The organism is Lactococcus allomyrinae, assembly GCF_003627095.1.
Classification (GTDB): Bacteria; Bacillota; Bacilli; order Lactobacillales; family Streptococcaceae; genus Lactococcus; species Lactococcus allomyrinae.
This window is the reverse complement of record NZ_CP032627.1, coordinates 57,672-519,044: the sequence shown is the minus strand read 5'-3', so window position 1 is coordinate 519,044 and position 461,373 is coordinate 57,672. Positions and strand designations below refer to the sequence as shown.

The 461,373-nt window shown below is 37.4% G+C and carries 432 protein-coding genes, 8 tRNA genes, 1 other RNA gene, 7 pseudogenes and 2 riboswitches (2 of these 450 running past the window's edge); of the genes and pseudogenes, 43 read left to right on the top strand and 405 right to left on the bottom strand.

The annotated features are described in order from the left end of the window. The 16 genes from D7I46_RS02525 to D7I46_RS02455 all read right to left on the bottom strand — a co-directional run. Positions 1-763 carry the 5' portion of an Eco57I restriction-modification methylase domain-containing protein gene (locus D7I46_RS02525; protein WP_240424520.1) on the bottom strand. Its footprint begins 278 nt before the window's first position, so 763 of the gene's 1,041 nt are visible here — the first part of the coding sequence; the start codon lies at positions 761-763; the stop codon falls past the left edge of the window. A 41-nt stretch (positions 764-804) separates the two neighbouring features. Further along, entirely contained in the window at positions 805-1,206 is a 402-nt protein-coding gene (locus D7I46_RS13430) for an N-6 DNA methylase (RefSeq protein ID WP_205570822.1), read from the bottom strand. Positions 1,207-1,620: 414 nt separating this feature from the next. Further along, positions 1,621-3,162, bottom strand: a complete 1,542-nt coding sequence (guaA, locus tag D7I46_RS02520; RefSeq protein WP_120771448.1) for a glutamine-hydrolyzing GMP synthase — start codon at positions 3,160-3,162, stop codon at positions 1,621-1,623. A 222-nt stretch (positions 3,163-3,384) separates the two neighbouring features. Further along, positions 3,385-3,963 (bottom strand): hypothetical protein, encoded by a 579-nt coding sequence (locus D7I46_RS02515; protein WP_162930819.1) that lies wholly within the window; start codon positions 3,961-3,963, stop codon positions 3,385-3,387. Between the two features lie 324 nt (positions 3,964-4,287). Then, a complete protein-coding gene (gene scrK, locus D7I46_RS02510; protein WP_120771446.1) occupies positions 4,288-5,151 on the bottom strand; it encodes a fructokinase ScrK in 864 nt (287 codons plus the stop codon). 74 nt (positions 5,152-5,225) lie between these two features. Next, on the bottom strand, positions 5,226-6,095 hold the full coding sequence (locus D7I46_RS02505) for an ROK family protein (RefSeq protein ID WP_120771445.1): 870 nt from the start codon (positions 6,093-6,095) through the stop codon (positions 5,226-5,228). 105 nt (positions 6,096-6,200) lie between these two features. After that, positions 6,201-7,634, bottom strand: coding sequence for a glycoside hydrolase family 1 protein (locus D7I46_RS02500; protein ID WP_120771444.1), 1,434 nt, complete (start codon positions 7,632-7,634; stop codon positions 6,201-6,203). A gap of 244 nt (positions 7,635-7,878) precedes the next feature. Continuing rightward, positions 7,879-8,487: a YesL family protein gene (locus D7I46_RS02495; protein ID WP_120771443.1), complete on the bottom strand. Its 609-nt coding sequence runs from the start codon at positions 8,485-8,487 to the stop codon at positions 7,879-7,881. 279 nt (positions 8,488-8,766) lie between these two features. Continuing rightward, a complete protein-coding gene (locus tag D7I46_RS02490; RefSeq protein WP_120771442.1) occupies positions 8,767-10,350 on the bottom strand; it encodes a glycoside hydrolase family 13 protein in 1,584 nt (527 codons plus the stop codon). Next, complete coding sequence (locus D7I46_RS02485; RefSeq protein ID WP_120771441.1) at positions 10,350-11,342, bottom strand: family 20 glycosylhydrolase; 993 nt, start codon at positions 11,340-11,342, stop codon at positions 10,350-10,352. The genes D7I46_RS02490 and D7I46_RS02485 overlap by 1 nt, the downstream gene beginning before the upstream one ends. Before the next feature lie 539 nt (positions 11,343-11,881). Then, a complete protein-coding gene (locus D7I46_RS02480; RefSeq protein WP_120771440.1) occupies positions 11,882-14,662 on the bottom strand; it encodes an endo-beta-N-acetylglucosaminidase in 2,781 nt (926 codons plus the stop codon). Positions 14,663-15,239: 577 nt separating this feature from the next. Continuing rightward, a complete protein-coding gene (locus D7I46_RS02475; RefSeq protein ID WP_120771439.1) occupies positions 15,240-16,709 on the bottom strand; it encodes an ABC transporter substrate-binding protein in 1,470 nt (489 codons plus the stop codon). Positions 16,710-17,199: 490 nt separating this feature from the next. Beyond that, a complete protein-coding gene (locus tag D7I46_RS02470) occupies positions 17,200-18,120 on the bottom strand; it encodes a carbohydrate ABC transporter permease (RefSeq protein WP_120771438.1) in 921 nt (306 codons plus the stop codon). Positions 18,121-18,149: 29 nt separating this feature from the next. Next, a complete protein-coding gene (locus D7I46_RS02465) occupies positions 18,150-19,031 on the bottom strand; it encodes an ABC transporter permease (RefSeq protein ID WP_162930922.1) in 882 nt (293 codons plus the stop codon). Positions 19,032-19,075: 44 nt separating this feature from the next. After that, complete coding sequence (locus tag D7I46_RS02460; RefSeq protein WP_120771436.1) at positions 19,076-21,820, bottom strand: alpha-mannosidase; 2,745 nt, start codon at positions 21,818-21,820, stop codon at positions 19,076-19,078. A 104-nt stretch (positions 21,821-21,924) separates the two neighbouring features. Then, positions 21,925-23,184: a glycoside hydrolase family 125 protein gene (locus tag D7I46_RS02455; protein WP_162930921.1), complete on the bottom strand. Its 1,260-nt coding sequence runs from the start codon at positions 23,182-23,184 to the stop codon at positions 21,925-21,927. A gap of 327 nt (positions 23,185-23,511) precedes the next feature. Between D7I46_RS02455 and D7I46_RS02450 the strand changes: the two genes are divergently transcribed. Both D7I46_RS02450 and D7I46_RS02445 read left to right on the top strand, forming a co-directional pair. Further along, positions 23,512-24,540: a GntR family transcriptional regulator gene (locus tag D7I46_RS02450; RefSeq protein ID WP_120771434.1), complete on the top strand. Its 1,029-nt coding sequence runs from the start codon at positions 23,512-23,514 to the stop codon at positions 24,538-24,540. A 79-nt stretch (positions 24,541-24,619) separates the two neighbouring features. Continuing rightward, complete coding sequence (locus D7I46_RS02445; protein WP_120771433.1) at positions 24,620-26,791, top strand: GH92 family glycosyl hydrolase; 2,172 nt, start codon at positions 24,620-24,622, stop codon at positions 26,789-26,791. A 143-nt stretch (positions 26,792-26,934) separates the two neighbouring features. Here D7I46_RS02445 and purK read toward each other — a convergent pair whose 3' ends face one another. The 8 genes from purK to D7I46_RS02405 form a co-directional block, all read right to left on the bottom strand. Continuing rightward, the gene (purK, locus tag D7I46_RS02440; protein ID WP_120771432.1) at positions 26,935-28,035 is read right to left on the bottom strand and encodes a 5-(carboxyamino)imidazole ribonucleotide synthase; all 1,101 of its coding nucleotides are present in this window, start codon (positions 28,033-28,035) and stop codon (positions 26,935-26,937) included. Positions 28,036-28,274: 239 nt separating this feature from the next. Further along, complete coding sequence (gene purE / locus D7I46_RS02435; RefSeq protein ID WP_120771431.1) at positions 28,275-28,760, bottom strand: 5-(carboxyamino)imidazole ribonucleotide mutase; 486 nt, start codon at positions 28,758-28,760, stop codon at positions 28,275-28,277. A gap of 19 nt (positions 28,761-28,779) precedes the next feature. Continuing rightward, the gene (locus D7I46_RS02430) at positions 28,780-29,535 is read right to left on the bottom strand and encodes an HAD-IIB family hydrolase (protein WP_120771430.1); all 756 of its coding nucleotides are present in this window, start codon (positions 29,533-29,535) and stop codon (positions 28,780-28,782) included. After that, positions 29,532-29,942 (bottom strand): 2-thiouracil desulfurase family protein, encoded by a 411-nt coding sequence (locus D7I46_RS02425; protein WP_120771429.1) that lies wholly within the window; start codon positions 29,940-29,942, stop codon positions 29,532-29,534. The genes D7I46_RS02430 and D7I46_RS02425 overlap by 4 nt, the downstream gene beginning before the upstream one ends. Then, complete coding sequence (gene purD, locus D7I46_RS02420) at positions 29,939-31,174, bottom strand: phosphoribosylamine--glycine ligase (RefSeq protein ID WP_120773267.1); 1,236 nt, start codon at positions 31,172-31,174, stop codon at positions 29,939-29,941. Before purD ends, D7I46_RS02425 begins: the two co-directional genes overlap by 4 nt. Before the next feature lie 99 nt (positions 31,175-31,273). Continuing rightward, entirely contained in the window at positions 31,274-31,987 is a 714-nt protein-coding gene (locus tag D7I46_RS02415) for an ABC transporter permease (protein ID WP_120771428.1), read from the bottom strand. Beyond that, positions 31,980-32,687, bottom strand: coding sequence for an ABC transporter ATP-binding protein (locus D7I46_RS02410; protein ID WP_120771427.1), 708 nt, complete (start codon positions 32,685-32,687; stop codon positions 31,980-31,982). Before D7I46_RS02410 ends, D7I46_RS02415 begins: the two co-directional genes overlap by 8 nt. Beyond that, entirely contained in the window at positions 32,684-33,049 is a 366-nt protein-coding gene (locus D7I46_RS02405; protein WP_120771426.1) for an MmcQ/YjbR family DNA-binding protein, read from the bottom strand. The genes D7I46_RS02410 and D7I46_RS02405 overlap by 4 nt, the downstream gene beginning before the upstream one ends. Positions 33,050-33,241: 192 nt before the next feature. Between D7I46_RS02405 and D7I46_RS02400 the strand changes: the two genes are divergently transcribed. Further along, positions 33,242-33,754, top strand: coding sequence for a hypothetical protein (locus tag D7I46_RS02400; protein ID WP_120771425.1), 513 nt, complete (start codon positions 33,242-33,244; stop codon positions 33,752-33,754). A gap of 320 nt (positions 33,755-34,074) precedes the next feature. On the opposite strand, the gene D7I46_RS02395 is transcribed toward D7I46_RS02400, so the two are convergent. Continuing rightward, a complete protein-coding gene (locus D7I46_RS02395; protein WP_240424475.1) occupies positions 34,075-34,488 on the bottom strand; it encodes a TetR/AcrR family transcriptional regulator in 414 nt (137 codons plus the stop codon). A 146-nt stretch (positions 34,489-34,634) separates the two neighbouring features. Here D7I46_RS02395 and D7I46_RS02390 point away from each other — a divergent pair, with 146 nt between their 5' ends. Then, on the top strand, positions 34,635-35,588 hold the full coding sequence (locus tag D7I46_RS02390) for an SDR family NAD(P)-dependent oxidoreductase (RefSeq protein ID WP_120773266.1): 954 nt from the start codon (positions 34,635-34,637) through the stop codon (positions 35,586-35,588). 41 nt (positions 35,589-35,629) lie between these two features. On the opposite strand, the gene D7I46_RS02385 is transcribed toward D7I46_RS02390, so the two are convergent. From D7I46_RS02385 to hpt, 3 genes are all read right to left on the bottom strand, one after another. Continuing rightward, the gene (locus tag D7I46_RS02385) at positions 35,630-36,322 is read right to left on the bottom strand and encodes a YjjG family noncanonical pyrimidine nucleotidase (protein ID WP_120771424.1); all 693 of its coding nucleotides are present in this window, start codon (positions 36,320-36,322) and stop codon (positions 35,630-35,632) included. Positions 36,323-36,701: 379 nt separating this feature from the next. Beyond that, on the bottom strand, positions 36,702-38,258 hold the full coding sequence (gene purH / locus D7I46_RS02380) for a bifunctional phosphoribosylaminoimidazolecarboxamide formyltransferase/IMP cyclohydrolase (RefSeq protein WP_120771423.1): 1,557 nt from the start codon (positions 38,256-38,258) through the stop codon (positions 36,702-36,704). Between the two features lie 252 nt (positions 38,259-38,510). Next, complete coding sequence (hpt, locus tag D7I46_RS02375; protein ID WP_120771422.1) at positions 38,511-39,053, bottom strand: hypoxanthine phosphoribosyltransferase; 543 nt, start codon at positions 39,051-39,053, stop codon at positions 38,511-38,513. Positions 39,054-39,293: 240 nt separating this feature from the next. Between hpt and D7I46_RS02370 the strand changes: the two genes are divergently transcribed. Next, entirely contained in the window at positions 39,294-39,995 is a 702-nt protein-coding gene (locus D7I46_RS02370; protein WP_162930818.1) for an MBL fold metallo-hydrolase, read from the top strand. A 606-nt stretch (positions 39,996-40,601) separates the two neighbouring features. Here D7I46_RS02370 and purN read toward each other — a convergent pair. From purN to D7I46_RS02290, 17 genes and pseudogenes are all read right to left on the bottom strand, one after another. Next, entirely contained in the window at positions 40,602-41,144 is a 543-nt protein-coding gene (gene purN / locus D7I46_RS02365; protein ID WP_120771420.1) for a phosphoribosylglycinamide formyltransferase, read from the bottom strand. Between the two features lie 119 nt (positions 41,145-41,263). Continuing rightward, positions 41,264-42,285: pseudogene (purM, locus tag D7I46_RS02360) on the bottom strand (phosphoribosylformylglycinamidine cyclo-ligase). 106 nt (positions 42,286-42,391) lie between these two features. Beyond that, positions 42,392-42,775, bottom strand: a complete 384-nt coding sequence (locus tag D7I46_RS02355) for a ParB/RepB/Spo0J family partition protein (RefSeq protein ID WP_120771419.1) — start codon at positions 42,773-42,775, stop codon at positions 42,392-42,394. Positions 42,776-42,851: 76 nt separating this feature from the next. Further along, positions 42,852-45,950, bottom strand: a complete 3,099-nt coding sequence (locus tag D7I46_RS02350) for a type I restriction endonuclease subunit R (RefSeq protein WP_120771418.1) — start codon at positions 45,948-45,950, stop codon at positions 42,852-42,854. A gap of 61 nt (positions 45,951-46,011) precedes the next feature. Continuing rightward, on the bottom strand, positions 46,012-47,265 hold the full coding sequence (locus D7I46_RS02345) for a Fic family protein (RefSeq protein ID WP_120771417.1): 1,254 nt from the start codon (positions 47,263-47,265) through the stop codon (positions 46,012-46,014). A gap of 182 nt (positions 47,266-47,447) precedes the next feature. After that, positions 47,448-48,689: an ATP-binding protein gene (locus D7I46_RS02340; RefSeq protein WP_120771416.1), complete on the bottom strand. Its 1,242-nt coding sequence runs from the start codon at positions 48,687-48,689 to the stop codon at positions 47,448-47,450. After that, on the bottom strand, positions 48,686-49,918 hold the full coding sequence (locus D7I46_RS02335) for a restriction endonuclease subunit S (protein WP_120771415.1): 1,233 nt from the start codon (positions 49,916-49,918) through the stop codon (positions 48,686-48,688). Before D7I46_RS02335 ends, D7I46_RS02340 begins: the two co-directional genes overlap by 4 nt. Before the next feature lie 10 nt (positions 49,919-49,928). Further along, complete coding sequence (locus D7I46_RS02330) at positions 49,929-52,355, bottom strand: DEAD/DEAH box helicase (protein ID WP_120771414.1); 2,427 nt, start codon at positions 52,353-52,355, stop codon at positions 49,929-49,931. Beyond that, positions 52,348-53,118, bottom strand: a complete 771-nt coding sequence (locus tag D7I46_RS02325; RefSeq protein ID WP_120771413.1) for a hypothetical protein — start codon at positions 53,116-53,118, stop codon at positions 52,348-52,350. The genes D7I46_RS02330 and D7I46_RS02325 overlap by 8 nt, the downstream gene beginning before the upstream one ends. 99 nt (positions 53,119-53,217) lie before the next feature. Beyond that, positions 53,218-53,958, bottom strand: coding sequence for a Fic family protein (locus tag D7I46_RS02320; protein ID WP_120771412.1), 741 nt, complete (start codon positions 53,956-53,958; stop codon positions 53,218-53,220). Then, a complete protein-coding gene (locus D7I46_RS02315; protein WP_120771411.1) occupies positions 53,955-55,505 on the bottom strand; it encodes a type I restriction-modification system subunit M in 1,551 nt (516 codons plus the stop codon). The genes D7I46_RS02320 and D7I46_RS02315 overlap by 4 nt, the downstream gene beginning before the upstream one ends. A 109-nt stretch (positions 55,506-55,614) precedes the next feature. Continuing rightward, positions 55,615-58,218 carry an ATP-dependent chaperone ClpB gene (clpB, locus tag D7I46_RS02310; protein ID WP_120771410.1) on the bottom strand — a complete coding sequence of 868 codons (2,604 nt, stop codon included), beginning with the start codon at positions 58,216-58,218 and terminating at the stop codon, positions 55,615-55,617. Between the two features lie 487 nt (positions 58,219-58,705). Next, complete coding sequence (gene purF / locus D7I46_RS02305) at positions 58,706-60,184, bottom strand: amidophosphoribosyltransferase (protein WP_240424473.1); 1,479 nt, start codon at positions 60,182-60,184, stop codon at positions 58,706-58,708. A 189-nt stretch (positions 60,185-60,373) separates the two neighbouring features. Further along, entirely contained in the window at positions 60,374-60,580 is a 207-nt protein-coding gene (locus tag D7I46_RS02300) for a hypothetical protein (protein WP_120771409.1), read from the bottom strand. A 1-nt stretch (position 60,581) separates the two neighbouring features. Beyond that, the gene (locus tag D7I46_RS13230) at positions 60,582-60,725 is read right to left on the bottom strand and encodes a hypothetical protein (protein ID WP_162930775.1); all 144 of its coding nucleotides are present in this window, start codon (positions 60,723-60,725) and stop codon (positions 60,582-60,584) included. 101 nt (positions 60,726-60,826) lie between these two features. Beyond that, positions 60,827-60,958 carry a hypothetical protein gene (locus D7I46_RS13630; protein ID WP_276117011.1) on the bottom strand — a complete coding sequence of 44 codons (132 nt, stop codon included), beginning with the start codon at positions 60,956-60,958 and terminating at the stop codon, positions 60,827-60,829. 91 nt (positions 60,959-61,049) lie between these two features. After that, a complete protein-coding gene (locus tag D7I46_RS02290) occupies positions 61,050-62,474 on the bottom strand; it encodes an MDR family MFS transporter (protein WP_240424471.1) in 1,425 nt (474 codons plus the stop codon). Between the two features lie 106 nt (positions 62,475-62,580). Here D7I46_RS02290 and D7I46_RS02285 point away from each other — a divergent pair, with 106 nt between their 5' ends. After that, entirely contained in the window at positions 62,581-63,114 is a 534-nt protein-coding gene (locus tag D7I46_RS02285; protein WP_120771408.1) for a TetR/AcrR family transcriptional regulator, read from the top strand. A 353-nt stretch (positions 63,115-63,467) separates the two neighbouring features. On the opposite strand, the gene D7I46_RS02280 is transcribed toward D7I46_RS02285, so the two are convergent. From D7I46_RS02280 to D7I46_RS02200, 16 genes are all read right to left on the bottom strand, one after another. Then, a complete protein-coding gene (locus D7I46_RS02280) occupies positions 63,468-64,319 on the bottom strand; it encodes an oxidoreductase (RefSeq protein ID WP_120771407.1) in 852 nt (283 codons plus the stop codon). 75 nt (positions 64,320-64,394) lie between these two features. Next, positions 64,395-64,766: a MerR family transcriptional regulator gene (locus D7I46_RS02275; RefSeq protein ID WP_120771406.1), complete on the bottom strand. Its 372-nt coding sequence runs from the start codon at positions 64,764-64,766 to the stop codon at positions 64,395-64,397. Then, positions 64,763-66,244 carry a DHA2 family efflux MFS transporter permease subunit gene (locus D7I46_RS02270; protein WP_120771405.1) on the bottom strand — a complete coding sequence of 494 codons (1,482 nt, stop codon included), beginning with the start codon at positions 66,242-66,244 and terminating at the stop codon, positions 64,763-64,765. Before D7I46_RS02270 ends, D7I46_RS02275 begins: the two co-directional genes overlap by 4 nt. 1 nt (position 66,245) lies before the next feature. Continuing rightward, positions 66,246-66,641: a MarR family winged helix-turn-helix transcriptional regulator gene (locus tag D7I46_RS02265; protein ID WP_162930817.1), complete on the bottom strand. Its 396-nt coding sequence runs from the start codon at positions 66,639-66,641 to the stop codon at positions 66,246-66,248. A gap of 328 nt (positions 66,642-66,969) precedes the next feature. Then, positions 66,970-69,183, bottom strand: a complete 2,214-nt coding sequence (purL, locus tag D7I46_RS02260) for a phosphoribosylformylglycinamidine synthase subunit PurL (RefSeq protein ID WP_120771403.1) — start codon at positions 69,181-69,183, stop codon at positions 66,970-66,972. Next, a complete protein-coding gene (purQ, locus tag D7I46_RS02255; protein WP_120771402.1) occupies positions 69,183-69,869 on the bottom strand; it encodes a phosphoribosylformylglycinamidine synthase subunit PurQ in 687 nt (228 codons plus the stop codon). Before purQ ends, purL begins: the two co-directional genes overlap by 1 nt. Next, positions 69,866-70,111 (bottom strand): phosphoribosylformylglycinamidine synthase subunit PurS, encoded by a 246-nt coding sequence (gene purS, locus D7I46_RS02250; RefSeq protein WP_120771401.1) that lies wholly within the window; start codon positions 70,109-70,111, stop codon positions 69,866-69,868. Before purS ends, purQ begins: the two co-directional genes overlap by 4 nt. 17 nt (positions 70,112-70,128) lie before the next feature. Continuing rightward, the gene (gene purC, locus D7I46_RS02245) at positions 70,129-70,839 is read right to left on the bottom strand and encodes a phosphoribosylaminoimidazolesuccinocarboxamide synthase (protein WP_120771400.1); all 711 of its coding nucleotides are present in this window, start codon (positions 70,837-70,839) and stop codon (positions 70,129-70,131) included. A gap of 142 nt (positions 70,840-70,981) precedes the next feature. After that, entirely contained in the window at positions 70,982-72,976 is a 1,995-nt protein-coding gene (locus D7I46_RS02240; RefSeq protein WP_120771399.1) for an alpha-glucuronidase, read from the bottom strand. Between the two features lie 39 nt (positions 72,977-73,015). Continuing rightward, positions 73,016-73,714 carry a hypothetical protein gene (locus tag D7I46_RS02235; protein ID WP_120771398.1) on the bottom strand — a complete coding sequence of 233 codons (699 nt, stop codon included), beginning with the start codon at positions 73,712-73,714 and terminating at the stop codon, positions 73,016-73,018. Between the two features lie 5 nt (positions 73,715-73,719). Further along, positions 73,720-74,604, bottom strand: a complete 885-nt coding sequence (locus D7I46_RS02230; RefSeq protein ID WP_120771397.1) for a carbohydrate ABC transporter permease — start codon at positions 74,602-74,604, stop codon at positions 73,720-73,722. Then, a complete protein-coding gene (locus D7I46_RS02225; RefSeq protein WP_120771396.1) occupies positions 74,604-75,494 on the bottom strand; it encodes a carbohydrate ABC transporter permease in 891 nt (296 codons plus the stop codon). Before D7I46_RS02225 ends, D7I46_RS02230 begins: the two co-directional genes overlap by 1 nt. A gap of 156 nt (positions 75,495-75,650) precedes the next feature. Then, positions 75,651-76,985 carry an ABC transporter substrate-binding protein gene (locus D7I46_RS02220; RefSeq protein ID WP_120771395.1) on the bottom strand — a complete coding sequence of 445 codons (1,335 nt, stop codon included), beginning with the start codon at positions 76,983-76,985 and terminating at the stop codon, positions 75,651-75,653. Between the two features lie 23 nt (positions 76,986-77,008). After that, positions 77,009-78,859 (bottom strand): sialate O-acetylesterase, encoded by a 1,851-nt coding sequence (locus D7I46_RS02215; protein WP_120771394.1) that lies wholly within the window; start codon positions 78,857-78,859, stop codon positions 77,009-77,011. A gap of 287 nt (positions 78,860-79,146) precedes the next feature. Then, a complete protein-coding gene (locus D7I46_RS02210; protein ID WP_120771393.1) occupies positions 79,147-79,986 on the bottom strand; it encodes a thymidylate synthase in 840 nt (279 codons plus the stop codon). 607 nt (positions 79,987-80,593) lie between these two features. Beyond that, positions 80,594-80,863, bottom strand: a complete 270-nt coding sequence (locus D7I46_RS02200) for a bacteriocin immunity family protein (protein ID WP_120771391.1) — start codon at positions 80,861-80,863, stop codon at positions 80,594-80,596. Between the two features lie 82 nt (positions 80,864-80,945). On the opposite strand from D7I46_RS02200, the gene msrA reads away from it, so the two are divergent. Then, a complete protein-coding gene (gene msrA / locus D7I46_RS02195; protein WP_120771390.1) occupies positions 80,946-81,494 on the top strand; it encodes a peptide-methionine (S)-S-oxide reductase MsrA in 549 nt (182 codons plus the stop codon). A gap of 44 nt (positions 81,495-81,538) precedes the next feature. On the opposite strand, the gene D7I46_RS02190 is transcribed toward msrA, so the two are convergent. From D7I46_RS02190 to rimM, 17 genes are all read right to left on the bottom strand, one after another. Further along, positions 81,539-81,721, bottom strand: coding sequence for a hypothetical protein (locus D7I46_RS02190; RefSeq protein WP_120771389.1), 183 nt, complete (start codon positions 81,719-81,721; stop codon positions 81,539-81,541). Beyond that, positions 81,718-83,679, bottom strand: a complete 1,962-nt coding sequence (locus tag D7I46_RS02185) for an ABC-F family ATP-binding cassette domain-containing protein (RefSeq protein ID WP_120771388.1) — start codon at positions 83,677-83,679, stop codon at positions 81,718-81,720. The genes D7I46_RS02190 and D7I46_RS02185 overlap by 4 nt, the downstream gene beginning before the upstream one ends. 296 nt (positions 83,680-83,975) lie before the next feature. Beyond that, positions 83,976-85,445, bottom strand: coding sequence for a DHA2 family efflux MFS transporter permease subunit (locus D7I46_RS02180; protein ID WP_120771387.1), 1,470 nt, complete (start codon positions 85,443-85,445; stop codon positions 83,976-83,978). Positions 85,446-85,671: 226 nt separating this feature from the next. Further along, entirely contained in the window at positions 85,672-86,274 is a 603-nt protein-coding gene (locus D7I46_RS02175) for a hypothetical protein (RefSeq protein WP_120771386.1), read from the bottom strand. A gap of 512 nt (positions 86,275-86,786) precedes the next feature. Next, positions 86,787-87,869, bottom strand: coding sequence for an iron-containing alcohol dehydrogenase family protein (locus D7I46_RS02170; protein ID WP_120771385.1), 1,083 nt, complete (start codon positions 87,867-87,869; stop codon positions 86,787-86,789). A gap of 105 nt (positions 87,870-87,974) precedes the next feature. Beyond that, a complete protein-coding gene (locus D7I46_RS02165; protein ID WP_120771384.1) occupies positions 87,975-88,493 on the bottom strand; it encodes a hypothetical protein in 519 nt (172 codons plus the stop codon). A 287-nt stretch (positions 88,494-88,780) separates the two neighbouring features. Next, complete coding sequence (locus tag D7I46_RS02160; protein ID WP_120771383.1) at positions 88,781-91,534, bottom strand: BspA family leucine-rich repeat surface protein; 2,754 nt, start codon at positions 91,532-91,534, stop codon at positions 88,781-88,783. 9 nt (positions 91,535-91,543) lie between these two features. Beyond that, the gene (locus D7I46_RS02155; RefSeq protein ID WP_120771382.1) at positions 91,544-92,881 is read right to left on the bottom strand and encodes a hypothetical protein; all 1,338 of its coding nucleotides are present in this window, start codon (positions 92,879-92,881) and stop codon (positions 91,544-91,546) included. A 118-nt stretch (positions 92,882-92,999) separates the two neighbouring features. Continuing rightward, entirely contained in the window at positions 93,000-94,424 is a 1,425-nt protein-coding gene (locus D7I46_RS02150) for a C69 family dipeptidase (RefSeq protein WP_120771381.1), read from the bottom strand. 97 nt (positions 94,425-94,521) lie between these two features. Then, positions 94,522-94,758 carry a hypothetical protein gene (locus D7I46_RS02145; RefSeq protein ID WP_120771380.1) on the bottom strand — a complete coding sequence of 79 codons (237 nt, stop codon included), beginning with the start codon at positions 94,756-94,758 and terminating at the stop codon, positions 94,522-94,524. Positions 94,759-94,811: 53 nt separating this feature from the next. Next, complete coding sequence (locus D7I46_RS02140; RefSeq protein ID WP_120771379.1) at positions 94,812-96,023, bottom strand: CCA tRNA nucleotidyltransferase; 1,212 nt, start codon at positions 96,021-96,023, stop codon at positions 94,812-94,814. A gap of 120 nt (positions 96,024-96,143) precedes the next feature. Then, positions 96,144-96,674: a GNAT family N-acetyltransferase gene (locus tag D7I46_RS02135; protein WP_120773263.1), complete on the bottom strand. Its 531-nt coding sequence runs from the start codon at positions 96,672-96,674 to the stop codon at positions 96,144-96,146. A 34-nt stretch (positions 96,675-96,708) separates the two neighbouring features. After that, a complete protein-coding gene (gene dapB, locus D7I46_RS02130; protein WP_120771378.1) occupies positions 96,709-97,485 on the bottom strand; it encodes a 4-hydroxy-tetrahydrodipicolinate reductase in 777 nt (258 codons plus the stop codon). A 159-nt stretch (positions 97,486-97,644) separates the two neighbouring features. Continuing rightward, positions 97,645-98,490, bottom strand: a complete 846-nt coding sequence (locus D7I46_RS02125) for a DegV family protein (protein ID WP_120771377.1) — start codon at positions 98,488-98,490, stop codon at positions 97,645-97,647. 21 nt (positions 98,491-98,511) lie between these two features. Then, positions 98,512-98,904, bottom strand: a complete 393-nt coding sequence (locus tag D7I46_RS02120) for a DUF1149 family protein (protein WP_120773262.1) — start codon at positions 98,902-98,904, stop codon at positions 98,512-98,514. Positions 98,905-99,171: 267 nt separating this feature from the next. Then, on the bottom strand, positions 99,172-99,915 hold the full coding sequence (gene trmD / locus D7I46_RS02115) for a tRNA (guanosine(37)-N1)-methyltransferase TrmD (RefSeq protein ID WP_120771376.1): 744 nt from the start codon (positions 99,913-99,915) through the stop codon (positions 99,172-99,174). Positions 99,916-99,926: 11 nt separating this feature from the next. Then, positions 99,927-100,442 carry a ribosome maturation factor RimM gene (rimM, locus tag D7I46_RS02110; protein ID WP_120771375.1) on the bottom strand — a complete coding sequence of 172 codons (516 nt, stop codon included), beginning with the start codon at positions 100,440-100,442 and terminating at the stop codon, positions 99,927-99,929. A gap of 233 nt (positions 100,443-100,675) precedes the next feature. Here rimM and D7I46_RS02105 point away from each other — a divergent pair, with 233 nt between their 5' ends. After that, complete coding sequence (locus D7I46_RS02105) at positions 100,676-101,590, top strand: LCP family glycopolymer transferase (RefSeq protein WP_120771374.1); 915 nt, start codon at positions 100,676-100,678, stop codon at positions 101,588-101,590. Between the two features lie 247 nt (positions 101,591-101,837). On the opposite strand, the gene D7I46_RS02100 is transcribed toward D7I46_RS02105, so the two are convergent. The 14 genes from D7I46_RS02100 to D7I46_RS02035 all read right to left on the bottom strand — a co-directional run bounded on the left by D7I46_RS02100 (position 101,838) and on the right by D7I46_RS02035 (position 116,725). Further along, positions 101,838-102,758: a phosphodiester glycosidase family protein gene (locus tag D7I46_RS02100; RefSeq protein ID WP_120771373.1), complete on the bottom strand. Its 921-nt coding sequence runs from the start codon at positions 102,756-102,758 to the stop codon at positions 101,838-101,840. Between the two features lie 12 nt (positions 102,759-102,770). Beyond that, positions 102,771-104,153, bottom strand: a complete 1,383-nt coding sequence (locus tag D7I46_RS02095; RefSeq protein ID WP_120771372.1) for a lipopolysaccharide biosynthesis protein — start codon at positions 104,151-104,153, stop codon at positions 102,771-102,773. Between the two features lie 36 nt (positions 104,154-104,189). Beyond that, positions 104,190-105,134, bottom strand: a complete 945-nt coding sequence (locus D7I46_RS02090) for an NAD-dependent epimerase/dehydratase family protein (protein WP_120771371.1) — start codon at positions 105,132-105,134, stop codon at positions 104,190-104,192. Next, complete coding sequence (locus tag D7I46_RS02085; RefSeq protein ID WP_120771370.1) at positions 105,118-106,212, bottom strand: polysaccharide pyruvyl transferase family protein; 1,095 nt, start codon at positions 106,210-106,212, stop codon at positions 105,118-105,120. Before D7I46_RS02085 ends, D7I46_RS02090 begins: the two co-directional genes overlap by 17 nt. Before the next feature lie 16 nt (positions 106,213-106,228). Further along, positions 106,229-107,305, bottom strand: coding sequence for an EpsG family protein (locus D7I46_RS02080; RefSeq protein ID WP_120771369.1), 1,077 nt, complete (start codon positions 107,303-107,305; stop codon positions 106,229-106,231). Positions 107,306-107,308: 3 nt separating this feature from the next. Beyond that, positions 107,309-108,298, bottom strand: coding sequence for a glycosyltransferase family 2 protein (locus D7I46_RS02075; RefSeq protein ID WP_120771368.1), 990 nt, complete (start codon positions 108,296-108,298; stop codon positions 107,309-107,311). A 12-nt stretch (positions 108,299-108,310) separates the two neighbouring features. Beyond that, a complete protein-coding gene (locus D7I46_RS02070) occupies positions 108,311-109,441 on the bottom strand; it encodes a glycosyltransferase (RefSeq protein ID WP_162930816.1) in 1,131 nt (376 codons plus the stop codon). 28 nt (positions 109,442-109,469) lie between these two features. After that, positions 109,470-110,171: a sugar transferase gene (locus D7I46_RS02065; protein WP_240424469.1), complete on the bottom strand. Its 702-nt coding sequence runs from the start codon at positions 110,169-110,171 to the stop codon at positions 109,470-109,472. Positions 110,172-110,203: 32 nt separating this feature from the next. After that, positions 110,204-110,968, bottom strand: coding sequence for a tyrosine-protein phosphatase (locus tag D7I46_RS02060; protein ID WP_120771366.1), 765 nt, complete (start codon positions 110,966-110,968; stop codon positions 110,204-110,206). Positions 110,969-110,985: 17 nt separating this feature from the next. Further along, complete coding sequence (locus tag D7I46_RS02055) at positions 110,986-111,675, bottom strand: CpsD/CapB family tyrosine-protein kinase (protein ID WP_120771365.1); 690 nt, start codon at positions 111,673-111,675, stop codon at positions 110,986-110,988. A gap of 36 nt (positions 111,676-111,711) precedes the next feature. Beyond that, positions 111,712-112,461: a Wzz/FepE/Etk N-terminal domain-containing protein gene (locus tag D7I46_RS02050; protein ID WP_120771364.1), complete on the bottom strand. Its 750-nt coding sequence runs from the start codon at positions 112,459-112,461 to the stop codon at positions 111,712-111,714. A gap of 175 nt (positions 112,462-112,636) precedes the next feature. Continuing rightward, positions 112,637-113,338: a pilin N-terminal domain-containing protein gene (locus D7I46_RS02045; protein WP_120771363.1), complete on the bottom strand. Its 702-nt coding sequence runs from the start codon at positions 113,336-113,338 to the stop codon at positions 112,637-112,639. Positions 113,339-113,379: 41 nt separating this feature from the next. Beyond that, complete coding sequence (locus D7I46_RS02040; RefSeq protein WP_120771362.1) at positions 113,380-114,615, bottom strand: class C sortase; 1,236 nt, start codon at positions 114,613-114,615, stop codon at positions 113,380-113,382. Positions 114,616-114,679: 64 nt separating this feature from the next. Further along, positions 114,680-116,725, bottom strand: a complete 2,046-nt coding sequence (locus D7I46_RS02035; protein WP_120771361.1) for a beta strand repeat-containing protein — start codon at positions 116,723-116,725, stop codon at positions 114,680-114,682. 359 nt (positions 116,726-117,084) lie between these two features. Between D7I46_RS02035 and D7I46_RS02030 the strand changes: the two genes are divergently transcribed. After that, positions 117,085-117,657 carry a helix-turn-helix domain-containing protein gene (locus D7I46_RS02030; RefSeq protein ID WP_120773260.1) on the top strand — a complete coding sequence of 191 codons (573 nt, stop codon included), beginning with the start codon at positions 117,085-117,087 and terminating at the stop codon, positions 117,655-117,657. 56 nt (positions 117,658-117,713) lie between these two features. Here the strand turns inward: D7I46_RS02030 and D7I46_RS02025 are convergent, their stop codons facing one another. The 13 genes and pseudogenes from D7I46_RS02025 to D7I46_RS01965 all read right to left on the bottom strand — a co-directional run. Continuing rightward, positions 117,714-118,580: an MIP/aquaporin family protein gene (locus D7I46_RS02025; RefSeq protein ID WP_120771360.1), complete on the bottom strand. Its 867-nt coding sequence runs from the start codon at positions 118,578-118,580 to the stop codon at positions 117,714-117,716. A gap of 120 nt (positions 118,581-118,700) precedes the next feature. Then, positions 118,701-119,465, bottom strand: a complete 765-nt coding sequence (locus tag D7I46_RS02020; protein WP_120771359.1) for a YibE/F family protein — start codon at positions 119,463-119,465, stop codon at positions 118,701-118,703. Continuing rightward, positions 119,462-120,571, bottom strand: a complete 1,110-nt coding sequence (locus D7I46_RS02015; RefSeq protein ID WP_120771358.1) for a YibE/F family protein — start codon at positions 120,569-120,571, stop codon at positions 119,462-119,464. The genes D7I46_RS02020 and D7I46_RS02015 overlap by 4 nt, the downstream gene beginning before the upstream one ends. Before the next feature lie 92 nt (positions 120,572-120,663). Further along, positions 120,664-121,071, bottom strand: a complete 408-nt coding sequence (locus D7I46_RS02010; RefSeq protein WP_120771357.1) for an EbsA family protein — start codon at positions 121,069-121,071, stop codon at positions 120,664-120,666. Positions 121,072-121,322: 251 nt separating this feature from the next. After that, positions 121,323-123,400 (bottom strand): annotated as a pseudogene (locus D7I46_RS13710) (LTA synthase family protein). Positions 123,401-123,981: 581 nt separating this feature from the next. Further along, positions 123,982-127,482 carry a chromosome segregation protein SMC gene (gene smc, locus D7I46_RS02000; protein ID WP_420844013.1) on the bottom strand — a complete coding sequence of 1,167 codons (3,501 nt, stop codon included), beginning with the start codon at positions 127,480-127,482 and terminating at the stop codon, positions 123,982-123,984. Positions 127,483-127,982: 500 nt separating this feature from the next. Next, complete coding sequence (rnc, locus tag D7I46_RS01995) at positions 127,983-128,675, bottom strand: ribonuclease III (RefSeq protein ID WP_120771355.1); 693 nt, start codon at positions 128,673-128,675, stop codon at positions 127,983-127,985. 498 nt (positions 128,676-129,173) lie between these two features. Beyond that, positions 129,174-129,806, bottom strand: coding sequence for an NAD(P)-dependent oxidoreductase (locus D7I46_RS01990; protein ID WP_120771354.1), 633 nt, complete (start codon positions 129,804-129,806; stop codon positions 129,174-129,176). 331 nt (positions 129,807-130,137) lie between these two features. Next, entirely contained in the window at positions 130,138-130,647 is a 510-nt protein-coding gene (locus D7I46_RS01985) for a QueT transporter family protein (protein WP_120771353.1), read from the bottom strand. After that, a riboswitch (PreQ1 riboswitch) is annotated at positions 130,645-130,782 on the bottom strand. Its footprint overlaps the gene before it by 3 nt. A gap of 222 nt (positions 130,783-131,004) precedes the next feature. Next, positions 131,005-131,739 carry a 3-oxoacyl-ACP reductase gene (locus D7I46_RS01980; RefSeq protein ID WP_120771352.1) on the bottom strand — a complete coding sequence of 245 codons (735 nt, stop codon included), beginning with the start codon at positions 131,737-131,739 and terminating at the stop codon, positions 131,005-131,007. Then, entirely contained in the window at positions 131,736-131,975 is a 240-nt protein-coding gene (locus D7I46_RS01975) for a DUF2829 domain-containing protein (protein ID WP_120771351.1), read from the bottom strand. Before D7I46_RS01975 ends, D7I46_RS01980 begins: the two co-directional genes overlap by 4 nt. 94 nt (positions 131,976-132,069) lie before the next feature. Continuing rightward, on the bottom strand, positions 132,070-132,606 hold the full coding sequence (locus D7I46_RS01970) for a GNAT family N-acetyltransferase (protein WP_240424467.1): 537 nt from the start codon (positions 132,604-132,606) through the stop codon (positions 132,070-132,072). 2 nt (positions 132,607-132,608) lie between these two features. Next, a pseudogene (locus D7I46_RS01965) lies at positions 132,609-134,557 on the bottom strand (class I tRNA ligase family protein); the annotation flags it as partial. 185 nt (positions 134,558-134,742) lie between these two features. Here D7I46_RS01965 and D7I46_RS01960 point away from each other — a divergent pair. Then, positions 134,743-135,600: an exodeoxyribonuclease III gene (locus tag D7I46_RS01960; protein ID WP_120771350.1), complete on the top strand. Its 858-nt coding sequence runs from the start codon at positions 134,743-134,745 to the stop codon at positions 135,598-135,600. A 107-nt stretch (positions 135,601-135,707) separates the two neighbouring features. After that, complete coding sequence (locus D7I46_RS01955; protein WP_120771349.1) at positions 135,708-136,451, top strand: DeoR/GlpR family DNA-binding transcription regulator; 744 nt, start codon at positions 135,708-135,710, stop codon at positions 136,449-136,451. A 421-nt stretch (positions 136,452-136,872) separates the two neighbouring features. Here the strand turns inward: D7I46_RS01955 and D7I46_RS01950 are convergent, their stop codons facing one another. From D7I46_RS01950 to D7I46_RS01850, 22 genes are all read right to left on the bottom strand, one after another. After that, on the bottom strand, positions 136,873-137,223 hold the full coding sequence (locus tag D7I46_RS01950; protein ID WP_120771348.1) for an arsenate reductase family protein: 351 nt from the start codon (positions 137,221-137,223) through the stop codon (positions 136,873-136,875). Between the two features lie 109 nt (positions 137,224-137,332). Beyond that, entirely contained in the window at positions 137,333-139,093 is a 1,761-nt protein-coding gene (locus tag D7I46_RS01945) for a bacterial Ig-like domain-containing protein (RefSeq protein ID WP_120771347.1), read from the bottom strand. A 332-nt stretch (positions 139,094-139,425) separates the two neighbouring features. Continuing rightward, positions 139,426-140,181, bottom strand: a complete 756-nt coding sequence (locus tag D7I46_RS01940) for an acetyl-CoA carboxylase carboxyl transferase subunit alpha (protein ID WP_120771346.1) — start codon at positions 140,179-140,181, stop codon at positions 139,426-139,428. Beyond that, a complete protein-coding gene (gene accD, locus D7I46_RS01935; protein ID WP_120771345.1) occupies positions 140,174-141,046 on the bottom strand; it encodes an acetyl-CoA carboxylase, carboxyltransferase subunit beta in 873 nt (290 codons plus the stop codon). The genes D7I46_RS01940 and accD overlap by 8 nt, the downstream gene beginning before the upstream one ends. Before the next feature lie 332 nt (positions 141,047-141,378). Continuing rightward, positions 141,379-142,746, bottom strand: coding sequence for an acetyl-CoA carboxylase biotin carboxylase subunit (gene accC, locus D7I46_RS01930; protein WP_120773258.1), 1,368 nt, complete (start codon positions 142,744-142,746; stop codon positions 141,379-141,381). A gap of 822 nt (positions 142,747-143,568) precedes the next feature. Continuing rightward, positions 143,569-144,003, bottom strand: coding sequence for a 3-hydroxyacyl-ACP dehydratase FabZ (gene fabZ / locus D7I46_RS01925; protein ID WP_120771344.1), 435 nt, complete (start codon positions 144,001-144,003; stop codon positions 143,569-143,571). Positions 144,004-144,097: 94 nt separating this feature from the next. After that, a complete protein-coding gene (gene accB, locus D7I46_RS01920) occupies positions 144,098-144,568 on the bottom strand; it encodes an acetyl-CoA carboxylase biotin carboxyl carrier protein (RefSeq protein ID WP_120771343.1) in 471 nt (156 codons plus the stop codon). Between the two features lie 139 nt (positions 144,569-144,707). Then, on the bottom strand, positions 144,708-145,931 hold the full coding sequence (gene fabF, locus D7I46_RS01915; protein ID WP_120771342.1) for a beta-ketoacyl-ACP synthase II: 1,224 nt from the start codon (positions 145,929-145,931) through the stop codon (positions 144,708-144,710). A 288-nt stretch (positions 145,932-146,219) separates the two neighbouring features. After that, positions 146,220-146,951: a 3-oxoacyl-[acyl-carrier-protein] reductase gene (gene fabG / locus D7I46_RS01910; RefSeq protein ID WP_120771341.1), complete on the bottom strand. Its 732-nt coding sequence runs from the start codon at positions 146,949-146,951 to the stop codon at positions 146,220-146,222. A 187-nt stretch (positions 146,952-147,138) separates the two neighbouring features. Continuing rightward, the gene (locus D7I46_RS13225) at positions 147,139-147,297 is read right to left on the bottom strand and encodes a hypothetical protein (RefSeq protein ID WP_162930815.1); all 159 of its coding nucleotides are present in this window, start codon (positions 147,295-147,297) and stop codon (positions 147,139-147,141) included. Beyond that, positions 147,290-148,210 carry an ACP S-malonyltransferase gene (gene fabD / locus D7I46_RS01905; protein ID WP_120771340.1) on the bottom strand — a complete coding sequence of 307 codons (921 nt, stop codon included), beginning with the start codon at positions 148,208-148,210 and terminating at the stop codon, positions 147,290-147,292. Before fabD ends, D7I46_RS13225 begins: the two co-directional genes overlap by 8 nt. Positions 148,211-148,508: 298 nt before the next feature. After that, complete coding sequence (locus D7I46_RS01900; RefSeq protein ID WP_120771339.1) at positions 148,509-148,730, bottom strand: acyl carrier protein; 222 nt, start codon at positions 148,728-148,730, stop codon at positions 148,509-148,511. A gap of 139 nt (positions 148,731-148,869) precedes the next feature. After that, positions 148,870-149,847: a beta-ketoacyl-ACP synthase III gene (locus D7I46_RS01895; RefSeq protein ID WP_120771338.1), complete on the bottom strand. Its 978-nt coding sequence runs from the start codon at positions 149,845-149,847 to the stop codon at positions 148,870-148,872. Continuing rightward, positions 149,847-150,287 carry a MarR family winged helix-turn-helix transcriptional regulator gene (locus D7I46_RS01890; RefSeq protein WP_120771337.1) on the bottom strand — a complete coding sequence of 147 codons (441 nt, stop codon included), beginning with the start codon at positions 150,285-150,287 and terminating at the stop codon, positions 149,847-149,849. Before D7I46_RS01890 ends, D7I46_RS01895 begins: the two co-directional genes overlap by 1 nt. A gap of 531 nt (positions 150,288-150,818) precedes the next feature. Continuing rightward, complete coding sequence (manA, locus tag D7I46_RS01885; RefSeq protein WP_120771336.1) at positions 150,819-151,766, bottom strand: mannose-6-phosphate isomerase, class I; 948 nt, start codon at positions 151,764-151,766, stop codon at positions 150,819-150,821. A gap of 197 nt (positions 151,767-151,963) precedes the next feature. Continuing rightward, positions 151,964-152,767 (bottom strand): HAD-IIB family hydrolase, encoded by an 804-nt coding sequence (locus D7I46_RS01880; protein WP_120771335.1) that lies wholly within the window; start codon positions 152,765-152,767, stop codon positions 151,964-151,966. Positions 152,768-152,871: 104 nt separating this feature from the next. Then, positions 152,872-153,927, bottom strand: coding sequence for a BtaManbiosPhlase (locus D7I46_RS01875; protein WP_120771334.1), 1,056 nt, complete (start codon positions 153,925-153,927; stop codon positions 152,872-152,874). Between the two features lie 9 nt (positions 153,928-153,936). Next, a complete protein-coding gene (locus D7I46_RS01870) occupies positions 153,937-154,836 on the bottom strand; it encodes a DUF1861 family protein (protein ID WP_120771333.1) in 900 nt (299 codons plus the stop codon). Continuing rightward, entirely contained in the window at positions 154,829-156,298 is a 1,470-nt protein-coding gene (locus D7I46_RS01865) for an alpha-amylase family glycosyl hydrolase (protein ID WP_120771332.1), read from the bottom strand. The genes D7I46_RS01870 and D7I46_RS01865 overlap by 8 nt, the downstream gene beginning before the upstream one ends. A 6-nt stretch (positions 156,299-156,304) precedes the next feature. Beyond that, complete coding sequence (locus D7I46_RS01860; protein ID WP_120771331.1) at positions 156,305-157,138, bottom strand: carbohydrate ABC transporter permease; 834 nt, start codon at positions 157,136-157,138, stop codon at positions 156,305-156,307. Next, complete coding sequence (locus tag D7I46_RS01855; RefSeq protein WP_120771330.1) at positions 157,125-158,000, bottom strand: carbohydrate ABC transporter permease; 876 nt, start codon at positions 157,998-158,000, stop codon at positions 157,125-157,127. Before D7I46_RS01855 ends, D7I46_RS01860 begins: the two co-directional genes overlap by 14 nt. Next, a complete protein-coding gene (locus D7I46_RS01850; protein WP_120771329.1) occupies positions 158,000-159,310 on the bottom strand; it encodes an ABC transporter substrate-binding protein in 1,311 nt (436 codons plus the stop codon). The genes D7I46_RS01855 and D7I46_RS01850 overlap by 1 nt, the downstream gene beginning before the upstream one ends. A gap of 413 nt (positions 159,311-159,723) precedes the next feature. Between D7I46_RS01850 and D7I46_RS01845 the strand changes: the two genes are divergently transcribed. Beyond that, positions 159,724-160,716 (top strand): LacI family DNA-binding transcriptional regulator, encoded by a 993-nt coding sequence (locus D7I46_RS01845; protein WP_120771328.1) that lies wholly within the window; start codon positions 159,724-159,726, stop codon positions 160,714-160,716. A gap of 180 nt (positions 160,717-160,896) precedes the next feature. On the opposite strand, the gene rbfA is transcribed toward D7I46_RS01845, so the two are convergent. From rbfA to rimP, 7 genes and pseudogenes are all read right to left on the bottom strand, one after another. After that, positions 160,897-161,256, bottom strand: a complete 360-nt coding sequence (gene rbfA / locus D7I46_RS01840) for a 30S ribosome-binding factor RbfA (protein WP_120771327.1) — start codon at positions 161,254-161,256, stop codon at positions 160,897-160,899. Positions 161,257-161,669: 413 nt separating this feature from the next. Then, on the bottom strand, positions 161,670-164,384 hold the full coding sequence (infB, locus tag D7I46_RS01835) for a translation initiation factor IF-2 (RefSeq protein WP_420844012.1): 2,715 nt from the start codon (positions 164,382-164,384) through the stop codon (positions 161,670-161,672). 66 nt (positions 164,385-164,450) lie between these two features. After that, a pseudogene (locus tag D7I46_RS13765) lies at positions 164,451-164,546 on the bottom strand (translation initiation factor IF-2 N-terminal domain-containing protein); the annotation flags it as partial. Positions 164,547-164,685: 139 nt separating this feature from the next. Then, complete coding sequence (locus D7I46_RS01830; protein ID WP_120771325.1) at positions 164,686-164,991, bottom strand: YlxQ-related RNA-binding protein; 306 nt, start codon at positions 164,989-164,991, stop codon at positions 164,686-164,688. A gap of 5 nt (positions 164,992-164,996) precedes the next feature. Next, the gene (gene rnpM / locus D7I46_RS01825) at positions 164,997-165,323 is read right to left on the bottom strand and encodes an RNase P modulator RnpM (protein WP_120771324.1); all 327 of its coding nucleotides are present in this window, start codon (positions 165,321-165,323) and stop codon (positions 164,997-164,999) included. Between the two features lie 79 nt (positions 165,324-165,402). Continuing rightward, entirely contained in the window at positions 165,403-166,551 is a 1,149-nt protein-coding gene (gene nusA, locus D7I46_RS01820) for a transcription termination factor NusA (protein ID WP_120771323.1), read from the bottom strand. Between the two features lie 266 nt (positions 166,552-166,817). After that, positions 166,818-167,291, bottom strand: coding sequence for a ribosome maturation factor RimP (rimP, locus tag D7I46_RS01815; protein WP_120771322.1), 474 nt, complete (start codon positions 167,289-167,291; stop codon positions 166,818-166,820). 423 nt (positions 167,292-167,714) lie between these two features. On the opposite strand from rimP, the gene D7I46_RS01810 reads away from it, so the two are divergent. Both D7I46_RS01810 and D7I46_RS01805 read left to right on the top strand, forming a co-directional pair. Beyond that, positions 167,715-168,158, top strand: a complete 444-nt coding sequence (locus D7I46_RS01810; RefSeq protein WP_120771321.1) for a CidA/LrgA family protein — start codon at positions 167,715-167,717, stop codon at positions 168,156-168,158. After that, the gene (locus D7I46_RS01805; protein ID WP_120771320.1) at positions 168,158-168,856 is read left to right on the top strand and encodes an LrgB family protein; all 699 of its coding nucleotides are present in this window, start codon (positions 168,158-168,160) and stop codon (positions 168,854-168,856) included. The genes D7I46_RS01810 and D7I46_RS01805 overlap by 1 nt, the downstream gene beginning before the upstream one ends. Before the next feature lie 46 nt (positions 168,857-168,902). Here the strand turns inward: D7I46_RS01805 and D7I46_RS01800 are convergent, their stop codons facing one another. From D7I46_RS01800 to D7I46_RS01720, 17 genes are all read right to left on the bottom strand, one after another. Next, positions 168,903-171,461 carry a lectin-like domain-containing protein gene (locus D7I46_RS01800; RefSeq protein WP_120771319.1) on the bottom strand — a complete coding sequence of 853 codons (2,559 nt, stop codon included), beginning with the start codon at positions 171,459-171,461 and terminating at the stop codon, positions 168,903-168,905. Then, a complete protein-coding gene (locus D7I46_RS01795) occupies positions 171,451-172,167 on the bottom strand; it encodes a pilin N-terminal domain-containing protein (protein ID WP_120771318.1) in 717 nt (238 codons plus the stop codon). Before D7I46_RS01795 ends, D7I46_RS01800 begins: the two co-directional genes overlap by 11 nt. A gap of 1 nt (position 172,168) precedes the next feature. Next, positions 172,169-173,047, bottom strand: coding sequence for a class C sortase (locus D7I46_RS01790; protein ID WP_120771317.1), 879 nt, complete (start codon positions 173,045-173,047; stop codon positions 172,169-172,171). Positions 173,048-173,084: 37 nt separating this feature from the next. Further along, positions 173,085-174,683: a SpaH/EbpB family LPXTG-anchored major pilin gene (locus tag D7I46_RS01785; protein WP_120771316.1), complete on the bottom strand. Its 1,599-nt coding sequence runs from the start codon at positions 174,681-174,683 to the stop codon at positions 173,085-173,087. 353 nt (positions 174,684-175,036) lie between these two features. Then, positions 175,037-176,347 (bottom strand): ribosome biogenesis GTPase Der, encoded by a 1,311-nt coding sequence (der, locus tag D7I46_RS01780; protein WP_120771315.1) that lies wholly within the window; start codon positions 176,345-176,347, stop codon positions 175,037-175,039. A gap of 434 nt (positions 176,348-176,781) precedes the next feature. Further along, a complete protein-coding gene (locus D7I46_RS01775) occupies positions 176,782-177,408 on the bottom strand; it encodes a pentapeptide repeat-containing protein (protein WP_120771314.1) in 627 nt (208 codons plus the stop codon). Continuing rightward, entirely contained in the window at positions 177,405-178,127 is a 723-nt protein-coding gene (locus D7I46_RS01770; protein WP_120771313.1) for an NADPH-dependent oxidoreductase, read from the bottom strand. Before D7I46_RS01770 ends, D7I46_RS01775 begins: the two co-directional genes overlap by 4 nt. Next, the gene (gene dnaI, locus D7I46_RS01765; protein WP_120771312.1) at positions 178,120-179,001 is read right to left on the bottom strand and encodes a primosomal protein DnaI; all 882 of its coding nucleotides are present in this window, start codon (positions 178,999-179,001) and stop codon (positions 178,120-178,122) included. Before dnaI ends, D7I46_RS01770 begins: the two co-directional genes overlap by 8 nt. Next, complete coding sequence (locus D7I46_RS01760) at positions 179,001-180,176, bottom strand: DnaD domain protein (protein WP_120771311.1); 1,176 nt, start codon at positions 180,174-180,176, stop codon at positions 179,001-179,003. The genes dnaI and D7I46_RS01760 overlap by 1 nt, the downstream gene beginning before the upstream one ends. Positions 180,177-180,478: 302 nt before the next feature. Beyond that, positions 180,479-180,928 carry a transcriptional regulator NrdR gene (gene nrdR / locus D7I46_RS01755; protein ID WP_120771310.1) on the bottom strand — a complete coding sequence of 150 codons (450 nt, stop codon included), beginning with the start codon at positions 180,926-180,928 and terminating at the stop codon, positions 180,479-180,481. Positions 180,929-181,115: 187 nt separating this feature from the next. Beyond that, positions 181,116-181,766 carry a tRNA (guanosine(46)-N7)-methyltransferase TrmB gene (gene trmB / locus D7I46_RS01750; protein WP_120771309.1) on the bottom strand — a complete coding sequence of 217 codons (651 nt, stop codon included), beginning with the start codon at positions 181,764-181,766 and terminating at the stop codon, positions 181,116-181,118. A 379-nt stretch (positions 181,767-182,145) separates the two neighbouring features. After that, positions 182,146-182,919, bottom strand: a complete 774-nt coding sequence (locus D7I46_RS01745; RefSeq protein WP_120771308.1) for a phosphotransferase family protein — start codon at positions 182,917-182,919, stop codon at positions 182,146-182,148. 175 nt (positions 182,920-183,094) lie between these two features. Further along, positions 183,095-183,352: a Veg family protein gene (locus D7I46_RS01740; RefSeq protein WP_120771307.1), complete on the bottom strand. Its 258-nt coding sequence runs from the start codon at positions 183,350-183,352 to the stop codon at positions 183,095-183,097. Between the two features lie 190 nt (positions 183,353-183,542). Beyond that, positions 183,543-184,910, bottom strand: coding sequence for a replicative DNA helicase (gene dnaB / locus D7I46_RS01735; RefSeq protein ID WP_120771306.1), 1,368 nt, complete (start codon positions 184,908-184,910; stop codon positions 183,543-183,545). A 1-nt stretch (position 184,911) separates the two neighbouring features. Next, positions 184,912-185,364 (bottom strand): 50S ribosomal protein L9, encoded by a 453-nt coding sequence (gene rplI, locus D7I46_RS01730; protein ID WP_120771305.1) that lies wholly within the window; start codon positions 185,362-185,364, stop codon positions 184,912-184,914. Then, positions 185,361-187,325 (bottom strand): DHH family phosphoesterase, encoded by a 1,965-nt coding sequence (locus tag D7I46_RS01725; RefSeq protein WP_120771304.1) that lies wholly within the window; start codon positions 187,323-187,325, stop codon positions 185,361-185,363. Before D7I46_RS01725 ends, rplI begins: the two co-directional genes overlap by 4 nt. A gap of 240 nt (positions 187,326-187,565) precedes the next feature. After that, positions 187,566-188,213: an HAD family hydrolase gene (locus tag D7I46_RS01720; protein ID WP_120771303.1), complete on the bottom strand. Its 648-nt coding sequence runs from the start codon at positions 188,211-188,213 to the stop codon at positions 187,566-187,568. Positions 188,214-188,625: 412 nt separating this feature from the next. Here D7I46_RS01720 and D7I46_RS01715 point away from each other — a divergent pair, with 412 nt between their 5' ends. Continuing rightward, a complete protein-coding gene (locus tag D7I46_RS01715; RefSeq protein WP_120771302.1) occupies positions 188,626-189,978 on the top strand; it encodes an aspartate kinase in 1,353 nt (450 codons plus the stop codon). 65 nt (positions 189,979-190,043) lie between these two features. Here D7I46_RS01715 and D7I46_RS01710 read toward each other — a convergent pair whose 3' ends face one another. Then, complete coding sequence (locus tag D7I46_RS01710) at positions 190,044-191,432, bottom strand: Cof-type HAD-IIB family hydrolase (RefSeq protein ID WP_120771301.1); 1,389 nt, start codon at positions 191,430-191,432, stop codon at positions 190,044-190,046. Between the two features lie 790 nt (positions 191,433-192,222). On the opposite strand from D7I46_RS01710, the gene D7I46_RS01705 reads away from it, so the two are divergent. Continuing rightward, positions 192,223-193,188: an asparaginase gene (locus D7I46_RS01705; RefSeq protein WP_120771300.1), complete on the top strand. Its 966-nt coding sequence runs from the start codon at positions 192,223-192,225 to the stop codon at positions 193,186-193,188. Between the two features lie 158 nt (positions 193,189-193,346). Here the strand turns inward: D7I46_RS01705 and D7I46_RS01700 are convergent, their stop codons facing one another. The 8 genes from D7I46_RS01700 to D7I46_RS01665 all read right to left on the bottom strand — a co-directional run bounded on the left by D7I46_RS01700 (position 193,347) and on the right by D7I46_RS01665 (position 202,102). Continuing rightward, a complete protein-coding gene (locus tag D7I46_RS01700) occupies positions 193,347-194,273 on the bottom strand; it encodes a DHH family phosphoesterase (RefSeq protein ID WP_120771299.1) in 927 nt (308 codons plus the stop codon). A 248-nt stretch (positions 194,274-194,521) separates the two neighbouring features. Further along, complete coding sequence (locus D7I46_RS01695; RefSeq protein WP_120771298.1) at positions 194,522-195,802, bottom strand: DRTGG domain-containing protein; 1,281 nt, start codon at positions 195,800-195,802, stop codon at positions 194,522-194,524. A gap of 22 nt (positions 195,803-195,824) precedes the next feature. Beyond that, positions 195,825-196,391, bottom strand: coding sequence for a GNAT family N-acetyltransferase (locus D7I46_RS01690; RefSeq protein WP_120771297.1), 567 nt, complete (start codon positions 196,389-196,391; stop codon positions 195,825-195,827). A 177-nt stretch (positions 196,392-196,568) separates the two neighbouring features. Continuing rightward, positions 196,569-196,994: a helix-turn-helix domain-containing protein gene (locus tag D7I46_RS01685; protein WP_120771296.1), complete on the bottom strand. Its 426-nt coding sequence runs from the start codon at positions 196,992-196,994 to the stop codon at positions 196,569-196,571. A 17-nt stretch (positions 196,995-197,011) separates the two neighbouring features. After that, positions 197,012-199,789: a beta strand repeat-containing protein gene (locus D7I46_RS01680; protein WP_120771295.1), complete on the bottom strand. Its 2,778-nt coding sequence runs from the start codon at positions 199,787-199,789 to the stop codon at positions 197,012-197,014. Between the two features lie 87 nt (positions 199,790-199,876). Next, positions 199,877-200,581: a WxL domain-containing protein gene (locus tag D7I46_RS01675; RefSeq protein ID WP_120771294.1), complete on the bottom strand. Its 705-nt coding sequence runs from the start codon at positions 200,579-200,581 to the stop codon at positions 199,877-199,879. A gap of 69 nt (positions 200,582-200,650) precedes the next feature. Continuing rightward, entirely contained in the window at positions 200,651-200,950 is a 300-nt protein-coding gene (locus tag D7I46_RS01670; protein WP_120771293.1) for an LPXTG cell wall anchor domain-containing protein, read from the bottom strand. A 27-nt stretch (positions 200,951-200,977) separates the two neighbouring features. Beyond that, positions 200,978-202,102 carry a WxLIP family cell surface protein gene (locus D7I46_RS01665; protein WP_120773257.1) on the bottom strand — a complete coding sequence of 375 codons (1,125 nt, stop codon included), beginning with the start codon at positions 202,100-202,102 and terminating at the stop codon, positions 200,978-200,980. 240 nt (positions 202,103-202,342) lie between these two features. Between D7I46_RS01665 and D7I46_RS01660 the strand changes: the two genes are divergently transcribed. The 8 genes from D7I46_RS01660 (at position 202,343) to D7I46_RS01625 (ending at position 211,330) form a co-directional block, all read left to right on the top strand. After that, positions 202,343-203,224: a helix-turn-helix domain-containing protein gene (locus D7I46_RS01660; protein WP_120771292.1), complete on the top strand. Its 882-nt coding sequence runs from the start codon at positions 202,343-202,345 to the stop codon at positions 203,222-203,224. 220 nt (positions 203,225-203,444) lie between these two features. After that, positions 203,445-204,572, top strand: a complete 1,128-nt coding sequence (locus D7I46_RS01655; RefSeq protein ID WP_120771291.1) for an isochorismate synthase — start codon at positions 203,445-203,447, stop codon at positions 204,570-204,572. A gap of 13 nt (positions 204,573-204,585) precedes the next feature. Continuing rightward, the gene (gene menD / locus D7I46_RS01650; protein WP_120771290.1) at positions 204,586-206,241 is read left to right on the top strand and encodes a 2-succinyl-5-enolpyruvyl-6-hydroxy-3-cyclohexene-1-carboxylic-acid synthase; all 1,656 of its coding nucleotides are present in this window, start codon (positions 204,586-204,588) and stop codon (positions 206,239-206,241) included. Next, on the top strand, positions 206,238-207,068 hold the full coding sequence (menH, locus tag D7I46_RS01645; protein ID WP_120771289.1) for a 2-succinyl-6-hydroxy-2,4-cyclohexadiene-1-carboxylate synthase: 831 nt from the start codon (positions 206,238-206,240) through the stop codon (positions 207,066-207,068). Before menD ends, menH begins: the two co-directional genes overlap by 4 nt. Positions 207,069-207,293: 225 nt before the next feature. Continuing rightward, positions 207,294-208,136 carry a 1,4-dihydroxy-2-naphthoyl-CoA synthase gene (menB, locus tag D7I46_RS01640; RefSeq protein WP_120771288.1) on the top strand — a complete coding sequence of 281 codons (843 nt, stop codon included), beginning with the start codon at positions 207,294-207,296 and terminating at the stop codon, positions 208,134-208,136. Between the two features lie 340 nt (positions 208,137-208,476). Continuing rightward, entirely contained in the window at positions 208,477-209,832 is a 1,356-nt protein-coding gene (menE, locus tag D7I46_RS01635; protein ID WP_120771287.1) for an o-succinylbenzoate--CoA ligase, read from the top strand. Further along, complete coding sequence (gene menC / locus D7I46_RS01630; RefSeq protein WP_120771286.1) at positions 209,829-210,932, top strand: o-succinylbenzoate synthase; 1,104 nt, start codon at positions 209,829-209,831, stop codon at positions 210,930-210,932. The genes menE and menC overlap by 4 nt, the downstream gene beginning before the upstream one ends. Beyond that, positions 210,929-211,330: a PaaI family thioesterase gene (locus D7I46_RS01625; protein WP_120771285.1), complete on the top strand. Its 402-nt coding sequence runs from the start codon at positions 210,929-210,931 to the stop codon at positions 211,328-211,330. The genes menC and D7I46_RS01625 overlap by 4 nt, the downstream gene beginning before the upstream one ends. Positions 211,331-211,344: 14 nt before the next feature. On the opposite strand, the gene D7I46_RS01620 is transcribed toward D7I46_RS01625, so the two are convergent. From D7I46_RS01620 to D7I46_RS01470, 34 genes are all read right to left on the bottom strand, one after another. Beyond that, the gene (locus tag D7I46_RS01620; RefSeq protein ID WP_120771284.1) at positions 211,345-212,346 is read right to left on the bottom strand and encodes a LacI family DNA-binding transcriptional regulator; all 1,002 of its coding nucleotides are present in this window, start codon (positions 212,344-212,346) and stop codon (positions 211,345-211,347) included. Positions 212,347-212,412: 66 nt separating this feature from the next. Further along, the gene (locus D7I46_RS01615; RefSeq protein ID WP_120771283.1) at positions 212,413-214,623 is read right to left on the bottom strand and encodes a glycoside hydrolase family 31 protein; all 2,211 of its coding nucleotides are present in this window, start codon (positions 214,621-214,623) and stop codon (positions 212,413-212,415) included. A 46-nt stretch (positions 214,624-214,669) separates the two neighbouring features. Further along, the gene (locus D7I46_RS01610; protein ID WP_120771282.1) at positions 214,670-215,308 is read right to left on the bottom strand and encodes a YesL family protein; all 639 of its coding nucleotides are present in this window, start codon (positions 215,306-215,308) and stop codon (positions 214,670-214,672) included. 131 nt (positions 215,309-215,439) lie between these two features. Then, positions 215,440-216,993 carry a type 2 periplasmic-binding domain-containing protein gene (locus D7I46_RS01605; RefSeq protein WP_120771281.1) on the bottom strand — a complete coding sequence of 518 codons (1,554 nt, stop codon included), beginning with the start codon at positions 216,991-216,993 and terminating at the stop codon, positions 215,440-215,442. 68 nt (positions 216,994-217,061) lie between these two features. Next, complete coding sequence (locus D7I46_RS01600) at positions 217,062-217,967, bottom strand: carbohydrate ABC transporter permease (RefSeq protein ID WP_120771280.1); 906 nt, start codon at positions 217,965-217,967, stop codon at positions 217,062-217,064. A gap of 9 nt (positions 217,968-217,976) precedes the next feature. Continuing rightward, positions 217,977-218,921, bottom strand: a complete 945-nt coding sequence (locus tag D7I46_RS01595) for an ABC transporter permease (RefSeq protein ID WP_240424463.1) — start codon at positions 218,919-218,921, stop codon at positions 217,977-217,979. A 776-nt stretch (positions 218,922-219,697) separates the two neighbouring features. Next, on the bottom strand, positions 219,698-219,985 hold the full coding sequence (locus D7I46_RS01590; protein ID WP_120771279.1) for a hypothetical protein: 288 nt from the start codon (positions 219,983-219,985) through the stop codon (positions 219,698-219,700). A 9-nt stretch (positions 219,986-219,994) separates the two neighbouring features. Next, positions 219,995-220,645: an N-6 DNA methylase gene (locus D7I46_RS01585; protein WP_120771278.1), complete on the bottom strand. Its 651-nt coding sequence runs from the start codon at positions 220,643-220,645 to the stop codon at positions 219,995-219,997. 116 nt (positions 220,646-220,761) lie between these two features. Next, positions 220,762-221,340 carry a hypothetical protein gene (locus tag D7I46_RS01580; RefSeq protein WP_120771277.1) on the bottom strand — a complete coding sequence of 193 codons (579 nt, stop codon included), beginning with the start codon at positions 221,338-221,340 and terminating at the stop codon, positions 220,762-220,764. Between the two features lie 14 nt (positions 221,341-221,354). After that, positions 221,355-221,510, bottom strand: coding sequence for a hypothetical protein (locus tag D7I46_RS13220; RefSeq protein ID WP_162930774.1), 156 nt, complete (start codon positions 221,508-221,510; stop codon positions 221,355-221,357). Positions 221,511-221,513: 3 nt separating this feature from the next. Next, positions 221,514-221,687, bottom strand: a complete 174-nt coding sequence (locus tag D7I46_RS13215; RefSeq protein ID WP_162930814.1) for a hypothetical protein — start codon at positions 221,685-221,687, stop codon at positions 221,514-221,516. Between the two features lie 46 nt (positions 221,688-221,733). Continuing rightward, complete coding sequence (locus tag D7I46_RS01575) at positions 221,734-222,186, bottom strand: DUF3850 domain-containing protein (RefSeq protein ID WP_120771276.1); 453 nt, start codon at positions 222,184-222,186, stop codon at positions 221,734-221,736. Further along, a complete protein-coding gene (locus D7I46_RS01570) occupies positions 222,183-222,806 on the bottom strand; it encodes a DUF1642 domain-containing protein (RefSeq protein WP_120771275.1) in 624 nt (207 codons plus the stop codon). The genes D7I46_RS01575 and D7I46_RS01570 overlap by 4 nt, the downstream gene beginning before the upstream one ends. 365 nt (positions 222,807-223,171) lie before the next feature. Continuing rightward, positions 223,172-224,281 (bottom strand): T4 RnlA family RNA ligase, encoded by a 1,110-nt coding sequence (locus tag D7I46_RS01565; RefSeq protein ID WP_120771274.1) that lies wholly within the window; start codon positions 224,279-224,281, stop codon positions 223,172-223,174. Between the two features lie 32 nt (positions 224,282-224,313). After that, a complete protein-coding gene (locus tag D7I46_RS01560) occupies positions 224,314-224,508 on the bottom strand; it encodes a hypothetical protein (RefSeq protein ID WP_120771273.1) in 195 nt (64 codons plus the stop codon). Positions 224,509-224,518: 10 nt separating this feature from the next. Continuing rightward, positions 224,519-225,553 carry an ATP-binding protein gene (locus tag D7I46_RS01555; RefSeq protein ID WP_162930813.1) on the bottom strand — a complete coding sequence of 345 codons (1,035 nt, stop codon included), beginning with the start codon at positions 225,551-225,553 and terminating at the stop codon, positions 224,519-224,521. A 1-nt stretch (position 225,554) separates the two neighbouring features. Then, on the bottom strand, positions 225,555-225,950 hold the full coding sequence (locus D7I46_RS01550; protein ID WP_120771271.1) for a hypothetical protein: 396 nt from the start codon (positions 225,948-225,950) through the stop codon (positions 225,555-225,557). Positions 225,951-226,166: 216 nt separating this feature from the next. Further along, positions 226,167-226,616 (bottom strand): hypothetical protein, encoded by a 450-nt coding sequence (locus D7I46_RS01545; protein WP_120771270.1) that lies wholly within the window; start codon positions 226,614-226,616, stop codon positions 226,167-226,169. A 4-nt stretch (positions 226,617-226,620) separates the two neighbouring features. Next, positions 226,621-227,220: a hypothetical protein gene (locus tag D7I46_RS13425; protein WP_205570821.1), complete on the bottom strand. Its 600-nt coding sequence runs from the start codon at positions 227,218-227,220 to the stop codon at positions 226,621-226,623. Between the two features lie 72 nt (positions 227,221-227,292). Beyond that, positions 227,293-227,928 carry a hypothetical protein gene (locus D7I46_RS01535; RefSeq protein WP_120771269.1) on the bottom strand — a complete coding sequence of 212 codons (636 nt, stop codon included), beginning with the start codon at positions 227,926-227,928 and terminating at the stop codon, positions 227,293-227,295. 190 nt (positions 227,929-228,118) lie between these two features. After that, entirely contained in the window at positions 228,119-228,577 is a 459-nt protein-coding gene (ssb, locus tag D7I46_RS01530; protein ID WP_120771268.1) for a single-stranded DNA-binding protein, read from the bottom strand. Next, positions 228,570-229,370 carry a hypothetical protein gene (locus D7I46_RS01525; protein ID WP_120771267.1) on the bottom strand — a complete coding sequence of 267 codons (801 nt, stop codon included), beginning with the start codon at positions 229,368-229,370 and terminating at the stop codon, positions 228,570-228,572. Before D7I46_RS01525 ends, ssb begins: the two co-directional genes overlap by 8 nt. Positions 229,371-229,406: 36 nt before the next feature. After that, on the bottom strand, positions 229,407-229,739 hold the full coding sequence (locus tag D7I46_RS01520) for a S24 family peptidase (protein WP_120771266.1): 333 nt from the start codon (positions 229,737-229,739) through the stop codon (positions 229,407-229,409). Positions 229,740-229,748: 9 nt separating this feature from the next. Then, positions 229,749-230,519, bottom strand: a complete 771-nt coding sequence (locus tag D7I46_RS01515; protein ID WP_120771265.1) for a helix-turn-helix domain-containing protein — start codon at positions 230,517-230,519, stop codon at positions 229,749-229,751. A gap of 259 nt (positions 230,520-230,778) precedes the next feature. Continuing rightward, entirely contained in the window at positions 230,779-231,093 is a 315-nt protein-coding gene (locus D7I46_RS01510; protein WP_120771264.1) for an N-acetyltransferase, read from the bottom strand. Next, entirely contained in the window at positions 231,090-231,431 is a 342-nt protein-coding gene (locus tag D7I46_RS01505; protein WP_120771263.1) for a hypothetical protein, read from the bottom strand. The genes D7I46_RS01510 and D7I46_RS01505 overlap by 4 nt, the downstream gene beginning before the upstream one ends. Positions 231,432-231,580: 149 nt before the next feature. Then, entirely contained in the window at positions 231,581-231,757 is a 177-nt protein-coding gene (locus D7I46_RS13210) for a hypothetical protein (RefSeq protein ID WP_162930812.1), read from the bottom strand. Between the two features lie 324 nt (positions 231,758-232,081). Next, a complete protein-coding gene (locus D7I46_RS01500; protein ID WP_120771262.1) occupies positions 232,082-232,567 on the bottom strand; it encodes a hypothetical protein in 486 nt (161 codons plus the stop codon). A 469-nt stretch (positions 232,568-233,036) separates the two neighbouring features. Further along, on the bottom strand, positions 233,037-233,321 hold the full coding sequence (locus D7I46_RS01495) for a hypothetical protein (protein WP_120771261.1): 285 nt from the start codon (positions 233,319-233,321) through the stop codon (positions 233,037-233,039). Positions 233,322-233,332: 11 nt separating this feature from the next. Next, positions 233,333-234,574: a Tle-like phospholipase domain-containing protein gene (locus tag D7I46_RS01490; protein ID WP_120771260.1), complete on the bottom strand. Its 1,242-nt coding sequence runs from the start codon at positions 234,572-234,574 to the stop codon at positions 233,333-233,335. Further along, positions 234,574-234,966: a hypothetical protein gene (locus D7I46_RS01485; protein ID WP_120771259.1), complete on the bottom strand. Its 393-nt coding sequence runs from the start codon at positions 234,964-234,966 to the stop codon at positions 234,574-234,576. The genes D7I46_RS01490 and D7I46_RS01485 overlap by 1 nt, the downstream gene beginning before the upstream one ends. Positions 234,967-235,040: 74 nt before the next feature. Continuing rightward, on the bottom strand, positions 235,041-235,406 hold the full coding sequence (locus tag D7I46_RS01480) for a hypothetical protein (RefSeq protein ID WP_162930811.1): 366 nt from the start codon (positions 235,404-235,406) through the stop codon (positions 235,041-235,043). An 88-nt stretch (positions 235,407-235,494) separates the two neighbouring features. Next, on the bottom strand, positions 235,495-235,902 hold the full coding sequence (locus tag D7I46_RS01475) for a hypothetical protein (protein WP_120771257.1): 408 nt from the start codon (positions 235,900-235,902) through the stop codon (positions 235,495-235,497). 38 nt (positions 235,903-235,940) lie between these two features. Continuing rightward, positions 235,941-236,327: a hypothetical protein gene (locus tag D7I46_RS01470; RefSeq protein WP_120771256.1), complete on the bottom strand. Its 387-nt coding sequence runs from the start codon at positions 236,325-236,327 to the stop codon at positions 235,941-235,943. 317 nt (positions 236,328-236,644) lie between these two features. Here D7I46_RS01470 and D7I46_RS01460 point away from each other — a divergent pair, with 317 nt between their 5' ends. Then, on the top strand, positions 236,645-237,874 hold the full coding sequence (locus tag D7I46_RS01460) for an IS110 family RNA-guided transposase (protein WP_120771255.1): 1,230 nt from the start codon (positions 236,645-236,647) through the stop codon (positions 237,872-237,874). A 484-nt stretch (positions 237,875-238,358) separates the two neighbouring features. Here the strand turns inward: D7I46_RS01460 and D7I46_RS01455 are convergent, their stop codons facing one another. From D7I46_RS01455 to D7I46_RS13620, 11 genes are all read right to left on the bottom strand, one after another. Next, on the bottom strand, positions 238,359-239,306 hold the full coding sequence (locus tag D7I46_RS01455; protein ID WP_120771254.1) for a replication-relaxation family protein: 948 nt from the start codon (positions 239,304-239,306) through the stop codon (positions 238,359-238,361). A 1,033-nt stretch (positions 239,307-240,339) separates the two neighbouring features. Next, the gene (locus tag D7I46_RS01450; RefSeq protein WP_120771253.1) at positions 240,340-240,690 is read right to left on the bottom strand and encodes a hypothetical protein; all 351 of its coding nucleotides are present in this window, start codon (positions 240,688-240,690) and stop codon (positions 240,340-240,342) included. A 220-nt stretch (positions 240,691-240,910) separates the two neighbouring features. Beyond that, entirely contained in the window at positions 240,911-241,192 is a 282-nt protein-coding gene (locus D7I46_RS01445) for a hypothetical protein (RefSeq protein WP_162930810.1), read from the bottom strand. 300 nt (positions 241,193-241,492) lie between these two features. Beyond that, positions 241,493-242,161, bottom strand: coding sequence for a class A sortase (locus D7I46_RS01440; RefSeq protein ID WP_162930809.1), 669 nt, complete (start codon positions 242,159-242,161; stop codon positions 241,493-241,495). 300 nt (positions 242,162-242,461) lie between these two features. Beyond that, positions 242,462-246,955: an LPXTG cell wall anchor domain-containing protein gene (locus tag D7I46_RS01435; protein ID WP_120771250.1), complete on the bottom strand. Its 4,494-nt coding sequence runs from the start codon at positions 246,953-246,955 to the stop codon at positions 242,462-242,464. 363 nt (positions 246,956-247,318) lie between these two features. Then, positions 247,319-248,194: a hypothetical protein gene (locus tag D7I46_RS01430; protein WP_120771249.1), complete on the bottom strand. Its 876-nt coding sequence runs from the start codon at positions 248,192-248,194 to the stop codon at positions 247,319-247,321. A 537-nt stretch (positions 248,195-248,731) separates the two neighbouring features. Further along, entirely contained in the window at positions 248,732-249,646 is a 915-nt protein-coding gene (locus tag D7I46_RS01425; protein WP_162930808.1) for a hypothetical protein, read from the bottom strand. Next, positions 249,606-250,274 (bottom strand): ATP-binding cassette domain-containing protein, encoded by a 669-nt coding sequence (locus D7I46_RS01420; protein WP_240424461.1) that lies wholly within the window; start codon positions 250,272-250,274, stop codon positions 249,606-249,608. The genes D7I46_RS01425 and D7I46_RS01420 overlap by 41 nt, the downstream gene beginning before the upstream one ends. An 82-nt stretch (positions 250,275-250,356) precedes the next feature. Beyond that, the gene (locus D7I46_RS01415) at positions 250,357-250,779 is read right to left on the bottom strand and encodes a hypothetical protein (RefSeq protein ID WP_120771246.1); all 423 of its coding nucleotides are present in this window, start codon (positions 250,777-250,779) and stop codon (positions 250,357-250,359) included. Positions 250,780-250,807: 28 nt separating this feature from the next. Further along, a complete protein-coding gene (locus D7I46_RS13760; RefSeq protein ID WP_420844011.1) occupies positions 250,808-251,050 on the bottom strand; it encodes a hypothetical protein in 243 nt (80 codons plus the stop codon). A 49-nt stretch (positions 251,051-251,099) separates the two neighbouring features. Continuing rightward, a complete protein-coding gene (locus D7I46_RS13620) occupies positions 251,100-251,225 on the bottom strand; it encodes a hypothetical protein (RefSeq protein WP_276116996.1) in 126 nt (41 codons plus the stop codon). Between the two features lie 82 nt (positions 251,226-251,307). Here D7I46_RS13620 and D7I46_RS01405 point away from each other — a divergent pair, with 82 nt between their 5' ends. After that, positions 251,308-251,547 carry a hypothetical protein gene (locus D7I46_RS01405; RefSeq protein WP_120771244.1) on the top strand — a complete coding sequence of 80 codons (240 nt, stop codon included), beginning with the start codon at positions 251,308-251,310 and terminating at the stop codon, positions 251,545-251,547. Positions 251,548-251,919: 372 nt separating this feature from the next. Here the strand turns inward: D7I46_RS01405 and D7I46_RS01400 are convergent, their stop codons facing one another. The 102 genes from D7I46_RS01400 to D7I46_RS00925 form a co-directional block, all read right to left on the bottom strand. Continuing rightward, positions 251,920-252,390 (bottom strand): hypothetical protein, encoded by a 471-nt coding sequence (locus tag D7I46_RS01400; RefSeq protein WP_120771243.1) that lies wholly within the window; start codon positions 252,388-252,390, stop codon positions 251,920-251,922. Between the two features lie 159 nt (positions 252,391-252,549). Continuing rightward, positions 252,550-253,017: a hypothetical protein gene (locus tag D7I46_RS01395; RefSeq protein ID WP_120771242.1), complete on the bottom strand. Its 468-nt coding sequence runs from the start codon at positions 253,015-253,017 to the stop codon at positions 252,550-252,552. 1 nt (position 253,018) lies between these two features. After that, a complete protein-coding gene (locus D7I46_RS01390; RefSeq protein ID WP_120771241.1) occupies positions 253,019-254,914 on the bottom strand; it encodes a T7SS effector LXG polymorphic toxin in 1,896 nt (631 codons plus the stop codon). After that, positions 254,914-255,243 (bottom strand): DUF3958 family protein, encoded by a 330-nt coding sequence (locus D7I46_RS01385; RefSeq protein ID WP_120771240.1) that lies wholly within the window; start codon positions 255,241-255,243, stop codon positions 254,914-254,916. The genes D7I46_RS01390 and D7I46_RS01385 overlap by 1 nt, the downstream gene beginning before the upstream one ends. Before the next feature lie 9 nt (positions 255,244-255,252). Then, a complete protein-coding gene (locus D7I46_RS01380) occupies positions 255,253-255,516 on the bottom strand; it encodes a hypothetical protein (RefSeq protein ID WP_120771239.1) in 264 nt (87 codons plus the stop codon). 264 nt (positions 255,517-255,780) lie between these two features. Then, positions 255,781-255,849: transfer RNA gene (locus D7I46_RS01375), tRNA-Ile, on the bottom strand. A gap of 105 nt (positions 255,850-255,954) precedes the next feature. Continuing rightward, entirely contained in the window at positions 255,955-256,377 is a 423-nt protein-coding gene (locus D7I46_RS01370) for a hypothetical protein (protein WP_120771238.1), read from the bottom strand. Beyond that, complete coding sequence (locus D7I46_RS01365; protein ID WP_120771237.1) at positions 256,367-257,005, bottom strand: hypothetical protein; 639 nt, start codon at positions 257,003-257,005, stop codon at positions 256,367-256,369. The genes D7I46_RS01370 and D7I46_RS01365 overlap by 11 nt, the downstream gene beginning before the upstream one ends. A gap of 309 nt (positions 257,006-257,314) precedes the next feature. Beyond that, complete coding sequence (locus tag D7I46_RS01360) at positions 257,315-257,515, bottom strand: cold-shock protein (RefSeq protein WP_120771236.1); 201 nt, start codon at positions 257,513-257,515, stop codon at positions 257,315-257,317. 599 nt (positions 257,516-258,114) lie between these two features. Continuing rightward, positions 258,115-258,312, bottom strand: a complete 198-nt coding sequence (locus tag D7I46_RS01355) for a cold-shock protein (RefSeq protein ID WP_120771235.1) — start codon at positions 258,310-258,312, stop codon at positions 258,115-258,117. 567 nt (positions 258,313-258,879) lie between these two features. Beyond that, the gene (locus D7I46_RS13205) at positions 258,880-259,017 is read right to left on the bottom strand and encodes a hypothetical protein (RefSeq protein WP_162930807.1); all 138 of its coding nucleotides are present in this window, start codon (positions 259,015-259,017) and stop codon (positions 258,880-258,882) included. Beyond that, the gene (locus D7I46_RS01350; protein ID WP_120771234.1) at positions 259,018-259,272 is read right to left on the bottom strand and encodes a hypothetical protein; all 255 of its coding nucleotides are present in this window, start codon (positions 259,270-259,272) and stop codon (positions 259,018-259,020) included. Then, the gene (locus D7I46_RS01345) at positions 259,269-259,640 is read right to left on the bottom strand and encodes a hypothetical protein (RefSeq protein WP_120771233.1); all 372 of its coding nucleotides are present in this window, start codon (positions 259,638-259,640) and stop codon (positions 259,269-259,271) included. The genes D7I46_RS01350 and D7I46_RS01345 overlap by 4 nt, the downstream gene beginning before the upstream one ends. Before the next feature lie 80 nt (positions 259,641-259,720). Next, complete coding sequence (locus D7I46_RS01340; protein ID WP_120771232.1) at positions 259,721-260,857, bottom strand: hypothetical protein; 1,137 nt, start codon at positions 260,855-260,857, stop codon at positions 259,721-259,723. A 12-nt stretch (positions 260,858-260,869) separates the two neighbouring features. Further along, on the bottom strand, positions 260,870-261,799 hold the full coding sequence (locus D7I46_RS13200; protein ID WP_162930806.1) for a hypothetical protein: 930 nt from the start codon (positions 261,797-261,799) through the stop codon (positions 260,870-260,872). Positions 261,800-261,910: 111 nt separating this feature from the next. Then, positions 261,911-264,574, bottom strand: a complete 2,664-nt coding sequence (locus tag D7I46_RS01335) for a TraM recognition domain-containing protein (protein ID WP_120771231.1) — start codon at positions 264,572-264,574, stop codon at positions 261,911-261,913. A 308-nt stretch (positions 264,575-264,882) separates the two neighbouring features. Continuing rightward, positions 264,883-265,209 carry a hypothetical protein gene (locus tag D7I46_RS01330; protein ID WP_120771230.1) on the bottom strand — a complete coding sequence of 109 codons (327 nt, stop codon included), beginning with the start codon at positions 265,207-265,209 and terminating at the stop codon, positions 264,883-264,885. A 1-nt stretch (position 265,210) separates the two neighbouring features. After that, on the bottom strand, positions 265,211-265,534 hold the full coding sequence (locus tag D7I46_RS01325; RefSeq protein ID WP_120771229.1) for a hypothetical protein: 324 nt from the start codon (positions 265,532-265,534) through the stop codon (positions 265,211-265,213). A 9-nt stretch (positions 265,535-265,543) separates the two neighbouring features. Further along, entirely contained in the window at positions 265,544-266,182 is a 639-nt protein-coding gene (locus tag D7I46_RS01320) for a hypothetical protein (protein ID WP_120771228.1), read from the bottom strand. 84 nt (positions 266,183-266,266) lie between these two features. Continuing rightward, positions 266,267-266,626 (bottom strand): hypothetical protein, encoded by a 360-nt coding sequence (locus D7I46_RS01315; RefSeq protein ID WP_120771227.1) that lies wholly within the window; start codon positions 266,624-266,626, stop codon positions 266,267-266,269. A gap of 122 nt (positions 266,627-266,748) precedes the next feature. Further along, positions 266,749-266,886 (bottom strand): hypothetical protein, encoded by a 138-nt coding sequence (locus D7I46_RS13195; protein ID WP_162930805.1) that lies wholly within the window; start codon positions 266,884-266,886, stop codon positions 266,749-266,751. Positions 266,887-266,960: 74 nt separating this feature from the next. Next, positions 266,961-268,061: a DNA/RNA non-specific endonuclease gene (locus tag D7I46_RS01310; RefSeq protein WP_120771226.1), complete on the bottom strand. Its 1,101-nt coding sequence runs from the start codon at positions 268,059-268,061 to the stop codon at positions 266,961-266,963. Continuing rightward, the gene (locus D7I46_RS01305) at positions 268,054-268,875 is read right to left on the bottom strand and encodes a phage antirepressor KilAC domain-containing protein (protein ID WP_240424460.1); all 822 of its coding nucleotides are present in this window, start codon (positions 268,873-268,875) and stop codon (positions 268,054-268,056) included. Before D7I46_RS01305 ends, D7I46_RS01310 begins: the two co-directional genes overlap by 8 nt. 85 nt (positions 268,876-268,960) lie before the next feature. Beyond that, positions 268,961-272,374, bottom strand: a complete 3,414-nt coding sequence (locus D7I46_RS01300; protein WP_162930804.1) for a DEAD/DEAH box helicase family protein — start codon at positions 272,372-272,374, stop codon at positions 268,961-268,963. 264 nt (positions 272,375-272,638) lie between these two features. Next, positions 272,639-272,944 carry a hypothetical protein gene (locus D7I46_RS01290; protein ID WP_120771225.1) on the bottom strand — a complete coding sequence of 102 codons (306 nt, stop codon included), beginning with the start codon at positions 272,942-272,944 and terminating at the stop codon, positions 272,639-272,641. Between the two features lie 211 nt (positions 272,945-273,155). Beyond that, positions 273,156-273,608, bottom strand: a complete 453-nt coding sequence (locus D7I46_RS01285; protein WP_120771224.1) for a hypothetical protein — start codon at positions 273,606-273,608, stop codon at positions 273,156-273,158. A gap of 9 nt (positions 273,609-273,617) precedes the next feature. After that, positions 273,618-274,514 (bottom strand): hypothetical protein, encoded by an 897-nt coding sequence (locus D7I46_RS01280; protein WP_120771223.1) that lies wholly within the window; start codon positions 274,512-274,514, stop codon positions 273,618-273,620. A 3-nt stretch (positions 274,515-274,517) separates the two neighbouring features. Next, positions 274,518-276,587 (bottom strand): hypothetical protein, encoded by a 2,070-nt coding sequence (locus D7I46_RS01275; protein WP_120771222.1) that lies wholly within the window; start codon positions 276,585-276,587, stop codon positions 274,518-274,520. Positions 276,588-276,602: 15 nt separating this feature from the next. After that, entirely contained in the window at positions 276,603-277,241 is a 639-nt protein-coding gene (locus D7I46_RS01270; protein WP_120771221.1) for a hypothetical protein, read from the bottom strand. Positions 277,242-277,368: 127 nt separating this feature from the next. Further along, on the bottom strand, positions 277,369-279,672 hold the full coding sequence (locus D7I46_RS01265; protein ID WP_120771220.1) for a DUF8208 domain-containing protein: 2,304 nt from the start codon (positions 279,670-279,672) through the stop codon (positions 277,369-277,371). Continuing rightward, on the bottom strand, positions 279,662-280,006 hold the full coding sequence (locus D7I46_RS01260) for a hypothetical protein (protein WP_120771219.1): 345 nt from the start codon (positions 280,004-280,006) through the stop codon (positions 279,662-279,664). The genes D7I46_RS01265 and D7I46_RS01260 overlap by 11 nt, the downstream gene beginning before the upstream one ends. Before the next feature lie 158 nt (positions 280,007-280,164). Continuing rightward, positions 280,165-280,716: a hypothetical protein gene (locus D7I46_RS01255; protein WP_120771218.1), complete on the bottom strand. Its 552-nt coding sequence runs from the start codon at positions 280,714-280,716 to the stop codon at positions 280,165-280,167. A gap of 96 nt (positions 280,717-280,812) precedes the next feature. Then, positions 280,813-280,938, bottom strand: coding sequence for a hypothetical protein (locus D7I46_RS13615; RefSeq protein ID WP_276116992.1), 126 nt, complete (start codon positions 280,936-280,938; stop codon positions 280,813-280,815). A 12-nt stretch (positions 280,939-280,950) separates the two neighbouring features. Next, positions 280,951-281,922, bottom strand: coding sequence for a C40 family peptidase (locus D7I46_RS01250; protein ID WP_240424459.1), 972 nt, complete (start codon positions 281,920-281,922; stop codon positions 280,951-280,953). A gap of 75 nt (positions 281,923-281,997) precedes the next feature. After that, positions 281,998-282,975, bottom strand: a complete 978-nt coding sequence (locus D7I46_RS01245) for a hypothetical protein (protein ID WP_120771217.1) — start codon at positions 282,973-282,975, stop codon at positions 281,998-282,000. Between the two features lie 3 nt (positions 282,976-282,978). Further along, on the bottom strand, positions 282,979-284,301 hold the full coding sequence (locus D7I46_RS01240) for a hypothetical protein (RefSeq protein ID WP_120771216.1): 1,323 nt from the start codon (positions 284,299-284,301) through the stop codon (positions 282,979-282,981). Between the two features lie 14 nt (positions 284,302-284,315). Then, complete coding sequence (locus D7I46_RS01235) at positions 284,316-284,477, bottom strand: transposase (RefSeq protein ID WP_205570820.1); 162 nt, start codon at positions 284,475-284,477, stop codon at positions 284,316-284,318. Between the two features lie 119 nt (positions 284,478-284,596). Continuing rightward, complete coding sequence (locus D7I46_RS13190; protein WP_162930803.1) at positions 284,597-284,965, bottom strand: hypothetical protein; 369 nt, start codon at positions 284,963-284,965, stop codon at positions 284,597-284,599. Between the two features lie 265 nt (positions 284,966-285,230). Then, entirely contained in the window at positions 285,231-285,476 is a 246-nt protein-coding gene (locus tag D7I46_RS01225; RefSeq protein WP_120771214.1) for a hypothetical protein, read from the bottom strand. 132 nt (positions 285,477-285,608) lie between these two features. Next, the gene (locus D7I46_RS01220) at positions 285,609-286,196 is read right to left on the bottom strand and encodes a hypothetical protein (protein WP_120771213.1); all 588 of its coding nucleotides are present in this window, start codon (positions 286,194-286,196) and stop codon (positions 285,609-285,611) included. 16 nt (positions 286,197-286,212) lie between these two features. Further along, on the bottom strand, positions 286,213-286,869 hold the full coding sequence (locus D7I46_RS01215) for a hypothetical protein (protein WP_162930802.1): 657 nt from the start codon (positions 286,867-286,869) through the stop codon (positions 286,213-286,215). A gap of 47 nt (positions 286,870-286,916) precedes the next feature. Further along, positions 286,917-287,114 (bottom strand): hypothetical protein, encoded by a 198-nt coding sequence (locus D7I46_RS13185; RefSeq protein WP_162930801.1) that lies wholly within the window; start codon positions 287,112-287,114, stop codon positions 286,917-286,919. 97 nt (positions 287,115-287,211) lie between these two features. Then, the gene (locus D7I46_RS01205; RefSeq protein ID WP_162930800.1) at positions 287,212-288,636 is read right to left on the bottom strand and encodes a C40 family peptidase; all 1,425 of its coding nucleotides are present in this window, start codon (positions 288,634-288,636) and stop codon (positions 287,212-287,214) included. 457 nt (positions 288,637-289,093) lie between these two features. Continuing rightward, positions 289,094-289,651, bottom strand: a complete 558-nt coding sequence (locus D7I46_RS01200) for a hypothetical protein (RefSeq protein ID WP_120771209.1) — start codon at positions 289,649-289,651, stop codon at positions 289,094-289,096. A gap of 11 nt (positions 289,652-289,662) precedes the next feature. Then, the gene (locus tag D7I46_RS01195) at positions 289,663-291,195 is read right to left on the bottom strand and encodes a hypothetical protein (RefSeq protein ID WP_120771208.1); all 1,533 of its coding nucleotides are present in this window, start codon (positions 291,193-291,195) and stop codon (positions 289,663-289,665) included. Then, a complete protein-coding gene (locus tag D7I46_RS01190) occupies positions 291,186-291,542 on the bottom strand; it encodes a hypothetical protein (RefSeq protein ID WP_120771207.1) in 357 nt (118 codons plus the stop codon). The genes D7I46_RS01195 and D7I46_RS01190 overlap by 10 nt, the downstream gene beginning before the upstream one ends. Before the next feature lies 1 nt (position 291,543). Further along, positions 291,544-291,819 (bottom strand): hypothetical protein, encoded by a 276-nt coding sequence (locus tag D7I46_RS01185; protein WP_120771206.1) that lies wholly within the window; start codon positions 291,817-291,819, stop codon positions 291,544-291,546. Between the two features lie 140 nt (positions 291,820-291,959). Continuing rightward, positions 291,960-292,325, bottom strand: a complete 366-nt coding sequence (locus D7I46_RS01180) for a hypothetical protein (protein ID WP_162930799.1) — start codon at positions 292,323-292,325, stop codon at positions 291,960-291,962. 128 nt (positions 292,326-292,453) lie between these two features. Beyond that, positions 292,454-293,653, bottom strand: coding sequence for an IS21-like element helper ATPase IstB (gene istB / locus D7I46_RS13455; RefSeq protein WP_338033590.1), 1,200 nt, complete (start codon positions 293,651-293,653; stop codon positions 292,454-292,456). 173 nt (positions 293,654-293,826) lie between these two features. Further along, positions 293,827-294,309 (bottom strand): hypothetical protein, encoded by a 483-nt coding sequence (locus D7I46_RS01170; RefSeq protein ID WP_120771204.1) that lies wholly within the window; start codon positions 294,307-294,309, stop codon positions 293,827-293,829. A gap of 35 nt (positions 294,310-294,344) precedes the next feature. Further along, positions 294,345-294,605: a lysozyme family protein gene (locus D7I46_RS01165; protein ID WP_162930798.1), complete on the bottom strand. Its 261-nt coding sequence runs from the start codon at positions 294,603-294,605 to the stop codon at positions 294,345-294,347. Between the two features lie 185 nt (positions 294,606-294,790). Continuing rightward, a complete protein-coding gene (locus D7I46_RS01160) occupies positions 294,791-295,135 on the bottom strand; it encodes a hypothetical protein (protein ID WP_162930797.1) in 345 nt (114 codons plus the stop codon). A 53-nt stretch (positions 295,136-295,188) separates the two neighbouring features. Then, positions 295,189-296,382: an RNA-guided endonuclease IscB gene (iscB, locus tag D7I46_RS01155; RefSeq protein ID WP_120771201.1), complete on the bottom strand. Its 1,194-nt coding sequence runs from the start codon at positions 296,380-296,382 to the stop codon at positions 295,189-295,191. A 471-nt stretch (positions 296,383-296,853) separates the two neighbouring features. Continuing rightward, positions 296,854-297,126: a hypothetical protein gene (locus D7I46_RS01150; RefSeq protein WP_120771200.1), complete on the bottom strand. Its 273-nt coding sequence runs from the start codon at positions 297,124-297,126 to the stop codon at positions 296,854-296,856. Between the two features lie 41 nt (positions 297,127-297,167). Continuing rightward, entirely contained in the window at positions 297,168-297,374 is a 207-nt protein-coding gene (locus D7I46_RS01145) for a hypothetical protein (protein WP_120771199.1), read from the bottom strand. Positions 297,375-297,436: 62 nt separating this feature from the next. After that, a complete protein-coding gene (locus tag D7I46_RS01140; protein WP_120771198.1) occupies positions 297,437-299,545 on the bottom strand; it encodes a DNA topoisomerase in 2,109 nt (702 codons plus the stop codon). A gap of 76 nt (positions 299,546-299,621) precedes the next feature. After that, the gene (locus D7I46_RS01135) at positions 299,622-299,855 is read right to left on the bottom strand and encodes a hypothetical protein (protein WP_120771197.1); all 234 of its coding nucleotides are present in this window, start codon (positions 299,853-299,855) and stop codon (positions 299,622-299,624) included. A gap of 21 nt (positions 299,856-299,876) precedes the next feature. After that, the gene (locus D7I46_RS01130; protein WP_120771196.1) at positions 299,877-300,320 is read right to left on the bottom strand and encodes a thioredoxin domain-containing protein; all 444 of its coding nucleotides are present in this window, start codon (positions 300,318-300,320) and stop codon (positions 299,877-299,879) included. Continuing rightward, complete coding sequence (locus D7I46_RS01125; RefSeq protein ID WP_120771195.1) at positions 300,317-301,141, bottom strand: hypothetical protein; 825 nt, start codon at positions 301,139-301,141, stop codon at positions 300,317-300,319. The genes D7I46_RS01130 and D7I46_RS01125 overlap by 4 nt, the downstream gene beginning before the upstream one ends. A 129-nt stretch (positions 301,142-301,270) precedes the next feature. Continuing rightward, positions 301,271-301,900 (bottom strand): hypothetical protein, encoded by a 630-nt coding sequence (locus D7I46_RS01120; RefSeq protein WP_120771194.1) that lies wholly within the window; start codon positions 301,898-301,900, stop codon positions 301,271-301,273. A gap of 337 nt (positions 301,901-302,237) precedes the next feature. Further along, positions 302,238-302,537 (bottom strand): hypothetical protein, encoded by a 300-nt coding sequence (locus D7I46_RS01115; RefSeq protein ID WP_120771193.1) that lies wholly within the window; start codon positions 302,535-302,537, stop codon positions 302,238-302,240. 85 nt (positions 302,538-302,622) lie between these two features. Next, positions 302,623-302,781, bottom strand: coding sequence for a hypothetical protein (locus D7I46_RS13180; RefSeq protein ID WP_162930796.1), 159 nt, complete (start codon positions 302,779-302,781; stop codon positions 302,623-302,625). Then, positions 302,778-303,056 (bottom strand): hypothetical protein, encoded by a 279-nt coding sequence (locus D7I46_RS01110; protein WP_120771192.1) that lies wholly within the window; start codon positions 303,054-303,056, stop codon positions 302,778-302,780. The genes D7I46_RS13180 and D7I46_RS01110 overlap by 4 nt, the downstream gene beginning before the upstream one ends. Before the next feature lie 20 nt (positions 303,057-303,076). Beyond that, positions 303,077-303,253, bottom strand: a complete 177-nt coding sequence (locus D7I46_RS13175; RefSeq protein WP_162930795.1) for a hypothetical protein — start codon at positions 303,251-303,253, stop codon at positions 303,077-303,079. 114 nt (positions 303,254-303,367) lie between these two features. Then, positions 303,368-303,847: a hypothetical protein gene (locus tag D7I46_RS01105; RefSeq protein ID WP_120771191.1), complete on the bottom strand. Its 480-nt coding sequence runs from the start codon at positions 303,845-303,847 to the stop codon at positions 303,368-303,370. A gap of 347 nt (positions 303,848-304,194) precedes the next feature. Then, on the bottom strand, positions 304,195-304,515 hold the full coding sequence (locus D7I46_RS01100; protein WP_120771190.1) for a hypothetical protein: 321 nt from the start codon (positions 304,513-304,515) through the stop codon (positions 304,195-304,197). Between the two features lie 85 nt (positions 304,516-304,600). Further along, positions 304,601-305,599 (bottom strand): DUF1351 domain-containing protein, encoded by a 999-nt coding sequence (locus D7I46_RS01095; RefSeq protein ID WP_120771189.1) that lies wholly within the window; start codon positions 305,597-305,599, stop codon positions 304,601-304,603. Between the two features lie 122 nt (positions 305,600-305,721). Further along, positions 305,722-305,949, bottom strand: coding sequence for a glutaredoxin-like protein NrdH (nrdH, locus tag D7I46_RS01090; protein ID WP_120771188.1), 228 nt, complete (start codon positions 305,947-305,949; stop codon positions 305,722-305,724). Positions 305,950-306,030: 81 nt separating this feature from the next. Further along, positions 306,031-306,174: a hypothetical protein gene (locus tag D7I46_RS13170; RefSeq protein ID WP_162930794.1), complete on the bottom strand. Its 144-nt coding sequence runs from the start codon at positions 306,172-306,174 to the stop codon at positions 306,031-306,033. A gap of 15 nt (positions 306,175-306,189) precedes the next feature. Beyond that, positions 306,190-306,603: a hypothetical protein gene (locus D7I46_RS01085; protein ID WP_120771187.1), complete on the bottom strand. Its 414-nt coding sequence runs from the start codon at positions 306,601-306,603 to the stop codon at positions 306,190-306,192. Between the two features lie 91 nt (positions 306,604-306,694). Then, entirely contained in the window at positions 306,695-308,089 is a 1,395-nt protein-coding gene (locus D7I46_RS01080) for a helicase-related protein (protein WP_120771186.1), read from the bottom strand. A gap of 104 nt (positions 308,090-308,193) precedes the next feature. Further along, the gene (locus D7I46_RS01075) at positions 308,194-309,306 is read right to left on the bottom strand and encodes a hypothetical protein (RefSeq protein WP_162930793.1); all 1,113 of its coding nucleotides are present in this window, start codon (positions 309,304-309,306) and stop codon (positions 308,194-308,196) included. Beyond that, positions 309,290-309,940, bottom strand: coding sequence for a PARP domain-containing protein (locus D7I46_RS01070; RefSeq protein ID WP_120771184.1), 651 nt, complete (start codon positions 309,938-309,940; stop codon positions 309,290-309,292). The genes D7I46_RS01075 and D7I46_RS01070 overlap by 17 nt, the downstream gene beginning before the upstream one ends. 44 nt (positions 309,941-309,984) lie before the next feature. After that, positions 309,985-310,221: a hypothetical protein gene (locus D7I46_RS01065; protein WP_120771183.1), complete on the bottom strand. Its 237-nt coding sequence runs from the start codon at positions 310,219-310,221 to the stop codon at positions 309,985-309,987. An 89-nt stretch (positions 310,222-310,310) separates the two neighbouring features. Continuing rightward, positions 310,311-310,805, bottom strand: coding sequence for a hypothetical protein (locus tag D7I46_RS01060; protein WP_120771182.1), 495 nt, complete (start codon positions 310,803-310,805; stop codon positions 310,311-310,313). A 147-nt stretch (positions 310,806-310,952) separates the two neighbouring features. Further along, positions 310,953-311,501 (bottom strand): hypothetical protein, encoded by a 549-nt coding sequence (locus D7I46_RS01055; RefSeq protein ID WP_120771181.1) that lies wholly within the window; start codon positions 311,499-311,501, stop codon positions 310,953-310,955. A 72-nt stretch (positions 311,502-311,573) separates the two neighbouring features. Next, positions 311,574-312,569, bottom strand: a complete 996-nt coding sequence (gene bet, locus D7I46_RS01050) for a phage recombination protein Bet (RefSeq protein ID WP_120771180.1) — start codon at positions 312,567-312,569, stop codon at positions 311,574-311,576. 786 nt (positions 312,570-313,355) lie between these two features. Continuing rightward, entirely contained in the window at positions 313,356-313,829 is a 474-nt protein-coding gene (locus D7I46_RS01040) for a single-stranded DNA-binding protein (RefSeq protein ID WP_240424458.1), read from the bottom strand. A gap of 207 nt (positions 313,830-314,036) precedes the next feature. Next, complete coding sequence (locus D7I46_RS13165; protein ID WP_162930792.1) at positions 314,037-314,204, bottom strand: hypothetical protein; 168 nt, start codon at positions 314,202-314,204, stop codon at positions 314,037-314,039. A 989-nt stretch (positions 314,205-315,193) separates the two neighbouring features. Next, positions 315,194-315,418, bottom strand: a complete 225-nt coding sequence (locus D7I46_RS01035) for a hypothetical protein (RefSeq protein ID WP_162930791.1) — start codon at positions 315,416-315,418, stop codon at positions 315,194-315,196. Positions 315,419-315,588: 170 nt separating this feature from the next. Further along, positions 315,589-316,707: an RNA-guided endonuclease TnpB family protein gene (locus D7I46_RS01030; protein WP_120771177.1), complete on the bottom strand. Its 1,119-nt coding sequence runs from the start codon at positions 316,705-316,707 to the stop codon at positions 315,589-315,591. A gap of 193 nt (positions 316,708-316,900) precedes the next feature. After that, on the bottom strand, positions 316,901-317,488 hold the full coding sequence (locus D7I46_RS01025; RefSeq protein ID WP_120771176.1) for a hypothetical protein: 588 nt from the start codon (positions 317,486-317,488) through the stop codon (positions 316,901-316,903). 166 nt (positions 317,489-317,654) lie between these two features. Further along, positions 317,655-317,987 carry a DUF2628 domain-containing protein gene (locus D7I46_RS01020; RefSeq protein ID WP_120771175.1) on the bottom strand — a complete coding sequence of 111 codons (333 nt, stop codon included), beginning with the start codon at positions 317,985-317,987 and terminating at the stop codon, positions 317,655-317,657. A 109-nt stretch (positions 317,988-318,096) separates the two neighbouring features. Further along, positions 318,097-318,170, bottom strand: a tRNA-Pro gene (locus D7I46_RS01015). Positions 318,171-318,205: 35 nt separating this feature from the next. Continuing rightward, positions 318,206-318,277, bottom strand: a tRNA-Cys gene (locus tag D7I46_RS01010). Between the two features lie 94 nt (positions 318,278-318,371). After that, a tRNA-Val gene (locus D7I46_RS01005) sits at positions 318,372-318,444 on the bottom strand. Between the two features lie 77 nt (positions 318,445-318,521). Next, positions 318,522-318,610 (bottom strand) — tRNA-Ser (locus D7I46_RS01000). Positions 318,611-319,192: 582 nt separating this feature from the next. Then, a tRNA-Met gene (locus D7I46_RS00990) sits at positions 319,193-319,265 on the bottom strand. An 86-nt stretch (positions 319,266-319,351) separates the two neighbouring features. Next, positions 319,352-320,074, bottom strand: coding sequence for a hypothetical protein (locus tag D7I46_RS00985; protein ID WP_120771173.1), 723 nt, complete (start codon positions 320,072-320,074; stop codon positions 319,352-319,354). Beyond that, positions 320,061-320,222, bottom strand: a complete 162-nt coding sequence (locus tag D7I46_RS13160) for a hypothetical protein (protein WP_162930790.1) — start codon at positions 320,220-320,222, stop codon at positions 320,061-320,063. Before D7I46_RS13160 ends, D7I46_RS00985 begins: the two co-directional genes overlap by 14 nt. A 22-nt stretch (positions 320,223-320,244) precedes the next feature. Next, positions 320,245-321,075, bottom strand: coding sequence for a coiled-coil domain-containing protein (locus tag D7I46_RS00980; protein WP_120771172.1), 831 nt, complete (start codon positions 321,073-321,075; stop codon positions 320,245-320,247). 254 nt (positions 321,076-321,329) lie between these two features. Further along, a complete protein-coding gene (locus D7I46_RS00970) occupies positions 321,330-322,847 on the bottom strand; it encodes a DNA cytosine methyltransferase (RefSeq protein ID WP_120771170.1) in 1,518 nt (505 codons plus the stop codon). Between the two features lie 169 nt (positions 322,848-323,016). Next, positions 323,017-323,169 carry a hypothetical protein gene (locus tag D7I46_RS13155; RefSeq protein WP_162930789.1) on the bottom strand — a complete coding sequence of 51 codons (153 nt, stop codon included), beginning with the start codon at positions 323,167-323,169 and terminating at the stop codon, positions 323,017-323,019. A gap of 159 nt (positions 323,170-323,328) precedes the next feature. Continuing rightward, positions 323,329-323,952, bottom strand: coding sequence for a hypothetical protein (locus tag D7I46_RS00965; protein WP_120771169.1), 624 nt, complete (start codon positions 323,950-323,952; stop codon positions 323,329-323,331). A gap of 166 nt (positions 323,953-324,118) precedes the next feature. Further along, positions 324,119-325,552 (bottom strand): hypothetical protein, encoded by a 1,434-nt coding sequence (locus D7I46_RS00960; protein ID WP_120771168.1) that lies wholly within the window; start codon positions 325,550-325,552, stop codon positions 324,119-324,121. Positions 325,553-325,666: 114 nt separating this feature from the next. After that, positions 325,667-326,722 carry a hypothetical protein gene (locus D7I46_RS00955; RefSeq protein ID WP_120771167.1) on the bottom strand — a complete coding sequence of 352 codons (1,056 nt, stop codon included), beginning with the start codon at positions 326,720-326,722 and terminating at the stop codon, positions 325,667-325,669. A gap of 105 nt (positions 326,723-326,827) precedes the next feature. Beyond that, the gene (locus D7I46_RS00950) at positions 326,828-327,094 is read right to left on the bottom strand and encodes a helix-turn-helix domain-containing protein (protein ID WP_162930788.1); all 267 of its coding nucleotides are present in this window, start codon (positions 327,092-327,094) and stop codon (positions 326,828-326,830) included. 116 nt (positions 327,095-327,210) lie between these two features. Beyond that, entirely contained in the window at positions 327,211-327,453 is a 243-nt protein-coding gene (locus D7I46_RS00945) for a hypothetical protein (protein ID WP_120771165.1), read from the bottom strand. Then, entirely contained in the window at positions 327,450-327,713 is a 264-nt protein-coding gene (locus D7I46_RS00940) for a hypothetical protein (RefSeq protein ID WP_120771164.1), read from the bottom strand. The genes D7I46_RS00945 and D7I46_RS00940 overlap by 4 nt, the downstream gene beginning before the upstream one ends. A gap of 15 nt (positions 327,714-327,728) precedes the next feature. Then, the gene (locus D7I46_RS00935; protein WP_162930787.1) at positions 327,729-328,580 is read right to left on the bottom strand and encodes a hypothetical protein; all 852 of its coding nucleotides are present in this window, start codon (positions 328,578-328,580) and stop codon (positions 327,729-327,731) included. Between the two features lie 18 nt (positions 328,581-328,598). Continuing rightward, complete coding sequence (locus D7I46_RS00930) at positions 328,599-329,753, bottom strand: ParM/StbA family protein (RefSeq protein ID WP_162930786.1); 1,155 nt, start codon at positions 329,751-329,753, stop codon at positions 328,599-328,601. A 90-nt stretch (positions 329,754-329,843) separates the two neighbouring features. Then, complete coding sequence (locus D7I46_RS00925; RefSeq protein ID WP_120771161.1) at positions 329,844-330,182, bottom strand: MerR family transcriptional regulator; 339 nt, start codon at positions 330,180-330,182, stop codon at positions 329,844-329,846. 276 nt (positions 330,183-330,458) lie between these two features. Here D7I46_RS00925 and D7I46_RS00920 point away from each other — a divergent pair, with 276 nt between their 5' ends. The 5 genes from D7I46_RS00920 (at position 330,459) to D7I46_RS00900 (ending at position 334,294) form a co-directional block, all read left to right on the top strand. Next, complete coding sequence (locus D7I46_RS00920) at positions 330,459-330,788, top strand: helix-turn-helix domain-containing protein (protein ID WP_120771160.1); 330 nt, start codon at positions 330,459-330,461, stop codon at positions 330,786-330,788. A gap of 12 nt (positions 330,789-330,800) precedes the next feature. Then, positions 330,801-331,961: an ImmA/IrrE family metallo-endopeptidase gene (locus tag D7I46_RS00915; RefSeq protein ID WP_120771159.1), complete on the top strand. Its 1,161-nt coding sequence runs from the start codon at positions 330,801-330,803 to the stop codon at positions 331,959-331,961. A 64-nt stretch (positions 331,962-332,025) separates the two neighbouring features. Then, a complete protein-coding gene (locus D7I46_RS00910; RefSeq protein ID WP_120771158.1) occupies positions 332,026-332,709 on the top strand; it encodes a hypothetical protein in 684 nt (227 codons plus the stop codon). A 102-nt stretch (positions 332,710-332,811) separates the two neighbouring features. Beyond that, a complete protein-coding gene (locus tag D7I46_RS00905) occupies positions 332,812-333,039 on the top strand; it encodes a DNA-binding protein (protein ID WP_120771157.1) in 228 nt (75 codons plus the stop codon). Positions 333,040-333,106: 67 nt separating this feature from the next. Then, positions 333,107-334,294, top strand: a complete 1,188-nt coding sequence (locus D7I46_RS00900; protein ID WP_162930785.1) for a tyrosine-type recombinase/integrase — start codon at positions 333,107-333,109, stop codon at positions 334,292-334,294. Between the two features lie 83 nt (positions 334,295-334,377). Here D7I46_RS00900 and ffs read toward each other — a convergent pair. From ffs to D7I46_RS00860, 8 genes are all read right to left on the bottom strand, one after another. Further along, an RNA gene (gene ffs / locus D7I46_RS00895) (signal recognition particle sRNA small type) lies at positions 334,378-334,474 on the bottom strand. A 9-nt stretch (positions 334,475-334,483) separates the two neighbouring features. Then, positions 334,484-334,951, bottom strand: coding sequence for a tRNA adenosine(34) deaminase TadA (gene tadA / locus D7I46_RS00890; protein WP_120771155.1), 468 nt, complete (start codon positions 334,949-334,951; stop codon positions 334,484-334,486). Further along, complete coding sequence (locus D7I46_RS00885) at positions 334,952-335,878, bottom strand: metallophosphoesterase (protein WP_240424457.1); 927 nt, start codon at positions 335,876-335,878, stop codon at positions 334,952-334,954. Then, the gene (locus tag D7I46_RS00880; protein WP_120771153.1) at positions 335,875-336,630 is read right to left on the bottom strand and encodes an MBL fold metallo-hydrolase; all 756 of its coding nucleotides are present in this window, start codon (positions 336,628-336,630) and stop codon (positions 335,875-335,877) included. The genes D7I46_RS00885 and D7I46_RS00880 overlap by 4 nt, the downstream gene beginning before the upstream one ends. A gap of 279 nt (positions 336,631-336,909) precedes the next feature. After that, complete coding sequence (locus tag D7I46_RS00875) at positions 336,910-338,019, bottom strand: vitamin B12 independent methionine synthase (RefSeq protein WP_120771152.1); 1,110 nt, start codon at positions 338,017-338,019, stop codon at positions 336,910-336,912. Positions 338,020-338,466: 447 nt separating this feature from the next. Next, positions 338,467-339,159, bottom strand: a complete 693-nt coding sequence (locus D7I46_RS00870; RefSeq protein ID WP_120771151.1) for a Crp/Fnr family transcriptional regulator — start codon at positions 339,157-339,159, stop codon at positions 338,467-338,469. After that, positions 339,149-339,697 carry a DNA-binding protein gene (locus D7I46_RS00865; RefSeq protein ID WP_120771150.1) on the bottom strand — a complete coding sequence of 183 codons (549 nt, stop codon included), beginning with the start codon at positions 339,695-339,697 and terminating at the stop codon, positions 339,149-339,151. The genes D7I46_RS00870 and D7I46_RS00865 overlap by 11 nt, the downstream gene beginning before the upstream one ends. Before the next feature lie 337 nt (positions 339,698-340,034). Continuing rightward, positions 340,035-340,262 (bottom strand): heavy-metal-associated domain-containing protein, encoded by a 228-nt coding sequence (locus D7I46_RS00860; RefSeq protein ID WP_120771149.1) that lies wholly within the window; start codon positions 340,260-340,262, stop codon positions 340,035-340,037. Between the two features lie 228 nt (positions 340,263-340,490). On the opposite strand from D7I46_RS00860, the gene D7I46_RS00855 reads away from it, so the two are divergent. Next, positions 340,491-341,483 carry a zinc-binding alcohol dehydrogenase family protein gene (locus D7I46_RS00855; protein ID WP_120771148.1) on the top strand — a complete coding sequence of 331 codons (993 nt, stop codon included), beginning with the start codon at positions 340,491-340,493 and terminating at the stop codon, positions 341,481-341,483. A 240-nt stretch (positions 341,484-341,723) separates the two neighbouring features. Here the strand turns inward: D7I46_RS00855 and D7I46_RS00850 are convergent, their stop codons facing one another. The 6 genes from D7I46_RS00850 to D7I46_RS00825 form a co-directional block, all read right to left on the bottom strand. Then, positions 341,724-343,553, bottom strand: a complete 1,830-nt coding sequence (locus D7I46_RS00850) for a heavy metal translocating P-type ATPase (protein ID WP_120773249.1) — start codon at positions 343,551-343,553, stop codon at positions 341,724-341,726. A gap of 141 nt (positions 343,554-343,694) precedes the next feature. Further along, positions 343,695-344,795: a lactate oxidase gene (locus D7I46_RS00845; protein WP_120771147.1), complete on the bottom strand. Its 1,101-nt coding sequence runs from the start codon at positions 344,793-344,795 to the stop codon at positions 343,695-343,697. Positions 344,796-344,990: 195 nt separating this feature from the next. Then, positions 344,991-346,379: a class II fumarate hydratase gene (locus D7I46_RS00840; protein ID WP_120771146.1), complete on the bottom strand. Its 1,389-nt coding sequence runs from the start codon at positions 346,377-346,379 to the stop codon at positions 344,991-344,993. Next, on the bottom strand, positions 346,372-348,006 hold the full coding sequence (locus D7I46_RS00835; protein ID WP_120771145.1) for an NAD-dependent malic enzyme: 1,635 nt from the start codon (positions 348,004-348,006) through the stop codon (positions 346,372-346,374). Before D7I46_RS00835 ends, D7I46_RS00840 begins: the two co-directional genes overlap by 8 nt. An 81-nt stretch (positions 348,007-348,087) precedes the next feature. Beyond that, positions 348,088-348,750, bottom strand: coding sequence for a YoaK family protein (locus D7I46_RS00830; RefSeq protein WP_120771144.1), 663 nt, complete (start codon positions 348,748-348,750; stop codon positions 348,088-348,090). A 288-nt stretch (positions 348,751-349,038) separates the two neighbouring features. Beyond that, positions 349,039-349,521 carry a phage tail protein gene (locus tag D7I46_RS00825; RefSeq protein WP_120771143.1) on the bottom strand — a complete coding sequence of 161 codons (483 nt, stop codon included), beginning with the start codon at positions 349,519-349,521 and terminating at the stop codon, positions 349,039-349,041. Positions 349,522-350,425: 904 nt separating this feature from the next. Here D7I46_RS00825 and D7I46_RS00820 point away from each other — a divergent pair. Further along, positions 350,426-350,644, top strand: a complete 219-nt coding sequence (locus D7I46_RS00820) for a zinc ribbon domain-containing protein (protein ID WP_120771142.1) — start codon at positions 350,426-350,428, stop codon at positions 350,642-350,644. A 138-nt stretch (positions 350,645-350,782) separates the two neighbouring features. Then, on the top strand, positions 350,783-352,777 hold the full coding sequence (locus D7I46_RS00815; RefSeq protein WP_120771141.1) for an ABC transporter ATP-binding protein/permease: 1,995 nt from the start codon (positions 350,783-350,785) through the stop codon (positions 352,775-352,777). A 60-nt stretch (positions 352,778-352,837) separates the two neighbouring features. Here D7I46_RS00815 and D7I46_RS00810 read toward each other — a convergent pair whose 3' ends face one another. Further along, complete coding sequence (locus D7I46_RS00810; RefSeq protein WP_120771140.1) at positions 352,838-353,674, bottom strand: DUF368 domain-containing protein; 837 nt, start codon at positions 353,672-353,674, stop codon at positions 352,838-352,840. Positions 353,675-353,878: 204 nt separating this feature from the next. Between D7I46_RS00810 and D7I46_RS00805 the strand changes: the two genes are divergently transcribed. Further along, positions 353,879-356,281 (top strand): BspA family leucine-rich repeat surface protein, encoded by a 2,403-nt coding sequence (locus tag D7I46_RS00805; RefSeq protein ID WP_120773248.1) that lies wholly within the window; start codon positions 353,879-353,881, stop codon positions 356,279-356,281. Between the two features lie 148 nt (positions 356,282-356,429). On the opposite strand, the gene D7I46_RS00800 is transcribed toward D7I46_RS00805, so the two are convergent. From D7I46_RS00800 to rsmA, 20 genes are all read right to left on the bottom strand, one after another. Next, the gene (locus D7I46_RS00800) at positions 356,430-358,184 is read right to left on the bottom strand and encodes an ABC transporter ATP-binding protein (protein WP_120773247.1); all 1,755 of its coding nucleotides are present in this window, start codon (positions 358,182-358,184) and stop codon (positions 356,430-356,432) included. Between the two features lie 181 nt (positions 358,185-358,365). Beyond that, on the bottom strand, positions 358,366-359,043 hold the full coding sequence (locus D7I46_RS00795) for an SGNH/GDSL hydrolase family protein (RefSeq protein ID WP_120771139.1): 678 nt from the start codon (positions 359,041-359,043) through the stop codon (positions 358,366-358,368). Next, positions 359,040-359,531: a flavodoxin domain-containing protein gene (locus D7I46_RS00790; protein ID WP_162930784.1), complete on the bottom strand. Its 492-nt coding sequence runs from the start codon at positions 359,529-359,531 to the stop codon at positions 359,040-359,042. The genes D7I46_RS00795 and D7I46_RS00790 overlap by 4 nt, the downstream gene beginning before the upstream one ends. Positions 359,532-359,606: 75 nt before the next feature. After that, positions 359,607-360,530, bottom strand: coding sequence for a MarR family winged helix-turn-helix transcriptional regulator (locus D7I46_RS00785; RefSeq protein WP_120771137.1), 924 nt, complete (start codon positions 360,528-360,530; stop codon positions 359,607-359,609). A gap of 695 nt (positions 360,531-361,225) precedes the next feature. Beyond that, positions 361,226-362,947 carry a thiol reductant ABC exporter subunit CydC gene (gene cydC, locus D7I46_RS00780; protein WP_120771136.1) on the bottom strand — a complete coding sequence of 574 codons (1,722 nt, stop codon included), beginning with the start codon at positions 362,945-362,947 and terminating at the stop codon, positions 361,226-361,228. Further along, entirely contained in the window at positions 362,937-364,757 is a 1,821-nt protein-coding gene (gene cydD / locus D7I46_RS00775; RefSeq protein WP_120771135.1) for a thiol reductant ABC exporter subunit CydD, read from the bottom strand. The genes cydC and cydD overlap by 11 nt, the downstream gene beginning before the upstream one ends. Positions 364,758-365,167: 410 nt before the next feature. Then, positions 365,168-366,163 (bottom strand): cytochrome d ubiquinol oxidase subunit II, encoded by a 996-nt coding sequence (gene cydB / locus D7I46_RS00770; RefSeq protein WP_120771134.1) that lies wholly within the window; start codon positions 366,161-366,163, stop codon positions 365,168-365,170. Next, positions 366,163-367,650, bottom strand: coding sequence for a cytochrome ubiquinol oxidase subunit I (locus tag D7I46_RS00765; RefSeq protein ID WP_120771133.1), 1,488 nt, complete (start codon positions 367,648-367,650; stop codon positions 366,163-366,165). The genes cydB and D7I46_RS00765 overlap by 1 nt, the downstream gene beginning before the upstream one ends. 334 nt (positions 367,651-367,984) lie before the next feature. Further along, entirely contained in the window at positions 367,985-369,478 is a 1,494-nt protein-coding gene (locus tag D7I46_RS00760; RefSeq protein WP_120773246.1) for a peptide MFS transporter, read from the bottom strand. Positions 369,479-369,855: 377 nt separating this feature from the next. After that, complete coding sequence (locus D7I46_RS00755; RefSeq protein ID WP_120771132.1) at positions 369,856-371,658, bottom strand: glycoside hydrolase family 13 protein; 1,803 nt, start codon at positions 371,656-371,658, stop codon at positions 369,856-369,858. 612 nt (positions 371,659-372,270) lie between these two features. Beyond that, entirely contained in the window at positions 372,271-374,670 is a 2,400-nt protein-coding gene (locus D7I46_RS00750) for a glycogen/starch/alpha-glucan phosphorylase (RefSeq protein ID WP_120771131.1), read from the bottom strand. A 106-nt stretch (positions 374,671-374,776) separates the two neighbouring features. Then, positions 374,777-376,216, bottom strand: a complete 1,440-nt coding sequence (glgA, locus tag D7I46_RS00745; protein WP_162930783.1) for a glycogen synthase GlgA — start codon at positions 376,214-376,216, stop codon at positions 374,777-374,779. 339 nt (positions 376,217-376,555) lie between these two features. After that, entirely contained in the window at positions 376,556-377,701 is a 1,146-nt protein-coding gene (glgD, locus tag D7I46_RS00740) for a glucose-1-phosphate adenylyltransferase subunit GlgD (RefSeq protein ID WP_120771129.1), read from the bottom strand. Next, positions 377,691-378,836 carry a glucose-1-phosphate adenylyltransferase gene (locus D7I46_RS00735; protein ID WP_120771128.1) on the bottom strand — a complete coding sequence of 382 codons (1,146 nt, stop codon included), beginning with the start codon at positions 378,834-378,836 and terminating at the stop codon, positions 377,691-377,693. The genes glgD and D7I46_RS00735 overlap by 11 nt, the downstream gene beginning before the upstream one ends. Positions 378,837-379,020: 184 nt before the next feature. After that, positions 379,021-381,033, bottom strand: coding sequence for a 4-alpha-glucanotransferase (locus D7I46_RS00730; RefSeq protein WP_120771127.1), 2,013 nt, complete (start codon positions 381,031-381,033; stop codon positions 379,021-379,023). 399 nt (positions 381,034-381,432) lie between these two features. Further along, entirely contained in the window at positions 381,433-382,407 is a 975-nt protein-coding gene (nusB, locus tag D7I46_RS00725) for a transcription antitermination factor NusB (RefSeq protein WP_120771126.1), read from the bottom strand. Beyond that, positions 382,400-382,801 carry an Asp23/Gls24 family envelope stress response protein gene (locus tag D7I46_RS00720; RefSeq protein WP_120771125.1) on the bottom strand — a complete coding sequence of 134 codons (402 nt, stop codon included), beginning with the start codon at positions 382,799-382,801 and terminating at the stop codon, positions 382,400-382,402. Before D7I46_RS00720 ends, nusB begins: the two co-directional genes overlap by 8 nt. Before the next feature lie 477 nt (positions 382,802-383,278). Beyond that, on the bottom strand, positions 383,279-383,836 hold the full coding sequence (gene efp / locus D7I46_RS00715; protein ID WP_120771124.1) for an elongation factor P: 558 nt from the start codon (positions 383,834-383,836) through the stop codon (positions 383,279-383,281). Between the two features lie 170 nt (positions 383,837-384,006). Continuing rightward, positions 384,007-385,065, bottom strand: a complete 1,059-nt coding sequence (locus tag D7I46_RS00710) for an aminopeptidase P family protein (RefSeq protein ID WP_120771123.1) — start codon at positions 385,063-385,065, stop codon at positions 384,007-384,009. A gap of 364 nt (positions 385,066-385,429) precedes the next feature. Then, positions 385,430-386,314, bottom strand: a complete 885-nt coding sequence (gene rsmA, locus D7I46_RS00705) for a 16S rRNA (adenine(1518)-N(6)/adenine(1519)-N(6))-dimethyltransferase RsmA (protein ID WP_120773245.1) — start codon at positions 386,312-386,314, stop codon at positions 385,430-385,432. A 142-nt stretch (positions 386,315-386,456) separates the two neighbouring features. Here rsmA and D7I46_RS00700 point away from each other — a divergent pair, with 142 nt between their 5' ends. Next, positions 386,457-386,891 carry a divergent PAP2 family protein gene (locus D7I46_RS00700; RefSeq protein ID WP_120771122.1) on the top strand — a complete coding sequence of 145 codons (435 nt, stop codon included), beginning with the start codon at positions 386,457-386,459 and terminating at the stop codon, positions 386,889-386,891. A 95-nt stretch (positions 386,892-386,986) separates the two neighbouring features. Here D7I46_RS00700 and rnmV read toward each other — a convergent pair whose 3' ends face one another. From rnmV to D7I46_RS00655, 9 genes are all read right to left on the bottom strand, one after another. Further along, positions 386,987-387,562: a ribonuclease M5 gene (rnmV, locus tag D7I46_RS00695; RefSeq protein ID WP_120771121.1), complete on the bottom strand. Its 576-nt coding sequence runs from the start codon at positions 387,560-387,562 to the stop codon at positions 386,987-386,989. Positions 387,563-387,571: 9 nt separating this feature from the next. Continuing rightward, positions 387,572-388,105 (bottom strand): P-loop NTPase family protein, encoded by a 534-nt coding sequence (locus D7I46_RS00690; RefSeq protein ID WP_120771120.1) that lies wholly within the window; start codon positions 388,103-388,105, stop codon positions 387,572-387,574. A gap of 11 nt (positions 388,106-388,116) precedes the next feature. After that, positions 388,117-388,503, bottom strand: a complete 387-nt coding sequence (locus D7I46_RS00685; RefSeq protein ID WP_120771119.1) for a VOC family protein — start codon at positions 388,501-388,503, stop codon at positions 388,117-388,119. Further along, positions 388,500-388,793, bottom strand: coding sequence for a hypothetical protein (locus tag D7I46_RS00680; RefSeq protein WP_120771118.1), 294 nt, complete (start codon positions 388,791-388,793; stop codon positions 388,500-388,502). Before D7I46_RS00680 ends, D7I46_RS00685 begins: the two co-directional genes overlap by 4 nt. 24 nt (positions 388,794-388,817) lie before the next feature. Further along, positions 388,818-389,315, bottom strand: coding sequence for a helix-turn-helix domain-containing protein (locus D7I46_RS00675; RefSeq protein ID WP_120771117.1), 498 nt, complete (start codon positions 389,313-389,315; stop codon positions 388,818-388,820). Positions 389,316-389,623: 308 nt separating this feature from the next. After that, on the bottom strand, positions 389,624-390,262 hold the full coding sequence (locus D7I46_RS00670) for an FMN-dependent NADH-azoreductase (RefSeq protein WP_120771116.1): 639 nt from the start codon (positions 390,260-390,262) through the stop codon (positions 389,624-389,626). Between the two features lie 308 nt (positions 390,263-390,570). Continuing rightward, positions 390,571-391,350 carry a TatD family hydrolase gene (locus D7I46_RS00665; RefSeq protein WP_120773244.1) on the bottom strand — a complete coding sequence of 260 codons (780 nt, stop codon included), beginning with the start codon at positions 391,348-391,350 and terminating at the stop codon, positions 390,571-390,573. A 228-nt stretch (positions 391,351-391,578) separates the two neighbouring features. Next, positions 391,579-391,977, bottom strand: coding sequence for a transcriptional regulator Spx (gene spx / locus D7I46_RS00660; RefSeq protein WP_120771115.1), 399 nt, complete (start codon positions 391,975-391,977; stop codon positions 391,579-391,581). Positions 391,978-392,316: 339 nt separating this feature from the next. Next, a complete protein-coding gene (locus D7I46_RS00655; protein WP_162930919.1) occupies positions 392,317-392,847 on the bottom strand; it encodes a hypothetical protein in 531 nt (176 codons plus the stop codon). A 274-nt stretch (positions 392,848-393,121) separates the two neighbouring features. Here D7I46_RS00655 and D7I46_RS00650 point away from each other — a divergent pair, with 274 nt between their 5' ends. Next, the gene (locus D7I46_RS00650; protein ID WP_120771114.1) at positions 393,122-393,721 is read left to right on the top strand and encodes an ATP-dependent Clp protease proteolytic subunit; all 600 of its coding nucleotides are present in this window, start codon (positions 393,122-393,124) and stop codon (positions 393,719-393,721) included. A gap of 37 nt (positions 393,722-393,758) precedes the next feature. Here D7I46_RS00650 and icd read toward each other — a convergent pair. The 27 genes and pseudogenes from icd to D7I46_RS00510 form a co-directional block, all read right to left on the bottom strand. Beyond that, positions 393,759-394,996: pseudogene (gene icd, locus D7I46_RS00645) on the bottom strand (NADP-dependent isocitrate dehydrogenase). Between the two features lie 22 nt (positions 394,997-395,018). Beyond that, entirely contained in the window at positions 395,019-397,565 is a 2,547-nt protein-coding gene (gene acnA, locus D7I46_RS00640; RefSeq protein ID WP_120771113.1) for an aconitate hydratase AcnA, read from the bottom strand. Further along, positions 397,562-398,890, bottom strand: coding sequence for a citrate/2-methylcitrate synthase (locus D7I46_RS00635; RefSeq protein WP_120771112.1), 1,329 nt, complete (start codon positions 398,888-398,890; stop codon positions 397,562-397,564). Before D7I46_RS00635 ends, acnA begins: the two co-directional genes overlap by 4 nt. A gap of 134 nt (positions 398,891-399,024) precedes the next feature. Next, positions 399,025-402,434: pseudogene (locus D7I46_RS00630) on the bottom strand (pyruvate carboxylase). Between the two features lie 473 nt (positions 402,435-402,907). Next, positions 402,908-404,146: an FtsW/RodA/SpoVE family cell cycle protein gene (locus D7I46_RS00625; RefSeq protein WP_120771111.1), complete on the bottom strand. Its 1,239-nt coding sequence runs from the start codon at positions 404,144-404,146 to the stop codon at positions 402,908-402,910. A 691-nt stretch (positions 404,147-404,837) separates the two neighbouring features. Continuing rightward, positions 404,838-404,984, bottom strand: a complete 147-nt coding sequence (gene rpmG, locus D7I46_RS00620) for a 50S ribosomal protein L33 (protein WP_120771110.1) — start codon at positions 404,982-404,984, stop codon at positions 404,838-404,840. Beyond that, entirely contained in the window at positions 404,981-406,207 is a 1,227-nt protein-coding gene (locus D7I46_RS00615) for a multidrug efflux MFS transporter (RefSeq protein WP_120771109.1), read from the bottom strand. The genes rpmG and D7I46_RS00615 overlap by 4 nt, the downstream gene beginning before the upstream one ends. A gap of 186 nt (positions 406,208-406,393) precedes the next feature. Beyond that, the gene (gene coaE, locus D7I46_RS00610; RefSeq protein WP_120773242.1) at positions 406,394-407,005 is read right to left on the bottom strand and encodes a dephospho-CoA kinase; all 612 of its coding nucleotides are present in this window, start codon (positions 407,003-407,005) and stop codon (positions 406,394-406,396) included. Positions 407,006-407,198: 193 nt separating this feature from the next. Next, positions 407,199-409,562, bottom strand: a complete 2,364-nt coding sequence (pflB, locus tag D7I46_RS00605; protein WP_120771108.1) for a formate C-acetyltransferase — start codon at positions 409,560-409,562, stop codon at positions 407,199-407,201. Positions 409,563-409,836: 274 nt separating this feature from the next. Next, positions 409,837-410,754, bottom strand: a complete 918-nt coding sequence (locus D7I46_RS00600) for a magnesium transporter CorA family protein (protein WP_162930782.1) — start codon at positions 410,752-410,754, stop codon at positions 409,837-409,839. Positions 410,755-411,322: 568 nt separating this feature from the next. Continuing rightward, positions 411,323-412,624: a surface-displayed alpha-enolase gene (gene eno, locus D7I46_RS00595; protein WP_057720322.1), complete on the bottom strand. Its 1,302-nt coding sequence runs from the start codon at positions 412,622-412,624 to the stop codon at positions 411,323-411,325. 245 nt (positions 412,625-412,869) lie between these two features. Next, positions 412,870-413,427, bottom strand: a complete 558-nt coding sequence (gene hpf / locus D7I46_RS00590) for a ribosome hibernation-promoting factor, HPF/YfiA family (RefSeq protein WP_120771107.1) — start codon at positions 413,425-413,427, stop codon at positions 412,870-412,872. A 147-nt stretch (positions 413,428-413,574) separates the two neighbouring features. Further along, complete coding sequence (locus D7I46_RS00585; RefSeq protein WP_120771106.1) at positions 413,575-416,025, bottom strand: ATP-dependent Clp protease ATP-binding subunit; 2,451 nt, start codon at positions 416,023-416,025, stop codon at positions 413,575-413,577. Next, a complete protein-coding gene (locus tag D7I46_RS00580) occupies positions 416,015-416,467 on the bottom strand; it encodes a CtsR family transcriptional regulator (protein WP_120773240.1) in 453 nt (150 codons plus the stop codon). Before D7I46_RS00580 ends, D7I46_RS00585 begins: the two co-directional genes overlap by 11 nt. A gap of 494 nt (positions 416,468-416,961) precedes the next feature. Continuing rightward, positions 416,962-417,432, bottom strand: a complete 471-nt coding sequence (gene greA / locus D7I46_RS00575; RefSeq protein WP_120771105.1) for a transcription elongation factor GreA — start codon at positions 417,430-417,432, stop codon at positions 416,962-416,964. Positions 417,433-417,543: 111 nt separating this feature from the next. Next, complete coding sequence (gene mltG, locus D7I46_RS00570; RefSeq protein ID WP_120771104.1) at positions 417,544-419,157, bottom strand: endolytic transglycosylase MltG; 1,614 nt, start codon at positions 419,155-419,157, stop codon at positions 417,544-417,546. Between the two features lie 525 nt (positions 419,158-419,682). After that, a complete protein-coding gene (gene rpoE, locus D7I46_RS00565) occupies positions 419,683-420,243 on the bottom strand; it encodes a DNA-directed RNA polymerase subunit delta (protein ID WP_120771103.1) in 561 nt (186 codons plus the stop codon). A 460-nt stretch (positions 420,244-420,703) separates the two neighbouring features. Further along, positions 420,704-421,216, bottom strand: a complete 513-nt coding sequence (locus tag D7I46_RS00555; RefSeq protein WP_120771101.1) for an adenine phosphoribosyltransferase — start codon at positions 421,214-421,216, stop codon at positions 420,704-420,706. 68 nt (positions 421,217-421,284) lie between these two features. Next, positions 421,285-423,501, bottom strand: coding sequence for a single-stranded-DNA-specific exonuclease RecJ (gene recJ, locus D7I46_RS00550; protein ID WP_120771100.1), 2,217 nt, complete (start codon positions 423,499-423,501; stop codon positions 421,285-421,287). Positions 423,502-424,090: 589 nt separating this feature from the next. After that, on the bottom strand, positions 424,091-424,786 hold the full coding sequence (locus D7I46_RS00545; protein ID WP_120771099.1) for an SDR family NAD(P)-dependent oxidoreductase: 696 nt from the start codon (positions 424,784-424,786) through the stop codon (positions 424,091-424,093). Further along, complete coding sequence (gene rnz / locus D7I46_RS00540; RefSeq protein ID WP_120771098.1) at positions 424,779-425,702, bottom strand: ribonuclease Z; 924 nt, start codon at positions 425,700-425,702, stop codon at positions 424,779-424,781. Before rnz ends, D7I46_RS00545 begins: the two co-directional genes overlap by 8 nt. Before the next feature lie 293 nt (positions 425,703-425,995). Beyond that, positions 425,996-426,068: transfer RNA gene (locus tag D7I46_RS00535), tRNA-Lys, on the bottom strand. Between the two features lie 297 nt (positions 426,069-426,365). Continuing rightward, positions 426,366-426,437 (bottom strand) — tRNA-Arg (locus D7I46_RS00530). Between the two features lie 191 nt (positions 426,438-426,628). Continuing rightward, positions 426,629-427,522, bottom strand: coding sequence for an SPFH domain-containing protein (locus D7I46_RS00525; protein WP_120771097.1), 894 nt, complete (start codon positions 427,520-427,522; stop codon positions 426,629-426,631). Between the two features lie 249 nt (positions 427,523-427,771). Next, positions 427,772-428,440: a hypothetical protein gene (locus D7I46_RS00520; protein ID WP_120771096.1), complete on the bottom strand. Its 669-nt coding sequence runs from the start codon at positions 428,438-428,440 to the stop codon at positions 427,772-427,774. A 106-nt stretch (positions 428,441-428,546) separates the two neighbouring features. Next, positions 428,547-429,434, bottom strand: a complete 888-nt coding sequence (miaA, locus tag D7I46_RS00515; protein WP_120771095.1) for a tRNA (adenosine(37)-N6)-dimethylallyltransferase MiaA — start codon at positions 429,432-429,434, stop codon at positions 428,547-428,549. 287 nt (positions 429,435-429,721) lie between these two features. Further along, on the bottom strand, positions 429,722-430,387 hold the full coding sequence (locus tag D7I46_RS00510; RefSeq protein WP_120771094.1) for a YitT family protein: 666 nt from the start codon (positions 430,385-430,387) through the stop codon (positions 429,722-429,724). 218 nt (positions 430,388-430,605) lie between these two features. Between D7I46_RS00510 and D7I46_RS00505 the strand changes: the two genes are divergently transcribed. Next, entirely contained in the window at positions 430,606-430,782 is a 177-nt protein-coding gene (locus D7I46_RS00505) for a DUF3042 family protein (protein WP_120771093.1), read from the top strand. Positions 430,783-430,803: 21 nt separating this feature from the next. Next, positions 430,804-430,977 (top strand): DUF3042 family protein, encoded by a 174-nt coding sequence (locus tag D7I46_RS00500; protein ID WP_120771092.1) that lies wholly within the window; start codon positions 430,804-430,806, stop codon positions 430,975-430,977. A gap of 506 nt (positions 430,978-431,483) precedes the next feature. Here the strand turns inward: D7I46_RS00500 and D7I46_RS00495 are convergent. From D7I46_RS00495 to D7I46_RS00440, 12 genes and pseudogenes are all read right to left on the bottom strand, one after another. After that, positions 431,484-433,493 carry a KUP/HAK/KT family potassium transporter gene (locus D7I46_RS00495; RefSeq protein ID WP_120771091.1) on the bottom strand — a complete coding sequence of 670 codons (2,010 nt, stop codon included), beginning with the start codon at positions 433,491-433,493 and terminating at the stop codon, positions 431,484-431,486. Between the two features lie 202 nt (positions 433,494-433,695). Beyond that, on the bottom strand, positions 433,696-435,705 hold the full coding sequence (locus tag D7I46_RS00490) for a KUP/HAK/KT family potassium transporter (protein WP_120771090.1): 2,010 nt from the start codon (positions 435,703-435,705) through the stop codon (positions 433,696-433,698). A 135-nt stretch (positions 435,706-435,840) separates the two neighbouring features. Beyond that, positions 435,841-436,488: a thiamine phosphate synthase gene (gene thiE / locus D7I46_RS00485; protein WP_120771089.1), complete on the bottom strand. Its 648-nt coding sequence runs from the start codon at positions 436,486-436,488 to the stop codon at positions 435,841-435,843. Beyond that, positions 436,481-437,281: a bifunctional hydroxymethylpyrimidine kinase/phosphomethylpyrimidine kinase gene (thiD, locus tag D7I46_RS00480; RefSeq protein WP_120771088.1), complete on the bottom strand. Its 801-nt coding sequence runs from the start codon at positions 437,279-437,281 to the stop codon at positions 436,481-436,483. The genes thiE and thiD overlap by 8 nt, the downstream gene beginning before the upstream one ends. Before the next feature lie 7 nt (positions 437,282-437,288). Further along, positions 437,289-438,626, bottom strand: a complete 1,338-nt coding sequence (locus D7I46_RS00475) for a cytosine permease (RefSeq protein ID WP_120771087.1) — start codon at positions 438,624-438,626, stop codon at positions 437,289-437,291. 3 nt (positions 438,627-438,629) lie between these two features. Further along, positions 438,630-439,382 carry a hydroxyethylthiazole kinase gene (thiM, locus tag D7I46_RS00470; RefSeq protein WP_120771086.1) on the bottom strand — a complete coding sequence of 251 codons (753 nt, stop codon included), beginning with the start codon at positions 439,380-439,382 and terminating at the stop codon, positions 438,630-438,632. An 84-nt stretch (positions 439,383-439,466) separates the two neighbouring features. Further along, positions 439,467-439,572: riboswitch (TPP riboswitch) on the bottom strand. Between the two features lie 121 nt (positions 439,573-439,693). Next, positions 439,694-441,114: pseudogene (gene gndA / locus D7I46_RS00465) on the bottom strand (NADP-dependent phosphogluconate dehydrogenase). A gap of 551 nt (positions 441,115-441,665) precedes the next feature. Further along, a complete protein-coding gene (locus D7I46_RS00460) occupies positions 441,666-442,253 on the bottom strand; it encodes a YtxH domain-containing protein (protein ID WP_120771085.1) in 588 nt (195 codons plus the stop codon). A 315-nt stretch (positions 442,254-442,568) separates the two neighbouring features. Then, complete coding sequence (locus D7I46_RS00455) at positions 442,569-442,988, bottom strand: DUF948 domain-containing protein (RefSeq protein ID WP_120771084.1); 420 nt, start codon at positions 442,986-442,988, stop codon at positions 442,569-442,571. Positions 442,989-443,564: 576 nt separating this feature from the next. Continuing rightward, positions 443,565-444,374, bottom strand: a complete 810-nt coding sequence (lgt, locus tag D7I46_RS00450) for a prolipoprotein diacylglyceryl transferase (protein WP_120771083.1) — start codon at positions 444,372-444,374, stop codon at positions 443,565-443,567. An 81-nt stretch (positions 444,375-444,455) separates the two neighbouring features. Further along, positions 444,456-445,385, bottom strand: a complete 930-nt coding sequence (hprK, locus tag D7I46_RS00445; RefSeq protein WP_120771082.1) for an HPr(Ser) kinase/phosphatase — start codon at positions 445,383-445,385, stop codon at positions 444,456-444,458. A gap of 214 nt (positions 445,386-445,599) precedes the next feature. Next, entirely contained in the window at positions 445,600-445,776 is a 177-nt protein-coding gene (locus tag D7I46_RS00440) for a DUF3272 family protein (protein WP_120771081.1), read from the bottom strand. Between the two features lie 190 nt (positions 445,777-445,966). On the opposite strand from D7I46_RS00440, the gene D7I46_RS00435 reads away from it, so the two are divergent. Then, positions 445,967-446,566, top strand: coding sequence for a GtrA family protein (locus D7I46_RS00435; protein ID WP_240424456.1), 600 nt, complete (start codon positions 445,967-445,969; stop codon positions 446,564-446,566). A 25-nt stretch (positions 446,567-446,591) separates the two neighbouring features. Here the strand turns inward: D7I46_RS00435 and D7I46_RS00430 are convergent, their stop codons facing one another. The 4 genes from D7I46_RS00430 to D7I46_RS00415 all read right to left on the bottom strand — a co-directional run bounded on the left by D7I46_RS00430 (position 446,592) and on the right by D7I46_RS00415 (position 450,554). Beyond that, positions 446,592-447,116 carry a ClbS/DfsB family four-helix bundle protein gene (locus D7I46_RS00430; RefSeq protein ID WP_162930779.1) on the bottom strand — a complete coding sequence of 175 codons (525 nt, stop codon included), beginning with the start codon at positions 447,114-447,116 and terminating at the stop codon, positions 446,592-446,594. 184 nt (positions 447,117-447,300) lie between these two features. Further along, entirely contained in the window at positions 447,301-448,194 is an 894-nt protein-coding gene (locus D7I46_RS00425; protein WP_120771079.1) for a YihY/virulence factor BrkB family protein, read from the bottom strand. A 419-nt stretch (positions 448,195-448,613) separates the two neighbouring features. After that, on the bottom strand, positions 448,614-449,468 hold the full coding sequence (locus D7I46_RS00420) for a methionyl aminopeptidase (RefSeq protein WP_120771078.1): 855 nt from the start codon (positions 449,466-449,468) through the stop codon (positions 448,614-448,616). A gap of 492 nt (positions 449,469-449,960) precedes the next feature. Then, complete coding sequence (locus tag D7I46_RS00415; RefSeq protein WP_240424455.1) at positions 449,961-450,554, bottom strand: TetR/AcrR family transcriptional regulator; 594 nt, start codon at positions 450,552-450,554, stop codon at positions 449,961-449,963. Positions 450,555-450,741: 187 nt separating this feature from the next. On the opposite strand from D7I46_RS00415, the gene D7I46_RS00410 reads away from it, so the two are divergent. After that, positions 450,742-452,241, top strand: coding sequence for an MDR family MFS transporter (locus D7I46_RS00410; protein ID WP_120771076.1), 1,500 nt, complete (start codon positions 450,742-450,744; stop codon positions 452,239-452,241). Positions 452,242-452,682: 441 nt separating this feature from the next. After that, the gene (locus tag D7I46_RS00405) at positions 452,683-453,129 is read left to right on the top strand and encodes a flavodoxin (protein ID WP_120771075.1); all 447 of its coding nucleotides are present in this window, start codon (positions 452,683-452,685) and stop codon (positions 453,127-453,129) included. A 45-nt stretch (positions 453,130-453,174) separates the two neighbouring features. Here the strand turns inward: D7I46_RS00405 and D7I46_RS00400 are convergent, their stop codons facing one another. Beyond that, on the bottom strand, positions 453,175-453,498 hold the full coding sequence (locus D7I46_RS00400; protein ID WP_120771074.1) for an inorganic pyrophosphatase: 324 nt from the start codon (positions 453,496-453,498) through the stop codon (positions 453,175-453,177). A 16-nt stretch (positions 453,499-453,514) separates the two neighbouring features. Then, positions 453,515-454,258 (bottom strand): TrmH family RNA methyltransferase, encoded by a 744-nt coding sequence (locus D7I46_RS00395; protein WP_120771073.1) that lies wholly within the window; start codon positions 454,256-454,258, stop codon positions 453,515-453,517. 291 nt (positions 454,259-454,549) lie between these two features. Here D7I46_RS00395 and D7I46_RS00390 point away from each other — a divergent pair, with 291 nt between their 5' ends. Beyond that, a complete protein-coding gene (locus D7I46_RS00390) occupies positions 454,550-454,843 on the top strand; it encodes an acylphosphatase (protein WP_120771072.1) in 294 nt (97 codons plus the stop codon). Between the two features lie 89 nt (positions 454,844-454,932). On the opposite strand, the gene D7I46_RS00385 is transcribed toward D7I46_RS00390, so the two are convergent. The 9 genes from D7I46_RS00385 to prfA form a co-directional block, all read right to left on the bottom strand. After that, positions 454,933-455,535, bottom strand: a complete 603-nt coding sequence (locus D7I46_RS00385; RefSeq protein ID WP_120771071.1) for a lysozyme family protein — start codon at positions 455,533-455,535, stop codon at positions 454,933-454,935. 329 nt (positions 455,536-455,864) lie between these two features. Then, positions 455,865-457,115: a serine hydroxymethyltransferase gene (gene glyA, locus D7I46_RS00380; RefSeq protein ID WP_120771070.1), complete on the bottom strand. Its 1,251-nt coding sequence runs from the start codon at positions 457,113-457,115 to the stop codon at positions 455,865-455,867. Positions 457,116-457,403: 288 nt separating this feature from the next. Then, on the bottom strand, positions 457,404-458,006 hold the full coding sequence (locus tag D7I46_RS00375; protein ID WP_120771069.1) for an L-threonylcarbamoyladenylate synthase: 603 nt from the start codon (positions 458,004-458,006) through the stop codon (positions 457,404-457,406). Beyond that, complete coding sequence (locus D7I46_RS00370; protein ID WP_120771068.1) at positions 457,996-458,358, bottom strand: hypothetical protein; 363 nt, start codon at positions 458,356-458,358, stop codon at positions 457,996-457,998. Before D7I46_RS00370 ends, D7I46_RS00375 begins: the two co-directional genes overlap by 11 nt. Beyond that, positions 458,355-458,780, bottom strand: a complete 426-nt coding sequence (locus D7I46_RS00365) for a GNAT family N-acetyltransferase (protein ID WP_120771067.1) — start codon at positions 458,778-458,780, stop codon at positions 458,355-458,357. Before D7I46_RS00365 ends, D7I46_RS00370 begins: the two co-directional genes overlap by 4 nt. A gap of 101 nt (positions 458,781-458,881) precedes the next feature. Further along, positions 458,882-459,703, bottom strand: coding sequence for a peptide chain release factor N(5)-glutamine methyltransferase (gene prmC, locus D7I46_RS00360; RefSeq protein WP_120771066.1), 822 nt, complete (start codon positions 459,701-459,703; stop codon positions 458,882-458,884). A 28-nt stretch (positions 459,704-459,731) separates the two neighbouring features. Further along, on the bottom strand, positions 459,732-459,983 hold the full coding sequence (locus D7I46_RS00355) for a hypothetical protein (RefSeq protein WP_120771065.1): 252 nt from the start codon (positions 459,981-459,983) through the stop codon (positions 459,732-459,734). Next, positions 459,983-460,462 (bottom strand): YdbT family protein, encoded by a 480-nt coding sequence (locus D7I46_RS00350; protein ID WP_120771064.1) that lies wholly within the window; start codon positions 460,460-460,462, stop codon positions 459,983-459,985. Before D7I46_RS00350 ends, D7I46_RS00355 begins: the two co-directional genes overlap by 1 nt. Then, a protein-coding gene (gene prfA / locus D7I46_RS00345) for a peptide chain release factor 1 (protein ID WP_120771063.1) crosses the window boundary here: on the bottom strand, positions 460,462-461,373 show its 3' portion. Its footprint extends 162 nt past the window's final position; only the last 912 of its 1,074 coding nucleotides appear in the window; the start codon falls outside the window, past its right edge; its stop codon occupies positions 460,462-460,464. Before prfA ends, D7I46_RS00350 begins: the two co-directional genes overlap by 1 nt.

The following is a 461,373-nucleotide window of genomic DNA, read 5'->3' as shown; positions in this document are numbered from 1 at the left end:
GGCTATACTCTGGAAAATTTTTAGATAAATATATCCCACATTGGAGCCTTCTTTTTTCATCTTTAGAGGTAAATCTTTTAACAAACAAATAGTTCTTATTTTCCTGAATTAACCCTGTCTTGCTATCCACTACATATTCATAATCTTTACCTATAGGAAATTGAACTAGACCTTCTTTAATATGCTGGGAATAGAATAATGGAATAATGCCATCTCCAGATTCATCTCTCAAAAACTCTCTATTCCTAAAGTCAACTGTGATACCTGTTTTCATCTTTAAGTTCAAATCAAGAAGAGTGCAGTCAAATTTGTCTATTTTACTTAACACCTCTAGTTCTTCGTTATTAGTAACCAAGTAAACATACTTTTCATCTCCAGATACAGCTATTTTATAAGGAACTTCGATATTTTGGATAGTATCAAATTCAGTGCTGTCTTTTGAGGTAGTTATTGATATGAACGGATAATCTGCGTCTGTTTTTTCAACTCTAATAATTATAGTTTCTTGAAGGACAGTTTCATTATCAAATACTTTATCTCTACTAGCAAAAAGATGGATGTTCCGCAATTTTCCATTTGATAAGAAATAATCTCTAAATTTCTTAAAATAGGAGCCAGAAGTCCACGATCTAGGCATAATATAAACCATCTGACCATTTGTTTTTAGATTAAATAAGCTCATACTTGCGAAAAGAAAGTATAGATTTGGAGCACCGTAACATACACTAGGCATTGACATCGCTTCTGGTGAATTTTTAGAAATTTTTAAATAGGGGGGGTTTCCAATAACTAGATCGTACTTTTCTAGGGGGTGCCAGCTTCAAAGGCGAGTCCCTGGCTAACCAAATAATTATCTCTAAAAATCGTATAATCTATTTCAATTGTGGATTTATTTTTTATGAATTCTAAATTTTCTACCAATATATTAATAATGTCAAGATTGTTTTCATAACAAGTTATATAAACTTTATTAAGTGTACATTCGCTTTCTAACCTTTCAATCAATGCAGCAGTTAGAATACCAGAACCAGCGCCTGGATCTAAAATACTTATGGAAGTTTTGTTACCGAAATTAGTAATATCAAACAAACTAGCCATATATTCTGCTGTTTTTTTTGAAGTAAAAAATTGTCCAATCTTTTTTCTTTCCGTTTTACTTTGTTTCTCAATATATGTGAGCGTATCATTAATAATATATTCTAACATTTTTCACGAACCTCTCAATAAAAATAATATCAATTATGCTACCTTATCAAATATTCAGTAACACTATTTGGTGAAAATTTAGATAAACAAAAAATAAAGGCGATTTTAAAAACTAATATGTGGGAAGAGGCGTAGTAACATTTCAGAACTTTTCTTCAATTCTCATTTAGTTTTTTCTTATTTTTTGTATTATAAAAGGAATAATGGTAAACATGAATTCTAGATCGCATATTTACGACGACCATTTTGAAGAATTAAATTAAAAAAGTACCAAGAATCATAAAAATATGACCTTAGTACTTTTTTTAGTACTCAATTTCTCGGTTCAACTTAGAAAAAGTGAGGCCTGTAACAGATAATTCAGTGTAACTTAGCGCCTTTCGGTTCAATAGTTTTTGTTAATCATAGTAGATTTTATTGCCACTCAACAGTTGCTGGCGGCTTACTCGTAATATCGTAAACGATACGATTGACGTGATCAACTTCGTTGACAATACGAACTGAAATTTTTTGCAAAATATCCCATGGGAGACGGGCAAAGTCAGCGGTCATACCATCAATTGATGTAATTGCGCGAATCGCAATTGTGTAATCATAAGTTCGTCCATCACCCATCACACCGACAGAACGAACATCTGTATTGACTGTGAAATATTGCCAAACCTCACGTTCAAGACCTGCTTTTGCGATTTCCTCGCGTAGAATGGCATCTGACTCGCGAACAGTTTCAAGCTTTTCTTCTGTCAAATCGCCAAGAACGCGGATCGCTAAGCCTGGACCTGGGAATGGTTGACGCCAAACGATTTCATCGGGCATTCCTAGCTGAGTTCCTAAAGCACGTACTTCATCTTTAAAGAGTGTATTCAAAGGTTCAATAAGTTGGAACTGCATATCTTCTGGCAAACCACCAACATTATGATGTGATTTGATGGTTTGAGCTGTATCTGTTCCAGATTCAATCACATCAGTATAAAGTGTACCCTGAGCAAGGAAATCTACACCTTTTAATTTACTTGCTTCATCATCAAAAACATAGACAAATTCGTTACCAATAATTTTACGTTTTTGCTCTGGATCTGAAAGTCCTACAAGCTTGTCCATGAAGCGTTTTTGAGCATCTACTTTGATGATATTGAGCCCAAATTTTCCACCTAAAGTTTCCATGACTTGGTCAGCTTCGCCTTTACGAAGAAAGCCGTGGTCAACAAAGATTGATGTCAATTGGTCACCAATTGCACGTTGCAAAAGGACGCCAACAACTGATGAATCTACTCCTCCTGAAAGACCTAGCAGAACCTTTTTATCTCCAACTTTTGCACGAATATCTTTGATTTGCATATCAATGAAGTTTTCCATTGACCAGTTGCCTTTAGCTTCACAGATATTTAGTGCAAAGTTACGAAGAAGGTCTGTCCCGTGAACCGAATGACGGACTTCTGGATGAAATTGGATGCCGTACAAGTTTCGTTCCGTATTTTCAACAGCTGCAAATGGACTATTTGGTGAAGTTCCTACAACGTGGAATCCTTCTGGAATTGCTGTGACACGGTCACCATGACTCATCAAAACATCTTGAACTTCAGGTGTACCAGCAAAAAGTGCTGATTCTGCTTGGAGAGAGAGGGGAGCAACACCATACTCACGTTCTGAAGCACCTTCAACCCTACCACCAAGTTTATAACTCATCAGTTGCATTCCGTAGCAAATTCCTAAAATAGGCAAGCCAAGTTCAAAAATTTCTGGATCAATATCGAATGAACCTTCATCATATACGGAATTTGGACCACCTGAGAGAATAATACCAATAGGATTAATCTCGCGGATTTGAGCGGCTGTGACTTTGTGACTCATGAGTTCTGAGAAAACACCAATTTCGCGGATACGGCGTGCGATAAGTTGATTATACTGTGAACCGTAGTCAAGCACGATGATTTTTTCAAGTGTGTTGTCGGACAAGGGACCCTCCTCTGTAAGATACAAAAGCAACCATTTAAGGACCGTTAAACTCACATATCTTGTGACTATTTTTTGTCCTGGATGCTTTTGTTCAATTAAAATTTATTAGGTTTATTCTATCATAAATTATTAACTTTTGCAGAGATGATTTTTAGATGATATGTAAAAAGCGCTATCATTGTTTTCCGTTATTGACGACAATAAGCGAAATAGTAAATCTTTTTAAATAAATGCAGCATTGACCAATTTTCTAAAATGATCATCATCAAAATCTATGCCTCTGCCATCTTTTTCTAATTGTAGTTTTACTGTGGTCAGTGTTGATGATAATCTGGGATTAAAATCTTTTAGTCCTTGTAGAAGTTCGGTATTGCTAGAAGTTTCTTTTATCCCAACCAGTGGTGTAAATCTTAATGTAACCTCTTTTGTTTCTCCTTTTGTCACGACTGATGTGATTTCAAAGTCTTGGATTTTTGTCAGAGCATTGACCGCTTTGTCAGCATAATTTTTAATGATTTCTGTTGCTGGGATATGATTAAGACTAAGGGTTTGGATGACATCTTTACCTCCTAATATTTTTTCTTGCTCTTCTATAATGTCTTCTTTCAGCTCTGAGATAATCTCAGAAGGGGCATCATTTGTGACTGCTCCTATATTTCTTGTGTCATTATTAATGAGAAAATTCATTGCATGAGTTGTTGCTTGTCTTGCTGCAGTGTTATTTGAAGCTGACTCATTAGTGCAAGCTCCTAACATCAGTAAACTTCCCGCTGTCAAAATAATAATTAATTTTTTATTCACATTTTTATCCAATCTTTTTCTAATTTTTATTTCATTTTATCAAAAAAACGTTAGGAGACCTAACGTTTTAATAAATATCCAAGAGGTGAGAAAGGCTCAACCAGAAACTGTGAAAAATAGGGAAATTTTTGGTTCTGCTTAAGCAGCAGGTTCAAAATTTCATCTTTTTTTCGCAAGTTTCTAGCCTTCCGAACTCCGTTGATTAAAGAGTCCGACTGCGCTAGGGTCTTAGCGCTTACGACGGGGTTGTACCCTGACATTGGTGGGGGAGAAAGAATCCCCCGCAATGAAGTAATCACTTCAAAAGTTGACTGCCATTCAAGCTTACAATAATTTTGCAGCTAAAGCAAAGTTACCAATGGTCGCTGAACCGTTGTCAGCAACTGATGGAGTGACAAGATATTCTGTCAGTGCTGACGGAATTTTAACGTAGTTTGCAAGTTGTTTTTCAAATTGTTCGCGTACTCGCGAAATCATATGCTCTTGCGCCATCACTCCGCCACCGAATACGATTTTTTCTGGTGCTAAAGCCAATGTTGTATTAACGGCGATTTGTGCGATATAAAAAGCTTGAATCTCCCAAACTTCACTGTCAAGTGGAATATTTTCACCTCGAATACCCGTTCTCGCTTCAAGAGAAGGACCGGCTGCAACTCCCTCAAGGCAATCCCCATGAAAAGGGCAAACTCCTGCAAAATCAAGGTCTTTTGGATGTCTTTTAACATACTGATGACCCATCTCTGCGTGTGAAACACCACCAATGAACTTTCCGTCCTGAACGGCTCCGCCACCAATCCCTGTACCAATCGTGTAATAAACCAGAGAATTTCCCCCTGTCACGACCATTTCACCATATGCAGAGCTGTTTACATCTGTCGTAAATTCCATCGGAATCTGAAGCGCCAATTTAAGCTTGCCGAGAAGGTCAACATTTGCCCAGCCTGCTTTGGGTGTAGTTGTAATGTAGCCATAAGTTGGACTTTCAGGGTTGATGTCAATGGGACCAAAAGACCCAATTGATAAGGCAGACACAGGATTGTCTTTGAAAAACTCAATGACGGATGTAATTGTTTCTTCTGGAGTAGTTGTTGGGATTTGTATTGATTTAATAATGTTAAATTGTTCATTACCGATAGCAAGGACGAATTTTGTTCCTCCTGCTTCTACTGAACCATAAAGTTTTGTCATAATTTTTCCTTGAAAATAGTATATTTTTGTGACTTTTTGATCTTTTTTTCGTATATAAAAATGTATAAATAGAGTTATTTATTGAATGTCTGAACAAAATCTACTGTTGCTCCGATGAGATTTGCATCATTCTTAAATTGGCAAGCAGTAATCTCAGGCATAAATGGTGCAATCTTGATCGTGTCCATAATCTTTTGGAGTTGTTTTTGTATCTCTGGAATAAGCCATTCTGCTTGAGAAACTCCGCCACCAATAATGACACACTCAGGGTCAAAAGAATAACTCAGATTAAAGATACCTTTAGCAACATTAAATGTAAAAATATCCATTTCTTCTTTAGCTATTTCGTTACCTGCAAAAGCCAATTTAAAGATATCAATGGCATCAAGGTTTTCACTTGTGCGTGTGTTATAACGTTCTGCCATGCGAACAGTCGTACCAAGCGTTGAAAATGAATTTTCTTCGTCCATGAGCATAAATCCAAATTCACCACCAAAAAGGTGTTTCCCGTGGTGAATCTTTCCATCAATGACAAAAGATCCGCCTACCCCTGTACCTAAAACAAGAAATAGCACATCTGAATGACCTTTAGCTGCCCCAAACTTGACTTCTGCGAGCGCAGCACAATTAGCATCGTTTTCAATAGAAACAGGCAATCCAAAACGTTTCTCAAATTCGCTATGAATGTCAAAGTTATGAATATAAGGCAAAGCACTAGCACCTTCAATTACACCAGATATTTTATTTACTGCACCTGGTGAACTAATCGCAACACCACAAACATCGCTATTTTCCTTAAATTGCTCTACTACCGCACTCAGATGTTGATAAAAAGTATCAAGATTATCGGGCGTTGCAAATGCTCCTTGATTGCTCAATTGACCTTTATCAAAACGTGCATATTTAATACTTGTACCACCAATATCAATCGTTAGTAATGACATATTTTGCTCCTTTTATGATTTATATTTAATTATGTAATCTCATAACACGAAATTTGAAACGAAAATCTTCTTCCAGAAATGATGAACTTACTGACAGAAATCCTGTCAGTAATCGTCAGCATATTTATTGATAATTTGCTGGCTAACCTCAAGTACACCAGCAGTTGATAGGCTCTTGAACCAATGAGCTGATTTCTTCAGTGTCTTGACTTGTGTGTGAATGTCTAAGGCAATCAATCCATAACGGTTTTTATAAGAGTTCCTCCAACTCCAACAATCAATGGGTGTCCAAACATGATATCCAAAACAATTTGCACCTTCGCTGATTGCTTTATGAAGCCAATAAAGATGCTCCGTTGTAAATTGAATACGATAATCGTCTTGAATGACACCGTCATTGTCAGCAAAGCGTTGTTCATTAGCAACACCCATCCCATTTTCCGAAATAAACCACGGGAGATTCTCATAATCTTTTTGTATTCTTTTGGCAATTTCATAAACCGTTTGTGGATGAATTTCCCAACCACGATCAGCATTCATTCGCACACCTCGTTTATTGTATGGGGCATAAAATTTATCTGGACGAAAATCTTGGGCTAAACTATCACTTGAAAATTCTGGCTCTTGAATACGACTGGGATGATAATAATTTACACCTAAAACGTCAATTTTATACTGACGAATTGCTGACAAATCCTCATCAGTCGCTTTCCAGAGCGCATTTTCTGCTGACAGCATTTCTGTCAGTACTGACGGAAATTCTCCTTTCACCGAGGCGTCCAAAAATAGACGATTTTGCCACAAATCCGCCATTTCTGCTGCAAAAACATCTGCATGATGAGAGCTTGCAGGATAGGCAGGAGTTAGATTCAAGATAATGCCAATTTGCCCAGCGGGATTTTGATTGATTGTTCTAAATTTCTTAATTGCCAAACTTGACGCCAATTGCAAATGATAAGCGACTTGAACTGCTCTCTTGCCATCCACCACATCAGGATAATGGAAACCAAGCAGATAACCACACTCTACAACAACCATTGGCTCATTGAAGGTAAACCAGTCACTCACACGGTCTGAAAAAAGCTCAAAACATTTCCCAGCAAAGTCCGCATATAAATCCACCACATGACGACTTTCCCAGCCTCCGTACTTATGCAATAACTCCACTGGCAAATCAAAATGATGCAAATTAATCACTGGACGAATCCCATGCGTTAAAAACTCATCAATTACTGCATTATAAAATTCAACCGCTTTTTCATTGAGCGTACCAAGCTCCAAATCATCAATCAAACGCGACCATTGAATACTTGTTCGCACAGAATTCAAACCAGCAGCTTTCATCAACTCAATATCATCACGAAAATCATTGAAAAAATTGCTTGCTGTATCGGGACCAATTGCTCCCCAAAATCGTTCTTGAAAATGATCAAAATCATAATCAAAAACATTATCGTGCTGTTTTTTAAACCGACCTTCTGTTTGTGGACCACTCGTTGCCGCTCCCCACCAGAATTCTTTCGGAAATTGTAAATTCATAATCCTCCTTCAAGCGATAGTTCCCCAAAGTAAAATGGGAAAATTTAACTTAGCAACACTACCTCCGCTTTACTCCGCTGTCGATTCACCACGGGTATCCATTCGCCTTGCTGCTTTAGCAGCTTAGAGCGATAGATAACGTAGCGAAGCGGAGGTGTGACCTCATATCTCTGATATGAGATTGTACCCTAAACATTGGTAGGGGAGAAAGAATCCCCCACCAATGAAGTAATCACTTTAATATTTACTCTGCCAATTGTTCATCAATTTTCACTCGCCACTCTTTTGTTACTGTTACACAGTAGATTTGTAAAACTCCAATTACAGCAAACAAAATCAAACCTTTAAATTGCCAAGTTAATATCAGCAAAATTATCGTTCCCAGCAATAGTTTCAAATAAGTTCTAAAACTTACAAAATTTGAAATAAAACTGATTTTTAACAGATTTCCAAAGCTCATCTCAAACTGACTATCTAAAATCATCGAATACTCAAAGGCTGTTAATACGTATGTCAACCCAAAAAGTAAAATAAAATCAATAATGAAAAACAGCAAACCTCGAATTTGAACAGATAAATATAGATTGTAAATCAAAAGCAAGCTTATTGCGGCATAGAACCAAAAGATTAAATTAGCACGCCAAAAATTGCGTTTGAAAATACGGTAAGCCTGTTTTACTTTAATCGCTGTATGCTCAAACCCCTCTGCTAAGTAAAGCTCTGTTACGACTTTAAAAGCTGGACCAAATCCCAAAATAAAGCCACCAGATAAACTTAATAACCAGAAAATCAAGGTCAATTTTACTACAACCCAAATTCGGATAAATAATACTTCTAAGGCTCTTCCAATCATTCTTTTATATCTTTCTAATACTGCTTAATTTCTATAATAAGGTTGTTCAAAAACTCGTTCTGCTTTTGGAACATAAGGTATAACCTCATATCTTTGATATTAAGCAGACTGTCGCAACTTTAGCTACATAGTTACACCTAGAGGTTTACCCTAAAGATGAAAGAATCCCCTACTAATAAGTAATCACTTCAAAATGAGACCAGCGTAATTTTACTTTCATTTTATTCTTCTTTATACATTATATCATTTACTTAGAAAAATGTTAGGGGTTACATTGTTTCACTCAACCTCCAGAGCAAACGCATCCCAAGCCTTCATTTTTATTTCTGTCAGTGCTGACGGAAAGCTCTCAGTACTGATAATTTCAGCTTTTTTCCTAAAGTTACTGACAAAAGTATTTTCATGATTTGACAGATTTGCGACAATAAGAAAAGTTTGATTTTCCGTCTTTCTTAGATAGGCAAATATTTCATCAGAGCTATCAAGTAGTTCATAAGTTGCAGTATACAGCCAAGCTTGCTCATGACGAAGGGCAATCAATTTTTGGTAGGTGTAGAAAATAGACTGCTGATTCTCTAAGGCAAGCATGACATTAATTTTCCTGTGGTTCGGATTAACCTCAAGCCAAGCTTGTCCTGTGGTAAAATCTGCTTGTTCACTACCATCCCATTGCATTGGTGTTCGAGCATTATCACGACTCATTTTGCGCAATACGTCCATAATTTTTTCATCAGACCAGCCCATGTTTCGTTTATCTTCCACAAAATTAAGAGATTCAATATCATTTATTTCTGAAAATTTTTCAAACGGAAAGTTTGTCATTCCAAGCTCTTCTCCTTGATAGATAAAGGGTGTACCGCGCATCAGATGTAGTAAAATCGCGAATGCTTTAGCTGATTTTTCTCGATATTTATCAGATAATTCTCCCCAAAATGATACCAAACGTGGCAAATCATGATTTCCCCAAAATAATGAATTCCATCCTTCATCAGGGGCAATCTCCTGCCAAGCCGACAAAGCTTGTTTGAGCTTTGGAACATTGAGTGGAAGATAATTCCATTTGTTCCCTTCTCCTGCTGAAGTCAAAATATGCCAAAATCCAAAAACCATAGATAACTCATGCCTATTTGGCGCTGAATACAACTTTGCAAGTTCTGGCGAACTTGACCAGGCCTCACCGACTGTGAGCAAGTCGTTCCCAACGAAAACTTCACGATTCATCTCTTGCAAATATTCATGCAATTTAGGACCATTTACTGTAATATTTTCATCTGGAATTTTTCCAATTAAGTCAATAACATCAAGCCTAAAACCACTAATTCCCTTTTTTAGCCAAAATTCCATCATTTTGTGAATTTCACTGCGAACATCAGGATTTTCCCAATTTAAATCCGGCTGATTTTTGCTAAATAGATGAAAATAATATTGTTGAGTTAGCGGATCAAAAGTCCAGTTTTTATCATTGAAAACTGGCTGATCTCGCCAGATATAAAACGAGCGCTTGGGATTTTCCAATGTTTGTCGTGCTTCTTTAAACCATTTATGCTGGTCAGAAGTATGGTTGACAACCAAATCCATAAGTACTCGAATTTTACGCACTTTCGCCTCTGACACCAAACACTCAAAATCATCCATTGTACCAAATGATGGGTCAATGGTTAAATAATCACTGATGTCATAGCCATTATCGATCATTGGTGACTGATAGACAGGTGACAGCCAAATCGCATCAATCCCTAATTTTTGTAAGTAATCTAACTTCTCAATAACCCCCTGTAAGTCACCGATACCATCTGCATTTGTATCTTTAAAACTTCGTGGATAAATCTGATAAATTACCGCTTTTTTCCACCAATTTTCCATTAAACCTCCCCATATTTTTTGACAAAAATAGGAAGCAGCTCCGCCAAATCAATTAAAATTTCACTGACAGACTTCGCTTCCGCCTTGTCAGCCCACACTGAAAAATAAGTGCCACTGACAGACTTCATTTCCTCATTTGTCAGTATTTGTTCACCTGAAAACTTATTTCTGTCAGCAAATTTGATTAATTTTTCAACCGATGGATAGTTGTAACCCGCATTTTCCCCTAGCACATAGTACAAATCATTATCACAGAAATTAACCAAGCGATAACCCGCACGGAGCCAGTCCCCAACTAATGCCATATTCACATCCCAATTCGTCCAATAACAAACTTCAACATCCTTTGTCAGTACTGACAGACTCTCAAGGTCTTTCCGTAAAAAACCATCATTCCAAACACGTACTTTTTTGCCCTTTAACGACAAATATTGTGCGATATGATTGACAAAGTCAACATAAAATTCCAAACCTGAAGCCTTCTCACCATAGTATTCATGGCTTTTTGAAAGTAAATATGGATAAGCCTCCATCCGCCTAAAATCAATAAACTCATCTCCCCCAACATGAAAAATATTACACTCAGAAAACCACTCACAGCACTCACGAATGATGGATAAGAACCATTCGCAAGCCAAAGGATTTGTCACATCTAGCGCACATCCTTCTGTTGCTGGAAGTGCAAACTCTGGTCGATTTCTCAACAAAGCTCGTAAATGCCCTGGTGCATCAATGTCCGGAATCACTTGAATTTTATAGCGATGTGCAAATTTTAATATTTCCTGAATATCATCATAAGAATAAGTCCTGTCATTAACTGATGACATTCTGTCAGTACTGACAGCTTCCAAATTCAGCCTAAATGCTTCATTTTCACTCAGATGTAATTGTAAATGAGTCAAACCCGTTTTAGACAGAAGCTCAATTAACTGCTTTATTTCATCAATTGACCAAAACTTACGACCTACATCCAATAAGAGTCCTCGCTCCATTTCCTCAGTTCCTCACTTATAATAAAGTTATTCACAAACTTACATTACTTTTGGCAGCAAACCAAAGGCACAACCTCACATCCTCAATATGAGGTCATGCCTCTACTTCGCTACGTTATCCATTCGCTCTATCTCACCTTCACTACACTGCCGATTTCACTATCTCCGCAACTTCATTGCCACGCTGTCCGTTTGCTTAGCTGCTAAAGCAGCAAGAGAAGAGCAAAAGGCAAAGCACCTAGTCGCAGTGGCAACCGACTAAAGCCGGAAGTTCAAATCATAAACGACTAAAAGTCTCAAGGCGAAGTGGTATTGTCCAAGAAGTTTAGTCGCTCTATGACAGTTTTGCATTCATTTACTCTGCATAAATGTCGAGCGCTTGACAGTATGGGAAATGTCAAGATTTCGGATGAAGCAACCGTAGTTTGGCAAAAAGCAAAGTTTCTAAACACACCTAATATTAAAATAAGACATCCAAACCACACTTTTTGGAATCTGGAAGGGAGTCTTATTTTGTTTATGTCTTCTTAAAGAAACACCTAGTTTTTCAGTCCGAGCACTTGAATTTCATACCAACGAACAGCATTGTCAGAGCCTTGTGTTGGCTTAACCGCAGTCAATTTTACGTACCTTGCATCTGTTTGTGCAAATGAATCTTTAGTTTCAGCAGCAGTATTATTTGTTACATTAACCACCTCTGTCCAGTTCTTATTATCCGTGCTGACCTGTACCGTGTATGCTTTTGTATTCATATCAGGAGATTCACCACCAGCTTCCGCGTGATCAATTACCACTTCATTAATCTTTCTCGTATTTCCGAGATCAATTACGATATTATGTTGTGTTGTACCAACAGCACACCATTTCGTCTTGACATTTCCATCAACTGCATTTGGCCCCCACTCATTATCATTCGTAAAGCTATCCACTGACGTTTTCGCTTTAAGCGCATAATTTTCAAGACCAGCTTTTGCGGCATCAGTCACTGTGATGAATCCTGTTTTCGTCTTAGTATCAGTCTTACCTTTACTATTAATCGCTTCAAGCGTCACCTTATAAGTTCCTGTCTTAGCATAAGTGACTTTAGGATTTTTAGCCGTAGAAGTCGTCTTATCTGCCCCTTCAAAGGTCCATTTAAATTTCGTTGAAGGTAAGTTCGACTGATTGATAAAGGTAATCGTAGCACCAGACGCTACAACCGTTTGGTCAGCAGTAAAGTTTGCCTTTGGCAATGAATTATCTGGCCAAGTGATTGAAGTCGTCGCACCAGCTCCAACTTCTCCTTGCTTGTTGATAGGGACAACTTCGAACTTCGTCGATTTAACATTTTTACCACGAACAAGCGCATCAACAAAATAATGATTAATATTACTTGCTCCGATAAAGCTACGTGTTCCATCACTATTCACTTGATAAACTTCATAGTTTTGTAAATCCTTATTATTCGTTCCATTCCAAGATAAACGAACACCAGCGACCGTTCCTTCTTGCTCAAAAACTTTACTCTCAACTTTCACATCAGAAATACTGAGTTTTTTAGATATACGGTTGTCTGTGAAATTAAGCACACCAAGATTTATTGCATTCCCCGCAAGCAGCTTATCTGACTCAAACTTCAGCCCAATCTTAGTGATTGTTTTGCCAATCAAGTCTTTCGTATCAAATTTAATCAGTCCCCATTTATCCGTTGCAACCGTATCTCCATTGATTGTTTTGCTGCTCCCATCAGAAAGTTCAACAACCGCCGCTACATTCAACTTGCCATCAGAGCGCATTGCTACGGAAAATTCAGTATTTTTGTTTGCCTTTAGTTGTGAAGCAAACAAAGTGACCGTGGAAGCCTTTCCAGTATCCATATTCGCCATAAATTTCAACGAATTTCCACCATTATAAGCATTTGCCAAATCAATACTTGGTGTCAATTTATTATTACCCTCATTATCAATCATCCAACGATAAGTTGGCAGCACCTCAGCTAAACTTCGATTAGACCATTGTTGAGCTGAAACTTTTTGTCCATCTTTGAACCAATTGTAGCCCACACCAATATTGAAATTTGTCGAAAAATCTTCCCCTTGAACAACGGATTTCTCAACCACATACTTAGATAAACCAATCCAAGAATAATTTGTTGATGCGCCAACTTCACGAGGGTCGCCCTGACTATTGACCCAAAAAGCAGACTCTTGTGTTTGAAACTCATCAAAATCACTCGCATTAGAATAAGTTGCACTTGGAGAATACAGACCAATAGAAGTATAAGTAGAATTTTTACCAGATTCAATCAATGGCCAATTGACCTGTGTGCTGACTCCACCACCATCTCCAACATCAATCCCTGCGTAAATATCATAAGGATTAACACCAATTTTCTTTGCATAATCTGCTGAATTTTTTACCAGATTTGGTGTTGATTTTGCTTGATTCCAATCAAAGTTTAAAAATATTGAATTCGCAACTTTTTGACCATTATCATCAATGAACTCAGCATTTTCACTGTTCAACTGATTTTGCCAACCCACTTTTCCATCTTTGGTCATGGCATCATACCACATAATATCCAATTTGGGATCAAGTGCTTTGACTGCAGCAACAAGCTCTTTCATTTTCGTAGCTTGACTGCTATTTAAACCTTCTGTTTCCTGATTGATGAACCAACCGTCAAAACCATAAGCTTTAGCTACAGCAACCATTTGTTTAGCAAAAGGAAAATCACCATTCTTATCTTGCTTAATCATGGTTTCAACCCATGAAGTTTTTCCACCATAAACCGTAGGAGGACAGAAAATCGTTCCTAAAACTGGCACACCATTTGTATGTGCATCATCAATCACATCTGCACTTGGAGGAACAATCGTTCCCTCACCAGCTGAACCTCCCCAATAAACCAAAGTATCAACATATTGCCAATAATCAAAAGGATAAGCATTGATGCTATTTGTACCTCGTGATGGATTTCCAGATGTTGACGAATTCATATTTGATAACGCAACAATTTTTGTCTTTTTGTTTTGTGTTGCATTTGCCGGTGTGAGCTTAGAGCTTGCAATACGTTTAGCAAGTGGCACAGTCGATTTGTTATAAGCCAAATCCTTGTCTTTACTGGCTGACCATTTTAAAAATTGATTTGGAAACCAATATGACGCAATCGGTGCATTTTTACTCGTTAGAACATCAGGTGTCAGCATGGTAGTACTACTTGTTGTTTTGTATTTGATATTTGCAGAGCTGTTGCTAGAACAAGCCGAAAGCACTCCAACACTTGCAGCAATCAGTGCCGTTGCTCCAAATGCAATGGACACTTTTTTTGAAGCTTTCATTTGAATCTCCTTAAAATTTGAAACTAATAAATTAATACTCTTTAACTCCTAATCATTCTGCTTAAAAGTCACTCCGCTTTGCTACACTGTCGATTTCACTAAGCCACTAGGTAAAACAACTGGCATATCCGTAAGCACTAAGCGCAAACGGTTATCCTATAATATGGCAAGTTCAAATCGTAATCTGCTAAAACAGCAAGGCGAAGTGGTTCACACCACTGTCCGCTTGATTGCCATTTGGCATTACTTCTATTCTTGTCATTTTAATGACTTAGAGATAGAGGACAAATGCATATCGGTACTTTAGTGACTTACAGCCAATGGCTTTTGCTCTTGCTGCTCTGGTAGCTAAGGAAACAGACAAATGTTTTATAGTCATGCGTAACTAGCAAACAAAACTTGCATCTACGCTATCCCTCCTCGCTATGATACTGAAACACCCAGTCGGAATGGTAAGAGCAAAAGGCAGTATAACTACGGTTCACCTCTAAAATTTATATTCAAAAAACATAAGAAAACAAGACTTCTCAACTACTTAAAAAATCTATAGAAAGAAGTCTTGCGCGTCAAGATATACTTAGTTATTTGCTGCTTTGAACGCATCATATTGTTTTTGCATTTCTTTCAAAACATCATCATAACCAGCTGTTTTAAGCTCTGCATCCATTTTCTTGATGGTTGTTGTTGGGTCAACTGTACCAGTATTGATGTCATTGATATATTTGGCCATAACATTTTGGATTGCTGTGATTTGTGATTGTACGCTGGCTGTATCAAAGTTAAAGCCAAGCAATGGAGAAGTTTTAGCTGCCGCAATTGAGGCATCACGTTCTTTTACTTGTTCAGCCGTAACAGTAGTTGGTAAATACAAGATAGCGTTGTTTCCTGTGTTCCAAGCAGCCATGTGAGTGTTACCTTTTGCATACTCGGATGTCAATTCAATTTGTTTAACACCTGCTACTTCTTTACCAGTGAACTTCCAGTTTGTACCTTCTGGACCATAAACCAAACCGTTCAAAACTTCAGGGTCAGAATTAATAATATTAAATGCTTTAACAGCTAATTCTTTGTGTTTAGACGTATTTGATACAACAAAGTTCGCCATTTGGGCTTGTGAAGTTGTAATCAATGGAACGGTAATAGGCTCAGATTGTACATCTTGATTGGCTGCCAATTTTAATGCATTATCTCCATAGTCGAAAGGCCCTTGTGTCTGTACTTGAGCAAACCATGTATCCCCATTCAATGGATATCCTTGGTTAAATGTTGCAGCACCGGCAGGAATGATTCCTTCTTTATACCATTGGCGATGAACTTTCAAAATATCTTGGAAGTCTTTTTGATCATAAGGATTGACAATCTTTGACCCATCTCCTGTGGTAGATACCGCAAATGGTAGAGTATTTCCTAAGACATAGTCGTAATCACCCGAAGCCACATAACCTTGACCAATGGCAAGTGTTGCGACTGAAGGATTAGCTTTGTGGAATTCTTCCATCACTTTTGTTGCGTCAGCATAAGTTTTGATTCCTGAAACATCAATATTATATTTCTTTAAATAAGCAGAATTGAACGTCAACATTTGTTGAGCATAGATATTTGCATTTGTAGGGACGGCATAAAGTTTACCATTTACTTCATTCCCTTTGATATAATCTTTACTCAATTGTTTATAATAATCAGGCGCATATTTAGGCAAAAGCTTTGTCAAATCTGCATACGCACCTTTCCCAGCATTAACAACATAACCATTTGAGAGTGACATATCATAGTTTTGACCTGATGAAACGATAACGTTCATCTTTGTCGCCCAATCTCCCCAACCGATATATTGAATATCCAATTTCGCGTTGATTTTCTTTTCTAAAACCTTATTCGTATTCGCCAACAACGTTTTAAGATTGACAGGTGCGTCTCCAACTTGATACATCTTTAGCGTAACAGGTCCGCTTGGCTTTTTTGCTGATGCAGAATTTCCACAAGCAACAAGAGTCAAAGCAGAGAGCACTGAAACTGCGCCGAGTACGACTTTTTGTGATGTTTTCATTATGTTTTACTCCTTTGGGGTTTGCCCAATTATTATTAACAAATTAATTTTTGTAAACGCTTTAAAAATAAATTATTTTTTCACTGCTTCAACGCTTTGTCAAAGCAGTTCATAACGATGAAGTCAAGAACTTATTCAGTGGGAATTTCAACTTACCACTGAATTTGGGGACAACCTCACATCTCCGCTTCGCTACGTTGTCGATTTCACTAACCGACTAAAGTCGCAAGGCGAAATGGTCTTGTCCCAGAAGCCTAAGTGCTATCTCCGCTTCGCTTCGCTGTCCACTCTCGCTAAGTGGCTAAAGCCACAAGTCGAGTCGCAAATCACTAACACCCTAGGGCAGTGGACAAAATTCGAGACTTAGTGTTGCTTTATCTCCACTTAGAGGTATTAGCACGCACTTGTTTCGATAAAAAGATCAATGAAGATGTAACAGATTGCCACTGTTATCAACTTGTGGCATCTAATGGTAAAGTTTGGTGTTTTATTATTCTTTCACACCTCCAATCGTCAATCCTCGAACAAAATAACGTTGGAAGAATGGATAAGAGATAACGATAGGCAAGATAGATACAACAACAATTGCCATCCGAGCAGACTCACCAGGTAAAGAAGCTAATCCTCCTTGAAGTTGTGCTCCTGCAACAGCATTTTGCATCAGATATTGCAAATTGTTTTGAATTTTCATCAATAAATATTGCAATGGGATAAGATTGTCATTTTGAATATAGAGCAGAGCATTGAACCAATCATTCCAATAACCTAGCGCTGCAAATAATGAAATCGTTGCTACACCAGGCACTGCAAGTGGTAAGACAATTTGTGTAAAGATACGCATCTCACTTGCACCGTCAATCCTTGCAGACTCAATAATCGCATCAGGTACAGAACGTTTAAAGAATGTTCGCATAACAATAATGTTGAAAACATTGACCATACTTGGGACAATCAGTGCAAAGATCGTATCACCAAGATGTAGTAAGTTTGTAGTGACCAAATAAGTTGCTACCATCCCTGGTGAAAAGAGCATTGTAATCAGTGCAAAGATAGTGAAAAACTTGCGGAATGGAAAATTATTTCGAGAGATAGCATAGGCATATAGAGAGACAATTGACGAATTAAGAATTGTCCCCGATACCGTAACAGTCACAGTGACCAACAATGATTGCAGGATTTGGCTTTTCATTTGACCGAAGAGGAAAGTGTAGCCATCAAAACTAAATTGACTTGGCCAGAAACTATAGCCATGCGACATGATTGCAGATTCTTTTGTTACCGAAATTGCCACAACAAACAGGAAAGGTAAGATACATGAGAGTGCAAAAATAGCAATGATAATGTTGAAAATCAAATTGACAGGCTTATTAAATTGGCGCACACTCACTTGGGTAATTTTTTTCTTTTTCATAATTTTAACCAGATGATGATTTTCCTTTCCTAGAATAATGCTGATTCGTTGTCAACACGACGTGCAAGCCAGTTGGTAAACATCAGAAAGACAAAACCAACAACGGATTGATAAAGGGCAGCAGCTGTTGACGTACCAAGGTCTCCCGTACTCTTTAAACCATTATAAATATAGGTATCAAGGACTTGTGTCACAGAGTAAAGCGCACCAGAGTTTTGCGGAATATTGAAGAATAATCCGAAGTCAGCTGAGAAAATCCGTCCCGCTGCCAAAATCGTCATGATGGTAATCAAAGGCGCAAGTTGTGGAATGGTAATATTTTTGATTTGTTGCCATTTCGTTGCACCATCGACCATTGATGCTTCATAGTAAGTAGGGTCAATCCCCATTACTGTGGCAAAATAGATAATCGAATTGTAGCCAATATTTTTCCATGTCCCAATGAATAACAAGATAAATGGCCAGAATCTCGGATCGGAATACCACTGGATTGCAGTTCCACCATGTCCTGTAAGCCACTGATTAACCAAACCTTTGTCTACGCTCAAGAAAGCATAGACAAAGTATCCAATGACGACCCAAGAAAGAAAGTATGGTAAGAGCGTCATCGTCTGATAAACTTTGACTAAACGCTTGTTACGTAACTCAGACATGATAATCGCAAAAGTCACAGAGATAATCAGATTTAAGATGATAAATCCCAAGTTATACAAAACTGTATTTCTTGTAATTTCAAAAGCTGCGCCTGATTTAAACAGGAATTCAAAGTTTTTGAATCCCACCCAAGGACTCTTCATCAGACTATCAAGGAAACCATTTGGACTAAATTGAAAGTTTTTGAATGCTACAACGTTGGCAAGTACTGGTATATAGAAGAAGAAAATCATCCAAATCGCACCCGGCAATACCATTAAGACGAGTGCTTTATAGCGCCAGAGGTTTTTAAAAAATTTTCTCAATTTGATTCCTCCTTCGGAGATTTCATCTGCCGAGTAGAATCTTCTCCATCATTAGTTAGACCTTCTTTTATCAACAAGGTTCTAATCTCATAAGGAGCGAGATTTTCTGGTTTTTCTCCGATTTCTTCTTCAAGTAAATTTAGTGAAGTCGTTTCTGCTTTGACTTCCATTTTTTCATTTTGATTTGATAAATTATAACCTCTCAAAATCAATCCATTATCGCTCTCGCGGCGCTTCAAAGCTGTAATTGCAAATTTATCAGCATCAACTTCGATAACTTTTCCTTCATGAGATAAATTAGTATGCCTATCGTTTTCTGTCAGTGCTGACGAATCAAGGAGAACTGACGAGAATGGAATCTGTGCAGCATAAGCATTTTTATATGTTTCATAACGCTGCTCAGGTCTGCCGTGAAGCTCTAAACTGTAATTAAAAGTGTGTGACCCAAGTGTTTGTGCTTCTGGCGTTGGGAAATATCCCCAATCTCCTAACTCACCCACTGCTCTCAGAAGTGTCAGTGCAATAGTTGAACGATTAACAATTTCATATTCATTGAGTCCAAAGTTACCAATTGTTATACCATAATCATCATTATGTAGATTGACAAAAGCGCCCTGATGTTGCGGATTAGTTGGATTTTTCCATGTTTTTGGCATGCTATTTGGACGTTTGACCACTTCATAAATGCTGTCAGCTTCATGCGTATCTTCTGTCAGTTCTGACGGAAATAGCACGCGCACACGGTGGTCTTTCATCTCATTGTCAAAAGTTGTTTCAAAATCAATTTTACGTGAATTTTTTCTCACTGTAATGACTGTGTTCAACTCAAAAGGCACCAATTCTATAGAGCGTTTTGCTTGTCTATGATGAAATTCTTTGACTTTCTTTTGTTCTTCATCAAGCAATTCGTCAGCAGATTTTGGAATCATCATCGTTTGTATCAGCTGAATTTGTGCGATTTCAGGTCTGTCAGTTCTGACAGAAACTTTGGCTAAGCCGTCAGTAGATAAAATCGCCTGTGTTCCCGTAGGTTGGAAAAAGATATATTCATTTCCAATATCGCCCGTATCTTCAAAAATAAGTAAATCATTAAATGTGCGATTAAGCTGTTTATCCGTTACTGACAAACTTCCATCAGTGCTGACAGAAACTTTTATAAGTTCATTTTCAATCGTGCAACCAGAAATCATACTCTCATCAGTAGTTACTTCTTCTGGTATTTCTACTAAATCAAAGGTCTTCCAAGACAAAGCATCCATCTCATTTAAAAATAGTTTCACTTTAACAAAGCGTTTCATATAAGGAATACGGAAACGGTCTTTAGGAAGGTCATAATCAAAAAGAACTTCCTCAGCACTAATTTCTGCTGGAACTGCAATTCCCTCACTATCAACTACTTTGTAAATATGCTTAGGTTGTGCTTTCAGTTCATCATATAATTGCTCTGGTAAACCTTCTCTGAAAAGTTTTCTTGTAAGGACTACCTCAACGTCAACTTCCCCTGTTTTTTTGTGACCCGATGTGTTGAAAACAACAAAAGGATGTTCACCTTCAAATGATATACCTTTTGATAAAGTGATTAAAGCATCTTCAATTAAATAGTCAGCCACAGACTCAGATTTTTCAAAACGTGTCATCATCTCACGATGAACCTCATCCAATGAGCATCCACAAATACTGTCATGAGGATGATTTTGGAGCAAAGTTTTCCAAGCATAAGTCAACTTATCATGCGGATATTCACCTGTCAAACGATATGCCAAACTCGATAGAGGTTCAGCAATATTTTCTAACTTTCGCTCAACTTTTGTATTGAACTGCTTCAAATAAACTCGACTAGATGCAGTATTAGCAAGCGTGTACCAGCCATCTGTTTCTTGTGAAGTCAACTCTCCGTTCACCGTTGATAAATTTTCTGGCAGATCAGATTTCACTGCTTCCAGATATTTTGGCCAGTTTGAATGAACAAATTCATAATCGGGGAAAAGTTCGTTTGCCAATCTAATTGCGGCACTTAAATCCTTTTGCACAGGCTGGTGGTCAACACCATTCATCATCAAAAGATGTGAGGTTGAAGCAAATTTCTCAACATCAGTCAATTTTTGCTTCCAAAACTCAATGGCTGCCTTTTTTTCTGCAGGAATTTCATTGCCATTAGAGTACCAGTTTGCAAATAAAATCCCCAAGATTTTCGTACCATCAGGCCCTTCCCACCACATCTCAGAAAATTGTGAAGTATAGGCTTCCTCTGATTGCGCAAGCACCTGATTATCAAAACCAATCGGCTTCACACCTCGTCCAAACGCCGCCACATCAAGCCTTGCTTGTTTCATCAATTGAGGCGTTTGTCCCATATTACCAAAGGTATCAGGGAAATAACCAAGTTCAACAGGTGCTCCGAAACGCTCAGACTCCTTGCGCCCAATCAACATATTACGTACATTTGATTCAGGAGAAATCAGAAAATCATCCTGCAAAATATAGAAAGGACCGATTCGAAGTTTGCCGGCTGCAATCGCCGCACGCACCTCAGCTTCCCGCTCTGGTCGAACCTGTAAATAATCATCCAAGATAATCGTCTGTCCATCCAAGTGAAAGCTATCAAAGTCAGAATCCGTCTTAAACAACTCAAGCAAGTCATCTACCAAATTAATCAATCGCATATGGTGCTCTTCATAAGCCATATACCATTCTCTATCCCAGTGACTATGGGAAATGATGTGTACTGTTTTCTTTTTCATATCTTCCTTTTTTAAGAATTAATTCTTTCAATATAAAAATATTTTCATAGTTTTCATGTTGGCTAATCAATTGAAAAGACAAATGATACTATTTTTATAGAATGTCATATCTCAACACGAATATCAAAGTAATCCATGACAAGTTCGCAAAACATCATATTCGCCCAACTAAACCACTCACGTGTATAATGATCTGGATTATCCACATCAAATCCCTCGTGCATGAGATGTGTTCCAGCATCTGTCGCAACCAAGTGATTTAAAATCCGCTCTTTTTCAAGCTTATCTTTTGTAGTCATCCCTTCCATCGCGAGAGCGATAGGCCAAACATAATTTTCTGGCGTGTGACTTGAACCAATACCACGCGCAAACTTTCCTTCATAGTAATAAGGATTTTCCTTACTCAACATCGTTCTTCTTGTGTTCAAATAAAGCTCGTCGTCGGAATCACAATAACCTAAATAAGGAGCTGCGATTAAGTTTGGTACATTGCTGTCATCCATAATTGCTTGATGCCCCAAACCATCAACATCGTAAGCCCAAATTTCTTGCCCCGCTTCATTTTTAACCCTAGCAAATTCATCTAGTCCTTGTTGAATCGTTCGTTGCAATTCATCCGCCTCACTCGCAAGCTCTGTATTTTCTATAATTTCACTAAATATTGATTTGATATATCCTAATATCACTACCGCAAACATATTTGATGGAACAAGATATCCATATTCACAAGCATCATCACTCGGTCTAAAACCTGACCAAGTCATCCCTGTATAAGCAACCTCAGCACCTCGCCCCTCCCGTGTCAAAGTGTCCTCTTTACGTTCAGTATCACGGGTAAAACGATAAGGAGATTGTTCATGATTTATTTCTGTCTTGAACACTTCCAATATTTTCTGGACACCATTTACAAAATTTTCGTCAAAATGAGCTGTCGACCCTGTATTCTTATAAAGTAAATAAGCAAGCTGTACTGGATAACAAAGCGAGTCAATCTCGTATTTTCTCTCCCAGATCCAATTCCTATTTTCATTAAAATTAGTATGGTCAGTCTGGTGTCCAGCGCCATTAGCCGCTTCATTAAAAGCATTTGCATAAGGGTCAAGGTTAATAAAGAAGAATTGTTTTTGAACCAAACCAGCAATCATCTTTAAAATATCCTTATCATCTTTAGCAAGGACAAGATAAGGACGTAATTGAGCTGTCGAGTCTCGCAGCCACATTGCTGGAATATCACCCGTCAAGAGAAAGGTACTGCCATCATCATATCGTTTTACGGTTGTTTCCAACGTATTAGAAAATGATTGATTAAAATTAACTGCCCAATTTTTGTGTTCTATACCACATAAATTTGTGATTTCATTCATAAAGTCTGTCACTGATTTCGGAATGATGGGATTCACTTCCTCTCCTTTTCATCATTTCTGCCTGAAATAATGCTCATTTTTTATATTTGATATATCATTTATATTCATTGTATTATTTTTCTTTTTGATTTGCAAGGGCTTACTTGATGTTTTTCATTAAATTTATGTTAATTTTGCAACCTAAATGTATTATTTCTGAATTTCAACTTAAAAAGGATATGTCTTTTTTGAAAGAGTAATCGTTTTCTTACTCAAAAGACTTGTATTTTTGTCAAAAAAGAGTAAAATATGGTATATCAATTAATTTATAGAAAAAGGGACAATCGCATGAATGTACCATTATACCAACAAATTTCTGATGAATTAAAGAAAAATATCATTACTAAAAAGATTCAATCTGGTGAGCAACTTCCTACAGAAAAAGAGCTTTCTGATACTTATAAAGTCAGTCGCATTACTGCTAAACGCGCGCTGACAGAATTGGAACAACTCGGCATGGTTACTCGGACAAGAGGAAAGGGAACTTTTGTAAAAAGTCCCAGTACAAGCAATACCGCTCTTCTTAAACGAGTTTTGTTTGTCATTCCTTTTGAGGGAATGTCTTTTGGAGATTTTACTCAGGGGCTTGCTCCTGCTTTAAAGGAAAATGATACGACTATTTTCATCACTTATTCAAACTATTTAAAAGAAAACACTGCGGCCCAAATCAAGGAAAACTTCGATGGTTTGGTTTATTATCCAATGCATACCGAAGATTATTTAGATGTTTTACTAGAACTTTCTCTTCAAAACTTCCCTGTTGTCTTGCTTGATAAGCAAATCTATGATTTGGGATTTCCTTGTGTGGCCTCTGATAACTTTAATGGTGGAGAGCAGGCTGCCCAAGCGCTTGTCAGTCTTGGACACGAGCGTATTGCCTTTGTCATGAGTAATGAAGAACATCATCCGCATACAACGCGCAATCGTTATCTCGGATATGTCAAGGTTCTAAAGGAAAGCCACTTAACTTTCCATACTACTTTAGATGATAAAAATGTAAACGAGGACTCCATTATTCACTTAATTAATGAAGAACAAGTTACAGCTTTAATCTGTGAAAACGACCTTGTCGCATTGCAAACGATGGCAAACTTACAAGCGCAAGGAATTGATATACCAAATGATGTTTCGATTATCGGATTTGATAATATCTTAGCAGCAAGTTTATCAAATCCACCACTTACAACAATTGCTCAAGATTTCGCTGGAATTGGAAAAAAAGCAGGAGAATTACTTGTAGAGTGGATTAATACTGGGCTTGTACCAAATGATGTAAAAATTCCTATTCAACTTATTGAACGAAACACAACAAAATAAGGCTGCTCTAATTTTATCCTGTCAACGATTGAACTCAATCGCTTAACCACTTATAAAATCTTATCTCAAAGGAGTTGAAATGAACCTCAGCACAATTGACACACGTCATGCAACAGCAAATTCAGGGAGTTTTTCTCACGGAAATTGTTTGCCCTACACTGGACTGCCTTGGGGAATGAATTATTTTGCCCCTTCAACGGCCGATAACAAGGGAGCATGGTGGTTTCATCCAGAAGACCAAACGTTTGAGGGCTATCGTCTGACGCATCAGCCAAGTCCGTGGATGGGAGATTTTTCGCATTTTACGATGACGCCTGTGGCAGGCTATTTGCCTGAAACATCACTCTGGCACACGATTTCATCGTATCGTCCGAGAGAAGCTGTGATGACCCCTGCACAGATAAAATTGACACAGTTGCGCTATCAAATCACTTCACGCTTGATTCCATCAATGTATGGTGGTGTTTTGGAAATGGAATTCAACAATTCAGCAGTTCAGGACAATGCGCTAATGTTGCATTTACCTGGAAAATATGAGCTGTCAGTACTGACAGAAAACGAAATCGCCTTTTCAGTCGTGAATTTTGCAGGATGTGAGGACAAAGATTTCAAATTCTACGTTGTCATGGCATTTGATAATCCTGTCAGTACTGACAAAAATTCGGTAAGTGCTGACAGAAAATGCTCAGGCACTGACGGCGCTGTCAGAATTGATTTTGGAGCGGTCAGTAAGCAAATTGTCCGTTTTGGCACTTCATTTATCTCATATGACCAAGCAAAATTAAATCTTTCAAGAGAACAAGAATGGTCAGTTGAAAACTATTTGGAAAACGCCGAAAAAGCATGGAATGAACAGCTTTCTAAGATTGAGATTGAACATCATGACGCAAGTCAAGTCTCAACTTTTTACCACAATTTGTATCGGGCTTTCTTATTCCCACAGACTTTTTATGAATTTGACCAGAAGGGAAAGAAAATTCATTATGACACCTTTGACAAGTCGGTCAAATCTGGTCCACTCTACACCAATAATGGTTTTTGGGACACTTTCCGCACCGTCTATCCGCTTTACTCGCTCATCGCTGTGGAGCAATACGGCGATATGCTCGAAGGCTTCTTAAATTCTTACCGTGAAACAGGATTTTTGCCGAAATGGTTGTCACCTGACGAGCGCGGTTTAATGCCAGGTACCTTGATTGACGCAGTCATCGCAGATGCCGCAGCAAAGGGGATTCGTCCAGATTTGATGCCTGAGTTTTTGAGCGCAATGAAAAAATCAGCGACCGTGCAATCTGACAATCCGAACTACGGGCGGCAAGGGACAGCGGATTATTTGAAATACGGATATGTGCCGCTTGCCCACCACGAATCGGTCAATCACACATTGGATTATTCTTTTTCGGATTATTGTATTTCACGTGTTGCAAAAGTTGTTGGAGATAATGAAACGGCAGATTTTTACGCCAAACAAGCACTCAACTATCGTAATATTTTTGATAAAACGACTGGATTTATGCGAGCAAAAGACGAAAATGGCGAATTTCGACCTGATTTTCTTGATGTTCGCTGGGGGCGTGATTATGCAGAAGGTTCTGCTTGGCAAACCTCTTGGTCTGTCTTTCAAGACTTCGCTGGCTTGATAAATTTGCACGGTGGAGCAGATAATTTTGAACAGAAATTGATTGAGCTTTGCAATCAGCGACCAAACTTCAATGTTGAAGGATATGGCTTTGAAATCCACGAGATGAGTGAGATGGCAGCGCTGGAGTTCGGGCAAGTCGCAATTTCCAATCAGCCAAGTTTCCACTATCCTTACCTGTTCAGCTACATCGGCAAGCCTTGGATGGCGCAACCTTTGATTAAAAATCTGCTCACGCAAGCGTTTGACGATACGCCAAACGGCTATCCAGGAGACGAGGATAATGGCACAATGGCGGCATGGTATATCTTTTCGAGCCTTGGTTTTTATCCTGTGACTGCTGCTTCGCTTGAGTATGTGATTGGGCTGCCTTTATGGGATAAAGCTGTGATGCATTTGAGTTCAGGCAAAGATTTGACGATTCTGTCAGAGCCAAATCAGCCACAGCAAATGTTTGTTCAATCTGTCAGCACTGACAAAAAAACGGTCAGTACAACATTTTTCCGTCATGATGATTTAATGGCTGGTGGAGAAATAAAATTTGAACTAGGCATTGTACCAAATCCGCAGCAATACAAAGATTCTGAACTTCCTTATTCTTTGAGTAAATAATTTTTTATTTTAGTCTCATTTTAGCCTTACTTTAGTAAGTGTTAAGTAAGATTGTCTATAATAAAATCATTCCAATAAAACTTTTTCATTAAGTTTACTCCTAAAACACAAAAAACACGGTTGGTTACCGTGTTTTTTGTGTTTTACCAAATCTTTGTTTGCTCAATTTCTTTCAAGGTTTCGGCAAAATCATCTGTCAAAATCGTGAGATGTCCCATCTTACGATTGTGCTTTGCCTCTGGCTTGCCATAATCATGCTGATGCCAGTCAGGATGGGAATCCGTAAGTTGTTTGACTGGTTCAATATGTTGTCCCAAGACATTCAGCATCACCGCAGCTTTTAAAAGCTGAGGCTCTGGCAATTTTTCCCCTAACACACCTTTGATATGCAAATCAAACTGTGAAAAGTCACACGCTTCAATCGTGTAATGTCCGCTATTATGAGGTCTAGGAGCCAATTCATTCACAAAAATCTCACCCTCAGCTGTCAAAAACATCTCTACACATAAAGTTCCTGCAAGACTCAATTCACGTGCAATATCAAACGCCATTTGACGCGCTTTCTCAGCAATTTCGTCACTGATTATCGCAGGCGCAATCGTGCGATGTAGGATATTTTCACGATGAGTATTTTCTGCTAACGGAAAAGCAACGAATTGTTCGCCATTTCCGGACATTATCACAGAGATCTCACGTTCAAATGGTACAAAATCTTCCAGCACACATTCTGTTGCAGTTACCAATTGATGTGCTGCAATCAAATCTTCATCCGTCTTCAAAACAACTTGTCCATGACCATCATATCCACCTGTTGTAGTTTTCAAAACCTGTTTTTTCACAACATGATGTGGCAAATCAGAAACACTTGAAATCAATTGCCAAGGGGCCACATGAACTTTTGCCTCCTCAGTCAAAAATGTCTTTTCAAACTTACGATTTTGTGTAATCTCAAGTAACCGAATACCCTGAGGAATCGCCACACAACTCTCGATTTGGTGCAAAGCCGCCGCATCCACATTTTCAAACTCATAAGTGATGACATCACAAGCATAAGCAAGTTTCAGCAAACTCTCGACATCATCATAATCTGCCACAATCATCTCATCAGACACTTTACTACTTGAACAGGTCGGATTCGGGTCTAGCGTAATGACTCTGTGTCCCATGTATTGTGCCGAAATAGCCATCATTTGACCAAGTTGTCCACCGCCAATAATTCCAATTGTTTTCTTTTTATTTGACATTTTGTCAACCCTTTTCTAATACTGTTTAACTTCTAAAATGCTTTTAGAATCTACATTTATTCCGAAGAATGAACTCCCAATTCTTATATAACTAAATTTTACGACTTTTGTTCGGAAATTTCTCATAAAAAAGGTATTAAATTAAAAAAACCGAAACAATGTTCGGATTTTGTGTTTGTTAATATAATTGTTTTTACATATTCCACAACGATTGTATTTAAAATTAGACGCCCATTAAATCAAACTAAATCGTGATTTGATTTTTCAACCATTTTTTTTGCCTGCTCCCGATAATCCACCAATTTCTCATGCAAGGCTTCATCATAGACAGCGAGCATCTGAACAGCATAAAGTGCTGCATTTTTGGCACCGCTATCACCTATTGCCATTGTCGCCACAGGGACACCTGCGGGCATTTGGACAATGGAGTATAGGCTGTCTAAGCCAGATAAGGCACGCGATTTGACGGGAACACCGATCACGGGGAGTGTCGTCATTGCCGCCGTCATTCCAGGCAAATGCGCAGCCCCTCCTGCTCCAGCGATAATCACTTTGTAGCCTCGCGCGCGCGCAGTATGTGCGAATTCTGCCATCAACTCAGGGGTACGATGCGCCGATACAACTAATTTTTCATACTCAACCCCAAATTCATCTAATAAATCTGCTGTATTTTTCATGGTTACCCAGTCCGAGCTTGAACCCATGATAATTGCTACTTCTGCCATTTTTTCTCCTTTAAGTCCTTTAAGATTTTTCGCTAACTTTGAATGCTCTGAAATTCAGCAAAAATTGTGCAATATTTTTTTCTGTCATATGAAAATCTGCGAAATCAAGCTCAGAGTGGTTGCCCACTGCTACTGAAATCTTTGCATTTCTCAAAAGCTCAATGTCATTCTCATCATTTCCAATTGCAACATAGGGTTCTTGCGGAAAATAATTCCGAAAAGTCGTATATTTATTGACATTTTTTGCTGTCAAATCAAGACTTTGAGTCTCATCATCACGTTTGATTTCCACTGTCAAATCTGACAGTCCTCCCTCAATTTCTGTCAGCACTGACAGATTTAGCAAGCTACATTTGATGATATTTGTCAGTTCATTCATAGATACATTTTTCGCTAAATGGTTCGCATCAACTTTGCAATTAATGTTCGTTTTTTCATCATTTCTATTTTTTAATGAATAGTTCCACTGACCATCAACCAAATAGTCCAAATCATTTGATTTAATCAGTCGCTTTAGATATTCAAAATCCGAATCTGAAATCTCTTGAACAACTTCAATCTGACCAAAATTCCGAACAATCGAACCATTACCACCAATCAGAAATTGACTTGGAAACATCTCAAGTAAAGAAAGCATATCTCTGACAGGACGAGCGGAAGCAAAAACGAGTGGATGCCCCCGTTTTTCAAGCGTTGTTAGTGCTGACAGAATGTCATCAGAGATTTTTACACCATCAAAACAAATCGTTCCGTCAAGGTCAAAAACAAAAATCATCTACTCTCCACTTCAAAACCATTTTCCCATAGCAAACGCGCCGTAATTCCCATTCCCGCTGTCATTTTTCCAGAAAATGTGCCGTCATAAATTTGTCCAAAGCCGCAAGACGGGCTGCCTGATTTTAGAATGGCTTTTGTGCAGCCAAATTCTTGCGCCAAACGCAATGTTTCTTGCGCTCCTCGCACAAAATTTTCAGTAAAATCTTCTCCAGTAGCGCTCAAAATTCGTTGTCCTACAAGCTCCGCTGCAGGACGTGGCGTAGGCAAGCCGCCAATTTGTTCGGGACAAATCGGAATTGCGAGTCCTTGTTTGACCAATTTGACAACTTCAGGGTCAGTTTTTGCCTTTCCGTCATATCGGCAAGGAAAACCTGCTAGACAGGCACTCACAAGGAATTTACTCATAAGCCGCGCGACCCAATATCATGCCGATAAAACATTCCGCCATTATCCAATTTCGCCAACTTCTCATAAACCGATTTTTGCGCAGAGGACACATCTGCTCCCGTTTCCGAGACCAAATAAACACGCCCGCCATTCGACACAAGCTTGCCATTTTTTTCGGCAACGCCTGCATAATAAACGTTTAAATCAGCTGGAATATTTGGTATTTCCAGATCTTTCGTACTTGTTACAGGATAACCATCAGAAGCCACGACAACGCCAAGCGTGACACCATTTTCAAGCCAAGTCAGCTCTGGCTCGCGTCCATCCAAAATCGCATCAAGCGCTAGCGCCAAATCACTTGTCAAGCGCGGTAAAACGACCTGCGTCTCAGGGTCACCAAAACGAGCATTAAACTCTATCGTTTTCACGCCATTAGCAGTCAAAATCAAACCCGCATAAAGCACGCCAGTAAAGGATTTCCCCTCAGAAATTAGACCTGCAACTGTTGGTCTAACAACACGCTCAAGTGCTTCATCTACCACACTTTGTGAAAGATGTAAAACAGGCGAATAAGCCCCCATCCCCCCAGTATTCGGGCCTTTGTCGCCATCAAAAGCACGCTTGTGATCTTGCGCAATCGGCATTGGATAAATCTTGCCCTCATGCACAAAGCTAAACAAAGAAAACTCCTCGCCATCTAAAAATTCCTCAATGACAACTTTGCCTCGCTCATCCTCAAAAATATCAGTCAGAGCTACCTCAGCAGAGGGCAAGTCCATTGCCACCGTCACACCCTTGCCAGCTGCCAAACCGTCAGCTTTGATGACAATCGGTGCGCCCTTTTCTCGCACATAATCTAATGCCTCGTCCAACCCTTCAAAAGTCGCATAGTCCGCTGTTGGCACTCTATATTTTTTCATGAGTCGCTTGGCAAAATCTTTTGAGCCCTCAATCTCGGCCGCCGTTTTTGTTGGTCCAAAAACACGTAAATGAGCTGCCACAAAGCAATCCGCCACCCCATTCATCAAGGCTGTTTCGGGACCAACAAAAGTCAAATCAATGTTTTGATTTAGGGCAAATTTTACTAAATTTTCATTATCAAGTTCGGAAATATTGATAATATGAATTCCGTCTTTTTTCATGCCAGCGTTACCTGGTGCGCAAAAAACCTCACTTACCTGAGCGCTCTGCGTAAACTTCTTTGCAATCGCATGTTCACGTCCACCACTACCAATCACCAAAATTCTCATTTTTTTATTCATACTTTCATTTTAGCCCGAACGACAAAAATAAAAAAGCCTGAGTCTGAAGTCAACCTTTTTTATCTTATTATTGTTCGGAAATAGCTTTCATTCATATTTGAAAAATTTCACAGTAAGTAATCCAAAGACGATAATCCAAGCAAGCGTAATGTAAAGCGCTCCACCTACAAAAATATTACCACCTGTCCATGCCGTCATCATCATCTCTAACGCACTAAAATTGGGCAGATAGTCCAAAATTTGCCTTACATTTTCAGGAAAAATCTGTTGAAATTGTAAGAGACCAATCAGTCCAAAAAATCCAATATACATCAGTGACTCTGACATTTTAGCATTAGGAACAACATTCGCCATAAACATACTCATCAGATAACACATGACAAAACCGATTAATAGTGTAAGACCAAAGCTCAACCAATTTCTTCCACTCAAGTCTTTCCCCATTTGTAAGTTCATCACAGCAAGCAAAGCAATTGCCATTGTCGCTAAAATTGGCAGGCAAGCTGTAAATCCTGTGAGCAGAAAATCTTTTGCTGTCACTGGTGTCATACGTAAACGGCGAAGAAAGCGAGTTTTTCTGGTATGAATATGCCCCCATGCAACACCAAAAAAAGTCAAAACCATTCCTGAAATAAACAGCCAAACAACAAAGTGGCTTTCAAGAAAAGCCGAAAGTTCAGCTTCTGGGATTTGCTGACTCAACGCAAAAAGCATAACAAAAGGAAGCGCTAATCCAAAGAGTACATTCAGATAATCTCGCGACAGTACAGTAAAGTGGTATTTCATCAATCCTTTAAACATGGTTTATCTCCTTTCTCATATTTTTTCGGACAAACTCTTGTAAGTTTTTCACATCATGCTTAACCAGTAGCGCTTTTGGATTTCCTGATTCAAAAATCACACCCTCTTTGAGGAAATGAACATAGTCACAGAGCGCTTCAACCTCGTCCATATAATGGCTGACGATAAAGACTGTTTTACCTTTGTTATTATATTCACGAATAAACTCACGCACATCTTCACGTGTCGCCGCATCCAATCCTGTCGTCAACTCATCCAAAATTAACAACTCTGGCTGATGAAAAACAGAAAGTAAAATACTCAATTTCTGTTTTTGTCCACCAGATAACTTCGTTGAACGCTGATTCATGATTTCATCAATACCTAAAATCTTTATAAATCGTGCAATTTCAGCGTCTGGCTCTCCATAAATATCACGCCACAGTCGAATGATTTCCTTGACCTTTAAGCGCTGGTCAAAGTCAGCATTTTGAAGCTGCACACCAATATGCTCAAAAAGTTTTTGCTCATCAAAGTCATAGTTGATTTGTCCACTATTTGCCTTTTTAGACTTTGTGATAATATCAACAATTGTTGATTTTCCAGAGCCATTATTACCGACAAGTGCCGTACAAGAGCCTTTCTCAATCGTCAGATTGACACCTTTTAAAACTTGATTATTGCCATAGGACTTTTTCAAATCTTGAATTTCTATCATCATGTTTCTCCTTCTTCGATTTCACGCTGTATTTTCTTTTTAAATCCTCCAAGAATCAGCCGATAAGACTCGTCAATCATCTTTTTGATGAGTTCATCAGATAGATTTTCTGCGAGATAAATGCTGTTCCAATGCCTTTTATTCATATAATAACCTGCAATAATTTTATCCTTATGTAGCTCACGCAATTCTTCTGCGTGTTCGGGCAAGAGTTTGAGGGTCAAAATTTCTCTCCCATTTTTATCAGTCGCGTGCATGGCAAACATTTTCCCACGGACTAGATAACGATGTGCTTCCCAATCAGTCTGAAAATCTTTTTCTGCACCAATTTTTGCTTGCAAGTAAGCATCAATCGCTTGTTTCATCTTTTTTCTCCTTGTTATTTTCTGTCGCTATTTTTCAGAGGAATTCTCATTTTATTCTAATTAATATTTTAACAAAAAGTCATTCATATCAAAAAAAATATAGATGTGTTAAGCTCGGGCAAAGAATGAATTAAGAGAATTGAAAGATTTACCTAGTAAAATATATACATTATTAGACAAAAAGGAGAGAAATTGAGTAATAACTATCAGGCTAGGACAAGAAAAAAGAGTATGACTCCTCTATTGATTCTGACTATAATGCTCGCGATAATCTTTGGTGCAGGTGGGTTTGCTGGCGGTTACTTTGTCGGACAGAGTCATGCCAATAGCAAAACTTCGGCGAATTTTACTAAAGGACAATCAGGCGGATTCGCTGGCAATAGGCAAAATGGCGATATGGGAACGGTCAGTGCGATAAGCTCGTCGTCAATTACTATCAAAACAAGGTCTGGCTCGTCTGAAACTTTCACAATCAATAGTAGCACAAGTGTTCAGGAAGCTCAGATGGGACAAGGACCAAATCAAGATGGAACTAGTAGCTCATCATCTGATGATTCATCAAACGGCGCAAGTCTTAACGATGTCACCACAGACTCAAATGTCGTAATTGTCCCAACAAATAGCACATCAAAAACAGCAAAAACAATCATGTTAATGCCGAGTGGTATGGGAAATAATGGCAATTCTACTGCTGAGAACCAATGACGTCAAGACTTATTCTGAGAGTTTCAACCCTTAACTGAATTTAATATCTTCGATATGAGGTCACCTTCTCCAAGAAGCCTTGCCCTATGGCAAGCGAACAAAATTCAAAGTTAGTGACTTCAGAAGGTAGGGGTGTTAGCACTCTTTTACTTTGATAAAAAACAGCTCTATTTCTAATGCGAAATAGAGCTGTTTTTATTCAATCATTCATGAAATTCAATCACCATTTTTATCACTTCTTCACGCGTTTCGGGTCCGTTGTGTTTTGCCCAATTTCCCAAGACATAAAATAGACCTGCTGCCATGAAATCGTTCCACCATTAGCGTTTGGTGCTGACGTAGTCTTCCCAAGTCGTTGTTTTGTCATAAAATTCGGCGAGTTTTTCGGTGAAGACTTGAAAAATCAGGAGATAATAGCCTGATTGCGTGGCTTTTCTGATTTCAGCACCTTGACTGGCAAAGAAATCAACGAGTTGTTCGGCAAAGATTTGGCTGTTGATTTCTGTCAACTCCGATAAACTTATCAAAAAATCACCATATATTGGTGTGAAATACTCCAGCACCACCTGCTCTTTGCTCTTGAAATGGCGATAGAATGCCATGCGACTGACACCTGCCCGCTCGCAGATCTCGGTAACTGACAACTCTGAAATTGTGCGCGTATCCAAACATTGCATGGTCGCCGTGACAATAAATTCGTGAAAAGCTTGATACTGATTTTTGCGCTCGATCATGTTACACTCCTTTGAAACTGTCAATTTTAGTGCTTTGACAGTCGGTTTATCTTGAAAAACGATATTCAAACCGTTACACTTGTATCATATCATAAGGAGCGAAAAAATGAATCAACAAATTCCATTTGACGACTGCAAAACAAGTGATGAAAGACATTGACCTGACGGGGAAAATTGCGCTGGTAACGGGCGGTTATTCGGGCGTTGGACTTGAGACGGTCAAGCAATTTGTCGCTGCTGGCGCGCAAGTCATCGTCCCTGCCAGACGGCTTGATGTGGCGCAGGCAGCGCTTATAGATCTGTCAAATTTGACAATCTTGCCGATGGACTTACAGAATCCTGTCAGCATTCATGCGTTTGCTGACAAGGTCAAAAGTCAATTTGCCAAGATTGATATTTTGGTCAATTCAGCTGGGATCATGTATGTGCCGCTACGGCGTGATGAGCGCGGGATTGAGTCACACTTTGCGACCAATCATCTCGGACATTTTCAATTAACGTTGGAGCTTTTGCGCTTGCTAAAAGCAGCTGAAAATGCCCGTGTCATCACGGTTTCCAGTCGCGCGCAACAGTCCACACCGTTGCTGACAGACTGGAACTTTACTGACGAAAGTACTTACAGCCCTCAAATCGGCTATCAGCAATCTAAAACGGCAAATGTCCTGTTCACCGTCAAGCTTGACGAACGCGGACAAAAAGACGGGATTCGCGCTTTCGCCGTTCATCCTGGCATGATTCCGCTAACAAATATCGGCCGCGAGCAATTTCATATCGCCCCTTGGCTGCGCACAGTCGCTGACAAACTTGGCTTGATTCATCTTCCTGTCTTTTTTCAAGCTCTAAAAACTGGCTTTGACCGGAGCAAATATCGCTATTTCAAAACCATTCGGCAAGGTGCGGCAACACAGGTTTGGGCAGCGGTTAGTCCTAATCTTGCAGACAGAGGTGGCATTTACTGTGAGGATGTAAATATTGCAAGACTGATGATAGACAGCGAAGCTGACAACTTTGGCGGCGGTGTCCGTCAGCACTCGATTGACCCAAAAGCTGCTGACAGGCTCTGGGAAATTTCTGTAAGTGCGACTGGATGGGATTATTAAGGAAAATACTATACTAAAAGCGCTCAATTGAGCGCTTTTTCTTATTCTCCTACCAGCTCCAAAATCTCTAACAAATCAGAAATCTCACGCTCAGGCTTAATATCTTCTGAATATACGAGATGCTTTGGATTATACCAAACCGTATGAATCCCAGCGTTTCGTCCACCCAAAATGTCCGTCGCAAGGCTATCACCGACAATCGTAAATTCCTTACGTTCCGCGCTATCAATCTGCGCAAATACACGGTCGAAAAATTCGCGAGAAGGCTTATGCGCCCCTACTTCTTCGCTAATAAAAATTTCTTGGAAGTATTCGGCAATCCCCGCTTCCACAATACGAGGACGCGACACACGTGAAGTGCCATTGCTGACAACATACATCTCCTGACGGCGCTCTGTCAGCACTGACAGCAATTCTTTTGCATGGCTCATCAGCTCATGCCCTTCCGACAAATAGGTCTGATATTCCGCATCAATCGCGACACCATTAAGCTCATCAGACCAAACATTCAGCGCCTCAAAAGCCTTTACAAACCGCGTCGAAGTCAATGCCTCGCGCGACATTCCGCCCGACTCATGAATCCGCCAAAGCGCCTTATTTTCTCGTGAATAAATCGCCCGATTTTCAGCCGTATCAGCGATATGATAATGCGCAAAAATCTTGCCCAATGCATCATACTCAGCCTTGTCAAAATCAAGGAGAGTGTTGTCAATATCAAAAAGTAGTACCGTCATAATAAAATGTGAGCCCGCCCTAGGGTCTTAGCGCTTTAGCGCTTGCGATTTGAACTTCCGACTTTAGTCGGTTGCCACTGCGACTTGGTGCTTTGCCTTTTGCTCTTGCTGCTTTAGCAGTTAAGCAAACGGACAGAGAGACCGTTCGTAGAACGGCATGCGAAGCACGTAGCACCATAGCGAGAATGGGCAACGGAGCCAACAAAGGCGAAATAGGAAAATGAGGTTCTGCACGTAGTGTAGGGTTCCATTTTATCTAATTTCCTAGCTCCTAGGAAAGCGAACTCAGTTCCTTTCTCATTTCTTAGAAAATATTCTATCTCATATTTTATCAAAAAAAGACAGCTCTGTCAGTAAATTGACAGGCTGTAAGTTGATTTCAATGTCTAAAATGTCTCACCCCAGTAAACACCATGGCAATCCCGTACTTATCGCAAGCGTCGATGACCTCTTGGTCGCGCACCGAGCCGCCAGGCTGGACGATTGCTTTGACGCCCGATTTTGCGATTTCGTCAATGTTATCAGCGAAGGGGAAGAAAGCATCTGATGCAAGCACGGCGTTTTCTGTCAGTGCTGACGGTTTGTCAAAAGCAGCTTCAAGTGCAAGTTTAACTGAGCCGACGCGGTTGGTCTGACCAGGTCCAACGCCCAAAGTCTGATGTTCATTGGATACCAAAATTCCGTTTGATTTGACAAATTTGACCGCTTTCCATGCAAATTTCAAAGCTTCAAACTGCGTTGCCGTGGGCTGAGTTTTCGTTGCGACTGTCCATTCTGCCGGGGTTTCTACAATGACATCCTGATTTTGCACGAGCAAACCGCCAAGCACACCCGTATATTCCATTTCTTTTTTACTGACTTCGGCTTGCGAAAAATCAAGTTGCAACAAGCGCAAGTTTTTCTTCTTCATAGTCAAAATTTCTAAGGCTTCATCAGAATAGCTTGGTGCAATGATGATTTCAAGGAAAATTTTGTGCATTTTTTCAGCCGTTGCTGCGTCAACCTCGCGGTTCAACACGATAATGCCGCCAAAAATCGAGACAGGGTCAGCTTCAAACGCATAATCCCAAGCCTGCTCAATCGTCTCCGCCGTGCCAATGCCACACGGATTCATGTGCTTCAGCGCCACGACAGTCGGCGCATCTGTGAAATCGCGCGCAATTTTAATCGCCGCATCTGCATCACGAATATTATTGAAAGAAAGCGCTTTTCCGTTAAGTTGTTTACTCTGCGCAATCGAATAACTCGTTGGTAGCGCCGTCTGATAAAAGACCGCCGCCTGATGCTCATTTTCGCCGTAACGCAGGCGTTGATTGACATCATAAGTCAATGTTGTACGCTCAGGGTCTGTCACATGGATTTCCTTACCCAAATAATCCGCAATCAACGCATCATAGCTCGCTGTCAGCCGAAAAACTTTTGCCGCCAACTGCTGACGTGTTTCAAACAAAGTTTCGCCATTTTCTGTCAGCTCTGACAGCACTTGCGCGTAGTCCGTTGGGTCTGTCAGCACCGTGACAAAGGCATGATTTTTCGCCGCTGAGCGCAACATCGACGGCCCGCCGATGTCAATTTTCTCAATCATCTCCTCATAACTTCCGCCAGCCAGCAGCGTTTCCTTGAAAGGATAAAGGTTCACGATCACAAGATCAATCGGCTGAATGTCATGCTCACGCATGGCTTCCATATGTGTCGCCAAATCACGCCGACCGAGCAAAGCCCCATGTACCAAGGGGTGCAGCGTTTTCACGCGACCGTCCATCATCTCAGGAAATCCCGTCACATCGTCAACGGAAACGTTCGGAATTTCTGCAGTATCCAAAGTCGCTTTTGTTCCCCCAGTTGAAATAATCTCCCAACCTAACTTGACCAATTCTCCCGCAAACTCTACAATCCCCGTCTTATCTGAAACACTGATTAATGCACGTTTTGACAACTTTATATCCTCGCTTTTAACATTATTTTATCTCTATCAGCGCGCTGACAGCCTGTCAGTATACTGACAGAAGTTTATAAATCTATTTTAAGCTTATTGTTCGCGAATAAAAAGTCCTAGAGTAAATTTCTAAGACTTTTCAGGTTTATTGTTCGGAAATGCTATTTTTTATTTTTGTTTACAACATCTGACAAAAAACAAAGATATACACTCATCTTGTCAGTGCTGACAGACCATCATCAGACCAAAAACTCAGTCTTTAATCAAAAATTCCTGATTAAACACCCCAATGTAAGGCAGTTGACGATAGCGTTCCGCATAATCAATCCCATAACCAACGATAAATTCATCAGGAACCTCAAAACCGACATAATCTGCTTCAATCGCCACTTTTCGCCCAGCAGGCTTGTCCAAAAATGAAATAATTTTCACGGATTTCGCCTGCCGCTCTTCAAGCAGGCCTTTCAGATAGAGCAAAGTATTTCCTGTATCAATGATGTCCTCTACAATCAAAATATCACGTCCATGCGCCACGGTTGATAAATCCTTCAAAATTCTCACCTCGCCCGATGAAGAAATCCCGTAACCGTAGCTCGTCACGTCCATAAAATCAACCTCCGCATCAATCGAAAGCTCCTTGAGCAGATCAACAGTAAACATGATTGACCCTTTCAAAATACCGACAACTAGTGGATTTTTTCCTGCATAGTCCTGTGAAATCACCGCTGCTAACTCTTTCACGCGCACAGCAATTTCTTCTCTAGTAAATAAAACTTCTTTTAAATGTGGATGCATTTTTTTCTCCATTTTCATAAACTCTAGTAAATCTTTCCTAAAAAACCAAAGTTCTAGGGTAATTTTAGGATGCTCCTCTATTTTAGTGTATTTTTCAATAAACAAAAAGGAATAATCACCTCTAAGCCATTTTTTCTCCTTTTATTGTTCGGAAATATCGAATGGTTTATCAAAAAACGTTTTCTCTATTTTTTAGTTTATAATAAAGATACACGATTTGAACAAGAAAGGAATCAAAAAATGAAAATTGCTGAAAACGTTGAAATGCTCGAAGTCAAAATCCCTAGAGGTGAGCAAACCATGACCCTTTATCCAACCCTGATATGGAATGATAACCATCTCATCCTTATTGATGCTGGACTCCCAAGTTCAGGTGAAATCATTGCTCAAACTATCAAAAATGCAGGTTTTGATGTTAAAGATTTGACAGAAATTCTCTTAACTCATCAAGATATTGACCACATTGGTGGCACTCGTGAACTTCTCGACTTTGCCCCTCAAGCCAAAGTTTATGCTCATGAAATTGATGCCCCTTTCATTGATGGCAAGAAAACACCAACCAAACTTGATGCTTTAGAGCAACGCAAAAACACTCTTTCCCCAACTGAACTCCCCTTTTACAATATGCTAAAAACAGGCTTTGCTACGGCTCAACTTCCTGTTGACACTCTTCTTCGTGATGGAGACGTCCTTGACCTATGCGGTGGCATAGAAACTGTCTTCACACCAGGACACACCCCAGGTCATGCTAGTTTCTACCTTCGCAGCAGCAAAATCATGGTCGTCGGTGATGCCGCAAATATCGCAAACAACAACGAACTTCACGGCTCAAATCCAGCCATGACTTGGGACAACGAAAAAGCTGAAGCCTCACTTTCGAAAATTAAATCTTATGACCTCGATGGCGTAATCTCTTATCATACAGGCTATCTGAAATTCTAATATTGTTTAACTTCTAAAAACTCTTCTTAGGAGTTAAAAGTTTGAGTTTCACACAAGCCACACTCTTTACATAAGTGCAAGGTAGTAAAGCTGAACTAGTAGGAATTTCCTTGTATAAAAACTCTGAAAAAACTTTTCAGAGCTTTTATTTTCACAAAAAAGAAGCCAGCTACTACTAGCAACTTATACCATAGCTAATCCATTGGGAAGCCAACAACGGATTGATGTTGCAATATAACTTCACGGCAAAGAAACAGCGCTATGACATATATTCAGTGCACCATTCTGTAGACAGTCTACGTTCATTTCACACCACAGATATCCATCACTCTATCTCCGCTTTGCTCAGCTTCTAAACAAAAGACACACCCCCAGTTGCTACTAACCATTTTATCTTCGTTTAGAGCGAACGTATAAAATCCTATTGGATTTTAAAGTGTAACTAGTATAACTCATCTTTACTTTTAAACAGACTACTTTCGATCTGCGAAAAATAAATTCTCGTGTATTTTTTCTCTTGGAGTCTTAGCTCCTAAACAAATAATCAACAAAAATAACACGTACTGTGACTTTCAAGCATGATTTCTAAGAGTTGAACAGTGATGATTACCTACAAATCATCTTTTCTATCACATCAGGATAAAGTCGATATTCCACCTCATGCACGCTTTGCTCATATTCTGCTAGATTCTCAAGGTAAGGTAGCGTCACTTGCGCAATCACATCACCCGTATCCACACCCTCATCAACATAATGCACCGTCACACCCAGTCCACGATTGGCTTCCCAGCTTTCTTCGATCGCGTGCGGTGAACCTGCAAAATTAGGCAAAAATGATGGATGAATATTGATAATTCTTCCCCCATACTTCTTCAGCAGAGTTGGACCAATAATCTTCATATAACCAGCAAGTACAACCAAATCTATCTTTTCACGCTCTAAAATCTCAACCAGCTCTGATTCATAAGTCGCTTTATTAATAAACTCTTTCAACTCAAAGCTTACAGCTGGAACATTCAACTTTTCCGCACGTTTCAATACATAAGCCTCATGATGGTCAGAAAATGCCAACTTCACATTATTTGGAAATTTCTCCGCTAATACCTGAAAATTAGAACCATTTCCTGACGCAAAAACCGCTATATTCATTTGATCTCCTATCCAGAAAACTACGCTAGCAGCTAGGAAATTAGATAAAAAATCCTCATTGATTTCATCAATTCTACGGATTTTTTCCTAAATTTCTACGCTGCTACCAAGCGCAGTTTTCACTTAATTATAACCGCCTTATCCGTCCGTTCCACCATTTTACCAATCTCAAAAGCACCAAGCTCACTCTTCACTGCTGCCACATTTTCAGGCGAAACCGCCAACACCATACCAAGACCCATATTGAAAATCTCAAACATTTCTTCGTGCTTGATTTTTCCATATTTTTCAAGCGCTTTGAAAATCGGCAAGACTTCCCAGCTCCCCTCAACAATCTCCGCAGCAAGTCCATTTCCGAACATTCTCGGAATATTTTCAATAAAGCCACCGCCAGTAATATGAGAAATTCCCTTGATTTTCTTTTCTTTAATCAAAGGCAAAAGCTCGCGAACGTAGATATGCGTTGGCTCAAGCAGCTCATCAATCAGCTTTTTGCCGTTCAGCTCTGGCAAGGTCTCCTTCAAATCAAAATCCGCAAAAACCTTGCGCACCAGCGAATAACCATTCGAGTGAATTCCAGATGAAGCCAAGCCCAGCAACACATCGCCTGCAACGACATTTTTCTCGCCATCAATCAGCTTCGACTTCTCCGCAATCCCAACCGCAAATCCCGCAATATCATAGTCATCCTCAGGCATCACGCCAGGATGTTCCGCCGTTTCGCCGCCAATCAGCGCGCTTCCAGCCTGCACACAGCCCTCAGCCACTCCCGCAATCACGCGCTCCAGCTTCTCAGGCTTCGTCTTGCCAATCGCAATATAATCCAAAAAATACAACGGCTCCGCGCCCGCAGCGATAATATCATTCACGCACATCGCCACACAGTCAATCCCAATCGTATCGTGGCGGTCATTTTCAATCGCCAGCACCAGTTTCGTCCCAACGCCATCCGTCCCCGAAATCAGCACAGGCTCGTCATATTCCTTCAGCGCCGACAAGTCAAAAGCACCGCCAAATCCCCCAGCGCGCCCAGCACACCTACACGCTCCGTCCGCTTGACGTGCTTTTTAATCCGCGAAACCACCTCATAGCCAGCTTCCACATCCACACCAGATTTTGCATACGCATTTTCAGACACTATTCCATCCCCAATTTCACATTTAGTATAACTCTATACTAAATGATTTGTTCGGAAATAAAAAGCTCCAGCAGGCAATACTAGAACTTTTTAAATTTATTGTTCGGATTTAGCTTTTACTCAAATTTGGAATTTCGCTACGCGGAATGACACGCACATCTACCCTTTCCAGTCCGAGCAGCTTGGCTTTCAGCAAACGATGCAAACCATCCAAAATCACATATCGCCCCTTATTTTCCATAATGTCAATCGGATAAGCAAGATCCGCCTGCATCGTCCGCTCGTATTCTTTAGCATATTGCTCTGGAAAGTTGGCGACATCAATCGGTTTAAGCGCGTACCACTTTTCCCCATCATTCCAAAAAGGCAAATCAAAATGCCACGCCAACCGTTGCAATTCCATCACTTCCGTCGGATAATCAAGCGCCCACACCTCCTGTGGCTCCCAATCAAAATCAAACCCGACCTCTTCAATAACTTTTGGTATCGTCATTTGGACCTCTTTCTTCTACATTTTCCTAGTTCATCACTTTCAATATCCACTAAATTTCAGAATTCGGAAATAGATTTTATATGTTGCCACCAATTCCCTTAAATTTCTCAACAAAAGCACTTATCTTTTCAAAAACTGTTTGTTTTTTCGTATGATATACCGGATTGAGAGGGCTCATTTTAGGGAGGCTTTCATTAAGAGCATTGCCATTTTCACTCGCATATTCTTGTTTAAGAGATGCGCGAATATACCTTATAGCACTCTCAGGATTTAACCCTTCTTCTTGAATCAAATCATGTACTTCTTTTTGTTGCTCTTTTTGCGCAAAAGAATAAAACTTCTCAAGAATCTCTGGACGATTTTTAATCGCATCAATGTCTGTATGACGGATAAAATCTACAATTAGACTCTCCTTCGCACGATTTCCAACGCTTGCGCGGATTGTCCGTATAATTTCATCAATCAGCTTATCTTTATCCGAAACCTTTTTATTTGTTTCAAAAATAAGTTCCAAAATATAGTCCAAATTAATTTCTTGGGATTTCAAGAGCTCTACTTCAAAAGTGATCGAATCCCAATCTACAGTTGATTCTTCTTGCTTTTGGTTCCGTCGTTCATTCGTGTACCATTCGCGAATATCATTATAAGTCGAGCGATAGTCTTGTATTTCTCGAACATTTGGAATTTCTAGTTGTTCAAGTTCCTGAATCTTTTCATCATCCAAATAAAATTTTGTTTTGAGCTCCTCAACAGCCTGCTCATCCGATAAATCAATTTCTTGTAAAGCCTGCAATCCTGCAAACTCATCATAGTTTTGCAAGATATTATCCAGTTTCAAAAATTCACCGAAGAGTTTAACAAATTGCTTTTTATCTGCTTCCTTAACAATTTTATCCGGCTCTGGAAATTTCTCTTTTAGCTCATGAACAACCTCTAAATAACCTCGCCTAGCTTCATCAGTTTCATCATCTTTAAAGCCATTCATATATTCGTTATAGGGGCGTTCAAGGAGCACCTCTGCTGTTTGAGATTTTCCAAATAAAGTAATCGCCGCTTTTGTTTTACTTTCCAAATCACGGAAGGTCACAATATTTCCAAAAGATTTTGTTGCATCATAAATTCGGTTAGTCCGTGAAAAGGCTTGAATCAAGCCATGATACTGCAGATTTTTATCCACAAATAAGGTATTTAATGTTGGCGCATCAAAACCTGTCAAAAACATCCCGACCACAAGAAGCAAATCCACCTCTTTGTTTTTAACACGTTTGGCTAAATCCTTATAATAATTTTGAAAACTCTTCCCCTCGACAGAAAAAGAACCGTTAAATTTCTTATTATAGTCGTTAATTGCACGAGTTAAAAACTCCTTAGCGCTATAATCTAAGGCTGTGGGTTCAAAAGTTTCATCTTCAATATCACCAATCGCATTTTGGTTTTCATTTGCTGCAAAAGAAAAGATGGTCGCAATCGTCAGTTTCTTCTCAGATTTTTCTTGCAATTTTTGGAGTTCTTCATAGTAAAGTTTTGCCGCTTCAACACTTGACACAGCAAACATCGCATTAAACCCTTTTCCTGCTGTTCGGTGCGTTTTTTGTGCAAAATGATTTAAAATATAGTCTGAAATTTCATGAATTCGTGTGGGATGAAGTAAGGCTTGCCGATTTTCAGCCGCGGATAATTTTTTCTCATCTATTTCAGCTTCTAGCCTTGCAAACTGCGGACGAACATCGTTATAATCCACCATAAATTTTAGAACTTTTTGGTCGCGAATGGCATCCGTAATCACATATGAATGTAATTCTCGTCCAAAGACAGAAGCTGTGGTTTCACTCCCCAAAGCATTCTCAGGAAAAATTGGTGTCCCTGTGAAGCCAAATTGGTAATAATGCTTAAACTTCTTTTTCAGATTCTTTTGTGCTTCACCAAATTGACTACGGTGGCATTCATCAAAGATAAAGACGACTTGCTTATCATAAATCTCATGTGCCTCTGTCGTTTTCATGAGATTATTGAGCTTTTGAATGGTTGTGACAATAATTTTATTGTCTACTTTTTCAATATTTCGCTTCAAACCAGCTGTACTATCAGAACCATTCACACTATCTGGTGAAAAACGTTGATATTCTTTCATCGTCTGATAGTCGAGGTCTTTACGATCCACCACAAAGAAAACTTTGTCAATAAAGTCCAGCTCCGTCGCAAGACGGGCAGCTTTAAACGAGGTCAACGTTTTCCCCGAACCTGTGGTGTGCCAAATATAGCCACCTGTTTCAGTCCCTGCTTTTAGTTTTGAATCATGAGCGGACTTGATTTTCCAAAGAATACGCTCCGTTGCTGCAATCTGATAAGGACGCATGATTAAAAGCGTATTACTCGAATCAAACACAGAATAGTTCATCAAAACATTGAGCAGCGTCCGTTTACTTAAAAAAGTCGCCGTAAAATCTTTCAAATCTTTAATCGGTTCATTGTCTTTACGTGCCCAATTCATGGTAAAATCATAGGAATTTTTATCCCGTTTGGTGGTATTAGCAAAATAACGGGTGTCTGTCCCGTTTGAAATCACAAAAATTTGGAGGTACTTGAAAAGAGAATTTTCTCCGTTAAAACTTTCTTTACTGTAACGATGAATCTGATTAAAGGCTTCACGTATCGACACCCCACGCTTTTTCAGCTCAATCTGCACCAAAGGTAAACCATTCACTAAAATCGTCACGTCATAACGATTCGCATGACTCCCTCTTTGCTTCATCTGATTGATGACTTGGACTTTATTGCGCGCAATATTTTTCTTATCCAATAGATAAATATTTTGAATATGTCCATCATCAAAAATAAAGTCATAGACATGGTCATCATGAATTTTACGAGTGCATTCGATAATGCCATCACTTGGTTTATTGAGATACTCTGATAAAAGGCGCTCCCACTCTCTATCTGAAAAATGAACAGCATTCAAATCTTCCAGTTGCACACGCAAATTTTCAAGTAACGTTTCTGGTGTTACTAAATCATTCGCATAGTCATAGCCTTGATATTGTAAATCTGAAATCATTTCACGTTCAAGGTCTGATTCGGATTGGAAGTTTCCTTTTTGCTCAAGTTTTGTCCATTTGTCTAGGACGATGAAATTATTGGATTCGATGATTGGGAAAGTTTCGGTTAATTGTGACATTTAATTTTCCTATTCCTATTTTATAAAATAGAGATCATTTTTTCTTACTCTATTTGATGTTTTATAAAATAGAATTTTCTTTAAGTTGTGAAATGACTTTCTCTGACAGTTGATGCATCGACGGCTTTTTCTTAGTCTGTATCAGCAGGCTCTGATTGCGCAATTCCGTCGTCAACTTGTCCACCTTTTGTCTCGATACTTGCAAGACTTCTGTCAACTCAATGTCTGTCACTGTATTTGAAATATCAAAAATTTCTTGTTGAGAAAGTGCAAAAAGTAGCGCCAATTCATCCTTATTCTTCGACAGTTTTTTCAAAACATCAATAGAATTTTCCAACCGCTTATCAGCTCTCTCTAAATTTTTAAAAATTTTCTCCTGCGATTCGAGCAAAATTTCAAATAAATCCAAGATAAAAAAAGTCATCTCTCCAAAATTTCTACGATTCGAGACTTCTTGAAAAGCTTTCAAATACTTTTTTTTATGATCCAATATTGCCCCAGAAACTCCTATCGCAGAGAGATAATCAAGCTTGCGTGCTAAGTAGGAGCAGAGTATAAATCTCCCTGTTCGGCCATTTCCATCATAAAAGGGGTGCGTATTTTCAAATACAAAGTGGCTGATAAAGGCTTTCTCAAATGTAGGGATGTCTTGTCGGTTCATAAACTTCACGAGTTCATCAAGCGCCTTGATAATATTTTCTTGACTTTCCACGCCTTGGTGTACTTTTTTCGAGTTTTTAGAATCGACAATCCACACTGATTTTGTTCGAAAAAGTTCCCCTTCTGCTAACTTATCACTTTGCTCAATCTCATCATCCAGCAGAGCATCATAAATACTCCGAATATCCTCAACTTTCTTGATTTCACTATACTCGGATTTTTGAAAATTCATGTACTGATTGACTAAACTTTTAAACCGCTTCTTGTCCTTTGACTTTTCAAGAATCGAAGTAATGGCTTCTCGAATTTCTTGACGTGTACTCTGAACACCCTCAATATCATTCGTTGCTTGAATTTCATCAATCAACAAATGATAAAAAATATTGTCCTTTGCAATCTTAGGAAGTTGGCTCAGGAGTTTATCAATCTTACGAGAATTTTCGCTCATTTTGTCTTTGAGTAATGAGATTTTTTGTAAAATAAGATAAAAAAGCTCTTCTTTTTGATTCAGTAAAATTTCTTTTTTTTCATCAAAGGGACGGATAAATAAACTTGTATGCACTGCCCCAATCGCATTTTTTCGTCCTTCAACAATTTTTTCAAAATCCGTAGGATGCTCATAACTTAACACTCTTAACTTTTGATAGTCTTTCATCTCTCACCTCTCTATTTTATATTATATCAAATAGCCAGCAAAATTGCTGACCTATTTGATATAATATAAAATAGGATGACAGAACTCGAGCAACTGTTCTCGCCAATACTCATACTGCTTCTGACGAAGTTCGATTTCTTTTGGTAAGCCTGCTGAAAAATCTATACTAGCCTATCAATTTTTTATAATTCGTTTATATTGAAATGATAATAATCCCTCAATTCATTGTATAATTTTTTTAAAATTTCTATATCATCTTTTACAATATAATTTGAATCAATATCCGCACGCCCTCCATGTGTCAAGCTGTGAAGCGTCCTTATAGCCATTTTTGCACTCTCATTATCAGACTTTTTCAATAAGTCTGGAAAATCATTATAATTCAAAAACGTTGCCGTTTTTTCCAATGTGCTCCGCAACATGGCAAAATGTTTTTGTGATATATTTCCACATCTTAAATCTTCTCCGATTTCCTGTAAATTAAAAATATGGTTTGAAAACGGCTTTTCATCAATATTTTTCAGAGAATAATACTCACCTTGTTTCATCAGCAACCGTTTTTTTGGTTTTTTATTTTTTAACTCAAATGCTAAAATACTATAAAATAGTGTATGGTGTGTCATTACAATAAACTTAACATTCTTGCAGTACTTTTTAATAAGCTCTGCTAAACTTATAGCCATGATTATAGAATTATTGTCATCGAGCGATGAAATCGGATCGTCAATTAGTATGTACTCTAAATCTGAATACTTTTGGTAATTTTCATCTCGTTCTTCATCTGGCTGCTCCAAATTTTCAAGAGTTTTCTTCATGATAACAAAGAATAAAGTCCAAACGAATATTCGTTCTTCTCCCCTAGAAATTTTTATTTGCTTTCTCTCGCCTCTCTCTGTAGGAATTGTAAATATAACTTTACTAGTTCGAAAATCAAATTTTGGTTGAATTTTACTTTGAGTATATTCTTTATACAAATCAATTAACTCGTTTTCAAAATCTGGTTCAATGTCCTTTGTTGCGCTTGGGTTTTCTCCACTCGCAATTATATTTAGAAAGTTTGTTTCTTGCCTTATTATATATTCTTGATTTTCATTATTCCAATAAAAAAGATCTTCTGTATAAGCATTATAGTATAAAAGGTGGTGCTCTTTTTCAATAGTATCTATACTTTCTCTATTAGCTTGCTTCTTGACTTTATTAATTTTTCTCAGTTTTTTATTTTCGAGATATTCTTCAAAATCAACCGTGAATCGCGTCTTCCCCGTTCCATTAAATGCATACCAAATTTGAACAATATTATTAATTTTCGAATTTTTATTGTTCATTTTATTCCTCTTCTTTGTTTCACGAGCATATTCATTATTTTCTTTATTATATTCCTTAATAAAATCAGAAATTAAGCGAAATTTTATCTCAGCACTCATTTCCTACCTCCTTTGAAACTAAACAACTGTTCTCTCCAATACTCATATTGTTTTCTTCGCAATTCAATCTCTTTTGGAATTCCAATGAGTACATCTGATGTAAGTGCATCGAATTTATTCAAAATAGATATAATGTGTTCTTGCTCTTTAAGTGTAGGAATAGGTAATTCAAATTTACGAATATTCTCCATTGTCAAATTCTTCATTGACGAAGATTGCATAAATCTATCAATTTGCTTTCCTATCAAGTTTGATGAAAAATAATATCTCATAAATTCTGGAAAAACTTGAGTCTTATCAAATCTGATGCGGGCAACATTGGGAGCAAGGTAGTATTTATTATTTTCATCAATCAATGCAACTTGTCCAACGGTTCCTACATAAGTGAACATCATATCGCCAGCGAACAACTTGCTTCTTTTTAATTTTGAAAAATCACTATTATCAATATATTTGACATCTGTCAAGTCTAATTTCCCTTTGATATTCAAAGCTCGAAGTGCAATAATTTTTCCTGCATCCTGGTATTCAACATATTTGGTAAATTCAAACCCTGCAAGTTTTGTTACTTCTCCCACTTCCCCCAAAGTCGTCCAACGCACTTCAAACGGCTCATCTTCCGAAAAAGTCAGCAACTTATCACGATAAAAAGAATATTGCTTTTGGCGTAACGTCAGCTCCGCCGTCAGCTCCGTAACATAATCTGTCATTTTGTCAAGTATTTCGACGATTTTTTGTTGGGTGGAGAGGGGTGGGATGGGGAAATCTGCTTTTTTGAGTGCGTCCATTTGGACACTTGGCATACTTGATTGATTAAGATTGTTTTTGGCAATATCATCAAGAACATAGAAATAATAGAAAACAAACTTATCATCAAGTAATTCTCGATATTCTTCTTTGATTGTGAAGTTTGTGAACTGTTGATTACTCATGTAATCAACAGTAATCATGGCATGCTCGCCAATCGTTGCCGTCGTTGCCATAATAATTGAACCAGCAGGAAAAAGTTGTCCTTTTATCCCCCTATGATGACAGGTCTGAATTGCATCAGATAAAATATGACCGTTTATCCGAATATCTTCCATACGGAACCATGGGACATCTCCATTTTCCCAATATTCAGGTTTTGATTTACTTGGTGTGTATCCATTTTTTAACATGAAAACTTCTTGAACGGTTTTCCACTCCACATCAGCCCCTTGAATAAGATTTAATAATTGCATAGTCATTTACTGCTCCTTATAAAAAATATTGTTCCAGTTCAAATTTTTCTATTCCTTTCTGATTTCCAATGTATTCTTTTAGGTTTTCCGAAGCTTTCGCATTACCATAATCATCAAGGAAGATATTATCAAGTTGCCCATCCTCTTTTAACTTATTAAATAATGTTCTTGAAATTCCTAATTGCAATATCTCAAGTTCTTTGGAATCAGATGTTCCATAAAAAAACTTATCATAATCACTTTGAGATATAATTTCAAATTTTAATAGCGTATTAACCAATAAGCTAATTTCATGGCTTACATACTCCTCATCAATTTGTAGCTTCACAATTGCTAAATTATTAAGAAAATATCTATCATCTCTGTGCGCCGTCAAATTCACATAAACTTTATTGAAACTATTAGGATAATGAATAGAATCAAAAACTTCTTCACCATAACTTCCCCCAACATAGATTTTATATCCCGACTCTTTCTTCTCCCAATAATTAACTGTTTTATTAATCCTGTCATTAAGTGTTCTCGTTCTAAAATCATCAACAAACATTTTGTAATAAGTGATTGTTTCAGTATTACGTAAACGATAGGCATTATATTCAGGATTAAAGTCAACATGTTCAGAAAAATCATCAAAAAAAATGATTTTGATTAAATTAAAAATATCGTCATCTTCGGTTTGAGTAAATAAGTTAAATTTCTTCTCCAACTTCGTAAGACCTTCGGGAGTATAATTCAAAATTTGCTGAGCGCCCGCAAGTGTCAGTTTTTCTTTAAACTTCGGATTAGTATAGTTTTCTATAATTTGTTTTTCTGTATTTTTTATTTCATCTGCATTATTTTGATTATTTGGGTCAATTTTTGAATTCTCTAAAAGAGGATTTTTTATTTCATCATCAAAATTTGATCGTAATTTTTCTACTTTATTTCTCAATTTTCCATGAGGTTGAGGAAAGTCTGGCATATCCACAAAGTTAATTGGAATAAGAATTCGAGATAAATCTTTGTTTTGAGGCGAAAATATTTCATTTAACCGATTAACTCGACCAAATAAATTTTTTAAATCTGCCAACTTTGAGTACCCGGAAATATAAAACAAATTATCAATTGGCATATTCATGCCTGAAAGAACAACAGAGTTAGCTACAAAATGTTTTATATAGTTTGATTCACGGACAAATTTTAGAATATAATTTTTAATTAGGGATGGGATTTTGGCATGTAGATATACTATTCCTTTATTTAAAAAACTAACCATTTTAAAATCTTCATGTACTATCATCTTAAGCTCTTGGATTAACTCTTCAATATCATCTGGAATAGAAATATTAGTTTCCAATGAATCATATAATTTTTCAGTATATTGTTCAATTTGAATCGGACGATATAAAAAATGTAGATTTTTATCTTTGGAGTTTATTTTTATATATTCAAATTGATCTGTAACTGTTCCAAGTTTAATAAATTCACCAAGATATAAATCATACTGTTGTACATAGTCTTGAGTAATGTATTTGATATTCAACAATTTTAGATCGTTAAATATCTTATGTTGCTTTATCGTTTGATTTTCAAGAAAACTGATATTTTGCGCTTTGTTAATCACTGGTGATAAATACATATACTTACAATTTGAATTTTGGAGCAAAGTAATATTCATCAATCTTGATAACAATAAACTTCGATTACTTTGCTTTTTCCCAAAATCAAAAGAAAATATTTCATGCGCTTCATCAATGTAAAGTCTATCGAAAATAGCACCTTCCTCAACAAGTCGCAGTGCTCGTTCCTGAGTAACAACCGCCAAAATTCTTAAATCATCATTTGAATAATTTTGATCATGTGTAATAATCTTACGATCTGTAATTCGTTTCCGAGCTTCTCTACTTACTTGATCAATTAGCGCTTTTGTTGGCGTTATGATAGCAATAACATTTTCAGTATTATGCTTTTTTATATGTTCAAAAATTATCTCACTTTTCCCATAACTAGTTGGAGCCAAAAAACTTGTAAAATTTTCATTGTCATTAAGCACTTCTAAAAATATTTTGCTTTGTTCAAGAGTCAAAACTTTATTTTCATCAACAAAATCATCTATTCCAATTTCTGCCAACCATTGATTAATTGTTGGTGTCTCGATTAATTTCAATTCGCTAATTTTTCGAGATATTGGATAATACCCATAATTTGTAGCAAAATCATAAAGCGCCATGTAATTATTAGACTTTAAACTAGTACGAGCAATGATATAATAGGCATAATCTAAAAATAAATGTTTCGTTTTATTTTCTTCGTATTCATCAATGAGTAGCAATGCAAAAGAATATAGAAAAGTTAAATCATTTGCAGATAATACTTCCTTTAGATAAATCAGATTTATCAGCTTTGCACTAACATCTTTGTTATTTTTTATCCTTGTTAAAATACTTTTCCCATTATCAACCATTAGCTATCTCCTCTAACACTTCAAATAATAACTCGATATTTTTATAATTAACTACAACAATTAACTCTTCTTTAGCTTGATGATTGGTTATATACTTTTGAATTGCTTCAATATCTTTTTCAATTAAAGATATATCATCCGCCACAACAGTTGATCCAACAATAATTCTCCAATCATCAATTTTTTGGAATTTATTGTTCATATAGTCAATACTTAACTCTTCAAGTTTTTTAAGCAGAGATTTGTTAGCATTATCTGCAATTTGTACATGATTTGCAGCATTTTCCCAAGGATCGTTTGGAGTATTTCCTGAAATCATATCTGCTATACCTTTGTAACTCCTATCAATCGTTGTTTTATGCTTATTCTGATGTGAAGTTTGAGTAAATGCCGATTTACTTTCCAAAATCCAACTATCTCCATTAAATATATAGAAACCATCAAAAGCCTTTTTGGCTGAGTTTTCTTCCAAATTACTAAATAGGTATTTCTGGCTAAATCCTTGATTTCGTAATATGATTGCTTGTAAAAATTCTGCTGACAATCCATTTTTATTTTTATCAGTAGCCTTTTTAAATTGTTCTAGAAGTTTTTTAGCTACCGTGCTAGAAGGAAAAGATGAACTAGCGCCTTTACAAATTTCAACTAACTTTTTCGTTATATATTGTTTTTCTTCATCAGAAAAATCCTCAATATCAACGATAATAATATGAGCATTAGCTTTATTCGTACCTTGTTGTTGATTATGCAGTAAATTTGCCATTTTTTCTCCTAAAACAAAAAATATAGCTCTTATCGTAACATGAATTTATCTCTCAATTGAACACAATAATTCCCTAACTTATTTTCCAGACTCCAAATACTAAGGATTTCTCAATAACCCAATCTCTGGATAAAAATACCCCACCCACTCTTTATAAACATCTTGCGCCGCCAAACAAGTCTCAATCAAATAACCCGATTGAGTCGCAAACTCACGCAAACCACGATAGTAAAATAACTTTTTATCATTATCAATCACAAAAGGCACAATGTCGTGCTTCAAACATTCCCGAAAAAGAATCAAACGTCCAACACGACCATTCCCATCTTGGAAAGGGTGAATCCGCTCAAAATACTCATGAAAAGCGATTAAATCATTAAAAATAACTGCTGGTTTTACCAGATAATCCTCAAGAAGGTTTGAAATATCTTTATCAACATTTTCTGGCAGACTAGTTTTAATATCACCGACCTCATTAGGAATTTTCTTCCAGTCGCCCACATTAAAATAAGCTTTGTGACTATCACTTGTACCTTCTTTTAGGATTTGATGAAACGTTTTGATGATTTCCTTGCTCAAATCTTGGTCAATCGTGTCAAGTAGATAATCAAAAGCCCGAAAATGATTGCTGGTTTCGATAATGTCATCGACTGGCAGACCGTCCGCATCAAAACCAACCGTCTTTGTCTCAAAGACATAACGCGTCTGTTCTTCGGTCAGCTTACTGCCCTCAATACGGTTGGAATTGTAAGTCAAGCTGACTTGCGTTTTGTGATAGAGTCCACCTTTAAGCCCATTTTTTCGTTCCTCTAGTATTTTCTCTAAAATCTGATTTTTCATTTTGTCAGCTCCTTGACAATCTCATCAATCTCAGCTCGCAATTTATCAATTTTCTCAACAGTCGTCTTGATATCTTGATTAAGCACGTCAATATCAATCTTTTCCGTCAAATCCTCAGCTTCCACATAGCTTGAAACAGAGAGATTATAGTTATTTTCGACAATCGCATCAAATTTGACAGCTTTTGAGAAATAGTCCAACTCTTCTTTTTTATCAAAATGAGTAAGGATCTTATCAATATTATCAGTCGTTAGAATGTTATTATTCGTTTCTTTTTTGAACGCTTTGCTGGCATCAATAAAAAATGTATCAGTATTCGACTTATTCTTTGCCAAAATCAAGATACAAGTCGCAATACTTGTCCCAAAGAAAAGATTAGCCGGCAACTGAATAACAGCTTCTACAAAATTATTGTCAATCAAATATTTTCGAATTTTCTGCTCGGCACCGCCACGATAAAATATTCCTGGGAAAGTGACAATAGCCGCACGTCCTTTGGCTGACAAATAACTTAAAGCATGCATGATAAAGGCAAAATCAGCTTTTGATTTGGGTGCTAAAACACCTGCTGGACTAAAACGGTCATCATTAATTAAAGTTGGATTATCTGAACCAATCCATTTGATGGAGTACGGCGGATTAGAGACAATCGCATCAAAGGGCTTATCATCATTGTGTAGCGGATTGATAAGCGTATCCCCACGTTTAATATCAAATTTATCATAGTTGATGTTATGCAAAAACATATTCATGCGTGCAAGGTTATAGGTAGTCATATTGATTTCTTGACCAAAGAATCCTTCTTCGATGATATGCTCTGAAAATTGCTTTCTCGCTTGGAGCAAAAGAGAGCCTGAACCACAGGCTGGGTCATAGATTTTGTTAATTTTATTGTTCTCGTCTTTACCTAGCATGACGATTTTAGCTAGTAGTGCTGAGACAGATTGCGGTGTGAAAAATTCGCCGCCTGATTTACCTGCATTTGAGGCATAGTTTGAAATCAAAAATTCATAAGCATCCCCGAAAAGGTCGATTTGATTATCTTCAAAGCGACCAAAGTTCAGTTGATTGATTCCTTCAAGGACATCGGCTAAACGTTTATTCTTCTCTGCAACCGTATTTCCTAAGCGATTACTCGTCGTATCCAAATCATCAAACAAACCCTTAATATCATTTTCAGAAGCATAGCCAATCGCACTTGATTCAATGGCGGTGAAAATTGCTTTGAGGTCTGTATTCAAATCAGCATTTTCACGCGCAGTCTTCACAACATTTGAAAAAAGTTGACTGGGTGCAATGTAATAACCCTTCGTTTTTACTGCATCATCAATAATCTCAGGGGTGATTGCTTCATCTGGGTAATCCGCATAATGAACTTCTGGGTCGCCCGCTTCTATATAATTTTGAAAGTTTTCACTGATAAAACGGTAGAACAAAATCCCTAGAATATACTGCTTAAAGTCCCACCCGTCCACAGCGCCACGAACTTGGTCAGCAATAGACCAGATATTTCGTTGTAGTTCTTGTCTTTGATTTTGTGCTGTCATATTTTTCTCCAGATTTCTTATACTGCCTCTTATTTTACCATTTTCTCAACTAATAATCAGCTTGAAAATAAACGAAAAACCGCCAGCATCAGCTAACGGTTTAGTCTATTTATTCAGCAGTCGTTTGAATTGCAAAATCAATCTTGTTATCTTCGAGATTTACCACAACTTTTGCCTTCGGCAAAATCTTTCCCCCAACAATCAATTTCGCCAGCGGATTTTCAATGACTTTTGTCAGATAACGTTTCAGCGGACGCGCACCATAGGCAGGTTCGTAGGCATTTTCAGCAATCCAAGTTTTGACTTCGTCCGTCAATTCAAGGGTCACTTCCATTTCTTCCAAACGCTTCACAAGCAAACTTGTCATTTTGACAATGATATTCTTGATATTTTCAAGCGACAAAGGCTTAAAGAGAATGGTATCATCAATCCGATTGAGAAATTCGGGTTTGAAATGTAAACGGAGTTGTCCGAGGACATTTTCAATCGTTTCTTCTGAAATTTTACCATTTTCGTCCACATTATCCAGCAGATATTGCGAACCAACATTTGACGTCATGATGAGGACTGTATTTTTAAAATCGACCAAGACACCTTTGGAGTCCGTCAAACGTCCATCGTCCAAGACCTGCAATAGGATATTGAACACATCAGGATGCGCCTTTTCAATCTCATCAAGCAGGATAATCGTGTAAGGATTGCGCCGCACAGCTTCGGTCAGTTGACCCCCTTCATCGTAGCCGACATAGCCTGGAGGGGCGCCGACTAAGCGAGAAACGCTGTGCTTTTCCATGTATTCACTCATGTCAATCCGCACCATGTGTTCCTCAGAGTCAAATAGATTTTCAGCCAGAGCCTTCGCCAGCTCCGTTTTACCCACCCCAGTCGGACCAAGGAAGAGGAAGGAACCAAGCGGACGATTAGGGTCTTGAATCCCCGCACGCGCACGGATAATCGCATCAGATACTGCCTCAACGGCTTCATCCTGACCAACCACACGCTCATGCAAAGTTTCAGGCAGATGAAGCAGTTTTTCACGTTCCCCCTCAACCAGTTTGGTAATGGGAATACCTGTCATGCGCCCGACCACTTCGGCAATTTGCTCCTCTGTGACCGACTCTTGGACAAGCGTCAAATCATCAGATTTCGCCTGTTCTTCAAGTCCCTTGAGCGTTTTTTCAATTTCAGGAATTTTGCCATAGCGCAGAGCGGCTGCTTTTTCGAGATTGCCATCATTTTGCGCTTCGTCCAGATCATGACGTGCCTTTTCTAACTCATTTCGCTTTTCAGAAATCTTGCTAACTTCCTTTTTCTCTGCTTCCCATTGGCTTTTAAGCTGGTTATTTTCCTCACGAAGTTCAGCGATTTCGGCATGTAAGATTTCCAGCCGTTTTTTAGACGCATCATCGCGTTCTTTTTTGAGTGCTGCTTCTTCGATTTCAAGCTGCATCAGACGGCGATTGGCTTGGTCAAGCTCAGTTGGCAAGGAATTCATTTCCACCCGAATGGTCGCACAAGCTTCGTCAACGAGGTCAATGGCTTTGTCAGGTAAAAAGCGGTCAGTGATATAGCGATTGGATAGCGTTGCAGCTGCCACGAGCGCATTATCATGAATGGTCACACCATGATGAATTTCAAAGCGCTCTTTCAGCCCTCGCAAGATAGAAATCGTATCTTCAACTGTCGGCTCTGTCACCAAAACCTTTTGAAAACGCCGTTCCAATGCCTTATCCGTTTCCATGTATTTGCGGTATTCGTCCAAAGTCGTCGCGCCAATCAAATGTAGCTCACCACGCGCCAACATTGGTTTGAGCAGATTTCCCGCATCCATCGAACCTTCAGTCTTGCCTGCGCCCACAATCGTGTGCAACTCATCAATGAACAAAATAATTTGTCCGTCAGACTTTTTGACCTCGTTCAGCACCGCTTTCAAACGTTCCTCAAACTCACCCCGATATTTCGCACCCGCAATCAACGCGCCAATATCTAGCGAGAAAATCGTCTTGTCTTTCAGATTTTCAGGAACGTCTTTGCGCACAATTCGCTGTGCCAAGCCCTCGACAATCGCCGTTTTACCAACACCCGGCTCACCGATAAGCACCGGATTATTTTTTGTTTTCCGAGAAAGGACGCGAATCACATCACGAATCTCCTCATCACGCCCAATCACAGGGTCTTGCTTGCCTGATTTGACTTGCGCCACAAGGTCAACCCCGTATTTTTCCAGCGCCTTGTAAGTTTCTTCTGCATTTTGACTCGTCACTTTATCACCTCCACGTAAATTTTTCACGGCTTCATCAGCCTTTTGCTTGCTCGCTCCATGCGCCATCAGATATTGGGTCAATGGGTTTTGCTTCAACTCAAAAAGCGCCAGCAAAACAATCTCTGTTGAGAGATATTCATCGCCCATTTTCTTAGCAATCTGATCCGCTTCATTCAAAAGTTTGAACAAGTCTTGACTCAACCCTTGCCCATAGCTGACCGAGCCGCCCTCTACTGACGGAATCTTATCAATTTCTTGCTCAATCATTGAGGTAAATTCATCAAGATTAATCCCCAAATCCTTATAAAAATTTGCGCCAAAACTATTTGGTTGCACAAAAATCCGCCACAAATGCGGAATCTCAATCGCCTGCTGATGCCGTGTCTGCGCAATTTGCTGCGCCGCTGCAAGACTTTCTTGCATTGTTGTTGTCATTTTTTCGATGTCCATAATCAAGATGTGAGCCCGCCCTAGGGTCTTAGCGCTTTAGCGCTTAGACTTCAGGGACAGCAGAAATCTGATAACCTAGTTGTCAGATTTTCGTTGACTGCTCAGAGACGTAGAAAATTAGGGAAATGTGGTTCTGACACCTCGTGTCAGATTCCATTTCATCTATTTTCCTAGTCTCTAGGAGGGCGAACTCAATTCCTTTCCATGAAAATTCATATTCTTTTTAGGTAGTGATTTTAACTTTTTTCTCACTACATTCTTATTATAACTCATTGGTCAGTATTGGTCAAACTTTTTGATTATAAAAAATACTGACCGTTTTGTCAGCATTTTCTATACGCCAAACGCATGATTTAATTGATGATGGAGTTTACAATTTGCATATGGATGGGACGGTTCATGGGAAAAATGCTATACTTGAGAAAGTTATTTGACAAAATTTTGGAAGCATTATAAAAATCAGATTCGTTTGAACCTGATTTTTGTGTTATCTCGCTTCATTCTTCGCTAAACTCTCCAAATATTCCTCCTCATAATCATAAAGTGGCGTAGGATATTTCCCATCAAAATAAGCGAGGGTGAGTTTGTCGTGTCCGATGGCTTCGACGAGGCCGTCTTGGCTGAGGTAGGTCAGGCTGTCGGCGCCGATGAGGTCGCGGATTTCGTCGGTGGTGTGGGTGGCTGCGATGAGTTCGTCGCGGTCTTGGATGTCGATGCCGTAAAAGCAGGGATATTTGAGGGCGGGGCTGGCGATGGCGACGTGGACTTCGGCTGCGCCTGCGTCTTTGAGGAGGCGGACGATGCGCTTGCTGGTCGTGCCACGGACGATGCTGTCGTCAACCATGATGACGCGCTTACCCTCAACGACGCCACGGACGGCGCTGAGTTTCATGCGCACACCTTGCTCGCGGAGTTCTTGGGTAGGTTGAATAAAGGTTCTAGCGACGTATTGGTTTTTGATAAGTCCCATTTCGTAGGGCAGACCACTTTCCTCGGCGTATCCGCTGGCTGCGCTGAGGGAAGAATTGGGTACACCGATGACGATGTCTGCGTCAATATGCGCTTCGCGGGCAAGAATGCGTCCGCTGCGTTTTCTGGCGGTATGGACATTGACCCCATGGATGGTGCTGTCTGGGCGGGCAAAATAGATGTATTCCATGCTGCAGATCGTGAGGTTGGTGCTGTCAGTGAACTGATCAACGTGAATGCCGTTGTCGTCAATTTCGATGATTTCGCCTGGCTCCACGTCTTGAATCCATGTTGCGCCGACGACATCAAAGGCGCAGGTTTCTGAGGCAACGACGATTGCACCATTGCTCATTTTTCCAATGGAAAGCGGGCGGAAGCCGTTCGGGTCAAGCGCAGCGAGAATGCTGTGTTCGGTCATGATGAGGTAGGCAAAGCCGCCATGCACGGTGTTCAGCGCTTCTTTGACTTTACCCATGAACTCTGGGTGGTGGCTGCGGCGAATGAGGTGCATGAGGATTTCGGTGTCGGAGTTGGAGCTAAAAATCGCACCATCGCGCTCTAGCTCACAGCGCAACGACTGCGCATTAGTCAGATTGCCATTGTGCGCCAATCCAAGTCCACCATCGTGAAAATCAAAATGAAAAGGCTGGATATTGTTGATGTCAGCCGAGCCTGCGGTGGCGTAGCGGACGTGTCCAATCGCTGACGAACCTGTCAGTGCTGACAGGTCTTTTTCGTCTTTGAAAACCTCTGTGACCAGTCCTAAACCACGGTGGCGATTGAGTTTTCCGTTGTCATTGACTAAAATTCCTGCACCTTCTTGTCCACGATGTTGCAGGGCATGGAGGCCAAAATAAGTCAGTCGGGCAGCATCTGGATGTCCCCAAACGCCGAAGAGGCCGCATTCTTCGTTGAGGTGGGAGCGCTCGTCATCGGGGTGCGTTTGCCACCAATTTTTTCTTACGTGGGTGGGATTGGTTTTTATTTTGTCAGCCATTGGTTACTTTTCCTCGTCAATTTCTTTGTTTATAGCTTTATTTTAGCTGGATTGTCTGGAAATATAAAGCCCTGAGCGGAGTTTTTCAGTTTTATGGAAAAGATTGTTCGGAAAAAACAGTTTTTGTCATCTGTCAGTATGCTGACAGAAATAAAATGAACTGACAAATTACTCTGTCAGTCCATTTTTCTAATCTTCGTAATAAGAGCGTGTCTCCGTAACCTTGCCACTCTTATATTTTACTTTTGATGCTTTGATGGTCTGGTGCGTTGTGCCATCAGTATGCATCATTTTTTGAATGCGCTTATCGTTTTTGATTTCGTCAGAATAGGTCGCTTTGTCGCCATTTTCCGAAAGCGCATCGCCCACGGATGCGATGATGTCAAATAGTCCCATGTCAATCTCCGTTCATCGCATCAATCCCGCACTGGATGAGAAAATCCGTACAGTTTTCGCAGTAGCCGTCTTCTAACTCATCTTCCCAAAATTCGCCGCCGCATTCTTCGCAGATGGCTTTGCCCTCTTCAAGTATTTCGCTCACAATGTTGCCTCCAATGTTGGTTTGACAAATTTTGTCAAACCTGATGTACGTAGTATATCAGCGATTTTTGAGCAGCCATTGTACGGAAAATTGGCAATCTGCTATTCCCAATAAGCTTCATCGCCAAAATCAAGGTGCTGCGCGTCTTCTTTGTAAGTCTCAAACTCATCAAGTGCCGCTTCAAAAACTTGCTTGGTGAGCTGATAAGCGTCCTTGCCCATGAGATAGTGCATGGGTGGATTGTCCAGCTCAGCCACTTTGATGAAAGCCTTTGCGGCGAGCGCTGGACTGCCTGCTTGCGTACCGAAGTAGTATAAATTCTATTTAATATTCTGGTGCTTCTGCTTCGCCAGCAGCGATTTTGACCATTTCTTCTGAGAGTGGTTTTTCTTTCATGAAGATGGCGAGAATAAAAGAGATTGCCATGAGCGGCAGCACCCAGAGAAATGTGACAGAGAATCCGTGCGCCAAATGTGCTGGAAGCTGGCTGTTGTCCGTCGCATTTGCCAAAATAGCAGCAAAAATAACGGAGCTAAATGAGCCACCAAGACTCTTAAAGAAATTGAGCGCACCTGTGGCTGCCCCGATATGCTGAAAAGGTACGGCATTTTGCCCCGCAACAGTGACGGTTTGAATCATTGCCCCTTGTCCAAGACCGCTGATAAAGAGTGCGACTACGACATACCAGACATTGGTATGAGACCCCAGCATTCCCATCATCACCGCACTGATGGCAATCAGCGCACTCGCAAAAATAGGGAGAATTTTATAACGCCCTGTGCGTGTGATAAATTCCCCAAGTGATGCTGAGGCGACAATCACCCCAATCATCAGCGGAATCACGGTTGCGCCTGCGCGACTTGCAGAATAACCACGTAGCATTTGGAAATACATCGGCGTAAAAAGCATGAAAACAAACATCGTTGCTGAAACCAAGAAAAATTGAATCGTAGAAATCGTAAAAATATTGGATTTGAAAAAAGTCAGTGGTGTAATCGGTGATTTGACCTGTCTTTCGATCAAGATAAAGGCTGCGAGCATGACGGCAGCTGTCGCAAATAAACCGATACTTTGTCCTGAAGCCCATGTCCACCTGCTACCTCCAAGACTGAGATTGAGTAAGAGCGTCGCTGTCGCAATCGAAATCACGAGGGCGCCCCAGATGTCAATCTTGCCTGAAAGTTGACGTTTTTCAAGATGAAGCGCACTGGCGATAAAAGCGAGTGCCACGATGCCAATCGGCAAATTGATGAAGAAAATCCAATGCCAGCTGAGTTGGTCTGTAATAAAACCGCCCAAGAATGGTCCTGCAACCAGTGCAACAGAGGGAACCAACCCAATCAAACCTTGATAGCGTGAGCGTTCGAGCGGTGGGACAAGGTCGCCGACCACTGCCATACAAAGCGTAGCGAGACCGCCGCCACCAATACCTTGAAAAGCACGGCTGGCAATGAGCAACCACATATTGCCTGAAAGTCCACACAAAAGCGAGCCCATCAAAAAAATACTCAGCGAAACTTGAAGCATGAGCTTGCGCCCAATGCTATCACCAAGTTTGCCAAAAATCAGCGTTGTAACGGCGCTTGTAATCAAGTAAGCCGTCGTCACCCATGTGACTTGATTAGCATCGCCAAGTGCTTTGCCGATTGAGCTTAGACTTGCCGCCACGACCGTTTGGTCAAGCGTCGAGATAAAGAGCACCAGCATGAGGGGCACCATGAGCAGGCGCATATTGTTGTGTTTTTCCATTGTGAAATGACCTGATTTCCTTTTAGTAACTCAGTTACCTTTTACAAATAAGATTATACTCGGTTACTTTTTATTTGTCAACAATAAAGTTACTGAGTTACCAAAAATGTGTTATAATCAATTTATGAGCTTAAGAGAAGAAAAGAAAAAAGCCAAGCGGCTTGAAATTATAGAAAATGCGCTGCGCCTTTTTGAAGAAAAGGGCTTTGATGGCGTAACCACCGAGGAAATTGCGGCAGCCTCAGCGATTGCCAAAAAGACCCTGTTTCAATATTTTCCGAGCAAGGATGATATTATTTTTAATGATGAAACCGTTCTCCTGGATTTGATTGCATCTTGGCTGAGGGCAAATCCTGACAAGGTTTGGGAAGGCTATCCTGACTTTATCCGTCAATGTATCGCTGACGATGACGACCCGAAAAACTTTTTCACTCTCCCAAAAATCATTGACGAGACCCCACACTTGCGGCTGCGTCTCCTCAAGACATGGACGCTTTATGAGCAAAACATTACCGAGCTGCTTGTCGCGTCTGCTTATTCTGCGCTTGACGCGCGTATTTTGGCGAATAAAATGGTGCTGATTTTGCGACTGCTTTTTGAGGGTTCTTTTTCGGTGGAGGATGTTTTGAGTCGTGTTTGATTAGATGTAAACTACAAATATACTGCCTTGTGTACGAAAGAGAAAAGCTTCGCTTTTCTTATCCGCAACTTCAACGCAGTGCGTTGAACGCAGGAAGTGGTTTGCGTGCAACGCAAAGGTTGTCACTTCGCGTTGTCGCTTTGCCCTGCCAGCGTTTGCTTTAGCGGGCAGCTGGAATAGACACGTAGTAGCGACTTACAGCGAATGGACATGCGCAGCTAACTTCTAATGCTTTTTTAGAAATTAAACAGTATGAAAAGCGCTTGGTTGAGCGCTTTTTCTTATTCTCCTACCAACTCCAAAATCTCCAACAAATCGGAAATCTCATTTATTGCGTTTATTGTTCAGAAATTTTATTGCTTCCAATAAGCTTCATCGCCAAAATCAAGGTGCTGCGCGTCTTCTTTGTAAGTCTCAAACTCATCAAGCGCCGCTTCAAAAACTTGCTTGGTGAGCTGATAAGCGCCCTTGCCCATGAGATAGTGCATGGGTGGATTGTCCAGCTCAGCCACTTTGATGAAAGCCTTTGCGGCGAGTGCTGGACTTCCTGCTTGCGTACCGGAATAGCTGTTCAGGCGGTCAAGCGTCTTGTGCGCCGCCGCATAATCCGTAATCTCAGCGGGACTGCTTTCTTTCGAGCGTCCTGCCCAATCCGTGCGAAATGAGCCAGGCTCAATGTTCGTCACAAAAATTCCCAAGGGCTCAACTTCTTTACGCAATGTTTGGAAAAGCCCTTCCATCGCAAACTTTGTCGCATGATAGTAGGCAAGCGTTTCCGTCGTTGTCAGTCCGCCACGGCTGACGGTGTTGAGGATACGTCCTGATTTTTGCTTGCGCATATAAGGCAAAACAGCGAGTGTCATGTCATTTGCGCCCCAAAAATTCGTGTCCATCATGCGCCTGACGGCAGCTTGGTCTGATTCTTCCATGACACCGAAATAGCCAAAGCCTGCATTATTGACCAAAACGTCAATCCGACCAAATTTTTCAATCGTGGCAGCGACTGCGGCACTGATGGAAGCTTTATCAGTCACATCAAGCCTGGTTTTGAGGACGTTTTCACCATCTGACAAGTCTGTCAGTGCTGACAGCTGACGTGCGGTGGCGACTACTTTGTAATTGCGCACAATCAATTCTTCGACAAGCGCGCGTCCGAAGCCTGTTGAAGCGCCTGTTACGAGCCATACTTTATCATTGTTTTTCATTTTTGAAATCTCCATTTCTTAGTTGATGACTTCATTATAAACCTTGGAGTGCGCTCTAATGCAAGTAAAAAGTTTCTATTTTGACTGTTCTCCAAGCAGCTTGACATTTTTATAATACACGCCAATCTTCCAGTCCAGATAATCTAAGGCATCTGTCAAATTTGACAGCCGTTCTCTTGCCGCTTTTGCCTCTACAATCAACATTTCGCGCTGTTCGTCGTCATGATTTTCTGTGTCGTCAAGCAGCGCGCAATATTTTCTCAGAAAGTCAATGCCACAGCCCGCCGCACGCATCTTGCTAATGAAAGTCAAGCGTTCCACATTTTGCGGAATAAAGTCACGATAGCCACTGCTATTTCGTGGGATTTTGATGAGATTTTCTTTTTCGTAATAACGGATTGTGTCGGGGTTTAGACCTGTTTTTCCAGCGATTTGTTTGATGTTCATTCTTTAAATTTCTCCTGATTCTTCAAAAAAAGCGTAAAAACAACACCAATCGCGCCGAGCACCACCGCCAGCAAAAAACTTGCGGAATAACCTTTTATCGTGGCATTGATGAATTTGGTGAGGTAGAGGGCGAGATTTTCGACTTTCAAGTGCGCTGACGGAAGATGGTCTTTCGACACTTTGGTCGTCACGCTCGTAAAGACGGCAACAATCAGCGCTGACGCGACTTGCTTGAGCGTGTTACTCAGAGCGGAGGCGTGCGTCATTTCACTCGGCCTGACCGCATCCATCACGGCGCTCATCATCGGCATCATGACAGCGGCAATACTGACAGCACGAATGGCATAAAAGAAGATTATCCAGCTGTGAGGTGTGCTACTGCTGACAAAAACAAAGGGAACGGTCGCAAGTGTCAGGGCACTGAAACCGCAGATGGACAGGATTTTTCCACCGATTTTGTCATAAATACCACCAAAAACAGGCATAGCAACAGTCATAATCAAAGTCCCAGGAAGTAAAGTCAAACCTGAACCCAGCGCGCTCAGTCCACGAATTTCTTGCAAATAGACGGGCAAAATAATTTCCACACCCATCATCGCCATCGTCACAAAAGCCAATATCAGCGCGGCAAGTGAAAACTGCTTATTTGTCAGTAAACGTAAATCCAAGAATGGAGCTGTCATTTTTAACTGTCGTAGACTAAAAATGACAAGCAAAATCAGTCCTGACAGCGTTGGTAGCAAGACAGTGTCAAATTTGATCCAGCCGTCAGCACCAGCATTCGTCAATCCATACAAAAATAGCCCAAAACCTGCAACGGTCAAAATTAAAGACAGAATGTCCAATTTGACAGTCTTATTTTTCAGAACATCGCGCATGATAAATGGTGCTAAAAGTAGACAAATGCCGATGATGACCGTTGGCACAATGAAAATCGAACGCCAAGAATCACTCAAAGTCAACCCTAAAAAGCTGTGATTTTTATGCAACACCCAACCTGCAAATGTTGGTCCCAAAGCAGGCGAAACCGCAAGTGACAGCCCTGCAATCGCCATCGCCTGACCACGCTTTTCTTCGGGAAAAATCTCCGCAAAAATTACCATCTGTAAGGTAATAATCACACCAACGCCCAGCGACTGAATCACACGCCCCACGATGAAGAACAGATAATTGCTGCTCGGTGCAGTAATTGCCACGATGCCGCCCAAAAACAGTACCGCAAGCGAGAAAAGATACAAAATTTTCGTCGGAACACGTGTCCCTAAATAAGCCGTGACGGGAATCATGATGCCATTGCCTAGCAAAAACCAAGTTGAAGCCTGCTGCGCGGTCGAGAGCGAGATGTTGAAATCACGCATGAGGGTTGGTACCGCTGTTGCCAGCATGGTCGCGTTCAAGTCTCCCGCAAAGGTCGCCACCAAAACCAATAGCGCCAAAGTCCAAAGAGAATAGACTTTCCCGTGAATATCTTTTGCCATCTCAGTCCTCCCAGTCCAAGCTTTGCCGCTCGGTAATCGTCAGATAGCGACTCATTAGCACGATAAATTGCTCCGCATCGTCTTGCCCCATTTCTTCCAATACATTTGAGATGCGAGTGAGTGCTTTCTCTTTTTCTTGCAAAGCCGTCTGATTGCCCAGCGTAGTAACGCTGACCTGAACTTTGCGACGATCCTTGACATCCGTTTTGCGGACGATATATCCCTTTTTTTCCAGCGTATTCAAGATTTTCGCCACGCGTGTTGGACTAGTGTGCGTTGCCTCAGCGATTTCGCTAGGAAAAATCGTCTGTCCAAATGCCCTCGCCAAATGCACCAACACCAACATTTCACCATGTGCATACAAGTTGAAGCTCTCCACAGCTTCTGACTGGTTCACCGCCTTGACAATATCCGTAAAACGCTCCGCTTGTTCTCTTGTCATTTTTTATTTTCCTTTTGATATAATTGACAGTATCAATTATATCTCTTAACGATTATTTTTGTCAAGGGGAACGCGAGTTAGAGTGGAATTTTGATATTTGTCAGTGTACTGATAGTTTTATCACGCATGAACCTTTTTCAATCTTAAATCGCTATGTGACATTTCTCACACTTATTTGTGAAATAAATAGTATGTCTAGCTGTAAATGTTTTATTCATAAAAGTTTCATATCAGTCCTCTCAACAAAAAAGACGCAAAATTTTGATTCGCGTCTTTTCAGATCTCATTTCATCAACTCAGGTAAAGCATTTTCATAAATAGCAAGCGCGTCGTCGCTACTAACAGAAATATCGTTAATATTCAAAACAGCACTATCAGTAACCTCACCAATTCTGTCAAAGATGACCGAACTGTCAGCAGCCAATTTCTCAAAATCAGCAGTCTTGTCAGCACTGATAGATAGGATAAAGCGCCCTTGTGTTTCACTGAAGAGCTGTGCATCAGTACCGTCAAATTTGACAGCCATACCTAAATTACCTGCAAAAGCTGATTCAGCCAGTGCAATCGCAAGCCCACCCTCTGACAAATCGTGTGCAGACTGCACCAGACCAGACTTGATTGCGGTCAGTACCAAATCTTGATTACGTTTTTCAGCGTCGAGATCAAAATCAATCGTTCCGCTGATTTCACCTGTCAGCATTTTTTGTAACTCAGACCCTGCAAAATCATCATCAGTCGTCCCAATCAGATAAATCACATCGCCAGCCACCTTGAAATCCTGTGTCGTGATATGGTCAGTATCCTCAATCAATCCAACCATACCAATCATCGGTGTTGGCAAAATCGCAGAACCATTCGTTTCATTGTAGAGCGATACATTACCCGAAATGACAGGTGTATCAAGTGCCAAACAGGCGCGAGAAATACCGTCAGCCGCGGTCGTCAGCTCCCAGAATTGCTCAGGTTTTTCAGGATTACCAAAGTTGAGACAGTCCGTGATGGCAAGCGGTTTGCCGCCAGAAGCCACGATATTACGCGCTGCCTCAGCGACTGCAATCGCACCGCCCTTTTCAGGGTCAAGATAGAGATAACGTGCGTTACAGTCAGTCGTCATTGCGAGTGCCTTCTTTGTCCCACGCACTCGCAAAACAGCAGCATCAGAGCCAGGTGCGACAACAGTATTGGTCATGACACGGCTGTCATAAGTCTCATAAATACTGCGTTTGCTGGCAATCGTTGGTTGAGCAAGCAATTTTTTAAAGATTTTAGTAGCGTCAGAAATGACAGGCATATATTTCGCTTCGTCAGCAAATCTCGCAATCCGTGCAGGCACTTTTGCTTCTCGGTAATAGACAGGCGCATCCTCGGCAAGACTGTCAACAGGCACGTGTGCCACCAGTTGCCCCTTGTGGTACAAAGTATAGTAGCCATCGTTTGTCACTTTGCCAATATTGACAGCATCAAGGTCATATTTCTTGAATAAATCCACGATTTCCTGCTCATGCCCTTTTTTGACACAAAGCACCATACGCTCTTGGCTTTCAGACAACATCATCTCATAAGGAATCATGCCTATTTCACGCTGCGGCACGTCATCAAGATTCAGTCGTAAGCCAGAGCCAGCCTTTGAAGCCATTTCGGAAGTCGATGAAACCAATCCAGCCGCACCCATATCCTGAATGCCGACCAAAATATCACCGTGTTTTTGAATCACTTCAATACAAGCTTCTAGCAGCAATTTTTCCATAAATGGATCGCCGACCTGTACTGCAGAACGCTGTGTTTCAGAGCCAGAACCAAATTCTTTCGAGGCAAATGAAGCCCCATGAATGCCATCACGACCTGTTTTCGCACCGACATAAAAGACGCTGTTGCCGACTCCTTTCGCCTGTCCCTTTTGAATGTCTTTCTGGTCAATCAAACCCACGCAAAGCACATTGACTAGCGGATTTCCAGTATAAGACTCATCAAAAGCCACCTCGCCACCAACCGTTGGAATCCCGATACAGTTGCCGTAGCCCGCAATCCCTGCCACGACTTGATCCACGATATGTCTCGTATGTGCATTATCAATCTGCCCAAAACGGAGACTGTCTAAAATCGCAATCGGACGCGCCCCCATTGAGAAAATATCACGAATAATTCCACCAGAGCCAGTCGCAGCACCCTCGTAAGGCTCAACATAAGAGGGATGATTGTGACTCTCCGCTTTGAAAACAACGGCCTGACCATCGCCGATATCGACCACGCCAGCCCCCTCACCAGGTCCCATCAGCACCTGCGGACCAGTCGTTGGAAACTTCCTCAGTACTGGCTTCGAGTTCTTGTAGCAGCAATGCTCGCTCCACATCACGGCGTACATCCCCGTCTCCGTAAAGTTCGGCAGCCGCCCACCCAAAATCTCATCTTTGATTTTCAGATATTCCTCGTCCGTCAAACCCCATTCACGATAAATCTTTGTCTCACGGATTTGCTCAGGTGATAATTCAACAGTCATCAGGCGTTCACCTCTTCCACTTTCACAAAATTCTTCAACACACTAGCAAACAGCTTCGCACCATCACTCCCACCAAGCAAATCCTCCATCGCACGCTCTGGGTGAGGCATCATACCAAGCACATTACCCTCTTTGTTAATAATTCCTGCGATATTGTCAACCGAGCCATTCGGATTGCCGTTTTCATAAGTAAAGACAATCTGATTGTTCGCTTTCAGCTCAACAAGCGTGGCTTCGTCTGCCACATATTTCCCTTCGCCGTGGGCAATGGGCAAGTTGATGACTTCATTTTCACCGTATTCTGTTGTGAATTTTGTTTGCTTATTCAGAACATTTAAAGTTTGCCATTTGCTGACAAACTTTAAGCTGTCATTTCTAATCAGCACCCCTGGCAAAAGCCCCGCTTCAACCAAAATTTGAAAACCATTGCAAGTGCCAAAAACAGGTTTCCCCTCCGCGGCTAGACGCTTGATTTCAGGCATAATATTGGCAAAAGAAGCAATCGCTCCGCACCGCAAATAATCGCCGTAGCTAAATCCCCCAGGAATCAATACTCCATCAAAACCAGAGAGAGAGGTCTCATCATGCCAGACAAACTCTGCCTCAGCCCCCATCACATCCCGAATCGCCCAAAGCAAGTCAAAATCGCAGTTAGAGCCAGGAAATTGAATCACTGCAAATTTCATTCTTCTACCACCTCAACTCTGTATGTTTCCATATTTGGATTAGCCAAAAGCTCACTCGCCAAGGCTTCGACTTGTGTTTTCAGCTCTTCGGATGAGCCTGTTCCTTCAATTTCAAAATATTTACCGATACGGATTTGTGCGACCTTGTCATAGCCAAGTTTGCTTGCCGCCTTTTGCACTGCCTGTCCTTGAGGATCAAGAATGCTTTCTTTGTAGGTTACGTAAACTGTTGCTTTTGTCATTTTTGCTCATTCTCCTCTTATTTTGTCGCTTGTAGTTTCGCTAAAACTTCGCTATAAACCTCAATCAAATCGCCAATATTCCGACGGAAAACATCTTTATCCATATGATTTCCAGCCGCATCCCAAAGCCGTGAGGTATCAGGAGAAATCTCATCCGCAAGAATAATCGTACCGTCGGCCAAACGACCAAATTCCAACTTGAAATCTACTAAAGTCAGACCAATTTCCAACCAAATCTTTTTAAGGATTTCGTTGATTTTACGAGTTTCAGATTTCAAAAATGCAATTTCGTCATCAGTCGCAATGTTCAGAAATTTCACGTGCTCATCATTGATAAAAGGATCGTCTAAATCATCATTTTTGTAATAAAACTCAACGATTGGGGCAGGTAAAACAAATCCTTCAGAAAGTCCAAAACGTTTGGCAAACGAACCTGCTACCACATTTCTCAAGACAACTTCCAATGGAATAATCTCTACTTTTTCATTTAATTGTTCGGTTTTAGATAACTTTTTAATAAAATGAGTAGTTATACCTTCGGAATTTAATCGCTCGAAAATCAAAGAAGTAATCTGATTATTCAATGCTCCTTTACCTGCAATTTGTTCCTTACGCGCACCGTTTAATGCGGTTGCTTGGTCACAATATTCTACCCAAAGCACCTCTGAATCGTCAGTAACATAGAGTTTCTTAGCCTTACCCTCATAAAGCAAAGTTCCTTTTTCCAAAATAAGTCTCCATCCTTCCACGGAATTCTTTATGCTTCTTATTCTAGACTACCGGAACGAATAAAAAAAGTTCTAACCCATAATATTAGAACTTTTCTATTTCATTGTTCGGTTTTTTCGAACGTTCGGAAAAAATATATGTTTACTTATAAATCTGTCTTCCTTGATTATCACTTATGTCCGACATCCGATAAAAATAAGTATTCACTTGGTCACACCAATTTTGAGCATTATAAAGTTGCAAATTAAGTCGCTCCGCAACATTATTATACGTATCTTCATCAACTTCTCCACGAATACTTTGCCAAACTTCAATATAGTTTTTAACACATGATACCCCTTCAAAGTGCTGATCATAAATCGTTTGAATCAAAGTTTTTCCATTATGTAAAATATGCCTATAGTTTACGTGATGAAAAAAGAGTAAATCTTCATCGGCAATCTCCTCTAAAGACTCGAACTTTTTAGCTATACTTGATTCATAAAGACTAGTATACCCTGTTCCAGTTGCTACCGTACGGTCAACACCCACACCATTGCAATCAGCAAAATGATAAGCTCCCCAGCGATCGTATTCGTAACCATTAATCGCTGGACCATAATGATAATGCGGTACCATCATGCTCCCCACAGATAAAGGAGCATTATAAAGTTCATAGGTCCGATTTGAGCTGATAAGAATCGTGAATATTTTCTTCTGTGTGATAGCACTTATTTCTGTGAAAGTTAAGTTTAACCACTCATCCAATATTTGCTCTGCACTTAAATTATTATCCCAGCACATCCGACCAAAACCATAAAAATTAGCTTGAGCCAATTTATTTCCGCACCAGTTTTCATCCATCCCAACATTACTAATCGCGACAAAACCTGAGTTGTTCGGAACAGGTGAATTATCTCTTACAGTATCTTTTGCTTGTCCATAATTACTAAAATGAATCATAGATAACCACTGTGGAACAGAATAATTTAAATCAATTTGATGTCCTAAGTACTCTGCGGTAATCTGAAATTCCATTAATTGATTCGTCTTTTTCAACGCACCAAACAAAGGCATTAATGGTTCACGTACCCCAAAATCAATGGGTCCAAATTTAATCTGTAAGATTACATTCTCTGCAAATTTACCATCAAGTGGCATAAAATTCTCATAGGCAGCTTTTGCACGATCACTTTTACGATTTCTCCAGTCAGTTTGCGAATTATAAACAAAAGTTCGCCAAATCACTAATCCTTGATAGGGTTGAAAAGCCTCTGCTAACATATTGGCCCCCTCTGCATGATTTCTACCATATTGATAAGGACCAGGCTCACCTTCAGAGTCAGCTTTTACTACAAAACCGCCAAAATCAGGAATCACTTGATAAATATGTGAAATAACCTTCGTCCACCAAAGACGAACTTCACGCTCTAGAGGGTCAGAACTTGATAATTTGCCGATTAATTTGGGTGCAGCCCAGTTTACTGCTAGGAAAGTCTTAATTCCAAAACTGGAAAATATCTTTGCGATCTCACTTACCTTTTCAATATAAGGAGAAACAATCAGACTCGTTCCTAATCCTCTAACGTTAACATTATTTAAAGAAATAGCATTAATTCCGATAGAAGCAAGAAAGCGACCATACATTTCTAAACGGGTAAAGTCATTACGAAAAATATCTGTTCCAATATCTTTTACTTCAAAAGACCCCTTATCTGTATTATCATTACTTCCAAATCTTCCAAAGAAAATTGACTCCCCAGCATAACCTCGTTCAATCGTACCATCTACTTGATCCCAATGATTAATCATACGCAATGCTTGCTGTGGTGCAGATGTTTCTTCTAAAGGTAATTTTATTAATTTTCTTCTCAAATAAGCATAAAATCCATAAAGCACTCCTTTTGAGGAAGTTCCCCGAATTTGTTGTCCTTTTATCCGATAAGCCTCCAAGTTTTTATCAAGCTTATTGTCAATCTCTAACTTAATAGTAGCCAGCTCCTGTTTTGTGGTTAATTTTAATCCCAACCAATTCACTATCTCACTACGTAAGCGTAAAGTAATGCTATCTTCCTCATCAAAGTTACAATAAAATACTTCGTCCTTCAAAGTATCTTTTATCTTTGATGAATTTAACCACATTTCATCAACTCCCATAATCCCTACCTTCCATTTTATAAAAAATTTACTTCGATCTTATTTTTCTATTTGTTCAAAATAAAGTCGAACAGAAAATCGTCGTTTCAGGTTAAGACAAATCATATAATTAATCGCTCCTCCTAAAAATAAAAGGTAAGCTAACGAAAATCTTTGCAACGCAAAAACTACAATTATAATCCAAATCATATTGACCACTGTTACGAGTGGCAGCTTATAACTTACAAGCAACATAGAAAAAAATTTTTGTCCCATAGAAATCTGACTTGCTCTCTCATCACTTGAAAGAAGAAAAACAAAGAACATACCACTTGCCAGAAAACTAGCTGTGATTAATAAAGGAATGAGTAATAAGCCCCTTTGTGCCATCCAAAGCACTTTTACTTCAAAAATGATAAATGAGGTGAGAAAAGTATAAAACAGAAAAATTTTCCAATTATCCTTAATCATTTTGTGGTAATATTTCCGATAACGTCCAAATGATATTTCGTTTTCTTTCTTTCCTCCTTGCTCTATCATCTTAAACTGTGTAGCCAAACTCACATAAAATAAAAAAATGGGGATGATAAACAAGGGAAAATTATTCAAAGTGAGTTGAAAAACAAATAACATAGCAATAAATAATAAGTTAGATAAAACAAAATATAAATTTTGTACGATTAATTTATAAAACCAATTAACTCCAAGAACGGTCCAATCTGTGATGATGTCAAAATTCCAATTAAAATTCTTTTTCATTTGAATTAACCCTTTATTCCTGAAGAAGTAACCCCTTCAACGAAATACCTTTGTGCACTAAAGAATAAAATAATTGCAGGAAGTAACGAGATAACTGACATTGCAAAAATTTGATTCCAAGGTACAACTCCTGATGAAGTATCTGTGTTTAACTGTAACGCAATAGAAACGGGATATTTCTCAGGAGATGTAATATAAATCAAAGGTCCCAAGAAATCACTAAAACTCCATACAAACTGGAAGATTACACAAGACATAATCGCTGGTTTGAGAGATGGAAGTAAAATTCGCCATAGAATCCCAAATGAACCACATCCATCAATTGTCGCCGCTTCATCAAAATCCTTAGGGATTGAACGGATAAATTGAATCATTAAAAATACAAAGAAAGGCTGCTGCGCTAAAGCCGCTGGTATGATTAATGGTGCATAAGAGTCAAGCAGTCCCACATGTTTAAATAAGAGATAGAGTGGAATTTGCGTTACAACTGCTGGTAAAAACATTGTTGCCATTAAAAGAGCAAAAAATATTTTCTTAAATGGAAATTCAAAACGAGCAAAACCATATCCTACAATCGTTGCTGAAAGTGCTGTAAAAACTACTTTAGGAATAACATATAAAAATGTATTGATATAATAGGTCGTAAAAGTATTGGTACCAGCACCTGGTGATGTCCACCCTTTAATATAAGGAGTAAAATCAATCCTTCTTGGAATGAAGCTAACTTGTGTAAAAATTTCAGCATTAGTCTTGAAAGTTGCACCAATTAGCCATAATAAAGGATAAATCATAATAATAGCAAAGAAAGTCAAAATCACATATCTTGAAATATTACCCAAACGTTGCCGAGTTTTTATTTTTGTATGGTATCCACCTGTAATTTTTTCCATTAGTCATTACCTCCATCAGAATAGTAAACCCAAAATCTTTGAGTAGCAAACAAAATAATTGTAATGCTTACAATAATCGCAAATAAAACCCAACTTGCTGCACTCGCATAGCCCATATTGTATCGTTGAAAGGCTTGTTGATAAATGAATAGTGATGCTAAATTTGTAGTTTGTAGCGGACCACCTTGCGTTACCAGATAAGGACCATTAAACTCTTGGAAAGCATTACTGATTTGCATCACCAAATTGAAGAAAATAGAAGGTGTAATCAACGGAATTGTAATTTTAAAAAATTGTTGAAGTTTGCTTGCACCTTCAAGACTTGCTACCTCATATAAATCTGGTGGTAAATTTTTTAAAGCGGCTAAAAAAATCAGCATAGATGAACCAAATTGCCAAACTTTCAATAATACAATGCTAAACATTGCACCTGCCGTTGTTGATAACCAGTCCACAGAATGGATACCGAATGTACCAAGAAAAGTATTCACAAGTCCCGTTGGATTAAACATAAAACGCCAAAGAATTCCAACCGCGACATTTCCCCCAAGAATTGACGGGATGTAATAGGCTGTACGGAAAAATGAAATTCCTTTGATTTTAAAATTTAGTACAAAGGCGACAAATAACGCAAAAACTAGCTGCAGAGGTACTGAAAAAATAACATAGATGATTGTAGCTCTCAGTGAAACGGTAAAACTATTCGGATTTACAAGCGATGATTGAAAAAGACTCATATAATTTTTTAAACCGATAAAACTTGGTGTAGTAATCATATTATAATCTGTCAACGAATAATAGAAAGACATGATAATTGGCCAAATTGTCAAAACCAAAAATCCGATAATCCAGGGTGCAATATAAAGTAATCCAATCTTATGATTTTTCATGGAATTCCTTTCTTTAATTTTAATGATAGCAGAGTGATGAATTGCTCAGTATCATTGAATCTTTCTAGATTTAATAGCACTGAGCAATCCAACTCTCATTGGATTGCTTAAAAATCCTAGTGAAAAGCCTTAGGAGTGACTTTTCTCTGGTCTTTTTTACTTAGTAAGTTTGTACTGTACCGCTAATTTAGCTGCTTGAGCTTTTGTTTGAGTGTAAATATTTTTAGCGGCAGTTTTTACATCTTGTTTACCTAACTCTACAGCCTGAGCTTGTTGAGTCCAGATTTGAGTCAATGTACCATCTTCATAGAAAGGTGTTTCATTCATTGTCTTAACATTTAAGCCTGCTTCATATGCGGATTTTGCAAAACCGGTTAATTGTCCATTATCCGTGAGCGCTTTTACGGCTGATTTTGATGCAGGAACGCCACGAGTGGTTCCCAAAATTTGATTCGCTTTCTTTCCATTGAGAAAATCATTCAAATATTTTCCAGCTTGCTCTGGATTCTTTTCATCTTTCTTAATTGCAAGTAAAAGTGAGGGTTTAGAGAGGATATTCGCTCCTTTTGCATTATCAATGACTGGATATGGAACAATCTCCATATCATCTCCCTTAGCAGCAAGCGCATCATGGTCAGCTTGTAGCCCTGCATTCCAACCTACACCACCTGCATAATTACCATTGAGTTCCATTTTATTATTTGCTAAGCTGACTGGGTCTGAACCAACATTTGCAATATAGTTATCTGCTGGAACCATTACTCCAGCTTTTACCAAGCCGTAATACCAAGAAACAGCTTGTTCAATGTCATTTTCTGACCAATTAAGATTACCCTTAGCATCAAATTCTGTTTTTCCTGTAAGTTGTTGGAGATAGATTGTCGGCATAAAATTCCAAGTTGGAGAGCATAATGGGTAATAACCTTTAGGGAATTTTTTAGCAGCATCAATATAATCTTGCCAAGTATGCAATTTTGAAACATCTACACCAAATTTTTCATAAACTGTTTTGTTAACCCACATTACCATTACATTTTGACCATAGGGAACTGCAACTTGTTTACCATCAACTTGACCAAATTTCAAGAAACTAGCATCATAATTATCTTTTAGATTAAGACTTTTGATTTTACTTAAATCATAAAATCCTCCATTTTGACCGTACATTGGCACCCAATTGTAAAGCAAAGTCAAAACATCAGCTGATGTTCCCCCTGCATATTGAGTAGCAAAAACTTGATCTAAATTTCCGAATCCTGTTGGACGACCTTTTACAGTAATATTAGGATTGTTTTTTTGAAAATTATCAATTTGTTTTTGAGTCGCGGTGTTACGGTCTGCTGACCCCCACCACCAAAAGCTTAGATTTGCTTTTGCATTTGATTTGCTTGCTGAGGCACTGTTGCCACACGCTGCAAGTGTGGCTACTGCAAGTAATGCTGTCCCTCCGAGAGCGACTTTTTTCCAATTTTGTTTGAGGTTAAATTTCATTTGGTTTATTCTCCAATAATTTTTTAGCTAATTTTTAGTTCAAATGGTGAAGCTGCATTGCCTGCATCATCTGTAATGAATGGTTTTGGATGGTTAGTCCAGTTATATCTAACTAAACTTGTATGAGTCACCTTTAATATTGACGGAAGACGTATTCTGACTTCATTCTCACTTAGTTCAATATCTGTTAACTGATACACTTTCTCATTTTCTACAAGTTCGAGCTCAAGTTGGTGATTGATTTTTAGATGCTTACCGAAAGTTTGAAATTCAATTACGATTTGGTCTTTATACTGATAAGCTTGAGAAGCTAGAGGTCCGTTGCAATAACCCTGAGGATATTTTTTTATTTTTTGATAGGATTGAAAAAGATGTTTTGCAATTATCTCCTTATTGAGAGGGTGAAGGTCGTCATCCTCCCCATCTCCAACTGATACAACCATAGCCGTCTTATCTAATACTAGAGCTGCCTTTTGTTCTTCACGTAATCTTGCCCAATCATTTTCGGGTTCCAAAGCATAGTTAGGAAGTTGAACAAAGAGAAAAGGTAGTTCTGAATCTGAGAAAATCTGACGCCATTCTTGTATCAATTTGCAAAATCTTAAACCATAATTATTAGCTGAAACCGTATCACTCTCACCTTGATACCAAAGAATTGCTGAAAAGCGCGTATGCTTTAACGGAGCAATCATCCCATTGAAAAGACCTGTTGTCTCCCATTGAGGAAAATATTGTGGGGCACGTTCTGGAAGATGATTTCCACGCTTGATTTTCCAATGACCAAAATTATCCAAATCTAATGACTGTGTTTCTGTCAGTAAACAATGGTTTTTTGTCAGTGTTATCCCACCTAAAGATTGATAAATTTTTAATCGGATAACAATGGTCAGTACTGATGAAAGTTCTGTCAGTTCATAAATCCGTGGTGGATACTGATATTCAGTATTACCAACTAACTTTCCATTGATAAAAACTTCATCAGCATCTTTCATTGTTCCCAGATAAAGTTGAGCAGTCTTGCCTACAAATGCTTTAGGTAACACGATTTTTTTGCGTAACCAGATACAACCTGGCGTTCTATATTTTTGTAACCATTGTTTATTAAGCTCTGCTTCTTCCCAATCACTATCATCAAACGTGACAGCTTTCCAATTTTCTAATAAGCCCTTATCTGTTTGCTCGCACATCTTCTGGTAGGCAGTTTGATAACCTTCATCAAGAGTGGTGCGATATTTGAGAAATGTTTCGTCTTTTAATGAAGAATAATATATCGGCAGAGAATTTAATGTTTTAAGCGTTAATTCACTCATCCAACTATTAATCGGACTTCCTCCAACTGCAGCTAATATTAGTCCAATGGGAATCCCGTCCTTTTTATATTTTTCCTTAGCAAAGAAATAGGCAATTCCTGATAGTCTTTTTAAATCTTCCCCGATAGCTTTATGCCAGACTCCTGATTCAAGTTCTTCCCTTTTTTCTTTAAAAATAGGGGATTCGGGTACTTCAAAAAAATGAATATGTGAGTTGTTCGCTTTAGAAACTTCATCTGGATAAATCATCTTTAAGCGTTCCATCGGAAGTTGCATATTTGACTGACCACTTAATAGAAAAACATCTCCAAAAGAAATAGCTCTAATTACCCACTTTTCACAATCAATCTGTATCGTAAAATCAAGATTTGAACTTGCCTCATGCGGAGGAAGTTTAAAGATAAAATAACCATGTTTATCTGCTGAAACTTTTTCAAAGAAATTTTCATAAGTTAAGCTAATACGTTTGTTCGATGCAGTATATCCCCAAAAATGATTAATGACGTTTCTTTGTAAAATTGCACCATCTCGCAAGAGATAGGGAATAAATAGTGATGTTTTCATGAAATGAGTCTTTCTAGATTTCTCTTGTAGATACAAGAGAAAGGGGTACCCCTTTGAATAGAACTGATATATCTGTTTTTAAGTATACGTTTTCATTTATGATTTTTCCTACAATTTTTGTATAATTTTCAGTGTAAACGTTGTCATTTTCATTCTATTCATTTACATCTGACCTAAATTTGTAAAATAAAAAGCTGCTGATTAATTAATCAACAGCTTTTTATTTCTTTACAAGAAATGATATTAAAAACAAATCCCTAGTAATTTTTTTATTTTTTAAAGAAGATTCAAATCGCCAAATCAAATTTTAATTGAGGTTGAACAGGCTCATAATTAAGTAGTTCAAAATCTTCTGGCTTAATATCAAAAAAGTTTGTTCCGTCTGGAACATTCAACACGAGATAAGGTTCTTTATCAGATGATGTACGGCTGAGGAGTTCTCCCGCTTGTTCAAATTGATTATCATAAATATGAAGATTATTGACAAAATAGAAGAACTTTCCAACTTTCCATGAAAAATGCTTGGCAATCATCATCTGCAAAGCGACATATTGCATCGCATTGATATGGTGGGCGACAAGCATATCGTTGCTACGTTGTACGAGGGTTGCATCCAGATAAATTTCACCGTCCGCTTCTCTTCGCACATCAAACATAGTTTGAAAAGCACAAGGGAGCAAACCGTCTGTTTCTTCAAAATCTTCATATTGCCAAAGATTGATGATGTTTCTTCGATTCCAAGGATTTTTTTCTAAACCTGCGAGAAGTTTAGTGATAATATCATGCTTTTTGACTGTTGCACCATAGCGTTGTCCTATCGTACCATCACCAATCCCCCATTCTCCCCAATACTTGACACCATATTTGTCTTCAAGAATATCAAGACGGCTTGTTTGATCTTGGTAAATCCACATCAATTCTTTAATCGCCGTTTTTATAGGAATACGGCGGAGCGTAGTGATAGGAAACTGTCCTTTTTGTAAATCGTAAGTTACAAAAGAACCTGTAATATATTTACTATTAGCAATTTTTCCATCTTTATATTTTGGACGTGCATTTTCTGAAAAAACGCCGTTTTCTAAGATATTTTCGATATTTTGTTTGAAGATTTGGTCTGCATACGTCATAAATTTTTCCTTTTCCTACTTTTTCTTCTTTAATTATATCAAGATGTGAGCATGATTGCCAAGAAATGATGAAAAATAGAAAATTTCAGAAAGAAACGAAATTTCTTGGAGAGATTTATTTTTTTCACTCATTTCTAATCGTATGAACTCAGTTGTATCAAGATGTGAGACTGTTTGTCCAAAACTCATGAAAATTAAGAAAAGGCAGAGATGAGCTTTGCTCATTGGAAACTTTTATCTATTTTCCTGAGTTCAAAACAACCGAACTCAATTACAAAATGTGAGCAACACCATTAAGAAACACTGAGAACTGACATTTGACTCTTTACACTTTGTCTGTTACTCTCGGAGCTTTAGCTCCTAAACGCACATCATAGCGACAAAGTTGCGGTGGTCTGCTCATAGAGCAGTAGAGCAGGTTCCATTTCATCTTTTCTCCTGCCCTAGGATCTTAACTTTAGTGCTTGATAACTGAGCCATCAGGTTATACTTTAGCTTCTGGTGTTGCAAATTCGACGATAAGATGTGTGCACGGTTGATAAGTCCATGATAAAAACTTACAAAACATCAAAGGATAATTTTTTATCATCTTATCTGTTCAGGGACGCTAAAAAATACCACCAACACCACGCCCAAAAAGTTTGGAGCTTGTTATTTTTTCATAGAAATCTGTCATCTTTGGAGTTAAATTATGCCGTAAGGCTAGGGGACGAAGGGAAATTTCTAAGCGCGATAATTCATCCGTAAATCGTTCTTGATTTACTAAATTATTTTTCATATCAATGAGTTGTTTACGCTCCCAATCACGAATATGTTTATCTAAGATGAGATTATAAAGTTCATTGAGCAACTCTTGCTTTTCTGCGTTTTTTTCCATGAGCTCATTATAGCACGAGTGGACTTTTTCCGTGATATAATGAGCCTATAGAGCTTATAACTCTTTTGGGGGAGGTACAAATATGAGTACAGAGCGTGCAATTTTTGCTGGAGGTTGTTTTTGGTGCATGGTTGAACCTTTTGAACAACGTTCGGGTATTTTATCTGTGACAAGTGGCTACACAGGTGGACATGTGGATGATCCAACTTATGACCAAGTTTCTGGAAAATATACTGGGCATACAGAAGCCGTTGAAATTTTATTTGATAATGCAGTGATTACTTATAAAGAATTAGTTGAACTTTATTGGACGTTGATTGACCCAACAGATGAACAAGGGCAGATTTATGATCGTGGAGATAATTATCGTCCCGTGATTTTTGTTGAAAATGAGGTGCAACGTGAGGTTGCAGAAACAAGTAAACAGTTACTGGCAGAGTCTGGAATTTGGGATAAACCTATCGTTGTACCGATTGAAGATGCTAAGACTTTTTGGCCTGCCGAAGATTATCATCAACAGTTTTATAAGAAAGACCCTAAGCGTTATCAAGCCATGCATAAGGCGCGTGAACGCTATCTTGCTTTGAAACGCTTTAAAGGGAAATTTAATTTTTTACGAAAAAAACACTAATTATTAGTGTTTTTATTTTTAATGCTCCTGACATCGGAATCGGTTTAAATCCCAATGATTACTGTTTCGACTGTTTCGACTCCTGCTGTTGTCACGCGTACTCTGGCAAGATTTTCAACAGTATTGACGTCAAAAAAACGCTCACCACTCATATCTTCTTGGATGATTTTGACTGTGGCATCTTGAGGAAGTTTGGATAATTTTTCAATAAGTTCTGCTGTCGTCATGATTCTGCCCTTTCCGATAAGTATTCCCAGCGACCGTATTTCGTTTCTAACTCCTTCGACTTTATATCTCGTTCTTTTTGTAAATCAAGTAAAAGCGTTGTATTAGAGCCATTTTCATTCATTTCTATGTCAATGGCTGTGATTCGATCTTCCAACTGTTCAATTTCAGCTTCGATGCTTTCCCACTCTTTCTTTTCCATGTAGGTTAGCTTTGTTTTTTCGCTGTTTTGCTTTCTGTCAGTACTGACAGTTTTTTTGTCAGTTTTGACAGAGCTGTCAGCAATTTTTTCAGTAGAGTTGCGACTGGAACTTGGCGCTTTAGCGCCTTTAGTTCCATCGACATTCGAGCCTTTAGGCGAGATTACAGCTAAATAATCGCTGTAAGCACCAAAATAATGGTTGATTTCACCATTTTCAAAAGCCAACAATTCATTGGAGACTTTGTCTTGAAAATAGCGGTCGTGTGAGACGGTCAAAACGCTACCAGAAAAATGAGCTAAGAAGTTTTCAAGTACGGTCAAAGTTGCAATATCAAGGTCATTCGTTGGTTCGTCCAGCAAAAGTACATTTGGTTGCAAGAGTAAAATTTTGAGCAAATAGAGTCGTTTTTTCTCACCACCTGAAAGTTTTGAAATCAATGTTCCATGACTACTTCGTGGAAATAAAAATTGTTCAAGCAAATTCACAATTGAAATATTCTCACCACTTGTATTATGTGCAGCTGAGGCGACTTCTTCAAGGAAATTGATGATTCTTTTATTTTCATCCAAACCACGAATTTCTTGGCTGAAATAACCAATTTTCACTGTTTCGCCAATTTCTAAAAGTCCCGAAGTCAATGATAATTCTCCTGCAATCAGATTAAGCAGTGTTGATTTTCCAACACCATTATCCCCCACAATCCCAATCCGGGCTTGAGGTTGCACTAACAGATTGAAATGCTCAAAAATGGTACGATTAGGATAAGAAAAGCTCGCCTCCTTAAAGCTCAACACTTTTTTTCCAAGTCTGGTACTTGCAATATTTACTGACAGACTGTCGTCATCCGTTTTGTCGCTACTTACAGCCGTTTTGAGTTCTTCAAAACGGTCAATTCGTGCTTGCTGTTTTGTACTTCTTGCTTGTGGTGATTTGCGAATCCATACCAATTCACTCTTATAAAGTTGCTTTGCCTTATGGCTAGCAGCCGCTTCTCGTTCTTCATCTTCTGCTTTTTTGGTAAGATAATCTTGATAATTTCCCTGATATTCACGAAGACCACCATTTTCCAGCTCAAAGATGCGAGTTGCGACATTGTCCAAAAAATAGCGATCGTGTGTCACAAACAGCACTGTACGCTTCGCATTTTTTAAATAATTTTGCAACCAAGCAATTGTCTCAACGTCTAAATGATTCGTCGGCTCATCCAAAAGCAATAAATCAGACGCATTGACCAATGCCTGTGCCAACTGTACTCGACGTTTCTGACCTCCTGAGAGCGTCCCAATCCGACTTGCCGGCTCAGGCAAATTGAGTTTTGTCAGCACCATTTTCACATCAGCTTCAACCTGCCAACTATTTAACGCATCCATCTCTGCTTGAACTTTTGTCAGTTTTGACAGCGCTTCTTGACTTTCTGTCAGTACTGACAAATCATTCAGAGCCTGTTCATAAGCCTTAATCACGCGCATCTGTGGCAATTGCTCATCCAGAACCGCATCCAAAATCGTTGCATCATCGTCAAAATCTGGCTCCTGCGTCAAATAAGTAATCTTATAATTTTGTGGATGTTCAAAAGGCGATACATCACCATCAAATCCGCTACTCCCTGAAATCACATTGAGAAGTGTCGTTTTTCCTGTTCCATTTATTCCCAAAAGTCCAATTCTATCAAGATCATGAATGATAAAATTAATCTTATCAAAAACCGTCTTGTCACCAACCGACTTTGTCAAATTTTGCGCAATAAAATCTGCCATTATTTATCCTAATTTCTGTCAATAAGTTGTCGCTCCATCTCTCTTTTTCAATCCATTGGCTAAATCATAACCGAGCAATAAATATGAGATGAAACACTTGCAATACTAAGGTAAATTATACCATATCTTACACTTTTCCTGCTTATTACCCTAAAAACTCTCTGTCAGTACTGACAGAGAGCTTGTCATTGAACTGATGAATTCATCAGCATGAGCCACATTATGACTAATCCCTTGTAAAAGGATTGTGCGGTCAATTAAGGTATAAAATCCTTACAGCTTTTGAAGTGTAACTATCATATTTTGTCGCTACTAACGACCTTTTTATCAAAAAGATTGATGACAAAACTCAGTGCACATAAAACAATTGTAATCCAAAAAACATGGTGAATTGCTCCAAGGACAATTTTTTCAAGCGAGGCGTGCAGTCCATCAGGAACAGCGTTTGAAGTTGTCGTACTGACAAACTCGTTGACTAACTTATAAGTCACTTCTGGAAATTTCTTCAGACCCATATTAATTCCAAGTGAGAATGCCAATCCAAAAATTCCTGTCATCATTGCTTGACCAAGCGTTCGGCCAAGGACAACCATTGAACTCGCCTGCCCTACCATTTCCTTTGGAACAAGTTTTTGAGCAAGCAAAGTTGTCGCCGTCAAAATAATTCCCATCACTGCACCAGTCACACCTGAAATCACATAGAAAGCAAACATTGGAAATTTTGCTCTAGCAAAAACGAGCGGAACGTAACTGATGAGCAATATACCAATAAGCACCGCAAACAAAGGACGCACCATAAATCGTCGCATTAAAAACCCAACAAAAAATGAAGCAATCATCCAAAGGACTGAGCTTGGTGTCAAAGCAAGTCCAGCAACAAAAGCTGGCACACGATAAATAGCTTGAAGCCAAATTGGAAAATAAATATTAAACCCAATCAGACATCCAGACAAAAGTGTTGCAAGCAAAATTTGAATCGTAAAAGTCCTCGTTTTGAACATTTCAAAATTCAAAATAGGATCCGCTGCTTTCTTCTCTGCTCGAATAAAAATCACCAAAGCCATCACAAATATAACCGCAAAGATAACTTCAAAAGTCCAATTAATGACTGCCCCAGCTAAACCTTGAAAAACCATTAACAAAGAAATCAACAGCGCAGAAAGAGATAAAATCCCCATCCAATCCATTAACACCTTATCTTTTCTCTCATGCAGATCTTTATAACCAAAAGCAGCAAGTAAAATCGTAATCAGTCCAAGCGGAACATTAATAAAGAAGACCCAGTGCCAACCCAGCGTATCAACAATCCATCCCCCAAGCAGCGGACCAGCAAGCGCTGAAATCGCCCAAGCTGTATTGTTCAATGCCATGATACTTGCCCGTTCCTCAAAAGTAAATAAGTCGGCAATAATCGTGAAAGTCAATGGCATAACTGCCCCAGCACCTATCCCTTGAACCGCGCGAAACATAATCAACGTCAGCATATTTGGTGCAAATCCACAAAGCCCTGAACCAACTAAAAAGAAAAAGAGTCCAAACATAAAAATTCTTTTACGCCCAATCGTATCGGATAATTTCCCATAAATCGGTGTCGTAATAGCAGTCGTAAGCAAATAAATCGCAAACACCCAACTCTGTAACTCAAGCCCATGCAATTCTGAAATAATCGTTGGCATTGCAGTTGTCACAATTGTTACCTCAACAGAGGTCATAAATGTTGCAATAAAAATGGCCGTAAGAATTCCTAAGCGTCCATTAAATTTCATGTTTTCTCCTTTAAAATGCTACAAATCCGACTGTTCTACTTCCTTGCTAAAAAGGCTTTATGTACCTTGCTCCTTTCCCAAAATAAACCATCCTTCATCACAAGAAAGCTAGGAGGATTTGCTTTCTTCCTCATTTTTGAACAATAGCTCCATTCTAACATATTTCCTCGTCTGAGAAAACTCATCATCTCCCTCACACCTAAAAAAAGACCGCTAAAGCGACCTTTTAATGATGATGTACTGATTCAATCTCACCGTTCTTATTCAATTCTGAGTCAAGTGTGTCAAGCATACCGTGTAACCAATCATGCATATTATTTACTGTGGTCAGATAACCCAAAACCCGTGATTTCAGACTACGAACAAAAGCAATCACTTGATCTTTCTCTGTATTTTTAGTGAATTTCATCGCCGCCACACTACGTCTAGTAATACTAAAACCTTTTTTAAGGTCTTCCTCTTCAAAACTTGAATAGAAAAAATCAAGCTGGTCATGAAGTTTAATCATCTTCTCATGGACAAACATAAACATCGGAATAATCTCATCTTCCGCTGCCTCCTCACTCGCTATCCAACTCATGATTGAACCTACCGTCGCGCGAATATACTCTGTCATCATCTCCGTTTGAAGTTGGATGACATTATAAACTTTTTCCATGTTATCAATATTAGCGGTCACATCTGACTTCTCAGCCGAGTCCGCCTGATTAAACAATAAAAGCGCAATTTCTGAATCTTCATCCCCCGCCTGATTTTTACTACTAAAAACGTCATTAAAAATCATTTCAAAACCATTTGCCTGATTTAAAAACTTATCTTTGATATCCATCTCTTTATTCCTTCTAATCACTATCTAACTTCTAAAAGAATCTTTCAGAAGCCAAAGTTTGCTTATAGGCAAACCACTTCTTGCGCTTAATGCAGTGCAACAAGGCTGTGGATGAGAAAAACATCGCTTTTCTCAACCATCACAAAGCACGCACTTTGTGCGCCGTTCTACGAACGGTCTTCGTTCGTTTTGCTCACCACGCTATCCGTTTGCTTAGCAAGCAAAGCTTGCAAGAGCAAAAGGCAGTATATCTGCAGTTCAACTACTAAGCAACAAAATCGTTTAGAGATGAACGAGTACAATTACTGCTTGAATTCTAAAATATTATAGAATTTAGAATTAGAAACTCCGCTCATTTTCCATCGTGCAAAACAACACTCCAATGAGCCAGAATCACTTATATACGAATATTATATCAAATTTTTCAACAGACTGTTGTTTTGAATCCAAGTTTATACTTATTTTATCGTTTGACACGATAATTCCCCTTTTACAACAAATTAATACAAATGCTAGACCACTTTAGCAACAAACTGCTCCAACTTCTCAATCGCATCCAGCACTTTCTCATCCGTCACCTCTGAATCAATCAGCACATAGGACTCCTTGCTACTTGCAGCAAACTCTGCCACACTCAAAAGTTTCTGACGGTCAAAATCTGTAATATTTAACTCTGCCAGTCGTGTAGGCAAATCGCTTGCCGCATAGAAAGGTAATAATTTTTCAACCTCAGCTAAATCTCCTGTATATGCGAGTTGCACCAAAACACCATAAGCCACCTTTGAGCCGTGCAAAATCGTATGTGTTTCAGGTAAAAGTGATAAGCCATTATGCAAAGCGTGCGCCCCCGACATCCGACCATAAGAACCCGCAAAACCACCGACAGTTCCAGAAAGCTCGATAATCGTATCCGCAATCCTCCCAAAAGCAGATGTAACCTCTTGATTTTCCAGAGCTTGCAAAGCTTCCGCCGAATCCTCAAACAAAATCTTGAAAATAGTCTTAGCACTTGCAAAACCAAGCCGTACAGAAGCTGTCAAGTCTTCAGGCGCCACATGACGCACTATTCCTTCCATTTCATACCATTTAGCGACTGTATCGCCAATCCCTGCCACCAAGTATTCTCGTGGCGTTGCAAGTAAAAACTCCCAGTCAACCAAAGTCAAATATGCCCCTCGTGCAAAATAATCGACTTTATCAAACGTATGATTGCTGTGGTACAGTGCTGCAACAGGTGTATAAGGCGCACAATTTGAAATCAAAGTCGGCACCACCACTAGATCACACCCAAGCTCACGCGCCACAACTTTTGCTGTGTCAATCACACGACCACCACCAATTGCCAAAATCACATCTGCTTTACCAATTTTATCCGCAAGTGCACTTCCATTTACTGTGGAAGCCGTACCATCATAACGAAAAACAGGAAAAGTAAATTCTCCCTGATAAAAGTCTAAAAACACCTGATAAGACTGCTCCCCAGTGACTATCGCAACCTTCTCAAAATCCCCTAGATACTCAGGCAAATCTTTCAACACTCCAACTCCAGAAACATAACGATTCGCCCCAGGACGTACTTCTTCAATTAAATTCATAGCAAAACTCCCTTTTATAATATTCTGAAAATATTTTAATTTTATAAAACATTCTACTCTTTATCAGTGAATTTTGCAAGAAAAAATCAACAGATTATCTGTTGACTATTTATCATAAGTTAGAGTTTTCACTGTTTCTCCACTGGCATTTGTCAATTGGAGTTTGAGTTTGGGATGCTCAACACCTGACTGACTCATCGCATCTAATACTTTATCTGCAATCGTCTGCGCTTGGTCTCCATTCGTTGTGAGCAATGTGTTTACCGCAGCAGCATTAAGTTTTGAAGATTGAACAGTATAGGTCACCCCTGAGTTAGTACTCGTAGCCTTAGCAGAATCAATCAGACCTTGCGACTGACTCACGATAGCATCCGCATTTTCATTCAGTTTATTGGCAATGCCACTAGGGCTCGCAGAGGCAATCTTTCCTGCTGCCTCGTCTAAACTTGACGTATTCGGTACGATTTTTGAAATTATCGACTCCGTCTTGCTTGCAATCACATGACGCTCTAGCATGATAGCACCAAAAGCAATCAATGCCAACACCACGATGATAGACAAGAGCGTAACAACAATCTTTCGCCCTCGATGTTTTTTAACTTTTTTTAGCTTTCTTGAATTCATACCCACCTTCTTTCCCTGACTTCATTTTATCACTTTTAACTTTTTTAGCAAATGAGATGCAAAAAAGCTTGGAAACCCAAGCTTTTAACCAAGCAAGTGCCTGCTAAATCCCCCACCTTTTAAGCGAGAGATATGTAACACTAAGCTTTGCTTTCGTTCTACTGCCCTAGGGTCTTAGCGCTTAGACTTTAGACTTCAGGGACAGGGTGACCTCATATCTTTGATGTGAGGTTGTGCCCTAACATCAGTAGGGGATAAAGAATCCCCCTACTGATGAAGTAATCACCTCAATTTTTCCTTTGTCTGAGCCAAGTTAAAAGTCCTACAAGCACACCTGTACCCAAAAATCCAAAGAGTGGCTCTAGTACATCGCCTGTACTTGGTAAATTTTTAGGATCCGCCACATTTTCAGCACCTGTAGTAAAGTTCTGTTCATTACCACTCTCACCATTGCCGTCCTCTATCTCTTTAGGAACCGTCACATTCCCTAGAGCACTGGTGCGAAGGGATAAAACTTCATGCGCAGTTGCGAGAAAATTATTGGTTTCAGCGACACGGGCAAAGAAATGATAGGTTGTGTTCGGTTGCAGACCAGTGAATGTTGGGCTAGTCTGCCAGGTTACATCAGTTATTGAGTTTGTTGCACTATAAGCATACTCTACCCTTGGTGTATCATCAACTTCCGCACGAGTCAGACTCATAAAGTTTATTGGTGTCATGAACTGCTGTATCAATCCAAAATTATCTAGCGTGTGAGTCAAAGTAACATGATTGTGACTGAAACTTTCCACCTCCAAGTTGAGTTCGAATTGGTCATCACGTGTTGCTTGCGTAATCATCGTACGAAATACAGGTTCTTCTTGCAAGATATAGTTTTCTGCTCCCATATCTGTTTGCTCATCAATCAGCATATAAGATGCCCATTCTTGATTTTCATCAAAAATCAAATGGCTCCAATCAGAACTGGCATTGCTTCCAGCAGCATTTTTGCCTGATACAGTAGCATTTGCATATAATCTCAAATTATCGCCTTCGACCACATTTTCAAATGAATCTAAGTTTTCAGCTGTAAAAGTATAATTTGTCAAACCATCAACCACGCCAAAGAAATCCGTCCCATCAAATGGTCTTGTCAAACTCACAGTACCTGTAAACGTTACGGGACGCGGCGTAATCGTCAGTATCAAAGTCGCTTCAAGCTCATCATTGTGCTTGGCATAAGCCCCAATTTCAAACGTTCCAACCGTCTCAAATTTCAACGAAGAACCCTCAAGTTCTCCATCGTCAGAAAGCAAGCGCAATTCATAATCCGCAAGCGTCAAACCGTCCGCAAAGTCAAACATTTCTGCCACATCTTGCGTGCGTCCAGCATAGACAAGCTCCGTCTCCTCAGCCGTTACACCTTTTGCTGTATTAGCAATATTTTCCAAACTCTCCCCTGCAGAATGATTTTGATTTTCAGCCACACGGACATAGACATAATATTGAGTATTCGTTTTTAACTTAGTAAATTCAGGCTCATCTTGCCAGACTATCCCATCGCCAGAAGAATCCGTTGTAATGCCATATTCTAGTTTGAAGCCCTCGTCGAGTTCTTCACTCGTTTCAACCTCTGATACCATCAATGTGGTCGCCGTCGCGCTGACCTCAAAACTATTTACCCTGATAGTCTGTGGAAACTTCGGGCGAATCCAAGTTCCTGTTACATTGTCAGATTCTGCAGAAGCTTCCATGAGTTCAGAAGATGTCAACGAGCGCAATGTCTCAGATTCTTGAAGTTCCCAATAATCTAATCTAGTAGAAATGCTAGTTGGAAGAGATGTCCCAGAAATATTTGTGTTCGCTCCAAGTTTGATTGTGTTAAGGCTATATGTATCATGGAGCATATTCGTATTAGATATGACAGCACCCGTATCAAAACTACTTAAATCTAACTTCGTCAAACTGCTGGTTCCAGAAAACATATTAGACATATCTGTTACTTGACTAGTATCAAATTTACTCAAATCTAACTCAGTTAGACTTCTTGCACCAGAAAACATATTCTGCATATTTTGGACTTCAGACGTGTCAAAATTCTTCAAATCCAATGCAGTCAGACTGTGGGTATTGTAAAACATAAATCCCATATCTGTTACATTGCTCGTGTCCCAATCACTCAAATCCAATGCGGTCAGGTTTCTGGCATAGTAAAACATACTATGCATATCTGTTACACTGCCCGTGTCCCAACCACTCATATTCAATTTGGTCAGGCTGATGGCATAGTCAAACATACTATGCATATCTGTTACATTGCTCGTGTTCCAATCACTCAAATCCAGGGCGGTTAGTCTGGTGGCATATTGAAACATACTATGCATATCTGTTACATTGCTCGTGTTCCAATCACTCAAATCCAATGCGGTTAGGTTTCTGGCATAGTCAAACATACTTGTCATATTTGTTACATTGCTAGTATCAAAGTTGTCTTCCAAACCTTCAATGTTAGTCAAATTGGGCAAGTAATAAAACAAATAGGAAGAATTTGCATTTGCTGTAACTTTTCCGTCAAAAACTATCGACTTTATATCGGTTCGATGAAAATCTGGTGAAAGAGTACCGAAGTTGTTGTATATATTACTTGCAGGCAAACTACCTCCAGAAATAGTGAGTTCCCCATTATCAGTATTAAAACTATAACTTACATCGCCCCATGTTCCCTCAATTTCACTTTCAAGTGGCATGATTGTCTCGCTTGTCTCGGTATTATCTGTCGTAAAGGTTGTCTCGGTTATGCGAGTAAGGTTCGCGTCAGCTATTCTCTCTAAGGTTTCAGGTGTTTCTTGTGGTTCTGTGTTTTCCTCGATTTCCTCTGTTTCAACTTTTTCATCTGTTGGCGGTGCTTCAGCATGATTTTCATCTTCAGGTTTAGGAGTTTCTTCAACGAGTTCTGTCTTCGGTGCATTCAGCTCATCTTGCACCGTCGCCCAGACAGGCGCAGCCTGACTTAGGACGATAGTACTGAGCATGAGCGCTGAGATGATTTTTCTTTTTTGCATATTTTCTCCTTAGTAGATTTTCTTGATTGTTAATTTCATCAATTTTGCAAGTTTACAGATTAAAACTGCTGCGTCTTGACGAATTAATGGTTCTTCCCAATTATAGTTTATCTCCCCATTATCTTGTCTATCGCCTGAAAATAATCCTATATTTTCTGCCCAATCTGTAAAGGTCATCGGATATTTTTCTCCTCCCATAGGGATCGGAGGTATGTTGTATTGATGATAATATTTGTAAAATATGACTGCTGCATCTTTACGCATTAATTTGCACTTCCAATTAAATTTGCCTGATTCGTCTCCAGAAAATAATTCTACATTTTCTGCCCAGCTTGTAAATCTATCTGGATACTTGAGTGATTCGAATTCTTTTGGTTCTTGCCTATCCATATGATGGAGCTTATAAAATAAGACAGCCGCATCTTGGCGAATGAGTGGCTCTTTCCATCTGTAATTGACTCCCCCATCTCCTACGAAAAGTCCCGTTTCTAAGCTCGCCCAATCAATGTAATCGCCGGGATATTTCATCGGGTCTGGATATTTTCCATGTAATCTCTTACTGTAATGCTTATCCATCAATTCTTTAAAATCTTGTTCAAGTTGTTCTGAAATGATTTCTTTAAGGGTAGAGCACAGCTCTTGTTGTAGTAAATCTTTAACTCTATTGTCTAAGTTTTCATCATATTGATTGATTAGAGCATTTATTCTGTCGTCTAGTTTCTCATCATATTCATTGATTTTTGCATTTATTCTGTCATCTAGTTTCTCATCATATTCATTGATTTTATCATTTATTCTGTCGTCAATGAATGGGACTTTTGTCTCAAACCAGCCTTCATTGATATCATAAAATACTGAGATGTTCTCCTCAACCCATTTGTCAATCTTTCCATCCAGGTTGTGATTACTAACTGATTTACAAGTTTGTTTAGAACAATGGCAGCAATTTTTCTTGCAAATGTCCTCAGATAAAATCGTAATGATGTAATCATCAAAATCTTTATCTTGCCAGTCTTCAACTTTAATCTTATAAATCCTTTTGATTTTCCCATCAGAGCCCTTGACCTCAAAATACTTCGGTGGATTTATAGTAATATTCCCATGAGCAATTTCATGATAATCAATCTCTACTGTGATTTCAAGATTCCCTTCTCCCTCATATATCGCTGTACGCAAGCCAAGATCGGTCGTTTCTTTCTTTGATTTTCTGAAACGAGCATACTCTCGTTTACCATCGTGGATAATGATTTTCGCCGTCGTATCTGCGTTGGAAGTAACTCCAATAGTCAGGTGTTGGTCTTTGATAAGATTATCAAGTCTGATGTTCGTTGTCTTCTTGTTTGTCATTAATTTCTCCCTTTGCTCTAATTAGTTTCTAATATAATTATAATGAAAATCTAAAAAAAAAAAATGATATGCGTTTCACCGCATATCATCTATGTTTTCATTCTCATTATATTATCATTTAATCATTAAAATCAAATCGCAACTTCATATTAGCAGACCCAAGCACCACCATGCGCCCGAGGAGTTCGGTTTGAGCCTCGAGGGCAACTTTGGCGAGCTGTTCGTTCGCTTTTGTGAGATAGGCAGTGATGTCGGTGTCTGGGAGCTTGCGGTCAGTTTCGTTTTGGACTTCATGGAATTTCGCCATCGTGTTGAGCGCATAAGTGTCACGCAAATCGACAAAAAGGTCATAGTTACTATCGCCAAGCACCGCCGTTGTCGCGGAGAGCCAGTACATATTGGTTGGGTCGTATTCGGCCTTGGCATCACGGTAGCAAGCAGGTGTATCGTCAATATTCGTATAGAAAGGCACGACATGATTGAAGGTATTCGCACCAAAAGCCAGCCACTGAACGCCTGCAAGTTCAGCAGGGACATGATTTCTGACTTGAAGGATATGCACGCTATGATTTCGGTTAATGCCAATCGGACGGAAAAGTTTGCGCTCAGCTGCTGTGTTGGTTGTGCTATAAACATCGTAAGGCGTGTTTTCAAAATGACTACTCAGAACGAATTTCACATCTTCAACAGAGATTTTTCGAGTTGCTTCGCAAATGAAAGGGAGGTCATGATTTTGTGGGTCATCAGATTTTTCACCTAAAAAGTTTTGCCCATACCAAGTCCGCGGATTGTTATAAACGCTGTCTTTAATTGAGCTTGAACCAAAAATATGACGCAGATTGTAGTGTGTCGTGTAACCGCCAAAGTCATCAGGATTCAGATGATTTTCATCAATCAAGGCTTTCAAGTCTGGTGAGCAGAGATAGTCATCGTTGTCAAACTTGAACTCGTCAATATTCATGCGATTAGGTGCGACAACGTAGCTATCATCAGGAATACGCACTGCTGCCCAGTGATGTCCACCAATCGTTTCGAGCCACCACACCTCATCATTATCGGCAAAAGCAATACCGTTTGGCTCATAAGTGCCATAAATCGTGAGCAAGTCGCCAAGGCGTTCTACACCTGCACGCGCTGAAGTGATATAAGGCAAGACTAGTGTAACCAAGTCTTCCTCGCCCATCCCATTTTCAACATAAGGGTCAAGCCCAAGAATGCGTGGATTGGTCGTAATCGTTTCGGTCGCAGACATGGCGACATTGGCGCTATTAATGCCTGCAGCAGGCCAAATCCCGTCTTTGAGGACAGCGTTCGGTGTTGAAGTGTAGCGCAATGGATTTTCAGGTAAATCAAGTTCAAGTCCTGAAAGCACTGCTTTATAGTGGCGTGGTTGGTCGTCAGGATGAACAACAACAAAGCGTTGCGGGTCAAGTGCTTCATGTCCGTCATCGTTGCGGGCGATGAGTGTTGAGCCGTCAAGTGATGCCTTTTTCCCGACTAAGATTGTCGTACATGAACCTTTTTTTCTGTCTTGAATTTTCATTATAAACTCCTATCATTCTAATTTAACTTTTTTTACTCATGTCATTTACTCATTCGCACAATCAATGGCGCAATGAATCCAATGAGCAGACTCAAGATTAATTTTTACCTGAATGTCTGCGCATCAATCCTGCATAGCCACAGTCTGGGCAAGTTTCTTCTCTTTCGCCAAAATAATGTGGCTTGAACATATCATCTGTCATCGAGGTCTGAAAATGCGCCTGACACTGTGGGCACTCGTAATGCATGAAGCGTGAAGCGACAAAATTGACGACAAACACGATGATTAACATTGGAATGAGTAACAACGGACTGCCGTTTTGATGAATATTCATTTTATTCTCCTCAACTATCCTGAAGCAGGATTAGCGATAATAAACTCAATAAATTAATAAGCAAAGTTTTCTGTGACAAAGTTCATAATGCTGGCTTTGTCATTTTTTAACTCATTTTTGACAATCTTTTCTTCAATTGTTTTCAAGATTTTACCAAGTAGCGGCCCAGCTTCCAGATTACATTCCCTCATCAAAGTGCTGCCTGTCACTACAATTTCCGATTTATCATGAATCTGTAAAGCATTGTTAATTTTGATCGCTTCAGAAAAATCAACAGCTTTGCCTTCTCCTGCTTTCAAGTCATCAATCATTTGACACTTTTCTAAGCCAAAACGATAGAGGCTCGGTAAATCCCATGCTGACAGCTTATAAGCCTCTGTCAGACTGCTGACAGCCGTGATAAATTCATTAGAAACTTTCCATTGGCGCAAAAATTTCTTGACATCAACCTTATCAAATCTAACCAAAAGCGCTGCCCATGCTTGCTCTGAACATTTAAAGCTAAAATCTACTGACAGCTCCTGTGTCAGTTTTGTCAGTGCTGACAACTCAAATTCAGGTAAATATTTCCAAGCATCCGACTGTGCAAGTAGCAACATTCCATTGCGCCATCCCTCAGCATTCAACAACTTATCCAATTCGATAAAAATTCTTTCCACCGAAATTTTTGTCAGTAATGACGCATGATTTTTCATTGCAATAAAAGTTTCAGGTTCAATTTCAAACTCAAGTGTTGCCGCAAAACGCATCGCGCGCATGATTCGTAGAGCATCTTCATTGAAACGCTCAAACGCACTGCCTACCGCACGTAAACGGCGCTCATGCAAGTCACACAAACCATCAAACAAATCAATGATTTCACCGTCAGCATTACAAGCAAATGCATTAATCGTAAAATCACGCCGCTTTAAATCCTCACGCAAATCACGCACAAAGTCCACAGAATCAGGTCGCCTAAAATCTGTATATTTACTCTCCGTCCTGAAAGTCGTAATTTCATAATGCTCCGTGTCATCACGCAAGTCCTTACCTGCAAGCACCAATACCGTACCATGCTCAATTCCGATATCAATCGTATGCGGAAAAATCATCTTGACTTCTTCGGGATAAGCGCTCGTCGCAATATCAACATCATGAATATCACGTCCCAAAAGCACATCACGCACACTTCCACCTACAAAATAAGCCTCAAAACCATGCGCTTGTATTTTTTGCAAAACCGGCAGCGCTCTAACAAACTCTGACGGCATTTTTTCTAATTTCATTCCTTCATTTTATCAAAAAAACGTGGAATTCGCCACGTTCTTCCCACTTGCTCTAAAGATCGTCCGATAATCTCAACACAATGTTCTAAATATAAAAAAGGTTTACTGACAAACTCATATTTATCTCAAATCAATCCAATAACGACAAACTTTATTGCCATCTATATCAACAATATTTTCAAGCACACCACCACACTGTTCAATAGTCTTACGGCTTGCAACATTATCTTTATCAGCAGAAATCATTACAGAAAAAATGCCTCGCTCCCGATATTTTTCAAGTGCAAAAGTTACCATTTGAGCAGCTAAATGTGCGCCACGAAAGCTCGGTGCCACACCATAACCAATATGTCCGCCCCACTCCAGTAAAATACCCTTTTCAATCTGCCAACGACAAGAACAAACTCCTGCAATTTCACCACCTACAAAAGCAAAATACTTCGTACAAGTTGACCAATCAGGGTTGCGAACTTCTATCTCCTCACGACGAATTTGTTTCTGCCAATCAGCGAAATTTCCCTTAGAAATTTCATTATAAATACTTGTCTCATCAATCTTGAACAGACTTGTATCTGTTTTCCAGTCAGCAGTATAGCGCAGAAAAACCTCTAAATCCGTTGGCTCTAGTTGCCTGATTTCTAAATTTTTCATAAAACTCCTCAATTTTTCTATCCTATCAAGAACATCATAAATCCAAGAAATGCTCCAAACCATACTTCAACTCATTGACTTCCATCACTTCACGCACAGCAAGTGCAACCCCTGTCATAAAGCTCACACGATCATAGCTGTCATGTCGCAAAGTTAATCCTTCACCTACTGACCCAAAAATCACTTCTTGATGTGCGACAAGCCCTGGCAAACGCACCGAATGAATCCTCATTCCATCAACATCTGCACCACGCGCGCCCGCTAAAGTTTCTAGTTCATCTGGTGCTCCTTGCTTATGGCTCTTACGATTTTCAGCAATCAATTCCGCAGTTTTCACAGCTGTTCCTGACGGTGCATCCTTTTTCTTATCATGATGAAGCTCAATAATCTCAACATCTGGAAAATACTTTGCAGCAGATTTAGAAAATTGCATAAGCAACACAGCTCCCAATGCGAAGTTAGGCGCAATCAATCCACCCAACTTTTTCAGACATGAAATCTCAGTTAATTCTGCAATCTGCTCTTCTGTAAAGCCTGTTGTACCAATAACTGGTCGAAAGCCATGTTCAAGTGCAAATTTTGTATTTTCAAAAGCAACGGATGGCTGAGTGAAGTCAATCCAAACATCTGCCGCCAAGCCTTTTAAATCCTCTTTTACATTAAAAACTGGCGCCCCAAAAGCTTCTATTTTCGTCGTAAAAGGGTCAAGCAAGCCCACCAAATCAAAATCAGTTTGTTCCAATACCATATTTACAGCAGTAGAGCCCATACGTCCTTTAAATCCCGCAATAATTACTTTAATTTTACTCATTTCCTTCTCCTCATATCGTTAAAGTTTTCGTTCCAAGAAAACCCTTTCCTATCTAGCAGTCCGTCCAATAGTTCAGTTAATAAAAATCAAAGATGAACTAGCACAATTTTGACTTTTCTGAACATTCACATTTACAGAAAAGCACGCAAAGACGTGCTTTTATTTTTTCGGTGAAATAGCGTAAGCCACAGTATTAAGTCCCAAATGTGTCGCAATTACAGGACCAAAAGTTACAATCTCAACATCATCATAACCTTGCTCCAGCGCATAATCGTATAGTTCTTGTGCCCTCTCCTCTGCACGAGCATGAATAACATACACTTTGTAAGCGGAGCGACTTTCCGCCTCTTGAAGCAATAACTCTTTGATTCGATTCATTGATTTTTTTACTGTACGAACCTTTTCAAAAACCTCAACTTTACCCTCTTGACTAAAAGTCAACACAGGTTTGATGTTTAACAAAGTCCCTAAAACAGCGGCTCCATTGGACAAACGTCCACCTTTAGCCAACCAGTTCAAATCATCTACGAGCATATAAGCTCGGTCTCCATCACGCTGTTTGTCAAATTTTGATATGATTTCGTCAAATAAAGCCCCTGATTCATACAAATCAAGAACAGTTTCCACCATATATCCTAAAGGACTAGAGGTAATAAATGTTTCTGGAAACTTCACTTCCATCTGTTCAAATTCATTTTGTAAATAGAAAGCATTTTGATAAAAACCAGAGATAGCCGCGGGCAAAAAAAGACCTAAGATATGAGTATAGCCTTGCTTTTCCAAATTTTTCAAAAGAACTTCAAGTTCAGCAACACTAGGCTGCGCCGTTTTTGGCACATCCTGCGCTTTTTCCATCAAGTCAAACCATTCTTCATGAGAAATCTTCTTCAAGTCATAGTCCACCCCATCAATTGATATAGGGATATCTAAAACAAAAAGATTCTCATAAGTTTTATATTTCTCAGCATAGTCTGCTGAGGAGTCAGTAATAACAGCTAATTTCATAAAAATATAATAATTTCTTAATTAGAACTCCAAATTAATCCCTGGTTGATCCAAGGCGACTTCCGTTGTCTCATAGACCAAACGTTTAAGCAAATCAAACAATGGTGCTGCAAGTTGCCCCAGCTCTTCTTGTTCAAGTTCTTCCTGTTCAGCAATCACACGATTTCTCACATAGTTAAGCTGACTAACAAATCCAGAAAGTACAATATTGTCTAACGCAATAAGATAGGTCAACACAGCATGAATTGCGGTGTCGCCCTCATTTGCTTTTTCAAGCTGTTCAACAGGAACCAATTGAAATTGAACATTCAAATTTGTTTCAGGCGTTCCGTTTTCTTTTTCCCATTCATAATTACGCGCATCATAATGAAATTGATTAACGAACTCTTGTTCGCGCTCAATAGTTAAAGTCATTTTTAAAGTCACTCCATTTTTTCCATTTTAACCAAGCAAGTGCGTGCTAAATCCCCCACCTCTTCAGGTGGAGGGATAAGCAGCACTAAACTTTGCTTTCGTTCTACTAACATCAGTAGGAGAAAAAGAATCTCCTACTGATGAAGTAATCACTTTAAAATCAAATCATTTCTACCAAAACTCACGGTAAAATTTTCCGATTTCACAGTCAAATCTAAAGTAAATTTAACCTATGAAACCGCATCAATGAAATTTTTCAGTACTCTCTTATTTTACCACATCTTTACCATTTTCGCGTAAAGATTTCAAAATTTTCGTTTCTTCTTCATTCGCTTCATAGTGTTCAAGCAAATCTGGACGACGTTCTAATGTTTTTTTCAAACTTTCAGTTAAACGCCACTTTCGAATATTTTCATGATGACCGCTCATCAACACTGATGGTACTTTCATTCCTCTAAACTCTTCTGGTCTTGTATATTGTGGATACTCTAATAAACCACTTGAAAAAGAATCATCCTCATGACTTGCTTGTTTCCCAAGAACACCAGGAATTAAACGAACAATTGCATCAATCATCACCGTAGCAGCTACTTCTCCACCTGTTAGCACAAAATCTCCTAGTGAAACCTCATCCGTCACTAACGTCTTAATCCGTTCATCATAACCCTCATAATGTCCACAAATAAAAATAAGTTGCTCCTCTTGAGACAGCTCCTCAGCCATGTTTTGATTAAATCGTTTACCCGCAGGATCCATCAAAATCACACGCGGCACTTTTTCTTGAGAAACTGGAATTTGCTCAATTGTATCAAAAATCGGCTGTAGCATAAGCAACATGCCTTGACCACCGCCATAAGGCATATCATCAACATGTCTTTGCTTATTTGCCGCATTCTCACGAAAATCGTGCGTATGAAAGTCCACAATATTTTTTTCTTGCGCTTTTCCTACGATAGACTGATTCAGTGGTGCAAACATTTCTGGAAAAATGCTTAAAATATCAATTCTCATTTTATTCCCTACTAATCGTCCAAACCTTCCATTACTTCAACATCCACATGATGATGAGCTACATCAATATTCAAAACGACTGAAGGAATATATGGTAAGAGTAAATCTCGCTTTCCTTTACGTTTTACCACCCAAACATCATTTGCTCCCGGCTGCAAAATTTCTGAGATTTGCCCAATAAGCACCCCGTTTTCATAAACATCACTTCCAATAATCTCGTGATAATAAAACTCACCATCATCAAGAGAAGACTGATGTTCTTCTGAAACCTTAAGAACACTCCCTTTAAATTTTTCTACCTCATTAATATGATAAAAGCCTTCAAACTTAACAATATAAAAATTCTTTTGAGAACGACCTGATTTAACTTTTAAATCCTGTATATAATTGTCCTTATCATCAAAAAGTGCCAAGACCGCTCCCTTAGAAAAGCGTTCCTCAGCAAAGTCTGTTGATGGTATCACACGCACTTCCCCTTGAAGTCCCTGTGTATTTACGATTGTTCCTACTTTGTAAAATTTTTCCATGGATTAATTATATCATACCCCATCACACGACAAATAGTTTGAAGTCATTGTTACTACAAATTTCTTCCTAAATCTTTATTTATCTTGTTCTAAACATTCATAATCTATAAATATTAGTGTCGCAATTAAGTTATACTATCCTAATCCTAATCCTAATCCTAACCCGTAAAAGCTTTCCATATTCAATGCAATATAGTATAATGTTATCATATTATTAACGTAAGAGGCAGAGAATGGCACATAAATCAAAAAGTCATCACCGACACCATAGAAGAAAAAAACACTTAGCACTCAAGATAATTTTGAGTGTCATTATTACACTTATCTTAATTATAGGTGCAGCCGCTTTTGGTATTTACAAGAATATTGAGTCTACCTTTTCTAGCTCATACGCTAAAAGTTCAGCTACTACACCTATCAATTTTTCAAAATCTAAACCTTTTACGACATTGATTATAGAAACCAATACGGTAAATGGAGAAAATTCCTGTTTTGCAGCAGTTCTAGTCGCCACTAATGCCCAAACCAAACAAACTACATTTTTAAATTTCCCAGTTACAGCTACCCTACCCAATCAAATAACAATTGCTGATAGCTATGCCAAGGGAGGCAAAAATGCTGTCCTCAACGATATTCACAAAAGTTTATCACTTCCTATTAATAAAATCGTACAAATAGACATCGACAAAATAGGAGAAATAGTTGAAGCAACCGGAGGGATTACTCTTCAAAATCCTACTGCATTTGTATCAGAAGGTTACCAGTTTAACCGAGGTACTCTTCATCTTAATACCACTAAAGAAGTTCAGGCTTATCTTTCTCTCGTTGACAAAAACGACCAACAAGCCCTTATCACACGTATCCAAAACGTTTCAATGGCACTTTATGGCAATATTCAAAAGTTAACCAAAGCCAAAAATCTTTCTAACTTTAACTACTATCGTAATATTCTTTACTCTTTTAGTGACACTGTAAAAACCAATATTTCTTTCAACGAATTTAAAGAAATATTAATCCACTACAATAAGGCACTATTAACGACAAGTAAGCTTAACCTTCATACCACTAAGCAAGATGGTAATGAAATCATAACAAACAATGAATTAACAACTGTCAAAAACCTCTTTCTTACTTCTCTCCAACAGTAAATAAAAAATCATGAGTAGTACTCATGATTTTTTATTTACCTCCTTACTCATTTCAGATAAAATCCTCATCTCCTCTAAATCTTCAGCATTGCGATTAATATTATTATTCGCTCCTCGGTTTAATAATAAAACCAAAATGCTAAGAACAACGATGCTACTAATGCAAAATAGTACCAAATCAAGACTCCATTCGATTTTTATAATACTATTCTCTCATTTTTTTCTAATGAAACAAAACAATATACAATTATTTCATCACAATATAATCTGGAACAGCACGATTGTCTTGACTAGCTACAATTGTTTTACCTTTTACAGAAAGCTGACTAGAACCCCCACTATCAAGAAGAAGCATATTCTCTAAATGTAGAGAAGCAACACCTTTCATGATATTATCATAACCAGCATTTGTATCACTCAAAATCACATAAAGATTATTAGATTTGTCATTGGCAATAAAAGCATGAATTTCCCAATTTACACTACCATCACTAGGAACAGTCTTTCCATCACGAATAAGTGCCGTACCAAAATCATAACTTTGTGCTGCACCATTTTTAATGATTGTACTTGCAGGTGTCGTCGAATCATATATTTTACATGAACCATTTTTATTAATGACAAAAGCATATTGCAAATAGTTCCCAACCGCCCAGTCATTTAGTAGAAAACCATTATTAATTTGAAAACCAACTATCTGACCTGTCGTCATATTGAAAGCCGAGGCATTCATTATCAATGTATTAGGATATTCTTTTTCTATATCAGTCATCGAACGTCTTGGTGTTTTCAACGTCGTAACTGTCTTTAGAACTTCAGGGTTATTTATCCGATAAATTGTAAGACCATCTTTTGACATATCTGTAAATCTGTTTAACTGTTCATTTGAAGGAACTTTAACCCACTGAGGGACACCACTGTTTGCTACTATTTGCATACTTCCAGATACAGCTTTTGGCGAATCTGAACTTATATAGCCATTCACTTCATTTGTTTTTTTAGGAGAGTTGTTTGTTTGTGCAATATGTAGTGCTGATAGTTTTTTATTAGTGAAAGTTTTTTCACTCAGTGAATATATGCCAAATGCAATAGCTCCGAAAAGAATTACTATTCCTATTATCCGGATGTGTTTATATTTACTCTTTTTATGCTTTCTATAATTTCCCATAACAACCTCAAACTACTTATTAAAATTAAATTTTCTAACACTCTTCAAATAAACTATTAAAAATCCAGCCATTATAATCAAAACGAAAATTTTTAATATTATTGCATTAGCACTTATATATTCAATTACAGTCATCGCGCTGTATCCAACAATTAACACCAGTTGAAGTCCCCATTTTATCCTAATTCTAATCCATCTGGCAGTTTGTTTAAGCCGCATCACACTCACTACTAAAAAACCTAAAGCCCCAGATATTGCCGCACCATGTACCCCAAATAAAGGAATCAAGATAAAACTCAAACTTAAATTTATAATAGTCCCCCAAATAGTTGTAGTAAACAATCCTTTTGTCTTCATAGCTACAAGATATGTTGTGCCAAGAAAAGCTGATGCGTTAGAAAACGTTACTGTTAACAGTAGAATAGGAACAAATTCCCAAGCTATAAAGAAATCTGGCGCAACGTAATAGCGCATAAACAATTTTATCATACTGACAATAATTGTTGACCCAAAAACAAGGAAGCCCAAAACAACATTAAATGTAATAGAATAAATCCTTGATACATTTTTTTCTTTAGATGTTTCCACAGCAGAAATCTGCCATGCATTTTGGAAAAGATTAAATACAGTAGTAATCATAGACGGGATTTTATTCGCAATTGCAAAAAGTCCATTACCAGCAGGTCCAACAAACATCAAAATAATCAATCTACTAGCATCGTTTGTCATCCACCAAGTAAAAGCATTGGGAATCATAGGTAAACTAAATCTAAGCATTTTGCGAATAACATTTTTGGAGATTAACGCTCTGCTCCAATAGTGATAAAGTTTACCAAAAACTATTAAAAATAAAACCGCAATATAATTTGAGAGAATTAAAGAAATAAGGTAACCTGTTAAACCAAACTTAAAAACTATCATTAAAACGACATTGGATAAGACATTAACGACCGAACTAACTACTCCAGACAATGCATAGAGTTTTATTCTATCCGTTCCACGAGCAAAGTTCTGAAAATGATTAAGAAGAACGACCCCACCCAAGTTAATTCCAATTGCCCAAGTGTATTTTACATGAAATAATATTAAGACTAAACCTATGATAATTGATGTAAAAGCACCAATTCCCGTTATAAATAGACCGTTAGAGAATATTTCTAACTCATTGGTTTCTTCATCCAGCGTCCAACGAAATACTGCTGCAAAAATATTAAGGGATACAACTGGTAAAAGCATATTAACTGTTGTATTTATTAAATCAGATATACCAAATGATGAGGTTGATAAAATATGAGTATAAACAGGTACCATGAAAAAGGATACAATTAATGTTGCTCCATTACCAATAGCAAAAATTGCAGTATTACCCAATAATTTTGAAAATATTGTCTTCATTTTTTTATCCTATGATTATGCCCACTATATCTGATTTCATTTGAATTCATAGTCGAAGTACTTTTTCATTCCCTGATTTATATCAAATTTTGGTTGATAACCAATAGCTTTTAATTTAGAAATATCACTCACAGAATGTCTAATATCTCCCTCACGATTTTCTAAATAATTTACTTTTATGTTTTTTTGGGTTAATACTTGCGATAATTCAATTAATTCGTTTAAGGTACTTTGACTACCAGTCCCAACATTGTACACTTCTCCTAGAGACTCCTCAGATGTAGCAATTAATATTAATGCTTGGATAACGTCTTCAATATAGACAAAATCTCTTGCCTGTTCCCCATCTCCAAAAATATTCAATTCTGTCAAATTTTTCAATCTATCCACAAGTATAGAAATAAAACCAGAGTATGGAGAATTTGGGTTTTGCTTTGGACCGTATACATTAAAAAATCTCGTACAACTTGTTGGAATTCCATATAGAGTATTATAAATTGTAATCCATCGTTCAGATGAAAATTTATCAATTGCATATGGAGTTAATGGGAGAATAGGAGACCCTTCTCTTTTAGGTAGCCTTTTTTCATTACCATACACCGCTGCGGAAGAAGAAAATACCAACCTCTTTAAATTTTTAGGGTGTTTTACTAAATATTCTAATAGTATCAATGTACTGTCAAAATTAACCTCATGTGTTTCTAATGGTTTAGCAATAGATGCAGCAACAGAAGCAACAGCGGCTAAATGAAAAATATAATCAAATTTATATTCTTTTAAAATTTTAGTCATTAGCTCTTTATCAGTCACAGAACCTTTAATTGTTATAAGATTAGTAGATGGAATTAAATTTTCAAACCTTCCCATTGATAAATCATCAACAACAATTACCTTATTATTGTATTTTAAAAGAACGTTTGCCAAAGAAGAACCAATAAACCCTGCTCCTCCAGTAATAAATATTTTACTCGAATGAATCATTTTTATTTTGCATCTCCGCTTCTTTTATCGCATTTACAAGGGGAAGATATTTATTTTCAAATTTAATTGGGAGAATTTCTTGATCAATTACTTCCTCTACAGCCTTCATTATCTCGTTACTATCAAAGCTTTCATCAATAAATCTAATGTTTTTATAGTCTTTCAACCAGTCTTTATAAGTCATTCTTATTTTAGAGTTATAATTATCAAACACAACACATGGAGTGCCTGTTATAACTGAAAAGATCATTCCATGCAAACGATCTGTAATTACTATTCGAGCATTACGAAACTCATCCCATTTTTCATTTACTATTTCCACACGTGTCTTTCTTGTCACAATTTCAGAAATTGTAGTATCAGAAATATACACATTCTTGTATTTCTGAGACAAACTTTTAATCAAGGTACTTTCGTCAGCGTATGTTAACACCTTCTCTGAATCTTTTCTCATACAAAACAGGATATTTTTTCTTTTATTGTGTAGCTCACTATGAAGACTAAATACTATATCAGGTACCAAAATAACTGTATTTTTAGAAAAAATTTGTTCAAATTTTTCTTTACTTTTACTCTCTCTAGCTGTTATTATCAAATTTTTTCCAGCTCTATCGTAAACATCCTGTGAACTTTTCAACTCTTTGAAGGATTGATTAGTACTAGTAAATGTAGCGGATTGCGGGAAAAAAACTATCTTTTTATTTGGAAAATTACTTAAAACTGCCCTTGTACCAATCTCAGCATCCAAATATAAATCACCTACACTACCACCACCATGAAGCATTATTAAATCTTCCGAATCAACTATCCTTTTTATATATTTTATACTTCTTGAAATTATTGGAACAGGTACTTCAAACACTCTATACTTTGGAAAATGCTTCTTTAAAAATTCAAGTTCAGCTATAACTATCGCTTGGTCTCCCAAGTTACCCGAATGAGGTGTACCAAAGAGAAAAATTTTCTTTCCATCATAACGATATTTATCGTATCTAGCATTATATTTTAACGATTTGATATAAATCCGAACTCTTATTGGAATAAATTTTTTTAATATTTTTTTTAGTATTTTTAACAAATTTTACCTCATTCGTTTATAACCATGTTATATAAGGAACGATTTCATCAATTCCTTTTTTGAGTTGAATAACATAGGCAAAGAAAATAATAACAAAGAATAGAGAAAATATGACAACTCTCGCCTGCTTGTTTTTTTTAAAAAGAGCACTCACTTTATCTATAATTATCGGGAAACAGATAATCCCTAGTATTGAGAAATACCATAACATACGAATTATAAGTACATTTTTAAAAAAGATTATTGATAACAACAAACTTATTGAATATGATAAAATAATTTTTATCTCAACACTTGTTAATTGGAGATTGTAAGAATTGATTACATATAAAAAAACCAAAAATAAGCATAATAAAAATAGATAATAAATAACAATCATCCCCGTGCCTTGCGTAGGAATTGTACTTAGAAATTGCTGATTTGAATATATGCTATACTGAGGAAAGATTATATAAAATAAGCTTATTATTCTATTATATAAAAGAGAAATAACAATAATAATTACAAAGAACATAAAAATATTTTTTCTTGTCCATTTGACTACAACAATAGGAATAAAAATTAAACTTAAAATTGCTGTAGAATGGATACCTATAGCAAGGACTGTAAGCAAAATATACTGCATCCACTTTTTATTTAAAATAAACAGGAAAGCATTCGCAATTAATCCCACAGCAATATATTGCCGAGCACCATTCAAGCTATCTCCATAAAAATACATACCAACAAATAAAAAGGTGGAATATAAGCTGTGAACACCACTTCTATAGATAAAAATACCAATTAAAGAACAAATTACCAGAGAATTTGCTATAGTAATAGCATAGGGATTTTGTGAAACAAGCCCTACAATGTGTGAATAAGTAACATAGACAGGGTATCTAGTATCGGGGGTGTACCCATTGATTGTGCTTTCGAAGATATTTTGATAATTAGCTACATCTGATCCTACTGTGTTTGCCCTCAGGCTTGCAATAACCGCTAAAAAAGAAAAAGAACATATCAAAAATAACTTTCTATTTTTGATTATCGGATTATGAAAAGCCAAATAAATTAATCCTATAATAGGAAAAATTAGAAAATAAATAAACATTTATCAATTCCTTTTTACAATTCTTTGACTATAGATATTAAAAATATATCGAAAAACTGGCTGACCAAAATAAGAGGAAATGACTCCAAGCTTTACTTTACTATTCTCAATTTCAAAAATTTTTAATTTTTTTCGGACATTTTTCATTCCATTCCATAGTCTTTCTCTTTCTTCTTGATACTTATCTGTTTTATCAGGTATTTGTCTATAGATTGTTGAATAAGCAGCAAAAATCCTCCCATAAAAAATACTCTGAATTTCAAAATTTTTAGGTAGAAATTCCGAAATTAATCTCTCTCCAACGATTAATACATCCATCTTTCTTTGATTAAAGTCTTCATGTAATAAACTATTATCTCGCTGATAATAATAATAATCTCTGACATTACAAAATGAGATTTTATTAGCTTGTTCCAATAACAGAGGAACTGTTGCCAAATCTTCAAAAGAAAGTCCTTTAGGAAATTTAATTTTATTAAAATATATCCGTGGATAAAGCTTTGCACAGGCAGTTGTTTCAAAATTTCCTTGATTAAACACCTGTTTTAATCCCTCGCGTTTTGACAAGATGATAATATCATCCTTTGCGGAACTAATCTCTTTGAAATCGATTTTCTCATTTTCATATGTTAGGTACCAAGAGACACAAGAAATGTCTGCACCTTTTAAAATTCCTTGATATAAATGTTTAACATAATTTTCACTTACCGAATCATCCCCATCAATCAAAGTGATATAATCACCCGTTGAAAATTTTATTCCCTCATTACGTGCATCGCTCAATCCACCATTTTCTTTTTGAAGAATTCTAATACGATTATCCAATGCTTTAAGAACTTCTAAATTTTTTAATGTATCATCAGTACTTCCATCATCAACCAATATTATCTCAATATTTTTGTATGTTTGGTTTATAACCGAGAGAACACACTCCATCACATAATCAGCTATATTATAACAAGGAATAATAACACTTATTAGAGGATTACTCATTTTTTATTTCTTTCATTTTAATAGTTCTTGCGTTGTTTTTTCAATAAATTTATCCATTGAAAAATTGTCAAGAAATGTTTGTCTAATGTTTTCATCAGAATTTTTTTGTTGCCATGCTTTAAATTTCGAAAAGTCTTCCTCAATATTTGGGCTCTCCAACTCGAAAAGATGTCCATTTTTATTAGGTAAGACTACTTCATTGTTACCAATCACATTACTGACAAACAATGGTACACCAACTCTTATTGATTCCATTAATGAATAAGGTAATCCTTCATACAATGAAGTTGACATATAAGCATCAAAAGCTGCCGCAAGTATGGCAGAATCATCTCGATAACCTAAAAACGAAATATAAGAGTCAATTCCTAAGCGCTTAGCATAATTTTTAACTTCACCTTCTAGTGGTCCATCTCCAATCCAAACAAAATGTATATCTGGATATTTTTTTAATAACTTTACTGCTATGTCCATAAATAAAATGGGATTTTTTTGTTCTGATAATCTACTAATAGTCCCAATAATATAAGCATTTATCGGGAAGTTTTCTTTCTGTCGGATTTTTTCTTTATCTGGAAGTGACATATCTTTCATTGCATTTTTAATAATTAAAAACTTATCTTCCCTATCTAGTCCAACACTGATTGCCGCTTCTTTTTCTCCTTCTGATTCTACAATTGTTTTTGTCGTTGCATACCGACTCAGGAATTTTTCTATTGTAATGAATAGATACTTTTGTTTTTTGGAAAATTCACCCTTTGACATGAACGAATAAGCCAACGGGTTGTAATAAACTCTATTAATTTTATTTCTTTTAGCCGCTAAACGCCCAAGAACTCCTGCCTTTGAAGACAAACAATAAACGATATCAGGCTTATTTTCCCTCATCCACTGATTAATTTTACGAAAAGCTAATACATCTTTTTTTAAATTAATTTCTCTAGTCATTTCTTCTATCGGAATATATACAACATGTTTATTTAAAAAAATACTTTTAATAAATGCAGAATCAGCAAATTTAGGATTATATATAAGATTGATTTGAAAAATCGCCTCGTCTAAGTTCTCTACTAAATCACGTACATATTTACTCGCACCAGCTATTTCTGACTGTATGATAATTACTAAATTTTTTTTATTCATATTTTCTTCCGATGAGCCTTGATTGAACTCAATAGGCATCTGCTCCATGAATTGCCTGATAAATTGTCATTAAGATTATAGATAAATCTATTCGAAAACCATGAATCTTCAAATAGTGGAGTTCTAAGTCTGCTCGTTCTGGAAAAAGAATTTTACTCCGACCATGTGTTGTCCAATAGCCCGTAATTCCTGGTTTACAGGCAAGGAGATAGGGAAGTCTTTCTCCATACTCATCCGCCTCAAAAAGGAGAATCGGTCTTGGACCTACTAAACTCATATCTCCTTTTAAAACATTTATAAATTGCGGAAGCTCATCAATGGACTTGTTTCTAATAAATGCTCCAATTTTTGTGACTCTCGGATCACGCTCTAATTTGTTTCCATTTTCATGATAAAGTTTATTGATTTCTGGGTGAATATCCAGATACTCCTCAGCATTCATTATCATTGTTCGAAATTTTAAAATATAAAAGACTTCACCATGATATCCATATCTTTTTTGCCTATATATCATCGGGCCCTTATCTTTTTCATTAGATAAAAGATAAGGCATAAATAGAATGACTGCCACAATTAAAAAGAGAAAACTACCAACCATACCACCTACGATATCTATGATTCGCTTAAAAAACAGCTCACGATACGTAAAAGGCCTGAAGGCTATTAAATCTTTAACAAGCAAATCCTTTGAATATTCATCAGGAGGTCTGTGATGAATGTTTAACTCCAATTTTTTCTCCTTATTTGTTGTAATGACATAGTCTAAAACAATCCTAAAAACCTTTTATTTTTTATTTTAGAAGGAACAGCAGGATAAATAACTTTATCCTCAATCACTTGACCAGCATTTATCTTATATTCATCCGCGACAGATTGTCCATACTTACTTTTAATAATCTCAAAAGCTTCTTTCATCTTGAATGCTCTTGAAGTTATATTGTGTGCATCAGATGCTACAAAATGCGTAAGATTATTCTCAATCATTTGGAAAGTTAACTTCTGAATTTTTTTACCAAAATGACCCGTGATACTTGAAGCTGTGACTTGCGATAGCACACCTTGATTTACAAAATTATAAAGTAATTCTGGATTATTTATTATTCCCGAATTTCTTTCAGGATGCACTAGAATAGGTTGTAAACCTTGTAATGCCATATCATAAAAAAGATGCTCGGCATATTTAGGAACATGATTGCTTGGGAATTCAACGAGCATATATCGTGTGTTATCCGCTGATGTAACAAGTTTTCCCGCATTATAATCCGCGACTAAATCACCATAAATTCGAACTTCTTGACCAGCAAGAAGTTGAATAGGGAGATTATTTTTTGTAATAATTTTCTCAATCTCTTTTACTTTCTCTAAGATAGTTTGACGCTCATTATTATATTCAGGATTGTGATGTGGTGTTGCTGTAATAACTGTAATTCCTTCTGCAACTGCAGCCTGAAGCATTTTCAGGGTATCTTCTACTGTTTTCGCACCATCATCGACATTAGGTAAAACATGACAATGTAAATCAATCATAAAGATTCCTTAATTTTCTATACTCCATAGTAATAATAGGCAGCATCTTCTGACTCGTATTGAGTAAGCACACATCCAAGTACATTGGCTTGAACATGCTCAAGCAACCTCTTAGCCCTAGATAATTCTTCTTTTTTAGTTTGATTCGCACATGCTGCAACAACAACTCCATCAATAATACGACTGAGTATTTGTGCATCCGTAACACTGACCACTGGTGGTGCATCTACCAGAACAACATCAAAGTTACGACTAGCCGTGGCAATCAAATCTTTCATTATCTGAGAACTCAATAATTCTGAGGGATTAGGTGGTATAGGACCAGAGGTAAGAATGGCCAGATTCTTTGCAATTCGCGTTCCTTGCAGTGCTGTGTCCAATGATGCTTGTCTGGTTAGAACATTCGTCAGACCTATTTTGTTATCCACTCTAAATGTGAGATGGGTTGTCGGTTTACGTAGGTCTGCATCAATCAACAAGGCTTTTTTCCCTTGTTGAGCAAAAACTACCGCTAAATTTGCAATAAGAGTAGACTTCCCTGCGCTTGCTTCTGCTGATGTGACCAATAGTGTCCGAAGATTATTATCAACCATCATGAATTCGATATTTGTACGAATAGTACGATATTGCTCCGAAATTGGAGACTGTGGATTGACACTTGATATAACTAGACGGTTACTGTCTAGTTCCGGTTTTTTCTTTGACATATGATTACTCCCTGTTTTTGACGATTCTAACTTTCTCTAACGTCCTCTTCTCGTTCTCGATGGATTTTGTGCCCTTGTATTCTCCGCTTGAGCAATCTTTGAACTATTAAAATCTTTTGCTTTAGCAAACGCTGTCGTACCAAGTACAGCAAAACCTACTACCTCTACATCTTGTTCAGTAACTATTTTATTGTTGAAAGCTTCACGAATAAGTGCTAAACCAAATCCCAAAACTAGACCTATTATTACAGCAATACCAATATAAAGTAAAGGTCTAGGACTAACTGGTGTTGTATCAACTGTAGCTCCTGCTAAAACACTAACATTCGTAATATTCAAAATATTTTGAGCGTTACTACTGAATACTTTTGCTGTCTCATCGGCAATCTTCTGAGCTGTGTAGGGATTATTATATTTAACCGTTATATTAATGACCTGAGAATTTGTCGCATTTGTTGCTGTTACATGCTCTAAAAGACTAGTGTTGAGGTTTAAGTTGTTTTTGACCTTGTCAAGAATGGCTGGACTAACAATAACTTGATTGATTGTATTAACCATCTGAATATTTCCTGTTACTTGACCCGCATAAACACTTGAACTATCTGAAGTTGGTAACTTTGCTACTAGCTGAGTCGAGGCTGTATATACTGGACTTGCAATAAAAAATGTATAAACAGCTCCAAAACATCCGACAATTACCACACTCATGATAATCATTATCAATCGCTTTCGGAAAATTGATAAAATACCCCTTAAATCCACAACTCCCTCATTTGACTCCTTCATAAGTTCCCCTCTTTTTTTAAATTATTATTTATTATTTATTATAAATTCTAAATACTCTGTCCATTGTATTTTACTTTAATTTAATCTATTTTTCAAGAATGTATTTTGGATTTATTCTTTCGTTAATATCTCACTTATTTTATTATAACCTTAATTCTAAAAAATACTGGTTATTTTAACTATTTTCAATGATTCTTATCTTATCCTCATTTTCTTTTTTCAATATAAAAGCAAGTCCAAATAAACCTAACCCTATAATACAAGCTAATGTATCCTGCACTTCTCCTGTTTTTGGTAAGGTACCTTTTTCTTTTGTAGTATTTTTTATTTGTGCAGAAGGGCTTCTTAAAGGAAAGTCTACACTTGACTTTGGATAAATATAGACCTTGCTCAACTCAATTTTCTCCGAATCCCAGATAGGTAGATCAATAAGAAAAGGTTGAGCCGGAGTATTTAGATGCTGACTTGGATTAGGAAGTTCTTCTACAATATAAAAACCATCAGATAATTCTATATTAGCAATACCTGCTATATTAGTTTTTATTTCAAAAACTTTTCCTTTTCTTGTATAAGTGTCTGGATTTTTCAGAGAAATCTTTGTAAAATCGTTTGTTTTTGGAAAAATCTGCTGAATACGATAATGAATGTCAGCTATAGGAGATAACTCATTATTAAAGTTATCTGTTGGAATATTATTAATCTTCAATCCACTATTTTGAGTATCTTTTTCACAAAATCCTGTTGCTCCTTGGGAGAGGCCATACTTGATAATGATGAGTTGTTGAGTATGACTACTATTCGCTAGCACATATGGCGTTCCTCCTAAAACCAATAAAAGGAAAATAGAAGTTGCCACAATGAATTTTAATTTTTGCATTACCTTTCTTCCTTTTGATCTGTTATCTATTAGTTTTGATCTTAGTTTTTTTTCAGTATTTTGCCTGTGATGAGTACACAATATTCAGAGTCAAATGAGGTACTCAAAGTTATAATATTAGCTCTATGTAGAGGTACTGCTCTTACTTTATTACTTTGCTTTTGGATATTTACTATTTGGAAGTTTTTCTTCCGAAGAAGTCTACGAATATAAAATTGGTCTCCGACAGATAATGTTTCTAGCGCATCCATAGCACTCATCACGACTTTACCTGTATGTTTGGGTAGAACTATTGGTCCTTGGAGAGGAGGCGGTGAGATCTCGATATGATCAATTCTACTATTTGCTCTCCTTACTCTTTTACCATGATAAATCAGTGCAGCATTCAAATGTATTTTGGGTATCCAAAGTCTTCCTAAATGCCCTAATGAAAGTAGCACCATATCTAAAAGCCAGTAAATAAGATAACTCAATCCAATAAATGCTAAAAGCGCCGAAAATAAAATGACCCAAAAATCGTATCCATATTTATTGCGTTGAATACTTTCATTAGGGACTTTTTCACTGTAAGGAACACGTTGCCCTGTCACTAGGAGTCTTTCATTATTAATCCCTGTCGGATAACATGTTACTAGAGTTACTAAATCTTTCCCTTTTACAATACTAAGACTAGAAATCTGATTGGGTTTAACAATTTTTATATTATCAATCTGATATTTCAAATTTCGATTTAATACGTGAATATAGAACACATCGCCAAGTTTAAGTTTATCTAAATCAGTGAATAATGAATCGTTTACTCGCCCTGAGTGAGCTGGGAGTACTGCGTGAGTGTTTTTCCCACCAATTGGAAGTGAAGTTTGAGGTAAGTGTCCAATGCCTCCTGCAAGAATTTCCTCGGTAGCCCCATGATAGATAGGAAGATTTTTTAGTTTAATCTGTGGTATGGTAAGATAACCCATCATCCCTGTTTTATTCACTTCTAGCGCTTGATTATATTGTGGAATCCACCCACTCCAAGGGATTAGACTTGCCTTATCATAGATATATTCATTATATTTTTTAGCATAAGAAAGTTGCTGTGCTTGCTTTTCTTTTGATTCATTGTCATAAGCTTTTTTATAGTTTTGAATGGACTGAGTCATTTGCTTTCCAGCAAGATAATTTGACACAATCGGATAAAACAATACTATAACCGCTAAGAAAAACAAAATCGTGCTTAATACATTACGAAAAGAGGTTCTCTTTTTGGCGTTTTCTTCTTTCCTTTTCGCCATTAAGTGAACCTCCTTCATTATCCATTTATTTATCTTTAAGTTATTTCAAAACATCAATATCAGCTTAAAGTTCACTCACTTTATCTCCATGCCGTTTGCGAATCATCACACCTCCTACGGTAAGCGCTCCAGCAAGAATGATAACACCAATAATCCCTTTTCCTCCTGTAAATGGAAGTGCAAAAGGTTTACTATTTTGTATGAGATTTTGCGTAGGATTTGTGCTGACATTCATACTATTTGTAGGGCCGAAAACATTAGCTCCTGTACTCGGGTTTGGAAGTTGATAACCTGTTGGAGCTTTTACTTCAACTGCATAATAATTCCCACCAACTCCCATATTAGAGTTCCCCTGTGTTGTTTTTGATGAATTTCCTGCTCCAGATAAATCTAAGCCTGTGAAAGAAAGAGTTCCATCTGTTGTGCTAGATACTGAAAAAACTGGTGTTGTTGTCGCTCCACTTGCATCTACTGCTCCTGAACTGTTCCCGAGGACAAGACTCGCTGTACCATCTGTAATTTGTTTCGTTGGAATCGTATTATCAAATGATGCTGCATTATCTTTTACTAATTTTTGTGCGTCTGCCCAGCTCGCTGCATTAATCAAGACAAAAGTTGCGCCATTGGCTACATTTTTAATTGGTGAATTATCAGTATCCACCTTTTCAATATCCAATCCACCAACATTTAATGTTGAAGATGCTGTGGTATTTCCCGCACTACCCGTCGTAAGAGTGGTACCAAAGGCATTAGTAACATTTGTTGTTACTAAGTTCATTGCTGACCCGACTGCAGTTGTAGGAACCGTTGTAGCAACTTGAATATTGAGCGTTCCTGAAATTTGTCCCACTGGTGTTCCTGTTGCTATTGCAATCTGATTAGCAATATCAACTTGCCCTTGTGAAGTCAGGGTAATAGTTATTGTTTTACCATCTGTTGATGTTGCTTTATAATCCACATTAGGTGTTAGAGATAACAATAAATCTTTTCCGGCATCATCTCCAGTTGTGATAACAATAGATGGGATAGTTATATCACTTGTCACATCTCCAGTCAAATTATTATTAAGTGTCGCAAGTTGTTGCTTTGTAGATGAATCTGTAGGGAGAATATCTGTAATACCATAATTTCCCGTAATATAGTTATTACCTGATGAATCAGTATATGAAATAGATGTTGTTGAACCGGTGGCTGCATTTGTTACTTGTGATGAATCAAAACTTGTGTTTAAGTTAAAAGAGACTTGATTTCCACCCGCCGCTGTGGTCGTATTACCAGTATCAGATGTGTTTAAGTCTGTCAAATCTGATTGATTTAATGTTGGTGTATTTAATGCACCAGTTTTAGCACTTGTAGCTGGGCTTAAATCGTTTAGTGTAGCTGTATTGTTATTCAACGTATTTGTTACAGCATCTTTAGCATCCGTGACTGCTGTATTCTGCGTATTCATTGTTGTTGTAAGATCAAGTTTCGGATAGACATTTGTTACTGCTCCTGGACTTGTAGGGTTCGTAGTGCTTCCTGTGTTTCCATCTACATTCACAATAAAAGGTTGAATTTCATATACACCACCAACTTTTGTTTCTTGTTGAACAAGATAATAGCCATTAGGCAAGCTGCTCAATGTAGCAACTCCATTACTATTTGTAGTAGCATTATAAGGATTACCACTATTCACTGAATTATTGGTAACATAGCCCGCACCAGTAGTCGAGGTTGTCCCATCTGAAGCTAACGTTGGTGCAACCATATTTGCTGCTGTCTTACCACTTGCCGTATCTGGTGTGATGGGAGTGGCGGAGAAAGTAACATTTGCCATTGTGCTATTTGCGTCCAATGTACTTTGGTCAGATCCATCATTGGTTGTACCAGAAGTGTTCCCTTGTCCTCCTGCTCCAGAGGTTTGACCGATATTGGCATTCCCTGTTTGTGTCCCATCATTGGTCATTTGCGGTGCAGCAGATTGAGCATTAATAATTATCTCACCCGTTGAAGCAGCAAAAGCTGCTGTTGTAGTCAGTAACGCACCTCCTAAAGTTGTTATCGTCAATAATGTTACGCATGATAGCGCAACATTACGGTTAAGTGACTTAACTGTAGGTAATTTCATATTCTTCTCCTTTTTATACAAACAATTCTTTACGATTAGTTTACAAAAATATTCTATTTTTTGCAATTGTTAAAAGATAATCGAAATAGTCTTTTATTATATAATAAAAATCTATTTCACTTGTTTTTTATATAAAATATTAATTAGATTCAGTAAAAATCATATCAAATAATAGATTATTTTAATTAATAATAAATTAAAAAATAGCTGATTTACCCTATTAGAATAAAAATTTTGCTCTATTTTTATCCATAATAGTCAAAAATATAATCGTAAACAAAAGGAAATAATTCATATTTTTTGATATAATCTTATCAGCTATAGATTAGCTAATTCATTTTTGAAAGAATATGTTTATAATGACCAAAGATACTAAAAAAATTATTGTTCGTACTTTACTGGAAATAGCTGCACAACATGGTAGTCTTACTATCGAGGAAGTTTCACGTCGTTCAAATATCACAAGAAATACCATTCAACGAAATTTTAATAATGAAGGAATAAAAGGTATCGTTGACTATATCAATGGTAATATTGTCCAAGAAATTAATAATCAAATTTTTAGACATCAACCTGATGAACTACCATTGGAAATATTTGCAGATATTTTGTTGTCTGTAATGTGGGAGCATCGAGATGAAGCACATATTATTTATACTTCGGATTTGCCATTCAAGCCTGCTTCTCAGACTGTAGAACTTTCATTTTCTTGGCTAGGAGAGCGTTATGAGCGGTTGGTTAAAGAGCATAGGCTTGCCCCAATATTTACAGCAAAAGAGCTTGTTAGATTTTACAATACTTATATCTATGCTCTTTTATCTCTCTGGCTAAGCTCTGATGTTCCCGTTGAACCTAGTGTTTTTAAACCTAAATTTTTATATCTTATGAAAATTTCTATGTATGATTTGATTTATAAAGGAATTGGACATTAGGATAGCAAAAAAACCAATTCGTTTAGAACTGGTTTTTTGTTATCTTTGTTCGCTTTTTATTTAGCAAAGAATATTTTGAAAACTGTGGCTGCAATAATTGCACCAATAATTGTTGCAACAACTGGTACCCATGCGTACCACCATTTTGCATCTTTATCTTGACCAACGATTGATTTTGGCATAAAGCTATAAACCAAACGTGGACCAAAGTCACGCGCAGGGTTCAGTGCTGCACCTGTTGCACCACCAAAGGCTGTAACCAACCCAACAAACATCAGACCAATTGCAAGCGCCCCAACCATTTTTGATGATGAAGCTCCTGAAACTGATGCCCAAATTTGGCTTACTGTATCGCTAGAATTGATGTTTGCTCCTTGTTTTTGAGCATAATCAGTCATCCATTTTATACCTTCGGCACCAAAGAAATTAGTCGTGAAGCTGAGGATACCAAATACAAAGACAAACATCCCAATAACTTCATTCACAAAGCCATTTAAGATAGCTTTGCCACGACTTTTACCATCATCCAAAGCGTTTGTTGTCGCAAATGCTCCAAGAGAGATTGCAGCATCATTTGTTTTAGCAAAGTATTCCTTGTAAATTGCAACGACCAGCAATTGACCGATAATCGCACCGATGAGTTGTGCCAAAATATATTGCGCAACGTGTGCCCAAGGGAAGAGTCCTGCTGAAGCGAGACCAAGCGTAATCGCTGGGTTAATATGTGCTCCTGAAATATTTGCGAAAGCAAGAACAGGAACTAAGATAGCAATTCCGTATCCCCATGCAATGGCTAAGCCACCCATTCCCTCATTTTTAGAGCCTTTTAAAGTTACTCCTGCAATTGTACCATTACCAAGCAAAACAAGGAGCATTGTCCCCAAGCCTTCGGCAAGATACTTTGTCATCCATGAAACATCCATAATTAAATAAGTTCCTTTCTTGTTATAACATAAATAAAAGATGTCAACATCACCAGTTTATCATAGTTTTCTTAACTTATGCTAATGATATGACCCAAAATTTGAATATTTTTTATTTATCTAGTCTGATTCACCTTTTTCTTTTTCAAAATCTTTTTCTACAAAATATCCTGAAAGCCAGATAGAAAATAGAATTCCAAGCATTCCTAAAAGCATCGCAGCAACATCTGCCATTAATAATTTTGAGTTAAAAATCTCTGCCCAACTATATTGAAGTCGTACAAACCAGAGAATTAATCCAACAGTCGCACCCAAAACACCAAAAAATAGTGTATTGACTGCTGTTCCTAATATTTGTTGGGAAATTATTACTCGTTGATTTTTAAATTGTTCAATTGTCATGAATTCATCTTGCTCAATGACTTCATACAAACTTGCTGTCAGCGCCATTGCAGATTCGGCAACAGCTCCAAGCATTGAAATTACCATAACTACAATAGCAATGTTTGAGAAATTTAGTCCAACAGTTAGTGATAGATTTTCTAATTCATCGACATCTTCTGCTGCAAAACCTTGAAATTGTCCAATATGCTGAACAAATACCGCTAATACCATAAGACTTAAAACAACAATGACGCTTGTCTTAAAGGCGATAACTGTCATCTCATTTTCATCCGATGACATGAAAATTGCAAAAGCTAAAATGATTACGGATAAAATAACCAAGACCAAGAGTGCATTGAATCCCCAAGAAATCAAGGTAATGAGTACAAAAATCATACCGAAATTTATCAGTAAGCCCAATAGATTTCGCACACCATCTTTTCTGGCAACCAAGAGCATCAGTACAACCAAAACAATTAATAAAACAAGGAGAGAGTTCATGATTGAATCTCCTTTCGTTCACTATATTTTACTAATCCTATGCTTGTTACAAAAGCTGTAATTGGTACTGCTAGAACGATTCCAATCGCTGATATTACTGTTTGAAGCAAACCTAGATTAAGCCCAACAGTTGCAATATAGCTCCATGTATTCCCATTTCTGAGAAGGAGTAAAGTCATAGGCAGAGCTTCTGCCATAAAAATCATAAAGAGGACATTTGTTAGCGTTCCTATAATTTCTTGACCTATTGAAATGCCTGATTTGATATAGTTAATTCTTGTCATATTGATATTATTCAGTTCATTTTGTCTAGCTAGACCAAAAAGTCCTGCAACAATATCGCCTGTGCCGTCCATAATTGCACCAAGAACGGAAATCATAGTTCCTACAAAGAAAAATTCGGATGGGTTTTGTGTGACGTACTCCAAATATTCAAAGTGAACTCCTGTATTTCCTGTCAGTTTTAAAACGGTTAACGTGAGGACAAAAGTAAGTAAAGTCGTCAGAATAGTAGTTATAAAAGTATAAAACATCTGACGTGTCGCTCCCAAAACAAAAAGTAAAGAAGAAGCTGCAAATATTACTGATAATCCACCGAATAACGCAAGTACTGGAGGGTTGAACTCAACATCTAATCCAATAACAATGACAAAATACACTAGATTTAAAATCAGTGATAAAATCAGAAAAATAGAGGATTTAAAGCGTTGAAAACTAATTAATAAACCGATAAACAAAGTGATTAAGGCAGCAATCAAAGCATCTCTTTTTAAAGTGGAAAGTTGATAATTTCCACCTATTTTTTTCAGGATTACTTGTTGTCCCTTACGATAAATCTGACCTGTCGTTTGTGATTCAGTTACTGTATTTTTTAGGGTCAGTTTTTGGTGATTATTGTTTAACAGTTTAATGGTTAATTTTTGTGTGATTTCTCGGTCTTTGTTTTGAAAATCGTCTGATGTTTCTTGAATATTTGTGGTAGTTACTTTTACAATTCTCCCAACAGGCATTTGATAGATAAAGCTATCATTATCAACAATAACAAAAACAAATACACTGATTAGAATTGGTAGCAGTATTTTTTTTATAATGAATTTTATGTTCATATTTTTATATTAGTTTAAAGAGCTCAAGTCGGAGAAAAAGGCTAAAACAATTTTGTTTTTAGCCTTAATTCTCTTTGTATTTTTAAGTTGATTTAGGCTTTTATTTCTGCTACTTCTTGTTCAGATTCAATAGTTTGTAGTTCTGCAAGTGTTTGCTTGGAGTTACCAAAAGTTAAAAATTGATAACGTTTCCCAGCATAGCTACATTCAAAGCCAAATTTTGTCGTCCTGACTGCTGTGATGTACTTCAAGTCAATGCTTTTCATTTTTACACGAGGAAATGTTGTGAAGTGCAAATGTTTATCTGAGATGAAGAAACGATGTGGCCAAATCAAAACGATAAAAGCAATGTAGGAAATGATTGCTAAAGCAGCCAAAAACCAATTTCCTTTCTTGTCAAGTTCGTAGAAAATAACTCTCTCAAAGCTTAAAATGATGATTGTCCAGAGCCAAGCCAATCGATGATTGAGCGAAACTGGAAGAAAATATCCTGTTTTCATTGATTCCTCTCTTAATAAGTCTAAATTAGTAGGTGCACAAGTCTTTCTTTTAAATATTGACTAAGTAGCACATCTACCATTATTAGTCGGAGAAAGAAACTCCTACTAACAATGTAATTACTTCAAGACTTTATTCTGTTAATATTGACAGTTTCTTATGATTGATTCATTTTCTGTAATTAGAGATACAAATGGTAGATAACTGTGATATAAAATCTTTTTATATTTTAAAGTAAGGTTAATATATTTGACTAATCTTTCACTTTTGTTTTATCCTGCCCGTCTTTAACTTGTGGAATATCGGTCGTATAATCAGGTAATGTTGATTTACCTTGATTTTGACTAAGTAAGCTATTTGATTTTGCAGAAAGATCTTCGTTTTCTTTCTTCAGCCTACTTTCTGTTGGCTTAAGTGCGTAGTTGTATTCTTTAGGATTAACTGGAGTGAAGCCTTCAGGCGTGTAGAACCTAAGGAGATTTTGATTATTAACTTTGTCAGATGCTGATAGCAGCTCTGATACTTTTTCTTTTGTCGACTTGACGTAAGCCTCTTGTGCTGGAGTTAGCTTATCAATCTGCAAACCAGTTTGAGTATCATAATAATAACGACTATTCAAACTTGGTAAGGTAATTGTTGGAGTGACAAAGCCACCATTTCGCAGTGCGACGTAGTCTTGTCTTCCAGATGCAAACATATCTTGACCAAACTGAACGTACTTTTGAGTATTAATACCAAGTAAATGTTCTAAGGTTGGCATAACATCAATCTCACCAGTGTAAGTGTTTATGATATGTCCATCAGTGCGACCAGGAATATCTACCATAAATGGTGTACGTTGCAGCATTGTATTATCAAAGCTATTGAAATCGTCTGAAGTATATCCAATGTACGGAGCCAATGCTTTCAAATCTGAACCAGACACACCATAATGATCACCATAGAGTACAATAATTGATTTTTCATATAAACCTGATTTTTTCAGATAATCAAAGAATTGTTGTACAGCTTGGTCAAGGTAATGTGCTGTTTCAAAATATCCATCAACAAGTTTATCCCCTGAATCTACGGTGGCAAAATTTGGATCTTTGTCTTCGTCATCCATTGTATAAGTCAAATGGTTAGTTACTGTCAGATATTTAATATAAAACGGCTGCTGCATTTGTTCAAGCAATGGTACTGAATCTCGGAATAGGAGTTTATCTTTAATCCCCAAGGACTCATGTTTGAAGCTGAATTATCGAAGAAACTTTGATCAAAGAAATTTTGATAACCCATTTGTTTGTAGGTATTTAGACGGTTGTAGAAGGCTCCGACATTTCCGTGAACAACTGCTGAGCTATAACCATCAGTTTGATTTAGAATTGCTGGCATCGCTTGGAAAGTCTGTGTTGAGCCATATTTCGCAAATAATGAACCTGCAGGCAGACCAAAGGTTGAAGTCTCTAGCATATTTTCTGCATCTGATGTTTTCCCTTGTCCAACTTGGTTAAAGAAATTACTGAATGAATAGACTGAACCGTCTGTTCCTTGATTATTGTAAAGCGAGTTTAGAAATGGAGTTACGACATGTTCTTTGCCGTCTGTTCCTTTGATTTTCAGGTTAATCAAATCTTGTTGGAAAGATTCAAGGTGAATCTCAATTACGTTTCTGTTTTTAGCAATACCAAACATTTTGGCATTTGGTGCAAGATAACGATTAGAAGCAATATATTTTTGGATTTCGTCTAATGTTTCTTTGCTAGCATCTTTACGCTGTGAGTTTGCAAGATGAGTGTAATAACCATCAGTCAACATCCATGGACCTAAGCCAAGATAACGGACAACATATGTTTTATCCGATTGAGCACGACGTAAAATCAATTGATGTTTGTTAAAATCACCAAACCAGAAGTTTAATCCAAAAAGTGCAAGACCCATTGACATAAACGTAAAGGCACGTTTAGCGCCTACTGGTCTATTATCCAATTTGACCTTTTTAGCAATAACTAAAACAATAAGTACAACAAGATCAATCCAATAAACCCAGTCCATCAAATGCACCGGGATTGAGCCAAAATCAAAACCGTGTTGGAACATTCCTGCTCCACCTGTCATTGTATCAATTGTTATAAAATCGGTGAATTCTCGATAATAGAGAACATTGAGATAGAGTAGAAAACTTGCTGCAATACTTAAAATAAGTGTTGCCAAATAAAAGATTGATGTTCTCCTAATGAATAGTAAAACGGCAAAGCAAGTTGCAGTAAACCCGATTGGGTTAATAATCATTAGTAAAAATTCGGCTGGACCTACGCCTCGGAGATTGAAAACTCCAAAGTAGGCAATCATTGATTTAACCCAAACGAAAAATACAATAAAACTAAGCAAGCCAACACGAGTGTTGAACGCAGATAGTAATTTTTTCAATTTTGTAACCCCAAAACTAATTTCTTTTTTGTGTGAAAACGTGCTAGGCTGATTTTTAAATATTTCATTTTATATCAGCGGAATATTTTTTTAATAAATTCAGTCTAGCTAGAAAACCGTTAAAAGTGTTTCGTAGACAGTAGTTTCAACAAAAACATTGACTTTAAGCTATGCTAAAGTGTAGTTCGATGAAAAACATAACCTTTTGAAACAAATTTTTTGTTTTTAGATTGCCTAAATTATATGCTATTTAGCTGCTTTAGGCAAATCATATACAATATTCACACAAAAATTTAGACTTAAATATACCATATTAAGTTTAACGAAATCTTAAGTTATATTCTAACACTATTTAAGCTTCATTGGATTAGGACTTTAATCGTAATAATGAAATATTTTAGTGAAAGATCGTTACCACTATTAAAATCTTATCAAGTTTTTATGTGGAACTGATATAAAGCATTGTCGCCAAAAGTAAATGAATTGTTTAATGTTCTTTTTGTTCAATTTTCAAGCTTGACAGAGATAACTTTGGATACTCCTGCATCTGCCATAGTGATGCCATACATACTCCCTGCTGCCGCCATTGTCCCGCGTCTATGTGTCACTACAATAAATTGGTTGCTATTATCAAAATGATTCATATAGTCGCCAAAGCGCTTGACATTAGCTTCATCAAGTGCAGCCTCTACTTCATCAAGTACAACGAAAGGTACTGTGCGGACACGCAAAATAGCAAAGATGAGAGCGAGGGCCGTCAGTGCTTTTTCTCCACCCGACATTAAATTTAGACTTGATAATTTTTTACCTGGTGGTTGAACTTTGATTTCGACTCCCGCATCAAGTAAATTGTCGCTTGTCAATTCAAGGTCCGCTTGACCTCCTGCGAACATTTGTGAGAAAGTCATTTTAAAGCTCTCACGAATAGCGTCAAATGTTGATTTGAAGCGAATTTTAACTTCATCATTCATATCATCAATTGTTGAAAGAAGTAAATTTTTTGCCTCTAGCAAATCGTCTTTTTGGCTTGATAGGAAAATAAATCTTTCGTTGACTTCCTCAAATTGAACAATCGCATCTAGATTGATTGGACCAAGTGCGCGAATCTGACGCTCAAGCTGTTTGAGTTCTTGTTCTGCACTTGCTAAGTTTTCCAACTGAACAGCAGTATTTTGTGCTTCTTCAAAACTCATCTGATGTTCAGTGTTGAGCGTTTCTTGAAGTGTCATCAAACGTTGCTCTGACTGTTCAAGCTGCATTTCGTAACGCGTTTTTTGTGTACTCAGATTTTGACTTTGTTGGATAAAGTCCTGATTGTGCTGCTCTAAATCTTCCATTTGCGCTGATAGGTCTTCGCGTTCAAATTTGAGACTGACCATTTTGACATTGAGCTCACCGAGCTTTTGTTCTGTTGTTTGGAGTTGGTCAGCAAAAAGGTTTCGCTCTTTTTCATCAAATTTTACGGGGTTCAAACTTGCTTGTAACTGTGTTTTTTCTTCTGTCAGTGCTGACAAATCTGTCAGTAGTCGTTTTTCATCGTTTTTGCTAAAGCGCAATTCACTTGTAACTTCTGAAAGACGAAGCTGTGCTTCTGAACTTGCTTGTGTTTTTTCTGATTGTAAGGCTTTATGAGCTTGACTATTAGATTTGAGTTGGTCAATTTGCTGCTCAATTTCTGATTTACGTTCGGAAATTTTTGTAAGCATTGCCAAAGCAGCTTGATTTTGTTGGGTCAATGTTGACAGAGTTTCTGATGCATTTTTACTGACAGAAAGTTCTGTCAGTGCTGACAAGGTTGATTTTTGAGATTTTAGTTGCTCAATTGTCATGAATAGTGTTTTTTCCTCAAAACGTTTTTCTTCACCTTGTGTTTTTAAAGTAGCAAGTTGCTGTTCTAACTCTAGTCTTTCTTTTTGAGCTTTTTGAACTTTTTTTTCTGCTTGTTTTAGCTGAGTTTCTAATGTCAAGATTTGCCCATTTAACGCATCAATCTCTACATTACTGAAAGTTGTCGTGTTACGCTTGCCAGCACCACCTGCGTAAGAGCCACCAGGATTGATTTGCGTACCGTCAAGGGTCACAATCCGTACGGTATAACTCATACTTCTAGCAATCGCTGTCGCATTCTCTGCTGTGTCTACAATGACCGTTGTCCCCAAAAGTGAACTCAACGCTTTTTGTAAACGTGGTTCAAAGTGTACCAGATTTATCGCTAAATCAATAAATCCTTTTTGTCCAGAAATTCTCGAAAGACCGTTAAATTCACGAGATTTAATCGTTGTTAAAGGCAAAAATGTCGCACGACCTATACGTTTTTCGCGTAAGAAAGCAATAGCACGTTTTGCTGAATTTTCATCTTCGGTAATGATATTTTGACTGCCTCCACCAAGTGCAATGTCAATTGCTGTGGTGTACTTGCTATCGAAACTCAATACATCTGCTACAACACCAATGATACCGCCAATTTTATCTTGGTTTTGCATCACACTGCGCACACCAGCGAAAAGATTACTGTGACTATCACGAATATTTTGCAGTGAAGTCAAGCGCGCTTTTTGTTGATTCAACTCTTGTAATCGGTCATACATTTCATTTTGTGCATGACGCTCTTGTTCTTCATATTGTTTTTTTATGATTGACTGATTTTCATATTCTGATAAAAGTTGGCTGATTTCATTTTTCAACTGCTCGTAAGCTTTTTCAGACTGATCTAGCTCAGCGTTTACTTTTTCAAATTTAGCAAGATTTTCTTTTGTTGATTCATCTTGTTCTGACTGCTTTCTCGTCAAGTTTTCGATTTCAGCTTTATTTCGGACAATGATATTAGATTGTTCCGCTTCCTGCCCTACTAAAGTGACAAATTCATCACGAAGACGTTCAATAACAGTCTCAGGTGCGTCTGACAAAGACTCCAACTCTACTGACAGTTTTTTAAGTGCAAGCTCAAGTGTTGTCTTTTCTTCTAAAAGAAGTTTTTGCTTTTCTGTCAGTACTGACAGTTCTTCTTCCATTGCTGTCAGCCTATCTATCAGTTGTTTCAAACGGTTTTCCCGCTCTAATGCCGTTTTTTCAGAAGAATCCTTCTGCACATCAAAAAGTTCAATTTTTCTCGTCAACTCTGCTTTTAAGCCTGATAATGTCATCTGTTCATTTCGACATTGTTCTTGCTCTTGTTCGACTTCGATACGACGTTTTCTGAGTTCTGACAGTTCATCGTCATAGACTTTTTTACGTTCTGTCAATCCTGTCAGCACTGACAGAACTTCTGTCAGTTGATTTTGAGTTTCATCATACTTTTCTTTCTCAAAAAGGAGTTGTCCGACTAGCACAGAGAGCGAAAGTTCACTGCGCTTGGTTTCTAATTCACGAAAGCGCAGTGCAACATCTCGTTGAGCTTGTAAGGGAACAAGCTGACCGTTTAATTCAAAAATGATATCCTCTAAACGGTCTAAATTATCCTGAGTAGACGTTAACTTTGACTCTGTTTCTATTCTCCGATTTTTGTACTTCAAAACACCTGCAGCTTCTTCAAAAATCGCACGACGCTCTTCAGGTTTAGAATTAAAAACGGATTCAATTCGCCCTTGAGAAATAATGGATAAACTATCACGCCCCAATCCAGTATCTGTAAATAGGTCATGGATATCACGCAAACGGCATTTTTTACCATTAATCAAAAATTCTGAATCACCATTTCGATACAAACGACGTGTGATTACGACTTCATCATCTTCATCATGTCCCATTAAATAATCATCTGTATTATCAAAATGAGCAATCACTTCTGCATAGTTGAGTGCTCTTCTTTTCTCTGTTCCTGCAAAAATAACATCGGGCATCTTCCCGCCACGCAGCGATTTTGCAGATTGTTCACCAAGAACCCAACGTAAACTTTCTACAATATTGGACTTACCAGAACCGTTTGGCCCGACAACTGCTGTTATTCCTTTATCAAATTCAATTTTTGTTCGGTCGGCGAATGATTTGAAGCCGACAATTTCCATTTTTTTCAGATACATTTTTATAAAAAGCTCCACTTTTTAAATTACACTATTACGCATTCGTTGTAGTAAACACCAACAAACTGAAGTTATGGTCTAATACTCTTTAACTTTTAAACATTCTGCTTGGAAGTTAAAATTTGCGATTGCGTAAATCTCTTTTTGCGCAAGCACAAAGCAGCATAACTTCATAGCGAAAAAATGTCGCTATGACACCCCAGTTCAGTCACCACTAAAAAAATCCTATCGGATTTTAAAGTGGAAATATTCTGAACGAATTAACCCTTATTGCCATCGCAATTTGAACTTCCGACTTTATAGAATACCCATTTGCACTACAGTGCTTACGGATTTAGTAAAATCGACAGTGATTCAAGGCGGAGATACACATGGATATCGGCAGTAGGATATTTTAAAGTTAGCGTAGTACATTAATTGCGCTTCTCCACCATTTTACTGGATATTTTTAACTTTGCGAAGTGCTCTTCCCGCATAAAAATAAATTAGTGGTTGCTTTGACCTTTTATCGCATTTTCTGCCGCTTTTTGTTCAGCCACTTTTTTTGATTTTCCCATTCCTCGCCCAAGTTCTGAACCATTATTGTAAACGGCAGCAACAAATGAACGATCATGTGCTGGTCCTTCTTCTGAAAGGATTTTGTATGAAATCAATGCGTCTCCACCCGTTTGCAAAATTTCTTGTAACTCTGTCTTGTAGTCAATAATTTTAACATAATCATCAGCTTTCACATGAGGAATCACGACACGATTAATAAATTGACGTACTTCATCCATCCCTTTGTCCAAAAAAAGTGCGCCCAAAAAGGCTTCGAACAAATTTTCAAGGGTTGTTTCGCGACTTCTACCGCCCATTTTTTCTTCGCCATGTCCTAAACGTAAAAATTCACCAAATCCACAATTACGTGCAAAATTTGCTAAAGATTCCGTCCGAACGATGCTTGACCTCATTTTCGACAACTCTCCTTCAAGTTTTTCTGGATAAGTACGATAAAGATAGTCTGAGATAACAAGTGACAAAGCCACGTCTCCCAAAAATTCCAAACGTTCATTGTTTGCAATCTTTGGGAGCCGTTCTTCATTAGTAAACGAAGAATGGGTAAAAGCTGTTTTCAGCAATTCTTCATCAGAAAAGCTAATCCCAAAATCATTTTTTAATTTTTCCTGAAGCTTACGCATAAAGCCCCTCCATTTATACAGCAGTATTTTGCTTCAAAATACTCGTTTATACAATTTCAATTTTTTGTCTCTTTCGACAGGTCTATGATGACGACTACCGTTGTTTTACAGTTGAGATGCTACATCAATTCAAGTAGCACTTTTACCAAATATTGGTAAAGTCAATCGCTAACAACTAACCCTACAACAAATACAATGTGTCTATTTGCAAGTTCGTCTACTGATTATTCTTAGAAAAATTAAAGATAAACTTATATAAAAAATACATCATTGCTACATGGTCTATACTCACCGCAATGTTGGTGCTAAAAGCTTAAAGATGATTATTAGAAATTTATCTTTTTCGTCTATTGCCCATCATATGAACTCAATTATACCAAAAAATGGTTAAAATTTGTATGACCGCTAAGAACCTACTTATTAAATGAGAGTAATATCTCTCACAATGCGTTCAAAATCGTACATAATCAATAAAAAATTGCACTTTCGTGCAATTTTCTAGTTCTCATAAATTCCGATATGTTCGTTCTGATGTGTCCCTTTATCAATCATATTTACGACTGCATCGGCATAATCTGCATAACTTACTCTACTTTTTCCTGATTTATTTTTCTCAAAAATATCACTGGTAATTGTGTAGCTTCCAGTTTCTGCTCCTTCTGGGTCGAAAAAATCTGCAGGTGAGAAGAAGGTTACATTAACATTAGAATTTTTATAAATTAGACTTGCTTTTCCCATCTCCGCAATGGTTGGGTAGTAAGGCAAATCTTTGGAAAGTTCGTCAACCAAACGACGTGTCCGACTTTCATCCAAGTAAAGCGAACCCGCTCCTCCAACTACGATAAGACGCGTTGCACTTCCTGACAGAATCTCTGTGACATGATGTGCCACTTTAGAATATTCAGCTTCATTCCCTTCAGGGGCACGGTAAGCGAGGACGACAGCGTCAAATCCTGACAAATCTTCTGACGTTAAATCAAAAATATTTTTCTCAATAACCTCTGTCACAGCTACTTTCAGACGCGCTTTATTGCGGACAATAGCAACGACTTCAAATCCTTTTGTCATTGCTTTTTCAGCAATCAAACTTCCTGCTTTTCCGCTTGCTGCGATTACTGCAATTTTTTTCATTAAATGAAACCTCCTATTTCTTTGTTCATGGCTGAAGTTATAAGTCTCACTCTAAAAATTTTTCACCACGGATGTCTATACGCCAGGTGTCCATTTGTTCTAAGTTGCTAAAGCAACAAGACTAAACAACCAGTGGGCACTGCAATTCAGTCTATTTGCAGTTCGTTCAATCATTTTTCATTACAATATACTCATTACTTATAGTAATAGAGGATAAAATAAGGTAATTAGTATATAGAACAACATTATTAATGTGAGTCTAATATAATTATAACAAATCTTATCACTAATGTTTTCTTATTCGTTCAAAAAAGTAGCCTAAAGGCTACAATTATTTCGTTAAATCAATCCGTTTTCCAAGTTTGTCAATAATGAACGCTCCCACAATCAAACTAGCAAACTCGCCCAACGCAAGCGTCGCCCAGTCGATCCAGAAAGGTAAACCAGCGATATAATAAAGCTCAATTGCAATAGTTACCATGCTAATTGAGAAAAAAATGGCGAAATATAAAAACGCTTTATTGAGCTGCCCATTAAATAAATATTGCTTTTTAAAGCGTTCAAATAACAAAACACCCAAACTTAGAAAGACCAACGTTGACAGTCCACCAACGATGACATCTACCCAAGTAAAACTCAAAAAGTTGGAAATCATGCATCCAATCGTCACAGCAATAATATACTTTTTATTATAAAATGCTGTAAAGTTTAACATTTCAGAAATTCTGAACTGGACTGGTCCATAGCTGATAGCGTTCAATCCTGGTGCCACAGTCAAAATGACATACAGCGCCGCGACAATAGCAATTGTCACTACATCATAAGTTCTTGATTTTTTCAATTTTTCTCCTTTAGTGAAACCGTTGAATTTGATTTTGCAATCTCAGTTCACTTGAAATATGCTCAGGCAAAGGTCATAAGTCCTGAGGATTGCTTTTCTCTATTCCTGTCAAAGCAACGTCCCTATTTTATCAGATTTCTTGCAAAATGAAAAGTGCTGACAGACTTTTGTCAACACTTTTATTTACTGACAGATTTCTGTCAGTATTAAATCTACTCTAAAATCCAATTTTTTGCTTATTTATGCCTACAAACGGGGAAAACTGCTGCTTCTTTATCTCACTTCAAACATTGAGTAGGCGAACGCAAGACTGAGCTGGTTTTCAATTCAAAGCTGAAGCTTTTAGAAATCAGTCTATTACTTAATGGTCCAGCCCCCATCAATGGGAACAATTGCCCCTGACATATAATTTGCCTGTGGACTTGCCAAAAACAGCGTTAATTCTGCGACCTCAAAAGCCCTTGCCCAACGTTTAGCAGGAGTTTCAGATGCTACCCATTTTGCCATTTCTCCATCATTTTCTAAAAAATCTGCAGCATTCATCGGCGTGTCAATCGCTCCTGGAGCAATACCAAGCACTTGTATTCCGTGCTGAGCTTCATCTAGCGCTAACTGTTTCGTCAATCCAACAATTGCGTGTTTACTGGCTGTATAGGCAACTCCTCCACCTCCAGCAACAAGCCCCGCAACCGAGGCCATATTGATAATCACTCCTGATTTTTTCTGTTTCATTTTCGGCAAAAATGCTGAAATCATCAAATACATGGAATCAAGATTCATATGTAAAATCCGCTGCCATAGCATAAAATCCGTTTCTTCTATGGTCGCATAATCATCCAAAATTCCAGCTGTATTACACAAAATATCGATGGCGCCCACATCCTCAGCCAACGCTTGAACAGCATGAGCATCAGAAACATCACAAATTTTTACTGACAGATTTGAAAATTTACTGACAGTATTTTTGTCAGTAAATACTTTAACGTCAACAGCAATGACATCAGCTCCCTCTGCCAAAAAAGCCTGCGTTTGAGCCAAACCGATTCCAGAGCTTGCGCCTGTTACTAATACTTTTTTACCTGAAAATCTCATTCGACAAGAACCCAATCATTAGCCAAAACATCGCATGGTGTAGGAGACCACATCGAAAAGCCCTCACTTTCGCCTTCGACATTAATTAGGAAATAAGGAGTTACATCAAGTTTTTCCCCATTTTCCAATATGATTGAATCATAAATTTTCACATAATTTTCGGTACCACCCCAACCTTCTGTACGTACCGCCTTCTTACCAGTTTTAAGCAAAGGTAAAATTTCTTCAAATGTCATATCATCACACTCAATTCTCTTCTATACTAAATCAACTAAAAAGCAGTCCGATTTTTGGTTAATTGTGCTTGCTTTGCAACCACCTAGAGTCAGTCTAGTATGCCAACTCTAAAACAAGATTATACCAAATTTCACGAGCATGGCTCGACGTCGAAACGCCCTCGTTGCAATAGCCGTTAGCCTCATAAAAACCTACCTTTTCTGCCAAGCAAGTCAAGCTTATTGCTTTGCGCTGCTGTTTTTTAGCTACATTTTCTAAAGCAAAGAGAAGTTTTCCCGCAATCCCCTGATGCTGAAACTCAGGTAAAACTGCAAGACTTAACACCAAGAGATAATCGTCAGCTTCTTCATTTTTTCGTACATTCTCAAATAATTCATCTGTAATATAGCGTACTTTTGAAGCACAAGCGACAATAAATCCCACTACTTTTCCTGAGTCTGTCTTAGCAACAAGAAAAGTGTCTTGCACTTTCTCAATACGTTCACGCATTGCGGTTTCCGTCGCTGCTTCTTCAGCCGAAAAACCAGTGGTTTCAATCATCATAACTTCTGTCAGTACTGACAGATTTACATTTTCAATTATCAGTTTTTCTGTCAGTGCTGACAAATCTTGTTTTTCATGTTTCATCATTAACCAATCAATGAACCTGCCGGAATATCCTTATCCACTGTCAACACACGCAATTGGTCTCCAAATTCAGCTGACAAAATCATGCCTTGCGACACATATTTTTTCATCATTTTACGTGGTTTCAAATTTGCGACAATTTGTAGTTTTTTACCAAGCAACTCTTGTTCATTAGGATAAAATTGCGCAATACCAGATAAAATCTGACGAGGCTCACGATCACCAGCATCAAGTTTAAATCTCAACAATTTATCAGAACCTTCTACACGCTCAACTTCAAGCACCTCTGCCACTTTCAATTCAATTTTTTCAAAATCATCAAATTTAATTTCAGGTAAAGTCAAGTTCAATTCAACCTCTTCAGGAATCCATTCTTTCTCCACAGGTTTACCTCCGCTCATTTGTTCTTTAATGTAAGCCACCTCTTCCTCAACATCAAGTCGTGGGAAAATGGGTTCTCCTTTGGCTACTACTGGATTTACAAAGTCATAACCAAATGCTAATTCTTCGATTGAAAAGCTTGTTTCAGAAAGTCCTAACTGCGTAAAAATTTTCCCAGAAGTTGCACGCATAAATGGTTGCAATAAAGTCGCAACAATGCGCAGATTTTCAGCCAAATGATACAAAACGTTATTGAGTTTCGCTTTATCATCTGCCGATTTCGCAAGTACCCAAGGTGCCGTTTCATCAATGTATTTATTCGTTCGTGCAATCAAAGTCCAAACATCAGCAAGTGCCACATTAAACTCAAATTTGTCCATTGCTTCATGGAAACGCGCCACGGTATCTGTAACAACTTCTTCTAAAGATTCATCAAACTCAGTTGTCGCAGCAGTAGCTTCAATTCGACCATCATTATATTTATTAATCATTGAAACTGTACGGTTCAAAAGATTTCCCAAATCATTGGCAAGATCAAAATTAATCCGACCGACAAAATCCTCAGGCGTAAAAATTCCATCTTGACCAAAAGAAATGGCGCGCATCAAATAATAACGTACCGCATCAAGGCCATAACGTTCAATCAACATCTCAGGATAAACCACATTCCCTTTAGATTTAGACATCTTCCCGTCTTTCATCAAAAGCCAGCCGTGACCAAAAACTTTCTTCGGTGCAGGTAAACCAAGCGCATGGAGCATGATTGGCCAATAAATCGTATGGAAACGCACGATTTCCTTACCCACCATATTGATACCCGGCCAAAACTTTTTAAAGTTACTATCATCTTCTGAATTATAACCCAGTGCAGTGATATAGTTGAGCAACGCATCAAACCAGACATAAACGACGTGTTTAGGATTTGACGGTACAGGAATCCCCAAGTAAAGCTTGTTCGAGTTAATGCCAAATCTTCCAAACCAGGCTTGATAAAGTTGTTAATCATTTCATTTTTACGAATTTCAGGTTGAATAAAATCAGGATGTGTTTCATAATAATCCAAAAGCCAGTCCGCATATTTACCCATACGGAAGAAATAAGTTTCTTCTTCAACCCATTCCACTTCGTGACCACTTGGTGCAATACCACCAGTAATCACACCATTTTCATCCCTATAAACTTCTTCAAGCTGTGTTTCCGTGAAAAATTCTTCATCAGAAACTGAATACCAACCTGCATATTTACCCAAATAAATATCATCTTGCGCAAGCAACTGCTCAAATGCCTTAGCTACCGCTTCTTCATGATAAGTATCCGTTGTCCGAATAAATTTATCATAAGAAATATCCAACTTTTTCCAAAGTGCTTTAACATCTTCTGCCATAGGATCAAGATATTCTTTCGGTGTCAATCCCAACTCTTCGGCTTTTCGTTGAATTTTCATTCCATGTTCATCAAGACCTGTCAAATAAAAAGTGTCAAAGCCCATTAAACGTTTATAGCGTGCCAATACGTCACAAGCAATGGTCGTGTAACTTGAACCCAGATGAAGCTTACCAGATGGATAATAAATCGGAGTGGTAATGTAAAAAGTTTTGTTTTCAGTCATATTTTCCTCTTTCCGAGCAAATGAGGCTCGATATTTGAGAAGATTCTCATCTAAATATTATACCAAAAATTTGATATAATTAATCTTATCAGATGACGATTGCTTCCAGTAATCCCTCTCAATCTTATAGAAATCAAAAAGGAAATACAATGAAATACAAATTTATCTCATGGAACATTGATTCTCTCAATGCAGCACTAACAGGCACTTCTGAACGGGCAGCATTATCACTCGCTGTTGTCAAACAACTTGCTGATGCAAAACCCGATGTTCTTGCTATTCAAGAAACAAAACTTCCTTCATCAGGCCCTAAAAAAGCCCATCTTGAAGTGCTAGAAGACCTATTTGCAGACTATAATATTGTTTGGCGTTCATCTAATGAACCTGCTAGAAAAGGTTATTCAGGTACAATGTTCCTCTACAAAAAGAACTTACCTGAACCCATTGTCACTTATCCAGAAATTGGAGCACCCAGTCCAATGGATTTTGAAGGTCGCATCATTACCCTTGAATTTCCTGATTTCTTTGTCACAACGGTCTATACGCCAAATGCTCAAGAAGGGTTAACACGCTTAGATTTACGAGGAATTTGGGATGATAAATACCGTGAGTATCTGAAAAGTTTGGATGCTCAAAAACCTGTATTTGCTTGTGGTGACTTTAATGCTGCCTATACTGAGATTGACCTTGCCAATCCAAAAGGAAACCGTAATACTGCCGGTTTTACAGATCAAGAGCGTGAAAAATTTGGTTTACTTTTAGCCAGTGGGTTTACCGATAGTTTCCGTAAAATTCATGGTGATATTGAGCGCTTTTACACAGAGGGACGTAGCCTTTATACTTGGTTTGCCCAACGCGCAAAAACTTCAAAAATCAATAATTCTGGTTGGAGAATCGACTACTGGCTCGTTTCCAACCGGATTGCTGAACAGCTTCTAACTTCTGAACCAATGGATTCTGGAGAACGCTTGGATCACATTCCTATTTTATTAGAATTTGAAATTTAAAATCAATCATTTTCATTCAAAAATAATTAGCTTTCTTTTGGCTAATTATTTTATTTTTTATCTTTTTTGTGATAAGCTCAAAGTAAATCTATTTGTGAGGTCTCCTTATGTCGCGTTCAGAAGAAATAATCAAAATTGTTAGTGATGCTAAAAAGATAGAAGTCAACAAACTTGCAGAATTGCTTGATGTTTCAAATGTTACCATTAGGAAAGACCTCGATAAACTTGAAGAAAAGGGAATCATCAATCGCCAACATGGTTTTGCCGTGATAAACAACACTGATGACATCAACTTTCGTTTAGCCAAAAATTATGATTTAAAGCGTAAAATTGCTTTAAAAGCTGCTGAAAATATTCTTGATGGTGACGTTGTCATGATTGAATCAGGTTCCACTTGTGCCTTACTCGCCGAAGAACTAGCCTTTAATCGCAAAAATATTACCCTAATCACAAATTCTGTTTTTATCGCCAACTATGTACGTAAATCTGATGCAATTAAAGTGATTTTACTTGGAGGAGAATATCAAAGTAACTCACAAGTTAATGTAGGACCTTTAATAAAAAAAGTAGTTGACGAATTTTATGTTGATAAGTTATTCATTGGCATTGATGGTTTTGATGAGGTTCGTGGGTTTAGAAGTAACGATATTGATAGAAGCGATACGACTCATCTCATGTCAGCTGCCGCAAAAGAGGTTATCATCCTGACAGATGCTTCAAAATTTCAACAAAATGGGACAGTCACGGAGTTTTCATTTTCTGAAATCTCAAAAATCTATACCGATCGTTCGATTAGCAATAAAATAAAAAGTTTCCTCACTCAAAATCAAATTGATGTGATTATCGCTTAACTCAATAAATTATATTTATAAAAAAAATCTGGACTACTTCCAGATTTTTTATTGACAGATTATCTAACTTATGCTATATTTATTTCATAAGAAATAAATATACTTTCAAATGAAATAAATTTTCCTACTAGGAGCACTTAATATGATTACAATTTCGATTATTATCATCATGATAAAATGGCTCTCTACCAAACATCTCCGAAAATAGTGCTCCATAAAAATTATTACATAAAAAAATGAGTCTAACCAACTCATTTTTTTATCAAAGCAAGTGTGTCCTAAATTTCGCATTTCGTTTGACTGCTTTAACTTTTGCTAGGACAAGATTATTTCATCTAGTCGAATCTCCTACTGAATAAGTCTTGACTTCATTTGTCCTATTTCAACTTTGTCTCAATTCGCTTAGAAAAGAATAGCTTCATTATAAGCTATTATACTGTTCTTCTTTGTAACCAATGTGCTGAACTTTTCCATCTTTGACGATGAGCGGACGCTTAATCAACATACCATCTGATGCAAGTAATTGTGCCATTTCTGCTTCTGAAAGTGAATCCAACTTGTCTTTCAATCCCAACTCCCGGTAAACAAGACCGCTCGTGTTAAAGAACCTTTTTGTAGGAAAATCTCCCTGAGCAAACCAGGCTTCAAAGTTTTCTGCTGTTGGAGGGAGCAACTTCAAATCAATTTCTCTATATTCAATTCCAAGAGAGTCAAGCTGCACCTTGGCTTTACGACAAGTTGAACATTTTGGATACCAGTAAAAATCGTACATTTTTCACTTCCTTTTTGTTATAATTATAAATCTGTGTAGCTTATTTCATTATAACATATCTCTGTTTTAATAAAAAACGACCAATTCTAGTCGTTTTTTATTAAACTTATTAATCTTTTCTTATTTTAAGATAGATAAGACTTCCAAAGATAAAAGTAACTCCTGTAATAAATAACATATTTTCTGAATTCTCGCCTGTCCTAGGAAGAGTCTTTTTCTTTATATTTGGATTTGGCTTTTCTTTGTTTTTACTTGATGAAGTCCTATTTTCGTCATCTTTTTCTTTCGGTTTTTGATTATCTGTTGATTCTGAATTCTCTGGCGTTTTTTCTAAAACAGTCACATTTATTGTTGTAGTCGCTCCATGATATGAGTAGTTGACAGGATATATACCAGATTTACTAGTATCTACCTTATCATCTGTCATATTTTGTTCAAAAATAACAGCATTTCCGTCTTCATCAGTAGCTCCATCAAAGTTATCTGCAGGTTTCCAACTATCTCCTACATATAGCGTTGAGTCATGAGCTGCAATAGTTGCTTTTTTATCTTTAATGTATGTGTAAGTTACTGTCTGAGCTTGAGCAGTAAATGCTCCTACTGCGTTATCTGGGATTCTATTTTCATCAATATGATAACCTGGAATTTCTATTTTATATTCTGACGTCGTGGTATCATATGCCTCTCCTGCATATCCAGAAATAGTCTTATCAGCTACTCCACTAATTTTTTCTCCATTTTCATCTTGATAATGAACAGTCACAGGCTGCCCATCCTCAGCAACCTTAAATTGGTGAAGATAAGTTCCTGATGAAATGGCATAAAATGTGTAACCATCAGGTGTGGCATAAGTTCCCGCTGGATTATTTATACGAGCATTGTATTCAAAACTAGTGATATTTTTAAACTCATCCTCAGTCACACCTAGAACTGTTATCCCTTGCTCATCAATCTGTAGGCGATCTGCTGGTAACTGTACCCCGTTGAAATCCAGATATGTATTACTTGCTGTATTCGAAGTTGTAAACGGTGGAATATAACCATCAAAATTTATCATTCGATTAGGCATCATTAAGAAAGGCAAAAATAAAGTTTGATTATCAGAATTATAGTCTAAAGAGGAGCGACCAATCGTGGTAGGCAAATCATTTCGTCCTGTGTTCTGTCCAAAAGCAGCCAAGTTGTTAAGGACTGGAAATTGGTTAATGACAGTAAAGTCTGTAATTCCACAAAACTGAACATTCAATGATTTTAGATTAGGTAATGTCTTTAAAGGTGCAATCGTAGTGATATTCATATTTGAGTCTAAATTTAGAACTGTCAAACTAGTTAATTTTGCAAGTTTAGGGAGTACGTTATCATCTATACTAGTTCTAGCCAAACTCAGATTTGTTAGTCTCGTGCTCTTACTTAAGTCTGGGAAATTACTACTTGTGAGACTTGAGGTTTGGAGATAGACCATCGTTAATGACGATAGTTGTGATAAAGGGCTAAAATCTGTCACATTGTTATTCACATTCATGTAGATGTATGATAGGTTTACTCCATATTCTAGCCCTTCAAAACTACTAATCTGTGCAGAATTTAATGTTAGAGAGGTTAAGCGAGCCATATCAGACTGTGTTACATCACTTCCTGCGGCTAATCCTAGAGCAGATACAATTGCTTGTTTTAGAAAACTATCTGGAATAGATATAATGTTATCCGCAGGGGCTGCTAAGGTATTTGGGGATTGGTTTGATTGTTCTTCTGCTTGGACTTGTGAAGTCATGCTCAAAAATGGCAAACTTATACATAAAAGCATAAGACTCGCTTGTCCTATACGAAATAACTTTTTCTTGTTTTTTATTTTTTCATTATAATAGGTCATCTAATTTCTCCTGAATTTTTGGTTTTTCTTGTTACCAACAAAATTGTTATTACTTGAATTTCAACAATAACAATTCAGGAATGACGTCTTGTTTTCAACATTTTTAAATAGCTCCTTTATCTATCAACAATGTAATATATTTATTACTTTATTAAGTATATCTAAAAAAATGTAATTTTGATTACTTTATCATTTCGTATAAAAAGAAAAGCAGTTACAAATTGTAACTGAATAAATTTATTACGAATTTTATTTTACTTAAATCCAAAACTACTTAATATTATGAAATAATTATTTGTTTATAAATAAAAAAAACCAGTTAAAACTGATTTTTAGTATTTTCTGAAACGCTCGTAGCGTTGTTCTGCTAGTTCATGTGCTGTCAGCACTGACAGATTTTCGATTTGTTCTGTCAGTACACTCTTAATGTTTTCGACAAGATTTTCTTCTGATATGATGCCATCAACTACACCCATATCAAGCAGATGTGGAGCCGTAATCTTCATGAGCTCGGCTGCCTCATCCCGTCTTGTACCATCTTTCCAAAGGATTGTTGCAAATCCTTCTGGTGATAAAACCGAGTAAACAGCATTCTCAAGAATGAATACTTTATTGGCTACTGCCAGAGCCAAAGCACCACCTGAACCACCTTCTCCAGTGATGATGGCAATAATAGGCACTTTCAAATCTGACATCTCGAACAGATTTCTTGCGATAGCTTCTCCTTGACCGCGTTCTTCAGCTTCAATCCCTGGGTAAGCTCCTGCTGTATTGACAAAAGTAATGACAGGGCGACCAAATTTTTCTGCTTGCTTCATCAAGCGTAGCGCTTTACGATAGCCATTAGGTGAAGGTTGACCAAAGTTTGTTGCTAAATTTTCTTCAAGATTTCTTCCTTTTTGGATACCAATAACCGTTACAGATTTGCCATTAAATCGTGCGATTCCACCAACAATGGCTTCATCATCTGTGAATTGACGATCGCCGTGAAGTTCAAAAAAGTCAGTAAAAACATGAGTAATAATATCACGAGCAGAAATGCGGTCTGCTGCTCTTGCTTTATTGATAATTTTAGCAATATCAGACATTTTCATTCTCCTTTTCAGCATGAAGTGCAAGTAAAAGAGCAAGTTTTTCTCGAAGTTCCGTACGCTTTACAATACCATCTACAAAACCGTGCTTGAGCAAAAATTCTGCTTTTTGGAAATCATCTGGCAACGTTTGACGTACTGTTTGCTCAATAACTCGACGTCCCGCAAAACCAATGAGTGATTGGGGTTCTGCCAAAATAATATCCCCCAAGCTCGCAAATGATGCTGTAACACCTCCTGTTGTTGGATCTGTCAAAACAGTAATATACAAAAGACCAGCAGCTGAGTGACGTTTAACAGCAGCCGATGTCTTTGCCATTTGCATCAAACTCATAATTCCTTCTTGCATCCTAGCACCACCCGATGCTGTAAAAACAATAACAGGCAGCTTTTCTTCAGTCGCATATTCAAAAAGTCGAGTCAATTTTTCACCGACAACGGTTCCCATTGAAGCCATGATAAAAGTTGAATCCATAATGGCGAGTAGCGTTTTTTGACCTTTAATCGTTGCACTTCCCGTCATAATCGCTTCATCAAGGCCTGTTTTTGCTTTTGTCGCTTCTAACTTTTCAAGGTATCCAGGAAAATCAAGTGGATTTTTTGTATTAATTCCTGTGAACATTTCTTCGAATGATTTTTCATCCGCTACAAGAGCAAGACGCTCATGAGCCGTGATTCGAAAATTATAGTCACAGTTTGGACAAACTTTTGTTTCACCTAAATCTTTTTGATAAATCGTATGTTTACACGCTGGACATTTTGCAAAAAGTTCGTCAGGAACTTCAGGATTTTCAGCTTGTTTTTCAATGATTGAACGATTCGGGTTGATTTTAATGTATTTTTTCTTTTGGAAAAGAGCCATTTTTGCTTCCTTTTCTCGTTTTTGTTAAACTTGTGAAGTTAATTCGTTTTACGTTTTGACAAAAATTAGTCTTGATACTGTTTAACTTTTAAACCATAGGTTTAAAAGTTAAAGTTTACGTTTCACGCAAACCGCTTCTTGCGCTTGACGCACTGCGTCAAGGTTGCGAATAAGAAAAGCACAGCTTTTCTCAATCGTCGCAAGGCAGTATCTTTGCAGTTCATCTAATAATTTTACGTAGTAAAATTAAAGGTAAACTAGTATGACTTCACTCAGAGTTATTTTTTCTGTCAGTATACTGACAGCTTTAGTTATCGCTGACAGAAGTTCTATCAGTCTTCTTTCAGGTATTCTGGTAAGAAAACATTACCCAAGAAACTTGTGTCGTAATCACCAGCGACAACATAAGGGTCAGCGATGAGTTCTAATTGGAAGTCAATATTTGTCGTTACACCTTCAACATCGAATTCCATCAGGGCACGTTGCATTTTCATCAATGCCTCAAAGCGATTTTCCCCATGAACAATGACTTTAGCAATCATCGAATCATAATAGGGAGGAATCGTATAACCTGCGTACATCGCTGAATCTACACGTAAACCTACACCACCCGATGGTAAGAAAAGATTTGTAATTTTTCCTGGTGATGGCGCAAAGTTAAATTTAGGATTCTCTGCATTGATTCGGCATTCGATGGCATGACCTTTGAATACAATTTCTTCTTGCTTCACAGAAAGTTCTGAACCAGCGGCAATTCGGATTTGTTCTTTGACAATATCAACACCACTGACAAATTCTGTGACTGGATGTTCAACTTGCACTCGCGTATTCATTTCCATAAAGTAGAAATTTCCAGAAGCTTCATCCAACAGAAACTCAATTGTTCCCGCATTTTCATAACCTACGTGCGCTGCAGCTTTGACTGCCGCAGTACAGATTTTTTCACGCAAAGTATGGCCGATAGCAACCGAAGGCGATTCTTCCAATACTTTTTGGTTATTACGTTGCAAAGAACAGTCACGCTCACCAAGATGAATCGTATGACCATGCTGGTCACCCAAAATTTGCACCTCAATATGACGTGCTGGGAAAATCATGCGTTCGATAAACATCGCCCCGTTACCAAATGCCGCTTTTGCTTCGGCTGTTGCTGCTTCAAAAGCTGGGACAAGTTCTTCAACATTATTTACTTTACGAATTCCTTTACCGCCACCGCCTGCTGAAGCTTTAAGCATAATTGGATAGCCAATCTCTTCTGCAATTTTCACTGCTTCATCAGTGGTATGTACTTCACCTTTAGAGCCTGGTGTGACGGGCACGCCAGCTTTAATCATCTCAGCACGGGCATTGATTTTATCTCCCATCATATCCATTACAGAAGCGCTGGGACCGATAAATTTGATATTCATTTCTTCGCAAAGGCGAGCAAATTTTGAGTTTTCAGAAAGGAAACCAAACCCTGGATGAATGGCTTGCGCACCTGTTGCAACTGCCGCTGAAAGAATATTATTCATATTCAAGTATGAGCTTGCTGCACGCGCTGGTCCAATGCAAATCGCCTCATCAGCGAGTGCAACATGTAATGCATCACGGTCAGCTTCCGAATAAACTGCGACAGTTTCTACACCTAATTCACGAGCAGCACGGATAATCCGAACTGCGATTTCGCCACGATTGGCGATTAAAATTTTATTAAACATATCTAAGATGCGAGTATCAGCTATATAAAACGATAACACTCTGTCTGCTGTAATAAGCAAACAGTAGACTCATCATTTCTAAATAGCTGAACTCAATTCCTTTCTCCAAATAGAAAGTTTCTGTCAATACAGAAATTTTTTTGCTTTAATAAAAATTATAGCAAAACTTTTATAACTAAAATTGAAGTGATTACTTCATTGTTGGGGTACAACCTCACATCAAAGATATGAGGTCACACCTCCGCTTCGCTACGTTATCCATTCGCTCTAAGCGACTAAAAGTCGCAAGGCGAAATGGTCCTGTCCTTGAAGTCTACCTCGCTTTGCTACGCTGTCAATTTCACTATCTCCGCAACTTCTGCTTTGCACGCTGTTCTACGAACGGTCTGTGCAACTTCATTGCTACGCTGTCCGTTCGCTTAGCTGCTAAAGCAAGAGCAAAAGGCAAAGCACCTAGTCGCAGTGGCAACCGACAAATCGCAATCGCTAAAGCACTAAGACCCTAAGGCAGTAGAACTCAGAGTTTAGCGTTGCTTATTCCGCTACCTTTGAGAGGTGGGAAACTTAGCACACACTTGCTGAGTTAAAATAAATCCAAAAATGCACCATAACTGAAAAATAATCAGTCATCATTAAAATAAAGCCAAGACTTATTCAGTAGGGGTCTCAACTCACCACTGAATTCAAGGTACAACCTCATCTCTTCAATATGCGGTTAGTCCTTCGCTTCAGCCCCTATCTATGAGCTAGGGGTGTAGCACCGAGTGAGCTACTCCAAAGCACACAACATACGCTCAAACGAATCAATAAATGATCAGAAAACTAAGCACCTAGAGCAAAAGTCAAAGTACCTTTCGCTGCTAATTTTCCATCCACTGTTGCTTGCGCTTCAACCACTGCAATAGGTCCGCGACGTTTGATAAACTTTGCGTGCAAAACAAGTTGGTCTCCTGGCGTAACTTGCTTTTTGTATTTGACATTATCCATGCCGGCATAAAAGACCAGTTTCCCTTTATTTTCAGGTTTTGATAATTCCAAAACTCCTGCAGCTTGTGCCAAAGCTTCCATAATCAAAACCCCAGGCATTACTGGATATTGTGGGAAATGTCCTTGGAAAAATTCCTCATTTATCGTCACATTCTTGATTGCTGTAATCTCATCATCAGCAATATCAATCACACGATCCACCAATAAAAATGGATAACGATGTGGCAAAGCCTCCATAATTTTAGTTACATCAATTCGTGTTTCAGTCATATTCTAAAATTCCTCTAATAAATGCTTTCAAAAATTACTGACAGCTTTTTCGTCAGCATTAAGCTTTACTGACAAAATCATTGTCATGAATTTCTTACTTGATTCGTACCAATTCTTGACCAAACTCGACAACTTCTTCTGCAGAAACCATAATTTCAGTCACGATGCCATCACGTGGAGCAGGGATTTCGTTCATTACTTTCATTGCTTCAATAATAAGCAAGGTTTGCCCCTTCTTCACATTATCTCCAACACTTACAAACTCAGCTTTTTCAGGAGTTGGTTTCAGATAAGCCACACCTACGAGTGGAGATTTAACTGCTTCTCCCTCTGCTACACTTACTTCTGGAATAGCTTCGTCCAAAACCTTCTCAGCATTTTCTACAAGTGGAGCTGCGCTCGGAACAGTTGCGACTAAAGGAGCTGGTGCAGCTGATGCTGCAACGACTCCATGACCATCATTTTTAGAAAAACCAAGCTCGCCTTCTGCATTTTTCCAAGAAAACTCACGTAAAGATGAACCATCAAACTGTTTCATCAATTCTTTAACTTCATTGATATTCATAATATTTCTCCATATGGTTTTTATGAAAACTATTTCTAGCAGTGAGCGTCTTATAAACCATTTCTAAATTCATTAAAAATTAACTTTTAGAATACTCACTGCTAAAAAGCTCTTCAAAAACCGCACAACTCTAATCTCTTTATTCAGACCATTTCTTAAATGCAAGAACGGCATTGTGTCCACCAAAACCAAAATCTTGGCTCAGCGCAACATTAATTTCAGCTTCTTGACCTTGACCAAGCACGACGTTAATCGTCATTCCTTCATCAAGTTCTTTTGTCCCAGCATTCACTGGTGCAAAATTATTTTGCATGGACATAATCGTAGCAACAGCCTCAATAGAACCTGTTCCACCAAGAGCATGACCGTGAAATGATTTAGTAGATGAAACGAGTGCTTTATCCCCGATAACATTATGAATCGCAGCTGCCTCTGTTTCTTCATTTGCATGAGTAGAAGTTCCGTGAGCATTGATGTAATCAACTTCCTCAGGTTTGATTCCGCCTTCTTCAAGCGCCAATTTCATTGCTTTTTCTGCCCCAACACCTGATGGTGTTGTCATATGAAATGCATCGTTTGTATTCCCATAACCTACAATTTCAGCAAGAATATTCGCGCCTCGTGCTTGAGCGTGTTCAAGACTTTCAAGAATTACAGCTCCAGCACCCTCACCCATCACAAAACCATTGCGGTCTTTATCAAAAGGACGACACGCAATCGTTGGATCAGTTTCTTTTGAAAGTGCAGTCAAATTAGCAAAACCAGCAATACCAAGTTCACAAATTGCAGCTTCTGCACCGCCAGCAATCATAGCATCTGCGTAACCATGCTTGATTTCACGAAAAGCAGAACCAATCGAGTTGGCACCAGCCGCACAAGCTGTCACCTCGGCACGAGAAACACCGCGTGCACCCGTCCGCAAAGCAACATTTCCTGTTGCCATATTAGCAATTGCAAGTGGCACATAGAGTGGCGCTACTTTGCGTGGTCCTTTTTGGAGAATAACTTGGGCATTTTTTTGTGACTGTTCCAAACCACCAATACCTGAAGCCATGATACAGCCTAAACGATCGAAGTCTGTATTTTCTTCGTTAATCCCTGACATATTGAAAGCATCAAGTGCTGCATAGACAGCATATAAGCTAAAAGTATCCATGCGACGCGCATCTTTTTTCTCAAAATATTTGTCAAATGGAAAATCTTTAACTTCTGCAGCAACAGAGATTCCCGTTGCTTGCGCATCAAAGTGTGTGATTGGTCCAATACCAGTTTTACCTGATTTAAGACTTTTCCAAAAATCTTCTGGAGTATTTCCAATTGCAGAAACAACACCATAACCTGTGATAACTACACGATTTGTCATATTTTTATCCTTTATTGTTAGATATGTTCAGAAGGCTTTTAACCAAATTTTACTTAATTCAAATTTTTCTCTTATCCGCAAACTTGAAGTGATTACTTCATCAGTGGAGGATTTAGAATGCACTTGCTAAGTTAAAAAGCAACTTCAGGTGAAATCAAATTCTGAACGACTTTGTTCTTTTTGAATGAAAGTACCACACAATTAATTTGCAGTATCCCATACATTATAACTGAGCTAGAAAGAATTTTTTGAGAGTTTATAAATAAGTCTTTCTAGCATATTATTTTATTACATTGCCATTCCGCCGTCAATTGCTAAGACTTGACCAGTCATATATTCTTGCTCTGCAAGGAATTTTACAACTGACGCAACTTCTTCTGGATTTCCAAAACGTTTCATTGGAATTTGAGCTTTCATGGCATCTTTTACTTTATCAGAGAGCACTTCTGTCATGTCAGATTCAATAAAACCTGGTGCCACAGCATTAACACGGACATTACGTCCAGCTACTTCACGAGCAATTGATTTTGTGAAACCAATTAAACCCGCTTTTGATGCAGCATAATTTGCTTGACCCGCATTACCAATCAATCCAACGACTGATGAAATATTGATAATTGCACCACTTCTCGCTCTAGTCATTGGTTTTAGGACAGCCTGTGTCATGTTGAACGCCCCTATCAGATTAATCTTGAGTACTGCTTCAAAATCTTCTTCAGACATTTTGAGTGATAAGCCATCACGTGTAATACCTGCATTATTCACCAAAATATCCACTGAACCCAACGCTTCAACAGCTTCGCCAACCATTCGTTTTGCGTCTTCTGATTTTGAGATATCTCCTGAGATACCTACAGCTTTGATCCCAAAAGCAGTAAATTCAGCAAGTAATTCGTCAGATATACTTGAACGACCATTAATCACGACATTACTTCCTGCTTTTGCAAATTGGATTGCAATGGCTTTACCAATTCCACGCGTTGAACCTGTAATAAAGACATTTTTGTTTTTAATTTCCATATTTCTCCCTATTTTATCTCTGAAAAAACAGATTGACATCACCATGTAACTTCATGCCACAAGGACAGTGCTAAGATATAAACTTCGTGCATCGTTTGCAAAGAATGACACTTGAGTTTTTAAACTATACTAGTCAATTCATTGTTAATTTTTATAATGAATTAGCTAGCGCACTCGTAGTCCAAACTTATTTTTTCTTCTCTGCTTTTGCCATCACAAGATACCCCAAAAGAGCGACAACTGCACTAATATACCAAATCATCGTATTGACCTTGCTAAAAACTAGTCCTGCACCACCCAGTAGGATAATAGCAATTGCGATGATTCTAAGATTTCTTTTAATCATGAATCAATGCTTCAAAACTTGCTAAATCTTCTACATTTGTAAAATTAGCTGTTTTATCTATTTTTTTAATGAAACCTGAGAGCACTCTACCTGGTCCGACTTCTATAAATCGCTCAACACCTAAGGTTCGCATGGTATGAATTGACTCGTAGAAACGAACAGGCTCCATCACTTGACGAGTGAGAAGTGCTTTCACCTCTTCATTTTTCATCACTTTTGCTGTTGTGTTTGAAATCAATGGGAGTTCAAATTTAGTAAATTCTACATTTGAAAGCTCTTTTGCTAATTTTTCAGAAGCTGGTTTGAGAATTGTCGTATGGAAAGGGCCTGAGACTTTAAGCTCAATCATTTTACGAACGCCTGCTTCTTTAAGCAAACTGACTGCTGCATCTACTGCAGCAACTTCGCCACCGATGACAATTTGTCCTGGGGTATTATAGTTTGCAGGACTAACAATACCGTATTGACTTGCTTTTTGACAAGTTTCTTCAATCAGTGTACTTTCGGTATTCATTACTGCAACCATTTTTCCTGAACCTGTTGGTGCTGCCTCGGTCATGTATTGTCCACGCTTTGAAACAAGGATAACGGCGTCTTCAAAAGAAAGTGCACCTGATGCAACCAATGCAGAGTATTCGCCAAGACTAAGCCCTGCAACAATATCTGGTTTAATACCATTTTCAGAAAGGAGGCGAAGAATAGCAACCGATGTGGTCAAGATTGCTGGCTGAGTATATTTTGTTTCGTTTAATTTTATTTCATCGTTATCAATGAGCGCACGCAAATCGTAGCCAAGAAGTTCGCTTGCACGATTAAATGTTGATTTAACGATATCATATTTTTCATATAAATCACGAGCCATACCGAGCTTTTGCGCGCCCTGACCCGAGAATAAAAAGGCTGTTTTAGTCATAATTAATTTCACAAAATTTAATTTTAATTTTTATGATAAATTTTGTGTCTTCCTTATATTTTTCTCTTGTGGAGTTGTACTGATTCTGTTTAAAAAAGTTAAACAGTATTAGTTATTAGTATTATAAAATGTTTTTTTTATAAAAAAAATGACATTTTCATAAATATGAAAGACAATCACTAAGCATCTAAGCTCAGTCTTCCATGCTATAATTTTGAATCATTATAGACAATGAAAGAAGGGGCGAAAGTCGCAAAAGAAAGTATTTTCCTTGCAAACCTCTCACCCCCGTTCCCAATTATTTGTTGTCTTCTACGTATTTTACGAGGTCAGCAACTGTTTTCATATCTGCTTCTGTATCAACTTCAACGTCGAATTCGTCTTCGATGTCGTTGATGATTTGGAAAAGGTCAAGTGAATCAGCGTCAAGCTCTTCAAATGAAGTTTCGAGTGTTACTTCTTCTTTATCTTTTCCGAGTTCATCTGCGATGATATCTTGTACTTTTTCAAATACTGCCATGATTTTTTCTCCTTTAGTGAGTGAAAATATTTATATTATAGCCGCTATGTGCGGAGTATAACCGTTAATAATGTTCACTGACAGAACTAATCTTTTTCTGTCAGTAATTTTTTAGTCTGTCAGTACACTGACAGAAGTTTCAAAGATTGATAATTGTTGTTCCCCATGTGAGGCCACCACCAAATCCTGTCAGGACAATCTTAGTTTTACCGTCCAAAGTAAATATACCATTTTTTACTGATTCTGACAACAATAGAGGGATACTTGCTGCCGAAGTATTGCCATATTCTTGCATATTTTGAAGGAATTTAGAGCGCTCTACGCCTAGTTTTTTAGCCATTTTGTCAAGAATTCTTGAATTAGCTTGATGAAGTAAATAAAAGTCAATTTCTTCTGAAGAAATTTGTGCTTCTTCCAAAGTAGTTTTGATATTTTTAGGAACATCTCTGACCGCAAAATCAAAAATTGCTCGCCCTTCCATACTTAAACTTTTACTTTCATAATTTACAGTAGCAAAAGGGGTATTGATGTCTGTCAGTCCTGACAAAAGGCTGTCGCCACGAGAACCATCCGTTTGAAGTTTTTCACCAATAATCAGAGGTTGAGTTCCTGTATTCTCAAGAAGTACCCCACCAGCACCATCTCCAAAGAGTACAGCTGTTGAGCGGTCAGACCAATCCATGATTTTTGAAAATACTTCCGCACCAATCACAATTCCTCGCTTGTAACTTCCTGATGCCAACAACTTTTCAGCAGTTGATAATGCAAAAACAAAGCCCGAACAAGCAGCCGTTAAGTCATAAGCAAAAGCATTGATTGCACCGATTTTTGCTTGAACTCTTGCTGCCGTTGAGGGCATAAGTGAGTCTGGTGTAATAGTTGCTACAATGATAAAATCAATACTGTCAGCACTGACAGAAGCCTTTGTCAGTAACTTTTGCGCAACATCAGCAGCCAAATCAGAAGTATTTTCTCCAGTTGAAATGTGTCGATTTTTTATTCCTGTTCGGCTGTATATCCATTCGTCATTAGTATCCATGATTTTTGATAAGTCATCATTAGATACTACTTTTTTTGGCACACTATGGGCCACTTGCGTGATTTTCGCAAAAGTCATTATTTCATATTCTCCAAAGAATTATGCAAAGCGGCGAGTTCGCCAGCCAGCTTATTTTCAGTTGTTCCATACACACTATCAAAAAGATTATCTGTGATACCATGGAAAAATTCACGATGTGTCGCACAAAGTTTGTCACCCTTTTCTGTAAGTGCAATGTGCGTCACACGACGGTCAGAAGTTGAACGTTTGCGCTCAATATAACCCTTATCTTCCAAACGATTGAGTGTAATCGTAATTGTAGATAAAGCCAATTTTTGATTTTTAGCAATATCTGTCGCACGAGCTGTGCCCAATGTATGCACCAAAGTCAAAATCTGTAGCTCTTTTACCGTCACATCTGAATACGTCGACTCTTTGAGAAATTGTTCTTCAAGAATCATAAAATCATGGAAGAGTTGAATCAGCCATTCATTTACCTTGTCGAAATCTGTTTTCATCTGTTATTCCTTTTTGGTTAGTTCGAAGTTTGTCTTACGAACACGATTAATATACACTATGCTAGTTAAAGTGAAACTAGCGCAGTAAAATAGCTCTATTAATTATTTTTATATTGCAAATCATTTTCTGTATCAAATTATATTATTTTTCAAATCCTTTTGCAAGTAAAAACAGTCTGTAAGCGCTGCCTGAACATTATTTACTACAGAAAGCAATGACAGACTATAAACTTTTAAACTCTTTTTCTTCATCCAGTGCTGACAGAAACGAAAAATCACTGACAGAAAATCAATCATCCTGTCAGTGATTTTATTATTAATGACAACTTCAATTAGTCTGCTTTTTTATCCGTCGCTTCAGCGACCAGAGAAAACGGACAACGAAGTAAGAGAAACAAACAGAAAGCATTCACAGAATGACACATGAAGTGCACGCCTTTTTATCTTGCAAGTTCTACCTGTTTCAGAGATAGTAAACAGATAACATAGAATAACTGTTATAATACCATCTCCACACTTCATCCCAACAACCTATTCTGGATTACTTGCGATTAATTCCATATTTCCTGACAAAGCCCAGTTTTCAACAGTGCTTGGCAAAATGAAATGATTCCCTTTGGTCAGCGGATAGAGTTTTCCACTGACAGAAATTTGTCCCTTACCATCAAGCACTGACACCAAAGTATAAGGCGCAGTTTTCTTGAAATTATGGCTTCCATGAATGACCCATTTATAGACATCAAAAAAGTCTGACTTCACTAAAGTTGTGATATCGGCTTCAGTGAAATGCTCTGTTTTCACTTGATTTTCAGGCACTTGATTTCCAGGAACATTCAACACATCAATTGACTGTTGAATATGCAACTCACGTAAATTTCCTTGATCGTCACGACGGTCAAAGTCATAAACACGATACGTTGTATCTGAAGATTGTTGTGTTTCAAGAATCACAATCCCACTACCAATCGCGTGCATTGTACCAGAAGGCACATGGAAGAAATCTCCCGTTTTCACTTTTACTTTACGTAATAAATGTTCCCAATCTCCCGCCTTGATCATCTCTGCCAATTCTTCGCGCGATTTCGCATTATGACCATAGATAATCTCTGCATCTGGTTCTGCCGAGATAATATACCAACATTCAGTCTTTCCAAGCTCTCCCTCATGCTTTTGTCCATATTCATCATCGGGGTGGACTTGTACTGACAGCCAATCATTAGCATCCAAAATTTTTGTCAGCAAAGGAAAAACTTCTTTTTCGCTATTTCCAAACAACTCACGATGAGTCGCATAAAGCTCATCTAGTTTTTGTCCTTTAAATTCACCATTAGCAATCGTTGAAACTCCATGTGGGTGAGCGGAAATCGCCCAATACTCACCAATTTTATCTGATGGTAAATCATAACCAAATGCCTTTAAATGATCGCCACCCCAGATTTTTTCTTGCAACACTGAGTCCAAAAATAATGGTTCCTTCATACTTATACACCTTTTCATAAAAATAGTACATTTGCCATAAAAATTATAGCAAAAACCGACATTTCATCTTCTACATAATGCATAAAATACACCAAATAGCTGATATGCAGCTTACATTAACTCAATATGTAACTGACTCTAAAGTAAACCAACATATTTTAGTTCATTATATCACGAAAAATTTTTCTATACAACTTTCACACGACGTCATATACTCCTAGAATTCCTCGAAGTATCCACTTTGTATCTTCACAGTTTCTCACTTCAATCGTATCAATTCCCACCTTTTTCACAGGGTAATCATTCCCACCAACCTGCAGTTTATCTCCTAAAAATAAAATATCTTTCTTTTCAACGTCCAATTCCTCCATCAACCGCGCTATTCCATAAGCCTTATCAATTCCTGGCAGCGTCACATCAATGCTAGTCGATCCGCCAATTCCAACCTGCACACCAAGCTGAGTCATCGCAGGCTCTATCAAGCGAACAATCTCTTCCCTTTTTTTCATCTCGCTATCCCATTTATACTTTTCCTCAGGAGCTGCCCATTGTCCCAAAGCCGAGAAAGTAACTTGCGAACCACGATTTTCTATGATTTCTCCTTTCGGATATTCGCACCAATAACCAAGCGCTCTCGCAGCCTTTTCCAATGCGTCAGAAATCTTCGTGACCTGATTTTCTGTAAGAAAATGTGCAAATTCTCTCTTCCAGCCATTTTCTAGCAATTGATTTTCCTCAAGTACATAAGGTCCTTCTCCAACATAATGCCAAAACTGTGTCCCTGTAGTAGGCATAATAAAATAATTCTCAAAATTAACTCCACCTATCTCCACCAGAGGCTCAATATCATTTTTTCTCATCACTTCCCAATTTGTGCCGGACATAATACACACTTGAAATTTATCCAACAAGCATTTTAGCAATCCAGCCATCTCCTCATCAATCGGTAACTTCGTAATATTAATCGTATCATCTTGATCAAATACAATAACTTTTTTCATCTCACCTCTCCAAAAAACAGTCGCAGAAAACTGCAACTGCTTATAAAATCACATACAACTAACCCGTCCACTCCTTTTTGACTACGCCAATATAAAAAGTAAGATTAGTACAATTCATTTAAAATATCTGAAATACTCATTTCACAGCCCGCCATTGAAGTATCCGCAACACCATAATACATCGTTAGCTTATCCCCCTCAACAACAGCACCACATCCAAACACCACTTCACCAAAGAACCCTTCTTTTTCGTAAGGCAAAAGAGGCATCATAATCGGCTTCTCAGACTTTGCAATAACTTTTGCTGGGTTTTCTAAATCAAGCAATAAAGCTCCCATGCAATAGCGATTATCTTTTGTTGCACCATGGTAGATTTCAAGCCAGCCTTTTTCTGTCTTTAAAGGAACCAATCCACCTCCAACACGCCCATTATCCCAATCTTCTTCACTCGTATTAAGCAAATGCTTATGATTCCCCCAAGATTGTAAATCAGGACTAGATGCAATCCACATATCCATTTTCCCTAGATTGCTAGATACTGGACGGTGAAGCGCATAGTATCTTCCATTAATCTTCTCAGGAAAAATCAAAACATCCTTATTATCTGGTGCAAAAATATTTCCCAAACTCTTAAAAGATTTAAAATCTTCAGTAACAATTAACGAATCACAGACCCCAACAGGAGAAACCGAAGTAAAATTCACATAGTATTTATCTCCAATCTGAGTACATCTAGCATCTTCAATACCAAAAGTTTGATACTCATTAAATGGAAATAAAAATGGGTCATCATCAATTGTAAAATGATGACCGTCCTCACTCCTTGCAATTCTAATATAGGATAAAGAAGTCAGATAAACAAAACCGTCCATATTCTCTTTATCACTAATCATTCTAGGGTCTGCAAAACTATATCGCTCATCATCTTTACTAAGTGATATCGTATTTAACTTTCCTGTTTTAACATCATAAACAGGCGCTTTAATAATATCCTCAACTTCAGAAACAGGTCGCTCCGCCACGCGCAACAACAACAAAGTTTCATTTTTATATTTAGCAACACCTGCATTAAATGCCCCAATTACCTCATAGCCCTCATTTAATGGCTTCACATCCAAAGGGGTAATTAATGGATTTTCTTCAAAACGATAAATATTCATAAACATTTCCTATCTAAATGGGTCATTAATAACTAATTTTTGAGCTTCAGCATCACCCGTACCCGCATAAAGCACAACTTTATCTTCTTTAAAAATCAGACCGCCACTAAAAACCACATCCATTAAATCTGGACGTTTACTAGGGCCAGCAACAAAATCTTTTCGTTCAGCAATAATTTTAGGATTTAATATCTCAGTAAAATTTTCATCTAGTTCAAAAGTCATCGCTCTATAATGGATGTTCCCCAAGTAATCACGACTACCAATATGCCCTAAAACAGCAACTCGATTACCAACAAGATGAATCTCGTTTGCTCCTCCCCACTCCTCATCTACATATTGATTTTTGAGAAGCGGTGCTTTTTCAAGTAAATCAATGGAAAGTTTGCTTAAATCATCAATAACAACAGCACCAATTTTTCCCAGACCACCTTTCATTCCTTGAGGACGAGTTAAAACCAAAATCTTCCCATCAGCAAGTTCTCTCAACCTAATATCTTTCATCCCTATAGGTCCTGAGAAAATCAATTTTGCTTTTTTCAAATCATTCAGCTCATAAAAAATCGTTCGCCAGTATAATACTTTCTCGCTATCAAATGTAACTTCTACACCACCTAAAATAATCTTCTCATCAATTCTTGTAAAAAATGGGTCTTGCAAATTAAAAGACTGCGCCTCCTCAATAAGTTGCCACTGATTTCCAGACTTATGATAAAAAAATCTAATTTGTGAATGTTCAGAATCACGCGCTTCAACACGTCCCGCCAAAATTAATTGGTGATTCAACTCAAAAGGTGCTGAAATATTATAAACATCATAACCTTTGACACCTCCAAAAATTAATTTTTCAGCACAATAAACTTTACTCTTATTCCTATGTTTCTCCACTAATTCCTCAGATTTAAACATTCTTTTCCTTTCCTATCATTATTCCACCACTTAATAACTGAAAGTTCTCATAGTTATACTTCAATACTATTTTCTCTTCTGCTACTGGAAAATAATAACGTTCTACACCAAAGTTCAGTAAGACAATCAACTTTCCCACTTTGTACTGTAATACCTCACCTGAGCAGCTTATCTTATCAAATGTACTCTCACCATTTAGATAATCTTTTCTGAGTTGAATCAATTGCTTGTAGAAGTCAAAAACTTCATTTGATTTTTCATTTTTCTTTCCTTGGCCTATCCACGCATCCGATTTCAGACGCTCCCAAGGAATCATTCCTCTGGAACGATCTCTATTAACTTCATTAGCTGCCACAATATCTTTAGCTTCGTTATATTTATTGATAGCTTGAATATCCCGTATATCAGAAACTTCATTTGGGAGATAATCTCCTATTCCTAATTCTTCCCCTTGAAAAAGAAACGAAACACCAGCATTGATTAGAGTGAGCACTGCCAGTTGACGATAACGTTCAAGATTCTCACTAGCTAAACGATTCCAAGAGCGTGACATGTCATGACTGTTAAAAAAGAAAGTTGGTCTTCGCCCGTCATCATAAACTTTTTTCATAGCAAGTAGTTCGCAGAATATTTTTTCTACTGAAAACTCTTCTAACGAGCCAAAGTTAAAGTTAAATGTAACATCCAACAGCATACGCTCTGAATAAGACTCTATTATTTCTAAACTTGACGAACTAATCTCTCCAACAGTAAATAGCGATCTTCCTTTTTCAAAAATATGTTTTTTAAGCTCTTTTATAACCTCTGTAACTCCTTGCTGGTTTACATCATAAAGATGAACTTGTTCTCCTTCTTCGTTGATAGGGTTATCAAAAAATTCATTGGAAATAGATAAATTGTTGATTACATCAAGTCTAAAACCATCTATTCCTAAATCAATCCAAAAATCTATAACCTCCCAAATTGCACATTTTACTTCAGGATTTGCCCAATTTAAATCTGCCTGCTCTTTAGAAAAACTATGATAATAATATTCCTTAAATCGTTCATCAAACTCCCAAGCGCTTCCGCCAAAAAATGATTCCCAATTATTGGGTAATTCTCGCCAAATATACCAGTCTTTTTTGTTTATATCTTTAAACCAATTATGTTCTGTGGACGTATGATTAATCACTAAATCAACAATCACTTTAATTCCACTTTGATGTACTTTATCAAGCAGTTCCTTCAAATCTTCAATTGTTCCATATTCTGAAGCAATGTCACAATAATCTGAGACATCATACCCATTATCAACCTTGGGAGATGGATAAAATGGTGTCAACCAAATTCCTGTAATGCCCAATGTATTCAAATAAGGGATTTTACCAATCACCCCTCGAACATCTCCGATTCCATCTTCATTGCTATCGCAAAATGATGCAAGGTATATCTCATAAAATACTGAATTTTTCCACCACATATTTTCTCATTTCAAACTAAATTGCATTCCTTCTTGGAACCGTTTTGAAAAAAGAAGGAATAAAATAATCAGCGGAAGAGTCAAAAGAACACTTGCTGCATACATCGGTCCTGGATATGAAGCATAAGGTCCAAACATCTGTGAAACTAACACATTTAAAGTAATCGTACTATTGCTCTTGGATACAATCATATCCCAAAGTAGATTTGTCCATCTATCGGTGTATAAGAAAAGGAAAATCACTGTCGTGATTGATTGAGACATTGGCAATATGATACGAAAAAGAATCGTTAAATCAGTTGCTCCATCCATCTTTGCTGCTTCCAATAATGTATTTGGAATTGCCTTGAAAAAGTTAGTATACATAAAAATCGCCCATAAACTTACCATCGTAGGAACAATCATCCCTGCAAAAGTATCAAGCATATGCAAATGAGTAATCAATAAAAACTGGGGAATAAGCAAAATAATCGCTGGGAAAAACATTTGAAATAAAATAAAATTATCCACAAATCTCTTTCCCCGAAATTCGACTTTGGCTAAAGCGTATCCCACCATTAAACCAATAACAACCATCAAAACTGTTGATATTGTCGCCACGATAAATGTATGGATAAAAGCTCCAATCCACGGCACAGCTGCACTTGTTGTAGCTCCGCCAAACAAAAAGGTCCAAGAACGTAAAGTAAAGTGTGCTGGAATTATTTTTTGGTCCACTTCGTTCCACGCAGCAAATGAGTTTAAGACTAAATAGATAAAAGGAAATACCATAATCAAGGCAAAGATAATCGTCCCTATATAGAGTGCAATTGTTTTTCCTTTTTTCTTATGACCAACCATTATGTCTCCCCCATTTTTCAAGTAATTTTCGGATAACCCCTATAGAGGCAAAAGTCACTACACTAGAGATTAAAGCGATTGCTGAAGCATAGCCGCTATTCAAGTTTTGGAAAGCTTGATTATAGATTTCCATTTGCCATGTGTTTGTTGCATAATTAGGTCCGCCTCCTGTTAATTGATACACTTCAGTAAAAATACCAAAACTTATACCTATTGCGAGCACCATCACTGTGTAAAATGCTGGATAAAGCATTGGAAAAGTAATTTTCCAAAACGTTTTCCATGAAGAAGCGCCATCAAGTGCGGCTGATTCATAGATTTCACCATTAATATTTTGTAAGCCAGAAACTAATATCAAACCGTAATACCCAGACATTTTCCATGCAATCATTAAAGAAATAATCGGAATAACTGTATGGGGATTTTGTATCCAGTTTATATTGATATCAAAACTATTTCTCAACCAGCTATTAAAAGGACCATTATATGAAAGGAAACCTTTAACAATCAATGAAGTAACAACGCCACTGGAAAGATAAGGTAAAAAGAACACAACCATAAATAATCCCTTTAGTCTTGGTAAATGATGAACCAAAAGTGCCACAATCATAGATAAGACCATTGCCATAGGAACAAATACAAGCAAAAACTCATAAGTAACAAAGAACGCTGAATGGACTGCTGGACTTTTAATTGCGTCAACAAAGTTTTCTAAACCAACAAAGTTAATATTAGGCGAAATCATATTCCAGTCTGTTACAGCCAACCATATTGACCAAAAGAGTGGTAATAAGAAAAATATTATTGTAAATATAAGATAGGGGGCTGAAAACAGCCACCCAATTTTATTGTTTTTTGTCATTATTGTAGTTTTCCATTAACTGCTGTTTTTGCAGCTGCTACTGCTTTTTCTGGAGCCATCTTACCTTGCACAACCGGAATCCATGAGTCCGTTCCAAAGGCTTGTTGGATATCATTATATTTTGAATTGTCAATCGCTGGAATAGCATTTGGAATCATATCAGCAATCACTTTCATTTGAGGATTTTTATCGAAATATGAAGTAAATGTTGAATTTGTAGTAACATCATCACGTGCGGGAGTCAGGCTTGTATCGTTGAGCCATATCAAATCATTTTTTGAATCACTAAAGACAAACTTCAAAAAGTCCATTGCTGCTTTCTGCTGTGCTTTAGTCGCTGAAGCGTAAATTGACACACCTTTTGCATCTGAATAAGTATTGATATTTCCTTTAGTACTCATATCATCTGGGACAACTGGCGGAGTGATTGTGTAGGTTTTATTGTATTGTAAGTCTGGAAATTGAGTTGTCCAATTTGCAAATACCCACGCTCCTGTCACTTCAATCAATGAATTTCCATTTTCAAATGGATTTGTTGCTGCTCCAGTTTGTAGAACATTATCTTTAGCCAGAGCACTCATTAGTTCAAAGACTTGTTTATTTGCGGAATGATCTGCAACGTATTTTCCATTTTTGACCCAATCGGCACCATTACTTGCTGCATAATATAATGGGAAATAATCAAACCATCGTTGATATGCTGTTGGGTCTACTAAAGCTGGAGCTGCCCAAAGTGATAAATTCTTATTTCCTTTAAGCTTTGCGGCTACTGCTTCTAATTCCGAATATGTTGTAGGCGCTTTATCAAATCCAAGCTCTTTTAGTTTATCCAGACGCCAAGCCATAAAGATAGGATTAGAATAAACAGGAAGAACATATTGGTTGCCATCGGAAAACTTCCAAGGAGCAATCGTTTTAGACATATCTCTAGTTTTCACAATACTGTCAAAACTCACTTGTTTGTTTAATGGGATAATTGCTTTACTTTCTGAAAGTTGTGCTGCAAAGCTACGACTGATATTTTCGGACATTGTTGGTGCAGTTTTAGAAGCAATCGCTGATTGAATATACGCTTCAGAAGTTGGAGAATTTTTCATTTCTGAAACTTTTACCTCAACCTTTGGGTGTTGAGCTTCATAATTTTTGGCCATTTTATTCCAAAAGGTCAATTGAGTTGGATTGGGTGCTGCCCAAAAGGTTATTGTTGTTTTACCTGTTGCATCATTTCCCTTTGCGTTCCCACACGCAGCAAGTAGAACTAAACTTGCAAGTGCAACGGATGAAATTGTTAACGTTTTTCCAAATTTCATTTCGAAATTCTCCTAATTTTGATTTGTTAAAAGTCTTCACTTATCAAATACTTGCTAACTCCATTTAAAGGAAGAGTTAGGAATCACTAAGCTCCACTTTTATTCTCATGCCTATAGCCCTTCAATGTAAGGCTTTACCTTAACATCGGTAGGGGATAAAAAATCCCCAATAGTGAAGTAATCACTTCGATTTATTATCAAGTAAAATCCTAGGTTATTTCATTTGATAATCTCAAATCAGAAACCGCTTTCTAATTCACAAATATATTATAATAATCTTTAACGTTATTGTCAATAATTATTTTTAACAATTACAAAAAATTATTTTATAAAATAATAATAAAATCCTTGATTTTATCAGATAAAAATATATAATAAAGATATTAAATATAAAATTTGTAAGGTAAAAAATAATGAAACAAGTTTCGATGCAAATGATTGCTGATGCCTTAGACATCTCTAAAAATTCTGTTTCTCAAGCGTTACGAGATGCTGCCGGTGTCAGCGAAGAAACAAAAAAACTCGTTCGCAATAAGGCTGACGAGTTGGGTTATAAATATATCAAACAAAATAAAAGAGTTCAAGGTGAGTTCCTAATATTAGCAACTGAGTTTGCTCTTTCTCAAGTAAGTTTTTTTGGTGAAATTATTAAAAGTATTGATTATAATTGTACGCTAAAAAATTTTAAGACTACAACTCTAGCTGTAACTTCCGAAATGATTCAAGAAAATCAATTGCCTGCAAATTTGACAAATTATAGTGGAATTTTTATTGTTTCTCATATTACAGACGATTATATTTCTAACATTGTTAATCAAGGGATTCCTTGTGTCGTAGTTGACCATCATAGTCCCAAGTTTTTAGCTGATTGTGTTTTAACTAAGAATACAGACGGTGCTTATAGTGCAATTGAATTCCTAATTAAACACCATTGTAAAAAAATTGGTTTTATTGGAGATATTGATTTTTCACCAAGTTATTTGGAACGTTTCCGAGGTTATCAGCGCGCTTTGAAAGAGCATGACATTGATTTAGATTCTAAGATTTTAATTACTAAAATTAAGGAAAATCAAGCTGAACTCTTTTCAAAATTAAAAGAGATTAAACAGATGCCTGATGCTTGGTTCTGCGTTAACTCTGGACTTGCATATATCCTCAATTATTATTTACAATCGGAAAAATATCATATCCCTGAAGATATTAGTATTATTTGCTTTGATAATACTGAATTTACACAAATGTCTAACCCTAAAATTACAAATATTAGTACCGATTTATCTTATATGGGTAAGCAAGCTGTCATTACTATGTCTGAGCGTCTGACTGCTCCAGATTCTCCTTATATTCATAAGCAAATCTTACCACAGCTTTTAGAGTTAGGAACAGTCCATCCTTTGAATATATAAAAAAAGAAAGTATAACTACTTTCTTTTTTTAATTTAGCAAAACTTGCCCTTGCTTTTCCATCAATGCTTTGAAATTTTTCTGCTTTTATAAGACAAGCGTACCTACGGATATGGTAATCTTTTACCTAGAAGGTTGCACTCTAGGTGAAAAATTGTCTGTTGACAAAGTATTATATTACTTTAATATTCTGATTTGTTATTCAAACCACGTAAGAGTTCATCAATTTTTGAACCGTATTCTACAGATTCATCTTTAGCAAAAGTTAAATCCGGTATTTTAAAAATTGTCATACGTTTAGCGAGTTCACTTTTGAATAGACCTGTTGCTTTTTTCAAAGCTGTCGCTGCTTTCTCATTGTCAGAAGCAAGATTCGACAATAAGCTATAATAGACCGTAGCTTGACTCAAATCCCCTGTGACTTGAACATCTGTAATGTTTACATCTTGCACACGGGGGTCACGCACTTTATTACGCAAAATATCATTAATTTCCCGCTGAATTTCTACAGCAACACGATCACTACGAAATGAATTTCCCATATTTTTTCCTTTCATTGGAAATTTAAGTTCTGTCAGTTTTGACAGAACTTTTTATCTTATTAAATTGAGTCCAGAAGGATAAAATCAAAAAAGATAAAATTTTGAATCTGTGCAAGCTCAGACTCAAAAATCTTCCTATTTCTGTTCCGTTTTGATTGAGCCTTTTTTACACCATATTTAACTGAGTTCGGGTCGCTTGAAATGAGTAAAAAATGATGAAATCAGAACCGTGCAGCGCACGAACCTGTATTTCCCTATTTTTTATCATTTCAGACTAAGCGCCTCTCACATCTTATAACTGAGTTCGTAAGGCTAGAAATAAGTGAAAAATGATAAAATGTTCCAATGAGCTGCGCTCATCTCCACATTTTCCTATTTTTCATTATTTCTAAACGAGCCTTTCTCACATCTTATTATTTCCGTTCGATTTCAACCATTTTGTAGACTTCAAATGTATCATCAATGGCAACATCATTGAAGTTTTCAACCATCAAACCACCTTCTTGTGCATTTCCAACTTCTTTGACGTCATCTTTGAAATGCTTCAAGCTAGCGATAGCACCATCATGAATGACAACTCCATCACGAATCACGCGAACAGAGGCATCGCGTGCTACTTTACCACGGATAACCATAAATCCAGCAATCGTACCAACTTTAGAAACGTTGAATGTTTCACGAACAATTGCTTCACCAATGATTTCTTCTTTGAATTCTGGATCAAGCATACCACGCATGGCAGTTTCAACTTCTTCAATGACTTTATAGATGATACTATGCAAACGAATATCTACTTCTTCATGAGCCGCTTGTTCACGAGCAAGACCTGTTGGACGCACGTTGAAACCAATGATAATCGCATTTGATGCCGCAGCAAGTGAAATATCAGATTCGCTAATTGCACCAACAGCAGAGTGGACGATATCCACTTTTACCCCTTCGACTTCAATTTTTTGAAGTGAAGCAGCAAGTGCTTCAGCAGAACCTTGCACATCGGCTTTGATAATAATATTAACTGATTTTGTTTGACCTTCTTTGAGTGTATCAAAGAGATTATCAAGATTAACACGACGTGTACTTTGGCGTTTGATGAGTTGGGCGCGTTTTGCACGTTCTTCCCCAGCATTACGTGCTGATTTCTCATCTTCAAAGACCGCAAAATGGTCACCAGCTTGTGGCACATCAGAAAGTCCAGTCAATTCAATAGGTGTTGATGGAGCGGCTTCTTTGATACGGCGACCAAGGTCATTTGTCATCGTACGGACACGACCGTAAGTATTTCCGACAACGATCGGGTCTTGAATGTGAAGTGTTCCTTGTTGAACTAAGAGTGTAGCGATTGCTCCCTTACCTTGGTCAAGTCTAGCTTCAACTACTGTACCAATGGCACGAACCGTTGGGTCAGCTTTGAGTTCTTGCATTTCAGCAACAAGAAGCACTGTATCAAGCAATTCATCAAGGTTTTGGTTGAATTTGGCTGAGATTTCGACAAATTCAGACTCTCCGCCCCATGACTGAGGCATAACACCGTGTTCTGCAAGTTCTTGAATCACACGTTGTGGGTTTGCCCCTGGTTTATCAATTTTGTTGATTGCAACAATGATTGGCACACCGGCAGCTTTTGAGTGATTAATTGCTTCAATGGTTTGAGGCATAACACCATCATCGGCTGCTACAACAAGGATTGTAATGTCAGTAACAGAAGCGCCACGCGCACGCATACTTGTGAAAGCCTCATGCCCTGGCGTATCGAGGAATGTGATTTTCTTGCCCTTTGTTGTAATTTGGTAAGCACCAATATGTTGTGTAATACCACCAGCTTCGCCTTCAGTAACACGAGATTCACGGAACCGGTCAAGCAATGTTGTCTTACCGTGATCAACGTGACCCATAATTGTAACAACCGCTGGACGTTCAACCATTTTATCTTCGTCGAGATAACCTTCTTCAACAAACAGACGTTCGATATCTGATTTATCTTCTTCTACTTTTTGAACAGCCTCAACACCATAATCCATCAAAATTAATTCAATTGTTTCTTGGTCAAGACTTTGGTTTTGGTTAACCATCGTACCCATCATGAACAATTTTTTAATGATTTCTGCTGATTCACGTTTAAGCAATTTTGCAAGGTCTTGCACGTTCATTCCGATTTCATATTCCACCGATTCTGGCAATTCATGGAATTTACGTTGGGTCGCTGGTATGGATTGTTGATTACGTCCGCCACGTCTATTCTTACCTGCATTCCAGTTAGAATTACGCGCATTACGCACTTGATTACGATTATCATTGACGCGAAGTGGGCCACCCTTACGGTTACCGTCTTGCGTATTATCGTGTGACGAAGTCTTAGATTTGTCACGGTCACGAGAACGACGGTTATTTTTGCCTCCTGCTGCTGGTGTAAAGACCTCTGCTGTTGAAGTCGTCGAAGAAGTTTTATCACGATTTTGTCCTTGAGTAGCTGGACGATTCTTGTCAAAACGATTTCCGCCTTGATTACCTTGCCCCGAATGACGATTGTCAGTACGATTATTTCTGTCATTCCCACGTTTTTTATCAAATGGTTTTTTGTCAGAATGTTTCTTTTCAGGACGGGCAGCAGCTTGTTCTTTTTTGATATCTTCTGCACGTTTTATAACTTTGATTTGAATTCTTGGTTTGTGATTCAATGGTTTTTTCTTTTCGTCAGTAATGACAGGCTCCTTTTTGTCAGCAACTCCTTTGTCCACTTTTGTTTCTTTTTTAGATGTCACTGTTTCAGATTTTATTTCTGGTTTTTCCGCCACTTTAGGCTCAGTTTTCACTTCTGGTTCTACTGACAGTTTTTTGTCAATAGATTGCTTCTCTGACGAAATTTTGTCAGCAGATTTTTTGGCTGACAATTCTTTGTCAGTAGATTTTCCATTTTCAGCAGCTACAACTGTGTCAACAGATTTATGTTCTACAGATTTAGCTGCTTTTTCTGCTTCTTCTTTTGCTTTAATTCGTGCCAAGATTGCAGGGTCTTCAACGATAGCTTTACCAGCAAATGTACGTGGGCCATCCGTTTTCTTTTTGTCAGTACTGACAGCTTTTTTAGGTGTGCTGACAGGTTTGTCAGTAGATTTTGCAGCCGGTTTCACGCCTGTTTTTACGCTTTCAATGATTTTAGCTGCTTGGTCTTCTGTGACTGAACTTGAATGTGACTTAACATCAAAGCCCAGATGCTTTGCAGCATTTACAAGTTCAGCATTTTTCAGTCCTGTTTCTTTTGCAATTTGGTTAATACGTTTCTTATCAGACAATTTAGTCCTCCTTTAAGATGTGAGCCCGCCTGCTTGGAAATAGTAAAAATGATAAATAATAATTTTTAAAAAATTTACCCTTTTTACTCACTTCCAAATCAAACTTTCTCAAAAAGAGAAGCGAACCCAGTTATTTATTCTATTCTTTCATGAGGCTCTCCATTTTCTTTGCAAATCCGTCATCAGCAATCGCAATAACCTTGCGGTTTTGTCCAATGGCTTGCGATAGTTCTATTTCTGTAAAGATTTGTGAGACGGGAATCTCATAATATTTTGATTTATCAGTAATTTTCTTATTCAAATTTGATGCACTGTCTGACGCAAGAATAATCAATCTCGCCTTACCATTTTGGATAGATTTGACGACCAGTTCTTCTCCTGTAATCATTTTCCCCGCACGTTTGGCAAGTCCAATCAAATTCGAAATTTGTTGTTTTTTATCCATGTCTTTTAGTCATAGTCTGGAAGTTCATCTGCAGAATAAGTCGTCTTTTGAAGTTCACGACGTGCCACCTGATGTTCAACATAAGTGATTAATTCATCATAGAATTTATCATCAACTTTGGTTTGAAAAGCTCGATCAAATACTCGCTTCTTTTTAGCAAGTGTCGCTTCTTCATTAAGAAGTGCGATATATGCTCCTCGTCCATGCGCTTTACCAGTTGGGTCAATCGAAATCATCCCTTCTTTATTAAATGCAATGCGAAGCAAATCACGCTTTGGAAACTGCTCATTTGAAACTAAAGACTTTCTCATAGGAATTTTTTTCTGTTTCATAGAAAACCTCATTTCTCAAGAAAATATAAGCTCTGTCAGTACCGACAAAATTCTGTCAGCAAACATTTTCTTAAAAAATTTATCCTTCATTTTCCTCAGTTTCAGGAATTTCTACAGCTTCATCCAAAACAACAGGTTCCTCGATTTCTGAAGCTTCTACAACTTCATCATCTTCACCAACAAACTCATAATCATCAATATTAAACTCATCTGCCGCTTTAATATCAATTTTGCTGTTTGTAACATGGGCTGCAAGACGGACATTTTGTCCACGTTTCCCAATAGCTAATGAAAGTTGGTCACGAGCAACAACGGCAAGTGATGAACCATCCGCTGTAATCAAAACTTGCTCAATACGTGCAGGTTTCAAAGCGTTAGCAATCAAAGTCGCCTTGTCAGCAGAGTATTCAATAATGTCCATCTTTTCACCTGCAAGCTCACGAATAATTCCTTGAATACGAGAACCTTTTGCTCCAACCATTGTACCGATAGCATCAACATTTTCATCATGGCTTTCAACAATAACTTTTGCACGGTCGCCGGCATCACGAGCAATTGATTTAATTTCTACAGTTCCATCAAATACTTCAGGAATCTCTTTTTCAAACATTCGTTTAAGCATATCTGGTGCTGTGCGAGAGATGAAAACACGTGTTCCCTTTGGTGTCAAAACAACATCGGTCACATAAACTTTCACACGGTCACCCACATGATAGTTTTCTTGAGGAATTTGGTCTTTCTTTGTAAGCAAAGCATCAACACGACCAAGGTTAATATAAACCGCACGTGCATCAACTTTCTCAACCGTCCCTTGAATGATTTCATCCTTATAACGACTGTACTCATTATAAATGATTGTACGCTCTTCCTCACGCATTTTTTGCATAATCACTTGTTTGGCAGCCCCAGCAGCAGTTCTTGCAAAATCTTTAGGCTTTTCTTCAAACATGATTTTATCGCCAATTTCATAATGAGGATTTAATTCAAGGGCATCTTCAAGCGAAATTTCGAGACGGCTATCAAATACTTCATCCACGACTTCACGCGTAGAATAAACATTAAAATTCCCTTTTTTCTCATCGAAAATAACTTTCACATTCTGGGCTTGACCATATTGTCGCTTGTAAGCAGCCGTGATGGCTTGCTCAATTGCTTCAATAACAATCTCCGGTTTAATTCCTTTTTGTTCTTCCAACATTGCAAAGGCGTTCAGCATTTCTTTGCTCATTTATATTTCTCTCTTTCGATTTAAGATGTAAGGAGCGCTCCCTGAAATAAATGAAAATGATAAATTCCAGAACCATGCGATGTACGAACCTGTAATTTCCTATTTTTCATTATTTCAAGTGCTCCGAACTCAATTTTAAGATGTAAGCCCGATTGTTCTAAAAGCTGAAAAATAGGAAATGAGCAAAGCTCATTGGAACATTTTATCTTTTTTCATAGCTTTCAAAAAGGGCAAGCACAATTATATTACCAAATGATAAAGCTCAATCAAAATTTAACCATCGTCTGCGCTTTAGCCACACTAGATAGCGGAATTTCAACAGATTTATGACGTGTCTTATCAAGTACATCAAGCACCAGATTTTCTCCATCAAAACTCGTTAAATCTCCTGCAAATTCTTTTTCTCCATCAAGCTTTTGATAGAGTTTGACAAAAATATACTCACCAATCGCTCCTTTGAAGTGCTCGGCTTTTCTTAAAGGACGTTCAGCTCCTGGACTAGCAACTTCAAGCATATAACCTTCTTTAGGAAAAGGGTCTGGCTTGATTTGGTCTAACAAAGGGGAAATCAACTCACTCAACTCAGCCGTTTCATCAATCTCGATACCGCCTTCTTTATCCACCAAAATACTTAAAACCATATCACCACCAAGTTTCCCCCACTCAACTGCAAAAAGTTTAAACGGTTTAGGAATATGAGGTGTGATGAAATCTTCAACAACTTCTACGATTTCTTCCATATTTTATCTCCTTTTCTTTAAGATATGAGGAAGTTTCTAGCCTTCCGAACTCAGTTATAAGATGCGAGGAGCGCTTACCCTGAAATTATGAAAATTATCTATTTTCACTAATTTCAAGCGCATCGAACTCAATTGTAAGATATGAAGAGCACTCCAACCTTATATTTAACCTGACTATCTATCGTCAGAAAATCCACACAAGAGAAGGAGCGTCCTCACGAACGCTCCTTTCTAATAGTTTATTTAAATTGATTATAACACTTTTTGATAAAATGTCAAGAAAAGTTTTCAACAAAATTTACTTTATCTTTTTCCAGTACCTCTCCTAAATCCACTCACACCAATCCTTGAAAAACCAACCTTCAAAGAGTACAATTAAATTATTGTGAAAAGAAATCAAGATAACTTAGGGAGTTAGTAATTATGAAAATATATCTACAACTACTCATTATTTTCGGTTTTAGTTTTATCGGAAATATCATCTCAAATGGGCTTCACCTCCCCATTCCTGGCTCAATTTTAGGCATGGTTCTTCTATTTCTTGCCCTCCAGTTTAAAATTCTCGAATTTAAACACGTTGATGAAGCAGGAAGCTTTCTCATTAATAACATGACGATTCTTTTTCTACCAGCCGGAGTTGGAATTATGGCAAAATGGAATTTGATTAGTCATTTTTGGGTTCAAATTCTTATTATTATCCTTGGGGCTCTTATTATTAATGTTTTTGTATTAGGAAAATTAGTAGAATGGATTAAAATCAAATTCGAAGGAGATTATGCTATCCCAAAGCTCAGTTCTCAACAAATCGCACTTGATGTTATCAATCAACATTCCAAAAATAAAACCACAGAAAATGAAGGTGCCTAATGAATCAACTCACTGCCGACCCACTTTTTGGACTTGTCCTTACTATCCTCGTTTTTATGATTGGTGTGCGTATTAATGAAAACTTTCGTAAACCTTGGACCAATCCGCTTCTCTTTGCTACAGTTGTCATTATTCTCATTCTAGGACTTGCTCATATTCCTTACAAAAATTATTATGTTGGAGGTTCCATCATCAATGACCTCATTGCCCCTAGTACTGTTGCGCTCGGAATCCCACTCTACAAAACATTTCATTTAATGAAACATCACGCACGTTCTATCGGACTTTCAATCGCGATAGCCGCACTTATCAATACAGTATTTACCGCACTCTGTGCTAAGTTCTTTGGTCTTACCAAACTTGCAAGTCTATCCATTTTTCCAAAATCTGTCACTACGGCAATGGCGATGGGAATTTCTGATAAAATGCACGGTATTGAGCAAATTACCGTTGTTGTCGTTGTAGCAACTGGGATTCTCACCAGTGTCCTAGCTGCGCCATTATTGAAACTCTTCAAAATCAAAGATCCTGTCGCTCAAGGGGTCGCACTAGGTGGAACAGGACACGCCGTAGGAACAGGAACAGCTATTGAACTCGGAAAGACTCAGGGAGCAATGGCGGCTTTAAGCATTGGTGTAACTGGTATCATGTACGTTATTTTTGCTCCGCTTGTCGCTCATATTATTCTTGGTTACTAATAAAAAAACATTGAAAGCTCTTTTGAACTTTCGATGTTTTTATTTTTTATTTTTTATTTTTTATTCGTTTCCCCCATTGAATCAAATATGCAACAATCGCACTAAATAAAGCAATCACAAGAATTTGGCTCCATCCAATTCCCCCTGTGAATGGTAAATGAATATCTTGCCCATCATAAGCATAATAAACATTAACTACAATATCATCAAACTTATCATTTACTACTTGAGGAGTCACTTGAGTTTTATCATCTGATAAATAAGGTGAACTCGCTGCTAAATTTCCATCAGCGCCCACTACTGTATAATTTGTAATTTCTGGGTTAACTTGTGTCCCAAAAGATGAATTAAATGATGTCATATCTGCCCAATCTGGATTGGCAGTACCATCCTTAGCAAACGGATGATTATCTGACTCAGGTGTTCCATTTCCTTTATAATAATAAACGGTTTGTTTCCCAGAAGAATCCGTTACCGTTTCAACAGTAAGGCTTTGACTCGTTGTATATTTTGTGGCAATCGGCATTCTGCTATTGACATCAAGGTAATTTATTGTTTCATTGACTTCTTTTGTTGTACGATTTGAAAAACTATAGTTTGAATTATAGTAAACATAATAGACAGAATGTTGAGGATTAGGTGCTCCATTTTGTTGAGGTGCGGTAATATTGATTGTACCATTAATACCACCGTTAAACTCGTTATCTCCCGCTGCTATCTCATTTCCATTGATAAGCTGTGTTGTCTTTTGCCAAGTATATCCTGGTACTATAGGATAATATACTAACCCTGGATTATATGAACTTTGTTGAGTCCAACCATTGATAGGATTGCCATTTGAGTCTAATACATCAGAAACAGCTGGTGTTTTCGGATTACCATTGGCATCCAAAGTTGGTACAAAACTGGTGGAAGAGTACCATATAACATTTGGAGTAGCATCCCCTGGCTGATAAGTAGTTACACCAACCATCCATACACGATAAATATAATCATTCCCAGCACCAACAAGGTTTCCATTACTTTGTGTTGGATTTCCTGTCGGATTAGATTGATTAGAATATGGCGTAGAAGACATCCAAGGCAAAGGATTTTTAGTCATATCTACATAGTGTATCGTCGCATCAGATTCAAAAAAATTATCCGTTACAATACTATGCTGTTTGATTAAATATACATTGAAATTTTGGGTGACACCATCTTGATTGAATACTTTTTTACTTGCATTTGCAGGAGTAAACTCATCGTTAGGATTTTGATGTGGTGAAAGTATATAACCACTTGGAATTTTTACAGTATAGTTAGAGGATCCATTAAACACTCCTGTTGTTGTATCTACAGCTCCCACTTGCTGATTAGTATCCGTATCTATGTATGTAATCGTAGCCGTTTCTGGATTTGGAGCATAAACATAATTAACCGTAATATCATTTGCAGTATAAAGTCCTGTAATTGTATTCGCAGAATTTGTCGCCGTAGAATCTGATACTTCTACATTTTTTAAACTATAACCTGTAATAGTCTTAGGGCTTGTAGTATAACCATCTTTACCAACTATTCCTTGCGTTGAAACACTTGATGCTAATGTATTTCCAGAAGCATCTACATAATTAGCAGTTACAGTGCCTAACGCTTCCGTAAATGTAGCTGATGTAAATTGAAACTGCTGAAGATTCGTCACACCACCTGTACTACCAGAAATGAAAAATGATAATGCACTAGAAGACTCATCACCAGCTAAGCTCTCCAAAGAAGAAATTGGCATTTGCCATGTTAAACTTCCAAATACAACTGTAATCGTTCCCGTAGAAGCTGTATAAGTTAGAGAATATGCATGGAATTTACCATCTGCTAGGCTAGAAATATCCTTTTGAGGATTGTCAGATTTATTATAAGCTGTCTTTGGTGCAATCGCAGGTGCTCCACCTCCAGAAGGGTATGAATTTTTCACATCATACATTGGATTAGGATTAGCGTAAGACCATCCTCCTACCGCCCAAGTAGAATTTGTACTAGAAGGGTCTCCACCCACGATACCACTATTAGTTAGAGTATAGACAGGGTCTGCACCAGTCGCAGTACTCGGGAGTATGGTCGGTATCGTATAGGAGTTCTTATAAGTATCGGCTGTCCAACCAAAGGCACCACGCAATCCTCCTATTCCTAAGTCTGCGCCTTTAATTCCAACAACACCTGTGTCTCCTGGATACCATCCGAAACTGACACCATCCGCTCCACCTTTGTTTCCTATATTGAGATTACCAGTAATTTTCCAGTCTTGCGACATATCGAATTTAACATTCATCGCTGCCATCCCCACTTGATTAGTAGAGTTAGGTGTTAACGTCAAAGTACCATAGCCAGCTCCAGTAGTGTAACTATACTTTGCACTTCCTGTTTGCGTAAAATAATTTTCAAAATCCTTGGGTTGAACTGTCACAGTTGGACCAATGATAGCTGCTTTGGCGTCTATCAGTCCAAAGATATTTTGGACACCTGATATTGTACTGAATAGAGGGGTAGAAAGTAATGTTACTGCTGATAAAAATGTCAACACTTTTGTTACTATTCTTTTTGTTTTTTTATTACCCTGTCTAGTATTCACTTCTAACTCCTCTCTCTTTACTTATCTTTCCCACCGTTAGCATAAACGTGATACCAATAAGTCCTACTCCCAAGGTAGAGATACTCAGCTTTGAACCATCTCCTGTTTTAGGCAAATTTCCTTTAGGAATTTTAGAGGTTTCTTTGGGTTTATATGTATTCTCTAGCGGGTCAATGCTTGATTTTGGATAGATATAGACCTCATTCAGATAACCATTTTTAGCAGTATTTTCTACAGGAAGCCGAATCAGTATAGGATGTGCTGGTGTTGATAAGTGAGCCAGAGAATTTGCTTGTTCACTAACAATATAAAATCCATCACTAAGATTTAAAGATATAATTCCAGCAGAATTTGTTACAAGTTCTAGCGGTGTACCACTAACAGAATATGAGTCTTTATCACTAAGTTTGATTTTATCTCCATCTCTGGTGGGTATAATTTTTTGAATCACATAGTGAATTCCAGCTATCGGAGCGAGCTCTGAATCGTGGTTATCTACGGGAATATTATTAATTTTTTCGCCTGTATTAGTTGTTTGTTTTTGCGAAAATTGATTTTTCCCCGAGGGAAGACCATATTTTACGATAAATAAGTCTTGAGTATGTGTTGAGCCAAGTTGTGCTTGTGCACTAACTTGAGGTGCCAATCCAGCCACGCTCAAGATAAAGAAAACAAATAAAACTTTTCCAATTGTTGTTTTCATCATTCTATCTTGTTTCCTCCGTGTTCTTACTTCTATTTTTTCTTTTTTCATAATACTTATAAATTAGATATAAAACAGCGAGAATTGCTAAAATAAGTGAACCTAGCAAAACCCAAAAATCATAACCATACTTATCACGTTGTATTTCTTCTTGTGGTGTTTTTGAAGCATATGGAACACGTTCTCCTGTCACAAGAAGTCGTTGACTATTTACTCCTGTTGGATAGCAAGTCACAAGCGTTGCAATATCTTTTCCTTTTTGGATTCCCAAAGTCGAAACATCTTCAGGATTTACAACCTTAATCTTATTAATTTTGTATTTCATCTTAAGATTTAACGTATCCACATAGAATACATCACCAATTTTGAGTTTATCCAAATTAGTAAACAAAGTATTGTTGACACGTCCTGAATGAGCCGAAAGCACTGTGTGAGTATTATTTCCACCAATTGGCAAACTCGTCTGAGGAATATGACCAATCCCTACCGCTAATGTTTCCTCTGAATCTCCATGATAAACAGGAACATTCTCCACTTTGATTTGTGGTATTGAAACATTTCCCATCATGCCACTATTATCAATGTTTAACATTTGATTATAGTTTGGTTTGGACTTTGTGTAAGGAATATGCTGACTCATATCGTAAATATATGTGTTATATTCTTTAGCGCTTGTAAGTAAATGATTAATTTCATTTTTATCAAGTGTAGAGGTTTTTTCATTGAATTTAGTAACAATGTTCGCTGTTTTATTCGAAACAAGAGTATTAGCTACAATCGGATAAAAAAGTGCACCAACCGCAACCAAAGCAAAAATAACACTCAGAATATCACGAAAGGAACGGTTTTTCTTTTTTACAGTTGGCTTTTTTTTAGCCCTCACAATCAATTCCTATTCCTTTCTGATTTTACTTATTAATTTATTCTGATTTATCAGTTATTGTTTTACGGCGACGGATAACGATTGACGCTGTTGTAGCAACTCCAGCAATCACAATAATGCCAATCATACCTTGTCCACCTGTAAATGGAAGTTTAATATTTCCACCATCCAAATTATTTGATACGCCAACTTGAGTCGTAGTCGGATCAATAGAAGCCACTACTTCTACAACACTTGTTGGGAGATCGTATCCTGTTGGAGCTGCTGTTTCAATTACGTAATAGTGAGTATTCGCTGTTGATGTATCACCTGTTTGTTCAGCAGTATCTGTCAGCTCTAAACCGTCAAATTCAATCATTCCATCTGTTCCTGTTGTCAAGCTATAATCTTGACCTGCTTGAGATGGATTTTGAACATAAGTTGCAGTTGAAGTTTTTCCATCAACAAGAGCTTGTGCTTCATCTTTTGAAGATGCTTTAATCAGTTTAAATGTTGCACCTGAAAGTGGAGTTTTTGAAACAGAATCAATCTTTTGAATTCTGAGCGCTCCTAGATAGACTTCAGGGACATCTGTTGTTGAATCTGAAGAACCAAGAAGGTTAATATGCAGATTTGTGTTACCTGAGCCTGTTGTATTACTAAGGTCTACACCGTAAGCATTTTTCACACTAGTTGTGAAATAGTTACCAATTTGTCCATATTTATAAGTATTAGAAACTGTTGTAGTAAGATTGACAATGAATTGATCGGATGATGACTCTTTAGCTGCTTTGATTGCTTTAATTCCTGTTTCAGTCAATTTCAAATCAATATTTCCATCAGTTGTTGTCAATGTATAGTCTGTTGTTGAATCAAGCGAAATTTCTTTTGTCCCTACAACAAAATTAATAGCTTTAAAAGTTAAATTTGAATTTAAAGCATCAGTTAATTCAAATGATCCTACTTTACCATCATCAGTTACCATAGAATCTGAAAAGGCTGAGGCTAAGTTCCATGTGATATCTTGACCCGCAAAAACAGTAGCTTGTTTATTTGTTCCTGTGTTGTCATCAAGCACATTATCACCAATTTCTACTGTTTTATTTACAGCATTATCTTGTGAAAGGTCTGTTTTAGGATAAACGTTGATATCATACAACCAACCATTCACAGCTTGTGAAGAGGATGAATTCAATGGGACTTGAACAATTGAATCTTGCATAGAAGCGACTCCACCAACTGTAGTGACTTGATGAAGTAGGTAGTATCCATCTTCTGTAATATTTAAACTTACTGTGCCGTTAGTATCTGTTTCTCCTGATACTACTGTACTTGTAGTTGTATAAGTTGATGTATCTCCAACTTTCATGTTAGCAGCTGAACCTGTGGGTGTCACAAGTGTTGCAGTAAATGTCACATGTTGCAACGGAGTACCTGTTACATTTTGTTCAGTACCGTCATTAACAAAGCCAGGTTTGTTTGCTGTTGGTGTTCCTTGAAGAGCATGAATTGTAATTTCACGTGTTGTTGAGCTGTCTGGTACGTTAGTATCAGCAAACGCTGTAACTGCACTGCTCAAGCTTACAATTGTCATCAAGGCAACAGTTGCCATTGATACTTTACGGTTAATTGATTTGAAAGATGAAAATTTCATCATTGCGGTTTCTCCTTTTTATAAGGCATTTATGTCTAATTTTAGACACAAACACTACTTTAGATGAATGTATTTTAAAAAATACGTCCATTTGATTTATTATTATAACTTATGTATTGTTATATTGCAATAGCATTAATGAATAAATTTCTATTTTTATTCTTTTTTTACGAAAAAATTTATATTGTTTCCGTTTTCAATACTTTAAAACACTAAGTTTGTAGTTTTTAATTTATTTTTATAAATAGAAAAATAAAAAACACCAAATCATATGATTTGGTGTTTTATTTTGTAATTTTTTTATATTTTAATCTAAAAAGTCACGACCTTAATCTTGGTATGGCTCTTTTTTAAATTTATTTTCGCTTACGAGCAATTAAGTGAATGGGAGTTCCTTCAAAGACAAATGCTTTACGAATCTGATTTTCTAAGAAACGAAGATATGAGAAATGCATTAGTTCTTCTTCATTGACAAAAACTACAAATGTTGGTGGTTTAACTGCAACTTGTGTCGCATAGAATATTTTAAGACGTTTTCCTTTGTCTGTCGGTGTAGGATTAATTGCGACGGCATCCATAATCACATCATTTAGGACAGAGCTTGAAATACGTAGATTTTGTGCATGATGAATTTCTTTGATAGCTTCTGGTAGTTTGTTGAGGCGTTGTCCTGTCTTTGCTGAAACATAGACGATTGGAGCATAATCAAGAAATTTGAATTTGATACGAATTTCTTGCTCGAAGTTTTTCATTGTGCTGTTATCCTTGTCTAGTGTATCCCACTTGTTAACAACAATCAAAATGCCTTTTCCTGCTTCATGCGCAAAACCTGCGATACGCATATCGTACTCACGAATGCCTTCTTCCGCATTAATCACCATGAGCACAATATCACTACGATCAATAGCACGCATGGCACGCATGACAGAATATTTCTCTGTATTCTCATAAATTTTGCCTGATTTACGCATTCCTGCGGTATCAATCATAACAAATTCTTGACCCTCTTCGTCTGTAAAATGGGTATCAATGGCATCACGTGTCGTTCCCGCTATTGGACTTGCAATCACCCGTTCTTCTCCAAGAATGGCATTAATTAATGACGATTTACCGACATTTGGACGACCAATCAAGCTAAATTTAATAACATTTTCATTTTCTTCTTCAATTTCGTTTGGAAGATTTTGCACAATCGCATCAAGAACATCACCTGTACCAATCCCATGCACAGCAGAAACAGGATAGGGGTCACCTAAACCAAGAGAATAGAAATCAAAAATTTCCATTCTCCGTTCTGGATTATCCACTTTATTGACCACTAAAATGATGGGTTTATCCGTACGATAGAGAATATTAGCTACGGCTTCATCTGCATCTGTAATCCCTGTTTCTCCGTCCACAACAGCAATAATAACATCTGCTTCTGTCATGGCAATTTCAGCTTGGGCGCGAATTTCGGTCATAAAAGGTTCATCTGAGAGTTCTATACCACCTGTATCAATGATATTAAACTTACGCGTCAACCATTCTCCTGTGGCATAAATACGGTCACGTGTCACTCCTGGGATGTCTTCAACAATCGAAATACGCTCTCCCGCAATACGATTAAAAATTGTTGACTTACCGACATTCGGACGGCCAACGATAGCTACTGTAGGTAGACTCATTATTTTCTCACTTTCATATCAATGTTTTAATGCTATTTAACTTCTAAAAGAATTTTTAGAAGTTACTCTGCTGCTCTACGTTGTCGATTTCGCTAAGCCACTGGGTAAAACAACTAGCATATCCGCTGCTGCTTTAGCGCCAACAGCTATCCTGTAAAGTAACAAGTTCAAATCGCAATCTGTTAAAACAGTAAGGCGAAGTGATTTGCTATTATTTTTCAGCACCACGCTATCCGTTTGTTTAGCAAACAAAGCTTGCAGCAGGATAGTTGCAGTTCAGCCACTAGTTCTGTTCATGCAGATTTAAAAGTAAACGAGCATAAGGTGACCTCTAAAAATTTGGAATTTAGCCTAAGCTGAAAATTCTGAGGTTTTAGAGGTAATCTTATGTTTTGTTTTCTGCCAGCATACTGACAGTATTCTATCATCAGCAACTAAACAATGTCAATGCCAAATAAACTTGCAAAAAATGAGGCTTGACTTAGATTTATTTTAATATTTTTAGCAAGTTGTGGTGTAATTTCTAAGTGTTCGAACTTATTTGTAGAAAAATCTAAACCCGCAAGCGAAGTTTCCCAGAAATTAGTTCCTTCCAGTTGGTTAGACAGAAAATAGACATTTGAAAATTTACAAGCTGTGAAAAGGCTCTCTGTGCAATCATTTTCAAAAAAGCGAACAGATTTTAAGGTACTTGCCGAGAAATTGGCATAATTAAGCAGAGTCTGTTCAAACTGGACATCTTGTAAATGACAATTTGTAAAATCAACACCTAATAGTTTACAATTTATAAATCGGCAACGGTAAAAACCTATACTGGATAAATTTAGATTTGACAAATCACATTTTTCAAAAATACAGTCCGTAAATTCACTGACAGAACTTTCTGTCAGTAAAAATGTAACATTTATCAACTGACAGCTTGAGAAACGCAATGGATAATCTACTGACAGATTTTCATCAGTAAATTTTGCTTGATAAAGCTCTCCATACTCCCAATCTTCACTGGTGACTGTTCTGTATACCGTAGGTAATTTTGGCTCCAGTATCTTTTTTGTCTTCATAATAATTTTTTATCTTTTAGATTTTCTGTTGATGATGTAATTTCTGGAACGCCCCATTGTCCAACAATCCGCTCTGACCACTTATTCAATCGACGACTGCCTGCAAATTCATCTTGAACTTCATCAAAATCTGAAATGACTTGCTCGGTTTGCTCAATATATTTTTCTTTAAAAGCAATAGCCTCTAAAGGCAAGCGTGGCTTTACTTTGTTGATACGCGCTGGTCTGCCAAGAGCAATGCCAAACAGCGGATAAGTGTAATCAGGCAAATCTAACACTTTTGATATTTCAGCAGACTGGTCACGAATCAGTCCCACCATTACTCCACCATAGCCCAAAGATTCAGCGGCTAAAAGAACATTTTGTCCAGTAACAGCAGCATCCGTCGCTGTAATCAATAAAGACTCTATCCCCTTAGGCTGGAAGTCTCCTTCGTGCATTTTTACCGCTTTTTCGGCACGATTCAAATCTCCGACAAATACAAGATAAACTGCAGCATTTTTAATGGATTTTTGTGGCTGATATTGATAAATTGCGTCTTTTTGCTCTTGCGATTTTACAATAATTATCGAGTAAGACTGAAAATTTTTCCAAGTTGATGCAGCTTGTCCTGCTTTCAAAATAACTTCTAAATCTTCATCTTTTATTTTTTCTTCAGTAAAATTACGCACTGAAGTATGTTTCATCATCAAATTAATGGTTTCATTTATATCAGTCATGTCGTCTGTTTATTCCTTCCAGTCGAAGTTCACGTGATAGATATTTCACACGTTCCATCACGCGTTTTGCTGGCCAAATCTCATCTGCTCTTTTTGTTTCTGCCAGATGTTGTTCTAGCTCATTCATGTTTAAGTTAGAAGTGAAAAATGTAGGTAAATCTTCCTGCATCCGATGTTGTAAAACAACCTGCAAAATGCTATCACGCACCCAAGCGTTGTTTTGTTCCGCTCCAATGTCATCAAGGACCAATACTTGACTTTGCTTGATTTCATTCACCCAAACCTTAGCCGTATCAAAGTCTAAATCTGATATAAATGTTGGGTAATGAAGCAAAGTGGTCGAAATTCCTTTTTTTGCCAATTCATTTGCCATTGCTGCCATCATGAAAGATTTCCCCACTCCAAAATCTCCGTAAAGATAGAGGCCTTTTTGCTCAGGAAAATTCGCAATAAAATCCACCAAAGCTTGATAAGGCTCAATCCGTCCTACATCATCAAGTGCAATATCTTCTAAAGTAACCTGTTTTAAATCTTTTGGTAAACCTATAATTTTCACTCGACGGAGTAATGTTTGCGCAGCTTGCTGTGCGGCAAGCTCTGATGTGGTTTGATAAGATACGTCAGCATATCCATGATTCATGATCAAGACTGGTTCATAACCATCTGCTGCCCGCTTCTCACCTTTTTCAAATTTTTCACGTTCACGCACAAACTCATAAAATTTTGAATAGGAGCGTTGAATCTCATCTGACGTCATTTGATGGGTAGCAATAAAAGACTGAACATCTTTATTTTTCATGACTTCAGCCACAAGTTTTTCAAAATTTCCACGTAAATCTTTGCGTTTATTTAAAATTTCACCAATAGATTCCATTATTGCTGCTCTCCTTTCAGTTTTTGGAGTGAAGCAAGTCGAATTTTCTCAAGCCTTGCAAGTTCTTCTTCACTTGTCTTATTTTCATAGCTCGGATTTGACCACTTTGGTGCTTCTTTTACAATTTTTGTTTGTTTTTTTGTAAAGTTTTGTTTTTCTTGTGCTTTTATTTGAGCTGATTCATTACGTTCTAAGATACGCTTCACTGCCATTTCTGCGGTGAATACTTTATTTCTCATCCAATCATTTGCCAATGTATTCACGAAATTTGAAGACAGAGACGCATTTTTTTGTTGAACTAAAATATAATGAATGAGTACATTTTGGACTTCAGATGGTAGATTTTGTTTAGTGAGATTATTTAAAATCTTTCGTTCATCTCCACTTACAAAACCGCCAGCTTGGCTCTTAATCTGCTGAATAAATTCGACTGGCTCATGTGATTTACTACTCACGATAAGTTCAGCAAATGCTTTGGGGAAGCTTGATAATGCCACCTGTGGCTCAGAACTTGCTGACAGACTTCTTGTCAGTGCTGACAGGTTCAAACTCTTGTCTGCATTAGCCGTACTTTCAGCTTTTTTAAAGAGTTCGTACCAGTTTAGATCAAATTTTTCGGCGAGAGAATAAATGCTCAGACGTTCCGAATTTTCATTTGAGAATGTCAAGCCTTGACGATCCATCAAACTCTTAAAAGCTCCCATATCAAAGCTGTCAGTGCTTACAGCTGATTTTGGTTCGTTGTCAAAATCAACTTTATAAACTTCATGAAATTTTTTGGAAATATTTTGACCTTTGACTTCGATTTTTTTTGAAAGACCAATCACTCTATTTTCACCAATTCGTGAAATCAAAAGTTGCTTGTAAAAATCATCAGACAAAAATTCATCGTAAGTCAATGGACTCCTTACATCAAAATAAATCATCGTGTGGTCATCAAAAACCTTGACTAAACCAAGCCCAGAAAGTTTGTCCAAACTCTCCAAAAATGGATTTAATCCAATGTTCAGATATTCCAAAAAATGAGAAATACGTCCTGTTGAAAAAGTCGCCAGCAGTTGATACAAAGCAAAAGCATTAGAGCCAACAATCGGCAAATAGAGCAACGTAAAAGTCTCAGCATCGAAGCTGATTTTTCCACGATTCACAATGGTAAACGAATCTCCTGCTCTCATATTTCCCTCTTTTCGTAATTATTGTTCACGGCTTCTTTTGCTTTAATACTATTTGACTTTCATGCAAACCACATCTTGCGCTTACCATTTCGCCTTGCCAGCTCTGCTGGCTTAGAGCGAATGGATAGCGTAACATAGCGAAGATGGCGCAATGCGTCAAAGTTGCAGATAAGAAAAGCATCACTTTTATCAATCATTGTTAAATGAACTAGTATAACTCGCTCAAAAGAGCTGACGAACAAACTCAATTTTACTGACAAGTATCAAAAAGTTACTGAGAGCACGTCAGCATACTGACAGACTCAATTTTTCTTCGTAATGTTTTGCAAAAGCGCCTCAAGTTCGCTCACATCCTTGAAAGAACGATAAACACTGGCAAACCGAATATAAGTAATATCATCCAGTTTTGAGAGTTCCTCCATTACAAATTCTCCAATTGTGTCAGATTTCACTTCATTACTATCAAGCTGTCGAATCTTACGTTCAACATTTGCCACGATGCTTTCAATATCTTCACTTGAAACAGGACGTTTGTAAGCCGATCGTACCAAACCACGCACAATTTTTTCACGATTGAACGGTTCACGCTTATCATCTTTTTTAATCACCAAAAGAGGCATTTCTTCAATACGTTCAAATGTCGTAAAACGAAAACCACAATTTTCACAAACTCGACGACGACGAATAGCATCTTCAGCCTGTCTTGAATCTACAACTTTTGACTCATCAGAGGAGCATTTAGGACATCTCATCTCATCACCTTCCTTTTCCTATTTCACTTCAAACAATTAATTTATGGTTGTTATTATCACTAGAGGTTAAATCCGACGGAATTTAAACCTCCCGCTGAATAAATCTTGACTTCTTTGTTTGAAACTTACAACGAACTACTGACAGGATTTTTGCTTCTGTCAGTACGCTGACAGGATTTATCGGCCATCAGTGCTTCTTAAATTTTGCTTCCAATCGATAAATCACCTGACCCTTATTTGAAAATTTTTCTTCATACTCTGTCATTACATTAAGCGGAGCAAATGCTTCATCTTTATGTAAATCAAGCCACACTTTTTTTAGCTCCATCCCATAATTGGTCAATGAAACTAGCGAATACTCAAACAAACCACGGTTATCCGTCTTAAAATGAATTTCGCCCTCTGACCGTAAAATCTGTTCATAAGTAGCCAAAAATGCTTGATAAGTCAAACGTCGTTTTTCATGACGAGCCTTTGGCCAAGGATCAGAGAAATTCAAATAGACCTGATCAATCTCACCATCAGCAAAATATTCAGTCAAAGCGGCACCATCAACTAACATCATCTGCACATTTGGCAAGGCCGCTTCAAGTGCTTTGTCCAAAGCATAAGACAAAACGGACAACTGCATATCAATTGCAATATAATTAATTTCTGGATGGAGTGCTGCCATTCCCGTCGCAAATGCCCCTTTGCCACAACCTACTTCAATATGAATAGGATGATTGTTTCCAAAACGTTCTGCCCAACGCCCCTTAAATTCTGCTGGATTTTCGACCACAATATGTGCGTTTTCGGCAAGCATTTCTGTTGCCCCTTTACGATTTCTTACGCGCATTGCTACCTCATTTTACTTCTAATACTCTTATATTTACTCTTTGTGTTGAAATTCATTACTAAAACTAATGTGTTATAAAAACCAACAACAGATTGACGTACTAACTAACTTCAAAGCGAAAAAATCGTCATGCCACACGCTACTTCGTATGCCTTTCTCCGAATACTCTACGTTCGTTTCACACCACAGGCATCACTCTAAGCTACTAAAAACACGCTAATGCAGTTACCAATTAGTCATTTCGCCTTGCGACTTTCGTCATTTACGGCGAATGGCAACCTGTAGTATACATCCTCTCGGGATTTAAAGTGGAAACTAATATACATCAAATCAATTGCCACAAGCCAAAAAATAGGAAGGAGACCCTAGCCTATTTTTACTAAAATAATTCACAAAAATTTCGAAGGCCTAAAATTTCTTGGTTTACTTCTTTCATTTTTCCTCTGACGAGATATTCAGAAATTTGACGAAGAAAGGATAATTTCCCATACCAAGCGACCTTATCCATCAAGTCTGCCCGTGGTCTAACACCTGAGCTCATCAACCATAAACTCCAGTCTTCGTGCTGAATATAATGCGACAATACATGCGCCATATCCACCATCGAATCAGACAGAAAAACCGTGTCCCAATCAACAAGATATATCTTTCCAGAAGCATCATCAACAAGCCAGTTTTTATGATTCACATCACCATGAACCACAACAACCTCATCATTTTGAAGCTCTGGAATTTCCTGATACATTTCCTCAATGATACTTGATAAAAAGCGATTTGTCTGCAAAGCTTTTGTTTGTTTTACACAATTTTCCAATAGTTGTTTCGGCGGAATAACTTGACTTCCCAGTTTTTTATATGATTCCACAAGCTTTTTAGAATCACGTAAATGTGCCAAAATGTGATTAATCTGGCGGTCACTCATATCTTCCGGACTTAAAGTATGCCCATCAATCCAGGGTTGAGCAGATAACGTATCTCCCTCGGCCGTACGTTTCGTCCATAAGACCTTAGGCGTGATTCCTTCAAGATAAATGCTTGGTAAAAAAGGACTACCATTTTTTTTAATAAAAATGCGCTCTTTATCAATTTTACCAGAAAATGCATTCCCAGAACCACCTTTGACTGGTGTCATATCCCAATTTGCAGTCATCACCGTTATCTCCTCCTTCCAACTTAAATCTTTTGTAAATCCTGAGTTAATACATCATAGCAACTCAAGTTCCACAATGTTGTAGCACCAAATAGTACCACGATATATCTAATAATATAGAGCTAATTTGATTTCATCACCATTCTACAACGCCAAGAAGCTCTTATTAATCTCCAAATTAAGCGTTTGGATAGTGAATCAAGATAGTTTGTGTCAAAATATCAGCATATTGGTACGATTCTGTTGTTTTAGGTCCACGTGCTGGAATATTTTCAATCACAAAGTGAGTAGCATAGGCTTCAATAAGATTGACTTTATGACGATTTTCACGCTTACGACCAAATTGCGAAGTGATTTCAATCGTTTGTCCAAGATGAGCTTTCACATTATTGCGAATATCAACGATTTTTCCAACTTCTTGATTTTGATTATCCATTTCATTTCCTTTCGTAGCTTTGTAATACAAAGCTTAGAGAGATACAACCTGTTTCTTTTGACTACAAGTTTCTCCGAATAAGACGTAAAAGTCGGATTTCTCCGATTCTTCTACCTCCTTGATTTTACATTTCATGCTAAGACAATTTTAGACAATTACTAGTATTATAACACGAAACAGGCCTAAAAATCTAGTCACTATATCGGCTATCAATACTGGCAAATTTATTATGCTCTTTGATAAACAAAAGCTCGACTGTTCCCCGACTTCCCGAGCGGTTTTTCTCAATAATCACCTCAACTTTATTATCTTGAGGTAATTCCTCTCCGTCATCGTCCTCGTCATTTCCCCTATCATAATAATCATCACGATATAAGAAAGCAACGATATCCGCATCTTGCTCAATTGAACCTGATTCACGAATATCTGATAAGACAGGTCTTTTATCCTGACGTTGCTCAACTCCACGAGAAAGCTGCGATAAGGCAATAACAGGAACCTTTAGCTCTTTTGCTAAAATCTTCAGTTGACGAGAAATTTCTGAAACCTCTTGTTGACGATTTTCACGGCCAGTCCCTGAGATTAACTGTAAATAGTCAATCACAATTAAACCAAGATTTTGCGTTTCTTGAGCTAATTTACGCGACCTAGCACGAATTTCAGAAATTTTAATCCCTGGGGTGTCATCAATATAGATACTCGCACGTGACAATGTCCCTGTTGCCATAAAGTAATCATTCCACTCTTGATCATTGAGCTGACCAGTTCTCAAGCTATGAGAATCAATAGAACCTTCCGCAGCAATCATCCGACTGACCAAACTTTCAGCACCCATTTCCAATGAGAAAATCGCAACGGTCTTATCCTGTTTTGTTCCAATATTTTGTGCGATATTAAGTGCAAATGCAGTTTTCCCAACCGCAGGTCTAGCAGCAAGAATAATCAATTCTTCTTCGTGCAGTCCTGTTGTCATATTATCTAAAGCAGGATAGCCCGTAGCAATCCCAGTAATATTTGATTTTTGTTGCGCCCGCTGCTCAAGGTCATCCATATGGATAGAAAGAACATCTGCTATCTTTTTAAATCCATTGGTATTTCTGCCTTGTTGGACATCAATTAGACTTTTCTCTGCCTGTGCTAGGACATCATCCGCAGGCAATTCTTGCTCATAAGCTTTTTCTACAGACTCTGTTAACTTATTAATGAGCTGGCGAAGCAAAGATTTTTCCGCAACAATTTTTGCATAATATGCTGCATTAGCTGCTGTTGGAGTCGCTGTTGCAAGCTCAGCAATATAAGCAACTCCCCCAATACTTTCAAGCTCTCCCTGATTCTCAAGTTGAGATCGAATCGTCAAAACATCAATTGCTTCTCTACCATCTGATAATTTTTCCATTGCTCTAAAAATAACTTTATGAGCCGTTTTATAAAAATCATCAGCGGTTAAAAACTCTTTAATTTCAACTAATCTATCACTATCCAAAAAAACAGCCCCAAGAACGGCCTGTTCAGCCGCTAAATCTTGAGGAGGAGCCTTTATGAGACCAATTTCAGGCATTTTAGGCCTCACTCACTCGGACTTTAACTATTGCAGTCACATCCCGATGAAGCTTGACAGGTATATCTTTCGTACCTAAAGCTTGAATTTTGTTTTCAAGTTGAATTTTACGTTTATCAAGTTTAACTTGATACTGGATATTCAATGCTTTGGCAATATCTGACTTATCAACTGCACCAAAAGTGTGACCAGTTTGACCAACTTTCATCCCAATTTCAACGATTGTATCTTCTTTTTCAAGAATTGTTTTAAGTGCTTTTGCTTCAGCTAGAAGTTGTGCTTCCTCTTTTTCTTTTGCTTTAGCTTGACCTTTAACTTCTGAAAGAGCAGCCGCAGTCGCTGGTTTTGCGAGGTTCTTTTTAATTAGGAAATTTTGAGCATAACCTGTCGGTACTTCTTTAACTTCACCTTTTTTTCCTTGACCTTTGACATCTGCTAAAAATACTATCTTCATTTTTCATTCTCTCTTTCTTTTAACAATTCAATCAAATCTTTTTTTACTTCTTCTATGTTTTTTTCATAAATCTGAGTTGCCGCATTGTTGAAATGACCACCGCCACCCATTTTTTCCATGAGTGTTTGCACGTTGAAACCATTGCGCGAACGCGCTGAAATTGAAATAAAACCGTTAATATGCTGTGTAACAGCAAAAGATGCCGTTATACCAGCCATTTCCAACATGGTGTCTGCTGCTTTTGCTGTAGTAATATTATCGTATTTCTGATGCTCAATCCCTAAACCAAGAGCAATATGGGGTAAGATAACTTTTGAATTAAGGACAATTTCATTTACTTTTTTATACTTCTCAAAGTCTGTTGCCATAATCATCTTAATCAAGTCATTATCTGCTCCGCGCGAGCGAAGATAAGCAGCAGCCTCAAATGTACGTTCTGTTGTTGCTTTAGTAAAGTTTTTAGTATCCATCTCAATTCCAGCAAGGACGATACTCGCTTCAATCGTGGACATTTTCCTGCGATTATTATCGTGAAATTGTAAAATTTCAACGGTCAACTCACTCGCTGAACTTGCCGACGATTCTATATATGAAAGCAAAGCCTGTTCTGGAAAATCATCGTCACGCCTGTGATGGTCAATGACTACTACTTTTTCAAAAGAATTGTAGAAATCAAAATTTAAAGTCTGTCCTGTCTTTGAATGATCCACCATAATAAGCAAAGAGTTAGTTTTTTTCAAGTTTTTTGCTGTTTCTAAACGAATAATATGAGTAAAGCCATCCGAAGATTCATTCATTTTATCAATCGCACGCCCAACATCGGGTAATAATTGCTCTGGGTCATAAACAACAAAAGCTTCTTTCCCACACATATTGGCGAAAGCCTTCATCGCAACTCCCGCACCAAGTGCATCCATGTCTGTATATTTATGCCCGACAATAAATACATCATCTGACTCAGCAATAATTGTACGTAAAGCTGTTGAAATTGCACGCGCACGAGTTCTGCTTTTTTGTGTCCTACTTTCAGAATTTCCACCGAAATAAACGGGTCTAGCTTGCTCTGTATTCTCGCGGAGTACAACTTGGTCTCCTCCGCGCACTTGGGCAAGTTCGAGGTTATTCATCGCTACTTTACCAATCGCTGGAAAATCGTTCCAACCGTAAGAAACACCAATTGAAAGTGTCAATGGAATATTTTTTTCTGCTGATGATTTTCTAAAATCATTGAGTACTGAAAATTTGTCATTAATAATTTTTTCTAAAATACGATAATCACAGAAAAAGTAATGTCGACTGCTGTTGATTCTACGGATATAAATTCCATATTTTCCTGCAAAACTTTCCAAAAAAGTCGAGATAAAATTATTGATTGCTGTGCGTTCACTATCTGTAATCAAATCCGTAGCATCATCATAGTTATCTACAGAAATCGACCCGATAACTGCTCTACTGTCATTAAATTCAGACTTGAAGGCTACTTCTTTTGTTGCATCAATAAGATAAATTAAACTTTTTTCTGAGTCTAATTCGGCCACATATTTTTGGCTGCCAATATTGATGTATTGGTCATCATTAACATTTTTTAAAATAAGTTTAATATCATCACGATTGATAATCTTGTCATTGCCCTTGAAAACCATATCTACAAAAGGATTGAACCACTCAGGTTCTAAACTTTGATTATTAAATCGGATCACTCCAATCGGCATATTGTCCAATGTTGCATTGAGAGAATTCTCGGCTTCGTCATTAATTTTTCTAATAAAATCTTGACGTCGTAACTGATAATTTCTTGTTTGCGACAATAATATCAAAGTAATGACAACATTCAAAATAAGTAAATAAATCAATCCTGAACGGCGAGTATCAGAAAAAATCAGGACGAGTGATTCAATGACCTGAACAAGAATCATGATGATAACAATGGTTAGTGGCGAGAATCGACGGACAAAATTCATAGTATCACTCCTATAGTTTTCTATTTTAACATAGGACGGAGAAAACTTAAAGGATTCGCAGGCTTTTAAAGGAATTTTTTAACGATTAAAGGCTGTCAGTGCACTAATCGTTTCGCCTCAAGCAAAATCAGCCTTGAAATCAATAGATGAAATTTCTGTCAGCATACTGACAGAATCCTCACATATTATCACACAAATCTATAAGTTAGTAGCTATATGTTTACGTCCTCCACTCTTTTTTTACAGACTTGTCAGTAACTTTTGAGCTTCTGTTAGTGTGTCAACAAATCGATCAGCACGTGCTTGGTTCATTCCAAAACGATAGTCTTTAACCGCCCAAACTGTTGCCCCTGCTGCTTTTCCCGCTTGAATTCCTTTTTCTGAATCCTCTATAATTAAACTCTCGTGAGCATTTACTTCCAGTTTTGTCATTGCTGACAGATAAATTTCTGGGTTCGGTTTAGATTCTTTAAAATCATTCCCTGACAATATGACATCAAAATAAGGTCGCAAATGGTGGATATCCAATGCTAGATCAATATCTAACATTGCAGAGCTTGAAGCTAAAGCTATCTTAACCTGTTGAGTTTGAAGATAACTCAGAATTTGCGTAACATCTGGAAAAAGAAGCTCTTTATAAGGCATAGGCGTATTCTTTTTATACAGGTCATATTCAACTTGAAGCTGTCTCGCCTCATTTTCATCATAAGAATCTCTCAAAATCCGTGGCCAAATGTCTTTCATATTTCCGCCAATAAAATCACTAGGTGTCAAATGGTCAATCGAAATATGATGACTTCCAAAAAAATCTGCGCGACGTTGCAAATAATAGCGCTCAGTATCAACCAAAACACCATCCATATCAAAAATAACTGCTTTAAATTTCATACATTAATTATACCAAGATGTGAGCGTGATTGCCAAGAAATGATGAAAAATAGGAAATTTCAAGGTTCTTTGCGTAGCAAAGGTCCTGGAATTTCTCTTTTTTACTCATTTCTAATCATGTGAACTCAATTATACCAAGATATGAGTACGATTTGCAAGAACTGATAAAAAATAGGAAGTCAAGATTTAAGGTAAAATAAAAATCTGTACCTTTGCACGACATCGCTCATTTTTATAAAGCTTGAAAATCCAAGGGCAAAAAACTCCGGCTGCTGTTCTCCCAACCTTATTATATTCTTCAAAAAATCATCTATTTCCTTATCATTTGAGCGTTGAAAATTATCTGAAAATTGGTTATAATAAGTCAAATTGTAAATTTATACAAAAATGGTTAAGATTGAAGGAAATATAAATGAAAGTTGCAAAGTTTGGAGGTTCTTCACTCGCCTCCGCTGTCCAGATTAAAAGAGTCTTTGATATCGTCAATAGTGATGACAGACGAAAGTTTATCGTTGTTTCTGCACCTGGAAAACGTTCTGGTGCTGATACGAAAGTTACCGATGCACTCATTGCTTATCATAAAGCCTGCAAAGCACAAGACGAACGAGGAATTAAAATTTACCAAGACTGGATTGTCGCTCGCTATCTAGAAATTTATAACGAACTCAACATGGATAGTCATATTATCGAGGATATTAAAGACAACATCCAACAACTCGCCTCCTTACCAATTGATAATCCTTATACCTATGATACTTTTTTAGCCGCTGGTGAAAATAACAATGCAAAATTGATTGCTGATTATTTCTCTTCTGCTGGCCTTAAAAGCCGTTATGTCCACCCAGCAGATGCAGGTATCCTAGTTTCTTCTGACCCTGGAAATGCACGGCTTATTCAAAGTTCTTACGAGCGCATCAAATATCTCAATGACTTAGAAGAAACGCTGATCATTCCTGGTTTCTTTGGCGTGACTGCCAAAGGAGAAGTCTGTACTTTTTCTCGTGGTGGTTCTGATATTACCGGTTCCATCATTGCCGCAGGAGTTAAAGCTGAACTTTACGAAAATTTTACCGATGTCAATGGAATCTTTGCTGCCCATCCTGGCATTGTCAAAAACCCCGTACCAATTGCTGAGCTCACTTATCGAGAAATGCGTGAGCTTGCTTACTCTGGTTTCTCAGTTTTACATGATGAAGCTCTTGTTCCCGCCTATCGTGCCCATGTTCCACTAGTGATTAAAAATACTAATAATCCTGAACATCCTGGCACAAAGATTGTTGTGCAACGGGAAACAAAAGGTGCCCCCGTCGTAGGTATTGCCTCGTCTAGTAATTTTTCAACATTATATGTTAGCAAATATTTGATGAACCGCGAAGTAGGGTTTGGTCGTAAAGTTCTATCAGCTTTAGAAAATCTTGGCGTTCGTTTTGAACATATGCCGACTGGAATTGATGACTTATCCGTCGTCATTCGTAGTCATTATTTGACACAACCTGTTTCAAAAGCATTGCTTTCTAACTTGATTGAAACGCTACATCCTGACGAACTTTATATCGACCGTGACCTTTCTATTATTACGCTTGTCGGTGAGGACATGAAAGAACATGTCGGTGTTACTGCTAGAGCAGCAACTGCTCTTTCAAAAAAAGGGATTAGTATCGCCATGCTCTCACAAGGCTCAAGTGAAGTTTCAGTGATGTTTATTGTCAAAGAAAAAGATGAAAAAGAAGCTTTACGCGCTATTTATTCTACCTTTTTTGAATAAAATTCATTACTTAGCATAAAAAATCCCCCTTGAAAAAATCGTTTTTTAAGGGGATTTTATGTTTTTTATGAATTATTTTTAGTTTTCTTTGCTGCAACTCTCTTTTGACGATCTAGCTCTTTTTTTATTTTATTTTCAGGGGCAAATTTTTCTTCCCAATCTTGTGGTTTTAATACTTTATGTGTCACAGGGTCAAAGTGGGGTCTTCCATCAGGGAATATTTTACCCATATTTGCCGTATGTACTGCATTAAAAATCTCATAAGGATCTACACCTGCTAACACTAGTGAACCATAGGTGAAATAAAGTAAATCAACCATTGCATCAACTTGACCTGTAAGCGCATCTTCTTCATGCGCTTTGGAACGTACCTTTGCCACAGCCTTATCCACATCTTGATGCAATTGTTGCACCAGATTTTCAAATTTTTCATCGTCATCATCTGTCGCTGCATAGAGAAATTCAACGATTTCTTCTATCTTGAAACCTGCCCGAAATCCTGCTTCCATAGGAGGAAAAACACGTGGTATTTCTTGACTTTTTCCATCCATGACTTTGTGAAATTCTTTAACTTTATTAAAGTTTTCGTCTTTCGAGATAAAGTCTTTTTCAACAGAAAAGCGGATTAAACCATAGTAAGCAAGCGCCTTTGCAATACCGTCTTGATTATTTGTATCTGTAATATATGTTGCAATTTTTTTAACTTCAGGTAGTGCATTTCCCATTGCAATCCCGTATCCGCTCCCCGCAAGCATTGTAATATCATTTTCTGAATCACCAAAGCACATCACTTGATTTAACTCAAAATCAAAACGTTCACCAAGACGTTTAATGCCTTGCAATTTTCCTACTCCTACCGGAATCAAGTCCACAGAATAGGGATTACTTCTAGTCACAAGAAGTTCAGGAAACTCTGCTTGGAGTTTATCAGTTTCATCATGTGTCGCAACCATCATTGCTTGATAAATCGCTTCATCTTCGTCAGCCAATTGAGAATTTTGAGGAAGAATGCGGCGCACAACGTGCTTAAAACCATTTCTTGCAACACCTGATGTACCATTAGGTAAAAGTCCAGACAAAAAACCTGCGAGACGCGTTTCTCCAAACTTTAATAACCCAGAGCCGTTAACACCGTGTGCTGTCCCAAGTGAAATATCTGAGTGGTTCTGTGTGGCATAATTCATTAATTTTTTTAATGTTTTTTTGTCTAAAGGATTATCGTAAATAATTTCTTTTGGTGTGAAAATGTACTGACCGTTGTAAGTGACAGCAAAATCCATGTCCAAGTCTTCTAGCAATGGCATGGCAAATGCTGGACCTCGTCCTGTTGCTATTCCGACAAAAATACCTTTTTGACGTAATTCTTTAATTGCTTTTCTGGTACTTGCTGCAACACCTCGCGTGGATGTAAAAAGTGTTCCATCTAAATCAAAAAATACTGCTCTAATATCCATTATATTTATCTTTTCTAGCTTAATTTATAAGACTCAATCCTGTAGTTAATCCACTGCAAAAATTGACAACGGATTGACCTTCATAGCACAAATCTAGCGCTATGACACGCTAATTGCAGTTATCATTAATAAAATCCTATCAGATTTCAAATGAGTCTATATCTATAGTTATTACAATTTTTTAGCCTCTAGCCAATTCCGTAGGAAAACTCTACCAACTCCACTTTACAGCAACCTTTACGACACATAATTAGCACCAAGTTATGCAAATTATAGTCGCAACCATCCATCTTTGAATGAATAGCTCAGTGTAATTATTATCCCATAAATATTACAAGAATAACTGGTTACCATTTTTAAACAAATCTGTCAGAAAAAAATCAGTTTCAAGTTAAATTATACAGTAATTTTAGATGGATTTCATCAATCATGAGTGATATTACCATTGTATTTTAAAAATTATTTCTTCATCACTAAAAAATTTGCTTATTTTTTCCTTTTTTAGTATAACTTAATCCTTAACAGTGGTTCTTTTTAAATTTTTTCTAAATTTAAAAGAGCACATATCTATTATGGAATAATTTTTGATATAATTTTTGGTGGCAAACAATTTTGTTCCGACATAATTGATTGAGTCCACACGATTAAAAATAATGAAGAAGACAGTATAGTTTGGCTCATCTTTAAATTTATATATTCAAGCACAAAGAATAACTTATATTTTGGGCTGTTTATTATTAATCGTATTCGTTTCTTGACATCATTTTATATTAAATATACTGAGGATTTTATGAAAAAAATATTGGTACTACACACTGGTGGAACAATCTCAATGGCTGAAGATGAAAATGGGCACGTTTCTCCAAACAACATTAATCCCATGAATGCTGTAACTCTGCAGTTAGGAGAAGTTGAGTTAGTCACGGAGGACATCTTTAATTTACCGAGTCCTCATATCACGCTGACAGATATGTTGGTTCTTAAAAATCGTATCAAAACTGCTTTTGTTACTGAAGAGTTTGATGGCGCCGTCATCACTCACGGCACCGATACGCTTGAAGAAACTGCCTTCTTTCTTGATACGACGCTTTCTCGGGGCAAACCTATTGTTTTAACAGGCGCAATGCGTTCAAGCAATGAATTGGGTACTGATGGAATTTATAACTTACTGACAGCCATTCGTGTTGCTGCTGACGAGAATTCTTATGACCGTGGTGTTCTTGTGGTGATGAATGACGAAATCCACTCCGCACGTTATGTCACAAAAACTCACACAACTAATGTTTCCACTTTTCAAACGCCGACTCATGGTCCACTTGGTTTACTGACAAAAAACAAAATTATTTATTTTCACAAAGATAGTGAAAACCAACATCTTGAAAGCCACACTGTCCACGGAAATGTTCCTATTGTCAAAGCCTTTGCAGGAATGACTGGACAAATTTTAGATTTGCTTGATTTGGAAAAACTAGATGGTATTGTCATTGAGGCACTCGGTGCTGGAAATTTACCCCCTATTGCAAGTCACTCCTTGCAGCGCTTGTTAAAAAATAATATTCCTGTTGTCCTTGTTTCACGTTGTTTCAATGGAATTGCTGAACCTGTGTATTCTTATGAGGGGGGTGGTTCTCAGCTTCATGATGCTGGCGTGATGTTCGCTGATGAAGTAAATTCACAAAAAGCTCGAATCAAATTAATTATTGGTTTAAATGCTGGCTTGACGCTTGAACAACTTCGCGATTTTATGGAAAATTAATTAGAAAATCACTGACAAAATTTCTGTCAGTGATTTTTATCAAAACAAGAGCATGTTAGCACGCTCTTGTTTTGAATTTCGCCCAACTAAATTCAGTAGAAGCTGAAACTCCTACTGAATAAGTCTTTGCTTCATTTACTGACAGAACTCTGTCAGTATCATTTTTTCAAATTATCTTGCAATTCTTGCCAAATCTTTTCATTTTCCTCCAGCGAATATGAATTTGCCCCTGAAGCAAGAGGATGCCCACCTCCATCGTGTGCCTTTGCGATTTCATTAATTGGAATAACTTTTGAGCGCATCCGAACTCGGAAATGCCCATCTGCTTGCTCTACAAAAATCGCCCAAGATTCAATACCACGAATATTCCCTGGAACACTAACAATACTTGAAGTTTCAGCATCTCGAAGTGCAAATTTTTTCAAAAGCTCTTGGGTCAAAAGCACGCGCGCAGCACCATTTTCTGAAAGCTCCATATTTTCATAAACAAAACCTTGTAAACGCGCCACTTTCATATCAAACGATGACATTTCTCTTCCCAAAGCTGCACGATCAAAATCGTACTCAGCCAGCATTGATGCCACTTTTAAGGTGTTAGGAGAGGTTGCAGGATACAGAAAACGACCCGTGTCCCCAACAATTCCTCCATAAAGCAAACGTGCTGCTTCTGCATTCATACTCAGTTTATTTTCGAAAGCAAAATCAGCAATAATTTCGGAAGCAGAGCTACGTTCTGGCTCAACCAATAATAAATTACCATAAGCATCATCATTTGGATGGTGGTCAATTTTAATCAAAAAATCAGCCGTTTTCCAGCGGTCATCATCAATTCTTGGCGTGTTTGCTGTATCACAAACAATGCTTAGATATTTTTCATTTTCCTCTAAAGTTACTGTATCCATTTCTGCTAAATAAGTCAATGTTGGCTCATCATAACCTACTGCGTAAATCTTTTTCTTTGGAAAATTTTCCCTTAAAATAGCACGAAGTCCAGCTTGAGAACCAATTGCATCTGGATCTGGATTTTTATGTCTATGAATAAGAATTGTATTATATTCTTTAATTTTATCTAAAATTTCTTTCATTTTTTCTCTTTCAATTCCTGTAAGTTACTGACAGAACTTTTGTCAGTAAAAAATATGCTGACAGAAAGTCATCATTCTACTTACAAACTTATAAATTTCATCAAAGTAAGTGCGTGCTAATACCCCTACCTCTTAGGTAGGAGATGAAGCAGCATTAACTTTGAATTTCGTCCGACTAAATTCAGTAGGGAGTTGAAACTCCTACTGAATAAGTCTTGACTTCATTTGAACTCTATCAGTATAACAAATTATGTCAATTGAACATTGACTAAAACTTTGGCAACAATATTATTGACATGATAAACTTCGCAGTCAATCATCGCTCCTATCCGCGTTTCACTAATAACTTTGGGATAAATTTCCAAAACATTATCAATTGCAACTGCACCCATTACGTGCATATTCAAAGATTCTATGATAATATTTCGCTTACGCTTTTTTGCCAAAACCCGTCTGACAACATGGCTAATCATTTCTGTAAATACCCCATGTGCCATACTTCCGACACTATTAATCATGAATGGCTCGACAACAATGGTATAGGCCGAACCTTTTTCTTTCAAGCGATTAGACACGTCCTCACTGAAAGTGTGTGCCACCTGACTTTCTTCTTGGGCTTTTTGTAAACTTTGAAGCAAATCAGACTTCGTGATAATTCCAGCATAGGTATGATTATCATACACTACTGGCATCATATCGTAGCCTTCATATATCATTTTTTGAGAAACACTAGCAACAGTCATTCCAGCTTTGGCAACATTTGCCCTTGTCATTAATTTATTGAGCGGTGTGTCATTTCCCTTATGATTAACATCTCGCATCGCAATCACACCCACCACAACATTATAACGATTGAGGACGGCAAAGCGACTATAATTTGTTTTTTTCACAAGGTCTAAGAAATCCTTTACTGTATTTTCTTCACGTAAAGTCGCTCTTTTTTGATGAAAAACATCACCAACTGTAATAATATCTTTTTTTATCAATTCATTTGATAAAGCATGACTAATTCGATTCGCTACTGTAAAAGTATCATAGCTCGTACGTAAAAGCGGAATTCCAAGTCGATTTGCATCATCAATAACATCTTGATCTACATCAAATCCACCCGTCACAAGCACAGCATTATGCTCACGCAAAGACAAATTTTGGATATCCTTACGGTCTCCAACAATGACTAATCCATTTTGTGACAAATATTTTTTGAACGACTCGCGCTCCATTGCACTAATCACAAACTTATTGAACTCAACCTCAAGTCCCGCAAGACCACCCAATACATCCGCGTTCGCAATCTCAGCCAATTTTCCAAAAGTCAACCGATTAGCTACTTTTTGTCCTTTAGCCGCTACTCGTACAGTACCCGAACGGTCATTTACTGCGACCAAGCCTTGATTTTCTGCCTCTTTGATTGCCCGATAAGCCGTACCATCAGCGACTTTCATTCGATTGGCAATCCCTCGAACACTCACTTGCCGACCAATTTCTAATCCTTCAATATAACTTAGAATTTCCTCATGTTTTGACATAAAACTCTCACTTTTTCTTCACTTATAAGTTGGTCAATTGTCTATAAAATTCGCTTTTATTCAACTCATATTTTTCAAAATTTCTGATAATACCCGTATATTGATTAGCAGCTTTAAAGCTGCTAACCCCTTGATAGCCAACACGCAAAGCAAGTTTTTGAGAAGCAATATTTTCTTTATCAATCATAAGTTCCAATTTTTTTAAACCAAATTGCTCAAAAGCAAACTCTGTCAGTACTGACAATGCTTCTGTCATTAACCCCATCTTCCAATAAGCTTTATTAAGCACATAACCAATCTCAGCAGAAGCCGTTTTTTCCGAAATCTTTATAAAATGAATGGTTCCAATCATCTTCTCTTCACCTTTTAATTCAATCGCCCATTTTCCCAAAGGATTTCTCATAAAATTATTGGCAATTGAAAATTCTGTTTCTTCTAAGGACAAATGAGCTAAAAAAATATATTTCAAATTTTGCGGATTTCCCGAATATTCAAACATATCACAAGCATCTTTAAATCGATGCGGCCTCAATAACAAACGAGATGTTTCAATAACAGTAAATTCAGCAAGCTGTCTATAGATATTCATTCAACCCTCTCATTCTCCCAAAACATTTATCCCCCTCATTATATCATCTTAAAAAACTCACCACCAGTACTAAGTCAACTTTTTCCCTTTTCACTATCAAAGTCTTAAGTATCCTAACGAGCAAATAAAAAAGAACTCTTAAAGAATTCTTTTTTATCACATACTAATCATCTGACCTTAATTTCTCAACAACCAATCTAGACTCACTTCTCCCAAGTCTGCAATTTGGACACAATAAGAAACTGGTGGAACCTCTCTATTTTTTTCCCATTTTGAAAATAAACTTTCAGGAATTTCTGGAGATAATAAAACCACAAAATCAGAGGGTAAAAGACGACGCTTTTCCCTAATCATCTTGATTTTTTTACCTAGAGACAGAGAAAGTGTATCAGCATTGGCAGAATTTTTCGGCAGCATTATCACACTTTCTTCTTTCTCAAAATAATTGACTAACTTATTCATCTCCAAATCTGTCATCGGTTTTCCTCTAAATAGGTAGTCCGAAAGGTTAATAGGAAGAACTCCTATCGCTTGAGCAAAGGGAATAATTCCCATTTTTTGTTGAATAAGTCTTTTCTTTATGGTTTTTGTATTAAGCGTCATCTTTATTTAATAGCCTCCTATGGAGCGCTAGTTAACGTCCAAGTCAAGCTTCCTTCAAAATTAGTATTAGACTTTTGGAAGTCTACTGGGACTGACAATTTAAACAAGCTTGATGTCCCTGCATCAATCACTGTCGTTGTGCCAGTTGCAGCCGTTGTTGTAGAATAAATTGTCTCTGGATTGTCTGTCAATACCGTTCCATCGTATGAAAGATAGTTCATGAAGGAAATACCACCCGTCACTGGAACATAAACTGGATTTCCTGAACCATCTGTTCCATTTTGTGTTACCTCCTGAATCGGTGAAGTTTGGGCGACAGAAACCGTCCAAGGTGTTAATAAACTTGTCGCTCTCGTATCAGAGACAACCACAGATTGGTCAAGCGCTCCCGTATAATCTTCTTCACTAGAAACAATAGAATGACTACCAAAGTCAATTGTTGATGGTACAGAAACAAAACTAATACTTCCGTTATAGGTAAGATTTGCTGTATAGGTGTTATTACCAGCAAGTACAACACCTCCAGCTCCTGAAACTGCCTCAGCTAAAGACTTCGTCGAATCAGTATAGCTTTGACCCTCAGGGTCTACATAATTTTTAATTGCCCAACCTGTTGCATTGTTGGTCATCCAATTATTCAACCAGTTTTGTGCTGATGCAATATCTGTTATACTCACTGGAGCACCCGTCAAAGCTGTTGTGATAGTTTGAGAGTCAGGATTAGTGGGCGGATTAGGGCCAGAAGCTTGATCTGCCACGACATTTAGTTCCACCTTTTGCATAAGTGCCCTCAGACTGATTGTAAAATTATTCGCACCATTGACAAAAGTTGAGTTTGCCGCTTGTGCTGCTTGCAAAGCTGTCATCCCTGATGTAGTAGTATCTGTATAAATCTTTCCATCAGGAGCGGTTACTGTATCAATACCATAACCTGTCGGAATCGTTGGAGTAAAATTAATTACACTACCTGTGACACCCGATAAAGAAGTTGCACTTGGTAAAGTTGCCTGAAGTTCACCAACTACCCCATTTTGTCCAGGAACATTCGAAGCCCAACTGTAACTCACTGTCCCGCTTTGTGCCATAGCAGAGATAGTCACTTTAAAATTATTTATACCAGCAATAAAATAATTGTTTGCTGCCAAAGCTGCTGCAACAGAAGAATAATTTACATTATTTGGAGCTAAAACATTAGAAACAGTATAACCAGCTGGAAGAGTGGGCATAACAAAGTTTAAGTCTGAACCAGTCAAGCCTGATAACGCTAGACTAGCAGGCAATATCGGAGCCCCCACAGGAACATTTGTATCATAAGCAAAACTTACTGTACCAGTTTGGTTCAACGCTGATAATGTAATCTGATACTGATTGTTCGAAGCAATTGCATCAAAAGTCGGATTCAATGCAAAAAATGAAGATAAAGTTCCTGCTGTTGTGCTTCCAACCGTTGTTCCTCCAAGTGCCGAAGTAATTTTAGAGATATAGTATCCAGCTGGCACTTGACCTGCTAAATTCATCTGTAAATTAGGAGATGCAGCGACTAAAGTTTGATCTGTAACACCTGATGCTGAAAATAATGGTGGGGCAGTTGGAGTTCGTTGAGCAGTAGGATCATAACTATAAGTAAATCCTGCAGTTTGTGACTGTGGTGTGTAAGAAACATTAATTTGGTTAGGATTTGTTGTACCACTAGGAAAATTTTGAACCGTAACTGGTTGAGAAACTGAAGTAAAACTATATCCCGCAGGTGCTACAGGTGCAAGATAATCATAGTTATCTGCAGCATTCCCTGAACCGCTCGGAGCCACAACACCAATTTTATCTCCTACATTTGCACTAATTGTCGAATTTTGCCAAGCTGTTCCTTTTGGCGCCAGTTGACTACCCGTTGCGGTGTTAAGATAATTAACATTAACTGGTTGTACTCCTTTTCCTGCTGTAGTTCCATTAATTGTTACAGACATTTGAGCATAGTTGCCTCCAGTCGCAGCCATGAACCCAATTGACATACTTTTCTGAACAGTAATTGATGTAGAAGTAGTATAATCAGTACCAGCATTTCTTGAAGTATAACTAATTGTTCCTGTAACTGTTCCATCTGAGTTTAAAACAGGATTAGTCCAACTCATAGAAAAAGCATTGGTGGAGTTGTTATTAGGTGTATAATCAGAGCTTGCACTGAGTATTTTCGCTCCTGAACCATTTCCCTGTGCAACAACACTAGCTGTTTGATAGCCTTGACTTAGATCAAGAAGAGTATAGTAAGGAGTATGAGAATAATTATTACCAATGAAATAGGTTCCTGAACCAAGATTTCCTACTCCAAGATTTCCTCCCGTTGCCCCTCCTGAAAGTTGTGAAGAAGCTAAATTCGTGAGCAAAATACCATTGGCATCTCCCAAGTGTGTTGCTGGATTAATTCCCCCAGCATTAGCAAAAGTAGCCCCACTAATCGTGATAGAATGAGTCATATCAACTGCACCATTGAAGGGCAGCCACGAACCTGTGTTGGTTTGATAGGTTCCAAAATTATAAGTTGAAGAACTCGTCCATCCCGAACCGCTCGTATTTTTACCCACAGGAGTGTAATTGCTAGCCGTCTGAAAATCACTCAATCCCCATGTATGATTACCTGTATCAACGGTTCCGCCCGGTGTCAAACTTGTAGTCGCAGTTGCCGCTGATACTACCGATTGCCCTTTGAGAGCTAGAGTTGGCAACAAGGTACTTACCAAAAGTAAGGCACTTGCGGCAATATTTGTAGATTTTTTAAGTAAGATTTTTACTTTTCCCATTGTTGTTTTCTCTTTCGTTGCATACACCGTATAAATTAGAAAAAGTTGTTTCTTCAATTAAGAAGAGACAACTTTTTTATTCCTAAATTAAGGCGCTGTTGTCAAATCCCATTGGAGAGTTGCTGTATAATTACCTGCCACAGCTGAACCAGAAGGAACGCTTAGAGAGATTGGCCCTCCAACTTCAGTTCCTTCATAATCTGAAGCTTGACCATAACTTGTTAAGTATTGTCCAACCGTACCATCTGTTGACATTACATTTTGAGCATTGCCTGGAGTCAATGTGAAACCTGCAACACTTGTTGGAACATAAGAACCACCACCAGCATTCACACCAGTACCTGCTGAGAAGCTCAAAGCAGCACCATTTAAATCAGATGTACCGTTAGTAAATTGTGCCAACTGAGTAACTGTCAATTGTGTAGCATTTCCTGTTCCTAAACCACGGAGGTCATGCATTTCTACAAATGCTGCAACTGGTGTACTAAATGCTGTTGAATCTGGATTTGCATAATAAGTCGCTTGTGAAGCTGAGATCTCGTGCGTACCAAAATCAAGATCCGAAGCATAGTCAATCGCCAAAGCACCCGGTGTACCTCCAGGACCAGGTTCTCCTGGAACTTCTGGATTTGTAACATCTGGTGGTGTTGTCGTATTTTCTGTGAATGCAACTGTTCCAGTTGAATTCCATTGAGTAGCGGTAACTGAAGCTGCAGATACTGCTGAAACTCCTGTTGCTCCTGCTACAAAAAGAGCAAGAGTTGATGCGGAAAGCGTAATTGCTTTTTTCATGTTGATTTCTCCTTAGTTTGTGAAATATATAATTAAAATTTTTAATTATCAAGTTAAGTAATATTGGGCTTATCTACTTCTTCTTAAGTAAACCAGTCCAGCAGTCAGGTTAAGTAACCCTAACCCTATCCATTCCATAGATGATGCATTGCTTTCTCCCGTTTTAGGAAGTTCTTTATTCCCAGAACTCGCTATCGGCTTTTGGGATGAGCTGGATATTGGTTTTTCCTTAGAGGGAAAGGTACCAGTGAAACCAACTGTTCCCTGAGTCGTACGCACGGTTGCTTCTTGAGCGGAGATAGAGAAGGGGTAAGCAATCACTATCAAGAACCCCATGGAGATAAAAAATTTTTTCATTCTTTTATTCAAAGTTTCTCTTCCTTTCTTTATTAGCTTCTACTCGTCATTCTGTTTATGGCTATCTTTTTTACGTTTAGAGATAAAGATTAGGAATATCAATAGCACTATAATGAGGATGAGCGCAATTCCGATAATCATTAACCAATTAATTGGTTCTTTATAGCGTACTGTTGGGTCACTACGATTGAGCTTACTTGCTTTTGCTCCTGCAATCTCAAAGTCTCTTTCAAAATTCCATTTATATTCATACTTTACAGTTTGACCATTAACGGTTGTTTGATAACGCCCTTCTGCATTTTTTACACCATAGACCGTCATAGAAAGATGATATTTCCCAGGCTGCAGTGCTTTAGAAGTTTGATTAGCCATATTCCCTTGGATAGATACTGGAATAGCTAAGTCAAAATTGGAATTTGGAGCCATTTTCATCTCAGAACTTTGAATGCTATATTTTAATTCTGGATGTGTGATTCCTTTAACCGTAGCTGATGCATTCATATCTTGAAGATAAGCTGATGCAGAATTTTGAAGATTGGCAGAAATAATATTTCTTGAATTAATTTGTGAAGCTTCAACTTGGTTGAGATGGAGTTGGGGAGAAACAGCTTTTGTATTTTGCTGCATGACAAGCGCGATAACATAACGATATTCGTTAATAATTGAAACTCCATTTTTAGGATTTGCTGATGATTCTGAGTTTTTTTCTTTAAAAGCAAAACCACCTGCTAAAACTCCATTAAAATCACTAGTTGGCATTGTTACTTTTGAGATAACTGCTGTCTGAGAATGAGCAGCAAGTGTTATCTCTTTCTGTGGAAGTTTAACGTAATCTTCAATGTTGTACTTTAACGATTCGTCTGCTTTATCCATCGTAGCATCATAAATAGCTAAACCATTTCCATTTGTAGTTGAACGCGCAAATGACATTTCAACTGTAATAGAATGTGATGTTGTATTACTTAGATTAATTGATATCTCCTGGCTTGTTCCTGGCTTCATTAATAAATTAAAGTAACCATGATTTCCTTCAACTTGATTTTGAGGAATAGTTGGGCTAACGGTGAAATCAGAAGTTGCCGCGTAAGTAACCTTAACTCCTAGAAATAATATTAGGGTAAGCAAGATAGCCACTAAGATTTTTTTGATTTTCTTCTGTTTCATTTCTAGTTCTTTCATAATATGTAAATTATTTCAAAATAATATCAAATGATTTATTTTTTTAATAGTATCAATGTTTTTTTCTTAAATCAATGGTTAATTAGGATTATTATTTTACATTTTTTTCGTTTTTCGACTTAATTAAGGATTAAATCGAAAATGCAAGGCATATATGCATAATTTGTTATTTAACTTTGTAATTTATAGCTTACTAATTACTTAAAAAAATTTTAAAATTAATCAATGGATAAAAATTATGGTGCTGTTTTTAAAATTCTCCGATTACAAAAGGGATTCTCAATTAAGGAATTGACCGATAGTAATATTTCTCAATCTACATTATCTCGATTTGAAAATGGACAAGTGAATCTCTCAATTGATAAGTTTTTTCACCTTCTATCAAAAATGAATCTTTCGCCTCAGGAGTACTTTACTCGCTTAGAGGAAACGACTGGAACCTCTTATTCAATCTCAATGCTTAATATTATTACTGCACTTGACAATAGAAATTATCTTGAAATTGAAACATTTTTAAAAAATTTAGAGCGACAAGGGCATGGTGCTCCTATTTCCCGCAGCCTCCAACTACAGATAACAAGCATTAAAGCACTCCTTCATCAGATTGATTCCAATTATAAAATTGATGAGAGAGAAATTTTTAATCTTAAACAATACTTACTTTCTACAAAAACTTGGGGAGAGTTTGAAATCCAGCTTTGTGGCAGAGCCTTTTATCTTTTCGATACAGCAGATTTACGATTATTTTTACAGCGCTTATTAGATCCTTTCAACTATTCAGTTGTGACATTCAATATTCGTTTATACACTTATATCGCTTTAGTGAATCTTACTGACACATTACTTTATAAACAAGAATATGACCTTTTAGACAGAGTAGAAAAGTATCTGAGCGTCAATCCATTTCCAGAACACTATATTTTCCAAAAAGGTACCCTACAATTTAAATTAGCGCTTTTTCATTTTTATACAAAAGATAAGGGGGAAGCATTATTAGAAATGCATGAGATTGTAACTGCTTTCAAGGTGCTGGGTGCTGAAGCTTTTGCTTCTCGTTTAAGGGAGCAAATTCCCGAGTTTGATACGGAGAATTTTAATCAAGAATAAAAAAAGACCGCATTGGTCTTTTTTTAGATTAACATAAAATTAAAACCCTCTATTAATAATAAACAGAGGGTTTTAGTAGCAGGATTTGAAATCTTGGAAATTTTGTAATCCTAAGAATATTTTATCACAAAGTTTTGGTCTATACAAATATACTTTTTTAAGCTACAAAGTTTCCCCCTTTACTATGTCCTGTGTTATAATTCATATTGGTATTTAAAAAATGAACTATATAAAAACAAATTTAATATTAAATCATCCCTTATCTTTTTGGGCTAACTTTGAGGGCGGAGAACGTTTCTTTTGGTATGACAGTACACAAAATCAATTGATTATAGGTTGTGAACGTCTTAAAGCAATCGAAACACCCAACGCTTCCTATCCTTATGCTTTCTATACTCAGACCTTTTTTAATCAAATTAAAGGGAAACTTTGGGAAGATTTTGGTGGAGAAACTTTAGTTTTCAAACATTATTTTGTAAAAAATAATCATGAATCCTATATGCTTTCAGTTGATGGAACTCCTGAAATTAAAGAGGGAAAATTCCCCCTCATCACTCACCGTGTAACTGAAAAATCTTCCGATTTTGGGTCATGGGAAAGACTTTTTAACAAAATTCAAGAAAATTTTGCCCAACATCGTAGTGAAAAAATTGTTGCTTCACGCGAACTTGAGTTTACCTCTGATACTGGTTTTAATGTTGAAAGTATCTTGCAAAAATTAATCACTAATAATCCTGGTTGTTTCATCTTCGCTTATCAGAAAGGGGAAAAGATTTTTCTTGGTGCTTCCCCAGAAATTCTTGTTCAAAAACAAGAAGAAAAAATTCTAAGTTTTGCTTTAGCAGGAACAATGCCTAGACTACCTCTGAATGATACAGCCCTTCTCCATGATTCTAAAAATTTGCATGAACATAATATTGTAGTCAAAAAAATTCGTCAAAGTCTTCTTGAACGGGCAAAACGTGTGACAGTGGGGCAGACGGGTATCATGACATTAAAAAATGTCTATCATCTCAAGACAGTGCTAACTGCAGATAATGAAGATGGCTCACTCATTGACTGGACCAAGCACCTCCATCCAACTCCTGCATTAGGGGGAGAGCCTAAAGAGGAGGCACTAAATTTTCTCAGGAAATATGAAACCTATGAACGTGGGCTTTATGCAGCGCCTATCGGTGTTATTGACGCTAAAGGAAATGGAACAATTGTGGTGGGAATTCGTTCTGCACTCATTGATGGGAATACACTTCATGCTTATGCAGGTTGTGGGATTGTTCCAAGTTCTGATTGTCTTGATGAGTTTAATGAAACAAAAATAAAATTAAAAACGATTTTAGAAGCTTTATGATAGAAAGATAATAATGACTAATGAATATTTGGCTCCTTTTGTAGACGAGCTATTTAATTTGGGAGTGCGCGAAGCAGTGTTTAGTCCTGGTTCACGCTCAACAGCGCTCGCTATGCTTTTTGAAGAATATCAACAATATGATACTTATGTTGATATTGATGAACGTTCTGCCGCTTTTTTTGCTCTGGGTATTGCTAAGGCAAAGCATCGTCCTGTTGTACTTGTTTGTACTTCTGGCTCTGCTGGCGCTCATCATTTTCCTGCAATCACTGAGGCAAAAGCGAGTCGCATTCCACTGATTGTACTAACCGCTGACCGTCCATCTGAGCTACAATTCGTTGGTGCGCCTCAGACGGCTGATCAGACAAGATTTTTTGGTCATTTTGTGAATCACTACGAAAATCTTGAGACACCGCAGGAAACTAATTTTTGGACTTATCCGCGAAAAGTGGCACAACGTGCTTTCTTGGCAGCAATGGGTAATGCGGCTGGACCTGTACAAATCAATGTGCCGCTGCGCGACCCGCTTGTGCCTGAGCTCAATCCTAAATATTACGAAAAAGGGCGTTCTGCTCACGCTTTCCGTGTTTCTGCTGGGAAAATGACGACAAGTTTTGACGAAAAAATTTTCACGGATAAAACTTTGATTTTGGCTGGACCTGATGCAAATGCTGACGCTGACTCTCATCATGCGATTTTGAAATTGGCAGAACAGCTGAATGCACCGGCTCTAGCTGACCCTTTATCAAATTTGCGTCAAAGTAATCATCCTAATATCATTGACAGCTACGATGCTTTTTTGACTAATGCTGAGCTGAAAATGACGTTGAAACCTGAGCTTATCTTACTTTTTGGACAAATTCCTGTGTCAAAACGCGTTCAGCAATTTATCCAACTTCATGCAGACAGTGAATTTGTTCAGGTTGACCCTTCACTTTCTTATCGTAATCCTTCGCAAACGACGACCTATATGGTGCAAAGCGATGCGAAAACGTTTGCTGAGTCGGTTCAATTTGCCAATACGGACACAGCTTATCTGTCAAAATGGCAAACCGCGCAGCAACAAATGCGTGAAAAACTTGATACTGTGATCAATGAATCTGAAAGTTTTGAAGGACGATTTGTTGTTCAACTCCAAGAAAATTTCCCAGAAAATGGGCAAATGCTGGTGTCAAACAGCATGGAAATTCGCGATGTGGATTATTGGTGGCAAAAAGGAAAATCAACGGCAAAACTTTTTGGAAATCGTGGCGTGAACGGCATTGATGGCACAGAGTCAACGGCGCTTGGCTTGTCAACTACTGGACTGCCTACCGTTCTTTTGACGGGCGATTTGTCCATGCTGCATGACCTCAACGGGCTAATCATCGGCAAAACGCACGCGCTCAATCTGACGATTGTCCTTTTCAACAATGACGGCGGCGGGATTTTCCATCATTTGGCGCAAAAAGGCGTGCCGAATTTTGATTATCTCTTTTCTACACCTCACGGGCTGGACTTTTCAGCTTTGTCAGTACTGACAGGCTTGGATTATCATTTAGTTGATAGTTATGACGATTTTGACCAAATTTTTAGACGTTCTGTCAGTACTGACGGCATTCATTTGCTAGAAATTAAAACGGACAAAGACCGTAGTCTTGCCCTCCATAAGAAATACACGGAAAAATGAATTTTACTGAACAAATTTTTGAAATTGATGGTTTAAAATATGCCGTAAAAAGTCATGGTGTAGGCAAGCCGCTTTTTGCGCTGCACGGCTTCTCGGAAGACTCCAGCACTTGGGATTTGCTTGATATCTCGGGCTATCAGATTTTTTCCATTGACCTTATCGGACATGGAAATTCATCAAAACCGACTGAACTGACCGCTTACAGCCTCGAAAATCTGCTGACAGCGCTTCATCAACTTTTCTGTCAGCTGGCTGACGGGAAATCTTTTAGCCTTTTGGGCTATTCGATGGGCGGACGGATTGCTTTGCGCTACTGCCTTGCCTATCCTTTGGCGCCTGTTGAGCATTTGATTTTGGAGTCAACGGGAAGTGGTCTCGCAACGGAGCTAGAGCGCGAGCAGCGACGGATTTCTGATGAAACACTTGCTCAAAAGATTTTGACAAACGGCTCAAGTTGGTTCGCTGATTTCTGGGGAAATCTAGCCCTTTTTGACAGCCAAAAAAAGCTGTCAGCAGACTTACAAAAGCAAATTTGGCAACGTCGCACTGCAAATGCTCCTCACTCCCTTGCTAACACACTACGTGCAACTGGACAGGGTCAACTTGAAGATGTTTCTGATCATATTGATGAAATAAACGCAGATATACTTTATCTTTCAGGCGCTTTAGATACAAAATATACTCAGATTGCAAGAGAAACTTTCGCCCCACATCCTCATATCAAAACGGTCAATATTGAGAATGTTGGTCATAATATTCATCTGGAAAATCCTGAGATTTACAATAAAATATTGACAGAATATTTGTGTTATAATGAGGAGGAATAATTTTTTGTCATCTCCATCAACACTCCGAATACCGATACCACAAGGTGTCCATTCGCTCTATATCCACTTTGCTCTACTGTCGATTTCACTATCTCCACAATTTCGTTACTCTGCTGTCCGTTTGCTTAACTGCTAAAGCAGCAAGAGCAAAAGGCAAAGCGACTAATCGAAATCGCAGTGCTGATAGAAAATTATTATAAAAAATACTAGTAAAAGGAAAAGTTTATGTCAAAATTTAACTGGGTTGCTCTTAATCGCAACTACGAAGATATTATCTATGAAACATATAACGGTATCGCAAAAATTACGATTAACCGTCCAGAAGTTCGTAATGCTTTCCGTCCAAAAACGGTTGTTGAAATGATTGATGCCTTTAGTGTGGCACGTGATGATACAAATGTCGGCGTCATTATCCTGACGGGCGCAAATCACGGAAAAGGTGAGGATAAAGAAGCGTTCTGCTCTGGCGGTGACCAAAAAGTCCGTGGCAATGGTGGATATGTGGGCGAAGACCAAATTCCTCGCTTAAATGTACTTGACCTGCAACATTTGATTCGGATTACACCAAAACCTGTCATTGCGATGGTCAATGGCTTTGCAATCGGTGGTGGACACGTCCTTCATATCGTTTGCGACCTCACGATTGCTTCAAGCAATGCAAAATTTGGCCAAACTGGCCCTCGTGTTGGTTCATTTGATGCTGGCTATGGTGCAGGATTGCTCGCTGCTATGGTGGGGCAAAAGAAAGCCCGCGAAATCTGGTTCCTCTGTCGCCAATACACCGCCCAAGAGGCGATGGATATGGGCATGGTGAACACTGTCGTGCCATTTGACCAACTCGAAGAAGAAACGGTCAAATGGGCTGAGGAAATGCTTGCACTCTCACCAATGGCGCTCCGTATGCTCAAAGGCTCAATGAATGCTGCTACCGATGGTTTAGCTGGTCTTCAACAGTTTGCAGGAGATGCGACTTTGATGTTTTATACCACCGACGAAGCCAAAGAAGGGCGTGATGCTTTCAAGGAAAAACGTAAACCTGATTTTGACCAATTCCCTAAATTCCCTTAAACTAAAAGGTTTGTTTTGAAATTTATCTGGCAGTGATGGTACAACCTGACACCTACGGTATCAGGTCACCATGTCCAAGAAGCCTAAGCGCTGAAGCGCTAACGCCCTATGGCAGTGCTCGCGGAACTATCTCAACAGCAAAGCTGTTGGCAATCTCACTGCAGGATAAATTTCCTAAGATTAGCCCGCTGGGCGGTCTTTGGGGTCGCTTCGCGATTTGCGATGCTTTGATTATACAATGTCAAAAGCCGAATTTCTAATCGGATTTGGTTTTACCTTCAATCTGAGCGTTGGATTTCTATTCAGCGCTTTTTTTGCGTATTTTTGTTAAAATTTTTATATGAAATGGTTAAAAGAACAAGCCGAAAAACGCCCCAAGCAAGCTTTTTTGAACGAACGGACGTTCAGCGAAATTTATATTCAAACGCAGCGGATGGGCAATCATTTGTCGTCCCTTGTTGCCGACGAGTCCAGAGTAGCGCTCCTTTCTGAGAACTCCGTCGATATGGCGATTGTCCTCTTCGCCTTACTCGGATTGAAAAAGGAAGTGTTGTTATTAAATACTCACCTGACCGAGCATGAGCTGACTGAACAGCTTGATGAATTAGGGATAAGCCGCGTTTTTACCTCTGACAATTTAGTAAGAAAAGTTGCGGAAAGTATCAGTTTTTCAGAAATTATGGCAGGTCCTTCCTCAAAGGTTGAATTGGAACAAAATTTTTCTGACGACAAGATTGCTGTCATCATGAACACGAGTGCGACGACTGGAAAATTCAAATCTGTCCCGATTACTTGGGGGATGATTTCCAGTCATGTCAAGGCTTCACAGCTTACCATCGGTGTGCAAGAAGAGGATAATTGGCTGGTCGTCCTGCCTATGTTTCATGTCAGCGGGCTTTCAATCATCATGCGCTCACTTTTTAATGGAACTGCCACCACAATCTTATCCAAGTTTGATGAAAATGAGATTTTACAGCTTATTGATGAGCATAAGATTAATATGATGTCGCTTGTCCCTACAATGCTCAGTCGCATGATAGATAAAATGTCTAAAGGCCATTTGCGGATGATTTTGCTGGGAGGTGAGTTTATTCCTCAACCTTTGATTTCAAAAAGTCAAAAACTTGGACTACCTGTCTATAAAACTTACGGGATGACAGAGAGTTTTTCACAGTCTGTTACCTTTAATATCTTAGAATTTCCTGAGAAACTCTCATCTGTTGGTCAAGCGCTTCCTGGTGTTCAAATCGAAATCCGCCAAAAAGACTCAACAGGTGCAGGCGAAATTTGGCTGCAATCTCCGATGCTTATGACGGCTTATCTAGGTAAAGCGCCTTATGGTGAGGCTTTTGAGACGGGGGACATTGGTTATTTGGACGATGATGGTTTTCTCTATGTGCTCAATCGCAGAAAAGATATGATTATATCTGGTGGAGAAAATATTTATCCCAAGGAAATCGAAGATTTGGTTTATACGCTACCAGAAATTCGTGAATGTGCAGTCGTTCCAAGGACTGATAGGACTTGGGGACAAGTCCCTGTCCTTTTTGTTGCAGGCGAATGCTCTGAGGAAAAATTACGTTATTTTATGGCAAATAAATTAGCAAAATATAAACTTCCTCATGAAATTCACTTTATGGACAGCTTACCTAAGAATGCCTCAGGAAAAATATTAAGAAAAGATTTGAAAGTATGAAAATCAAGCAAATTACCATGTATCATGTTCAACTTCCAATGAAGTTTAATTTTAAAACAGCCAAAGGTGAGGTCAAGTATCGTGACACCATTATTTTAAAGGTCGAAGACGATATGGGATTGGTTGGGTTTGGAGAAGTTGTTTCTTTCACCACGCCATTTTATACCTCTGAAATCTTTGAAAATTCTTGGGAAAAATTAGAAAAAGATTATATTCCTAATCTTTTGGCTCGTTCCATTTCTCATCCGTTTGATATTCATCAACGCTTTGCTCATGCTTTGCCTATGGCAATTGCTGGGCTTGAAAACGCACTTTTAGATTTATATTTCAAAGAAAAGAATGAGAATTTAATTGCAGGGCTTTTTCAGGAAACATTACAAGAAAAAATTCCTCGTGGAGCTGTCTTAGGCGATATGCCGCTTGAGCAATTGCTCAAAGAAACTGAGCAACTCGTACAAGCTGGAGTTGGTCGAATCAAGATAAAAATCAGTCCTAAAGATGGATTTGAACGAACAAAATTACTGGTAGAGAAATTTCCTCAAATTCGCTTTGCAGTGGATGCCAACAGAAGTTTTTCAGTGGCTGACTGGGCAGAAATTAAAAAATTCGATACGCTCAATTTGGTTTGTATCGAGGAAGCTTTTTCTGTCAGCCAGCTGACGGAGCTGACAGAGATTTCATCAGTACTGACAACACCGCTTTGTTTTGACGAATCTGTCCAAACGCTGTCAGAACTGACAGAAATTGCAAAATTGCCTGGAAAAACGATGCTTAATATCAAAATCGGTCGTCTTGGTGGGCTTTATCAGACGATGAAAGCGATTGATTTTTGTCGTCAACAGAAAATTGGGTTCTGGATAGGAAGCATGGTGGAGTCTGGAATTTCCAAAATTTTGCACATCCAACTTGCCGCTTTATCTGGAAATGTAATGGCTGGAGACCTTTCTGATTCTCAGCATTATTTTTATGAGGACTTGATTAAGCCTGAAATCGCTTTTCCTAATGGCTGGATGACTGTACCAACTCGCGTAGGGATTGGCGTTGATATCAATGAAAACGCGCTTTCACACGCTACGATAAGAAAGGAAATTTTCCAATGAATATGATTGAACAGCTCAATATCAGCCCTGTCAAACTTCTCACTGACAAGTCTGAAAACTTCGGTCAACCTGCTGACCGCTTTGTCAGTCAGATGAAACTTAACGATTTTCATGCGCAACCGCAAGGATTTCTGAACGGTGGTGCAACGCTTGCTTTTTGCGAAATTACGTCGGGCATGGCAAGCAATCAGCTCCTTACTGACGGTTTTTTTGCCGTTGGACAAACGGTCAATGCCAACCATCTGCAACCCAAGAAAGCCGAAGGAATCGTCAATGCCTACGGACAATTGCTCCGCAAAGGTCGACACACTCACGTCTGGGAGATTAGAGTAACAGACGAATCCGAGCAATTGATTGCTCAAGTCACTGTGGTCAACGCCATCGTGCCTAAAAAATAAACAAAAAAATCCTGTCAGTCCGCTGACGGGATTTTTTGCACACTATCACGCTCAATGAGCTTACTGTCCGAGTAAAAGTCAGCTGAACTTCCTTTCTCAATAGAAGCAATCAAATTCAACATCGAAATTTCGCCTTTTTCAATCTGATTAATTGCAAGCGTCGTCAATTTTGGAGAGATAAATTGGTCAAACGGAGCATTATCCACACCAATAATTGAAATATCTTTGAAAATCTGATTTAGATTTGCTGCCAAAATATCTGCTGTTGCATAAATTGCCGTAAAAGACTGTTCCATAAGATAGGGTGCAACACTTTCTAAAATCGCTTGATAGCTGGCATTTGGCGTAGAGCGCAGTGTAATTTCTCCTTTGAAATATTTCAAAAAAGCATGATATCGTTTCTCGATGACCCCAGGCTCCACTTCATCAAAATCAAAGCTATAAAAAAGCACACGCTCATGACCCATTGCTTTCAAATAATCCGCGACCGTCTCCGAAATTTTTTCTTCATCTGTCCCAATGAAGTTTCGCGGTTTCTCTTCTAAAACTTGATTTTCCTGCCAATAAGTGTCAATGTAGCTGACTGGAGTTGAGAGCGCTTTATCAATTTTTGCAAATTCTCTGCTTGACACTCCAATCACAACAAAGCCCGCAAAAGCCCAATTTTGCTGTAAATCTTCAATGCCCTTTTTATTATGAACAGAATGAATCATCGTAAAGTAGCCCTTTTCATTGGCGACTTTTTTGATTCCTGTCAGCACTGACGAAATGAACGGGTCTGTAAAATCAGTTTCTCCTGATGCTTTATAAAATAAAACACCAATTAATTTCGATTTCCCAGAGCGCAAATTGGACGCATTTTGGTTGGGAACATAATGATAGGCTTTGATTAATGCCAATATTTTATTTTTCGTTTCCAGTGATACTCGTGCGTCTTTTCCACGAATGACATTGGAAACTGTCATCACAGACACATCGGCCATCGCAGCAATTTCTTTAAGTGTGATTTTTTTCATTATTGTCTTATTTCTATATTGTAAAGTAAGGTAAACCTCTGCATATCATTATACAGAGGTTTAACGTTATTTTCCACTATAAAGTAACTCAAATAAATTATCTTGTAAATCAACATTTTTTAAACTTTTGACAAAAGCAACTCGCTTATCAAACGCTGTCAGTACTGACAGACGACTAAAAATGTCGTCCTTATCAACATAATCAATTTCTGCAATATCCAAACGTCTAAATAAATTTTCTTTGAAGTCCCAGTCAAATTCAGCACTGAAAATTTTCAAATCCAATTCAAAATTTCCTGTCAGATTTGTCGCAACTTCACGTCCCGCGTAGATAATTGTGTGTTTGCGCACTGACAGAAAATCATCTTGCTTCTCAGATTCTGTCAGTACTGACAGCACTCCGTCAGTGACTTTGACCGTCGTTTTTTGCCCATCTTCAAGCAAAACATACTGACCATCAGCACCAGGGAAAATTCTCCAGATGATTTCACTTGGTACTTCTTCATTTTTCAAAGGGTTTTTATCCATCGGGATAATGCTGCCTGCCCTTGCAAAAACTGGCATCTCAGTGATTTCTCGGAATACTTTCAGCTCTACATCTCCATCATACCTTTGACCTGTAAAAAAGTCGTACCAAGTTCCCTTAGGCAGCCAAACTTCAACGTCGCTCATCTGCAACTCAGTATTCATCTTCTTTGTCATTGGCGCGACCATCAGTTGTTCACCAAAAAAATACTGATTCGGATGCCGATAAGCCGCATCATCAAGCGGATATTCATAATAAAGCGGCTCAATCAATGCCCGACCTTCCTGTGCTGTCCTGAGATTTGCAGTATAAAGATACGGAATGAGTTCATGACGAAGCCTCAAAAAGTTCTTCATTGAAGATGAAATAACCGTATCAAAATGCCAAGGTTCCTTGCTCGTAAACTCTGATTTCGATGAATGTAAACGATTAATCGGCGAAAACACCCCATATTGAATCCACCGCAATGTCAACTCAGCATCTTTTGAACCTTGCATATGACCGCCAATATCATGACTCCACCAAGTATATCCAATATTTGTCGCCGTACTTGTAAAATAAGGTTGAAAATCTAAACTCGCCCATGAAATTACTGTATCTCCAGAAAATCCAATCGGATAACGATGAGAGCCTGGGCCCGCATAACGACTCAAAAGCATTCCATTTCCCGATTTTTTCAAACTATCCGCATATTGATAATGATTCAAGAGCCAAAGCGGATCTGCACCAGAGCTAGAAATAGCACCCTGTTGCCAATCCAACCACCAAAAGTCTGTGCCATATTGCTCTAAAAGCCCATGCACATCCTCAAAATAGGCGGCACGAAACTCTGGATTATCAAAGTCAAATTTTGCTGCTTCTTCCAATCCCTTGTCTAAATCCATCCGCTCCGCAACCACAGGGTAGATATCCTCAAAGGCCCGAACACCATCAGCCGGATGATCATTTAGTGTCACTTTCACCCCACGTCGATGCAAGGCACTCAAAAATTTTTCTGGCTCTGGAAATAGCTTTTTATTCCAAGAATAGCCTGTCCAACTCGAACCATATTTTGCTGGAACATCACTGACCCGATGCCAATCCATGTCAATCACCGCAACAGATAAAGGAATTTTTTCAGCTGCAAACCGATCCATCAATGCCAAATATGACGCTGACGAATAAGCATAATAACGACTCCACCAATTTCCAAGCGCAAAACGTGGTAAAGCAGGTGTCGGGCCTGTCAGCAAATAATAATCTCGCAAAGCGCTACGATAATCACGACCGTAAGCAAACAAATACAAATCAACACCGCTGACAGATTGACCCGCAATATCCCCATTTTCTGTCAGTACCAAACTATGATCCGTCAGCACCGCATAACCATTTTTTGACATGATGCCATCTTCTAATCGGCATGAACCATCAATCTTATCAAGCGTTCGCGTCGTTCCTCCCAAGTTATCCTCAATCGCTTCACCAAAATACCAACGATTAGAATAAACTGAAAAATTAAATTTGACATCCGCAAATAAATTTGACTTTGAAAATTCACCACCTGTATAGTACAAATGCACAGACGAAGTCAAAATCTCAAGCGAATTTTCTTTTTCAATCACATCAAAGTCCACAGCAGGAAAATTCCTATTTTGCACAATCTGCGTCTGTCCTTCTTCAAATTGACCCGTTTCACTGTACTCAATCCGAATCAATTGCTCCGTCAGCACCGTAAATCGTGCCTTTTCAAATATAATTTTATTATTCTTCATTTTTTACCATCTATTTCTCGCTGTCAGTAGGCTGACAGAAATCCTGTCAGCTCGCTTTTTTATCTTTCTCTATTTTATCAAAAACTTGCTTAATCATTACCGCAGAAGCAAGACTTATCGCCGCAAAACCTCCAAAAGTAAACACGTAAATCATCGTCAAAAGTGCTTCTGGACTAGAAAATGTGAAATAAATCACAAATCCATTAAAAACCAATAAAAAGATGGTCTGAAATAAATTTTGTAAACTCAAAATGATGACATTTCTCAGCATCATTTTCATCGAATTTTCATACCGTCCCAGATAAGCAAATCCATAAATAGCCACCACAGCAACAAAAATAGCTAAAATCCCCGCAGCTACTCCCAACAAAAATTCAGCGGGAATCGGTAAACGATGAATCAATCGAAAATCAGCAAACAAAATAAATGCAAGCAACACAATTCCTAGCCAAAGTAAAGTCGCCTGTTTAAAATTCTGTTTAAAAGCTCGAAAATAATCTCGCACCAACCCTGACTCGCGATGCCTCAAGATTCTCTGCAAATTAGTCTGCAAAGCACATAAACTCGCCCCTATCGTAATCAGTGGCAAAGCCGTCAGAATAAATAACGTATTCAAAATCACAAGGTCGCAAACACGCGCCATTATCCGCATTACAGGACTATTAACATTGAGTAATTTTCCCATTTTCTCCCACCATCACTAAGAAAAGTCAGAGGTAGGAGGAAACCTCTGACAATGCAACTCACTAAGGTTGTTCGGAAACCCGTTTTGCTTTTTCGTCGTACTGAACTTCGACGAAAAAGCAAGGTACACGACTACTTATTCACTTGTTTTTCATAACGTTTGTAAGCATCATTTTGGATTTTCATGAACTTGTCCAGTCCCATCGCTTTCAGCTTAGATTCATAGGTTGACCAATCTTTATCTACACCACCTTTAGTGACCCATTGTGCCTGCATTTGTGTCGCATAAGCACTCAATTGTTGATAAACCTGAGCAATCGTATTCAACTCTTCATTCGTGTATTGGACATTTGGAAAGGCAGGTAATGCATATTGCTTCAACGTTGCATCCATTTTAAGTTTTAAAGCATCTCCATTGTTTTGGTCTTGATAAGTCACTTTACTGTTATCCGCTTCTGACCAAACCTTTGGTCCAAAATCACGAAGTGAGTTAATCCAAGCTTGAGTATCCGCCGAGTTTTCACCAGTAGGTTTTAACACGGTATAGCCATCTGCTGTTTTCTCTGTACCCACTCCAAATTCACCATAGTAGTTTTGGATAGAAGCATCTTCTGTGTAAAAACTATCCAGCCATTTCATCAAAGCCTTAACATTTTTAGCATGTGTCGTAACCAATACTTCATTACGACTTTGGTTAAAATGATCTGGATCACTCATCACATATTGCTTCCCATCAGGTCCCTTGAGTGCTGGCAAAGCAACATAATCTTTGGCATTCGCACCAAAATTTGCATCTGCTGTCCAACCTGCAGCTACACCTACTTTTTCGGTCGTCGCCATCATTTTGTTTTGTGCCTGAGTTGTTGTTTCTGTAAACATTTCAGGGTCAATCAATCCTTTGGCATAAGCTTCATGCATAGCTTCAATTCCGGCTTTATATTCATCTGTATCGTATGCCCAAGCAACTTTACCATCGTAAAGCTCCATCCCATTTGTACCCGCAGCACCTAGACGATTATTAAAAGGTAAGATATAAGAAAATACTGGATCCCAGTTTCCTGTCGCATAAGGAATACTTCCAGGAATTTTCTCCTTAAATTGCTCTAAAACATTGACAAATTCGTCATAAGTTGTTGGCATCTTCAAACCAAGCTGAGTCAACCATTTTTGATTGATAAACAATTGATTGGCAATGGTTGGACGCATTGGAGCAATCTTAGGCAGACTGTAAATCTTACCATCAGGACTTGTGATGGTTGCCTTTATCTCTGGATTATCCTTCAACATCTTCATCAAATTTGGCATATCTTTTTCATTGATATACTTGCTCAAATCAATAAAATCATTCTGATTTTGCGCAATTTGCTGGTCAGTAAAAGTATTACTTCCCATAAAAACATCAGGTAGATTTCCACTTGAGAGGATTGTTGCTTTTTTATCTGCCCAATTCGCATCCACATAAACATCCCAATTCACCTTGATTCCTGCCTTTTTAGCAAGCTGATTAGGGAATTTTTCAAAGTCTGTACCCCAATCTGCCCACCGGTCTGTTGCCACGGTAAAGTTCTTGTTGGTTGTGTTAGACGCATTACCTTTTGCCTGACCACTTCCACAAGCTGTGAGTAAAGTCACAGCAGCAAGGACTGTAACAGCCCCAATCCCAATAGTAATCTTACGATTTTTCATCATAGGTTCTCCTAAGTTTATAATATAATTTTGATTCCAATTTTTTCTATTTCCAGAGTAATAGAGACTCATTCTTTAATCGCACCAACCATTACCCCTTGATTAAAGTATTTTTGTAAGAAAGGATAGACCAACATAATAGGTAATGTAGAAATAACAATAGAAGCATATTGCATCATCTGAGAAGTCTGTGCCAACTCACTCGCCATCGCACCTGTAGTTTGCGTCTGTAAAGTTTGATTCATAATCAATAACTGTCTGAGTAAGAGCTGTAAAGGCTGCAAATTTGGATTGGTCAGATAGATAAGCGCATTAAACCATGAATTCCAAATCCCTACCGCCGTCCACAGTCCTATAACCGCTAAGATTGCTTTGGATAAAGGCAGTACAATCGTAAAGAAATATCGAATCGTTCCACTTCCATCCACTTGAGCAGCTTCCCATAATCCCTCTGGGATAGACTCCTGAAAGAAAGTTCTAGCCACAATAATATTATAAGGAGATACAGCAAATGGGATAATCATCACCCAAATCGTATTGAGCAGACCAAAATTTTTAGTCACCAAATAAATCGGAATCAAACCACCTGTTACAAACATTGGAATAACATAAAGAAGTGAAATCCATTTTCTTCCAAGCAAGTCTTTTCGCGTCAATGCATAAGCTACAGGAATATTGACCAGTAAACCAAAAGCCGTACCCGCCAAGGTATAGAATATCGTATTAAAATAGGAACGCCAAAGCAAGGGCTGTTGGAACAGGACTTGGTAGCCTTTTAAGCTCCACGACTTAGGCCAAAACCATACCGCACCACTTGCCACATCTGCCGGATTTGAAAAGCTCGCAATAATCACAAACCACAAGGGATAAATAATCACCAAAATGAGTAGAATAGATAGACCATAAACAACAAAATTAAAAATTTTTTCATTTAAAGTCGTTGGTTTCTTTACTTTTTTTGCTTTGCTTGCCATTTTTTCCCCCTAAAATAATCCTGTTTTAGTCAAACGACGAGAAATAAAATTAACCGTTACAAGAACTACCAGATTAATGACGGTTTGAAATAAATTAATCGCCGTCGAATATGAATATTGAAAGGATTGTAAACCAACTTTATAAACATAAGTTGAAATAATTTCACTTCCAGGTAAGTTCAAAGGATTCTGTAAAAGTAACACTTTTTCAAAGCCGATATTAAGAAGTTGACCAACCGTCAATATCAGCATAATCATCATCGTTGGAACTAAAAGTGGTAAATCAATCTTAATCATTTGTTGAAAGCGAGTCGCCCCATCCATTGTCGCTGCTTCATAATAAGTAGGATCAATCGCAGATAGAGCTGCTAGATAAATAATTGAATTCCAACCGACATGCTGCCAAACATCTGACCAGACATAGAGGCTTGCAAATGAGTTTGGATTCCCGACAACATCAGGCATTTTTAAGTTAAAAAGATGCAAGAAATTTGCAATCATCCCAGAGGATGGTGAAAGAAATAAGAGCAACATTCCGCACATTACCATTGTCGAAATAAAGTGAGGCAAATAAGTCGTCACTTGAAAGAACTTTTTAAAAGCCTGAACTCGAATTTGATTACAAATCAAAGCCAAAATAATGGGAAAAGTAAATCCAATGATGATACTATAAAGCGCAATTTTTAGTGTATTAAGTATGGTTGGTAAAAACTGGTAAGAACTAAAATACTGCTGAAACCACATCAATCCTACCCAAGGGCTTCTCCAAACGCCTAGAGCAGGCGAATAATTCTTGAAAGCCATCAGAAGTCCATACATTGGGATATACGCAAACATAATCAATAAAATCGTTGCTGGAGCGAGCAGGAGATAGAGTGAAGCATTATTTTTTAATTTTTCCCTCAATATTCCTTTTTTCTTCTCCATTCTTTGCCCCTGAGCCATTTGTTCCATAACATTTCCTTCTTTAAGTTTAACGTTAAATCTTTTTGATAAACCCATGATAAACCTAAATAAAAAAATTGTCAATAGTTAACTTGAGTATCTCTAGAAACGTAAAAAAAACGAAATTTTAAAGCAACCCAAAATAAAAGATACAGAATTTTATCTATATTTTAACTTAGCAAGTGCGTGCTATCTTCGCCCTTTAGGCTACGCTGTCGATGCTCGCTACGGTGCAAAGTGGAGATAGAGCGAATGGATAACGTAGTGAAACGGAGGTGTGACCTTATATCTTTGATGTGAGGTTGTACCCTAACATTGGTGGGGACTTCAACAGTCTGGGAACTGTTGAAGATGGTAGATAAGCAAAGCATCGTTTTCCTTTCATTGAGTGCCTAACCTGCCCACACCAATGGAGCAATCAATTCAATTTTATATATGTATGAACAAAAAAAAAGAGCACATAAGTAATTGATGCCCTGCGCTTCGTATGGTTAAGTCTTTCTTAATCATCACTATCTAAAAAGCCCCATGAAATGCCCCAAATGATTAAAAAAGAGTAAATAGACAAACAAATTTTCGAGATAGCAATATCTCGTTTTTAAATTGCATTTCAATAATTTTAATAAATATAAATAAAATGTTCTATATCGTTGAGCTTATTCCTCCGTGTTTATTGCTTTATCCCAGCGATTTCTCTATTTTTTGAATTTCTAAGCACCTACTTGAGCACCTTTCCCCAGTTTGCGTGGCAACTATATTGAAAATTTTTATTATGTCCCCATTTTTCAACTTTTATGATATTGATTACTTTGCTCATCAGCTTGACTCTCCTCAACTTCATTTCTAAAACTCTTAACTTCTTCCGCAAAGAATTTTAAATTCCCCCCAGCATCGTTTAAGCGTTCAATCATTGCTTGACGCATTTCTCGCAATGATTCTGGATTCGTCGGATTACCCCATTTAATAATAGCACGCATTTTAAAGAAAAACTTTTTGTATTCTAGGTACATTTGTTCCTTGATGACTTGCTCAAATTCTGTTAAATCATCAAGAAATCGTTGGTTTTCTTGCATATTTCCTCCTTAGAAACTTAAACTTATTGGAGCTGAATAGAAAACTTCAAAAACTTCGTTTGTCAGCGCATTTCCATACTCAAAAGTTCCTGTTATGTTATGAATACCACACTGGATGAAAGCACACAACAGAGCAGTGCGGTCTAAATCACACGCTGTGACAATAACTTTCTTATCCGAGTTCTTCTCTCGCATATTGGCAATATGTCCAAGAATGAGTGAACCTGTCCCACAACACATATCTGCAACTGTCTCTGTTTTCTTTTTATCATCTCCTTGGGATACAATCATACTCATCAAGCGACCAACATAATCTGGGGTAAAAACCTGTCCATCCTTGTTTTCGGTAAGAAAAACTTCGCTGGTAATCTGTCCCAGCCAATCTTTGATTTCCTGCTCATGCAGTTCGCCAAGAATAGTTAAAGCTTCTGAAAATAGTTGAAGCTGTTGCTCACTATATTTACCTTGAATTTGACTAATTTTATCTAAGAAATCAGATACCTTTGCTTGATTTGCCCCATTAACCAGTGCTAAGGAATAAGCAGAAATTTCTACCCAGTCCTGAACCACACGATTTAAGTCCAGTGTTCCCCCAGTTGTTGCTTTTTTCAAACAATTAAAAAGTGGTTGAGCTTCTTTTTCTACTATTCGTCTTGGCATAGAGCTTGCTCCTTCTTCATTTTTCTTTGTACTTTTGCTCCTCTTCTTCAATTTCAATAAAATATTCTTTTAAGAACTTACGTATTTGTTCTTTTGACATTTTCATGCTTTTGCCTTTAGTAAGTTATTTTACGTTGATTGCCATTAGTCCTCGGTTGTGCCGTTCCTTTTTCAAATTTAGAGAGCAGTTCCTCAGCTGCCTTCTGACTCGGTGCTGTTACTGTGACTGTTTCACGACATTCCATATTTTGACAACGACTTTGATAAACTCTATTCACGTTATACTTTAAACCTGACATTTCGTGACAAATTGGGCATTTAATTATTTTACTCATCTTCTCCCTCCTCCAGCCTTCGAGTGCTTGCTGAATGATGTTGTAAAGAGTTTCCTTGGGCTTATTAAGCCCGTCGCATTCTCTATTCATATCTCTTAATAATGCTTTTGATTCTGTCAGTGCTTCAACCGCAGTGTTAAGCTGTAGTTTTTCAACCGAAAGTTTGTCAGTGCTGACAGAGCTGGCAGGAATCTTGTCTCCTTTTGTCAAAGCTAGTCTAGCAATGTCAAATTGCTTGCCTGCACTAGATTGATATGTCGGCTCACTATTCGATTTTTGCTCATCAAGCGCAACATCTCCATTGAATTTTATTTCTTCCAGTGCTTCACGATAGATACGCTCTTTTGCTGTTTCAGTCATTTTATAATCCTCCGTCAAATCTCTTCATTCAGCACTAAATCTACCACGCCATCAGCATGGAACGCCTGACAAATCCCCCAACAAGTGTCTTCTCCTGAAACTGCTACCAAAGCATCTTGTGGCATTTTTTCAAGTTCTTCAATTAATTGTGTTACTGTTAAATTTTTCATTTTCTAATCCTCCGTCAAATCTTCTACCGTGCAGTTGAGGGCTTGTGCTGCAGTTCTAACTAAAATTCCTGAACCATCAGAGTCAGCTCCGTCAGTTTCTATCTCCAATAAAGTTTCTACTAGAAATGGACGATGGTAGCTTTGCTCTATTTCGCACATTTTCAAAGCAAGCCCCATTATCGTCAGCCCTCCCAGCAGTCACGCATTTTTTGTAGCTTAGTTTTCATTTGATTACCTCAATCCCGAGAATCACATAACTGTCAGGCAATCTATCAGCAGAAAAATAGTCGTTCAAAACTTTGTTAATTGTCTTTATGTAAGTTTCTTGACAAGAATTAGCCCATTTAATTGATTGCGGAATTCCATTGACAGACTCATGAAAGTTGTTGTATTCATCTGCTGGCACAACATTCAGAATCTTAGCTTTGATTGTATCAGCCTTGCTTTCAATACAAGGGATATCATCTTTATCAAGATAGGTCTGGCGCCTATTAGTCATGATGGATATTGCATATCTTATTGGAACTAAAAATTTTAGAAACCAACTAACTTTCTTCAACTCCAAAATATCCCCGACCTGGAAATCACGGTCATTCTTGCGAATTTCAAAGTTCTTAATACCATTTTTCACATCATCAAAATATTTGATGTCTAGTTTTAATTCATGTATTTTCATTTCTCGTTCTCGCTTTCCACAGGCACAGGAATCTGTTCATAACTCCCGACTTCCATGATTTCGATTTCTTGCTGAGTGAATTTGTAAATATCTCCATCAGGATAAAAATCATTTTCAAAATAATCATGTCCGAACATTCCTTCATCAACATATGCTAAGGAATGAGATTTTTCACGACACTTACTCATCTCAATATGTTTCAAATAAAACAACTGCTCCTGCTCAACGGTGTAGCCGTCTTGCATACGAATTAGCGTTGTGATTGAATGATTAATCTCATTTCCAAACCACTTACTAAATTCATCTCTAGGCTCAGCCTCTAATTTCATGCAAGTTTCATAAATCATATAATCTAGGTTAGATTTATTTTCTTCATACCAATCCGCCACGAACCGCGGAACTACTGGCAGGGGTTTAGCCTCATGCGCTCTGATATATTCTAAAGTAGCTTGATTATTAGCTTCAATTCGTTGCTCTTCCGCTAGTTTAAGTTTATTTTCGAGTTCTGTAGCATATTCTCTAAATTTGCGATACTGGCTCAAAACAGCCTGAAAATTGTTATTTAAATCAGTGATAGGACCATTATCTGGTCGTGTAAATCCTTCAAAAGTCTTAGTCATCTAATATTCCTCTCCTCTTTCAACTTTCTCAGCTAGGCATTCGCCACAATATCCAGTTGAGAAAATACAGTCATAATCTGTCGTTCCCTCTGGATATGAGCAAGTGCACTCTTCACAGCGTTCGTATTTAGTCATTTCTCATTCTCCAAATTCTAATTATTGCCTATTTGTGGCAAATTACAGTAACTAATTTTTCATTCATACTTAAGTGCCAGTTTTCTTATACATTTATTATCCTATAGATAGGAAAATATCGGGAAAGAAGTCCTTTATTTAATTTTCAAATGCTTAAAACTGGGTAAATAAAAAAACTCGCATTTGACGAGCTTTTTGAATTTCTAATTATTTTTATTCGCTAGAGTACATCACACATATTTTCTAACCATATCTTCCGCATTCCCACCAGAAGCCCAAATGTATGCCATAGCAGGTGCATTCTTATGTGTCTTAAAGTATACTGCGCGAACTTCTAAAATTGGCTCTCCGTGCTCTTGGACAAATGTATTGAAAGCTTGGGTTAATTCTCTGATGGTTGTTATTAACTTCAAAATAGCTGGCTTAGCTCTATCATTGAGTGCAATCAAATCATCAATCTCATTATTATAATAAGCATCCAATACAATCTCACGTCCACGTTTAGAAAATGTTGTCATGGACAAATCAGAAAACAAACCTTGAGCGCGTGAAAGCATATAGTGCAGTTCAATGTATAGCTCTGTTTTGAACTTTAAGCGTGTTGTCACCCCTCTTTTTTGAAAGGTAACCACCAATCCCTCTGTGTAGGCATCATTATGTCCTGCCATCCATTTCTTTAAATCTGATAATTTTGTAATTGGCTCTTCATGAATAGCTTCCAAACCCAGTTGTTGCGCAGTTTTTTGAACTTTCATATAGGAAATGCTTTTACCAGTTGCTGTTTCTATCATTCCATGAAGAACCATCTTTTCTTCTGGATAATCAATGGCAATTTTAGCATTGGGTCCAATATGTTCAAATAGCAATGTATAAGTTTTACCAAATGAGAAAAGCTTTTCTAGTTCATCTTTGCTGAGATGCTGTTCAAACCAATTTCTAAAATATACTGCATGTTCAGAAATGGTCGAGCCAGAGGAAGCAAAAATATTTCTATTCTGGTAATTAGAATAAATAACAAGAGAGCCGTCTAGTTTGTCCGTCACAGTCATTGTGTCATAATCAGTTACCCATTGTGCAAGTGCATTTTCACCATAGTTAAAAAACTTTGGGTAAGGGCGTGCGACAATTTCTCCTGTTACACTATCCAATACAATACCACGCGCGTCAAGCATATAGGGTAAACTCCATGATAAACCTTGTGGTGCCTCATCATAACCCTCAAAGGTATCTGAGTTTAGATTGTATTTTACACTCATCAGCTGTTTCTCTTCGTTTCGTGTAATGCGCACTAAGTTTTCTTTTTCATACTTCAAAAAATTTTCTAACATATCGCTTGTCATATTTATCCCCCTTCCTAGGAAGCACGATTCAATTATTTTTTCAAAAAAGTCTTTAACATCCGAATTTCCATATATGCTTCTAATTTCTCGCCCTCTAAACCTTGAAAATTTGAGAACTTAAAAATATGATTTAATTTGAATTTTTTGAACGCTTCAGCTTGCTCCTCTGACAAAGTTACAATGCGCTCCGTTCTTCCAGACTCCGATAAAAGTTTATAGCTTTTCATTTTCTTCTCCTCATGCTGGTCCCTCTTCTTTTACAGGAATAGAACATAGAGCATCTATTTCCGCAAATTTTAACAAGTTTATCAATAACTCATCTGAAATGTCGTGTTTTACTTGCCATTTCTTTATCGTTTTTTCTGACCAGTTGCCATTCCGAATTTGGTGAGCTATCATATGCTGATAAACACGCTCTACGGCTTCTAAGCATTCCTCTTTGTCTAGTTCTAACAAGTCCCCAAAGCAATGGATAGCATTAAGTAAAATTTGTGCTCCAACAGCTTCATGTGTCAGGTAGTGACTTGTCCCAAAATTGATACCTCTATTTTTTACATAACCTTTCCCCAAATCATGAAACGCAGCAGCCAAGAAAGAGGATGTATCTTTTGCTTCATAACGCTGAACCGCTGTATTATTTACAGCTAAAATATGGACATCAATACTTTCTGTGTGCCATTTACTTTCATGAGGAGCATAGTTTAGTTTAAGCAATGGTTTGAAAGCATCTGTCGCATAATATACTAAGGCTCTCAAAGTTAATCGAACTCTATGAGCGATGACTTCTCCTTTATCAAACCAGCATTCCCCGCTTAATACAATATCGTCACAATCAACACTCACACGTGGTACTTGTAAATTCATGAATTGACGTTCTATGACATCATTTGGGACAGCTTCATCTCCTATTCTATAAGTTTGTCGCAGTTTTGCCAGTTCCGGATTGCAGAAAACAACTTGGCAAATGACCTTAACATCTGTAAAACGTCGCTTTGCTTCTTGGTATAAATGTGCCCGTCGTTTGCGAGAGAGATTGGTTGCATCATAATAAACGATAGCATCTTTTTCCTCCAACTCTTTGAATACCGTCTTATTCATAATTTCAAAGACACGCGCATTGTGTTGATTTCCTTCCGAGAGCGTACCATACAGTTGGAGTCGCAGTTCATCAGAACTAATTCGTTTTGTATTTTGTTTTACTTTCTCTTGCTCTTTTGCAATGGTAGATTTCCCAGAACCAGAAATTCCGATTAAAATAATTAATTGACGCATTCTACTTCCTCTCATCTTTAATAATACTTGCTAACCTTTCAAAATTCCACGAAAGAACAGAATATACGAGTTCAATCGCTTCATCTGTGTTTTTCAATGTTTTGGGACACCAATAGGCAATTTTTCCTTCATATTCTTTCATTTGAGGAAATTTTACTAAATCATAACTTTCCTGAAGAGGTAACACTTTCTTTTCTTCTAATGCTTTTAAAATTTTACTAATGGTAAAGCTTGCTTTGTCAAAAGAACAACTGGGTCCTTCCGTTTTTTCAAAATATTTACTAAAAAACAATTCCAACATTTCCTGGTGGCTTGAAAGAATTTCTTTGTAGTAAGAAGCCATTTCTTCCTCTCCCCCAAAGATATCTAGCATTTTTTTGATGCTTTCTTTATTCATTTTGTTCCCTCTCATTCCTGTTGTAATTTTTTTAAGTTAAGTAAGCTAAACACTATTCAGCCATTATTTTCTAGTCTGAGTCAATAACCTTTCCAATTTTAATATCTTTAAGGAATTTGATTTTCCTTTTACGGATAATCAAAGTATTGAGAACACCTCTTTTTTCTTGATAATCTATTCTCTCATACTCTAAAAAATATCGGGAATAACCCCCGTTTAATTTTCTAAAGGACGTTGGTATTTAACAGCTGTATCAAATGCTTCTAATAGAGTCGCCCACTCCTCCGTTTTTTCTAATTGATTCGTTTCAAAATAAGGGGACAACAATTCTTTTAATTTTTGACATTCTTCTGGTTGCCAAATACCATCCACATCTGTATGTGCAACAAAGTGATAAAAAATATAAATGTCGTCTGATTTTTGTTCAACATCTAAAAGATTCATGACTCTCTCAAAAATAGGAAAGCTCTCCTGTGTATAATTCTTATTCCACTCATTCTCAAATATATCTTCAGTTGCATTTGTCCAGCCAAGGGCGCGTGACAACTCATTACGCAAAAAGTAAAAGGCTCCATAGCCAATGTCCTCTTGATAAAGCAGTTCACCTGTACGTTCCTCTTCTTCATCAATAATATCGTCACTATAAATTCTTAAAGTCATACTCATATTTTCATTCCTCCTTAGTCAGCCAATCAATGCAAAGTAAATCATCCCGTTTCAAACTAACATCCGTCCATTTCTCCAAAAGTTCGCGCGTGTCAAAACCGTGAGCGATAATTACCCCATAGCCATTTGGTGTTTCGTGTGTCTCTATCTCATTATCTGAAAGTCCGGCGTGATGTAAGTCAGATACGAATTCTTGTATTTTTTCTTTTGGTGCATCAAAATCAAATAACCATCTTTTCTCCAAAGCATTTTCAACTTTAGCTCCAAGAGCTGCCACCTTAGTTGGTAAGGAAGCCAAATTTAATTCTGGGTGGTCTATAAGATAGTGAATAAGGGCTTTGTTTATCTTGACATTATCCCGTTTATTAACGGAAAAATAGAGGCGACTTCTTTCTCCTAATTGCCCTCCTTGAGCAAATGCCTTGAATTCTTCATAAAGTTTTTTATCTTCTTTATTCCTAGTCGTGAGAAAAGCTTTGCGTCGTTCTTTAAAGTTTTCAAGGTGTTGATTATCTTTATTTCTTGAAACCATCAAAGCCACGCGCAAATTATCTGATTCATGTTTTTCGCTATTTTCATCATTCCATTTTGCAAAATTGCTCATAATATTATTCTCCAAATTTCTATTTATTTCATTATCTCATACAACAAACACAGCCGGGAAAATTCTCATTTCTTAAAAAAAAAAACCACTTTGAATTTGTTTGATACTAGCACTTACTGTATTTTCCAAAGTATGTTTGGTATCACGCGCACTTGACTGGACAAATACAGCTGATGGCTCTGTTATGTCTCGTATAGCTATGACACTCGTTTTGAAAAAATTTCCAAAAAGATTAGAGGAATACTTTAATTCTCTCCACTGTAAATATTGAGCATATACTGGATGAGGCACATTCACTCTTGTAGTTGCTTCCCCTATTCCTATCGTTTTTCCATCTATTGTATTACTAATATTCATTCTTACTGTTATCAGATAATTTCCCGCTGGTATAATCGTATTATCTTTTGGAACATTTGAAGGGGGTAAAAACAAACTCTCACCTTTTTTTACTTTCATAAAGTTTACATTAGAAAAATCGCATGTATAACGAACGTAGTGTTTTAACTCGTTTTTTTGAGGTTTAGCCAATGGATGAAAAGGGAAAATAGTTGATATTTCTTGAACCTTTCCACTTGTAATTTTCCTTTGTCCTAGATACATTATTAAGAACAATATTATTCCAAGTATCACAAACAAAATTAAGATTGAATACACTAAAAAAGGTTTTTGATGTTTCTTATTTTCATTTATCAGAATAAAATCTTCCATATTATCAGTCTCCTCTTCTGCATCATGAATGAACCGGTGAAGTAAATCCTATTGACCTATTCTACTCACGCGCCTTTTGAGTTTGGAAAGGTAACAACCATTCGTACTACTTTATGATTTTATTATCTCATAGTTCAAAAAAAGCTGAGAAAATTCCCAGCTCTTGTCTCTCTTGCAGATACCTCTTTTTCTAAAAAGGGAGTGCTTCATCAGGAATATTCATTGGTTCTCTATTCTCAAAGGGATTATATTTTTCGCCTACATTATCAGAACCAGAAATCATCTCAACTTGTTGTGAAATTTGCTCAGCTGCTTTGTTCTCACGTATTGCGCGTGTTTCTAGCATCTGAAAATTATCAACGACTACTTCTGTCACATAAACACGGTCTCCTGATGAATTTTCATAGCTTCGTGTTTGTATATGCCCTGTAACGGCAATTTGAGTGCCTTTTCTCGTCCAATTTGCTAAGTTTTCAGCTTGTTTGCGCCAAATCACACAATGGATAAAATCAGCTTCACGCTCCCCATTCGCATTCTTAAACGGTCGATTAACTGCTAAAGAAAAAGTCGCTACAGCTTGATTTTGAGGTGTATAATGTAATTCAATCTCTCGTGTTAATCGTCCCACAAGCACAACAGTATTAGTCATCTTTTTTATCCTTCGCTTTTTTCAAATAATCTTCAATAATTTTCATTGTACTATCGTTTTGAGCGTTAATTTCTTCCTCTAAAGTGTTCGTCTTAATTCTTTCAGCTAATTTTTCCCAACTTTTTTTAGAAGCTAAATATTGAAATATTTCTTTTTGAGTCCTCTTATCATAAACAATAACCTCTGGACCCTCTCCCGTCATCCATTCTTGAATAATGACAATATAAGCTGGGGTATCATGCCTACCAACAATCCATTCATACATTTTGAATGTTTTATAATCTTCTATTTCTTCATCTGATATTTTCGCTATTGACCTTATAAAAGTAAAGTCTTCTCTTTGAATATATCTATTTACTATTTTAGGAAGGTCTGTCGTTGTTTGCAAGAAATTAAAGTGAATACGTTCTTGTGCTCGTATTGTAAAATAAGGATATTCTGTAAAAATTAAATCGTATCTACCTATTATAGAAGGCTTATCCTTTCTATTCTTTAAATATTTTAATTCAAAAACTTCAACAAGTTCTAATATTGAGCCATTTTCAAAAAGGTATGCAAAATAAAGTCCCTGTTTCCCGTGTTCCTCATCTTGATATAATCCATTGTACCACTGATTCCTATCTGGATATTTTTCATAGAGCTTCTCATCCAACCCAGGTGGATATTCTGCACCAGTAACCATAAAACGCTCTCCAAATGCCAACGTAATTGCCCCACTATCAAAAATTTCTCGTCTCCAATCATTGAGACTTGGTTCAAAAAATTTTCTTTCTTCATTTGATAACTTTTTCATATAATTTTTACTTTTTCTTTTTTTAATTGTATAACTTTATTTATTGAATTTATAATGAATGTTAATTTTTGCCAAAACTACTAATTGTTTACCTTTATCTTCAGTAAATTCATAATATTCACTAGGATATTTTGGATTTACTCTAATAAGCATTAAACCATTCTCAGCAAAATAAATCTTGCGTATCATCTTTTTACCTTGATACTTTATAAAGTAGTATTCTCCATTTTCGAGTTCTTGACCTCTTAGAGGTTCAAGTCCTACCACTTGCTCATTTTTGATATCTGGTTCATGCTCATCGCTCGCATTTATAATCGCACTTATTTTGATATGTCTTAATTCTGTTTTTTCTTTTTCATTTTCCATCATTTATTTTCCTCAATCTTCTATCAATTCTGAGTCAATTTCTTCAAAACAATTGACTACTGGACCTAATATCCGTGCTTCTTCGCTTAGGTAGAAATCTTTATATTGTGGGTCAGGATTTAAGGAGTGACAAAGAAAACCTTCATCATCTTTGAATACCTGCTTACAATAAAGTGTCTCTTCTCCATATCCGCCTTCTGAAATAACATAAATATCTCCATTGATAGAAAAACCACCCATTATAAAAGTAACAATCGAACCATTAGAAATATCTGGTTGCATAGATTCTCCCTTTATCCTGGCAGCACCGTCGTGACGCCCGACGTATGTATCAGTATAAACTTTGTAAGTTTCTTGTGTATTAGACACACCGTTACCAAAACCAGCAGATAACTCTTCATCAGAAACTTCTACTTCATAGAGGTCTGATTTTCGATAGGTTTTAAATTCAAGAACTTGCGCAGAGTTTTTTTCTTTTGTCCTGTTGTCCACTACCAAATATCTCGTAAAGTCTGTCACAACATCTTTTTGTTCTTTTTTGAGTAGTATAAAATTATTGACTAACTCTATAACTTCTGGTGTTGCTTTAACGCTCAAAAGTAGAGTGTCTAAAGAAATATGATAAAGTCCCGATATTTTTACTAGCAACTCAAGAGTAGGGTTTGTATCTTTTTTCTCCCAAAGAGCGTATGTTCCCTGAGATATACCGAGCTTTCCTGCTACTTCTGCCTGCGTTAAATAACTACTCTCCCTGAGTCGCCTAAGTTTTGTTCCTATTTCCATAATATACACCTCACATCATTCATTATTTAATATATCAATATTATATTATCATTTATTGAAAAAATCAATAATAAACCCATCATATTTTGTAATATTGAAAAAGCACGTTTTCACGCGCCTTTATCAAAAATATAAATATTTAAATTATTCTCTAGTAGGGCTTGTCCTATGGGAATAAAGAATACAGTTTCACTTTCTATTAATTGAGACCAAGAAGTACTTTTCGGGTAAAACTCTATCTCGTGAAAATGTGTTAAATTTAAAATTTGTTTTCTTTCAACTTAACATAATCTACCTTTATGTTATTTTTATAGATATACTTATCGTTTATATGATTAAATCCATGTTTCTTATAAAAAGCTATCAGTTGATTTTCACTCAAAGTTTCTTCAAAATTTGGTTCAATCCATAAATAAATATCATAATTTGAGAATTTATCTAAAAACCAATCTAGCGCTTCACCGCCATAACCTAAATTTTGTTTTTTTGAATGAATATAATCAAGAGTAATTGAACCATCTTTATTTTTAGTATATCCAATATCCACTATATTTTTGTAAGTTAATTTAATCATTTAAACTCCTTAGAAAAGCTTCTATCAACTGTATAGCAACTTTCAATATCTTTTTCTCTCAGTGCTTTATATTCTTCTTCATCAATTTCAAGTTCATTTCCAAAAACATCAAAATATCTAACTTCCTTAAAATTTGCTGAATGAACAATCTCAGTTGTATCATCAAACATATCATGGTATTCTGCATCATCCCAAAAAGTAATGCTTGCTTTCTCAGATTTTTCATAATCAACACCTAGTGAAAATAACAGATTATCGAGGATAGCATTGTCTTCATCAATTAGTACATTAGTTTGACCCGGTAAGCCTTGCTTTGTATGAGTGATGTGAACTTTCATTTCGTTTTTCTACTTTCTTTTGTAGTCTCTAATTTTACATTCTGTTTTACTATGATTATATGATACCATTAAATGAATTTCTTCGTGTAAACATATTATTGAAAGAATTACCGTCTGTAGCAATATTAACATTAACTGAAATTCGTACTTCAATACCAATAATCATTTTTGTTAGTTTCAAGCACTTCGTCCAATTTCTGGCATAGTTTTTCAAAACCCTCGTCAGCATCTTCTCTCCCACAAGCATATGCTTCACCTAAAAACCAGAGCATTTCTTTTTTTAGCCATTTTTTAGATACTTCAATTTTATCTTTATTGTCATTCATAGCCCTAACTCCTTTTTTCTAGTAATGGCATCCATATATGCTCATCTACAAATCTGATAAATCCTTTTAATTCTGCTTCTCTTTTTCCAGTAGCCTCATCAATCATCGAAATAATTGGAGACTGTCTTATCTTGAGTTCAGAATGTGTCAATCTATTATACTCTTGCACTAATTCATCGTTACTAAGGCAAGTAGTAACTACTTCTTCAAACGTCAGGAAAAACCTCCTCTAATGTTTATTCCATCACGCGCGCGTGATACTACTCTCTAAACTTTTAGCAACGCGCTTCGCTTGGAATTTCTTTTTCTAGCATTAATGTTACCTCAACCCTTTAATTTCATAGCCCCTGCATATTCAGTGCTTGCATCAACAAAATCAATAATATCTTTTTCTGTTTTAATAGCTTTGCTAGACAAAACTTCTCGACCGGTATCCGTACTAACACGCGCTTCATATTGCGCTTTGCCATTACTCAAATAACCTACCATGAAGAAATTCACAAGACTATCATAGTAAGCCATAACAAATTCAAAACTCAGTTTATTTCGCACAACACGAAAATTATCATCATTTGGTCTGTGTTCAGATAATGTAAAACCTTCATTAAATCCAGAATACTCATTCATCTCGTCATAGAATTGCTTAGAATCAGTCCTTTTTAATCGTTCCCATTCTTCCACCAAAACAGATACGATTTCTGATTTTTCACTTTTCGTGAGCTTATTTGCATGCTTACTCTCTTTCGCTTCATATGTTCCACGTTCATAAAATTTTACCCCTTGATGTTTGATTTCTCGTTTATCTGTCATTATTATTGCCTCTCTATGAAACAATTATCTCATAAGATTAAATAGACTGGGAAACTCTCTTTATTTCTACTTTGATTCCAGATTTCACGCGTGACTTCAAAAAAATTGGTTGTATGAAACAAAATTTTATAGCAAAAAGCCGAGACTGTGCACGCGCCTCGACGACCTTTTGATTTCAAAAAACACTCTTATATTTTGAAGCTACTTTATTATTGCTTCCCTTTAGTACATTTCAAATTTAGTAGGAAATTGTGCCTGTTCTACCTCTTTTAAAATTATTTCTGTGTACTTATCAATATCTTGCTGAGATAACTTTATCTTACATCCAAGTATTCCAATTTTTTCTAAGCTATCCTTGGATGCTGAGTAGCCGTTTACTATCAGTTATCCGCTCACTTCAAATCAAGATAAGAAGAAACCGCACAAAAGTGCGGTTTAGAGCCTCTTTTTTTTGCACCCAATCACCTTTTTAGAAACCGAAACTAGTTGAACTATAAAAACTTGTATCACCTACTTCTTCTAACATTTCTTTGATTTTATCTGCAGATTTTCCCGAAGCTCCTGATGAAAAATCACTATGAATTACTTTAATCTCTGAACTCAAATTTAAATGAGCCTGCTCTAAAAATTGGTAAAATTGATTTTCTTTTTGCGAGTATTCGTGTGCTATTTTGGGAGGGAGTAATTTTTTTATATTCTCTTTCCCATGTTCATACTGCAATAAATCTGTATTCCCACCTAAATTATCAAACATTATTCCCTCTTTTATCTAAAATACTGCGACAAACTTTGGTCATTTTCTAATGTTTTAGACACTAGACTTTCCATATTTTCCGCTACTTTCAATTGTCTTTTATAAGCTCGTTTCAGTTGAGCCTGAACATCTTTAAATTCTGATGCTTCATAAGCACGATAACCTGCAATACTGTGATAAATACTTTTTGCCTCTGCATGAGACATCAAAGGACCACCAGCATTTTTACAAGATTGAATCATTTCTTGTTCTTTCGTCTGATAGTTTTTTTGAATTTTTTCTAAATCTTGAATACTATTCTCATACCAATTTAGCGCCTTTGCTCGTAGTGCTTTCGCAGTATAAGCCACTAATTCCGTTTCTAAAGCAATCTTTGCGGAACCTGACACCCCGCCACTAGCAAGAACTGTTTTCAATTCTTTAATTTTTGGTGCAACCACTTTTTTATAACTTGATTTTATTGCTTTTAGCATTTTTGGACTAAAAATAGGCGCTCCGCTTTGGTCTTTTACATTCCCATCACTATCAAAACGATAAGAATCTAAATTATGACGTCCCAAAATACTATTATCCCCAAACACTCCTGCAGCCAACCATGTTCCATAAGCTTTAGCATTAGACAGCATGGGCACTAAATCATCTGAATGTACAAAATTTAATAATAAATCCTTACCAGCACCACTTGCCCAAAGTTTTTCTTCTGCTGTTAATTGTGAACTGACTCCAGCCGTTGAAAAAGTAACTGACGAGAGATGATAAGCTGCTGCCACTTTTTGGGCTAAAGCCCCACCTAAAGAATGTCCTGTCGTACTGACAACTTTGACATCTGGCATTTTTGATACTTCTTGATAAAATTTCTGTGCACTAGAAAACTGTGAATCTCCATGAACACTTGAATTTAATCCTGTCCGTACTCCAAATTCTTTTGAACCAAAAAAGACATTATTAGCATCAGTATTTATATCTTTTGCATCTTTATTATTCGTTCCAGCATAGGCAATAATCGTATGAGAAAAATCTACTTTTACCCCATCAATTGTTTTTGTGATTGGGGCAACTGCCATACCTTGAAAGCCATTTTTATCATAACCTTCGCTATTTTTAGGGTCATTACTATCTACTGTTTTGAGGACCAAATATTTCTGACCACTTACGGTAATAGAATCTCCTTTTCTTTTTGGAGGATTTTCTTTACTGACATCAACTTTATAGACTAAATTATCTAATTGTGAATATTGTTTCGGTGTAGTCATTATAATTTCCCACTTTCTCCAGATAAATAATATACATTTATTTTACTAGTTGTTGAACCCAATTGAGTTTCTAAAAAATTATCTCCATCAACCGTGCTATAAGATGATACATCTCCCAAATCTAAATCAGCTTTATACTTTTTATCATCAGTATTTGTTATTTCAACGATAAAAAATATACTTCCAGGACTTGCTTCCCCTATTTGTTCAATTTTTAAATCTTTTATATTCTTAAACATACTTTTAGCTTGCAAAGCAATTTTCTTTTCTTGCATCATTTCTTTAGCTTCCTTTTGATTATCCATATATTTTTTTCCCTCAACACCACCAATTATTCCAAACATCACAACAATAATTAACCCAATAATAACCCATCTTTTATTTTTTCTCATGAAAACCTCATGCTTTCTATGGTTACTCATATTTTACCAATGCGTTTTCTTATAATTACATTTATTTTACATATTTATCGTTGATTTTTCAAGTCGTAATTAATAAAATCAGATTTTAGCGATAAAAAACGCCCATCAAAAGACAGGCATTTAAAACCATTTTCAATATAATATCCCGAATCGCCAATCGTCCATGAATTACCTTTGATAATCTTCCCATTATTTTCAATCACATCAAAACCAATTTGTTTTACTCCAGGCGCTCCCTCATGTAAATCCGTTATCTTAATTTCCTTTATATTTTCAAAGTTATTTTTTACCTCAATAGCACCTTTTTTCTGCATTTCAATATTAGGCTCTTGATTCATCTGTACGTACTTTATCCATATATATATTTTCCCTCCAATACCAATTATCAATGCAATAATAATTAACCCCAAAATCAATCTTTTTTTTCATGATAACCTCATATCTTTATTTTCCAAATTAAACCTTTTACAGCTTCCCACGCGCGTGATAGACTAAAAATCATTTTCGCAATAAAACTAAATATTCATCAATTACAGCATCTAATTTTTGAAGGATATCATCTGCCGTTTTTAACTCTTGCCAGTGTTGCTTTAATTTCTGCTCAATATCATTGCGGACGTCTAAAAGCTCTGGTTTTATGGCTTGGACTTGTTGAATATTTTCATCCCAACTTGCTTTTTGCCAATCCTCTAATTCTGATAAATCAAGAGAATTGATAAAAGAAATATTTTTATCTAAAAAATCTATGGTTTCCGCGTTTTGGGTAAACCTATTACGTTGATACAATAAACCATCAATCTTACTCTGTATTCCTATTTTCTTTTGGCAGACATCAACTTTATTCGCTTGAAGACTTTTAAGCATATCCTCAATAATTTTTTTGTACTCTTCTCTCGTTATTTCCATAAACTATTTTTCTCCTTGTACACCATTATCAGACATTGTCACATCAGTTTATCAGACCTTTTTAGATTATGCAGGTAAAAAATTCCAGCAATAATAGCAAAAACTCCTCCTAACCAGCCCAACCTTCCTATAAGCCCAATAGCTCCTCCTATTATCAATAAAATATAGCTTGCATTATTAAAAGCTTGCATTCCTTTATGGTATTTTCTGGATATAATTCCCAATACAATCAAAGATATTTTTATTACAGTAACAATGACAGCTCCCCCAATAACCACTACTGAAAGCACATCATCGCTTGGCATTGAATAATTGTTTGTTTTTCTATAAAGAAGAACTTTAAAAATAATGGAGGCTAAAAATAGAAAAGCTCCCCCAACTATACCTATGATGCCGTTGGCTTTCGTAAGTTTTCTTCTTTTCATACTTATAATCATTCCTTTCCGCTTCGCTCCAAGGCACAACACGAGATGAAAACGTGCTGTTTTTATGCGAAGTTTTTTATTCTATTTTTTGTTATCCTGTTCTTGGAGAACTCTGCTTACACTACAAATCACGGGGAGGTGATTAGGTGTGAAGTTTCACTTTTCAACCCTGCATTCTTATAGGTGTAGCTTAGCTTTACAAGAACAACTAAATGTGACTGAGAGCACGTAAACTTATGTTTGAATAAACGACTCGTTTGTAGAAAGCTTCGCAGTCCCTGAGCAGACATTCTCTAATTTTTATGAGGAGGTTTCTCATGGCGTTAAAAATTGTGTATCCCATTTGTTGTGGGATTGACGTTCATAAAACCTTCGTTGTGGCTGTGATTGCTCACACTAATGACGAAGGAATTACTGAGTATATCCGTCGCCGATTTTCAACCTTTACCAACAATCTTAAAGAACTTAAACAGTGGCTTGAATACTATTCTTGCTTTGATGTTTGTATGGAATCTACAGGCAAATACTGGATTCCAATTTACAATGTCCTTGAAGATTCTTGTAATATCTGTCTCGCTCATCCCAAGTATGTCAAAGCCATACGAGGAAAGAAAACAGATAAGAAAGATGCTCAATGGATTGCGGACTTATACAAACATGACCTCGTCTCTGGAAGTTTTATTCCACCTCTTAAAATTAGACAACTTCGTGATTTGTTTCGCTATCGCATGAAACTTACTCAGCTTCAGACTTCTGAGAAAAATCGCTATCAGAACTGTCTGACTTGGTCAAACATTCAGATTGCAAGTGTCGTTTCTGATGTTTTCGGAAAAAGTGCTCAGAATATTATCACGAGCATCCTTGACAATCCTGAATCACTTGAACTTGAAGCACTCATGGATAGAAGAATGAAAGCAACTGTTGAAGAATTAACCCTAGCAACTGACTGTGATATTACACCTGAACAAGCCAATAAACTCAGAGTGATTAAAGCGCACTTTGATGCCATTACCTTTTGTAAGAACAATCTTGAGCAGCTCATCACGGAATTGGGACAAGAATATGAGGAACAACAGAAGTTGATTCAAACCGTACCTGGTTTTCAGAAACCTTTGACTGCACTTAGAATCTTGTCTGAAATTGGAGTGGATATGTCACAATTTCCAACCGCTGGAAAACTTTGTTCGTGGGCTGGTGTCGTCCCTGCCAACAACGAGAGTGCGGGTAAGAAGTTCTCTACACGCATTTCTAAAGGGGGACATTACCTCAAGCCTTTGCTGGTCGAAGTTGCTAATGCAGTCGTTCGTTCCGAAAAGAATCCTGAACTCAGAAATAAATATCTCCAACTCAAGAAACGTAGAGGTCACAAGAAGGCGATTATGGCGATTTGTCATCGATTACTTGTTGCGGTTTATCACGTCCTCAAGAAGAATGAGGTCTATAATCCTGAGCTTTATCAACGAATAGAGTACGTTACTCCAGATAAGACGATTACACTTCAAGAAGCTGCTAGATATGCTCAGAGTCACGGCTTTAAAGTAATCTAATTTTTTGAGGTTACTCAAATTAAGTTTTTTGTGCGCTCTTTTTTACTCCAGTTGTGGAATTTGACGATTAGCTTCTTTTTTCAAACTTCTCCTAATAACTTTACTTTCCATGTGATTGTATTAGAATCATATCTCATGCGCGTGAGAAAAGTATTTTTTTACTTCCCCTCATGTTAAGGAACATTCTCTAATCTCATTCTTATTTTACCACCATGCTTCAATATTTACAATATGTAATTTTACAGAAAATAAGAAATTAACTATCAAAAAAAATAAAGCTATCATCTTAAAAAAATAAAAGCAGACTTCTCAACGCTTGGTATAATGATTGGGTAATCGGTTAAGAAATAAAGTTATGAGAGAAGAAAAGAATATTCTTCTGAATGATGAGCGAGTGATATGAAAATATCATTCGTTTTTTATTGAAGAAGGGTGAAGAAAAAGACACTTCTTTCGATGGGTGTCTTTCTATAATTTGAAGAAATTATTCAAAAAAATATTTGCTTGCTTGACTTTTCTTCTGATTAAGGCTTTCTATATTCTGACTATTTAAACTCTCGCTCTGCTTTTGAAGATTTTTAAAATTATCACCAAAAGCCATTGTAAATTCACGATGAAAATAATCAGGGAAAGATTTTCCTTTAAATAAAGACTCCAAGTATTGTATAGCCTCTCTATAAGTGAATAAATAAAGTTCAAAGTTTTCTTGCTTACTTATCTCTCCAACCAGAGGCAAGCCATTTAGTGCCTTAATTTTCTTTACAGCAGAAACAAAATTTTCCATACGATGAAATGGGGGACTCTTTCTTTTCCTTTGAAATCCTTTAACAATTGTAGTTTCATCTGTAAAAACAATAATTAACTTGTGCTTTTTATTTGGTTGTTGTTTAGCTACGTAAAGATATCTAGGTATTTTAGACAACAACGCTGCTCTCTCCTCTGTTAGATTATCATATTCAAGGTAAGAAAAAAAGTCCCCCTTACAAAGAATAGCGTCTGGTATTATAATATCCTTAGTATCTGTTTTTATCCGTGGTAATACTAAAGAATCAAAATATGGAGAATAAAATGAAACAAGTACATTTTTTAAAGCTTCATTATGAAAATTGATAGTGTGAGATGGACTTTTTACTGGGAATGCATCTCGAAAAAAGGCAGGCAATATATTGTTCAACACATCTCTAGTTGTTCCAGAAAAAAATTGTTTGATTTTTTCTTGTCTTATGTGATACTGAGCACCACGTTTTCTACCTTCTGCTATTTTTCGTTTTATTATCCCCTCACTTTCTAATTTTTTTAATAAACCTGACGGCATTTTAGTTTTTGACCCCGATGCGTTTTTCCATAGTTGATTTATTTGCGCATAGGAAAGCCATGTAAACGGATATAACAATTTAATAAAATCAAGATGAAGCTCTTGTTCAAATACCATATAAATTCCTCCTTAGATACCTCTTATCATCTCACAACTTATTGCTTTATGAATTAACTTCTCCGCATTCTCCTTTTGAATAAATAATCATTTTTATTACCTTCCGTGCTTTCGTTGCACCTACCAAACCTAACCCAATTTTTCTACTAAAAGTTACGATGTAGAAAAGGTGCTCAAAAGTCGCACCTACACTCTATGTACAAGACATTCTTCTTACTAAATTAAGAGTGGTTATTAAGAGTCACATCCTTTACTCTTTTTCACTCTTAATATCCTTATAAATCGCTCAACCACACGGAAAAGTTAATTATACATTTTATTGATAATAAGATTGATTAATTTTTCACAAGCATTCACTCTTATTGCAGGCTAAAATCGCTTAACAGAGCGAAAGTCAAAATAAGAGTACTCTTAACATTGACAGAAATCGCTTAACAAAGCCATTCATCTTTTTAAAAATTTATATAAAATATCCCTTCTTTTTATTTTAAAAGCACAAAAATTTCATTTTATTGTGCTACTGATACTTCTCACTCTTAACGTCCTTATAAATCGCTCAACAGAGGGAAAGCAAAATAAGAGTGACTCTTAACACCATGATAAATGGCTCAATACAGCGTTTTCTATACTTCTTTCACGACTTTCCACTCTTATCAAGGTAAGAAATGGCTTAATACAGCCAAAGCCAAAATAAGAGTACTCTTAATGCTATTAAAAATCCTATAACAAAGCCTTTTCTTATTTTCAAAATTTGCTTAAATTATCTCGTATTTTATTCAAAAAGCTCAAAAGTTTTAGTTTCAAAAGCAATCAAGTATTTTCACTCTTAAAGGCGGTATAAATCGCTCAACAAAGCGAAGTCCAAAATAAGAGTACTCTTAAAGCCAAGAAAAAAGGCTCAACAGAGCCATTCATCATTTAAAATAAATAAAAAGAATGAGTGCATAATTATGCAAAAATATAATTTTATGCACTCTTGGGACTCCTTCTATTTTCTACTCTTAACAGCACTCAAAATCGCTTAACTCTGGGATTATTTGGCTAATCCTGCAAAAGGATTTGTGATATTATTCTCAATATCAACAACCTCTTCTTCGTGCTTTTCAGTCATTGTTGAGGTTGAAATAGCACTTTTTTTCTTAGTTTTTGTCTGATTTTCAGCCTTCTCTGAGGGCTTCATTTCTTGATTTTGTAACTTATTCTCTGTGTTTGGAGTAAAAATAGCACTATTCCAGCCTAGAGTAAGAGGACTTTCCCCTGTATTTACGGTTTTATTGGCAATCAACTCTAAAAACGTTTGAATTGTCATGCCCTCTTTGTTTAAAATCGAAGAAAAAGATTTCATGACTTCTTCTTCAAGTGAAATTGTAAGGCGTTTACGCATCCTATTCTCCTATTCGTTGATACAATTTGTCGAAGTCTGCTACATTTTGTATCATTTTAAGACAAATTGCAACAGTTCCCAATACCTATTCTAGCACAAATTGTCGTAATTTGCGATAATCTGTATCAATATATCTCAAATTGATACAAATTGCGACATGGATAAAGGAAATTTATTCAATCAAGAACACAAAAAAAATATCCATTTAGGATATTTAGATTTAGTGATGGGTTACTGTTAATTGGTAGCCTTCCGCTTCGTATTCTGCTTTCAATTTATCAAGTTGAGAGGCAATAGTTGTACTTGGCTGTGTCACTTGTACAGAAGATTGTTTTGTCACGCTCACAGTATATCCCTTTGCTTCATACTCTTTTGTCAGTTGATTGATTTCTGCATCCTCTTTTGCTTTATTTGCATCTTCTGATTGAGTTGTTGAAACGTGTTGTTGAGGAACAGATTGTATAGTCTGTTCTTGCGGTTGAGCAGAACGCACGCTGTACACTAGAAACGGAGGGAGCCCTCACTTGTTCAGGAGAGTGAGAAACGCTTGTTGTCGGCTTCTCCTTGGTTTTAGGAACTTTGGGATTACTTTTGGTTTTATCAGGTAAGGTGTGCTGTGAGGTAGAGGGAGCTGAAATATCTTTTTTGATGCCTTGCGGATAGAAATAATGAAAAGTAGCTACTCCACCTCCGCCAATAATCAATACCAACATGACTAAAATACCCGTCAACATCTTAGAATTTTTCTTACTTTTCTTCTTTGAAGCATCTGTTCTACGTTCCTGCATAATACTATTCCTTTCTATTTCCACCATTGTGTGTATTGAGCTGTAAAGAGCTTTGCGTTCTTGTTATTAAATGGCATCGCTTTGATAAATTTTCCTTGTACAATAATTCGATATCGGTCATCACTATAACAGGTCACAAGTGTGATTTCTTGCTTTCCTTTAACATCCTGAATAACATTGCCTTGACTTGGAAGCAAGATTTTTACGCTTGTTGTTTTATACTCATACACCTTTATTTTGTCTGTCAGATAAACTTTCTGACCTGCCTTAGCATTTTGTAGAGGACTAAATAAAAGTCCATCAGCGGAATGTCCATAGACATTGGAAACATGATGACTAGCGAGAGCATAATTACCTTGTCCCATCACTTGGTTCGGTTTCATTGTACCAGCGCCGTATAACATCGTCGCATCTCCATCACCGTTTAAGATAGGTAGACTAATCTTTAAATCTGGGTAAGATACTGCGCCAATCACAGGATAGTTATGATTTTCCATTTGAGCTTTTGCTGCATCAAGAAAATTCACGGTCTTGACATTGCTGCTATCAAAATTACCCTTCTTTTGATTCGCTTTGAGTTGGTCTTTTGAAAGACTTTGTAACGCATACTTCTGTTGAAAGTGATTGACAAACCAATGAGTCAGTGGGACTTGAAAGGTCAAAACCAATCCAATTAATACCAATAGCGACACACTCAGTCGCACCACTATTTTCTTTGTCTTTGATTTCTTTTTTACTAAGGAGTAATTTTTCTTTCGTCTCCTCTTCGTTTTTTGTATATCTTCTCTTTGTCTCAAAATAATTCCTTTCAGCTTATACTTTTTGTCACTATCTCACATAGAAAAAGAGGATTATCATTTCTGATAAATTGATTCTTTTTCTTTTGACGTTTATTCGTTATTTTCGCTACTACTCCAATCTCAATAATATTGACTTTATTATCTCAAAACAAAAAAAGAACTCCCGAAGAAGTCCTTTACTGTTTATTTTGCTTTATCAGAGCCTTTCTTACGTTTCTTGTAAAACGTTGTCCCACCAACTGCGGCAAGAATAGCCACACCGATACCAGTCAACCAAGCAAGAGCTTTCGTTCCTGTATCAGGTAGAATAATTGTCAAGTTAGGTTTCGCGGGAGTTAAGGCAACTGGTGTTGTGACCGGAGTCAATGTCTCTGCTTTGTCATTCTTATCATAGAATGTTGCCAAAGGTTTGTCCGTCTTGATGTCAGCTCCTTTGGCAAAGATGGCTTCGCCCCAGACATAACGAGTACCTACCACATCTTTAGAAGTATCAATAGACTTAAGAACGGTATCTTTCTCCGCTTCTACAGTTGCGTCATCGATAGTGAATGACACGGTTGCTACAATCGTGTCTTTGCCATCAGGCGTGATTTTATGCAAGTAAGCGACTTGGATATCGCCTTTCGGTGCATTTGTCTCTACTGTGTCATACATTTGAGTAGAAGAAGACGGTGTAAAGATTTGGTCTGTGCCTGTTGTATGAGCAGTTGTCTTCACTGTGAGTGGTGTGATGCCATTCCAGTTATCATTGTCCCCTACTGGCACTTTATCAAGTGTTCCAACGCCCGCAATCGTTGCATTATCTGTATGCAGTTCTCCTGCTGGCAAAGCTGGCAAGAGTCCTGTTCCTGTGATGTTCTCATTGGGTGCGAGGGTCAACAATGTCCCATCTTGAAGCGTCAAGTAACCGTCTGCATTCGTTTTAAGGGTTTGTCCTTTGTAAGTCCAAGTAATTGCACCGATAGCAACAGAACCTGCCGTTGTTTTATCCCCGACTTTGATGTCTGTCAAAGGCTCCGTACCATTATTGGTTCCGTTAAAGTAAATCTGTGTGGTTGCCTTGTTCTTTACTTTGTCGGCAGTTGCTGCGGTGTCATGGTCGTTGGTTCCATCATTATTGGCAGTATCGGTGTTATTGCCTTTGCCTGCTTTAGGAGTTGTCCCATTTGCCTTTTCAATATCAATACTTGGTTTTGGGGTTTCCCCATTCCAGTTATCATGGTCTTGTACATCTCCACCAGATTGGATACCGATACCCGAAACTGCGATTTGGTCTGTATGAAGTTGTCCAGCTGGAAGTGCTGGTAAAGTAGCAGTCCCTGTAATACTTTGTCCTACAGACAAAGTCAGGACACTTCCGTCCGCAGTCACGAAGTAGCCATCGCTGTTAAGTGTGACAGTCTGACCATTGTAAGTCCACGTAATCGCACCAATATCAACTGAACCACTCGTTGTTTTATCTTTGGCGGTGACTTTCGTTAAATCATCTGTGCCGTTATTGGTGATACGGAAGTCAATCGTTGTCGTTGCTCCTGCTTTAGCATTATCAGCAGTCGCAACCGTATCATGGTCGTTGACACCAACGTTATTATCCGCATCAGTGTCATTGCCTTTGCCTGCATCTGGGACAGCATCATTGGCTTTTTCAACGTCAATACTTGGCACAGGGAGCTTATCAATGAGTTGTCCGAGATTAAATTTCCCAAGGCTGTTATTATCATCAATCAACTGACGTCCCGATTGACTTGTGCTGTAAGAGACAGGAATGGTTTCATCGCGTAAGACATTACCAGTCACAGTATCGGTAACTTTCAGCTCATAGCTTGTTGGAGCACCTGTGGTATCGGTATCTGGTAAGATATCCACTTCCATCTCATCTACTGGCGCATAGCCTTTTGGTGTGCTTGTTTCTACCAGTTTGTACTTCCCGACTTGTACATGGTTGTATTCCACCCAACCCGCGGATTGATTGCCCTGAGGGTCGGTATAATCATGAGAGGTTTGCGTTGTGCCTAAGAAGAGTTGGCTGACATCGGTCACTGGGATTGCCAGTCCAGTATCAGGACTGATGAAGGTATCTTGTCCATTGATGTTGGTGTCTTTGCCATTATCGAACTGACCAAGACTATTTTGTGTGCCTGTGAGTGGTGTAAGTGTAAACTCTGCACCATTTAAGCCTGTGGCACCTTGGTCTGCCGCATCTTTTGTGAAACTAAAGCCAAAATCAACGACACGGTCAGAAATGGTAGCACTTAGCTTTTGACTATCCTCATAGTTATTTGTGGCAGTATCTACTGTATTGGAAGGAGAGAAAGTCACGGCATCTGGCTTATCATTGATGGCATAACCATACGGTGCTTTGGTTTCTACCCATTGATAATTGAGGTTATTCGTCAAGTCAAGGTTTTCCACTTGTCCTGCGACACCTTTATCATTCGTGACAAGCACAATATTCCCATTGGCATCGGGTGCATAAGTCGTGCCAGAAGTCAGAACAACATTGGCAGCTGCACCCGTTTTGGGGTCAACACCTTGGCTTTGTTTAACTGGTGCGCCTGTCGCATCTTCCAAAGTAAATTCTGCTCCTTGAAGAGTCGCCGCACCTTGTGTCGTGCTATTGCCTGTATCGGCATCCAGCTTCGCAATCGCTGTTTCGCCCATTGGTTTATCCGTCGTTGTGCTTGTTACAAGGAAGTTAGATTTATCGCTATTTAAAGTAGTTGTACTAAACGTTCCTGTAGCCACTTGATTATTTAAAGCATGACCTGCGGCGGGAGAAATTTCTTTCCAAGTGATATCTTTAGAGACTTGTGTGCCATCCATGTTCTTCACATCAATTTGACCTTGTGCATTGGCTTTGACGATAAGAGGTCCATCTCCTTCTTCTCCACTACCAACACTTGTAACCAATGTTCCTGTAACAACATCAACATCCGCTGCTTTTCCTGTCGCTGGGTCTAAACCATCATCAGTCGTAATTGGTGTACCATCTGAATTATAGGCTTCATAAGTTGCATCCCCAAGAGCATTATTAAAGGCTGCGTTTGTAGAGTTCTTATTCAATTGTGCTTCAAGCAACGGTTTATCTGAAATATTTGTGTCAGCGGTTGGGATATTGCCGTCACTATCTGCTGGAGTACTTAAGTTCGCAGAGAATTCTTGTCCACTCCCTGAGGCAGAAATCGCTTCTCCATCTGGAGCATTGACTTCTACCCATTGGTAAGTAATTGTTTTGCCATTACCATCTACTGATGGGAGGTTTTCAACACCCACTTTACCGTCTGAACCTGTCGTGAACTCTAGTGTGCCATCTGATGAGGTGTTCATTTTACCATTAGACGCTTCAACTTCATCACTTCCTGTATCACTTGCATTTACAAATTTGCCAGGATTCTCGTTTTTTAATTCAAATTCTGCACCAGCTTGTGAGACACCTGACGGACTAGCTCCTGATGTCTCTGTTTTCGTTAATACATTTTTCACGAGGTCAGGAACAGGAAGGCTAACCGCACTTCTTCCAAAGAGGGATTCCACGATAGAACCTTGTTGTTGATTGCCGAGGGTATCTGTGAACGTAAGTGCAAAGGAATTAATATTCTTTAAAGTAACATAAGAATTTGCATCCAATGTAGAAGCATCAGAAGTGACTGTATGGTCTGTACTAGCCGTTAATACATTATTTTGAAGTGACAGATGAGTCGGATTAGAAATAAAATATCCAAGAGAATTACTACTAATATCTGCGGACTGTCCAGCATCAATATCTGCTACTTTTACTGCTGAAATGGAATTATTAGGAAGAACTTCGCCCGTATTTTCATTGACATAAGTAACAATACCATTGACACTTTTAGGAATCCCCGTTGTACATCCACCAGAGATATTTCCTGTGCCACTGCCAGAGCCACCACCTTCTGAGCCTCCGCCATTATTCTGAGCAACAACGCCGTTCATAACAACAACATATCCCAAGGTAATGTTCCCATTGCCATCATTGCGAGCAGCGACCATTAATTTATAACCATCGCTAAAGACGTCCCGTGGTGTGGTACTACTTCCGCTATCATAATAAGTCGCATCATTGATTTTGATTTTTAATCCAACAGGGATAAACTTACCAGTCGAAGTTTCATACGCTTCACCAACATCATAAATAGGAACCGCTTGCCCCGGAGCAGTAATGTAATTAAAATTATCCGAATCTGTAAAGCCATCCTTTTGCATAATGGCAACATTCACAAAATTATAATTCGGTTGAGATAAATCAGAAGGGTCTGCGGTTAAAAGACTCCCAAAAGTACCACCATTTATCACTGGGTATTGTGTTTGTCCGTCATACCATCCTAAAGGCTGACCAGCGATAATTGTTTTCCCATCGGAAGCATATTTAGCTGCACCTACATAATAGTCAGGTGTTTGACCGTTAACAAGTGCTTTAATCGCTCCATTGATATTTGTCCATGAAGTATTGGATGTTTGGTAAAGTGGTGCTGAACCAATACTACCAACCTGAGTAAAGTCAGAAGGCATACTTGTCGCCGCTTGCGCGTGAAGTGCGAGAGGTGTCAAATTTGAAACGGCCATTCCTCCACTAACTAATATAGCTAGAACACCAGCAGAATAAAGCCAGTGCTTCCCCGCTTTCCAAGAGCGGAAACCTTTTTCTTTTTTAAACATTTAAGTTCTCCTTTAAGATTTTTTGTAATATCCCCATATGTCGGATATTACAGACATTTTTGTTGTCTCCTTTATTTTCCTACAAAGAAAAAAAGAACCTAAAACAAGTCCTTCTTCTACTTTTTCGTAAATAAAAAAGCAACTTCTATTTAGAAATTGCTTCATTTTCTCTTATCTACAACTAATTTATTATTCTTCATTAAAAGCCAAAGCTTTCATTTGTCATACTAGAAGTATCCACACCTGTAAGCTTTGAAATTGCTTGACTTGCTACAACTGTGCTTGAACTGATTTTATCTGACGTAAATACTCCTAAAATATTGGAAACAAAAAGATATCCGACATCTCGAATATCTTTATCCTTTACTTTTTAGGAGGATTCCAGCCTCCGATAACATCACTTGTCCCCGCAGCACCTGCTGCTGCTTCCGCATTAGCAAGCCCTTGTCCACTGGTGTCTTGTTGCGCAGCAGTTGGTGCTTGCCCGCCACCATTGGATGTCCCTCCGCTCGCAGTTTGACTCGTACCTCCAGAACTTGCTGGGCTTGAACTTCCACCATTAGTATTATTTGAACTCATTGAACCCGAACCCGTATCACTGTAGCCACTGCCATAATTAGTCGTGTTCGTTTTACTTTCAGCTGCTTGTGCCTGAGATTGTGCAGTTTGAGCAACTTGTTGTTTTGCGCTGGCATCCGCTGAAGCTTTTGCTTGTGCGGCAGCTGCCTTTGCCTGTGCTTCACTAGCAAGAATTTCTTTATTCAGCGTTGCTTTGAGTGCTGTATCGTACTTACTTGTCAGTTTGTTTACTGCTGTATGTGCGGCTTTATCCTTAGTTGCATTTCCAGCATCCTTTTGGAAAGTACTGACCGCATTCTTCGCATTCGTTTCCAGTACGATTCGAGCATGGATGGAAGCAATCTCTGCATTCCCTGCTTTTTTAAATTTTGCATTTGTAACCGCATTAACAGCGGATTGAGCCGCAGAAACATTCTTGATGTTATCTACCTTTTCCGCCGCAAGAAGTGCCGCCGTTGCTTTTTGTTCTGCTTGTGTTTCAGCCTTTTTAGCTGCCTTGGCTTTGGCAATTTTTTTAGCTTCTACTTTCTTTTGCGTTGCCACTTGTTGAGCGTGTACCGCATTGCTATGACTCACCACACCAATCGTAGTCCCGCCACCTACTAATACCACAGCAATCGCTGCGCCGATAATCAGTTGTTTTTTACTTGGTTTTTTCATTTCAATAGTTCTCCTTTATTTTGTGCCTATGTTATAGCACAAAAAAATTCTTCACGGGAAAGTTTTCCTTTTTTAACTTATAGCCCGTAATTCTCCCACCTCTAAGGTGGCGAGGTGTAATTAGAAAAAATAATCAAAGGCGGTGGCTTGCCCCGTCGTTTTTGTAGGCTCTACCAAACTTTTGTAAGAGAGGTAACCATGAAGCTTATCCCCGAAGCCCCTCGCTCAAAATCCGTAGGATTTAGCTAGGGGTGCATTGACTATGAATGAGTATCTTTTCCAATTAATTCAGAAATCACTTCTTGTGCCACTATTGAGTTAGAACCTAGCTTTGATGTTCCCATTAAGTAAAATTCTTCTTAAATTTTCATGTGATTATTATTAAGTTTATTTTACAGTTTTTAGAAGGGATTTGCAACTGCTTACCTCATTTTATTTACAATTAATTCTTCAATTTTATAAAACAAAGAGTTGTTAAATTGATAACAACTCTTTGTTTTGTTTTACATGCCCTTTATTAATTACACTCCAAACTCTTTAAAGCATAAATCGAGTCCGTTTTGAAAAAATCACTCCACAAATTACTAAAATTACCCCTACATAGAGCAAAAAGAGGGAGATTACAAGAGAAATTGGAAGTGTTGTAAAAGGAAGTTGCTCAACATTTAATCTCGTTCCAAAATGTGAATACAGGTTCAAAATAATATTTTTCCAATCAAATTTCCCCAAACTAGGAATAACAGCAACATACACGATAAAAGTAACAATAACAGCAACAACACGACGAACAACCATATTTACTGCAAAACCAACTAAAGCTAACGCCAAACCGAGCATAAATGAAATTCCTGTCATTAAAAGACTAGCCCAAAATCTAGAAAAATTAAAATTTGAAACGTGGACATGTGTAATAAAAGGTAAAATTCTTCCTATTGTAACAGAAAATGCAAAGGCTAGTATATATACTCCCAAAATGAGCACGATAATTACTGCAATTTTTCCAGTAATTATTTCTTTCCAGGAACTCCTTGATAATCTGCGCTGATAAGTTTCAAATTTATAATCATAACTAGAAATTAGCACACCAATAATAAAAGCTAGAATAGAGAAAAAAGTTAAACCATAAGTTTTAAATAGAAACTCTGGCAAGCTAGATGCAGAAACTTGTTGGGCTGAAGTATTTAATTGTGCAAAATCATAAGCTGAAAGGTTATCAACTTCAAGCCCTCCCTGACTGTCTAATCTAGAAGAATATCCTTTTTTGATATTTTCTTGAAAATGTATATCATTTTTCTTATCCATATCCACCAAAGACTTTGCACCATTAAATGTCATAACTCCTTGAAAAGCACCTATTAATACAAGAATAATCGTTGCAAGTGCTATTCCCAAAACCATTTTTGATTTAATGCTATAAAACAGCTCTTGTTGCAAAGTTTTCTTCATAGACATCTGCTAACCTTCTTTCCCCCCAATTTATAATTTCAACAATTTGATTATTTTTTATAACATACAAACTATCAATCATTTCTTCATAAAATTCAAATTGATGTCCTGTTAGCAAAACAATTTTTCCCATTTTAGAATCATTTAATTTCTCTCTTAAAGTTTTCAGAGTTTCGTAATCAAGACCATTTGTAACCTCGTCCATAATTGTAATTTGCGGTTTAAGAAGCTCCCAAATAATCAAAGATAATTTTTTCCCTTCACCCAACGAATAATTTTTAACTTTTTTATTAAGAACTTTTTTTGAAAAATAAGATAAAGCTATTTTTTCTATTTTTCTTTGATGAATTTTAAACTCTGTAAATAATTTAATATTTTCAAGTCCTGTCAAATTTCCGTACAAACTCAATTTATCAAAAAGAACAAAGCAATCAAAATTTTGTACACTATTAGCTATTACTCCCTTGTCTACTTTTAATAATCCCGTCAGTAGTTTTATCAGTGTCGTTTTACCGGTACCATTTGGTGCCATGACAAAGGAAATTTTTCCCGATTCAAACGAAACATTAGCATGTTTGAAGATGACCTGCTCATTAAATTTTAGTGCTAAATCTATTACTCCTAATTCCATCATTGCCCCCCTTATATAAAAATATACCACTTGCTTTAAAAATTACAAGCCTAAGCAAGTGGTATATCATAATAGTTTATTAAACTTATCCGTTAAAAGAGTAGTATCCGTATGTTCCATCTCCTTGTATGGCTGTTCGGATATATTTATCTCCGACACTTACACCCAAATGACCGAGACTTCCTGCATTAACTCCTACCCCAACAGTATACTTTCCTTGATACAATTTTTTCCATGCGCCACTACTGTCAATTACTTTAATCCCACCTTTTGAAATCCACACTGATGGAATTAAAGCTGTAACACTTTGACTACCTGAAGAAGTTGTTATTTTACTTCCTGTGTAAGAAAAATACACGTGGTCTGTCATACTAGCAACTCCCTTGATACCAAGAGTTGCAGTCGTTGTTTTAGACTTGGTTGCAGCATTTACACTCAAAGTTCCAAAAGTCCCCAATCCTGTAAGTGCTAAAAGAGTGATGATAGATAATTTTTTGTAGTTTTTCATAAAACTCTCCCTTCACTTGTTCATCTTATCACAAAGCCAAAGGGTAGACATTAACATTTGTTAACAGGCACTCTAGAAAATTTATAAAAATACTAGACTTATATTTATACTGCAAGGTAGTTGTAATCTCCCGCTTTTTCTTTGGGCACATTATCCCAATAAACAGAATTTTCACCTTATCAAAAGTGCCATTCTTATTATGCACTGTAGCAGAGTGTTTTTTATCTCTATGATAATATTCAGATAATGTTCGTCCATTTACATTAGATATAATATACCAAATTCCACCGCCTACATTAGAAACTTTTCTAGTCTGTGCATTACCTTATTTTTTTAACTGTTCTACAGTTAGCCCCTGAAGTCTGGTCATTGTCTGCAAAAGCTACTTTTTCAACAGTTACAATTGAAAACCCTAATACAGCAAATAGTAACACAATTTTCTTCATTGTACTTTCCCTCCTCCTTTGATATAATTACATTAACATCAACTAAATTTGATTATATGTACTCATGTCAAGGAGGGGATTTATGTATAATTACTTAAAACATGTACATGAACAGTTAAATAAACTATCATTTGGAGGTCAAGGGCTAGCTTGGTTTATATCTTTTAAGTTATCAGGTCTTATACTAAGTGGTACAGAAAATGTTCCTGCTCCTTTTTTCACAGTTATTTTACAATTTATCCTATCAATAATCATTCTAATTATGGGAGTATGGCTTATTGATAATATGTTGAAAACTCGAAATATTGATAAAACTTTATAAAATAAAGAGTCGTTAATTAAGTGAAATAAAAGACTTATGAAAATACTAATTCATAAGTCTTTTTTATATTATTATCTGCTTTACACCCCACTTAATGGTGTTATTAAGCCAAATGCTTGAGATAATTTTTATAGAAATTAATTGCTACATTCACCCATGAAATTCGTTCTAACCCTGCCATTGTCCAAGCTTTAATTGCATAAAGCACTCGTTTAACTTCTTCTCTTTGAGGTTCATAACCTCGTTCTTTGGAGAATAAATAGGAAATCTACCAAGTTCTTGCTCTGTTTTACTTTTATAGCAAGACATGGAGTCTTTTCGTCTGTAAACCTTTTAATTTCTCATAAAACTAAAATCCAGTCTTTAACTCTATCAAAAACCAAAGGAATGTTTATCCCACCAACTACGTTCATCATCAGCTTTTTGGAGACGTTCAAGTTCAGATTTTAACTTTCCAAAATAGTCAAGTTGTTTTTCTTCATCTTCTGAACTTCCCCCTGCATAAACAGTATCATATTTAAGAGCATCCCCTAGTAAATCATCTAAACCTTTAAAAGGAATTCCAAACCATACATCTTTCGCCCCATTATATTGCACACAAGCCGTGAAAAAGCCATCGTCAATAGTTTGATAGCCTTTTCCACTCTTGACAAGACCAATTAGAACAACTCTATCAAATTTAGGAAATTTTATAATAATTTGAAAATCATTACTCTCTGGAATTCCTATTGAATCATCTTCAAAACTTAATACTTCAAATCCTGTTTTAAAAACTTTGGCAATGACTTTAACGAGTTGCTCATATTGTTTTCTATTTTGAATAGCATAAATACTTGAGTTCATGTTTGGCTTTCTTCTCCCATTTCTTTTTTGCTTTATGTGATTGATTACTAAGATTGGTAAAGCTATAATAAGTGGAACAAAGCGTTTTTATTTTTCTTTCATTTAACTGCCCACCATTTGCCATCTCTGTCTTCAAAGAAATGCTTGTTCTGACCAAATTTATTGCTTACCTTTTTCTAAATATTTCTTTAAGATTAATAATGAGTTTTCGATAGCTGGCTCATTTTTTCCAAGAGCCCCTTCATGTTTTAAGAAATCTACTTCTTCCGGAGAAACAAGATAAATCAAAAAGTTGTAATAATTTCCATCATTCCCTTTATTCCATGGAGAATGCTTTTCACTAATATCCTCAATGGAAAGATATAAATTACCACCTGCACCTCGCCACATTCCACCAAATTCACGAGTGTCTTCTATGACAATTTCAACCTTAGTATTATAGAGTTTTAGATATAGTCTAAAATCATCCTTATAAAGTTCTTTTTCATTTTGATTTCCTTGTGCCCTTACATAAATCATATCGGCATCTTTTATATTAAAATCAAATACATTTTTTAATGCTTTTTCTAAATTATTAAAACCGAGTGAATTTAATATATGAACTGGTATTTTGTTTCTATCTATCATATTATTTTCCTCCTTTAGTGATATGCCACAAGCCATCAGCTGAGGGTTTATCAGGGATGATATAACCATTTGAATCCAATTTTTGTAATTCTAACTTATACGATTTTCCAATATCAGCAGCTGTTGGGTCTTTACTCAACACAAAGTCATTCCCAGCTTTTATTTTTTCATCTAGCCAAGCTTCATTGATATCTTGCCCAGCCGTAGGTATTTTAATTTCTAATTTATCATAAGCAGAACCCATATCATAATAATTATATCCCGCCCTGTTAGCCAACTGCTCATAAGAAAGGTCATTGGGTTTCCATCCTCCTAACAAAGTAGTTTTTGAAGTTATATTGTTATCGCTCGCTTCAATCAAGGATTGTATTTGGCTTTTTGATAAACGTGTTTGATTTGCGCTAATATTATCCACTATTTGATTAAGTCGTTCAACCTGTACACCTCGATAACCTGCACTTAATTTCCCAAGTTCATCTGTTTTCGCAAAAACACCCGCACCTGCATCTTCTATCAATGCTTCGCCTGCTAATGCTTCAGGGTCAACGGGTACTATTGCTGAAAATAATGCAAATTCCTCAATACCAGATACCACTTGATTTTTCACTCCCTCTACTGCGGAGGAAACAAAGTAAGTGGAATGAATACTTGAACCTTCATAGAAAAATTGTTCAGTGGCTTCTTTATCATATTTTCCATCAGAAAAAAGATAATAAACATAGGGATGATTCGGGTCATACCGCTGTCCTGAGGTTGCTAAGGAACGGACTTCGAAATTTGTCTTTTTGATAGTAATATTTGGCATATCTTCGCCAAAGTAAGACAGAAAGGCTGGGTCAAAACGCTCTCCATTCGGCATCACTACTGACCACTGGGATTTCCCTGACAAACTAGCTTTCGGCATTCCTTCTTGGCTTGTAAAAGTTGTTTTTATAAATAAATCATTGCCTGAATTTTCAATGAAATTATGCAACCCTCTTATCAAGACACTTCCTGCCCCATTAGGTGCCATCCATTGACTCTCTTCTGTCAAATGAAGAATGTCATCCTTGATAAAGTTTTTATATTCTGCATTGAGATATTTCACATAGTCTTTCTCTCCCGTTTCATTCCAGCCTTTTAAGTCCAGATAGGCAAGCTCTTGACGGATTTTATTCTTATAGGCTTTGGCTTCTGAATCACTCATTTTAGCAGTATTTAAAGTCGCTAAGATTTGTTTATACTTTTTAGCATTGACCTTAAGCTCATAATCCTCACCCAGAGAAAGTGCCCAATCAGACATCGCTGAAATTGTAAAGTGTCCGTTATGATAAGCATTACTGCCACCTTTGCCAAGGGTTGAAAAACCCTTTTCAAGATTCCCTTTGATACTCTCTGCTTCGTCATAAGCGTCACTCACAGCACTCGCAAACTCATGAAGGGCTTCAATTTGTTTGCTCAACTCAGAAATTGCGTCACCAAGACTTTCAATTTCGCCTTGGTATTCCCATTCAAGTTGTTGATACACAGGAACCATCGTTGGATTGGCTCGCATTTCGTAGGTCAATTCACGCACCATTTCAACATAATTATTTCTTGCCCTCGTATAGCCATCCATTGTGACCGTCAATAAACTCTCGTCTAAAGGTGTCGGATAGCGAAAGTTATTGACAGCACTCTGGACTTTTTTATTTCCTGCAATCACAGCTTCATTATAAGCAATCTGACCTTGAATAAGTGGAACATAAGCATCTGTACTCGCTGTTTTTGCTGAGTTCCACGTTTGTCCTTTTAGCTGGCTTTCATCCGCAAAGTTTCTCAAAGTTGAGAGAGTAATATTTAAAGAAGCATTATTACTTTCAAGGTGCTTGCCAGTGTTAAGCATTTCTTGCACTTCGTTGATGTCTAATTTTACCATTAAATCAATGTACTCCTTTGTTTGTAGAGTTCTTCTCGTTTGTCATCCAAACGATTTTTTTCTTGTTTAATACTCTTATGCCCTTCTTCTACAAGCTCCGAGAAATGAGCGTTTACTGTCATTGACCGTGATAACATTTCGCTCGCAATTTCCCGATTGTGTCCATTTTGGCTATTAGTACCGAAAATATCCGTTGTCTGTTGTACCAAGCGCTGTGTTTCATTAAAACGGTCTTCAAACTCTGATAGCTTTCTTTCTTGTCGGGAAAGTGCATCAAAATCTTCTTCTGCTTGCATAATTTGTCGATTTACACTTTCAAATGTTTCCATAACTCCCCCTTATTTAAAACCTTTCGCAGCACTTTTGTCATCTGCTACCTTTTTACTTGCCATATCTACCAAATCACTTGCAAAGTTTTTGATATCTTCCTCGATATTCTTTGCATAGCTGGCACTTTGAGTGTTAAGCGTTACCCCTTGATGAATAGCACCGATATCCGTATAATTGACTGACACGGTTGGAGCCGTTGTTTTGAGTTGAATTGATTTTATCTTACTTGTGTGTTCCTCCGCAACTTCTGGAATCGTTTGAATACTCGCCATAAATTACCCTCATTCTCTAATTATTTTAACACTATTTTACTGTTATATATCTTAAATTACAAGAGGTGATGTAAATAAAATGAACAAAGAAAAAGCATCCAATTCACATCAATATTGGATACTTCTTGTAAGTTTTATATTTTTCCCTCTTCTACTGAACTCCCTATAATTTCTATTCCAGGAATCTGTTCTAGCGTCTTTTTTGCTATTTTTATAATTTACTCATTTTTACCACTTTCAGACTATTTCTGCTACTTATGTTTATGGTTCTTGCTGGACTCGAACCAGCGACCGAACGGTTATGAGTCGTTAGCTCTAACCAACTGAGCTAAAAGGAGCTGGATAATTATCCAGCTTACCTTATAAGGTTAAAGACTTAATCATTATAGCATAATTGGCTGGGGTTTAAAAAACAATTTGTCTATCGCGTTAGTGTTCTTATTTATATTTTCTCAAATTCATGTAGACTTCTCCAACATCTAAATCTTTCATGTAGATATCGTAAGTATAGACTTCAAAAAAATATTTATCTACTTCCGAAAAATTTCTCAGTGCCTCAGGAGCAGAAATTTTATTAATCCATTCCTCTAAGTATTTTATTACTTCAACTGTCCGCTCCATATCATCTTTTACTTTCGTTAAAGCATTGGAAGCAATCTGATAGACCACTGGAGATAGTTTTTCACTTTCTACAAAATATTGTAGCGAAATTCGAGTAAATTCATAAAGAAAATTTAAAGCTTCTTTATTATACTTTGAAGAGGATGAAATAAATTTTCCATTAATCCCTCTAAGCCTGCCTATTTTAGCTATTTGAAATACAAGATTATCTTTATCTATTTTCTTCTCACTATTGTTCATTTGGTGTGCCACCTTTACCATATGGAGAGGTCTGATAATTATCATTTTGATAACCATTTGAGTTCTCTAGTGCTGTATCATATCCCTGCCCTATATTATTAATAACTTCCTCAGTATGATTCTCTCTTTTAGGAGGGATAGGATTCGGATTTATATTAGGAGCTATAGTCCCATAAGCCCCTACCATACCTCCTGAAATGTTTTCTATCACTTTTCCAAAATCGACAGAATACGCAGGAGAATTTTTGTCGGTTTCTTTGAAATAAACGCCGGCATTCTCAGAAACATTTTGACCGACTTTTATCCAACTATCCTTAACCTTGGTATTGTCAAAGCCGCGTCCACCGCCAGAACCACCACTGACATGACTACCAAAAATTGATGAATCGTTTTTATCATCTTGTTCTTTTTTCTCAGCGAGTTTTACAATCTTTTCAGCTTGCTTTTTTGTCACATCAAGCAACCCATTTACTGTTTTCCCTAACATCTCAGACAATTCTAAAGCATTTTTCATTCCCTGAACATTACTCTGACCAAGATTAATCTTTTTAAAATCTGGTTTTTCTATCTTCTCAAAACCACTCACAGCTTCTTTTGCTGCCGAAACATTTGATGTTATCTTTCCCATAAATTTTCCTTTGGTTGCACAATCTTACTGATACATTTTTTATAATTACATTTATTTTACATATTTATCTTTGATTTTTCAAGTCGTAATTAATAAAATTAGATTTTAACGATAAAAAATACCCACCAAAAGACAGGGATTCTATGAACCATTAGAGCCGTTAAGTCTAATCAATTGAGCTAAAGAACCAAAAAGGAAGCTGGATAAATTATCCAGCTTACCTTATAAGGTTAAAGACCTCTCATTATAGCACAATTTTAGCATAAAAAAACCAAAGCATCTCTACTTTGGAATCTATTCAACCTAATATTAAGCTTTTTCGATATTTACAGCCTGTGGTCCACGTTGACCATCTTCAATTTCAAAAGTCACTTTTTGACCTTCATCAAGTGTTTTGAATCCACCATCTTGAATTTGTGAGAAGTGTGCAAACACATCCTTACCATCTTCAGCGGTAATAAATCCAAAACCCTTTGTTGCATTAAACCATTTTACAGTTCCATTTGCCATGTTAATTATTTCCTTTCAGCAAAAATTGTAAACCTTATTTTGTGAAAAGTGATTCTAAAAATACATTTAACTCATGACAAAATTTACTTTGTTAGTCTAACACTAATAGTTAAAATTGTCAAATTTAATTAAATCGTTCTGTTGTAAGAACGATTTAATTAAGGATGTAAAAACTGTAAGGGAAGCAACTAATCTTCCCCGTCTCAGTATAACATAATATCTATTAATTACAAAGGTAATAAAAACCGCCCTGTTGTGATTGGACAGGACGGGATTGACAAGGAGTCAAACACTCCCTGCCTGCTAAGTATAACACTTTAAAACTTAATTGCAAGGACAACAAAAAAGCCGCTCAAGTAGAGCGGCTTAGGAAAGGGTTAAGAGAAAGGGGCCTCTTACAGGTTCATTATAACATTTTATAACCATGACAACAAGAAACCACCTCGTGAAAGGTGGTAATAGAAACGTTAGAGAGCATACCTCTCTAAACTAAATGTAACACTTTAAAAACTAATTGCAAGAACAAAAAATGCCCCACAAGGAAGTAGCTTTATCAACTATCGATAAAACCTATAAGATTGATGAGAACCTAGCTTTGTTTACCTTTTTATGATATTAGAAGCATATGGTCCTTGAGAACTATTCGCAATATCAAATGTAACTTTTTGTCCCTCATCAAGCCTTCTTGAACTATCAAACCTGAACCCCGAAAAATATACAAAAGCATCTTTCCCATCATCAGTAATAATGAAGCCATAGCTTTTGGTTATATTAAACCATACTGTTCCTTGTTTCATACTAATACTTCCTTTCACAAAAGTTGTAAATCCTATTGTGCGAAAAGTGTACTCCTAAACATTTAACTCGTGACAAAACCTACAAGTTTATGGTAACACTAATAATCCTGACTGTCAAATTGAGAAACAAAAACCGCCCTAGATGACAAGGCGGCAAAACAGATGGGGAGACAAGCGACCTCCCCATGTGCTAAGTATAGCACAATATAATTTAATTACAAGGGCAACAAGAAACCGCCTCGTAAAAGACGGAATCAAAGAATATGGATGGGAGGGTGCGTCCTCCCAAAACTAAGTATAACATATAAACTTTTAATTGCAAAAAATGGGAAAGCTGCCCCGTTAAGAGCAGCTAGAAGAAAAACAGCTGAGGAGTTTCACCAAGCTCCCTCACTGGTAGTATAACATGATTTCATCGATAAGAAAAGCCTCTACATAGTAGGAAGGCTTTAAATGTATTCATAAGACTAACTTTAGTATAACATTTTATATCTTATTTACAAGAGATATGAAAAACGCCCCGAAGGGCGCTGAATTAACTGCTTTTATATTTTTGATGATTAGCGTCTATTTGGTAAATAACAAGATATCCATCATCATTAAGATAACCATGAATTCTGGAAGGCTTTGATTAAATAAATTTCTCAATTTTTCCATATCAAACCCTTTAGATAATTGCCATTCTGTAAAATCTTTCTTATACATTTAAACCTCCTTGTTTTCCAATACAAAGTTATCCGCCTCATTTTTATTCTTCGCATTTTCTACAGTTTCTTTGGCACCAAAATCTATAAAAGTTATTGAAGCACCTTTTGATATAAGTTGCTCTACAGATTCTCCTTTTGCATCAATTACTATTTTTTCAGTTCCAAAATCAGTTGTCACTGTTATTCTCGTTTTTTCTTTTGAGCTAAAAAGTGAGCAAAAATATTTCCATATGTTTTTTATGATTTTTTTCATTTTACGGGACTCCCTGTAATTTCTATTCCAGAAACCTGCTCTAGCATCTTTTCTGCTTCTTTTTCAGACAAGGCAGTAGCTGTCGTCTCTAATGTCAAGCCGTTACTTTGCTTAGTGATTTTGGAAGCTGAATGCTCCTCCAATTCAAACCATGCGAATTCTAATTCATGCTCTTTGGCGAATCTTTCGAGCTTCTTGATATTTTCATTATTTTCTTCCCATTTTGCCGCATCATTAGTATTGCCAACAAAAATCAGCTCTCCATTAGTAGCTACTCGTTTTAAATAAGCATTCTTGATGCCATCAGGCAATCCCTTAATCCGGTTAACGTTCATCTTTAAACCAACAGCTTTAATTGTTTTACTCATAATTATTTTCTCGCTTTCTTTTACTCCTTACATTATCTCACCGGAAAAAAATAAGAAGGACAAAAGTCCTTCTTTATCGGTTAGTCACTTCCTAATAGAGCACGTAGATTGTTTTTTATTTGTTCCGTGGCATTTTTTTCAGCTTTCAAACGTTCCACTTCATTTTGCATCTCTTTAAGTTCTTTTCCTGCCTTATTTTCAAGGAGTCTGCTGGAATTAGATAATTTACTTGAGAGACTTCTCATGGCTGTAACCAGTTCAATCACTGTTGCTTCTGGAGAATCTAACGTCGCAAGCTTTTCAGCCTTCTGAGCCCGTTTCTCCATCGCCTTGAGGTCATATTTGAGCTGTCTATTCTCTGCTTCAACTTCCTTCATATTTTGCGTAAAGACACTATTCTCACTCAGTTGTTTTTTAAGAGTGGCGTTCTCTTGTTTCAAGGAAAGAAGTTCATTATCATCTTCCTGAATCACTTGTCTTTCTTTAAGGATTGCCAGTTCCTGTCCCAAGGCTTGATTTTCTTCGTCTACTTTTTGAATGTAGTCTTCGGCTTCATCCGCATATTTTCGAAGCTCTACCAGTTCTACAAGTTCTTCCGCAGTTGGCATTACTGGTGTTGATTCAAGAGCTGACACCGGTGGAGTAAAGTTTTGATTCGTAGTAACAGTTGTATTGATAGCCTCGACCTGCTCAGAGGGTGAGAAAAGCGGTGTAATGTCAGGTTCTTCTACCGCCATGGGTTCAGGTGCTGTACACAATGGAAAATTAGATTTTAGAAAAGTATCCAGGGTCTCATCTGTAGGCAATTCTTCATAAGGCAATCGGCTCATCGTTGATTCAAAGTTAGAATCAGTGATTAAATCTGCATTATAAATCAAATCGAAGGTATCCGAATGAATGGCTTGATTGAAAAATTCTTTTTTCTTACTGGCGCTCATATCAGAAATCAAAAAGACACTCCGGTCAACGATGGTAGAAAATTGGTTCAGAAATCCTCTGTAAGCTTCTAGCATTTCAGCATTCTCATCTGTTAAATCCACAAAGAGTTGAACCGTTTGCTTACGCTTTATTTTTGAAAGAGCGGTGCTTAACTCTGCGACAGAGGGGATAAATACAAAGTTTTTCTTTACTTCTTCATCAAGTGTCGCATAAAGCCCTTGAAATTTTGGTGTAGCAGATAACAAATAGAAATCTGGAAGTTTCTTAAATAATGGCATAGTGTCTCCTTTTTATTCAAAGATATATTTTTCGTGTTTATCTTGTGGTTCTTTTGTTTTTTCTTGTTTAAGTTGTTGGACTTTTACTTTTTTCTTTTTTTCTTCAACTTTTGGATACTCTCGCTGAACAAAGTCAGGAAAGATTTCTCCATTTAATAGTGGACCTAACCGTTGGAGGACTTCATTATAAGTGAAAAAGTAGAGCGTCAGATTTTTTTGCTTCTCAAGTTCTTCTAAAAATGGTAAGCCATTTAAAGCTTTAATGTGTCCTGCCTTTTCTGTGAGACTCTGCATTCGAGAGTAAGGAGGACTCACTCTTTTGTTGTTATAGCCTTTCAGTTGGATTGTTTCATCTGTAAAGACACAGATAAGGTTCACTTTTACCTCTGGATTTTTCTTACTCTCATAAAGATAACGAGGGAGTTTGGTTAAAAATGAAGCAGCTTCTTCCGTAAGGTTATCGTATTCAAAGTAAGTCATCCTATCGTCTTTTACAATAATGGCATCAGGTATCATCATATGCTCCACAAAAGTTTTAATCCTTGGAAAAATGAGTGTGCCTGTTTCTGTAGAAATAGTAGAAATCAAGAGCGTTTTTAACGCTTCATCATGAAAGTTTGGCGTTCTTGCTTTGACTTTGACAGGGAGAGCATCTTGGTAAAAAGCAGGAGGGACATCAAGTAAGACATCACGCGCCGTGTTTTCCAACAAGTTCTTAATTTCCTCTTGATTGATAATATACTTGGCATTTCGTTGTTGTCCCTCATCAAGCTTCCGGGTCATTAAACCAAGTCCTTCAATCTTTTTGAGTAGTTGTGAAGAAATTTTAGTTTTGACACCTGATACATTTTTCCAAAGCTGATTAAATTGTGCATAGGTCAATTCATTGAAAGGGTACAAGACCTTGATAAAGTCAAGTTGTAATTCTGTTAGTTGTAACAATGAAAGTTCCTTTCTTTTTTATTTTCCCTTATTATCTCACTCTAAAAATTTCCCTGAAAAAGAAGTCCTCTTTCACTCTTAAAGATAAGAAAAAGCGCAACGTAGCGCCTTTTAATATTTTTCTGAATCTACATTACTCTCATAAGGCTCTTTATCAAGAACAGCGAGTGTAGAATTTATGGCTTCTTCTAAACTCTTTTGTTTTGCCTTAGAAGAATGGACGAGAGGTTCTTGTGGCTTAATCTGCTGTCCAAGTTCTTTCCGGAAATCATCTTTACCACTCCTTATCATCAAGCTCTCTGCTTTTTGACGTTCTTCGATTTGTCGGATAATCTCAACACTTTCCGGTGCAAAGGCATCCACATCATTTTTGCTCTTCGCATTTTCCAAAGCTTCTTGAACGTCCGCATACCATAAATCAAAATCATCACGATTAAAGGCTGGTTTTTGCAGTTTTTCTTCAAAGAAAGGATACGCACGAAGGAGAACAAAGGGTTCTTCTTCTTTGCCATTAAAGTAACGTCCAGCCATATAAAACTGGGGTAAAGTAACCAAATCATCAGGACTCGCATTGGGCTTTTCTACAATCGTTTCTCGTGCGGTTGTACGTCCACCGTCCACATTGCCATCTTCATCATAGACTTGCTTAGAATATTGTGCATCAATCGTTAATTTATTACCGAAAGCCGTTGAATAGTGTTTCGCATCTTCTTCATTCAAATCTTGATAAACAAATTCATTTCGCAAGCCGGTAAGCAAAGTATCACGCGCAGCTTTATCCAAATACAAATCAAACTGTGCATTCGTTTGATGTCCAAATATCCCCATTGCTTTATATTTACGCGAGTTGGACATGAAATCTGGTTCACTACTTGTCAAATAAGGGGGCTTTTCATCGTCGGCACTTGAAAACCAAGCATTATGATTGGCATCTTCTTTTATCTGTCCTCCGCGGTCAATATTATTCATTCGGCGCATGACAGCATTTTGATAGTTCATAGAGACGAGCTTACCGACAATAGGGGCATCCACTCCTAATTCTTCTGTTGAGGTATTGACAATTAAAAAGCCTCCAAACTTCATTAAGACATCAAAATCAAAGGTCGTCTTTCGCGTAAGAATACGGCGAATCCCTGTCTTTTGTGCTAAACGTGCGACATTGACACGGAGTCCATCCACATTATTATCCATTTTATCAATAATGGTCACTTTCCCACTTTTATCTTCTTGAACCTCTAGCCAACTTTTCCAGTTACGCAACGTTGTTTTTGCGATTTTATAACGGTTCTCTAAATCCTCAAAGTCTGCTTCTTCCTGTGGCGTTACTTTTGGTTTTCCTGCTTCTTTGGTGTAGCGATTTTCCAGAATAGCGACAAACTTTTCAAGGGCTAACATTCGTTGGTAACGAATATCTTCTGTCCCTAAGAGGATAACTTCAAAAATTTCATCATAAGAAGGATTGCCTATTTCTTTATCAATCGGATTAGGAATTTCTGATGAAAACTTGACTAAAAAGAGGGCATTTTCAAGATAAGTTTGAGCTTGTGCCGTGAAAAAAGGATGAGGGTTTGTGGAGCCACGCGTCACAAGTTCCATCAAGGTAGAGACGTTTGTTGTGACAGAAGCTTCCAATTTTCCAGAATACGCCTGCATGGCATCTGTCAATGGGTCAGGTGGGTTCAAATAAGTAATCGCTTCACGTGGCACGCCCATTGCTAGAAGCTCTGAAAACATATCCGAAGCTAAGCTATTAGAAGGGTCTATCACTTTCCAGCCATTGATATACTGTCCGTTTCTTTCCTCGACAAACCAGTATTTTTCAAAAGATTTAAAATCTGAAAATTTCCGTCGTGCTTCGGCATAATCATGCCAATACATAAAGACCTTATAAGCATCTTGTCGCAAAACGGGGTGCATGATTGCCGCCGTTTTACCTGTTCCCATAGGACCTACAATGTGTATGCCTACCGCACGAGAACTTGGAGAAAGATACAAGTCAGATTGTGTAGCAACATTAAGACCAATTCTGACATAGGGAACATGTTCAGCTCCCCGGTTTTCAATCACTGGGTCAAAGGTATTTGACTTAAAGTAACGTGATTGTCCCCATTGGTCAAACAGTGGTCGCATCTTAATAAACAACTCAAAAGTTTGCGTATAAACAATCAAACTCGCTGGCAAAAGTGCAGGCAGCATAATTAACAAAGCATAGGGCAGATGGTTATAATTAAACCAAAGCGCTTTTGATAGGGCAGATGGCATAAAGCCTGCATGACTCTCATTTAATAGTTGATTCGTAGCAAGCTGTGTATAGATAAGGGGTTGTAATTCCACGGTCAGAAAAAAAGTGACCGCGATATAAAAATTAGAAGCTATCAAATAGAGATAAGCTTTAATCCGTTTTTCTTGTACTTTTATCTTTGTCTTGGGGTCTTGCTTCAATGCAGACTCACGAGAAGCTAAATCCATTGAATATTTGTAAGCCAAACTCCCTAAAAAAATCGTTGTGATACAGATGACAATGATAAGCAACGGTGATAAATGGACAAGTGGCGAAAAAGCACTATAAAGTGTAACTAAAGATGTGGCACCTGTGACGCCCCATAAAATCTTTTCAGAAACTTCAAAGAAAATAATGAGTTGTTTAAAATCGAAACGTTTGACTAATGCCTTTTCAAAAAAACGTTGGATAGCCTCAGGCAAGTCGAGCTTTACTTGCTTTTTTATTTTCGACTTTTTTCGTTTTTGTATGATATTGGATGATTTTTCTCTCATAGTCCCCCTTACGTCAATACGAGCCAAGTAATCATAAGACCAATGAAAATAACAAGATATGCCAAGCCATAAGTAAAAACAAAGCGAAGATATGAACCTAAATGAAACATATAGTATCCTCCTAATGGTTAATGTTTGTAATAATTTATTATCTCGCAGTACAAAAAAAGGACTCAAACAAGTCCTTTATCTCACCAAAATCAAAATGAGCGTTCCCAAAATGAATGCCATAATAACTACATTTCTTAACGCATTGATTTGTCTGCGTAAATCATCTTCTACCTTTTGAGAACCCCGAATTTCTCGATTCAGGATATTAGCGGAAATATCCCCCAAGCGTACATTGGATAGAACACAATCGCCACCAATTGAATAAGCATGGCAAGCTGTCTCAGAATAGCTTTGACATTAAATGTCGTAGGTAAATGATGTGAATTAGAATACACCAACGGTTGCAAGAATAATGTGCCATAAGCTAAAGCCAACAAGAGCAGAAAAGGCAAAACAATGTTAAGTTTTACTGCCACTAATGTCTCGCCCTTTTCTTTTGTCAACTGTCGTTGATAAAGAAGGACGGCAACCATCGCCCAGATAATGAGGATTGAGTAGAGGACAATAATTGTTAAAGTTATCATATTAACCCCCTTGATGTGTTTCAAACCATGTTTCTATTTCTTCTGTGCTTATTTTCGGTGTTTCGTGCGCAAGAAACCACGTCAGAAAGGTAACCAATTTCGTGGTGGCATAACGCTCTTTTTCTCTCTGGTTTTCCTTGAAACTTTCCGCATATTCTTTTAATTCCTCTCGCACAACTTCAAGCAAGCTGATAGGCACTTCAAGAGTAGAATAGCCGTCTGAATACTTATGTACCATTTCTGAGTCTGGCTTATTTTGTTCTTTTAAGAACAGGTCAAAGTGATAAATGATTGCATCAAGCGTTTTTTTCCTGTTTTCGTCCATAATACTTCCTCACTTCTGTAAAAATTGACTGAGTGTTTCTTTTTCAAGAGCAACTACTTTTTCTTGATGGTCTTTCAAGATACGTTCCAGTCGTTCGTTTCTACGTTCTGTACGCCGATATTCCTGAATGAGGTCATCAGCCACCATTGCAACAAGAGGAGCAATCAAATTATAAAATTCAACAAGGGGAGCAAGACCATTGACATCAAAAGCATCTTTTTCATTTTTATCAATCAATTCCCACAACGCTACGGGAAAAATAGAATCCGCAAGAAAATAAAGAGCCATCATTGCATTATCTTCTGGCATTAAAAACTCCAAGCAATTATCTGTTAAGCTATTATCTGTTGCTATTACTCCACATGTAAGGACTTGACTCACCGTTTCAATAAATGATTTATAACGCTTTGATGGCGTGTAATTCTTATCATTCATCGCAATATTAAAGAAACGAATAATTGGATTTCTTTTAACCTCTACCAAACACAAGGTTTCATAGGGACTGGGTTTCTGATTATCCAAATCTATGGCATCTCTTAATTCTTGTAACTCAGGTGCCCTTGATGTTGCAAGTCCCCATTTTTCAAATTCTTCCTTTTCAACTTCTGTACCATCTTCAACTTTGTACTCTTCGACTTTGTTTTCCAAAATATTGCCTCATATTCTTTCATATTTTTTATACTTTCATTATCTCAAAATGTAAAAAAGGCCTTGAAACAAGTCCTTCACCTTTTATTTTTTTAATGGCAGCAACATATCTAGGCGGTCACACGCTTCGTAATTCTCTAGTTCCTGTAAAAGTAATTCCTTTACAATTTGGCAGTAAGCTGGGTTATGGTGTAACTTTAAGGGACTAGATAAGACATCCTGTTTTCTCATTTTCTCAACTCCGATAAAAAGTTGCACCTTAATTAAGGTTTTAATTGTTGCCTCAGAAAGTTCCTCTCCTCGTACATTCCTAGCATTTTGTTTGAACCACTTTATCGCCTGAGCTAAAGTTTCTACATCGTACTCGTACTTCAATTTATCTTCTGCATCTTTTTCCCAAAGAAAATCAATGAGTGCGTCTTTTTTTGAATAGTCTTTTGCCATCTGAAGGAGTGCTTTAAGATATCTCTGGCGATTACTCTTTTTCAGGCTTTTGTTATACTCAATCAGATACTTTTCATGTTGCGTTCTCTCTGCATCAAATTCTAGTTGACGAACTTGTGCGGCTATCCCTCTTCATGGAGTTGACAGAGTCGCACATTTCGTTGCGCTTCTTTTATCTTTTTTGCCTTAACCTGATAGTAATTCTTATCTAAATCTGCATTGAATTCTTGAATGAATTGTTGGCGGTATTTTTCGAGCATTTATCTTCCCTCCTGTTAGTCACTACTTTCTAAAAAAATTATATCCCAAGAAAAAATACTTGGGATAATTCTCTTTAACTTGCTATTTTTGCGTTACCTGTGCTGTAATCAATCATAACACCTGGTTCAACATTCGGAATAAAGACATTAATATTGACGATATTATCACTAGACTTCGCTTGTATTTGCGTTCCTGATGGCACTTCATTCTTTCCATCATAGATAGGTTTGACGGAATAAGAAATGAGCGCAGATTTATGACTTACTTGTTCTTTACGCACTATATCTTCAAAATAATTTTGCCCATAGCCAGATGTGCCATATTGACCCTCTATGGCTTGATTCGCCCAAGCTGTTTGTGTCGTGACATTATCTGCATAGTATTCCGAAGCGTTCCATTGTCCTTTTTGGGTGGCATAAATTGGCATAGAAAATGAAACACTCTCTCCTGACCAACCAGAACTGAGAGCTGCACCTAGTGAATGACCTTTATTATATAAGTAATTTCCATAAGCAGGGGCGTTGATTTTCAATTGTTTGTAGCCCGCTGGTTCCCAGTTTATTTCAGTTGTTACGCGTTTAGCGCTCATACTGTGTGACAAAATTGCCGTAGATGCAGAAAGTTGTCCATTTGCACTCAAGGTACCCGATTTTAAAAATGGCTGTCCTGTCGGTGATGAAAGTGTTGATTTATCGCTATTGACGTAAAATGAACCATGTCCATCATAAGTCACAGTATTTCCAAGCTGTTTTCTAACATCTGATGTCAATACTGACTCTGCCAAACTTTCTGTTGGTTGTTTATCCATTGTCTTACCATAATCAACATTTCCTTGAGTTGTCGTTGCACTAGATTGTGTATTTGGATTTGCCTTATCTAATGCGGTATTTGCGTTTGAAGCAACATTCCCAGCCACTGTTTTTCCTTTATCTACGGCTGATTTAATACTACTGGTGTTAGGTGCCGAAAATTTCACATCATCAATTCCCTTTGTATCAGAGTTCTTCCATATCCAAGTTCCTGCATTTTTTAAAGTTCCTAAAACATCAAAGCCATGTGCGTTAGCCACGCGCACTGCCACGAAAGCTAATGAAAAAAACAGGACCAATAAAAATAGGATAGCTCCGATGGTTGCACCGCACCCTCGATTTGAATTTCCACCTTTTTTAGCCATACTTTACCTCTTGTTCTTGTTCAATCAATGGAAGAATATTTTGATTGAGCAGTTTTCTATAAAGAAACTCTCTTCCTTTCTGACTCCAGCAAGTATTTACTCGTGTATGTTGGATACCATTATGGTCTAAGAAAGAAACAGTACGGCTCTTAGTGTAGCCTTTTGCTTGATACTTTGCGTATAAAATCCATTGTCCGTTGACCTTGTATTGAATTTTTAATTCGTGTAAAATCCGGTTGAATTGAATAGCAGACATCCCGTAATCTTGCGCCAGTTGTTTGACGACCATTTCATCTTTAGATTCTAAGATGATATCAAGATACCGTGTTTTTTCTGTCGCTTCTTCTAATTCTAGTTTTAAGTTTTCTTTTTCAAGTTGAAGTTGAGCAGTTAATACTTCTTTCTCTTGAAGCTCAATTTGTAGTCTATCAACTTTTCGTTCAAGAATTTGTCTGCTTCGCATAAGAATCATTTCATCAGAATTCCATGCTTTTTCAACTAAAATAAAGTAATTACGATATTCACGCCCTTTTTCAGTTTTACTTTGCATAGCTAAATGTTTTGCAGCGTCAATCGTCAAGACGTAATCATCGAATAATTGACTCGCTCCATTCCCTTTTTGAACAAGGTAACTTTGAGGTTCCCTTGTAAAATCTTCTTTCTCGATAAGCAATAATGAGTTTTGTTCCCACCACGCTGAAAATTTCTTTGAAAGTCCAAGTCCTTTATGCAAATCCCTTGCACTTACTACTTGTTCGCCATTATCATTTTGTACAACTTTAATCAATTCTTGCATCGTTAAATTTGAATTCATCTTCTTTCCTCCAATTATTTTCTACAATAATTATCCCACAAGAAAAAAAAGGACGAGAAAAATGTCCTTTTATGTATCTGCTTTATCACAAAATGGCTGCTACCACTGTCTCCTTGTAAAAAAATTCTTTGAGTGTTGAAATCGGAATAGAGAGATGCTTTTCGCCTCTAAAATGCACTTCAGAGCTAAACCCATAGAAATGGTCAATAATTTGTTTTTTTTTTCTTTCCTTGAATGTTTTCTTATTAAAATCAGAAATGTGGACTCTCACATAATAATCCCCTTCACGTTTTGTAAGAGCGATAGCAGTAATCCGCCCTTTATATTTTTTCATCCATCGTCCATTAAGTGCTTTAACTAAGTACCATTCATCAGGAAACAACTCTTTAATTTTATCTTCACGCGCCTTGCTGACTTCTTCGGCTTTTTCTCGACTTATGATTTTTTCTTTTTGCTTTTGTTCTTTTTTCACCCGCTCCTTTTTGCGGGCTTCTCGCCGTTTTTCTTGTCGAAGCTTTTCTTCTGAGACTTTCCAAGCTTCCTTCGTTTGAGTGTAAAATTCTTTGTTTTCTTGATAAACAATACCATCTATTTCTTTTTGAGATTTTTTCTGTAAAAAGGCTCGTTTTATTGCCGTTACTCTGTTGCTTTTTTCTTCCATCATGGCTTGAAGCATGGCTTTTCGTAACTTATCATTAGCTGTCACTTCTTTATCAGATGCAATCAACTCTAAAAATTGCTTTTCTATCAGTTTATCAAATTTTTTAATACGCTCTTTTATCTCAGAGTGTTGTATTGAGGAAGAATTCTCTTTATTTTCAATATTTTCTAAGCGTTTTGGTTGATATGTATTTGGATGGATTGAGCGTGGCACTTCCCAGAAGTTTTCTGCTATTTTTCCTATGACTTCGGACGCTTCTACTTTTGTCCATTGGTCAGCCTGTTTAAATCCTTTATCTTTAAGAAGTTTCACTTGCTTCAGCGTAGCTTGGTCTGGTTCACGATGTGTTAATTGATTGATTAAACTCTCAGCTTGTGCGTAGGTTTTAATCAAAGAAGTATCTATATTATTACTATCCAACCAGTTTTTTTGATTTTGACTCATTGTCATTTTCTGGGTTTCATCAGAGAAATCCACACCATTCGCATTCCCTAGAAAAATTTCAAAAGGGTCAAGCTTTTTCCGACGGCGCCGAATAGAAAGAGCTTCTAATTCTCGTGTCAACTGTGCATATTGTGCTTTTTTATATTCTTCTTTCGCTTCTTCAACTAACTCGTCAACAGCTTTTGGTTCGCCATTTTGTGCGAGGAGTGACGCATTATGTACCAGTGCTTCATTTTTGGTAAGAAGCGAAACAGGATGACAGAGTGCGTGCTTAGAACTATTCCAGAGAAAATCTAAAATAAGGCACTCTTTTTTTCCTTGCGATAAGCGAGTTCCCCGCCCAATACACTGTGCATAAAGACTTCGGCTTTTGGTTGGACGAAGCATAACAATACAATCCACAGTCGGACAATCCCAACCTTCAGTAAGCAAAATGGCATTCACCAACACTTCATATTTCCGATTTTCAAAATCTTTGAGAATGGTATCCCGATTCTTAGATTGTCCATTGACCTCAGCAGCACGAAAGCCTTTTTTATTTAGGATATCCACAAAACGTTTGGAAGTCGCAATCAACGGCATAAAAACGACTGTTTGTCGTCCTTCACACGCGAGGACCATTTCATCTGCGATTCGTTCTAAATAAGGTCCTAAAACATCATCAAGTTCAGATTCATTAAAATCTCCTGCTTTCATATGTACGCCGTTTAAATCAATATTAATTGGAATAGTCTGAGCGGTTAATGGAGAAAGATAGCCGTCCTTAATAGCTGTTGCTAAATCGTACTCATAAGCAACACTGTCAAATACTTCTCCTAAATCTAATTTATCTGTCCGGTCAGCTGTCGCTGTGACACCTAACATATTCGCATTGGGGAAATAGTCAATGACTTTGCGGTACATCTTTGCCATAATATGATGTGTCTCATCGACCATAATGGTGCTAAACTGTTCTGGGTCAAATTGATGCAGACGTTTATCATTTTTCATGGTTTGAACAGAAGCAACAACGACTTGTGCTTCCGAACCAATACTTGTCTCTTGGGCTTTCTCTTTTACAGTGGTAAGTGCTGTTGCTTTTTCAAATTTATTCATTGCTTGATTTAGCAGTTCTCCACGGTGAGCAAGCACTAAAATTTGTTTGTCTGGATGAAGACGTTGTTGTTCTTCCGCGACCTTTGCCATGACTATCGTTTTGCCACAGTTATGAGTAATCGTAAAATCATCTAGTAAGTAACGATTATCTCCATCTACTGTAAAACCAACATAATTATCTTTTCCAACAGGAGTCACAGTAAAACCTGTTCTAAGTACATTTTTCTTTTGTTTTCTTTTGGAAGCAATTTTATGCGCTACTCTACATGGAATTCTATCAGTATTTCCACTAATACATACACGCCAATAAATTGCTTCAAAATTTAAACTTTTTATTCCTTTTTTAGCTTCAGACATATAAGCGGCTAAACCAACCGAGCGACAAAGAAATACCAAATCTTCTGCTAATTGTTTTGATTTAGATGTAAAATCATAAGTTGTATTGCTTAAACTTCCATCTGTATCTAATAATCCTGCAATTAATTCTAGTCTATCTTGCGTAGATGCAGTTTTGTAAATTTGTGGAATAAATTTTTCTTCTGAGCCTTTATCAGTTAAATCTAAAGTATCTAAAATATTTCTTAATTTATTATTGTGCTTATGATTATCTAAAAATTTATATGTTTTTGCTCGTCCAGCAGGTGTATGACTAAGCTCCATATTAAGTGCCTTAGTTTGATTAATGAGTTCTTCAACAATTTCTTCATCCATAGTAGTCACATTTAACTGATACTTCAAGCCACCATCTCCAAGAAGAACACCAAGAAAATGAGGGGGAAGAGGTAAAGTAACCTTATTTAGAAATTCAACCCCTGTTGTTCTAACTAATTTATGGATATGCTTTTGTGTTTTACCCCATGAAAGCCAATCATCTACTGATACATCTACAAAAGAAGCATCATACTGATAAGATGGATACTGTGGCGAATTATCTCCACGCCTTCTTGTTTTCACCAAAGTTAGTTTATGATTCCCTGTTACAAAAAAACTTTTTCCTTTGATAGGTTTAATCTCATAAATTTCATCTTCTCCTTCATGCCGTTTTAATACTGTACGAGGAGAGCCGTCACCCCCTAATAATTTATCACCAACTTTGATATTTTCAACTTTTTGAACAGTTCCATCAGCCATTAAAAGACCTTCACCGACTCTATGACACCCTGTTGCCATAACAACTAGGGTTCTTTTGTTGCCTTTTTCCCATTCTGCTTCAATCGCAGCTTTCGCTTCTTCTTGATAATAGCGCAATTTTACGGAAGGAACATCATTTTTAATATCCAATTCTTTAATCAAATCCATATCAAACTTATTCTTTCTTATGCTTTTTCTATTATTATCTCATGTCTTTTCTTTTGTCGGGTAAGAAGTCCGCTGTAGTACCATTTTCAAGCACTAAAGAAAGAAAAATAGGAGGAATAAAATGTTTCTCACATAGAATGAACACTTACTTGTAAAAAATAAGAACTTGTGGTATTCTGAAAGTCCCTTTGTAACCTTTAGGCAAAGGAAAAAGCAGATAATGATTGTCTTTTGCAATCACTCTCTGCTTTTTTTGTTTCTGATTTAAAATACTCCCAAAATTTTGAGTAAAAGTAAAAGATTCAAAAGGGTAAAAATAGTACGTCCTATATTCTCTAAGAAATGAAAGCTAATCACTAATATGACTGCAATTCCTAAAACTATGAGCGGATTCTCTTTAAGAAAATTCCAAAATCTTTCAAGGTCGCTCTGATGCGTTGCCATCATCGCTTTACCTTCTTGCACAAATCGTCCCGTATTGGCTTGAAGCCAAGCAAAGACTCCTAAATTAGAAACAACCGCCCATACTTGAAAGGGATAACGTTTCACTGTTCGTACTAACTGATTCATATTTTCTCCATTTCTCGCCAAAAAATTGGCAAACGCATCATTATACCATAAAAATATTACAAGTCCCAAACAAATCCTTAGCCTGACTATCCGCATGGTTGAGCCAAACTTTTATTGCAATTTTTCTATCCTCATAACATTATCGCCTATTATTTTTTATGCCGGGTAACCTTACAAAAATATCAGCCAGCAATGAATGGGCTGATATTTTTTAATGAATACTTTGATTGATTGCTTTGAGTTCTTGTGCATCTACAATTCCTAAACGTGCCATACGCTCCAGTATAAGGCTCTCTATCGCATCCACGGTATCATTATAGACATCATACTCCGCAGCCTCTACTTCTGCCCACTGAATCGCCTTGATATTATAGGTCTGAAATTTCTGCCTACGCTGTGTCAATGAACGAAGGATGTTACGATAATTTCTCCGTCCTTTATATTTATTAGACCAACGTACCCCGTTCAGTGAAAGGACTGTTGTGATGATAATAATGGGAATGATAAACCCCAAACTTAGTTTTTGATTATAGAGACTCATGAAGAGCGGCAGCTGCACAGCTCCTGCTCCAATATACCAAACATTGACACCTCTAAAGAGCTTCATATCTTTCTTTTGTGTAGAGTAAATTTTAATGGGTTCGTTTAAATATTGACTACTCATTTTCTTCTCCTAGCCCAATGCTTTTGCAATGGCATCATCCGTGGTCGCCTTTTTAACCGCTTCTTGAACATTTATGGCTTTCTTTAGATTTTCCTGTAAAGTCTGTTGTTGAGCCTTTGCTTGAGCGATATTGGCTTGTTGTGTAGCGACATCCGCAGTTAATGCATCCACCTGTGACTGATTGGCATTTAACTGGTCCTCTGTTAAATTCGTTTTATTTTGAGCGTTGATAGCATCAATCGTTTGATTATCTTTATTGAGCTTATTTGTCGCTTGCGTCAACGTCTTTCCCTGCTTGGCAATTTCTTTGTTATACAAGTTAATTTGATAAACCAATTCTTCCGTTATTAAATGACGATAATTTGGGACTTGATACTTCACTTTATTGTTCGGTTTGACTACAAAGGGGTCTGAGACTGCTTGGGCTTCATTTGTCGTTCCCTCATCACTCACTATAGATAAATTCTTTATGGCAATAGATTGAGAGATAATAGGCAACTTAGCTTGTGGTTTATACTCTATCGCAAAGATATGTGCCCCTGCTTGATAGACTTTGCTTTCAACCGCATTCCCATTTTGAGCTGTAAGAGTAGCTGTCACTTTAATAGAGAGCGCACCATCTGTTTGTGGCGCATCAATATAATAAAGAGACTGTGCCATTTTCTTAGAGGCACTAAGACTGGTTCCGATATAATAGATATTCCCGACAGCTGTTACTTGTGAAGTGTTCATTTTCGTCAAGGTGGGCGTCACAGGTTTTGGAGGAGTACGCAAGGTAAATCCAAGAGCAAGAAAGAGTACAAGCACGCCTCCTATGCTCCCATACAGCTTTCGTGCGTTTTTCTTATCAGAGTGGCTAAAATCAATTTTTTGCTCATCTTTGTCATTCGTCTCTCTTAATGCCATGCGTTATTCACCTCCTGAATAGACTTGATTACGTACAGGGTCAAAGTGGACGCTCATTTTCATAACCGTCTTCCCAGACATAAAGACACATTGCCCTTTGTCAAGAAGTGGAATAGCTTTTGCATATTCCTCCGGGAGGTTATCTCCAATCAAATCTTTGATTTCAGCTGAATTATCCAAGTTAAACAAAAAACGATACGTCATAAAATCAACAATCTTATTAATGGATTCAACAGCGGTCATTAATTCTTTTGTTTGTGGTGTTCCAGAAGGACGCATTTCCTTTGGTGTCTGTGTTGCCAACCAAATCGCACCATAGAGTTTACGTAATTCACGCAAAGAGGTCGTTACCTGTTCGGCAATAAATGGATTATGAATATTAATCAAATTATGGCACTCATCTATCATTAATATCGTGTGCATCACACCATCTGGGTCGCCCCCCTCTGCCACATAATCACGCTGTTTTAAGCCCGAAATTAATGCTTGTGAAACAATCAAGTTAAAGGCATTAGCAAGCTGAATTTGCTGGAAAGCTCGGTCTTGGGCTAATAATGTATCCAAATCAAAACAAACTACCTGCTCTTTAGTCAGGTCACGGACATTCGTTATCCCATCAAAGACACCAGAGCCTACTTCTATGAGCATTTTAAGTGCTGTTTTCATTTTATATTCTGTTGAAGCGTCTGTAAAAAGTTCTAGAGTCTTGTAAACAAAGTCTTGAAGGTCAGATAAAATAGGATATTCTTCAGGAGACAAAGATGTCACATCTGGCATTCCAAACTTCGCTAAATCTTCTGGGCTTCTCCAAATACCATAAGCAATATAAAACTGATTCAAAATAACAGACATAGCATTCGATTCGGTATCCGTAATTGTGCGGTCAAGTAATCTGAAATTATTCACGATACTTGAAATATGGGCTGTAAATGAGGCTGAAATATCTATCTCATTTTTTCCCGAACCGTCTTCGTTTACCTTTGAAACAGAGCCAGAAACCTGCATCATGTTGATACGCTCTGTTGAACTAAACATACCAACGACAATCCCATTGACATCTTTTGTCCATTTATTGTATTCATTATTTTTAGAAAAGGTGATGATTCGATTCCCAAGGGCTACTTGAAAATCTAAATTCTTCTTAATGAAGTGAGATTTCCCCGCTCCGGTCTTCCCTAAAATCATGATATTACTTGCGGTACGTTGTCCAATACGATACCAAGGGTCAAAGAAAATAGCCCCTCCTGTGTCTGTTCGTCCCTGATAAGCACCCTCTGGGTCTGTCAACTCTGTATGATTAAAAGGATAGCCTTTGGCGAGGTCGTTTGAACTAATAGAAAAAGGCGCAATTTTATAAAAGGAACTAGAAGTCTGTTCAGGAGAAAGCCATTTGGCATCATAAAGTGCTTTCGTGTCACTTGGAAAAGCTTGCGCATGAAAGCCTCCTCCTTTAAGTGTATTGACTAATTCCGTTAAACGCTCCTGATGCGATTTTTTGTCCACCGTTTTAATGGTGAGGCGCACGGAAATAACTTTTTGAGAGGATTCCCCTTGAAAGGTTCCCAGAATGAGTTGTTGCAATTTTTCCACTTCAATTTGCGCTTCCATTGCCGCAGAGTCATCTTTGGCGTGTTCTAGCCCAAATTTTTCTTCTCGCAGCATCTTTTGATATCGTCGTCTCGTTGTTACTTTGTTTTCAGACTCAATATTCATAATACAAATCACATCTGGGGCTGATTCTGCTAAGTTGACAATCCAAAAAGGCAACGGACTTTGAGGGAATGCATCAACAAGAACTGTCGTTTCTATGCCACTCCCTGTTTGAACATAACTTTCTTCAAAAGTAATCGTCCCTGAGGGCTGTGTTTTGGAAATAAAATCAACATCATAACCCTTTTGACGTTGTTTCGCAATCAACCGCTTTAACTGCTCCAACTTCATTCGTTCGTTTGTATAAGGTGGTCGCGCACTCTCCTCTTTTTGCTTTTCTTTTTTATTGCCTTTTATTTTGATAGTCTTTTTCTTTCCCAATATCGTAGGATTTGTTCCAAGTAATGTTGGTTGTTGTCGCATTCTTTCTCCTTTGATTTATTCAACAAGTTTTTTCTCAATTTCGGCTATTTCATCCATTCCTTTGATTTGCTCATAAGGAAAATCATTGTTAATAGCTCCTAGTAACATGATGCGCTTCTTTAAGCTTCCCAACTTACGGTCAAATATTTTAAAATAAAATACTTTTTGTTGGTCTGTCAGCTCTGCTTCATAAATTTTCTGCATTTCAATTTCCAACAGTTGTAGTTGCTTTTCAGTCTTTGCCTTTGCAATACGTCTTGAAAGATGTTCCTTTTGCAGGCTTGAATCAATCTTAGTCGCAAAACTAACGAACTGAATGCCTTTAACATTTGCTTCCAAGAATTTAGCGAATCCACGAATACGGCGTTCCAAGTTTTCATCAGAAATATCAAATAAATCAACAGCTTCGATTTTAAGGTAGGTATAATAGCCTCCCCCAGCTTTTGGCGAGAGTATGACATACGTATCCTCAGCAATTCCTATAATGAGGGGATTGTATTCATCAAGTGAACCTTTCCCTAAAGAAGCTAAAGACAAGCCTCCGCTAGCATTACCGCTTCCCAAACTTTTTAATTCTGGTAAAAATAAAAGAGCTAATAATCCAATGGTTAGAATTGCCCCAATGATGCCGACAATCAGTAAAATATGTCCCAAAAAAGTACCTCCTTTGTCTTTCTTTTTGATTATCTCAAAATAAAAAAAGAAGCTTGAAACAAGTCCTTCTTTACACTCTTAATAAAAAGAAAAACTCTAAAAATAGGGCTTTCCTTCTGTTTTTATATTAATATTTTTTTGTAGGACGCTTAGGCGGCAATGACATATTGCTATCCACATTTACCTCGTGCAATGGATGACGATTAACTTCCTCAAATCTCATTTCTTTTTGTGCTTTAGGTGGTAAGCTAACATAGGCGGCATATTCCCGTGCAAGACCTATTTTAGATTCTGTTTCATACGCTCTTGTTGTTGCTTTATTAGCCTTACGAACAGCAGAGATGTCATGTCTATGTGGGATTGAATAACGTACAGCATCTTGCTTTGCCTTCGCTTTATTTTCTAAATGCTCTAGTTTTCTATCATCACCATTTCGAACAGCTTCATTCATTTTCTCAGAAGCCCCCGTTCGCTTAGCTACACTTGTATTTTTCATCATTGTTTTACCAAAGTTTCGAGAACCCTTGCGAATAGAACCTGCCGCTTCTATTCCGGGAGAAATAATCCCTGCTCCAAGACCAACAGCAGCAGCTTTTATTTTGCCTTTACTATTGTCATGATGCTCTGCATTCTTTCGAGCTGTTTTTGCAGAAGATTTATGATAAGCATTCATCCCCTCCTGAAAACCACGATTAACTTTACCTCCCATAAAGGAAGCTGCACGCGCTCCTCGAAGATTTGCCAATGTTCCACCTATGGTCGTTTTCCCTCCATTTTGTGCAGCAGAACGTTGCATAGCACCTTTAATATCTGAACCAACTACATTCTTTCCAAGACGTGTGACACCTCCAATCGCAGATTTTGCCGCATTCATTGCCATCATACTTCCCACGAGACCTCGTGTTGTCATTCCCATATTGGAATTTCCCTGCATCGCACCCGAAGCACGCCAGAACCGTGGGTCTTCACGAGAGAAGCCTGCAAACATCAAAAGCAAGATAGGCGTTATTACAGATTTAAGAAGATTTTCATACATCCCCGAAGCTTGCCAACCACTTACCAATGTCCCAATAACCGTTGAAAATCCAATAAACATGTTGACACCAATAACGGTCATAAACAGAGAAAGTAACATTTCAAAGGTCTCATCAAGAATAAACCTTGCCCCTTCTTCTGTTCCTATTTTTACTGCGCCTGTTGGAATGCCTAAAATTAAAAGATTGATAAATTCCCAAGCAATCTTAGCAATTTTAAAGATAGCAAAAATATAAACCATTGTGAGCGCAAACTCACCAATAATAATAGGAAGCCATGAAACGTGCCAAACATAAACACCAGCACTAATACTTGGAATGCCCGATGTCCGTGAGTCCAGATAATAGCTTGCTTTTTTATCTGGATTTGGATTTTCATTCAAGTCTATATTACGTGCTGTATAAATGATTAGGTTTTCTTTATCTACATCCGCATTACCCGAAGAGAAAAAATCTGAAACCTTTGAACCAAAGTCTCCGTGTGCTGCGTGAACCCAGTCTGTGGATGTATGATTGTCACTGTTATAGGGACTATTTTTTACGATTTGGTTGATGTCAATATTATAAATATCAGACGGTTTAGTGTAGGCTTCTACACCTCCCTCACTACCAACGGCATAACCTGAACCAGCAATCGCTCCAATCGGAATGAGTCGAAAAGGATTGAGGTTTGATTCTCCATAATTTCCCTTAATTGTCGTATCTTCTTCATATTTTGCTTTCCCATAAATAGGTAAGTCTTGAGCATTGGCGTCTTCTGCATCAATAAGATTATTTCCTATCATTTGAGAAGCAAGCGTCACTTTGAGACCATTGGCATCTGTTGTCGTGCTATTGGTAAATCCTACTGCTGAAGAAAGCGACTGGAATATCAAAAGTCCAAACATAAGCATATAGGGAGCCAACATAATAATTCCCGCATTTTTGAGAAGCGTCATAATGAGTTCGTTGACTGGACGTCCTTTGCCAGTAAAATAATGAAAAGCATTAAGAGCAATCGCAATCGTCACTCCCACAACAATGACCGCTGTCCCTACAAAAAACAAGAAAGCAAAGGGACTTGCTGCAATTTGGTCACTCACAGAAGCTTTAGCGCTTGACCCTTGGCTAAGAATACTGAAAATTCCTTTTGCGGGAGAGATGTACCATGTCATGAAGTCAGCCAAAGCTTGGTTGATAGAAAAGAAAAATTTAACAATTCCCCATCCTATCAAGCGAAAGATATCCCAAATGACACTTTGCGTGCTCACATAATCTTGCCAAGCTCGAATGTGCTTAATTGCTTCTGCAGAATCTTTTGACATCAAGCTATCATCCGCAAACGCTTGGATACGGAGACTTAACAAGAAAGTGAATGAAACCAAGAGCCCGCCAATTTTCGTTTTTTTAAACCGCATGGTTGCCTTCCTCCTGTTCTATCTCCACTTTGATAGTATAGAGTTCTTCCAAAAGTTGACGGACCTCCCATATCCAATGCCCTAACAGTTCCGCATTTTCTGTTTCAATTTTAGTGTGATAACAGAGTTCAAGCATTGCCGTAATTATCAACGTAAGAGCAGGAAGTGTGATTGTCTGAATGTCCCATTTTATAGTAATTGTTTGTGGGCGCACCGCATAGTCTTCCGTAGAAATAGTAAGACTTATCATAAGTGAGCTTTCAAGGTCATTATCTAAAAACTGGATAGCCTTTAATTGCAGGTCATTCGCAATTCCTATGAATTCTTCTATCATCAATGGACGCGCCAGATTGACCCAAGGAAAAACAACTTTCTTTCCCTTGACTAACAGCGTATTAAATTTGAATTTGATGATAACCCCCCTTTCAAAAGTGGTTTGGTCTCATTATCTCGCAACACAAAAGAAGGACTCAAACAAGTCCTTCTTTATCTCTAGCCTGTAATATCAAGTGGTTTATAACCATTTAATAAAGCATCTGATATGATTTTAGAAACAGGGAGTGCGATTAACATAATGACAACAGCGATGATACACGTCATCAACATCGTTTTCCCTTTCTTTGCCATATCTTCTCCACCCAAGAACATCAAGGCAGCTCCAATACAAGTAAGAACAATTCCAACTAGAATAAAAGCAATCAACAATGCTAAAATGGCATTTCCTGCACTCACAATCGTATCGACCACATCTTGTGCTTTCCCTCCACCAGCAACCGTGATATTTGCAATCTTGACAGCTTTTAGAGCAGTTTGCGCGCCATGTGCTAAAGCAGATGCTAGGAGGGCAATCAATGCCCCTGTAAGAATTTTACCAATAGACTGGCGAGCAGCATGTACTCCATCTTGTCCTCCAAAAATTAGCTTTACGACCGCAAAGCCAATGGCAACAAGAAATAATGCGATAAAAGCTCCCAACATAATCCATACGATGATTGGTAAGTTGTTGTTGATGACCGTATAGATACCAGAAAAAACATCTTTCATTTTTTCTCCTTTAAAGAATTTAATTTTATACTGTTTAATTATCCCAAAATTAAAAAAGGAGCTTAAAACAAGTCCTTTCTTTCATCATTAAAACTGCTAGTCTCCCAATTTATCTAAAATAGCTTCAACGGCAAGTGCTATGAACCCAATGATTCCCATGATGATTGCAAAGATTCCCACGCAAACCGCTAAAGCAGCAATTAAAAAATAGATGATGAACATGACTCGTCCTTTCTAATAGGTTAAGGCATAATCTGGTTGCCAATAAGTAAGACTGGCAATGACTGTACCGACAGATGGATTCTCTGCATTAATCATCTCGTTATTTCCTAGGTAAATACCAACATGTCCACCACCATCAAAAATCAACAAATCCCCTGGCTGAGCCTGACTAAATGGGATGGAGTGCCCCGAAGCCATTTGGTTGTAGGTTGTGCGTCCAATTTCCATGCCGAGTGCTTGTCGATAAACAAAAGAGGTAAAGCCGGAACAATCCCAACCGGAAGGTGTTGTGCCTCCCCAGACATAAGGGACACCCAAATATTGTTTTGCGACGCTGATAATCTTGGCTGCATTGCTACTACTTGAAGATACTATAGTGTTCGAAGCTGTTAGGGCAGATTGAACTTCTGATGCGGTAGTTTTAGTATTGGAAACTGGGACAGACTGGAGAATATTATCACTGGCTTTGTTTTCTTGTGCTTTAAGAAATTCAGCTTTTTCTTTGGCAGAGAGTGTATTATATTCTGTTTGTGCTTCTTTTAGCGCTTGATTTGCTTTTTCTATCGCATCATCAGACTTCTTTTTCTGTCCTTTTAAATCGACAAGCGTTTTATTTTGTGCTGCAATTTGTAGTGCTTGTTGCTTTTGTAAGGTGGAGATGCCATTCATTTTCATCAAAAAATCAGATAAATTCTTTGAATTCGCCACAATAGAGATAATATTATTTCCTGAACCTAACTGACTGGTTTGGACTTCACGCGCCTCTTCTTTTAAAACACTCTGTTCTGTCGTCACTTCTTTATTGAGCTTATCAATCTTTATTTGAATGAGCTTACTTTGATTAAGTTGCTTTTGTGCTGTAGCTTGTGTCGTGAGAATATCCTGTTTTGCTTCACCTGTAGTCTGTGGTGTGGCTGCTACAGGAATTGAACTACAAAGTAATAGTGAAGCTATAAATAAAATACTTATCTTTCTTACTGTCATACATTTTCCTTTTTGTTTTTATATCATTATTCTCTCACAAAGAAAAAAGGACGGGGGTAAAAGTCCTTTTGGAAACTAGCTGAACAATTCTTCAAGAGAAGTTTGTTTCACATTATTTGTGATGGTTTTCTTTTCTTCCAGTTCAATATGTTGGTGTTCTATTAATTTTTGTAATAGTTTCTCAGCATTTTCTTGGTTAGTGGCACTTTTTTGAATAAGTTCCAATAATTCATTATGTAGGGGTTGGAAGTTTTCTGTCAACGCTTCTGACACTTTTTCCTTTAATTCTGTTGTGTCCTTTTCTTTTTGAGTGAGACCTGCTAGTTCTTGCTTTAAATGGTTCAGGTTCTCTCCTTGTGTTGTGACGAGGGTTGTCAACTCCTTCAAGCGTTTCGCTAAGGTATTGAAATACAACTGACTCTTATCATCACGCGCTAACATTTGCTTACTTTCTTCTAGGGAGATGAAAGAGACTGTCCGTGGGTCAAAGATAGAAAAATAGTCCACTCCTTTAAATTGTTGCTTATTAAAGACATAATAGCTATTTACCGGCAATTTTCTCGGATGTTCCACCCAGTCTAATACTTTTTCTTCTGCTTCTGGAAAGATATTCACAAATTCTAGGAGACGTTGAGGATTGGTAATCACAGGACGTGAAATTAAGAAGGAGTCGAAGCCATTTGATAGCGTATATTTATTCTCTGGTCCATGTAACCAATCCTCGAAACGAGCAAGAATAAAGATGGCACGTACATTAGAATTTAATAACTTTGTCAAGGTACTTTTTTTCAAATCGCCTAAAGCATCATCAATAAACATTGTGCAATTTTCCTCAATGATACCCCCTGCAATACTTTCGTCTAGTTTTTCCTCTGGTGTTTGAATAAACTGTTGTGAGGCTTTAAGCTTACCCTCAAGAAAAGCATCTGTTCCTTGCAAATAAGAACTTGCGACATAAAGCAAATTTCCTGCACTGTTAATAATCTTAGAGAAAAAAGGGTTCTGAGATTTATTTGTGATAAAATTTGCTTCTAAATAAAGTGTGATTCCCATTGATTACCAGCTCCCTTCAAAATCGTCATCATCTGTTGATTCTTCAATCACTTCATCGTCAATATCTTCGCTTTCCTCGTACAAGATTTCTTCTTCAACTTCATCATCATTTTGATTTTCTAACGTATTCTCAACTTCAGATATTGATTTTTCTTGCTCAGCACCTGTTTCTATTTCTTCATCCGGCTTTTCGGATAAAGCCTCAGAAAGGGTTGTTTTTGGTTTTTCAATAGGTTCAATAGGTTCCAATGGCTTACTTTCCTTAAAAGGTTGTTTTGCCGTTAAAGCTAATTTTGAAAGTTTCCCATTTTTATCCCAGAAAACAAAAGCTTCTTCAATGCTTTGGTCTTGCATCATTTCAAGAATAATTAAAACAGGAGGATAGGGCAGTTGGTCTAACCCGAATTGTTGATTGATAAACTCTGCCATTTCACGTGTTTGTACAATGACCGCAAAAAGGTTAATGTCCCCCTCAAATCCGGGAATACTTTTATTAGAGTAATTTTCTGCAATACCTATCCAGGCTTTAATGGCTTGTTTGAGATAGAAAGGATTATCATTTTCAAAGTAAGTATAAGCAAAAAGGGATGTCTTGACATGAGAAGCGAGTTCAAAGGTTATTACGCAGTTAGACACAGGTGTAGAATAGTTTATTTCCGCATCAGAAAATCCTGTGAAATGACTTTCATAACCTCTAAAGTTCTTTAAAGCAAGGGATGCCAAAAAGACATCCACGATAGACCATGCACGCGCAAAAGCACGCGGAACTCTTTCAAGGTAGCTATCAGGCGAAGCAATAAAATAATTAATACCAAGCTGCGCACGCAAATGTTTTGCAAAACGATAGCCCTCACCTGTCAAGGATAAAATAGGTACATCAAATGGTGTCTTGTCAGAACCTGTATAAATCATCTTTCTCAAAAGATTATTCTTTTGTAATTTGATAATCGTTTTATCCAAAGCTTTCTCACGTAACTTTGGGGCAACGATTTCTGTTAATGCTTCACAGTAAGAAAGCATATAATGCTCTACTTGTAATTTATGGGCAAAAGTTACTTTAGCTAAGAAACGTAGCAGTTCAAACGCAATCGGGTCATCTTTAATATCCGAAAAATAAACCTCTTCATAGTCTGACGAAGTGAGGTACTTTTTAGGGGCATGATTTTCTTTATAGAATGATAAATCAAGTGAAATGTTGCCTTTTAATGTTTCCAAATTTATGAGTGAAGGGATAACAATAACAGGGGCATCCTCTTCACTATTTTTATTCTTTTTTAAGTATTTTGGAAGTAGTCGGGTAAAAAGTGTTGTTTTTATATCTCTCACTTTGAATTCCTTTCTTAATTTTTACCAAAACCGTTAGGCTTGGCAAACGGTTGGGCTTTATATTCCAACTGATTGGTGAATTGTCGCCAGCCTGCTCTTGCAATAGAGCGAGCAAGTTTGTGATTTTTAATCATGTTAGAGGGTCTTAATGTTTCAATCGCAATGTTAAGTATCAACTTCCTCTCTTATTATCTCACGGAGACAAAATCCGTCAGGCAAATTAACAGTAATGCGTCTTTCATCTCGGCATTAAAATACCGAGTTTTTCGGTGCTGTCCCATAGGTTTTATTATCATTACTTTCCTTTTGAATTTTCTCCTTTGAAATATTGAATAGCTTCTTGAATACTACTCTTATCCGCAGAAAACACTAATTGATGCTCACTATTTAATACTGCTTGGGCTTCTTCAAAAAGTGTGCTTTCATCTGTTTTAGGACGTGTCACAATAATTGTATGTGCTTTTTGTACTTGATAGCGTTGGACAAGTTGTTTTCCTAAATGGCTTCTTACTTCCACAAAATGGACTTGTGCGCGTGGTAAGTCTTTTATCTCCTGTTCAATCGTCTGATGTGCTGCATTACAATAAGGACAACCAACTTTATACAAGATGATAAATTGAGGCTTAGAAAAATCTATCTGACTTTCATGATGCGTATTATTCATCAACAATGGCAATTCTTTTTGTATATTTGCCTTCGAAGCATATTGCAGAGTTTGAATAAAAGGTGCAGGTTTTGTAAATAAATCCCAAACCAAAAACAAACGCAAGGGGAAAGCAATAAAAAAAATTGAGAGAGTAATGAGTATTCTTTGCCATCGGCTCAGTCTGCTCTTCTTCCGCGAAAGTATAAGAAAGCTCGAAAGACAAGTAAGCACGATAATGACAATAATTATCCAAATGAAATCTAGCAACGTCTTTTCCTACTTTCTAAGCAATCACTTTTTTGTGTCTCAAAATTTGAACAACTGTACGAGCAAGATTAGAAAGTTCTTTTTTTTGAGCATCACTCAGTCTCGTTTCATGAGGTTCTTTTTGCTCAATAATTAAACTGAGAAATTCAAAGTCATCGCAAATTTTTATTTTTCTTTTTAAATCAGAAAAGGCAAGGGAAGTTTGTTCTTGTAAAATTCCGCAAGTGTCTAAAAGTGCGATTACCGCTAACTTAGAAGCCATAAATGGGTTCCTCTTTCATTTTAATTTGATACTTTCATTATCTCACGGTTCTATTTTTTTCAGGAAATAAGTCCTTTGTCGAACATTTTCAACAATGCTCTCCAATAAAAAAACGCTTATCAGCGTTCTTTTTCAATGATTAAGCAATGCATTGCAGTAGTCAAAAAACTTATTGTTCCAAATATGTGCTTTCTTGTTAGAGTAAAGGCTTATGACTAGTTTAAAGCCCGACCATACACATCGCCAACCCAACACTATCTGAAAAAGCGTCATCATGTTTCCACTATTCATTTCTTTCAAAAAATCACTCAATTCGCTGGGTTCCGCCATCACAGCAGTCCAAAAAATTATGAATACAAGGAATAAAACTGTTAGTCTCACTGTCTCATAGACAAAGTTGAACAACGTTCCAATACCAAGCATTGCCACTTCAAAACTATTCACGACGTCATTCTGTTTTTTGAAGCGTTCTTCTACACTTTCTAGCATATCTTGTGTATTAAAATAAGAAATAATTCCCTTTCCTATCCTAAATAATACAATCAAAAATAAGGCTAATAGAATAACATTACTTGCTAGTAGGAGAGCGTTATGATTGATAATCATTGCTAGTAATAGGGTAATGGATAAAGGCTGACCTATATCTTTTATCTTGGTTTCAGAAATAATACTTTTCCCTATATTGATGAAGCTTATTTCTATTTCATCTCTCATCTTCATTTTATTCTCCCATTCGCTATTGATACGACTTTGTACTCGGATTCCATATCCAAGTCACATCTTTTTTAATCACACTTACTTTGCCGTTTTGAAGGCTCAAAGAATACATTTCTTTCGTTTGATTATCATTACCGGCAATAGAAGTTTTGTACTCTACTGTCACATCATATTGGTACTGTGCTTGACTAGAATTTTTAATGATAATCGGTGATATATAAGATTGTGTATAGTTAATGGACTCTCTGACATTGTTTCCATTAGCTAGGACATTAGGCATTAAGTAATTGACGACTTTCTCATTGGAAAGTTTAAGCATATTTTCTGCACGCTGATAAGCAGGCATTGTTGAAGTGTTGAAAGTAAGATAATCCGCAAAGAATTCTGTAACAATTTTTTTATTCTGTGCTTCTTTATCTGCTACACTTTCAGATGAAGATGAGGGTTTCGTAGTAGCCACTTGTTTGGATGAAGATGAAACTTTTGGCGCAGTTTGTATTGTTCCACCGTTTAAAGTATTTTTTGTTTTTGATGTTCCTTTGTCTTTTACATTTGGTGAAAGCTGTTCTGTTTTCTCGTTCTTTGATTGGGACGTTTTTTTGAGTGAGTTCCCGCAAGCACTTAATAAAGTTAAACTCGTTAATGAAAGCAAACTCGCTATGATTATTTTTTTCAAACTCATCTTTCCTTTCGTTATTTTAGTTTTCAAAATTCTTTTTTCTATTATGAATTTAAGTGAAACCCAAGAGTACCCATTTCTTCTAAATAATGAATATGTTGTTTGCTTGTTAGATGATAAGCCTGACATTCTTTACAAAAATATTTGCGAATGGGACGATAATCATTATGAGTTTCTTGTGCAGAAACTAACGCATACAACGCACCTAAATTTGAATATTTGATTTTCTTACATTCTGACATTTTCCCCTCTCCTTTCCTACCCATTTTTATTTCGGAACATTTTTTAAATGTCCTTTCGTACTAAAGAAACTCCATCCGTTTGCGGCAGTCAAATCTTTCAAAGGTACTGAGGCAGCATTGATAAAGTTACTTCCATAACCCGCTTGTCCAATAATCGCATTATCACCATCAATGCCAAGAACAACTCCCGTGTGTCCTTCTGGGTTTGATGTTTTCCAGCCCATACCTGTGTCACGTCCCCCTGAATAGAGAAAATGGCATAGACTTCCGGCTTATTCATTGGCTGAATACCATTTGCAGCAGAAAGATTTTTAACAATATCTGCACCATTTCCATGACTCCATTTTAAATCAGTAAAGTTTGCGACAAACCAACCTGAAAAAAGAGTACAGTTATCATGAACGTCGGGACTTCCCTGTGCTTCTCCATAGTAATCACTAGGAAGTGGCGCAGTCGCATAATTTTTACTCATCCAATTTTGAGCAATCGTTAGCTTCATCCCTCCACTAGGAATACTACCAGGAGTATAAGTAGAATCACTTGCAGAACAATCATCATCTGTACTGTCACTGGACTTATCTGTAGTACTGGAATTGGAGTCTCCAGCTGCTTGTGCCTTTGCTCCTTCTTTCCAATTTCCACCAAGATTATCAATATTATTCATCATTGTAGACAACGGGAGATTAAATTTACCTGTCCAATCTCCCGTTTTCCCTGACAAAGTTTCAATTTCTGCGGTTACAGCGGAAGTTGCTTGTACATAGACACGTCCAATACTTCCGTTAGGTTGAGCTTTTAAAAAACTTGTTGCTTCATCAGTTGGCATATCTGCCGGTTCTCCACCGACAGTTGCCACCTTTGTGTTTAAACTTGCATATTGAACAAGGTAATCCGCATCACGTTTTGCATCTGTCACCGCATTCCCTGAGTCAGAACCATAATGATTGATAAATCCACCAGCGCCACCCCCTTCATTGACGACATAAAGCCAAAAGAAAGTTGGAGAAACGCCCTCGCTCTTGACTGCATCTGAAACTTCTCCGATATTTGAAGCGATGAGATTGTATTTTGCAGCCGTTGCACGATTATTCGCAAGAAAATAATTTTCTACATTTTGTTCAGAGACTCCCCAAGTGGATGTCAAGCCATCATTTCCAAACTGTGTGACTTGAGCTAAGGTAAATGTTTCTTTTGAGTTAGAATTGCTGGTTTCAGCCACATTTGTTGAAGCATCATCACTCCCATTACTACAAGCACTTGATGTTGAAGCTAACCCGAAGACTAAAACAATGATAAGGACGAAGCCTGCAATCACAACACCAAAATCCAACAGTCCCCCAATAATCGTTATGACATGCAATATCCCTTTGATACGCTGCAAATGGCGTAATGCTTTATTATTCCCAAGAAATGCTTTTCCTGCTTTTTGGGCGTGTTGCTGTGCAATTTTTACTGCTTTTTCCGCACTTTTAATCAAGACTTTCTTTAGAAGCATAATGATAAGAGAACCAATCGCAATCACCCCCTTTTTTATTTCATTTTCCCACAAAGAAAAAAAGGACTTAAAACAAGTCCTTCTTCTACTTTTCTCCGATTAAAAGAGCAATTTCGATTCAGAAATTGCTCTATTATTCAATTTTCCTAAAATTTTGAGAATTCTCTATCAACATTAATATACTTATGAATACTTAAAAATCCAGTTCTATCACTAATTCACTTTTGTTAGATATGATATTTAAAGATACACAAGTATGTTTCAGGATAATTTTTGCACCAATTCACACCAAATCTAATCATAAAAAGATAGTCATAATAATGAATACAATTTTACTAGCATAATATGTCTTCTCACATTTTTAATAATGTTAAACAAAACTTTATTAAATCTCAGCAATAATCAACCGAGCCTTAACGTTGAGAAGTAAATATTAAGTAACCTAAACCACCTCTTTACTTTAAGACGTGGTTTTTTATTGTTTCTAAAATCCAAAAGAATTTCTTGCTATCTCATCTTCTCTAGCTTTTTTATCCTCTTGTTCACGTTTTAATTTATATGCTCGTAAATCTTCTAACTCTTTTTGAATGAGCGATATATTTTCGTTGTTATCCCACCACTTCAAATGTTTAACTTCTTTTTTTAGTAAATCGGTACTTTCAGATTTACTAATTTTTTCTATTCTTGGTTCCCCATTTGCTAAGACATCTATTACTGTATCCATTTCATCATGTATGAAATAATGTTTGATATTCTCTAAAGAATAGGCATACACCATAGCTTCCTCTAAACTATTGACATAATCAGAATTCTCTATTAGCAATATGTCTGTGCTTAATTCCTCAATAAATTTTGCATCTGAAAAACGTGATATATTCGCCATTTCCACTGTATATCGCATTTCATAAACTGGTCCAAAATATAGTTTATATTCTTCCTTATTATCCGATTCAAATATAATTGAAAATTCTTGATTTCCCCCCATAATATTTTTTATAAACTTGATTTTGTAATATAACTCACTATTTTTTATTTTTTCCATTTTCCAAGCTCCTAAAACCTTATTTTAATTTTCTTTTTAGTAATTGGGTCATAAATTTCAATAGATGGAGGTTCCCCAATATTTTTCGATGATGAGGTATGAAGATTGACCGTATCCCCATTTGAGAGTTTTCCCACTATTGTTTCTTTATCAGTTCCTTGATTATATATTCTAACATTAGATAAATTCATACTATCAAATTCTTTTTTAGCAGCACTGTAACCTTTTGTTTCAGAAGAAAAATTATATACGAAATTAGTGTTTTCTGTATATGTTTTACCACCTAATGCCTTTATAAATACTTCACTATCAGTTATTTTAAGTAATTCTGACTCTTCTAAAATAGTATCCGCAATCAATAATGCTTGGCTTTCCCCTGGGGCAACAACTTTATCCTCCACAACTTTAGATACACTTGCCATTTCTTCTGGACTGGCTTGTTTGGTCACTTTAAAATTTGGAAGATATGCGCCTAGTTGTGTTAAAACAAAGTTTGGCTCCCCATTGATAAAATAATAAGTATTTGTCTTCTCCCACTCCCAACCTTTCTCAACATATTTCGAAACATCAAGATGACTCGCATTGTCCAATAAGAATTTCATTAATTGTGCATTTTCAATCAAAGAATCTATTGGAAAAACATCTCCTGCAGAATGACTATTTGAATTGATTGTCGCTAAGGTTTTGAGATAAGCTTCAAGCCCCTCTTTCGTCCACCCCTGTTTCTGTAGTGTCTTGAGGATATCTGAAACTGACGACTCATATTTATCTCGGTCTTTATCTGTCAAGCCTTTAACATCAAGTCCTTTGAGTAGTTCTTCTCGTTCTGCTTCATCATCTGAAACTAAGGCTGAATCCAATTTTTGATTTGTGAGTGTTTTATACCAATCCATACTAGAATTGTTTGGTATTGAAAAATTACCATTAGAATCAAATCGTCCTTGATTAAGTGCCTTAACCCCTTGCATAGCACTTTGAAAAACAGTTAAACTGTCTTGAAACAAATGACTAGTACTTGAAGAAAACTCATGTAAAATTCGAAGTTTATCATCAATTTCTCTAATTTCATTGGCATAATGCTCGGCGACATTCTCTAATCGTTTCCCCTCATAAAAGAGTGCTTCGGCTACATTTTTTGCTAAATCTCCTAACAAGGTACTATTGAACATGCCAATTTGAGCCACAACTGTTGCTTGCTGTTGTTGTTTAATCTCTTTTAATTGATTTAATCTATCTTCATCATAAATCGTATCATTAAAAGCATTAAAGGCAGAGCTTTGAGCTTGAAAAACTTGAATATCATTTTTGATATCTTCTGTTGCTGACTCTAATTTTGAAAGCACAGGTTGAACTAGACTTGTAAAAAGTGTTCCAACTGCATTATAAGCTTTTCCTGATAATTGAGCTGAACCGCCATTTACCATACTAATTAAATGGTCGCTTCCGTCTTTTAATCGACTTACGATTTCATTCGCACTTGAAACATTATGATTCATAGCCGAAATGAAAAGTTGACCGTCATTTTTATTATACTTTAATCCCACGGCAAAGCATTCCTCTCTTTATGAAGTTGGTCAATATCATCTTGAATTGTCAGTCGAGCTTGACTGTAACCTTGATGAATGAGTTCCGATTCGGTAAAAACAACACGCTGAACTTCTTGACTAACCGCTTGAAATTCTGCCTCTTTCCAGCTTGTATTTTCTCCCTCTTGTTGAGCTTGGGCATACAATTCTTGTTCTGCATTAAATAAACGATTCATTTCACTATGAAAACGTTCAAGTTGACTCTCTTGATTTTGATATTCTCGGTTGATTTCGTCAATTTGATTTTCTTTGAAAAGAATTTCACGTCCTAACATCACTCGTTCATCTGCACTTTTATCTCTCATACTAGAATCCCCAACTATTAGCGTCAGCTTTATCTCGATATTCTATTGCCTGGGCTAGTCCTTCAACTTTATCTGCTTGCTTTTGAATACAAGTAACGAGTTCGCTCACATCTTTAAGTATTTGATTGTTCAGATTCTTCCCTGCTTTCATGCATGGAATATTACTTCCTGCAAATTCAAGATGTTCATTTTGAATCCCTGAAGCTTCAATTCCTGTCAACCTAGAAATTGCACTCTGTGCGGTCATGATATCAGAACTAATTCTTGATGTTCCCATAGATGTAAATCTCCTTGCTTTTTTATTTAATTATCATTAAGTTTATTTTACTTTTTTTGACAGAGGTTTGCAATTAACTTTCCTAAATTTCACTAAAAAAAGTAGGTATTTGCCCACTTCTTTTTTATTATAATTTAAAATTATCCTAATTTATCTCTATTATTTTCATCATCAGTTTCTTTTTGTTCCATATTTTCAAAATTAAAAGTAAAATTTTTACCCCTACTTGTTTCTGCAATAAGGTATGAGCCAATAATTGTACTACGAACTTCTACATCTGGAGCTTCTTCAAGAAATTCTAATATCATTTTTTCTTGCTTTTCAAATTCTTCTTTTGTAATGTCATGATTTGACAATTGTTCTGATAGCTTATCTAAATTTCCTCGAAAAATTTGATAAAAATTTTCTTTCTCCTCTTTGTCAAATTTTACAAATTTCGGAGATTCATCAACCTCTCCCAATAAATAATCGACTGAAGTTCCTAGCTCCCAAGCAACTTTTTTCAATTGAGTATCATTTGGCTTGTCAAGGGTCACGTAAAAATGTAGTTTTTTGGTCATTGAAAATGTAGGGAAATGGTCATCGAAAATGTAGTTTTTGGGTCATTATGTCGGATTTAATCTCCCTATATTTTCTATTTCTTTGTGGTGACTACCCTTGTTTTTCTTTCGCTATAATCTTTCATTCGATAAGAATTACCTGTAATCGGAATAACTTTAGAATGATGAACTAAGCGGTCTAATAAAGCATTCGTTAATTTCTTATCTTGTAAGAACTCTGACCATTGCGACAAGGGAATATTGGTGGTAATAATGGTGGATTTTTTCTCATATCGGGCATTGATAAGCTGAAACAACAACGTAGCGCCGTCTCTGGAAAAAGGAAGATAACCCATCTCATCAATAATGAGTAAATCATAGTTGGCGTATTGCTTTAATGCACGTTCTAAAGCGCCACGCTGTTGGGCTTTAAGCAACTTATTGACCAGTTCATTACTGAGAATAAAATAAGAGCTGTGTCCTTTATCCAAAGCTTCTAAAGCCAGAGAAATGGCTAAATGTGTTTTACCCACACCACTATTTCCAACAAAAAGAATATTGTCATGATTGTCCAAGAAACGCAGCGTATGCAAATCAACGATGTCTGTCTTTTTGAGTTTGGGTTGAAATTGAAATCCAGCATCCTTCGCATATTGTCGGAAGGTTTCGTTGAATACAGCATGAGTGAATTGGCTCTTTGAATGGTCAACGACGGTTTTCATGTTATCAAACCATATTTCTTCAGGAACTCCACCGAGTTCAAAGAAAGCGTTGTTCAAGCAGTCAAATAGGATAGGCTGTTCACGGCTGGTTGTCAGTTGAAGGTATTTCATGCGTGAGTAGCCAAGCACATAGAGAAAAATATTGACCGTGAATACTTCTCCATTTTTAGAAGTCATCTTGAGGTTTTCTTTCCAATCGACTTGAGCGGAAAGTCCAGGAGAAGTTTCTACACGAACAGTTGCTTTATGTTGCTTGGTTACTTTACAAGATTTCACGTAACGTCTGACTGTGACATAACTCCCACTATAACCTCGTTTTTGAATGAGGTAGAAAATAGAACGAGCGGAACATCCTAATTCAACTTTTTCATTGATGAGGGTCTTGAAATTTTCAATTAATGTGGGCGGAACATTGCGCCGAGAAGCTTCTTGTAGGGTTTGTTCTTGTCCGAGTTCATAGTAACGTTTGACGGTACGATAATCACAATTATATCGTCTGGCAAGGGCTGCGAAATTAGGTTTAGTGTCAGTCATAAAATGTAAGCTGAGCCTTTCTAGGATGTCTTTTCTCAAACAAATCCTCCTTTGGATTGAGTAAGAAAAGCATATCATGTTTACGCTTCAACCTACATTTTCAATGACCTTTTTCCTACATTTTAGCATGACCCTTTACAGTAAAAACCGATAAATCATAGAACAAAAAATTATTTTATTATTCTTTTTTGTCGGCGGGGTTTGTGCGGTCATCAAAAATTATAATCTTCATCATTAAGCTTGAATTCTTCTTGCTGTTCTCGATGAATATGAATGTCAGCTAGTTCTTCCGTGTTGAATACCAATGCACGCGCACGAAGATATTTCGTATGAAATTCTGGACTTTCTCTAACAAAAATAACCAGATTGACAAGAACTTTCCCATCTTTTCCAACATTATAAGAAATGTTTGCGGTTATTTTATCTGTCCAATCTTCTTTTGTTTTAGAAAAAATATGAAAACTACTTGTTGGGGCAATTTTTACTTGATAAAAAGTACTTTGCTGATTTTGTCTATTGCGCGTAGTTACAAGACACTTTTCTTCAAATAGTGCTAAATCTTCATCAGAACCAATTCGTTTGACAATAGCTTCAGGCAGAAAAGTAACTGTGCTACGGTCAATCCCGCGGATAGTATTGGGTATTTTATTGTTGACGGCTTGCAAAGAAGCCAGTTTGATTGTGATTTTTGACATTTCAAATGTCCTTTCTTGTGTTTATTTTTTACTTGTTATTCATAATTGAGCCACGCTCCTGCAAAGCCCTGACTATCATATTTTTCTTTTGCATTAGCACATTCTTGTTCTAATGTCATACCAATATATGCAGTGTCTGACTGAAATAAACCAAAATGGGTACTATTATTGGCATCCATATTCCCGCTTGACTCCCGTTGAATAATCGTTGCCCAAGTGCCTGCATCTCCTCCTGTTATGGATTGCATATACTGAGCGACAGCGTTAATATCAACTTGTCCTGATGTCTGGTTCATATTCAAGCCTGACGTTGAACTAGAGGACTGTGATTGTACCTGTGATGTTGTTTGAGTGGTGTTATTACTTCCTTTCGGTGTGGCTGTCGGTTGGCTGGCACTCTCCTTTTCTTGTTGCGCCTGTGTAGCAGCTTCATCTGCTTGCGCTTGTGCTTCTTGTTTTGCCTTTGCCCGTTCAGCCAGTTTTATTTTAACTGTTGATTGAGAGACGTGATTTGTTTACTCATGTCTGCTGTTGATTTTGTCAAAGTTTGCACTTTGACATTCGTTTGAGAAACAGTTGCTTCTAAAGCTTGAATTTTCTTTTGTGCTGTTTCTGCTTTTTTAGCTTTCCTTTGTGCTGCCTGAGTTTGAGCCTGTGCATGAATAATACTCATATGCATGTCATAATTTGTTTTTCCCAAGATGAATGCACCTGTTAAAGCTACCATTGACGTTGCAACAATAATGGTTGTTTTCATCATATGATTTTTGGGAGGACGTATTGATGCTGTCCTTTGAGAATAGTTACCGTTAATATGTTGTCTCATAATTAATGCGCAAGAAGACTCGGTATTTAAATGCCAAGAGGAATGCGCCCTTTCTATGCTCCCGTTGGAGCGATTGTTGCGTATTGTGTGATTACTGAATTTGCTCGGTGTACGAGCTTAATTTTTTTGGCACTATAGCTCCCCTTATTGAGCTTTTCTCCTGTCAGACTACGAAGGTCAAAATAGCCACTGGTTCTTCTTCCAAAAACAAACCAATTTTTGTTTTCTACCTGAACCTTGTCAAACAGTCGAAAACCATGAACTTCTCTTGGAGCTTGATTGGCTTTGCGGATGCCACCTTTAAGAAATTTTGCTTTGTGGAGTTGTCTGTTATGGCAGCGCACATGCTTTCTCAGCTCTTGAAAGTCTAATCTGTCAGCCATTAGATTGCCTGCAATGACGAAGGCATCAGTCATGCTTGTTTTTGGCAAGTCAATTGTGAGTCGTGCTTCTTTGACCAAATAGCCAAACGTTGTCTCCACCTTGTCACCAAATTCATTAATGAGTCGGTCAAGCAGGGTCGAACGCATGATTGACATTGCACTAGCTGGCGCATAGCCTTTTGGTGCTTTCTTTAATTCAAACTCGCCACGGTGGTAAGCTGCGTGACAGTTTTCACACAAAATGATGAGATTGTCAGGGCGGTTACCTCCCACTTTTCGTGAGACGAGGTGACGGACGTGTAACTTGATACCTTTCAAACCATCTGCCTTGCAGTGTTGACATTTGTGATGGTCTCTTGCTAAGACATACTCTCTGACATTAGCAAATCCAAGTTGATTTCCTTCTTGGTATTCTTTACCTGTGATGTCAGGGTTTTTGAGATTTTGAATGTCAAACTGTCCAGCTTCAACGATAATATTAGTTATCGGAAGCTTCTTTATAAGCTTGCGAATGAGCTGGACATGATTGTCAATCTTGACTTCAATACTTGAGGCAAGCCAACCTTTATGCTTTGACTTCACACGATTGTCAAAGCGTGCCTGACGATATCGTGTCTTGTGATTTCTACGAGACCGTCTATATTGACGTTTTGTACTCAAGTTCTTGACAATATCAGTGCGCAGGTTCGTTTCTGAGGCATAATACTCTTGTGTCTCACTTGTCACTGATGCACCAATGATTTTATAGCCGGCATTAATGCCTAATGTGAGTTCTTGTGTTTCTGAACCTATTGGACGGTCGAATTGAATGGTGTCACGTCCAATCCAGTGTGCTTGTCCTGTTTTAATCCATCGACGTACCATGTGCCGTGGTTATTCAGAACATTGATGAATTTGATTTGTTGGGTCATGCTTCCCTCCTTTGAAATTTAATGTAAATCGGAGATAAATCTCCGTTGGTGTCCTTCGTCAATGTTATCAAGGCTTTCTTATTTGATAAGCCGTACCGAGGTTGACCGTTCCGTCTCCAACAGAACTGTTTACAGTGCCTCCAGAGAGCCGTAGATGAGAACAAAGGTCCACGGGTCTGTTAACCAAGATAACGTAGCTATTTCTAGCTTAGACTATTCAATATTTCGCTCGAATCACATCTTGCAATGCGACTGAGCAAAGCGAGCAATCATGGGTTTTCAAACCCGTGTGTCACTGGAGCTATTGAACCTCCTTGATATTTTATTTTTCTATTATCCCATAGCTCTATTTTTTTCAGGAAACAAGTCCGTCTTTGCTTACAAACAACAAAAGAACCGCCCAGTGCGATTCTTTTTCTATTTATCATTCTTCAATATTCGTTCCCAGCAAAAGCTTCTTCATAATCTCAGAAAATTCGCTTATCCTTTGTGCTAAAGCCTCAGCTACTTCATTGTGTCGTTCTGGCAGATGTGGGATAAATTTATCCACCAACTCATCAATGGCAGGACCATCCATGTACAGCTGAAAAGCGATGTAATCTTCAAGTGATACGAAAGGACATTCCATTGCCTCTAATTGATTTACTTTTTCAATAATAAGGTTACCATCAACATTCTTAATATTTTTCTTTGTCATTCTTCTTCTACCTATTAAATTCTTCCTAAAATACCTTCATTTTAATATTTCTCTACTTCTTCAAGTATTTTTATCACTTGTTGAAGTTGCTGTTCTTTCTTTATTGTATTTGCAATCCAAAGCGTACTTATTCCAGCCCAAAGAGCCGTCTGAAACTTGTGCTCAAGCAAAAATAAAATAATAGCAGAGACTGCCGCTAACAACGCTAAAATATTGATGATTTTTCCAACACTTGTTAATTTTCTCAATTCATTTCCTCCTCAAAAATATTATCTCATGATTGCTTTTTCTTCGTGTAAGAATTCCGTTTCTATCTCACGCTTTTTGCTTTTTTATATTTTTCACTGTCCCAATTCGGCATAAAGCCTATAAATTTATTCCCACTAAAAGTTTGATGCTTTAGCATACCAGTGACAGGCTTCCCATTATTTCCTTTAAAAGTAATTTCTTTCCCTTGACTAAGCGCTTCACATTCTTCTTCACTAAAAGTATGTCCAAAAAACTCTTTTTTAAACTTCAACGTTTTACCTGACTTTGTTTTCACTTCCATACGTTCTACTGCTTTGTATTTTTCAATATTGGGGTCAAAATAAGTAAACGTGTCATTTATTTTTGGCAATATCGCATCTCGCCAAGTTGAAATATCCCTTGCAAGTTTATTGATAGCCGTTCCTGCTGGAATTGGTGTTTCTGAGTCTCCTAATCCCTGAATATCTAAGAGAAGTTTACCAAGCTCTTTTGTGGACTCAAAGGTATAAAGTGGCTGATTATACACCAAAGCTTTTCCTACTTCCGTTACTTCATAATATTTTCCATTGTTTTTGATTTGTCCAAAAGAAGTCATCTCTTTAATAATATTTTCTCGGGTTCCTGATGTTCCCAAACCATATTTTCCCATCAGTTCTATGATATTTGCAGGAGTAATACGGACTGGAGGATGACGTTTTATACGTTCCACTTCAAAATTGACATTTTTCAAACCGCCATCCACAAAAGTCGTTTCCTCATCTGATTTCTTTGACTGATTTTTATTAGAATAAAGCTCAGGCAATTCTCGCCAGCCTTTTATTAGAATAGATGAACTGCTTGCAGCAAAGGGCATATCATCAACTTGACTGCTATATTGGCGAACGCTATCAATTCCTTTAGGCATCATCGGCGCAAGAGAGCGCAATCCTATAATCCGGTAAAGTTGTTGTTCCTCTTTTTCTAAACTTTCAAGTTCCGTCTTACTGGGCACATTATCTCCATAGGTATTTGCCATGTGTCCAGCGTTATCTACTTTTTTATTGTTTATCCAAGGCTTATCAAAAATCAAACGATTAGGTAAAGGAAGCTTCACTTCAAGAAGATTTTTAACTTCTTCTGCGCGTGGTGCAAGATTTTCGTCACGAAAAGATTTTGAAATGACATTTATTTCTGTACGAGGATAAGTAATATAGCCTTTAAGAGCCAAATTATTCAAAAAAGGCATAATCTCTTTTTTTATTTTATTTTTTTTCGCCCAAGTCATAATACTAGAGAGCTGTAATAACATTGGAGCATTCACTGAACGCTTTTTATCCTCTGCTTTTATATCAACGGTTGTTATTGTTGAATGTCGTTTTATCCAACCAATAATTTGTGCTTCTAGCGGTGCCTGTCGAGCAGATTTCAAAACAAGTCCATCAGAAGTCGTCATTTTTATACCATACTTATTATTTTCAGGTGCTTCCTCGTCCCAATTATCGTTTTTTTGATTGACCTGTTCTATAAAAATAGCAACACCAGATTTAACACGTCCTATTGAACCTGTTCCTTTTCCAAGATGCCCTTTCAGTGCATTTTCTGACTTCATTAAGGCAAAAGAAGCAATTCCACCAAGCCAATCTACACGTTGTCTTTCCAAACCTGCAACATAGAGTAATTCATCCGTTGCTATCGGCTTTGCCTGACTGAAAGCTTTTCTAATTTGGGACTCTGCCGTATCATGAGCATAAACGCGAGACGTCACTTTATCCATCAATCCTAATTCAATTAAAACCTCACGCCCAAGTAGTGTCCCCTCACGGTCAGGGTCAGTCGCTAAATAAATTTCTGTCACATTGTCTCCTGCGCGTTTAATCTTTTGAAGAAGGTCGTGAATAGACTGCTTGCCAACTTTTCCCTTCTTTTCTTTGATTTTCCATTTTTCTGGAACAAGTGGTTGCATTTCAATTAACTGTCGAGGTTTTGCTTCACGCGCATTCCACCTATCCGTATAGTCAGCAGGTGAATATTGTTCATATAAGTGACCGCCGAGATACCCTATAACCATTGAATTCCCAGCCCACACTCCCTCGTAGAAACCCTCCTTGTTACGCCTGGTATGTCCAAAGAGAGCTTGTGCATATTTTTTAGCTTGTTGGGTGTTTTTTTCGCTTAGCACAAAAATACTCATTTTATCTCGTCTCCTTTTTTCTATCTTCTCAAAAAAGAAAAAAACACCTAAAACAAGTCCTTTTTCTATATGAGTTTCACTTTGTCTTCCACACCTCGGTAGAAATTCTTGATAAATATTCAAATTTGTCCTTATCAATCTTAAAACCGTCTGATGTTTGATAAAGCTTTAATCCATAAGCTAAAGCATTAGAAATCCGCGTTGTATTTCCGGCTTCTCTAAATTGTAAATCCAATAACACAGCTGAGAACATTTCTTTTCCTAAAAAAATATTCTTCTCTGTAAGATATTGTTTCAGTAAATTATACATATTCTCTCTCCTCCATCTTATTTAAGACGTATATCCGCGCACATTCAAATGTTCTCTTAATTCATTTGAATGTAACCCGTTAATAAAAACATGGCGATTTTCACGAGGGACAAAACATCTAATTTCATTCGCATTAAAGCCAATTACTAATCTTTGTTCGTCCACGATAAATAATCCATGAAAGTGTTGAGGATAACTGTGAATGAAGGTCTGTACTTCTCTTAAACTCTCTGCATTTTCTATGGCTTCATGCATCTGTCGCCATGCTTTATTTCTTGCTTTATGGTCAGGGTTAGCTTCTAATTCAGAGGTCCCTTCATCAGTCAACGAAAGAATATGAATGAGTTCTGATAAAGTCATCTCCTCTATGTGTTTTACTTTATAAGAGAGATGATGCGCTTTGAGCCATTGAATGGCTGTTCCTATTGATTTTTTATTATTCAAACCTACAAATACTGTTATCATGCTTCTTCCCCAACCCCATTTTTCAATTTGTAAGCATTATACAAATTTTCTAATTTCTCTTTTTGTTTATTAATTTCATTCCAATTTGCAAAACGATAAGCAAATTTATTCGTTCCAGGGATATGATGTGCTTTAATCAAATAACCCAATCTTGGATAACGCGAATCAACAATTCGTTGTTTCTTTCCTTTTTTAGATTCAACAACAAATTTTAGCCCCCCACGGCTAATCCTTTTAAATTTATTGAAGCCATATTTCACTTTTTTTCCTGTGACATAAGGATAAACCAATCCAACAAATTGGACGAAATCTCCTAGACTTATGGCACCATCCACGCTTTCTTCGCTCTCGTACATTGCTTGATTCGTAATTCGTCCATCATCAATATCACTGTATTGAAAATCACTCATTTTAATCCAGACATGGCTATCAATAATTTTGCCAGAGTTAGCATCAAAAGTATCAAGTCTCGGAAGCGAAATACAAAGTCGCATGACTCCATTAAAGATTTTAGCATCCGTCACATAACCTTCCACTCCAATCCAAGCGCCACTATAATTCGAGAGAATATCACGCCGGTCATTGGTGTTTTTTGTTCCCTTATTAGCCATTCCATACTGAATAGTTAATAAATACAGATATTCATCAACATTTTTTGGACATCGTGGCATATTCGGAATAACAGGAGTCATCAATTCTTGATTGAGCCATTTTTCTTTAATCTCTTTATTATTTTCTTCCCTAGATGTTTTCTTAATCTGCTGAACTTTATAGCGCTGAACAGCACTTTTTAATTTCTTTTGATAACTTGGACTTGCCATATTTTTATATCCTTTTTATTTCCGTTTTTTCTTTTTATTATCTCATTGAAAATTTTTCATCGAGTAAAAAGTCCTTTCTATCAAATAAAAACACCTCTAAGAGAGAGATAGAGGTGTCATAATAGATATTTAGTTTAAGTTTAAGAAGTTCCAAAAGAATTCGTCTTCTTCAATTTCTTTTGGCTGGAACAAGTCATTGTTGACTTCCAAAAGCAATTCATAATTGAGAGCATAATCATACGCTAAATCTCTAAGTGTCTTTTCTTGCTTGCAGACATGAAGCGCTGCTAAGCAATAAGCACGTTCAACTGCTTCGCGTTTGATAAGTTTCATAGAATTCTGTAAAGTCGCCAATTCCATTTCAATAGGCATCCAATCTTCATCATCACGATTGATATAAACACGTTTATTGTGTGATTCGCATGGGTCAGCGTGTGTCTCATTAGACCAATTAACCCATTGAGTCATCAAATCATCTTGTTGAGAGTGATTTAACATTCCCAACTTGCGTTCTATTTTTTTCTTGAGATGATTAAATTGCTTTTCTTCATTCTCGGATTCTGCAATGAGATTGATAAATCGTTTTTCAGAAACTCCAAGATAATCAAGTACAGCATAATAGTTGCCTGTGAACTGTCCAAATCCATTTTCTGTTACAGTAAAGGAAGAGAGTTTATATGTATTGAGAACGACTTTCAAATCGTTGTGTGCGTACATTTTAGCATTCTTCGCTACGTTTTGTAAATTTTTCTTTGTCATATCTTTTGTCCTTTAAAATGAAAAAGGAACAAAATTTAAACTACATCCCCCTACAAGGAGAAAGTAATTCATTTTGCTCCTTGTAGAGTTATTTTTTATTTTATTAAATTAGACAGCTTCATAACCATCTTTTGTTTTGACAAGGTAACCAGCAGAGACACCAGCATCAAGTAGCTTAGATAAAGTAACTTTATCTTCTATACTCATTTCACCTGAGTATAAAAAGTCTAATTCTTCTTCATTACCGTACTATCAAGAACAAATTCTAGCTCAGTTGTTAATGGATACCCACGGTATTCTTTTTTTGTTTTTGTCATTCTATTTCCTACTTTCATCGTTATTGGCATCGAGCTAATGCAAGCGCTTCAGTAAACATCACACGTCTTTGTTCTGGGGTTAATTGTGAAATCTTTTTCCCAAATAACTCCAAACTTCGCTTTACAAGTGCTTCAGTTTTTTCAGCATTTTTTGCACGTACTTCATCAGTGATACGGTCAATTTGACCTTGATACCATTTGTGATACTCACGTCTATAAATAGCGCAAGTCCTCACAGGATTTTCTTCATACCATGCGCGTGAAAGTTTGTAAGGATAATATTTTTTTAGCCAATTGATTTTATCATTAAAAGTCATCATGTAGATGCTCCTTTCTTGTTAAAAGTCCGAAAGCATCTAGTCTTCCCTGTAGGAAAGATTAAATCCTAACAGAGAAGTAATAGTGTTATTTAATAATGTGTTGATTTGCTTCTCTCACAAGTGATAAAAACAAATCTAAATTTTCAATTTGATGTTCCCTTGCCTTTGCCATCATCTGACGGACACCCTCTTCATGTTTAGCAAGTATTACAATTAATTTTTCTTTTATTTGATTTTCAATCATTGTAACCACTCCTTATTCCAAGAGGTAACGACAATATCCTTTTTAATTCCAAATTGTACGCTACCTTTAAAAGCACTGCGTGCAAGAGAAACTAGAAGGGCTTCTCGTCCAAGTGATTTTTGTTTTGGGTCACTTGCGATGCGTTTTACTTCTACAAATGAAACAGATTTTCCCTTATATTGAAAGGTATAATCCAAATCTTCGATAGTAAGCAGGTCGTTTTGGTAAAAACCAAATTTAGAAAGTGTCAATTTATCAGCTTTTGTTAATCTCATTTTTAGTTTTTCTCTCCTTCTTAGACTTCTTCAATAAGTGCATAGCCAAAGGTTGTAAACAAAACTACAATCGTTCCGCTAATGATACCTGCTCCAAAAAAGAGCGTATTGGTCTTGAAGATTATCATAAGAGCAAAGAAGATAGCTGCTACAAAGATAAATACTACTGATAATGCGATATAAGTTGTTGTTTTCATGTTGTGCCTCCTAGGCTTAATTAAGAGCGCATCTGCGCGTGTTTAAATCCTAGTTGACTTCTCTACCTCTAAGGTGTCAAAATGTCCCCTAGGGTGAGATGTAATCTTATAGTTCTACTCAAACTTTTCGGGTAAGCATTCTTTGAGCATAAAATACCAATGATGAATCAAATTTCTAGTTTGACTTCTGACGAAAGCATTCTCTGCTCTTACAGATTTAAAGGGAAAATCCGCTCTATATCTGGAAATAATCGAACCAAAACCATCTTTATCAGAATAAGGCTTACCATTAAAAATATTTTTAACGTTATCTCCCCATCCCCAATATTCCATAATACGCTGTTCAGATGCTAACGCTTCTTCTTTCGTTTGATGAGTGATACCAAGCGACTCCAATATTTTTTTGTTAACTGCTTGTTCAATTCTGTCAAAGTCTTCAATACTTATATCATCTAGGACTTCTCCAAAAACTTTTGAGAGAATTGTCCCATGTATGATATTACAGTGCTCAGCCGTATCCCAAGGTTTACGTTTCAGTACCTTATCCGTTATTTCCATAACTTCTGAATAGTTCAATTTATTTGTTGTTTCCATGATAATCTCCTTAATCGTTCCCAAGGAAATTATCATACCCGAAGGAAATAACAATTTCCTTACGGATTGTTTGTTAGTATAATGCCCGATTTTAGAAGCATTATGTGTTACCTTTGTAACAGCTCATCAGCATATCTGGCATTTTTTGTTAATTTTCAAATCTAAATCCAGCACTATACTAAAGTTTTTTCAACTTCCGTAAAGTCTGTACTAATCAATGTATCAAACCGATGCGCTACTTTAATGCTCTGAATATAGTTGATGAGTCTTTCTATATTTGAATGACTACTTCTGATTGAATAAGCATTTCCATTTTGATGAACTCTTAAATTATCATCTTTTTTCTCCTAAGCATAACCGTGAGTTTCCGCATATTGCATCCAAAACCCATTATCTTCACGGTAAATTTTCCCTGAAAGTCCACCATCTACAACAACAACAACAATAGTTTGAGACCTCTCTGTATTTCTAAATTTTTCATAGATTTCATTCAAGGTCACTTCAACTTCTAGAAATTCATTCCATTCTTGGGATGAATCACCTTTCCATTTGACTTCCTTCCAAGTATGGAGACAGGTGTCATTATCGAAAGTTGTAATGTAAATTTGTGTGGAAACTGCGGGAGAAATTACTTCGATTAGAAGGTTTCCCAACTCAGATTTATTCATTTTATTCTCCTTTACCTTTAAAATTAATAAAGAGAGACACCACTCCAAAGAGTAATGTTTCAGCCCTTTGGGTCAGTGTATTAGATTATGCAACAGAATTATTTTCCTGAGCTTTTTTCTGTTCAAGTACTTTAAGGTATTCCGGATTACGCGATTCAAAAGATTTCACCACATACTCAAACCCATTATCTTCCATAACTGATTTGAAGAAGTCTTTTTGTGCGACAGTTTCAAAGTCAATCGAAAAAATGAGTTGAGCTGGATATGGGTCAATAACCTTTTGATGTGGTGGCTCGGCAGAAGACATCACTTTTGCTTGCCGTGTCGCTTCTTGCTTTGCTAACTCAGCTTGCTTGGCTTTTTCAGCTTTTTCAATCTGTATTTGCTCCGCAAGCCTTCTACGTTCATCTTTTGCCTGTGCATCCTTTTGTATCATTACCAAAACTTCCGCAATAGGTTTCCCCTGCACAAAGAGTTGAAGATACGGACGCGGTTCAAGATTTACGCTAAAAGCCACTGTATTGATTGAATCTGTCGCCAAAGCTAATTCTTTTTTAGCATTAAATTCAACTTCTACTAATTCTTGAAGCTTTTCGCGTGCCACTTTAGTCAAGTTCATATCTTTTGTAAAATTAACAGCTAAAGCCATTTTTGATAGCTCTGCATCAAAGATGCGAGAATCCATAACTTTCCCATTAATTTGCAATTCTTTATCTTCACAAATTTTTTCAAGATTTGCTGTAAGAATTTGTAATCGAAGCTCACGAGTATTCCGTTCGCATTCTTTAATTCCTGCATCAATCTTTGAAATTGTATCTGTTAAAGAAAGTGTTGCCTGTTTAAGCCATCCTGCGAAAGCCTCGTAAGGCTCATTGATATGAGCTTTGACCTGTTTTCTTTTAGACTCTAAGTCTTTTATCACACCGTTCAATTCTGCCCGTGTTTCGCGAGATTCTTTCAATGTTTCTTGAGTCACTACCAAATTAGAATATTTATTAGCAATATCAATAATTTGTTGCTCAAATTCTTTTTGTTGAACAAGTTCAATACTTGCGGGAATAAATTTAACTGACAATTCATTCATTACATTTCTCCTAAACTCAGCCTGTTCCTCACGGGAATCAGGACTTACGAGCTAATATTTTAGCACGCACGTTCAATGACACCCTGTGCAAGGCGGCTTCGTTATGAAGCAATATTTAATTGTTAATTGTTTGCTAATGCTTTCAGCTTATCAGGCGCAAAACCATAAAAAGCGATGTTTTCAGTTTCAACAACAGGGGTTGCCATGAAATTAAGGTCATCTTTTAAATGAGCAATAAACTCAGGATTCTCATCTACGTTGATTTCTTTGAAAGTAACATCATGTTCAGTTAAAAATTTTTTAACCATTCTGCATTGCATACAGTTGTTTTTTGAATAAACAGTAACCATTTGCCTCTCCTTTCGAGATAACGCCCCCTCGGGACAATCAGCCACTCGCTGTGAGTCCCATGAGGGATTACCAATTTAAATTCATTTCACTTTTGTCATATACCGAACAAAATCAATGATATTAGTAAACTTAAATTGTAATTTTCCATTATTAACAATCCAGAGTGACCCTGAAACTAATTCAGTAACAGTTATTCCTTTTTGTGTTGTATATTGATTAAACATGATTGTACTTTCTTCCTACTGCTTTACAAAGTTTTCACATTCTTCGATAGATAGTTTTTCAATGTTAAAATAGTCCAGAGCATTATTGAATAAATTTGCTCCTGCAATGAATTCGCTATCTGTGACTTTACCATTAAAACTGTAAGGTAATCTTTCAGTTTTTGTAAATGCAAACTTCAGTTCAGACGGTAAATAGTAGTCATCTGTTCGAAAATCATAAGCAAACCTAGATAACTCGAACGTCTCGAAATCTTCTTGATTGCTTGCATCCCCATTTAAGGAAATTGTTTTAAGATTGAACTCAGCCTTCTTCGTTCCATCCCAGCCTTTAGTAGAAACGTCAGATAGTTCAACAATCTTTCGTGCTAAAGCAATAAATTCAGAATTAAAGTCTTTTTTAGTTGTTGTAAAATAATTTGTATATCCCATTTTATTTTTATGTCCTTATAATTGTTAGTTTAATAATTTATAAAAGAGAAACACCACCAAAGAAGCTGTTTTCCTTTTATGGTTAGTGTTATTACATACTTTGTACATTTCTCAAGAAAGCTTCCAGACGCGTTTCCCATGTTTCTGAAGATTCAGAAGCAATAGATATATTATTGCCTGTAACCACAGCTGCTAATTGATTAGCCACTTTTTCTTGAATCGTGTTATGAGAAAAAATCTGAATAACATTTTTAACAGTATCTTTCTCTGGAACACCACGAAGCATCCGTCCGTTGCATTGAGTGAAATCTACTGCATTTTTTGGAGTTTGATACCAAATAATGTTGGTTATTTCATCAAGATTTATCCCTTCTTTGACCTCTGTTGTGCAAACAACAAGAATATCCTTGGTTTCATAGTGTTGATGGATGAGTTCTTCTGTTTTTTCTTTATCCTCAAACGTTAAAGTATCAAATCCTTCTTTTTCTAGGAATTCTAAGGCTTTTTTCGTGTTGACATAGACTAAAGTCTTACCAGATAAAGTGAAAGTTTCTTTTCTCAATGCTACCAATTTTTGATTTTCGCATTTATCTTCTGCTTTATACCCTACAAAATAGCGTCCTGTATCTCGCTTAGTAAAGAATGTTTCGGTATCTCCAAAATCCACAAAATTATCAGTCGCTTTTGCGAGTTGAAAGTTTGAAATATCCAATTTACCAGTACGTGCAACCATAAAATCATAGAACGCACGTTGTTCCGAACTCATTTCAATCGCAATTTCTTTCGTCTTTGTAATGTAATGAGGCTGGATATTTTCAGCAGGTTTAGAGAGGGATATACCATGATAAGGAACGACTTGTGATAAATATTTTTTCACTTGTCCGGCTTTTAATCGAGGGACGTCCAAATTTGAAAGGATTAATGCTGCTTTCGCAAATACATTAATTTGCTTTTCAAAAGGTGTGCCTGTCAATCCTAATAAGGTTACCCCTGCTTTTACAAAGCACGAATACAAATTTAGCCACTCTGTATCTTTTACATTATTATGAATTTCATCCACAATAATTAATAAATTTTCTGGGTCAATCGTTGTGAAAATATCAAAATCTATAGTCTCAACTATTTCAGCGTTTTCAACGCCAAAAAGTTTTAAACAAGATTTCCAATTTTTGTGTGTTCCTATTGGCGCAATAATTTTTACTTCTCCTTGCCAATCTTTTGCTATATAACATGAGATATAAGTTTTCCCGACACCAACTTCACCAAATATGAAGAAAGCACGTTGATTTTTATAATCTTCATTTTCCTTATCTAGTAAAATAGCTTTTAAGGCATCAGTGGGTGCTTTTTGCCAATCAAAAAGTTCTCCAGTAATTCCTTTAATTTCGGGAACAGTGATTTGTGTTTCAACTGCTTCACGTTCATACCCTGCCAATAAGTCAAAGAACGAGAGCTGTCCGTTTACTATCTTTTTATTTTTTGCCATTTCAGTATTCCTCCATTTTATTTTTGCTCGCAAGCTTTTAAAGTAAAAAGGAGATAACTTCCCAAAGGGAACGATTATCCCCCTTTGGGTGTTAAAAAGTAAAATTAGTAAAGGATTATTTTATTATTCTTTACCATATCGGCAGTCAATGTTGTTTCTTCATCTGTAGTATATGAAATTTCTCTAAAATCTAAAATTGTTATATTTTTCAAGGTGAGAACATTATTCTCGTCCTCTCCTCGGAATTTAATTTTATTATTTGATTTAACCGTACAGTTGATAAGCGATACATTTTCCAAGAAGATGTTAGCGTTATTTTCACCACCAGTGTGACGCTGAAATGCCGTATCACACCACTTAGAATTCACCAAAGTAAAATTATTTGAGCCTTCAAAGTTTGTCAAAGTGCTATTTTCTAAGTTTAGCTTTGTCCTAGAATTACCATTAAAATTTTCAATGGTTGAATAATAAGCCTTATTAATTTCAGCCGTTACCTTTCTAATAATAGAGTGACTTAGAAAAGCAGTATCTGAATGTTTGTTTTTTAAATTCAGATGCAACATTGAATTTTCAATACGCGTCTTTTCCATCTCAAAAGCATATCTTTTCAAATCATCTTCCCAACTTCCAGTAAAGGTAAATAATGTATTTAAAGCATCTAATTGAGGTAAAAAAAGATTTTCAAAAAACAGAACAGCTTCTGAATAATAATAAGGAGCAATAGCTTTCAAATCTACCCAATTACTTGATGAATCTTTAAATTCAAAGTATGATGCTGCTTTTATTACACCCTCTTTTTCTAACCATTGCTTCAGTTGTTGTTGATTATCAATCGGATTGATAACATTCTTTTGTTGTTCAGTAAGTCTTCTCTCATAAGCTACACGCATTTTCTTTCGATAATCAAGCAATGCTTCCATTTTAGTAATAGGATTTACTAAAGAGGGATAAAACCCAAATCTATCAGAAGAATTACCTGTCCAAAAGTTCCAGTTTGTGATACCATCTTTTGTTTTGGTGTAGTTCACTTTTTGAGTGAGAATTTCATTTTCGTTAGTGGGATAAATAATCTGTTTAGCCATGAGGCTCCTTTCTTTGGCAGATGCCATTATAAAAGCCCCAACTGCTAAAGCAGAAGTCTTATCCCATGATAAAAAAGAGTTAAAAACTCTTGGGCTTATCAAGTGATAAGTGATATTTTTAGTTGTTTTTCTCAAAAATTTCAACAATATGCGTAATAGCAATTTGAGAACTATCCGCCACAACATATTCATCTCTTGAATACATTCCAATATCATGAGCATGAACTAATTCCCCAGGTTGTATAGTTTCGCTTCTGCTAGACGTCACATCAATTTTTTTGTTATATCCAATTTTCATTAAAAAGGCATAACTTGGAGTTGAGGTACTGGGACTAGAAATGTAGTTCAAAACTTTAGAAAATTGAGAAAGGCGACACATATAGACTCCTTCTCCGAACATTTGACCTGAAAATGCCACGGCTTTAACTTTGTCAGATGAAACAAAACCATTGGATAAAATAGATAAAACATTATCATTTTTGGTTCCATGAGCACCATAACAAACGTGTTTGTATCGTGAAAGTTCTTGTACATTTTCAACTGCAAAGACTTTTCCAATGCGGTTATGTGCTTTAAAAATAGAATCAGTCATATTAAACGGAAGTTCCGTCTCTTCAAGCATCGTTTCAGAGAGTCCCAAAAACTGCCAGATATTTTCTTTATTCAAAACATCATTTGTCTCTTCTAAAAAGAATAACGCTTCATCAACATCTAATTTTTCATGCTTCAAAATCTTGTTAAGTGCTATATAAAAATTTTCTATAGTCATACTAAGTTTAGATTTTTCCACACCTTTATTAGCCTGTGCTACCTCTATAGGTCTATTCGCTTTATATTTTTCGAGAAAGTGCTGGATAGAATCGAGAGCGGACGTTCAACATCAACTTCTGTTTCTTTTCCTGATTTTATTTCAATCTTACGAACTTTAGCGATATACTCCACGTAATCTTTGATTTCCGCAAAGGTAATCGTGGTATCGCCATATTCTCCTGTTTTTTCATACAAGTAAAGTAAGTTGATTGCATCTGCTGTGTATATTTCTACTGCCATTTTTTAATATTTCCTTTCAAAAAATGGAGAGATACAGTATCCCCAGAAGGGAATATTGCACCCTCCTGAGTGTTATGCATCACAAACTTTTAAGTAAGTGCTACATTCTTTGCTTGTAAATAAAACAAGTCTGCTTGTGTTTGTTCAAATTCATACTTCTGTACCATTTGGACATAGCCTTTAATTAAAATTTTAAGTCCTTCAAGATATGGTACAAAAAGTTTCAACATTGCTTTTGTTTCTTCAAATCCAAATTCAAAGCGTCTTTCTACTAAAAATAACTGAGTATTTTTGATAGTTCTCTTCACGTTCGCACAAACCTTTAATGAAGCTTTTGCGGACATATAAGAGGCGCGAGTGAACGTAGATTCCTTTAAACCAAAGTAGCGTTGTTTCAACCCTGTACAAAGTTCAGCAACATGAGCCAGTTGGCTAGAAATTGCATGAACTTTTGCTTGATAAGCTTGTACTGCTTGATTGACTTGTTCATTTTCATAAACTGCAACCATGCGGTCTAAGTCGTTATTCGCAATCGCAGCAAAAGTTTCTTTGAGATTTTGATTTGTTTTAATAGTGTTAGTCATAATGTCTCCTTTATTTTTAATAAATGTAGGAACACACCATTCCGCAAGGGAGTGATGAAATCCCTTGCGGTAGTTAATGCCCGATTTTAGCGGCATTATGAATCATACTAAGTGATTGCTACTCAATTAAGAGTTCAATTTATATAGTTAGTTGGGAAATTTAGAAGATAAATACTCCATCATATCAGGAACCGTTTTTGAATTAACTAATCCGGTCTCTTTTAAAATCAAGTTATCTGTAACATCAAATTTTAATATCCAATCATTTACCCAAATTCTTTTTTTGAATGATTCTCCGCGAAACAAAAGTTCTCTTTTCTTTGAATAAGCGGGTACAGTTAAATTTTGAGCCAGTACAAGCTTTTCAGAAGACCCCATCTGCTTATCGTCAGCAATTTCTTTTTCTTTCTTCTCTTGTAAAGAAAGTTCGCGCATCCCATTATAAAAGCATGTGATATTTACCTCATTGGTATCATATGTAAAGCTATATTCTGAATGATAAAAGTGGAAATTATCTCCAAAAGCAGATTTAAATTTTTCAATTATTTCCTTGCGTTTAAAAATATTCTCTAGTACATCAAGAAATTCTTTATCCTCTTTGGTAAGATGCCAATAGAAAGAACTCTCTCTACTTTGATATTCTTTATTCTCTGGATAAATTGCTTTATATTCTCCAGTAAGTGTAATTTCGTTCATTTTATTTACCTCTTCAACCCTTTCGGGGTGGAATTATCCATGCCCGATTGGGTTTAGGTGTACTAATATAAACTAAAATTGAAGTTCATTAACGAACGTTTCATTTTTTTGTGAACTTTGTTGAGGGTCACGAGCAAAACGATTAGGGTTAAATTCATCATTATTTTGAGCCTGTTGTTCGTTACTTACTTGTGTTCCAGTATATTGTGGTTGCTGGGACTGTTGTGCTTGTCCGTTCCCTTGTTGAGAGGAACGAACATCCGGATAGCGGTCGTTTTGAGTGGAAAGTCCTTGTTGTGCGTACTGATTAGTTGGCGCTTGTTGACGTTCCCCTTTTTTCTGAATGCTCTCCATTTTTTGTTTTTCCAATACTTCCTGTCTTGAGGTTTGTTTATACATCCCTTGTTGATTAACAGGATTTCCTATTTGTCCTTGTGCTGGCGTGACATCTTTTCTATCTTTATTAATCAGTTCAGAAGCTTCTGGAATCTCTTCCTCGGCATACGAACCAGAAAATTCTGATGGAAAAGCTGAGCGTAAAGCTTGTGACTCTGCAACTTTAGTAATCATTGTTAAAGGTTTAGATGCCCATAATGCTTTTGGCTCTTTCTCTCCTGTCTTTCGATTATTTTCCCAAACATCCTTCATCTGTACATATTCATCATACATAACAGAGGATTTGATAGGAGAAACATAATCTTTGACATAGACTTTAGCCCAGCCGCCTAATAAGGTGTCTGTTGGTAATTTAACCGCACCATCACGATAAGCAAGCTCTCCATCAAGGTCTGTCACAATAACACCAGATTCAATCCCCTTAAATAGAGGATTCATTTGTGCTCGTTTTCTATAAAAATCACGAGATACTACAATTTGAGCAGGTGTTTTCTCATCATACTTAATAAAGTAAATTTCTTTAAGAAACGGACTTGCTTTAATGTTTTTTGCAATAGTAACCAGATATGCTAATTCTTCAGGGGAAGCTTGTGCCCCACCCGTGATATATTGACGTACAATGCTTGCTGTCAAATTATCTGTGTTTGCAAGGTCAAGTAGTTCTTTTGTCATTTTATTTACTTCCTCAACCCTTTCGGGTTGGAATTATCCATACCCGATTGGGTTTAGGTGCAATTTTATTATAGTTATTATTTTGTAACTTCTTTATTCCTTTTCATTAAAAGGATTATTAATCCCAAACAAATTAGAAAAATAATTTTTTTATAAAGAGAAAGTCTTTCAAACAGTTTTTTTCTTTCCGTCACTGTCATATTCTCTAAATGGTTACAAAGTGCTTCTATGTTTTCCATATTATTTACTACTCTCTTTTTAATTAGGTCCAAATTCTTCATTATTTTGAACTGATTATTTCTTGGAAAAGTAAACAATACCCTCTGAAAGCCACGCAAACTTGCGTCTGCGGGTCTCGCATGGTATAATAATATTAGAGAAGTGGGGTCAGATAGTTTACCAATTTGCTTATCAGTCCTTGGACCAATAGTTGAATCAGTAGTCTAACTAACCACAAGAGAAACCGTTTCGCCTTACGGCGGCGGTTTTTCTTTCGCCTTCGTACCCGTGAGTACAAATTTGAACATCCCAACTAATACCATGCGAGAAAGAAGTGAGGTCATAAAAGATACCTCCTTTCTTTTTACCCCGTAAAAGGATTTACGTGGCTACCACAAGGTATTAGTTTCCTAATACCATTATTTATTTTGTTTTTTATTATAACGATAGGTAAAGTGAAGTGTTACCATATCAAGCAAGCTTGACAGGCACTGACCTCAGGGTTTCATTCCTTCCACACTTTACGTGTTTCTCTCTTTCCCCCGTTCCACACCGTACTTATCGTTTTTAGAATGGCAAATCTTCTGGATTGATTTCCATTGGAGTACCACCTGAGAATGGGTCATCATACGTAGAAGCTTGACCACTATTTGCTTGTGGTGCTTGATAAGCGGAAGGATTTTGTTGTCCCTGTTGTGTACTTTGATTTCCTTGAGCATTTTGATTATGCGAAGGCAAAAAATCAAAGGCTGTGACAATCACTTCCATATTGAAGCGCTTATTGCCATCTTTATCAGTGTAATTACTCGTCCGCAATTCACCATCAATTCCTACTAAATCTCCTTTTTGAACATATTTGGAAAAAATTTCCGCAGATTGTCCAAAAATGATACAAGGAATGAAGTCAGCCTCACGCTCCCCATTGGCATTTTTGAAACGACGATTGACTGCAATAGTAAAACGTGCGTAACTTTTTCCAGCTGGTGATGTTTGAAGTTCAATTACTTTGGTTGTGCGTCCGATGAGTTGTGTGTTATTCATGATATGTGCCCCTTTGTGCATAAAATATAAAAACGCACAATATTAGCCTGAACATACAGACTTTGTGCGTTGTTTGTTCTCAATTCTACTGAACGAAAAACGCACAAATTATTTACTCAATAGAGTAACGTCTAGTGCGTTTTTGTGTTAGTATTATTTTTCTACTTATCAATTCATTTATCAAACCGATTCAATTAGCTTTTCTTATTATTCCACCCGTTTAACACGTCGGTAGCAATAATTAAATGAAGCCCAATCCATAATATCCAGAGCTTCAAGCGCAAGTTTTCGCTTGTTGTCTCCTTCAATTTGTCCTATTGAATAACCTGATGAAGAATGAAGAAAAATAATGTATTTTTTACTAATTTTTTGCATTTTCATGCCTTTCTAGCCCATAAGGGCAAAAACGTATGGTACGTTGACCCTTATGTGTTTAAAAACAATAAATGCTTTGGACAACTACAAACAAATGCCACGCACTAACGAACATTTTGTTCTATTGCCTCTTGTAAAACTGGATGTACTCTTGTACACTACACTTTCGCTCATTATCAGACAGATAAAATCTGTTCTCTTCTGAATACTAGCTCAACAGAAATTTTAATTACATTCAACTTGTTAAGACGCAAGAACCACTTGCAAGCCACTTCTTAGGGTGACACGTCAATTCCACACCGGACGTTACGCTGTCTTAATCATGAATCAGGTTAAACCATTCCACATCGGACGTTTTTAACTTGAACATTTGAATGATGAACAGTCAGATTTTGCTTGTTTTCACAAAACAGTACAAGTTCTCTTATGCACTCAACTTCCAGACTTGGAAATCATTGCTGTTCATTTTAAAATTGAAACATGATGTTTGACCGAGAAAATCAAACCCATTAAATTCAATTTCGGCTATTGGTGCTTGGGTGTAAAAAATGACATAGCATCAAAATTTACAGTTTCACAAGAAACCTATATCTCACGATATTACCTCATAAGAACACACGTTCTCATTTGCCTATCCTCTAACAAAAGCTGCAATGGATAATTAAGTGTTGAATGAAGAAATTTGAACCGAGCGGGAACACATCAAGAAATGATAGAATGGCGATAAAATCGACAAAGCATATCACAACGAGTGAACCTTCAATAAAAATATCCCATACAAGAAACTCAATACACCAAAGCGAAGCTTCGGAGTTCTGGCTGACCTAAGGTCAAATAGAATAGTATATAAAATGTTTACCTGTTTATTATCTCACGCACAATTTTTTGACCAAAAACAAGTCCTTCTTCTGCTTTTTATATATTTTTTCACTTTTCTTAGCAGCTAAAAAATAATTATTTTTATTTAAACCATTATAAAAAGCACGCTCTCACGTGCTTTGGCTGCTCCCTTTTTCAAAGACAAATCCCTCTTTTTCAAGTTCTTCATCTCTACGTCCATAAGTATCTACAACTCTAAATCCAACTTCATTTGAATCAGCTTCTAATCGAATATATCCTTGAGCGTATTGTGGCTCAAATTTTTCAAAAGGAAACCATCGCATTTTACTCGCTTGCGAATATCCCATAATATTTCTTACTCTTTTTATTTCCAAATTTCATAGCTTCTCCTTTTTTCTTTGAACATTCTCGGTACTAAAGTACCGAGATTCTCGCGAACTAAGCAGACTTGACTCCGGATTTGTTTCCGTGTGCCAGAGGTTCTTATATTGAGCGAGCTATCCCCGATTGTCGGTCGGTTCTTTAACAATTACAAGTATTTATTTTAAGAAGCTAATCGTTGTGCTTCTTTGAGAATGTTTTGGCTTGCGTTAAGGTCTCTGTCATGATGGGTGCCGCACTCTGAACACGTCCACTCTCTTTCAGAAAGTTTAAGACCGTGATAGATGATGCCACAATTTCCACAAGTCTTTGAACTTGCATAGTATTGCCCCACGTGTTGTACGGTACGTCCATACCATTGAGCTTTATATTCCAACTGATTGGTGAATTGTCGCCAGCCTGCTCGTGCAATCGAACGAGCCAGCTTGTGGTTCTTTATCATATTAGAAGGTCTCAATGTTTCCAAAGCAATGAATTGGTTTTCTTCAACGAGCTGTTTTGACACATGATGATGGAAGTTCTCACGAACATGACGAACTTTAGCATGAGCCTTTTGTAACTTCGCTTTTTGCTTATAGAAGTTGTTCGACTGCTTGCCTTTGCCTTTTTGTTTTCGTGAAAGTTTACGCTGTTCTTTTATCACTTTGGCTTCCAGTTTTCCGATTTGTTCAGGCAAATCTATTTTTTCGCCGTCCGATGTGATAGCGAAGTCTTTAATGCCAAGGTCAATACCAACTGCACCAGTGGTTTCAGATTGCGTTTCAACTTCAACCGTGAACAAGAAGACGATATAGTATTTGTCGCCCTCACGCTTGACTGTCCATTGGGTCATCTGTTCAATAGGATAGCGGAGGTTGTCACGTTTACGGATTTTAATATATCCTAGCTTCTTTGAAAGTTGGTAGCGTCCGTTTTCACGAATTGTTTTTAGAGGCATTCCATTTCTGAACGATTGAATGTAATCGTGACGGCTTTGAAATCGAGGACGATTTTTTGAATACTTTTTCTTTTTGAAGTAGGCAGAACGAGCTTTACCAAAATCCATGAGTGCATTAGAGAGACTGTGAGCAGGCACAACACTTCCTCTTAACCACTCATTCTCATGTTTAAGGTCTGTGATTTTAGGATAGACTAACTTCTTATTTTCTTCAAAGTAAGTATTGAATACAGCAACTTGGCTGTTATACACAAATCTTCTCGCACCAAAACAATCCGCAAAGAACTGAATTTGCTTCTTTGTTGGTTTGAAAGGTATTTTTTGAGCGATTTTTCGTATAACCATTTATTATTCTTCCTTTCGTTAAGTATCAACTTCCTCTCTTATTATCTCATGGGAAAAAAGTCGTCGGGTAAATTAACAGTAAAGCACCTTTCATCTCGGCATTAAAATACCGAGTTTTTCGGTGTTGTTCCATAAAGCAAACACAAATTGTCTCAATTTGTAGCAATATGTAACGAATTGTGTATTATTAAACTTAATTTGAGTTTGTCACCCAATAATTTATGGCTTGTCCACTATTCACCAAAGCAATTCCCTGATTGATAGCACTTTGTAAATCATCAAAATAAGTTATACTTGTTCTTCCTGATGAGGAAACTGTCTTTAACGTATATTTCCCTGAACTACTTGTCGGTGTATCTGATGGTGCATTAGATGACATTTCAGGCACATTAGAAGAACTAGGAAGTGTTTCTTGCGTTTCTGTCATCTCCGTTGTATCTAAGCTAGAAGATTGTATCGTATCTTTGCTTGAAAAGTGTTTCTTAGCGCTACTTTTCTTTACACTTACTTGCGCAAAATTCTTCTGTGTTTGCGGTCCTGCCGGTGTCTTTGTTGCGAAAACTACGACTCCTACAAGTATAAGAATAAGCGTGAAAATCAAAAATAGAAGCCACCATATTAAAAGATTGCTATGTTTTTTATTGCCTCTCTTATCCTTTATCTCCTCATCTTTGAGATAAACAACTCGCTTTCTTTCTTCAACTTTATTTTTTTCAAAGACCGGTCGATTCCAATAATCTTCATTTTTTTGATTTTTCTTGCTTCTGCGATACTGTGACATGGTAATTCTCTCCTAACTCAACATATTTCCAACCAACACCTGTAAGTTTTACGCGCACCAGCCGGTTATTGACTTTCAATACATCTCCTTCGTGTAGTGATGGAGTTTTAATCAGTTTTCTGTTATTCATCTTGATTCTTCAAAAAATAATGCTGCATGAGCAACATTATTCCGTTTTCTCTGGCATATCTACTAATTCATAGCCAGCATTAAGCAAGTCATGCTTACGCTGCTCATTTGCTTTAAAGCCATAAAAAATCCAACCTGCAAGCAATAGTGCATTGCCTCCATCTAAGTGAAACATGACCATTAGTCCAGAAAAGGCAATAATGATTGCTACGGCAATACCCGCAATTTTCCATTCTCTGCGAAATAATAATACAATTATTCCAAATAGCATAACTGTCCAAGAATAGCCATTTTTAACTTTTCTAAGTTTTCCGCTTTTCGGAGATTTGAAATATTCAAATTTAGGCAATAATGATTTTGTATCTCTCATCCTTTTTACTTCTTTCTTAAATATATAGTGGTTCTGTGTGAGTATCGAACTCCTATCCAACCCAAATTTGTTTGGATACTCTGACTGTTGAGCAAAACCATTTGTAAAATCTGAATAGCAGGATTTGAACCTGCGCTCTCCTGTTCCCAAAACAGGTGCTCTACCAAACTGAGCCATATTCAGAGTTATTATGCTATCAAAAATCATCATGATAACTACATGCTTGGTAGGACTTGAACCTACAACCTTTGGCTCTGTAAGCCAACACTCTACCATTGAGCTACAAGCACTTTCGTCTTTCCGATTTGTCAAAGAGGAAGCGAACGCTCTTAAATTGCATCTGCTAGAATACCACCAAATCTACTAGCATAGATTTGACGCTTATAGAGAAGAACGGATTTGAACCGCTGACATATGGAGTGTAAAACCACTGCTCTCCCCGCTGAGCTACTTCTCTATGAGAGGTAGGATTTTCAGCAAAATTCCTACCAAAACAATAACAACAAAAACTAGGTAAATGCGCCACAATGGCAAAGGAGAAAGTCGGATTTGAACCGACACACCGCATTTGCGATTGCTAGATTTCAAGTCTAGCCTGATACCAAATTACATTCTATTTCTCCAAAATATTGTCCCGGTTTTTCTCCAAACAATGTTTTACTCCTCTTAATTATGCGACAATCCCAACAGGCTCTACTAAGAGTAGCAACTCTCTTAGCTCCTATTGCTTTTAATGATTGGGCGAGAAACAAAATCTCCCAACTTTCACCCGATACAGATTTCAACATATAATTTAGTAAATGTTTTTATTATGAGTATGTGTCTTGGGCTACTTGAACTTCTCGCTTCTCTTATACCCTGATTTCTCAGTTTCACGACACAGCAGATTGCTTAGCAATACTCAGGTTTCCTTGCCAGCTAGAGCAAGCCTCACTGAGCTATACGGCTGCTTGTGGTTTTCGCAACAACCACCGTATAATTCTATCTACCGAAAAGAAGAATGCACTAAAGTGATAAAACATTGCCACACCTTCCATTTCACACTAGCTTTTACTAGCAAATTCACGCTCACACGCTTCAATCTTCGCGCTTAGGGGTTATCACCACTAAAACTTACAAAGGTTACTTTCATACACCACTAAGGGCATACTTAGAAAGGCTCTCGGAGGGTTATCAAGCCCTGTATAACCGAGATGAGACAATAATTGCAGAGGATGGACTCGAACCATCACCAATTCTGGGTATGAACCAGATGAGCTGCCATTGCTCTACTCTGCTTAGATATTCTAGGAGAACGTACCTAGAATAAAAGTTGTACAAAGATATAAAGATATAAAGATATAAAATCTCACATTATTATTTTATCATGACCCAAATTTTGTCGGGAAAATACTCCGTTTTCCCATTTTTTCTTCTGCATTTGGTAATTCTTGGATATTATTTACAGCATTTCTAAAGATTTGTCCTAAAATATATTGGAACTTTTTATTTAAAACTTCTCGCACCTCAGCATCCAGGAGTAAATCTTCTACATCTTGCTTGTAGGCATACTGAAAGATTAAAAAAACACCCAAAAATAAGCCTACAAATATACTTGCTAGTAAAGTATATGGTGTAGCCAATACAACACGCAAAAGTGCGAGAATAATCAATGCGCTTAGAATTAACAGACTTCCAAAAATAATAGAATTTCGTTTTTGTTTAGCAGCCAAACCTTCATAAGTGCTATGTTTAAGCATACGAATGAGCGGCATCATGGTGCTCAGTCGGCGGTCATGACTTTTATAAAAACTCTGATAATATAAATATTTCTCATAGTATTGTTCCTTCATTAACAAAAGTGAGTTTTCTTCTTGAGACAATTCGTCATTTATCATAACCCAACCCTCGCCACGTTCTTCTTGCATGAAATCTTCCACATGTCTTGAAAGTACTGAGACGGGAAGATAACGTTTGGCAATCGTTTCAGGCGTATCTACTGTAATTAAAGGCTGAGTAAAATAAGTCGTCATGGCTTCCGTGCGTGCCTTACTTGCACCACGCTGTGTTTCGTGAGAACTTTCATAATTACTATTACGTTGTCGCATGATTATCCTGACTTCCTAGAGCAGCAATACGTGCCTTAAAATCACTTTGGAACCATCCTGTATCTTTAGTAGTAATGTCCCGCAAAGTAGCTTTCTTTTTTTGTGGGTCATTAGGCAAAAAATTAAATTGTTGGTGTTTAGCTGTCATAGCGAAATTTTTCCCTTCATAATTACTTCCCCAAAATCTTGTTGAGTGAGTCTTTACACATTTCTTGATAATGTTTCTTTTCAAAGCGAATGCGCTCTGTTTGATTTTTAGAGTAAGTATCCAATTTTTCAGTTTCTGTATTTTCGATTTCAAGTAATGTTTGATTCAGTGTATTTGCTTCAGCATCTCGAACTGCTTCTTGCTCCTCCTCTCGCTGTTTTTTTATATAGCGCTGAACTTCGGCAATTCTCTCTAACTCTTGTGCATGATAGAATGCATCTAAACGTGACACTTCCTTTTCCTGGCGAGCGCGTGATGCTTCTTTAGCCTTATCTTTCAATTCCACTCGTTTATCCATTTTTTGAATTTCAGTAGCTAATTTACTTACCTCATCATCTTCAAACTTTGCAATCGAACTTTCACTCGCTTCATGAAGAGCCGGTATTAACTCAAACAGATTTACCGTTTTTGCTATCTCACTTTGTTTGACTTGTAACTGTTGTAGATAATTATCTAATTTTTCTTTTTGAGGAGAAGTAATATGACTCTGTTTAGCTTCCAATTCTTTTTGGCGACGTTCAGCTGCTTCACGGGCTTGTTGTCGTTCACGTTCTAAATATTCTTGCTTCTCAAGCCCTTCTTGATGTCGAAGGCGTTCGGCATTCTCTGCCTGTTGACGTACTGTTTCTGCTTGCTGTTGGAGGCGTTCGTCTTCAACCTTTTTCGCCGCCGCTTTGTCAGTTTCTTCTATATGCTTTAATTCCTCAAGTGTTTCTTGCGTTTCCTCAGCAGCGCTATCTACCAATTCTTCGTTTAAATCATCTAAGATATTTTTCTTTTTTTGACCAAACATGTGTATTTTCTCCTCTAACAACAAATTTTGCCTCTACTTTTATTATCTCAAAAATAATTTTTGAGCTTAAAACAAGTCCTTAATCTAATAAATCTTCCAAAGGACAAGTTAGAACTTTCGCTAAATTTTCAGCAAAATCACTTGTTCCATCATCAATGTGCATCAGTTTAACATGTTGATTTTCAATGAGTTCAATCCATGATGCAACGATATTTATTTTTCTCTCTAAATCTAGCGTTGTCCATAGCTTTGCATCAGTTCGAATTTTGAGTGGTTTGACATAACTCTGGTAAGTTGGCTCGAACAAGCGCTTCTGCGCATTGTGGAACCACCATGTTCCCAATTCTTGCGGTTTGTACGGCTTTACTTACTTTATTTCCTTCGGGGTCTCGGTCGATAATGTAGTCTTCGGGCAATCCTTGGGCTTTAGAAAGCTCATGCGGTTGCAACATCCGCATTGTGATATCGACTATCCGATAATCTTGATTTTCAATTCTAACTAAACCAAACCGGTCCTTAGTTGGAATCGTGTGAAGTGGGTCATTGAGGCTTTGACCCGTATCCGAGCCATAATATTTTATCAGGAACGCTTCAACCAATGCATGATGGTCAACCTGCGTTATTGTATCGGTTGGATTTCTGACATCAATCCCTGCACCTTGATAATTTCCGCCATAATGCTTGCAGAGAAAAGCCGACATAACACCTTGATGAACACTTTGTGCAGTAATCGTTCCAACAGGCTTACTGATATCTGTCCCTGTGGATTTGGAGTAATCTTCTTTAATCCAACTGGTTTGAATAAGTGCCTGATGCCCGCCAGTAGTAATTGTTTTGAGTGGTTCAGTAACACTTGAACCCGGATGTCCAGAGGTATTAACCATAATGGTAGGCGTAACCAAACAGTGTTCTGCTTTTGTGGTAATTGTGGTTAATGACTGCTCTAAGGAATAGGAAAGTCGGTCTCCACCAAATCCTGTTTGTCCGATTCTGACAATAAAAGGGTTTGGATTATGAATTACAAATTTTTGTAAACCTCTGGCAATCCGCTTCATGGTATTTTCTGCCAGTGGTTTCTTTCGGTCAAAGATAGATTGTCCAGGAATATTCCAGTCAATGCATTCTGCAGCAGAATGGTAAGGAAGCTTTAATCCACTAAGCACCTCTAAAGTATCTTTGGGGGCATGAGTTGCTTCAGGAAAAACAATTAGCTTGCCGTCCGAACGTGCAATAAGAAACAGCCTTTTTCTTGTCGTGGGGGCTCCATAATCACAAGCTCTGAGTTCTTTAAATTCAACGATGTAACCACATTTTTCTAGCTCATACTTAAATTCTTCAAAGGTTTCGCCTTTGTGAGCTGGGTCTGGAAACAATCCCTTTTCAGTTTCTATCAGTGGTCCCCATGTCCGAAATTCTTCAACATTTTCTAAAATGATGACCCGCGGTTTCACTGCTTTTGCCCATTTGACCGCTACCCAGGCTAAACCTCTAATCTTCTTTGAAACAGGTGTAGAGCCTTTTGCCTTAGAAAAATGCTTACAATCAGGACTAAACCAGCAAAGTGCAACGGGGAGACCTCTCGTAGCTTCATGAGGGTCAACTTGAAAAACATCTTCACAATAATGTCTTGTAGTCGGATGGTTGACCTTGTGCATTGCAATAGCGTTCGGGTCATGGTTAATCGCAACATCCACCGAGCGACCAATTGCCATTTCTATTCCTGTTGAAGCGCCACCGCCACCTGCAAAATTATCAATTATGAGTTCTCTCATGTAACCCTCGATTCATTTAATAGTCAATTTTTTTATTAACCATATATCATCTACATCTTTATAATCTTGATAAGCGTTAAATATATCAAGATTTTCATGAATTTCACTTTCTTTGAGTGATTGATAACCATTCTTATCATAAAATTTAAGACCGCTTGGATAGTAAGAATCAGTCCCTATTATCAATGTCGTAATTCTTCTCAATATCAAGCCAATCTCCACGGTAACGCACTGGTGTTGGCTTAAACTCATTAATAACTTTAGCGTACATCTCAAACGCTTCTTTAGATTTATCATTGGTACATCGTTTAACTTCAATCATCTATTTTCTCCTCCAAAATATTATTTTTTATGATTTTTCCTCAATTCCGTAGCATCATGCTTTAGCAAAGAGGTTTTGGTGCTCAATTCTTTGGTACATATATATCTATCTCCACAAAACTCTATTGCACTGACAAAAAGAAAGGCTTTATCAGATGCTTTACTCATTATCCGCATTGTAACTGGCAGGTTTCTGAGGGAATTCAATCTTGACTAAAGGTTGATAAACCTTTCTGGTACTGACAATCGTTGTAAAAGTAACCTCTTGAGGGCTACTAAACCAAACCTCATCAAAAAATTTTTGCTTCGCTTCTTCCACGCTTTTATAACTAGGGGTAGTAAAGTCATTTCGCCCATCAATAAATACGTCATTTTTTAGAATCCCTTTAACGGAGTAAACTTTTTGAGTTTGACTGACAGGAACAAAGAACAAAAACAATGTAGAAACAGTAATTATTCCTAGAATTGTCCCTCCAAGCCATTGCTTTCCTCTCATAAGTAAAATAAAACTAGCAATAACCGTCACAACTAATAAAATAATTCCCAGACCTCCTGTGACGAATAGGATAAATTTGAGAACGGTATGATTATAATTAGAATTATAGAGATAATCAACGACAGACATACTATGGTCAACACTTGCCGCATAGGCCGCTATACTCAAAAAAGTAAATACAGCACTAATCCCTAATAAAATAAGCAGCCCAATAATGCCGCCAACAACGATATAGTTTAAATGCTCATTCAACGTTTTGAGCTCTATTTTTTGTTTTCCTTTATACATTTCCCCACCTTTAATAATCAAATATAAATACTCTTTTTTGCGCTTTCGTCAGTCCTAATTAACTTATCCTACTCGCACGCCTTTTGAGCTAGGAAAGGCAACAACCTTTTACTCTCTTATTATCTCACGGAAAAAAATCTGTCGGGCAAATAATTTTGTATGCTATTCAAATCCAAATTTCATTCGTGCTCAGCCTTTGAGCATCTTCCTTACTAAAGTTTGACAATTCTTCTTTAAGTTCCGCCTTATCAAATTTGCTAAAATAAGCGTGGAGAAAATTCTTCCCCTCTTCCTCAGCTTGATATTTTGCATTTTCTTTCCAGCTGTAAGAACAGTTTAAATCAATAACCAGCGCCGCAAGCCAAAAATTTTCCATCATCGCCGTAAAGAAAGCCTCAATATTTTGAATTGGTTTCTCCTTGCGTCTGCTCTCTTTAATCACAAATATTAACTTTTGAACTTCATTCTCTAAATCATCTTGCCAAAATTCTCCCTCAATCCGTGATTTTTCTCTATCAGGAAATCTGAGCTTTAACTGCTCGTGGTATTCTTTTTCAACTTTTAGTTTGGCTCTAAAAATGATATCTTGTAATGCTTTGGCTTCTTCACCAAAATGTGAGAGTTGTCCAACGGTTTTAGGCGTAAGAAAAAGATGATTCACTCCTTGAATGAAGTTATTCGGTAAATCGTCAAGATTTACGTATCGATTAGTATCGTAATTCTTTGTTATACCTGGTTGGTTATATATGGTTAATGCTGCTGCCATTTTGACAGCTTCCATGCTATCATTTTGACAGCATGACTGTTCATGCGGCTTCCCAGCTTTTTTTTCGTTAATTTTCTCGTTTTCACCATCTGAACCGTTGGTATCACTCATGTTGTCATTTTGACAGCATGGAACAACACCAAGAAATTCCTGCTCTAATTGGGTTAAAATTTTATTCACTGCCTCTGTGACTTCATCTTTTATCACTTGTTCATTGAAATCACTAAACTCTAAAACGAGTTCTTCTGCTCGTTGTTTTGCTATGACCTTTGCGTTGGAGTCAAAGAGTTTCTTTCTTAATTGAACATTCGTAAGAGATGAATTTTCTACATTTGGCTGAAAGTCAAGCCACTTTTTTAATTCCCAAGTCACGCGTGTGACAATCACTTCTTGCCATCTTTCTATAAATTTTTCGGAATAATACCGGTCCAATGCTTCATAATCAAGTGAATACCAAAGTGTTTTATCTCTAGCAAGCTTGTTCTTATCATTGTGCTTGAGTACAATTCCCGCACTAACTAACGACTTTACTACACGATTAAAACTGGATTCTGAAAAATGGTAGAATTCTTCTAACCATGAAGGAATCGTTTGATGTTGGCTAGGCTTTAATGTCTTAAAAATATACATTCTATTTTCTGTGTTAACCCAACCACGAACAGGTTCACCGTTAGCTAGTTGTGCTTGCAATTTCTGTTGAATCCAAAAATCAAGACGATTGATGAACATATACTGCTCTGGTGAAAATACCAAAAGCAATCGTTCATCCAATTGAAAAAAATGTTCTTGATTGCGTAAAACTGCACTCGCTGAGTGTCTCTTTTCTACTGACATAATAGAACTTTCCTTTTTTATTATTTATAGCAACAAGGCAGAATCTAACCACCCTAAACACCATGTGTTGCTCATAGACGATAAAATATCTAATATTTATTGAGGTATATCCCCTCATAATTCTTTAAATATTCGATGCTCATACGCGTGTAAATCAGAATCAATTTGTTGTTGTAATTGCCGCTTTTGTGCATTGGCGGCAGCTTGTTCAATCTCTAAATGCTCTCTATAATTGAGTTGTACCTGTCTAAATAAATCAGCTACAATTGGTCGGAGAATGCGTTCCAAGGCTTTCTTATCTCCTTGTGTGTCCGCTAATGTAAAACTATTAAAGGCAAATGTCATCACAGCATTAAATAATTTGTATGTTACTGGGTCTTGATAGCCAAAATACTCTAAACCTTTCACACTAAGGTTAGGATACTTTTCAAAGATAGAAAGAAAATCTCTATAATTTTTTGTAGTATGCTTCAAAAAACGAGAATATCCATCAGCAATGCCTTCCCTATCCTCCAATACCTGCAAGACCAACAAAATTATACTTATAGGTATCATTATAGAAACAAAGATAATTTGAGTTTTAGCGAAAATCCCACCAAGAATGAAGCACGTCACAAGCAAATTACAGAGTATGAATCGAAATTTAGGCAATATTTTAATATATCGCTTCTTCACACACAGTGCTTCAAGAGAAGTAGGCTGATTGTTCTCGTAGCGAATAGCTTCTGCCAAAAATTTATCATGTGCTTGACTTAAAATATCATGATAATCATCAAATAATCGTTTCATAAACAAAGTTGGTGAGGTTTCAATCTGTTCAACTTTTAATGAATTAGCATCCATAAACATTTGCTCAACCACTTCAACAATGAAAGCCCCCGCCTTCTCCTGAGCATCAAATAAAAATACTCCACTCCCTTGTTCTGTCCTTAGAGTCCCCATCTCGCTATAATCATAATATCTAAGAGTGTACTCTTCCTTCACTCTAAATTCTTCTTCCGAAGTAAAACCATTACCACTTTTAAGCCATCCTAACCAGCCGTTACCGTCGGACTTCTGGATACCATACATATTTTCATAAGCAATCCCTACTTCCTTCTCAACTAGCCCCCACGTTCCTCTTGCTCCTTCATCAGTTGCTCTATATGCTGCTTTATATTTATTTGACATACAATTCCTCTACCTAATGGCAAACACAGAGTATTGATTGTTCAATACCCTGGATGCACATTTCTCATATTCTTACAAAATAATTTGATTTACAACGAGCAAAAGCTACATAAAATCTTTAATAGACATTTGTCCCTTTGCGACCGTAACATCTGGAGCACTTTCTCCCTCATGCAAATGATAACGAGCAAAATGTGTGCCGTCCTTGGCTTTAAAATCATCATTGGTAATATAAAGATGGTGAGTGTGCCGTAAAACATAGATAATGGCAGATAAACGTGTAATGTTGTAGAGCTGGAAAGCTTCTAAACTTGTAATAGTTTTCTGTTCTTTTAAGTGGTTTAAAATTTTATCAATCTTATATTGTTTCATGATTTCTCTCCTTCGGTGAATTATTTTATTGTCGAGGGTCTGCACCACGTACAAGACCATGACTGATTATTGTTCCTATAATAAGGACAATGAGCAAAATAATAAATAGTATCATATTATTCTTGTTCCTTCATACATTTCCAATCTTCTTGCCATTCTTTAAGAGTGACCGGACGAACGTGCAAGCGTCCACGTTTGTCTTGATATCCCATGCTCATATCTCTGCGCCACAATCCTTGTATAGGTTCAAAGCCTTCTCCTGTTACAAATCGCTGTTTCACATTTTCTATTGAAATTTTATGCTTTGCCGATAATTCGCTAAAAATATAATCAGCGGTCGTTCTGTCAATCCTACTCATACTTTCTTGCCTTCTTCAATGACCTTAAGATGTGGTTCATAATAATTTCCACGGTACCTTTCATAAATAGCATTCTTTTCTTTTTGATAATGTTCTTTCAATACCCGAAGTTCTTCTTCCATGATATTTTTGTCTTTATGCACCATCCACTTATCGCAATGAATACAACGTTGGTCTTCTGCCCAAGCCGTCGGAAAACGATTAGAAGTACCACAATAGGGGCAAAGCAAATCTTTATACTTTGGGTCACTCATAACCATAGGAATTCCTTTCCATCATGACTTTGATACATCTAAATGGTAAAGTTTTAGAATTTCATCAATCTCAAAGTCTTGCCCAATCAAATCATCATGCAGATAGCAGCGTCCTTTTTTATCGGTTTGTTTTCGCAAACCGAACGAGTTCTGCACATAATCACTGTGATTACTATATTCCAACAGATACTTGCGTAGTTTTGTACGCTTGCGCTGTGCGATAACATTTAACAAATACACAAATAGTCTTGTAAAAAGTTTCCCTTCACTTTCTTGAAAATCGCGGAAACGATAACTAATAACTTTATGTCCCGTCTTATCCAATGCTTTAGAAAAGCGTGCGAGTTCTCTTTGATTTTGGGATTGATTGTTAAATTTATCTATTGTATCAATAGATGCAAAGAGGTCTGTGACATCATAATTTTCAGGTTCGCTATCAATATCTTCCCAGTCGTAATAACTGTACATCTCAGGAATAAAGATTTCTAAATCGTCAAGGGAAATTCCCACTTCTGCTGCAATTCTATTGAAAGAGATACGAGCATGCACAAGTGTAGGACTTGCTAGAGAATTTAAAATTTTAAAACCAATCACAAGTCGTTCAAGAACCAAATCATCCACTATCACCAGGCGTTCAAATTCTGTTTGATGACTGTTTAATAGTTGTTCCAATTCCCCCTCATCCGTGTCCTCGTAAAAATAACGAAACAGCGCTTCGTTTATTTTCCCCCAGAATTTCAACCAAGGTAAATTAACTGGATAATAACTAAGAAGTTTCATGTTCCAACAAGCTTCTTGGTAGTCATCGTAAGAATATTTAACTTCTGATAAATAGATACCCAAAACAGGTTGTACTTCTTTTTCAAGCATCATCTTTCTCCTTTTTAAGTTTTATTCCACAAATTCACCCAAGTGAGCTGCCACCCCTAATTTGAAATAACCTTCAACATTAGCAGTTGTTGAATTATTGAGCAGTTCAATGAAATCTCCAGATGCTGTAAATTCTTCGGGAATATTGTAGCTGTTCTCAATTCCTTCAATCAGCTGGTCCACATCAATAAGATATGCACCTCCACCCGTGATAAAAATTTTATTCAAACGAACAGATGAAAGTCGGTCATCTAAATCAATTTGGAAAAATTGAGTTTCAATTTCATGCAAGACAACTTCTGTATAAGCTTTTTTAGCTCTCAATACAATATCTGTAATATCTTTTGGGGCTGCTGTTTTCTCGCCTATAATATAACGTCCTTGCTCGTTCGTATGCCATAAAGCAAGTTCAGCTTCTACTTGAGAAATACTCGCCTCTTTAGCGACTTGTCCCAACAGGCGATGAACACCATTGCGACTTGTTGTTTTAGTTTCTGAAAGGTTAAAATTTAGTCCTTCTACAACATCGCTCAAAATTGTTCCACCGCCAATATCCATGAAGCCATACCGGATGCCTGAAAACTTAGAAAGATTTTGAGTCAAATGATGATACTTTTCTCCGTTCCATTGGAAACAATTATTTGCAATAGAACCAAGATACTGAGGATAAAACGTAATGGAAGCGATATCGAAATTAACTGGCTTATCATCCACATAGATAGTGTGGAAGCCTTTCGCTATTTTCCGAATATAATCTATGACCTTTGGGTCTTTATAATCGCCTGTTGGTAATCCTGTGACAATATCAAGAACAGGATGATTGGTATTCATCTCCTTGACTACGCGTGCGACAGAAAATAGGAAAAGCTCTTTAAAAATCTGTTTGGTATAGCGTTTCATTCCAAAACCAATGGAAGTCTCCCAATGACCTGCATAAGCTTTCCCCCAGCTGTTTATCGTCTCCCCAAAATGGAAAGATTTTTCTTCTTTATCGAGGCGTAAACGATAAATAGACGGTGTATTTTCAGGTTTCCCTCCAAGATAAAAATCTGGTGCATACCGCGTATCTAACAGTACACTTGGTGCAACTTTAACACCTGTTGCGCGTGATTCTAACTTTACTTGTTTATTTCCCAAGTCAATGGAAATGAGTGTCTTCTTAACTGTGATTGCCATTTTTTCTCCTTTTCTTGTGAATCTTTTTCGCTTCACAATATGAGTATATTTTTGTTTCAAAAAATCCTTGATAATTTTTACAAAAATCAATTAATTTTTTTCTACTGCTTCGATTGCTTTTTTCACGCGCAAATATCGTGATAGGTCTTCTGGCGGAAAGCCAAAGTATGCGGCAGCTTCTTTCTTGGATGGGAATTCAATTCCAGCAAGTTCAATAGCTTCAGTAAACCCCATTTCAGTTTTACGATTGTTTAAAAAATCAATAGCTTTCTTGGAATATAAAGTTTTTCCCCCAATTTTTACTACCATCTCTTTGATTTCGGGAAATCGTGAACTTTTATAACTTTTAAGTGAATTTTCTGATAGTCCCGTTTTTTTCATTACTTCTTCTACCGTAAAATACGACTCCTCATTAATTTTAATTTCCATGTATATCCTTCCTGCTTTTTCTGAAATAATCACTCTTGACAACAGTATTTATTTCTTTATATAATAACCCTTGACAAATATTATCGAAAATGATAATATTAAAACACAATAAAAATCCTCTTAAATACTCTACAAACTAGCTTGGGGCAATGTTTAATGTAATTATTAGGTGATTTTTTATTTATTTTTTTATTTCTTACAAGGTTCATTATAATCTTTTTCGAGAAATAAGTCAACAATAAAGTATCTTTTTGGATATTTTGCGAAAGGAATATTATGACTACATTTGAACGAATTAAATCTTTAGCTGATGGACAAGGAATTAGTCTAAAAGATTTAGCAATTAGATTAGGATTTAGCGAGAATAATATCTATAAATGGAAAACTGCAAAACCCAAAGGAGAAGATTTAGCAAAAGTTGCTGATTATTTTAATGTGACCGTTGATTATCTCCTAGGTAGAGCAGATGCTCCTAAGGAAATGTTGCAAAAACCTAAAGTACAAATTCTTGCCCGAAAAATGGATACAGAACTTTCAGATGAGGAAATAGATATGCTAGGGGCTCTTATTGCTAAATTCGCAAAAGATAACGGCTATGATAAGTAGTAAAACAATGAAATGGGAAAATATAATTATTCTAGGATTAACTACACTACTCAGAAAATATTAGTTGAAAAATGCGACATTACATTTCCGATTAATATCTTACAACTGCTTTCTAATTTTCCAAATATTCATCTGGACACCTATGAAAAGTTTAATACTGATATCGCTCCAAAATTAGGGAAAAAAGCAGAACAAATTTCAGATGAAGCTTTCAGCTGTAAAACAGGGACTAATGCTTACATTATTTTTTATAATGACAATACCATTCAGAAAATTCCGCAAAGGATACGCTTTTCTTTAGCTCACGAATTGGGGCATATTCTTTTAGGACACTTTGTAAATTATAGTGGACTTCTCCCCCGAAATGGCTTTGGAAGGGTTAATTCTATACTCGAAGGGGAGGCAGACACTTTTGCAAGTGAATTACTCTGTCCAACTTGTGCGACGAGTGGCGACTGGTCAAAGGAATTTATAGAAAAAGTTTTTGATGTTTCTGCTCTTGTTGCACAAAATACACTTCATACAAGACAAAAGTATCCTTGGCTTCAAGTGACTGAAACTTTTAAAGATTATTTTGATAATAAAATCAAAATCAATTTGCGAAAGAATTATTTTGACATGGGAGCTAGGAATGCTTCCCGATACTCTGGATTACTTTATTCTATTGATGATAACATCTATCATTTTTGTAGAGACTGCAAAAGTTTTGAAATCAATTTAGGGAGTGAACTAAAATTTTGTAGCATCTGTGGCTCAGATAATTTAGAAATTGTTCATCGGGATAACTATTTTCAATTTCATGAAACAGATGAACAGTTAATAGAATTTTTTGCTAGGGGAGATAAAAGAATGAAATATAGGGTATTAAAATTAGATAAAGAGGGGCGATTAGCAGAGCCTTGTCCAATCTGTGGAAATGAACATCCATCAAAAAATTATTGTTCTGTCTGCGGTTTAGAAATCATCAATAAATGTACAGGCATTAAAAAGACTGTAAGTGGAATATTGACAACAACTACTGCTTGTTCTGCACCTTTAAAAGGACATGAGAGATATTGTCCTGAATGCGGAGCAATGTCAACCTTTCTTGAAAATGGGTTTCTTCCTGCTTGGAATGAAAGTCAAAACAGTGATAAAATAAAACCACTCATCCACGAAGATAAAATTGGATAGAGGTTGATATATCCGTTCTATTGTGAAAAAACTATTGAAAACTTTTTATGAGGACGTAAAGCACATGGATTTAGAAGAAATAAAGAAAAAATACGAAAGCGCCAAGGTATTTGATTATGACCCAGGCTTATTTATGGGAAAAGCTCAAAGTTTACTAGAAAATATTTTAAAGCTTGATTTTTCTATTAATACTGGTCAAGAATGGCTTCGAGATAATGGAAACATGGTTGATTTAATTGATGAATTATGGTCAGATGATGATGATTTTCGCAATAATTTACATCATGCAAGAAAAATACGGAATGATTTTGCTCACAAAGATATCATAACAGCAGATGGTGCCTCTTTCTATAAGACTATGTTAAACCTCTATATTACTTATCTTGAAGATGAACAATATAAAATTTCTCAAATATCTGATAAGTCTGCATACAGTAGTATTTTATCCACCAATAAAACTGTAAATGAAAAAACGAATTTTGGTACAATATTACTTTACGGTCTTTGCCCCATTCTCTATTATTGGATAATATACATACTCATTGCTATCTATCGAGGATGGGTTCATCTTGGACATGGAATTTATACCAATTATTGGAAACTACATCACCCTATTCTTTATTTTTGGGAGAGTTCAGCAATGTGGTGGATTGTATTTTTTGGAAGCGTACTAATTTTCATTTGTTTAAGTATTGGTCCAATTAAATCACAAATACATCGGAACAAGCGAAATAAGCACAGCCTATAAGAAAATTTTAATTACATATAAAGAAAAGGACTTGTTTTAAGTCTCTTTTTTTTATATGAGATAATTATTCTATAAGAATTAATAAATTTTGTTGAGAGTTGAGTGAAAAACATTATGGAATCAGAAAAAAAGTATGCCAAAAAAGAAGAAATTGCTAAAATGTTCAGTATTCATCCTCGCACCCTTGATAATATGCTGACTCAGATTCGACGGAATCCTGATTTCTCAGATATTATATTAAAATGGGGAATAAAGTCAGTTAGAATAAGTGTTGAAGGATTTGAAAGCTATCTACGCTGGAAGCAAAAGCAGAGAACTAAAATACTGTAATGATGGTATAATGAGAGTGTCTATTTACTCTCTTTTTAATAGAAATTTTATAAGAAAAGAGAAAATTATGAATATAAAAAAATTACCAAACGGAAAATATCGTTATCGAGAAAAATATCAAGATGAATATAAAGTTTGGCACGAAGTTAATGTCACGCTGAATACAAAAAGTCGTGATGCCCAAAGAGAAGCACGAAATATCTTAGAAAGGAAAATCGCAGAAAATCTCGAAAAATGCAATGAAATAAATGAAAAAGCAAAAAATATCACTGTAAATGAAGTTTATAAGCAAGCAAGTAAAAAACGTGAAATGGAACTGTCTCCATCATCTTTCTCCCAAGAAACCAGTTTTGTTAAAGCATTTTTAAAAAAACATGGTAATAAAAGAATTCAGGATGTTAAGGCACGAGATTTACAGGATTATATTATCAACCACTCAAAATCCGTTAAAACTATGCATGCATTAAAACGAGGGATTAATAGTATTTTTAGATATGCTTATGTTGCTGAATATATCGAAACTAATCCCGTTGACCGTCTTGATTTACCAAAAGATACACGTACAAAGCAAAGTATTGCTAAGTTAAAACAAAAATTTTTCACACTTGATGAATTTAATTTACTCATTCAACAAATGAGAGCTGATGCTGATGACGATGAGACCAACGAAAAAGTGGATTTGATTGAATTTCTTTTTTGGACTGGACTTAGAATCGGGGAAGCTTTAGGACTAAAGTGGTCAGATATTGATGTCTTAGATAGCAAAATTTCAATTAACAAATCATGGGATTATCATATTAGAAAAATGGGAGATGTTAAAACCACTTGCTCTATTAGAGAAATTGATATTAATACTAGATGCTTAAATATTGTTCAAAATTTTAAAAAATATAATTCTGAATTTGTTTTTGTTACACCAAAAGGTGGTCATCTGCATTATCAAAGATTATCCCAATATTTAAAATTTGAAGGAGCACGAACAAATATTTTTGGTAAAAATCCCAACAATTTCACTCTACATATGTTACGCCATTCTCATGTCACCTATCTTATTAATATGGGAGTACCTGAAAAATTGGTAATGGAGCGTGTCGGACATAGTGACCCACGTATGTTGATGGGTGTTTATACTCATGTTTTACCTGAAAATCGTGTAACCCTGCGCCAAGCCTTAAATTACAGACCTTCATGGGGCAGAAATTTAATTTCTGAAAAAAGCCCCATAAATGTCCCAAGAAATAATGAAACATTGTGAATCATAGTGAAATATGAGTAAAAAGGTTCCCCTTGTAAACACTCGGTTTGTAAAGCATAGTGAAACATTATGAAGCATGATGACAATGATACAAAAAAGAGCACATAAGCTCCAAACTTAGTGCTGCTACCGTCAGGTCCTGACACGCTTCGTATGAAACTTATTGCTCCAAAGGTATTATATCATAATTTACTTTTTTCGTCTATTCTTAAAAAAGTTTTGCATGATTGCTGCACAGTTTTCTTGTAAAATGCCTGATTCTACTTGAACACGATGGTTTAATCGTTCATCTTCTAAAATTTGATAAAGACTAACCGTCCCACCAAACTTAGGATTAGTCGCACCAAAATAAACTTGGGAAATCCGTGCTAAACCGATCGCACCCGCACACATCACACAAGGCTCAATCGTAACAAAAAGCGCACAATCCAATAGTCGCCAATTATTTACGACTTGATTTGCTGCTTCAATCGCACAGATTTCCGCATGATGCGTTGCTTTACCATCTAGTTCTCTCCGATTAAAACCGCGCGCGATGATTTCGCCGTCTTTGACAATCACGGCGCCGATAGGAACTTCTTCATTCCCTACGGCCTTTTGAGCCTCTTTCAAGGCTTCATTCATAAAAAATTCTTTTTGTTCTAATGTAAAGTTCATTTATTCTAAAAATTTCTGTTGTTCAAGACAATAAATTTTGACTGGAACGGCTTCAAATTGCTTCAACGTACCGTTGACAATCGTATCATCCAGACAAATATAGTTGGGATGTTTGCCAAATAGTTTACCGCTGACGTGTCCAATAAACACTTGGACATCCGTATTGGGCACACCTAATGTTTTTGCAACACTGTTTCGCCGTTCAAAAGAATCACCAGGAAAATGCGTCCAGAACAAATCAAATGTCGTTTCTTTTTTGTAAGATAACTTCATCAATGCACTATGTGATAATACAACCCACTGGTTGCCGATTTTTTCAATCAGCTGTTGGGGCTGACCAAAATTATTTTTCATTTCTGTCAGTAAAAATTGTCTATCAGTAACTGACAGCTTTCTCCAATTCTCAAGTGAATACTGCCAGCCATTAGGCGGAGCTCCTTCATAAATCTCAACTGCACCAATCGCACCAGAAAGTTGCTCCGCATCCGTTTTACCTCTATCAGCAAGTTGTAACCACATCTGCTCATGATTTCCCATCATGACTGTTACATGATAACCCTCAGCTGGCAAAGTTTTCAGCAAATAAAGCAAAACATCAAAACCAAATCGCCCATGATCAATACTGTCCCCTAAAACAAAAAGTCGATCATTTTTACTAAAATGAATATCGGTCAGTGTTTTTTTCAGTCCTGCCAGTCGTCCATGAATGTCAGAAACAAACAGATTGCGTTGATAATGCTGGTCATCACTGACAAATCTCGTCTTTGTGCTGTCAGCAGTCGTCTTAACGAGTTGCTCAATCTGCGCTTTGGTTTTAGGCGGATTTTGATTCGCCAAATAGGCATGGACTTTGACAGAAGCGATGATAAGGGCTGTCAGTACGCTGACAGAAATGATAAAAATGATTAATTTTCTAAAACGCTTCATAGAAGCTGCCATTTTTTATGCGGTATAGCCAAATCAGTGCTGACAGCATTTCCCGCTGCTTCTCTCGCTTCTGTCAGTAAAATATCCAAATCGCCAAACTGTGGCAAATGCGTCAAAATCAATTGCTTAACTCCTGCTGCCTTCGCGATTTCCCCTGCTTCTACCGACGAAAGATGATTCGGCATTTTAGACTTGTCTTTGAAAAAATAAACATCAGCAAGCAAAACATCTGCATCACGCGCAAAATCTTTCAGCGCTTCAAAATAGCCTGTATCACCAGTATAAACCAAGACCTGTCCTGTCCTACGTTCGCTAATTCTCATCGCATAATTTATCACAGGGTGTACCGTCTTTATAAAAGTAATATCAAATGGTCCAAGTTTTGTTCCATTTTCCACATCATAAGCATGACCTTCTGATACCTTATCCAAGGTCAATTTGCTAAATTCATAAGCATTTTCACGATGTCCATAAATCGGTAACATCATCCCATCCCAACCATCTTGTCCCAAAGGATAAAGCTGACGATATTGACGTAGGCTACCTAAGTCAGCAATGTGGTCTTCGTGATAGTGACTTAAAATAACTGCATCCAATTGAGTCGGCTGCAATTCATGCTCAAGCTCTGTTACTGCTCGTGAACCACAATCCAAAAGCAGATTAAAGCCTGACTCTGACTGTAAAAGATAAGAAGTTGTTCCTGCATCTCGAGTCGGATATCCTCCCCAGACACCAAGTGCTGTTAATTTCATACATTTCTCACTTTCTTCATTTTTTCTCTAAGTCCATTATAACAAAGCATAGTAGATTTCGCTCAAGAAGCATTTTATACTTTTTAATCCAGCAAATACTTACTATCTCCGCCTTTGGGCTCTGCTGTCCTTCTGCTTAGGAGCTAATAGTGAAGTGCTTAATCGAATCGGGATCACAATTCCCTAGCCAATGAAGTAATCGCTTCAAAGTTTTTTCCCATGATTATCCACCAAAAAAAGCCCAATAGAGCTTTTTTATAGATGATTTTATCCAAAATTTCAATTCCAAATTTTATCAGCAATCACTTTGATATGAGCAAGTTTTGCCCATTGTTCGTCTTCTGTGAGCTGATTTCCTTCTTCTGTTGAGGCAAAGCCACATTGAGTTGAAAGAGCAAGATTTTCAAGTGGAATAAATGTTCTCGCTTCAGCCAAGCGTTCCTTAATGTCACTCTCTTTTTCCAATTCTGGATGTTTTGAAGTAAATACACCAAGAACAATCAAGACATCTTCACGATTATTCCAAATCTCAGGCAATGGTGCAAAGCTGCCAGAGCGGGCATCATCGTATTCCAAAAAGAAAGTATCATAGTTCAATTGACCCAAATATTTTGCAACTGGTTCATAACTTCCTTCAAAAAGATAAGTTGACTTGAAATTTCCACGGCAAATATGAGTGGACACACGCAAATCTTCTGGAAGTCCTTCGAGCAAGCGATTTACGACATAAACAATGTCTTCACACATTTTGACATATTTTTCATGATTTTCAGGGTCATCCAAGAGTCTAGCAATCAAATAAGCCCATGTCGTATCATCAAGTTGGATATATCTGGCACCAAGTTCGTAAAAATGAAGCAATGTTTCATGATAAGCTGCTGCTAAATCATCCAAGAATCCTTCCCAAGTTGCATAAAATTCTGGCCAGCGGTCTGAACGTCCATCGCGATTAGGAATCAATGAAGGAGAAGGAATAGTGACCTTAGGTTCAACTCCTTCTGGTAGAACAGATTGTAAAAACTTAAAATCTTCAAAGAAAGGATGTTCAGGATTAAAAGCAATTTTCCCAGTTAACTCAATATTAGTTGTTCGCGTTTTTGCACCATGAAACTTGTAAGAATCCTCTTGTTCATAAGTTCCAACACCATTCAATCCCCAAAGAAAATCAAGATGCCACCATGAGCGATTAAATTCACCATCTGTTACAGCTTTGAGACCAACCTTAGCTTCATTTTTGACTAATTTTTTAATTTCTGCTTGTTGAACTTTTTTGAAATCTTCAAGTGAGATTTTTCCAGCTGCGTAAGCTGTACGTGCTTCCTTTAGTGCTTGAGGACGTAAAAAGCTCCCAACATGGTCAAAATGATAGTGTGTGTGAGTGGTTGTCATACTATTACCTAGATTCTAATTTTTTATCTTCTACCATTTTAACAAAATGAAATTGATTTGGTCTTTGTAATTTTTAATGCTGTAATGCAAATATTTTATGAAAAAAATAACACCATCAAACTAAGCAAAAAATTCACTTGTTCAACGACATTAATTTTTTATACTATAGCTAATCCGTTGTAAAAACCGACAACGGATTGACACTTCACGGCGCAATAACAGTACCATAACATGCCACTTCGTGCCTGGCCCTTCGGTGCAATCTACGTTCATTTCACACCACAGGTATCCATTCCGCTCTGCTCTCCGTTTTCTCTAGTCACTATCTGCGCGAACTCTCCATTTTCTTAGCAACAAAGACCTGCAATGACAAAAAGTCATGTGACTAATAAAACATTTTAAAGTAACTCTAGTATGCATTTTAGGGTTCATTCGGCATAATATTTGTCAAACGTAGTCATCTTCAAGTTTTTCAACATCAAGAATTTCTATGTGTTTGCCATGTCGTCTGATATATCCATGATTTTCAAGTAATTTAAATTTTCTTGAAACGGTTTCTGGTGTAGTTCCCACAAAATTTGCTAAATCTTTCATCTTCATTGGTAGCTCTACCCTCTCTGAATGTGCAACTTTTGCAAGCTGTAAGAGATAGTTAGCTAGTCGGCTCTCTATTGCTTCCATCATCAAAAATGAGGCTTGTTGCTCGATTGTTTCTGATTTCTTAGCGTTGATTTCTAGAAGTCTTAAACTTAATGCTGGATTTTGTATGAGAAGTTTTTTGAAATCTTGCCTTTTCAAGAAACAAACGGTTGTTTCTTCTAATGTTTCACCAAAAAGATTTTCATTTACTGCACCAAAAAGTGCATTTTCTCCCTCATAACCACCTGGCTCAACAACGCGTAACAGCTGCTCTTTACCGTTCGTTGCGAGTTGGTACATCTTTAACCCACCATGTGCAACAATCGTCAGTTGAGGACTTTGTTCTGGTGAAATGACTGTTTCCCCTTTTCCAAATACTCTATGGTGAACAAGCTGCTCCACTTCTTCAATTTCTTTTTTTGTGAGTGTATTAAAAAGTGGTACAAGTTGAACACAGTGGTGTTCACTGGGGTGCTCGTATTTTTTTGTGTTACAACACATCGTCCTCATCCTCATCTTTAAAATCTTGAAGCGTTTTTCCTAAATCTGAAGCCAATGCTCTAATCGTATGTTGGTTAAAACCAAGCAATTCAACTAAAGCTTGCCCCAAAGCAAACTTCTCCTCTTTGGTGGCTAATTTGATTGCGCGTGTAATGAATAAATTTTGACTCATAAAATCTTGAATCAGATTTCCTATTCGTAATTCATCTTCTTCATATTTGAATTTTGCTGATTCCTCGATAAATTTAGCATACTTTGTAAATTCATCAATCGTTGTCGGTATGACTTCCCCTACATCTAAAAGTTGCTCTGAGATAGTATAAAAATAGACTTGTTCTTTCTCTTCAAGTTGCTTGAAGGTTGCTCTATTTTCACGATGTTTAGCATAAAGTACTGCTTGCATCAATTTTACTCGCTCAATAAATAAGTTAGACAGAATATGACCAGTCATTGCACCTGCAGTTGGTTGATGATGATCATGTTCTGCTTTGATGAGTTCTGCTTCGTATTTTTCTTCGATTGTTAATTCTTTTTTCATTTTTGTTCTCCAAGACGGAGTTTGGTGCTTGGATATACTCGCTCAACTTTAATGCTGACAAGTATTTATCCTATGTCTGATTTGCTGTGCTGCTTATATTCAGTATCCACTAAACTACAACTGTCTATCCTATAAAATTAGAGATTCAAAGCGCAATTTACTAAACAACTATTAGTCTACTGCTATAACAATAACCTTAAAATATCATAATCTACTAAGGTCCTCAGTAAGTTCAGTGCAAGGACAAATAAATGTTTCGTCTTGTAATGCCAAACTCAATTTTATCAGATTTTTTTCTTAATGATATGGATAAAATATGGTTGCCACCACATATTTACTATAAAGGAGTAACTTTTGTGTTTTGTACTTCATAACCAAGTCTTTCGACTTTGCTTACTAGCTCTGAGCGACTTACGATATTTTCATCAAATTCAGTTTTGACCTTGCTGGCATTAAAAAGGACTTTGACTGTTTTTACTCCTGCTGTCTGAGCTATTGTACCTTCAATTTTTGTCATACAAGATGGGCAACTTAGCTCGTCAAGTTTCATGATCATTTTATTCATTTTTTCTCTCCTTTGGATGTATTCCTTATTGATAAATTCATTATAGTATTTCTATTTGAAAAAAAACTTGATTCGTATCAAGATTTAATTTTTGGTCTTCTATATCACAGCTTATTCACTCTAGGATTGATTTTTTTGTGAGTGTGGTATAAACTTTGTTTACAATGATTTTTTTAACTTTTTACCAAAGATTTGTTGGTAATCAAAAATATTTTGGAGGTTGAGGACATGAAAGCAATTGGTACAACTGGAAAGTCAATTCATGATTTTATCGAATTTGAGCTTAAAAAACCAGAACTTAAGGCACATGATATTCTAGTTAAAGTAGATGGTGTATCAGTTAATCCCGTCGACACAAAAATTAGGAATGGACTTAAAAACGACTTGGTTGAACCTAAAGTTTTGGGTTGGGATGGTATTGGTACAGTTGTTGAAATTGGGGAAGCTGTAACGCTTTTTCAGGTTGGTGACTATGTTTTTTGGGCGGGCGATGTTACGCGTTCTGGCTCAAACTCTGAGTTTCAAGCCGTTGATGAGCGAATTGTCGCGCTTGCTCCCAAAAATTTAACTGCCGCTGAGGCAGTTGCAATGCCATTAACAAGTTTGACAGCTTATGAATTATTGTTTGAAAAACTTGAAATTACTGACAACATGAATGGAAAATCAATCCTTATCATCAATGGTGCTGGGGGTGTTGGTTCCGTTGCAACTCAGATGGCAAAAAACGCTGGATTAACTGTGATTGCTACTGCTTCCAACCAACGTGCGATTGATTGGGTCACTCATTTTGGAGCTGATTTTACTGTTAATCATCATCAGGATTTGGTTGAGCAGGTTCGTGGATTAGGTTTTGAATTTGTGGACTATATCTTGATTTTAAATGCTGTTTTACAGCATATTGCGGCAAGCTGTGAATTAATTGCTCCTCAAGGACGCATTGCGAATATCGTTGAGCCTGGAGAGGCAATTAATCTGGATAAATTGGCTCACAAATCTGCAAGTTTTAGCTTTGAGTGGATGTTCACAAAATCTGCTTTTATGACTACGGATTTGCAAAGTCAGCATGAGATTTTGACCAAGATTTCGCAATGGCTCGACTGTGGAGCCCTAAAAACAACGCTGACAGAAAATTTGGGTGCTGTCAGCACTGACAATATCCGAAAAGCGCATGAAATGATTGAACAAGGGAGAACCATTGGTAAAATCGTTCTTTGTCAGTGACAAGATTGCAAAGTTTTATATTGACGTTATGCCGAATGGGCTAAAAAATGTACCATTTTAAAGTTGACCTAGTATACTACAAAATCCTGTTTTATCAAATCAAGTGCGTGCTAATACCTCTGGGATAAAGCGACCGAGAGTGGACAGCGGGGCGAAGCGGAGGTGTGACCTCATATCTTTGATGTGAGGTCACACCTTAAATCCAGTGATGAGTCAACTCCTACTGAATAAGTCTTGACTTTATTGATAACGAATGAGACGCATTGCATTTAAGATAACGACTAAAATGCTGGCTTCATGAACAAACATTCCACTTGCCATCGTCACACCTCCAAGCACCAGACCTGTCAGCAAAAAGAAGACGACAGCAACAGCGATGATGATATTTTCTGTCATATTGCGCACTGTGGTGCGGGTAAGCCCATAAGCGTGTACTAACTCAGTAAAGCTAGAGTTCATAAGGACAATATCGCTCACATCAACTGCCACATCGGTCCCAGAACCCATTGCAATACCGATATCAGCGCTTGCTAACGACGGACTATCATTGATTCCATCACCGATAAAAGCAATTTTTCTTCCCTCTTGCTTTAGTGTTTGTATGATTGCGGCTTTTTGTTCTGGAAGCAACTCAGCCTGCACTTCGTCAATGCCTAACTGTCTCGCAACAACTTGAGCAGTAGCTGCGTTATCCCCTGTCAGCATAATCATACGCGAAATTCCTTGCTGACGAAGTCTTGTCAGTGCTGACAGAGCTTCTGGACGAATTTCATCAGCGATAGCATAGATGATTTTGAGCTGGTCATCGACTGCAACGAGTACCGTTGATGCACCTTGCGCTTGAAACTTGAACAGATTCTCACGTTGTTCTTCTGTCAGTACAATATTATTTTCTGTCAGTAATTTTTCATTGCCAATGAGTAAGTTAGTCGCAGAAATTCCTTGACCTTTAATGACAGAAATTTCGTCAGTGCTGACCGCATTAAAATTCCCGATAAAACGGACAATCGCACGTGCTAACGGATGGTCAGACTGGCTTTCTACCGTCGCAATACGGTCTGTCAGTGCTGGCAGGGTCTTGTCAGTAAGTCCATAAGTCTTTACGGCCACAACCTCAGCATTACCAAGTGTCAATGTTCCTGTTTTGTCAAAAACGAGTGTGTCAATCTTGCTAAAAGTGTGCATCACATCACCACCTTTAATCAAAACGCCATGCTTTGCACCATTGCCAATGCCAGCGACATTACTGACGGGCGCACCAATCACGAGTGCACCGGGACAGCCGAGCACCAAAATCGTGATAGCCAATTGAAAATTGCGTGTCACCATAAAAATAAGTAAAGCAAGAATCAATACCGCTGGTGTATAATATTTTGCAAAACGGTCAATAAACTTTTCAGCAGGAGATTTTGCATCTTGCGCTTCCTCGACAAGTGCGATAATCTTACCAAAAGTCGTATCTTCACCCATTTTTTCAGCTAAAATATAAAGACTACCATTTTCAAGCATTGTTCCTGCAAAAACTTTATCTCCACTATTTTTCTTTATACTTCTAGATTCACCTGTGATACTTGCTTCATTCACATAGCCTGAACCCTTGATAACACTCGCATCCACAGGAATTTGCCCACCTGTTTTGACTAACAGCGTTGCTCCGATTTCGACTTCATCAATATCAATGCTTTCTCCAGAAGCGAGTGTAGCAGTCGTTGGTGCCATTTGAGTTAAATTTTTGATTGACGAACGCGTTTTGCTCAATGTCCATTTTTCCAAAAAACTACCAAAAGTAAAAAGAAAAGTCACAATTGCACTTTCATCAAATTCGCCAATCACAAAAGCACCAATCACCGCAATCGAAACAAGCAACTCAATCGAAATTACTCTTGCTCTAAGTGCTTGTACCGCGTGAATCAGCACAGGTACAGCACCTAGAACACTTGCCAAAATCATACCAAGTAAGCTCAGCTCTTCCACTTGGACGCCTCGTCCAACAAAAGCAAGTGCAATCAAGCTAGCTGAGCTCCACATCATTTTTGTACTATTTTTCTGGATAAATCTTTGAAATCTCACCATCAAGATTCCCTCCTTTTTGATAACTCCATTCTATCATCGCAAATAAAAATAAAGATTGATTCCCATCAAGAAACAAAAAAAGCCTGAACACCATTAATGAAGTTCAGACTTTTATTTTTTTAAGTAATCTTCTCATGACTAATCAATCAACGCTGTATTTTTTATCTCATCAATCGTTTTAGTACCTGCCAATTGCATAGTGATTGAAAGTTCCTTATTAAGATGTTCAAAAACAGATTGAACACCCAATGCGCCACCAAGATTTAAGCCATAAAGAACAGGGCGTCCAACAGCAACAAGGTCTGCCCCACTTGCTAGTGCCTTAAAAACGTGTTCTCCACGACGAACTCCACTGTCAAAAATAACTGGGACGCGCTTATTGACTGCTTTTGCAATTGCTGGCAATACATCAAATGAAGCAGGTCCTCCATCTAATTGACGTCCACCATGATTAGACACCCAAATACCATCAGCGCCAGCTTCTATCGCAAGCAAAGCATCATCTGGCGATTGAATTCCCTTGACAAGAACAGGTAAACCTGTAATAGCTTTAATTTTTTGAATATCTTCTAATACCAAACCTTGTTTTGCAGCCGCATAAATTTCACCAATCCCTTTACCTGTACCATCAGACTCAGAAAAAGCAGCTAGATTAGGCATAGGAAGTGGAAATTGGAAATGATTGATAACATCCTCTTCACGATAACCACCCAAAGTTGAGTCAGCCGTCAAAATAATGGCCTTTACCCCAGCTTCTACAGCCTTTTTCAGCAAAAATTCGTTAAAATGGTCATCTTTACTCATGTAAAGTTGGAAAAACTGAGGAGCACCAGGAGCTACTGCCGCCGCCTCTTCAACAGAAGTACTACCATAGGTACTAATTGAAAACAATGAGCCAACTTCTGCCATTGCCTTTGCTGTATCAACTTCTCCCTTCATATGAGCAAGTCCTTGTGCTGCAACTGGAGCTTGAATGATTGGTGTCTTCAAATTTATCCCCAAAACTGATGTACTCAAATCTGCTGAGTCTACACCACGCAAAACTCGTGGAACAATTTTTTTATGATTGAACGCTGTGGTGTTTTCTGCCATTGTCCATTCATCTTCAGAACCACCTCTGATATAACCAAAGGCACCTTTATTTCCCTGTGCTTCCATGCGTTCTTTCACACGTGTTTCCAAAGATTTGATGTTGACAATTTCTACTTTTTCTTCATCTGAACTTGTGATATAAGCCATTTTTCTCCCTCTTTCTCTTCATAATGACAATAATCTATCGTTTACATTTGTAAACTACACTTTATATTTTATCACTTTGAAAATCCATGTCAAGAATTTAATACATCATTTTCATCTTTTGATTACTTCTTACAAATTTGAGTCCTATCACAATTGTTTTAATACTACAAAAAAAACCTAGGAATATTCCTAAGTTCATTCTTTTTCTGACCTTTCCAAATTTGTCATAGCAGCAAAATCCATCCATTGCTCAAAATCAGAGGTGCTAACTAAACCAGAAGAAATTGCGGCTGCTTTAAGTGTTAACCCTTCTGTTTCTGCTTTTTGGGCGATTTCTGCTGCAGCATGATAACCGATGTGTGGCGAAAGTGCAGTAACTGTCATCAATGAGTTATCTAGCAGGTCCTCCATACGCCGTTCGTTAATTGCAAGACCTGCTATGGTTTTTTGAGCAAAACCTATGATTGTCCCTGTGAGAAGTTCTGCAGATTCCAGAAATGCTGCGATGAGAACAGGCTTATAAACATTCATTTCAAAGTTTCCTTGACTGCTCGCCATAGTGACTGTTGCATCATTTCCAAAGACTCGCAAAACAGCCATTGTCAATGCTTCTGCTTGTGTCGGATTGACTTTACCGGGCATGATAGATGAGCCTGGTTCATTCGCTGGAATGTTAAATTCACCATAGGCAGCACGTGGTCCTGAAGCTAGAAAACGAATATCATTGGCAATCTTCATCAGGTCTGCAGCAAGTGTTTTAATCGCTCCATGGACAACGCTCAATCCTGAATGATGTGCTAAACCATAAAATTTATTGGATTTTGCACTGAAAGGAAAACCATAAACTGCTGAAATCTGTATCGCGATACATTCACCCAAGTCAGGATTTGCATTGAGGCCCGTTCCAACTGCTGTTCCTCCCACCGCAAGTTCATAAAGCGTCGGACGCAATTGTTGCAAATAGTCTAAATCATGTTTTAACGCTGAAATATAACCTGATATTTCTTGCCCAACGGTAAGCGGAGTTGCATCTTGTAAATGTGTTCGTCCAACTTTCACAATCGCCCAAAATTCTTCTTGTTTCACGCGCAGGCTGTCAATCAACGTCTGTACTGCTTGCTCAAGCTTTGCAAGTGCTTCAACTGCTACAATATTCATTGCTGTTGGAAAAATATCGTTGGAACTTTGTCCACGATTAACATCGTCATTTGGCAAAATCGTAAACTGCGAAGTGCTTGCTAAATGGGCGACAACTTCATTGACATTCATATTAGTCTGAGTGCCTGAGCCTGTCTGGTAGATGGATAATGGAAAATCATCCCTCAGCCCACTCTCTGAACGGAGTAGAAGCTCGTCAATTGTTGTTGAAATAGCATCAGATTTTTCTTTCTCAAGTTGTCCTAGTTCAGTATTTGAAATTGCTGCGGCTTTTTTTAGGTTCAAAAGTGCGCGAATCACACCTAGAGGCATTTTTTCTCCTGTCGGAAAATTTTCCAATGAACGTTGAGTTTGCGCTTGCCAGTTGGCTTCTAGTGGTACTTTGACTTTTCCTAAAGTGTCATATTCATAACGATATTCAGTCATATTTTGGGCTCCAAATCTCTTGCTCTACGGCTTTTTGTGCATCTTGAATTTTTCTTGTTGCAACACCATCATCAATTGCCGCTTGAACGACTGCTTGGGCAACATAGCGTGAAGCTTCGCGAACAAACTTTAATGGAGGTAAAATTGGCGCTCCAAGCTGACTCAAATCTTGCAATGAAGAAATCGCACCTGCTGCTTTTGAGAGCATATTTTGTGTGACTGTACTTGCTTTTGCGACAACAATCCCTAGTCCTAGTCCTGGGTAAAGCAGTGCATTATTCGCCTGCCCAATCACATAAGTATGTCCCTCAAAAAGGACTGGGCTTGATGGGCTACCTGTTACAACAAGCGCTTTTCCGTTTGTCCATTTAATCAAATCTTCTGCTGTTGCTTCGCAAAGTTTAGTTGGATTCGAAATCGGTAAAATAGCTGGACGTTCATTGATTTCAGCCATCTTACGCACGGCTGCTTCAGTAAATGCCCCTGTTTGTCCAGAACAACCAATCAAAACTGAGGGTTTTACCTCTTCAATAATTTCTGTCAGTACTGACAAACCTGTCAGTGAAGTTTCTCTTCGCGCATAACGTTTTTGACCTTCTGTCAGTGCTGACAAACTTTGTGTAACGAGTCCAAAGCGATCAACGACATAAATTTTGTCATAGGCTTCACTTTCTGTCAGTCCTGTCAGCATTAATTCACAACGAATCTGGTCGGCAATACCGATTCCTGCAGTTCCTCCACCGAAAATGAGATAGCGATGTGCATCAATCGTTTTTTCTGTTACTTCAGCAACTGCATAAACTGCTGCTGCCATCATAATTCCAGTCCCCTGAATATCATCATTAAATGTTGTGATTTTGTCCTGATAAGTTTCTAAAATTGTTGCTGCATTCCCTCGGCCAAAATCTTCCCAATGGAACAGGACATCAGGAAATAGTTGACTCGCAACTTTTACAAATTCGTCAATGTAAGCCAGATATTCTCCACCTGTCTTACGTGCTATTTTTTTTCCAATATAATCTGGGTCGGCAAGCAATTCAGGATTCGCGGTTCCATTGTCAATGACAACAGGAAGGACCCGTCTGGGGTCAAGACCTGATGCAACAGTATAAACTGCCAATTTTCCAACTGAAATCATGACACCACCGACACCCCAGTCACCAATCCCAAGTACACCCTCTCCGTCAGTAATGACCATCACATCAACAGCATCAAGGCTTGCAGCAGCTGATTTTAATGCTTTCTCAATACGTTCGGGATGTGCGGTGTCCAAATATGCTGCATCATGAGGCAGTACAAAATCACGAGAAAAATGAGTCACAGCATCCGCAATGGTTGGCGTATAAATGACGGGCAACAACTCCTCTGTGTGTGCAGCCACAATCGCATAATACAAGTTTCTATTTGAATTATAAATTGACATGAGATATTGATTCTTTGCATAATTTTCTGTCAGTACTGACAGCTTTTTGTAAACACGATTAACCTGTTCAGATAAAGTTTCAACAGCTGCAGGCAAAAGTCCATGCAAATGTAATCTCGTTCGTTCTTCATCAGTAAATGCTGTCCCCTTGTTGATAAATGGTTCTGTCAGCACATTTTTTCCGTAAGTTTCATTTTTTTCCATAAGTAAATTTTAACATTTATCAATAAAAAAAAGCCAAAAAATTTGGCAATTATTTTTTAATTTCATCAGTTCATTCGGAAATCACACCACCTCAAGGCGAACAATCAAATAAGCTAGGCCAATCAAAATCGTAGAGCCCATCATCGTCCAATTACCCATCACGTATCCAAGCAAAGTCGCAACCATAGCCCCTGCAAAAAATATCCCAATCAAAAGCGCATAAATCCCAACTGGTCTTAGATTCTCTTTATCTTTTGTGATAAAAAATTGTGCCAGCTTCGCTGCCATTGACTTCATATTCCCCGTCATGAAAATACTTCCGTAAGCAAACCCATGAACTTTCGTGAATGCATCATATTGTATTGACATAAAATAACTGAAAATCCCGACATAGAGTGATACCGGAAGTTGCAATCCCAAACCATAAGCGAGCGCAAAAATCGTCACACCCACCCATTGAATGAAAAGTAGATAAGTTGCATCAAACCGATGTCTTTTTATTAAATAGTTGGAATAAATACCTCGTGTCATCACGCCTAACACAAAGAAAATCATTGGAATCGCGAAGTCCCAAAAGCGCGCAAAATTTCCCTGCGCCATATTAATCCCAGCCTGTATCAAATTCCCTGACTGCGCCCCAATAAATCGTTCATCAAAATGAAAAAATGAAAAACCATCCATAAAACCTGCATTCAAAGCAAAAAGCAAAGCAATTCGAAATTTCTCTTTAATCTGTGTATCCATACTATGATTATAACAGAAAACGCCACAAACGCCATTTTAATCCGTTTTCATAATACTTTTTACTGACAAAAAAGCTGTCAGTAAATGAAGTCAAAATTTATTCAATGAGAGTTTCAGCCCCCACTGAATTTAAGATACAACCTCTAGGTGTAACAACTAAGCGCCCTGTACGCAGCTAAAGATGCAACAGTCTGCTTAACATCTTTGATAAGAGGTCTCCTTGTCCCAGAACACTAACACCCTAGGGCAGTCGAACAAAATTCAAAGTTAGTGCGTGCTTCAATAAAATCATAACCACTCTTGTTTCACAGTAAAAAATGATCCCCGCACTTCTCCAGCAAGTTTTGAGCGTTGACGTGCAAATTTGAATTTTCCTTCAAGTTCTGACGGAATCTCCATCCCTACTGACAGCTTGATTCCAACCGCACGCTTAGGTTTTTTCCCCTCAACCGCTGGTACTTTTTCATAAAGCAGGTTCAGTACCATACCATCCTCATAGTAAAACTCTGGCCAGAACACCTGTTCATCTTCATAAACAGCTACCTCAAGCAATTTTGCAGAAAAAACCAAATCACGTTCTTCCTTCAAGATTTTTGTCATCAACTCAACCAACTCAGACTTTTCGTTTGCTGGATACGTGACATATTCAAACTTATATTTATTCCAAAAATAACGTGCCTCATTTGCACGTAAACCCGCTAAAGCCTCTGCTACAGGTGAATTTTCAAAACCAATCGTTTCCACCTCTTTAAAATTAACTTTATACACCATTGACTTGCCTGCTTTCTTTTATATAAAAATATTATAACAAGATGTGAGGTTGCTTGTCCAGAACTCATGAAAATCGCTATTTGGCTCTTTCTGACCTAATACATAAGTCAAAGGACAACGTAGTGTTGAAAGCACGGAGATGAACAACGCTCATTGGAAACTTTTATCTATTTTCCTGAGTTCTAAGCAACCGAACTTAATTTTATCAAAAAAACAGCTCAAAAAATGATACCTTTTTACTCCCAAATATTCCATTAGAGGTTAAAGCCCATCTTACGTTAGACATCCATTTGTTCTATTCCTCCTCTCACTCCACTATCCTTGTTCAAACATTTTGACACTCGTACCTTTGTATTTAGCAGATTTAGAAGTAAACTTATTCCAAACCTCTGTCAGTAAATTATTATTGACAAAAAGAACTTAGAATTGTAAAATAAATTAAAACGTTTACAAGAACCTCTGCCAAATGATTAAAAAATATTCATCATTTGCGCTATAATGAAATTACTAACTGATTTTGGAGACATTGGACTAGCATTTATTCACAACTTATAAAACCTTAAAGTAGTTAAACATCTAACTCGCTCTTATAAATCTGTCACATATAGCGGAAGATAATCTTATAAATTAAACAATATAAGAAATGAACTCATACATAGTATAAAGATCACTCCAAACATCTTGTAATAGAGCTCGACGTCCACAAAAACGAATAATAATCGTTTCTAAGCACTCGAACTCATATCTTAAATACGACTTGACCTTTAAACATTCAACTTAAAAGTCAAGCCTGCAAGAAACACAAATCATTTCTTGCACCAGCGCAAAGCAGGATATCTGCAGTTCATTTCATGATTTTTCGGCAAAAAACTATGAAATGAAACGAGTATAAGGAGGAACAATCATGAACGGCTATCAACAACAATACGTCTGCGTCAAATGCGGCAATCACAACTTTGAACAAGACCAATTACAAGCGACAGGTGGCGATTTTTCAAAATTATTTAACGTCCAAAACAAAAAATACATTACGATCTCCTGTTCACAGTGTGGTTACACCGAACTTTACAAAGCCCAAACCAGTACAGGCATGAACATTTTAGACTTTTTGTTCAACGGATAATCTTGAAAATAATTTTCAAAATAAGACTTAGGTCTTATTTTTATTTATGAAATTTAAGGTACAATTAAAAAGTAGTATAATTTTAGGGTTGACGAGTCAATCCATTTTAACAACTTATTTAGAAAAGAGAAATTATTTATGCCCGTCTTGGAACTAAAAAATATCAAGAAATCTTATTTTCTTGGAAAAGATGAGTTTCCCGTCCTGAAAGGAATCAACCTCGAATTTGAACGTGGTGATTTCGTCAGCTTACTCGGAGAATCTGGAGGAGGTAAATCCACTCTGATGAATATCATCGGTGGACTTGACCGTAAATACGAAGGTGATGTGCTCGTTGACGGCATTGCTCAAAAAACTAAAAAAGAAAAAGATATGGACGCTTATCGTAGGGATACCATTGGCTTTATCTTCCAATCTTTCAACCTCGTGAGCTATCTCAGCGTTCTTGACAACATCCTTGTCAGTCTCAAAATGACCGCCTTATCAGAAAAAGAACGTCATGCGCGTGCGATTGAGCTCACCAAACAAGTTGGGCTATACGACCATCGTAAGAAAAAACCTGCTCAACTCTCTGGCGGACAAAAACAGCGTGTAGCCATCGCTCGTGCCCTTGCTTCTGACCCTGAAATTATCCTCGCAGATGAACCAACAGGCGCGCTTGATTCACAAAATACTAAAGAAGTCCTCGCTATTCTTCGTGACATTGCTCAATCTGGAAAAACAGTAATCGTCGTTACTCACTCACAAGAAGTTGCAGACTATGGCACACGTATTATTCATTTAGCAGATGGTGTGATTACTGGAGATGAGCGACTCAAAGCACCCTATCCAGCCGAACCTCACACCCGAGTAAATTCAAAAGCGCTTTCTTTTGGAGATACATTTAAAACCGCCTTTAAACACTTTACAAATGCATGGAAAATCAATCTCCTCATCGCAATTGGGACAGCCATCGGTCTTTTCTCTGTCATCTTCTTCCTCGGTTTAGGAAATGGTGGGACAAAATACATGAATGATCAAGTCACCTCTATCGCCAATCCGAACGTTGTAGCAGTCGTCAAGCGTGGACCAAACAATACAACCAAAAATAACCAAGAAGCGTGGTCAAACGCCAACCAAAACATGGCACAAAATGCAGATGACTTCAAACTGACAAGCTCAACCATGAGTCAACTCAAAGCCATTGATAACGTTAAAGATATTCAATCCATGTATGTCATTGGAACACCAACCACTGTAAAACTCGGAGAAAATAGCGGACACATTTCTCAAATTCAAAGCTGGACCGCACTTTTCCAAGAATCCAGCCTAGATGCAGGTAAAAAGCCAGGTAAAAACGAAATTGTTCTCCAAGAGTCTGATGTTCGTTCTCTTGACCAAAAAGCCTTTGAAAACAAAGACTGGAAATCAATGATTGGCAAAACAGTTGATGCAACATTCACACTGACAACAAGCACAGGACCAAAACAAGTCACACAAAGCTTGAAAATCTCAGGAATTATGCAAAGCGTCCCTGGTATGGGTGCAGCAATGTCTAGTGATACAATGAAATCGCTCTTTGAAGCAAATGACTACTCAACTGATCCATTCTTCGCTGTCATCACTACTAACAACAGTAAAAATGTTAAACAAGTAACAAAAGACATCGAAAACATCAAGTCAGATGGTAAAAAAGTCTTTGCTACAAATGGTGTAGGCTCAATCCTTGATACCATTAACAATATCACAGGCATCGTCACCACAGTTCTTGCTTCTGTCGCTGGTATCTCACTTGTTGTTTCAATCTTCATGATTGTTGTCACAACCTATATGTCAGTTGCAGAACGTACAAAAGAAATCGGGATTATTCGTGCAATGGGCGGACGTAGAAAAGATATTTCTCGCTTGTTCACAGCAGAAAGTCTTATCCTCGGTCTATCTTCTGCTATACTCGCTATTGTCCTTGCCTTTGTCGGTCAATCAGTGATTAATGCAGCCCTTCACTCACTTGTTGGAGGAAACATTGTTGCTATCACACCTTATCATATCATTGCAACAGTGATTATTGCAGTAGTTATTGCACTAGTTGCAAGTCTTGCCCCATCAGGTCGTGCCGCAAGACTCAATACCATAGAAGCACTCTCTGCTGAATAAAAATTAACTTTATTATGGCAATAACAATAAAATCCCCTATCTACAGATAGAGGATTTTTATTATTTATATTTTTCTTCCAATCCTGACATCCAAAGTCCAAGAAGAACGCCTACTACAGAACCAATAATTGCGAAGATAAATGTCACTGGTGTCGCTCCCAAGTACGAAATTGATTCTTCAACTTTCACATTTGGAATCAAAATAAGTAGCGTGGAAGCAGCAACAATCCCAATAATGAAATGGTAAACTCTAGAATGTTCGATTTCTAACAAATGTTCCATCCCTTTTGAGAAAAGTAAAATCGCCAAAATTCCTCCGATTGCAATTGGCAGAAAAACCATCAAATCAAAAGATTTAAAACCAGTCAACATTGGTGTATAAAGTCCTAAAATCAATAGTAAATTAGACGGCGAAAGCCCTGGTACTAGGACACCCAATGCAATCAAAACACCAGCCAAAATAAATGTTAGAAAGTTAGCGGGCAAATTGCCCAAAATATATGGTAAAGCATAAAGTAAAACACCACTCACAACAAAAGTGCCAAGTAACCAATTCCAGTCCACTTTATCTCGCTTTTCCTTGCTTTCAGACTCCTTCCATAAAGCAGGTAAAGAACCTATGATTGCTCCTGCAAATGTCCAGAGGACAATGACTTTATAATGTACCAAGAGCCACTCTAATGGCGCAGACAGAAGCCCTATTCCAAGAATTCCTCCAATACCAACAGGTAGAAAAAAGAGAAAATTTCTCATAAAATCACGGCGAATATGAGCTAAAAATGAGAGTAACCTTTCATATATCCCCAATATTGCTGCTAAAACCCCACCAGAAACCCCTGGTAGAATAAAACCTAAAGCAATTATCACACCTTTCACCATTCGAATTAACCAAGACATATTGTTCTCCAATTTTATTATAAACTTACTCTATTTTACCAAAAAAATGAGAAATGGCAAACTCAAATTCTAACTTTTTTCTTATTATAGTCTAACTTAGTCTCTCAAAAATCCCTCTTTTTTTCCCATATCATTTTGAATTATGAAAAAAAAAAAATAAAATAATAAGAGTAATATTAAAAAACTATTCACAAGGAGAAACAAATGTCTAAACACAAAAAGAAACTTCGCAAACTTGGTATCAGCACTGCCACAGCAGCGTTACTTCTCAGTACCCTTGCCCCTTCAGCGAGTACATTCGCCGAAGTACTCTCAGGCACCCCTTCCGTTTCTACGGAACAAATATTAGAAAAAGATGAAAAGACTGAAATTTCTGATGCTGTAGCGTCCCCTGAAATCATTGACGAAGGCGAAACAAATGAGACAGTTGCTCTTGAAAAACAAGATGAACTTAGCCTACCTGAAGACGAGGGCGCACCATTAGCTCCAGAAACTGCTATGACGTTAGAATCTCCCACCGATATCACACCATTAACAAGCGGAACATTCTACGGAGTGGAGTACACCTACGAAGATGGGGTCTTGACTTTTGAGGGAGGAACGTTCGAAACTGGAGCTCAGATTCATTTACTTACTATTGGTAGCATTAAAAAAATCGTCTTCACAGACCATGTCACTGCCGCCGTAAATTCCCAAGGACTTTTTAGCTCCTTGTATGATTTGGAGGAAATAGAAAGGTTAGACTTCTTAAACACTTCATATGTAACAAATATGGAGAGTATGTTTGCTCATACAACACATCTATCCGCTCTTGATCTAAGTGGTTTTCAAACGAGTAATGTGACAACTATGGCACGTATGTTCTACTATTCAGGGATCTCTTCTCTCAATCTTGGCGAACATTTCAACACTGCTAAGGTAACGGATATGAGTTCGATGTTCAGTAATATAACTTCTCTCGCTACACTCAACCTCGGCGGACATTTTAACACCGCCAATGTAGAAGATATGCAATATATGTTCCATAATTCAGGGATAACTTCACTCGATCTTGGAAACCACTTTAACCCTATCGAGGTAAAAAATATGGAAGGTATGTTTTCTAACTTGCCCATAACTTCACTTGATTTGGGAAATTCCTTTCATACGGAGAGCGTGACTGATATGCGTTGGATGTTTTCTAACACGCCTTCTCTTACTTCGCTTAATCTCGGGAGTCATTTTAATACAGCCGAGGTGACAGATATGGCATATATGTTTAATGGCACAGGTCTAATTTCACTCAATCTCGGAAACCACTTTAATACAGCCAAGGTGACAGATATGTCGACTATGTTCCATAATACAACTTCTCTTACTTCACTTGATCTCGGTGAATATTTCAACACTGCTCTGGTCACAAACATGGACTATATGTTTTATAGCACAGCTCTGACTTCACTTGACCTAGGCAAAGAGTTTAATACCGCTAATGTAACAACTATGATGAGAATGTTCGCCAATACAACTGACCTCACTTCGCTCAATCTTGGCGGACATTTCAACACCGCCAAAGTCATAAACATGGAAGGGATGTTCAACAACTCAGCCGTTACTTCACTTGACCTTAGTAGTTTTGATATTCTCTCCGCAGCAGATAGAACTGAGATGTTGGCTGATACAGCCTCACTACAAACCCTTACTCTTGGTCAGCACACCAACCTTTCTGGCGCTGGACTTGATGAGATTACAGGTACGATGTGGCAACATACTGATGGCACGACACAGCTTTCTGCTAGTCTGATGGCAAACTCTGCTGCAACAGATACCGTCACTGGCACTTGGACACGTGTCTCACGTTTTGAAGCAAGTCCGGAGAACTTTGCACTCGACCTCGCAAGCACACTACCTGAAGTTGGACAAGCGACCCTTGAACATCTCCGCCTTCTTGACCTGCACACAGGGACAACAGTCACAACCCTTGATACCAGTGCTATCCAGACTCAACTGATGGATTTACTTGATACTGGAGAGACAGGACAAAAGCTTATCAAAGGAAAGATTACAGATACGGATACAGGATTGACTCATGAAGTTTCATTTACTGTCTTTCTGACTAATGGCGATACTGCAATAGCTGTTGGAGATTTGTTTGTCTCTTTCAACCATTTTGAAACTAACTTCACTGGTCGTCTAGGGATTGGCATTGAAAATCTTCTTGCTGCTGGGAATTTCATGGTCACACGGATTTCTACTCTTGATGATGTCGTACCAAAAAGTGATGTGATTAACTTTAATACAGAACATGTATCAGCATTGACCGATGGTGATACTATCGGTGAGCACCTCATTGGTTTTACCGTAACTGATCCTGTTGCTCCTTCTCTACTAGCAAATCGTGATGATATACTCGAAAACCATGACGGTATACTTGGGGTAACAGTCATGGACGACCGAGTATCAAATGAAAACGGAAATAACGATAATGGTAATATTATCACAGGTGGGGTAGATGTCTCTGTACCAAAGAATCTTCCTTCTACAGGAGATTCAAAGACTGGGTTAACGGCTTTAGGATTGACTCTCTCTAGTTTGACTGGACTTTTGCTCCTTAAACGCAAAAGATAAAATCGTATGATTTTAAATAAGCAATTCTCAATCTATATAAAAAGCTACCGATAAATCGGTAGCTCTAATGTGGAAAAACTCGTCAAATTGATGACAAGTTTTTCCACACTCTAAAATCATATGGAGAATCTCCATATGATTTTTAATTTCATTCTCCAACTGTGAGTTGCTCCGCTACATATTTTGCATAAAGCGGATGGCTTTCGACAAGTTCTGCGTGTTTCCCTGAGCCAGTCACTTCTCCTTTTTCGATGAAGTAGATTTTGTCTGCATCGACAATCGTTGAAAGCCTATGGGCGATAACGAGTGTTGTACGACCTTTCATCAAGCTATCCAGCGCACGTTGCACCATTGCTTCAGACTCTGAGTCGAGGCTGGCTGTGGCTTCGTCCAGCATGAGAATTTTTGGATTTCTGAGGAAGGCACGCGCAATGGCAATCCGCTGACGTTGTCCACCAGAAATTTTCACACCACGCTCACCCACTTTGGTATTGAGCTGGTCAGGCATATTTTCGACAAATTTGCGAGCATAAGCAAGCTCTAGGACTTGCCACAACTCATCATCTGTGAACTCGCCATCAAGTCCATAAGTCAGATTTTCACGGATCGTGCCTGCCATAATGGCGCTATCTTGCGACACAAACCCAATTTGACTGCGCCAGTTTTCTAGCGAAATATCATCAATAGGCTGATGACCAATCACTATCTCTCCTGCTGTCGGTTGATAAAAACGTTCGAGAAGAGAGAAAATCGTTGATTTTCCACCGCCTGAAGGACCTGCAAAGGCGATAATCGAGTTAGGTTTCGCTTCAAAGCTAATATCATGCAGAATTTCTTCTGAATCATCATAAGAAAAATGAACGTGGCGTGCTGAGAGCGTTTTGCCTTCTAAATCAACGCTTTCTCCGTGGTAGAGTACTTCTTGATTTTCATCGAGCAACTCGGTCAAACGAGCTGTTGAGCCCGAAGCTTTCGCAAGCTCTGTGAAGAAAGTGGCAACTGTTGGCACCGCACCAATCAAATTCATCAAGTACATCATCATACCAAGAAGCGTTCCAAGGCTCATGACGCCGGTAGAAATGAGATAAATCCCATAAGCAAGCAATCCAAAAATCATCAACATCATGGATAACATCATGACAGGTGACATCAATCCGTCAAAAATGGCTTCTTTGACACCTATTTTGTAGAGGGCATTGACATCGTGTTCTGCTTTTTCAGAAGCTTGCTTTTCGGCATTTGACGACTTGACGAGGCGAATTTCTGACAAGCTTTCACTGGCTATGCCTTGAAAATTTGCCAAAGAATCTTGTCTTGTTCGACCAATTTTTTGACCAAAGGTCATAATCGGAAACATAATCAGCATCACGACAGGGACAGCGATAATCATGGCTAAGGTCAGACGCCATTGCATCTGAAGCATGAAAACAATCGACCCGACCAACAACAAAATGGACGTGAAAGCTTGGGGAATGCTGTTTGCGATTAGATTTTTGACTTGCGTGGTATCGTTCGCCAGTCGAGAGCTCATCTCTCCTGTTTTGACTTCGTCAAAATATTTTACGGGAAGATGAATCATTTTGTCCCAGACACGTGTCCTGAGATTTTTCACGACTGATTCTCCAAAAATTCCGAGGACAATCGCTGCAATCGCTGAAATGAGCGCTGAGATGATATAAAGCGCGATGACAATCGCCACTTTCCCTCCATTTACACCATGTGAAAAACTATTCACGAGCGGTTGCACCATTTTGGGGACTTGCAGTTGGATTAACGTACCGACAATCCCTGCTAAAATGCCGATGATAAAGAAGAGATAGCGTGGCTTTGCAGCACGAATCAATCTGATGAAATGTTTAGTGGACGTTTTGTCAACCGCTTTTTTCTCGATGCGGCTACCCAATGAACCTCTTTCCATTTTTTGTTTACTCCATTTTCTAATATTGTTTAACATCTAAAAATGCTTTTTAGATGTTAAAGTTTGCGTGTCACGCAAACCATCTCTTGCGCAAGTGCAAGGCAGTATATTTGCAGTTCAACTACCAAATGTGCGAGCACATTTAGAGGTGAACGAGTATAATGTTTTATGCTTTGATATAAGACTCAAGATTTTTTAGGACGATTTCATAGCCTGCTGGCAGCAGATGTGCACCGTCAAAGGTCAGCTCTTTTTTGAGATTTCCGTTATCATCTGCGAGATTTCCGTTGACATTGATGAAGTGAAAATCATGTTTTTCAGCAAGTTTTGCGATTTTATCACTGGCGGCTTGAAAAGCTTGATTGCTCCGCGTGGCAAAAAGTGTCTGCTCATCCTCATCGTCACTGCCAAAATCAACCGTATTTATCGGATAATAGCGCATGACATAGACCTCACAATCAGGTAATTTTTCAGCGATTTGACTGAGTATTTCATCGTAATTGGCGAGAAATTCGGCTTCTGGAACTTGAAATCCGATATCGTTTGTGCCGATATTGATGAAAATTTTACTCGGTGCAAGATCAAAAATCTGTGTGTCAATATGTGCCAACAAGAAAGCTGTCGTCGTCGCGCGCACGGCACGGTTGTAGATGTATTTACCAAAACTGACTTTGCCAGCAGTTTCCCATTGTTCAATCGGGAGAATCTCCATGAGGGAGCTACCGACAAAGAGGATTTGACCTTTTAGCGCAGTCTTGTTAGCTTTGGCGTAGCTTGCGAGCAGATTGTTTTGGAAGGCTTCAAGTTGTGGGTTGAGCGTGAGAGATTTTGTTTGTTCGGTCATTTTTTTACTTCCTTTTCCTTGAGTATTTTGGCAAAGTCCAAAAGTGCTTCTAATCGAAGCGCAATCGGGTGTTTTTTGCTTTCCAGCTTTACCATAGCTTTGGCGACTAGCCGATCATGCCAGCCAAAGCTTGTGAGGTCATTGACTTCGCCTCCGAATTGCTGCATCGCAAACGCCCTTTGGCGCAAAGACTCAGGGATTTCATGAGCGATGACTTTGTCAAAAGTATCTTCCTCCACCATCGTGACAAAGACGGCAAATTGTTTTTCTTGCAGACTTTTCTCGTTGTCCTTGATAAAATACTTGACGGACGGCTCAAGTTTATGACTATACACAGGACTGCCAACGACAATGAGGTCAAAGTTTTCTGGACTGACCTGCTTTTCATTGAGATTGGCAAGTGTCGCTGTCGTACATTCTTTTGCAAGTTGCTTCGCGCATCTTTCAGTCACGCCCGTTTTTCCAGCGTAGGCAATGAGAATTTTCATCGTGTTTCCTTTTTCTTTATCGAAGTAAGTGGGAGTTAAAACTCCCATTGAATAAATCTTGACTTCATTTTAGTCTTAAAAATCATCCCAGTTTTCTGGTCCCTTTGGTTCTTTATTTTTGTCTTTGCCAAAGCCTGGTTGACTGCGGAAATCTTCACGTTTGTGGTCAAAATAACCATGACCATCATCAAATCCGTGACCGTCCCATCCCTCACGATCACCAAATCGGTTTTTCATTTCATTTGAAAAGCTTTCCCAGTGTTCATTGAAATCAGCATCGTCACTACCGCCAAAGTTTTTACGGAAGCTATCTTTCATCATCCTGCCAAGATTTTTCCAATCTTCACCAAATGGCATTGAATCACGCATTGCACGGCGCATATCATTATTTGCGCGTTTCATATCACGTCCTTGGCGTTGCATTTCACGTTGCCAATTTTGCATTTCACGACGCATATGATTTCCGAATACATGACGGTCATGAGCGTTCTGTAGGTTTTCCACTAGTGGATCACCAAACATCCGTGCCATCCTTTGATAATCTTTTTCATCTTTTGGATTATTGTTTGCAACGAGCTTTTCCATCAGGTCTAAGAGTTGAACTTGCTCTTCATCTGTCAAACTACCAAAAATATTTTCTGATAAGTCATCGTGAAATTCTGCACGTTCTTCTTTAGCTGCACGACCTTTATCAGTTAGAAAAACGCGACTCACACGTTTGTCATTTTCATCTTGGTGGCGCTCAACCATTTCTGCTTCTTCAAGTTGTTTAACCTGGGCAGTCACACTTGAAGGCTTGATGTCAAGGAGTTCAGCGATTTCAGCATTGGTAAGACCATCTTTATTCCATAATTCGACAAGTAATCCTTGGGCACCGTTACGATTACCGCGATTTTTCATTTGATTAGAAATTTTATCTGCGCGCAAGGCAAATAAAACATTAGGATTACGTAAAAGTTTTGAGAAAAGATGTAATAAGTTATTTGTTTTTTCAGACATAATTAAATTCTCCTTTAAGATTTTTGTGTCATTATCAGTTGTTCTGTAATTAGAGTGTTCTGGTGCACTTTTTGTGCCAGAACAAGTGCGAAGTATCATACCGTTGATACTTTTTACAATGGTTTAACTACAGTGTTGTGAGTTGTTCATCGAAGGCGAATGCTAAGAGTTCGTTAGGTCTCTCGATAAGCCGTATGAGCATTTTGAATTTTTGTATTAATCTTTTAATCATCATTTGCTCTCCTTTAAAAGTATGAATCCAATGCTCTGAAAGATTATATTGAATAGACGAACTTTAACCTAGCAAGTGCTTGCTCATCCCCTTTCCTCTAAGAGTCGAGAATAAACAGCGTAGTAAAGCGAGATGTGACCCCATATCTTTGATGTGAGGTTGTACCCTAACATTGATGAGTGAGAAAGAATCCCCCATCAATGAAGTAATCACTTCAAATAGCACGATGTCTATCCGTTCTAAGTTGCTAAATCAATAAGACGAAGTTCTTAGTTAGCCTGCTTTTTGTAAATTCAATATCATAATCTTTGATTTTGCGTTAATCAGAGAGGAAGTGGATTTCTTAATTAGTTAGTTTATTATTTATTTACCTAACAAAAAAGATTATAATTTATTTATTTAGTTTTGTCAACAATAAAACTAAATAAATTAAAAAAATCAGCCATTAGGCTGATTTTTCATTTTATTCATTTCCTAAATCCAACTGATAAAGTTGTTTAAAGGTTTCGTTGGATTCCAATAATATTGCTGGTTTACCATCGAATTTTATCTTTCCTTTTTCAAGGAAAACTACTCTATCCATGTGATGCACTCCAAGTAAATGGTGCGTAATGAAAATGATAGATTTATCCCGAAGTCTTTCAAAAAATAGACTTAACAGCTGATTCTCTGTAATTGGGTCAAGAGATACTGTTGGTTCATCAAGAATAACCATTTCTACGTCTGACAGTAGGATTCTTGCTAATGCTAGACGTTGACGCTCACCTCCTGAAAATCGTGTTCCTGCTTCATCTACTGGTTCTAATAGACCTTTAGGTAGACTTTCAACCATTTTACGAAGCCCGACAAGTTCAAGTGCTTCCCAAATTTCTTCATCGGTAGCATCAAGTTTTGCTAATGTCAGATTGGAACGCAGACTGGTAGCAAAAAGATAGGGTGATTGATTAATAACGCCTATTTTAGCTTCAACATTTTTTGCTTTATGAGGTTCAATCCCTCCGAAACGAATCGTTCCAGTTTGAGGAACTAAATCACCTCTGACTAGGCTCGCAAGGGTTGATTTACCAACACCCGAACGTCCTAAAATAGCGATATGTTCTCCTTTTTCAACTTCAAGACTAAAGTGATCAAATATTTTTTGATTTTCTTCAAAACCAAATTGGATATTTTGAATAGATAAGTCAACACTTGAAATTTCGACATCTCTCTTTTCTTCTACTGCGTCTGGAAGTTCATTAAGACGTTTGACAGAGTCACCATAGCGCTGTGTTTCTACAATAGCATCAGATAGAGGGGAAAAAGCATCAAATAACGGAAAAGCCGCAAGACTGACAGCAGCAATATAATTCGGAGCATCCCCCGTATTCAAACTCCCTGATGCCCAAAAAACAAGGTAAATGACCAAGGCGCTATAAACAACTTGTAACACAAGATTTCGTCTACGACCAAAGGCAAGTAATTTTGCTTGTATTTTGCGTGCAGAAGACTCTGATTCTAAATACGAAGTCATGAAATCTTTTTTTCGTCCTGAGAGTACCCAATCTTGCAGACCAAGGATATCATCTGTCAAATGTGAGAAAAGTTGATTGCGATACCGTTTGAGTTCTTCGTCTAACTTGACTGTAAACTTGAATGAGAGATAGGGCAGAACAACGATTAAAACTCCCAAGAATAAGGCAAGTCCCAGTGCCAGAAGAATGGAGAAAAAGCCGCTCGCAATCACTAAGGCAACCGATAAGGTTCCTGCAATCAAAACAGGAAAAAGTGTCCGCAAGAATAAATCTTGCAAATTACCAATATCTTCGTTTAAGATACCAAGTAAGTCACCAAGTTGATAGCGCTCAGAGAGATTGACCGCTGTTTTTTCAAGTCTGAGGTAAAGTTTTTTACGCAACAAGCTCGTAATTCGTAAAATCCAGTTGTGTGAGGTCAAACGTTCAACATAGTGCACAACGGGCCGTCCAATTCCGAAGATACGTACAAATAGTACTGGAACGTAAATCATCAGAATATTTTCAGGTTTTGTGGCTGATTTTGAAATGACATAACCTGATGTAAACATCAATAGTCCTGCCATAGATACTGTCGCTGTACCAAGAAAAATCGCTAAGATAAAGCCACTACGGTATTTCTTTAGAAATGGAGAAATCCAATCATTTCTGAATAAAATGTCTTTAAATTTCATCAGTATTATTCTCCGTTTCTTTTGTCAGTAAGCTGACAGCGCTGTCAGGTGCTTTTTTTACTGACAGATTTTCTGTCAGTGCTGATGGTAATGTTTTTAGATCGCTTCCACGCATTTCTGTCAGTAATTTTTGGTAATAAGGATTAGTTTTTGAAAGTTCTTCGTGGGTGCCGATACCTTCTACTTTTCCTTCATTGAGGACAATAACCAAATCCATTGATGACAGCCAATGCAGGCGGTGTGTTGCTAGGAAAACAAGTTTATGATCAAATAGTGGTAAAATATTTGTCTTGATTTCCAGCTCAGTTTCAATGTCAAGATGAGCTGTAGGTTCGTCTAAGAGCAAAATATTTCTTGATTGGCTCAAGAATGCCCTTGTCAGTGCGACACGTTGTGCTTGACCGCCAGAAATAGTACGCCCTCCTGAACCAATTTTCCCATCAAGACCTATTGATTTTACAAGCGCTGTCAATCCTGCAAGCTCTGCTGCTGCAAATATTTCTTCATCAGTTGCTGACGGCTCATAAAAGGCTAAATTTTCTCGCAATGTTCCTGAGAAAATGTAAGTGTTTTGCGGGATAAACTGGACGGATTCGCGATATTTTCCGTCAGTGAGTGTTGTCAGCGTTTGCTCATTGAGCTGTATTTTTCCTGATGTCGGTGCAAGAAATCCCGCCAACATGGAGAGCAGAGTGGATTTTCCTGAGCCAGAGCTACCAACAAGGGCAACTTTTTTAAAGCCTGAAAGTGAGAATGATACATTTTCTACACCTCGCCCTGTTTCATAAGTTTTTGACAAGTCTGCAATAGTAAGTTTGGAGTCCTCCGTCCACCTGACAGGTTCTGTCAGTACTGACAGCGTTTCTTCTTCTACTGACAGCATTTGATTGACTGCTTCAAGGGCATTTTTCCCATTGAGCGTGGCATGGTAATCACTCGCGAAGTCGCGCAAAGGTAAGAAATATTCTGGTGCCATAATCAAAGTTGCTAAAGCTGGGAACAGCAAAATATGACCATCCATAAGTCGTAAACCAAGAAAAAGTGCCACTGTTGCTACCGACAAGCTAGAGAAAAAATCAAGCGCAAAAGTCGATAACATTGCCATTCGCAATGCTCCCATCGTTTCACGGCGAAATTCTTCTGACGTACGGTAAATTGAACCAGCGTACTCTTTTGATAACCCAAAATACTTCAGAGTGGAAATTCCACGCAATGAATCAAGAAAATGGTTAGACAAAAATTGAAAAGTTTTATATTGACGGTTTGCTCGTCCTTGTGCAGCATAACCCAACAAAATCATGAAAATAATGGCAAATGGAAATGTGATGATAAGCACCAAACCACTCTCCCAGTCCAAAAATAAAACGGGAATCAAAATTAGAATGGGCACAATCATCATGTTTAACACTTTTGAGAGCACTAACTTGATATAGTTCTCAACTTGGTCAATCCCCGTAATTACCGTTGTCGCACTTGAACCCGAACCCAAATCTGCCACACTTGAAGGACCTAAACGGAAAAATTTTTCCAACATATCACTGCGAAGCTTTGTTGCTAAATGGTAAGCAAGACCATCTAACGCTTTTGAACGTATAAAATTAATGAATTCACGACTCAAAAAGCAGGCTAAAAATCCCAATATCATTGGGACTGCCATCATAAAGTTTTGTCCTTGCCAAAGTTTTGTAATTGCTTCTGCCATAAATAATGCCTGACCGCAAATTACTGTTGCCTGTAAAACTGCTAGAATTCCCAAAACAGGGAGCATCTTACGCACTCCAGGCAAGTTAAAAAGAGATTTATCAATCATATTCTAGTTACTGAAGTTTTTTATTACTGACAAGAGCTGAAACTCTTGATTCAATGCTCAATCTTGATTACATTGAACGGACAGAAATCCTGTCAGAAAATAAATATTTTTACTTACAGTTTTTTCTCCTGAAATCTACATTTTTTGATACTTCTTGTGAAATAACTTCTCTGATTTTTTTGTCAGTATACTGACAAAAAGTATCATCAAATTATTATAACAATTTACAACATGATATGAAAATAACTGGCTTAACCAGTTATTTTAAGATATGAACTCACTTGTCCCTGAAGTCTTTCTCACTTTGCTACACTGTCGATTTTGCTAAGTTGCTGAAGCAACAAGCACAAATCGCAAGCACCAAAATGTCAAAACTCTAGGACAGCTTTCTGAAATCAATTTTCAGTTTGTTATTTTTTGATTCTCTTTCTGAAGACATAGTAAGTCCATCCAATATAAACAAGAACAAAAGGTAAGATACACAAAGTCACAATCGTCATTGCTGTCAAAGTATAACCTGTTGAGCTTGCATTTTTAATCAAAATGCTATGTGCAGGGTTTGTTGCAATCATCACTCGTGGGAAAATTCCTTGAAAAATCAAGGCAACTAATGCAACAAAAGTCAAACCTGAAGCAATAAATGCTGTCATTTCTTTTTTGGCACGTACAGCCAAATGAGCAACAACTGTTAGCACAACGATAGCTACCAAGAGTACCAATGTCCCGACAAAATGTTTTTCAAAGAAATCTGTAAAAATGGCAAGCAATACAGCAAAGACGACTTCACCCGCATAAAGTACAAAGTACAAAATATTAGCTACTTTAGCACTACGAGCACGTAAATCTCCTTCGGTCTTCAAAGCAAGATAATTTAGTCCATGAAGCCAAGCAAGTAAAAGCACAGCGACACCACCAACTACTGAGAGTGGATTCACATAAGTTGTAAATGTTGCAGATACATTTCCATGCGCATCCATAGGAACGCCTTGAATCATACTTGTAAACATCAAGCCAAAAAGGAATGGAATAGCAAAACTTGCTACACCAAGTGTTTTTGTCCAAAACATTTTCCCTTTTTCAGAATGAGCATGGTGGCGGAACTCAAAAGTTACTCCACGGAAAATCAATCCAACCAAAATCAAAAATAGGACAAGGTAGAAACCTGAAAACAGTGAGGCATACCAATAAGGGAATGACGCAAACATTGCACCACCAGCCGTCAAAAGCCATACTTCATTCAAATCCCAAACTGGTCCAATAGAACCAATCGTTTGCTCGATTTCACGTTTATCTTTTGCTATTGTAATTGCGCTCATCCCTACGCCATAGTCGAAGCCTTCAAGGAAGAAAAATCCGCTAAAAAGTACACCAACAATGATAAACCAGAAAAGTTGTAATCCTGTCATTATTTATTAGCCTCCTTGTCTTCATTTTCTTTTGAAGTTTCCTCTTCATCTTGCGTGTCATGCACGCTGAAAGATTCTTTATTAAACGGATCTAACTCAACATAAGCTGTTTCTGCACCTTCTGTTCCTTTTCTCATACGCTGAACAGTAAAGTAAATCATTACACTTCCAAGGAAGCAGAAGAGTAGGAAATAAACAGAGTTTGAGAAAATTAGTGAACCAACAGAAACATTTGGAGATACTGAGTCACGAATCGTGAACAAACCATAAACTGTCCAAGGATAACGACCAAGCTCTGTAACTAGCCAACCTGATGTGATTGCGATAAATGGCGCATAAAGGAACCACCCATAGATGTGCAACCAAGGACGATTTTCATAGAGCCACGGTTTTTTCTTCCGTGTCCAGAAAAGTCCCAAAGCTGACAACAGAATCATTAGCATTGAGATACCAGCCATAATACGGAAAGTCCAGAAAAGTGCGTTGATTGGCGGAACAAAGTTACCATGCAACTCCTTGGCAGCTTCGGGATATTTTTCTGCCAATTTTTTGTTAAGCTCTTGAACACCTTGAATTGGAGGGTTCTTGCTTGATGGAGAATGATAAGTCAATATTGATAGCATATAAGGGACATGGATACCAAAAATTTCTTCCTTATCTGCTTGATTATAAAATCCGACCATTGCCCATTCTGCTGGGTTTTCAGTGGTTGTCATTACTCCTTCTGCCGCAGCAAATTTCATCGGTTGAGAATTTTTAACCTCAATCATTTGTTGGTCACCAGCAACAAAATTACCTACTGATGCTATCAAAGCCACAAGGAGACCTAAGCGTAAAACAGGCTTGAACATATCCACTTCTCTATTTTTGAGAATTTGGAAACAAGCAATACCCGCAGTAATAAATCCACCTGTCAATAGAAATCCTGTTGTGACATGGGCGAATTCTAAGATAGTCTGAGGATTGGTCAGCAAAGCGCTAAAGCTAATCAGTGTTGCACGTCCACCTCTTACGGCATAACCGACTGGATTTTGCATCCAAGAGTTCGCTGCAAGAATCCACAGAGATGAAAGGAAAGTTCCGACAAACACAATCCACAGTGTAGCATTGTGCAATTTCTTGCCTAACTTATCCCAGCCAAACATCCAAACTCCAAGGAAGGTTGACTCCATAAAGAATGCGAGAAGTGCTTCAACTGCAAGTGGTGCTCCAAAAATATCTCCGACATAACGAGAATATTCAGACCAGTTCATACCGAACTGGAATTCTTGGATAATCCCTGTCACAACCCCAACGGCAAAAGACAAGAGCATAATTGACCCAAAGAATTTTGTTCGTTTTTTCCATTTTTCATCGCCAGTCTTGACATAGATTGTTTCCATGAGTGCTGTCATGAAAACTGTCCCTACTGAGAGAGGCACAAAGAAAAAGTGGAAAATCGTCGTCATCGCGAACTGAAAGCGCGCGAGATTTTCAATGGTAAACATAATACCTCCATTTTTACTTGCTGAGATGTCTGTCAGTGCTGACAGAACTCTATTACGAGAAAGCTTTAAGATTGCAATATCATAATGAGCAATTAACTTTCATTCATGATAGTTAAGCTTTACTCCTCAAAAATTAGATTATTCTGTCAAATAAGACATTCTCCGCGAAATTAATTTAAAATTACGTTACACTCCATTTTAACACTATGTAAGCGCAGATAGAAATTATTGAACTGTCAATTATATTTAGCAAAATCAACACTATGTTTATTATTTTTTGTGATAAATGAATGAATAAAAGCTGTCAGTACTGACAGCTTTTTAAAAGTTATTTTTAGCGGACATCGCCCATCAATTTCAAAATTGGTTTTTTGATGATAAGGAGGATAATTCCGACTACGATACCAATCGCTCCCACAATTCCAAAGAATTTTATTTCCGTTGAAGCACGGAAGAAAGGTGCGATTTGTGCATTAATCGCTTGCGAGGTTGAGTCAGCCAAGAACCACATTGCCATCATTTGTGACTGGAAAGCAACGGGTGCCAGTTTAGTAGAAACAGACAGACCTACTGGCGACACGAGTAATTCACCTGCCATTTGGATAGCAAACATCAGTACTAACCAAAGCGCGCTCACACGTCCTGCTGTACCGTTCAAAAGCCCTGGAAGTGTCATAACCAGATATGAAGCACCTGTCAATAAAAGTCCAATACCAAATTTTACAATGGTTGATGGTTGACGTTCACCCAGTTTATTCCAAAGACGGACAAAGATTGGTGTCAAGAGTACAATAAAAAGTGGGTTCAATAATTGATACCAAGAAGGGTCAATGTGGAAAGTCACACCAAACCATGTAGGATTCAAATTTGTTCTTGATTCACCCCAGACTGCAATAATTGTTGAACTTTGTTCTTCAATTGCCCAAAAAACAATAGCAGACAAAAACAGCGGAATATAAGCAGTCAATTTGCGGCGTTCATCTGATTCTACTTTTTTAGAGCTGAACATTGTTACAAAATAAGCAACAGGGACAATAATTCCAACCGCAGATAAAACATTAATAAAGTTATTGATGAAGTTACTTGGACTTGCTTGATATAACATGAAAAATGCAAGACTGGCTACAATTATAACAATGACTAAACCAATAATAAAATTACGTTTTGCCTTTGCATCCATAGGATTTGATGGTTCACGTCCAATTTCTGGAAATTGACGCATCCGCCCGAACCAGTAAACAAAGAGTGCGACAATCATACCAATAGCGGCAAGAGAGAAACCAAGATGATAGTTAATTCCTTGACCAACTGTACCGACGACAAGTGGCGCAATCAACGACCCCATGTTGATTCCAACTACAAAAATGTTAAATCCAGTATCACGTCTGGAGTCTTCTTTAGAGTAAAGATGTCCTACCATATTGGAAATATTTGGTTTGAGCATCCCAGTTCCTAGAATAATCAAAAATAAAGCCACAAAAAGTGAAGTCAGACCAAACGGTGTTGCTAAAGCAATGTGCCCCAATGTAATTAAAATACCACCAATAAAAATCGTTTGTGAGGCTCCAAGTAAACGATCGGCTACCCAACCACCGATAATTGTTGAAAGATAAACTAAAGCACCATAGATACTAACAATTGCCATTGCTTGTGTCTTGGGAAGTCCCAGACCAGCATTATCAGCAGTCGTCAAAGCATATAGGTAATAAACCAAAATGGCGCGCATGCCATAATAAGAAAAACGCTCCCAGAATTCTGTCTGAAAAAGCGTTAGCAATCCTCGTGGTTGCCCGAAAAATGTTTTTTCTGTTTTATTTAAGTTTTCCATAAAGTACATTATAAAGTTTTCTATACAACTTGTCAAGTTGTCAAACAATTTCATCTATACAGATTTTTTGAAAAATAAGGGATAAACTACTACAATACGGAACTTTCAAAGTTGAATAGTTTTTTGGACAAAATAACAATAATCGTTCAAAATTTTTCTGTCAGTATACTGACAGACTTACCAGTCCAGTTGATAAGTCTTTTATCCGCTGATTCATTGCCTCCTTTGGAGGCATTAAACTGACAGAACAATTTTTTCTGTCAGTAAGCACTCATTTTTCTGATAAAATTTGTTGGATTTCAAAGTGAAACAAACTGTAGTGGATAGCTCATAAAGTGTACTATTTTAAAACCAGTCTAGTATAGACTCATATGAATTTAGCGTTTCATTTTTAAATCAGTAAAAGATTTTCTGGAAATGACTAAACCTGTCAATGATTCTGTCAGTGCTGACAGGAAATCAAACTCTTGTAAAAACGTGATTTCATCTGGATTGACCGTTACTTCGTCCAGCGTTGGATTCATGATGTAGATAAAAATTTCCGATTCAGTATAACGCAAAATTCCGAGTAGTTTGTCAGTGAAAAAGCTTGAAAACTCACCATGACGCAGACTCTTTTCATTTAAGCGTTTCTTTGCCCAAGTTTGATAAGCGCTGTAGGTATCGGCTGGAATATCATTCCAAGGGAAATATTTCCGATTTTCTGGGTCTTTTCCACCTGTCAGCGCAGCTTCATCACCATAATAAATACAAGGAACGCCAGGTAAACTGAACATCATACTAATCGCAAGCGCATTGTTTTCCTCACCCACCATCGTCAAAATCCGCTCTGTATCATGTGTCCCAAGATTGTTCAGATTATTATAAAAAATATCTTTTGGATAATTCTCACGTAAGCTCATCAGATGATGTGCTGTATCAGCAGTTGTCCTTTGACCATTTAAAAAACTGATGATTAAGTCACGAAATGGATAGTTCATACAACCTTGCAAACTATCACCAAGAATATAGTCACGCCTTGCTCCATAAGAAATCTTATTAGAAGCATCTTCCCAAACTTCGCCTATCAAAACCATATCAGAATAACGATTCAGATTTTTTCTAATCCCTCTGATAAACGTATCTGGCAGTTCATCAGCGACATCTAGCCGCCAGCCATCAATTCCCAGTTGATTCCATTTTGTCAATACTGACTCTTTTTCACCATAGATAAACTCGCGGAAAGACTCATTATCCTTATCAATCTCTGGCAAATCTTTGATTCCCCACCAAGATTTATAATCGAAAGGATAATTATTAAACTTAAACCAACTAAAATATGGAGAATCTGGATTTTTTGCTGCCCCTTCATCATCCCCATAACTTCCGGAAATATTGAAATAACGTGAATTTTTTCCCACATGAGAAAACACACCATCCAAAATCAAATGCATTCCCTCATCATGAAGTAAACCAATCAACTCCTTAAACTCAGCTTCATCACCGAGCATTGTATCAATCTCAAGATAATCATTCGTATCATAGCGATGATTGCTCGTACCTGAAAAGATGGGGTTAAGATAAATCGCGTTAACGCCTAGTTCTTTCAAATATGGAATTTTCTTGATGATTCCACGAATATTGCCACCAAAGAAATCCCAGCGTGCAATATCTCCATTTTCTTCCTTAACATAAAAAGGAGTATCCGAAGTTGAACCATAGATAAAAGAGTTAGGTTTTGGATGACTAATCTTCCCTTCTTCATTACCGTTATAAAAACGGTCAGGAAAAATCTGATAGAACACCGCATCACGATACCAAGCAGGCGCTGGATCTTCTTTATCAAAAACAGTAAGCTGATAAGGTTTTACATCATTTTCGTTAGAATAAAGCACCCCTTCACCACCAAGACCAGAACAACCATAAAAATGGCGAATTGTTCCCCAATCGGATGGCTCCTCAATCTCAAAATAGTAAAAATAAAGCCCCTTGCCTACATCAAAAGGCACAGCAATACTAAAATGCCCTTCTTCAAGCCGCTGCATCTCAAATTCATATCGCGTTCCAAAATCGCGCCTTATGACAAATTTGACCTGCACTCCTGCCTTATCTGTCTTGAAATTAACTTTCATGATTTGTCCAACTTTGATTGCACCAAAAGGCTGTTTATAATCATCATTCCAAGAATTAAAATAATACATTGTTTATTCTCATTTCATTTTTGCTAAATTATTTTTCTACAACTTACTTTTATTTTAACACAATAGTCCGTAATGAAAAAACTTCCTACCAGCTTACAAAGCACATCATTTGCTGACCAAACCTTCTGTCAGTACTGACAGAAATAAAAATATTAAGGAAAAGCCCTGTCAAACTCTGACAGGAGCCTTCTCATGATTATAACCCATTTCTCATAAAATACGTCAACAAATTATCCACCCAACTTTATAGCTCTAAACCGCTACAAATACGCTAATCTTCAGCTACTATAGTCAATCCATTGTAAAACAACAACAGACTGATATTGCTTCGCAACTTAATGGTGCAAATTCGGCACCAGACACGCTCATTACAGTTGCCACTGATAAAATCCTATTGGATTTTATTAACGAAATCAAGACCTACTTAGAGTATATTTTGAGCTAATCATCTTAATATTGTTAAAGTTTCCATCTCATACAAATCGTTTTTTGTGCCTGATATACTATCATAAAACAATACTTTCTCAACTATTGCAAGATAATATCATATATCTGCTGATTATTCTTAATTTTTTGAAGAAAATTAAAGATGAACGAGTATAAAATATAAGTTTACTTTTTAGCCTTAATATGCCAGATGTCATCTGCATATTCTTTTACTGTACGGTCAGAGCTGAAGCGTCCAACATTTGCAATGTTCATCAGACTTGCTTGAGTCCAAGCTTTTTTATCACGATAAAGTGTTTCAAGCTCCTTTTGGGCACGAACATAATCATTAAAGTCACGCAAAACAAAATATTCATCATTATATGTCGTAAGTGAGTCAAAAATCTCAGGTCCTTCCATACTAATATTTGGAATGGTACCATCAATGAACGAATCCAAAATACGATGAACAATCGGATTTTGTTCATAAATATCACGCGCATTATAATTTCCATTACGGTAATATTCATAAACCTCATCCTTGGTCAATCCAAACACAAAGTTATTTCCTTCACCTGCAGCCTCAAATATCTCAATATTTGCACCATCCAACGTCCCCATTGTCAATGCCCCGTTGAGCATGAACTTCATATTTGATGTTCCAGAGGCTTCTTTTGAAGCAAGAGAAATCTGTTCCCCTACATTTGCAGCAGGAATAATCAGTTCAGCAAGACTTACATTGTAGTTTTCCATAAAAACAACTTTAATCTTATCAGCAATCGTTTTATCATTATTAATCATATTGGCAATCTCGTTAATGGCCTTGATTATTGATTTTGCATAATGATATCCAGGTGCAGCTTTCGCACCAAAAATGAATACACGTGGTACAACATCCAACTCAGGCTCATCTTTAAGCTCAAAATATAATTTAAGAATATGTAAAACATTCAATAATTGTCGTTTATATGCATGGAGTCGTTTAACCTGCACATCAAAGATAGCCTCAGGGTTCACAACAATTCCATTACGCTCCTTAATCAAAGCCGCTAAACGTAACTTGTCATCATATTTTGCCGCTTGCAAACATTCCAAAACTGATTCATCATCTTTGTAAACTTCAAGTTTAACCAAATCATTCAAATCATGACGCCAAGACGTACCGATTGTTTCATCAAGTACACCAGATAAGCGTTCGTTAGAAATCTGAATCCAACGGCGGTCTGCAATCCCGTTTGTTTTATTATTGAAACGTTCTGGGTAAATTTCATAGAAATCATGCAATTCCACATCTTTCAACAAGTCTGAGTGGAGTTTTGCCACTCCATTTGTTGAATGAGAACCAATGATGGAGAGATGAGCCATATGAATTTGTCCATCTCTGATAATACGCGTATTGTGAACCAAAGTGGCACCGATTTTAGGGAGAAGCTCAGCCGTACGACGACGGTCAATTTCCACAATAATTTGATAAATACGTGGCAAAAGATGTTTTACCATATCTTCGGGCCATTTTTCCAACGCTTCAGACAAAATCGTGTGATTGGTATAAGACATTACTTTCACTGTCGTATCCCAAGCACGATTCCAGCCCACTCCATACTCATCTACCAAAATACGCATGAACTCAGGCACACAAAGTGCTGGGTGTGTATCATTGATATGAACTGCGATGTAATCTGCGATGTTACGTACGTCTTTTTTGTGTGTTGATTTATAATGGCGCATAATTCTTTGCAAGCCTGCTGAAACAAAGAAATATTCCTGTTTTAAGCGGAGCAGACGCCCATCATAATTCGAGTCATCAGGATATAATTCAGCAGATAGCATTGAAGTTTGTCGCATATATTCCAGATTTTGAAATTTAGGGTCCAAATCTTGCGGAACTTCAGAACGCCACAAACACATATTGTTAACCGTTGTATTCTCAAAACCAACCATTGGTGTATCATAAGGCACAGCAAGCACGCGCTCTTGATTTTTATAATGAGGTAACAAATTTCCCTTACCATCATCCTCAAGCCACACTTCTCCGCCAAATCTTACTTCAACAGCTTTATCCGCTCTGCGAACTTCCCAAGGATTTCCATTATTCAACCATGAATCTGGCAACTCTACTTGATAACCATCAATAATTTTTTGTTTGAAAAGACCATAACGATAGCGAATCCCATTTCCATTAGCAGGTAGTCCTGTAGATGCGAGTGAGTCCATGAAACAACTTGCTAATCGTCCAAGTCCTCCATTACCAATCGCCATATCTGGTTCTGATTCTGCAACTTCATCAAGATTGATTCCAAGCTCAGCAAGGGCTTCTTTTACAGTATTCAAAATACCAAGATTGAGCAAGTTTGATTTCAGCATTTTCCCTGGTAAAAATTCGATAGAGAAATAATAAGCTTGTTTCTTGCCTGTTTCATCTTTATAGTCGTTATCATCTGCCCAAATCTTTGTATAGTAATGCTTTACAACAGATGCAAGCGCTGCGTACTTTTCCTGACTTCCAGCTTTTGTAATGTCAGTCGCAAACTTTGAAGTCAATCTTTCTTCAAAATCTTGCTTAAATTGTTTTTTAGAAAGTTTCAAATGTCACCTCTTTATTAAAATTTGTTTTCAGCAATTTTATTTTTCAATGTTACATGAAAATTCTATCAAATTTCTCAAATAAATGCAAACGCTTGCGTACAAGTTATCAATCAATGGATTGATATAGTTCGATATATTGTTGAGATTTGCTTTCCCATGAAAAATCTTCTGTCATTGCTGCTGTAATTATTTTTTTCATTGTTTCTGGTTCTTTATGATAAAGGGCAATCGCACGATTAACAGTATCCAATAACACTTGTCCATCAAAATGAATAAAGCCAAATCCTGTCCCTGTCTTTTCATGTGGATTGTAAGGTTTTACAGTATCTTTCAATCCACCAATCTCATGGACGATAGGCAAAGTACCATATCTCATTGCAATCATTTGAGAAAGACCGCATGGCTCAAACGCAGAAGGCATTAAGAAGAAATCCGAACCTGCATATATTTCTTGAGCAAACTGGAGATTAAAGGCGATATTTGTAGACATTTTTTCTGGATATTTCGAAGCAAAATATCGGAAACCCTCTTCAATCTCAGGGTAACCCGTCCCCAGCAATACCACTTGAACCTCTCCTTGAAGTATCTCCTCTAGCTCTGTGAGCGCGAGGTCAAACCCTTTTTGATTAGTCAAGCGCGACACCATCCCAATCAGCGGTACATTTTCTTTTACTGGAAGTCCCACTCGCTCTTGAAGAGCGGCTTTCATTTTCGTCTTACCTGATAAATCTTCTGCATTAAAATGATAAGCAATTTGAGTGTCTTTTTCTGGGTCATAGACATCATAATCAATGCCATTCAAGATACCTGACACTTTTCCTTGGACAAAATTCAAGACAGATTCAAGGCCACAGCCAAATTCTGGTGTTTGTATTTCTTGTGCATAACTTGGTGATACCGTATTTACACGGTCGGCATAAAGAATCCCTGTCTTTAACATATTCATCATATCATTATGACGGACAACACCTTCAAAATAACGCTCCATCCCCATTCCAAAAAGTTCTGTCAAAGCTGTTCCTTGCATAATCCCTTGAAATTCAATATTGTGAATCGTAAGTACGGTTTTGATATTTCTATAAGCATTCCGCCAATTGTATTTCTCTTTGAGCAAAAATGGAATCATGGCAGTTTGCCAGTCATTGACATGGAGAAAATCAGGAATGAAGTCTAATTTTTCAAGCAAATGACAAACGGCTAAATCAAAGAAGGCGTAACGCTCTCCGTCATCGTCGTAGCCATATAACTCTTCACGTCCAAAATAGTGTTCATTATCAAGAAAATAATATTTTACACCATTTTTCATCAAGCTCTTGACACCTACATATTCATGCCGCCAACCCACATCTACAAAATCGTAAAATTCATCTTTTAGGAGCACTTTATGCTCATCTTTCATCGCGTTTTTAAAATAAGGTAAAATGACAGCAACAGCCAAAGTTTCATTCTTTTTGGCCAGTTCTTTTGGAAGAGCACCTAATACGTCGCCAAGTCCCCCTGTTTTAAAAAACGGTGCACACTCACTTGCGGCAAATAAAATTTTCATTTGTTTCCCCACTTTTTTCATTGACAATCTGTCAGTATACTGACAAAGCTTTTGTAATGACGATTATTCAACCATATAAACTGACAGAAAATCTATTATTCTGTCAGTAAGTGTGTTTAAAAACTTTATCAAAGCAAGTGCGTGCTAATCCCCCTACCTCTTAGGTAGGGAATAAAGCAGCACTAAGCCTTGAATTTCGTCTTGACTTCATTTTATCTAGTTCATCAGATAATAATTTCAGGTCAAGATAAAATAAGTTTATGAACACCTTCAATATCATTTTAACAAAAATATAATTCGTCAGCGCTGACAGAATTTTGTCAGCGCTGACTTATACTATTACAGCTCAATGACGTCTTCTGTCACTACTGAACCTTTAGGAATCACTACTGGTTTTTCAGCAGTACCAATGATTTGTACTCCATTTTCAATGACAGCATTTTTATCAATGATAGCATATTTCACGACAGCATCATTTTTAACTTTGCTACTTGTGAAAATCAGTGCTGACTCAACTTGTGCTCCTTTGAGAACCTTTGAACCACGCGAAATCAAAGAATCCTTGACTTCTCCTTCAATGATACACCCTGAGCCAAGCTGACTATTAACGACATTACTATCTTTTGAAAAATAAGTCGGTACTTCATTTTTAATCTTTGTATGAACAGGTTGGCTGCTATACAACAATGATGTGAAGTTTTGAGGTTCTAACATCACCATATTTGCATCGTAGAAAGATTTGATGTCTGTGATGTTACTCATATATCCTGTATATTCATAACTATTCACATCGTAGTCTTTCATACGAGCTCTGAGTAGATGAGCAATAGAAGCAATCTCACCTGCATTCTGCATTTCTTGAACAAAATCAATCAACCAGTCCGTATTTACAATAAAAAGATTAAGACAGAGCGCTTCTTTTTCTTGAGGGTTCTCCAGCTGCTTTGTATAGCAGTTACTCATTTTTCCTTCTTCATCAAATCGAAGAATCGTATCATATTCAGCCGCTAAAGTCGGAGAAACCTTTTTATAAACCGTTGTGATTTCCTTACCCGCAAGTTTATGAATTTTGAGAACAGCATTCAAATCAACATTGCAAATAAACTTACTTCCCAAAAGTACCGTGTACGGAGCTTTAGACTTCTTCAAAAAGTTAAGATGTTGCGCAAAATAAGCCTTACCTTGCTCTTTTAGACGGTCAAAATCCTGTTGGATGTAGACAAAATAACGACTATTAAATCCATCAAGTCCCCATTCAGATCCAGAACCAAGATGGTCAAAAACGGATTGTGTTTCTCCTTCATTGAAAGTCATAAACACATTATCCACATGGGCATTTGATAATGAAGAAAGTGGGAAGTCAATCAAACGATATTTACAATCAAAGGGTAAAGTTGCAATAGGACGTACATCTGTTAATGGGCGTAGCGCTTGACTTGATGATACGTTAGATAACAGCGCACACATTTTGTTACTATTGTTCATTTTTATTTTCCCCTTTCACTTCTCCGTGACCAATCACCGCAACTTCGTTTTCTCCAATGATTTCCACATTATCACCAATTTTTGCATTTTCACCGATGATTGCATTTTTAATCACTACATTTTCACCGATAAATGTCCCTGACATGATAAAACTATCTTCAATCGTTGTTCCTTCTTGAACATGAACATTTTGAGATAAGATGGAATGATGAACTGCACCATTGACGTAACAACCATCTCCCACTAATGCATCCTTAACCTCTGCTTTATCTGTGATAAATTGCGGTGCCGAAATATCATTTCGTGAGTAAATCCGCCACGATTTGTCTGTAATATCCAGTTCATTATTGAGAATATCAAGAAATTCCATATTGGATTGATGGAGTGAATCAATCGTACCAACATCTTTCCAGTAACCTTTAAACCGATAGGCAAACACATTTTCTCCCGCTTCAATATAAGCCGGAATGACATCTCCACCAAAGTCTTCCATTGGGTTTCCTTTTGCATAACCGTTGACCAAAACTTCACGAAGACGTTGCCAGTTGAAAATATAAATCCCCATTGAAGCTAGATTTGATTTCGGCTCCTTGGGTTTTTCCTCAAACTCAATAATGCGGTCATTTTCATCTGTATTCATAATACCAAAACGACTTGCTTCCTCAATTGGAACCTCCATGACTGACACTGTCAAACTCGCTCCACGTTCCTTATGACTCTCAAGCATTGCTTCATAATCCATCTTATAAATATGGTCTCCAGAAAGAATGAGGACATATTCAGGGTTCTGTTGGTCAATATATGCAATGTTTTGATAAACCGCGTGCGAAGTTCCTTCAAACCATTTAGAACCTTCTTGTGAAGAATAAGGTTGAAGAATTGTAACTCCACTATTTACACCATTGAGTCCCCACGGTGCTCCATTTCCGATATGTGCATTTAATGCAAGAGGTTGGTACTGTGTGATAACACCTACATTTTTCACATTTGAATTTGCACAATTCGAAAGAGCAAAATCAATAATACGATAACGTCCACCAAACGGTACAGCAGGCTTTGCGACATCTTTAGTCAACTTACCCAAGCGAGTCCCTTGACCGCCAGCAAGAATAAGACCGAGCATTTCAATTCCCATAATGGAACCTCCATTTTTTGATAAGCTTTTTAATAATTTTTTTACTAACTTCTTATTATTTTATAATTTAACACTTCTAAATACAAATGATATAAATTTGAGTTAATTCTGCTTAATCGGAATAGGTAAGAAAATGAGGTAATTTGGATTTTCTTAGATTTACCTTAAGTATTAATTGATGATTTTACCAAGTTTTTCGCTTAGAATCAGCGATAAAGTCTGATAAAAATTCTGTGAATTCATTATTTTTTGCCAGTGTTTCAAGTGAGAGATGCAAACGATAACGCCAGTAATGGAAAGGATTTGAAGGAATATTGATTTGCTCTGCATGAGCATTTTTATTTCTTATATTTCCATCTGTCGCGAGCCAATCTTGTAATGGCAAAATGACCATCATCGCATCTGAATTAAGATTACGTTTGATAATTTCTTGAATAATCTCTGGTGTAGCTTCATAGGGAGCTTCTCCCCACCAACCCATGATTTCGTTGTAGTAACGCTGCGTCACTTCCCGATTTTCTTCCCACCAAGCGCGTAAAGGACTGGTATCATGACTTGAAGTAGTGACTACTGATAAATACGGTGCATACTGTAAACCATTGACAAAACTGTCATCGGCTGGCATACGTTCAATAATTAATCGTAAGATTTCTAAATGATACATGACATCTGGTACATTGTCTGGCACCATACCGAGGTCTTCCCCACAGGCTAACATTGAAGTAGAATTCTTGATTGCTGGAAGCTTTTCATAGGCACGTTCTTTCCAAAAATCATAATTTCTTCCATAAAAATAATCATTATACAAATGTTCTAAACGTTGCTGATATGCTTGACCAAATTCTCTAAAACTAATGGTGGACATTAGTGTTATCCTAGGATGATAAAGTTCTGGATTTTTATGGTCGGGAAGAAAAATGACATTTTCGTGCAAGGTAAACAGACCATCTCTTACCCAATCTTCAAGATCTGCTACTTCAACCTTCTTTTGAGTATCAAATTCAGTTTTTAATATGTAATTTCCATATTTGTTGTATTGAAGATACTGCTGAATAATAAAATCTCTATTATCCCGTCCAAAAATCTCATCAATCACCCAATCTTTAATAAAAGGTTGAGTAAATCGTTCCACGCCCCATGCACGAAGTGGAATCCCATAAGTGTTTTCTATTTCTTCTGTAGTTAACGCTAAAGCAGGTGAAAACTGCCCTAATAAGCCTCGAACGCTCCCTTTAGGCATTTCCCAAATACGAAAGAAACCTAAAACATGGTCTAAACGATAGGCATCGAAATACTCTGCCATTGCAATCATTCGCTCTTTCCACCAAGCATATCCGTCTTGTGCCATTTTATCCCAGTTATAAGTTGGAAATCCCCAGTTCTGTCCATTTACTGCAAAAACATCTGGCGGTGCACCTGCCTGCATTTCTAGATTAAAGAGCTCTGGATTTGTCCAAGCATCTACTGAATCATGAGCAATACCAATTGCGATATCTCCTTTAATGGCAATCCCCAGCTCATGACAATAGTTCACCGCATCTAATAATTGGGTGTGCAAAAGATATTGGATAAAGATGTAAATATCTAACTCCTGAGCAACTTTTTCATCACGACTCAGTGCTCCAAAAGTCTTGGTCGTATAACGGGGATAACCTCTCCAACTTATGAAATCAGCAGTTTTATTCTTATCTCGCAAATATGAAAATGCTGCATAAGGTTCTAACCATGATTTTCTTGAGTTGTAAAAAGTCTGATAATCTGCCGTTAATTTTACTTTTTCCGCTATTTTATGGTAAATAATCTTTGCATATTTCCATTTTAAAGCCAAACTTTTCTCATAATCAATCTCTTCTTTTTGATTAAGCTCAGCTTCTGCTTCTAATAATTCATCTTTTTGAGCTTGGGTGTATTGTGCTAGAAAAGCATGAATATCCAAGTAAATAGGGTGAAGAGCAAATACAGAAATCGCACGATAGGGATAGGAATCTCTCCAGTCCATAAATGTTGTTGTATCATTAATCGGTAAGAGTTGGATGACATCCATACCCGATTTTTTTGTAAAATCTGCTAAATGCTTGAGGTCAGAAAACTGTCCCACCCCACTTGAGTGCTCCGTTCTGAGAGAAAAGACAGGAATGGCTACTCCTGTATGATATGGCACAGAGCCATGCGGTTTTATTGAAAATTTTTCCGCCATCTTGTACTCCTTACTCCGTTTATTTCCTGACACTGTTTAACGTTGGATGCAGCGCATCAAGACTGCAAATAAGAAAAGTTTCGCTTTCCCACTCACTACAAAACAGTTTGTCTGTAGTTCATCTGATAATTTTTTACAAAAATCAAGGATAAACTAGTATAAAAATGATGTGAAATTCATGAAAAGAAAACGTTTTCTAACAATTTCATTATATATTATTTAGGAAAAATATGCCAATATTTATTGTGAGTTTTCAGAAAAAATAATCCTTTATTCACATTGGAACATTTTTATGTCATTCTATTACTTTTCTTACATGTTTTGTATTAAAAAAACCAACCAGAGAAAACTGATTGGAATTTTATATCAATATATTGCCCCATAGAGGAAAGCTAAATCTCATTTAACCAAATTAGTCAACACGCCATTGACAAATCGGCTTGACTTTTCATCACTGAAATCTTTTGAAAGTTCAATTGCTTCATTGACTGCGACAACATCTGGAGTATCTGTAAACATGATTTCATAAGCAGCAACTAAAAGGAGACTTTGCTCAACTAAAGTTAAGCGCACAAAGGACCAATTTTTTGCTAAATATTTTGAAAGTTCTACCTCAAGCGTAGTTGAGTTTGCAAGGATACCATCAACCAAAGTGGTAAAGTATTCAGGCGCTTCAATAGCTTCTGGGGCATCATTATCATAGTTGAGTACAAAAACTTTTGTTTTTCTCAACAATTCATTCGTTTGAGCTTGAGCTTTAAGTTCAGCTTGACTCAATTTTTCATCCAATTCATTTTGTAGTTGAACTGGGGTAAATAAGTCAAGTGTATACTTCTCCAGAATATTTTCATGAAGCATCGAAAACGTCTTTTTGAAAGTAGCAAGTGCTTGTTCACTCGTTGAATCTTGCGGTAAATCACGCAAAAACTCGAGAACTTTTGGTGCTGTAGGTAGCTCTTCATCAAGGTCAATTTGGAACAATTTCACAAGGTTCAAATTTGCCATGATGCCTTTGAACAAATCATTAGCATCATATTCATTCATTTTTTTCGTGAAACCACCAAAATCACGCATGAAAGTCATTGCTTTGGTCACTGCTGTTTTTTCAACATTTGCCACACCAAGAATGTCATAAATTCCTGCAATAGCTTCTAATGGTTTAGAAAGTTGCTTTGGAAATTTACGAACCGTAATGCGTTCATCTCTATATTCGACTTCAAAACGAATGGGTTGCGCTAAAGCTGCTTCAAGACTTTCTACGTTTTTACGAAATTCGCTAACAACAGTTGTTGCCATGTCATTTTGAACTTTATAGCTAAACAACGCTTGCACAGCACGTCTACGAATTTGATGTTGATTGAGCGTCTTAGGCATCAAAAAATCCCTCGTCAAACAAATCTTCAAGCGCTGGTTTTGGAAGTTTTTCTGTTACAACACCCACAATATGGATATTCACTTCATCAACTATAATTTCAGTGGCTTGAGCGACTGCTTCTTTCACTTCTTTTTGAATTTTTGCAGCAACTGCTGGTACACTCACGCCATATGTGAGGTAAACATAGATGTCAACAGTAACTTTATCATCTTTCGAGTCAATGTAAACCCCTCGTCCTTCATTTTTCTTACCAAGTCGGTCTGAAAAACGTTTATTACGGAGCGCATAAACACCTTCGATTTTGGCTGTTGTAATGCCAATAATAACTTCAAGAACTTCGGGAGCAATGACAATATCACCAAGTTCTTCAGAATGTACAGTTTTTTCTGCCATATTGATTTCCTCTTTTTATACTAGTTCATCTAATAATTTTACTGCAGATATACTGCCTTGCAACGAAAGAGAAAAGCTGTGCTTTTCTTATTCGCAACCTTGACGCAGTGTGTCAAGCGCAAGAAGTGGCTTGCGTGAAACGCAAACTTTAACTTTTAAGCCATAGGTTTAAAAGTTAAACAGTATTAGATTGATGTTCCTCAATATCTAAAATAATAAAAGTAATTTAGATTTTTTGCTCTTGCAGAACATCTCTCATCTTTTTGTCTTTTCAAATTCTCTTCCACTTTTTTCATACTAGCTCATCTAACAATTTTACTGCCTTGCAAATAAGAAGTTTGCGTGAAACGCAAACTTTAACTCTTAAGCCGTAGGCTTAAAAGTTAAACAGTATTAGGGTAAGTAAGTGGATTTTTAATGAATTTTGTTTACAAAATGAACTGACAAAGTTCTGTCAGTACTGACAGAACTTAATCATTATGCACGTTTCAAATATTCGCCTGTCATTGTGTTAATTTCAAGTTTTGTACCTACTTCAACGAAGTCTGGAACGTTAACTACAAGACCTGTTTCCATTGTTGCTGGTTTACCTGAACCTGTAACAGTTGCACCTTTGATTGATGGTTGTGTTTCAGTAACTTCGAGAATGACAGTTGTTGGAAGTTGAATCCCAATCACTTCTGTACCGTAAAATTGGATTTTTACGTCAGTGTTTTCGAGGACATAAAGCAATTCATCTTTAACTTGTTCAACTGGAATTTCATATTGGTCATAAGTTTCATTGTTCATGAAAAATGCTGTATCATCCATTTGGTACAGATATTGAGCATTTACTGTTTCGATAACTGCTTGTTCAAATTTATCTTCAGGGCGATAAGTGTCATCAAAAGTTGAACCTGAGCGTACATCTTTAAGTTTCATACGCATGATGGTGTTGCCTTTACCTGGTTTGTGATGGCTTGCTTCCATAACACGAAGGAGTTTATCTCCGTTCAAAAATGTCATACCTGATTTAAGATCTTTTGCTAAAACCATTGTTTATGTATCTCCTAATATTTTAAATTTAGATATTCTGTCATTTTTAAGCCACTTCCAAAGTTGTCAGCTCTATCTTTTTCTGTCAGTGTACTGACAGAATTTTTACACACGAAAAAAGGGAAATGACAGGATTTAACATCTTATTCTATCACAAGATGGGCGTTTTTTCAAATAACGATAAGCTCTTTAGGTGCTTTTGTCAGCACCTCGCAGCCATTGTCAGTAATTAGAAGATCATCTTCAATTCTGACACCTCCAAATTCTGGTAAATAAATCCCTGGTTCATCTGTGACAACCATTCCACTTTGCAAAACTGGCTCTAGCATCGCTTGACTGAAATAAGGAATTTCATGAACATCTAATCCTAATCCATGTCCAATACCATGTGTGAAATATTTTCCGAAACCTGCTGTTTCAATCACTTCCCGCGGAACACGGTCGTAATCTGCATAAGTCATCCCAGACCTTGCTTGCTCAATCAACAATTGATTCGCCTTTTGCACCGTATGATATATTTCTTCCATTTTCTCATCAACTGAGCCTACGAAAATTGTCCGTGTCATATCACTTGCGTAATGCTCATAATAGCAGCCAAAATCAATGGTTACCACATCCCCAAATTCAATCATTTTATGAGTAGCAACACCGTGCGGCAAGCTGCTTCTTTTACCACTCGCAACAATGGTATCAAATGAAATCCCGCTTGCTCCCATATCACGCATCTTGAAGTCAAGAAAATTAGCAACTTCAATTTCTGTGCGACCCGGTTCAATAAATTTAAGTGCTTCACTAAATGCTTCATCAGCGATTTCACACGCTTTTTGAATCGTTCTAATCTCTGAACTATCTTTAATTTGACGTAATTCAAGCAGATAATTTGTCGTAGCAAAAAGCTCCATTTGAGGAGTTGCTCCTGATAATCTTTTGAAAAAAGCATAGTCCACTGTATCTTCAAAGCCTACATTTTTGACCTGGTCAGCGATTGACAATTCTGTCAGCATACTGATAGCATCTCTGGTTTCAATAATTTCAAAGCCACTGATAATACCACGCGCCATCTCGCTATAACGGCTATCAGTCATAAAGATATTTCTTGTTTTAGTTAAAAAAATTGTTCCAGCTGTTCCTGAAAAACCTGTCAAATAGTAAATGTTTTTCATATCTGTAATAAGCAAACTATCCAGATTCTCACGTGCCATTTTTGCTTTTAGATTTTCAATTCTCATACTCATACTCTCTTTCATTCAAGTTCATTCTAGCAAAAAACACTAGATTTGACTAGCGTTTTCTTTTAAGATGTGAAGAGAACTTGATTTGAAATCATGAAAATTAGGAAATTGCGGGTTCGTGCAACGGCACGGCTCTGGAAGTTATCTATTTCCACTGATTTCAAGCGTTCTGAACTCAATTAAGATGTGAACCCGACTGTACTGAAAGTTTGAAAAATGCCATTTAGTTCTTTGCACGAAAGCAGCCTAAACCAGTGGACAACGTAGTAGTTACACTACGGAGATAGAAAAATGTGGAGATGAGCAAAGGTCATTGGAACATTTTATCTTTTTTCACAGATTTCAAGCGCTCTGAACTCAATTAATTTTTTAAGGGTAATAGAGCGTCCGCCAACTTCGCAAAATCAGCAATCGAGAGTGCCTCTGCTCGGATAGATGGCGAAATTTCAGCTTTTTGCAAATATTGCTCAATTTCAGCTTTGTTTTCTTTACCAAAAGCAGCCTGAAGGTTATTCATCAAAGTTTTACGGCGATGGACAAAGCTGCTATGCATCGTCTTGAAAAACCACGCTTCATCTTTGACCTCAACAAGTGGTGATCTTCTTCGTACCATTTTTAAAATCGCAGAATCCACATTTGGTGCAGGAATGAAAACTGTACGTGGCACAACAAAAGCAACACTTGCTTCCATATAGTATTGCACCGCAATAGATAAGGAGCCATAAGCCTTACTATTCGGCTTCGCTGCAATCCTATCTGCCACCTCTTTTTGCATCATCACGACAAATTCAGCAAAAGGAATTTTGCTCTCAATCAAGTGCATCAAAATAGGTGTTGTAATATAATAAGGCAGGTTTGCGACAACTTTAATGGGCAGATTAGGATTCTTGAAATTCTGGATAGCTGCCATCAAATCAATTTTTAAAATATCCGCATTAACCAAAGTAAAATTATCATAAGGAGCAAGGGTTTCAGAGAGAATTGGAATCAATGTTTTATCAATTTCAAACGCCATTACTTCATGAGCTTCTTCAAGCAAATACTGTGTCAAAGAACCTATACCAGGACCAATTTCGATGACATTAACTTCTTTTGAAAGTTCTGCTGTTTGTGTGATTTTCGACAAAATATTATGGTCTGTCAGGAAATTTTGTCCAAACTTTTTCTTAAAATTGAAATCATGACGCCGCAAAATGTCTTGCGTGCGAATGATGTTTGAGATGCGGTCAATATCAGTATTTGTCATAAAAATATTATACCAAAAATCCACAAGATTGTTCACTTCTGATAATTTATCAGCAATCTCAATCAAATTTTCACGAAATCATTATCAAATTGTCTATTGAACATGGTAAACTTATATAAAAAAGAAATTCATGGAGAAACTGATGCAATTTTTCACGCAAATCGCAGAGAATCACATTTTATGGACAGCAATCGTCAGTTGGGCTTTGGCCCAAATCATAAAAATTTTAATTGACTTAATTCGTTTTCATAAGTTAGATTGGCAGCTTCTTTTTGCGACTGGTGGAATGCCTAGCTCTCATAGTAGTCTAGTCACTGCTTTAGCGACATCTGTCGGATTGGAATACGGCTTTAACTCTGCACTCTTTGCGATTGCAACGGTTTTCGCTTTTGTCGTCATGTATGATGCTCAAGGAATCCGCAGGCAAGCTGGTCACCAAGCTCATTTCATCAATATAATTTTGGAAAATCTTGGTGTCAATATTGACAAGGACTTAAAAGAATTACTTGGACACACTCCTATTCAAGTTGGAGGTGGTGCTATTTTAGGTGTTATTGTTGCCCTGATTTTGAAGTGATTACTTCATTAGTGGGGACCCCACCAATGTTAGTAAAGCAGCACTTGCTAAGTTAAATTAAAAAATACTGTGAAAAATATCTTTCACAGTATTTTTTATTTGATGGTTTCATCAAATCCGTTCATCACTTTTTCTACCTCTTCAAAGCTAATGTCAAACATATTCAAACGTTTAAGCAATTGCTTACCATTAGCATAGCCAATCCGTAGTTGTTCACAAAGAAATTCACGACGACGACGGCTAGCAACACCCATCACCAAGCCAAATTTCATCAAATCTATTTGTGTCAGTGCTGACAGATTTTCTGTCAGTAAACTTTTACCGCCTAACACTCCTGTCAGCGCCTTTTGAAGATTGTCAAACTTGGCGTGTTCAACACCAAGTGAACCTTTTCCTTTAGGACGCGCTTCGTCACGATTTAAAAAAGCGTGCTCTGCGGTTGGAATCGCCTGCATGATGATTTTACGAATTCTCTCCCCCTGAAAATCTGGGTCAGTAAAGACAACAATTCCTCGTTTTTCATGCAATTTTTTGAGACGTTCAACGTCTTCTTCATCAATCGAACTTCCACCCGTCTCATACGTATCACAATCAAAATATCTTTTAAGATTTGCTGTATCATCACGTCCTTCAACGACGATGACCTTATTTATTCTTTGTTTTTCAATCACATTTTCACTTCATTTTATCTTTTGAATTTTTTGCAAAGTAGTTAAATATTTTGCCTTGTCTTTTCGATTTTTCAAAATAACCACCTTGTCCCAAGCATCAAATTTTGTTAAATTTTCTTCAATTTGTGGAAACTCTGTCTTAGGAAAATTCCAAACAAATTTCAAAAATTCGAGATATTCCTTATCCCATTTCTCAACGAACTCTGAGGCCATATCCTGCCGTTTTTGCCCAAGCCACCGAGCCTTTACCGAGCGCTTAACCACGCGCATCACAGCTGTTGGCCGAGGCACTTTTAGCCAGATGATGACATCGGCAAAAGGAATCCGCTCATCCAAAGTAGAGCCATAGTTCCCATCAATAATCCAAGACTCATGACTGGCGATAAACGATCGTGTCGTCTGGCGCAAAACTTCGCGCGGTTGTTGAGTGGTAGCGTGAAAAACTCTATCCAAATGCAAGACTGAACTTTCTGTCAGCACTGACAGCTCCCTTGTCAGTGTGGATTTTCCGCTGCCCGAACTTCCGATAAGTATAATTTTCATTTTGCTCGCTTCTATTCTGCAAAAATCTCGCTCAAATTTCCCTCTGGGTCAGCGAAATAAAAGGCACGTTGTCCCCACGGATAAGTGACGGGTTCCGAAATTATTTTGATGCCCGCCAATTTAAATGCTACAAATTTTTCATCAACTTCGGAATGAGAACCAACCAAAAATGCTTGTTCCATCCGCATATTTAAATCAAACTCAACTGTTTTCCTCCCCAATAACTCCTCAATAAAATTTCGTTGAGAAAGCATCAAGCGAAAACCTGTCACCTTATCAAATAAGTCTGCGTGGTCAGGATTTCCATCCCATTCTGTTGTAAAACCGAGATTTTCACAGTAAAAAGGAACCATCACTGCCAAGTTCTTGACAAAAAGTCCGTATGTATCTAATTTCATTTTTTCTTCTTTCCATAAAGTTCGTGTCTCGAAAGTAGCGTAACCACACCACCAATCGTAAGCACACTCAAGATAGCGATGACCAAAAGCCAAATCCAAAAACCAAAATGAAGCGCTGCCACACCCGACCAAGTCCCCGAAATTGCAACAAACCAAGCACCCCAAGACACAATCGTCCAGCCACGCACACGGAGCAAGTTTTTCTTGTCTCCCTCGCTAAACTCAATGAAAGCCTGCAACACCGCCCCCATGAAAAGCAACCAGCTCCCTAAAATCTCAATCCAAACCATGCGTTATTGCTCCTCTTACAGCGCTCATAACATCTTATTCAACAAGTCATCTACTGCATCAACATCCGTCAAAAACCCTAAAATCACTTGCTTTTCATTTTCCGTATATTTCAAAAAAATTCGTTCATTGAAAATCTCATCAATCTTCTCATGCATTTTATCATGAACAGCAGCGACTTTGCGCCCCTTATCTGTCAACTGATAAAAAATTTTCTTTTTATCCGCATCAAGCTGATAAATTTTAACAAAATGATATGCTGTCAGATTTCCAGCAGCACGTGTAATCGCTCCACGCGTGACCTCCAAATGACTTGCCAGCTCAACACCAGTCAAATCCTTTTCTTTCAAGCTAGACAAGATATGAAGTGCCACAACAGATAAGCTTTTTACTTCTTTTGTCAACTCTTCATCACCTAATTGCCGCAAAATCCACTGCGATTCAAGCGTTCGATTTCCTTTCTGATTACGCAAATCATGCAAAGCCTGAGCGATTGCTTTATCCACTTCTTTTCCATTTCTCATTGTTTCATTATACCAAGAGGTGAGGCTACTTGTCCAGAACTCATGAAAATTGCTATTTGGCTATTGCCGTTTTCTCTTGAAGCTTTACCTCCTAAGCAAATGGACAGCGGAGCAACGAAGTTGCGGAGATAGTAAAATCGGCAGCGTAGCGAAGCGAGATAAACTTCAGAGACAGGACCATTTCGCCTTGCAACTTTTAGCGAATGGATAACGTAGCGAAGCGGAGGTGTGACCTCATATCTTTGATGTGGGGTTATACCCTAATATTGGTGGAGGAGAAAAAGTCCCCCACCAATGAAGTAATCAATTCAAAAGTCTTTTCCTAATTCACGTGCTTCATCGAAGGCTTTTTTCTTCAATTCTTCGGCACGCTCTGGATAATGGGCGTACCCCTCAACAAAGAGTTGTTCACGCGCTTCAATCCCAATCATTTTCATGGTTTGCTCAATATATGCCGCACCCAAATCCTCCGCCATATGCGATGCATCTTCTTCATTATGGTAGAAACCACCAGCTGACTGAATATGTAAACTCTTCTTCCCTTTCAAAAGACCAACAGGACCATTTTCTGTATAACGAAAAAGTTTGCGTGGCACAGCAATCACATCAATGTATTGTTTCAGCTCCGCTGTTGTGAAGCCATTATACATCGGATTGACAAAGACATACTTATCAGCAGCTATAAATTCATCAACATAAGCATTATGACGCGCTAAAAGTACTTGGTCTGCCTCAGTCAAAGTATCTGGAGCATATTTGTTCCGTTTCCAAGCAGCAAAAGTGTCGTTGTCAAGCGCTGGCACTTTTTCTTCAAATAAATCACGAATAATGATGTGTTCATCAGGATGTTCCTCTTCATAGCTCTTGATAAATTCATCAAAGGTCGCTAAAGACCAACTAAAATCATCTGTGTGGGGGTGGGCTAAAATCGCTAGCAAAGTACTCATTTTTTAAATCTTCTTTCGATTAAGATGTAGGGTGCGTTTATTTTCATCAACTCTAAACGCTCCGAACTCATTTCGTCAAGATAGCGTTCATTCTACCAAAAACTGGATTTACATTAAATTCCCAAGTTAGAGAAGAATCAACTTTTTGTTGACAAGCAACATTATACATCGTTTTTAGTTGCCTGTCAACAAAAATATAAGTTGAAGTGATTACTTCATCGGTGGGGGATGCTTTCTCCCTCACCAATGTTAGTAGAACGAAAGCAGAGCTTAGTGCTGCTTATCCCGCCACCTAAAAGGTGGGGGAATTAGCACGCACTTGCTAAGTTAAAAATATTTAAAGCATTTTTGGTTGTTATGCGTGCGATCTCTTCAGCCGAAATTCCGCGTAGTTCTGCGATTTTATCAATAACATACCGTGTGTATCCCGGTGTGTTTTCTCTCCCTCGATAAGGTACAGGCGTCAAATATGGTGCATCTGTTTCCACCAAAATTTTATCAAGAGGCAACAATTGTGCTGCTTCTTGTTCCGCAACAGACTTTTTAAAAGTGACCACTCCTGAAAAGGAAATCATCATCCCAAGTTCGACAAAACGCTTTGCATCTTCATAGGTTCCAGAAAATGAATGCATTATCGCCCCCGAACTTCCTACACCTTCATCCTTGATGATAGCATAAGTATCGTCAAGTGCATCTCTCGTATGGACTTGGAATGGAACATTTGCGCGCTTCGAAATCTGAATCTGCCGTCTGAAAATGCGCTCTTGTTCTTCTTTAGAACGTACCATCCAATGATAATCTAAGCCAATCTCACCAAGCGCAATAACTTTCTCTTTTGAAAGTTGCTCAAGCAAATATTGCTCGGCATCAGCATCAAACTCTGCCGCATCATCAGGGTGCCAGCCAATTGTGGCATAACACGCAGCAAATTTTTCTGCTAACAAAACGGCTTTCTTATTCAACTTATAGTTACTTCCCACGTTATTGATTCTGGTTACCCCAAGCTGTTCAGCTTTTTTTAGCTCATCTGGTATCCGTCCATCAAACTCCTCAGAGTTGAGATGTGTATGTGTATCAAAAATTTCCATGTCTCCATTATAGCTCATTTACCTCATCTTTTCACACCTTTTTTCTAGTAAGCTTAAGTATAGGAACTCAAATGTTCTGGTCATCAAAGCTTTTAAGCATCAAGTGATATAAAAAATTACTGACAGAAGTTTTGTCAGCCAATCACTTACTTATGGTCACTATCTTTTATAGATGACAAAAAAAAGACGCAACTAACGTCTCGAAAAATTCCTTTTTTAAATAAATAATTAGATTGCGCTACGTAAACGTGCACCGCCATTTTCTAAAATGCGCACCGTACGTGGCAGGAAAGCTCGAATTTCTTCTTCGTTGTAGCCAACGTGCAAACGTTTTTCATCCATGATGATTGGACGACGCATAATTTGCGGATTTTCTGAAATGATTTTAATCGCTGCTGACAGTGATAAATCTTCAAAATCAACACCCAAAGTCTTCACAAAACGGTTTCGGCTTGAAATCAATCCTTCCACACCATCATCACATTTTTCCAAAATACGACTGATTTCATCAACTGATAATGGGTCAGCAATGAGATTTCGCTCGTTGAATGGAATTTGGTGATATGAAAGCCAATTTTTAGCTTTTTTACAGCTTGTACAAGAGGGGGCTGTATAGATTGTAATCATCGTCTCTCCTTCGTGTATATTTATTTAACTAATAATATTAAACATCAATGATTGTTCAATTATAACACATTTGAAGGGTTAAAAAAAGACCTTTTTCAAAGTTTTTCATAAAAATTCACAATATTTTATTGACAAAAAAACTGTCAGCACTTTCCTAGAATTTTAGTATGAGGATACTCCAAAATTCTAGGAAATCATGACTCCATATCTTTGATACAAGAGTACATTGTGACAGTATTTTAATCAAAATTTTAGACATTTTCTATCTAATGATTACATATTATTTTACTAACAGGGCTTACTTTTATGCAAACAAAAAGTAAGTTGTAAATCACAGCATCAGATATTATAGTGCTGCTTCTTCAGCATTGCAGGGTAAACATTTTTTGCTTTTTGCAATTCCCGCTTTTTCGCTTCAATATCATCAGTAATTTCGACAGAAAAATTTTCAAAAATTGTGCGCGATTCTTTAAAAATGTAACCTCCATTTTTTAAATCTTGCTCATCATCAAAAACAGCCAAATGGTGTGATAATTTTTTAAAGAAAGTATTCAAAAAATATGTCGGAATGTATAAATTATACATTGATGTATAATTTTTCAAAAAGTTATAATCATAAAAAGGAACTTTAACATCACTTTGAGGATTAATCAATTCCTTGTCATCGCCTGTAATCGGGCGATTAAGAATCTCAATCACTTTTTGATTTAATGTATTTCTAACCTCAATTTCACGAAGCAATTTCTCAATCGTTAATCGTTTTTTATAACGATTTTCATCATAGACTTTATAAATATAAATGCCTGCAATCAAAAGCCAAGCACCGATAAACATTCCAAAAATCATGGCAATAACAAGTTCAGTATTCATAGATTTAATTATAACAAATTTGAAAGCGTTCTGAAAGTTTAAACTCTTTACTAACAAAAATTTTGTCAGTACTGACAGAAAATTTTTATTCAAAAAACTATTTTCTTTGACCTTTTTTGACCAATGAGTTATAATAAAGAAAAATATTAATAGAGTTCACTCTCTTTGAAATCATAAAAATCTAAAGTAAAATCTCCGCAAAGTCCGAGAAAAACTAGTATCCTCATGATTTTAAGAGAGTTAGACTCATATCTTATAAAAGGAGATTCAATTTATGGGTTATTTAGTACCTACTGTTATTGAACAATCTAGTCGTGGCGAACGCGCTTATGATATCTACTCAAGACTTCTGAAAGACCGCATCATTATGCTGACAGGTCCCGTTGAAGATGGAATGGCAAACAGTATTATTGCACAGCTCCTCTTTCTTGATGCACAAGATAACACGAAAGACATCTATCTTTATGTTAACAGCCCTGGTGGCTCTGTATCAGCTGGTCTTGCTATTGTTGACACAATGAATTTCATTAAATCTGATGTTCAAACCATCGTCATGGGTATGGCTGCTTCAATGGGAACAATCATTGCATCAAGTGGTACAAAAGGCAAACGCTTCATGTTGCCAAATGCAGAATATTTGATTCACCAACCAATGGGTGGTGCTGGACAAGGTACTCAACAAACAGATATTCAAATTATTGCTGACAGTATTAAAAAGACACGTGACCGCCTAGAGCGTATTCTCTCTGAAAACTCAGGAAAACCTATTGAGCAAATTCATAAAGATACAGAACGCGACCACTGGATGGACGCCAAAGAAACTTTAGACTATGGTTTCATTGATGAAATTATGGAAAACAATTCATTAAAATAAGTATAAAAAATTCTGTCAGTATACTGACAGAATTTTTTTATGTTGTTTTTATAAAATCAACTAATCTGTCAGCAAATTCCATCGTCGAAAGTTCTCCTCCCAAGTCCGAAGTAACTGCCCCAGACCGAAAAACCTTTGAAAGTGCTAACTTTATCAAATCTGCAACTTCTTGCCAACCGATATATTCAAACATCATCACCCCTGATAAAATCAGACTTGACGGATTTGCTTGATTTAGCCCGCAATATCAGGGGCTGTGCCATGTGTTGCTTCAAAGATGGCATGTCCTGTTTTATAATTAATATTGGCGCCAGGAGCAATCCCAATGCCTCCAACCTGAGCGGCAAGCGCATCAGAGATATAATCGCCATTCAAGTTAAGTGTCGCAATAACATCAAAATTTTGCGGATTGAGAATAATCTGTTGGAGAAAATTATCAGCAATCACATCATCAACATAAATTTTACCCACTTTAAGAGCAGTGGACTTTTCCTTTTCAGCCTTTTGAACGCCCTGTTCTTTTTTTATTTTATCATATTCCAGTTTTGTAAAAGTTGGATATTCAGCAGCCACTTCATAAGCCCATTTTCTAAATCCTCCCTCTGTAAACTTCATGATATTTCCTTTATGCACAATCGTCACGCGCTTTTTATCATGTTGTAAGGCATAGTCAAAGGCAGAGCGTACCAAGCGTTTTGTCCCGTCGGGACTGACTGGTTTTACACCAATCGCTGATGTTTGTGGAAAACGAATGCCCCGAACACCTAATACTTCTGACAAGAATGAAATCAACTTTTCTGCTTCAGATGTGTCAGATGCAAACTCGATTCCTGCGTAAATATCCTCTGTATTCTCGCGGAAAATTGTCATATTAACTTTTTCTGGTTCCTTCACAGGAGCAATAATTCCAGAAAAATATTCAACAGGACGCACACAAGCGTACAAATCCAGCTTCTGTCTCAAAGTTACATTGATTGAGCGAAAACTTTCTCCCACAGGAGTCATCAAAGGGCCTTTGATAGCAATCAGATTTTTTGAAATCTGTTCAAGTGTTTCCTCAGGAAGATACTTCCCAGTCACCTCAAATGCTTCACCTCCTGCCAGTAATTTCTGCCAATCAATCTTCTTCTCTCCAGTAAAAACCTTTTCCACAGCTGCATCAAACACTCGTCTTGCCTCTGGAAAAATATCCCTACCTACGCCGTCTCCTCTGATATAACCAATCGTTGGTACGTCAGGAACAGATAACTTGCCATCTTTTACTTCTATTTTCATCTTCTACCTCATTAACTTACCATCATTTTTTGCGAATAACATAAGGCATAATCCCATCATGCTCATAATAATCCGAGTCAACTTGAGAGTCAAAACGTAACACTACTTCAAAAGTTTTGTCATCTGCATGCACTGTAATTCGTTCATGGATTTTTGGATGTTGGGGTAGTTCAATACGATACACTTCATGCCCTGTCAATCCAAGTGTTTCCGCATTTTCATTTTCTAAATATTGGAGCGGCAACACGCCCATCATGACAAGATTACTCCGATGAATTCGTTCAAAACTTTCGGCAATAATCGCTTTAACACCAAGTAATTTCGTTCCTTTGGCTGCCCAGTCACGACTAGAACCCATCCCATAATCTTTGCCCGCAAGTACAATTAACCCCGTGCCTTCTTCTTTGTATTTTTGCGCCACATCGTATATGGATAAAATTTCACCGTCAAACTTAGAGTAGCCTCCCTCAACACCAGCAACAAGCTGATTTTTTATCCGAATATTGGCAAAAGTACCGCGTGTCATCACTTTATCATTGCCTCGTCTCGAACCAAAACTGTTGAAATCCTTATAAGCCAAGCCTGCGGAGGTCAAATACGCTCCTGCAGCTGATTTTAGCGGAATATTTCCCGCTGGGCTGATATGGTCTGTGGTAATAGAATCTCCAAATTTTGCTAATGCGCGAAGTCCCAAAAGTTGAGTAAAAGAAGGAAGTTCTGCCGTTAAGTGAGTAAAATAGGGTGGATTAGAAATATACGTCGAATCTGCTTTCCAATCATAAACTTCACTCTTATTCGTTTTAATTTCATTCCATGCTTCATTTTCATCAAATATTTTAGCGTAACTCTCTGCATATAACTCTCGAGTAACATATTTGCTCACTAACTCTTCGACTTCTTCCAATGTTGGTAAGATGTCTCTCAAATAGACTTTTTCACCATTCTCAGCAATCCCAAGTGCAGTTTCCGTCAGATTTCTCCTTACAGAACCTGCTAGTGCATAGGCTACTACCAAAGGTGGACTAGCTAAATAATTTGCTTTCACAAGTGGATGAATACGTCCCTCAAAATTTCGATTTCCACTTAGAACACTTGCTACGATTAAATCATCAGTAATCACACTTGTTTCCATTTCAGTCAAAAGAGGACCAGAATTACCTATACACGTCGTACACCCATAACCGACCACATTAAAACCAAGGTCTTCCAGATAAGGAAGAAGCCCAGCCTTTTCGAGATAAGAGGTCACAACTTTAGACCCAGGTGCTAATGACGTTTTTACCCAACTTGGAACTTTTAGCCCTTTTTCTACTGCATTTTTAGCAAGTAATCCTGCCATCATCATCACATGAGGATTGCTCGTATTAGTGCAACTTGTAATCGCTGCAACAGCAACTTTCCCATCCTCTTCTTTTAACGGTCTCTGTTTTTCAGCGAAAGTTTCAAAATTTGTCAATAAATCTGCTAATTCGAGCATATCTTGTGGGCGTGAAGGCCCAGATAAACGTGTTGCAATCTTACTTAAATCAACATCAATGACTTTACTGTACTGTGGTTCATAAGAATTATCATAAAAAAGTTTATTTGCTTTTGTATAATGTTCCACTCTTGAGACCACTTCATCAGAGCGATTGGTCGCGTGTAAATATTTTAGTGTTTCATCATCAATTGGGAAATAACCGCAGGTTGCACCATATTCAGGTGCCATGTTTGCAATAGTTGCACGGTCTGCCAGACTAAGATTTTCCAAACCTGTACCAAAAAATTCAACAAATTTTCCAACGACTTTTTCATCACGCAGTATTTTAGTAATTGTCAGTGCTAAATCGGTTGCTGTTGCAAATATACCAAGTTTGCCGCTCAATCGGACACCAACGACTTCTGGAGTTGTTAAGGAACTTGGCTCACCTAGCATTACTGCCTCTGCTTCAATGCCACCAACACCCCAGCCTAATACTCCCAGTCCATTAATCATCGTCGTATGACTATCTGTACCAAAGACACTATCTGGGTAGAGTAAGCCATTTTTTTCACAGACAACTTCACTCAAATATTCGATATTAACCTGATGAATAATCCCTGTTGCTGGTGGTACAACACGAAAATTATCAAACGATTGTTCCGCCCATTTTAAAAATTCATAGCGTTCATGATTTCGCTCAAACTCCCTCTTTGAGTTTAGCAGCAGCGCACGCTCATTTCCCTGCACATCAACCTGCACTGAGTGGTCAATGACCAAATCTACTGGAATTTCAGGATTAATTAGTTTAGGGTTTTTACCTAATTTAACCATTGCATCACGCATAGCCGCAAGATCAACAATAGCTGGTACGCCTGTAAAGTCTTGTAGAACGACACGACTAGGTAAGAAAACAGTTTCTTTTCCTGTATCCCCTTTTAAGTAATCTAATACTGCTTGGATATGTTCTTGTGTGATACTTGTATCATTCTTTTGTCGCAAGAGACTTTCCAACAACAACCTCAAACTATAAGGAAGTTTGTCAATGTCTTCAATTTCAGAGATATCATAATATTGATAATTTTTATCAGAGATTGTTAAGTCCTTCATCTGTCCTCCAATTTTACATAATTTTTTGATTCTAATACACTCTCATACGCTGGGCGAATAATTTTATTCATATTGATTAATTCTTCGATTCTATGTGTCAACCATCCTACAACGCGAGCAATGGCAAATAATGGTGTGAATAGTTCCTGTGGAATTCCTAATATTTTATATACAAATCCAGAATAGAAATCAATATTTGGAGAGATTGTTTTGTAAGTTTTACGATGGTCTGAGATAACTTTTGGAGCAAGTCTTGCAACTCTTTCATAGAGTTCAAACTCTTCTTCCATCCCTTTTTCTTTCACCAAACTTGCCACATAACTTTTAAACACTTCAAAACGTGGGTCACTAATTGTATAGATGGCATGACCAATTCCATAAATTAGTCCTTGCTGGTCAAAAGCCTCTTTGTTCAAGATTTTGTATAAATAGTCTTCAATCTCTGCTTCATCATGATAGTTCGAAATATTTTGTTTGATATTTTCTAGCATTTTTGCTGCTTTGATATTGGCTCCACCATGTTTTGGTCCTTTCAGACTTGACAATGCCGCAGCGATTGTAGCATAAGTATCCGTCCCACTTGAAGTCACAACATGAGTTGTAAAAGTAGAGTTGTTTCCTCCACCGTGCTCCATATGAAGAATAAGTGCAATATCCAATACTTTTGCTTCTGTATCAGTATATTGACAGTCAGGACGCAACATACGCAAAATATTTTCAGCAGTACTCAAGGTTAAATCTGGATAGTGAATGTAGAGACTTTCTTCTTTGCGGTAGTGACTATAGGCCTGAAAAGTATAAATCGCAAGCAGCGGAAAATTGGCAATCAAATTGAGCGACTGCTCTAGGACATTTTCGATTGAAATATCCTCTGCTTTATCGTCATAGCTAGCAAGAGCAAGTAAACAGCGACTCATAGAATTCATTACATCACTTGATGGATTTGTCAAAATTGTTTCACGTACAAAAAATTCAGGAAGTATTCTTTTATGTGCTAAAATATCTTGAAATTCTTTCAAATCATCGGCTGTTGGTAACTCTCCAAACAATAGAAGATAGGTAACTTCCTCAAATCCGAATCGACCTTCTCTGCGAAGATCATCAACAATATCTTTGATATTGTAAGCACGATATTCTAAGATTCCTGGAATTTGTTTTCCGTCCTCATCAAAAGAATGAATCGCCGAAATATTCGTTAATCCTGCTAGTACTCCTTTTCCCTCAAGATCTCGTAGTCCCTTTTTGACATTGTACTCCTTGTAAAATTCACTGGGAATTTGTGAATTTTTAATCATCTTTTCTTGGTGTTTGTTTAATAAATTCATAAATACCTCCATCTATTTAATTATTATACACTATTTATTAAGAAAATTATATATTTTCTGAAAATTAAATAACCGTATTTTTTTGGAAACAACAAAAAACCTGTCAGTATACTGACAGGTTTTCAAAAAGGTAATTAATCAATTTCAATAAGTAAATCTTGTGTTTGAATTGCTTCCCCTTTTAAAACATGAATATCTACAATTTCGCCATCAAAAGGTGCCTCAATTGTCGTTTCCATTTTCATCGCTTCAGTGACCATCAGCGCTTGGCCTTTTTTAACTTTATCACCTGATTTGACTAAAACTTCAAGAACTGAACCTGGCATTGTTGCACCGATTTGGTGAGGATTTCCAGTTTCAGCTTTACGTTTCGCAACAACCTGTGTCTGAACAGACTGATCGTTGATTACAACTTCTCGGCGTTGTCCGTTTAAGTTAAAGAACAAGACACGATTTCCTGCAAGGTCCGGCTCCCCAATCTCGTCAAGACGAATACTCAACGTTTTTCCTTTTTCGATTTGGACTTCTATTTTTTCATTAAGTCGCATACCATGAAGGAATGTCGGTGTATCAAGAAGAGTCACAGCACCAAACTCATTTTGCATTTTTTGATACTCAAGAAAGACTTGAGGATACATCAAATAACTGATAATTTCATGGTCTGCAGGTGTATAACCAATTTTTTCAGCTAATTCTTTGCTGACAGCCTCCAAATCAACTTTGTCAGCGTGCAAGCCTGGTCTGTCAGTAATGACAGACTTATCTTTAACAATAATTTTTTGTAATTTCTCAGGGAATCCCCCTCTGGTTGCCCAAGATCCCCTCGGAAAAATGAAACAACTGATTCAGGGAAATTCAGGCTACTTCCTTTTTCGTAGACATCTTGCTCTGTCAATTCATTTTGCACCATAAATAACGCCATATCGCCAACAACCTTTGAGCTTGGTGTTACTTTGATAATATCACCAAACATCATATTAACTGTACGATACATTTCTTTAATCTCATCAAACTTATGCCCTAATCCTACGGCAGCAGCTTGAGATTTCAAGTTCGTGTATTGACCACCAGGCATTTCATGCATATAAACTTCTGTTTGAGGACTTGTAATTCCTGCTTCAAATGGTGCATAATATTTGCGCACATCTTCCCAATAATGGTCAATTTGTTCAGCATTTTTCACATTAATCGCTGCATGACGTGGTCCATGTTCGAGTGCATAATAAATAGATTGCATGGATGGTTGAGATGTACCCCCAGCAAGACTTGCCGTTGCCACATCAATAATATCAACACCCGCTTGAGTCGCCCCAGAGTAAGTAATAATCCCGTTTCCTGACGTATCATGTGTATGTAAATGAATCGGCAAATCCACAGTATCTTTAAGCTCAGAAATGAGTCGATAAGCAGCTTGAGGTTTTAGTACACCAGCCATATCTTTGATTGCAAGCAAATGTGCGCCTGTTGCTTCCATCTCTTTTGCCAAATCTTTATAATATTTGAGATTATATTTTGGACGTGAAGGGTCAAGAATATCTCCTGTGTAACAAATCGTTGCTTCTGCAATTTTCCCTGCATCACGAACAGCTTGAATAGATTTCTCCATTTGTGGTAGCCAGTTAAGCGAATCAAAGATACGGAAAACATCAATTCCTTCACGCGCTGCAACACGAATAAATTCTTCAATGACATTATCAGGATAATTTTGATAACCCACTGCATTTGAACCGCGGAAAAGCATTTGGAACATGGTATTGGGCATAAGTTTACGAAGTTTACGCAAACGATACCACGGACTTTCATTGAGGAAGCGGTAAGCAACATCAAAAGTCGCTCCTCCCCACATCTCTGCTGAGAAAAGTTCAGGAAGACCTTGGTCTACTGCTTCTGCAATTCCCTTCATATCCTGCAAACGCAGACGTGTTGCAAGAAGCGACTGATGGGCATCACGGAAAGTTGTGTCAGTCAACAATACTTCTTTTGTATTTTTGACAAAATCAACGACAGCATCCGCACCTTGCTCATCCAAAATATTTTTTGCTGTTCTCTTTTTCTCAATGACTAATTGAGGCTGACGTGGTTCATCGTAATGACGCTTGTCTGTTTTTTCAATACCAGGAAAACCGTTTACTGTAATGGTTGAAAGATAATGTAGAGTCTTTGTACCACGATTACGCAAACGAGGGAAAATGAACAAACTTGGAGTGTTATCAATAAAAGTTGTTGTTGCCTGACCACTTCTGAAATTCTCATTATCAATGACATTGATTAGAAAAGGAATGTTTGTTTTTACTCCACGAATACGGAATTCATGTAATACACGCTCCATCTTCCGAACAGTATCTTTAAAATCTTTTGAGAAAGTACAAACCTTGACTAACAAACTATCAAAATGAGGGGTAACCTCATAACCAGCATAAGCGTTACCATCCAAGCGAACCCCATAACCTGCTGGTGAACGATAAGTATCAATCTTACCCGTATCAGGTAAGAAGTTATTTTCAGGATTTTCTGTCGTAATACGACACTGAATCGCAGAGCCTAAAAGAGGAATCTCATCTTGGGCTGGAATTCCAATTTCTTCATGCAGAGACTTACCTTGAGCAATCAAGATTTGAGCTTGAACAATATCAACTCCTGTCACAAGTTCTGTAATTGTATGTTCCACTTGAACACGCGGATTAACCTCGATAAAATAAAACTGATTATCTTTAACAAGAAATTCAACGGTTCCTGCATTTACATAACCTACATTTTTACAAAGTTTAACCGCTGCTTCACAGATTTCTTTACGAAAATCTTCTGGCAAGCCCACCGCTGGTGCAATTTCAATTACTTTTTGATTACGGCGTTGCACAGAGCAGTCTCTCTCATAGAGGTGCACAATGTTTCCGTGGCTATCACCTAAGATTTGAACTTCAATGTGTTTCGGATTTTCGATGTATTTTTCAACATAGATTTCACCTGAACCAAACGCACCAATAGCCTCAGACTTTGCTCTAGCATATCCATCGCGCATTTCATCGTCGTTGCGAGCCACACGCATCCCGCGACCTCCACCGCCAAGTGCAGCTTTAATCATCACAGGATAGCCATACTCTTTGGAAAAAGCAAGAGCGCCATCAATATCAACCGCACCATGCGTTCCTGGGATTCCCGGAACTTTTGCTTCATCTGCCGCAGTTTTAGCTTTAATTTTATCGCCAAAAATATCCAAATGATGAAGTTCTGGACCAACGAAAACAAGACCTGCCGCGCGAACTTTTGTCGCAAACTCAAGGTTTTCAGACAACAAACCATAACCTGGATGGATGGCATCTGCCCCACAATCAAGAGCAACACGAATAATGTCATCTATATCAAGATAAGCATCAATTGGTTTTTTCCCTTGACCGATAATGTAAGATTCGTCTGCTTTGAAACGATGCACTGAATATTCGTCTTCTTTTGCATAAACAGCAACTGTTGATAAACCAAGCTCATTACAAGCTCGGAAAACACGAATAGCAATTTCGCCACGATTGGCAACTAGCAATTTTTTCATACAATCTCCATTTGTTAAGGTTGTTCAGAAACTCGCTTTATTTTTGTAGACGAACTAAACCTATATTGCGGCTAAAGTTACAACAGCCTACTTGACATCTACAATATGTAACCACACTTCCGCTTCGCTACGTTATCCATTTTCTCTAAACGACTAGATAGATGAAACAATTAGCATATCTGTTACTACTTTAGCGCAAACGAGTATCCTATAAAGTCACAAGGCAAAATGGTCTTGTCCAAGAAGTCTAGTCGGTAAAATAACTGACTTTATGGTAACTTTGCGTTCATTTACCTGACGAATACGTCAAGTGCAAAAATGTAATTCAAAGAAAAAATAGAGTTTCTGAACACGACTAATATTAATTTGGCAATTTTCTGTCAAATTTTTTATTTTTTAACTCTGTCAGTACTGACGAAAACATAGAGTTTTCCATCAGTACTGACAGAGTTATTTTTTTACATTTTTTGATATTAAATATTCGCAGAACTGTATTGATTCGAAAGTTCGGAAACTTCTTGTCGTTTTTCATCTGCTGAAATATTAAGTGCAAAAGCAATTCCTAATGATAAGACAAGGAATGATGAACCACCCTGAGATAGAAATGGGAAAGTTACACCTGTTTCTGGAATTAATCCGACTGCCCCACCAACGTTAACGAATACTTGGATAAGCAACATGGAACTTACTCCAATTGCCATTAAAGCATTAAAGGAACTTCGAGCACGAATACCTACTAGGAGGATACGGACAATCAGGAAAAATAGGATGCTTAGCACAATAATGCCACCTATTACTCCTAATTCTTCCACAACAATCGGGAAGATAAAGTCTGTATGTGCTTCTGGAAGATAACCATTTTTCTCAATGGAATTTCCTAAACCACGTCCAAGCCAACCTCCATTGACGATTGCATAATAGGAGTTTGCTAACTGATGTCCCGAATTTGCCAAGTCCGTAAACGGATTAACAAAGGCTTCAAAACGGGCATTGATGTAAGAAATTTTTAAAAATGATGGAATAATATTTCCCCCTGTAACAAAGAGCATTCCAAGAAAAGCTATCGCAACAGTGAGGACAATTTTTCCATAACCATTAAACCAACGCCAAGAAATTCCACTTGCTCCCACCATGATAAGAGCTAGAGCTGCGAGAATAATGGCATTACCCATATCTGGCATGATTAAATCCAGTGCGAGTAAAATCACAACTGGGAGACGCCAACCTCCAAAAAGTTTTTGGAAGAGTCCTTTTCCTTTAAAAACCTCTTGAATGTCTTTTCTCTGTATAGCCTCCTGCTTTTCAGAGAACACTGAAGCAAGATACCAGATGACAAATACTTTAGCGTATTCCGCAGGTTGAATTGTTCCAACTCCTGGAATAGGAATCCAACCATGTGCACCATTAGCTGTTGTCCCAGGACCTACCCGAGCATAAATCATTGCCAAAATCAGCATTACCATAATAAATCCCAGCATTCTTTGACTCTTGAGTGCTTTTAATTTCATTCGGTAAATGACCGCAATTGCTACGAAACTCAACATCATGAATGCTGCTTGTGTAATAACTAGCCTGTAAGGAGAAAGTCCTCGTGCCAGTTGGTAAGGTACCGTCGCCGAGAAAACCATGACAATCCCTATGGCAGATAACATCAAATAAGGGATTAAGATGGAGTAATTCAAAAAGTTTGTTTTTTTCAGTCCGTCTCTCATTTTTTATTTCATCTCATTTATATACTATAATTTGGTTTGAAGTGATTACTTCATTGGTGGGGATTCTTTTCTCCCACCAATGTTAGGGTACAACCTCACATCAAAGATATGAGGTCACACCCGTAGCGAAGCTTCGTTATCCATTCGCTCTAAGAGACTAAAGTCGCAAGGCGAAGTGGTCTATCTAAGCGCTAAAGCACCGAGACTCTAGGACAGTAGAACGAAAACAGAGCTTGCCATTTCGCTTTAGAGCGAATGGACAGCATACATGGCAAAGCAGAGATAGTGTTGCCTCCTCCTCGCCTAAGAGGAGGGATTAGCACGCACTTGCTAAGTTAAAAATACTCTATAATCGTTATGCCGCAGCTATTAAATATTCATATCGTCGCTGGGAGCTTTGCTATTTATAAACTTATGGACTTACTTCCTCTGCTACTCCTCTTACTCCAAAGTGATCACTTCACTGGTAATGGCTAGTTCGGACAATTTTTATACTTCTGTTCATTTTAATCAATAAGATTACAAATAGTGCTTCAATTTATCTTATTCATTATATCATTTTTTGCGTATATTTTTTGAAAAATGACCGTGATTTCTTCAAATTTGAAATTCTTTTCTTCTATTTCCGTATATTTATTTTTTTGATTACTGATAATATAAAAAAATCACTGATAAAAAACTGTCAATGATTTTATTCCTCCCGATGCAGAGTGACAATGCGTTCTTTTGGACAAAATTTCATTGTCTCAACTTTCTCTGGGTGAGTTGCTTTATTTTTACTACTAATATAATTTTTATTGCCACAAGAAGTGCAGCGAAGTGTAATTTTTATCCTCATTCCATGATGCTCCGTTTATGTAAATATTTCCGGAAATTGATGAATGACCAGACGATATTGACGACAACAAAAAGACTTGTTCCAACGATTGCTGCACGGTAACTAATGTATCCCGCAATTGCTGAACCAACCAAAGGACCTGTCACCATTCCAAGATTTGAGCACATTTGCGCGTAAGCAAAAATACGACTTACTCCTTCTTTAGGCGTAATTTTAGAGAGCAGTGAATTGACCGAAGGCATCAATGCACCTGTACCAAAACCAAGTAAAAATCTCAAAATCCCCAATTGCAATGGACTATTAACCATTGCCATCGGCAAATAAATCACAAATGTAAAGACTAAACCAATCAAAATCAGACGGTGCGAACCGTACTTATCTCCGATACGTCCCAAAAAGCTTGATGACAGCATTGCGGATAGACCTACCGCAGATACAATCAAACCTGAAATAAACATCAAGTTTGTTGTATTTGTTGTCAAAGTTTTGATGTAGAGTGTCACAAAAGGCTCAATAGACTGAGAAGTAATCTGAATAATAAATGTTGTAACAAGTAAACCAAACAGTATTTGTTTATTGCTTACACGCGCAATAATTTCTTTACTAGAAAGCATTTTCCCTTTGGGAATCGGCTCAAAATTCTCATGAACAAAAAAGATTGTAAGTAACGTCGCTAAAGCCAACAAAACCCCAACAATTAAAAATACATTTGCCATTCCAAACCATTGTGCCATCAAACCACCTAATGATGGACCGATTAAAGTCCCAGAAACCATCGCTGTTGCCAGAGTACCAAGCGCATACCCTGATTTTTCCTTTGGAGCTTGTGAGGCAATCATCGCTGTCGAATTTGGGATATAGCCTGAGAAAAATCCCATTAACAAACGTAGAGCAAGCAAAGCCCAGACTCCTCCAAAATGATCAACAAAGGCAATCCCACTCATACAAATTGTCATTGCAATTGATGCACGAACCATCATCGGCTTACGACCGTGTTCATCAGCCAAACGCCCCCAAACAGGTGCAACAAGTCCTGATGCCAAAGCCGTCAATGAAAAGGCCAAACCAGAGTAAAGTTCAACATTTCCACCTCTAACGCCAAGCCCTTGGATATACAAAGGAAGAAATGGCATCACAAGTGAAAATGACGAACCGACGATAAAACAACCAATCCACGTAATAAATAAATTTCTTTTCCAATTAACAGTTTTCGTTAAACTCACCTCAATCTTTTTTAATTTAACACTCTTTTATCTCAAATCACTGACCGAAAGAAAAAGCGAAATATGCCAGTCCCGCATTTATAGTATGGCTAGCTGCCCATACCTCTGACATTAATCTCTTGATTTTTTACAATGAGCGACCGCTAACTTTCTTCACTCTTTATTACAAGACATTATGACTCACTTTTAAGAGTGATCAGTAGGACACAAATCTTCAAGAGCTTGCTGCACTTGACTTTGTAACTGCTCGATTGTTCCACTATTATCAAAAACTCTGTCAGCAAATTTCTGCTTTTCTGTCATTGACATTTGTGTTGAAATACGACTTCTTGCCTCTTTTTCTGACAAATGATTGCGTGCCATCAAACGCTTCAACTGTACGCTTTCAGGTACTATAACAAGCCAGATTTCATCAAATCCAGTATAATTATATTCAATCAATAACGGGATATCCATAAAGATAATTGAATGCTCTGTCAGTACTGACAGAAGCTCATCTCGCTTATAATACAGTTCCTCACGAATAATTTTATCCTGAAGTGCTGACAATTTTTCACGTTGGACTCTATCAGCAAAAATCAAACGTCCTAATTTTTCACGATTCAACTGACGATTTTCATCAAAAAATTCAGCACCAAATTCCGTCAAAATGGCCTGATAAAGTTTTCCATCAGGCTTTTGTAATTCACGAACAACTTTATCAGCATCAATGACTTGAAAGCCTCGAGAAACCAAAAAATCAACCACCGTTGATTTTCCACTCGCAATTCCACCAGTCAATCCAATTACTTTTTTCATCATCTTATTTTAGCATAAAATTTCTATTTTCGAAACTAAAACTCATAGTTTATTAGCTATTTTTATTAATATTTCTCTTTTCACCACAACTCAAATAATCTATACTATTAACCCGCCTTCTTGTCAACACTGACAGAAACTAAAAAACTCTGTCAGTGCTGACAGAGTTTAATTATCATTATCAATTCAAGAATTAGATATTAGTTGTGTGCATTACTTCGTTGTCATCTTGTGAGAGGACTTCGTGGAAGACACGTTCAGTCAATTCTTGTTTTTGTTCAGGTGTGAGGTATTTAGTATTGACACAGTAACCAGAGATACGAACGATAACATCTTCACCATTCATAATCTTGTCATAAACATCTTTGAGATCCATAACATTCAAGTTAACGTGTTGACCAGCAAATTCAGTACCACCAATCAAAGCACCTGGAGTAAAGTATCCGTCAAGGATTTGAACCAAGTTATCCACTTGTTCGTCACGAGTCTTACCAAGTGCACGTGGAGAAACTTGAGTTGTCAATGAGATACCATCATTAGCGTCTTTGAATTCCAATTTAGCCAATGAACGGAGGTTTTGCAACCATCCACCTTTAGCTTTGTTAGATGGGTTAGCACCTGGTGAGAAGAATTCAAGTTTAGATTTGTTCACTGTACCATCTTCATTGAGGAATACACCTTTATGAACTGGTGAGTTACCTGTTTGCTTAGAGTAAGCAACATTAGATGTGATTGTCAAAAGTGAAACAGTTGCTTCAGCATCTTTGTAAAGTTTGTGTGAAGCCAATTTTTCATGGTACATCTTCATCACAAGCTTAGCGATATCATCAGCACGGTCATCATCTTCACCATAACGTGGGAAATCACCTTCTACTTCATAGTCATAGATGTAGCCATTTTCGTCACGGATTGTTTTAACTTTTGCATATTTGATTGCTGAAAGTGAATCAACAGTATTTGCAAAACCGCAGATACCAAATCCCATGTTAGCACGAACTTTAGTTGGCAAGAAAGCCATTTGAACTGCTTCATAGTTGTATTTATCAGTCATGTAGTGGATGATATTCATGGCATCAACATAAGTATCAGTCAACCAGTTGAGTGACTTGTCAAAGTTTGCCATAACTGTATCGTAGTCAAGAATTTCGTCACGAACAGGTTCAATATCAAACACTTTATAGTCTTTATGCACATCATCATAACCACCATTAAGACCAGTTAACATTGCTTTCAAGACATTTACACGTGCACCAAAGTATTGGAGGTTGTGACGTCCTTCTTCATTTTCTGGATCAAGTGGAGAAACACAACAAGAGATACAAGACATCTCACCGTAACCGTCTTTAGCCATTGTTTCAACACCTTCATATTGGATAGATGAGTGTTTGTGGCTCATAGACATTGCGTAACGTTTGAATGAGTAAGGGAGTTTAGAATCCCAAAGAACAGTCAAGTTTGGTTCTGGAGCGTTACCGATTGTATCAAGTGTGTTGAGGAAACGGTAGTCCATTTTAGTTACACGGTGACGTCCGTCGTTACCCATACCAGCCATAGATGTTGTGATGAATGTTGGGTCACCAGAGTAAAGTTCATCATAAGCAGCAGCACGAGCAAATTTCATTGTACGAAGTTTCAGTACGAAATCGTCTGTAAATTCTTGAATTTCTTCTTCTGTGAATGTTCCGCGAGCAAGGTCACGTTCAGCGAAGATGTCAAGTACAATTGGCACACGTCCAAGTGAAGTTGCAGCACCATTAATTACACGACATACAGCCATATATGCAATGTTAACCCATTGGATAGCTTCTTTCACGTTCATTGCAGGTCGTGAAACATCAAGTCCATAAAGAGCACCAAAGTTTACAACTTGTTGCAATGCTTGGTATTGCATATTGATTTCTTCTTTAAGACGGATATTGTCGTCGTTAATTTCAGTAATTGCATCCCATTCTTTAGCTTTTTCTTTCATCAAGTAGTCTGCACCGTACAAAGCAAGACGAGCATAAACCCCAATGATACGACCACGAGAGTAAGCATCTGGCAAACCTGTAACAGTGTGAGCATGACGTGCTTTACGGATAGCTGAAGTGTAAGCGCGGAAGATACCATCATTTACAGAAGTCATTGTTTGCGACAATACATCATGCAAATCAGGATCAATACTAAGACCATGTTCAGTCAAGATTTTTTCAGCAACACGAAGACCACCTTTAGGCATGAAGTTCAAACGGAAAAGTTCGCTGTTTTGCATACCATAAATTAATTCAAGCTCTTTATCGTTAGCATCAACATATCCAGCAGGGATTTTGTCAATAGAAGTCACACGGTCAGTATCAAATGGGAAACCAACTTTTTCGTAGTGTGCTTTTGTATCTTCAATAATTTTTTTAACTTTAAGTGTACGTTCTGTTGGACCAGCAAGGAAGCTTTCATCGCCATCATAAGGTTTGTAGTTTTCTTGTACAAAACGAGTGATGCTTGCTTTGTCGCGCCAGTCAGTCCCTTTGAAGCCTTCCCAGGCTTGTTCAAAGATGTTTTCAGTAACTTCGGTTTTCATTTTGAAAATCTCCTTTGTTCTTTCTGTTTCAGATTACATTTTAATTATATCATACAGTTTGCGGATATCAAAAAAAATCCTGAATAAATCGCACATTCTTTACTAGTACAGTTATTATTATTTTAATATCTGTTATAATATTTTAGCTATTTTTTATCTACTTTCTTTCAATATTTCACAAACTATTTCTTACTAATATTGATAAATACAACTCTTGACTAATCAAAATAATTTTTTCACAAAAAAATAAATAGGATAAATAAATTATCCCATTTTATAACATATCTTTTCGATGCAAAAGCCAGGTTACCCAACCACTTACCACGACAATCACCACTAAAATAGCCCAAACCATCCATTTAATTGCTTGACCAGGAATTGGAACATTCATCCCATAAAAACCGACAATTACCGCGGGAATCCCTAAAACAAAAGTCGCAGAAGTCATAATTTTCATCACAATATTCAAATTATTACTTACAATATTTGAGAACAAATCCCGTAAATTTTCGAGTAATTTAAGTTGAATCTTTGTTTCTGTATATGCTTGGTCTGTTTCAACAAAAATATCATAAATCTTATCTGCAAAACCGTCTTCATCATCTTCTCGTAAATAATCAATAAATTTGCGCAAAACTTGAATATTATTATGTAAAGCATCTTCAAAATAAATCAGACTTGCTTGGATTGCTATCATATCTACAATTTGATCGTTTTTAGTTGAATTTTTAATTCCAACTTCGAGTCTTCTACGCCGAGTCCTAAACTCTCGCAGATAGTCATGATAAGCATGAGTCATTTGATACATTACCTGAAAAATCAATTGATGTTTGTAACGTTTATAATCATACTCTCTATCAAAAATCATACGACTATCAATCTCATGATTGAGTGCAAGAATGACCGATTCATTTTTTGTCCAAACTAAAGAATATGGAAAAGTAGCAACTTCACCATAATTTGAAAGCGCTGGATACTGGAGCAAAATCAGATTATTATCATTATCATCCGTTTCAAAACGGGCATTTTCATAATCATCAAGAATCCCCGAAACATAGTCAAATGGAAAATCATAATATTCCGAGACAGTGCCAATTTCTTCTCGTGTTGGATTCAACACATAGGTAAAGTTTTTCATGTCAGGTGTTGAAGTCAATTTTTTGGCACTTGAAAGTTCGTAGTTTTTAATCATTGATTGTTAATTCATGCTTTCCTATTTCTTATCATAATTGAGCATACAATGCTCATGATTATAGACTAATTGTAACAAATTTTTTCTATTTTTATACTCCTAATGTCACTTTTTAATAATCCAAATTTCCTTAATCTTTGGAGTATTTTTTTTAATACTTCATAATATAATAACCTTTGTAAAATTAGAGGGGAACTTATGAAATTTAAGTATGAACCATTAATTTTATCAGAGAAATTCTCTAACAGCAAAATCATTTTTGATAAAAATCCTCTTACTTTCACTGACGTTGATTCTAGAAACAAACTATCAAACTGTCCACGAAGCAATTGTAAATTCGGATAAAATAATTCTTTTCAAATCAAGTACCTTTGATACTTACTTGCTGGACCTGTATCATACCTAGGCGCAATTCCAACAATGATTTCTTGTCATCTTTCTGTTAAGACTATGGATATATTGACTTTTCATTATACGTGATAAATCTGGTCTCCCACTATTATTGATTGCTCTAAATATCTTGGACAAAAAAAGCTCTCCCTAAGGAGAGTTTTTAACATTTCACATCTTATTTTTTAAGGTTGTAGAATGCTTTAAGACCTTTGTATTGAGCAACTTCAGCCAATTGGTCTTCGATACGAAGCAATTGGTTGTATTTAGCCATACGGTCTGTACGTGAGAGTGAACCAGTTTTGATTTGACCAGCATTTGTTGCAACAGCGATATCTGAGATTGTTGAATCTTCAGTTTCACCTGAACGGTGAGATACGATTGCTGTGAACCCAGCTTCTTTAGCCATTTCAATAGCTTCGAAAGTTTCTGTCAAAGTACCGATTTGGTTAACTTTAATCAAGATAGCATTTGAAGCATTTTCACGGATACCACGTTCAAGGTATTTAGTGTTTGTAACGAAGAAGTCGTCACCAACAAGTTGAACTTTTTTACCAAGACGTTCTGTGAGGAGTTTCCATCCATCCCAGTCGTTTTCGTCCATACCATCTTCAATTGTGATGATTGGATATTTAGAAACAAGTTCTTCAAGGTAGTCAACTTGTTCAGCAGCTGAAAGTTTTTTACCGCCTTCACCTTCGAATTTAGTATAGTCGTAAACACCATTTTCGTAGAATTCTGATGATGCACAGTCGAAACCAATCATAACGCCATCTTCACCAGCTTTGTAACCAGCTGCTTCGATTGCTTTAAGGATAGTTTCTACACCATCTTCAGTTCCGTCGAATTTAGGAGCGAATCCACCTTCATCACCGACAGCTGTTTCAAGTCCACGAGCTTTAAGAATTTTCTTAAGAGCGTGGAAGATTTCAGCACCCCAACGAAGCGCTTCTTTGAATGTAGGTGCACCAACTGGTACGATCATGAATTCTTGGAAAGCGATTGGAGCATCTGAGTGAGAACCACCATTGATGATGTTCATCATTGGAGTTGGCAATACTTTAGCGTTGAATCCACCAAGGTAGTTGTAAAGTGGAACACCAAGTTCATCAGCAGCAGCGCGAGCAGCAGCGATAGAAACACCAAGGATAGCGTTAGCTCCCAATTTACCTTTGTTTTCTGTACCGTCAAGAGCAATCATTGCACGGTCAATAGCTTGTTGGTCTGTAACTTCATAACCGATGATAGCTTCAGCGATGATGTTGTTTACATTGTCAACAGCTTTTTGAGTACCAAGTCCGTTGTAGCGAGATTTGTCGCCATCACGAAGTTCAACCGCTTCGTGTTCACCAGTAGAAGCACCTGAAGGTACCATACCACGACCGAATGCACCGTCTTCAGTGTAAACTTCAACTTCAAGTGTTGGGTTACCGCGTGAGTCAAGGACTTCGCGAGCATAAATATCAGTAATAATTGACATTTTAGTCTCCTTATTATTTTTAAGTGCTAAGCACTCTTAATACATCTCTGATTTTACTATTTTTCTTCTAAATTTTCAAGTGAAAATCTTAGCAAAGCTAAATTTCACAAGGTTTTACGCTTACATTTTCATTCTATTCTTTTTCTAAAATTTTACCTCTTTTTTATTTAATTTATCTTAAAAATGCTTATTATATTTATCAAAAAATATGACAAAAAGACTAGGAAATCCTAGCCCTTTTATCCTTATTCTGTTTCAATTAAGCCAAAACGACCATCTGTACGACGATAAACGACATGAGTTTCATTAGTGTCTGCATCAGTAAACACATAGAAATCATGACCCAACATATCCATTTGCAGTGCTGCTTCTTCAGCATCCATTGGTTTCAAAGCGACATGTTTTGTACGAACAATGCTGATGCTATCATCTTTTACTTCATCCGCTTGGTCAAGCGGAGCAAACTCATCTGCAAAAACTTGCCCTGTTGGTTTAGCATTGCGAGGTTTACGATTCATTCGAGTTTTGTATTTACGAATTTGACGTTCAAGTTTTTCTTCAACAAAATCAATTGATGCATACATATCTTGTGATGTATCTTCTGCACGTAATGTTACATTCTTAGCAGGAAGCGTCACTTCAACTTTTGCACGTTTTTCAGTGTAAATTTTCAGATTTACATAGGCTGTCACTTCATGACCATCGTTGAAGTATTTGTTGAGTTTTCCAATTTTATCTTCAACATAAGCGCGGATTGCATCGGTAACTTCGACGTTTTCGCCACGGATATTGAATTTGATCATAAGAGTACCTCTTTAACGGACTTCAAGCACATTCAAGCTTTTTTCTAGAGTATATTTAGCACTCTCTTAGAGAAGACTTTTCTGTTGCTTGCAGAACCGTCCTTTCCTTTATTTCTAATGTAATTATAACATGAAACTGCTTACACCTCAAATAATATGAGTGATTTTAATCTTTTTATTAGCCACACCGATAGAAATACTATCGCCAGACTTGATTTCTCCTGTCAGAAGTTGTTCACTCAAAACATCTTCTACTTCGCGTTGGAGCGCTTTACGCAAAGGACGAGCCCCATATTCAGGGTCAAATCCAACTTCTGCAATCAGTTTTGCTGCTGCTGATGTGAGTTTAATGTGAACTTTTTGCTCTGACAGTCGTTTGATGAGAGATTTACTCATAATTTTTACTATCTGTTCAATTTCATGGGTAGCAAGTGGGTGGAAGACGATTGTTTCATCAATTCGATTGAGAAACTCTGGACGATAGTGGCGTTTTAATTCTTCGAGAATCCGTGCTTTCATTGCTTTATAATCAGCGGAGATATCTTTTGCTCCAAATCCAACGGTTTTATCGTCACGTAATGCTGTTGCCCCAAGGTTCGAAGTCATGATGATAATTGTGTTTCTAAAGTCAACTTTTCTTCCTTTTGTATCTGTGACAAATCCATCATCAAGAATTTGCAACATAATATTGAAGACATCTGGATGAGCTTTTTCAACCTCATCAAGTAAAATCACAGAGTACGGTTTATTGCGGACACGCTCTGTTAGTTGCCCACCTTCATCATATCCAACATATCCTGGAGGTGCTCCAATCAAACGAGAAGTTGAGTGTTTTTCCATGTATTCACTCATATCCACGCGAATCATGCTATCCTCACTTCCAAAGACACTGTCAGCTAGTGCTTTTGCAAGTTCTGTCTTACCAACACCTGTTGGACCGAGAAACATAAAGGATCCCATTGGTCTTCGGCTATCTGAGACACCTGATCTTGCTCGTCTAATTGCTCTTGATACTGCTGAAATCGCTTCTTCTTGTCCAACAACTCGTTTATGAAGTTCTTGCTCAAGTTTAATCAGGCGTTCACTTTCAGATTTTGTCATTTGAGTGATTGGAACTCCTGTCAGTGTTGAAGCAACAGCAATGACAGCTTTATCAGTGACTTCTTGTTTTTTGTCAGTGCTGACAGAAAATTTATTAATCTTGTCAGCAATCTTTTGAACAACTTTTTCTTTTTCTCGTGACGCTTTCACATCAAGTTGAATGACTGATTCTGCTAATTCTTTTTTGGCTTCTGTCAGTTCTTTTTCGAGTTCTAAGCGTTTCGTTTGTTGATTTTTTACAGAAATTTTTACTGATGCCGCCGCCTCATCGAGTAAGTCAATAGCTTTGTCAGGTAATTTTCTATTTGTCATGTAACGAACACTCAAAGTCACAGCACTTTTGATGGCTTCGTCAGTAAATGCAACCCTATGGTAATCTTCAAATTTTTCTTTCAAGCCTTGAAGGATAGAAATAGCTTCGTCAGTTGTTGGTTCTTCAACATTTATCCTAGCAAGGCGACGTTCCAATGCTTCATCTTTTTCAATATATTTTTGATATTCATGATAAGTTGTTGCACCTATCATTTGAAAATCACCTCGCGCAAGTGCTGGTTTCAAAATATTTGCCGCATCATTGACTGAATCCATGCCACCACCTGCACCGATAATTGTATGAAGTTCATCAATGAAAATAATAACATCTGGGTCGCTACTTACTTCTTCTACAATTGCTGTCAAACGGTCTTCAAATTCTCCTCGAAATTTTGTACCAGCAACAACAGTCGCCATATTTAATGCCATAATCCGACTATTCATCAGTCCAACTGGAACATCTCCTGTTACAATACGTTGAGCCAGACCTTCAATAATCGCTGATTTACCTACTCCAGGTTCTCCAACAAGCACAGGATTATTTTTCGTCCGTCGACTTAATATATGAATCAAACGTTCGACTTCAGCCTCACGACCAATCATTGGGTCAAGCTTTCCTTCGCGTGCAGATTCTGTCAAATCAGAAGAAACTGAGTCCAGAGTTGGTGTTGTGGACGTCGCTGAAACTCGTTTAGCAAGGTTTCTCTTAGACATTGGTGTGACTGTTTTCCTAGCTTCGGGTATCTTTAGACCCGTCCGCTTTTCTAACTCTTTTCTGACAGATACGATATTCACTTTTTGCAATTTCAACAGTTGCAATGCAAAACCATCCTCAATTTGTAAAAGAGCATAAAGAAGGTGTTCTGTGCCTACAACCTTAGCTCCATTGTGTATCGCTAAAAGTCCCGCCAATTGAATAATTTCTTCTGCTCTAGGAGAAAATCTTAACTTTTCACGTTTAACAACAACATGGCTAGATAAATCTTCCACATCAATCAATAAATCTGAGGAATCAACTTTCATTCCGGCAAGTACACTAAAAGCAATCGAGCCAGCAGTCGTTGTCATTGCTGCTAAAATATGAGCACTTTCAATTGCACCATACTGATAATAGTAAGCATACTCTGCTGCCTTATCAAGTATTTGCTCTACAGTAGTTGTGTATTCTATATTTTCAAATTTCATCATCACGGTCCAATCTGTTTATTATACTTTTCATCATCGTTCCACGCGTAAATGGGCTGATATTTCCGTCAGTAATGACAAGTAATAGTAAGTTTCCTTCTCGTTCTGTCAGTACCTTTTCATCAAAAAGATGCTGAATGACATCATGAGCCGCCTTTACTGACAGATTTGATGGAATCTTCTGATAGAGTGCTGTCAAAAATTCATGCCGTGCCGAATAGTGGTATTTTACAATTTTGATGTAGCCTCCACCACCACGTTTTGACTCAACATCAAAACCTTTTGACGCTGTAAATCGTGTCTTAATGACATAATTTATCTGGCTAGGAACAACATCAAACTGATTTGCCAAATCAGCGCGCTTTATTTCTATTTCCTGTGCTTCTTCAAGTAACCGTCTAAGATAGGCTTCAATGATATCCGATGTGTTTTGAGTAGACATTTTTTCCATCCTTTCCTATTCTTTTCGTATTTGATATTCGTCCAGCCTTGACAAGCATTCAAAGTTGAATGAATACATTCGTACAATTATCATTTTATTATTTCAGTAATTTTCTATAATTAATCCGTTGTGAAAAACAGCCATGAGTTAACATTACTCCGCAACTGTATGGAGCATAAAATCCTGCTAGATTTTAAAATAGAATGAGTGTATATTAAATCATTTATCCTTACAATTTCTTTTATTAGGGAAAAACTTTAGCAAAGTCGGATAATCTAAAATATAATCTTTGACTATTACTGACTATTATACCTAAAATTTAGGAATTTTACCAAAAGAAGCAATTTGCAAGGAACTGACAAACTGACAGAAATTCTGTCAGTAAACAAAAAAGCTATCAGTGATAGCTTTTAATGATTAATTTTTTACTTTATTAACTGACAGTTATAATTTTAGTTTTTTCACTATTAGTACAACCAAAGATTTTCCCAATATCAATCAACGCTGACAATTTTTACTGTCATTTCGCCAACAGGTAAAGGAACATTGACTGTGTCACCCACTTTTTTACCAATAAGGACACGTGCAATAGGTGATTCATTTGAAATTTTACCAGTAAATGGGTCTGCTTCAGCAGTACCTACGATTTGATAAGACTCTTCGTCAGTTTCACCTTCTTCGACAAAAGTTACTCTTTTACCTAATGCCACTTCGTCTTTAGCTATTTTAGCGTTGTCTACAATTTCCGCATAACGAATCATTGTTTCAACTGTAGAAATACGTCCTTCTATGAAAGCTTGTTCATCTTTTGCAGCTTCATATTCTGAGTTTTCAGAAAGGTCACCATAACTACGTGCTACCTTGATACGATCAATCACTTCTGGGCGTTTTACGAGCTTAAGATTTTCAAGTTCAGCTTTTAATTTATCAAGACCTTCTTGGGTCATTGGGAATGTTTTTTCCATTTTTATTTTTCCTTTTTTTATAAACTTTATCCAGAGATGCACTCCCGGTTAAAACAATTTTTCTACTTTCCTCTCATTCAAGTGAGATACTATTATAGAAAAATCATTGCTTTATTTCAATTTATCATTAACATAAGTTTGAACATTTGCATTTTGTTCTTCTAATGTATTAGCAAAATAGACTTTGCCTGTTGTCACATCGGCAACAAAATAAAGATAATCATTTTGAGCAGGTTGAAGTACCGCTTTGATTGAGGATAGACTTGGACTATCAATTGGACCAGGTCCCGTTCCTTGATTCGCATACAAATTGTATGGAGAATCAAGATTTGTATCAATCGTTGCATCTTGCTTCAATGTTGTTTTAGCTCCCAACTGTCCTTCAGCATAGAGAACCGAAGAGTTGGAATCTAAAGTCATTCCCTGATTCATTCGATTATAGAATGTACCAGCAACTTGCCTACGGTCATCATCGTTGTTCGCTTCTTTTTCAACTAAAGCCGCTAAACTCAAAGTTTCATTGACCGTCATTCCTTGCGTAGCAATCGTGCCATAATAGGGTGTCAACTGCGTATTCATCGCCGAAATCATCCCCTCAATCATCGTTTCAACAGTTGATGATTTTGTATATTCATAAGTTGCAGGGAATAAATAGCCCTCCAGTTGATATTTCACTCCTGAACTTTTATCAGGTAAATTGGCAAAGAGTTTTGGATATGCTTTGACCATTTTTGCAATAAAAACAGGGTCTTGTACGGTCTTCATGAAATCAGCCGTCGAAAATGGGGTCTTACCATCTTTGGAATCAGCATTAACCGTGATTCCTTTAGAAATCTGCTCTAGGGTATATCCCTCTGGAATAGTCACTTTTCCTAGCGTTGGAGCAACTGGTTTTGGTGTGCCTCCCTCTTCTAATTTTGAGGCAATAGCAGATAACTCCATGTCGGGCGAGAGATTGTAGTAACCGCTCTTAAAGTCTGTATAGTTTTTAAATTTAGTATAGTATTGGAAAATCATCCCATTTTTTATGATGGATTGTTTTTGCAAAATATCACCAATTTGTTTACTACTTGCACCTTCTGGAATATTGACAGCCTTCACCACATGATTTTTACTGTCTAAAGGTTGCACACCTGCTTTAATAAAGTTATAACCATACCAACCCGTCCCAGCAGCAGCTAAAATCAAAAGTAAAACAATCACAGCGATGATTCGCCCTGCGGTTACCTTTTTCTTCTTTTTAGCACCACGTTTTTTCTTCTTAGAAGGTTTGCGCTTCGGCGGTCGGTTTGCTTGTTTTGGATTTGAAATAACTTCCTCCTTGCCAGACTCCTTTTGATATCGATTTTGATTTCTAGAAAATTGTGAGTAATCTGATTGCTCTTGAGTTTCTTCCAAAGCAAGCGCTTCTAATTTCTCACGTAAAGAGCCTGTTTCCTGAGAAACTGTTGTTTTTTCCTCAGATTCTTCTTCCCAGTCATCATCATCCTTAGGAAAATCAAAAGCAGGTAAGTTATAAGGTTCAAACTCAACCTTCCTCTTTTCAAATGTAGAAGATGATTCTTTTTGATTTAATGTTCTAAAATCTGATTTTGGACGCTCAAAATAGCTCTCATTAGAATCAGGTTCTTCATGAGATTGCTGTGTTGCATTTTCTTCAAGCTGACGCAAAATTTTTTCTTTAAAACTCTCTCGAGAAAATTCTGTTGTGTCTTTATCCACCAAATCTACTCTCCTTATAAGGCCCAAGGGTACAAATTCAAAGAGAATCTACCTTTGCTCATTTGGGATTATTTATTTTTACTCAAATATTGAAATGACTATGTCACCAATAAAAAAACTCTATTAAACTTCATTTAACTCTAATCCCTATCATCAAGTAACTCGAGTTATTCGAGATTAAGAGGTAAGCTATACTAGTTCCACTTTAAATTACCACAGATGTCCATTCGCCCTATCTTCACTTTACTCGACTTCTGATTTCAATAAGCCACGAAAATGGCAAGTTCCAAATTGTAATCTGCTAAAGAGCAAGCCGAAGTGACTAGTGATAACTACGCTTGACATACTATGTTTCTTCGTTATGAAGTTGCACAAAGCAACTTCAATTTGTTGTTGGCTTTTACAGCGGGTTAGCCATAGTATAAGTTAAAAATTCGCTTTTTCTAATTGTAACCATTATCTTGATGTTTTACAAATGATAAGCAAATATTCATAAAAGTGAGGTTAGACACCTCACTTTTATGCATTTTAGTCTTCATCAGTATCGTCTGAGTCGTCGTCGTCATCATCAACATCGAGTTCGACATCTTCATCTACATTATCAAGTTCAACTTCAGCAAGTTCGGCATCATAAGCAGCGACATCATCTTTGTCTTCATCTTCGGCTTCAGCATCGTAAGACATATCATCATCTGTTTCTTTGTTGCCTTCTTCATCTTCTGGATCAATCTCATCTTCAATACCAAAGACATTAACTTTGCTGCGTTTTTTCACTGGTTTTTCTTCTTCGTCATCTTCGATTTCATCAAGAGCAATGACTTCCTCATCAATTTCATCAATTGCATACCAAGAACGAAGTGCCCAAATATTATTTCCTAGCGGAATGAAGCTTCCATCTGTATTAATTTCTGTATAAAAACGTGAAATACTAGCTTTGATTTCGTCGTCTGATTTTCCTAAATAGGCTTGAATTGTCTTTACAATCTCGGCAAATGGCATTTCTTTGCCATTTTGCTCCAAAAGTGCATGAGCGACTTCAATCATTGAAAGTTCTGATATTTGTTGTCCTTCTAAGGCTGTAATCTTCAAGTTTCTGCTCTCTTTTCATTTAAGATGTGAATCCGACTGTTTAGAAATGATGAAAAATAGGAAATCACGCAAAGAAGTAAAACTTCTCAAAGAGATTTATCTTTTTTCATTCATTTCTAGGAGGACGAACTCAATTTTAAGATATCCAAGACGCTAAATTGTTCAAAATTTATATCTACAACTCAACAAGCGACTCGAACTCAGTTATAAGATGTGAGTTTAACAATTAGTGGATGATAAAAATAAATCTTCAAGATGTGAACTCATTTTATCATTTCAAAACAATCAAACTCTATTGGCTGAATTTTCTTTTTATAGTTTATATCAAATTTGAGTTGCTGTCAATATTTTACCTTCTTTTACGCGAAAAAATTTCTGTCAGTACTTACGACTTTCTCCATAAGTTAAGAAAAAATCTTGCTAACAGAATTTTTGAGATGATGATTACTGACAGAAAAAACTAGTAATGCATCAGCACTTTATAATCGTAATCTCCAATTTTTTCACGCCCTTTGAGTTCATCAAGCTCAATGAGAAAGGCACAACCAACGACAACACCACCCATTTTTTCAACAAGTTCAATCGTTGCGCCGATTGTTCCTCCTGTTGCAAGCAGGTCATCAACAATCAGAACACGTTGACCAGATTTGATACTGTCAGCATGCATGGTCAATGTATCAGTACCATATTCTTTTTCGTAAGTGGCTGAAACGACTTCACGAGGCAGTTTTCCAGGTTTACGAACTGGCGCAAAACCAACACCAAGCGCGAAAGCCACCGGACAGCCAATAATGAAACCACGTGCTTCTGGTCCCACAACCATATCAATTTCCTTATCACGCGCATACTGAACAATCTCAGTCGCTGCGTAATTGTAGGCATTTCCGTCAGCCATCAGCGGACTGATATCACGAAAGACAATGCCTTCTTTTGGATAATTTTCAATTGTTGCAATGTAATCTTTTAATTCCATTTTTGTTAGTGCTGACAGTTTTCTGTCAGTTTTCCTTTTCTTCAAACTTTCTATAAGTAAGAAAGTTTTTATTTTTCTGTTAGTTTTTGATAAATTTCTTTGACTGGCGCAAGCGCAAAAAGCTCTTGCCACTTAACCGTTTCCTGAAGTTCTTGATAAATCTTACTTTCGGAAATTTCACGTTTTGCTGCGTTCTTTTCCACAGTCATTAAGCCGTTGTCAATTTTGACAAAACCAAGCTCCTCGAAAATTTGAATCATCTTAACTAGTAAAAGCTCTGGAATTTTCAAATAATCAGCTAAGTTTCGCAGCTTATATCGTACATCGAATTCGGGAAACTGATAAATTGCTTTATACAACTTTGCAAATTGCTCTCGCGTTCCACTACCAGTAAGATAGTAATTTTTATCAATCTTGTTTTTGAAATAAATCAACTTGTTTCCTGCTGACAAGGCTTCCGTCAGTGCTGACAGACCTGTGTGAGAACTTGGAACCTCGTCTACAACAAGCACGTCTTCCATTATACCATGTTTTAACTCATTTTTTGCAAAAATTTTTGTGTTTTCTGGAAAATTAATTTGCTTACTCCGAATGTCAAGAAGCTCTATTCCAACGGCTTGGGCGTCTTCAACCATGAGTTGTACGGTCGTGTTTCCGTTCCAACTATTACTTGATAGCATCACAGCTAGTTTTGTTTCAGCTTGCTCAAATTCTAATTCTTCTGCGCCATGTCCAAAGTAAACTGCATCAATTTGCGCTTTATTTTGCTCGATTTTAAGCTTAAGATGGCTGTTGTCTTTACCCATGCTACGACTTTGAGTTACTTTATAATTTTCCACGAGGAAGCGAGGTTTAGGGTTATTCATACCAAATGGAGCAAGTGCCTCCAAATTATTTATAGTACTCAATGAGAGACGATCCAATTCACAAGTTCCCGAAAGTTCAAGCACCGTTTTTCCAGACATATCAATGTTATTGTCCATGATAAAGTCGATCATTACTTGCTCAAGCTTCTCAACATTTTCGATAGAGAGCGTCATGCCAGCCGCTTGTTTATGTCCACCAAAAGCGATAAATAACTCCCGATGTGAATCCAGTGCTTTAAAAATATCGAAAGCTTCAATCGAGCGTGCAGAGCCACGTAAAATCCCATCTTCTTCTGCTAGCATAATGATAGGCTTATGGATTTTCTCCAAAAGTCTGCCCGCGACAATGCCGAGAACACCCTTATGCCAATTTTCATGATAGAGAATTTGAACAGGGTCATCAGTCAACATTTCCGATGCTTCCTGATAGATTTTATCCACAATTGATTTGCGCTCATTATTTTTTTCATCAATCATCTGCGCAATGGATGTCGCCGCTTCTTCATCCCAGCCAGTAAGTAGCTCAATAGCAGGATTAGGGTCATCTAAGCGCCCAAGCGCATTAAGGCGCGGTGCAATTTGGAAACCAACAGTTTCCTCAGTAATTTTTCCAAAATCGCAGCCAGCAATCTTCATCAGTTCTTGTAGACCTGCACGTTCGGTTCTAGCAAGTTCTTTTAGACCATGTGCAACTAAAATCCGATTTTCATCAGTCAAGCTGACCATATCAGCGATTGTACCAATAGCAACCAAATCTAACATTTCACTTGGAATATATTCCAAAAGCGCACAGGCGACTTTGAAAGCAACCCCAACCCCCGCTAGATACTTGAATGGATAAACACTATCAGGATGCTCTGGATGCACAATCGCATAAGCATTTGGCAAAGTTTCTGGCATACTATGATGATCTGTGACAATCACGTCAACATCATGATTTTGGGCCCATTCAATCGCATCAAAACCTGCAACGCCATTATCCACAGTAATAATCAAATCAATAGATTCATTGTTGATAAAATATTGATAAACATCAAGATTGGGGCCATATCCGTCTGTAAAACGATTAGGCAGATAAACTTGAACCTCTGCGCCCAGTTCATCAAGCGCTGTTTTCATAACTGAACTTGCTGTCATTCCGTCAGCATCATAATCCCCATAAATCAGGATATTTTCACCATTTTCTACTGCTGACAGAATTCTGTCAGTAGCTTTTTTCATGTCATGAAGTAAAAATGGGTCATGAAGTTCTTCCAAACTTGGACGCAAAAAATTCTCTATCGTATCAGCATCCCGAATGCCCCTACTGTAGAGAATATTGCTTGTCAGCTCATCTAATTTATATTTTTTTGTTAATTTTTTGAATTCTTCTGGAAGCACTGTTTCAGTGATTTTCCATGTATATTTTGATTGAATCATTTAAACACCTCTGTTTAAATTTATCGAAGCAAGTGCGTGCTAATACTCCGAGCTCTAGGGCAAAGATAAAGCAGCACTAAGCCTTGAATTTCATCCGACTACCATAGGGCATTGGCGCTTTTAGCGCCTAGGCTCCTTGGACAAAGTGACCTCATATCTCTGATGCGAGGTTGTACTTTAAATTCAGTGCCACTGAATAAGTCTTGACTTCATTACCCAGCTGTCTCTTAGTTTAGTAGCAATACCTTTTGCTCCTGGAACTTTAGTTCCTAGCTTCGCATGACCCCTTGGTTGTAAATGAGCAAAGCTCATAGCGCCAAATGGCAAGCAAACGGACAGCGTAGCGAACACTCTTTCTCCTTGTTGCTTTAACAAGTGGAGACCGCAGAACGGCGCTCGGAGCATCTGCCCTGACTCTGACCTGCTAAATTGCAAAGCAATATCAATTTGGTGTTAATTTTTATAACGAATAAGCTGTAGTATAAACACAAAGCGAACTCCCGAACAACTCCTTCATTTTAACACAAATAACAACAAAAGAAAATCTGATTGTTTCACTTTCATTTGACTACTCAAACCAATAATTTTTTCATTTAAAATCAAAAAATTTTACTGACAGAAAGTCTGTCAGTGTGGGAAATAAAACTCTAAACTTACTGACAACCGTTAATTGCCAAGGTAAGTTAATTTCTCGCTTAGTTTTACCAAGACTCTTCACAATCTTGCGAGCAACTTTTTCAGCAGAAATCGCATTTTTCCCCACTTTTTCAAGATAAGTCTTATTATTCTTGTGAAATTTTGTTTTAACAGGTCCAGTATTGACGGTTGTCACAATAAGTTCTGGTCTTTCCATCCTCAAAACGTCTGACACCACAATCAACGCTGCTTTTGAAGCCGCATAAATACTTGATTTGGCAGTTGGAAGTTTACCTGCACTTGAAGCAATATTGACAATTTGAAGCTTAGGATTCACTTGCCGAATCAGCTGAATCGGAAACAGTGTGTTAATTACAAATTGTTCTGTAACTTCTGCATCTGTCAGCTCTGACAGAGTTTTAAAAACACCAAATCCTGCATTATTAATCAAAATATCAACACTGACAGAAATTCCATCAGCAAGTACTTGTTCATTTGTCAACAAAGTTACATTTGACAAATATCCATAAAGTTCTGTCAGTGCTGACAGACTCCGAGAAACCAGAATCAACTGTTCCTGCGCTAAAAGCTTGACGATTTCTTGCGCAATATCACCTGTCGCCCCAGTAATCAATATGTTTCTAGTCAATTTTCTCCTCATAAAAATCTTTAACAACAAAACTATTCTTATGTACTGCCTGAGCCTCACCTGCAAGTTGTCCGACTTTTGGTCCTACATAGCGTGCGCTAATATGAGTTAGCAAAAGTCTTTTTACCCCCGCTTCTTTAGCAACTTCTGCCGCCTGCTTTGATGTAGAATGACCATGCGCTCGCGCCATTTTACTCTCAACTGCTTCATAAGTCGCTTCATGAACGAGCAAATCAGCCCCCCAAGCCAAACGCACAGCAGCATTTGATTTTCTCGTATCGCCTAAAATCGTTACCACTTTTCCGATTTTTTCGGCTCCAATATAGTCATCCGGATTAAATATTCTTCCTTCAAATTCAACAATTTCACCTTGCTTAATTTTGCCAAAAAGTGGTCCAAAAGGTAGTCCTGCGGCAAGCAGAGCTGGCGCATCTAACTCACCAACTCGATTTTTCTCAACCACGCGGTAGCCTAAGCAAAAAATCGTATGATCCAAAAGCTCTGTATAAACTTCAAAACTCTCATCTTCAAAAATCTTCCCTGCCTCATCATATTCATGAAAATAAATCTGATAGCCAAGTCTTGAACCAGAAAGTCTGAGACTCGTTAACACAAAATCCTTAATCCCTCTAGGACCATAAATATCAAGATTCGTCTGTTCTTCAGCAGATTGAAAACTACGGCTGGACAAAAATCCTGGTAAACCAAAAATATGATCACCATGCAGATGTGTAATAAAAATTTTGCTAATCTTTCGCGGACGAATTGCTGTATTCAAAATCTGATGTTGCGTTGCTTCTCCACAGTCAAACAGCCATATTTCATTACGTTCATCAAGCATTTTTAAGGCAATTGCCTGCGTATTGCGAGATTTTGACGGTTGCCCAGCACCCGTTCCTAAAAATTGAATCTCCATGATTCCTCCACTTAATATCGCTCATTCATCATAAAACCAATGTTAAATCTAATTTTCCAGAATGAATTTTTAACTTAGCAAGTGCGTGCTAATTCCCCCACCTCTATAAGGTGGCGAGATAAGCAGCACTAAGCTCTGCTTTCGTTCTACTAACATTGGTGGGGGAGAAAGAATCTCCCACCAATGAAGTAATCACTTTAACATCAGTTTAATATAGAGCATTTCACTCTTTTCCAAAATACAAACAAGAAAAATTGTGAGTCTCCCCACAATTTTCTCACTGAATCAATTAGTGACCCGTGCTGGGCTCGAACCAGCGACCCTTTGATTAAAAGTCAAATGCTCTACCAACTGAGCTAACGAGTCTTAATAAATATGTGCTACCTCAGTTGGTAGCAAGGAAACAAACTACGTTTGCTTTATCCACTTACCTTGAAGCAGTGCCTCAAGCCAACTGAGCTAACGAGTCTTAATAAATATGTACTACCTCAGTTGGTAGCAAGGAAACAAACTACGTTTGCTTTATCCACTTACCTTGAAGCAGTGCCTCAAGCCAACTGAGCTAACGAGTCTTAATAAATATGTGCTACCTCAGTTGGTAGCAAGGAAACAAACTACGTTTGCTTTATCCTGTATTTTAGGAAAAACACAATAATATTGCAATGCGTCCGGAGGGAATCGAACCCCCATCTCAAGAACCGGAATCTTACGTGATATCCATTACACTACGGACGCGGACATGGTTTCCCAACCCTTTTATTTTACCTGAATTACCCTAAAAATGCAAGAACAAGCCTAACATTTTGCCAAAGAAAAAAAGTAATCAAACACTCTGAACTGTAGCCATTCAATCAAGCTACAACCAGAGTAAACACACTACAACTTTCATGTAGAGTGCCATTCGATTACTTCTAATCCAATTTCTCTTATTTTGCTTTTAAGGCAGATATAATCTGTGTCCGAATATCCTCAGAACCCGCAGCACCAGCTGGTAGGAAAATCGTTGAATTGCCATGCTCAGCAAATTGATTAAGCGTATCGAGGTACTGATTGACAATCAAGACGGACATGATTTGTTCTTCTGAGAGATTCACTCCTGTATTTTTCATCTCAGCAATTTGTTGCGCCAAACCATCAATGATTGCTTTACGTTGTCCCGCGATACCTACCCCACGCAAACGATCTTTTTCTGCATCCGCTTCAGCTGCTGTGACAATCTTGATTTTGTCGGCGTTAGCAAGCATTTGAGCTGCATCACGTTTCCGTTGAGCCGCATTAATTTCGTTCATAGATTGCTTAACTTCTAAGTCAGGCTCAACTCTCGTAATCAATGTTTTAACAATAATATAGCCATAAGTTTCCATTTCTTCCGCTACTTGATGCTGTACTTCAAGTGCTATCTCATCCTTTTTCTCAAAAAGTTCATCCAAAGTCAGCTTTGGCACAGCAGATCGGAGAGCATCTTCAATATAAGACTTGATTTGTTCTCCAGGATTCATGAGTTTATAATAAGCATCCTTGATGCTATTTTCATTTACACGATATTGTGTTGCAATATTCATCGTAACAAAGACATTATCACTTGTTTTTGTTTCAACAGTCATTTCATTTTGCAAGAGACGGAGTTGAATTCGAGCTGCAATACGGTCAATTCCCCAAGGCAATTTTAAATGAAAACCAGGTCCAGCTGTAAATTGATATTTCCCAAAACGTTCCACAATAGCAACAGTTTGTTGTTTTACCACAAAAACCAATGTGCTCAAACTTAGAATCAAAATCAACAAAATAACTGCCAAAATAATCAGCGGAATAATAAACATAAAAGTTCCTCCTTTTTATCTGGTAATCTCATCATATCATAGGATATGGCAAAATCCGACGCACCAAGTCTCTTACAAGTCCCAATCACTAGCCTTTAACAGACTTCCACCCCAACTGCGTTAAACTGACAAAATAGTCAGTAATCGTTTCCATAAATATAACATTTCTCTAAGAAAAAATCAAAATTTTATGACAATTTTGTAATAGAAAAGCTATCAGTATACTGACAGCTTTTAGTTCACTATTTTTTAGAAACCTTTAGAAATATAAAGATTAAATTTTTGATGACCATATTGCAAAAGAAGCGGTTTAAAATAACCAATTTTCTCTGCTGACTCAAGCAAATCATCAATATTATATCCTGACAAACGCATAAAATCATCATTTTCTGACAGAGTCGTCAGTACAGTTTCATCTCTGACAAATTCAAATTCCGTAGAAAAAACAGCAGGTTTCATCAAAATTTTTCCATCAATTTCCTGTAAAAGATAATGTGGAAAAATCTGTGCAATTTCAAAAATTAATTCTGATGTAATTTTTACTGGAAATTCGCTGAACACCACAGCTTCTTCTTGATTATTTTTATAGCAAAATCCAAACGACTTACCAGAAAGGTTCAAGCGTACAAAACGAAAATTTTCAGCTCCCGCCTTTCCTTCCAATCGAAAGTCAGGATCATCCTGAAAAATATCCAGCGCACATGAAAGTTCAAAGAAATAATCTGTCGCATCCTTAGGAGAACGTTTCTGATAAAGTTCGGCAAAATAAGCATTTAACACTGATGCAGGTGGCGTCGAAAGTAGTCGCTTATCAGTCATCTTTGTAAGTAGTGACAGCCGATTCTCTAAAAAAATGCGGTCTTGAGCCATATAACCTCCATATTTCATTGCTAAATCTATCCATTTTTTGTCATTCATTTCTCATATTCCTCTAAATTTATCAAATTATCTTACTGACAATTTTCTGTCAGTACGCTGACAGCCCTGTCATCATCCTTTATTATAACATTTTTCAAAAAGTCCTTCAGTTCAAAAAATCAGCCACTTTTTCAAAGACATTCTCAGGATAATTTTCCTCAAAAACATCAAAAAACTCAATTGCCATCCGATTTTTAAACCATGTCAATTGACGTTTAGCATAGCGTCTCGAATTTCTTTTGACTAGCTCGACTGCCTCTTCTAAACCCATTTCTCCAGCAAAATAAGGGAAAAATTCTTTATAACCAATCCCTTTTGCAGCCTGAACTTCTGGATAATCCTCAAATAAATGACGTGCCTCATTAAGCACACCCGCATTTATCATGCAATCCACACGTTGATTTATCCGTTGATAAAGCACACTCCGATCTGCATTTAAACCAATCAAGCAAAAATCATAAACTGGTGCTACATTTTTTTCTTTACTTGCACCAAATTTTTCCAATTCTAACGCACGAATTGCACGCCTACGATTCATTTCAGGAATTCGCAACCCATTTTTCTTAATTTTGGCAAACAATTCTTCGTCTGTCAGTACTGACAAATGCTCACGAAGTTCCATCATTGCTTCATGATTTTCTTGTCCTCCAAGATGATAGCCCTCTACCAGTGCTTGAATATAAAGTCCCGTTCCGCCAACAATGATAGGAACTTTCTCCTCTTTCAAGAGCTGTGCAATCTTCTGATTGGCCGCAACAACAAAATCATGAGCAGAAAAATTTTCTGTTAAATCACGAATATCAATCAAATGATGTCTCGCTAACCGCTGTTCATCACGTGTTGCTTTTGCAGTGCCAATATCTAGTCCTCGATAAACTTGTTGCGAATCTCCAGAAATAATCTCACCATTCATCTTTTTCGCAAGTTGAATCCCCAGCAACGTTTTTCCTACCGCCGTAGGTCCTACAATAACTAAAACTTTATTTTTCATCACTCTATTATTAAATTCTCACTTTTATATCTAATCCTATTTACCACTCAACACATTAAAATATTAGGATGAAGCAAACTAATTTTTTGTCAATTCGTCAACTTTTACAATCACTAGACTTTATTATTTCAGATTTCGACAATAAATTCAAACATCCTATCAAAAAAGCAATTGAACCATGTTCAATCACTTTACATTTTTTATCAAAATCAGTTTCCGCCTCTTAGTCAGAGGATAAAGTAACACTATCTCCACTATACAACACTACCTTATTCTTTTTCCATTAACCTTCAAGCCGCAAAAACTTTTTTGTAAACTTTTTTACCCTTTAAAACCAATCCTTTACGATATTCAGGACGCCCTACAATTAAGGTCACCTTGCTAAATATATAGCAAGATAATAAAGTCACCGCAAAATTAGGAAGCGCAAGATAAGTCAAAAGTGATAGTCCCAGTACAACAACATCCACCATAAACAACACCTTATCAATCTTAAAATTCCATTGTTCTTCCAAAATTCGACTCAGCAAAATTGAACCGCCAAATGTCCCTTCAGAAATAATAACTAATCCTGCACCAATCCCCGAGAGAATTCCATCACTTATTCCAGCAAAAATAATATGCGAAAACTCAATTCCAGAAACACCTAAAGCCTCATATAAAAGCAACCACAAACTCATTGACAAAGCCCCAGGAATACTTAATAACAACACCCGCGGTGCAAGTAAACGCCATCCAAAAAGAAAAAGCGGAATATTAACAAGAAAAAAAGTTAAGGCAGGATTGACACCAAAAACAAAGTCCATCAATACAGAGACTCCAGCTACACCATTACTCGCCAAAAAATTGGGAATAACGAACATCTGAACAGATAAAACATAAAGTCCCACACCCATGATCAGAATAAATAAGTCCTTCATAAACTTTTTGTCAATCTTTACACCAGTAATTGTCATCGCAGTTTCTACCTTCTTTCTTTTTTATGAATTTATTGTTTTTTACCAACTCCCTCCATCGTACCACACCAAGCCCATCTGAACCTTAACCAGTTAATTTTTATTGAAAGCTCATCAATCTCATTTTTTCATCATATTATTATCCATTTTAAAATCTTTAGCTTATAATAATAATATAACAAAATATAAATTATAAGAAACAAACAGAAAGGAACTTTATGAATAAGTTACTCAAAGGCTATCTCATTGGAAAAGCCATCGAAATCACTATCGCAGGAACCACTCTTCTCGTCGCAAAACACAAAGGTTATCTTCCAGAAATGTCACAAGTTTCAGCAGATATTCCAAATATGGAAAGACATAAAAAAGCGATTCGAAAAAGGCTTGCACGTTAAACAAAATTTGGAGGAACTATTATGCACAATAAATCATTCATCACAGGTTTCGTCGCAGGAAAAGCATTCACGCTTATCGCTCTTACCGCTGGCGCACTCTGTATAAAATCCCAAGTCATCAATCCAATCAAAGAGAAAAAACAAATGATTGACAATGGGCGTAAAAGAGCTGCCAGAAAACGTATTGCTCCTTAAAAACAATCATTTTTACAGGAAATTATTAATACTGTTCAACTTTTAAGCGTGTCATTTAAAAGTTATCTCTGTTTCGCTCCGCTGTCCATATCCCAAGTGTCCATTCGCTCTATCTTCACTTCGTTACGCTGTCGATTTTACTATCTACGCAACTTCGTTGCTTCGCTGTCCACGCTCGCTATGGGTGCTACGTGCTTCGCACGCTGTTCTGCGAACGGTCTATGCAACCGCTGTCCGTTTGCTTAGCTGCAAAAGCAGCAAGAGCAAAAGGCAAAGCACCTAGTCGCAGTAGCAACTGACTAAAGTCGGAAAGCGAAATAGCTCTTGCTACGCAAGTAGACTTGCTAGTCGAATCACAAGGCAGTATATCTGCAGTTCATCTAATAATTTTCTAATAAAACTTAAAGATGAACTAGTATAAACGAACCTTTTTAAAGAAGCGTTCCACAAAAATGCTAATTCCCAAATAAAATAAAAAGAGCTTATCGCTCTTTTTATTTATAGACTCATTGAGTCGGCTCAGTCTCTGTTTGCTCTAGGCGTTCATGAATTTCTAGATTACGAACATCTGATAGAACCAATGGCACAGTTTCCACCGTTACCTCAGAAAACTGAAGACCGAACCAACGTACTGGTGAAGCTGTAATTTTTTTAATTTGTGCTTTAGTTTGAAGTACAAATCGTTCAAAACCAGGCATTTGCCGCGCATTCATCAATTTTTCTTCTACCACGACAAAACGGAAATCTCCGACTTTTCGACCTGGTGTAATACTATAATGCTGATGTTGCTGTGGCAAGCGACCCGACTCCATTAAGTCAGTCACAATAGTCCGCAAATAGCGTGGTACTTCTTGACGCATACGGAAACCTAAATACAAATTAACCCGAACGATAAAGTCCGTCCCCAACATATCGACTTTATACTCAGAAGTATAAGGCTCATCAGTAACCTTCACATTAACAAACCAATAAACTTCTGCTCGTTTTGGACGTTTATCCAAAATTGAATATAAGATTGAACGGTCAATCCATTCATGGTCCATTCGACTTGTCAAATAAACCACATTAGTCTGATAAAGGTCATAAGATTCATCATGACGTAGCGTATTTAGTTGCTTTTTATAATCATTGATATTCAGTGATTTAATGTATTTCAGAACAATTTTATGGGATTTACTCCAAATAAACATCACAAAAATGATAAGCAGAGCAATCAGTACAACAATATATGCACCATGAATAAATTGAACTAAAGAAGCCGCGAAGAACGAACCTTCAATAACAAACAGAACCACTGCCACAAGGGCAACAGCAATTTTAGGTATTCCTTTTTGAATTAAGAAATAAGTCAAAAGAGTTGTAGTCATCAACATAGTGATTGTAATAGCAAGGCTATAAGCCGCTTCCATATGTTCAGAAGTTCTAAAATACAGCACAAAAAATGATGTTGTTACCCACAAAGCAAGATTAATTGCAGGAATATAGAGTTGTCCTAGTGTTTGTCCTGGATAATAAATTTTAAGTAAAGGCAACAATTTCAAACGAATAGCTTCTGAAACTAACGTAAATGAACCAGAAATCAAAGCTTGAGAAGCAATAATCGCAGCAAGTGTTGCTAGTATAACAGCATAAACAACCAAAGGTTGTGGCAAAATAGCAAAGAAAGGATTTAACTGCTCATAACTTTCGCCACGGTGCGCAAGAAGCCAAGCCCCCTGTCCACAATAAGATAAGATAATACATACCTTAACAAAAGGCCAACTGAAATAGATATTTCCACGACCAACGTGCCCCAAGTCTGAATACAGCGCTTCAGCCCCCGTAGTAACCAAGAAAATAGAACCAAGAATAAAGAAACCAGCTTTATTTTCAGGGCTGAGTAACAAATGAATCGCATAATAAGGATTTACTGCTTTTAAAATAGATAAATCCAAAAATGAGTTAAGAAGTCCACTTACACCAAGAAAACCAAACCACAAAAGCATGATTGGTCCAAACAAACGCCCCACAAGACTTGTCCCAAATCTCTGAATCAAGAACAAAAAAGCAAGGATAATCATTGTTGTGATGATAACCGCTGTTTGGTCTGAATAAATATGAGTAAGACTAGGCACTCCTCGTAATCCTTCAATCGCAGAAGTAACTGTTACAGCAGGAGTCAGTGCTCCATCGGCTAACAACGTAGCACCACCAATCATTGCAGGAATAACTAACCATTTTCTCATGCGATGCACAAGAGTAAAAAGTGAGAAAATCCCTCCCTCATGATGATTGTCCGCTTTCAAAGCCACAAGTACGTATTTAACCGTAGTAATCATCGTCAATGTCCAAATAACAAGTGAAACTGCACCCAGAACAAAGTTTTGAGATATATTTTCCAATCCCCCTTGTCCTCTGACAATTGCTTGCATGGCATAAAGAGGGCTTGTCCCAATATCACCATAGACAATACCTAATGCAATAATAAAGCCAGCTGCACTCGCTTTATTAAACGACTTATTGCGTGGATGACTCAATTCTTAATTTCCTCAACTTTCTTACATTACAAATAGTAACTAACTAATAGTGAATTTATTTATCCCCTTTAGCTAACCATATTATATCAGAAAGCCTCTTATTTTTGCAGTTTGAACTTAAGCTCATCATTTATTTCAAAGAACTGTGCATAAATCTGCACAGTTCTTTCATTTATCATTTAAGACTTCATCAAAAACTCTATTAATCATTTTCTGGCACTTGGGGAATAATACGTTCAATAATCTCCAAATTACGTACATCCGATAAGACCAGCGGTACTTTCTCAATAGAAACTTCGGAAAATTGCAGTCCAAACCAGCGTACAGGCGATGCCGTGACATTCTTTATTGTGGATTTTGTTCTTAGTACAAAGCGGTCAAAATCTGACATTTGACGTGCATTAGTCATCCTTTCTTCAATAACTACAAAACGAAAATCTCCCACTCTCCGTCCTTTAGTAATGGAGTATTTCTGATTTTGTTCGGGTAAACGTCCAGATTTCATCAGATTTGTCACAATTGTACGCAAATATCGTGGCACTTCTTGACGTTGTCGAAATCCAAGATAAAGATTAACTTTGACAATATAGTCAGTATCTAGCATATCTACCTCATACTCTGCAGTCCAAGGTTCATCCGTTACATTTACATGAACAAACCAATAAACCTCTGCTCGTTTCGGACGTTTATCCAAGATTGAGTACAAAATTGAACGGTCAATCATCTCTCCATCCATCCGATTCGTCAAATAAACCACATTCGTTTGATAGAGATCATATGATTCATCATCCCGCAATGACTTTATTTGCTGTTTATAGTCATTAATATTAAGCGATTTGATATACTTAAACACAATTTCATTTGCCTTGTGCCAGATAGACATAACAAACAGAATCATAACTGCAAATATAACAACAACATATCCTCCATGCAAGAACTTCACTGCAGAAGCGATAAAGAACATTCCTTCGATGAGAACAAAAGAAACAAAGAACAAAATGGCAATCGACCGTCTTGCTAACTGGTGAGAAAGATAGAAGGTCAATAATATTGTAGTCATTAACATTGTGACTGTAATAGCCAGTCCGTAAGCTGCTTCCATATGGGCTGATGTACGGAAATATAATACAATGAAACTAGAGGCCATCCACAAAGCCAAATTAACACCTGGAATATATAACTGCCCTAAAGTTTGACCCGGATAATAAATTTTAAGCATTGGCAATATTTTTAAACGAATCGCTTCTGAAACTAATGTGAATGAGCCAGAGATCAAGGCTTGAGATGCAATAATTGCTGCAAATGTAGCCAATATAACTGCGAAAATCATAATATGATGTGGTAATACTGCAAAGAAAGGATTCACATCTCCTAATGACTCCCCTCTATTTTTTAATAACCAAGCTGCCTGACCACAGTAACTCAAGATAATACAAACTTTAACAAATGGCCAACTAACATAGATATTCCCACGTCCAACATGACCTAAATCAGAATACAGGGCCTCTGCACCAGTTGTTGCAAGAAAAACTGAACCAAGAATAAACACTCCTGATTTATTTTCTGGACTAAAGAGAAGGTGAATTGCCCAATACGGATTAATAGCTTGCAAAATGGAGAAATCATTAAACAAATTGATTAAGCCAGTAACACCAAGAAAGCTAAACCATGCAAACATAACAGGGCCGAACACGCGCCCTACAATCGCTGTACCAAAACGTTGAATTAAAAATAAAATAGCTAAAATAATCAGCGTTATAATAATAATTGGCGTTTGTTGTCCTTTGAAAACATCTTGGAAAGCTGGAATTGCCCTCAAACCTTCAACTGCTGAGGTAACTGTTACTGCTGGCGTTAATGCTCCATCGGAAAGTAATGTTGCCCCACCAATCATTGCAGGAATAATCAACCACTTAGCATACTTACGAACTAAGGTAAATAATGAGAAAATTCCGCCTTCATGATTATTATCAGCTCTAAGTGCTACTAGTACATACTTTATCGTTGTGATGAGTGTCAGCGTCCAAATAATCAGGGAAATTACACCAACAATAAACGATTTGGAAATATTCTCAAGTCCACCTTGACTTTCGACAATAGACTGCATCGTGTATAAGGGACTCGTCCCAATATCGCCATAAACAATCCCTAGAGCAATAATAAAGCCAGCTGTGGTTGCTTTGTTAAACGACCTATTGTGTGCTTGATTCACTTGAGTTTCCTCAACTTTCTTCAGTAAAAAAGGAATAAGCTAAAATGATTTTGACGTCATTTTAGCTTATTGACATTATATCAGAAAATAATCAGATCGGACTGAAAAATCCTGTGAAAACGTTTAGTTATCCTATTAGTGGGCTTTAAATGTATCTAGCACTGTTTTCGCCACTGTATCAGGATGATTTGAACCCGTTAAAAGAGAAATTACTGCTATACCATCAATCCCTATGTGAACAAGCTCTGGTAAGACTGATAACCCAATACCTCCTATCCCCACAATTGGAAGATGGTTTTGAGGCATCATTTTTCCTAATTCTTGCACACCAATGGGATGAGTTGCATCTGTCTTGGTTAATGTTGGGTAAACTGGTCCAACTCCTAAGTAATCTGCTTGACTCTCTTGAGCTTTGGCCAACTCTGTAGCATTATTGACTGAAAGTCCAATAATCATTGAACGCCCAACTTTTTGTCTTGCATCACTCAATTTTTCATCATTTTGTCCTAAATGAACTCCATCAGCTTTTAGTGTTATTGCCAAACCAACATCATCATTTACTATGAAAGGAATTCCAAGTTTTCTTGCTGTGTCTCTCAGGCTTTGGGCTAATTCTAGGCGCTGTCTATCATTTTGATAAACTGTACCTTTATCTCTAAATTGATAAGCAGTTACACCACTTTTCATGATTAAAACAATTTTTTCTTGCGCTTCCCAGATAGATAATCCTGGAAAATTTTGTGGTCCCGCAATGAAATAGCATCTTAAAAATTCTTTATTCATCTGTGTTCACCCAATGATTCAGTGGACCATGCCCATGTCCTACATGAATCGTTTCCTTAATCGTAGCCAGAATAAAGGCTTTTGCCTTGGGCATTATCTCAATCAATGTCTCTCCTTGGGCAAGGTGAGCTGTAATATAAGACGACAAAGTATCTCCTGTACCATGCGTTCGGCTTGTCATTATTCTTTTTGAATCATAATGACTTATTTTTCCATCTCCTGTCAGTAAAACATCTGACACAACTTCACTGTCTGTATGTCCTCCTTTGATTAGTACATTTTTAGCGCCCATCCTCTGTAAATTTTTTAAAGCGCAAATAAGTGCTTGGCGATTTTCAATCTTATAGCCAACCATTACTTCAGCTTCTTCTATATTTGGAATGATGACCTCTGCCAAAGGAAGCAACTCCTTTTTGATGAGCTCTATTGCATCATTAGATAATAATCTTGCTCCTCCTTTTGCTATCATTACAGGATCAACGATGAGATGATTGACTTTGTATTTTTTCAGTCCCTCAATAACTGCTTCAACTTGAGCTTTACCGAACAATGCTCCCGTTTTCGCTGCAGAAATCTCTAGATCAGAGAATACAGAATCAAATTGTGAAAGAATAAATTCTGGATGGCTAGGAGCAATATTTTGCACACCATAGGTATTTTGTGCCGTCAGTCCTGTGACAATTGTCGCAGCATAAACTTTTTGATTATGAAATGTTTTAGTATCTGCATTAATACCAGCGCCACCGCTCGAATCAATCCCTGCGATTGTCACTACTTGTGGTACTTCTATCATTATTGTCCTACTTTCTAAGTGTTTTTGTCAACAAAAAGTAACTGAAACCTGCTAAAATCAAACTTTCAAAACTTGCTCCAATAACATCACTCACCATTGTCCATCGTTGAAATAAGTTATAAGCAAGTACACCAATTCCCCAAGAAATGACAGCAATCCAGTTAATTCCTTTATTGTACCAATAGACTCCACCTGCTTTATCCAATGCTGAAATATCATATTTTTGATTGTTAAGGATATAAAAATCAATCAAAAAAATAGGAATCACAGGAATCATTGTCATCCCAATTACCGAAAGAAATGCGGTAAAACTTGCTAAAAAACTATTGATGATAAGTGGGATAAATGAAATCAATGAAGCAAGAATGGTTACAATAACCAATGAACGATTGAAACTTGTTCTCTTAAAGATATTGTTATAAGCTGAACCTGCTGCTAACAGGCTGACTGCATTTGAGGTAGTTGATGTGATAACAATAACTAATAATGCCACCAAGCCTAGACCAAGTTTTGTTGCAACAACAGATGGATCTGAATTTTCTGGATTGAAGTTGTTCAAACTTAAAGCCATCGCAATCGTAGAAAACATACCGATTGAAGCGAACCACCATGTTCCTATATTTACACCGATAAAGGATACTGCAAGTGCTGCTTTTTTATTTTTAGCAAATCTTGAAAAATCTGAACCAGCCATTGCCCACCCAAGATTAAAAACTGCCAATGTATCAATAACTTTTCCAGAAGACATTTTGATATTTATTGCTGGCTTCCAATTTATCAACTGATGCCAAGAAAAATCATGAAAAACAACAATCATTTCCCAAAGCACTAAAATATAAATCAACCAAATCCCAAAACGTTCCAATATTCGAATTGATTTTTCTCCCATAGATACAGATAAAAGGTGTAAAATCATCATAATAAAGATTCCTGTACCAATGCTGATGTAAGCATTATTCGAATTGATTGCTGGAAATTTGAATAAGGCATTGAGCATCATAGCCATTGACACTGCCGCAATAAATGTGTTTGCCGCTGCCCAACCCATAAATTGAATAATGTTAATCATTGAAGGTAAAACTGAACCTCGAACTCCAAACGAAGGTCGAGTCAAATACATCGCGGGTAAACCTGTTTTATAGCCCATATATGCTGCAATAGATAAAAAAGCGTAAGACATCAATCCAACAATAACTAAATCAACCGATGCTGTCCACACACCTGCCGCAGCTATTACACCGCCTGTAAACCAAGTACCATTATTCGCATTTGCATTAACCCATGTTGCGAATGAATCCCATGCTCCTGCCGTTCTTCGCTCTGGTGAAACCTGTAAATCTTCCACTTTTTATTTTGCCTCTCTTGCTTTTTGATAAATTTCATCAAGAAATGCATTTATGAACATTCCTGGTAAATTCTGAACATCCTCTGTAGCCCGCACTCCTGCTTCGCCAAAAAATTTCGTTGCTTCATAAGCAGATTGGATAAGATTATCTGATACTGCCACAAAAGTTCCAATTGTCGCTGATAACATATCGCCACACCCTACATTTACCTTAAAAAGTGGGCTGTCAGTACTGACAAATAAGACTTTATTTCCGTCAGTAACAACATCCGTTTTCCCTGTTTGGACAATAATCGCTCCCGTTCTTTTTGCAGCAATTTTTGCATTTTCTGGACTTACTGTCAGCTCTAGTGCATCAATTCCTTTACTGACAACTTTTTTGTCAGCAAACCAAGCAATCTCTGCTGCGTTGCCGCGGATAATGTCAAAACTTACAGCATTTAACAGTTGGTTGACTACACTTGCACGGTAAGGAACATTAACTGCAACAGGGTCTAAAACTATCGGTTTATTCATTTGATTTGCCAATTGACAAGCTTTAAGAAATATTGGTCCATCAGCTTCACTGATTGTTCCAATATTGACTACTAGGGCATCCGCAATAGTAAGTAAAGACTCAATTTCTTGAATTTCCTTTGTCATTAAAGGTGATGCACCCAAAAAACTTATGACGTCAGCTACTCTTTGCGTGGTGACTTGATTTGCAAGGTTCAACACTAACGGTTTTACTTTTTGAATTTGTGTCAAAATAGACATAAAAAAACTCCTTTGTTTGCACAAGGAGGGATAATTAAAAAGAGAAAAATGATTTTCCAAATAATAGTTTAAAAGAAATATCCTTTGGAAATACATACACATCCCTACGCAAGTATTAACCTGATCAGGTCTGATGGTCTTTCTCAACTGACAGAATTTTTTATCATTGTCAGTACCCATTGTGCTTATTTTATTTATTTCGGAAGTAATTTAAAAACTTCGCACTTCACTCATTCATTGTAGCATATTTTCTCTCAGACATCAGATTTCCAAAATTATAAAAGAAAAAAGACTCCAAAAGGAGTCTATTTTTAGTCTTCTGTATACCAGTCGTAGTGGAAAATTCCAGGACGATCTGTACGTTCATAAGTATGTGCACCAAAGTAATCACGTTGTGCTTGAATCAAGTTAGCTGGAAGATTTGCCGAACGGTAACTATCATAATAGCTGATAGCTGATGTGAATGTTGGTACAGGAATACCAGATTGAACAGCAAGTGTTACAACATCACGGACAGATTCTTGATAACGTTTTGTGATGTCAATGAAGTAGTCATCAAGCAAAAGATTTTCAAGAGCATTATCTTTATTAAAGGCATCAGTAATATTTTGCAGAAATTCTGCACGAATGATACATCCAGCACGCCAGATTTGTGCAATGGTAGCATATGGAAGATCCCAATCGTACTCTTTAGAGGCTTGACGAAGCTGGGCAAAGCCTTGAGCATAACTCATGATTTTTGAGAAATATAGCGCTTGACGGATTTTTTCAACAACTTCTTTCTTATCGCCTGAGAAATTTGCTGTAGGTCCAGACAAAATACTGCTTGCTTTCACGCGTTCGTCTTTATAAGTTGAGATGAAACGAGCAAATACTGATTCGGTAATCAATGGCAATGGAACACCGAGGTCAAGTGCAGATTGTGATGTCCATTTACCTGTTCCCTTATTCCCCGCTTTGTCAAGAATAACGTCAACAATATAATTGTCCGTATCTTCGTCGTCCTTACGCTTCAATACTTCTTTAGTGATTTCAATGAGATAGCTATCAAGCTCTCCTTCATTCCATTCTTCAAAAATAGCTTGAATCTCAGCATTATCAAGTCCAATCACACGTTTCAGAAGATCATATGACTCTGCAATAAGTTGCATATCACCATATTCGATTCCATTATGAACCATTTTCACATAGTGACCTGCTCCATTTGGACCCATATAAGCCACACATGGTGCGCCATCTTGTGGAGCTTTAGCAGAGATTTCTTCAAGAATCGGAGCAACAAGTTCATACGCTTCTCTTTGACCTCCCGGCATGATTGAAGGTCCTTCTAAAGCACCTTTTTCTCCCCTGAAACACCTGTCCCAATAAAGTTAATTCCTGAATCGGCCAGTTCCGCATTACGTCGCATTGTATCTGGGAAATGTGTATTCCCACCATCAATTAGAATATCACCTTTATCCAAGTGAGGCAAAAGTGACTTAATTGTCGCATCGGTAGCGTTACCTGCTTGTACCATTAGCATGATACGACGAGGTTTTTCGATGGCTGCTACAAATTCTTCAACTGTTTTTGTGAGAACAAAATTCTTGTCTGGATGTTCGGCAACGACTTCTTCTGTTTTTGAAGTTGTCCGATTGAAAAGAGCAACAGTATAGCCACGTGACTCAACGTTAAGGGCAAGATTTTTCCCCATAACAGCCATTCCGACAACACCAAAGTTTGCTTGTGTCATTATAAAATCCTCCGGATTTATTTTTATATATACTAGTCCACTTTAAAATCCAGCAGGATTTTACTGGTGCTCACTACATTTGCAGACCTTTTGCTCTTGCTGTTTTGACAGCAAAACAAACGGACAGCGTAGTGAACCATTTCGCCTTGCTCCTTTAGCAGATTACGATTTGAACTTGCCACTTTGTAGGATGTAAGCAGCTTACGGATATGCTAGTTACTTACCTCTAATGGCTTACTGAAATCAACAATGTAGCAAAACGGAGATAGAGCGAAGAGATACCTGTGGTGTATAAACGAATGTAGACCGTTAGACCGTTCTAAAGAACGGCGCACGGAAGTGTGCAATATCAATCGTTGTTATTTTTTACAACGAATGAGCTATAGCTTTATTATATCGCAATTTTTTTCCAAATGCTATCTCTAAGTATGTAAATTTTTTACACAAAAAAGTCTGTCTAGGAAGTTCTACAATTTCAAATAGAACGACAGACTTTTTGTTAAGCAAATGTAATGGGTTGAATATGTAGTCTAATATGCTTTTCGCAACTATTACCACTCTTCTGATGTCAATTCTTTAGCTTTTTCAGCAATTTTATTTGCTTCTTCTGATAACTTTTCTGTATCAATTTCTTCTTTGACTTCTTCAACTTTGTCAGATGCCGCGTCAACAACATCCTCTTTTTTATCATTGAATTCTGCAGCGGCTGTTGCAACTTCATCAGAAAGATGGGACTCATCTTCATCAAAAAGTTCCTCACTGCTCAATTTTACAGTATTTAGTTTTTCTACGATTGCATCTCTAGTATCATTGAAAAAAGAGACAACACTTTCTTTTGAAAGTTCTCCTGAATCTACTTTTTCCTTAATCAAATCACGCTTTGAAATCAAATAATCTTTGGCCTTTTCTGCAGAAATTTCTCCTGTATCAAATTTTTCTTTAATTTCATTGAATTTATCTGTGGAAAAATCAACAGCGCTATCTTTAAGACTATTCAGCGTTTCTTGAGGATTCTCTTTGAAATCATCATATATTTTTCCTGCATCTTCGCGTAATTCACTTCCTTTTTTAGGAGCAAGGAAGAGAGCTGCAGCCGCACCAATTACGGCACCGACTAAAAATCCTGATTTTTTTGACATAAAATATCCTTTCTGTGTTGAGCTATCTTATTTAATTGGTTTTGATGCGCTTGAAATTAGTGAAAATAGACACTTCACTGTTGATTCGCTCTATCTCCGCTTTGCTACGTTGTCGATCTCACTAAGCCACTAGGTGAAACAACTAGCATATCCGTTGCTGCTTTAGCGCTAACGGCTATCCTATAAAGTGGCAAGTTCAAATCGCAATTGATTGAAAATGCAAGGCGAAATAGCAACTTCCAGAACCGTGCTTTCGCACGAACCTAAAATTTTCTAATTTTCATAATTTAAGAACGAGCGTCCCTCGCATCTTGATTATACAGTTTCTTTGCTTTCTTTAACTTTATCCTTTTTTACAAAGAATTTTTTGGCTGTTTTTGCAAGCACAACCGCTGAAGCTGAGCCTGCTTTTCTTCTTGAAGATGGTCTATTGATTCTAGCAACAAGTTTACGGCTTGATGTATTGATGTCTGAAATACTTTCCGATAAATCGGCAACTGCGGTAAACAAAGGGTCTATCGTAGCTACTTTACCGTTAACATCATCAAGTAAAGTATTTGCTTTTGCCATGATTCCGTCTGCCTGATGTAATAATACATCCACATCACTTGAAACCAACTTCACTGTACGATTTGCTTCTTCTACAACCTTTGATACTTTGTGAAGTACGATCACCAAAAAAAGTACCAACACCGCAAAAGCAATCGCAATGATTAATAATGCAATATTTCCCACAATTCCTCCTTTATCCAAGAGCTTTTGGGCTCTTGCTCACACCTGTTCTTCTCTAACTGAGTAGTCGAACGGCAAACATTTCACCTTGCACATGAATGAGAAACGAAAGACCTTCAAACTCATGCGCAAGTTTTAACTTCTAAATATCTATCCTATGATGAATTTGTCAGCAAAACAGTATAGATAGCACGTCTTGTTTATCGTCATGCAATCATAGGCTGGATACAAACTACCCAAATGAGGATGACTTAGAAATTAAACAATATCAAATCACATTTCATTCTCATGAAAGCGATTATTTTTTACTTTATTATAACAAATTATTTATTTATTTACTAACATAATCAGCTCAGATTTTGTCAGTAAATATACTCGTTCTAATTTAAAATCTGACAGTATTTTATACACTATGCGTTCATTTATTGCAGCTACACTTTCAAAACTAAAAATCGTAACCACTGTTTCTGCACATGATATCACTTTTTACAACAAATAAGTTGTAAAAAAGCTGTCAGTATACTGACAGCTTTTAATTTTCCAATTTGTCAGTCATTTCCTGAGAAATAACTTATAAATCTACTTTTCAACTTTTTTTAATCGGCGATTAATAAATAGTCCAATCCCTACTAAGACAAGCACTGCTGACAACCATTGTGAAACACGAGCAGGCCCTAGCATTAAACTGTCTGTCCGCATCCCTTCAACAGTAAAACGAACAATACCGTACCATACCAAGTAAAAGCTGAATATATCTCCACGTTTAAGCCATTTTAAACGATGGCGGAAAACAAGAACGAGGACAAAGCCACTCAATGTTCCAATACTTTCAAAAAGGAAAGTCGGCATCCGATAATGCCCGTCAATAAACATCTGATTACGGACAAACGAAGGCAGCCAGTCTAGATTAGAAACAACTTTACCGTAAGCTTCCTGATTAACAAAGTTTCCCCACCTCCCCATTGCTTGGGCAAGGAATACACCTGGCACTGTGATATCTAGCAAATCAAGCGGATGAATCATTCGATAATAACAGAAGACAAAAAGGACAATGGCACCCGCGATTAGACCCCCATATATCGCTCCTCCTCCATCCCACATTGCAATAATCTGGCTTGGATGTTGACTATAATAGCTCCACTCAAAAATGACATAATAGAGTCTGGCACCAACGATTCCTAGTGGAAAAGCAAAGAGAACAAAATCAATGATATCATCTGTAGTTAAGGATTGACCTGTAAGATTTTTACGACGTGGTGCTTCTTTACAAGCCATCCAAACTGCAATTGCAGCACCTGTCACAATAAAAATGGCATACCAGTGAATCGCAATAGGACCAAGTTGAAGCGCGACTTTATCAAGCGCTAAAAAGGGAAATAATTTATTCATTTTTTCTTATTTTTATTTCATTATTGAACTGACAAAAATCTGTCAGTAAATTTTATAGCCGTCAGTAAATTTGAAAAACTGTCAGTCTTCTTTATTTTGTGTAATCAGATTTGTCAAACGGTCTTCAAAGGTTTTTGTAGCATCAAATCCCATTTGTCTCGCTCTGAAATTCATGACCGCTGCTTCGATAATGACAGAAACATTTCGCCCAGTTTTTACTGGAATTCGAGTTTGTGGAAGCTCGACTTCCGAAAAAGTTACGATTGTCGGTGCATTACCAAGACGATCAAACTCTTTACTCGTATCATAATTTTCAAGATAAATTGCCATGTCAATGTCAGTTGCATCTTTTACAGCACCGGCACCAAAAAGACTCATGACATCAATGATACCAACCCCACGAATCTCAATCATATTTCGCAAGATTTCAGCTGGTTCACCAGCTAAAGTGAAAGCATCACGTTGGAACACGTCTACACGGTCATCTGCAACAAGTCGATGTCCTCTTTTGACCAATTCAAGACCCGTTTCAGACTTACCAATTCCGCTAGCTCCTTGAATAAGCACGCCCACCCCAAAAATATCCATCAGTACACCATGGACAGTGATACGTTCCGCCAACTTTTCATCTAGAAATGAAGTCAAAATAGAGTTCAAACGACTTGTCGCCTCACGAGATTGCAAAAGCACAATATCTGCTTTTTTTGCCGCAGCAACCATCTCATCAGGAATCTCAAGATTACGTGCAACAATGACCACAGGAGTCACATCCGTCATCACTTTTTTCAACAAATCATAACGATTATCTCCAACAATAGTCATCATATATGACCATTCTTTCATCCCAAAAAGTTGGATCCGTTCTGGAGTAAAATAGTCAAAATAACCCGCCATCTCAAGACCGGGTCTCATGATTTCCGAAGTCGTAATCTCTTTTTTCAGTGCTGTTTCCGTTGAATAAATCACATGAAAATGGATTTTATCAAGCAAATCCTGAACCGAAACTGTCATTATCGTTCTCCCTCAAAAGTTAAAATTTATGTTATTTTATATTGATCAATCAGCCAATAACACCTCTGTCAGTACTGACAGAATCTATATTCACCGTTTTGATACTTACTCAATCGTACAAAACTGACAAGTCTGTCTGTCAGCGCTTTTGTTATTTTCGTCAGCAAAAATTTTATAAAATACAAGTCCTACCATAAAAGAACTTGCCATACTGCTATTTCATCATTTCACGGATAACTTTATCTAGCTTATAAGCAATCGTCAACCGTCGAATGAGCAGCACACCAAAGAACGTGGCAAAAAACCAAGACCTAGTCATAAATGTCCAACTAAAAATCCAAGCTTCAACCACTGTCCCTATCATAAAAGAATAGAATCGTTGTTTAGGCATGCCTCTATTATAGCAGAAAAATTTTATAAAACCTATCTCGCAAATGCTGACAAAAATCATTAACGCTGACAAAAATTTTGAACTGCATTTTTAAGCATCAAACAACATTATTTTTGATTCTCTATAGATTTCGTTTCACCTATACTCACCTCTAGTATAAGTAAGTCCGATTACTTAGAACTTAGGGAAAATGGATAAAAAACAAAACGAAACCACTCTACAAGCAGTTCTACACGCCTTTGTCGCTACGCTGTCCATTATCTTATGCGCTAAAGCTCAAAGAACCAAATGGTATTGCTCTACAATTCTTGACGGCATTGCTCACATCTTGTATAATATCTTCATGAAAAAGATTATCTCACTTCTTAAAACTGAAGCAATAAAATATCTCATTTTTGGTGTTTTGGCTACGGCGGTCTATGCTCTAGTCAAATGGTTGACCTGGCAAGCTTGGCATTCTGGCTGGGCCTCAGAAACTGTTGCTCAATCTGCCAGTATTATCTTCGCTTTTTTTACAAATAAGTTCTTTGTTTTTCAACACAAATCATCGCACTTACTCAAAGATTTCATCAGCTTTGTTTCTGGTCGGTTAGTGCTTTTGTTTCTCGCTATCGTCGCCAACTGGTGGTTCATTGATACCCATCCTGAAATTTTGATGAACGCTTTTGGGATGGGGAAAAATCAAATGGTTGCTGACCTCAACATTTTCATCCAAGTTTTTACCATCGTTGTCAATTATATTTATTCAAAATTCATTGTCTTTCGAAAAACAAAAACTCCAGCTGATTAAGCTGGAGTTTTTTATCATTATGTTTTTATTTGGAAATCATCTCATTGACAATTACTTGATTTTGAATTTGTGCCATAAGCCATTTGTAATGGTTCGCTAATCCAGACATGGCATAATCCGCAATAGAAAGCGAACTTTTCCATGTGAAATAAACACATTTGAAAAGTTCATCCTCCGACATAGTTTCAAGCAAGGACATCGCTTTTTTATGCGTTTCTTTTGCTAACTGATAGGCAACCTCAAAGTCTGTATTTTGTTGTTTAATCCAAAGTTCTGAGCTCATATCACCGAAGAAATCCGCACGAAATGGACGAGTCGCACTCCGATTAGAACTTTCTAGCCAATTTACAAGACGATTTGCTCGCTCATACAAATGCATAAGCACACTCCGTACATTTGTATCACGGCGCCAGTTCGGTGTCATGGCATAATTAAAGCGGAAAGTAGCATTTTTGCTTTCTTCTGGTAAATCATCAACCAAATGAATAAGGTTATCAAAGTCATTTTGGATTGTTTGCAGTAGTTCTGCCTTAGCAGTCGGTGTTTTCATGATATTCTCCCTTCTTGAGTATCTCATTTGTTTTTATAAGATAAGTATACCACAAAAACATCAATATGCAAGTATTTTATTTACGAATGAAACTATACCAATTGCATACATAACCAAAAAATAAATTATAGATAAACTCTGATATTCATAACAAAAAACTTACTCAACTTCAAGTTGAGTAAGTCTATTTTCTAATTTCCTTGATAAATTCAACAATTTCTCCTCGACGTGTTTCAATCTCACCGAGTTTTGTTTTTTGATAAACTGCATTCAATATTGCTCCAATAATCAAAACTCGTGCGATAAAAATGAACCAAATCATCAATGCAAAAACAACCAGAGAACCAATTAATTTTAAGTCATCCAACTGATTGAGTGCGAAACTCACATATTTAGCAACCCAGTTTGTCAAGAAAACCAAAACAAAAGTTGAAAAAATCGTTCCCGGCATTGTATATCTTAATTTCTTTATCTTAACATTTGGCAAAATAAAATAAAGCATCATCAGAGATAAAAACGTTGCTACTGCGACAGCTGGCAAAGTCATATTATGCAAAGTATTATATAAGTTCCGATCAAAAGGAACAAGTTTATAAACATGTTCCAAAATCAACTGTCCGAAAGTAGATAAAGCAATCGCAAAATACAAAAAAAGTAAAATCGCAAGCCCTGCTACTAACCCAATAATTCGACTAATAATGAAATCTCTGTGATTAAATACTTCATAAGCTTTATTCATTGACATCTGTAAAGCAGATAAGGCTCTGGAAAATGTCCATAAACCTGCAATGACCGAAACAGACAGCAAACCTGTATTTCGTTGACTTAACAGACTATGAATTACCGGTTCCACACCATCATAGAGTTGCTCTGGAAGATTGTCTCCTAAAAAATGGAGCAAACCTGCAGTATCAATTTGTAAAAAAGGTAGGATATTACCAATAATTAAAACAAGAGGAAAAATCGCAAGCAGGAGATAGTATGCCACCGCAATAGAGGACAAACTCATCTCTGAACTCTTAAAAAAAGTCATAAAAGTACCGGTTAACTCACCGATTTTTTGTAGAATTTTTTTCATTTTTTCCTTTCATTCAAGATGTGAGAAAGGCTCGTTTAGAAATAATGAAAAATAGGAAAATTTTTGGTTCCGCGCTTGCGCAGGTTCAAAATTTTATCTTTTTTCACTTATTTCTAGCCTTCCGAACTCAATTCATTCAAGACGTGGGGATACTTATTCTGAAATGATGAAAAATAAGAAAATACAGTTTCGCATACAGTGCGGTTTTACATTTTATCTTTTTTCACTCATTTCGAGCGCCCCGAACTCAGTTATTCAAGATAGAAATCCAACTGTTATGGAATCCATAAAAAATATGTAATATTTGTCTCCGTGCTTGTGCAGATTCATTTTACAATTTTTTACTGACTTCAAGAAAAATGAAATCAGTTAAGTAAGATGTAAAAGGCACTCACTTAATTATCAATAAGTCTGTAGAGTCAGTATGTTCTTTCTTCTCCTTGACTTGTCAGAATTACTGGTCCATCTTTTGTAATAACAAATTGATGTTCATACTGGCAAGATAAGCTACCATCGAAGGTAACATATCCTCGTTCTCCGTCGTGGTCAATCTCCCAACCGCCTGTATTAATCATTGGCTCAATCGTCAAAACCATACCTTCACGCAATCGGAGTCCACGCCCAGCTCTACCATAGTGTGGTACCATTGGCTCTTCATGCATTGTAGGGCCAACACCATGCCCAACTAAATCACGCACAACACCATAACCACGGCTTTCTGCATATTCTTGTATCACTGCACCAATATCACCAATCCGGTTGCCAACCTTAGCTTGCTCAATCCCTAGATACAAACATTCTCTAGTGACATCCATGAGATTTTTCACTTCATCAGAAACGTCACCGACAGCGTAGGCCCAGCAAGAGTCTGCTACACCACCGCGGAATTCTTCTTGATATTTAACCATAGACTCCGCATCGTCAAAATCAAGCTTTGAGACATCAACGGAACCGTCTTCAACCAACCCAAGCACCATATCTACCTTGATTAAATCTCCTTCTTTGAGGATGACATGACGTGGGAAAGCATGGGCAACTTCGTCATTTAAACAGCAACAAGTGGCATAAGGAAAAGGATTGTAATTTCCTTCATCTACACCAATTTGTAGGGGTAAGACATTTTTATCTTTACAAACTTTGCGAACGTACTCTTCAATTTCCCACATATCGATACCAGGTTTGATGATTTCACGCAGACCAATATGGATATCCGCCAAAATTTTGCTACTGCGCGCCATTTGCTCGATTTCACGTTGTGATTTTAATGTAATCAATTTTACTTTCCTTTTTATTTAAGATGCGAGGAACGCTCACTTTGAAATGATGAAAATAGAAAAATACAGATTCACACATAGTGCGGTTCCGGATTTTATTTTTTTCATCATTTCAAGCGCCCCAAACTCAATTTTAAGATATGAGTAGTGTTTGCAAAAAACTAGTGATTTGTTGCTCAACTTGACGCTTTAGCCTCTTATAAAGTGTCAACAGCATAGTCACAAAGGGCAAAAATAATAAATCGAACGTTTCTCCAATTTATCTCATTGTCCAGCTTTTAGCGCACAGAACTCTGTGGTTTAAGTTTTATGTTTTGAAGTAATCCATACTTCATTAGAGGATAAATTTTCATTTACTTAGGGTTTTGAATCCTTGTGAAGATAGTATTTATCAGCTTTATCTACAAGAACTTCCTCTAACAATCATGAACCTTTTCAAAATTATTCGAATGCTAAATACACTCCATTTTACCATAAAATGCGACTTAATCGTTAGTTTTTCATATAGAGAGGGATGAGAACATCATCAACAAGTTCTATGATTTGTTCATCGCTCATCGCTTTCCCTGTCAGCATGATATTGTAACGTGATAACTTAAAGGAAATCAGTTTGGTTTCCTGTTTAATATTTTCACGCGCTTCTCCACGCTCTTGTGCCCGTGCTAATATGCGCTCAATGATGATGAGGTTATTTTCTGTAATATCTCCGACTGTGCCTTCAAAAAAATTTTTACCCTGAGCCTGCTCAAAGAAAATATAAGGCAAAAAATTTTTAGGAAAGCGAGTAGAATTGTCTCTCATAAAACTCAGCATAGCAAGCAAATCTGAACGCAGAGCACCTGTGTTAAAAACCTGCTCAATAACTGAACCTTCATAACGTTCATCTCGCTCAACATGATAACGTGCTGCTTGATAAATCAACTGAAAAGTGTCTTCAAAATAACGATAAAGTACACTTCTCGTTGTATGTGCTTTACGCGCAACATTTTGAAAAGTCACTTCCTCAAATCCTTTATTTTCAAGTATCTCTACTGTTGCCTCAAAAATTGCATTTTTGAGTTCATCACCTCTTCTTCTTTGAGCCATCTTTCTACTCCTATTCATACATTTTGTACCTTATTTAATATTATATCTTATAAATATCTTTTTTTCAAAACAAAAAATTAGATACGAGTTGTACTTAAATCTTGACAAAGTTATTTTAGAGGTTTATAATATCATTTGTAAACAAAAGATACATTTTGTATCTAAAAAACAAATGGAGATTTTAAAAATGGCAGATAAAAAAGATAAATTGCCAAAAGAAGTCACGCGTACTGCATGGGTTCTTGTGATCGGAGCTCTTGCTCCCATGCTTGATTCAACAATGGTTAATATCGCTATCAATAAGCTACAAACTGACCTTAACACTTCGCTTAATATGATTCAGTGGGCGATTACAGGTTATGTCCTCGCGCTTGCCGTCGCTGTACCAGTCTGTGGCTACATGGTCAATCATTTTAATGGTAAAAAAGTATTACAATGGTCAATCATCGCCTTTGGCGCTTTCAGTTTTCTTTCTGGACAAGCTTGGAACATTGAGAGCTTCATTGCTTTCCGCGCAGTGCAAGGGCTATCCGCTGGATTCATCACACTACTCATGACAACCTTACTCATGGGTGTCGCACCAAAAGGACGATTTGGTGAGCTAGTTGCTATTATTTCGACGCCAATCATTCTTGGTCCTATCATCGGGCCAGTCCTTGGTGGTTTCATCGTACAGGATGCAAATTGGCATTGGCTTTTCTATGTTAATGTTCCTGTTTGTATCGTTGCTGTTTTGCTCAACATTTTCTTTTTACAAGACTTTAAACCGATGAATCCTGAAAGTAAACTGGATTGGTTTGGTACAATTCTTCTTGCTGGTGGCTCAATCGGTCTGATTTACGGGATTATGAAAGGCTCTGAAAACGCAAAAAATTTCTTTAATAGCCAAATGTTGATTTCTTGCAGCATTGGTGTAGCTTGTCTTATCATCTATGCTATTTACAATCATCTGCGGCATGATGAAACAGTGTTGCCCCTGCGCTTCTTCAAAGTCCGCAACTTTACGGCTGCCAATGTCGGCATTTTCCTTGCTGGGATTGCTTCAAACGGTCCTATGCTTCTGCTTCCCCTTTTCTTCCAAAATACAAAAGGCTTTACAGCGATTGATGCTGCGCTTATGCTTATTCCGCAAGGAATCGGGATGTTTATTGCCCGGCCTACAATTGGTAAATTAATCGACCGAATCGGTGCACGTCCTGTTGTTTTAGTCAGTTTATTGATTTCTCTCGTTGGCACTGTACCATTCATTTTTGTTCATGAAAATACAAGTTTGATTTGGCTTGGTGCGGTACTCTTTGTCCGTGGTATTGGTATTGGTGGTTTGCAAATGCCAATGATGACTGATATTTTCATCGGATTGGATAAAAAAGATATTGCAGGTGCTTCTGTCGGTCAACGGATTATTCAAAATGTGGGTTCTAGCTTTGGCTCAGCAGTGATTTCAGCTGTCGTAACAGCTGTCGTGACTTCAGAGATTGCTGGACATATGACGACAAAACTTCATCAATTAGCCGCTATGCATACGACTTTAACACCAAGCGTCATCGCTACGGCTAAAAAATCCGTTGAAACAGCCGTTACCCTAAACGGTTACCAAATGGGATTTTTGGTAAGTTGTATCGTCCTTGTAGCTATTGCAGTCCCTGCCCTCTTTCTATCAAGTGCTAAATCGAAAGCTAGAGGATAGTTTACAATATTGATTTTGCATAAATTTTGCTATAATTGAGTTCACAACACCAGAAGTTATGATACAACCTGATAGCTCTGCTATCAGGTTCCCTTGTTCCTGAAGTCTAACCACTATCTCCGCTTCGCTGTCCACTCTCGCTAAGTGGCTAAAGCCACAAGTCGAGTCGCAAAGCGCTAAGACCCTAGGGCATGAAAAAATAAAAATAGAACCTGCTTTACGAGCAGACCTCCGCGACTTTGTCGCTTCGCTGTTCTTTTGTTTAGCAACTAGAGCAGCTAGAGCAAAAGGAAACCTAAAATTTCCCTATTTTTCATTATTTCTGGACAGTCGGACTCACATCTTGGTATAATAGTAATGAGGTAATTAGATTCGGCTGTATTTGATGAAACAGCACTAAATGCTTTGATTCATTTCACATTTATAAGGAGAAGATATAAAATGCCTTTAGCAAAAATTGTTTATGCAAGTATGACAGGAAATACAGAAGCCTGTGCTGATATTGTAGCAGATAAACTCGAAGAGTTAGGATGGGAAGTCGAGCTTGATGAATGTACTTCTGTAGATGCAGAAGATATGACTGATGCCGATCTCTGTATTGTTGGAACTTACACTTATGGAGATGGCGAACTTCCTGATGAAATCGTGGACTTTTACGAAGAATTAGCAGATGTTGACTTGTCTGGAAAAATCTATGGCTGCTTTGGTTCTGGCGATACATTTTATGATGATTTTTGTATCTGCGTGGATATGTTTGAAGCACAATTTGAAAAGACTGGTGCAACAAAAGGTGCTGAACTTGTTCGTGTTGATTTATCACCTGAAGATGATGATGAAACCAATCTTGAAGCATTTGCTGAAACTCTAAGTTCACATTTTGACTTGTAAATTAATTTAAAAATTCTGTCAGTATGCTGACAGAATTTTTTTGTCTTACAATAATTCAATTTCGCTGTCGAAATATTGCTCCATGAAGTAAGTTTGAGCGAAAATTTCTTCTTTTGTAAACGTTTCATGCTCACTCGTCATGACCCACTTGTCCTCAACATCGTTTTTTCTGTGGATGATAGCAGTCAGCTTGCCCGTAAATTCTGTCAGTGGGATTTGATTTTCTGTAAGTCGCGACAGAATATAAACATCTTGCTCCTCATCGTCACCAGCGATAAGTTCAGGCACGTAACCATAATTTACAGGATAAATCGTACCGTGATGATTGTGGCCGATTGGTCGGTCAATTTTTATAGTGTAAAGTTTCACTTTTTCTCCATGATTTTTACAAACTAAACATCAAAATTCCTGCGGCAACAGCGACATTAAGCGATTCAGCCTGACCTGGCATCTCAATGTGCACAAGAACATCCGCTTGCTCGGCTGCAAAATCTGACACACCTGCGCCTTCATTTCCCATGACAAGAGCAAACCGATGGACTTTGACTGACTGATAAGGCACAGAATTTGCTGACAAAGTTGTTGTCAGTACTGACAAGCCTGCTTTTTTTAACTGTCCAAATAGTAAACTTGACTCCATCTGTACTACAGGAAAATGAAAGTTTGAGCCTTGCATCGAGCGCATGACTTTTGCGCTGTAAATGTCTGCGGTATTTTCTGAAAGGATAACGCCTGAAAAGCCAGCAGCATCAGCTGTTCGTACCATCGTTCCAACATTTCCAGGGTCTTGGACATTTTCTAACACTAAATATTTTGATCCTGAAAAGTCAATCTCCGTCTCACATTTTTTGACTTCAGCAATAATACCTTGTGGGCTCTCACTATCCGCAAGTGACTTCAAAACTTCTCTTGACACCATATCTACTGATAGATTTTCTGTCAGTACTGGTGAAAGTTTGTCAAATTTTCCTTCTTCTACAAATATCTGTAAAATCTCAGTCCCAGCTTTTACAGCTTCTTCAAACAGATGAAAACCCTCAATTAAGTATGAATTTTTTCGATATTTTTTTGTCAGCAACTTACGTGCTTCTTTTACTTTTTTATTATCTTTTGACGTGATGATTTCCATTCATTCATTTTAACAAATTTTTACAAAAAGTGCTGATCATTTTCTCACCTCTCTCATTTATCGCTTTAAGATAAGCTGGAAGTACCGCTATTTTCAGATTTGAGATGAATCTTTGAAATTCAATAAAATTTGCCAACGGTGCAATAAGCTGTGTACGAATTACGGTTTGAACTTCCGAATTTATAGGATAGCCAGTAGGGAAATAAAAATTTCGAACTTTTAGAGATTTCTTTAAGTATGATATAATGAAATCAAGATTTTAATATGAGAACGATTACAGGAGGTTTCCAAATGTTCAAAATAAAAGTGATTGTTTCTGGACGTGTCCAAGGTGTTGGTTTTCGGTACTTTGTCATCATGATAGCACGCGAGTTAGATATTTTAGGACGAGTGTGGAATAATGATGACGGTACTGTCGGTATCTATGCACAGTCAAGTCAGCGGGAAAAGCTTGACCAGTTCATCTCAATTATCCGAGGTGAAAAATCAGGTAAACGAAAACTCCCCATGTTTGCAAAAGTAAGCTACGTCGATGCTACTCCAACTCACTTTGAAGATTTTGTAGATTTTAATATTAAATACTAGTTTATTTCTTCAACTCAAATCAAAAAACCAAGAAAACTTATTTTCTTGGTTTTTTGATTTTAAACAACGCTAACTCAACCTATCATTGTTTACCAATCTAATAAATTGATTAAAAACATATTCCATTCAACTTCTTTAGCATAAAAAATATTTCCACCATTTGTGTAAAGTTTACCTTGATTGTACCACAAAGAATCCGGCGTAATATGATAATAAGTTTCACCAGTAGTATTTCCTAAACTTGGGGCAACCACATCACGAGAATAAGCTTTAGATAATGCAATTGTATTTTTCCCTCCATGATTCGCAATGTAATCAACATAAGCTTTACCATAGTTGTAAGCCTGAACTCCCGTCCAAACATCTACTTTTTTTTCAGAAGCATACTCTAGAACTTTGGAGAGATTTGAAATCCCTTGTTGGATACTTTCATTCTCATTTGAAATATCATTTGCTTTCGCTCCAAGACTCTCACTAGATTGCATCACGTCTGCCGATTTTCCCTTAGTTTCAGTATAAATAATGGCAAGTGCCAACTTCGTATCACCACTCAACCCTTGAGCAGCAAGATTTTTACTCACTGCACTCTCATAACTCATCACATGCTTGACATTTTCATGTGCTCTATAAACATAAAAACCGGCGAGTACTACAAGTACCAGCATCATTAAACCCACGAATTTTTTAAACATTATCACTTACCTAGTCTTTCTGACTGCTTTAAGTTAACTGTTCCTTTAGAACACCGCCAACCTCTCACATTTAACTCCGGTCAATAGCACCAAAGTTATTTTACATTACTAGCCCATATCAATATTTTCTAGCAGTCATTCTCAATTAAAATTTACATTCGTTAGTATAACAATTTTAGCTTAAAATCATCTTAGATTTTGAGCTAAAATCAAAAAAAGATGAAGCAAAGTTATTCTACATCGCTTTGCTTTTTTATCATTTTCTCTGCGTAAAATCACAAATGAATTCAATCTTGTAACTCATTTGCTACAAGAACTTTGACTTCATTTTAATACAAAGGGAATTGATTTGTCAAGTCAAGTACTTCTGCTCGTACTTCATCTAAAATCGCCTCATTATCGTGATTAACCAAAGCTTTTGCAACCAATTTTGCAACTTGTCTAGCTTCATTTTCCTTGAATCCCCGTGAAGTAATCGCAGGAGCACCGATTCGTACACCAGAGGTCTTAAAAGGTGACAAAGTTTCTGCCGGTATTGCTTCCTTATTCAAGGTAATATGCACAGAGTCAAGAAGTTCTTGGGCTTCTTTGCCGTTGATACCGAGGTCTAAAACCTTCAAGTTTAATAAATGATTATCTGAACCTCCAGCAATTAAGCGAAGACCCGGAATAGTTGCAAATTCTTCAGCCATCGCTTGAGTATTTTTTATCACTTGTTCAATATAAGTTGTAAATTCAGAATCCAGTGCTTCTTTAAATGCTACTGCTTTAGCTGCAATAACGTGTTCCAAAGGGCCACCTTGTGTACCAGGGAAAATTGCAGAATTAATTTTCTTAGCCAAATCCTCATTATTCGTCAAAATCATCCCACCACGAGGACCACGCAAAGTTTTATGCGTCGTTGTTGTCACAATGTCTGCATAGGGAACAGGACTAGGATGTGCACCAGTCGCAACTAATCCCGCGATATGAGCCATATCCACCATCAATTTTGCACCAACTTTATCCGCAATTTCACGAAATTTTGCAAAATCAATCACACGAGAATAAGCTGAAGCGCCAGCAACAATAAGTTTTGGTTGAACTTTCTGTGCAATTTTAAGAATATCATCGTAGTCCAAAAGTTCTGTTTCAGGATTAACACCGTAAGAAACAAAATGATAGGTTTTACCAGAGAAATTTACTGAAGCACCATGTGTCAAGTGTCCACCAGCGTTCAAATCCATTCCCATAACGGTCTCACCTGGTTGTATCAATGCCATATAGGCTGCAGCATTTGCCTGTGAACCTGAGTGTGGTTGAACATTAGCAAACTTGCAATCAAAAAGTTCCTTAGCACGCTCAATCGCGAGATTTTCTACAACGTCAACCGCTTCTGTTCCACCATAATATCGTTTACCTGGATATCCTTCTGCATATTTATTTGTCAAAACTGAACCTTGTGCAGCGAGAACTCCCTTAGAAACAATATTTTCTGAAGCAATCAGTTCAATATTTTGTTGCTGACGCACTTCTTCTGCGTGTATTGCCTCCCAAAGTTCTGGGTCATATGCTTTATAGTCTTCCTTATCGTAAATCATAGTCTCTCCTTTAAAATGTGAGCCCAACTATTTTGAAAGGCTGAAAAATACCACTTGGCACTTGCTATTACTTTTAGCGCATAAGCCAATGGATGCGTAGTAGTTACACTACGGAGATAGGAAAATGTGGAAATGGACAGTGTCCACTAGAACATTTTATCTTTTTCATGCCATTCAAAGAGGACGAACTCAATTCATTACATCATGAACTTATATCGCTAAGCCCTGATTGATAATACTATTATATCGGGTCTAACATCCATTTCCAAATCTTATAACCGGAATTCACTAAATAATTTTAGAAAGTTCGGGAATAGCGAATAAAAGTTCCTCACGTGTGATTGCGCCTTGACGTAAAATTTTAGGATACTCTCCTGTCAAATCAATAATAGTCGTATCTAAGCCATAAACACTATCATCCTTTATCGCCACTGTTGCATTTTTCAAAATCTCTTGACTTAAATCTGAGAAAAAGCGCGGACTAGGTTCTCCAGTCAAATTCGCAGATGGTCCAACTAAAACCCCAACTTCATTTATAATGTTCTGAGTCGTCGAAATAGCTGGCATTCGAAAGCCAACTGTTGTTTTCCCAATATGAATCCATTCCGGAACATTTTCAGAAGCCTCCAAAATGATTGTTAATGGTCCTGGCAAAAATTCTGAAACCATTTTTTCAAGATAAGACGGCTGATTTTTGCTGTATTTCAAAATAGTATCAAAGCTTGAAACGTTCATATTAAGCGCTTTTTCTGTCGGACGCCCCTTTACTGCATAAAGTTTTTTGACCGCTTGCTCCTGTGTCGCATCAGCAAATAACCCATAAACTGTTTCTGTCGGGAGGATTACAAGTTCTCCACTCTTTAGCCCATTTATTGCTTTTTCAGTTTGCATTTTTACCCGTTCTCCGATTTCTCGCTGCTTCTCGATTCACTTGGTTCTGCTGTTTTTCCTGTTTTTTGTTTAACTGTTTAGAGAGTTGTTTTTCTTTGGCAACCATCGCGATAACGATTTTCATAAATTCCTCAGGAACATGGTAGGGATGACGAAAAATTTTACCTATGACACCAATTTTTGCTCCATCAGCAGTTTTAATTTTTTTAATATAACTTGTCAGCATCATTTTGGCAAATGTTAATTCCTCGGTAGCCATTTCAATCTCGTTTTCATTAATCATTCGCTCAAGAATCGCAAACTCTCGTTGTAACGCCATTCCTTCTTCACGAAATTCTTTTTCTATTGTCATGTTAATTCCACTTTCAAGTAAATATTATCAATCAATTCCCGACCTTTGTCAAAAACACGCTCTCCATATTTTTCAGGAAAGTAATTTTTTACACGTTTGAAGGCTGTAAAACCACATTTCTCATAGAATTTTGCAGTGTATTCATCTGTGCGTACAAGTAAAGTCTGACCAGAATATTTGCGACAGAGTTCTGTCATAAAATTTTTACCAAAACCTCTTCCTTGAAAAGGGACAGCAATTGCAAAATTTTGAATTTCATAGCTACCATCCTCTTCCTTAGTCAATAAAGCAACGGCTTTGTCTTCAAAGACATACAGCTCTCCTCGTTCAAGATAATTTTTGATGAACTCTGGACTGTCAGCAAGTGCGAGCAACGGTAAGAAATCTTGTTTGTGTTCTGTGATAAGCTTTAGTTGCATCATTCTTTTCACCCCGTTTTATATCAGTTTTGATTTGTACTTTGGTAGGCTATAATCCCGTTTTGTCCCATGAAAGTATGCAACTATGCCTTAACTCCATCATGTCATTTCACACTAATCATTCTATCTTTACCAAAAATATCCTGATGAACACTCACCGTTTTGTCAGCAAACTGTTTTTGAAAGAGCTGGCTGACAGCCTGCCCTTGTTTATACCCGATTTCTAGATAAATTCTACCATTTTCTGTCAGCACTGACGGAGCTTCTTTAGCAATTTTTTTGTAAATGGCTAGACCCATATTCTCTGCAAAAAGCGCAGAGTTCGGTTCATATTTAATGACAGAATCATCCACTTCATCTGTATCAGAAAATGCAATATATGGCGGATTTGACACAATAATATCAAATTTTTTCCTCTCCATAAACGCTGACAGAACATCAGATTTCGTAAAATGAACACTGACAGCATTTCTGTCAGCATTTTCTGTCGCCACACTCAGCGCATCACTAGATAAATCAGAGGCCTCAATAAGCCAATTTTTTCTTTTACTTGCGAGTGCCACTGCGATTGCTCCCGAGCCTGTTCCAATATCTAATACTGACAAACATTCATTCTCATCATTTTCTGACAAGATGAGCCGCACCAACTCTTCTGTTTCTGGTCTAGGAATGAGGACTCGCCCATCAACTTTAAAGCGCAAATCACAAAATTCTGTCCAACCTACAATATACTGAGGTGGTTCATTATTTTTCAGACGCTTTGCCAATTCTGTCAGCACTGACCGCTCGCTATCAGTGATTTCTTGCCGCTGTAAGTTGAGCCAGTCCAATTTTGTCAGCTCATATAAGTTTCGATAAACAAATTCCAAAGCAAAGGGTTCTTCCAAATCTGCTGACAGCATACGCACTGTCTCAATCCACAACATTTTTAAGTCTTCCTTTCCTTATCATTAATCAAAAACCTCTAGATTTCCAATAGGCTTCATCTTTTTCAGGACAATAAGGTCTTCCTTGAAGCATAACGCGCTCCTTTATCTCTGTCAGTTCTGACGCAATCTCGTCAGTTAATGATGTCTGCATAAAGTTTAACCATTCTTCCTTAGAAAGCTGATGGCGTTCACGATAAATCCGCTCAATCGCGAGAGAATCCGACCCATTCACAACCAACTCAACCTGCAGTCCACCAATCCAATGAATAATCCACATTACCTAATTTTTACCATCTTCTTTCCCATGTGATGCTTATGCCACTCATCAGTCAATACTACCCAAACATTCAGGCTATCTTCACGCAACTTTTTTGAATTTAAGCCAAAAATCATCTTTCCCTCTCTATCAATAAAAATTAAACTTTCATGCGTATTTTCTCCACGTTGTCCAAGATTTTGAGTACTATCCACAAGTTCAATGCCAGCAATTTCAGACCACGAAACTACTTTATACTTTTTAAACCCATAATAAACGCAGCTTGAATCATAAGAAAGAATCGGAGTAACTCTATATTTAAAACTGGAAAATGAAACAAAACTCCCTAAAGGGAGACAAACGATGCTAACTATCGCCAGTGCAATGATATATAAAACATTCGTCGAAAATAACAATAGATATCCTAAAAAAATCAAAGGTACCACAACCGTTAAAAACCCAAATATAAAATTCCCCCACCATTTTTGGTAAAATTCCATTATTTATTCAACTCTTCCAATTTCTTCGTTTGGTCATAAACAATCAAAGCATCAATAATCTCATCCATCTTCCCAGATAAAATCGTATCCAACTTTTGTAAAGTCAATCCAATCCGATGATCTGTCACGCGGTTTTGGGGAAAATTATAAGTCCGTATCCGCTCCGAGCGGTCACCCGTTCCGACAGTCGCTTTACGCTCTGTATTTTGTTTATCCAACTCAATCTGTTGATAGTAATCAAAAACCTTAGTATTAAGCAGTTTAATCGCTTTATCTCGATTTTTTTGCTGTGTCCGTTCTTCCTGCATCTCAACTTTTATCCCTGTTGGCAAGTGAACCATACGTACCGCAGTCGCCACTTTATTGACATTTTGTCCACCAGCGCCCGATGCGTGATAAATATCCACTCGCAAATCTTTAGGATCAATGGTCAGCTCAAACTCCTCTACCTCAGGCATAACAAGCACCGTTGCCGTCGAAGTATGCACGCGTCCTTGCGTTTCAGTCACAGGTACACGCTGCACACGATGCGCACCAGATTCATACTTCAACTTGGAATACACACTGTTTCCAGAAATTAAGGCAGATACCTCTTTATATCCACCAATTCCCGTCACATTCGCCTCCATAATCTCAAAATTCCAGCCTTGTGCTTCTGAATATTTCTGGTACATATTGAGCAAATCACCCGCAAAAAGCGCGGCTTCATCTCCACCAGCAGCTCCACGAATTTCCAAGATAATATTCTTACCATCATTAGGATCTTTAGGCAAAAGTAAAATCTTGATGCGTTCTTCAAGCACTTCTTTTTGAGATTTAGCATACGAAAGTTCTTCTTTGAGCATTTCTTTCATCTCATCATCAAGACCGCTCTCACCCAACATTTCCTCACTATCAGAAATCGTTTCAAG

Coding starts and splice junctions, on each gene's coding strand:
- D7I46_RS13430 (WP_205570822.1), bottom strand. CDS start 1,206: ATGTTAGAATATATTATTAATGATACGCTCACATATATTGAGAAACAA.
- scrK (WP_120771446.1), bottom strand. CDS start 5,151: ATGACAAAACTTTATGGTTCAGTAGAAGCAGGAGGAACAAAATTCGTC.
- D7I46_RS02505 (WP_120771445.1), bottom strand. CDS start 6,095: ATGTCATTACTAACGATTGATATTGGTGGTACAAGTATTAAATATGCA.
- D7I46_RS02500 (WP_120771444.1), bottom strand. CDS start 7,634: ATGAATTTACAATTTCCGAAAGAATTCTGGTGGGGAGCGGCAACGAGT.
- D7I46_RS02495 (WP_120771443.1), bottom strand. CDS start 8,487: ATGATTGGAAGAGCCTTAGAAGTATTATTTATCCGAATTTGGGTTGTA.
- D7I46_RS02490 (WP_120771442.1), bottom strand. CDS start 10,350: ATGGAAAATTGGTGGAAAAAAGCGGTAATTTATCAGATTTATCCACGA.
- D7I46_RS02485 (WP_120771441.1), bottom strand. CDS start 11,342: ATGGAGCGAGGACTCTTATTGGATGTAGGTCGTAAGTTTTGGTCAATT.
- D7I46_RS02480 (WP_120771440.1), bottom strand. CDS start 14,662: ATGAAAGCTTCAAAAAAAGTGTCCATTGCATTTGGAGCAACGGCACTG.
- D7I46_RS02475 (WP_120771439.1), bottom strand. CDS start 16,709: ATGAAAACATCACAAAAAGTCGTACTCGGCGCAGTTTCAGTGCTCTCT.
- D7I46_RS02470 (WP_120771438.1), bottom strand. CDS start 18,120: ATGAAAAAGAAAAAAATTACCCAAGTGAGTGTGCGCCAATTTAATAAG.
- D7I46_RS02465 (WP_162930922.1), bottom strand. CDS start 19,031: ATGGTATTGCCGGGTGCGATTTGGATGATTTTCTTCTTCTATATACCA.
- D7I46_RS02460 (WP_120771436.1), bottom strand. CDS start 21,820: ATGAAAAAGAAAACAGTACACATCATTTCCCATAGTCACTGGGATAGA.
- D7I46_RS02455 (WP_162930921.1), bottom strand. CDS start 23,184: ATGAATGAAATCACAAATTTATGTGGTATAGAACACAAAAATTGGGCA.
- D7I46_RS02450 (WP_120771434.1), top strand. CDS start 23,512: ATGAATGTACCATTATACCAACAAATTTCTGATGAATTAAAGAAAAAT.
- D7I46_RS02445 (WP_120771433.1), top strand. CDS start 24,620: ATGAACCTCAGCACAATTGACACACGTCATGCAACAGCAAATTCAGGG.
- purK (WP_120771432.1), bottom strand. CDS start 28,035: ATGTCAAATAAAAAGAAAACAATTGGAATTATTGGCGGTGGACAACTT.
- purE (WP_120771431.1), bottom strand. CDS start 28,760: ATGGCAGAAGTAGCAATTATCATGGGTTCAAGCTCGGACTGGGTAACC.
- D7I46_RS02430 (WP_120771430.1), bottom strand. CDS start 29,535: ATGATTTTTGTTTTTGACCTTGACGGAACGATTTGTTTTGATGGTGTA.
- D7I46_RS02425 (WP_120771429.1), bottom strand. CDS start 29,942: ATGAGTAAATTCCTTGTGAGTGCCTGTCTAGCAGGTTTTCCTTGCCGA.
- purD (WP_120773267.1), bottom strand. CDS start 31,174: ATGAGAATTTTGGTGATTGGTAGTGGTGGACGTGAACATGCGATTGCA.
- D7I46_RS02415 (WP_120771428.1), bottom strand. CDS start 31,987: ATGTTTAAAGGATTGATGAAATACCACTTTACTGTACTGTCGCGAGAT.
- D7I46_RS02410 (WP_120771427.1), bottom strand. CDS start 32,687: ATGATGATAGAAATTCAAGATTTGAAAAAGTCCTATGGCAATAATCAA.
- D7I46_RS02405 (WP_120771426.1), bottom strand. CDS start 33,049: ATGAAACAAGCGATTGATGCTTACTTGCAAGCAAAAATTGGTGCAGAA.
- D7I46_RS02395 (WP_240424475.1), bottom strand. CDS start 34,488: ATGATCGAGCGCAAAAATCAGTATCAAGCTTTTCACGAATTTATTGTC.
- D7I46_RS02390 (WP_120773266.1), top strand. CDS start 34,635: ATGAAAGACATTGACCTGACGGGGAAAATTGCGCTGGTAACGGGCGGT.
- D7I46_RS02385 (WP_120771424.1), bottom strand. CDS start 36,322: ATGACGGTACTACTTTTTGATATTGACAACACTCTCCTTGATTTTGAC.
- hpt (WP_120771422.1), bottom strand. CDS start 39,053: ATGCATCCACATTTAAAAGAAGTTTTATTTACTAGAGAAGAAATTGCT.
- D7I46_RS02370 (WP_162930818.1), top strand. CDS start 39,294: ATGAAAATTGCTGAAAACGTTGAAATGCTCGAAGTCAAAATCCCTAGA.
- purN (WP_120771420.1), bottom strand. CDS start 41,144: ATGAATATAGCGGTTTTTGCGTCAGGAAATGGTTCTAATTTTCAGGTA.
- D7I46_RS02355 (WP_120771419.1), bottom strand. CDS start 42,775: ATGACGATACCAAAAGTTATTGAAGAGGTCGGGTTTGATTTTGATTGG.
- D7I46_RS02350 (WP_120771418.1), bottom strand. CDS start 45,950: ATGTCACAATTAACCGAAACTTTCCCAATCATCGAATCCAATAATTTC.
- D7I46_RS02345 (WP_120771417.1), bottom strand. CDS start 47,265: ATGAAAGACTATCAAAAGTTAAGAGTGTTAAGTTATGAGCATCCTACG.
- D7I46_RS02340 (WP_120771416.1), bottom strand. CDS start 48,689: ATGAGTGCTGAGATAAAATTTCGCTTAATTTCTGATTTTATTAAGGAA.
- D7I46_RS02335 (WP_120771415.1), bottom strand. CDS start 49,918: ATGACTATGCAATTATTAAATCTTATTCAAGGGGCTGATGTGGAGTGG.
- D7I46_RS02330 (WP_120771414.1), bottom strand. CDS start 52,355: ATGGTTGATAATGGGAAAAGTATTTTAACAAGGATAAAAAATAACAAA.
- D7I46_RS02325 (WP_120771413.1), bottom strand. CDS start 53,118: ATGGCAAATTTACTGCATAATCAACAACAAGGTACGAATAAAGCTAAT.
- D7I46_RS02320 (WP_120771412.1), bottom strand. CDS start 53,958: ATGAAAAATCAGATTTTAGAGAAAATACTAGAGGAACGAAAAAATGGG.
- D7I46_RS02315 (WP_120771411.1), bottom strand. CDS start 55,505: ATGACAGCACAAAATCAAAGACAAGAACTACAACGAAATATCTGGTCT.
- clpB (WP_120771410.1), bottom strand. CDS start 58,218: ATGGACATCGAAAAAATGACAACAACAATGCAAGAAAGTCTTGCAGCG.
- purF (WP_240424473.1), bottom strand. CDS start 60,184: ATGGCTGACAAAATAAAAACCAATCCCACCCACGTAAGAAAAAATTGG.
- D7I46_RS02300 (WP_120771409.1), bottom strand. CDS start 60,580: ATGGGACTATTTGACATCATCGCATCCGTGGGCGATGCGCTTTCGGAA.
- D7I46_RS13630 (WP_276117011.1), bottom strand. CDS start 60,958: ATGCACTATCTCATGGGCAAGGACGCTTATCAGCTCACCAAGCAAGTT.
- D7I46_RS02290 (WP_240424471.1), bottom strand. CDS start 62,474: ATGGAAAAACACAACAATATGCGCCTGCTCATGGTGCCCCTCATGCTG.
- D7I46_RS02285 (WP_120771408.1), top strand. CDS start 62,581: ATGTGTTATAATCAATTTATGAGCTTAAGAGAAGAAAAGAAAAAAGCC.
- D7I46_RS02280 (WP_120771407.1), bottom strand. CDS start 64,319: ATGAAAAACAATGATAAAGTATGGCTCGTAACAGGCGCTTCAACAGGC.
- D7I46_RS02275 (WP_120771406.1), bottom strand. CDS start 64,766: ATGAACATCAAACAAATCGCTGGAAAAACAGGTCTAAACCCCGACACA.
- D7I46_RS02270 (WP_120771405.1), bottom strand. CDS start 66,244: ATGGCAAAAGATATTCACGGGAAAGTCTATTCTCTTTGGACTTTGGCG.
- purL (WP_120771403.1), bottom strand. CDS start 69,183: ATGACTGTTGAATTATCACCTGAGCAAATCCGTGAGACAAAGATTTAT.
- purQ (WP_120771402.1), bottom strand. CDS start 69,869: ATGAAATTTGCAGTGATTCAATTTCCTGGCTCTAACTGCGATTTTGAC.
- purS (WP_120771401.1), bottom strand. CDS start 70,111: ATGACAAAAGCAACAGTTTACGTAACCTACAAAGAAAGCATTCTTGAT.
- D7I46_RS02240 (WP_120771399.1), bottom strand. CDS start 72,976: ATGGGAGTTGATGAAATGTGGTTAAATTCATCAAAGATAAAAGATACT.
- D7I46_RS02235 (WP_120771398.1), bottom strand. CDS start 73,714: ATGAAAAAGAATTTTAATTGGAATTTTGACATCATCACAGATTGGACC.
- D7I46_RS02230 (WP_120771397.1), bottom strand. CDS start 74,604: ATGGAAAAAATTACAGGTGGATACCATACAAAAATAAAAACTCGGCAA.
- D7I46_RS02225 (WP_120771396.1), bottom strand. CDS start 75,494: ATGAAAAATCATAAGATTGGATTACTTTATATTGCACCCTGGATTATC.
- D7I46_RS02220 (WP_120771395.1), bottom strand. CDS start 76,985: ATGAAATTTAACCTCAAACAAAATTGGAAAAAAGTCGCTCTCGGAGGG.
- D7I46_RS02215 (WP_120771394.1), bottom strand. CDS start 78,859: ATGAAAACATCACTATTTATTCCCTATCTCTTGCGAGATGGTGCAATT.
- D7I46_RS02210 (WP_120771393.1), bottom strand. CDS start 79,986: ATGACGTATGCAGACCAAATCTTCAAACAAAATATCGAAAATATCTTA.
- D7I46_RS02200 (WP_120771391.1), bottom strand. CDS start 80,863: ATGGAAAAAAACGCAGAAAAGCAAGAGTTGCTCAATGAACTTTATAAT.
- msrA (WP_120771390.1), top strand. CDS start 80,946: ATGAGTACAGAGCGTGCAATTTTTGCTGGAGGTTGTTTTTGGTGCATG.
- D7I46_RS02190 (WP_120771389.1), bottom strand. CDS start 81,721: ATGACGACAGCAGAACTTATTGAAAAATTATCCAAACTTCCTCAAGAT.
- D7I46_RS02185 (WP_120771388.1), bottom strand. CDS start 83,679: ATGGCAGATTTTATTGCGCAAAATTTGACAAAGTCGGTTGGTGACAAG.
- D7I46_RS02180 (WP_120771387.1), bottom strand. CDS start 85,445: ATGAAATTTAATGGACGCTTAGGAATTCTTACGGCCATTTTTATTGCA.
- D7I46_RS02175 (WP_120771386.1), bottom strand. CDS start 86,274: ATGGATATCAAAGATAAGTTTTTAAATCAGGCAAATGGTTTTGAAATG.
- D7I46_RS02170 (WP_120771385.1), bottom strand. CDS start 87,869: ATGAATTTAATTGAAGAAGTACGTCCTGGGGCGAATCGTTATGTTTCT.
- D7I46_RS02165 (WP_120771384.1), bottom strand. CDS start 88,493: ATGAATTCAAGAAAGCTAAAAAAAGTTAAAAAACATCGAGGGCGAAAG.
- D7I46_RS02160 (WP_120771383.1), bottom strand. CDS start 91,534: ATGCAAAAAAGAAAAATCATCTCAGCGCTCATGCTCAGTACTATCGTC.
- D7I46_RS02155 (WP_120771382.1), bottom strand. CDS start 92,881: ATGACAAACAAGAAGACAACGAACATCAGACTTGATAATCTTATCAAA.
- D7I46_RS02150 (WP_120771381.1), bottom strand. CDS start 94,424: ATGAAAATTCAAGACAGAAAAAAAGGTTCATGTACGACAATCTTAGTC.
- D7I46_RS02145 (WP_120771380.1), bottom strand. CDS start 94,758: ATGAATATTCATCAAAACGGCAGTCCGTTGTTACTCATTCCAATGTTA.
- D7I46_RS02140 (WP_120771379.1), bottom strand. CDS start 96,023: ATGAAATTAGAAAAAATGCCGTCAGAGTTTGTTAGAGCGCTGCCGGTT.
- D7I46_RS02135 (WP_120773263.1), bottom strand. CDS start 96,674: ATGAAAAATTTAGAAATCAGGCAACTAGAGCCAACGGATTTAGAGGTT.
- dapB (WP_120771378.1), bottom strand. CDS start 97,485: ATGAGTAAAATTAAAGTAATTATTGCGGGATTTAAAGGACGTATGGGC.
- D7I46_RS02125 (WP_120771377.1), bottom strand. CDS start 98,490: ATGAAATTAGCTGTTATTACTGACTCCTCAGCAGACTATGCTGAGAAA.
- D7I46_RS02120 (WP_120773262.1), bottom strand. CDS start 98,904: ATGACTTTAACTATTGAGCGCGAACAAGAGTTCGTTAATCAATTTCAT.
- trmD (WP_120771376.1), bottom strand. CDS start 99,915: ATGAGAATTGATATTTTAAGCATTTTTCCAGAAATGTTTGCACCACTG.
- rimM (WP_120771375.1), bottom strand. CDS start 100,442: ATGGAAAAATTTTACAAAGTAGGAACAATCGTAAATACACAGGGACTT.
- D7I46_RS02105 (WP_120771374.1), top strand. CDS start 100,676: ATGGCACATAAATCAAAAAGTCATCACCGACACCATAGAAGAAAAAAA.
- D7I46_RS02100 (WP_120771373.1), bottom strand. CDS start 102,758: ATGGGAAATTATAGAAAGCATAAAAAGAGTAAATATAAACACATCCGG.
- D7I46_RS02095 (WP_120771372.1), bottom strand. CDS start 104,153: ATGAAGACAATATTTTCAAAATTATTGGGTAATACTGCAATTTTTGCT.
- D7I46_RS02090 (WP_120771371.1), bottom strand. CDS start 105,134: ATGATTCATTCGAGTAAAATATTTATTACTGGAGGAGCAGGGTTTATT.
- D7I46_RS02080 (WP_120771369.1), bottom strand. CDS start 107,305: ATGTTTATTTATTTTCTAATTTTTCCTATTATAGGATTAATTTATTTG.
- D7I46_RS02075 (WP_120771368.1), bottom strand. CDS start 108,298: ATGAGTAATCCTCTAATAAGTGTTATTATTCCTTGTTATAATATAGCT.
- D7I46_RS02070 (WP_162930816.1), bottom strand. CDS start 109,441: ATGAATAAAAAAAATTTAGTAATTATCATACAGTCAGAAATAGCTGGT.
- D7I46_RS02060 (WP_120771366.1), bottom strand. CDS start 110,968: ATGATTGATTTACATTGTCATGTTTTACCTAATGTCGATGATGGTGCG.
- D7I46_RS02055 (WP_120771365.1), bottom strand. CDS start 111,675: ATGTCAAAGAAAAAACCGGAACTAGACAGTAACCGTCTAGTTATATCA.
- D7I46_RS02050 (WP_120771364.1), bottom strand. CDS start 112,461: ATGAAGGAGTCAAATGAGGGAGTTGTGGATTTAAGGGGTATTTTATCA.
- D7I46_RS02045 (WP_120771363.1), bottom strand. CDS start 113,338: ATGCAAAAATTAAAATTCATTGTGGCAACTTCTATTTTCCTTTTATTG.
- D7I46_RS02040 (WP_120771362.1), bottom strand. CDS start 114,615: ATGGCGAAAAGGAAAGAAGAAAACGCCAAAAAGAGAACCTCTTTTCGT.
- D7I46_RS02035 (WP_120771361.1), bottom strand. CDS start 116,725: ATGAAATTACCTACAGTTAAGTCACTTAACCGTAATGTTGCGCTATCA.
- D7I46_RS02030 (WP_120773260.1), top strand. CDS start 117,085: ATGACCAAAGATACTAAAAAAATTATTGTTCGTACTTTACTGGAAATA.
- D7I46_RS02025 (WP_120771360.1), bottom strand. CDS start 118,580: ATGGATGTTTCATGGATGACAAAGTATCTTGCCGAAGGCTTGGGGACA.
- D7I46_RS02020 (WP_120771359.1), bottom strand. CDS start 119,465: ATGAACTCTCTCCTTGTTTTATTAATTGTTTTGGTTGTACTGATGCTC.
- D7I46_RS02015 (WP_120771358.1), bottom strand. CDS start 120,571: ATGAACATAAAATTCATTATAAAAAAAATACTGCTACCAATTCTAATC.
- D7I46_RS02010 (WP_120771357.1), bottom strand. CDS start 121,071: ATGAAAACAGGATATTTTCTTCCAGTTTCGCTCAATCATCGATTGGCT.
- smc (WP_420844013.1), bottom strand. CDS start 127,482: ATGGAAATTGTCGGCTTCAAATCATTCGCCGACCGAACAAAAATTGAA.
- rnc (WP_120771355.1), bottom strand. CDS start 128,675: ATGCGTAAGCTTCAGGAAAAATTAAAAAATGATTTTGGGATTAGCTTT.
- D7I46_RS01990 (WP_120771354.1), bottom strand. CDS start 129,806: ATGAAAAAAATTGCAGTAATCGCAGCAAGCGGAAAAGCAGGAAGTTTG.
- D7I46_RS01980 (WP_120771352.1), bottom strand. CDS start 131,739: ATGAGATTTTCAGGTAAAAAAGTATTAGTAACAGGCGCAAGCTCTGGA.
- D7I46_RS01975 (WP_120771351.1), bottom strand. CDS start 131,975: ATGACATTTGAAGAAATTTTACCTTTGCTTAAAACTGGTAAGAAGGCG.
- D7I46_RS01970 (WP_240424467.1), bottom strand. CDS start 132,606: ATGATGAAACATGAAAAACAAGATTTGTCAGCACTGACAGAAAAACTG.
- D7I46_RS01960 (WP_120771350.1), top strand. CDS start 134,743: ATGAAATACAAATTTATCTCATGGAACATTGATTCTCTCAATGCAGCA.
- D7I46_RS01955 (WP_120771349.1), top strand. CDS start 135,708: ATGTCGCGTTCAGAAGAAATAATCAAAATTGTTAGTGATGCTAAAAAG.
- D7I46_RS01950 (WP_120771348.1), bottom strand. CDS start 137,223: ATGTACGATTTTTACTGGTATCCAAAATGTTCAACTTGTCGTAAAGCC.
- D7I46_RS01945 (WP_120771347.1), bottom strand. CDS start 139,093: ATGACCTATTATAATGAAAAAATAAAAAACAAGAAAAAGTTATTTCGT.
- D7I46_RS01940 (WP_120771346.1), bottom strand. CDS start 140,181: ATGTCTGATATTGCTAAAATTATCAATAAAGCAAGAGCAGCAGACCGC.
- accD (WP_120771345.1), bottom strand. CDS start 141,046: ATGGCTCTTTTCCAAAAGAAAAAATACATTAAAATCAACCCGAATCGT.
- accC (WP_120773258.1), bottom strand. CDS start 142,746: ATGTTTAATAAAATTTTAATCGCCAATCGTGGCGAAATCGCAGTTCGG.
- fabZ (WP_120771344.1), bottom strand. CDS start 144,003: ATGACTGAAACACGAATTGATGTAACTAAAATTATGGAGGCTTTGCCA.
- accB (WP_120771343.1), bottom strand. CDS start 144,568: ATGAATATCAATGAAGTTAAAGAATTGATGAAACAGTTTGATGGTTCA.
- fabF (WP_120771342.1), bottom strand. CDS start 145,931: ATGACAAATCGTGTAGTTATCACAGGTTATGGTGTTGTTTCTGCAATT.
- fabG (WP_120771341.1), bottom strand. CDS start 146,951: ATGGAAATTAAAAACAAAAATGTCTTTATTACAGGTTCAACGCGTGGA.
- D7I46_RS13225 (WP_162930815.1), bottom strand. CDS start 147,297: ATGATTAAAAGAAATCTTAGAATCATCGCAATTGCTATTATCCTACTG.
- fabD (WP_120771340.1), bottom strand. CDS start 148,210: ATGACTAAAACAGCCTTTTTATTCTCGGGTCAGGGCGCGCAAAAGCTC.
- D7I46_RS01900 (WP_120771339.1), bottom strand. CDS start 148,730: ATGGCAGTATTTGAAAAAGTACAAGATATCATCGCAGATGAACTCGGA.
- D7I46_RS01895 (WP_120771338.1), bottom strand. CDS start 149,847: ATGACTTTTGCGAAAATCACGCAAGTGGCCCATAGTGTGCCAAAAAAA.
- D7I46_RS01890 (WP_120771337.1), bottom strand. CDS start 150,287: ATGAAAACAGATTTCGACAAGGTAAATGAATGGCTGATTCAACTCTTC.
- manA (WP_120771336.1), bottom strand. CDS start 151,766: ATGAAGGAACCATTATTTTTGGACTCAGTGTTGCAAGAAAAAATCTGG.
- D7I46_RS01880 (WP_120771335.1), bottom strand. CDS start 152,767: ATGAAAAAAGTTATTGTATTTGATCAAGATGATACGATTAATATTACG.
- D7I46_RS01875 (WP_120771334.1), bottom strand. CDS start 153,927: ATGAATATTTATCGTTTTGAAGAAAATCCATTAATTACCCCTTTGGAT.
- D7I46_RS01870 (WP_120771333.1), bottom strand. CDS start 154,836: ATGTTTAAATCTGAGGAATTAGTGGAGAAACATAGGAATAAGAGTAAA.
- D7I46_RS01865 (WP_120771332.1), bottom strand. CDS start 156,298: ATGTGGTGGAAAAATTCAGTATTTTATGAGATATACCTTGCATCATTT.
- D7I46_RS01860 (WP_120771331.1), bottom strand. CDS start 157,138: ATGGTTGGTCATAAGAAAAAAGGAAAAACAATTGCACTCTATATAGGG.
- D7I46_RS01855 (WP_120771330.1), bottom strand. CDS start 158,000: ATGACAAAAAACAATAAAATTGGGTGGCTGTTTTCAGCCCCCTATCTT.
- D7I46_RS01850 (WP_120771329.1), bottom strand. CDS start 159,310: ATGAAATTTGGAAAAACGTTAACAATTTCATCCGTTGCACTTGCAAGT.
- D7I46_RS01845 (WP_120771328.1), top strand. CDS start 159,724: ATGAAACAAGTTTCGATGCAAATGATTGCTGATGCCTTAGACATCTCT.
- rbfA (WP_120771327.1), bottom strand. CDS start 161,256: ATGGGAAATTCATTTCGTAGTGATCGTGTTGCTGTAGAAATTCAGCGG.
- D7I46_RS01830 (WP_120771325.1), bottom strand. CDS start 164,991: ATGGATAAAAAACAACAAATTTCGAATTTGATTGGACTTGCCAAACGT.
- rnpM (WP_120771324.1), bottom strand. CDS start 165,323: ATGAAACAGAAAAAAATTCCTATGAGAAAGTCTTTAGTTTCAAATGAG.
- nusA (WP_120771323.1), bottom strand. CDS start 166,551: ATGAGCAAAGAAATGCTGAACGCCTTTGCAATGTTGGAAGAACAAAAA.
- rimP (WP_120771322.1), bottom strand. CDS start 167,291: ATGGAAGAAATCGTAGAAGTTGTTGAAGATTTCATCACACCTCATATT.
- D7I46_RS01810 (WP_120771321.1), top strand. CDS start 167,715: ATGAAAATATATCTACAACTACTCATTATTTTCGGTTTTAGTTTTATC.
- D7I46_RS01805 (WP_120771320.1), top strand. CDS start 168,158: ATGAATCAACTCACTGCCGACCCACTTTTTGGACTTGTCCTTACTATC.
- D7I46_RS01795 (WP_120771318.1), bottom strand. CDS start 172,167: ATGATGAAAACAACAATTGGAAAAGTTTTATTTGTTTTCTTTATCTTG.
- D7I46_RS01785 (WP_120771316.1), bottom strand. CDS start 174,683: ATGATGAAATTTTCATCTTTCAAATCAATTAACCGTAAAGTATCAATG.
- der (WP_120771315.1), bottom strand. CDS start 176,347: ATGAGTCTACCTACAGTAGCTATCGTTGGCCGTCCGAATGTCGGTAAG.
- D7I46_RS01775 (WP_120771314.1), bottom strand. CDS start 177,408: ATGAAGACAAAAAAGATACTGGAGCCAAAATTACCTACGGTATACAGA.
- D7I46_RS01770 (WP_120771313.1), bottom strand. CDS start 178,127: ATGACTGATATAAATGAAACCATTAATTTGATGATGAAACATACTTCA.
- dnaI (WP_120771312.1), bottom strand. CDS start 179,001: ATGGAATCTATTGGTGAAATTTTAAATAAACGCAAAGATTTACGTGGA.
- D7I46_RS01760 (WP_120771311.1), bottom strand. CDS start 180,176: ATGAGAGCAGGAGATTCGTTTACCATTGTGAATCGTGGAAAAATCAGC.
- nrdR (WP_120771310.1), bottom strand. CDS start 180,928: ATGAGATGTCCTAAATGCTCCTCTGATGAGTCAAAAGTTGTAGATTCA.
- trmB (WP_120771309.1), bottom strand. CDS start 181,766: ATGCGCGTAAGAAATCGTAAAGGGGCAACAGAAATGCTTGCCGAAAAC.
- D7I46_RS01740 (WP_120771307.1), bottom strand. CDS start 183,352: ATGGATAATCAAAATCAAGAAGTTGGAAAAATCGTTGATATTCGCAAT.
- dnaB (WP_120771306.1), bottom strand. CDS start 184,910: ATGCCTGAAATTGGTCTCATAAAGGCTCCTCCTCAAGATTTAGCGGCT.
- rplI (WP_120771305.1), bottom strand. CDS start 185,364: ATGAAGATAGTATTTTTAGCAGATGTCAAAGGTCAAGGAAAAAAAGGT.
- D7I46_RS01725 (WP_120771304.1), bottom strand. CDS start 187,325: ATGAATTTTGTCCGTCGATTCTCGCCACTAACCATTGTTATCATCATG.
- D7I46_RS01720 (WP_120771303.1), bottom strand. CDS start 188,213: ATGAAATTTAAAGCAGTTATTTTTGATATGGATGGTGTTTTGGTTGAT.
- D7I46_RS01715 (WP_120771302.1), top strand. CDS start 188,626: ATGAAAGTTGCAAAGTTTGGAGGTTCTTCACTCGCCTCCGCTGTCCAG.
- D7I46_RS01710 (WP_120771301.1), bottom strand. CDS start 191,432: ATGGATATTAGAGCAGTATTTTTTGATTTAGATGGAACACTTTTTACA.
- D7I46_RS01705 (WP_120771300.1), top strand. CDS start 192,223: ATGAAAAAAATATTGGTACTACACACTGGTGGAACAATCTCAATGGCT.
- D7I46_RS01700 (WP_120771299.1), bottom strand. CDS start 194,273: ATGAAAGAAATTTTAGATAAAATTAAAGAATATAATACAATTCTTATT.
- D7I46_RS01695 (WP_120771298.1), bottom strand. CDS start 195,802: ATGTCAAAACATGAGGAAATTCTAAGTTATATTGAAGGATTAGAAATT.
- D7I46_RS01690 (WP_120771297.1), bottom strand. CDS start 196,391: ATGAATATCTATAGACAGCTTGCTGAATTTACTGTTATTGAAACATCT.
- D7I46_RS01685 (WP_120771296.1), bottom strand. CDS start 196,994: ATGACGCTTAATACAAAAACCATAAAGAAAAGACTTATTCAACAAAAA.
- D7I46_RS01680 (WP_120771295.1), bottom strand. CDS start 199,789: ATGGGAAAAGTAAAAATCTTACTTAAAAAATCTACAAATATTGCCGCA.
- D7I46_RS01675 (WP_120771294.1), bottom strand. CDS start 200,581: ATGAAAAAAGCAATTACGCTTTCCGCATCAACTCTTGCTCTTTTTGTA.
- D7I46_RS01665 (WP_120773257.1), bottom strand. CDS start 202,102: ATGAAACAGAAGAAAATCAAAAAAATCTTAGTGGCTATCTTGCTTACC.
- D7I46_RS01660 (WP_120771292.1), top strand. CDS start 202,343: ATGGATAAAAATTATGGTGCTGTTTTTAAAATTCTCCGATTACAAAAG.
- D7I46_RS01655 (WP_120771291.1), top strand. CDS start 203,445: ATGAACTATATAAAAACAAATTTAATATTAAATCATCCCTTATCTTTT.
- menD (WP_120771290.1), top strand. CDS start 204,586: ATGACTAATGAATATTTGGCTCCTTTTGTAGACGAGCTATTTAATTTG.
- menH (WP_120771289.1), top strand. CDS start 206,238: ATGAATTTTACTGAACAAATTTTTGAAATTGATGGTTTAAAATATGCC.
- menB (WP_120771288.1), top strand. CDS start 207,294: ATGTCAAAATTTAACTGGGTTGCTCTTAATCGCAACTACGAAGATATT.
- menE (WP_120771287.1), top strand. CDS start 208,477: ATGAAATGGTTAAAAGAACAAGCCGAAAAACGCCCCAAGCAAGCTTTT.
- menC (WP_120771286.1), top strand. CDS start 209,829: ATGAAAATCAAGCAAATTACCATGTATCATGTTCAACTTCCAATGAAG.
- D7I46_RS01625 (WP_120771285.1), top strand. CDS start 210,929: ATGAATATGATTGAACAGCTCAATATCAGCCCTGTCAAACTTCTCACT.
- D7I46_RS01620 (WP_120771284.1), bottom strand. CDS start 212,346: ATGAAAAAAATCACACTTAAAGAAATTGCTGCGATGGCCGATGTGTCT.
- D7I46_RS01615 (WP_120771283.1), bottom strand. CDS start 214,623: ATGAAGAATAATAAAATTATATTTGAAAAGGCACGATTTACGGTGCTG.
- D7I46_RS01610 (WP_120771282.1), bottom strand. CDS start 215,308: ATGGGAAAATTACTCAATGTTAATAGTCCTGTAATGCGGATAATGGCG.
- D7I46_RS01605 (WP_120771281.1), bottom strand. CDS start 216,993: ATGAAAAATCGTAAGATTACTATTGGGATTGGGGCTGTTACAGTCCTT.
- D7I46_RS01600 (WP_120771280.1), bottom strand. CDS start 217,967: ATGGCAAGCAAAGCAAAAAAAGTAAAGAAACCAACGACTTTAAATGAA.
- D7I46_RS01595 (WP_240424463.1), bottom strand. CDS start 218,921: ATGGAACAAATGGCTCAGGGGCAAAGAATGGAGAAGAAAAAAGGAATA.
- D7I46_RS01590 (WP_120771279.1), bottom strand. CDS start 219,985: ATGCAAGAAAACCAACGATTTCTTGATGATTTAACAGAATTTGAGCAA.
- D7I46_RS01585 (WP_120771278.1), bottom strand. CDS start 220,645: ATGCCAAGACGAATAGTAGAAAAAGAAGCTCAACCACTTTTTAATTGT.
- D7I46_RS01580 (WP_120771277.1), bottom strand. CDS start 221,340: ATGACTGAAACAGCAAAAGAGCGTATCTATCGTGAAGCACTGGAAGAA.
- D7I46_RS13220 (WP_162930774.1), bottom strand. CDS start 221,510: ATGAAAAATTTAACAGTAACACAATTAATTGAAGAACTTGAAAAAATG.
- D7I46_RS13215 (WP_162930814.1), bottom strand. CDS start 221,687: ATGGGGCTTGCTTTGAAAATGTGCGAAATAGAGCAAAGCTACCATCGT.
- D7I46_RS01575 (WP_120771276.1), bottom strand. CDS start 222,186: ATGAAAATACATGAATTAAAACTAGACATCAAATATTTTGATGATGTG.
- D7I46_RS01570 (WP_120771275.1), bottom strand. CDS start 222,806: ATGACTAAGACTTTTGAAGGATTTACACGACCAGATAATGGTCCTATC.
- D7I46_RS01565 (WP_120771274.1), bottom strand. CDS start 224,281: ATGACAAGCGATATGTTAGAAAATTTTTTGAAGTATGAAAAAGAAAAC.
- D7I46_RS01560 (WP_120771273.1), bottom strand. CDS start 224,508: ATGAAAAGCTATAAACTTTTATCGGAGTCTGGAAGAACGGAGCGCATT.
- D7I46_RS01555 (WP_162930813.1), bottom strand. CDS start 225,553: ATGCGTCAATTAATTATTTTAATCGGAATTTCTGGTTCTGGGAAATCT.
- D7I46_RS01550 (WP_120771271.1), bottom strand. CDS start 225,950: ATGAATAAAGAAAGCATCAAAAAAATGCTAGATATCTTTGGGGGAGAG.
- D7I46_RS01545 (WP_120771270.1), bottom strand. CDS start 226,616: ATGAGTATGACTTTAAGAATTTATAGTGACGATATTATTGATGAAGAA.
- D7I46_RS13425 (WP_205570821.1), bottom strand. CDS start 227,220: ATGAGCAATTTTGCAAAATGGAATGATGAAAATAGCGAAAAACATGAA.
- D7I46_RS01535 (WP_120771269.1), bottom strand. CDS start 227,928: ATGGAAGATTTTATTCTGATAAATGAAAATAAGAAACATCAAAAACCT.
- ssb (WP_120771268.1), bottom strand. CDS start 228,577: ATGACTAATACTGTTGTGCTTGTGGGACGATTAACACGAGAGATTGAA.
- D7I46_RS01525 (WP_120771267.1), bottom strand. CDS start 229,370: ATGAAAAAGTTATCAAATGAAGAAAGAAAATTTTTTGAACCAAGTCTC.
- D7I46_RS01520 (WP_120771266.1), bottom strand. CDS start 229,739: ATGATGGAAAATGAAAAAGAAAAAACAGAATTAAGACATATCAAAATA.
- D7I46_RS01515 (WP_120771265.1), bottom strand. CDS start 230,519: ATGGAAATAGGAACAAAACTTAGGCGACTCAGGGAGAGTAGTTATTTA.
- D7I46_RS01510 (WP_120771264.1), bottom strand. CDS start 231,093: ATGATTAAATTAACTTACAAAAATATAGTGGATATTGGATATACTAAA.
- D7I46_RS01505 (WP_120771263.1), bottom strand. CDS start 231,431: ATGAAAGTTCACATCACTCATACAAAGCAAGGCTTACCGGGTCAAACT.
- D7I46_RS13210 (WP_162930812.1), bottom strand. CDS start 231,757: ATGAATGACAATAAAGATAAAATTGAAGTATCTAAAAAATGGCTAAAA.
- D7I46_RS01500 (WP_120771262.1), bottom strand. CDS start 232,567: ATGACAGATAAACGAGAAATCAAACATCAAGGGGTAAAATTTTATGAA.
- D7I46_RS01495 (WP_120771261.1), bottom strand. CDS start 233,321: ATGTTTGATAATTTAGGTGGGAATACAGATTTATTGCAGTATGAACAT.
- D7I46_RS01490 (WP_120771260.1), bottom strand. CDS start 234,574: ATGACTACACCGAAACAATATTCACAATTAGATAATTTAGTCTATAAA.
- D7I46_RS01485 (WP_120771259.1), bottom strand. CDS start 234,966: ATGAGAAAAAATAAAAGATGGGTTATTATTGGGTTAATTATTGTTGTG.
- D7I46_RS01475 (WP_120771257.1), bottom strand. CDS start 235,902: ATGGAAATAACGAGAGAAGAGTACAAAAAAATTATTGAGGATATGCTT.
- D7I46_RS01470 (WP_120771256.1), bottom strand. CDS start 236,327: ATGAAAAGAAGAAAACTTACGAAAGCCAACGGCATCATAGGTATAGTT.
- D7I46_RS01460 (WP_120771255.1), top strand. CDS start 236,645: ATGGCGTTAAAAATTGTGTATCCCATTTGTTGTGGGATTGACGTTCAT.
- D7I46_RS01455 (WP_120771254.1), bottom strand. CDS start 239,306: ATGGTATTTGAACAAGAGCTTCATCTTGATTTTATTAAATTGTTATAT.
- D7I46_RS01450 (WP_120771253.1), bottom strand. CDS start 240,690: ATGCGTAAACGCCTTACAATTTCACTTGAAGAAGAAGTCATGAAATCT.
- D7I46_RS01435 (WP_120771250.1), bottom strand. CDS start 246,955: ATGTTTAAAAAAGAAAAAGGTTTCCGCTCTTGGAAAGCGGGGAAGCAC.
- D7I46_RS01430 (WP_120771249.1), bottom strand. CDS start 248,194: ATGAAAAAACCAAGTAAAAAACAACTGATTATCGGCGCAGCGATTGCT.
- D7I46_RS01425 (WP_162930808.1), bottom strand. CDS start 249,646: ATGTCTATGAAGAAAACTTTGCAACAAGAGCTGTTTTATAGCATTAAA.
- D7I46_RS01420 (WP_240424461.1), bottom strand. CDS start 250,274: ATGATGGAATTAGGAGTAATAGATTTAGCACTAAAATTTAATGAGCAG.
- D7I46_RS01415 (WP_120771246.1), bottom strand. CDS start 250,779: ATGAAAAACTACAAAAAATTATCTATCATCACTCTTTTAGCACTTACA.
- D7I46_RS13620 (WP_276116996.1), bottom strand. CDS start 251,225: ATGAAGAAAATTGTGTTACTATTTGCTGTATTAGGGTTTTCAATTGTA.
- D7I46_RS01405 (WP_120771244.1), top strand. CDS start 251,308: ATGTATAATTACTTAAAACATGTACATGAACAGTTAAATAAACTATCA.
- D7I46_RS01400 (WP_120771243.1), bottom strand. CDS start 252,390: ATGAACTCAAGTATTTATGCTATTCAAAATAGAAAACAATATGAGCAA.
- D7I46_RS01395 (WP_120771242.1), bottom strand. CDS start 253,017: ATGATAGATAGAAACAAAATACCAGTTCATATATTAAATTCACTCGGT.
- D7I46_RS01390 (WP_120771241.1), bottom strand. CDS start 254,914: ATGGTAAAATTAGACATCAACGAAGTGCAAGAAATGCTTAACACTGGC.
- D7I46_RS01385 (WP_120771240.1), bottom strand. CDS start 255,243: ATGGAAACATTTGAAAGTGTAAATCGACAAATTATGCAAGCAGAAGAA.
- D7I46_RS01380 (WP_120771239.1), bottom strand. CDS start 255,516: ATGGCGAGTATTCAAACGATTCCAGAAGTTGCGGAGGAACACACAAGT.
- D7I46_RS01370 (WP_120771238.1), bottom strand. CDS start 256,377: ATGAACAATAGTGAGAAGAAAATAGATAAAGATAATCTTGTATTTCAA.
- D7I46_RS01365 (WP_120771237.1), bottom strand. CDS start 257,005: ATGGGAAAGATAACATCAAATGTTTCGGCAGCAAAAGAAGCTGTGAGT.
- D7I46_RS01360 (WP_120771236.1), bottom strand. CDS start 257,515: ATGGCAAATGGAACTGTAAAATGGTTTAATGCAACAAAGGGTTTTGGA.
- D7I46_RS01355 (WP_120771235.1), bottom strand. CDS start 258,312: ATGAAACAAGGAACAGTATGGTTTAATATAACCAAAAGCTATGGCTTC.
- D7I46_RS13205 (WP_162930807.1), bottom strand. CDS start 259,017: ATGTATAAGAAAGATTTTACAGAATGGCAATTATCTAAAGGGTTTGAT.
- D7I46_RS01350 (WP_120771234.1), bottom strand. CDS start 259,272: ATGAAAAAAATCATAAAAAACATATGGAAATATTTTTGCTCACTTTTT.
- D7I46_RS01345 (WP_120771233.1), bottom strand. CDS start 259,640: ATGAGTAAAACAATTAAAGCTGTTGGTTTAAAGATGAACGTTAACCGG.
- D7I46_RS01340 (WP_120771232.1), bottom strand. CDS start 260,857: ATGCCATTATTTAAGAAACTTCCAGATTTCTATTTGTTATCTGCTACA.
- D7I46_RS01335 (WP_120771231.1), bottom strand. CDS start 264,574: ATGAGAGAAAAATCATCCAATATCATACAAAAACGAAAAAAGTCGAAA.
- D7I46_RS01330 (WP_120771230.1), bottom strand. CDS start 265,209: ATGATAACTTTAACAATTATTGTCCTCTACTCAATCCTCATTATCTGG.
- D7I46_RS01325 (WP_120771229.1), bottom strand. CDS start 265,534: ATGGACGAAAACAGGAAAAAAACGCTTGATGCAATCATTTATCACTTT.
- D7I46_RS01315 (WP_120771227.1), bottom strand. CDS start 266,626: ATGGCAAAAGACTATTCAAAAAAAGACGCACTCATTGATTTTCTTTGG.
- D7I46_RS13195 (WP_162930805.1), bottom strand. CDS start 266,886: ATGCTCGAAAAATACCGCCAACAATTCATTCAAGAATTCAATGCAGAT.
- D7I46_RS01310 (WP_120771226.1), bottom strand. CDS start 268,061: ATGGCTAAAAAAGGTGGAAATTCAAATCGAGGGTGCGGTGCAACCATC.
- D7I46_RS01305 (WP_240424460.1), bottom strand. CDS start 268,875: ATGAATTCAAATTTAACGATGCAAGAATTGATTAAAGTTGTACAAAAT.
- D7I46_RS01300 (WP_162930804.1), bottom strand. CDS start 272,374: ATGGATTTGATTAAAGAATTGGATATTAAAAATGATGTTCCTTCCGTA.
- D7I46_RS01290 (WP_120771225.1), bottom strand. CDS start 272,944: ATGAATCAGTTAGTACGAACAGTGAAACGTTATCCCTTTCAAGTATGG.
- D7I46_RS01285 (WP_120771224.1), bottom strand. CDS start 273,608: ATGAGTAGTCAATATTTAAACGAACCCATTAAAATTTACTCTACACAA.
- D7I46_RS01280 (WP_120771223.1), bottom strand. CDS start 274,514: ATGGCATTAAGAGAGACGAATGACAAAGATGAGCAAAAAATTGATTTT.
- D7I46_RS01275 (WP_120771222.1), bottom strand. CDS start 276,587: ATGCGACAACAACCAACATTACTTGGAACAAATCCTACGATATTGGGA.
- D7I46_RS01265 (WP_120771220.1), bottom strand. CDS start 279,672: ATGCGGTTTAAAAAAACGAAAATTGGCGGGCTCTTGGTTTCATTCACT.
- D7I46_RS01260 (WP_120771219.1), bottom strand. CDS start 280,006: ATGATAGAAGAATTCATAGGAATTGCGAATGACCTGCAATTAAAGGCT.
- D7I46_RS01255 (WP_120771218.1), bottom strand. CDS start 280,716: ATGAAAGATGTTTTTTCTGGTATCTATACGGTCATCAACAACAACTTA.
- D7I46_RS13615 (WP_276116992.1), bottom strand. CDS start 280,938: ATGTTCATCATCTATTTTTTAATTGCTGCTTTAGCGGTTTGCGTGGGA.
- D7I46_RS01250 (WP_240424459.1), bottom strand. CDS start 281,922: ATGACAGTAAGAAAGATAAGTATTTTATTTATAGCTTCACTATTACTT.
- D7I46_RS01245 (WP_120771217.1), bottom strand. CDS start 282,975: ATGGGAATCACACTTTATTTAGAAGCAAATTTTATCACAAATAAATCT.
- D7I46_RS13190 (WP_162930803.1), bottom strand. CDS start 284,965: ATGAATAATACGCATCATGAAAGTCAGATAGATTTTTCTAAGCCTCAA.
- D7I46_RS01225 (WP_120771214.1), bottom strand. CDS start 285,476: ATGGCTTCTAAGTTAGCGGTAATCGCACTTTTAGACACTTGCGGAATT.
- D7I46_RS01220 (WP_120771213.1), bottom strand. CDS start 286,196: ATGAAGATGAGAGATGAAATAGAAATAAGCTTCATCAATATAGGGAAA.
- D7I46_RS13185 (WP_162930801.1), bottom strand. CDS start 287,114: ATGTCAGAATGTAAGAAAATCAAATATTCAAATTTAGGTGCGTTGTAT.
- D7I46_RS01200 (WP_120771209.1), bottom strand. CDS start 289,651: ATGGAAAAAATAAAAAATAGTGAGTTATATTACAAAATCAAGTTTATA.
- D7I46_RS01190 (WP_120771207.1), bottom strand. CDS start 291,542: ATGAGAGATAAAAGTGCAGATGAACGAGTGATGTTAGGACGTGAAATT.
- D7I46_RS01185 (WP_120771206.1), bottom strand. CDS start 291,819: ATGGGAACATCAAGAATTAGTTCTGATATCATGACCGCACAGAGTGCA.
- D7I46_RS01170 (WP_120771204.1), bottom strand. CDS start 294,309: ATGTCAAAAATCACAATCAAACTGGCTTCTTTGCAAGCCGTCAACAAT.
- D7I46_RS01165 (WP_162930798.1), bottom strand. CDS start 294,605: ATGAACCAGACATCAGGACAAGTTGATATTAACGCTGTCGCTCAGTAT.
- D7I46_RS01160 (WP_162930797.1), bottom strand. CDS start 295,135: ATGAGACAACATATTAACGGTAACTATTCTCAAAGGACAGCATCAATA.
- iscB (WP_120771201.1), bottom strand. CDS start 296,382: ATGGTACGTCGATGGATTAAAACAGGACAAGCACACTGGATTGGACGT.
- D7I46_RS01150 (WP_120771200.1), bottom strand. CDS start 297,126: ATGACAAAGAAAAATATTAAGAATGTTGATGGTAACCTTATTATTGAA.
- D7I46_RS01140 (WP_120771198.1), bottom strand. CDS start 299,545: ATGAGTATTTTTGTGCTAAGCGAAAAAAACACCCAACAAGCTAAAAAA.
- D7I46_RS01135 (WP_120771197.1), bottom strand. CDS start 299,855: ATGTATAATTTACTGAAACAATATCTTACAGAGAAGAATATTTTTTTA.
- D7I46_RS01130 (WP_120771196.1), bottom strand. CDS start 300,320: ATGATAACAGTATTTGTAGGTTTGAATAATAAAAAATCAATAGGAACA.
- D7I46_RS01125 (WP_120771195.1), bottom strand. CDS start 301,141: ATGGCAAGTCCAAGTTATCAAAAGAAATTAAAAAGTGCTGTTCAGCGC.
- D7I46_RS01120 (WP_120771194.1), bottom strand. CDS start 301,900: ATGACAAAGAAAAATTTACAAAACGTAGCGAAGAATGCTAAAATGTAC.
- D7I46_RS01115 (WP_120771193.1), bottom strand. CDS start 302,537: ATGATGACTTTTAATGATAAAATCAATTGGCTAAAAAAATATTATCCT.
- D7I46_RS13180 (WP_162930796.1), bottom strand. CDS start 302,781: ATGATTGAAAATCAAATAAAAGAAAAATTAATTGTAATACTTGCTAAA.
- D7I46_RS01110 (WP_120771192.1), bottom strand. CDS start 303,056: ATGAGATTAACAAAAGCTGATAAATTGACACTTTCTAAATTTGGTTTT.
- D7I46_RS13175 (WP_162930795.1), bottom strand. CDS start 303,253: ATGAAAACAACAACTTATATCGCATTATCAGTAGTATTTATCTTTGTA.
- D7I46_RS01105 (WP_120771191.1), bottom strand. CDS start 303,847: ATGGAAACAACAAATAAATTGAACTATTCAGAAGTTATGGAAATAACG.
- D7I46_RS01100 (WP_120771190.1), bottom strand. CDS start 304,515: ATGAATAAATCTGAGTTGGGAAACCTTCTAATCGAAGTAATTTCTCCC.
- D7I46_RS01095 (WP_120771189.1), bottom strand. CDS start 305,599: ATGAATGAATTGTCAGTTAAATTTATTCCCGCAAGTATTGAACTTGTT.
- nrdH (WP_120771188.1), bottom strand. CDS start 305,949: ATGGTTACTGTTTATTCAAAAAACAACTGTATGCAATGCAGAATGGTT.
- D7I46_RS13170 (WP_162930794.1), bottom strand. CDS start 306,174: ATGTTTAATCAATATACAACACAAAAAGGAATAACTGTTACTGAATTA.
- D7I46_RS01085 (WP_120771187.1), bottom strand. CDS start 306,603: ATGGGATATACAAATTATTTTACAACAACTAAAAAAGACTTTAATTCT.
- D7I46_RS01080 (WP_120771186.1), bottom strand. CDS start 308,089: ATGGCAAAAAATAAAAAGATAGTAAACGGACAGCTCTCGTTCTTTGAC.
- D7I46_RS01070 (WP_120771184.1), bottom strand. CDS start 309,940: ATGACTATAGAAAATTTTTATATAGCACTTAACAAGATTTTGAAGCAT.
- D7I46_RS01065 (WP_120771183.1), bottom strand. CDS start 310,221: ATGGCAGTAGAAATATACACAGCAGATGCAATCAACTTACTTTACTTG.
- D7I46_RS01060 (WP_120771182.1), bottom strand. CDS start 310,805: ATGACTAACACTATTAAAACAAATCAAAATCTCAAAGAAACTTTTGCT.
- D7I46_RS01055 (WP_120771181.1), bottom strand. CDS start 311,501: ATGAACGAAATTACACTTACTGGAGAATATAAAGCAATTTATCCAGAG.
- bet (WP_120771180.1), bottom strand. CDS start 312,569: ATGACAAAAGAACTACTTGACCTTGCAAACACAGATAATTTGACAGCA.
- D7I46_RS01040 (WP_240424458.1), bottom strand. CDS start 313,829: ATGAATAACACACAACTCATCGGACGCACAACCAAAGTAATTGAACTT.
- D7I46_RS13165 (WP_162930792.1), bottom strand. CDS start 314,204: ATGCAAAAAATTAGTAAAAAATACATTATTTTTCTTCATTCTTCATCA.
- D7I46_RS01030 (WP_120771177.1), bottom strand. CDS start 316,707: ATGGTTATACGAAAAATCGCTCAAAAAATACCTTTCAAACCAACAAAG.
- D7I46_RS01025 (WP_120771176.1), bottom strand. CDS start 317,488: ATGTCACAGTATCGCAGAAGCAAGAAAAATCAAAAAAATGAAGATTAT.
- D7I46_RS01020 (WP_120771175.1), bottom strand. CDS start 317,987: ATGAGAGATACAAAATCATTATTGCCTAAATTTGAATATTTCAAATCT.
- D7I46_RS00985 (WP_120771173.1), bottom strand. CDS start 320,074: ATGCGACAACGTAATAGTAATTATGAAAGTTCTCACGAAACACAGCGT.
- D7I46_RS13160 (WP_162930790.1), bottom strand. CDS start 320,222: ATGACAGCTAAACACCAACAATTTAATTTTTTGCCTAATGACCCACAA.
- D7I46_RS00980 (WP_120771172.1), bottom strand. CDS start 321,075: ATGTTTGGTCAAAAAAAGAAAAATATCTTAGATGATTTAAACGAAGAA.
- D7I46_RS00970 (WP_120771170.1), bottom strand. CDS start 322,847: ATGAGAGAACTCATAATTGATAATTTTGCAGGTGGCGGTGGCGCTTCA.
- D7I46_RS13155 (WP_162930789.1), bottom strand. CDS start 323,169: ATGATTGAAGTTAAACGATGTACCAATGATAAATCTAAAGAAGCGTTT.
- D7I46_RS00965 (WP_120771169.1), bottom strand. CDS start 323,952: ATGTATAAAGGAAAACAAAAAATAGAGCTCAAAACGTTGAATGAGCAT.
- D7I46_RS00960 (WP_120771168.1), bottom strand. CDS start 325,552: ATGTCAGTAGAAAAGAGACACTCAGCGAGTGCAGTTTTACGCAATCAA.
- D7I46_RS00955 (WP_120771167.1), bottom strand. CDS start 326,722: ATGTCAAATAAATATAAAGCAGCATATAGAGCAACTGATGAAGGAGCA.
- D7I46_RS00950 (WP_162930788.1), bottom strand. CDS start 327,094: ATGAAACAATATAAGATTGATAAAATTTTAAACCACTTAAAAGAACAG.
- D7I46_RS00945 (WP_120771165.1), bottom strand. CDS start 327,453: ATGAGTAGGATTGACAGAACGACCGCTGATTATATTTTTAGCGAATTA.
- D7I46_RS00940 (WP_120771164.1), bottom strand. CDS start 327,713: ATGGTTATGAGTGACCCAAAGTATAAAGATTTGCTTTGCCCCTATTGT.
- D7I46_RS00935 (WP_162930787.1), bottom strand. CDS start 328,580: ATGATGCTTGAAAAAGAAGTACAACCTGTTTTGGGTATCTATTTATCA.
- D7I46_RS00930 (WP_162930786.1), bottom strand. CDS start 329,753: ATGGCAATCACAGTTAAGAAGACACTCATTTCCATTGACTTGGGAAAT.
- D7I46_RS00925 (WP_120771161.1), bottom strand. CDS start 330,182: ATGGAAATTAAAATTAATGAGGAGTCGTATTTTACGGTAGAAGAAGTA.
- D7I46_RS00920 (WP_120771160.1), top strand. CDS start 330,459: ATGACTACATTTGAACGAATTAAATCTTTAGCTGATGGACAAGGAATT.
- D7I46_RS00915 (WP_120771159.1), top strand. CDS start 330,801: ATGGGAAAATATAATTATTCTAGGATTAACTACACTACTCAGAAAATA.
- D7I46_RS00910 (WP_120771158.1), top strand. CDS start 332,026: ATGGATTTAGAAGAAATAAAGAAAAAATACGAAAGCGCCAAGGTATTT.
- D7I46_RS00900 (WP_162930785.1), top strand. CDS start 333,107: ATGAATATAAAAAAATTACCAAACGGAAAATATCGTTATCGAGAAAAA.
- tadA (WP_120771155.1), bottom strand. CDS start 334,951: ATGAACTTTACATTAGAACAAAAAGAATTTTTTATGAATGAAGCCTTG.
- D7I46_RS00885 (WP_240424457.1), bottom strand. CDS start 335,878: ATGAAGCGTTTTAGAAAATTAATCATTTTTATCATTTCTGTCAGCGTA.
- D7I46_RS00880 (WP_120771153.1), bottom strand. CDS start 336,630: ATGAAATTAACAGCACTTGGTGTCTGGGGAGGATATCCGACTCGAGAT.
- D7I46_RS00875 (WP_120771152.1), bottom strand. CDS start 338,019: ATGACAACCACTCACACACACTATCATTTTGACCATGTTGGGAGCTTT.
- D7I46_RS00870 (WP_120771151.1), bottom strand. CDS start 339,159: ATGTGTTGTAACACAAAAAAATACGAGCACCCCAGTGAACACCACTGT.
- D7I46_RS00865 (WP_120771150.1), bottom strand. CDS start 339,697: ATGAAAAAAGAATTAACAATCGAAGAAAAATACGAAGCAGAACTCATC.
- D7I46_RS00860 (WP_120771149.1), bottom strand. CDS start 340,262: ATGAATAAAATGATCATGAAACTTGACGAGCTAAGTTGCCCATCTTGT.
- D7I46_RS00855 (WP_120771148.1), top strand. CDS start 340,491: ATGAAAGCAATTGGTACAACTGGAAAGTCAATTCATGATTTTATCGAA.
- D7I46_RS00845 (WP_120771147.1), bottom strand. CDS start 344,795: ATGGCTTATATCACAAGTTCAGATGAAGAAAAAGTAGAAATTGTCAAC.
- D7I46_RS00840 (WP_120771146.1), bottom strand. CDS start 346,379: ATGACTGAATATCGTTATGAATATGACACTTTAGGAAAAGTCAAAGTA.
- D7I46_RS00835 (WP_120771145.1), bottom strand. CDS start 348,006: ATGGAAAAAAATGAAACTTACGGAAAAAATGTGCTGACAGAACCATTT.
- D7I46_RS00830 (WP_120771144.1), bottom strand. CDS start 348,750: ATGGATACACAGATTAAAGAGAAATTTCGAATTGCTTTGCTTTTTGCT.
- D7I46_RS00825 (WP_120771143.1), bottom strand. CDS start 349,521: ATGGTGTATAAAGTTAATTTTAAAGAGGTGGAAACGATTGGTTTTGAA.
- D7I46_RS00820 (WP_120771142.1), top strand. CDS start 350,426: ATGAACGGCTATCAACAACAATACGTCTGCGTCAAATGCGGCAATCAC.
- D7I46_RS00815 (WP_120771141.1), top strand. CDS start 350,783: ATGCCCGTCTTGGAACTAAAAAATATCAAGAAATCTTATTTTCTTGGA.
- D7I46_RS00810 (WP_120771140.1), bottom strand. CDS start 353,674: ATGTCTTGGTTAATTCGAATGGTGAAAGGTGTGATAATTGCTTTAGGT.
- D7I46_RS00805 (WP_120773248.1), top strand. CDS start 353,879: ATGTCTAAACACAAAAAGAAACTTCGCAAACTTGGTATCAGCACTGCC.
- D7I46_RS00795 (WP_120771139.1), bottom strand. CDS start 359,043: ATGACCGAACAAACAAAATCTCTCACGCTCAACCCACAACTTGAAGCC.
- D7I46_RS00790 (WP_162930784.1), bottom strand. CDS start 359,531: ATGAAAATTCTCATTGCCTACGCTGGAAAAACGGGCGTGACTGAAAGA.
- D7I46_RS00785 (WP_120771137.1), bottom strand. CDS start 360,530: ATGTCTGAAAAAACAAATAACTTATTACATCTTTTCTCAAAACTTTTA.
- cydC (WP_120771136.1), bottom strand. CDS start 362,947: ATGAAATTTAAAGACATTTTATTCAGAAATGATTGGATTTCTCCATTT.
- cydD (WP_120771135.1), bottom strand. CDS start 364,757: ATGATTGATAAATCTCTTTTTAACTTGCCTGGAGTGCGTAAGATGCTC.
- cydB (WP_120771134.1), bottom strand. CDS start 366,163: ATGACAGGATTACAACTTTTCTGGTTTATCATTGTTGGTGTACTTTTT.
- D7I46_RS00765 (WP_120771133.1), bottom strand. CDS start 367,650: ATGTTTACCATTGAAAATCTCGCGCGCTTTCAGTTCGCGATGACGACG.
- D7I46_RS00760 (WP_120773246.1), bottom strand. CDS start 369,478: ATGGAAAACTTAAATAAAACAGAAAAAACATTTTTCGGGCAACCACGA.
- D7I46_RS00755 (WP_120771132.1), bottom strand. CDS start 371,658: ATGTATTATTTTAATTCTTGGAATGATGATTATAAACAGCCTTTTGGT.
- glgA (WP_162930783.1), bottom strand. CDS start 376,216: ATGAAAATTTTATTTGCCGCAAGTGAGTGTGCACCGTTTTTTAAAACA.
- glgD (WP_120771129.1), bottom strand. CDS start 377,701: ATGAACAATAGTAACAAAATGTGTGCGCTGTTATCTAACGTATCATCA.
- D7I46_RS00735 (WP_120771128.1), bottom strand. CDS start 378,836: ATGGGAATTGAAATGCTCGGTCTTATTCTTGCTGGCGGTCAAGGGACT.
- D7I46_RS00730 (WP_120771127.1), bottom strand. CDS start 381,033: ATGGCGGAAAAATTTTCAATAAAACCGCATGGCTCTGTGCCATATCAT.
- nusB (WP_120771126.1), bottom strand. CDS start 382,407: ATGCCTAAGACGCTCAATCAACATCAAATTCGTAGACGTGCTGTGCAA.
- D7I46_RS00720 (WP_120771125.1), bottom strand. CDS start 382,801: ATGGCAGAAAAAACTGTACATTCTGAAGAACTTGGTGATATTGTCATT.
- efp (WP_120771124.1), bottom strand. CDS start 383,836: ATGGTTTTAGCAAAAGATCTTAAATCAGGTATGACATTTTTGAACGGA.
- D7I46_RS00710 (WP_120771123.1), bottom strand. CDS start 385,065: ATGAGAATTGAAAATCTAAAAGCAAAAATGGCACGTGAGAATCTGGAT.
- rsmA (WP_120773245.1), bottom strand. CDS start 386,314: ATGACAAATACTGATATTGACCGCATCTCAAACATCATTCGCACGCAA.
- D7I46_RS00700 (WP_120771122.1), top strand. CDS start 386,457: ATGCAATTTTTCACGCAAATCGCAGAGAATCACATTTTATGGACAGCA.
- D7I46_RS00690 (WP_120771120.1), bottom strand. CDS start 388,105: ATGAAAATTATACTTATCGGAAGTTCGGGCAGCGGAAAATCCACACTG.
- D7I46_RS00685 (WP_120771119.1), bottom strand. CDS start 388,503: ATGAAATTAGATACATACGGACTTTTTGTCAAGAACTTGGCAGTGATG.
- D7I46_RS00680 (WP_120771118.1), bottom strand. CDS start 388,793: ATGGTTTGGATTGAGATTTTAGGGAGCTGGTTGCTTTTCATGGGGGCG.
- D7I46_RS00675 (WP_120771117.1), bottom strand. CDS start 389,315: ATGAGAAATGGAAAAGAAGTGGATAAAGCAATCGCTCAGGCTTTGCAT.
- D7I46_RS00670 (WP_120771116.1), bottom strand. CDS start 390,262: ATGAGTACTTTGCTAGCGATTTTAGCCCACCCCCACACAGATGATTTT.
- D7I46_RS00665 (WP_120773244.1), bottom strand. CDS start 391,350: ATGGAAATTTTTGATACACATACACATCTCAACTCTGAGGAGTTTGAT.
- spx (WP_120771115.1), bottom strand. CDS start 391,977: ATGATTACAATCTATACAGCCCCCTCTTGTACAAGCTGTAAAAAAGCT.
- D7I46_RS00655 (WP_162930919.1), bottom strand. CDS start 392,847: ATGAATACTGAACTTGTTATTGCCATGATTTTTGGAATGTTTATCGGT.
- D7I46_RS00650 (WP_120771114.1), top strand. CDS start 393,122: ATGGGTTATTTAGTACCTACTGTTATTGAACAATCTAGTCGTGGCGAA.
- acnA (WP_120771113.1), bottom strand. CDS start 397,565: ATGAAGGACTTAACAATCTCTGATAAAAATTATCAATATTATGATATC.
- D7I46_RS00635 (WP_120771112.1), bottom strand. CDS start 398,890: ATGAATTTATTAAACAAACACCAAGAAAAGATGATTAAAAATTCACAA.
- D7I46_RS00625 (WP_120771111.1), bottom strand. CDS start 404,146: ATGAGAGACGGACTGAAAAAAACAAACTTTTTGAATTACTCCATCTTA.
- rpmG (WP_120771110.1), bottom strand. CDS start 404,984: ATGAGGATAAAAATTACACTTCGCTGCACTTCTTGTGGCAATAAAAAT.
- coaE (WP_120773242.1), bottom strand. CDS start 407,005: ATGAAAAAAGTAATTGGATTGACTGGTGGAATTGCGAGTGGAAAATCA.
- pflB (WP_120771108.1), bottom strand. CDS start 409,562: ATGAAAACCGAAGTTACTGAAAACATCTTTGAACAAGCCTGGGAAGGC.
- D7I46_RS00600 (WP_162930782.1), bottom strand. CDS start 410,754: ATGATTAAAAACTACGAACTTTCAAGTGCCAAAAAATTGACTTCAACA.
- eno (WP_057720322.1), bottom strand. CDS start 412,624: ATGTCAATTATTACTGATATTTATGCTCGCGAAGTCCTTGACTCACGC.
- hpf (WP_120771107.1), bottom strand. CDS start 413,427: ATGATCAAATTCAATATCCGTGGCGAAAACGTCGAAGTTACCGATGCA.
- D7I46_RS00585 (WP_120771106.1), bottom strand. CDS start 416,025: ATGAAATTTGAAAATATAGAATACACAACTACTGTAGAGCAAATACTT.
- D7I46_RS00580 (WP_120773240.1), bottom strand. CDS start 416,467: ATGTCTACTCAAAACACATCGGATATCATTGAAGCCTATCTTAGACGG.
- greA (WP_120771105.1), bottom strand. CDS start 417,432: ATGGAAAAAACATTCCCAATGACCCAAGAAGGTCTTGATAAATTAAAA.
- D7I46_RS00555 (WP_120771101.1), bottom strand. CDS start 421,216: ATGGAATTAAAAGATTACATTGCAACAATTGAAAATTATCCAAAAGAA.
- recJ (WP_120771100.1), bottom strand. CDS start 423,501: ATGATTCAATCAAAATATACATGGAAAATCACTGAAACAGTGCTTCCA.
- rnz (WP_120771098.1), bottom strand. CDS start 425,702: ATGGAGATTCAATTTTTAGGAACGGGTGCTGGGCAACCGTCAAAATCT.
- D7I46_RS00525 (WP_120771097.1), bottom strand. CDS start 427,522: ATGTTTATTATTCCGCTGATTATTTTGGCAGTTATTTTGTTGATTTTG.
- D7I46_RS00520 (WP_120771096.1), bottom strand. CDS start 428,440: ATGAATGACAAAAAATGGATAGATTTAGCAATGAAATATGGAGGTTAT.
- D7I46_RS00510 (WP_120771094.1), bottom strand. CDS start 430,387: ATGACAATTACTGGTGTAAAGATTGACAAAAAGTTTATGAAGGACTTA.
- D7I46_RS00505 (WP_120771093.1), top strand. CDS start 430,606: ATGAATAAGTTACTCAAAGGCTATCTCATTGGAAAAGCCATCGAAATC.
- D7I46_RS00500 (WP_120771092.1), top strand. CDS start 430,804: ATGCACAATAAATCATTCATCACAGGTTTCGTCGCAGGAAAAGCATTC.
- thiE (WP_120771089.1), bottom strand. CDS start 436,488: ATGAATAAAGAATTTTTAAGATGCTATTTCATTGCGGGACCACAAAAT.
- thiD (WP_120771088.1), bottom strand. CDS start 437,281: ATGATAGAAGTACCACAAGTAGTGACAATCGCAGGGATTGATTCGAGC.
- thiM (WP_120771086.1), bottom strand. CDS start 439,382: ATGTCTATTTTGACACAAATTCAAAAAGTAAAACCGTTAGTGTTGAAC.
- D7I46_RS00460 (WP_120771085.1), bottom strand. CDS start 442,253: ATGTCAAAAAAATCAGGATTTTTAGTCGGTGCCGTAATTGGTGCGGCT.
- lgt (WP_120771083.1), bottom strand. CDS start 444,374: ATGAATAAATTATTTCCCTTTTTAGCGCTTGATAAAGTCGCGCTTCAA.
- hprK (WP_120771082.1), bottom strand. CDS start 445,385: ATGACAGTTTCGGTTCAGGATTTGCTTGATAAAATCCATTTTCATGTG.
- D7I46_RS00440 (WP_120771081.1), bottom strand. CDS start 445,776: ATGCCTAAACAACGATTCTATTCTTTTATGATAGGGACAGTGGTTGAA.
- D7I46_RS00435 (WP_240424456.1), top strand. CDS start 445,967: ATGGATAAAAAACAAAACGAAACCACTCTACAAGCAGTTCTACACGCC.
- D7I46_RS00430 (WP_162930779.1), bottom strand. CDS start 447,116: ATGAAAACACCGACTGCTAAGGCAGAACTACTGCAAACAATCCAAAAT.
- D7I46_RS00425 (WP_120771079.1), bottom strand. CDS start 448,194: ATGAAAAAAATTCTACAAAAAATCGGTGAGTTAACCGGTACTTTTATG.
- D7I46_RS00415 (WP_240424455.1), bottom strand. CDS start 450,554: ATGGCTCAAAGAAGAAGAGGTGATGAACTCAAAAATGCAATTTTTGAG.
- D7I46_RS00410 (WP_120771076.1), top strand. CDS start 450,742: ATGGCAGATAAAAAAGATAAATTGCCAAAAGAAGTCACGCGTACTGCA.
- D7I46_RS00405 (WP_120771075.1), top strand. CDS start 452,683: ATGCCTTTAGCAAAAATTGTTTATGCAAGTATGACAGGAAATACAGAA.
- D7I46_RS00395 (WP_120771073.1), bottom strand. CDS start 454,258: ATGGAAATCATCACGTCAAAAGATAATAAAAAAGTAAAAGAAGCACGT.
- D7I46_RS00390 (WP_120771072.1), top strand. CDS start 454,550: ATGTTCAAAATAAAAGTGATTGTTTCTGGACGTGTCCAAGGTGTTGGT.
- D7I46_RS00385 (WP_120771071.1), bottom strand. CDS start 455,535: ATGTTTAAAAAATTCGTGGGTTTAATGATGCTGGTACTTGTAGTACTC.
- glyA (WP_120771070.1), bottom strand. CDS start 457,115: ATGATTTACGATAAGGAAGACTATAAAGCATATGACCCAGAACTTTGG.
- D7I46_RS00375 (WP_120771069.1), bottom strand. CDS start 458,006: ATGCAAACTGAAAAAGCAATAAATGGGCTAAAGAGTGGAGAACTTGTA.
- D7I46_RS00370 (WP_120771068.1), bottom strand. CDS start 458,358: ATGACAATAGAAAAAGAATTTCGTGAAGAAGGAATGGCGTTACAACGA.
- D7I46_RS00365 (WP_120771067.1), bottom strand. CDS start 458,780: ATGATGCAACTAAAGCTTATCACAGAACACAAACAAGATTTCTTACCG.
- prmC (WP_120771066.1), bottom strand. CDS start 459,703: ATGTTGTGGATTGAGACAGTGCGTATGCTGTCAGCAGATTTGGAAGAA.
- D7I46_RS00355 (WP_120771065.1), bottom strand. CDS start 459,983: ATGTGGATTATTCATTGGATTGGTGGACTGCAGGTTGAGTTGGTTGTG.
- D7I46_RS00350 (WP_120771064.1), bottom strand. CDS start 460,462: ATGGAATTTTACCAAAAATGGTGGGGGAATTTTATATTTGGGTTTTTA.